Annotated in this window: 548 protein-coding genes, 6 tRNA genes and 1 other RNA gene (2 of these 555 only partly in view); 278 read left to right on the forward strand and 277 right to left on the reverse strand. The window is 30.3% G+C overall.

All coding sequences use genetic code 11. The features are described 5' to 3' along the window. The 5 genes from pyrC to trpA all read left to right on the forward strand — a co-directional run. Positions 1-831, forward strand: partial view of a dihydroorotase gene (pyrC, locus tag HA145_RS02965; protein WP_245151767.1) — the 3' portion only. It extends 219 nt beyond the left edge of the window; 831 of the gene's 1,050 nt are visible here — the last part of the coding sequence; its start codon lies off the left edge, out of view; its stop codon occupies positions 829-831. Positions 832-931: 100 nt separating this feature from the next. After that, positions 932-1,017: transfer RNA gene (locus HA145_RS02970), tRNA-Leu, on the forward strand. 79 nt (positions 1,018-1,096) lie between these two features. Further along, complete coding sequence (locus tag HA145_RS02975) at positions 1,097-1,330, forward strand: NAD(P)H-quinone oxidoreductase subunit L (RefSeq protein ID WP_209127778.1); 234 nt, start codon at positions 1,097-1,099, stop codon at positions 1,328-1,330. Positions 1,331-1,334: 4 nt separating this feature from the next. Continuing rightward, the gene (locus HA145_RS02980; RefSeq protein WP_209127779.1) at positions 1,335-1,655 is read left to right on the forward strand and encodes a DUF3007 family protein; all 321 of its coding nucleotides are present in this window, start codon (positions 1,335-1,337) and stop codon (positions 1,653-1,655) included. A 27-nt stretch (positions 1,656-1,682) separates the two neighbouring features. Continuing rightward, entirely contained in the window at positions 1,683-2,525 is an 843-nt protein-coding gene (trpA, locus tag HA145_RS02985) for a tryptophan synthase subunit alpha (protein WP_209127780.1), read from the forward strand. 55 nt (positions 2,526-2,580) lie between these two features. Here trpA and HA145_RS02990 read toward each other — a convergent pair whose 3' ends face one another. After that, the gene (locus HA145_RS02990) at positions 2,581-2,937 is read right to left on the reverse strand and encodes an AbrB family transcriptional regulator (RefSeq protein WP_209127781.1); all 357 of its coding nucleotides are present in this window, start codon (positions 2,935-2,937) and stop codon (positions 2,581-2,583) included. 97 nt (positions 2,938-3,034) lie between these two features. Between HA145_RS02990 and HA145_RS02995 the strand changes: the two genes are divergently transcribed. Beyond that, entirely contained in the window at positions 3,035-3,304 is a 270-nt protein-coding gene (locus HA145_RS02995) for a YciI family protein (RefSeq protein ID WP_209127782.1), read from the forward strand. 194 nt (positions 3,305-3,498) lie between these two features. Here HA145_RS02995 and HA145_RS03000 read toward each other — a convergent pair whose 3' ends face one another. From HA145_RS03000 to hisIE, 4 genes are all read right to left on the reverse strand, one after another. After that, complete coding sequence (locus HA145_RS03000; protein WP_209127783.1) at positions 3,499-3,819, reverse strand: hypothetical protein; 321 nt, start codon at positions 3,817-3,819, stop codon at positions 3,499-3,501. After that, complete coding sequence (locus HA145_RS03005; RefSeq protein WP_209127784.1) at positions 3,820-4,188, reverse strand: YkvA family protein; 369 nt, start codon at positions 4,186-4,188, stop codon at positions 3,820-3,822. A 37-nt stretch (positions 4,189-4,225) separates the two neighbouring features. Then, on the reverse strand, positions 4,226-5,149 hold the full coding sequence (locus HA145_RS03010; protein ID WP_209127785.1) for a sigma-70 family RNA polymerase sigma factor: 924 nt from the start codon (positions 5,147-5,149) through the stop codon (positions 4,226-4,228). 163 nt (positions 5,150-5,312) lie between these two features. Further along, positions 5,313-5,972 carry a bifunctional phosphoribosyl-AMP cyclohydrolase/phosphoribosyl-ATP diphosphatase HisIE gene (gene hisIE / locus HA145_RS03015; protein ID WP_209127786.1) on the reverse strand — a complete coding sequence of 220 codons (660 nt, stop codon included), beginning with the start codon at positions 5,970-5,972 and terminating at the stop codon, positions 5,313-5,315. A gap of 63 nt (positions 5,973-6,035) precedes the next feature. Here hisIE and HA145_RS03020 point away from each other — a divergent pair, with 63 nt between their 5' ends. Beyond that, a complete protein-coding gene (locus tag HA145_RS03020) occupies positions 6,036-6,506 on the forward strand; it encodes a 6-carboxytetrahydropterin synthase (protein ID WP_209127787.1) in 471 nt (156 codons plus the stop codon). Between the two features lie 47 nt (positions 6,507-6,553). Here HA145_RS03020 and HA145_RS03025 read toward each other — a convergent pair whose 3' ends face one another. From HA145_RS03025 to HA145_RS03065, 9 genes are all read right to left on the reverse strand, one after another. After that, positions 6,554-9,136, reverse strand: a complete 2,583-nt coding sequence (locus HA145_RS03025; RefSeq protein ID WP_209127788.1) for an ATP-dependent Clp protease ATP-binding subunit — start codon at positions 9,134-9,136, stop codon at positions 6,554-6,556. 63 nt (positions 9,137-9,199) lie between these two features. Next, a complete protein-coding gene (gene petE, locus HA145_RS03030) occupies positions 9,200-9,550 on the reverse strand; it encodes a plastocyanin (RefSeq protein WP_209089128.1) in 351 nt (116 codons plus the stop codon). Between the two features lie 59 nt (positions 9,551-9,609). After that, positions 9,610-10,593: an NAD-dependent epimerase/dehydratase family protein gene (locus tag HA145_RS03035; protein WP_209127789.1), complete on the reverse strand. Its 984-nt coding sequence runs from the start codon at positions 10,591-10,593 to the stop codon at positions 9,610-9,612. An 8-nt stretch (positions 10,594-10,601) separates the two neighbouring features. Continuing rightward, positions 10,602-11,642: a uroporphyrinogen decarboxylase gene (gene hemE / locus HA145_RS03040; RefSeq protein WP_209127790.1), complete on the reverse strand. Its 1,041-nt coding sequence runs from the start codon at positions 11,640-11,642 to the stop codon at positions 10,602-10,604. Between the two features lie 125 nt (positions 11,643-11,767). Then, a complete protein-coding gene (gene glgB / locus HA145_RS03045; protein ID WP_209127791.1) occupies positions 11,768-14,032 on the reverse strand; it encodes a 1,4-alpha-glucan branching protein GlgB in 2,265 nt (754 codons plus the stop codon). Between the two features lie 59 nt (positions 14,033-14,091). Continuing rightward, entirely contained in the window at positions 14,092-15,666 is a 1,575-nt protein-coding gene (locus tag HA145_RS03050) for a CocE/NonD family hydrolase (RefSeq protein WP_209127792.1), read from the reverse strand. A gap of 7 nt (positions 15,667-15,673) precedes the next feature. Beyond that, positions 15,674-15,940, reverse strand: coding sequence for a hypothetical protein (locus HA145_RS03055; protein ID WP_209127793.1), 267 nt, complete (start codon positions 15,938-15,940; stop codon positions 15,674-15,676). A gap of 52 nt (positions 15,941-15,992) precedes the next feature. Then, positions 15,993-16,400 carry a DUF4332 domain-containing protein gene (locus HA145_RS03060; protein WP_209127794.1) on the reverse strand — a complete coding sequence of 136 codons (408 nt, stop codon included), beginning with the start codon at positions 16,398-16,400 and terminating at the stop codon, positions 15,993-15,995. An 11-nt stretch (positions 16,401-16,411) separates the two neighbouring features. Continuing rightward, a complete protein-coding gene (locus tag HA145_RS03065; protein WP_209127795.1) occupies positions 16,412-16,855 on the reverse strand; it encodes a DUF2518 family protein in 444 nt (147 codons plus the stop codon). Positions 16,856-16,970: 115 nt separating this feature from the next. Here HA145_RS03065 and HA145_RS03070 point away from each other — a divergent pair, with 115 nt between their 5' ends. The 4 genes from HA145_RS03070 (at position 16,971) to HA145_RS03085 (ending at position 23,218) form a co-directional block, all read left to right on the forward strand. Further along, complete coding sequence (locus HA145_RS03070; protein ID WP_209128297.1) at positions 16,971-20,867, forward strand: translocation/assembly module TamB domain-containing protein; 3,897 nt, start codon at positions 16,971-16,973, stop codon at positions 20,865-20,867. 66 nt (positions 20,868-20,933) lie between these two features. Then, on the forward strand, positions 20,934-22,244 hold the full coding sequence (locus HA145_RS03075) for a glutamate-5-semialdehyde dehydrogenase (protein ID WP_209127796.1): 1,311 nt from the start codon (positions 20,934-20,936) through the stop codon (positions 22,242-22,244). A gap of 12 nt (positions 22,245-22,256) precedes the next feature. Next, on the forward strand, positions 22,257-22,619 hold the full coding sequence (folB, locus tag HA145_RS03080; protein WP_209127797.1) for a dihydroneopterin aldolase: 363 nt from the start codon (positions 22,257-22,259) through the stop codon (positions 22,617-22,619). 5 nt (positions 22,620-22,624) lie between these two features. Then, positions 22,625-23,218, forward strand: a complete 594-nt coding sequence (locus HA145_RS03085) for an esterase/lipase family protein (protein WP_209127798.1) — start codon at positions 22,625-22,627, stop codon at positions 23,216-23,218. On the opposite strand, the gene HA145_RS03090 is transcribed toward HA145_RS03085, so the two are convergent. The 7 genes from HA145_RS03090 to HA145_RS03120 all read right to left on the reverse strand — a co-directional run bounded on the left by HA145_RS03090 (position 23,211) and on the right by HA145_RS03120 (position 32,281). Beyond that, positions 23,211-25,298 carry a M3 family metallopeptidase gene (locus HA145_RS03090; RefSeq protein ID WP_209127799.1) on the reverse strand — a complete coding sequence of 696 codons (2,088 nt, stop codon included), beginning with the start codon at positions 25,296-25,298 and terminating at the stop codon, positions 23,211-23,213. The genes HA145_RS03085 and HA145_RS03090 overlap by 8 nt on opposite strands. A gap of 12 nt (positions 25,299-25,310) precedes the next feature. Continuing rightward, complete coding sequence (locus HA145_RS03095) at positions 25,311-26,852, reverse strand: NAD(P)H-quinone oxidoreductase subunit 4 (RefSeq protein WP_209127800.1); 1,542 nt, start codon at positions 26,850-26,852, stop codon at positions 25,311-25,313. Positions 26,853-26,931: 79 nt separating this feature from the next. Next, positions 26,932-27,879 carry a homoserine kinase gene (thrB, locus tag HA145_RS03100; RefSeq protein ID WP_209127801.1) on the reverse strand — a complete coding sequence of 316 codons (948 nt, stop codon included), beginning with the start codon at positions 27,877-27,879 and terminating at the stop codon, positions 26,932-26,934. A 5-nt stretch (positions 27,880-27,884) separates the two neighbouring features. Further along, entirely contained in the window at positions 27,885-28,922 is a 1,038-nt protein-coding gene (locus HA145_RS03105; protein WP_209127802.1) for a glucokinase, read from the reverse strand. Between the two features lie 10 nt (positions 28,923-28,932). Further along, positions 28,933-30,849, reverse strand: a complete 1,917-nt coding sequence (gene thrS, locus HA145_RS03110) for a threonine--tRNA ligase (RefSeq protein ID WP_209127803.1) — start codon at positions 30,847-30,849, stop codon at positions 28,933-28,935. A 3-nt stretch (positions 30,850-30,852) separates the two neighbouring features. Beyond that, positions 30,853-31,869, reverse strand: coding sequence for a tryptophan--tRNA ligase (trpS, locus tag HA145_RS03115; protein ID WP_209127804.1), 1,017 nt, complete (start codon positions 31,867-31,869; stop codon positions 30,853-30,855). Beyond that, positions 31,859-32,281 carry a hypothetical protein gene (locus HA145_RS03120; RefSeq protein WP_209127805.1) on the reverse strand — a complete coding sequence of 141 codons (423 nt, stop codon included), beginning with the start codon at positions 32,279-32,281 and terminating at the stop codon, positions 31,859-31,861. The genes trpS and HA145_RS03120 overlap by 11 nt, the downstream gene beginning before the upstream one ends. 166 nt (positions 32,282-32,447) lie before the next feature. Between HA145_RS03120 and HA145_RS03125 the strand changes: the two genes are divergently transcribed. From HA145_RS03125 to HA145_RS03145, 5 genes are read left to right on the forward strand one after another with little or no spacing between them, the layout of a single operon-like run. Then, complete coding sequence (locus HA145_RS03125) at positions 32,448-33,785, forward strand: YcjF family protein (protein WP_209127806.1); 1,338 nt, start codon at positions 32,448-32,450, stop codon at positions 33,783-33,785. A gap of 20 nt (positions 33,786-33,805) precedes the next feature. Next, on the forward strand, positions 33,806-34,705 hold the full coding sequence (locus tag HA145_RS03130) for a metal ABC transporter substrate-binding protein (protein ID WP_209127807.1): 900 nt from the start codon (positions 33,806-33,808) through the stop codon (positions 34,703-34,705). Positions 34,706-34,708: 3 nt separating this feature from the next. Next, the gene (locus HA145_RS03135) at positions 34,709-35,473 is read left to right on the forward strand and encodes a metal ABC transporter ATP-binding protein (RefSeq protein ID WP_075507783.1); all 765 of its coding nucleotides are present in this window, start codon (positions 34,709-34,711) and stop codon (positions 35,471-35,473) included. A 12-nt stretch (positions 35,474-35,485) separates the two neighbouring features. Further along, positions 35,486-36,358: a metal ABC transporter permease gene (locus HA145_RS03140; RefSeq protein WP_209127808.1), complete on the forward strand. Its 873-nt coding sequence runs from the start codon at positions 35,486-35,488 to the stop codon at positions 36,356-36,358. Further along, positions 36,355-37,527 carry a DUF4336 domain-containing protein gene (locus tag HA145_RS03145; protein ID WP_209127809.1) on the forward strand — a complete coding sequence of 391 codons (1,173 nt, stop codon included), beginning with the start codon at positions 36,355-36,357 and terminating at the stop codon, positions 37,525-37,527. The genes HA145_RS03140 and HA145_RS03145 overlap by 4 nt, the downstream gene beginning before the upstream one ends. A 6-nt stretch (positions 37,528-37,533) precedes the next feature. Here HA145_RS03145 and HA145_RS03150 read toward each other — a convergent pair whose 3' ends face one another. Both HA145_RS03150 and lepB read right to left on the reverse strand, forming a co-directional pair. Beyond that, positions 37,534-37,869: a DUF760 domain-containing protein gene (locus HA145_RS03150; protein ID WP_011862621.1), complete on the reverse strand. Its 336-nt coding sequence runs from the start codon at positions 37,867-37,869 to the stop codon at positions 37,534-37,536. 45 nt (positions 37,870-37,914) lie between these two features. Continuing rightward, on the reverse strand, positions 37,915-38,499 hold the full coding sequence (lepB, locus tag HA145_RS03155; protein ID WP_209127810.1) for a signal peptidase I: 585 nt from the start codon (positions 38,497-38,499) through the stop codon (positions 37,915-37,917). A gap of 51 nt (positions 38,500-38,550) precedes the next feature. Between lepB and menD the strand changes: the two genes are divergently transcribed. From menD to HA145_RS03175, 4 genes are read left to right on the forward strand one after another with little or no spacing between them, the layout of a single operon-like run. Next, positions 38,551-40,314, forward strand: coding sequence for a 2-succinyl-5-enolpyruvyl-6-hydroxy-3-cyclohexene-1-carboxylic-acid synthase (menD, locus tag HA145_RS03160; RefSeq protein WP_209127811.1), 1,764 nt, complete (start codon positions 38,551-38,553; stop codon positions 40,312-40,314). 36 nt (positions 40,315-40,350) lie between these two features. Further along, entirely contained in the window at positions 40,351-41,208 is an 858-nt protein-coding gene (gene menB / locus HA145_RS03165) for a 1,4-dihydroxy-2-naphthoyl-CoA synthase (RefSeq protein WP_209127812.1), read from the forward strand. A 35-nt stretch (positions 41,209-41,243) separates the two neighbouring features. Beyond that, a complete protein-coding gene (gene glgA, locus HA145_RS03170) occupies positions 41,244-42,695 on the forward strand; it encodes a glycogen synthase GlgA (protein WP_209127813.1) in 1,452 nt (483 codons plus the stop codon). A gap of 12 nt (positions 42,696-42,707) precedes the next feature. Continuing rightward, positions 42,708-44,081, forward strand: a complete 1,374-nt coding sequence (locus HA145_RS03175; RefSeq protein ID WP_209127814.1) for a UDP-N-acetylmuramoyl-tripeptide--D-alanyl-D-alanine ligase — start codon at positions 42,708-42,710, stop codon at positions 44,079-44,081. Between the two features lies 1 nt (position 44,082). On the opposite strand, the gene glmU is transcribed toward HA145_RS03175, so the two are convergent. Genes glmU through aroA form a run of 3 tightly spaced genes read right to left on the reverse strand, consistent with a single transcriptional unit; the run spans position 44,083 to position 47,686 of the window. Then, complete coding sequence (gene glmU / locus HA145_RS03180) at positions 44,083-45,432, reverse strand: bifunctional UDP-N-acetylglucosamine diphosphorylase/glucosamine-1-phosphate N-acetyltransferase GlmU (protein WP_209127815.1); 1,350 nt, start codon at positions 45,430-45,432, stop codon at positions 44,083-44,085. Positions 45,433-45,457: 25 nt separating this feature from the next. Next, positions 45,458-46,363 carry an MnmC family methyltransferase gene (locus tag HA145_RS03185; RefSeq protein ID WP_209127816.1) on the reverse strand — a complete coding sequence of 302 codons (906 nt, stop codon included), beginning with the start codon at positions 46,361-46,363 and terminating at the stop codon, positions 45,458-45,460. A gap of 12 nt (positions 46,364-46,375) precedes the next feature. Further along, positions 46,376-47,686 carry a 3-phosphoshikimate 1-carboxyvinyltransferase gene (aroA, locus tag HA145_RS03190; protein WP_432421777.1) on the reverse strand — a complete coding sequence of 437 codons (1,311 nt, stop codon included), beginning with the start codon at positions 47,684-47,686 and terminating at the stop codon, positions 46,376-46,378. Positions 47,687-47,821: 135 nt separating this feature from the next. Between aroA and HA145_RS03195 the strand changes: the two genes are divergently transcribed. The 6 genes from HA145_RS03195 (at position 47,822) to acs (ending at position 54,360) form a co-directional block, all read left to right on the forward strand. Continuing rightward, positions 47,822-48,550: a 2-phosphosulfolactate phosphatase family protein gene (locus HA145_RS03195; RefSeq protein WP_209128299.1), complete on the forward strand. Its 729-nt coding sequence runs from the start codon at positions 47,822-47,824 to the stop codon at positions 48,548-48,550. A 30-nt stretch (positions 48,551-48,580) separates the two neighbouring features. Beyond that, positions 48,581-49,408: a carbon-nitrogen hydrolase family protein gene (locus tag HA145_RS03200; protein WP_209127817.1), complete on the forward strand. Its 828-nt coding sequence runs from the start codon at positions 48,581-48,583 to the stop codon at positions 49,406-49,408. Further along, on the forward strand, positions 49,408-50,493 hold the full coding sequence (locus HA145_RS03205) for an N-acetylmuramoyl-L-alanine amidase (RefSeq protein WP_209127818.1): 1,086 nt from the start codon (positions 49,408-49,410) through the stop codon (positions 50,491-50,493). The genes HA145_RS03200 and HA145_RS03205 overlap by 1 nt, the downstream gene beginning before the upstream one ends. Continuing rightward, complete coding sequence (gene murI / locus HA145_RS03210) at positions 50,490-51,284, forward strand: glutamate racemase (protein ID WP_209127819.1); 795 nt, start codon at positions 50,490-50,492, stop codon at positions 51,282-51,284. The genes HA145_RS03205 and murI overlap by 4 nt, the downstream gene beginning before the upstream one ends. 27 nt (positions 51,285-51,311) lie before the next feature. Continuing rightward, complete coding sequence (gene sds, locus HA145_RS03215; RefSeq protein ID WP_209127820.1) at positions 51,312-52,283, forward strand: solanesyl diphosphate synthase; 972 nt, start codon at positions 51,312-51,314, stop codon at positions 52,281-52,283. Between the two features lie 94 nt (positions 52,284-52,377). Then, a complete protein-coding gene (acs, locus tag HA145_RS03220; protein ID WP_209127821.1) occupies positions 52,378-54,360 on the forward strand; it encodes an acetate--CoA ligase in 1,983 nt (660 codons plus the stop codon). Here the strand turns inward: acs and HA145_RS03225 are convergent. Then, positions 54,357-55,079, reverse strand: a complete 723-nt coding sequence (locus HA145_RS03225; RefSeq protein WP_209127822.1) for a DUF1350 family protein — start codon at positions 55,077-55,079, stop codon at positions 54,357-54,359. The two genes, acs and HA145_RS03225, sit on opposite strands and share 4 nt — an antisense overlap. A gap of 118 nt (positions 55,080-55,197) precedes the next feature. Here HA145_RS03225 and HA145_RS03230 point away from each other — a divergent pair, with 118 nt between their 5' ends. Further along, positions 55,198-55,977 carry a 3'-5' exonuclease gene (locus HA145_RS03230; protein WP_209127823.1) on the forward strand — a complete coding sequence of 260 codons (780 nt, stop codon included), beginning with the start codon at positions 55,198-55,200 and terminating at the stop codon, positions 55,975-55,977. A 31-nt stretch (positions 55,978-56,008) separates the two neighbouring features. Here HA145_RS03230 and HA145_RS03235 read toward each other — a convergent pair whose 3' ends face one another. Beyond that, entirely contained in the window at positions 56,009-56,431 is a 423-nt protein-coding gene (locus HA145_RS03235) for a hypothetical protein (RefSeq protein WP_209127824.1), read from the reverse strand. Between the two features lie 98 nt (positions 56,432-56,529). Between HA145_RS03235 and hisS the strand changes: the two genes are divergently transcribed. The 4 genes from hisS (at position 56,530) to HA145_RS03255 (ending at position 58,768) form a co-directional block, all read left to right on the forward strand. Then, positions 56,530-57,816: a histidine--tRNA ligase gene (hisS, locus tag HA145_RS03240; protein ID WP_209127825.1), complete on the forward strand. Its 1,287-nt coding sequence runs from the start codon at positions 56,530-56,532 to the stop codon at positions 57,814-57,816. A gap of 131 nt (positions 57,817-57,947) precedes the next feature. Then, positions 57,948-58,097 carry a hypothetical protein gene (locus tag HA145_RS09550; RefSeq protein ID WP_245151769.1) on the forward strand — a complete coding sequence of 50 codons (150 nt, stop codon included), beginning with the start codon at positions 57,948-57,950 and terminating at the stop codon, positions 58,095-58,097. Between the two features lie 2 nt (positions 58,098-58,099). After that, entirely contained in the window at positions 58,100-58,399 is a 300-nt protein-coding gene (locus tag HA145_RS03250) for a TIGR02450 family Trp-rich protein (protein ID WP_209127827.1), read from the forward strand. A gap of 135 nt (positions 58,400-58,534) precedes the next feature. After that, positions 58,535-58,768, forward strand: a complete 234-nt coding sequence (locus HA145_RS03255) for a hypothetical protein (protein WP_209127828.1) — start codon at positions 58,535-58,537, stop codon at positions 58,766-58,768. Between the two features lie 45 nt (positions 58,769-58,813). On the opposite strand, the gene HA145_RS03260 is transcribed toward HA145_RS03255, so the two are convergent. After that, positions 58,814-58,990, reverse strand: a complete 177-nt coding sequence (locus HA145_RS03260) for a hypothetical protein (protein WP_209127829.1) — start codon at positions 58,988-58,990, stop codon at positions 58,814-58,816. Between the two features lie 330 nt (positions 58,991-59,320). Between HA145_RS03260 and HA145_RS03265 the strand changes: the two genes are divergently transcribed. From HA145_RS03265 to HA145_RS03275, 3 genes are all read left to right on the forward strand, one after another. Continuing rightward, positions 59,321-60,379, forward strand: coding sequence for a chlorophyll a/b binding light-harvesting protein (locus tag HA145_RS03265; RefSeq protein WP_209127830.1), 1,059 nt, complete (start codon positions 59,321-59,323; stop codon positions 60,377-60,379). 93 nt (positions 60,380-60,472) lie between these two features. Then, positions 60,473-61,861 (forward strand): sodium/glutamate symporter, encoded by a 1,389-nt coding sequence (locus HA145_RS03270; RefSeq protein ID WP_209127831.1) that lies wholly within the window; start codon positions 60,473-60,475, stop codon positions 61,859-61,861. A 36-nt stretch (positions 61,862-61,897) separates the two neighbouring features. Beyond that, entirely contained in the window at positions 61,898-62,155 is a 258-nt protein-coding gene (locus tag HA145_RS03275) for a hypothetical protein (RefSeq protein ID WP_011862645.1), read from the forward strand. Here HA145_RS03275 and HA145_RS03280 read toward each other — a convergent pair. Beyond that, a complete protein-coding gene (locus tag HA145_RS03280) occupies positions 62,152-62,811 on the reverse strand; it encodes a glutathione S-transferase (RefSeq protein WP_209127832.1) in 660 nt (219 codons plus the stop codon). The genes HA145_RS03275 and HA145_RS03280 overlap by 4 nt on opposite strands. 74 nt (positions 62,812-62,885) lie before the next feature. Here HA145_RS03280 and HA145_RS03285 point away from each other — a divergent pair, with 74 nt between their 5' ends. Next, a complete protein-coding gene (locus HA145_RS03285; protein ID WP_209127833.1) occupies positions 62,886-63,428 on the forward strand; it encodes a GIY-YIG nuclease family protein in 543 nt (180 codons plus the stop codon). On the opposite strand, the gene HA145_RS03290 is transcribed toward HA145_RS03285, so the two are convergent. Together HA145_RS03290 and crtL (HA145_RS03295) are read right to left on the reverse strand one after the other, a co-directional pair. Then, positions 63,425-64,132 (reverse strand): SDR family NAD(P)-dependent oxidoreductase, encoded by a 708-nt coding sequence (locus HA145_RS03290; RefSeq protein ID WP_209127834.1) that lies wholly within the window; start codon positions 64,130-64,132, stop codon positions 63,425-63,427. The genes HA145_RS03285 and HA145_RS03290 overlap by 4 nt on opposite strands. Positions 64,133-64,139: 7 nt before the next feature. Then, positions 64,140-65,423 carry a lycopene beta cyclase gene (gene crtL / locus HA145_RS03295; RefSeq protein WP_209127835.1) on the reverse strand — a complete coding sequence of 428 codons (1,284 nt, stop codon included), beginning with the start codon at positions 65,421-65,423 and terminating at the stop codon, positions 64,140-64,142. 224 nt (positions 65,424-65,647) lie between these two features. Here crtL (HA145_RS03295) and HA145_RS03300 point away from each other — a divergent pair, with 224 nt between their 5' ends. Beyond that, positions 65,648-66,649 (forward strand): SDR family NAD(P)-dependent oxidoreductase, encoded by a 1,002-nt coding sequence (locus tag HA145_RS03300; RefSeq protein WP_209127836.1) that lies wholly within the window; start codon positions 65,648-65,650, stop codon positions 66,647-66,649. Here the strand turns inward: HA145_RS03300 and HA145_RS03305 are convergent. Further along, complete coding sequence (locus tag HA145_RS03305; protein WP_209127837.1) at positions 66,620-67,651, reverse strand: mechanosensitive ion channel family protein; 1,032 nt, start codon at positions 67,649-67,651, stop codon at positions 66,620-66,622. The two genes, HA145_RS03300 and HA145_RS03305, sit on opposite strands and share 30 nt — an antisense overlap. Before the next feature lie 77 nt (positions 67,652-67,728). After that, positions 67,729-68,295 (reverse strand): hydrolase, encoded by a 567-nt coding sequence (locus HA145_RS03310; RefSeq protein ID WP_209127838.1) that lies wholly within the window; start codon positions 68,293-68,295, stop codon positions 67,729-67,731. Positions 68,296-68,415: 120 nt separating this feature from the next. On the opposite strand from HA145_RS03310, the gene HA145_RS03315 reads away from it, so the two are divergent. Next, positions 68,416-68,868 (forward strand): Fur family transcriptional regulator, encoded by a 453-nt coding sequence (locus tag HA145_RS03315; protein ID WP_209127839.1) that lies wholly within the window; start codon positions 68,416-68,418, stop codon positions 68,866-68,868. 9 nt (positions 68,869-68,877) lie between these two features. On the opposite strand, the gene arsS is transcribed toward HA145_RS03315, so the two are convergent. Then, positions 68,878-69,810 carry an arsenosugar biosynthesis radical SAM (seleno)protein ArsS gene (gene arsS, locus HA145_RS03320; RefSeq protein ID WP_209127840.1) on the reverse strand — a complete coding sequence of 311 codons (933 nt, stop codon included), beginning with the start codon at positions 69,808-69,810 and terminating at the stop codon, positions 68,878-68,880. 44 nt (positions 69,811-69,854) lie between these two features. Further along, the gene (gene stpA, locus HA145_RS03325; RefSeq protein WP_209127841.1) at positions 69,855-71,072 is read right to left on the reverse strand and encodes a glucosylglycerol 3-phosphatase; all 1,218 of its coding nucleotides are present in this window, start codon (positions 71,070-71,072) and stop codon (positions 69,855-69,857) included. A gap of 166 nt (positions 71,073-71,238) precedes the next feature. On the opposite strand from stpA, the gene HA145_RS03330 reads away from it, so the two are divergent. The 4 genes from HA145_RS03330 to HA145_RS03345 all read left to right on the forward strand — a co-directional run bounded on the left by HA145_RS03330 (position 71,239) and on the right by HA145_RS03345 (position 75,803). Next, the gene (locus HA145_RS03330; RefSeq protein WP_209127842.1) at positions 71,239-72,747 is read left to right on the forward strand and encodes a hypothetical protein; all 1,509 of its coding nucleotides are present in this window, start codon (positions 71,239-71,241) and stop codon (positions 72,745-72,747) included. Positions 72,748-72,839: 92 nt separating this feature from the next. Then, on the forward strand, positions 72,840-73,499 hold the full coding sequence (locus HA145_RS03335; RefSeq protein ID WP_209127843.1) for a hypothetical protein: 660 nt from the start codon (positions 72,840-72,842) through the stop codon (positions 73,497-73,499). A gap of 71 nt (positions 73,500-73,570) precedes the next feature. Continuing rightward, complete coding sequence (locus HA145_RS03340) at positions 73,571-74,899, forward strand: O-acetylhomoserine aminocarboxypropyltransferase/cysteine synthase family protein (protein WP_209127844.1); 1,329 nt, start codon at positions 73,571-73,573, stop codon at positions 74,897-74,899. Positions 74,900-74,912: 13 nt separating this feature from the next. Next, positions 74,913-75,803, forward strand: a complete 891-nt coding sequence (locus tag HA145_RS03345) for a homoserine O-succinyltransferase (protein WP_209127845.1) — start codon at positions 74,913-74,915, stop codon at positions 75,801-75,803. 6 nt (positions 75,804-75,809) lie between these two features. Here HA145_RS03345 and HA145_RS03350 read toward each other — a convergent pair whose 3' ends face one another. Continuing rightward, positions 75,810-77,375 (reverse strand): SulP family inorganic anion transporter, encoded by a 1,566-nt coding sequence (locus HA145_RS03350; RefSeq protein ID WP_209127846.1) that lies wholly within the window; start codon positions 77,373-77,375, stop codon positions 75,810-75,812. A gap of 30 nt (positions 77,376-77,405) precedes the next feature. Further along, positions 77,406-78,680 (reverse strand): FAD-binding protein, encoded by a 1,275-nt coding sequence (locus HA145_RS03355; protein ID WP_209127847.1) that lies wholly within the window; start codon positions 78,678-78,680, stop codon positions 77,406-77,408. 41 nt (positions 78,681-78,721) lie between these two features. On the opposite strand from HA145_RS03355, the gene HA145_RS03360 reads away from it, so the two are divergent. Beyond that, the gene (locus tag HA145_RS03360; RefSeq protein WP_245151770.1) at positions 78,722-79,852 is read left to right on the forward strand and encodes a sirohydrochlorin chelatase; all 1,131 of its coding nucleotides are present in this window, start codon (positions 78,722-78,724) and stop codon (positions 79,850-79,852) included. A 382-nt stretch (positions 79,853-80,234) separates the two neighbouring features. After that, positions 80,235-80,492: a DUF2811 domain-containing protein gene (locus HA145_RS03365; RefSeq protein WP_209127848.1), complete on the forward strand. Its 258-nt coding sequence runs from the start codon at positions 80,235-80,237 to the stop codon at positions 80,490-80,492. Here the strand turns inward: HA145_RS03365 and HA145_RS03370 are convergent. Then, positions 80,479-82,119, reverse strand: a complete 1,641-nt coding sequence (locus HA145_RS03370; RefSeq protein ID WP_209127849.1) for a GMC oxidoreductase — start codon at positions 82,117-82,119, stop codon at positions 80,479-80,481. The two genes, HA145_RS03365 and HA145_RS03370, sit on opposite strands and share 14 nt — an antisense overlap. Positions 82,120-82,225: 106 nt before the next feature. Between HA145_RS03370 and HA145_RS03375 the strand changes: the two genes are divergently transcribed. Beyond that, on the forward strand, positions 82,226-82,699 hold the full coding sequence (locus tag HA145_RS03375; protein ID WP_209127850.1) for a pentapeptide repeat-containing protein: 474 nt from the start codon (positions 82,226-82,228) through the stop codon (positions 82,697-82,699). A gap of 2 nt (positions 82,700-82,701) precedes the next feature. On the opposite strand, the gene HA145_RS03380 is transcribed toward HA145_RS03375, so the two are convergent. The 3 genes from HA145_RS03380 to gloA form a co-directional block, all read right to left on the reverse strand. Further along, a complete protein-coding gene (locus HA145_RS03380) occupies positions 82,702-83,094 on the reverse strand; it encodes an LEM domain-containing protein (protein WP_209127851.1) in 393 nt (130 codons plus the stop codon). A gap of 2 nt (positions 83,095-83,096) precedes the next feature. Further along, positions 83,097-83,594, reverse strand: a complete 498-nt coding sequence (locus HA145_RS03385) for a VHS domain-containing protein (RefSeq protein WP_209127852.1) — start codon at positions 83,592-83,594, stop codon at positions 83,097-83,099. A gap of 264 nt (positions 83,595-83,858) precedes the next feature. After that, positions 83,859-84,248, reverse strand: a complete 390-nt coding sequence (gloA, locus tag HA145_RS03390; RefSeq protein ID WP_209127853.1) for a lactoylglutathione lyase — start codon at positions 84,246-84,248, stop codon at positions 83,859-83,861. 133 nt (positions 84,249-84,381) lie between these two features. Here gloA and HA145_RS03395 point away from each other — a divergent pair, with 133 nt between their 5' ends. Continuing rightward, positions 84,382-84,816, forward strand: coding sequence for a Tic20 family protein (locus HA145_RS03395; protein WP_209127854.1), 435 nt, complete (start codon positions 84,382-84,384; stop codon positions 84,814-84,816). Positions 84,817-84,843: 27 nt separating this feature from the next. Here HA145_RS03395 and HA145_RS03400 read toward each other — a convergent pair whose 3' ends face one another. The 5 genes from HA145_RS03400 to HA145_RS03420 form a co-directional block, all read right to left on the reverse strand. Further along, positions 84,844-85,173, reverse strand: a complete 330-nt coding sequence (locus tag HA145_RS03400; RefSeq protein WP_209127855.1) for a hypothetical protein — start codon at positions 85,171-85,173, stop codon at positions 84,844-84,846. Between the two features lie 7 nt (positions 85,174-85,180). Then, positions 85,181-85,765 carry a hypothetical protein gene (locus tag HA145_RS03405; RefSeq protein WP_209127856.1) on the reverse strand — a complete coding sequence of 195 codons (585 nt, stop codon included), beginning with the start codon at positions 85,763-85,765 and terminating at the stop codon, positions 85,181-85,183. A gap of 54 nt (positions 85,766-85,819) precedes the next feature. Next, complete coding sequence (locus HA145_RS03410; RefSeq protein ID WP_209127857.1) at positions 85,820-86,020, reverse strand: hypothetical protein; 201 nt, start codon at positions 86,018-86,020, stop codon at positions 85,820-85,822. A gap of 204 nt (positions 86,021-86,224) precedes the next feature. Beyond that, positions 86,225-86,452 (reverse strand): hypothetical protein, encoded by a 228-nt coding sequence (locus HA145_RS03415; protein WP_209127858.1) that lies wholly within the window; start codon positions 86,450-86,452, stop codon positions 86,225-86,227. Positions 86,453-86,703: 251 nt separating this feature from the next. Continuing rightward, positions 86,704-86,790 (reverse strand) — tRNA-Ser (locus HA145_RS03420). A 385-nt stretch (positions 86,791-87,175) separates the two neighbouring features. Between HA145_RS03420 and HA145_RS03425 the strand changes: the two genes are divergently transcribed. Beyond that, the gene (locus tag HA145_RS03425; RefSeq protein WP_209127859.1) at positions 87,176-87,985 is read left to right on the forward strand and encodes a prepilin peptidase; all 810 of its coding nucleotides are present in this window, start codon (positions 87,176-87,178) and stop codon (positions 87,983-87,985) included. A gap of 8 nt (positions 87,986-87,993) precedes the next feature. Here HA145_RS03425 and HA145_RS03430 read toward each other — a convergent pair whose 3' ends face one another. The 3 genes from HA145_RS03430 to HA145_RS03440 are packed head-to-tail and all read right to left on the reverse strand — an operon-like array spanning position 87,994 to position 92,201. After that, positions 87,994-89,355 (reverse strand): type II secretion system F family protein, encoded by a 1,362-nt coding sequence (locus HA145_RS03430; protein WP_209127860.1) that lies wholly within the window; start codon positions 89,353-89,355, stop codon positions 87,994-87,996. 36 nt (positions 89,356-89,391) lie between these two features. Further along, a complete protein-coding gene (locus HA145_RS03435) occupies positions 89,392-90,465 on the reverse strand; it encodes a type IV pilus twitching motility protein PilT (RefSeq protein ID WP_209127861.1) in 1,074 nt (357 codons plus the stop codon). Further along, positions 90,462-92,201 (reverse strand): GspE/PulE family protein, encoded by a 1,740-nt coding sequence (locus HA145_RS03440; RefSeq protein ID WP_245151772.1) that lies wholly within the window; start codon positions 92,199-92,201, stop codon positions 90,462-90,464. The genes HA145_RS03435 and HA145_RS03440 overlap by 4 nt, the downstream gene beginning before the upstream one ends. 128 nt (positions 92,202-92,329) lie before the next feature. Here HA145_RS03440 and HA145_RS03445 point away from each other — a divergent pair, with 128 nt between their 5' ends. From HA145_RS03445 to HA145_RS03465, 5 genes are all read left to right on the forward strand, one after another. Next, positions 92,330-92,812 carry a hypothetical protein gene (locus tag HA145_RS03445; RefSeq protein WP_209127862.1) on the forward strand — a complete coding sequence of 161 codons (483 nt, stop codon included), beginning with the start codon at positions 92,330-92,332 and terminating at the stop codon, positions 92,810-92,812. After that, positions 92,802-94,313: a hypothetical protein gene (locus HA145_RS03450; protein WP_209127863.1), complete on the forward strand. Its 1,512-nt coding sequence runs from the start codon at positions 92,802-92,804 to the stop codon at positions 94,311-94,313. The genes HA145_RS03445 and HA145_RS03450 overlap by 11 nt, the downstream gene beginning before the upstream one ends. Further along, a complete protein-coding gene (locus tag HA145_RS03455; protein WP_209127864.1) occupies positions 94,304-95,029 on the forward strand; it encodes a PilN domain-containing protein in 726 nt (241 codons plus the stop codon). The genes HA145_RS03450 and HA145_RS03455 overlap by 10 nt, the downstream gene beginning before the upstream one ends. 5 nt (positions 95,030-95,034) lie before the next feature. Continuing rightward, positions 95,035-95,892 (forward strand): hypothetical protein, encoded by an 858-nt coding sequence (locus HA145_RS03460; protein WP_209127865.1) that lies wholly within the window; start codon positions 95,035-95,037, stop codon positions 95,890-95,892. A 201-nt stretch (positions 95,893-96,093) separates the two neighbouring features. After that, entirely contained in the window at positions 96,094-97,704 is a 1,611-nt protein-coding gene (locus tag HA145_RS03465) for a type II secretion system protein GspD (RefSeq protein ID WP_245151773.1), read from the forward strand. A gap of 34 nt (positions 97,705-97,738) precedes the next feature. Here HA145_RS03465 and HA145_RS03470 read toward each other — a convergent pair whose 3' ends face one another. The 5 genes from HA145_RS03470 to HA145_RS03490 are packed head-to-tail and all read right to left on the reverse strand — an operon-like array spanning position 97,739 to position 103,239. Next, on the reverse strand, positions 97,739-99,229 hold the full coding sequence (locus HA145_RS03470) for a PulJ/GspJ family protein (RefSeq protein ID WP_209127867.1): 1,491 nt from the start codon (positions 99,227-99,229) through the stop codon (positions 97,739-97,741). Between the two features lie 5 nt (positions 99,230-99,234). After that, entirely contained in the window at positions 99,235-99,843 is a 609-nt protein-coding gene (locus tag HA145_RS03475) for a pilus assembly FimT family protein (RefSeq protein WP_209127868.1), read from the reverse strand. A gap of 1 nt (position 99,844) precedes the next feature. Continuing rightward, positions 99,845-100,444 (reverse strand): hypothetical protein, encoded by a 600-nt coding sequence (locus tag HA145_RS03480; protein ID WP_209127869.1) that lies wholly within the window; start codon positions 100,442-100,444, stop codon positions 99,845-99,847. Continuing rightward, complete coding sequence (locus HA145_RS03485) at positions 100,417-102,552, reverse strand: hypothetical protein (protein WP_209127870.1); 2,136 nt, start codon at positions 102,550-102,552, stop codon at positions 100,417-100,419. The genes HA145_RS03480 and HA145_RS03485 overlap by 28 nt, the downstream gene beginning before the upstream one ends. Before the next feature lie 51 nt (positions 102,553-102,603). Continuing rightward, complete coding sequence (locus tag HA145_RS03490) at positions 102,604-103,239, reverse strand: type II secretion system protein (RefSeq protein WP_209127871.1); 636 nt, start codon at positions 103,237-103,239, stop codon at positions 102,604-102,606. Between the two features lie 186 nt (positions 103,240-103,425). Here HA145_RS03490 and HA145_RS03495 point away from each other — a divergent pair, with 186 nt between their 5' ends. Beyond that, entirely contained in the window at positions 103,426-103,932 is a 507-nt protein-coding gene (locus HA145_RS03495) for a type II secretion system protein (RefSeq protein WP_209127872.1), read from the forward strand. A 10-nt stretch (positions 103,933-103,942) separates the two neighbouring features. Here HA145_RS03495 and HA145_RS03500 read toward each other — a convergent pair whose 3' ends face one another. The 5 genes from HA145_RS03500 to HA145_RS03520 are packed head-to-tail and all read right to left on the reverse strand — an operon-like array spanning position 103,943 to position 108,181. Further along, entirely contained in the window at positions 103,943-105,202 is a 1,260-nt protein-coding gene (locus tag HA145_RS03500) for a hypothetical protein (protein WP_209127873.1), read from the reverse strand. Between the two features lie 18 nt (positions 105,203-105,220). Continuing rightward, positions 105,221-106,573 (reverse strand): type II secretion system protein, encoded by a 1,353-nt coding sequence (locus HA145_RS03505; protein WP_209127874.1) that lies wholly within the window; start codon positions 106,571-106,573, stop codon positions 105,221-105,223. Positions 106,574-106,583: 10 nt separating this feature from the next. Then, on the reverse strand, positions 106,584-107,399 hold the full coding sequence (locus tag HA145_RS03510; RefSeq protein ID WP_209127875.1) for a hypothetical protein: 816 nt from the start codon (positions 107,397-107,399) through the stop codon (positions 106,584-106,586). Between the two features lie 49 nt (positions 107,400-107,448). Next, complete coding sequence (locus HA145_RS03515) at positions 107,449-107,901, reverse strand: hypothetical protein (RefSeq protein ID WP_209127876.1); 453 nt, start codon at positions 107,899-107,901, stop codon at positions 107,449-107,451. A gap of 46 nt (positions 107,902-107,947) precedes the next feature. Continuing rightward, positions 107,948-108,181, reverse strand: coding sequence for a hypothetical protein (locus HA145_RS03520; RefSeq protein ID WP_209127877.1), 234 nt, complete (start codon positions 108,179-108,181; stop codon positions 107,948-107,950). A 200-nt stretch (positions 108,182-108,381) separates the two neighbouring features. Here HA145_RS03520 and HA145_RS03525 point away from each other — a divergent pair, with 200 nt between their 5' ends. After that, positions 108,382-109,233 (forward strand): hypothetical protein, encoded by an 852-nt coding sequence (locus HA145_RS03525; protein WP_209127878.1) that lies wholly within the window; start codon positions 108,382-108,384, stop codon positions 109,231-109,233. Positions 109,234-109,262: 29 nt separating this feature from the next. On the opposite strand, the gene HA145_RS03530 is transcribed toward HA145_RS03525, so the two are convergent. The 3 genes from HA145_RS03530 to HA145_RS03540 form a co-directional block, all read right to left on the reverse strand. Further along, positions 109,263-110,090 (reverse strand): hypothetical protein, encoded by an 828-nt coding sequence (locus tag HA145_RS03530; protein ID WP_209127879.1) that lies wholly within the window; start codon positions 110,088-110,090, stop codon positions 109,263-109,265. A gap of 161 nt (positions 110,091-110,251) precedes the next feature. Beyond that, positions 110,252-110,401, reverse strand: a complete 150-nt coding sequence (locus tag HA145_RS03535; RefSeq protein ID WP_209127880.1) for a hypothetical protein — start codon at positions 110,399-110,401, stop codon at positions 110,252-110,254. Between the two features lie 137 nt (positions 110,402-110,538). Next, positions 110,539-110,640: a DUF4278 domain-containing protein gene (locus HA145_RS03540; RefSeq protein WP_209127881.1), complete on the reverse strand. Its 102-nt coding sequence runs from the start codon at positions 110,638-110,640 to the stop codon at positions 110,539-110,541. Between the two features lie 307 nt (positions 110,641-110,947). Here HA145_RS03540 and HA145_RS03545 point away from each other — a divergent pair, with 307 nt between their 5' ends. Beyond that, complete coding sequence (locus HA145_RS03545) at positions 110,948-111,142, forward strand: hypothetical protein (RefSeq protein WP_011818162.1); 195 nt, start codon at positions 110,948-110,950, stop codon at positions 111,140-111,142. Here HA145_RS03545 and HA145_RS03550 read toward each other — a convergent pair. Both HA145_RS03550 and nrdJ read right to left on the reverse strand, forming a co-directional pair. Then, positions 111,139-111,405, reverse strand: coding sequence for an RNA recognition motif-containing protein (locus tag HA145_RS03550; protein ID WP_209127882.1), 267 nt, complete (start codon positions 111,403-111,405; stop codon positions 111,139-111,141). The two genes, HA145_RS03545 and HA145_RS03550, sit on opposite strands and share 4 nt — an antisense overlap. An 88-nt stretch (positions 111,406-111,493) precedes the next feature. Next, entirely contained in the window at positions 111,494-113,827 is a 2,334-nt protein-coding gene (gene nrdJ, locus HA145_RS03555) for a ribonucleoside-triphosphate reductase, adenosylcobalamin-dependent (protein ID WP_209127883.1), read from the reverse strand. 134 nt (positions 113,828-113,961) lie between these two features. Here nrdJ and HA145_RS03560 point away from each other — a divergent pair, with 134 nt between their 5' ends. From HA145_RS03560 to HA145_RS03570, 3 genes are read left to right on the forward strand one after another with little or no spacing between them, the layout of a single operon-like run. Continuing rightward, a complete protein-coding gene (locus tag HA145_RS03560) occupies positions 113,962-114,657 on the forward strand; it encodes a class I SAM-dependent methyltransferase (RefSeq protein ID WP_209127884.1) in 696 nt (231 codons plus the stop codon). A gap of 31 nt (positions 114,658-114,688) precedes the next feature. Then, the gene (locus HA145_RS03565; RefSeq protein ID WP_209127885.1) at positions 114,689-116,326 is read left to right on the forward strand and encodes a peptide chain release factor 3; all 1,638 of its coding nucleotides are present in this window, start codon (positions 114,689-114,691) and stop codon (positions 116,324-116,326) included. A gap of 52 nt (positions 116,327-116,378) precedes the next feature. Continuing rightward, positions 116,379-117,053: a CPP1-like family protein gene (locus tag HA145_RS03570; RefSeq protein ID WP_209127886.1), complete on the forward strand. Its 675-nt coding sequence runs from the start codon at positions 116,379-116,381 to the stop codon at positions 117,051-117,053. Here HA145_RS03570 and hslO read toward each other — a convergent pair whose 3' ends face one another. Then, positions 117,054-117,956, reverse strand: coding sequence for an Hsp33 family molecular chaperone HslO (gene hslO / locus HA145_RS03575; RefSeq protein WP_209128302.1), 903 nt, complete (start codon positions 117,954-117,956; stop codon positions 117,054-117,056). Then, the gene (locus HA145_RS03580) at positions 117,946-118,593 is read right to left on the reverse strand and encodes an ABC transporter ATP-binding protein (RefSeq protein WP_209127887.1); all 648 of its coding nucleotides are present in this window, start codon (positions 118,591-118,593) and stop codon (positions 117,946-117,948) included. The genes hslO and HA145_RS03580 overlap by 11 nt, the downstream gene beginning before the upstream one ends. 83 nt (positions 118,594-118,676) lie before the next feature. Between HA145_RS03580 and HA145_RS03585 the strand changes: the two genes are divergently transcribed. The 3 genes from HA145_RS03585 to HA145_RS03595 are packed head-to-tail and all read left to right on the forward strand — an operon-like array spanning position 118,677 to position 120,653. After that, positions 118,677-119,120, forward strand: coding sequence for a DUF3531 family protein (locus HA145_RS03585; RefSeq protein ID WP_209127888.1), 444 nt, complete (start codon positions 118,677-118,679; stop codon positions 119,118-119,120). A 9-nt stretch (positions 119,121-119,129) separates the two neighbouring features. Continuing rightward, entirely contained in the window at positions 119,130-119,903 is a 774-nt protein-coding gene (locus HA145_RS03590; RefSeq protein ID WP_209127889.1) for a 16S rRNA (uracil(1498)-N(3))-methyltransferase, read from the forward strand. 6 nt (positions 119,904-119,909) lie between these two features. Beyond that, positions 119,910-120,653, forward strand: coding sequence for a DUF92 domain-containing protein (locus HA145_RS03595; RefSeq protein WP_209127890.1), 744 nt, complete (start codon positions 119,910-119,912; stop codon positions 120,651-120,653). A 16-nt stretch (positions 120,654-120,669) separates the two neighbouring features. Here HA145_RS03595 and HA145_RS03600 read toward each other — a convergent pair whose 3' ends face one another. Genes HA145_RS03600 through HA145_RS03620 form a run of 5 tightly spaced genes read right to left on the reverse strand, consistent with a single transcriptional unit; the run spans position 120,670 to position 125,690 of the window. After that, positions 120,670-121,314: a GDSL-type esterase/lipase family protein gene (locus HA145_RS03600; protein WP_209127891.1), complete on the reverse strand. Its 645-nt coding sequence runs from the start codon at positions 121,312-121,314 to the stop codon at positions 120,670-120,672. Positions 121,315-121,362: 48 nt separating this feature from the next. After that, complete coding sequence (locus HA145_RS03605) at positions 121,363-122,865, reverse strand: PhnE/PtxC family ABC transporter permease (RefSeq protein ID WP_245151774.1); 1,503 nt, start codon at positions 122,863-122,865, stop codon at positions 121,363-121,365. A 4-nt stretch (positions 122,866-122,869) separates the two neighbouring features. Then, positions 122,870-123,610, reverse strand: a complete 741-nt coding sequence (locus HA145_RS03610) for an ATP-binding cassette domain-containing protein (protein ID WP_209127892.1) — start codon at positions 123,608-123,610, stop codon at positions 122,870-122,872. Then, complete coding sequence (locus tag HA145_RS03615; protein ID WP_209127893.1) at positions 123,607-124,500, reverse strand: putative selenate ABC transporter substrate-binding protein; 894 nt, start codon at positions 124,498-124,500, stop codon at positions 123,607-123,609. The genes HA145_RS03610 and HA145_RS03615 overlap by 4 nt, the downstream gene beginning before the upstream one ends. 11 nt (positions 124,501-124,511) lie before the next feature. Next, entirely contained in the window at positions 124,512-125,690 is a 1,179-nt protein-coding gene (locus HA145_RS03620; RefSeq protein WP_209127894.1) for a pyridoxal phosphate-dependent aminotransferase, read from the reverse strand. Between the two features lie 162 nt (positions 125,691-125,852). On the opposite strand from HA145_RS03620, the gene HA145_RS03625 reads away from it, so the two are divergent. From HA145_RS03625 to HA145_RS03635, 3 genes are all read left to right on the forward strand, one after another. Beyond that, positions 125,853-126,356 carry a uracil-DNA glycosylase gene (locus tag HA145_RS03625; protein WP_209127895.1) on the forward strand — a complete coding sequence of 168 codons (504 nt, stop codon included), beginning with the start codon at positions 125,853-125,855 and terminating at the stop codon, positions 126,354-126,356. Between the two features lie 34 nt (positions 126,357-126,390). After that, entirely contained in the window at positions 126,391-127,608 is a 1,218-nt protein-coding gene (gene ispG / locus HA145_RS03630; protein WP_209127896.1) for a (E)-4-hydroxy-3-methylbut-2-enyl-diphosphate synthase, read from the forward strand. A 62-nt stretch (positions 127,609-127,670) separates the two neighbouring features. Then, entirely contained in the window at positions 127,671-129,005 is a 1,335-nt protein-coding gene (locus HA145_RS03635; protein WP_209127897.1) for a S41 family peptidase, read from the forward strand. On the opposite strand, the gene nadA is transcribed toward HA145_RS03635, so the two are convergent. After that, a complete protein-coding gene (gene nadA, locus HA145_RS03640; RefSeq protein WP_257469982.1) occupies positions 129,002-129,970 on the reverse strand; it encodes a quinolinate synthase NadA in 969 nt (322 codons plus the stop codon). The two genes, HA145_RS03635 and nadA, sit on opposite strands and share 4 nt — an antisense overlap. Positions 129,971-130,079: 109 nt before the next feature. Between nadA and HA145_RS03645 the strand changes: the two genes are divergently transcribed. Beyond that, positions 130,080-130,853, forward strand: a complete 774-nt coding sequence (locus HA145_RS03645; protein ID WP_245151776.1) for a TIGR04168 family protein — start codon at positions 130,080-130,082, stop codon at positions 130,851-130,853. 23 nt (positions 130,854-130,876) lie between these two features. Here the strand turns inward: HA145_RS03645 and HA145_RS03650 are convergent, their stop codons facing one another. Beyond that, complete coding sequence (locus HA145_RS03650; protein WP_209127898.1) at positions 130,877-131,674, reverse strand: TPM domain-containing protein; 798 nt, start codon at positions 131,672-131,674, stop codon at positions 130,877-130,879. A gap of 31 nt (positions 131,675-131,705) precedes the next feature. On the opposite strand from HA145_RS03650, the gene HA145_RS03655 reads away from it, so the two are divergent. Then, positions 131,706-132,896, forward strand: coding sequence for an SAM-dependent methyltransferase (locus tag HA145_RS03655; protein ID WP_209127899.1), 1,191 nt, complete (start codon positions 131,706-131,708; stop codon positions 132,894-132,896). On the opposite strand, the gene aroB is transcribed toward HA145_RS03655, so the two are convergent. Next, complete coding sequence (gene aroB, locus HA145_RS03660; protein WP_209127900.1) at positions 132,893-133,984, reverse strand: 3-dehydroquinate synthase; 1,092 nt, start codon at positions 133,982-133,984, stop codon at positions 132,893-132,895. The genes HA145_RS03655 and aroB overlap by 4 nt on opposite strands. Positions 133,985-134,109: 125 nt before the next feature. Here aroB and HA145_RS03665 point away from each other — a divergent pair, with 125 nt between their 5' ends. The 5 genes from HA145_RS03665 to HA145_RS03685 all read left to right on the forward strand — a co-directional run bounded on the left by HA145_RS03665 (position 134,110) and on the right by HA145_RS03685 (position 136,243). Continuing rightward, positions 134,110-135,300: a 5-(carboxyamino)imidazole ribonucleotide synthase gene (locus HA145_RS03665; RefSeq protein WP_209127901.1), complete on the forward strand. Its 1,191-nt coding sequence runs from the start codon at positions 134,110-134,112 to the stop codon at positions 135,298-135,300. 17 nt (positions 135,301-135,317) lie between these two features. Beyond that, a non-coding RNA gene (gene ssrS / locus HA145_RS03670) (6S RNA) lies at positions 135,318-135,502 on the forward strand. Positions 135,503-135,664: 162 nt separating this feature from the next. Then, positions 135,665-135,964 (forward strand): DUF1651 domain-containing protein, encoded by a 300-nt coding sequence (locus HA145_RS03675; protein WP_011818187.1) that lies wholly within the window; start codon positions 135,665-135,667, stop codon positions 135,962-135,964. Next, positions 135,961-136,101 carry a hypothetical protein gene (locus HA145_RS03680; RefSeq protein WP_209127902.1) on the forward strand — a complete coding sequence of 47 codons (141 nt, stop codon included), beginning with the start codon at positions 135,961-135,963 and terminating at the stop codon, positions 136,099-136,101. Before HA145_RS03675 ends, HA145_RS03680 begins: the two co-directional genes overlap by 4 nt. Further along, positions 136,091-136,243, forward strand: a complete 153-nt coding sequence (locus HA145_RS03685) for a hypothetical protein (RefSeq protein ID WP_011862727.1) — start codon at positions 136,091-136,093, stop codon at positions 136,241-136,243. The genes HA145_RS03680 and HA145_RS03685 overlap by 11 nt, the downstream gene beginning before the upstream one ends. A gap of 123 nt (positions 136,244-136,366) precedes the next feature. Here the strand turns inward: HA145_RS03685 and HA145_RS03690 are convergent, their stop codons facing one another. From HA145_RS03690 to HA145_RS03705, 4 genes are all read right to left on the reverse strand, one after another. Continuing rightward, a complete protein-coding gene (locus HA145_RS03690) occupies positions 136,367-137,116 on the reverse strand; it encodes an NAD-dependent DNA ligase (RefSeq protein ID WP_209127903.1) in 750 nt (249 codons plus the stop codon). Beyond that, a complete protein-coding gene (locus HA145_RS03695) occupies positions 137,117-137,311 on the reverse strand; it encodes a hypothetical protein (RefSeq protein ID WP_245151777.1) in 195 nt (64 codons plus the stop codon). A 43-nt stretch (positions 137,312-137,354) separates the two neighbouring features. Continuing rightward, complete coding sequence (locus HA145_RS03700) at positions 137,355-137,612, reverse strand: hypothetical protein (protein WP_025890613.1); 258 nt, start codon at positions 137,610-137,612, stop codon at positions 137,355-137,357. A gap of 69 nt (positions 137,613-137,681) precedes the next feature. Next, positions 137,682-137,981 (reverse strand): hypothetical protein, encoded by a 300-nt coding sequence (locus tag HA145_RS03705; RefSeq protein WP_245151778.1) that lies wholly within the window; start codon positions 137,979-137,981, stop codon positions 137,682-137,684. Positions 137,982-138,110: 129 nt separating this feature from the next. On the opposite strand from HA145_RS03705, the gene HA145_RS03710 reads away from it, so the two are divergent. After that, positions 138,111-138,401: a DUF1651 domain-containing protein gene (locus tag HA145_RS03710; protein WP_209127905.1), complete on the forward strand. Its 291-nt coding sequence runs from the start codon at positions 138,111-138,113 to the stop codon at positions 138,399-138,401. A gap of 716 nt (positions 138,402-139,117) precedes the next feature. Here the strand turns inward: HA145_RS03710 and HA145_RS03715 are convergent. The 8 genes from HA145_RS03715 to HA145_RS03750 form a co-directional block, all read right to left on the reverse strand. After that, positions 139,118-139,300: a hypothetical protein gene (locus HA145_RS03715; RefSeq protein ID WP_209127906.1), complete on the reverse strand. Its 183-nt coding sequence runs from the start codon at positions 139,298-139,300 to the stop codon at positions 139,118-139,120. Between the two features lie 6 nt (positions 139,301-139,306). Beyond that, positions 139,307-139,504: a hypothetical protein gene (locus HA145_RS03720; protein WP_209127907.1), complete on the reverse strand. Its 198-nt coding sequence runs from the start codon at positions 139,502-139,504 to the stop codon at positions 139,307-139,309. Between the two features lie 104 nt (positions 139,505-139,608). Then, positions 139,609-139,863 carry a chlorophyll a/b-binding protein gene (locus HA145_RS03725; protein WP_209127908.1) on the reverse strand — a complete coding sequence of 85 codons (255 nt, stop codon included), beginning with the start codon at positions 139,861-139,863 and terminating at the stop codon, positions 139,609-139,611. Between the two features lie 526 nt (positions 139,864-140,389). Continuing rightward, a complete protein-coding gene (locus HA145_RS03730; protein ID WP_209127909.1) occupies positions 140,390-140,563 on the reverse strand; it encodes a hypothetical protein in 174 nt (57 codons plus the stop codon). Positions 140,564-140,667: 104 nt separating this feature from the next. After that, entirely contained in the window at positions 140,668-140,874 is a 207-nt protein-coding gene (locus tag HA145_RS03735) for a TIGR02450 family Trp-rich protein (protein ID WP_209127910.1), read from the reverse strand. 182 nt (positions 140,875-141,056) lie between these two features. Continuing rightward, entirely contained in the window at positions 141,057-141,266 is a 210-nt protein-coding gene (locus HA145_RS03740; RefSeq protein WP_209127911.1) for a hypothetical protein, read from the reverse strand. Then, on the reverse strand, positions 141,256-141,447 hold the full coding sequence (locus HA145_RS03745) for a hypothetical protein (RefSeq protein ID WP_209127912.1): 192 nt from the start codon (positions 141,445-141,447) through the stop codon (positions 141,256-141,258). Before HA145_RS03745 ends, HA145_RS03740 begins: the two co-directional genes overlap by 11 nt. 60 nt (positions 141,448-141,507) lie before the next feature. Then, positions 141,508-141,714 (reverse strand): hypothetical protein, encoded by a 207-nt coding sequence (locus HA145_RS03750; protein ID WP_209127913.1) that lies wholly within the window; start codon positions 141,712-141,714, stop codon positions 141,508-141,510. 172 nt (positions 141,715-141,886) lie between these two features. Between HA145_RS03750 and HA145_RS03755 the strand changes: the two genes are divergently transcribed. Continuing rightward, the gene (locus tag HA145_RS03755) at positions 141,887-142,552 is read left to right on the forward strand and encodes an SDR family oxidoreductase (protein WP_209127915.1); all 666 of its coding nucleotides are present in this window, start codon (positions 141,887-141,889) and stop codon (positions 142,550-142,552) included. A 101-nt stretch (positions 142,553-142,653) separates the two neighbouring features. Here HA145_RS03755 and HA145_RS03760 read toward each other — a convergent pair whose 3' ends face one another. The 6 genes from HA145_RS03760 to HA145_RS09600 all read right to left on the reverse strand — a co-directional run bounded on the left by HA145_RS03760 (position 142,654) and on the right by HA145_RS09600 (position 144,499). Continuing rightward, positions 142,654-142,791, reverse strand: a complete 138-nt coding sequence (locus tag HA145_RS03760) for a hypothetical protein (RefSeq protein WP_209127917.1) — start codon at positions 142,789-142,791, stop codon at positions 142,654-142,656. Positions 142,792-143,087: 296 nt separating this feature from the next. Continuing rightward, complete coding sequence (locus HA145_RS03765) at positions 143,088-143,342, reverse strand: hypothetical protein (protein ID WP_209127918.1); 255 nt, start codon at positions 143,340-143,342, stop codon at positions 143,088-143,090. Beyond that, positions 143,342-143,569 (reverse strand): hypothetical protein, encoded by a 228-nt coding sequence (locus HA145_RS03770; RefSeq protein ID WP_025926289.1) that lies wholly within the window; start codon positions 143,567-143,569, stop codon positions 143,342-143,344. Before HA145_RS03770 ends, HA145_RS03765 begins: the two co-directional genes overlap by 1 nt. 90 nt (positions 143,570-143,659) lie before the next feature. Next, positions 143,660-143,815, reverse strand: coding sequence for a hypothetical protein (locus HA145_RS03775; RefSeq protein WP_012007524.1), 156 nt, complete (start codon positions 143,813-143,815; stop codon positions 143,660-143,662). A 15-nt stretch (positions 143,816-143,830) separates the two neighbouring features. After that, positions 143,831-144,082, reverse strand: a complete 252-nt coding sequence (locus HA145_RS03780) for a molecular chaperone DnaJ (RefSeq protein ID WP_209127920.1) — start codon at positions 144,080-144,082, stop codon at positions 143,831-143,833. Between the two features lie 291 nt (positions 144,083-144,373). Further along, positions 144,374-144,499: a hypothetical protein gene (locus HA145_RS09600; protein ID WP_257469975.1), complete on the reverse strand. Its 126-nt coding sequence runs from the start codon at positions 144,497-144,499 to the stop codon at positions 144,374-144,376. Between the two features lie 532 nt (positions 144,500-145,031). Between HA145_RS09600 and HA145_RS03785 the strand changes: the two genes are divergently transcribed. Together HA145_RS03785 and HA145_RS03790 are read left to right on the forward strand one after the other, a co-directional pair. Beyond that, a complete protein-coding gene (locus HA145_RS03785; RefSeq protein WP_209127921.1) occupies positions 145,032-145,268 on the forward strand; it encodes a hypothetical protein in 237 nt (78 codons plus the stop codon). 21 nt (positions 145,269-145,289) lie between these two features. Beyond that, positions 145,290-145,532 (forward strand): hypothetical protein, encoded by a 243-nt coding sequence (locus tag HA145_RS03790; RefSeq protein ID WP_079300121.1) that lies wholly within the window; start codon positions 145,290-145,292, stop codon positions 145,530-145,532. Between the two features lie 20 nt (positions 145,533-145,552). Here HA145_RS03790 and HA145_RS03795 read toward each other — a convergent pair whose 3' ends face one another. Next, the gene (locus HA145_RS03795) at positions 145,553-145,747 is read right to left on the reverse strand and encodes a hypothetical protein (protein WP_032520682.1); all 195 of its coding nucleotides are present in this window, start codon (positions 145,745-145,747) and stop codon (positions 145,553-145,555) included. A gap of 95 nt (positions 145,748-145,842) precedes the next feature. After that, entirely contained in the window at positions 145,843-146,154 is a 312-nt protein-coding gene (locus tag HA145_RS03800) for a DUF3303 domain-containing protein (RefSeq protein WP_011818215.1), read from the reverse strand. Between the two features lie 282 nt (positions 146,155-146,436). Between HA145_RS03800 and HA145_RS03805 the strand changes: the two genes are divergently transcribed. The 10 genes from HA145_RS03805 (at position 146,437) to HA145_RS03845 (ending at position 153,346) form a co-directional block, all read left to right on the forward strand. Beyond that, entirely contained in the window at positions 146,437-146,820 is a 384-nt protein-coding gene (locus HA145_RS03805; protein WP_209127922.1) for a DUP family protein, read from the forward strand. 96 nt (positions 146,821-146,916) lie between these two features. Then, the gene (locus HA145_RS03810; protein WP_209127923.1) at positions 146,917-147,054 is read left to right on the forward strand and encodes a hypothetical protein; all 138 of its coding nucleotides are present in this window, start codon (positions 146,917-146,919) and stop codon (positions 147,052-147,054) included. A 121-nt stretch (positions 147,055-147,175) separates the two neighbouring features. After that, a complete protein-coding gene (locus HA145_RS03815; protein WP_209127924.1) occupies positions 147,176-147,529 on the forward strand; it encodes a DUF1499 domain-containing protein in 354 nt (117 codons plus the stop codon). 77 nt (positions 147,530-147,606) lie between these two features. Further along, positions 147,607-147,738 carry a hypothetical protein gene (locus HA145_RS09605; protein WP_257469976.1) on the forward strand — a complete coding sequence of 44 codons (132 nt, stop codon included), beginning with the start codon at positions 147,607-147,609 and terminating at the stop codon, positions 147,736-147,738. A 179-nt stretch (positions 147,739-147,917) separates the two neighbouring features. Then, positions 147,918-148,973 (forward strand): potassium channel family protein, encoded by a 1,056-nt coding sequence (locus HA145_RS03820; protein ID WP_209106197.1) that lies wholly within the window; start codon positions 147,918-147,920, stop codon positions 148,971-148,973. Positions 148,974-149,072: 99 nt separating this feature from the next. Further along, positions 149,073-150,044 carry a phosphate ABC transporter substrate-binding protein PstS gene (gene pstS / locus HA145_RS03825; protein WP_209127925.1) on the forward strand — a complete coding sequence of 324 codons (972 nt, stop codon included), beginning with the start codon at positions 149,073-149,075 and terminating at the stop codon, positions 150,042-150,044. Positions 150,045-150,149: 105 nt separating this feature from the next. Then, on the forward strand, positions 150,150-151,097 hold the full coding sequence (pstC, locus tag HA145_RS03830) for a phosphate ABC transporter permease subunit PstC (protein ID WP_032524262.1): 948 nt from the start codon (positions 150,150-150,152) through the stop codon (positions 151,095-151,097). A 6-nt stretch (positions 151,098-151,103) separates the two neighbouring features. Continuing rightward, positions 151,104-151,997 (forward strand): phosphate ABC transporter permease PstA, encoded by an 894-nt coding sequence (gene pstA / locus HA145_RS03835; RefSeq protein ID WP_209127926.1) that lies wholly within the window; start codon positions 151,104-151,106, stop codon positions 151,995-151,997. Then, positions 151,998-152,807: a phosphate ABC transporter ATP-binding protein PstB gene (pstB, locus tag HA145_RS03840; protein WP_209127927.1), complete on the forward strand. Its 810-nt coding sequence runs from the start codon at positions 151,998-152,000 to the stop codon at positions 152,805-152,807. Between the two features lie 392 nt (positions 152,808-153,199). Then, positions 153,200-153,346, forward strand: coding sequence for a hypothetical protein (locus HA145_RS03845; protein ID WP_002808068.1), 147 nt, complete (start codon positions 153,200-153,202; stop codon positions 153,344-153,346). 182 nt (positions 153,347-153,528) lie between these two features. On the opposite strand, the gene HA145_RS03850 is transcribed toward HA145_RS03845, so the two are convergent. The 9 genes from HA145_RS03850 to HA145_RS03890 all read right to left on the reverse strand — a co-directional run bounded on the left by HA145_RS03850 (position 153,529) and on the right by HA145_RS03890 (position 162,538). After that, positions 153,529-153,840 carry a hypothetical protein gene (locus HA145_RS03850; protein ID WP_209127928.1) on the reverse strand — a complete coding sequence of 104 codons (312 nt, stop codon included), beginning with the start codon at positions 153,838-153,840 and terminating at the stop codon, positions 153,529-153,531. 179 nt (positions 153,841-154,019) lie between these two features. Continuing rightward, positions 154,020-154,694: a ligase-associated DNA damage response endonuclease PdeM gene (gene pdeM, locus HA145_RS03855; RefSeq protein WP_209127929.1), complete on the reverse strand. Its 675-nt coding sequence runs from the start codon at positions 154,692-154,694 to the stop codon at positions 154,020-154,022. Then, a complete protein-coding gene (locus HA145_RS03860; RefSeq protein ID WP_209127930.1) occupies positions 154,695-157,181 on the reverse strand; it encodes a ligase-associated DNA damage response DEXH box helicase in 2,487 nt (828 codons plus the stop codon). 1 nt (position 157,182) lies between these two features. After that, positions 157,183-158,817: an ATP-dependent DNA ligase gene (locus HA145_RS03865; RefSeq protein WP_209127931.1), complete on the reverse strand. Its 1,635-nt coding sequence runs from the start codon at positions 158,815-158,817 to the stop codon at positions 157,183-157,185. 2 nt (positions 158,818-158,819) lie between these two features. Beyond that, a complete protein-coding gene (locus HA145_RS03870; RefSeq protein WP_209127932.1) occupies positions 158,820-159,806 on the reverse strand; it encodes a ligase-associated DNA damage response exonuclease in 987 nt (328 codons plus the stop codon). Between the two features lie 35 nt (positions 159,807-159,841). Further along, positions 159,842-160,255 (reverse strand): competence protein ComC, encoded by a 414-nt coding sequence (locus tag HA145_RS03875; protein ID WP_209127933.1) that lies wholly within the window; start codon positions 160,253-160,255, stop codon positions 159,842-159,844. Positions 160,256-160,339: 84 nt separating this feature from the next. Further along, positions 160,340-160,621: a translation initiation factor IF-2 N-terminal domain-containing protein gene (locus tag HA145_RS03880; RefSeq protein ID WP_209127934.1), complete on the reverse strand. Its 282-nt coding sequence runs from the start codon at positions 160,619-160,621 to the stop codon at positions 160,340-160,342. Positions 160,622-160,718: 97 nt separating this feature from the next. Beyond that, a complete protein-coding gene (locus HA145_RS03885) occupies positions 160,719-162,038 on the reverse strand; it encodes a DUF2130 domain-containing protein (protein ID WP_209127935.1) in 1,320 nt (439 codons plus the stop codon). Between the two features lie 131 nt (positions 162,039-162,169). After that, positions 162,170-162,538, reverse strand: a complete 369-nt coding sequence (locus tag HA145_RS03890; protein ID WP_209127936.1) for a CopG family transcriptional regulator — start codon at positions 162,536-162,538, stop codon at positions 162,170-162,172. 213 nt (positions 162,539-162,751) lie between these two features. Between HA145_RS03890 and HA145_RS03895 the strand changes: the two genes are divergently transcribed. Further along, the gene (locus tag HA145_RS03895) at positions 162,752-162,955 is read left to right on the forward strand and encodes a hypothetical protein (RefSeq protein ID WP_209127937.1); all 204 of its coding nucleotides are present in this window, start codon (positions 162,752-162,754) and stop codon (positions 162,953-162,955) included. Between the two features lie 51 nt (positions 162,956-163,006). Here HA145_RS03895 and HA145_RS03900 read toward each other — a convergent pair whose 3' ends face one another. Next, on the reverse strand, positions 163,007-163,180 hold the full coding sequence (locus HA145_RS03900) for a hypothetical protein (RefSeq protein ID WP_209127938.1): 174 nt from the start codon (positions 163,178-163,180) through the stop codon (positions 163,007-163,009). 135 nt (positions 163,181-163,315) lie between these two features. On the opposite strand from HA145_RS03900, the gene HA145_RS03905 reads away from it, so the two are divergent. Further along, the gene (locus HA145_RS03905) at positions 163,316-163,522 is read left to right on the forward strand and encodes a hypothetical protein (protein ID WP_209127939.1); all 207 of its coding nucleotides are present in this window, start codon (positions 163,316-163,318) and stop codon (positions 163,520-163,522) included. Between the two features lie 14 nt (positions 163,523-163,536). Here the strand turns inward: HA145_RS03905 and HA145_RS03910 are convergent, their stop codons facing one another. Further along, on the reverse strand, positions 163,537-163,731 hold the full coding sequence (locus HA145_RS03910; RefSeq protein ID WP_209127940.1) for a hypothetical protein: 195 nt from the start codon (positions 163,729-163,731) through the stop codon (positions 163,537-163,539). 139 nt (positions 163,732-163,870) lie between these two features. On the opposite strand from HA145_RS03910, the gene HA145_RS03915 reads away from it, so the two are divergent. Then, positions 163,871-164,053, forward strand: coding sequence for a hypothetical protein (locus HA145_RS03915; protein WP_209127941.1), 183 nt, complete (start codon positions 163,871-163,873; stop codon positions 164,051-164,053). 308 nt (positions 164,054-164,361) lie between these two features. Here the strand turns inward: HA145_RS03915 and HA145_RS03920 are convergent, their stop codons facing one another. The 3 genes from HA145_RS03920 to HA145_RS03930 form a co-directional block, all read right to left on the reverse strand. After that, on the reverse strand, positions 164,362-164,712 hold the full coding sequence (locus tag HA145_RS03920; protein ID WP_209127942.1) for an alpha-2-macroglobulin: 351 nt from the start codon (positions 164,710-164,712) through the stop codon (positions 164,362-164,364). Positions 164,713-164,748: 36 nt separating this feature from the next. After that, a complete protein-coding gene (locus tag HA145_RS03925) occupies positions 164,749-164,925 on the reverse strand; it encodes a hypothetical protein (protein WP_209127943.1) in 177 nt (58 codons plus the stop codon). 80 nt (positions 164,926-165,005) lie between these two features. Continuing rightward, the gene (locus HA145_RS03930) at positions 165,006-165,443 is read right to left on the reverse strand and encodes a hypothetical protein (RefSeq protein WP_209127944.1); all 438 of its coding nucleotides are present in this window, start codon (positions 165,441-165,443) and stop codon (positions 165,006-165,008) included. A gap of 133 nt (positions 165,444-165,576) precedes the next feature. Between HA145_RS03930 and HA145_RS03935 the strand changes: the two genes are divergently transcribed. Continuing rightward, positions 165,577-165,846, forward strand: coding sequence for a hypothetical protein (locus tag HA145_RS03935; RefSeq protein ID WP_209127945.1), 270 nt, complete (start codon positions 165,577-165,579; stop codon positions 165,844-165,846). A gap of 260 nt (positions 165,847-166,106) precedes the next feature. Here HA145_RS03935 and HA145_RS03940 read toward each other — a convergent pair whose 3' ends face one another. After that, complete coding sequence (locus HA145_RS03940) at positions 166,107-166,385, reverse strand: DUF2103 domain-containing protein (protein ID WP_209127946.1); 279 nt, start codon at positions 166,383-166,385, stop codon at positions 166,107-166,109. A 115-nt stretch (positions 166,386-166,500) separates the two neighbouring features. Between HA145_RS03940 and petN the strand changes: the two genes are divergently transcribed. Beyond that, entirely contained in the window at positions 166,501-166,602 is a 102-nt protein-coding gene (gene petN, locus HA145_RS03945; protein ID WP_011376303.1) for a cytochrome b6-f complex subunit PetN, read from the forward strand. A 143-nt stretch (positions 166,603-166,745) separates the two neighbouring features. Here petN and psb29 read toward each other — a convergent pair whose 3' ends face one another. Continuing rightward, positions 166,746-167,399 (reverse strand): photosystem II biogenesis protein Psp29, encoded by a 654-nt coding sequence (gene psb29, locus HA145_RS03950; RefSeq protein ID WP_209127947.1) that lies wholly within the window; start codon positions 167,397-167,399, stop codon positions 166,746-166,748. Positions 167,400-167,431: 32 nt separating this feature from the next. On the opposite strand from psb29, the gene clpP reads away from it, so the two are divergent. Next, a complete protein-coding gene (clpP, locus tag HA145_RS03955) occupies positions 167,432-168,022 on the forward strand; it encodes an ATP-dependent Clp endopeptidase proteolytic subunit ClpP (RefSeq protein ID WP_308789006.1) in 591 nt (196 codons plus the stop codon). Here clpP and ftsH (HA145_RS03960) read toward each other — a convergent pair. Then, on the reverse strand, positions 168,019-169,932 hold the full coding sequence (gene ftsH, locus HA145_RS03960; protein WP_209127949.1) for an ATP-dependent zinc metalloprotease FtsH: 1,914 nt from the start codon (positions 169,930-169,932) through the stop codon (positions 168,019-168,021). The two genes, clpP and ftsH (HA145_RS03960), sit on opposite strands and share 4 nt — an antisense overlap. A 107-nt stretch (positions 169,933-170,039) precedes the next feature. Between ftsH (HA145_RS03960) and HA145_RS03965 the strand changes: the two genes are divergently transcribed. Then, positions 170,040-170,249 carry an NAD(P)H dehydrogenase assembly family protein gene (locus HA145_RS03965; protein ID WP_209127950.1) on the forward strand — a complete coding sequence of 70 codons (210 nt, stop codon included), beginning with the start codon at positions 170,040-170,042 and terminating at the stop codon, positions 170,247-170,249. A gap of 6 nt (positions 170,250-170,255) precedes the next feature. Here HA145_RS03965 and HA145_RS03970 read toward each other — a convergent pair whose 3' ends face one another. Together HA145_RS03970 and HA145_RS03975 are read right to left on the reverse strand one after the other, a co-directional pair. Then, positions 170,256-171,476, reverse strand: coding sequence for a M16 family metallopeptidase (locus tag HA145_RS03970; RefSeq protein WP_209127951.1), 1,221 nt, complete (start codon positions 171,474-171,476; stop codon positions 170,256-170,258). After that, positions 171,470-172,720, reverse strand: coding sequence for a M16 family metallopeptidase (locus HA145_RS03975; protein ID WP_209127952.1), 1,251 nt, complete (start codon positions 172,718-172,720; stop codon positions 171,470-171,472). Before HA145_RS03975 ends, HA145_RS03970 begins: the two co-directional genes overlap by 7 nt. A 41-nt stretch (positions 172,721-172,761) precedes the next feature. On the opposite strand from HA145_RS03975, the gene HA145_RS03980 reads away from it, so the two are divergent. The 11 genes from HA145_RS03980 (at position 172,762) to HA145_RS04030 (ending at position 183,297) form a co-directional block, all read left to right on the forward strand. After that, entirely contained in the window at positions 172,762-173,487 is a 726-nt protein-coding gene (locus HA145_RS03980; protein WP_209127953.1) for a phycocyanobilin:ferredoxin oxidoreductase, read from the forward strand. Further along, the gene (locus HA145_RS03985; RefSeq protein WP_209127954.1) at positions 173,487-174,401 is read left to right on the forward strand and encodes an HlyD family efflux transporter periplasmic adaptor subunit; all 915 of its coding nucleotides are present in this window, start codon (positions 173,487-173,489) and stop codon (positions 174,399-174,401) included. The genes HA145_RS03980 and HA145_RS03985 overlap by 1 nt, the downstream gene beginning before the upstream one ends. Beyond that, on the forward strand, positions 174,401-175,573 hold the full coding sequence (devC, locus tag HA145_RS03990; RefSeq protein ID WP_209127955.1) for an ABC transporter permease DevC: 1,173 nt from the start codon (positions 174,401-174,403) through the stop codon (positions 175,571-175,573). Before HA145_RS03985 ends, devC begins: the two co-directional genes overlap by 1 nt. A 13-nt stretch (positions 175,574-175,586) precedes the next feature. Beyond that, positions 175,587-176,315 carry a DevA family ABC transporter ATP-binding protein gene (locus tag HA145_RS03995; protein ID WP_209127956.1) on the forward strand — a complete coding sequence of 243 codons (729 nt, stop codon included), beginning with the start codon at positions 175,587-175,589 and terminating at the stop codon, positions 176,313-176,315. 17 nt (positions 176,316-176,332) lie between these two features. Next, complete coding sequence (locus HA145_RS04000; protein WP_209127957.1) at positions 176,333-176,482, forward strand: hypothetical protein; 150 nt, start codon at positions 176,333-176,335, stop codon at positions 176,480-176,482. 52 nt (positions 176,483-176,534) lie between these two features. Continuing rightward, positions 176,535-177,446, forward strand: coding sequence for a glycosyltransferase family 2 protein (locus HA145_RS04005; protein ID WP_209127958.1), 912 nt, complete (start codon positions 176,535-176,537; stop codon positions 177,444-177,446). Positions 177,447-177,576: 130 nt separating this feature from the next. Beyond that, complete coding sequence (gene rpsB / locus HA145_RS04010) at positions 177,577-178,281, forward strand: 30S ribosomal protein S2 (RefSeq protein ID WP_011818259.1); 705 nt, start codon at positions 177,577-177,579, stop codon at positions 178,279-178,281. Positions 178,282-178,325: 44 nt separating this feature from the next. Continuing rightward, positions 178,326-178,982 carry a translation elongation factor Ts gene (tsf, locus tag HA145_RS04015; RefSeq protein WP_209127959.1) on the forward strand — a complete coding sequence of 219 codons (657 nt, stop codon included), beginning with the start codon at positions 178,326-178,328 and terminating at the stop codon, positions 178,980-178,982. 12 nt (positions 178,983-178,994) lie between these two features. Continuing rightward, entirely contained in the window at positions 178,995-180,077 is a 1,083-nt protein-coding gene (locus HA145_RS04020) for an adenylate cyclase (RefSeq protein ID WP_245151779.1), read from the forward strand. A 22-nt stretch (positions 180,078-180,099) separates the two neighbouring features. Next, positions 180,100-182,556: an ATP-dependent DNA helicase RecG gene (gene recG / locus HA145_RS04025; protein WP_209127960.1), complete on the forward strand. Its 2,457-nt coding sequence runs from the start codon at positions 180,100-180,102 to the stop codon at positions 182,554-182,556. A 57-nt stretch (positions 182,557-182,613) separates the two neighbouring features. After that, entirely contained in the window at positions 182,614-183,297 is a 684-nt protein-coding gene (locus tag HA145_RS04030) for a M15 family metallopeptidase (RefSeq protein ID WP_209127961.1), read from the forward strand. 3 nt (positions 183,298-183,300) lie between these two features. Here HA145_RS04030 and HA145_RS04035 read toward each other — a convergent pair whose 3' ends face one another. Then, on the reverse strand, positions 183,301-185,088 hold the full coding sequence (locus tag HA145_RS04035) for an NADPH-dependent assimilatory sulfite reductase hemoprotein subunit (protein WP_209127962.1): 1,788 nt from the start codon (positions 185,086-185,088) through the stop codon (positions 183,301-183,303). Between the two features lie 87 nt (positions 185,089-185,175). Here HA145_RS04035 and glyS point away from each other — a divergent pair, with 87 nt between their 5' ends. After that, complete coding sequence (gene glyS, locus HA145_RS04040; protein ID WP_209127963.1) at positions 185,176-187,338, forward strand: glycine--tRNA ligase subunit beta; 2,163 nt, start codon at positions 185,176-185,178, stop codon at positions 187,336-187,338. Here glyS and chlP read toward each other — a convergent pair. Then, positions 187,319-188,659: a geranylgeranyl reductase gene (chlP, locus tag HA145_RS04045; protein WP_209127964.1), complete on the reverse strand. Its 1,341-nt coding sequence runs from the start codon at positions 188,657-188,659 to the stop codon at positions 187,319-187,321. The two genes, glyS and chlP, sit on opposite strands and share 20 nt — an antisense overlap. 112 nt (positions 188,660-188,771) lie before the next feature. Between chlP and HA145_RS04050 the strand changes: the two genes are divergently transcribed. The 5 genes from HA145_RS04050 (at position 188,772) to ccsB (ending at position 193,648) form a co-directional block, all read left to right on the forward strand. Beyond that, positions 188,772-189,479: a M15 family metallopeptidase gene (locus tag HA145_RS04050; protein WP_209127965.1), complete on the forward strand. Its 708-nt coding sequence runs from the start codon at positions 188,772-188,774 to the stop codon at positions 189,477-189,479. A gap of 134 nt (positions 189,480-189,613) precedes the next feature. Further along, entirely contained in the window at positions 189,614-191,407 is a 1,794-nt protein-coding gene (gene typA, locus HA145_RS04055; RefSeq protein WP_209127966.1) for a translational GTPase TypA, read from the forward strand. Positions 191,408-191,419: 12 nt separating this feature from the next. After that, on the forward strand, positions 191,420-191,788 hold the full coding sequence (locus HA145_RS04060) for a DUF309 domain-containing protein (protein ID WP_209127967.1): 369 nt from the start codon (positions 191,420-191,422) through the stop codon (positions 191,786-191,788). Positions 191,789-191,876: 88 nt separating this feature from the next. Next, positions 191,877-192,605 carry an LPS export ABC transporter ATP-binding protein gene (gene lptB / locus HA145_RS04065; RefSeq protein ID WP_209127968.1) on the forward strand — a complete coding sequence of 243 codons (729 nt, stop codon included), beginning with the start codon at positions 191,877-191,879 and terminating at the stop codon, positions 192,603-192,605. A 113-nt stretch (positions 192,606-192,718) separates the two neighbouring features. Further along, on the forward strand, positions 192,719-193,648 hold the full coding sequence (ccsB, locus tag HA145_RS04070) for a c-type cytochrome biogenesis protein CcsB (protein WP_209128306.1): 930 nt from the start codon (positions 192,719-192,721) through the stop codon (positions 193,646-193,648). Between the two features lie 21 nt (positions 193,649-193,669). Here ccsB and rpe read toward each other — a convergent pair whose 3' ends face one another. Further along, positions 193,670-194,428 (reverse strand): ribulose-phosphate 3-epimerase, encoded by a 759-nt coding sequence (rpe, locus tag HA145_RS04075; RefSeq protein ID WP_209127969.1) that lies wholly within the window; start codon positions 194,426-194,428, stop codon positions 193,670-193,672. A 187-nt stretch (positions 194,429-194,615) separates the two neighbouring features. Between rpe and glpX the strand changes: the two genes are divergently transcribed. The 7 genes from glpX to HA145_RS04110 all read left to right on the forward strand — a co-directional run bounded on the left by glpX (position 194,616) and on the right by HA145_RS04110 (position 201,565). Further along, positions 194,616-195,617, forward strand: coding sequence for a class II fructose-bisphosphatase (gene glpX / locus HA145_RS04080; RefSeq protein WP_025922321.1), 1,002 nt, complete (start codon positions 194,616-194,618; stop codon positions 195,615-195,617). Positions 195,618-195,635: 18 nt separating this feature from the next. Beyond that, positions 195,636-196,946: a glutamyl-tRNA reductase gene (locus HA145_RS04085; RefSeq protein ID WP_209127970.1), complete on the forward strand. Its 1,311-nt coding sequence runs from the start codon at positions 195,636-195,638 to the stop codon at positions 196,944-196,946. Between the two features lie 130 nt (positions 196,947-197,076). Continuing rightward, positions 197,077-198,372 (forward strand): glucose-1-phosphate adenylyltransferase, encoded by a 1,296-nt coding sequence (locus HA145_RS04090; RefSeq protein ID WP_209127971.1) that lies wholly within the window; start codon positions 197,077-197,079, stop codon positions 198,370-198,372. A gap of 94 nt (positions 198,373-198,466) precedes the next feature. Then, positions 198,467-199,885, forward strand: coding sequence for an NADP-dependent phosphogluconate dehydrogenase (gndA, locus tag HA145_RS04095; RefSeq protein WP_209127972.1), 1,419 nt, complete (start codon positions 198,467-198,469; stop codon positions 199,883-199,885). After that, positions 199,873-200,610, forward strand: coding sequence for a 6-phosphogluconolactonase (gene pgl, locus HA145_RS04100; protein ID WP_209127973.1), 738 nt, complete (start codon positions 199,873-199,875; stop codon positions 200,608-200,610). Before gndA ends, pgl begins: the two co-directional genes overlap by 13 nt. A 30-nt stretch (positions 200,611-200,640) precedes the next feature. Continuing rightward, complete coding sequence (locus tag HA145_RS04105) at positions 200,641-201,189, forward strand: CIA30 family protein (RefSeq protein WP_209127974.1); 549 nt, start codon at positions 200,641-200,643, stop codon at positions 201,187-201,189. Continuing rightward, positions 201,179-201,565, forward strand: coding sequence for a coat-like protein (locus HA145_RS04110; RefSeq protein ID WP_209127975.1), 387 nt, complete (start codon positions 201,179-201,181; stop codon positions 201,563-201,565). Before HA145_RS04105 ends, HA145_RS04110 begins: the two co-directional genes overlap by 11 nt. Positions 201,566-201,585: 20 nt before the next feature. On the opposite strand, the gene ilvD is transcribed toward HA145_RS04110, so the two are convergent. The 3 genes from ilvD to HA145_RS04125 are packed head-to-tail and all read right to left on the reverse strand — an operon-like array spanning position 201,586 to position 204,220. Beyond that, positions 201,586-203,259 carry a dihydroxy-acid dehydratase gene (gene ilvD / locus HA145_RS04115; RefSeq protein WP_209127976.1) on the reverse strand — a complete coding sequence of 558 codons (1,674 nt, stop codon included), beginning with the start codon at positions 203,257-203,259 and terminating at the stop codon, positions 201,586-201,588. A 23-nt stretch (positions 203,260-203,282) separates the two neighbouring features. After that, on the reverse strand, positions 203,283-203,573 hold the full coding sequence (locus tag HA145_RS04120) for a hypothetical protein (protein WP_011376338.1): 291 nt from the start codon (positions 203,571-203,573) through the stop codon (positions 203,283-203,285). 29 nt (positions 203,574-203,602) lie between these two features. Beyond that, positions 203,603-204,220 (reverse strand): uracil phosphoribosyltransferase, encoded by a 618-nt coding sequence (locus tag HA145_RS04125; protein WP_209127977.1) that lies wholly within the window; start codon positions 204,218-204,220, stop codon positions 203,603-203,605. Positions 204,221-204,283: 63 nt separating this feature from the next. Between HA145_RS04125 and HA145_RS04130 the strand changes: the two genes are divergently transcribed. From HA145_RS04130 to purQ, 5 genes are all read left to right on the forward strand, one after another. Continuing rightward, positions 204,284-204,796, forward strand: coding sequence for a pentapeptide repeat-containing protein (locus HA145_RS04130; protein ID WP_011862813.1), 513 nt, complete (start codon positions 204,284-204,286; stop codon positions 204,794-204,796). 9 nt (positions 204,797-204,805) lie between these two features. After that, a complete protein-coding gene (locus HA145_RS04135; protein WP_209127978.1) occupies positions 204,806-205,870 on the forward strand; it encodes a GTP-binding protein in 1,065 nt (354 codons plus the stop codon). Positions 205,871-205,916: 46 nt separating this feature from the next. Beyond that, a complete protein-coding gene (locus HA145_RS04140) occupies positions 205,917-206,081 on the forward strand; it encodes a hypothetical protein (protein WP_209127979.1) in 165 nt (54 codons plus the stop codon). Between the two features lie 97 nt (positions 206,082-206,178). After that, positions 206,179-206,433: a phosphoribosylformylglycinamidine synthase subunit PurS gene (purS, locus tag HA145_RS04145; protein WP_209127980.1), complete on the forward strand. Its 255-nt coding sequence runs from the start codon at positions 206,179-206,181 to the stop codon at positions 206,431-206,433. 1 nt (position 206,434) lies between these two features. Next, entirely contained in the window at positions 206,435-207,100 is a 666-nt protein-coding gene (gene purQ, locus HA145_RS04150; protein ID WP_209127981.1) for a phosphoribosylformylglycinamidine synthase subunit PurQ, read from the forward strand. Between the two features lie 51 nt (positions 207,101-207,151). Here purQ and fba read toward each other — a convergent pair whose 3' ends face one another. The 17 genes from fba to hisA all read right to left on the reverse strand — a co-directional run bounded on the left by fba (position 207,152) and on the right by hisA (position 223,065). Next, complete coding sequence (gene fba / locus HA145_RS04155) at positions 207,152-208,225, reverse strand: class II fructose-bisphosphate aldolase (protein ID WP_209127982.1); 1,074 nt, start codon at positions 208,223-208,225, stop codon at positions 207,152-207,154. Positions 208,226-208,376: 151 nt separating this feature from the next. After that, the gene (locus HA145_RS04160; RefSeq protein WP_209127983.1) at positions 208,377-209,444 is read right to left on the reverse strand and encodes a class I fructose-bisphosphate aldolase; all 1,068 of its coding nucleotides are present in this window, start codon (positions 209,442-209,444) and stop codon (positions 208,377-208,379) included. Positions 209,445-209,547: 103 nt separating this feature from the next. Next, positions 209,548-210,645, reverse strand: coding sequence for a Gfo/Idh/MocA family protein (locus tag HA145_RS04165; protein ID WP_209127984.1), 1,098 nt, complete (start codon positions 210,643-210,645; stop codon positions 209,548-209,550). A 2-nt stretch (positions 210,646-210,647) separates the two neighbouring features. Further along, positions 210,648-211,040, reverse strand: coding sequence for a hypothetical protein (locus HA145_RS04170; RefSeq protein ID WP_209127985.1), 393 nt, complete (start codon positions 211,038-211,040; stop codon positions 210,648-210,650). A gap of 1 nt (position 211,041) precedes the next feature. After that, positions 211,042-211,923 carry an acetyl-CoA carboxylase, carboxyltransferase subunit beta gene (gene accD, locus HA145_RS04175; RefSeq protein WP_209127986.1) on the reverse strand — a complete coding sequence of 294 codons (882 nt, stop codon included), beginning with the start codon at positions 211,921-211,923 and terminating at the stop codon, positions 211,042-211,044. A 139-nt stretch (positions 211,924-212,062) separates the two neighbouring features. Next, positions 212,063-212,959 carry a phosphoribulokinase gene (locus HA145_RS04180; protein WP_011818291.1) on the reverse strand — a complete coding sequence of 299 codons (897 nt, stop codon included), beginning with the start codon at positions 212,957-212,959 and terminating at the stop codon, positions 212,063-212,065. Between the two features lie 89 nt (positions 212,960-213,048). Beyond that, the gene (leuB, locus tag HA145_RS04185) at positions 213,049-214,122 is read right to left on the reverse strand and encodes a 3-isopropylmalate dehydrogenase (protein WP_209127987.1); all 1,074 of its coding nucleotides are present in this window, start codon (positions 214,120-214,122) and stop codon (positions 213,049-213,051) included. A gap of 29 nt (positions 214,123-214,151) precedes the next feature. Next, positions 214,152-215,186, reverse strand: coding sequence for a UDP-3-O-(3-hydroxymyristoyl)glucosamine N-acyltransferase (lpxD, locus tag HA145_RS04190; protein ID WP_209127988.1), 1,035 nt, complete (start codon positions 215,184-215,186; stop codon positions 214,152-214,154). A 20-nt stretch (positions 215,187-215,206) separates the two neighbouring features. Further along, positions 215,207-216,289 carry a glutamate 5-kinase gene (gene proB / locus HA145_RS04195; RefSeq protein WP_209127989.1) on the reverse strand — a complete coding sequence of 361 codons (1,083 nt, stop codon included), beginning with the start codon at positions 216,287-216,289 and terminating at the stop codon, positions 215,207-215,209. After that, positions 216,286-216,780 (reverse strand): YqeG family HAD IIIA-type phosphatase, encoded by a 495-nt coding sequence (locus tag HA145_RS04200; RefSeq protein ID WP_209127990.1) that lies wholly within the window; start codon positions 216,778-216,780, stop codon positions 216,286-216,288. Before HA145_RS04200 ends, proB begins: the two co-directional genes overlap by 4 nt. 12 nt (positions 216,781-216,792) lie before the next feature. Beyond that, complete coding sequence (locus tag HA145_RS04205; RefSeq protein ID WP_209127991.1) at positions 216,793-217,323, reverse strand: DUF3727 domain-containing protein; 531 nt, start codon at positions 217,321-217,323, stop codon at positions 216,793-216,795. Between the two features lie 26 nt (positions 217,324-217,349). Next, positions 217,350-217,811 carry a Holliday junction resolvase RuvX gene (gene ruvX, locus HA145_RS04210; RefSeq protein WP_209127992.1) on the reverse strand — a complete coding sequence of 154 codons (462 nt, stop codon included), beginning with the start codon at positions 217,809-217,811 and terminating at the stop codon, positions 217,350-217,352. Continuing rightward, positions 217,808-218,863, reverse strand: a complete 1,056-nt coding sequence (locus HA145_RS04215) for a hypothetical protein (protein WP_209127993.1) — start codon at positions 218,861-218,863, stop codon at positions 217,808-217,810. The genes ruvX and HA145_RS04215 overlap by 4 nt, the downstream gene beginning before the upstream one ends. After that, entirely contained in the window at positions 218,864-220,030 is a 1,167-nt protein-coding gene (locus HA145_RS04220) for a hypothetical protein (protein WP_209127994.1), read from the reverse strand. It lies immediately after the preceding gene. 9 nt (positions 220,031-220,039) lie between these two features. Continuing rightward, a complete protein-coding gene (locus HA145_RS04225) occupies positions 220,040-220,588 on the reverse strand; it encodes a thylakoid membrane photosystem I accumulation factor (RefSeq protein WP_209127995.1) in 549 nt (182 codons plus the stop codon). A 13-nt stretch (positions 220,589-220,601) separates the two neighbouring features. Further along, a complete protein-coding gene (locus HA145_RS04230; RefSeq protein ID WP_209127996.1) occupies positions 220,602-222,218 on the reverse strand; it encodes a DUF3685 domain-containing protein in 1,617 nt (538 codons plus the stop codon). A 79-nt stretch (positions 222,219-222,297) separates the two neighbouring features. Further along, positions 222,298-223,065: a 1-(5-phosphoribosyl)-5-[(5-phosphoribosylamino)methylideneamino]imidazole-4-carboxamide isomerase gene (hisA, locus tag HA145_RS04235; RefSeq protein ID WP_209127997.1), complete on the reverse strand. Its 768-nt coding sequence runs from the start codon at positions 223,063-223,065 to the stop codon at positions 222,298-222,300. A 92-nt stretch (positions 223,066-223,157) separates the two neighbouring features. Between hisA and HA145_RS04240 the strand changes: the two genes are divergently transcribed. Further along, complete coding sequence (locus tag HA145_RS04240; RefSeq protein WP_209127998.1) at positions 223,158-224,078, forward strand: NAD-dependent epimerase/dehydratase family protein; 921 nt, start codon at positions 223,158-223,160, stop codon at positions 224,076-224,078. On the opposite strand, the gene pgsA is transcribed toward HA145_RS04240, so the two are convergent. Continuing rightward, positions 224,052-224,591 (reverse strand): CDP-diacylglycerol--glycerol-3-phosphate 3-phosphatidyltransferase, encoded by a 540-nt coding sequence (pgsA, locus tag HA145_RS04245; RefSeq protein ID WP_209127999.1) that lies wholly within the window; start codon positions 224,589-224,591, stop codon positions 224,052-224,054. The genes HA145_RS04240 and pgsA overlap by 27 nt on opposite strands. 184 nt (positions 224,592-224,775) lie before the next feature. Between pgsA and HA145_RS04250 the strand changes: the two genes are divergently transcribed. Then, on the forward strand, positions 224,776-225,387 hold the full coding sequence (locus HA145_RS04250) for a PCC domain-containing protein (protein ID WP_209128000.1): 612 nt from the start codon (positions 224,776-224,778) through the stop codon (positions 225,385-225,387). A gap of 9 nt (positions 225,388-225,396) precedes the next feature. On the opposite strand, the gene HA145_RS04255 is transcribed toward HA145_RS04250, so the two are convergent. From HA145_RS04255 to nth, 3 genes are read right to left on the reverse strand one after another with little or no spacing between them, the layout of a single operon-like run. Then, positions 225,397-225,585, reverse strand: a complete 189-nt coding sequence (locus tag HA145_RS04255) for a hypothetical protein (protein ID WP_209128001.1) — start codon at positions 225,583-225,585, stop codon at positions 225,397-225,399. A gap of 26 nt (positions 225,586-225,611) precedes the next feature. Beyond that, positions 225,612-226,271, reverse strand: coding sequence for an SDR family oxidoreductase (locus tag HA145_RS04260; protein WP_209128002.1), 660 nt, complete (start codon positions 226,269-226,271; stop codon positions 225,612-225,614). Positions 226,272-226,306: 35 nt separating this feature from the next. Next, positions 226,307-226,960 (reverse strand): endonuclease III, encoded by a 654-nt coding sequence (nth, locus tag HA145_RS04265; RefSeq protein ID WP_209128003.1) that lies wholly within the window; start codon positions 226,958-226,960, stop codon positions 226,307-226,309. Positions 226,961-227,059: 99 nt separating this feature from the next. Between nth and HA145_RS04270 the strand changes: the two genes are divergently transcribed. Both HA145_RS04270 and HA145_RS04275 read left to right on the forward strand, forming a co-directional pair. After that, positions 227,060-228,118 (forward strand): ABC transporter ATP-binding protein, encoded by a 1,059-nt coding sequence (locus HA145_RS04270; RefSeq protein WP_209128004.1) that lies wholly within the window; start codon positions 227,060-227,062, stop codon positions 228,116-228,118. Positions 228,119-228,361: 243 nt separating this feature from the next. Then, positions 228,362-228,916, forward strand: coding sequence for a ferritin (locus HA145_RS04275; RefSeq protein WP_209128005.1), 555 nt, complete (start codon positions 228,362-228,364; stop codon positions 228,914-228,916). On the opposite strand, the gene HA145_RS04280 is transcribed toward HA145_RS04275, so the two are convergent. From HA145_RS04280 to HA145_RS04300, 6 genes are all read right to left on the reverse strand, one after another. Next, positions 228,902-229,192 (reverse strand): hypothetical protein, encoded by a 291-nt coding sequence (locus tag HA145_RS04280; RefSeq protein ID WP_209128006.1) that lies wholly within the window; start codon positions 229,190-229,192, stop codon positions 228,902-228,904. The two genes, HA145_RS04275 and HA145_RS04280, sit on opposite strands and share 15 nt — an antisense overlap. Before the next feature lie 6 nt (positions 229,193-229,198). Further along, entirely contained in the window at positions 229,199-229,786 is a 588-nt protein-coding gene (locus tag HA145_RS04285; protein WP_209128007.1) for a Crp/Fnr family transcriptional regulator, read from the reverse strand. Between the two features lie 153 nt (positions 229,787-229,939). Next, a complete protein-coding gene (locus HA145_RS09610; RefSeq protein ID WP_257469979.1) occupies positions 229,940-230,074 on the reverse strand; it encodes a hypothetical protein in 135 nt (44 codons plus the stop codon). Positions 230,075-230,115: 41 nt separating this feature from the next. Continuing rightward, positions 230,116-230,913 (reverse strand): ABC transporter ATP-binding protein, encoded by a 798-nt coding sequence (locus tag HA145_RS04290; RefSeq protein WP_209128008.1) that lies wholly within the window; start codon positions 230,911-230,913, stop codon positions 230,116-230,118. A gap of 103 nt (positions 230,914-231,016) precedes the next feature. Next, positions 231,017-232,339 (reverse strand): Rieske 2Fe-2S domain-containing protein, encoded by a 1,323-nt coding sequence (locus HA145_RS04295; RefSeq protein ID WP_209128009.1) that lies wholly within the window; start codon positions 232,337-232,339, stop codon positions 231,017-231,019. A gap of 158 nt (positions 232,340-232,497) precedes the next feature. Continuing rightward, a complete protein-coding gene (locus tag HA145_RS04300) occupies positions 232,498-232,692 on the reverse strand; it encodes a hypothetical protein (RefSeq protein ID WP_025931807.1) in 195 nt (64 codons plus the stop codon). 363 nt (positions 232,693-233,055) lie between these two features. On the opposite strand from HA145_RS04300, the gene HA145_RS04305 reads away from it, so the two are divergent. Further along, entirely contained in the window at positions 233,056-233,397 is a 342-nt protein-coding gene (locus HA145_RS04305; RefSeq protein ID WP_209128010.1) for an RNA-binding protein, read from the forward strand. Between the two features lie 22 nt (positions 233,398-233,419). Here the strand turns inward: HA145_RS04305 and HA145_RS04310 are convergent, their stop codons facing one another. The 3 genes from HA145_RS04310 to HA145_RS04320 form a co-directional block, all read right to left on the reverse strand. After that, on the reverse strand, positions 233,420-233,662 hold the full coding sequence (locus HA145_RS04310; protein ID WP_245151781.1) for a hypothetical protein: 243 nt from the start codon (positions 233,660-233,662) through the stop codon (positions 233,420-233,422). Between the two features lie 276 nt (positions 233,663-233,938). Beyond that, on the reverse strand, positions 233,939-234,235 hold the full coding sequence (locus tag HA145_RS04315) for a hypothetical protein (protein ID WP_012007619.1): 297 nt from the start codon (positions 234,233-234,235) through the stop codon (positions 233,939-233,941). A 94-nt stretch (positions 234,236-234,329) separates the two neighbouring features. Next, on the reverse strand, positions 234,330-234,473 hold the full coding sequence (locus HA145_RS04320; RefSeq protein WP_209128011.1) for a hypothetical protein: 144 nt from the start codon (positions 234,471-234,473) through the stop codon (positions 234,330-234,332). A gap of 76 nt (positions 234,474-234,549) precedes the next feature. On the opposite strand from HA145_RS04320, the gene HA145_RS04325 reads away from it, so the two are divergent. The 4 genes from HA145_RS04325 (at position 234,550) to HA145_RS04340 (ending at position 236,397) form a co-directional block, all read left to right on the forward strand. After that, a complete protein-coding gene (locus tag HA145_RS04325) occupies positions 234,550-234,948 on the forward strand; it encodes a hypothetical protein (RefSeq protein WP_209128012.1) in 399 nt (132 codons plus the stop codon). A 126-nt stretch (positions 234,949-235,074) separates the two neighbouring features. Then, on the forward strand, positions 235,075-235,389 hold the full coding sequence (locus tag HA145_RS04330; RefSeq protein ID WP_079338770.1) for a hypothetical protein: 315 nt from the start codon (positions 235,075-235,077) through the stop codon (positions 235,387-235,389). Between the two features lie 401 nt (positions 235,390-235,790). Continuing rightward, complete coding sequence (locus HA145_RS04335; protein ID WP_209128013.1) at positions 235,791-235,964, forward strand: hypothetical protein; 174 nt, start codon at positions 235,791-235,793, stop codon at positions 235,962-235,964. A 253-nt stretch (positions 235,965-236,217) separates the two neighbouring features. Beyond that, a complete protein-coding gene (locus HA145_RS04340; protein ID WP_209128014.1) occupies positions 236,218-236,397 on the forward strand; it encodes a hypothetical protein in 180 nt (59 codons plus the stop codon). A gap of 32 nt (positions 236,398-236,429) precedes the next feature. On the opposite strand, the gene urtE is transcribed toward HA145_RS04340, so the two are convergent. From urtE to ureE, 8 genes are all read right to left on the reverse strand, one after another. Beyond that, complete coding sequence (gene urtE / locus HA145_RS04345) at positions 236,430-237,140, reverse strand: urea ABC transporter ATP-binding subunit UrtE (RefSeq protein ID WP_209128015.1); 711 nt, start codon at positions 237,138-237,140, stop codon at positions 236,430-236,432. A gap of 2 nt (positions 237,141-237,142) precedes the next feature. Next, complete coding sequence (urtD, locus tag HA145_RS04350; protein WP_209128016.1) at positions 237,143-237,892, reverse strand: urea ABC transporter ATP-binding protein UrtD; 750 nt, start codon at positions 237,890-237,892, stop codon at positions 237,143-237,145. Continuing rightward, positions 237,885-239,015 carry an urea ABC transporter permease subunit UrtC gene (urtC, locus tag HA145_RS04355; protein ID WP_209128017.1) on the reverse strand — a complete coding sequence of 377 codons (1,131 nt, stop codon included), beginning with the start codon at positions 239,013-239,015 and terminating at the stop codon, positions 237,885-237,887. Before urtC ends, urtD begins: the two co-directional genes overlap by 8 nt. Continuing rightward, positions 239,015-240,169, reverse strand: a complete 1,155-nt coding sequence (gene urtB, locus HA145_RS04360) for an urea ABC transporter permease subunit UrtB (RefSeq protein ID WP_209128018.1) — start codon at positions 240,167-240,169, stop codon at positions 239,015-239,017. Before urtB ends, urtC begins: the two co-directional genes overlap by 1 nt. Positions 240,170-240,250: 81 nt before the next feature. Then, positions 240,251-241,528 (reverse strand): urea ABC transporter substrate-binding protein, encoded by a 1,278-nt coding sequence (urtA, locus tag HA145_RS04365; RefSeq protein WP_032521505.1) that lies wholly within the window; start codon positions 241,526-241,528, stop codon positions 240,251-240,253. Positions 241,529-241,656: 128 nt separating this feature from the next. Next, on the reverse strand, positions 241,657-242,268 hold the full coding sequence (gene ureG, locus HA145_RS04370; protein WP_209128019.1) for an urease accessory protein UreG: 612 nt from the start codon (positions 242,266-242,268) through the stop codon (positions 241,657-241,659). A gap of 3 nt (positions 242,269-242,271) precedes the next feature. Next, positions 242,272-242,958: an urease accessory protein UreF gene (locus tag HA145_RS04375; protein ID WP_209128020.1), complete on the reverse strand. Its 687-nt coding sequence runs from the start codon at positions 242,956-242,958 to the stop codon at positions 242,272-242,274. Continuing rightward, positions 242,951-243,400, reverse strand: coding sequence for an urease accessory protein UreE (gene ureE / locus HA145_RS04380; protein ID WP_209128021.1), 450 nt, complete (start codon positions 243,398-243,400; stop codon positions 242,951-242,953). Before ureE ends, HA145_RS04375 begins: the two co-directional genes overlap by 8 nt. A 48-nt stretch (positions 243,401-243,448) precedes the next feature. Between ureE and HA145_RS04385 the strand changes: the two genes are divergently transcribed. The 4 genes from HA145_RS04385 to ureC are packed head-to-tail and all read left to right on the forward strand — an operon-like array spanning position 243,449 to position 246,741. Further along, positions 243,449-244,351 carry an urease accessory protein UreD gene (locus HA145_RS04385; protein WP_209128022.1) on the forward strand — a complete coding sequence of 301 codons (903 nt, stop codon included), beginning with the start codon at positions 243,449-243,451 and terminating at the stop codon, positions 244,349-244,351. A gap of 50 nt (positions 244,352-244,401) precedes the next feature. After that, the gene (locus HA145_RS04390) at positions 244,402-244,704 is read left to right on the forward strand and encodes an urease subunit gamma (protein ID WP_011818334.1); all 303 of its coding nucleotides are present in this window, start codon (positions 244,402-244,404) and stop codon (positions 244,702-244,704) included. 2 nt (positions 244,705-244,706) lie between these two features. Next, the gene (locus tag HA145_RS04395; RefSeq protein WP_209128023.1) at positions 244,707-245,027 is read left to right on the forward strand and encodes an urease subunit beta; all 321 of its coding nucleotides are present in this window, start codon (positions 244,707-244,709) and stop codon (positions 245,025-245,027) included. Positions 245,028-245,031: 4 nt separating this feature from the next. After that, complete coding sequence (gene ureC, locus HA145_RS04400) at positions 245,032-246,741, forward strand: urease subunit alpha (RefSeq protein ID WP_209128024.1); 1,710 nt, start codon at positions 245,032-245,034, stop codon at positions 246,739-246,741. On the opposite strand, the gene HA145_RS04405 is transcribed toward ureC, so the two are convergent. Beyond that, complete coding sequence (locus HA145_RS04405) at positions 246,738-247,964, reverse strand: glycosyl transferase (protein WP_209128025.1); 1,227 nt, start codon at positions 247,962-247,964, stop codon at positions 246,738-246,740. The two genes, ureC and HA145_RS04405, sit on opposite strands and share 4 nt — an antisense overlap. Positions 247,965-248,014: 50 nt before the next feature. On the opposite strand from HA145_RS04405, the gene HA145_RS04410 reads away from it, so the two are divergent. The 5 genes from HA145_RS04410 to HA145_RS09615 all read left to right on the forward strand — a co-directional run bounded on the left by HA145_RS04410 (position 248,015) and on the right by HA145_RS09615 (position 252,053). Continuing rightward, positions 248,015-249,775, forward strand: coding sequence for a sugar phosphorylase (locus tag HA145_RS04410; RefSeq protein ID WP_209128026.1), 1,761 nt, complete (start codon positions 248,015-248,017; stop codon positions 249,773-249,775). Between the two features lie 2 nt (positions 249,776-249,777). Next, on the forward strand, positions 249,778-250,575 hold the full coding sequence (yedP, locus tag HA145_RS04415; protein WP_209128027.1) for a mannosyl-3-phosphoglycerate phosphatase-related protein YedP: 798 nt from the start codon (positions 249,778-249,780) through the stop codon (positions 250,573-250,575). Positions 250,576-250,579: 4 nt separating this feature from the next. Next, positions 250,580-251,524: a kinase gene (locus tag HA145_RS04420; RefSeq protein WP_209128028.1), complete on the forward strand. Its 945-nt coding sequence runs from the start codon at positions 250,580-250,582 to the stop codon at positions 251,522-251,524. Positions 251,525-251,611: 87 nt separating this feature from the next. Further along, on the forward strand, positions 251,612-251,839 hold the full coding sequence (locus tag HA145_RS04425) for a DUF1830 domain-containing protein (protein WP_209128029.1): 228 nt from the start codon (positions 251,612-251,614) through the stop codon (positions 251,837-251,839). 88 nt (positions 251,840-251,927) lie between these two features. Then, positions 251,928-252,053 (forward strand): hypothetical protein, encoded by a 126-nt coding sequence (locus HA145_RS09615; RefSeq protein WP_257469981.1) that lies wholly within the window; start codon positions 251,928-251,930, stop codon positions 252,051-252,053. 199 nt (positions 252,054-252,252) lie between these two features. Here the strand turns inward: HA145_RS09615 and HA145_RS04430 are convergent, their stop codons facing one another. After that, a complete protein-coding gene (locus tag HA145_RS04430) occupies positions 252,253-252,534 on the reverse strand; it encodes a hypothetical protein (protein WP_209128030.1) in 282 nt (93 codons plus the stop codon). An 82-nt stretch (positions 252,535-252,616) separates the two neighbouring features. On the opposite strand from HA145_RS04430, the gene HA145_RS04435 reads away from it, so the two are divergent. After that, complete coding sequence (locus tag HA145_RS04435; RefSeq protein WP_209128031.1) at positions 252,617-253,417, forward strand: undecaprenyl-diphosphate phosphatase; 801 nt, start codon at positions 252,617-252,619, stop codon at positions 253,415-253,417. A gap of 52 nt (positions 253,418-253,469) precedes the next feature. Next, a complete protein-coding gene (locus HA145_RS04440; protein ID WP_209128032.1) occupies positions 253,470-253,622 on the forward strand; it encodes a hypothetical protein in 153 nt (50 codons plus the stop codon). Here HA145_RS04440 and HA145_RS04445 read toward each other — a convergent pair. The 3 genes from HA145_RS04445 to HA145_RS04455 all read right to left on the reverse strand — a co-directional run bounded on the left by HA145_RS04445 (position 253,623) and on the right by HA145_RS04455 (position 256,235). Beyond that, positions 253,623-253,696 (reverse strand) — tRNA-Pro (locus tag HA145_RS04445). It lies immediately after the preceding gene. A gap of 27 nt (positions 253,697-253,723) precedes the next feature. Next, positions 253,724-254,452, reverse strand: a complete 729-nt coding sequence (msrA, locus tag HA145_RS04450; protein ID WP_209128033.1) for a peptide-methionine (S)-S-oxide reductase MsrA — start codon at positions 254,450-254,452, stop codon at positions 253,724-253,726. Positions 254,453-254,489: 37 nt separating this feature from the next. Further along, on the reverse strand, positions 254,490-256,235 hold the full coding sequence (locus HA145_RS04455; RefSeq protein ID WP_209128034.1) for an ABC transporter ATP-binding protein: 1,746 nt from the start codon (positions 256,233-256,235) through the stop codon (positions 254,490-254,492). 80 nt (positions 256,236-256,315) lie between these two features. On the opposite strand from HA145_RS04455, the gene HA145_RS04460 reads away from it, so the two are divergent. The 9 genes from HA145_RS04460 (at position 256,316) to HA145_RS04500 (ending at position 266,087) form a co-directional block, all read left to right on the forward strand. Next, positions 256,316-256,612, forward strand: coding sequence for a DUF3288 family protein (locus tag HA145_RS04460; RefSeq protein WP_209128308.1), 297 nt, complete (start codon positions 256,316-256,318; stop codon positions 256,610-256,612). 33 nt (positions 256,613-256,645) lie between these two features. Beyond that, the gene (gene trpD / locus HA145_RS04465; RefSeq protein ID WP_209128035.1) at positions 256,646-257,680 is read left to right on the forward strand and encodes an anthranilate phosphoribosyltransferase; all 1,035 of its coding nucleotides are present in this window, start codon (positions 256,646-256,648) and stop codon (positions 257,678-257,680) included. 14 nt (positions 257,681-257,694) lie between these two features. After that, entirely contained in the window at positions 257,695-258,834 is a 1,140-nt protein-coding gene (gene carA / locus HA145_RS04470; protein ID WP_209128036.1) for a glutamine-hydrolyzing carbamoyl-phosphate synthase small subunit, read from the forward strand. 64 nt (positions 258,835-258,898) lie between these two features. Further along, positions 258,899-259,261, forward strand: coding sequence for an STAS domain-containing protein (locus tag HA145_RS04475; RefSeq protein ID WP_308789007.1), 363 nt, complete (start codon positions 258,899-258,901; stop codon positions 259,259-259,261). Next, complete coding sequence (locus tag HA145_RS04480) at positions 259,258-259,656, forward strand: ribonuclease III domain-containing protein (protein WP_209128037.1); 399 nt, start codon at positions 259,258-259,260, stop codon at positions 259,654-259,656. The genes HA145_RS04475 and HA145_RS04480 overlap by 4 nt, the downstream gene beginning before the upstream one ends. Positions 259,657-259,660: 4 nt before the next feature. Further along, on the forward strand, positions 259,661-260,668 hold the full coding sequence (gene rlmB, locus HA145_RS04485) for a 23S rRNA (guanosine(2251)-2'-O)-methyltransferase RlmB (RefSeq protein WP_209128038.1): 1,008 nt from the start codon (positions 259,661-259,663) through the stop codon (positions 260,666-260,668). Positions 260,669-260,812: 144 nt separating this feature from the next. Continuing rightward, positions 260,813-261,028, forward strand: a complete 216-nt coding sequence (locus HA145_RS04490; protein ID WP_209128039.1) for a DUF1816 domain-containing protein — start codon at positions 260,813-260,815, stop codon at positions 261,026-261,028. Between the two features lie 28 nt (positions 261,029-261,056). Continuing rightward, positions 261,057-262,505: an Asp-tRNA(Asn)/Glu-tRNA(Gln) amidotransferase subunit GatA gene (gene gatA, locus HA145_RS04495; RefSeq protein ID WP_209128040.1), complete on the forward strand. Its 1,449-nt coding sequence runs from the start codon at positions 261,057-261,059 to the stop codon at positions 262,503-262,505. An 84-nt stretch (positions 262,506-262,589) separates the two neighbouring features. Then, the gene (locus HA145_RS04500; RefSeq protein ID WP_209128041.1) at positions 262,590-266,087 is read left to right on the forward strand and encodes a DNA polymerase III subunit alpha; all 3,498 of its coding nucleotides are present in this window, start codon (positions 262,590-262,592) and stop codon (positions 266,085-266,087) included. Position 266,088: 1 nt separating this feature from the next. Here HA145_RS04500 and HA145_RS04505 read toward each other — a convergent pair whose 3' ends face one another. From HA145_RS04505 to HA145_RS04525, 5 genes are read right to left on the reverse strand one after another with little or no spacing between them, the layout of a single operon-like run. Continuing rightward, on the reverse strand, positions 266,089-266,538 hold the full coding sequence (locus HA145_RS04505; RefSeq protein WP_209128042.1) for a PAM68 family protein: 450 nt from the start codon (positions 266,536-266,538) through the stop codon (positions 266,089-266,091). Positions 266,539-266,547: 9 nt separating this feature from the next. Further along, positions 266,548-266,817 (reverse strand): 30S ribosomal protein S15, encoded by a 270-nt coding sequence (rpsO, locus tag HA145_RS04510; protein WP_209128043.1) that lies wholly within the window; start codon positions 266,815-266,817, stop codon positions 266,548-266,550. 33 nt (positions 266,818-266,850) lie between these two features. Beyond that, positions 266,851-267,528 carry a Holliday junction branch migration protein RuvA gene (gene ruvA / locus HA145_RS04515; protein ID WP_209128044.1) on the reverse strand — a complete coding sequence of 226 codons (678 nt, stop codon included), beginning with the start codon at positions 267,526-267,528 and terminating at the stop codon, positions 266,851-266,853. Then, positions 267,529-267,888 carry a glycine zipper 2TM domain-containing protein gene (locus HA145_RS04520; RefSeq protein WP_209128045.1) on the reverse strand — a complete coding sequence of 120 codons (360 nt, stop codon included), beginning with the start codon at positions 267,886-267,888 and terminating at the stop codon, positions 267,529-267,531. Between the two features lie 23 nt (positions 267,889-267,911). Further along, a complete protein-coding gene (locus HA145_RS04525) occupies positions 267,912-268,802 on the reverse strand; it encodes a DMT family transporter (RefSeq protein ID WP_209128046.1) in 891 nt (296 codons plus the stop codon). Between the two features lie 96 nt (positions 268,803-268,898). On the opposite strand from HA145_RS04525, the gene dnaG reads away from it, so the two are divergent. Then, positions 268,899-270,932: a DNA primase gene (gene dnaG / locus HA145_RS04530; protein ID WP_209128047.1), complete on the forward strand. Its 2,034-nt coding sequence runs from the start codon at positions 268,899-268,901 to the stop codon at positions 270,930-270,932. A 16-nt stretch (positions 270,933-270,948) separates the two neighbouring features. Here the strand turns inward: dnaG and HA145_RS04535 are convergent, their stop codons facing one another. From HA145_RS04535 to HA145_RS04555, 5 genes are all read right to left on the reverse strand, one after another. After that, positions 270,949-271,416 (reverse strand): serine hydroxymethyltransferase, encoded by a 468-nt coding sequence (locus tag HA145_RS04535; RefSeq protein ID WP_209128048.1) that lies wholly within the window; start codon positions 271,414-271,416, stop codon positions 270,949-270,951. Between the two features lie 9 nt (positions 271,417-271,425). Beyond that, positions 271,426-272,712 carry a Y-family DNA polymerase gene (locus HA145_RS04540; RefSeq protein ID WP_209128049.1) on the reverse strand — a complete coding sequence of 429 codons (1,287 nt, stop codon included), beginning with the start codon at positions 272,710-272,712 and terminating at the stop codon, positions 271,426-271,428. Continuing rightward, complete coding sequence (locus HA145_RS04545; RefSeq protein ID WP_209128050.1) at positions 272,709-273,125, reverse strand: LexA family protein; 417 nt, start codon at positions 273,123-273,125, stop codon at positions 272,709-272,711. The genes HA145_RS04540 and HA145_RS04545 overlap by 4 nt, the downstream gene beginning before the upstream one ends. Before the next feature lie 99 nt (positions 273,126-273,224). Next, positions 273,225-273,641 carry a 23S rRNA (pseudouridine(1915)-N(3))-methyltransferase RlmH gene (locus HA145_RS04550; RefSeq protein WP_209128051.1) on the reverse strand — a complete coding sequence of 139 codons (417 nt, stop codon included), beginning with the start codon at positions 273,639-273,641 and terminating at the stop codon, positions 273,225-273,227. A 19-nt stretch (positions 273,642-273,660) separates the two neighbouring features. Then, entirely contained in the window at positions 273,661-273,990 is a 330-nt protein-coding gene (locus HA145_RS04555; protein ID WP_209128052.1) for a hypothetical protein, read from the reverse strand. Between the two features lie 56 nt (positions 273,991-274,046). Between HA145_RS04555 and rsmA the strand changes: the two genes are divergently transcribed. The 6 genes from rsmA (at position 274,047) to secF (ending at position 279,714) form a co-directional block, all read left to right on the forward strand. After that, positions 274,047-274,871 carry a 16S rRNA (adenine(1518)-N(6)/adenine(1519)-N(6))-dimethyltransferase RsmA gene (gene rsmA, locus HA145_RS04560; protein ID WP_209128053.1) on the forward strand — a complete coding sequence of 275 codons (825 nt, stop codon included), beginning with the start codon at positions 274,047-274,049 and terminating at the stop codon, positions 274,869-274,871. Between the two features lie 12 nt (positions 274,872-274,883). Continuing rightward, positions 274,884-275,819 carry a 4-(cytidine 5'-diphospho)-2-C-methyl-D-erythritol kinase gene (gene ispE, locus HA145_RS04565; protein WP_209128054.1) on the forward strand — a complete coding sequence of 312 codons (936 nt, stop codon included), beginning with the start codon at positions 274,884-274,886 and terminating at the stop codon, positions 275,817-275,819. 21 nt (positions 275,820-275,840) lie between these two features. Beyond that, positions 275,841-276,143, forward strand: a complete 303-nt coding sequence (locus tag HA145_RS04570) for a DUF3082 domain-containing protein (RefSeq protein ID WP_209128055.1) — start codon at positions 275,841-275,843, stop codon at positions 276,141-276,143. Positions 276,144-276,322: 179 nt separating this feature from the next. Next, positions 276,323-277,306 carry a pyruvate dehydrogenase complex E1 component subunit beta gene (locus HA145_RS04575; RefSeq protein WP_209128056.1) on the forward strand — a complete coding sequence of 328 codons (984 nt, stop codon included), beginning with the start codon at positions 276,323-276,325 and terminating at the stop codon, positions 277,304-277,306. Between the two features lies 1 nt (position 277,307). Continuing rightward, entirely contained in the window at positions 277,308-278,777 is a 1,470-nt protein-coding gene (gene secD / locus HA145_RS04580; RefSeq protein ID WP_209128057.1) for a protein translocase subunit SecD, read from the forward strand. A gap of 22 nt (positions 278,778-278,799) precedes the next feature. Beyond that, the gene (gene secF, locus HA145_RS04585) at positions 278,800-279,714 is read left to right on the forward strand and encodes a protein translocase subunit SecF (RefSeq protein ID WP_209128058.1); all 915 of its coding nucleotides are present in this window, start codon (positions 278,800-278,802) and stop codon (positions 279,712-279,714) included. A 204-nt stretch (positions 279,715-279,918) separates the two neighbouring features. Here secF and HA145_RS04590 read toward each other — a convergent pair whose 3' ends face one another. From HA145_RS04590 to mnmH, 3 genes are read right to left on the reverse strand one after another with little or no spacing between them, the layout of a single operon-like run. Next, a complete protein-coding gene (locus tag HA145_RS04590; RefSeq protein ID WP_209128059.1) occupies positions 279,919-280,962 on the reverse strand; it encodes an AI-2E family transporter in 1,044 nt (347 codons plus the stop codon). Between the two features lie 13 nt (positions 280,963-280,975). Then, complete coding sequence (psb28, locus tag HA145_RS04595; RefSeq protein WP_209128060.1) at positions 280,976-281,329, reverse strand: photosystem II reaction center protein Psb28; 354 nt, start codon at positions 281,327-281,329, stop codon at positions 280,976-280,978. Between the two features lie 60 nt (positions 281,330-281,389). Next, the gene (gene mnmH, locus HA145_RS04600) at positions 281,390-282,430 is read right to left on the reverse strand and encodes a tRNA 2-selenouridine(34) synthase MnmH (protein WP_209128061.1); all 1,041 of its coding nucleotides are present in this window, start codon (positions 282,428-282,430) and stop codon (positions 281,390-281,392) included. A 33-nt stretch (positions 282,431-282,463) separates the two neighbouring features. On the opposite strand from mnmH, the gene HA145_RS04605 reads away from it, so the two are divergent. Both HA145_RS04605 and HA145_RS04610 read left to right on the forward strand, forming a co-directional pair. Next, positions 282,464-283,183: a GUN4 domain-containing protein gene (locus HA145_RS04605; protein WP_209128062.1), complete on the forward strand. Its 720-nt coding sequence runs from the start codon at positions 282,464-282,466 to the stop codon at positions 283,181-283,183. A 48-nt stretch (positions 283,184-283,231) separates the two neighbouring features. Beyond that, positions 283,232-283,666, forward strand: coding sequence for an ATP-binding protein (locus tag HA145_RS04610; protein ID WP_209128063.1), 435 nt, complete (start codon positions 283,232-283,234; stop codon positions 283,664-283,666). Here HA145_RS04610 and HA145_RS04615 read toward each other — a convergent pair. The 3 genes from HA145_RS04615 to glnA form a co-directional block, all read right to left on the reverse strand. Then, positions 283,645-283,908 carry a DUF6439 family protein gene (locus HA145_RS04615; protein WP_209128064.1) on the reverse strand — a complete coding sequence of 88 codons (264 nt, stop codon included), beginning with the start codon at positions 283,906-283,908 and terminating at the stop codon, positions 283,645-283,647. The two genes, HA145_RS04610 and HA145_RS04615, sit on opposite strands and share 22 nt — an antisense overlap. Before the next feature lie 12 nt (positions 283,909-283,920). Beyond that, positions 283,921-284,976 carry a class I SAM-dependent methyltransferase gene (locus HA145_RS04620; protein ID WP_209128065.1) on the reverse strand — a complete coding sequence of 352 codons (1,056 nt, stop codon included), beginning with the start codon at positions 284,974-284,976 and terminating at the stop codon, positions 283,921-283,923. A gap of 102 nt (positions 284,977-285,078) precedes the next feature. After that, the gene (gene glnA, locus HA145_RS04625) at positions 285,079-286,500 is read right to left on the reverse strand and encodes a type I glutamate--ammonia ligase (RefSeq protein WP_025944030.1); all 1,422 of its coding nucleotides are present in this window, start codon (positions 286,498-286,500) and stop codon (positions 285,079-285,081) included. Between the two features lie 214 nt (positions 286,501-286,714). Between glnA and HA145_RS04630 the strand changes: the two genes are divergently transcribed. After that, positions 286,715-287,899, forward strand: a complete 1,185-nt coding sequence (locus HA145_RS04630) for a pyridoxal-phosphate-dependent aminotransferase family protein (RefSeq protein WP_209128066.1) — start codon at positions 286,715-286,717, stop codon at positions 287,897-287,899. Here HA145_RS04630 and HA145_RS04635 read toward each other — a convergent pair. Next, entirely contained in the window at positions 287,874-288,386 is a 513-nt protein-coding gene (locus tag HA145_RS04635; protein WP_209128067.1) for a nucleoside deaminase, read from the reverse strand. The two genes, HA145_RS04630 and HA145_RS04635, sit on opposite strands and share 26 nt — an antisense overlap. 43 nt (positions 288,387-288,429) lie before the next feature. Here HA145_RS04635 and HA145_RS04640 point away from each other — a divergent pair, with 43 nt between their 5' ends. Together HA145_RS04640 and HA145_RS04645 are read left to right on the forward strand one after the other, a co-directional pair. Next, positions 288,430-289,821 carry a pyridoxal phosphate-dependent decarboxylase family protein gene (locus HA145_RS04640; protein WP_209128068.1) on the forward strand — a complete coding sequence of 464 codons (1,392 nt, stop codon included), beginning with the start codon at positions 288,430-288,432 and terminating at the stop codon, positions 289,819-289,821. Continuing rightward, the gene (locus tag HA145_RS04645) at positions 289,818-289,955 is read left to right on the forward strand and encodes a hypothetical protein (RefSeq protein ID WP_209128320.1); all 138 of its coding nucleotides are present in this window, start codon (positions 289,818-289,820) and stop codon (positions 289,953-289,955) included. Before HA145_RS04640 ends, HA145_RS04645 begins: the two co-directional genes overlap by 4 nt. Here the strand turns inward: HA145_RS04645 and HA145_RS04650 are convergent. The 5 genes from HA145_RS04650 to pyk are packed head-to-tail and all read right to left on the reverse strand — an operon-like array spanning position 289,948 to position 295,507. Then, complete coding sequence (locus tag HA145_RS04650; RefSeq protein WP_209128069.1) at positions 289,948-291,447, reverse strand: GTP-binding protein; 1,500 nt, start codon at positions 291,445-291,447, stop codon at positions 289,948-289,950. The genes HA145_RS04645 and HA145_RS04650 overlap by 8 nt on opposite strands. 4 nt (positions 291,448-291,451) lie before the next feature. Further along, the gene (gene lspA / locus HA145_RS04655; protein WP_209128070.1) at positions 291,452-291,907 is read right to left on the reverse strand and encodes a signal peptidase II; all 456 of its coding nucleotides are present in this window, start codon (positions 291,905-291,907) and stop codon (positions 291,452-291,454) included. After that, a complete protein-coding gene (locus tag HA145_RS04660) occupies positions 291,907-292,476 on the reverse strand; it encodes a biotin transporter BioY (protein ID WP_209128071.1) in 570 nt (189 codons plus the stop codon). Before HA145_RS04660 ends, lspA begins: the two co-directional genes overlap by 1 nt. 15 nt (positions 292,477-292,491) lie before the next feature. Continuing rightward, a complete protein-coding gene (locus HA145_RS04665; protein WP_209128072.1) occupies positions 292,492-293,724 on the reverse strand; it encodes an ABC transporter permease in 1,233 nt (410 codons plus the stop codon). Beyond that, positions 293,717-295,507: a pyruvate kinase gene (pyk, locus tag HA145_RS04670; RefSeq protein ID WP_209128073.1), complete on the reverse strand. Its 1,791-nt coding sequence runs from the start codon at positions 295,505-295,507 to the stop codon at positions 293,717-293,719. Before pyk ends, HA145_RS04665 begins: the two co-directional genes overlap by 8 nt. A gap of 61 nt (positions 295,508-295,568) precedes the next feature. On the opposite strand from pyk, the gene HA145_RS04675 reads away from it, so the two are divergent. After that, entirely contained in the window at positions 295,569-295,898 is a 330-nt protein-coding gene (locus tag HA145_RS04675; protein ID WP_209128074.1) for a nucleoside triphosphate pyrophosphohydrolase family protein, read from the forward strand. 2 nt (positions 295,899-295,900) lie between these two features. Here the strand turns inward: HA145_RS04675 and HA145_RS04680 are convergent, their stop codons facing one another. From HA145_RS04680 to ilvA, 3 genes are all read right to left on the reverse strand, one after another. Beyond that, positions 295,901-296,179 (reverse strand): YggT family protein, encoded by a 279-nt coding sequence (locus HA145_RS04680; protein ID WP_002807500.1) that lies wholly within the window; start codon positions 296,177-296,179, stop codon positions 295,901-295,903. Between the two features lie 38 nt (positions 296,180-296,217). Next, positions 296,218-296,724: an SMC-Scp complex subunit ScpB gene (gene scpB / locus HA145_RS04685; protein ID WP_209128310.1), complete on the reverse strand. Its 507-nt coding sequence runs from the start codon at positions 296,722-296,724 to the stop codon at positions 296,218-296,220. Between the two features lie 66 nt (positions 296,725-296,790). Beyond that, positions 296,791-298,332, reverse strand: coding sequence for a threonine ammonia-lyase, biosynthetic (ilvA, locus tag HA145_RS04690; RefSeq protein ID WP_209128075.1), 1,542 nt, complete (start codon positions 298,330-298,332; stop codon positions 296,791-296,793). Between the two features lie 116 nt (positions 298,333-298,448). Here ilvA and dxs point away from each other — a divergent pair, with 116 nt between their 5' ends. Beyond that, on the forward strand, positions 298,449-300,338 hold the full coding sequence (gene dxs / locus HA145_RS04695; RefSeq protein WP_209128076.1) for a 1-deoxy-D-xylulose-5-phosphate synthase: 1,890 nt from the start codon (positions 298,449-298,451) through the stop codon (positions 300,336-300,338). Between the two features lie 19 nt (positions 300,339-300,357). Here the strand turns inward: dxs and psaK are convergent, their stop codons facing one another. The 9 genes from psaK to HA145_RS04740 form a co-directional block, all read right to left on the reverse strand. Further along, a complete protein-coding gene (gene psaK / locus HA145_RS04700) occupies positions 300,358-300,618 on the reverse strand; it encodes a photosystem I reaction center subunit PsaK (protein ID WP_011818394.1) in 261 nt (86 codons plus the stop codon). 66 nt (positions 300,619-300,684) lie between these two features. Further along, entirely contained in the window at positions 300,685-301,020 is a 336-nt protein-coding gene (locus HA145_RS04705) for a DUF3593 domain-containing protein (RefSeq protein WP_209128077.1), read from the reverse strand. Next, positions 301,013-301,318, reverse strand: coding sequence for a DUF2499 domain-containing protein (locus HA145_RS04710; protein WP_209128078.1), 306 nt, complete (start codon positions 301,316-301,318; stop codon positions 301,013-301,015). Before HA145_RS04710 ends, HA145_RS04705 begins: the two co-directional genes overlap by 8 nt. 4 nt (positions 301,319-301,322) lie before the next feature. Next, the gene (locus HA145_RS04715) at positions 301,323-301,856 is read right to left on the reverse strand and encodes a peroxiredoxin (RefSeq protein WP_209128079.1); all 534 of its coding nucleotides are present in this window, start codon (positions 301,854-301,856) and stop codon (positions 301,323-301,325) included. A 5-nt stretch (positions 301,857-301,861) separates the two neighbouring features. After that, a complete protein-coding gene (gene rpmB, locus HA145_RS04720; RefSeq protein ID WP_025881448.1) occupies positions 301,862-302,098 on the reverse strand; it encodes a 50S ribosomal protein L28 in 237 nt (78 codons plus the stop codon). Between the two features lie 39 nt (positions 302,099-302,137). Next, positions 302,138-304,042: a molecular chaperone HtpG gene (gene htpG, locus HA145_RS04725; RefSeq protein ID WP_209128080.1), complete on the reverse strand. Its 1,905-nt coding sequence runs from the start codon at positions 304,040-304,042 to the stop codon at positions 302,138-302,140. A 118-nt stretch (positions 304,043-304,160) separates the two neighbouring features. Then, positions 304,161-305,312, reverse strand: coding sequence for an ATP phosphoribosyltransferase regulatory subunit (locus HA145_RS04730; protein ID WP_209128081.1), 1,152 nt, complete (start codon positions 305,310-305,312; stop codon positions 304,161-304,163). A 22-nt stretch (positions 305,313-305,334) separates the two neighbouring features. Then, positions 305,335-306,183 (reverse strand): inositol monophosphatase family protein, encoded by an 849-nt coding sequence (locus HA145_RS04735; protein WP_209128082.1) that lies wholly within the window; start codon positions 306,181-306,183, stop codon positions 305,335-305,337. 5 nt (positions 306,184-306,188) lie between these two features. Next, the gene (locus tag HA145_RS04740; protein ID WP_209128083.1) at positions 306,189-306,563 is read right to left on the reverse strand and encodes a 2Fe-2S iron-sulfur cluster-binding protein; all 375 of its coding nucleotides are present in this window, start codon (positions 306,561-306,563) and stop codon (positions 306,189-306,191) included. Positions 306,564-306,612: 49 nt separating this feature from the next. On the opposite strand from HA145_RS04740, the gene HA145_RS04745 reads away from it, so the two are divergent. From HA145_RS04745 to HA145_RS04765, 5 genes are all read left to right on the forward strand, one after another. Beyond that, a tRNA-Ser gene (locus tag HA145_RS04745) sits at positions 306,613-306,699 on the forward strand. A gap of 212 nt (positions 306,700-306,911) precedes the next feature. Then, a complete protein-coding gene (dnaK, locus tag HA145_RS04750; protein ID WP_209128084.1) occupies positions 306,912-308,909 on the forward strand; it encodes a molecular chaperone DnaK in 1,998 nt (665 codons plus the stop codon). Beyond that, on the forward strand, positions 308,860-309,819 hold the full coding sequence (locus tag HA145_RS04755; RefSeq protein WP_209128085.1) for a DnaJ C-terminal domain-containing protein: 960 nt from the start codon (positions 308,860-308,862) through the stop codon (positions 309,817-309,819). Before dnaK ends, HA145_RS04755 begins: the two co-directional genes overlap by 50 nt. A gap of 33 nt (positions 309,820-309,852) precedes the next feature. After that, the gene (locus tag HA145_RS04760; RefSeq protein WP_209128086.1) at positions 309,853-310,236 is read left to right on the forward strand and encodes a DUF3110 domain-containing protein; all 384 of its coding nucleotides are present in this window, start codon (positions 309,853-309,855) and stop codon (positions 310,234-310,236) included. Positions 310,237-310,274: 38 nt separating this feature from the next. After that, entirely contained in the window at positions 310,275-310,712 is a 438-nt protein-coding gene (locus HA145_RS04765; RefSeq protein ID WP_209128087.1) for a peptidylprolyl isomerase, read from the forward strand. Between the two features lie 4 nt (positions 310,713-310,716). On the opposite strand, the gene ribBA is transcribed toward HA145_RS04765, so the two are convergent. After that, positions 310,717-312,441 (reverse strand): bifunctional 3,4-dihydroxy-2-butanone-4-phosphate synthase/GTP cyclohydrolase II, encoded by a 1,725-nt coding sequence (gene ribBA / locus HA145_RS04770; protein WP_245151783.1) that lies wholly within the window; start codon positions 312,439-312,441, stop codon positions 310,717-310,719. Positions 312,442-312,529: 88 nt separating this feature from the next. On the opposite strand from ribBA, the gene argC reads away from it, so the two are divergent. Continuing rightward, on the forward strand, positions 312,530-313,585 hold the full coding sequence (gene argC / locus HA145_RS04775; RefSeq protein WP_209128088.1) for an N-acetyl-gamma-glutamyl-phosphate reductase: 1,056 nt from the start codon (positions 312,530-312,532) through the stop codon (positions 313,583-313,585). Here argC and purN read toward each other — a convergent pair. Then, positions 313,569-314,225, reverse strand: a complete 657-nt coding sequence (gene purN, locus HA145_RS04780; protein WP_209128089.1) for a phosphoribosylglycinamide formyltransferase — start codon at positions 314,223-314,225, stop codon at positions 313,569-313,571. The two genes, argC and purN, sit on opposite strands and share 17 nt — an antisense overlap. Before the next feature lie 182 nt (positions 314,226-314,407). On the opposite strand from purN, the gene HA145_RS04785 reads away from it, so the two are divergent. After that, on the forward strand, positions 314,408-315,991 hold the full coding sequence (locus HA145_RS04785) for a glucose-6-phosphate isomerase (RefSeq protein WP_209128090.1): 1,584 nt from the start codon (positions 314,408-314,410) through the stop codon (positions 315,989-315,991). Here the strand turns inward: HA145_RS04785 and leuS are convergent. After that, entirely contained in the window at positions 315,988-318,564 is a 2,577-nt protein-coding gene (gene leuS, locus HA145_RS04790) for a leucine--tRNA ligase (RefSeq protein ID WP_209128091.1), read from the reverse strand. The genes HA145_RS04785 and leuS overlap by 4 nt on opposite strands. Positions 318,565-318,671: 107 nt before the next feature. Here leuS and dapF point away from each other — a divergent pair, with 107 nt between their 5' ends. From dapF to HA145_RS04810, 4 genes are read left to right on the forward strand one after another with little or no spacing between them, the layout of a single operon-like run. Then, positions 318,672-319,532 carry a diaminopimelate epimerase gene (gene dapF / locus HA145_RS04795; protein ID WP_209128092.1) on the forward strand — a complete coding sequence of 287 codons (861 nt, stop codon included), beginning with the start codon at positions 318,672-318,674 and terminating at the stop codon, positions 319,530-319,532. After that, entirely contained in the window at positions 319,532-320,704 is a 1,173-nt protein-coding gene (locus HA145_RS04800) for a cysteine desulfurase family protein (RefSeq protein ID WP_209128093.1), read from the forward strand. The genes dapF and HA145_RS04800 overlap by 1 nt, the downstream gene beginning before the upstream one ends. Further along, on the forward strand, positions 320,704-321,330 hold the full coding sequence (locus tag HA145_RS04805) for a DUF1995 family protein (protein ID WP_209128094.1): 627 nt from the start codon (positions 320,704-320,706) through the stop codon (positions 321,328-321,330). The genes HA145_RS04800 and HA145_RS04805 overlap by 1 nt, the downstream gene beginning before the upstream one ends. A 7-nt stretch (positions 321,331-321,337) precedes the next feature. After that, on the forward strand, positions 321,338-322,555 hold the full coding sequence (locus HA145_RS04810; protein WP_209128095.1) for a D-alanyl-D-alanine carboxypeptidase: 1,218 nt from the start codon (positions 321,338-321,340) through the stop codon (positions 322,553-322,555). Between the two features lie 7 nt (positions 322,556-322,562). Here HA145_RS04810 and coaD read toward each other — a convergent pair whose 3' ends face one another. Further along, on the reverse strand, positions 322,563-323,036 hold the full coding sequence (gene coaD / locus HA145_RS04815) for a pantetheine-phosphate adenylyltransferase (protein WP_209128096.1): 474 nt from the start codon (positions 323,034-323,036) through the stop codon (positions 322,563-322,565). Positions 323,037-323,095: 59 nt separating this feature from the next. Here coaD and HA145_RS04820 point away from each other — a divergent pair, with 59 nt between their 5' ends. From HA145_RS04820 to HA145_RS04835, 4 genes are all read left to right on the forward strand, one after another. Further along, a complete protein-coding gene (locus tag HA145_RS04820; RefSeq protein ID WP_209128097.1) occupies positions 323,096-323,584 on the forward strand; it encodes a flavin reductase family protein in 489 nt (162 codons plus the stop codon). 9 nt (positions 323,585-323,593) lie between these two features. Then, the gene (gene uvrC, locus HA145_RS04825) at positions 323,594-325,552 is read left to right on the forward strand and encodes an excinuclease ABC subunit UvrC (protein ID WP_209128098.1); all 1,959 of its coding nucleotides are present in this window, start codon (positions 323,594-323,596) and stop codon (positions 325,550-325,552) included. 88 nt (positions 325,553-325,640) lie between these two features. Next, positions 325,641-326,207: a protoporphyrinogen oxidase HemJ gene (gene hemJ, locus HA145_RS04830; protein WP_209128099.1), complete on the forward strand. Its 567-nt coding sequence runs from the start codon at positions 325,641-325,643 to the stop codon at positions 326,205-326,207. After that, the gene (locus tag HA145_RS04835; protein ID WP_209128100.1) at positions 326,200-326,847 is read left to right on the forward strand and encodes a PHP domain-containing protein; all 648 of its coding nucleotides are present in this window, start codon (positions 326,200-326,202) and stop codon (positions 326,845-326,847) included. Before hemJ ends, HA145_RS04835 begins: the two co-directional genes overlap by 8 nt. Before the next feature lies 1 nt (position 326,848). Here the strand turns inward: HA145_RS04835 and cobN are convergent, their stop codons facing one another. Beyond that, positions 326,849-330,586 (reverse strand): cobaltochelatase subunit CobN, encoded by a 3,738-nt coding sequence (gene cobN, locus HA145_RS04840; RefSeq protein WP_209128101.1) that lies wholly within the window; start codon positions 330,584-330,586, stop codon positions 326,849-326,851. 72 nt (positions 330,587-330,658) lie between these two features. Between cobN and HA145_RS04845 the strand changes: the two genes are divergently transcribed. Together HA145_RS04845 and metH are read left to right on the forward strand one after the other, a co-directional pair. After that, positions 330,659-331,573 carry a branched-chain amino acid transaminase gene (locus HA145_RS04845; protein ID WP_209128102.1) on the forward strand — a complete coding sequence of 305 codons (915 nt, stop codon included), beginning with the start codon at positions 330,659-330,661 and terminating at the stop codon, positions 331,571-331,573. Positions 331,574-331,590: 17 nt separating this feature from the next. Next, positions 331,591-335,157 carry a methionine synthase gene (metH, locus tag HA145_RS04850; protein WP_209128103.1) on the forward strand — a complete coding sequence of 1,189 codons (3,567 nt, stop codon included), beginning with the start codon at positions 331,591-331,593 and terminating at the stop codon, positions 335,155-335,157. A 9-nt stretch (positions 335,158-335,166) separates the two neighbouring features. Here the strand turns inward: metH and HA145_RS04855 are convergent, their stop codons facing one another. Next, positions 335,167-335,385, reverse strand: coding sequence for a hypothetical protein (locus HA145_RS04855; RefSeq protein ID WP_025888346.1), 219 nt, complete (start codon positions 335,383-335,385; stop codon positions 335,167-335,169). Between the two features lie 99 nt (positions 335,386-335,484). Between HA145_RS04855 and HA145_RS04860 the strand changes: the two genes are divergently transcribed. From HA145_RS04860 to HA145_RS04870, 3 genes are all read left to right on the forward strand, one after another. Continuing rightward, a complete protein-coding gene (locus tag HA145_RS04860; RefSeq protein ID WP_209128104.1) occupies positions 335,485-335,868 on the forward strand; it encodes a DUF2237 family protein in 384 nt (127 codons plus the stop codon). Between the two features lie 48 nt (positions 335,869-335,916). Next, complete coding sequence (locus HA145_RS04865) at positions 335,917-336,747, forward strand: DUF4922 domain-containing protein (protein WP_209128105.1); 831 nt, start codon at positions 335,917-335,919, stop codon at positions 336,745-336,747. 327 nt (positions 336,748-337,074) lie between these two features. Continuing rightward, positions 337,075-338,085 (forward strand): ribbon-helix-helix protein, CopG family, encoded by a 1,011-nt coding sequence (locus HA145_RS04870; protein WP_209128106.1) that lies wholly within the window; start codon positions 337,075-337,077, stop codon positions 338,083-338,085. 427 nt (positions 338,086-338,512) lie between these two features. On the opposite strand, the gene HA145_RS04875 is transcribed toward HA145_RS04870, so the two are convergent. Both HA145_RS04875 and pheT read right to left on the reverse strand, forming a co-directional pair. Continuing rightward, positions 338,513-338,761 carry a hypothetical protein gene (locus HA145_RS04875; protein WP_209128107.1) on the reverse strand — a complete coding sequence of 83 codons (249 nt, stop codon included), beginning with the start codon at positions 338,759-338,761 and terminating at the stop codon, positions 338,513-338,515. A gap of 105 nt (positions 338,762-338,866) precedes the next feature. Further along, positions 338,867-341,311 carry a phenylalanine--tRNA ligase subunit beta gene (gene pheT / locus HA145_RS04880; protein ID WP_209128108.1) on the reverse strand — a complete coding sequence of 815 codons (2,445 nt, stop codon included), beginning with the start codon at positions 341,309-341,311 and terminating at the stop codon, positions 338,867-338,869. 101 nt (positions 341,312-341,412) lie between these two features. On the opposite strand from pheT, the gene rpmG reads away from it, so the two are divergent. From rpmG to lptC, 5 genes are all read left to right on the forward strand, one after another. Then, a complete protein-coding gene (gene rpmG, locus HA145_RS04885) occupies positions 341,413-341,607 on the forward strand; it encodes a 50S ribosomal protein L33 (RefSeq protein ID WP_002805540.1) in 195 nt (64 codons plus the stop codon). A gap of 22 nt (positions 341,608-341,629) precedes the next feature. Beyond that, a complete protein-coding gene (rpsR, locus tag HA145_RS04890; RefSeq protein WP_002806014.1) occupies positions 341,630-341,851 on the forward strand; it encodes a 30S ribosomal protein S18 in 222 nt (73 codons plus the stop codon). Positions 341,852-341,896: 45 nt separating this feature from the next. Beyond that, complete coding sequence (locus HA145_RS04895; RefSeq protein ID WP_209128109.1) at positions 341,897-343,081, forward strand: ribonuclease catalytic domain-containing protein; 1,185 nt, start codon at positions 341,897-341,899, stop codon at positions 343,079-343,081. 69 nt (positions 343,082-343,150) lie between these two features. Next, positions 343,151-344,695, forward strand: a complete 1,545-nt coding sequence (metG, locus tag HA145_RS04900) for a methionine--tRNA ligase (protein WP_209128110.1) — start codon at positions 343,151-343,153, stop codon at positions 344,693-344,695. Beyond that, complete coding sequence (gene lptC, locus HA145_RS04905; RefSeq protein ID WP_245151785.1) at positions 344,679-345,302, forward strand: LPS export ABC transporter periplasmic protein LptC; 624 nt, start codon at positions 344,679-344,681, stop codon at positions 345,300-345,302. Before metG ends, lptC begins: the two co-directional genes overlap by 17 nt. Here the strand turns inward: lptC and HA145_RS04910 are convergent. Next, a complete protein-coding gene (locus HA145_RS04910; RefSeq protein ID WP_209128111.1) occupies positions 345,299-345,925 on the reverse strand; it encodes a cofactor assembly of complex C subunit B in 627 nt (208 codons plus the stop codon). The genes lptC and HA145_RS04910 overlap by 4 nt on opposite strands. A 111-nt stretch (positions 345,926-346,036) precedes the next feature. On the opposite strand from HA145_RS04910, the gene HA145_RS04915 reads away from it, so the two are divergent. The 7 genes from HA145_RS04915 to HA145_RS04945 all read left to right on the forward strand — a co-directional run bounded on the left by HA145_RS04915 (position 346,037) and on the right by HA145_RS04945 (position 348,622). Beyond that, positions 346,037-346,348 carry a fusion glycoprotein F0 gene (locus HA145_RS04915; protein WP_209128112.1) on the forward strand — a complete coding sequence of 104 codons (312 nt, stop codon included), beginning with the start codon at positions 346,037-346,039 and terminating at the stop codon, positions 346,346-346,348. 11 nt (positions 346,349-346,359) lie between these two features. Beyond that, complete coding sequence (locus tag HA145_RS04920; protein WP_209128113.1) at positions 346,360-346,920, forward strand: bifunctional adenosylcobinamide kinase/adenosylcobinamide-phosphate guanylyltransferase; 561 nt, start codon at positions 346,360-346,362, stop codon at positions 346,918-346,920. Positions 346,921-346,922: 2 nt separating this feature from the next. Further along, on the forward strand, positions 346,923-347,405 hold the full coding sequence (locus tag HA145_RS04925; protein WP_209128114.1) for a tRNA (cytidine(34)-2'-O)-methyltransferase: 483 nt from the start codon (positions 346,923-346,925) through the stop codon (positions 347,403-347,405). Between the two features lie 28 nt (positions 347,406-347,433). Continuing rightward, positions 347,434-347,507: transfer RNA gene (locus HA145_RS04930), tRNA-Met, on the forward strand. A 57-nt stretch (positions 347,508-347,564) separates the two neighbouring features. After that, positions 347,565-347,852, forward strand: coding sequence for an ATP-dependent Clp protease adapter ClpS (gene clpS, locus HA145_RS04935; RefSeq protein WP_209128115.1), 288 nt, complete (start codon positions 347,565-347,567; stop codon positions 347,850-347,852). Positions 347,853-347,863: 11 nt separating this feature from the next. Beyond that, the gene (locus HA145_RS04940) at positions 347,864-348,115 is read left to right on the forward strand and encodes a DUF1651 domain-containing protein (RefSeq protein WP_209128116.1); all 252 of its coding nucleotides are present in this window, start codon (positions 347,864-347,866) and stop codon (positions 348,113-348,115) included. Positions 348,116-348,472: 357 nt separating this feature from the next. Beyond that, entirely contained in the window at positions 348,473-348,622 is a 150-nt protein-coding gene (locus HA145_RS04945) for a hypothetical protein (protein ID WP_209128117.1), read from the forward strand. A gap of 276 nt (positions 348,623-348,898) precedes the next feature. On the opposite strand, the gene HA145_RS09620 is transcribed toward HA145_RS04945, so the two are convergent. The 3 genes from HA145_RS09620 to HA145_RS04960 all read right to left on the reverse strand — a co-directional run bounded on the left by HA145_RS09620 (position 348,899) and on the right by HA145_RS04960 (position 349,817). Further along, positions 348,899-349,033 (reverse strand): hypothetical protein, encoded by a 135-nt coding sequence (locus HA145_RS09620; protein WP_280634266.1) that lies wholly within the window; start codon positions 349,031-349,033, stop codon positions 348,899-348,901. After that, entirely contained in the window at positions 349,030-349,182 is a 153-nt protein-coding gene (locus tag HA145_RS04955) for a hypothetical protein (RefSeq protein WP_209128118.1), read from the reverse strand. Before HA145_RS04955 ends, HA145_RS09620 begins: the two co-directional genes overlap by 4 nt. A gap of 269 nt (positions 349,183-349,451) precedes the next feature. Further along, complete coding sequence (locus HA145_RS04960) at positions 349,452-349,817, reverse strand: hypothetical protein (protein WP_209128119.1); 366 nt, start codon at positions 349,815-349,817, stop codon at positions 349,452-349,454. A gap of 76 nt (positions 349,818-349,893) precedes the next feature. On the opposite strand from HA145_RS04960, the gene HA145_RS04965 reads away from it, so the two are divergent. Next, on the forward strand, positions 349,894-350,046 hold the full coding sequence (locus tag HA145_RS04965) for a hypothetical protein (protein ID WP_209128120.1): 153 nt from the start codon (positions 349,894-349,896) through the stop codon (positions 350,044-350,046). Positions 350,047-350,677: 631 nt separating this feature from the next. Here HA145_RS04965 and HA145_RS04970 read toward each other — a convergent pair. Beyond that, complete coding sequence (locus HA145_RS04970; RefSeq protein WP_209128121.1) at positions 350,678-350,845, reverse strand: hypothetical protein; 168 nt, start codon at positions 350,843-350,845, stop codon at positions 350,678-350,680. A 199-nt stretch (positions 350,846-351,044) separates the two neighbouring features. On the opposite strand from HA145_RS04970, the gene HA145_RS04975 reads away from it, so the two are divergent. Beyond that, the gene (locus HA145_RS04975; RefSeq protein WP_198936428.1) at positions 351,045-351,215 is read left to right on the forward strand and encodes a hypothetical protein; all 171 of its coding nucleotides are present in this window, start codon (positions 351,045-351,047) and stop codon (positions 351,213-351,215) included. Positions 351,216-351,278: 63 nt separating this feature from the next. Beyond that, entirely contained in the window at positions 351,279-351,500 is a 222-nt protein-coding gene (locus tag HA145_RS04980) for a hypothetical protein (RefSeq protein WP_209128122.1), read from the forward strand. 4 nt (positions 351,501-351,504) lie between these two features. On the opposite strand, the gene HA145_RS04985 is transcribed toward HA145_RS04980, so the two are convergent. After that, positions 351,505-351,663, reverse strand: a complete 159-nt coding sequence (locus HA145_RS04985) for a hypothetical protein (RefSeq protein WP_179852468.1) — start codon at positions 351,661-351,663, stop codon at positions 351,505-351,507. 304 nt (positions 351,664-351,967) lie between these two features. Between HA145_RS04985 and HA145_RS04990 the strand changes: the two genes are divergently transcribed. Continuing rightward, positions 351,968-352,552: a peroxiredoxin gene (locus HA145_RS04990; protein ID WP_025881525.1), complete on the forward strand. Its 585-nt coding sequence runs from the start codon at positions 351,968-351,970 to the stop codon at positions 352,550-352,552. A 799-nt stretch (positions 352,553-353,351) separates the two neighbouring features. Here the strand turns inward: HA145_RS04990 and ftsH (HA145_RS04995) are convergent. Then, entirely contained in the window at positions 353,352-355,106 is a 1,755-nt protein-coding gene (ftsH, locus tag HA145_RS04995) for an ATP-dependent zinc metalloprotease FtsH (RefSeq protein ID WP_209128123.1), read from the reverse strand. A gap of 131 nt (positions 355,107-355,237) precedes the next feature. On the opposite strand from ftsH (HA145_RS04995), the gene rpmF reads away from it, so the two are divergent. Beyond that, positions 355,238-355,408, forward strand: a complete 171-nt coding sequence (rpmF, locus tag HA145_RS05000) for a 50S ribosomal protein L32 (protein WP_002805281.1) — start codon at positions 355,238-355,240, stop codon at positions 355,406-355,408. A 3-nt stretch (positions 355,409-355,411) separates the two neighbouring features. Here rpmF and HA145_RS05005 read toward each other — a convergent pair whose 3' ends face one another. From HA145_RS05005 to psb30, 3 genes are read right to left on the reverse strand one after another with little or no spacing between them, the layout of a single operon-like run. Further along, a complete protein-coding gene (locus HA145_RS05005) occupies positions 355,412-355,738 on the reverse strand; it encodes a DUF565 domain-containing protein (protein WP_209128124.1) in 327 nt (108 codons plus the stop codon). After that, entirely contained in the window at positions 355,725-356,486 is a 762-nt protein-coding gene (locus HA145_RS05010) for an HAD-IA family hydrolase (RefSeq protein WP_209128125.1), read from the reverse strand. Before HA145_RS05010 ends, HA145_RS05005 begins: the two co-directional genes overlap by 14 nt. 15 nt (positions 356,487-356,501) lie before the next feature. Beyond that, positions 356,502-356,579 (reverse strand): photosystem II reaction center protein Ycf12/Psb30, encoded by a 78-nt coding sequence (psb30, locus tag HA145_RS09695; RefSeq protein ID WP_144010216.1) that lies wholly within the window; start codon positions 356,577-356,579, stop codon positions 356,502-356,504. Positions 356,580-356,661: 82 nt separating this feature from the next. Here psb30 and HA145_RS05020 point away from each other — a divergent pair, with 82 nt between their 5' ends. The 10 genes from HA145_RS05020 (at position 356,662) to fmt (ending at position 366,174) form a co-directional block, all read left to right on the forward strand. Next, the gene (locus HA145_RS05020; protein ID WP_209128126.1) at positions 356,662-357,009 is read left to right on the forward strand and encodes a YkgJ family cysteine cluster protein; all 348 of its coding nucleotides are present in this window, start codon (positions 356,662-356,664) and stop codon (positions 357,007-357,009) included. Then, complete coding sequence (locus tag HA145_RS05025; RefSeq protein WP_209128127.1) at positions 357,006-357,332, forward strand: TMEM165/GDT1 family protein; 327 nt, start codon at positions 357,006-357,008, stop codon at positions 357,330-357,332. Before HA145_RS05020 ends, HA145_RS05025 begins: the two co-directional genes overlap by 4 nt. Further along, a complete protein-coding gene (locus HA145_RS05030; RefSeq protein WP_209128128.1) occupies positions 357,333-357,644 on the forward strand; it encodes a TMEM165/GDT1 family protein in 312 nt (103 codons plus the stop codon). Between the two features lie 72 nt (positions 357,645-357,716). Then, positions 357,717-359,939: an RNB domain-containing ribonuclease gene (locus HA145_RS05035; RefSeq protein WP_209128129.1), complete on the forward strand. Its 2,223-nt coding sequence runs from the start codon at positions 357,717-357,719 to the stop codon at positions 359,937-359,939. A 66-nt stretch (positions 359,940-360,005) separates the two neighbouring features. Beyond that, positions 360,006-360,446 (forward strand): hypothetical protein, encoded by a 441-nt coding sequence (locus HA145_RS05040; RefSeq protein WP_209128130.1) that lies wholly within the window; start codon positions 360,006-360,008, stop codon positions 360,444-360,446. Positions 360,447-360,505: 59 nt separating this feature from the next. Next, positions 360,506-361,072, forward strand: coding sequence for a DUF2996 domain-containing protein (locus tag HA145_RS05045; protein ID WP_209128131.1), 567 nt, complete (start codon positions 360,506-360,508; stop codon positions 361,070-361,072). Between the two features lie 80 nt (positions 361,073-361,152). Then, positions 361,153-362,325: a magnesium-protoporphyrin IX monomethyl ester (oxidative) cyclase gene (gene acsF, locus HA145_RS05050; protein WP_209128132.1), complete on the forward strand. Its 1,173-nt coding sequence runs from the start codon at positions 361,153-361,155 to the stop codon at positions 362,323-362,325. A 31-nt stretch (positions 362,326-362,356) separates the two neighbouring features. Beyond that, a complete protein-coding gene (locus HA145_RS05055) occupies positions 362,357-363,778 on the forward strand; it encodes a TldD/PmbA family protein (RefSeq protein WP_209128133.1) in 1,422 nt (473 codons plus the stop codon). Positions 363,779-363,781: 3 nt separating this feature from the next. After that, positions 363,782-365,134 carry a TldD/PmbA family protein gene (locus tag HA145_RS05060; protein ID WP_209128134.1) on the forward strand — a complete coding sequence of 451 codons (1,353 nt, stop codon included), beginning with the start codon at positions 363,782-363,784 and terminating at the stop codon, positions 365,132-365,134. Next, entirely contained in the window at positions 365,131-366,174 is a 1,044-nt protein-coding gene (gene fmt, locus HA145_RS05065; protein ID WP_209128135.1) for a methionyl-tRNA formyltransferase, read from the forward strand. The genes HA145_RS05060 and fmt overlap by 4 nt, the downstream gene beginning before the upstream one ends. On the opposite strand, the gene HA145_RS05070 is transcribed toward fmt, so the two are convergent. Continuing rightward, positions 366,114-366,824, reverse strand: a complete 711-nt coding sequence (locus tag HA145_RS05070; protein WP_209128136.1) for a TerC family protein — start codon at positions 366,822-366,824, stop codon at positions 366,114-366,116. The two genes, fmt and HA145_RS05070, sit on opposite strands and share 61 nt — an antisense overlap. A gap of 74 nt (positions 366,825-366,898) precedes the next feature. Here HA145_RS05070 and mfd point away from each other — a divergent pair, with 74 nt between their 5' ends. Further along, positions 366,899-370,411, forward strand: a complete 3,513-nt coding sequence (gene mfd, locus HA145_RS05075; protein ID WP_209128137.1) for a transcription-repair coupling factor — start codon at positions 366,899-366,901, stop codon at positions 370,409-370,411. Positions 370,412-370,484: 73 nt separating this feature from the next. Further along, positions 370,485-370,646 carry a hypothetical protein gene (locus HA145_RS05080; protein ID WP_209128138.1) on the forward strand — a complete coding sequence of 54 codons (162 nt, stop codon included), beginning with the start codon at positions 370,485-370,487 and terminating at the stop codon, positions 370,644-370,646. 473 nt (positions 370,647-371,119) lie between these two features. Here HA145_RS05080 and HA145_RS05085 read toward each other — a convergent pair whose 3' ends face one another. From HA145_RS05085 to dapB, 6 genes are read right to left on the reverse strand one after another with little or no spacing between them, the layout of a single operon-like run. Then, entirely contained in the window at positions 371,120-371,692 is a 573-nt protein-coding gene (locus HA145_RS05085) for a DUF4335 domain-containing protein (protein WP_209128139.1), read from the reverse strand. A gap of 4 nt (positions 371,693-371,696) precedes the next feature. Continuing rightward, complete coding sequence (locus HA145_RS05090; RefSeq protein WP_308789008.1) at positions 371,697-372,221, reverse strand: DUF3038 domain-containing protein; 525 nt, start codon at positions 372,219-372,221, stop codon at positions 371,697-371,699. Positions 372,222-372,257: 36 nt separating this feature from the next. Then, positions 372,258-372,458: a DUF2949 domain-containing protein gene (locus HA145_RS05095; RefSeq protein WP_209128140.1), complete on the reverse strand. Its 201-nt coding sequence runs from the start codon at positions 372,456-372,458 to the stop codon at positions 372,258-372,260. A gap of 5 nt (positions 372,459-372,463) precedes the next feature. Further along, positions 372,464-373,618: an FAD-dependent monooxygenase gene (locus HA145_RS05100; protein WP_209128141.1), complete on the reverse strand. Its 1,155-nt coding sequence runs from the start codon at positions 373,616-373,618 to the stop codon at positions 372,464-372,466. Positions 373,619-373,637: 19 nt separating this feature from the next. Next, a complete protein-coding gene (locus HA145_RS05105) occupies positions 373,638-374,279 on the reverse strand; it encodes a hypothetical protein (protein ID WP_209128142.1) in 642 nt (213 codons plus the stop codon). 1 nt (position 374,280) lies between these two features. After that, the gene (dapB, locus tag HA145_RS05110; RefSeq protein WP_209128143.1) at positions 374,281-375,129 is read right to left on the reverse strand and encodes a 4-hydroxy-tetrahydrodipicolinate reductase; all 849 of its coding nucleotides are present in this window, start codon (positions 375,127-375,129) and stop codon (positions 374,281-374,283) included. Between the two features lie 103 nt (positions 375,130-375,232). On the opposite strand from dapB, the gene HA145_RS05115 reads away from it, so the two are divergent. Next, the gene (locus tag HA145_RS05115; RefSeq protein WP_209128144.1) at positions 375,233-379,243 is read left to right on the forward strand and encodes a magnesium chelatase subunit H; all 4,011 of its coding nucleotides are present in this window, start codon (positions 375,233-375,235) and stop codon (positions 379,241-379,243) included. Positions 379,244-379,251: 8 nt separating this feature from the next. On the opposite strand, the gene folP is transcribed toward HA145_RS05115, so the two are convergent. The 3 genes from folP to HA145_RS05130 are packed head-to-tail and all read right to left on the reverse strand — an operon-like array spanning position 379,252 to position 381,035. After that, complete coding sequence (folP, locus tag HA145_RS05120) at positions 379,252-380,097, reverse strand: dihydropteroate synthase (protein WP_209128314.1); 846 nt, start codon at positions 380,095-380,097, stop codon at positions 379,252-379,254. Beyond that, the gene (gene tpiA, locus HA145_RS05125; RefSeq protein ID WP_209128145.1) at positions 380,081-380,806 is read right to left on the reverse strand and encodes a triose-phosphate isomerase; all 726 of its coding nucleotides are present in this window, start codon (positions 380,804-380,806) and stop codon (positions 380,081-380,083) included. The genes folP and tpiA overlap by 17 nt, the downstream gene beginning before the upstream one ends. Positions 380,807-380,858: 52 nt before the next feature. Next, entirely contained in the window at positions 380,859-381,035 is a 177-nt protein-coding gene (locus HA145_RS05130; protein WP_209128146.1) for an RNA-binding S4 domain-containing protein, read from the reverse strand. A 59-nt stretch (positions 381,036-381,094) separates the two neighbouring features. On the opposite strand from HA145_RS05130, the gene HA145_RS05135 reads away from it, so the two are divergent. Together HA145_RS05135 and HA145_RS05140 are read left to right on the forward strand one after the other, a co-directional pair. Then, a complete protein-coding gene (locus tag HA145_RS05135; RefSeq protein ID WP_209128147.1) occupies positions 381,095-382,801 on the forward strand; it encodes an ABC transporter ATP-binding protein in 1,707 nt (568 codons plus the stop codon). 28 nt (positions 382,802-382,829) lie between these two features. Next, on the forward strand, positions 382,830-383,048 hold the full coding sequence (locus HA145_RS05140) for a DUF6447 family protein (RefSeq protein ID WP_209128148.1): 219 nt from the start codon (positions 382,830-382,832) through the stop codon (positions 383,046-383,048). Positions 383,049-383,052: 4 nt separating this feature from the next. Here the strand turns inward: HA145_RS05140 and carB are convergent, their stop codons facing one another. Beyond that, complete coding sequence (gene carB / locus HA145_RS05145; RefSeq protein ID WP_209128149.1) at positions 383,053-386,346, reverse strand: carbamoyl-phosphate synthase large subunit; 3,294 nt, start codon at positions 386,344-386,346, stop codon at positions 383,053-383,055. A 107-nt stretch (positions 386,347-386,453) separates the two neighbouring features. Between carB and HA145_RS05150 the strand changes: the two genes are divergently transcribed. The 10 genes from HA145_RS05150 to HA145_RS05195 all read left to right on the forward strand — a co-directional run bounded on the left by HA145_RS05150 (position 386,454) and on the right by HA145_RS05195 (position 392,635). Beyond that, positions 386,454-387,092 carry a DUF3318 domain-containing protein gene (locus tag HA145_RS05150; protein WP_209128150.1) on the forward strand — a complete coding sequence of 213 codons (639 nt, stop codon included), beginning with the start codon at positions 386,454-386,456 and terminating at the stop codon, positions 387,090-387,092. After that, on the forward strand, positions 387,082-387,426 hold the full coding sequence (gene rsfS / locus HA145_RS05155; protein ID WP_209128151.1) for a ribosome silencing factor: 345 nt from the start codon (positions 387,082-387,084) through the stop codon (positions 387,424-387,426). Before HA145_RS05150 ends, rsfS begins: the two co-directional genes overlap by 11 nt. 10 nt (positions 387,427-387,436) lie before the next feature. Next, complete coding sequence (locus HA145_RS05160; protein ID WP_209128152.1) at positions 387,437-387,931, forward strand: CGLD27 family protein; 495 nt, start codon at positions 387,437-387,439, stop codon at positions 387,929-387,931. Further along, entirely contained in the window at positions 387,932-388,897 is a 966-nt protein-coding gene (locus HA145_RS05165; protein WP_209128153.1) for an asparaginase, read from the forward strand. It abuts the gene before it with no gap. A 44-nt stretch (positions 388,898-388,941) separates the two neighbouring features. Then, positions 388,942-389,018: transfer RNA gene (locus HA145_RS05170), tRNA-Met, on the forward strand. A 359-nt stretch (positions 389,019-389,377) separates the two neighbouring features. After that, complete coding sequence (locus HA145_RS05175) at positions 389,378-389,524, forward strand: hypothetical protein (RefSeq protein ID WP_209128154.1); 147 nt, start codon at positions 389,378-389,380, stop codon at positions 389,522-389,524. 72 nt (positions 389,525-389,596) lie between these two features. Next, entirely contained in the window at positions 389,597-389,986 is a 390-nt protein-coding gene (petP, locus tag HA145_RS05180) for a cytochrome b6-f complex subunit PetP (RefSeq protein WP_209128155.1), read from the forward strand. Positions 389,987-390,064: 78 nt separating this feature from the next. Next, positions 390,065-391,060 (forward strand): ABC transporter ATP-binding protein, encoded by a 996-nt coding sequence (locus tag HA145_RS05185; RefSeq protein ID WP_209128156.1) that lies wholly within the window; start codon positions 390,065-390,067, stop codon positions 391,058-391,060. Further along, positions 391,050-391,844 carry an ABC transporter permease gene (locus tag HA145_RS05190; protein WP_209128157.1) on the forward strand — a complete coding sequence of 265 codons (795 nt, stop codon included), beginning with the start codon at positions 391,050-391,052 and terminating at the stop codon, positions 391,842-391,844. The genes HA145_RS05185 and HA145_RS05190 overlap by 11 nt, the downstream gene beginning before the upstream one ends. Beyond that, positions 391,841-392,635, forward strand: coding sequence for an ABC transporter permease (locus HA145_RS05195; RefSeq protein ID WP_209128158.1), 795 nt, complete (start codon positions 391,841-391,843; stop codon positions 392,633-392,635). The genes HA145_RS05190 and HA145_RS05195 overlap by 4 nt, the downstream gene beginning before the upstream one ends. Positions 392,636-392,638: 3 nt before the next feature. Here HA145_RS05195 and HA145_RS05200 read toward each other — a convergent pair whose 3' ends face one another. The 3 genes from HA145_RS05200 to HA145_RS05210 all read right to left on the reverse strand — a co-directional run bounded on the left by HA145_RS05200 (position 392,639) and on the right by HA145_RS05210 (position 394,391). After that, a complete protein-coding gene (locus HA145_RS05200; protein WP_209128159.1) occupies positions 392,639-392,905 on the reverse strand; it encodes a hypothetical protein in 267 nt (88 codons plus the stop codon). Next, entirely contained in the window at positions 392,905-393,132 is a 228-nt protein-coding gene (locus tag HA145_RS05205) for a hypothetical protein (protein WP_209128160.1), read from the reverse strand. Before HA145_RS05205 ends, HA145_RS05200 begins: the two co-directional genes overlap by 1 nt. A 446-nt stretch (positions 393,133-393,578) precedes the next feature. After that, positions 393,579-394,391 (reverse strand): sulfite exporter TauE/SafE family protein, encoded by an 813-nt coding sequence (locus HA145_RS05210; RefSeq protein WP_209128161.1) that lies wholly within the window; start codon positions 394,389-394,391, stop codon positions 393,579-393,581. 140 nt (positions 394,392-394,531) lie between these two features. Between HA145_RS05210 and HA145_RS05215 the strand changes: the two genes are divergently transcribed. Beyond that, a complete protein-coding gene (locus tag HA145_RS05215) occupies positions 394,532-394,873 on the forward strand; it encodes an HNH endonuclease (protein ID WP_209128162.1) in 342 nt (113 codons plus the stop codon). A 291-nt stretch (positions 394,874-395,164) separates the two neighbouring features. On the opposite strand, the gene HA145_RS05220 is transcribed toward HA145_RS05215, so the two are convergent. Further along, a complete protein-coding gene (locus tag HA145_RS05220) occupies positions 395,165-395,566 on the reverse strand; it encodes a hypothetical protein (protein WP_209128163.1) in 402 nt (133 codons plus the stop codon). Positions 395,567-395,717: 151 nt separating this feature from the next. Between HA145_RS05220 and HA145_RS05225 the strand changes: the two genes are divergently transcribed. From HA145_RS05225 to rpsU, 7 genes are all read left to right on the forward strand, one after another. Then, a complete protein-coding gene (locus HA145_RS05225; protein WP_245151787.1) occupies positions 395,718-395,951 on the forward strand; it encodes a hypothetical protein in 234 nt (77 codons plus the stop codon). Between the two features lie 36 nt (positions 395,952-395,987). Further along, the gene (locus HA145_RS05230; protein ID WP_079333432.1) at positions 395,988-396,212 is read left to right on the forward strand and encodes a hypothetical protein; all 225 of its coding nucleotides are present in this window, start codon (positions 395,988-395,990) and stop codon (positions 396,210-396,212) included. Positions 396,213-396,437: 225 nt separating this feature from the next. Then, positions 396,438-396,941: a josephin gene (locus tag HA145_RS05235; RefSeq protein WP_209128164.1), complete on the forward strand. Its 504-nt coding sequence runs from the start codon at positions 396,438-396,440 to the stop codon at positions 396,939-396,941. After that, complete coding sequence (locus tag HA145_RS05240; RefSeq protein WP_245151788.1) at positions 396,932-397,201, forward strand: hypothetical protein; 270 nt, start codon at positions 396,932-396,934, stop codon at positions 397,199-397,201. Before HA145_RS05235 ends, HA145_RS05240 begins: the two co-directional genes overlap by 10 nt. A 1-nt stretch (position 397,202) precedes the next feature. Further along, positions 397,203-397,598, forward strand: coding sequence for a phosphoribosyltransferase (locus HA145_RS05245; protein ID WP_209128165.1), 396 nt, complete (start codon positions 397,203-397,205; stop codon positions 397,596-397,598). Then, positions 397,595-398,053, forward strand: coding sequence for a nucleoside 2-deoxyribosyltransferase (locus HA145_RS05250; RefSeq protein ID WP_209128166.1), 459 nt, complete (start codon positions 397,595-397,597; stop codon positions 398,051-398,053). Before HA145_RS05245 ends, HA145_RS05250 begins: the two co-directional genes overlap by 4 nt. A gap of 86 nt (positions 398,054-398,139) precedes the next feature. Then, a complete protein-coding gene (gene rpsU / locus HA145_RS05255; RefSeq protein WP_002806486.1) occupies positions 398,140-398,316 on the forward strand; it encodes a 30S ribosomal protein S21 in 177 nt (58 codons plus the stop codon). Positions 398,317-398,388: 72 nt separating this feature from the next. Here rpsU and HA145_RS05260 read toward each other — a convergent pair whose 3' ends face one another. Beyond that, positions 398,389-398,718: a helix-hairpin-helix domain-containing protein gene (locus HA145_RS05260; protein WP_209128167.1), complete on the reverse strand. Its 330-nt coding sequence runs from the start codon at positions 398,716-398,718 to the stop codon at positions 398,389-398,391. Positions 398,719-398,987: 269 nt separating this feature from the next. Here HA145_RS05260 and HA145_RS05265 point away from each other — a divergent pair, with 269 nt between their 5' ends. Then, positions 398,988-399,584, forward strand: coding sequence for a uridine kinase family protein (locus HA145_RS05265; protein ID WP_209128168.1), 597 nt, complete (start codon positions 398,988-398,990; stop codon positions 399,582-399,584). Here HA145_RS05265 and HA145_RS05270 read toward each other — a convergent pair. The 3 genes from HA145_RS05270 to HA145_RS05280 are packed head-to-tail and all read right to left on the reverse strand — an operon-like array spanning position 399,573 to position 401,817. Continuing rightward, a complete protein-coding gene (locus tag HA145_RS05270; RefSeq protein ID WP_209128169.1) occupies positions 399,573-400,739 on the reverse strand; it encodes an NAD(P)-binding protein in 1,167 nt (388 codons plus the stop codon). The genes HA145_RS05265 and HA145_RS05270 overlap by 12 nt on opposite strands. Positions 400,740-400,759: 20 nt before the next feature. Continuing rightward, positions 400,760-401,563: a hypothetical protein gene (locus HA145_RS05275; RefSeq protein ID WP_209128170.1), complete on the reverse strand. Its 804-nt coding sequence runs from the start codon at positions 401,561-401,563 to the stop codon at positions 400,760-400,762. A 32-nt stretch (positions 401,564-401,595) separates the two neighbouring features. After that, positions 401,596-401,817 (reverse strand): hypothetical protein, encoded by a 222-nt coding sequence (locus HA145_RS05280; RefSeq protein WP_245151789.1) that lies wholly within the window; start codon positions 401,815-401,817, stop codon positions 401,596-401,598. A gap of 183 nt (positions 401,818-402,000) precedes the next feature. Here HA145_RS05280 and HA145_RS05285 point away from each other — a divergent pair, with 183 nt between their 5' ends. Beyond that, complete coding sequence (locus HA145_RS05285; protein WP_209128172.1) at positions 402,001-402,405, forward strand: hypothetical protein; 405 nt, start codon at positions 402,001-402,003, stop codon at positions 402,403-402,405. A gap of 23 nt (positions 402,406-402,428) precedes the next feature. Here the strand turns inward: HA145_RS05285 and HA145_RS05290 are convergent, their stop codons facing one another. Further along, the gene (locus tag HA145_RS05290; RefSeq protein ID WP_209128173.1) at positions 402,429-403,109 is read right to left on the reverse strand and encodes a peptidase E; all 681 of its coding nucleotides are present in this window, start codon (positions 403,107-403,109) and stop codon (positions 402,429-402,431) included. Positions 403,110-403,129: 20 nt separating this feature from the next. Here HA145_RS05290 and HA145_RS05295 point away from each other — a divergent pair, with 20 nt between their 5' ends. The 3 genes from HA145_RS05295 (at position 403,130) to HA145_RS05305 (ending at position 404,609) form a co-directional block, all read left to right on the forward strand. After that, on the forward strand, positions 403,130-403,597 hold the full coding sequence (locus tag HA145_RS05295; protein ID WP_209128174.1) for a GNAT family N-acetyltransferase: 468 nt from the start codon (positions 403,130-403,132) through the stop codon (positions 403,595-403,597). A gap of 10 nt (positions 403,598-403,607) precedes the next feature. After that, positions 403,608-403,931, forward strand: coding sequence for a hypothetical protein (locus HA145_RS05300; protein WP_209128175.1), 324 nt, complete (start codon positions 403,608-403,610; stop codon positions 403,929-403,931). A gap of 360 nt (positions 403,932-404,291) precedes the next feature. Continuing rightward, positions 404,292-404,609: a DUF3303 domain-containing protein gene (locus HA145_RS05305; protein WP_209128176.1), complete on the forward strand. Its 318-nt coding sequence runs from the start codon at positions 404,292-404,294 to the stop codon at positions 404,607-404,609. A 421-nt stretch (positions 404,610-405,030) separates the two neighbouring features. Here the strand turns inward: HA145_RS05305 and HA145_RS05310 are convergent, their stop codons facing one another. Both HA145_RS05310 and HA145_RS05315 read right to left on the reverse strand, forming a co-directional pair. Continuing rightward, positions 405,031-405,300, reverse strand: coding sequence for a hypothetical protein (locus tag HA145_RS05310; protein ID WP_209128177.1), 270 nt, complete (start codon positions 405,298-405,300; stop codon positions 405,031-405,033). Positions 405,301-405,410: 110 nt separating this feature from the next. Beyond that, positions 405,411-405,548: a hypothetical protein gene (locus HA145_RS05315; protein ID WP_002806597.1), complete on the reverse strand. Its 138-nt coding sequence runs from the start codon at positions 405,546-405,548 to the stop codon at positions 405,411-405,413. A gap of 204 nt (positions 405,549-405,752) precedes the next feature. Between HA145_RS05315 and HA145_RS05320 the strand changes: the two genes are divergently transcribed. The 7 genes from HA145_RS05320 (at position 405,753) to HA145_RS05350 (ending at position 411,208) form a co-directional block, all read left to right on the forward strand. Beyond that, positions 405,753-406,133, forward strand: a complete 381-nt coding sequence (locus HA145_RS05320) for a DCC1-like thiol-disulfide oxidoreductase family protein (protein WP_209128179.1) — start codon at positions 405,753-405,755, stop codon at positions 406,131-406,133. Between the two features lie 106 nt (positions 406,134-406,239). After that, positions 406,240-406,425 carry a hypothetical protein gene (locus tag HA145_RS05325; protein ID WP_209128180.1) on the forward strand — a complete coding sequence of 62 codons (186 nt, stop codon included), beginning with the start codon at positions 406,240-406,242 and terminating at the stop codon, positions 406,423-406,425. A gap of 44 nt (positions 406,426-406,469) precedes the next feature. Then, the gene (locus tag HA145_RS05330) at positions 406,470-406,772 is read left to right on the forward strand and encodes a hypothetical protein (protein WP_209128181.1); all 303 of its coding nucleotides are present in this window, start codon (positions 406,470-406,472) and stop codon (positions 406,770-406,772) included. A 69-nt stretch (positions 406,773-406,841) separates the two neighbouring features. After that, on the forward strand, positions 406,842-407,558 hold the full coding sequence (locus HA145_RS05335) for an MBL fold metallo-hydrolase (RefSeq protein WP_209128182.1): 717 nt from the start codon (positions 406,842-406,844) through the stop codon (positions 407,556-407,558). Positions 407,559-407,712: 154 nt separating this feature from the next. Continuing rightward, on the forward strand, positions 407,713-407,994 hold the full coding sequence (locus HA145_RS05340; RefSeq protein WP_209128183.1) for a hypothetical protein: 282 nt from the start codon (positions 407,713-407,715) through the stop codon (positions 407,992-407,994). Positions 407,995-408,044: 50 nt separating this feature from the next. Further along, on the forward strand, positions 408,045-410,651 hold the full coding sequence (pepN, locus tag HA145_RS05345) for an aminopeptidase N (RefSeq protein WP_209128184.1): 2,607 nt from the start codon (positions 408,045-408,047) through the stop codon (positions 410,649-410,651). 395 nt (positions 410,652-411,046) lie between these two features. After that, a complete protein-coding gene (locus HA145_RS05350; protein ID WP_025933616.1) occupies positions 411,047-411,208 on the forward strand; it encodes a hypothetical protein in 162 nt (53 codons plus the stop codon). 13 nt (positions 411,209-411,221) lie between these two features. On the opposite strand, the gene HA145_RS05355 is transcribed toward HA145_RS05350, so the two are convergent. The 3 genes from HA145_RS05355 to HA145_RS05365 form a co-directional block, all read right to left on the reverse strand. Beyond that, on the reverse strand, positions 411,222-411,422 hold the full coding sequence (locus HA145_RS05355) for a hypothetical protein (RefSeq protein WP_209128185.1): 201 nt from the start codon (positions 411,420-411,422) through the stop codon (positions 411,222-411,224). 93 nt (positions 411,423-411,515) lie between these two features. Then, positions 411,516-412,691: a formate-dependent phosphoribosylglycinamide formyltransferase gene (gene purT, locus HA145_RS05360; RefSeq protein WP_209128186.1), complete on the reverse strand. Its 1,176-nt coding sequence runs from the start codon at positions 412,689-412,691 to the stop codon at positions 411,516-411,518. 11 nt (positions 412,692-412,702) lie between these two features. After that, positions 412,703-412,945: a lectin subunit alpha gene (locus tag HA145_RS05365; protein WP_209128187.1), complete on the reverse strand. Its 243-nt coding sequence runs from the start codon at positions 412,943-412,945 to the stop codon at positions 412,703-412,705. Between the two features lie 146 nt (positions 412,946-413,091). Between HA145_RS05365 and HA145_RS05370 the strand changes: the two genes are divergently transcribed. Beyond that, entirely contained in the window at positions 413,092-413,571 is a 480-nt protein-coding gene (locus tag HA145_RS05370; RefSeq protein ID WP_209128316.1) for a glutathione peroxidase, read from the forward strand. Positions 413,572-413,711: 140 nt separating this feature from the next. Here the strand turns inward: HA145_RS05370 and HA145_RS09555 are convergent, their stop codons facing one another. Genes HA145_RS09555 through HA145_RS05380 form a run of 3 tightly spaced genes read right to left on the reverse strand, consistent with a single transcriptional unit; the run spans position 413,712 to position 414,911 of the window. Beyond that, on the reverse strand, positions 413,712-414,113 hold the full coding sequence (locus HA145_RS09555) for a hypothetical protein (protein ID WP_245151790.1): 402 nt from the start codon (positions 414,111-414,113) through the stop codon (positions 413,712-413,714). Then, positions 414,097-414,471 carry a hypothetical protein gene (locus HA145_RS09560; RefSeq protein ID WP_245151791.1) on the reverse strand — a complete coding sequence of 125 codons (375 nt, stop codon included), beginning with the start codon at positions 414,469-414,471 and terminating at the stop codon, positions 414,097-414,099. The genes HA145_RS09555 and HA145_RS09560 overlap by 17 nt, the downstream gene beginning before the upstream one ends. 47 nt (positions 414,472-414,518) lie before the next feature. Then, complete coding sequence (locus HA145_RS05380; RefSeq protein ID WP_209128188.1) at positions 414,519-414,911, reverse strand: hypothetical protein; 393 nt, start codon at positions 414,909-414,911, stop codon at positions 414,519-414,521. A gap of 172 nt (positions 414,912-415,083) precedes the next feature. Between HA145_RS05380 and dusB the strand changes: the two genes are divergently transcribed. Then, positions 415,084-416,091, forward strand: coding sequence for a tRNA dihydrouridine synthase DusB (gene dusB, locus HA145_RS05385; RefSeq protein WP_209128189.1), 1,008 nt, complete (start codon positions 415,084-415,086; stop codon positions 416,089-416,091). A gap of 18 nt (positions 416,092-416,109) precedes the next feature. Then, a complete protein-coding gene (locus HA145_RS05390; RefSeq protein ID WP_209128190.1) occupies positions 416,110-416,364 on the forward strand; it encodes a DUF2470 domain-containing protein in 255 nt (84 codons plus the stop codon). Between the two features lie 23 nt (positions 416,365-416,387). Here the strand turns inward: HA145_RS05390 and HA145_RS05395 are convergent, their stop codons facing one another. Together HA145_RS05395 and HA145_RS05400 are read right to left on the reverse strand one after the other, a co-directional pair. Further along, on the reverse strand, positions 416,388-416,552 hold the full coding sequence (locus HA145_RS05395; protein WP_209128191.1) for a translation initiation factor IF-2 N-terminal domain-containing protein: 165 nt from the start codon (positions 416,550-416,552) through the stop codon (positions 416,388-416,390). A 45-nt stretch (positions 416,553-416,597) separates the two neighbouring features. Continuing rightward, positions 416,598-416,837: a hypothetical protein gene (locus HA145_RS05400; RefSeq protein WP_209128192.1), complete on the reverse strand. Its 240-nt coding sequence runs from the start codon at positions 416,835-416,837 to the stop codon at positions 416,598-416,600. Between the two features lie 443 nt (positions 416,838-417,280). Between HA145_RS05400 and HA145_RS05405 the strand changes: the two genes are divergently transcribed. Genes HA145_RS05405 through HA145_RS05420 form a run of 4 tightly spaced genes read left to right on the forward strand, consistent with a single transcriptional unit; the run spans position 417,281 to position 419,119 of the window. After that, complete coding sequence (locus HA145_RS05405) at positions 417,281-417,700, forward strand: acyl-CoA thioesterase (protein ID WP_209128193.1); 420 nt, start codon at positions 417,281-417,283, stop codon at positions 417,698-417,700. A 42-nt stretch (positions 417,701-417,742) separates the two neighbouring features. Then, positions 417,743-417,940, forward strand: a complete 198-nt coding sequence (locus HA145_RS05410; protein WP_209128194.1) for a hypothetical protein — start codon at positions 417,743-417,745, stop codon at positions 417,938-417,940. Between the two features lie 40 nt (positions 417,941-417,980). Beyond that, a complete protein-coding gene (locus HA145_RS05415) occupies positions 417,981-418,232 on the forward strand; it encodes a hypothetical protein (protein WP_011818540.1) in 252 nt (83 codons plus the stop codon). Between the two features lie 20 nt (positions 418,233-418,252). Beyond that, positions 418,253-419,119 (forward strand): restriction endonuclease, encoded by an 867-nt coding sequence (locus HA145_RS05420; protein WP_209128195.1) that lies wholly within the window; start codon positions 418,253-418,255, stop codon positions 419,117-419,119. A 5-nt stretch (positions 419,120-419,124) separates the two neighbouring features. Here the strand turns inward: HA145_RS05420 and HA145_RS05425 are convergent, their stop codons facing one another. Beyond that, the gene (locus tag HA145_RS05425) at positions 419,125-419,529 is read right to left on the reverse strand and encodes an MAPEG family protein (protein WP_209128196.1); all 405 of its coding nucleotides are present in this window, start codon (positions 419,527-419,529) and stop codon (positions 419,125-419,127) included. Between the two features lie 375 nt (positions 419,530-419,904). On the opposite strand from HA145_RS05425, the gene HA145_RS05430 reads away from it, so the two are divergent. Further along, the gene (locus tag HA145_RS05430; RefSeq protein WP_209128197.1) at positions 419,905-420,198 is read left to right on the forward strand and encodes a virion host shutoff protein; all 294 of its coding nucleotides are present in this window, start codon (positions 419,905-419,907) and stop codon (positions 420,196-420,198) included. Between the two features lie 9 nt (positions 420,199-420,207). Here the strand turns inward: HA145_RS05430 and HA145_RS05435 are convergent, their stop codons facing one another. Further along, the gene (locus HA145_RS05435) at positions 420,208-420,750 is read right to left on the reverse strand and encodes a PAP/fibrillin family protein (RefSeq protein WP_209128198.1); all 543 of its coding nucleotides are present in this window, start codon (positions 420,748-420,750) and stop codon (positions 420,208-420,210) included. A 78-nt stretch (positions 420,751-420,828) separates the two neighbouring features. On the opposite strand from HA145_RS05435, the gene HA145_RS05440 reads away from it, so the two are divergent. Both HA145_RS05440 and HA145_RS05445 read left to right on the forward strand, forming a co-directional pair. Continuing rightward, positions 420,829-421,113 (forward strand): DUF1330 domain-containing protein, encoded by a 285-nt coding sequence (locus HA145_RS05440; protein WP_011376579.1) that lies wholly within the window; start codon positions 420,829-420,831, stop codon positions 421,111-421,113. A gap of 136 nt (positions 421,114-421,249) precedes the next feature. Next, the gene (locus tag HA145_RS05445) at positions 421,250-421,429 is read left to right on the forward strand and encodes a hypothetical protein (RefSeq protein ID WP_011863071.1); all 180 of its coding nucleotides are present in this window, start codon (positions 421,250-421,252) and stop codon (positions 421,427-421,429) included. Positions 421,430-421,433: 4 nt separating this feature from the next. On the opposite strand, the gene HA145_RS05450 is transcribed toward HA145_RS05445, so the two are convergent. From HA145_RS05450 to HA145_RS05465, 4 genes are all read right to left on the reverse strand, one after another. Then, entirely contained in the window at positions 421,434-421,613 is a 180-nt protein-coding gene (locus tag HA145_RS05450) for a hypothetical protein (protein ID WP_011818547.1), read from the reverse strand. Between the two features lie 306 nt (positions 421,614-421,919). Beyond that, positions 421,920-422,222 carry a hypothetical protein gene (locus HA145_RS05455; RefSeq protein WP_079342681.1) on the reverse strand — a complete coding sequence of 101 codons (303 nt, stop codon included), beginning with the start codon at positions 422,220-422,222 and terminating at the stop codon, positions 421,920-421,922. Beyond that, positions 422,223-422,408 (reverse strand): hypothetical protein, encoded by a 186-nt coding sequence (locus HA145_RS05460; RefSeq protein WP_245151792.1) that lies wholly within the window; start codon positions 422,406-422,408, stop codon positions 422,223-422,225. It abuts the gene before it with no gap. 85 nt (positions 422,409-422,493) lie between these two features. Next, positions 422,494-422,673: a hypothetical protein gene (locus tag HA145_RS05465; RefSeq protein ID WP_025891753.1), complete on the reverse strand. Its 180-nt coding sequence runs from the start codon at positions 422,671-422,673 to the stop codon at positions 422,494-422,496. 239 nt (positions 422,674-422,912) lie between these two features. Here HA145_RS05465 and HA145_RS05470 point away from each other — a divergent pair, with 239 nt between their 5' ends. From HA145_RS05470 to HA145_RS05480, 3 genes are all read left to right on the forward strand, one after another. Beyond that, the gene (locus HA145_RS05470) at positions 422,913-423,095 is read left to right on the forward strand and encodes a Nif11 family protein (protein ID WP_011863077.1); all 183 of its coding nucleotides are present in this window, start codon (positions 422,913-422,915) and stop codon (positions 423,093-423,095) included. 85 nt (positions 423,096-423,180) lie between these two features. Next, positions 423,181-423,951 carry a PAP/fibrillin family protein gene (locus tag HA145_RS05475; protein ID WP_209128200.1) on the forward strand — a complete coding sequence of 257 codons (771 nt, stop codon included), beginning with the start codon at positions 423,181-423,183 and terminating at the stop codon, positions 423,949-423,951. A 133-nt stretch (positions 423,952-424,084) separates the two neighbouring features. Next, a complete protein-coding gene (locus HA145_RS05480; RefSeq protein WP_209128201.1) occupies positions 424,085-424,399 on the forward strand; it encodes a hypothetical protein in 315 nt (104 codons plus the stop codon). A gap of 18 nt (positions 424,400-424,417) precedes the next feature. Here the strand turns inward: HA145_RS05480 and HA145_RS05485 are convergent, their stop codons facing one another. Together HA145_RS05485 and HA145_RS05490 are read right to left on the reverse strand one after the other, a co-directional pair. Beyond that, positions 424,418-424,579: a hypothetical protein gene (locus HA145_RS05485; RefSeq protein WP_011818555.1), complete on the reverse strand. Its 162-nt coding sequence runs from the start codon at positions 424,577-424,579 to the stop codon at positions 424,418-424,420. 96 nt (positions 424,580-424,675) lie between these two features. Continuing rightward, entirely contained in the window at positions 424,676-425,050 is a 375-nt protein-coding gene (locus HA145_RS05490) for a hypothetical protein (RefSeq protein WP_209128202.1), read from the reverse strand. Positions 425,051-425,229: 179 nt separating this feature from the next. On the opposite strand from HA145_RS05490, the gene HA145_RS05495 reads away from it, so the two are divergent. The 3 genes from HA145_RS05495 (at position 425,230) to HA145_RS05505 (ending at position 426,507) form a co-directional block, all read left to right on the forward strand. Next, positions 425,230-425,436 carry a hypothetical protein gene (locus tag HA145_RS05495; RefSeq protein ID WP_025891758.1) on the forward strand — a complete coding sequence of 69 codons (207 nt, stop codon included), beginning with the start codon at positions 425,230-425,232 and terminating at the stop codon, positions 425,434-425,436. A gap of 282 nt (positions 425,437-425,718) precedes the next feature. After that, positions 425,719-425,961 carry a hypothetical protein gene (locus HA145_RS05500; RefSeq protein ID WP_209128203.1) on the forward strand — a complete coding sequence of 81 codons (243 nt, stop codon included), beginning with the start codon at positions 425,719-425,721 and terminating at the stop codon, positions 425,959-425,961. Between the two features lie 132 nt (positions 425,962-426,093). Next, positions 426,094-426,507, forward strand: a complete 414-nt coding sequence (locus HA145_RS05505; RefSeq protein ID WP_209128204.1) for an OsmC family protein — start codon at positions 426,094-426,096, stop codon at positions 426,505-426,507. Positions 426,508-427,143: 636 nt separating this feature from the next. Here HA145_RS05505 and HA145_RS05510 read toward each other — a convergent pair. Next, positions 427,144-427,527 (reverse strand): DUF1499 domain-containing protein, encoded by a 384-nt coding sequence (locus tag HA145_RS05510; protein ID WP_209128205.1) that lies wholly within the window; start codon positions 427,525-427,527, stop codon positions 427,144-427,146. Between the two features lie 855 nt (positions 427,528-428,382). Between HA145_RS05510 and HA145_RS05515 the strand changes: the two genes are divergently transcribed. Then, entirely contained in the window at positions 428,383-428,631 is a 249-nt protein-coding gene (locus HA145_RS05515; RefSeq protein ID WP_209128206.1) for a hypothetical protein, read from the forward strand. Between the two features lie 83 nt (positions 428,632-428,714). Beyond that, a complete protein-coding gene (locus HA145_RS05520; RefSeq protein ID WP_011863089.1) occupies positions 428,715-428,861 on the forward strand; it encodes a hypothetical protein in 147 nt (48 codons plus the stop codon). Here HA145_RS05520 and HA145_RS05525 read toward each other — a convergent pair whose 3' ends face one another. Further along, positions 428,862-429,647: a metal ABC transporter permease gene (locus tag HA145_RS05525; RefSeq protein ID WP_209128207.1), complete on the reverse strand. Its 786-nt coding sequence runs from the start codon at positions 429,645-429,647 to the stop codon at positions 428,862-428,864. It abuts the gene before it with no gap. Positions 429,648-429,664: 17 nt separating this feature from the next. Between HA145_RS05525 and HA145_RS05530 the strand changes: the two genes are divergently transcribed. After that, positions 429,665-430,099: a Fur family transcriptional regulator gene (locus tag HA145_RS05530; protein WP_209128208.1), complete on the forward strand. Its 435-nt coding sequence runs from the start codon at positions 429,665-429,667 to the stop codon at positions 430,097-430,099. A 13-nt stretch (positions 430,100-430,112) separates the two neighbouring features. Here HA145_RS05530 and HA145_RS05535 read toward each other — a convergent pair whose 3' ends face one another. Continuing rightward, positions 430,113-430,883 (reverse strand): ABC transporter ATP-binding protein, encoded by a 771-nt coding sequence (locus tag HA145_RS05535; RefSeq protein ID WP_209128209.1) that lies wholly within the window; start codon positions 430,881-430,883, stop codon positions 430,113-430,115. Between the two features lie 136 nt (positions 430,884-431,019). Here HA145_RS05535 and HA145_RS05540 point away from each other — a divergent pair, with 136 nt between their 5' ends. The 3 genes from HA145_RS05540 to HA145_RS05550 all read left to right on the forward strand — a co-directional run bounded on the left by HA145_RS05540 (position 431,020) and on the right by HA145_RS05550 (position 435,049). Continuing rightward, positions 431,020-432,561: a metal ABC transporter solute-binding protein, Zn/Mn family gene (locus HA145_RS05540; protein WP_209128210.1), complete on the forward strand. Its 1,542-nt coding sequence runs from the start codon at positions 431,020-431,022 to the stop codon at positions 432,559-432,561. A 77-nt stretch (positions 432,562-432,638) separates the two neighbouring features. Beyond that, complete coding sequence (locus HA145_RS05545; protein WP_209128211.1) at positions 432,639-433,988, forward strand: CobW family GTP-binding protein; 1,350 nt, start codon at positions 432,639-432,641, stop codon at positions 433,986-433,988. Next, positions 433,976-435,049, forward strand: coding sequence for a WD40 repeat domain-containing protein (locus HA145_RS05550; protein WP_209128212.1), 1,074 nt, complete (start codon positions 433,976-433,978; stop codon positions 435,047-435,049). The genes HA145_RS05545 and HA145_RS05550 overlap by 13 nt, the downstream gene beginning before the upstream one ends. 18 nt (positions 435,050-435,067) lie before the next feature. Here HA145_RS05550 and HA145_RS05555 read toward each other — a convergent pair whose 3' ends face one another. Then, positions 435,068-435,223 carry a hypothetical protein gene (locus tag HA145_RS05555; protein ID WP_193741803.1) on the reverse strand — a complete coding sequence of 52 codons (156 nt, stop codon included), beginning with the start codon at positions 435,221-435,223 and terminating at the stop codon, positions 435,068-435,070. Positions 435,224-435,785: 562 nt separating this feature from the next. Here HA145_RS05555 and HA145_RS05560 point away from each other — a divergent pair. After that, positions 435,786-436,061, forward strand: a complete 276-nt coding sequence (locus tag HA145_RS05560; protein ID WP_209128213.1) for a DNA gyrase — start codon at positions 435,786-435,788, stop codon at positions 436,059-436,061. A 24-nt stretch (positions 436,062-436,085) separates the two neighbouring features. Here the strand turns inward: HA145_RS05560 and HA145_RS05565 are convergent, their stop codons facing one another. Together HA145_RS05565 and HA145_RS05570 are read right to left on the reverse strand one after the other, a co-directional pair. Next, complete coding sequence (locus HA145_RS05565; protein ID WP_209128214.1) at positions 436,086-436,319, reverse strand: hypothetical protein; 234 nt, start codon at positions 436,317-436,319, stop codon at positions 436,086-436,088. Positions 436,320-436,350: 31 nt separating this feature from the next. Beyond that, positions 436,351-436,587, reverse strand: coding sequence for a hypothetical protein (locus tag HA145_RS05570; protein WP_011818573.1), 237 nt, complete (start codon positions 436,585-436,587; stop codon positions 436,351-436,353). Positions 436,588-436,715: 128 nt separating this feature from the next. On the opposite strand from HA145_RS05570, the gene HA145_RS05575 reads away from it, so the two are divergent. The 5 genes from HA145_RS05575 (at position 436,716) to HA145_RS05595 (ending at position 441,218) form a co-directional block, all read left to right on the forward strand. Further along, positions 436,716-438,158, forward strand: a complete 1,443-nt coding sequence (locus tag HA145_RS05575; protein WP_209128215.1) for a circularly permuted type 2 ATP-grasp protein — start codon at positions 436,716-436,718, stop codon at positions 438,156-438,158. Position 438,159: 1 nt separating this feature from the next. Next, complete coding sequence (locus HA145_RS05580) at positions 438,160-439,101, forward strand: alpha-E domain-containing protein (protein WP_025890918.1); 942 nt, start codon at positions 438,160-438,162, stop codon at positions 439,099-439,101. An 11-nt stretch (positions 439,102-439,112) separates the two neighbouring features. Then, positions 439,113-439,970 (forward strand): transglutaminase family protein, encoded by an 858-nt coding sequence (locus HA145_RS05585; RefSeq protein ID WP_079294597.1) that lies wholly within the window; start codon positions 439,113-439,115, stop codon positions 439,968-439,970. Positions 439,971-440,142: 172 nt separating this feature from the next. Further along, positions 440,143-440,616 carry an HNH endonuclease gene (locus HA145_RS05590; protein ID WP_209128317.1) on the forward strand — a complete coding sequence of 158 codons (474 nt, stop codon included), beginning with the start codon at positions 440,143-440,145 and terminating at the stop codon, positions 440,614-440,616. An 83-nt stretch (positions 440,617-440,699) separates the two neighbouring features. Further along, positions 440,700-441,218: a pentapeptide repeat-containing protein gene (locus HA145_RS05595; RefSeq protein ID WP_025955840.1), complete on the forward strand. Its 519-nt coding sequence runs from the start codon at positions 440,700-440,702 to the stop codon at positions 441,216-441,218. 23 nt (positions 441,219-441,241) lie between these two features. Here HA145_RS05595 and HA145_RS05600 read toward each other — a convergent pair whose 3' ends face one another. Beyond that, on the reverse strand, positions 441,242-441,595 hold the full coding sequence (locus HA145_RS05600) for a hypothetical protein (protein ID WP_209128216.1): 354 nt from the start codon (positions 441,593-441,595) through the stop codon (positions 441,242-441,244). A 211-nt stretch (positions 441,596-441,806) separates the two neighbouring features. After that, positions 441,807-442,676: a carbohydrate kinase family protein gene (locus tag HA145_RS05605; protein WP_209128217.1), complete on the reverse strand. Its 870-nt coding sequence runs from the start codon at positions 442,674-442,676 to the stop codon at positions 441,807-441,809. A 41-nt stretch (positions 442,677-442,717) separates the two neighbouring features. Here HA145_RS05605 and HA145_RS05610 point away from each other — a divergent pair, with 41 nt between their 5' ends. Beyond that, positions 442,718-443,089 (forward strand): DUF2834 domain-containing protein, encoded by a 372-nt coding sequence (locus HA145_RS05610; protein ID WP_025888552.1) that lies wholly within the window; start codon positions 442,718-442,720, stop codon positions 443,087-443,089. On the opposite strand, the gene HA145_RS05615 is transcribed toward HA145_RS05610, so the two are convergent. Then, positions 443,086-444,315: an MFS transporter gene (locus HA145_RS05615; RefSeq protein ID WP_209128218.1), complete on the reverse strand. Its 1,230-nt coding sequence runs from the start codon at positions 444,313-444,315 to the stop codon at positions 443,086-443,088. The two genes, HA145_RS05610 and HA145_RS05615, sit on opposite strands and share 4 nt — an antisense overlap. 2 nt (positions 444,316-444,317) lie before the next feature. On the opposite strand from HA145_RS05615, the gene HA145_RS05620 reads away from it, so the two are divergent. Continuing rightward, entirely contained in the window at positions 444,318-445,868 is a 1,551-nt protein-coding gene (locus HA145_RS05620; RefSeq protein ID WP_209128219.1) for an alpha/beta fold hydrolase, read from the forward strand. Here the strand turns inward: HA145_RS05620 and HA145_RS05625 are convergent. From HA145_RS05625 to HA145_RS05670, 10 genes are all read right to left on the reverse strand, one after another. Then, positions 445,865-446,887, reverse strand: a complete 1,023-nt coding sequence (locus HA145_RS05625) for an ABC transporter permease (protein ID WP_209128220.1) — start codon at positions 446,885-446,887, stop codon at positions 445,865-445,867. The genes HA145_RS05620 and HA145_RS05625 overlap by 4 nt on opposite strands. Further along, entirely contained in the window at positions 446,880-448,451 is a 1,572-nt protein-coding gene (locus HA145_RS05630) for an ABC transporter substrate-binding protein (RefSeq protein ID WP_209128221.1), read from the reverse strand. Before HA145_RS05630 ends, HA145_RS05625 begins: the two co-directional genes overlap by 8 nt. Continuing rightward, a complete protein-coding gene (locus HA145_RS05635) occupies positions 448,448-448,720 on the reverse strand; it encodes a hypothetical protein (protein ID WP_209128222.1) in 273 nt (90 codons plus the stop codon). Before HA145_RS05635 ends, HA145_RS05630 begins: the two co-directional genes overlap by 4 nt. Before the next feature lie 70 nt (positions 448,721-448,790). Further along, complete coding sequence (locus tag HA145_RS05640) at positions 448,791-450,092, reverse strand: homoserine dehydrogenase (protein ID WP_209128223.1); 1,302 nt, start codon at positions 450,090-450,092, stop codon at positions 448,791-448,793. Between the two features lie 38 nt (positions 450,093-450,130). Continuing rightward, the gene (locus HA145_RS05645; RefSeq protein WP_209128224.1) at positions 450,131-450,556 is read right to left on the reverse strand and encodes a SufE family protein; all 426 of its coding nucleotides are present in this window, start codon (positions 450,554-450,556) and stop codon (positions 450,131-450,133) included. A gap of 39 nt (positions 450,557-450,595) precedes the next feature. Beyond that, a complete protein-coding gene (locus HA145_RS05650; RefSeq protein WP_209128225.1) occupies positions 450,596-451,153 on the reverse strand; it encodes a 5-formyltetrahydrofolate cyclo-ligase in 558 nt (185 codons plus the stop codon). A 9-nt stretch (positions 451,154-451,162) separates the two neighbouring features. Beyond that, complete coding sequence (ruvC, locus tag HA145_RS05655) at positions 451,163-451,636, reverse strand: crossover junction endodeoxyribonuclease RuvC (protein ID WP_209128226.1); 474 nt, start codon at positions 451,634-451,636, stop codon at positions 451,163-451,165. Between the two features lie 5 nt (positions 451,637-451,641). Continuing rightward, on the reverse strand, positions 451,642-452,730 hold the full coding sequence (bchI, locus tag HA145_RS05660) for a magnesium chelatase ATPase subunit I (RefSeq protein WP_209128227.1): 1,089 nt from the start codon (positions 452,728-452,730) through the stop codon (positions 451,642-451,644). Positions 452,731-452,852: 122 nt separating this feature from the next. Continuing rightward, a complete protein-coding gene (locus HA145_RS05665; RefSeq protein WP_209128228.1) occupies positions 452,853-453,602 on the reverse strand; it encodes an RNA methyltransferase in 750 nt (249 codons plus the stop codon). Beyond that, positions 453,599-453,985, reverse strand: a complete 387-nt coding sequence (locus tag HA145_RS05670; RefSeq protein ID WP_308789009.1) for a cytochrome c — start codon at positions 453,983-453,985, stop codon at positions 453,599-453,601. The genes HA145_RS05665 and HA145_RS05670 overlap by 4 nt, the downstream gene beginning before the upstream one ends. A 55-nt stretch (positions 453,986-454,040) precedes the next feature. On the opposite strand from HA145_RS05670, the gene petG reads away from it, so the two are divergent. Continuing rightward, on the forward strand, positions 454,041-454,160 hold the full coding sequence (gene petG, locus HA145_RS05675; protein ID WP_011376619.1) for a cytochrome b6-f complex subunit V: 120 nt from the start codon (positions 454,041-454,043) through the stop codon (positions 454,158-454,160). Here the strand turns inward: petG and rsmD are convergent. From rsmD to HA145_RS05695, 4 genes are all read right to left on the reverse strand, one after another. Next, entirely contained in the window at positions 454,137-454,736 is a 600-nt protein-coding gene (gene rsmD / locus HA145_RS05680; RefSeq protein ID WP_209128229.1) for a 16S rRNA (guanine(966)-N(2))-methyltransferase RsmD, read from the reverse strand. The genes petG and rsmD overlap by 24 nt on opposite strands. Before the next feature lie 13 nt (positions 454,737-454,749). Beyond that, complete coding sequence (hisH, locus tag HA145_RS05685; protein ID WP_209128230.1) at positions 454,750-455,367, reverse strand: imidazole glycerol phosphate synthase subunit HisH; 618 nt, start codon at positions 455,365-455,367, stop codon at positions 454,750-454,752. A gap of 11 nt (positions 455,368-455,378) precedes the next feature. Next, positions 455,379-455,702 (reverse strand): thioredoxin, encoded by a 324-nt coding sequence (trxA, locus tag HA145_RS05690; protein ID WP_011376622.1) that lies wholly within the window; start codon positions 455,700-455,702, stop codon positions 455,379-455,381. A 230-nt stretch (positions 455,703-455,932) separates the two neighbouring features. Further along, complete coding sequence (locus tag HA145_RS05695) at positions 455,933-457,096, reverse strand: GuaB3 family IMP dehydrogenase-related protein (RefSeq protein WP_209128231.1); 1,164 nt, start codon at positions 457,094-457,096, stop codon at positions 455,933-455,935. 179 nt (positions 457,097-457,275) lie between these two features. On the opposite strand from HA145_RS05695, the gene gyrA reads away from it, so the two are divergent. Next, on the forward strand, positions 457,276-459,873 hold the full coding sequence (gyrA, locus tag HA145_RS05700) for a DNA gyrase subunit A (protein ID WP_209128232.1): 2,598 nt from the start codon (positions 457,276-457,278) through the stop codon (positions 459,871-459,873). Positions 459,874-459,896: 23 nt separating this feature from the next. After that, on the forward strand, positions 459,897-461,108 hold the full coding sequence (crtL, locus tag HA145_RS05705; protein ID WP_209128233.1) for a lycopene beta cyclase: 1,212 nt from the start codon (positions 459,897-459,899) through the stop codon (positions 461,106-461,108). 4 nt (positions 461,109-461,112) lie between these two features. Here the strand turns inward: crtL (HA145_RS05705) and HA145_RS05710 are convergent, their stop codons facing one another. Next, positions 461,113-461,373: the 3' end of a glycoside hydrolase family 57 protein gene (locus HA145_RS05710; RefSeq protein ID WP_209128234.1), read on the reverse strand. It continues 1,323 nt past the right edge of the window; only the last 261 of its 1,584 coding nucleotides appear in the window; the start codon falls outside the window, past its right edge — the gene reads right to left on this strand; it ends in the stop codon at positions 461,113-461,115.

A 461,373-nucleotide genomic window follows, 5' to 3' on the forward strand; every position in this document is an offset into this window, starting at 1 on the left:
ACGATGTATCTTACAGATGAGACTAATAAAGCAGAGCTAATAAATGGTTTCAAAAATAATATCTTTTTCGCAGCAAAATTATACCCTGCTAATGCGACAACAAATTCCAGTCATGGAGTAAAGAAAATAGAAAATCTATATAATATTTTCGAATCAATGCAAGATAATGGAATGCCTCTTTTAATTCACGGGGAAGTGACTGATTCTGAAGTAGATGTATTCGATAGAGAAGAGGTTTTTATAGATAAAGAACTCTCCCAAATAACTAAAAGATTTCCAAAATTAAAAATTGTTTTAGAACATATAACCACCTCTTATGCCGTAGATTTTGTTCAAGAAAATAATATTGGAGCTACTATTACTCCGCATCATTTGCATATAAATAGAAATGCAATGTTTTTTGGAGGTTTAAATAGTGATTTTTACTGCTTACCAGTTGCTAAGAGAGAAAATAATAGACTCGCTTTAAGGAGAGCTGCAACAAGTGGAAAAAAATGTTTTTTCTTGGGAACTGACTCTGCTCCACACCTTAGGAAGTGGAAGGCTTTTTGTGGATGTGCTGGCATTTTTAATTCGCCAGTAGCAATAGAAAGCTATTTAACAGTATTCGAAGAGGAAGATGCTCTAGATAATTTTGAAAAGTTTGCAAGTTTAAATGGCCCCAATTTTTATAATGTTTCCCCAAATAAAGAAAAATTAAAATTAGTTTCTAGACCTAATAAAATTAAAGAATTTATTGATGTTGTTGAAGAAAATAATATTGTCGGACAAATAAAACCATTTCATGCAGGTGAAATTTTACACTGGCAAGTAGAAGGTTTAGTAAATTAAAAAATTTGAGTTAATCTGAAAATTAAAAGTGTAAATATTCCAATTTTTCTTGGTTAAATGGGTTGCTTTCGGCTACGATAAAAAAGCGCAAATTGCTATTGGGAGTGTGGCGGAATTGGTAGACGCGCCGGACTTAAAATCCGTCGAGCGATTTAGCTCGTGGGGGTTCAAGTCCCCCCACTCCCATTATTTAATTATTTATTTTTTAGTTCTGACGATAACTTCTAATAATTGTTATGTTTTAACTAATCAACCATAAATCAAAATGGAAAGTTTTTTTAATAATTCATTAGCTACTTTAATTGCTTATATTGGAATTATTTCTACCTATTTATTGGTTATTCCATTATTACTATTTTACTGGATGAATAATAGATGGAATATTATGGGCAAATTTGAAAGATTAGGAATTTATGGCCTTGTATTTCTTTTCTTTCCAGGTTTAATTTTATTTTCTCCATTTTTAAATCTCAGATTGAAAGGAAGTGGTAAAGGGTAAATTATTGACTAAAGGTAAAGTTATACAAATAGGTTTATTGATTTCATTTATTGGATTAATTAGTTATAAATTTGCACCGCAAAATGGCATCGAAAATTTTACATCTACTACTCTCTCAAGTTGTATCTTGATTTTGATTGTTATTACTTGGGTAACATCTTATGTTTATAGAGTTATAAATGGAAAAATGACGTTTATGGAACAAAGGAAGCGTTATAGAAAAGAGTATGAAAAAATTGTTAATGATAAACTAGAAACCAAATTCAATTCATTGTCAAAGGAAGAGCAGCAAAAACTAATGGAAGATTTAGAGAAAAATCCATAAATTTTTCATAGAAAAAATTCAAAAATCATGAAAGATAACAAAATGCAAATTACTAAAAACGAATCTCTATCTAAGGTAGATGAGAAGTTTGTTGAGTTAAAAAATAACAAAAAATTAGCTTTGATGCCTTTCATCATGGCTGGGGATCCCAATATTGAAATAACTTCTGAGATCCTATTGAAGTTACAAGAAAATGGAGCTGACCTTATTGAATTAGGTATCCCTTACAGTGATCCACTTGCAGACGGACCAGTTATTCAAGTTGCGGCCTCTCGCGCCTTAAAGTCAGGTACTAATCCAAGAAAAGTAATTAAACTTTTAGAGTCTTTAAAAGGCAAATTAAATATTCCCATCATTCTTTTTTCTTACTTAAATCCATTACTATGTTTTGGTTTTGAAAATTTTTGCGAGATGGCATCTAATGCTGGAGTTTCTGGACTAATAGTTCCTGATCTTCCTTTAGAGGAAGCTTATAAATTTTCTAAAATAGTTAGTAACCATTCCATAGACTTGATTTTATTGGTAGCTCCTACTACTCCTTTTGAAAGAATGAAACAAATATCAAATCATACAAAAGGCTTTACTTATTTAGTAAGTGTTACTGGTGTCACTGGTGAGAGAAATAAAATGGAAAATAGAGTAGAAAATCTTATTGCTAAATTAAAAGATGTAAATAGCAATCCAATTGCTGTTGGTTTTGGGATATCTACCCCTGAACATGTAAATAAAGTTCGTGAGTGGGGAGCAGATGGAGTAATTATTGGAAGTGCATTTGTAAAACGAATTTCTAGTTCAAGTGAAAAAGATGTCGTCTATCATGTAGGTAAATTTTGTAAAGAAATGCGTTTAGCTGCAGATCAAAAAAAATAAATAAAAAGATAATTTATTAATTTAAAATGATGTATTCAATTTATTTTTGTTGTCTTTAAGATCCTTCTGTAGGTAATAATCTAATTTGTTTTCTTCCTAGCTTAATTTCGAATTCATCACCTGCTTTTAAATCAAGAAGTGCTGTATACGCTTTCCCAATTAGAAGATTTCCATTGCCTTGAACTGTAGCTATATAACTAAGTTTTCTTCCACCTTTCCCAATACCTGCGACTCCAGAATCACCAAGATTAACCCCTTTTGCTTCTAAAAGTGCTTCATAAAATGCGGTAAAGTTTAATCGTTCACCTCCGTTTTTCTTATTAGAAACATATCCACAGGCGCGAACTAGGTCAGATTTGCTAACATCACCAAGTTCTTTAACTTTTGCAAGGAGATCGCTTCCAGTTAGCATAATTAATTAAAAGAAAGTTGTATTAAATAACATAGCAATTTGTGTGTAATATATGCAATTATTTAGTATGTATTTATTCTATTATTTATCTTTAAAAATGGAAAAGTTTGTAGTTTTTGGAAAGTACTGTCAAGATGCAATTATTAAAAGGGAACCATTTCGTGAACAACATCTTAATAGACTTAAAAACTTAAAAGATCGAGATATACTTATTACATTAGGGCCAACAAAATGCACCAAATATTTGTTTGGAATTTTTAATGCTAATGATGAAAATGAGTTGAAAGATCTTATTGAGGAAGATATATATTGGAAAAAAGGTATATGGATTAATTATGATATTTATCCCTGGATTCAGGCGTTTTAAATATAACTTAAGAAATTATTTTTAGTAATTATAAATTATTAATTGAATAATTAATTTAAATTAAAATATATAATATTTTTGCTTTAATAATTTAATTATTTATCATATTAAGGAATTAAATTGATATTTATTCGAAGGTTATTTTCAAGGGAGTTATATTTCTTGAAACTAAAATATAATATTTTAAATAATATTTATTCACAAGTATCTTGAGTTATCTGGTTTACTAACGAGTCGATATCTAATTGATTATATGGTTGATTTTGTTTTGTTTCTCGACAATCATTCTTAATATTATTTAACCACTTTTGCTCAATCTCTATAAGATTTTTTGCAATATTGAACATGCCGCCTTTCTTATATAACTCTTTAATTTTGAAAATAATCTCAGAGGTTCTGCTTGATTTAATATTTAATTCATTTGCTAAGTCTTTTTGGGTAAATCCATGAGATTTTAACCAATCTTTAATGAAGGAGACGAGTTCTTTTTCTTCCTGTATAGATAATTTAGTCATTCAAAAAAAAGGAAATAACTTATTAAGCTTATTCTCTGCTCTTGCTCTTATTGAAGGAGTCATGTATTTGCTCCATATACTGAGTACTGCTGTAAGGGCTACAAAATCATCACTAAACCCAACTAAAGGCATAAAGTCAGGGAAAAGATCAAATGGCATTATTAAATAGGCTAGTGCAGCCATTAATGAAACTCTTACTTGTGCAGGAGTAAAAGGATCTAAGGCCATCTCCAAAACTTCTAAGGCAGGCTTGGCAATTGTTCTTCCTGCTTTAATAAGAATCTTGATAATGATATTTTCATCAAATGTTGAACTCTCTAAAACTTCAGCATCGTAGATTTTTTCTTGGGTTTTGTAATTCTCTTTCATCTTTATAAATGAAATTTAAATGTTTTTATTGAAATTTTTAGCTAATACTATCAACTAGTCCATTCTGTATTCCTGCTTTTCTAAGTTTCCTCAGAGCACGTTGAACAACTTGTCGACAATATTCCCTGCTACAACTCATATGTCTTGCAACTTCAGCTAAAGTTCTCCATTCATTTGAGCCGTCTAAACCAAATCTTAGGCTTACTATCTTTCTTTCTTTTTCAGTTAAATTTGCTTTATCTAGTAACTTCCAAGCCGAGGCTGTCCTTTCGGCTAATTCTGCTAACTCCATTGGGGCAACCTGATCACTTGGAAGGATGTCCACCAACTCGGAAGGATCTGATTTTGATTTAACAGTACCTTGGAGACTAACAGTGATGCTTCTCAATTCGCAAGAAAGGAGTTCGTCAATTTCTTCTTTAGTTATTTTCATTTCTTCAGCTAGCTGATCACTACTGGGTGGAACACCCTTAAGTTGCATAAGCTTTGATTTTGCTGATCTTAGTTTTGTAAGTTTTTCATTAATGTTAACAGGGATCCTAATCGTTCTACTTTGAGTTGATAATGCTCTATTTAGACCTTGCCTAATCCACCAATAAGCATAGGTAGAAAATCTATGTCCTCTAGACGGATCATATTTTTCTACGGCCCTTGTAAGACCTAATGTCCCTTCCTGAATTAAGTCAAGTAACTCTAATCCTTTCCCTTGGTATCTTTTAGCAAGGTTGACGACTAGTCTTAGATTGGCAGTTATCATCTCGTTTTTAGCTTTTTCGCCAATCTTGATCTTTTTTCTTTCATCTTGGGAATATTCACAAGCAGGCCCTTTGCCACCTGCCTCTTGACATCTATTAATAAGCAAGACCATTTCTTGGACTTTTCTGCCCATAGTGAGTTCTCTTTCGGGAGTCAAAAGTTGATGACGACCTATTTCACCAAGAAAATCGCTTAATGAACTCACGATTTACCTCATTGATTGATATATCCAACTTATAGTCAATTCATTAATAAGCCATACATGTAATAATTAATTAATAATTAATTAATAATTATTAATTAGTTAATTAACAATTTTTTTTCAAATTTTTAGGTTTAAAAAATTATAAATTATGAATTTTAATTATTTAATTTTTTCTTCTTGATTCTAGAACAGTAAGTACATCTCTCCACTCAACGCCTTTATGCATAAGGGCTACTTGTAGATGATAAATTAAATCAGCAGCTTCATTTGAGATTGAATTTTTATCATTATCTTTGCACGCCATTATAAATTCTGCGGATTCCTCTCCTATTTTCTTCAAGATAGTATTACTGCCTTTTGTTAATAATTGATTTGTGTAACTTTTTTCTGATGGATTTATTGATCTTTCGTGAATTGTATTAAATAATTCAGAGCTAATATTTGAGAAGGGAGTTGTTCTTTTCTCTTTTTTATCATTTTGATTAATTTGGATTTCGTTGAAAAAACAACTTTTTTCACCAGTGTGACATGCTCCTAAACCATTTTGTTCAATCAAAAGGATTAATGCATCATTATCGCAGTCGAATCTTATCTCCTTAAGTATTTGGGTACTTCCACTTGTAGCTCCTTTTCTCCAAATTTCTGATCTTGATCTACTCCAGTAATGAACGTTTTTGGTTTCAAGTGTCATTGCCAACGATTCTTTGTTCATCCAAGCAAGCATAAGAATTGATCCGTCTAGCCAATCTTGTGCTATTGCGGGGATTAATCCATAATTATCAAAGTGTAGATCTTCTATAGAAAAATTAGTTGAATAAGTCATTATGTTCGTTATGTTAAATACTACTAAATGTGTTTTATTAAAAATTATCCTAACAGTTAATTGATGTATATTCATTCTGCGAAATTTTCATGCAGCAAAAGTTACGAGGATTTTCCCTGTTCACATAGGCAATGGCGCCATGAAGGCCACTGCAGATTTGTTCATGGATATTCGAGATCATTCACCTTTTGGTTCACTGCAAAAAAGTTAGACCTAAATGGTTTTGTTGTGGATTTTTCAAGCCTAAAGCCCCTAGAAAATAGACTAAAGGAGCAATTTGACCATACTTTTTTAGTAAATAAAGATGATCCTTTGTTGAATTACTGGGAAAAATTACATGAGTTAGATGCTTTAGATCTGAGAATTATGGATAATGTGGGAATGGAGTCCACTTCTGCATTGATTTGGAGATGGGCTAATGAATACTTGCAGGACAAGGATAAAGGCAGAACATGTTGTTGGAAAACAGAATCAAAAGAAAATAAATCTAATAAAGCATGTTATGAGGAAATTCCTGAATGGTTCAAATTTTAGATTAAAGTTGTTAAATTTTAAGTAATATAATTCTTTAATTTAGATCTTTAATCAACAATTAGCTCTCCATTAACCAGATAAATTTTAATCTCGTCTTTATTAAGGTAATAATTATTCAATATATTATTTGAAATTTTTGTCTCAATTTGTTTTTGAATAATTCTTTTTAAAGGCCTAGCACCATAGGCATGATCGAAACTATTCTCGACAAGTTGGTTAATTGCCTCATCTGTAATTTTTAATTTTAAGTTTTTTTTGTTAAGTCTTTTTTCTAAATTTTGAAGCTGGATTTTTGCAATTTCATTTATGTCATTTAATTCTAAATTATTAAAAATAACTATTTCATCAAGTCGATTTAAAAACTCAGGCTTGAAAAATTTTTTAAGTTCATTATCTACAACCTTTTTAATTTCATTTGTATCTTCTTTTCTAACTGATAAATCATTTATTGATTGACTTCCTAAATTACTTGTGAGAACGATGATTGAATTTTTGAAATTGATGGTACGACCTTGACCATCAGTAATGATTCCATCATCAAGAACCTGTAAAAGAATATCTAAGATATCTTTATGAGCTTTCTCTATTTCATCAAGAAGTATCAATGAATAAGGATTTTTGCGTACAGCTTCAGTTAGTTGACCGCCTGATTCGAAACCTAAATATCCAGGAGGCGCACCTATGATTTTGCTAACTGAATGTTTTTCCATATATTCAGACATATCCAGTCTTGTCATTGAAGAATTTGAATCGAATATTACTTTTGCTACAACTTTACTAAGCTCTGTTTTTCCAACACCAGTTGGACCTAAAAAGAGAAAACTGGCTAATGGCTTGCTTGGATCATTTAGACCAGTCCTTGATCTCTTGATGGAATCTGCAACAGCTCTAATTGCACTATCTTGCCCAATAATTTTTTCTTGAAGGATCGATTCTAGGCTTAAAAGCTTATCTTTTTCTGACTGGTTTAAGTTCTGTACTGGAATCGTCGTCCATTTTGACACGACTTCTGCAATATCATCGAATGTTACCTCTTGCCTTAAAAGACTCGTTTCTCCTTTTTTGTGAGAATTAACCAAGGACTCACTTTTTTCTTTCAATTTTTTTTGTAAAGAATTTAAAGTTCCAAATTCTAATTCTGCTGCTTTGTTGAGGTCAAAACTCCTTTTGGCTTGATCTATTTTTAATTGTATGGATTCAATTTCCTCTTTTATGGTGCTAATCTCATCAATTTCATCTTTTTCTTTTTTCCATTGAGCGCCTAATTCTGCCTGTCTATCTTTTAGTGATAAAAGTTCATTATTGATTTTTTTTAATCTTTCTATAGAAAAATCATCTGTTTCTCTCTTTAAAGAGAATTTTTCCATCTCAAACTGTAAAACTTTTCGATCTATTTCATCAATTTCTTCAGGTTTGGAAGTTATGATCATATTTAATCTTGAGGCTGCCTCATCGATTAGATCTATTGCTTTGTCAGGAAGAAATCTGTCGTTAATATATCTTTCGCTAAGAGTGGCAGCTGCAACTAAAGCATTATCAGAAATTCTTACACTATGATGAACTTCGTATCTTTCTCTCAATCCTCTTAAAATTGATACAGTATCATCTATTGAAGGTGCAACAATTTTTATTTTCTGAAATCTTCGTTCTAGAGCAGGATCTTTTTCTATATTTTGTTTATGTTCACTAATAGTCGTAGCACCAATACATCTAAGTTCTCCTCTCGCAAGCATTGGTTTTAATAGGTTACTTGCATCTAAAGAACCTCCACTGGCACCCGCACCAACTACTGTATGAATTTCATCAATAAATAGAATGATCTTACCGTCTGATTCCTTTACTTTCTTTAGGACATTTTTTATTCTTTCTTCAAATTCTCCACGATATTTTGCCCCAGCTAAAAGTGAACCCATATCTAATGAAATTAGTTGCCTATTTTGTAGTGCAGAAGGTACATCGCCATTAATAATTCTTTGAGCCAACCCTTCCACTATGGCTGTTTTACCAACCCCAGGTTCTCCAATAAGAACAGGATTATTTTTTGTTCTTCTACTCAATATTTGAATTGTTCTTCTAATTTCTTCATCTCTACCAATAACTGGATCTAAGATTCCATCCCTTGCTGATTGAGTTAGATCAATACCATATTTATCTAAAGAATCATTTAAATTATCAAAGTCATTTTTTGTTGATGGATCTGACTTCATTTTCTTTATTGTTTCAAGGAATTCTGGAATACTTTTGTGATTTAAAATTTGAAATCTGTATTTAACATCATAAGCGAAACCGTAAATTAAGTGTTCTGTTGATATCACTACATCATCTAAAGTATTTTTAATATCATTTGCTTTTGAAAATATCTCATAAAGAGTATTACCAATATATAAATTATCTTGTTTATTTTTCATTTTTGACTTCGAATTTAATGAAGACATAATTTTTTTCTCAATTTTTTTGATATTTACATTATTTTCTTTTAAGATCTTTTTTGTAAGGTTGTCTTTTTTTATAAGAGCTAATAATAAATTGTCAGAATCTACGTCTTGTTGATAATTTCTATAAGCAATTTCTTTGCCAAAAAGAAAACAGTCCCAAGCAGAATTTGAGAATTCGCTGGGGACTATTTTCATCAATCAAAATATAATTATGACTGTAATAAGTATTAAATAAAAAGAACTTAAATTTATAAAGAATTATTCAACGACAACTTTACCTACCATTCCAGCACCTCTGTGGGGCTCGCAATAGTAATCATAAGTTCCAGCTGTATCAAATGTTTCTTCCCAAGACTCTCCTGGAGCAAAAGCTAAATCTGCATGACTAAGTTCCTCATGTCCATCGAAAACAGCATTGTGAGGAGCAAGTTTGTTATTGACGAATTTAACTGTATCACCAGCACTAATGGTTACTGTGCTTGGTTCAAATGCAAGCATTCCAGCATCAGTACCAAGTTTTACTTCAACAGTCTTAGCTGAAACAGATGAAATACCTAGACCTAGAGTTAAAACTATTGCGAATAACCCTGCAAAGATTGAACGTAACATAATTAAAATTTACTTATATATACATATTACAAGGCTTTGGGAACCTAACCGTGAGAATTTTAATTGTTATTACAGCTTGGTAACTTAGATAACCTTAAAATATCGTTCAGTGACTTGGCATAACTTGTAAGTTTGAAAGTCTCAGGATTCGTGATGGGGACATGATTGAAGTCATATTTTTTGATACTGAAGCTATCCCAAGGTGTGGTTTGGATAGGAAGAATTCTTAATAATAATTTTAGAATTTTTTTTGTAAGAGGTATCGCAAAATATCTCCTCATATTATTTCTTTTTAAAAGTGTAATTATGGCCTGATCAATTGAAATAAATTTCTGACCTAATACAAATTTTCTAAAGCCTTTGTATGTTTCTTCTCTATGATTTTTAATTAGAAAACCGCAAATTTGAGCAATATCATTTGCGTGTATAAAGTGAAATTTAGAATCGAGTTTTAAAAATCTTGCTAACCAAAGCCATTTCCCAATTTCTTGCAATCCACTAGTTAAATAACTCACAGGATATTTACTTTTTTTGCCAAGAGTTCCTCCGAAAACCAAGGTAGGGAAAACAGCGAATGTTTTTTCTGCATATACGCTTTCTCTCAGTTTCTGGAAACATTCATATTTTGTTTGTATGTACTCTGTTCCATAAATTAATGATTCCCTCATTAATTCTGTTTGTGTGTCAAGAATGCTAGCTGTTGAAAAATAAATAATCTTTTCTAACTTTTCAATATCAAGCATTTCAAGTAATTCTTCAAAAGCTTTGATATTTACTTCATACGCTCTTCTTGGATCCCCCCAAGCTGTAGCAGTATGTATTAGGTAATTAATTTGACTAATTTCCTTTTTATATTTATGTGATTCCCTGATATCGCACACCATTAACTTGACTTTTTTATTTTCTTGAATTGGAATTGGTAACTTACTTTTATCTCGCACCATGAGATAAAGCCTGAATTTTGTGTTTTTTAAAAACCAATCTACTAAATATTGGCCAACACATCCATTAGCACCTGTAATTAATAAGTTTTTATATGTCAAGTTTTTAACTAGTAAGTGAGTTTTTTCCCATGTTCAAAAAATGTTTGAGCATTTTCTTCTGGAGTCCCAGGTAAAATCCCATGACCTAAATTAAGAATATACTTCCGGTCTTTAATTTTATTAAAAGTATTATCTATCCTTTCTTTAATTGATTCTTTGTTCCCGAATAAAATACCAGGGTCAATATTGCCTTGAATTCCTATCCCACTAGGGATTCTTTTACAAGCCTCTTCAATGTCTACTGTCCAGTCTAATGAAATTATATCTACGCCTGTTTTTGCCATTCTTTCTATTACGCCAGCACTTCCTGAAATGTAAAGAATTACTGGTGTTTCAGGGTATTCCGCTTTTACAATGTCAACAACTTTTTTTTGATATGGTCCAGCAAAGATATCATAATCTTGTGGGCTTAGTTGGCCTGCCCATGAATCAAAAATTTGTACTACTTGCGCTCCAGATTTTATTTGATATTTAAGATATTCACCAATAGATTTTGCAAAATGATCAAGGAGTTTATGAAGTAAATCTGGTTCTTTAAAAGCCATTGATTTGATTAAAGAATAATTTTTACTGCTTTTACCTTCAACGACATATGCAGCGAGAGTCCAAGGTGCGCCAACAAAACCTAAAACCGTTGCCTCATTATTCACATCTTTTTTTAGTGAAGAAAGCACTTGCCCAACAAAACTTAAACTCTCACTTGGATTTAATTCTTTTAAATTCTCTATCTGGCTAAGAGTTCTTATTGGGTCCTCAATTATTGGACCTTTACTTTCTATTATTTCAAAATTTATTCCCATCCCTGGAAGAGGTGTGAGAATATCTGAAAAAAGGATCACACCATCTGGTTTGAAAGCATGAAAAGGCTGCATTGAAATCTCATATGATAGTTCTGGATTTTCAGACCTTTCTCTAAAACTAGGGTAACGCTCCCTTAAATCTCTATAGATTTTCATATATCTTCCTGCTTGCCTCATCATCCATACTGGCGGTCTATTAACTTTTTTACCTAATGCGGCAGAAAGTAGTAGCGGTAAATTTTCACCCATTTTTCAATAAGATATGTTTTTTTAAAAAAAAATTTTAAAATTCCAACTTAGAAATCTTACAATGCAAAGGATATCAAAAGCGTTATATGAACATTTATATGAAGTACTAAGTTAGATAAGCATTATTATTTTTCTGATTGATGTTTGAAGATACTTACGCTTAATGGGGGCAAAGCAAGTTCTAGAGCATTTTGATAATCATGAATATTGTAATTTATAGTTTCTTTACCTCCCATATTTCCTTTATTACTCCCCCCATATCTAGATCCATCTGAATTAAATATCTCCTTGTAGAATCCTTCTACTGGAACGCCTACTTTATATGAACCATGGGTATTAGGAGTAAAGTTGGCAACAACAACAAGCCATTCATTGGAATCGTTTTCTCTTCTCATAAAACTTATTACCGAATTAGATTTGTCATTACAATCAATCCATTGGAATCCATAAGGATCAAAGTCGTTTTTCCATAACGCAGGTTCATTTTTATAAAGTGCGTTTAGGTCATCAATCAAGTTTCTGATACCTTTATGAGGCTCAAATTCCAGTAATTCCCATTGCAGATCATCCCAAACATTCCATTCTTGTCTTTGTCCAAATTCCATTCCCATAAATATCGTTTTTTTACCAGGGTGGGTCCACATATAAGTTAGTAAAGCTCGAGTATTTGCATATTTCTTCCAGTCATCGCCAGGCATTTTATGCAAAAGATGACTTTTTCCATGTACAACCTCATCATGACTAAGAGCAAGCATAAAGTTCTCTGTATAGTTATAGGTTATAGAGAAAGTTACACTGTTTTGATGGAATTGCCTAAACCAAGGATCTATCTCAAAATAATCGAGCATATCGTGCATCCATCCCATATTCCATTTCAAATTAAACCCCAACCCTCCCATGTCAGTTGGTTTGGTTACCATTGGCCAAGTTGTTGATTCTTCAGCGATAGAAAGTGCACCTGGGAAATGTTGGAAGAGTACATGATTAGCCTGTTGAAGAAATTTAACGGCTTCTATATTTTCATTACCACCATTTTCATTGGGTATCCATTCTCCATCTGGGCGAAGATAATCTCTGTAAAGCATTGAGGCTACAGCATCTACTCTTATGCCATCAATATGAAACTCTTCAAACCAATAAACGAGATTAGCTACTAAGAAATTTCTTACTTCGTTTCTGCTGTAATTAAATATTAGAGTTCCCCATTCTTTGTGTTCACCTATTCGTGAATCTCCATGTTCGTAAAGATGACATCCATCAAAAAATGCTAAACCATGCTTATCTTTTGGGAAATGACCAGGCACCCAATCCAGAATTACACCTATGCCCTCTTCATGACATTTATTAACAAACTCTCTAAATTCATTTGGGGTGCCAAATCTACTTGTTGGTGCATACCAGCCTGTAACCTGGTATCCCCATGAACCATCGAAAGGATGTTCAGATATTGGCATTAGTTCAATATGAGTGAATCCTCTCTCTTTTACATAAGGTATAAGTTTTTTGGTTAATTCTGGATAAGTTAATAATCTTGAACCAGGTTTTAAATCGGCTGCAGGCACTGGGTCTCTTGGTTCACCATTGTCTTCAAGATATTTATTATCTGTTGATTCATGGAGCCAACTTCCTAAATGCATTTCATAAACTGAAATTGGCTTGTTAATTTGACTAGAAGAATCTCTATTTGAAATCCATGAACTATCATTCCAATTAAAGTTGTTCAATTTTGAAACTATTGAACCATTCTGAGGTCTGATTTCATGAAGGAAACCATATGGATCAGCTTTCTCATAAATATGACCTTGTTGTGTTCTTATTTCATATTTATATGTGTCTCCTTCTTTCATTGTTGGCATGAATAGTTCCCAAATTCCCCCTAATCTTTTTTGCATTGGATGATGTCTTCCATCCCAAGAATTTATATCTCCAATTATCGAGATTGATTTTGCATTTGGAGCCCAAATACAAAACATGACTCCTTTTTGATTCTTTTCTTCAATGAGATGTGCTCCCATTTTTTCCCAAATATGATGATGATTACCTTCTGCAAAAAGATGCCTATCTACTTCTCCCATCCACTCTTCTTTATATGACCAAGGGTCATGTTGTGTATGTGTGATACCTCCTCGTGAAATAGTTATTTCGTAATTAGAATTTGGATTTTCAGGCAGGATTGCTTCAAAAAGCCATTTATGATTAATGCTTTCTGCTTTGTAGGTTTTATTTTTAAAATTTATTTTAACTTCGTCTGCTTCAGGCATCCATATCCTTACTACCCATTGCTCTTCATAAAAATGAGGACCTAATATTTTTAATGGATTATCATTGCAACAATTTTCTAGGTTGATCGCTTCTGATTTAATCCAGTCTGCTTGAATTGTCTCGATCATGACTGGTAGATGTTAAGGATTAATAATATCAAAAGATTAACCAAAAAAATAATTATTTATTAAAAAAAAGGGGTCATTTTCATAAATGTTTTATTAAGGCTAAAACTTAGAGTAATAATTCTATGATTTGCTGAAGGTGCCCCAATATGGCCTTCCCCAAATCCAGGATTAACTCCAATAGCGGGATAAGCTGCTGGAGATATAGATAATCGAAGCTTGCTACCTTTTGTCAAACAAATATTTGTTGGCTGCATTGTTATTTGATAGATGCATTCTTCACTTATTTTGGAGTTTTTAACCCTTAAGAATCCAGTCGAAAATTGATTCACCTCCTCATCACCTTCTTCAACTAGAGATAAAGCGAGGCAGATATCGAAATTAGGCTGATCACTTTTTACTGGGATTTCTAATTTGGGAACTCCTTTTAAGTATTGATCTTCTTTAAAAGAATTGGTTTGGAAAACACCTACATCAAGTCGTTTATCAATAATATTTCTATTAAACTTTCCCGGATTTTGACCTAAATGACCACCGTCAGATGGAGTAGGTCTCCATGGGTCATTAACAATTGTGAACCATCCTGATCCTTTTGAATTTATTGTCAGACTTCCATCTTCGACATTTACATTTGCTGTGCCATCACTTTTGAGCCCAAAAATAAATTCAGGGTAAAATTTATTATCTAATTCTTCCCATTTATTTAATGAAATATTCCATATTTTTTTCTCACTTTTTGTAGTCTTACAATTAAAATTTTCATCTGATTTTAAATGTTTATCAAAGAATTTTAATAAAGATTCTTGCGATTCTTCCCACCAATTTAGATGTGTCGCATTCCCAATAATCATCTCTGGACTGCCACCGGCTTCTTTAGATTTTTTATAAAGATCAAAAGCACCTTTTAAATGTGGATCCCAAAGCCCCCCAATAATTAACATGGGTTGTTTAATCCATGTTGAAATTGGCTTAAATTCTTCAAAGGGGCTACCATTATTTAAATTTTTAAGCCATTCCAAAACAAAGCTATTAGGGTCATATTTTTTTAAAATATTAATTCCTTCCCTTAAATAACTATCATTTTCTAAGGCTAATCTGATCATTTCCCACTCAAACAATTTATTTTCTCTTTTCATTTTTAGTGCTGCGATTTGAAGTCCCCATGTAATATTGTTGTGCCACCAATATGCTCCACCATCCGCGCACCAATGATCCTTAATATTCATCCCAGTCATTGCTGGAGATAAACAATCGGGGGGCTTTGAATTTAATTCACTAGTTAGTTGAGTAAATCCTTGATATGAAAAACCATATAAGCCAAGTTTGCCATTACATTCTTTTAGAGACCTTACCCATTTATGTGTTTCAGAAGTATCGCTAGCTTCTTGAGAAAAACCATTAAAAACCCCTTCAGAAGAACCCATACCTCTGACATCTTGAATTATTACCATATATCCTTGGGAAGCCCACCATTCAGGATGAGCATAGGTAATTGTTGAAGCTATCTCCCTGCCATAAGGTTGTCTCATTAATAATGCAGGCCATGGCCCATTACCATTAGGTAACCAAATTCTTGATATAAGTCTTATCCCATCTCTAAGTACTAGAGACTTATCAAACCATCTTGAACCAGACATTTAGGCTTTAGATAATGTCCGGACAATGCAGTCCAATGACGTAAATTGAAAAGATCTCTGCGTTAACAGGAGTTAACTTTTGTTTGTTTGATATATATTCTATAGCTTTATCTGAACTAGCTGAAATACCTTTTGAATTAAACTCTCTTAACTTATTACATAAATTTCTAGCTTCATTTGGATTCTTTTTTACACTTTCTAACAAGTTAGATTGACTAAAAACAGGATACAAAGAGTTGAAAAACAAAAATAACAAAAATAATAAAGGTTTCATTATTACTAACTTTTTTTAAATTCTACATTAAAAAATTTTTTTATCCAAGATTTCAAATAGATTTGTAGATTTGACCAGCTTTTTTAATCCATTCTTTTAAGAGAGTAAAAGTTGTGCCTGTCTCGGTTTTTATTCTAAGAGTTCTTTCTAATCTGCCAATTTTGCGTTCTAATTCGTAAGGAGTAGAAAGTGCTAATGATTTAACAGAAGATATACCGCAATGTAAAAGTAAATATGCTTTCGGTGGAGCAATTCCAATTTCTTTTTGAAAAATAGCTATAGCCCTAATTTTCTTTAGATTATTCAACGTACATAGCGAAGATTTTCTTAGAATCTCATTTATGTCAAGGTCAGAAAGATTACTTAGTTTTTCAAAGTCAGTTAGATTATTTTGAATAAAAAAAGATTTTTCATGTCTAAAGTTATTTGGTAAAAAATCTAAAAAGGTTTTGATTTCCATTATTTTACAAACTAATTCATCTTGACATTCTTCTGAACCTCTCCTATAACTAATGGCTTGCTTACACCATCTGAAATTTTTTCAAGTTTCCTTATCTTTATTTTTACATTCGCACCAGATCTGCTACCTTTCCTTAAGTTTTCCGATAATTGTTTTAGAGTTGGTTCAATAGACTCTTCTGGGAAATCATTATCTGCTTTAGCAATAATCAAATCGAAACCATTGTCATAAACAATTGGAACATATTTTGCATCTTCTATTATTACTTTTTCAGTATAACTTTGTATAAATGCCCAACTGCTTAAAGAAAGTAATAATGAGAAAATGGTTGCTCCTATTATTCGAAATTTAAAGCCAAAATTAAATATAAAAGCTGCTATGGTGCAAATAAAAAGAAATACTCCAAAGAATCCAAAAATTTTGGGTGTGTTCTCTAATAGTTCAAAAAAAGACATTTAGTGGCTTTGACCTGATTAATTTCTTATATTTTGTAAGCCTACTCTATTTTCGGGCTCTAACTTGAAAAAAATTAGATCTCTAAATTTAAATACTAAGATTCTTTTAGTAGGGATGCTTTTCCCCTTAGGTTTTTTAGGGACTTTTTTATTAAATAATTTTTTAAAAGAAACTTATAGTTCTAGGAAATTAGAATTAGAAGAAAGTATTGAGAATCTTTTAAATAAAAATGTTGAATTGGGTGATTATGTCGGGATTAGATTTCTAGGTTTTTCTTTAGGTAATTCAAAAATTAATGATAAAAAAGATACAGATTCTGTAATTAAATCTAAAAATGTATATGTGGGCATTATGCCTTTTAGCTCTCTTTTAAAACAAAAATGGATAGTAAAAATAAGTCCTGAGCAAACTGCAATTAATATCGATAGAGATTTTTTTAAAAGGGATAAACCTTATAAAAAAGATAGAAGTACAAAAAAATCAAAATTGAAATATGAATTGAACTTTAATTTAAATAAATATTCAGTCCTTAATTTTAAAAAGGCAGGATTAAAAACGAAAGTAAAAGGTAATTTTATCTACAAGTCAAGTAATAGACAAATTATTGCAAATATAAAATCAAATTTTGATGAAAAAGGTTTTTTAAAATTTAAATTTAATACAAAATTAAATCAAGACTTTTTAAAACTGGATTTATTTTCTAGGGGTTTAGATCTTGAGAGTTCTGAATATATTATTGGTAATAGAAAAATTAGTTTTAAAAAAGGTAACTTTAAATCTAACTTTAAATTTAATAAATTACCAAATAAAACATTTTGCAAAGGAAGATTTTCTTTTACTAACTTAAAAATACAATCGGAAGCTTTCTCAGAAAATATAAATTCAGATTCAACTAGTTTTTTCTGTAAAGATAATAATTTAATTGGTAATTCAGAAAAATTAAATTATGGAACTTTGACTTCGAATTTTTATCTAAATGTCCCATTTAATAAAAGTTCTAATAATATCGATCTAAAAGGAAGTATTGGATATATTAATAGCCTAAATCCAGATATCAAATTATCTGGTAATATTCCCTATTGGTTGGATAGAAGAGGTATTAATTTTGGTGATATAGATACTAGTTTTAAAATAAATAGAACTCAATTATCTAATTTAAATATTTTCAGAAAGAATGATATAAGGGGCTTTATTACTGCTAGAGGAGAATTAAAAGGAAGAATTACTGATCCTGATATTTCGATAAACTTTAATGTTGATTATCCACACTTTAAAGGTGTCCGTATTAGAGAAATATGGGAGGGGGATATTAAAAATAAAAATGATAAATTTGTTTTAAATATGAAAAACAGATACTCTCCAATTCCTTCATTTCTTTCTATAAAGTTTGATTATGATCTTAAATTAGATAATTTATCTTTTAGTAGAATTTTTAATTCTAATAAAGGAAACATAGAATTATTTAAGGAGAATAATAGTTATATTTGGAGAGCTAATAAATTTCCTCTTGATGAACTTGAATTATCTATAAGAAACAATCAATTCGATAGAATTGAAGGAATTATTAATGGTTCTGGATCAATATCTTTAGACCAGTCCTATCTTGATGGCAGACTGGCTTGGAGTTTAGGTAAATATAGAAATATAGAGCTAGATAATTCCTTATTTGATTTTAACTTTAATGAGAATTCTTTTAATATAAGCTCATCATTTTATCCAATTGATGGAGGAATAATTGAAGCAGAGTATAACTCAAATGCTAATAATAAAATTAATTTAGATTTTATTAATACTAGTACTATTTGGACAATACAGACCGCTATTGACATTTTGAATTTTGATAATAAAAAATTTAGTCAAACAAGTAGATTAAATATCTTGGATGATTTTGAAATAAATAAAGATAACAATTCGTTTAAAGAGAAGATTGATTTTATAAATAACTTTATTGAAAATAATAAAGCAAAAGATGAAAAGTTTAACTTGCAAAAATATTTTAATAAATTCAATAGTAGATATAATGCAGAAGTATCTATTGAGGGCGATAAACCAGGCAACTATAAAATAAATGCAGAATTAAATGGCTATCTTGATACTTCTAAAGATGATTACAAAAATAAAAAAGAAGAATTTTCTATTGATTTAAAAGGAGGATTATTAAGGGGTAAAGGTTCTTTAAGAATTAAAAAACTACCATTGAGTACTGCAAATATTTTTTTAAATCAATCAAGAGATTTTATGGGAGGGTTGGATATTAATTTATTTTATGATATGGATACAAAATCTTTCTCAAGTGAAATTGCTTCCAATAATTCATCAATAAAAAATAAAAAAATAGTATTTGATAAAGGACTAATTGAGTTTAAAAATTCTATTTTTGATATTGATTTTTCAGTATTAATAAATGACTCAGAAATTCCAATTAATATTGAAGGATCAATACCTATAAATAAATCAGATAAATTAGATCTTAGATTAATTGGAAATGGAAAATTTATTGAGTTAATAGATATTTTTGCTGATGAATACTTTACCTTTAAAAAAGGTGATGTGAATCTTAGAATGATTCTAAAAGGAACCTTAGAAAAACCTATCTTAAATGGATTTCTCGTAATTAAAGATTCTGAAATTGATTTTTTCAACAATATAATAGAAGACATTAATAGCACAATAATTTTTGATTTTGATTCTTTAGAGATCAATAATCTAAAAGCAAATTCTGAAGATTCTGGAAAGATTTTTATAAAAGGGTCTTTGCCTTTTTATGGTAGGAACGATTCCGAGAAATCAGAAATTAATTTGATAACGAATAGATTTACTTTAAAGAAAGATAATTTTAATTTTTTAATAGATTCAGATATTGATTTAAGTGGATCATTTGAAAGTCCTGTTTTGGGAGGTTCTCTATCTTTTAATAATGGATTTATTAATTTTAATAGCACCAATCAAAATATTAAAAAAGAAAATAATCTTATACGAAAAGAGGATAAAAAAGATTGGCCAGAACTCTATTGGAATAATAATGAAAATATTGAGATAATTTCAAATGAAACAATTTTGAATTCAGTTCTTTTGGGAGAAACTTTGCCTAATTATTTGGATAATTTAAGTTTTAATAATCTTAAATTAAAACTTGGTCCAGATTTTAAACTTCAATATTCAGAAATAGTTCAAGCTTATTTAGATACCAAATTAGACCTTAATATAAACGGAAAGGTAGGTAAAGATTTAAATGCCAGAGGTCTAATTTATCTTAAAAAAGGTATAGCTAATCTTTATACTACTCCATTTAAACTTGATAAAAATAAAGATAACTATATTTTGTTTGCATCAAGAAGTGGCGTTGTTCCATTTATTAATTTTTCTCTGGTTAGTAAAGTTCCAGATTCTATAATACCTATAAGTGAAAATAATGAGGATTTAAATATCTCAGGTGATCTTGATGTAAATGAGACTTCTAGTGGTTTTGGATCATTTGGTATTGGTAATTCAAGGCTTATTAAAATTGAAGCTTCTTATGAAGGATTTTTGGATCAATTATCTTTTGCAGATGAAAATAAAAGAATTCAATTAAGGAGCACGCCAAGTTATAACAGATCACAAATAATTGGTTTAATTGGAGGTAATTCAGCAAATTTAATAAATAGGGCATTTATTTCCCAACTTAATAATGCTGATGCTTTTAGTGAAAGATTTCAGTTATCTTTATATCCAGCTTTAATAGAAAATAATGATTCCTTAAATAATATTTTTTCCAATGAAAATTTAGATATAGAAAATGATGGTCAATCATCCTCTAATGAGGAATTTTCTTCTCAAGCTTGGGTAGCCGAACTAGGGCTTGATATTACTGATGCGATAAATTTTTCCTTTCAAACGGTTCCAGGTAGAGATGATATTTCACCTTTAGGAATTTTGACTTTTCAGGCCAATCCAAACTTAGAATTATTAGGTTCTTATGATTCCAATGGGGATTGGAAAAGTCAAATTCAATTATTTTTTAGATATTAACTCAGAAATAAATTTACTTTAAAGAATCGTTGATTTGAATTATTATTAAATTAACTAAAAATTATTATGGCTAATATCTTTGAAGTCCCTCAACCTGGTAATGATCTTATAGAAAAAGCTGATAAAGTTCGTTTGGCATCAATAAAAACAAGTCAAGCTGAAAATCAAAATCGAATTAAAGCCTTAAATTTTATGGCTGATTATCTAGAAAAAAATTCAAAAGAAATATTAGAGGCTAATAGCAGGGACTATAAAACAGCAGAAAAGAAAGGAATTTCAAAGGCTTTGCTCTCAAGATTAAAGTTATCCCCAGAAAAATTAAATTCGGGAATTGAAGGAGTGAGAAAAGTTGGAGACTTGGCTGATCCTGTAAATCAAGTTCAAATAAAAAGAGAGCTTTCAAAGGGATTGATCTTAGAAAGAAAAACTGTACCCATTGGAGTGTTAGGGGTTATTTTTGAATCAAGACCTGATGCCGTGATGCAGATTAGTTCTTTAGCAATAAGATCAGGTAATGGAGTAATACTAAAAGGTGGTAGTGAAGCTAATTTAACAAACACTGCAATAGTCAATGCCTTACAAAAGGGTTTATGGGAATCAGGTCTTGATTCAAATGCAATATGTTTACTAACAAGCAGAAAAGATAGCATGGCGATGTTAAATCTTGAGAAATACATTAATTTAATAATTCCAAGAGGAAGTAATGAATTAGTCAAATTTATTCAGGAGAATACAAGAATTCCAGTGCTAGGCCATGCTGATGGAATTTGCCATTTGTTTATAGATATTGAGGCAAATGTAGAGATGGCTTTATCAGTCGCTTTGGATAGCAAGATTCAATATCCTGCAGCATGTAATGCTATCGAAACTTTATTAGTCCATAAAGATATTGCATCAACTTTTCTAGAAAAGGCTATACCTTTGTTTCAAGGCAATGATGTTAAATTAATTGGGGATAAGAGATCAGTCGAATTAGGTTTAAAGTATGAGGCTAGTTTAGAAGATTGGCAAACTGAATATTTGGATTTAATTTTATCGATAAAAATTGTTGATAATATGGAGGAAGCAATCACACATATTCAAAAATATAGTTCAAAACATACAGATGGAATAATTACTGAAAATTCAATTACTGCCAATAAATTTATGAATTTAGTTGATAGTGCAGGTGTTTTTCATAATTGCTCTACAAGGTTTGCCGATGGCTTTAGATATGGATTCGGAGCTGAAGTTGGTATATCTACCCAATTACTTCCACCAAGGGGACCTGTAGGTCTAGAAGGTTTGGTAACTTATAAATATTTTCTGAAAGGCGATGGGAATATAGTTGATGATTTTTCATCCGGAAAGTCTATATTTACACATAAAGATCTTTAAAAATTTTTAAAGATGGAAACTTTCTTAAAAATTGAGAATATTAAACTTTGGGCTAGGGTTGGCGTTCTTGATGAAGAAAGGGAATTAGGTCAACTATTTAGTTTAGATATATTTTTGTGGACTGATTTTGAAAATTGTACAGTAAATGATGATATAAAAAAAACAGTTGACTATTCTAAATTAGTTCAAATTTTAAAAGATCAATCTAAAAAAATATATTGTTTTACAATCGAAAAGTATTCAAACGCAATTTTAGAAATCATTGATGAAGAATTTAATCTTTCTAAAATTAAAATTATTTTGACAAAATGCAATCCTCCAATAACAGGTTTCGATGGGAAGGTTTCAATAGTAAGAATTCTTGAAAATAATTAAAAGTATTGGAAAAAAGAAATCCCATTATATTGATTCATGGTCTTTGGAATACTTCAAGTATTTTTTCTTCTATTACCTCAAAACTTGATAATATTGGAATTGAATATTTTGCCCCAACTCTTAAGCATTCATATGGAATGACTTCAATTATTGATCTAACAATAATATTAAACGAATTAATTTTAGACAAATACGGTTTAGAAAAAGAAATAGATATTTTAGGATTTTCTATGGGAGGAATAATTGGTAGGTACTGGCTTCAAAAATTTAAAGGATATAAAAGAACAAGAAGATTCATATCTATAGGCTCCCCTCACAAAGGAACATTGATGGCTCAATTAATACCTAGTTACCCTTTTAGAGGAATATCAGAAATGAAAATAAATAGTGAGTTTTTGAAAGAGCTTGCAAATAATGATTTTTTTCTTGATGGTATCGAGTGTATAAATTTCTTTACTTATTGGGACCTAATGGTATTCCCAAGCTGGTGGACTAATTTAAATTTTGGAAAGAAAATATCAGTAAAAGTATATAAACATAGAAATCTTGTGAGAAATAAATCTGCGATTTACAAAATAATCAATGAAATTATCAATTAGCTCCAGAAAGACCTAAGTGTCTTATTAAGGAATCTGTTTGTGGTTTTCTTCCCCTGAATAGTTTGAATATGTCTAATGGAGGTAAGCTTCCACCTAAGCTAAGTATTGTATCTTTAAATTTCTTGCCTATTGACTTTAAATTTTCAGGATTTTCTAGATCAGCCTCTTCGAACATTGAAAAGGCATCGGCACTTAGAACTTCAGCCCACTTATAGGAGTAATATCCTGCAGAATATCCTCCTGCAAATATGTGACTAAAACAACAAAGAAATTGATCTTCTTGAATTGGTTCAATAACAGTAGTTTGTTTTGCAATTTCTCTTCTTATTTCGTCTGCTGTTTTGCCTTGGTTTTTATCAATATTACTGTGTAATCTGAGGTCTGTAATTGCAAAATGTAGTTGTCTAAGAGTAGCCATACCACAATTAAAAGTTCTATTCTTTAGGAGCTTCTCAAAATTCTCATCGGATAATTTTTCTCCTGTTTTATAGTGATTAGCAATATTCATAAGTGTATTTTTATGGAAACACCAGTTTTCCATAAATTGACTTGGAAGTTCGACCGCATCCCATTCAACATTATTGATGCCAGCTGCTTGAGGAAGATTTACAGTAGTAAGCATGTGTTGAAGACCATGACCAAATTCATGGAAGAGTGTCTGAACTTCTTCAAAACTCATCAAACTAGGTTTATCTTTTGAAGGTGGAGTCTGATTACAAACAAGATAAGCTACAGGAAGTGTCTTTTTGCCAACATTATTTTTATTCAAACATTCATCCATCCAAGCCCCTCCTCTCTTTGATTCAGGCCGAGAATATGGATCAAGGTAAAAAGATGCTATTTTGTTATCTTCTTTGTTAAGGATATTAAAAAATAAAACTTCATCATTCCATAGTGGCGCCTTGTCAGTTGCCTCCACTACTTTAATTTCAAAAAGCTTCTCACTTAATTTAAATAAACCTTTCAAAACATCACTTAGTGGGAACCAAGGTCTCAAAGACTCCTGATCCAAATTCAGCTTTTCCTTTCTAAGCAGTTCAGACCAATAACTAATATCCCATGGCTCAATATTCTGCGATTTTGGAAAACCATTAGCTTTAGAGAACTTATCGAGCGTTTCTAATTCGATTTTTGCGGTTTTGAATGCTGGTTCTCTCAATTCTTCTAAAAGCTTCTCAACATTTTTAATTTCTTTCGCCATTTTCGTTGACAAACTTAGTTCTGCCCAATTTTTATAACCGAGAAGATTAGCCTGTTTAGTTCTAAGAGATAATATCTCTTCTATAATTTGAGAATTATTATTTTCTCCTTTAGAAGCTCTCCCAACGAATGCCTTATATAGTTTTTCTCTAAGGTTACGGTCGGTGGAATATGTCATAAATGAAGTATAAGTTGGAATATCTAGACTTAATTTCCAAGGACCATTTTTAATATCAACTTCTTCATCTTTTTTTGACTGATTGTGTGCAGAAATTGCCATCAATTCAAGAACTCGTTCAGGAAGACCATCAACTTCAGATTTTTTATTTAATATTAAAAACCATTTGTTAGTGGCATCAAGAACATTGTTGCTGAAGTCTGTTGAAAGTTTTCCAAGCTTTTCTGAAATTTTATTGAATTCTTCTTGATCATTTGTTTGCAGTGAAATTCCTCTATGCTGCATCTCAAGAATTTCCTTATCTAAAATTCTTTCCTTGATTTGATCAAAGTTATTCGTATCTTTAAGTTTGACTAAACAATTGTAAATTATTTTACTTTGTCCAAATTTATTACTCAAGCTAATAATCTCTGGAAGAAATTTTGAATAAATATCTCTAAGACTTTCAGAATTATTTACAGCATTTAGATGACTTATTACACCCCAACTCCATCTAAGAATTTCATTGACTTCATTTAATGGATTTATTACCTTATCCCAATTTAAATCATTTTGAATCAAATAATTAGATAAATTTTTCTCTATGTTTTTAAAGTCTTTGTCTATCTTCTCTAGTACTACTGGAAATTGTTTACTTATGTTTTCGGGAGTAAATTTTTTAAATTCTGGTAATTCTCCATATTTAAAAATTGATGTATCCATTTATAAAAAAATTTAATTAACTAAATTTGGGATTAATCCTATTAACTTAGCTAAAGTAAGCTGCTGACTGAGAGCATTGGTGGAAGATTCGTATAAATTTATGGCGATTTTCGGCCAAAAACCTATTACTAAAGTAGGCAATAATAAACTGAAACCAATCGTTAATTCTCTACCATTCATTTCTTTAACCGTTGCTAGTGCAGGAATTCTAGGGCCAAAGAATACTCTTCTACACATGGATAGTAGATATATTGGTGTTAGTACTAGACCAATAGCTGCTATTAGGATTGTTATTGATCTGAAGAGAGAGCTGAAGCCCTCCTGACTAGTTATGCCTAGAAATACAGTTATTTCACTAATAAAACCGCTCATGCCAGGCAATGCGAGGGAAGCTAGAGAACTTGCTAAGAAAAATGCAAAAGTTATTGGCAAAACCTTTGCTAAACCTCCCATATTTGGGATGGAAAGAGTGTTTGTTCTTTCATAGAATGAGCCTGTAACAAAAAACATAGCAGCTGCAATAAGCCCGTGGCTAATCATTTGAAGCATGGCTCCACTTATGCCCAATGCATCCACGGCTCCAATTCCTAAGAGAACAAAGCCCATATGACTTACTGAGCTACATGCAATTCTCCTTTTAACATTATCTTGTGCGAATGCATTTAGTGCTCCGTAAATTATATTAATGATCCCAAGAATAATTAATGCAGGTGCAATTTGCAGATGTACTTCAGGTAATATTTGTACATTGAATCTTAAGAGAGCATAGCCTCCCATTTTTAGAAGTATTCCGGCAAGTAACATTGATACAGGGGCATTAGCCTCACCATGCGCATCGGGTAACCAAGTATGAAGAGGAAAAATAGGAAGTTTGACTCCAAAACCAATTAAAAATCCTAGATAGGATAATAATGCTAGGCTACCTGTTACGTGTTTATTGGTTAAATCAGTAATATTTAAAGTAAAGGTATCACCACTCAAGGCAAGTGCTAATCCGCTAATGAGTATTAATAAAGATGCTAAAGCTGTATAAAGAATAAATTTAGTTGCAGCATATAATTTCTTTTTCCCTCCCCAAATTGCAATAAGTAGGTATACGGGAACTAACTCAAGTTCCCAAGCTAAGAAAAATAATAAGAAATCTTGAGAGAGGAAAACTAGTGCTTGAGCTGATGCTTGAATTAATAAAAGAGCAAAATATAAATTAGATTTTTTCTTTATTTTCCAACTTGCGGCAGCTGATAAAAATGTAATTAACCCACTCAAAGCTACTAATGGAGCAGATAATCCATCCACGCCAAGTGACCACTCTAAGCCTATGGATGGTAACCAAGCAGCTCTTTCTATAAGTTGCAAAGAGCTATATGAAGGGTTAAATTTTTGGAAAAGCACTCCAATAATTAGTAGGAAATCTATAAATAAAAAACTTAATGAGATATTTCTAGGGAGTGTATTATCTTCTCCTTCTCTCGAACTCAAGAAAGGCATTATTAATGCTCCAATTAGAGGCAGTAAAACGATAGAAGATAGCCATGGAAAAGATTCTAAATTCATTTATGGAATGAATAATTTTTTTATTCTAGTTGAAGTTGTACTAGCTTGAGACTATAACATTAAAAATGCCTAAGTAAAACTACTTAGTAGGCATAGTGCTAAATTGACTGCCTGTTGTTTGAACGTTTAAGAATGGTGCTCTACTTGCTACACCTGACTTTTCCCATGCTTTTACCATCGCTTGACTGACAGATTTGCCATTTTCCTTTTTACACAAAGCCAAGATACTTGGTCCAGCTCCACTAATTGCGCATCCGAAAGCCCCCGCTTTTAGTGCAGCATCTTTGACTTCAAGTCCTCCCTTAATAAGTTTCCATCTGTAAGGTTCATGTAACTTATCAAACATTCCTTCTCTTATTAGTTCATCATTTCCTGCTTTTAATCCATTTAGTAATAAAGTAAGTGCCCCCATATTTGTCACTGCATCAGATATTGGTACATTTTTAGGCATAACCTTTCTTGCTTCACTTGTGCTCAAACGAATAGCAGGTATTGCTACAACCGCTTTAATGGAGTCGTGCCAATCACATCGTATGATTCTCCATCTTTGAGAAGAAGAACGGGCTGTCAAGCAAAGCCCCCCTAATAGAGAAGGGACTACATTGTCAGGATGACCTTCTATGTCAATGGCAAGTTCTAGGAGTTTTTCTTTGGACAATGGGGAGTTCATTATTGCATTTGCTCCAATTAGTCCAGCAACTATTGCTGTAGCACTACTTCCAAGTCCTCGGGCAGGTGGTACGGCCAACTTAACTCTTGCTTCAAGTGCAAAAGGATTCATTTTTGCACTTTCCCATACCTTCTGAGCCGCTCTAAAAACTAAGTTTTCAGGTCCTCCTCTTAAATGATTGCCATCTGTACTTTCCATTATTAAATCAAATCTATCTCCACCACCTTCAATTCTTGTAAAAATAAATTCATTATATAGATCTAATGCTGCTCCAAGGCAGTCGAACCCAGGTCCTAAATTAGCAGTTGTGGAAGGTACTGTTACTCTTATTTTTTTACCTACTTCAGGAATAGACATTTTTGTTATTTTGTTTTTAAAAGCATTTTTGCCCTGCAGGCTGCACTAAAGAGTCCAAATTCTTCATCTAAAATTACTTTCAAAGGTATAGTTCTAAGAATATCTTTTAATCTTCCTTTATCAAAAAATTGTTTCATAAATAAATTCGATTTAAAGTTTTTGAAATGTTTTGGTGCGGTTCCTCCAGAGATCCACAAACCTCCAAAGCATAGTTCTTGAAGAGCAACATCTCCCAATAAAGAAGCATAAGCATTTAACCATATATTCTCAGCTTCAATCATTAACTGATCACCCTCGTTCGAAAGAGAACAAATTTTTTCTGGTAGTTCTTTTCTCAAGGCATCGGAAATATTAATTCCTTTGAAATATTTTTGTAGAGGATGGTATTTAGCATCAGATTTGCTAAGTCTCCACTCGGCTATTCTTGACAAACCAGTACCGCTAATAATTCTTTCACAAGATATCCTTTCAACATTTAGATAATTTTTGAGCCAAATCTTTAGTTCCCATTCTGATTTTGATTTCGGCGAGTATTCGACATGTCCACCTTCGCTAGATAAAACTATTACGTTACTGCCTGATATTATTCCTCTAGCGATACCTAAACCAGTCCCAGCTCCAACAATGGCATGTAAATCTTTGTTAGCTCCTTGAGAGGTTGATCCATTTTGGATTATGGAATATTGACTTTTTTTTAAAAAAGGTATTCCATAAATTTGCACTGCAAAATCATTTATTAGCTCACAACTTTTGAAATTGAACTTATTTTTTAAATCTTTCCCAGAAATATTCCACGATAAATTAATAATATTTGCGTTGTCATTAGATATAGGACCCGCCACAGCGAAACAAGCTGAGGAAGGATAATTAAAGTTTCGGCATTCATTTTTGAGAAAATCTTCAAGTATTAATTCAAAAGAGGCCCATTCAGAAGAAATATATTTCTTTTTTAAGATTAAATTGGGAGAATTACCATTTACATCTTTTTTGTATATTCCCAATAGAACCTTCGTCCCTCCTAAATCACAAGCGAGAAAATTCATATATTTAAAATTATTCTGTTCTCCCTTTTTTTTCTATTAATTCGTCCATTAATTTGAATATTTCGGGTAAATTGAAAATTCCTAAATTTTTCCCATCTAAAGCTCTTAAGGCTACTGAATCAGTTTCCTCTTCTTTATCTCCAATAACTCCAATTAAGGGAACTCTCCCAAGAGTTGCCTCCCTTATTTTATATCCTATTTTTTCATTTCTAATATCAACTTTTGCTCGATAACCCCTAGAACTCATTAATTGATTAAACTCTAAACACTTTTCAATATTTCTATCGGTAATGCTTAATAAAATTATTTGATATGGTGCAAGCCAGATTGGAAATTTAGCTTCATATTGTTCAATTAAAATCCCAATAAATCTTTCAAAGGATCCTAAAATTGCTCTGTGAAGCATTACTGGATTTCTTTTTTCATTATCTACATCAATGTAAGTGGCATCCAATCTTATTGGCATTGAGAAATCAACCTGAATTGTTCCACATTGCCAGACTCTATTAAGACAATCTTTTAATGAGAATTCTATTTTTGGGCCATAAAAAGCACCTTCCCCAGGTTGAAGTTCCCATTTTAGATTCTTATTATCGAGAGCTTTGGTAAGAGCCTCTTCTGATTTATCCCAAATCTCTTCACTTCCAACCCTTTTTTCAGGACGAGTTGATAATTTAATAATGATTTCATTAAAACCAAAAGTTTTATAAACCTCGAAAACAAGATCAATAAAAGTAGATACCTCTTCTTGGATTTGTTCTTCTGTGCAAAATATATGTGCATCATCTTGAGTAAAGTTTCTTACTCTCATCAATCCGTGTAGTGCTCCAGAGGGCTCATTTCTGTGGCAAGAACCGAATTCAGCAAGACGAATAGGTAAATCCTTGTAACTTTTTAAACCTTGATTAAATACTTGAATATGGCATGGACAATTCATTGGTTTAATTGCATAAGTTCTATTTTCTGATGCGGTAGTAAACATATCATCTCTGAATTTTTCCCAGTGACCGGATTTTTCCCAAAGTGATTTATCAACAGCTTGTGGGGTTTTAATTTCTAAATAATTATTTTTTTTAAGTATTCCTCTTATGTATTCTTCCAGTACCTGATAGATTGTCCATCCATTCGGATGCCAAAAAATCATTCCTGGAGATTCATCTTGTATATGAAAAAGTGAATGTTTTTTTCCAAGTTTTCTATGATCTCTTTTTTCAGCCTCTTCAATTCTTTTTAAGTAGTCATTGAGTTCTTTTTCTTTAGCCCATGCAGTTCCATATATTCTCTGTAATGATTCATTCTCGCTATTACCTCTCCAGTATGAACCTGATAATTTAAGTAACTTAAAGTGTCTCAAATGTCTTGTGTTAGGTACGTGAGGCCCTCTACACATGTCGATATATTCTTCGTGCTTATATAAATTGATGAGACCTTCTTCAGGAATTTCTTCAATTATTTTTAATTTAAAAGTCTCATCTCTTTCTTTAAAAGTTTTAATTGCCTCTTCTTTAGAAACTTGTAAAATTTCAACGTCATAGTTTGTTTTTATTAATTTATTAATTCTATTTTCGATTTTTATTAAATCTTCAGGAGTAAATCTGTATTCAGAGAAAATATCGTAATAAAAACCATCTTCAATTACAGGCCCAATAGCCATTTTAATATCAGAGTAAATTTGTTTAACTGCATGACCAATAAGGTGAGCGAAGGAATGTCTTATTATTTCAATTCCTTCTTTATCTTTTGATGTGATGATTACAACTTTGGAATCTCTATTTATAGGAATAGTTGCATCAATTAGAACATCATTTACTTTCCCAGCAATTGTTGCTTTAGCTAATCCAGCCCCTATACTCTGGGCAATTTCTAGAATAGTTACAGATTTTTCAAAAACCTTTTTTGAACCATCAGGCAAGGTAATTATTGGCATAATTTATTTCTCCATTTCAAAGAATCCCAATTTTGATTTAACTCTTTTTAAAGTCTTATTTGCTAAATCTTCAGCTTTTTCCTTCCCTTGATCAAGGATTTTATTTAGTTGATAGGGATCATTAATTAATAATTTATATTTTTTCTGAATAGGTTCTAGTGATTCAATAAGTTGTTGAGTAATTAATTTTTTAAATGTCCCCCATCCAGTCTCTAAGAATTCATTTTCACATTGAGAAATCTCTTTGCCAGTTAATATTGAATAAATCATCAATAGATTTTTAGATTCTGGTCTCTCAGGGTTGTTAAATTCAATTCCAATAGAACTGTCACTTTTTGCTCTTTTAATTTTTTTTGTGATTATTTCAGGAGGATCTAATAAGTTAATGCGACTGCCCTCATTAGGATCACTCTTGCTCATCTTCTTTGAACCATCAATTAAACTCATTATTTTTGAACCATTCTTCATAATAATTGGCTGAGGGATTTTTAAAATATTTTTATCTTTACTAAATCTGGCATTAATTCTTTGTTGTGCAATATCTCTGGCAAGTTCAAGATGTTGTTTTTGATCCTCTCCAACTGGTACAAAGTCAGCATCATACAGAAGGATGTCTGCCGCCATCAGGATCGGATAGTCAAATAATCCAATAGATACATTATTACCCTGTTGTATAGATTTTTCTTTAAATTGAATCATTCTTTCCATCCAATTTATTGGGGTCATGCAATTTAATATCCAACAAAGTTCTGAATGAGCAGAAATTTGACTTTGGACAAAAATTGAGCATATTTCGGGGTCTATCCCACAAGCAACGTACAAAGCCGCAGTGGAAAGAGTATTCTTGGATAATTCTTTAGGATTATATGTAGCTGTGATTGCGTGCAAATCAACTACACACAGAAATGTTTCATATTGATCTTGAAGCGCAACCCAATTATTAATGGCCCCAAGCCAGTTCCCAATGTGTAAATCACCAGTTGGTTGAACTCCAGAAAGAATTCTTTTTTTATTCGCCATCCTCTTCTAATTCGGTAGATTGGATCTCTTCAGTTGTTGTACTTTTTACAGGTCTTGCAAAAGGATCAGGTACTGTTTTTGTCTTTTCTTCATAAGGATTTTGTGATTGTCTATTCGGAGAAGAGTTTTTATTATTTTTTGCATATTCTGTGATTGATTCAATCAATTTTTCGTCTTTGATCATTTCGCTAAGTGTTCTGACGGAGAAACCCAGAACTGCAACGGTAGATCTCAATTGAAAGGCCTCTTGTATTGATTTAACAGCTTTCATTTCGTTATCACTTAATCTTATGCGGAATCCTCCTCCATCTCTTCTGCCGCCCGATCTATCTCTGAAATTAGATCTTTCATTGTTAGTACGACCTCTGTAATTTTCTTGTCCAGGATTATTGCTGAAATTTGAATTAGACATCTTGATGTTTCGTAAGTTATTTAAATAGTCTATTAACTTAGCATCTTGTTATGCAATAAGTCTTTTTAAAAGCCCTAAATTTTTATCTTTTGATTAACGACTTATGAAATTTTGCTTTTCTCATTCACAACTTGCATTAAAATAAAATTAGAAAAAAAAAAGTATTGTGTTTGATATTAGTAAAGACAACCTTTTAAAGGATTTCATAAAATTTCCAAAAAAAAATCTTCTTATTATTTTATTATTATTAGGTTTTGGGGAATGGTTTGTTAGTGACTTAATTCATTTTGCAGGCGGCTCAATAGGATTTTTTGCTTTGTGTTTGGGGGGATATTTTTACTTGAAGAATGATAAGCCTAAATTTAATGAGCCAAATAATTTAGATGGTTGGATAAATCTATGTAATGAAGATTTAAATTTTTTTGAAGAACTTGAAGCAACAAATGAATTAGAAAAACAGAATTCAAAAAGAAAAAAAATACTTGAATCGATTCTTAATAGATTTGATGAAAAAGAAAAAATAAGTTGTATTGGACAAAAAGATTACCAAAGTTGTCAGTCTGTTTTGAAAAGTTATTTCAAAGCAGATAAATTTGACTTTGATTTATACGAAAAACTGCCTAAATACAATTCTTCTCAAGTTATTCCAGAAGAAGCTTTGAAGAGTGATGCAATCTTGTATTTTATAAACTTGCCTTTGTCTGCAAATGATTTTTTGTGGCTGGAAAAGTTTCCTAAAAATATGCCAATCTGGTTGGTGGCTTCAACTTCCAACGAAATAGAAGAGAAAAATCAGATAGAAGATCTAAAGTCTCAAATTTCAAGTGAATTTATAAATAAAATTATTACTTTTGATGTAAATAAGAATGAAATAACAAATATACCTTTTTCGTTAAGGAAGTTTTTCATAAGTTCATCTAAAAATATTGAAAATACAAAAAAAAGGCTCTTGAAAGAGCTTCATGTTGCTTGGCAATCTGAAATTGAAGGGATAAGAAGAATGCAGTTAAAAGGTATACAAAGAAAAAATCAAATTCTAGTCGCGACAACTGTTTTCTTATCTCCTATCCCATCAATTGATGTTTTGGCAATGACAGTACTAAATTCATTAATGATTAAAGAAATTAAGTCCATATGGGGATGTAATTGGTCTCCTGAAATTTTAGATAAAGTATCTAAAGAGATTTTAAAAACTGCAATTGCTCAGGGAGTTATTGAATGGAGTGGACAGACTCTAATTGGCATAACAAAATTACATGGCCCAAATTGGCTTGTCTCTGGAACATTTCAGGCTGTAAGTGCTGCTTATTTAACAAGAGTAGTATCTAGTTCTTTGGCTGATTTTATGGCAATAACAAAAGGAGTAGAAGAACCTGATTTGGATTTTATAAAGAAAAATTCTGAGAAAATTGTTGAAAAAGCTTTTGAAAAAGAAAAAATAAATTGGAAAGGATTTATTTCTGATATTAGAAAACCACTTATGAAACTATCTTTTAGTTCATAATCTAAGGTTGAATTTTAAATATGAGAAAAAATATTCTTTTTTTAAGTTTGTTACTTCTGCTTTCTCTTGCTTCAGGTTCATGTAAGAAAATATCAAATAAAAATGAAACTAAAGAAGTAATACTGGCAAGTTTCACTGTTTTGGCGGACATAATTAGCAATGTTGCTAAAGATGATTTTATTGTTAGATCAATAACGAAACCTGGAGTTGAAGTTCATGGCTACCAACCAACTCCAAGCGATTTGGTAAATGCCTCTAGTGCTTTTGTTTTTATTGATAATGGATTTGGATTTGAATTATGGGCTGAAAAATTTGTTTCTAATTTAAAAGTTAAAAGAATTACTGTCGCGGAAGATTTAGATCCTATTTTCATTAGTGAAGATTTTTATAAAGGGAAACCCAATCCTCATGCCTGGATTTCTCCAAAAAGAGGAATCCTATACGTAGATATTCTCGTGGATTATTTATCAGAATTGAGGCCATCCAAAAAGGCATTATTTGAAGAAAATGGAAAAATTTATAAAGATAAACTCTCTAAAATAGATAAAGAATTCTCACTTTTTATTAATAACTTAAATAAAGACAGGAGGTATCTAGTAAGTTGTGAGGGTGCTTTTTCATATTTAACAAATGATTATGGATTAGAGGAAGTTTATTTGTGGCCAGTTAATGCTGAGAGTCAAATTACTCCCAAAAGAATGACAAGAACAATCTCTTTAGTTAAAGAAAAAAATGTCCCATCTGTATTTTGCGAAAGTACTGTAAGTAACGAATCTCAAATGGTTGTTGCAAACGAAACTGGGGCTAATTTTGGAGGAAATCTTTTTGTTGATTCATTATCTGATGATAGTGGGCCTGCTAGTTCCTATATAAAAATGCTAGAGCATAATTTGGATTTGATTAAAAAAGGGCTTTTTTGAATTATGGAAACAATCAATTATCAAAACTTTAGGATTGATGCAGAGAATATTTGCGTTGATTATAACGGTAAGGTGGCTTTGTATGATGCCAATTTAAGATTGAAGCCTGGCCAAATTTGTGGGTTAGTAGGGATGAACGGGGCTGGTAAAACAACTTTTTTTAATGCTTTAACTGGCTTTGTAAATATTTCAAAGGGAAAAATTAGAATAAATGGAGAGTCTGTAAGATCTGCTCAAAAAGATCAGACAATTGCATATGTTCCTCAAAATGAGGGAATTGATAGTCAATTTCCAATAAGTGTTTGGGATGTAGTGATGATGGGAAGATATGGTTCGATGAATATTTTTAGGTGTCCTAGAGAATCTGATGTTCAGGCTGTTAAAGATGCTATTGAGAGAGTTGATCTTACTGATCATTTATCTACACCTATTGGAAACTTATCTGGAGGTCAGAGAAAACGAACTTTTTTAGCTAGAGCAATCGCGCAAAGAGCGTCAATATTACTTCTTGATGAGCCTTTTTCAGGAGTTGATATAAGAACTGAGAAACTTATCTCGGAATTATTTATTCAATTTAAAAATGAGGGGAAAACTATATTATTATCAACGCACGATATGATTCATGTCCGTGAATTTTGTGATTTGGTCCTTTTGATAAATAAAACTGTTGTAGCTTATGGCGAGACCTCTGAAGTGTTTACCCCTGAAAATATTACAACCACTTTTGGAGGGATCTCACCTGATTTTTTGTTTGGACCTGAATCCTAAATTTTCAATTATATGGAGCTCTGTTCTTTTTTAACTTTAGATTCATTCATAACAGATCCTTTAACTCATGATTTTATGAGAAAAGCACTTCTTATGAGTTCATTAGTTGCAGCTGTTTGTGGTTTCCTATCAAGTTATTTAACTCTTAAAGGATGGGCATTAATGGGAGATGCAGTGTCACATTCAGTAATGCCTGGTGTTGTGGTTGCTTATGCATTAGGTCTTCCTTTCTCATTAGGGGCATTTATTTTCGGAGTTGGTTCTGTAGCATTGATAGGGTTTATTAAGCAGAAATCTAGAGTTAAGGAAGATACTGTTATTGGGTTGGTATTTACTGGATTTTTCGCTCTTGGAATCGTATTGGTTTCTAAGATTAAAAGTAATATTGATCTGCACTCTATTCTTTTTGGAAGCCCATTAGGAATATCACTTTCAGATGTAAAACAAACAATATTAATTTCCTTATTAGTAGTAATCCTTTTATCAATTTTTAGAAAAGATTTAATGCTTTATTGTTTTGATCCCAGGCATGCAAAAACAGTTGGGATTAATGTATTTTTTCTTCATTATTTACTCCTCACATGCTTATCTTTGGCAGCTGTTGTGGGCTTGCAGTCTGTTGGAATTATTTTGGTAGTTGCAATGTTGATTACACCAGGTGCTACTGCATATTTACTTACGGATAAGTTTGATAATATGACAGTAATTTCAGTATTAAGTGCAGTTATCTCAAGCCTAATAGGAATCTATGTTAGTTTTTGGTTTGATCTTGAAACAGGTGGATCAATTGTTTTAGCACAAACTTTTATATTTTTATTTGCTTTTTTATTCGCTCCTAGATATGGAATATTTAAGTTAAAGAAATTACTTGCTGGTTATAAATGATAATGGTGGAAGAAACTTTAAATAAAAAGTGGAATTGGTGGCCATTATTCCCTTTATATCCTTATGGAAAAAAGAAAACAATTTTAAGAGAATTAATTCCTGATCAAATATGGTCCTTGGAACAAATACAGGGACTTTATTATGTTGCGGTTCCAATAAGAATGACGGTAATAAAGGTTGATAATGGATTGATGCTAATAAATCCACTGCCTCCAACAAAAGAATTTATAAATGAGTTAGAAAAATTAATTGCGACTCACGGCAAAGTAAAAACAATAATTCTACCGAGTGCCTCTGGACTAGAACATAAAATTGGACTGCCAGCTCTTTCAAGAATTTTTAAAGATGCAGAAATTTGGCTTTGTCCTGGACAATGGAGTTTCCCCATAAATCTACCACTAGATTTTTTAGGAATTCCATCAAAAAGATCAAGAATACTTTTTGAGGAAGGTACTCCACATTCAAAATTCTTTAAATGGTCTTCTTTAGGCCCACTTAATTTAGGACTTGGAAGATATCAGGAGATAAGCTGTTTCCATTATCCTACTAAAACTCTTCATGTAACAGACGCAATAGTTGGAATAGACTCTACACCACCTGAGATATTTAATTTTGATCCAACTCCACTTCTTTTTCATTCTAGAGAGAGAGGAGATGAACCTTTGATTGATTCCATCGAACAAAGAAAAAAAGGATGGAAAAGGTTAGTCTTATTTTCATCTTTTTTAAAACCAGGTAAATTAAATATTCCACCTTTAAAAAAAATATTTAAGTATTCATTCAAAAAAGATCTTAGAAATTGGAGATCTCATTTCGGTATTTATCCCTTTTTATGGGACGAAGATTGGGAATCATCTCTTGTTGAAATAATGGGTAAAGATACTCCTAAGATTCAAATTGCACCAGTTTTACAAAAATTAATTTTTCCGCGTTCAAAAGAAGTTTTACTTAAGTGGTTAGAAAATATCAAGTCTCTTGAAGATATGGAATATTTAATCCCAGCTCATTTTACGGCACCTATAAAATTTACAATAGAAGATTGTCAGAAATTAATTGATGAAATTAATTCCAAAAAGTGGGACAAACTTCCTGAGGATAATAAATTTTTGATGGGTTTATATAAAAAGTTGTACGAATTTGGAATAATTCCTGAAGAAGTAAATCTCTAAAAAATATTATTCTTCAATAGACATGTTCTCATCATTTTTAAGAGTTTGTTCCAGCTCTTTTCTTTGCTCCATTTGTCTTAAGAAATATCCTGTCATCATTGCCGAAGATAATAAATTAGCGATGTTCTCTTTTGAAGATGTTATTTTTACATCAAATTGATCTGAAGGAAGCATTCCAAGAAGACCTTGAACATTATGTCTAATAATTTCTTGAATATCTTCACTAGCTGATTTTGCTACTCTTTGCAAAACTTCCGGAGATTGTTTTTGTAAATATTGAATTAAATCATTCTCATCATTTGGATCATTATTTTCAGTGGCAAGAAATTCTGGATTAAACATTTCTACAACTTCAAGATATAAAAACCCTACAACATTACGTACCCATTAATCTAAATTATTAAGGGCAGGGAACCGAATAGGTCCAATTTTATTTAACGGCCAATATCTAAAAATAGCTTTACCAATAACCTTTTTATAGGGTAAAAATCCCCAAATATGTGAGTCCATACTGTTATTTCTATTATCTCCCATTACCCATAATGACTCTTCTGGGACAATAAAAGGCCCTATAGAATAATTAATATTTTTGTCAGTAACATAATTTTTTTGAGCTATATCATTTAAGTAAAGGTTACCGTCTCTTACTTCTACCTTGTCTCCAGGTATTCCAATTACTCTTTTTATTAGTGCAGTATCTGCTTCATAACCAACATTAATTAATTGTTCCGGAACTTTAAAAACAACTATTTTATTTTTAAATTTTGAAAGATTTGATTTGGATGTAATTTTAGGGGTAACTTTCTCAACAAGAATTTTATCTTGTATTTGAAGAGTCGGAAGCATTGAACCGGATGGGATCCATCTTGGCTCGATAACCTGCCATCGTATAATTAAAGCAATAGATATCCAAATTAAAAGATTTCTTAAATCCTTGATTATTGAATTTCTTTTTTCTTCAGTTTTAGGCATGTTTTATTTAATTCAATTATAAGGAAAAATCCCAAAGCATTTATATAAATTATGACATCATCTATTGAATGCAAAAATTTTCTTAGAAGTCTACAACTTTTAAATCTTTTTATAAAAATAGGAGTTCAAAATTTAATACTATGTCCTGGTAGTAGATCAGCGCCCTTGGCAATAGCTGCCGGAGAATTAAATAAATTAGGACTGGTAAATATTTTTAATTCGATAGATGAGAGATCTGCAGGTTTCCACTCACTTGGTATTGCTGCTGCATCAGGTAATCTTTCTTTAGTTATTACAACTTCTGGAACTGCCGTAAGTAATTTATTACCAGCAGCAGTTGAGGCAGACCGATCTTGTAAAGGCATTATATTTCTTACTGCTGATAGACCCTTAAGATTAAAAGATTGTGGGGCTAATCAAACAGTAAATCAGGAAGATTTTTTGAGTTCTGTCTGCAGAAGAGTATTAAGTACAAATCTCAATGGACTCCATGAAACAAAAGAAAATGAAATTTTAAATTTAGTGCAAATTATTGAGAAACAAATATCCACCTTCCCTGGTCCTATTCATTTAAATATTCCTATTGATAAGCCTTTAGATATTTCTTTTTTTAATAAAAAAAATGTTTTAGAGATTTTTGAGAGAATTTATTTAAAGAAAAAATATGTCTTTCAGGAAGTTGAAATAAAGTCTGATAACAACAAATTCTTAGAAATTTCAAAAAGTTTAAACTTAGATGAATCTGGCATTATTTTGGTAGGTCCCTATCAAGGTTCCATAAATGACTTGTCTTCTTTCAATAAATCTTTAGAACAATTACAAGAAATTACGGGTTGGCCAGTATTTGCTGATCCTGTTTCAGGTGTTTATTCTGATTTGAGAGGGTTAGTTGTGAATTGGGAATTAGTCTTAAGAAAAAATAAGAATTTAATTAATTGTCATCAACTTTTGAGGCTAGGAGCAATGTCATCCTCAATTGATTTGGAGAAGTTTTTAACAACCTTCGAAGGGATACAAATTCTTATTAAAGAAAAAAACTATAGAAAATTGGATCCTTTAAAAAAATCATATGAATATGATCTTGGGTTATCAAATTTTATTACTCTATTGTTAGCAGAATTATCAATAAACGAAAAAAATAAAAAGTCTCTTACCCCGTTAGCCCTTGATCTAATAGAAGGAGGTGAGCAAATTAAAGAAATCTTAAAAGAAAAAATTACTAATGATAATCAAATTACTGAGTATAAGCTTGCAAACCTTGTTCCAAAACTTTGGCCCGCTAAAAATCCAATAATGCTTTCTGCAAGTAGCCCAATTAGAGATTGGCTTACATTTTCTGAGAATGGCACTTTAACAAGAAATTGTTTCAGTTTTAGAGGAGCTTCAGGCATAGATGGTACTTTATCCCTTGCATTAGGAATTTCTAGAATTAAAAATCCTCTACTTCTTGTGACTGGAGATTTGGCATTTGTTCATGATATAAACGGTTGGCTTATTGAAAATTCAATTGACATGAATTTAACAATCCTTTTAATTAATAATAATGGTGGAAATATATTTAATCGTATTTATAAAAAAAATCTAAAAGAAGATGAATTAAAAAAACTATTTCTTATGCCTAAAGAAATAAACTGGCCAAAACTTGCAGAGAGCTATCAAGTACAATTTAAAAGTGTGACAAATTTTAAAAAATTAAGAGAGGCATTCGAATGGAGCATTTCTATCCAGAAATCTGTAATAATTAAAGTTGATGTTGATCCGGAAAATGAAATTAGTGAAAAAAATAACCTGCTTAAAAAAATAATTAGCAGTTAAATTTATTATTTTCTATTCACAAATAATTTAGGATTTATGAAAGTATTACCTGGTAAAACAACATTAAATTGGTCAGAATGCAGATCTTATGAGGATATATTGTTTCATAAATCAAATGAGGGAATTGCGAGAATAGCTATTAATAGGCCTGATAAAAGAAATGCTTTTAGACCTCAAACTGTTGATGAGCTTATTGATGCATTTAATGTCGTGAGAAATGATGAAAGTATTGGGGTGGTTCTTTTTACAGGTGCAGGACCTGATAAGAAAGGTATTTATTCTTTTTGTTCTGGAGGAGATCAAAGTGTTAGAGGCGAAAATGGATATGAAAATGATCAGGGAAAGCAAAGATTAAATGTACTTGAATTACAAAGATTAATAAGAAGTTTGCCTAAAGTGGTAATAGCCTTAGTTCCTGGTTTTGCAATAGGAGGAGGTCAAGTCCTCCATTTGATTTGTGATCTCAGCATCGCCTCCGAAAATGCAATATTTGGTCAAACAGGTCCAAAAGTTGGAAGCTTTGATGCGGGATTTGGATCTAGTTATTTGGCTAGACTTGTTGGTCAAAGAAAAGCAAAGGAAATTTGGTTTTTGTGTAGAAAATATAATTCTAAGGAAGCTCTAGAGATGGGCTTGATAAATGCAATTACAAAGATTGAAGAATTAGAAGCTGAGGGTGTAATCTGGGCAAGAGAGATTTTACGAAATAGTCCAACTGCTATTCGTATTCTTAAAGCTTCATTTAATGCGGAGAATGATGGAATTGCTGGTATTCAAGAATTATCTGGATACACAACTCAATTATTTTATTCGACTAAAGAAGCTCAAGAAGGTAGAGATGCCTTTCTTGAAAAACGTCAGCCAGATTTTTCTGACTACAAATGGACACCATAGTTGATTTTTTCAAAAGAACTTTTAAATAACTATCAATGAGAATTCTTCTTGCCGCTGCTGAATGTGCTCCAATGATCAAAGTTGGAGGTATGGGAGATGTAGTTGGTTCATTGCCTCCGTCGTTGATAAAACTTGGTCACGATGTAAGAGTAATAATTCCAGGCTATGGGAAATTGTGGAGCCTATTAGAGGTATCTAATGAACCAGTCTTTAGATCAAATACTATGGGGACTGATTTTGCTATTTATGAAGCAAAACATCCCATTCATAATTATGTGATTTACCTAGTGGGTCATCCAACATTTGACTCTGACCAAATATACGGAGGCGAAAATGAGGACTGGCGCTTTACATTTTTTGCTAGTGCAACTGCAGAATTTGCCTGGAATTGTTGGAAACCTCAAGTTCTCCATTGCCATGATTGGCACACTGGAATGATTCCTGTATGGATGCATCAGGACCCAGAAATTAGTACTGTCTTCACAATTCATAATTTAAAATACCAAGGCCCTTGGAGATGGAAACTTGAAAAAATGACTTGGTGTCCTTGGTATATGCATGGAGACCACACAATGGCTGCGGCAATGTTGTATGCAGATAGGGTTAATGCTGTTTCTCCGACTTATGCAGATGAAATTAAAACCCATGAATACGGGGAAAGCCTTGAAGGATTACTTAATTACATTTCAGGTAAATTAAGGGGAATTCTTAATGGTATAGATCTTGATGAATGGAATCCTGCCAAAGATCCCGTTTTACCTGCAAAATTTAGTATCAAGAATTTAGAAAATAGGCTTGAAAATAAAAAAATTCTGCAGAGAGAAATGGGTCTCGAAGTTAATCCTAAAAAATATCTTTTAGGTATGGTCAGTAGGTTAGTTGATCAGAAAGGCGTTGACTTACTTCTACAAGTTTCAAGAAGACTTTTAGCATATACAGATTCGCAAATAGTTGTTTTAGGGACTGGAGATAGATATTTAGAGTCAGGATTATGGCAACTTGCATTAGATTACCCAGGAAGATTTTCTGTATTTCTTACCTATGATGATTCTTTATCGAGACTTATATATGGTGGCTCTGATGCATTTTTAATGCCAAGTAGATTCGAACCTTGTGGTATTAGTCAACTACTCGCTATGAGGTATGGTTCTATTCCTATAGTAAGGCGAGTAGGAGGTTTAGTTGACACAGTTTTACCTCATGATCCAGAAAATAATAGTGGCACAGGTTTTTGCTTCGATCGCTTTGAACCCATAGATTTCTATACATCTTTAGTAAGGTCTTGGGAGGCCTTTAGGCATAAAGATAGTTGGGAATTATTGCAAAAAAGAGCAATGAGCCAAGAGTTTAGTTGGCAAAGATCGGCACTTGAATATGAAATTATGTACAAAGATGTTTGTGGAATAAAAGAGCCATCTCCAGATTTTGCTGAAGTTGAAAAGTTCTCTTACGGACAATCTGCTGATCCATCTTTAAAAAAAACATGACTTAATTTTTTGATGGAATTCTCTTTATCAGAATTAAACGATGTTTTGGGGGATATTAGAAATCTGAACGTGGGGAAAAAAGATTTTTTGAATTTTAAAAATATAAGTATTGATAGTAGAACTTTATTAAAAAATGATCTTTTTATAGCTATCAAGGGTAAAAATTTTGACGGACATAGTTTTCTTCCAGAGGTTTTAAATAAGGGAGTTAAATCAGTAGTAATTAAAAAAGGGATGCAGAGATTACTTCCTAGAAATTTTCCTTGTTGGGTTGTAAATGACACAATAGAGGCATTTCAAAAATTAGCATTACTAAAAAGAAAAAAATTAAATATTCCTATTGTTGCAATAACTGGCTCAGTGGGTAAAACAACAACAAAGGAAATGATTGGTGTAGTTTTAAATAAACTTGGAAGAATTAAATTATCTCAAGCAAATTTTAATAATGAGATTGGAGTTGGCCTTACTATTCTCGCTACAGGTATAGAAGATAAAGTTTTGGTACTTGAGATGGGGATGAGAGGTCTTGGACAGATCGAGAATTTATCTAAATATAGTGAACCAAATATTGCAGTTATTACTAACATTGGCACAGCTCATATTGGATTGTTAGGCTCGAAAAAAAATATTGCTCTAGCAAAGTGTGAAATTAGTAAGTTCTTAAATCCAGAAGGAGTTGTAATAATTCCAGCAAATGATCCATTCCTAGAAAAAACTTTAAAAGAATTTTGGAAAGGGAGAGTGATAAAAGTAAAGCTATTAAATATAGAAAATCAAAAGGAGAGTTTTGATAAAGATGATAATTTGCGAGGATTTTATAATCCTTCGAACAAAACAATTTTAATTGAAGAAAATACCTTTAAAATTTCATTTGAGGGATTTCACAATGCTTCAAATTTCTTATTTGCTTATGCAGTTGCTAAAGAGCTAGGCATTGATTTTGAAAGTTTTAATAAATTTGATTTTGTAAGTTTAGGTGGAAGAAATAAAATTCTTAAATCAGTAAAAACAACAATATATGATGAATCATATAATGCTTCGCCAGAGTCGGTAAAAGCATGTATTAAAAACCTGATTGAAAAACCGAGAAATAAATTTTTTATATTTGGAAGTATGCAAGAATTGGGAGAAGAATCTGAAAAATATCATAAAGAAATATTCAACTTAATAAATAATTCAGACATAGAAAAGTGTTTATTTATTTGCGATAAAAAAAATGAAAAAATTTACACCAATTATCTAAAAGATAAGAAAAAATTTTTAGTTTTAAATAATATTAAAGATGTGCCTAAAGAGATAAACAAATCTACAAAAAAAGGGGATTCTATTCTTATAAAAGGGAGCAGATGTTGGCAACTTGAAAAAATTATTGAATTAATTAATTAGATTAGGATTTCTTTCTTTCCCAATTTTCTATATTCACTTGCTTAGTTCTTGAGATTGCTAATGAATTATCTTTGGAGTCTTTTGTGATCACTGAACCAGCTCCAGTTGTAACTGATTCCCCGATATTAATTGGCGCTACAAAAACTGTATTTGCACCAATACTGGAATTTTTACCAATTTTTGTTTGATGTTTTTTCTGACCATCAAAATTTGCAGTAATAGTACCTGCTCCAATATTTGTAGAGCTTCCAATAATAGAATCGCCAATATAACTTAAATGATTTACTTTAGATTCTTCCTCTAATTGACTATTTTTGATTTCAACAAAATTACCTATTTTGCTAAAGGAAGATATTTTGGAATTAGGTCTTATATGACTATAAGGGCCAATTTTTACAGAATCTATTATCTGAGATGCATAAACAGTAGAGTTTGAAATTTCACAATTTAGTCCCACATTAGAATTATCAATAAAAGTATTTGGTCCGATAATGCAATTACTTTTTATTTTGGTTTTTCCTCTTATATGTGTATTAGCCTCTATAATTACATCCTTACCAATTTCAGCTTCTTCACTAATTGAACAACTTGCTTTGTTTATAAAAGTTACACCATTCAGCATATGCTTTTCTTTAATTGAATTCTGAATACTTTCCTCGCACTCTGACAGTTGAATTCTATTATTAATTCCTTGAAGCTCTCCATTATCCTCTACCTCGAGGCCTAAGGAATTTTTTAGCAAAGATACCGTATCTGTTAAGTAAATCTCTTTTTGATTATTATTGCTTTGCAAGGTATTAATTATTCCTGACAAGTTACTCCAGTTAAAACAGTAAATACCTGCATTTATTAATGGATTTTCTCTTTCTAGATCATTGCAATCTTTTTCTTCAACAATTCTCTCTATAAAATCACCCTTCAAAAAAACTCTGCCATATCCATGAGGATTTGTTTTCTTTGTAGTAATTAAAGAAACATCAGCATTTTTTGAATCATGTAAATACAAAAGTCTTTTTAGAGTGCTAGGTCTAATTAGTGGCACATCTCCGTTAAGTACCAATAGTGTTCCTTCATGATTTTTTACTTCTCTACAAAGTACCTGTATAGCATGACCGGTTCCTGATTGAGGTTCTTGAATAACAAAATGGATTTTTTTATCGTTTGGGACTGACTTTTGTACTTCTTTTGATTTGTGCCCAGTAATTACGAAAATTTGATCAGGTTTTAATGCGACACATGAATCAATTACCCTTTGTAGAAGACTTTTGCCAGAAATTTTATGTAAAACTTTTGGCAATGAGCTTTCCATCCTAGTGCCCTTGCCCGCTGCTAATATCGCAACACTTAACATGTTTATTTGAAATACTTATTTAAATCTAACTCTTAATGGATAACTTCGTCATTCCCCATTTCTCCCTCCATTTTTTTGTCGATAATAGATTTGAGAATAATTGCTCATCTAATCTTCTATTGATTATATCGTCTTTACTTGAGTTTAAATCTTTATCTCTATATGGAATACTAGCTTTAGTTAAGAGATGTTCTTCTTCCATTAAAGATAACTTCTCGAAATTGAAATTAGGTTTAAATTTATTCTCATCAAATTTTGATATTGCGACAGTTCCCTGACTCCAAAAAGTTCTGTTTTTAAAACTAGGCTTAATAGTAAAAATGTCTAATCCAAGATTTCTTAAAGTTTTTCTTACTGCTGCTGAAGAAGAATAAGTTATTAAATAACCCTGAGAATTAAGATTTTCTATGACTTTAGATAAAAATTCAATTGTCCATACTTGTGGGCATTTTTGAGGAGAAAAACCATCTAAATAAATCAGATCGAATTTAATAGATGAAGGAATAATGTTGATTTTTTCTCTAGCATCACCCCACAAAATACTGCACTTAAAAAATTGATCCTCAAAGTAATCTTTTTGATAAAGTGATTCAAATATTGTTCTGACTTTTGGAGCCCATAATTTAAAAAAAGATTCATTTCTAAGCGAATATTCAAGAGGCTTTTTATCAATCTCTAACGCATACAAATTCAAATAGGATTTTTGTTTAATCAATTCATCTAATAAAGAAGCAGAATTGTATCCTAAACCAAAACATATATCCAAAACATTAAGAGATTTTCCCTTAAATCTTTGCAAATTAGAAGTAGCTGTAAACTTTGACTTTGTTTCCTCCAATGCGCCCAATAAACTATGGAAGTTCTCTTGAAAAAAAACACTTCTTAGAGAGTAACTACCATCTTTAGTTAAAACTTCTATTAATTCAGACAAAAACTTTTTAGGCTAGTTAGTTAGTTTGGCCAGTTCTTCCCAAAAAGTGGGATACGAGACGCTAGCTGCATCTGCTCTCATAATTTTTGAGGTACCTTTGGCAAGAAGTGAAGCAATAGCAAGACTCATTGCTACTCGATGATCTGTCTCACTATCTACTTCCGCAGAATGAAATTTTGATTGCCCATTAATAATTAACCCATCCTCTTTTTCTGTTATTTCAGCACCGAATTTTTGTAACTGTCGTGCCATGACTTTTAATCGATCTGTCTCCTTAACTCTTAATTCTTGTGCATCTTTAATTTCAGAAACTCCATTACAAAAACAGGCAGCCACAGTAAGGATAGGAATTTCATCTATAAGTTTTGGGAGAATATCTCCTTCAATAGTGAATGATCTTAAATTATTTGAAGTCTTTACTTTAATAGATCCAATAGGTTCACCTGCAATAGTCGATTTATCTAAAATCTCATAATTACACCCCATTGAATCCATTACATTTAAAATCCCTGTTCTAGTCGGATTTAGTCCGACATTCTGAATTAAAATTTCAGAATTTGGAACAATAGATGCAGCAATCATCCAAAAAGAAGCAGAGCTTATGTCACCAGGAATCAATATTCTCTGGCCAATTAAGTTGCCCCCTGACTTGATAACTACATTCCTTCCTAGTTCTCCTCTGATACTTATGTCTGCTCCAAAAGCTTTTAACATTCTTTCAGTATGATCTCTTGAAGATGCTGGTTCAATAACAGAAGTGGTTCCAGAAGCTTGGAGGCCTGCCAATAAGATTGCAGATTTTACTTGAGCACTCGCTACAGGGGTTCCTATAACACACCCTTTTAATTTATTCCCATCAATTGAGATTGGAGCTTTGTTTCCTTTTTCTCTTCCAAAAATTTTGCCACCCATTAACGATAACGGTTTGCCCACTCTCCCCATTGGCCTTTCATTTAGAGAAATGTCACCTGTTAAGATAAAATTCCTGCCTTCTTGACCGGCAAGTAACCCCATTAATAATCTCATGGTGGTTCCCGAATTCCCACAATTTAGAATTTCTTTTGGCTCTTTAAATCCATCAAGACCCAAACCTGAAATAGTAAAAGGCTCATTTTTTTTTATTTCTGGTATATTTACACCTAACTTTCTAAGACAATCAGCAGTTGAAAGTGGGTCTTCAGAATGTAAGAAACCCTCAATAGTAGTCTCACCCTTAGCAATACTTCCTATTATTAGAGCTCTATGAGAAATAGATTTATCTCCAGGTACTTTTACTTTTCCTTTTAAATTAACTCCACCTTTTATTGTGCGGATATTATACATTTTCAAATTAAATACTTGATAAGATTTCTGTAAAAACAAATTAGTTATATATTATCAATAAGTTTGTTTTTAAAAAAAAAATTATCAAATTAAGTAACTGTTTTCTATAATAAATTCAGAAAAAAGGATTTGATTATTAATCTTACTTATTACCACGTTGCAAAGGATGTTCCTGAAAATAGTCCAGAAATTGCAATTGTAATCGATGTTTTAAGAGCCACAACCACAATTTCTTGGGCTTTAAAAAACGGAGCTGATGCAATACAAGTTTTTGCAGATTTAGATTTATTAAAAGAATCTGCAATTAAGTGGCAAGCTGAAAAGAGACTAATGCTTGGAGAGAGAGGCGGAAAAAAGATTGAGGGCTTTGATTTAGGCAATTCTCCTTTATCAGTTACAAAAAAAGTTGTTAATGGTAAAAGACTATTTATGAGTACGACTAATGGGACTAAATCATTGCAAAAAGTCCAAAATGCTAAGCATTTATTTGCTATGGGTCTCCCAAATAGGAAAGCAGTTGCCGAAAAAATCATTTCATTAAAAAGTGAAAATGTTTTAATACTTGGTAGTGGTTGGGAAGGCTCTTATTCACTTGAGGATTCTTTAGCTGCTGGTGCTTTGGCTTCATACCTTAAACAGAACTGTGATTTCGAAATTAATATTCTGAATGACGAATTACAAGCTGCTTTGGCACTTTGGGATGTCTGGAAAAATGATATTTTGAAATGTTTAAAAACAGCAACCCATGGCAAAAGATTGACAAGTCTTGGAGATTATGAGGATGATTTTAGATGTTGCTCTGAACTTGATTGCTTAGATATTGTTCCAGCTCAAGTTGAAAGAGGTGTGATTCGTGCCTCATGATTTACGAATTGGTTCATTAGGAGTAAAGTCTTGACTGATTTTTTGGTAGCTGCATTGCAAATTACAAGTACTTCAAATGTTGAAGCAAATTTTACTGAAGCAGAAGAACAGATTGAACTAGCTGCTAGAAGAGGTGCTGAATTAATAGGATTGCCTGAGAATTTTGCTTTTTTAGGAGGAGATGATGAAAAGCTTAGATTAGCTTCTGAATTGTCAGAAAAGTGTGCAAATTTCCTAAAAACCATGTCTCAAAGATATCAAGTATTTCTTTTGGGAGGAGGGTATCCTGTCCCTGCCGGTGATGATAGTCATACTTTTAATAGGTCAGCCTTATTTGGGAAAGATGGACAGATATTGGCAAAATACGACAAGATTCACTTGTTTGATGTTGATTTGCCAGATGGAAATTTATACAAGGAATCGTCCACTATTTTATCTGGGGCAGAGTATCCACCAGTTGTAGATGTCCCAGGTTTATGCAAAATAGGATTATCGATTTGTTACGACGTTAGATTTCCTGAACTTTATAGATATTTGTCTTCGAATGGAGCAGAGCTAATTATGATTCCCGCAGCTTTTACAGCATTCACTGGAAAAGATCATTGGCAAATCCTTTTGCAAGCAAGAGCAATTGAGAATACAGCATATGTAGTCGCTCCAGCTCAAACTGGAATTCATTATGGGAGAAGGCAAAGTCATGGTCATGCAATGGTAATTGACCCTTGGGGGACAGTTTTATCTGATGCAGGAAAGACTCAGGGAGCCGCAATAGCTCCTGCTGATAAAGAAAGAGTAAAGAAAATTAGGGAGCAGATGCCAAGCCTTAAACATAGAAAAATTAAATTGTTTTCAAACTAATGATAAAGTTTTTAGATAATAAACTTTTTCGTTATTTATCCGTTTTTTTATTTTTAAATTCTTCAATCCTCCCAGTTAAATCTTCAAGTGCTCTTGCGGCATGGGCTATAAACACTAATGGGGTTTTAGAATTAAGAACCAAATCAAATTCAAATTTAAAAGCATATTTTCAGAAGGCTACCCAAATATATGGAGATAGATTCTGGGTAGATTTTCCGGGAGAATTAAAAAATCCCAGAATTATAAAAGGTAATGGTCCAATAAAAGAAATTAGATTAGGTAAACCAAATAAGGGTAAAACAAGATTAGTAGTTGAATTTAAAGAAGACACTTATTTGAAACCTTTGACTTGGCAAATGGTTGGCTTAGATCAAAATAGATGGAGAATTAAACTATTTAACTCAAAATATTCATTTAAAAAGATTGGTGAAGGTTTAGTTGAAAAGAAAAGAGGAAATATCAAAGTAAATCAAAATTTAATTCATAAGAAGAGAAACAATTATGGTTACTTAAAATTACCAGAGGTAAAACGAAACAAGTTTGAGGTTGTAATCGATCCAGGGCATGGAGGACCTGATCCAGGAGCAATAGGTATTGGTGGTATTAGAGAAACAGATGTTGTTCTAGAGGTTTCAAAAATAGTTAAGAATTTACTTTCTGAGAAAGGTGTCAAAGTAAGGTTGACTAGAACAAATGACGTTGATTTGGATTTACCTCCAAGAGTTTCCATTGCTAATAATACGGATGCAGATATCTTTGTAAGTATTCATGCAAATGCCTCAAGAGGTAAAAGAAGGGACATAAATGGATTGGAAACCTTTTATTACAGGGGGTGGAGAGGAAGATTACTCGCGAAAAGAATTCAAAAACAAATTTTAAGAGTTTCCCCTGGGAGTCCTGATCGAGGAGTTAAACAAGGTCGATTTTATGTAATTAAAAATACTAGGATGCCTGCAGTCCTTGTAGAAATTGGATTTTTAACGGGAAGATTAGATGCAAGAAGATTAGAAAAAATAACCCATCGAAAAAGATTAGCCTATGCAATTGCAAAAGGCATCCTCGAATATCTAGGTAAAGTAGGGTGAAACTTAAAATAGGTATATTTGATAGCGGAATAGGTGGTTTTACTATCCTTAATTCTTTACTAAAAACACGTAAAGATGTAGAAGTTTTCTATTTGGCCGATACAAAAAGGATACCTTTTGGGAGTAAAAATTCTAAAAAGATAAGATTAATTGCAAAGGAGATTTGTACTTTTTTTGTTGATAAGAATTTGGATGCACTTTTAGTTGCTTGTAACACTACAAATGCGTGTGCGCTAGATATTTTAGAAGATAATTTAAAGGTCCCTTGTTTTGACCTTATAAACTCAGTATCGGAAATAGTTGATAAACAAATAATTGGTGTCATAGCAACACAAACAACTGTTCGATCATCGTATTACAAGAAAGCTATAAATTCTAAAAAAGAGAATAAGATAATATTTCAGCAAGAATGTCCAGAATTAGTATCAGAAATTGAAAAAGAAAAATTAAATCTTGATAAGTTAAATAGTCTTTCAGACTTATACTTAAGACCATTAATAAACAAAAATATTGAAGAATTAATACTTGGATGTAGTCACTATCCTTTAATTTATGACTTTTTTAGAAAAAAATTAGATTCGAATATAAAAATCATTGATCCATCGGTAGCATTAATAAAAAAATTTAATGAATCTTTTGCTATTCCAAAAACTGACCGCTATGAGAGTATTTCTCTCGAAAATGTAAAATTTTTTGTTACTTCAGAAAGAGATGAGTTTTCCAATAAAGTAAAATTTTGGCTTGGAATTAATAAAGAAATTAGGTTAGTTAACCTCCGAAGTAATGTTTGATTCCTTAAGATATAGAAGAGGTCAATCATGAATACAGTAACAGAGCTACTACAACCAGTTGAAAATGATCTTGATGATCTTATTTTTGAACTGAAAAATCTAATAGGAGCTGGTCATCCAATTCTTCAAGCCGCAGCAGAACACCTTTTTAGTGCTGGTGGGAAAAGGTTGAGACCTGGTATAGTTTTATTGATTTCAAAAGCTATATCTCCTAAATTTTGCTTAACAAGCAAACATAAAAGGCTTGCTGAAATAACTGAGATGATTCATACAGCCTCATTAGTCCACGACGATGTTGTTGATGAGGCGTCTACAAGAAGAGGAGTAGATACAGTACATAGCAGATTTAATACAAGAGTAGCTGTTTTGGCGGGTGACTTTTTATTCGCACAAGCAAGTTGGCATCTAGCCAATCTTGACAATGTAAATGTAGTTAAATTACTTAGTAGAGTAATAATGGATTTAGCAGAGGGTGAAATCAAACAAAATTTAAATAGATTTGATTCGGCTCAATCTTTTTCCAAATACATCAATAAAAGTTATTGTAAAACTGCATCATTAATAGCCAATAGTTGTAAAGCAGCTGGTGTTTTGAGTGGGATTAACGACGAAAACTTAACCTCGTTGTACGATTTTGGCAAAAATATTGGTTTAGCATTCCAAGTTGTAGATGATATTCTTGACTTTACTGGAAATGATAAACAACTTGGAAAACCTGCTGTAAGCGATCTTGCTAGTGGTTATCTTACCGCCCCAGTTTTATATGCCTTAGAAGAAAACAAAAAATTGTCAGTTCTTATAAACAGAGAACTTGCTGAAAAAGATGATTTAGATGATGCTCTTAATATCATCATGAACTCTAAAGCTATTGAAAGTTCCAGGAAACTAGCTGAGGATTTTGCCATGCTTTCTAAAGAAGCTATAGTCTGGCTTCCTGATTCAGAATATAAAAGAGCTTTAATGGCTCTTCCAGAATTTGTTCTAAGCCGTATTTATTAAATCTATTAGAAATAAATCTTTGAGCTAAATTAATATTAAAATTTTTGAAAACCTTAATTTTTTAGACTAAATTTATTAAGCATAGATTTATTTAATGTCATTAGATAAAAAAAATTCAATCAATAACATACTTGAAGAAAAGAGAATTTTCCCTCCATCAAAAAAATTTGCAGAAAACTCAAATATTAGTACTCAAGAAGAATTACTAAGTCTAAAAAAACAAGCATCAGACAATCCTATTCAATTTTGGGAATCTTTTGCAAAATCTGAATTGGATTGGTTTGAGCCGTTTCAAACTGTATTAGATAACGAAAATGCCCCCTTTTTTAAATGGTTCAAAGAAGGGAAACTCAATATTACATATAACTGCTTAGATAGACACATTAAGAGAGGGCTTGGAGGAAAGACTGCACTTATTTGGGAAGGAGAACCTGGAGATAGCAAAAAATATACTTATGAAGAGCTTCTAAAAGAGGTATGTAAAGCAGCTAATGCATTAAAAGCAATTGGTGTAAAAAAAGGAGATTTGGTGTGTATTTATATGCCGATGATTCCTGAAGCGATGTTTGCGATGTTAGCTTGTGCAAGAATTGGCGCCCCTCATTCAGTTGTCTTCGGAGGATTTTCTTCAGAAGCTTTAAAAGATAGGTTAATTGATGGAAACGCCAGATTTGTTATTACTGCTGATGGTGGCTTTAGAAAAGATAAGGTGATTGAACTTAAGAAAGCAGTTGATGCGGCCATTGAAAGTGGGGCAAATAAAGTTGTTGAAAAAGTAGTTGTTGTTCAACGGACTCAAAAAAATATTTCGATGGTTGATGATAGAGATTTTTGGTGGCACGAATTATTAAAAGATCAAAAAGATCATTGTGAACCAGAAATAATGAATAGCGAAGATAGACTTTTTATTCTTTATACTTCAGGCTCTACTGGAAAGCCCAAAGGTGTAGTTCATACTACAGGTGGTTATAATCTTTGGTCTCATTTGACATTTAAATGGATTTTTGACTTAAAAGATGACGATATTTACTGGTGTACTGCTGATGTTGGTTGGATTACAGGTCATAGTTATATAGTTTATGGGCCTTTATCTAATGGTGCTACAACCTTAATGTATGAGGGCGTGCCAAGACCCTCAAATTTAGGAGCTTTTTGGGAAATTGTTCAAAAATATAAGGTTTCTATTTTTTATACTGCACCAACTGCAATAAGAGCATTTATGAAGTCTGGGCGTGAAATACCTGATAAATATAATTTGGAAAGTCTCAGACTTTTGGGCACAGTTGGAGAACCAATTAATCCTGAAGCATGGATGTGGTACAAGGATGTTATTGGTAAAGATAAATGCCCTATTGTCGATACTTGGTGGCAAACTGAGACTGGTGGTGTGATGATAAGTCCCTTGCCTGGAGTCGTTGCTACAAAGCCAGGTTCAGCTACTTTTCCTCTGCCAGGAATCGAAGTTGAAATTGTCGATAAGAATGGAGACAAGGTTAAGGAGAACGAGGGTGGATATTTAATTATTAAGAAACCTTGGCCAGGAATGATGAGAACAATTCACGCAAACCCAGAGAGATATTTGGAGAGTTATTGGGAATATATTTCCTTTAAGGGAGAAAAAAATGTTTATTTTGCTGGAGATGGAGCACGCATTGATGAAGATGGATATATATGGATTATGGGAAGAGTTGATGATGTCATAAGTGTTTCAGGACATCGATTAGGAACAATGGAAATAGAATCTGCTTTGGTAAGTCATAAATCAGTTGCAGAGTCTGCAGTCGTTGGCAAAAAAGATGATTTAAAAGGTGAAGTTATAGTTGCTTTTGTATCTCTTGAGAAAGACGTGAACGGTTCTTCAGAATTAGTGGATAATCTAAAGAAACATGTTGTTAATGAAATTGGAATTATCGCAAAGCCTGAAAAAATTATAATCTCTGATTCTCTTCCGAAAACACGTAGTGGAAAAATTATGAGGCGAATTTTAAGATCTTTGGCTGCTGGAGAAAAAATTAGCGGTGATATAAGCACTCTTGAAGATAGTTCTGTTTTGGAAAAGCTGAAAGAATTATCCTAATTAGATTCATCGATTAAATTGGAAATTTTTTTTATAGTATTTCTTTTGAATTCATCATCGGCCCAGTCTCCTAAAAAATTTTCTCTTAGTCCTGCGCTTGCAATTATGGTGTGTGTACCTTTTAATATTACCCCCTGAGAATTATCTTCTTTTCTTGCTTTAAGACAAGAAAATAATTTATCTGTTTGATCTAATTCGTCTGAATTAAATTTTATTAGGAAGTTATTTTTTTGATTATATGTTTTTTCAATTAATCGCAAAGTTCTTTCGGGGCTTGGGCTGAATTCACTGTTGAATTCTAATTTTTGAGAAATTTGTTTCAATAATGGAATAGATTTGTTAGCACTGAAGTTATTAAAACTTATTGATATGAATTTTTCGCAATTTCTTCCACCATCAGGGGAAATTAGATGAAGTTTGCAGCCTAGGCTATGACCAATTCTTATTGAAGGAATTGATCCTCCTATTCTATTGGATAAAGATATTCGACAATTCTTGAAATCCCTCCATGCTTTAATAGCAAGTTGTTGGTGATCGAATTGTGGAGTGTATTTATATGCATGTACTGCATAGTTTTTATTAATTAAACTCTCTATGAATCTTTTATAAGTTAAATCTGGTTTAGAGGCTAGATAACTTCCACCAATAAATTCCACAACTTTTTTAGGATTTGAAGGCCAATAACAAAAATTATTAAATTGATATTTTGTAAAAGTCATCTTTCATAAACTAAAAATGTTTTAAAAATTTATTTTCTAATCATTTTTCTTAATTTATATTAATTTAAGAGAAATTTTTATTAAATGCGTCAAGATAAATTAAAGTGTTCTCAGCTAATTGGATCTATCTAACAAAAAAGAATTAAATCAATTGGATATTCTTCAGGGTCAAGTTATCAGTTATCCCTCTGAAGAGAGAGTTGCTAATCAAAATAAGAAAATTGAAAAAATTTTAATTCTTGATACTGAAACAACAGGTTTAGACGAAAATAAAGATGAAGTGATAGAGATAGGTTGTATTTTGTTTGATGTATCTTTTAAGTGCGTGCTTTCACAAGTTTCTTTTTTATTCCCAGTTAATAATAATGAAGCCGAACATGTGAATGGTATATCTGCTGAAGTAACTAATATCTCTCAACCATGGGAAGATGGATTGAATTTCTTTCTGAAACTTGTTGATTGTTCGGATTTCATTGTTGCGCATAATGTAGAGTTTGATAAGAAATGGTTTGGGAAAGGAAGATTGCCTAATCTTAATAAAAAATGGATATGCAGTTTAGAGGATATTAATTGGTCTTTCCAAAAATCACTAAAAACAAGACCTTCAGTAACCGATCTAGCCCTATCTTTTTCAATACCAGTTTGGAATTTACATAGAGCCTTATCTGATTGTATTTACATATCAGAGGTCTTCAAAAAATGTGATAATTTAGATGAACTGTTACTTAAAGCTACTGAACCGAGGTTTTTATACAAGGCATTGGTTAGCTATGAAGATAGGTCTTTAGCTAAAAATGCTGGGTTTAAATGGAATAATCCTGTGCAAGGAGCTTGGTCTAGAAAATTAACTACTGATGAGGCAAAAAATCTTGATTTTAGAGTGGAGATTTTGAATTAATACTCAATAATTTTATTGAATAAGAAAATATTTAGTGCATCTTACAAGGCATCCATTTATTACCCATTTTATGTGCTCCAATACATCCGTATTTTGAAGCAGCCTTTTCAGCTTCTTCTTTAGTGTTAAAAAGGCCTGAGATAATTTTTCCCTTGCTTGAATTTGAAGTTTGTTTGGAATGATTATGATGATTGTTGTGAGAATTAGGTGAATACTCCCATATTCCCATAGTAGTAACCCCAGCAGAGATAATTCCCATCCCCACTACTGATAAATTAACTATTCCCATCGCTACTGCACCAAAAGATAATACACCCATTGGGACTACTCCAATACTTATTACTCCCATTGGCACTATTCCTATTGAAACTATACCGAGAGGTGCTATTCCAAAAGCAATTTTTTTTGGCTTTGTACCGCAATGTTGATTCTCGTTATTTTTATTAATTTCCAATAGTTTTTTTAAATGTTAAATTAAAATTATCTCACAAAACAACTAATCAAAGATTAATTTCTAATTGAACTAAAAATTTTGAATTATTTTCTAGAACTTTGAATAACTTAAAAAATCTTAGAGGAACAATCGACCTATTGCCTGATCAATTAATAAAGTGGCAAAACGTTGAGAAAATTTTATTAGAGCAGCTTGCAAGAGCATCTATCAAAGAAATAAGAACACCAATATTGGAAATGACCGAATTATTTATAAGAGGAATTGGTGAAGGAACAGATGTTGTTAGTAAGGAAATGTATACTTTCCTTGATAGGGGGGAGAGATCCTGCACCCTTAGGCCTGAAGGAACAGCCTCCGTTGCGAGAGCGTTAATACAAAATGGATTATCTTCTAATCTTCAGAAGCTTTGGTACATGGGGCCTATGTTTCGATATGAAAGACCTCAAGCAGGTAGGCAAAGACAGTTTCATCAGTTGGGTGTTGAGTTTATAGGATACGATTCAGTTAGAAGTGATGTTGAAATTATTGCTTTAGCTTGGGATATCTTAGGTAAATTAGGAATAAAAGAACTTAATCTTGAAATAAATACTTTGGGCGATCTTAATGATAGATTAAATTTTCAAAAATCCTTTTTAGAATGGCTAGAAATAAATAAAAATTCTCTAGATTTAGATTCTCAGAATAGGATTACTAAAAATCCCTTAAGGATTTTGGACTCTAAGAATATTCAAACACAAAAAGCTCTAGAGAATGCTCCAAGATTATTTAATTTTTTATCTGAAGAAAGTCATAAAAGATATTCAGACTTAAAAAAAAATTTAGAGGTTTTAAAAATACCTTATGTGGAAAATTTTAATCTTGTACGAGGTTTGGATTACTACACCCATACAGCTTTTGAAATTACTAGTGGGGCTCTAGGCTCCCAAGCAACTGTTTGCGGAGGAGGAAGATACGACGATTTAATAAAACAAATGGGAGGGCCAAATACCCCAGCAATTGGTTTCGCTATTGGTTTAGAAAGATTAATTTTACTCGCAGGGAAAGAGCTTGAAATTCCAAGAAATACTGATATTTATATCATTAATCAAGGCTTAATTGCTGAATCATTAGCAATGGATTTATCTAGAAAATTGAGAAATTATGATTTGTTAGTTGAATTGGATTTAAGCGGAGCCTCATTCTCTAAACAGTTTAAAAAGGCAAATAAACTAAAATCTAAAAGCGTTATTGTTATTGGTGATGATGAAGCAGTGAATGGAGAATTTATTATAAGGCTCTTTGATCGATCAGTTAATGAGAATGAAGAAGAGGTTATATCTTTTGGAAATGATATTAACTTGGAAAAGTGGATAAACAATAACTTACTTATAAAGAGATGTTCTTGAAGATAGTGATAATTTTTGCTTTCATATTTATTTTTGTTAATTTAAGAAACTTTCTTAAATTAAATAGAAAACAAAAAGTTTTTAAGTCAAAAAAAATAATTACTTTCAATAAGAAGAATTTTAATAATTGGATGAATTTAACTAAAAAAGAAAGGTATAACTTATCAAAACAAGATTCTGTTAACTATATGGATAGAAGAAAACTATTATTAGATGAAATTAGAAAAGAATATAAAAAAATATCTAGAGAAAATTTTGAGGGGAACATTAACAAAAAATAATTTTGAAAAATTACTGGACTTCTATTAAACCTATAAATGGATTAAGACATTTTGTTTTGGTAAATGAAACTAAAGAAAAAGGAAATATTATTTTTTTGATGGTTTCTGTACTTGATTCTGAGATTAACTTAAGAGCAACTTACGAAGAATTAATAAATAGTGGAAATTGGTGCGAGGGCTGGATCAATCTTCCAAAGCTTCAATCGATTACTGAAGAATATTTTGATTATAAATCCAACAATAGAGAAGAGTGTATTGATGATGTATTCATTAATGAAGATTCTTTATTTAATATTTCTTAATTAGATATGAATCTTTCAAATCTTTTTTCTTTATAAATACTGGGATTTTCTTACTTAATAATTATTTAAAAATTTTACCCCTTTCAAAAAAATAAAATTAACGTTATTAAGGATTAATAATATTTACATAATTCAATGTTAGGGGAAATATGGAGCTCATCTGAGTTGACTGCTAAAAAATTTGGAATAACTGAAATCAAACTCTCTTTTTTACGTGAAAATGGAATACTCAAGCCTGGGATTCATTGGAAAAGCTCTCCACTAGGTCAGAAAAAACCTTGGAACCCCAAAGCACTTTATAATATAAATAAGTGTAGAAAAATAATCAATAAATTTTATTTTGAAGAAAACTATGATGTCGCGGCCTGAAAATAATATTTTTTGAAGATTAATTTGGGGAAATATATAAAATCTTTATTCGATTAAGTTCTCATCCTCACAATCAATCAAAGTGTTTTGCAAGGTTGGATATAAGTTAATCATATTTATATATTGTTTTGATTTTCTGTAGGATTTTGCAGCCTTTTTGTAATGAACTTCCGATTTCATTTCTAGTGAAAATTTTCTAGAAGACTCTTGAGAAGTAGTCATAATAATAAATGTCTTATCCCATATTTAATAATTCTTTGAATATGAGGCAATAAATATCATGTTGTAATGAAACAAAATATCTTTTAATGTCAGCAAAATGAAATTTATTTAACTTATTTGAATCTAAAAATACTTTTTTATTTGATAGGACTTATATCTCTAAGAATAATTTTTCTCCATTAAATCTACCTTTTTTGCTATTGGAATGCCTTTTGGAGATTTCTCGTTTAGTAATAGTTAGGATTACTAACCTTTACAATTTTGTTATGAATTCAACTGTTTGGTGAAATATAAAGTATTCTCAAAACGTTTAAGCTAATCAATTCCTAAATGCAAACCTATGGAAATCCAGATACTACCTATGGATGGTGGGCTGGTAATTCAGGTGTAGCAAATCGCTCAGGAAAATTTATTGCTGCTCATGTAGCTCATGCAGGATTAATTGTTTTCTGGGCGGGTGCTTTCACCCTTTTTGAACTTTCACGATTTGACCCCAGTGTCCCAATGGGTCATCAACCTTTAATCGTTCTTCCTCATTTAGCAACTCTTGGAATAGGGTTTGATGCTAATGGCGTTGCGATGGGAGATACTAAACCTGTTCTAGCGATAGCAATAGTTCACTTAGTTTCTTCTATGGTTTTAGCAGCAGGTGGACTTTTACACTCTTTACTTCTTCCTGGAAATCTAGAAGATTCCGATGTAGCAAGAGCTAGAAAATTCAATATTGAATGGGATAATCCAGACAAATTGACATTTATTCTTGGTCACCATCTAATTATTCTTGGTTTCGCAGTTATCGCTTTTGTTGAATGGGCAAGGGTTCATGGAATTTATGATCCAGCTATCGGTTCTGTAAGACAGGTTGAGTATGAATTAAATTTGGCCAAAATTTGGAATCACCAAACAGACTTTTTGACTATTGATAGTCTTGAAGAAGTAATGGGAGGTCATGCTTTTCTTGCTTTCGTTGAGATCACTGGTGGTGCTTGGCATATTGCTACTAAGCAAGTTGGTGAATATACCAAATTCAAAGGTAAAGGACTTCTTTCTGCAGAAGCTGTTCTTTCATGGTCACTAGCTGGTATAGGCTGGATGGCTATTATTGCAGCCTTCTGGAGTGCAGCTAACACTACAGTTTATCCAACTGAATTCTTTGGTGAACCACTTCAATTGAAGTTTAGTATTTCTCCTTATTGGGTAGATACTGTTGATCTTCCTGATGGTGAATACACTTCAAGGGCATGGTTAGCTAATGTTCATTATTATTTTGGATTCTTCTTTATTCAAGGTCATCTATGGCACGCTTTAAGAGCACTAGGCTTTGATTTCAAGAGAGTTACAAATGCTATCAGTAATATTGATAGCGCAACAGTTACTCTTAAAGATTAATTTTAAAATTTTATTACCAATATCAAAAGGCTCCTATAATAGGAGCCTTTTTTATTTGAAAAATTTTGTTTATTAATTTAGATTTAGAATTATATGTTTTTGAAATCATTGAATATTTTTTCGATACATAATAAAGAAATTTTTTCAAATTCTCTATTAATAAGTTTTTTGGGATTGTTAATTATATTTTTTTTGTTAATTTTTGGGAGAAAATTAAAACTAGCTGTTCAACTTGAGAGATTTGGATTGCCAATAGCAGTTATATCAGGAATTTTAGGTATATCTATAGGTCCATTTGGAGCGATACACTTTTTGCCAAAAGAAACAATCAATGTTTGGAGTGATTTTCCTACTCCTCTTTTATCATTGGTTTTCGCAACTTTAATGATGGGAAGACCTATTCCAAATATAAATGGTTTAGTTAAACCAATTTTTAATCAATTTCTATTGGCTCTTTCCCTAGGTTTTGGACAATTTTTCGTTGGTGGTTTAGTTGTTAAATATTTTTTGTCTCCATCTATGGATGCAAATCCTCTAATGGGATGTTTAATAGAGGTTGGCTTTGAGGGTGGTCATGGAGCTGCAACAATAATTGGCGAAAGCTTTAATAAACTAGGTTTCCCAAATGGTTTAGATCTTGGTTTGGCTATGGCAACAATGGGTCTTTTAGCCTCTTCAATATTGGGCAGCATTTTTATTTTTCTTGGGAGAACTTTAGGACTTTCAGATACTGAGGAAATTCTTGAACAAAAAGATAACACAAAGGAAAAAAATAAGTCAGGACTTTTTGCAGATTTAAGAATTCTTATAATTAATCTTGGATTCTCGGGGTTGGCAATTTCTTTTGGTGTTTTGTTACTTGAATTTTTAAAGTATATTTCAAGTTCTTTTGGTGATTTTTCGAAGGAAATTATTTTTTCACTACCAGTATTCCCTTTTATCCTTATAGGTTCGCTCCTTATTAGATATATTTTAGAGAAAACCAAAAATACAGAATTTATTTCAAATATTCTGCAAAGGGAGATTGGTATTCTATCCACAGACTTATTGATTTTTACAGCTATGGCGAGTTTAGATATTGCAGTTGTTTTTGATAACTGGAAACTCATTTTAGTGTTTACTATTTTCGGTTTATTTTGGAATTTAATCTGTATTGCTTATTTTGCATACTTTATTTTTGATGATTATTGGTTTGAAAAAAGTTTGATAGAGTTTGGAAATTCTACAGGTGTAGTAGCTTCTGGCTTACTTCTTTTAAGGCTTGCAGATCCTAAAAATATTTCTAAGACTTTACCAATTTTTACGTCAAAACAGCTATTCGCTCAGTTAATCCTTTCTGGAGGACTATTCACAGTTCTTGCACCATTAATGATTTCTAAAATTGGTTTAGATTTTTGGACAGAAATTTGTGCCCTAATTACATTCGCAATTCTTTTTATTGCATTGATTTTTAATAAAGTAGAGATGAAAAATTTTCAATAATAACTCTAGAATGGTAAAAGCTTAAATTTTATTTTAATGTCATTTACTCCCTACGATATTCCACCTCAAGAAAATAAAGGCAAGTGGTTTAGGAGTCATTTACTAGGAAGGGAAATCGAACTTGGAGAATTGTATAGCCTTGGATCAAATGATTTAGATTTGCTTATGGCGGAGACCGCAGAAATCAGAAGCGATCTTGATTTTAAGGAAAAAAATATAGGCAAATTTAGGACTGCAGGATATTTTTTAGAGTTAGCAAGAATAATTGAGAAAAGAAAGTTGTTAGAAAGTTAATTATATGGGAAATAATTCTTTCGAGAATTTGGTTCCCATAATTCGTATTTATACATTAAGGATTTAAAGTCTCTATTTTTCTCAAACGAATCTAACCAGTTTTTTATTGAAGATTCAAAATAATTTGTTCTTTTTTGACTTTCACAAGCGATTCTAAATTGTCTTACAAAAGGCCAAATAGACCAATCAGCGATTGTGGGGCTATCTCCAAAAAAGTATTTGTTTTCTACAAGAAGTTCGTTCCATCTTTTTATAAATTTAATCGCATTTGTGAAATGAAATTCTTCATCACTATTCTCATATCTTGTGGCATATTTAAATCGATCTAAATGATATTTGAATTCGTTATCGTTTTCATTAATTATTTCAAAAATATTGTCTTTTTTGTTCTCAGGTAAATAAATTAATTTGATATTTTCCTTTTTTGACTCTGAAAGAGCCCACATGATGATTTCAAGACTTTCTTCAATAACTTCACTATTTTTTTTTATGAGTATTGGAACCGTTTTCGTCTTTGAATTATTTAAAAAATCTAGAGGTTTATTTTTTAAATCAATTTCTCTTATCTCTACTTTTATTTCACAAATTAATAGGGCCCATCTTGCACGAATAGCATATGGACATCTTCGAAATGAATATAAAATATCGTTTTTCATATTGTAAAAACTTTTAATTTCCTTAATTCTTTTAGTATTATCTAAGTAGGAACAGTATTAATTTTACAACGCAAATGTCGGGATATGTTTACCTTATTAGAGTGGGAGACCTTTATAGGATTGGGAAAACGGATAATCTTGAAAAGAAAATTAAGAAATTAAAGCCAGATGAATTATTAACATCAATCATGACAAAGGAACCGGGAACTCTTGAAGCAAGATTACTAAGAAAATATAAGTCGCAAAGAATTCCTGAAACTGGTTATTTAAAGCTTTCTAAAAGACAAATTAGAGAATGTAAAAAGCAATTTGAATTAAAGGGAAGCTTACCTCACACTTTAGATGCTGAAGTTTCCATTACTCTATTTGCATCTTTTTTATTGTTTTCATTAAGTTCCATTATTTTTAATTATTTAAATTTTGGATTTGTAAAATCTGTATCTTATTCTTTCGGAATGGCATCTTTGCCAATGGTTATATTATTTATTACAGGTAGTTTTGGAGGATACTTTTCTGAAGATTTATCTCTTTTTTCATTGTTAACTAATCGAATTAAAGGTTTATTTATTGCAATTGCAATGCTTTCAATGGCTTACTTAATTTTCAACTTAGGTTAAATTTCATAATTACAATTTAAGGCAATTTCAAATGGAACTGATTGGGTAGGTAACTTCAGAATAGTTGAGCAGATTTCAGCAATATCTTCAGGTTGTGTCATGCTTGATTTATCTAGTGAAGAGATATTTTGGGCCATTTTTGTATTAACCCAGCTTGGACAAATTGCTGAAACCCTTATATTTTTATCCCAACCTTTATTTTTCATCGTTTGGCATAATCCCATCAAAGCAAACTTTGAAGAAGAATAAGCGGCTAAATCGCCTTTAGATCTTTTCCCACTCATTGAAACTAAAACAATAATTCTTCCTCTGCCTGAGGTACATAAATGATCCCAAGAAAGCCTACATAAATTCCAAATTGCCAAAAAATTGATATTTAATGTATTTAAAATATCTTCTTCATCACCATCTTTGTATAAGAAAGGAACTTTTGATAATACTCCAGAACAATTTACTATTGAATCAAATCCTCCAAACATATTTACGGTGTTTTTTATCCAATTTTCGGCTGTAATTTTTTTTAATGCATCATAGTGATTGATTATAATTCTCCCTTCTGGCCATTTATTTGGATCAATAGCACTTCCTTTTAATGATTCTAAATCTCTTATGCCAATGCTAATTCTATTGCCTTCCTTTAATTCTTTATGTGCAATATTTAGTCCAATACCACTACTAGCTCCACTTATTAGTATTGTTCTCATTTTTGGACTATATATTTGGAAATATTATCCTAAGTAACATTTTAAATTCTTTACCATGCATAACCATAAGACCTTTCTTTACACTCCATGGAGCCTTTATAAACATTACGCACATCGCATATACAATCTCTTTTAAGGAAAGAGTATCAGTTAGAAAACCATACCATTGGTTTTTAGGTAGTTGGAAAAAACTGCCAAAAAATTCTCTTAATAGTTTCTCGTCAAACCTCATGAGTTTTTCTAATCCAAATTGGTAAAGTGATTTCTTCCTAATTAATTCTTTTGACCATAAAGTTTCCCAACCTTTTCTAGCAATATGATAAGTACTTAGATTTTTGTTTTTTATTGCTTCTGAGACTGCCTTAGCTACAAGAGGAGCTCTTCTTAAAACATTACCAATTAAATATCCAGATGCAGGATGTACCATTGAAGCAGCACCACCATATCCAAGTATTTGTTGTTTGAAATCTGGGATTGGCATATTCATAGGGAGAAACAAGCCTAGCTCTTCATGTTGCATGCTTGTGATTGATATATTTCGATAAGAAAGCCTCTTCTCTAGTCTCTCTTTTAAATTTTCCATTGTTAGAGGATTTACTAAACCAAGAGATGTCTCTTCAAGAAAATATTTCCCATCACCCATATCCATGGCATAAAGAAAAGTGGGCGGTTCTTTTTTTTGCTCATCGTTAAGATGGTCATTTCTATAGTCCATTAATACAAACTGCCCTTTCTTAAGTGGAGGTTTACTAAAATTACCTACTATCCCATAACAAGTTTGGACTGCTAAGGGTCCACAGGATTTTAATTTAAGAAAAACAGGATCATATCCTGTTGCATCTACTACTAATCTTGCAGAGTAAGTATTGCCATCTTTTGTAGTTACTGTACTTTTGTATTTTTCAAAGTGTATTTTGTTTGCATAGCCTTGATGCCATTTAATAAGAGCCTTATCACATTCATTAAACCAATAATTGTGAAGTTTCTTTTTATCAAATAGTCCATAATCTAGTGAATGTTCCGTGGCTTTATTCTCGTCGTCCTGCTCTTCTAATGCGCCATGCCCAAAAAAACTTACAGTATTCTTCCATCTATATTCAAGTAAATCCTGAAGCCCGAGTTGATCAACTTCTTCCCCCCAAATGCCATATGTGTTTGGCCAAGGTTCATCTGGTCCATTTGGAGAAAGCACTTCAACATCTAATTTTTCTTTCCCTAAAGCTGAGGCAATTGCCATACCTGCAGGCCCCGCACCCAAAACAAGAACATCTGGCAAGTTTTCTTCTGACATTAAATATAAATCTTATGATTAAAGAAATTTAGGCAACAAGTTATTAACTCTGCACTTAAGATTATATATTTCATCCAATGCTGATAATGAGAGTAGATTAATAATAATCAAATTACTCAATTACTAGTGACTAAGTTTTCAGTGTTTTAACAATAATTTATAAGATTACAAAATAAAAAATAATTAAAAATTTTTTTTATTATAAAAAATACATTGCAAGTTAAATGATTAAAAATAAAAATATTTTAATTACTGGAGGTAATTCAGGTATAGGTCTTTTTGCTATTATTAATTTACTAAAGAAGAAAAATAATTTATACGTTGTAATAAAATCTGAATTAGGAAAGAATGAATTTCTCAAAACAATTGAGAAATATTTTGATAAAAATTACCTAAGTAAATATTTAAATATTATAGAAAATTGTGATCTTTCAAATCTAGAGAATATTATAAAAATTAAGGATTACTTTATTAGTAAAAAGATTTTTTTAGATGTTTTTGTATTAAATGCAGGATTGCAATATACGGGTTCTTTTTACCCAAAAGTATCAAAACAAGGCATAGAACTAACTTTTGCAGTTAATCATCTTGCACATTTTTACTTAGTGAAAATCTTAAAAGATTTAGTTAAAGATAATGAAGAATCTAGAATCATTATCACATCATCAGATGTACACGATCCCAAAAGCCCAGGTGGAAATATAGGAAAAAAAGCAGGGCTTAATAATCTAGTTGATTTTAGAAAAAAAGTTACGGGTCAATTTTTAAATTTTAATGCTGATGAATCTTATAAAAATAGTAAGTTATGTAATATTTTGTTTGCTAAAGAACTTGCAAAAAAATTAAAAATATCCTCTAGTAAAATTTCTGTAATTGCTTGGGCTCCTGGTCTCGTAATACCAAATGATGATTCAGGTTTTTTTAGATATAGTAAACGTTTTAATCTCTTTGGATATTTAATTTTTTCTAAAGTCGCAAAAAATATTTTAGGAATTTCTGAAAGTTTAGAAAATGCTGGAAAGATTCTTTCTCAGATTGTTCTTGATTCTAATTTAAATAATGTTGGTTTCATATATTTAAGTAATAAACTTATAGGTAGAAAAAAACATAAATTAGTTGAAAGTAATGTTAGTGATGAAGCTAATAGTGATGAGTTGGCTTCAAAACTTTGGATTTTAAGTGAAGATATTTGCCGATCATTTGGATTTGTTACTCTCAATATTTAAGGTTTGGGTTGGAAATGCAAACTCTATATTATTGGCTGCAAATTCCTCAATAATTTTTAAATTTATAGATTGTTGAGCTTCCATCGCAGCAAGATAATTATTTGTGGGTATGTAATAAACAAGTTCGAAATTAAGGCTGAAGTCTCCAAAATCTGTGAAATGACATCTATCAAAAGATGCATCTTTTGTCTCTTCGATTATTTTTTTAATTATTGTTGGAATCAATTTCATAAGTTCTGGAGAGGTTTCATAAACAACTCCCAATTTATGCACTAACCTCCTTTTCTTCATTTGTGCGTAATTTGAAATTATCCCATTTGTTAGAGCGCTGTTGCTCATTACTATTACTTCTCCATTAATACTTCTTATCCTTGAGGACCTTACTCCAACCCTCTCAACCATTCCTAATACTCCATCAGATTTAATAAACTCACCTTTTTGAAAAGGTTTATCAAGCAAAATTGTTATATATTCAAAAAACTCCTGAACTGGATCTTTCAAAGCTAATCCTGCTCCAATACCACCTGCACTTAGTAAAGCCCAAATGGCAGTCATTTGAACTCCTATATTTTGTAAGAAAAATATTGATCCAATAGTCCATGTTAATGCTTTTATCAAAGGAGTTAGCGAAGATATCATTGAACTTATTGAGGAATCATTGATTTTCGATGTTGATTCTGTTAAAGATCTTATTAAAACTTTGTTGAGTGCTTTTATTATGATTATTAATATAAATAATTTCAGAATATTCAATAAGACAGAGATAAAAGTTATTTCATTAGCAAAAAAATAGTCAATTGAAAAATAAAATGAGAGGAGGAAACCTATGGGTTTAATAATTCCTAAGATTACCTCAAAAATAAAATCATCGAAATTTGTTTTTGTCCTTTTGGAGATTTTTTTAAAAAATATTTTTGAAAGTTTAGAAATTATTATTGACAATAAAATTCCAATAAAAAAAATAGATATTGCCAAAAGGAAGTTTTCAGTAACTAATTTCATATTCAGATAAACTCTAAAAATAAATCTCTAATAGAATTTTAAATTATCTCTAAAAAACAAACCAGTCTTAAATTACTTCAACTCATTATTATATTTCTAATTTCTTTAAATTCTTTTCTATCCGCAGTTTTGCATAATTCAAAAATTATTGATTCAGTAGTTGTTAAGATCGCCCCCTTTTGTGTCATTCGTTGTAATGCTATTTCATGATCTGCCTTATTTCGACTGCCCATGGAATCTGATATGAGAAAAACTTCAAATCCTTTTTTTAAAAAATCTAAGACTGTTTGTTGAATACAAATATGGGTTTCGATACCACAAACTATTAAATTAGTAACTTTCTTATTTTTAAGTTCTTTTGTAAATTCTTCTATTTTAGCTAGGCTAAATTCCATTTTTTCAATTTTTCTAAATCCAGCTTTGGGTAATAATTCAGTTATAGTCCCCCCCAATTTGAGCGGGTTCTGTTCAGATACAAATATGTTTTCTTCTAAAATTTGGTATGCATACAATAGCTTTTTGCCATTTTTGATTATTAAATCCTTATTGAATATTGGTCTTATTATCTTTTCCTGAACATCAATAATTAGCAAAGCGTTTACTGTCGATGATACTTTATCGGAAGAAATTTCATGATCCTTCATTATTCATATATAAATATACATTTAACATAATATTTTGAAGAACTTTAGTAAACATTTTAAATCAAAAAGTTGTTTTACTCTCATCTAGAGTTATTATTGAGAATAGCCATAGGTTAATTCTTGTCATTATCCTCGCAGTTCAATATTATTACATCCCCTCTTGGTGATGGTTTACATAAAGATGGGAAGAGGCTAACTCCTCAGAGACTAAAGGTTCTTAACTTATTTGAAAATATTGGTTCTGGAAAGCATCTTAGTGCTGAAGAGGTTCATGAAAAGTTAGTTAAATCAAGTTCCAAAGTTTCACTCGCAACAATTTATAGAACTTTAAGGCTTTTGGTACAAATGGGTTTACTTCATGAATTAGAACTCAGTGAGGGTGGGCACAGATATGAATTGCTTAGTAACGACACACCTGACCATCATCATTTAATTTGTATTAGGTGTGGAAGAACAGAAGAATTCGAAAATGACGAAGTTTTAGAAGCAGGAAAAGTTGCAGCAAAAGTTAATGGATTTAAACTAATTGAATCATCTTTAAATGTAAGAGCTATATGTCCTAATTGCATTTAGCAGATTTTATTAACTTAAAGTCCCTCCGCAACTTGATCCTGCACCTGCAGTGCATGCAAAACAATGTTCTTTTACCGCCACATCGTAGTCAAAAGTAAATGATTCATCTAATAAATCATAAAGTGTTTTTGGTCCTTTATTTTCTCGGAAATTTATCTGTTGGTTAAAGTCACAATCATAAATTTCTCCTAGCCAATTTACACTAATAGTCTTTTTGCACATAAGATTTTCTAAATTTTTTTCATTAAAATTTTCTTTTAGTAATTTGTAATAAGTATTTAGTTTCCCTTCTCTTCTTAGAGATTCTTCATATCTATTTATTGGCATATTAGTTATTGTGTATAAATTATCAAAAAAAATATTATATTTTTCAAATAGTATTTTTTTATAATCCTTTTCCAATTTTTTCTGAGAAGGAGGAAGAATTGGGTTTACAGGATTGTAAACAAGATTTAGTTGCAATCCATTTTCTTTCTTTCCATAGCCTAGATCATTAAGAATTTTTATAGCATTAATACTTTTTTCAAAAACCCCGATACCTCTTTGAAGCTCAACATTATCTTTTTCGTAACAGGGTAGCGAGGCAGTAATTATTACTCTATTTTTTGCAAGAAATTGAGGAAGATCTTCATAACCTTTTTCAAAGAAAATTGTTAAATTGCATCTGTCGATTATATTAACTTGTTTTGTGCTTAAACAAGTTATTAGGTTTTTAAATTCTGGGTGAAGTTCTGGCGCACCACCTGTTATATCTAAAGTCTTGATTTTGTACTTATCAATTATTTTTGGAATAAGAGATATTATTTCATTGGACATCTTTTCAGTTCTTAAAGGACTTGAATTGACATGACAATGCTTACAAGCCTGATTACATTTATAACCTATATTAATTTGCAATGTTTCTATAGGTTCTTTATATATTGAAGGGAATTTTTCTTTCATAAATTTATTATTTATAAATTGTAATTCGAAAATTAAAAAGTCAACTATTTTTTTTTAAATTTTGATCTCTTATTAGCAAGTTCAATAAACCAACTTATATATTCTTTGGGACCATTTTGAAAAACCATATCAAACTTTAAATTGTCATAAGAATCACTGATCCCTGTTAAACCAGTTTTTTTTGTAGAAGGTCTTTCAACTTCACCAGAACTACTATCTACAAAAATTATTTTATTATTAATACCAAATTCATTACCTAATATTTGTACAAATTCTAAAAAAGATCTGTCACTTCCTCCTCTTAAATAATTTTTCTCACCATTATTTTTTTTTGATGTTACTGTATCACCAACACCTACAATCAAAGGCATATCTCCTATTTGAATAGTTCTTTTACATAAATTAATTTTTTCCGTAATAGAATTTGGAGAGTTTCTAAAATTAAAATTACTTCCAAAAGGAGCTTTACCAGTTTTATCCTCAATAAATTTATTTAAAAGAAATAAAACTCCAGAATCTTTAACTGCTCCTTTAATAAGTAATTGTATGTCTGTTGATCCAATATCATCTTTAGAGGAAAGTTTAATTGTTTCCATACCGTTTTTATTTCCTAAATTTGGTGAAATATGAAGGAAAAATGAGTTTTTTAGACCTTCGGATTCAGCTTTGAAGATGATTTCATTCATCATTTTTTCAAAACTAGTTTGTATAAGCTTTCTTTTATCAGAATCATTGTGAACTAAATCAAATAGACTATTGAAATTAATCGTTGGCGAGAAGCGTGTTTCACATATTGATTTTACTGCGTGAAAATTGATATCTTCTTGGCTAAGTTCAGGAAAAATATTCTTAACTATAAAATTAAATTTTGGTCTTATTAAACTAGGTACTTTAGATAAAAAATTAAGTTCTTCTTTTGACACTCCTTCAAAACTTATTTTACCATTATTTTCTTGATACTCTACTCCACAGGCTGCTAAACCTCTTAAATATAGTTCTTTGTTTTTAGGCTCAGTAGTGCTCCTCAAACTCCTTTCTATTATTCTGTTAACCCCTCTTGCTCCTTCATGTTCCCCGCAAGTTAATACAAAGAATTCTTCGGCAAATTCTTTTACTGCATAGATATATTTTGATTCTAACTTTCTAGTCATTGGATCTTTAACTAAAGGTATACAAACCCCGTCAATATCTTGAATAATTAAGATATTTTTAGAAGAAATTAATTGTTTTTGTACTTTTAAATTACTTGCCATATTTTCCATAATATATATTTATTTCTCTTTTAATTTGATTTTCATTTTTCAAAGGAATTATAAATTAAAAAATTCAATATTTACAATAAATAATTTGCTATGGTCAAAAATTGCTTTAATGTAGAAAAATGTTGGTATGGGTTAGAAATTAAAAAATTATCAAGAATTTCCAAAAATGAAGAATAATTTTATAGAAAACATAAATGATGAAAATTATTTTTATTCATTGATTGAAGATATAGAGAACAGTAAAGTCGGATTCTACAGTGTTGGTTTATATCCTGCATCATTAGCATACAACTGTGCCATGCATGGAAAGTCAAATAATATTCTTTTAGCTCCTAGAGAAGATAGAGATTTACTAGGCGCTTTCTCAAATGATGTTCTTTCTGATATGGATAATGAGACTATAGAAAAGATTAAGAGAATGGGACATTATTCTTCAAAGGGAATAAGAAAGTCTTTTGATCTAAAAGATCTCCTATTAGAGTGTGAGATAGTTATTCTTGCTTCAAACAGTAATCACATTCAAGATGATGTTAAAAATGCTTTAGACCTTAGAAAAACTTTAAAAAGAGAAAATGTGGTTCTTGGTTGTCTTGTGGGTTCTTTTTGCATTGATAATGAAAATAAAACCCCTTTTATTCTGTGTAATAAGTATCCAAATTTAGCTTTTTTTACAGGATTTCATCGTCACGGAGCTTTAAGAAATCCTAATGATAGTTTTACTGCAAATTTCTGCCATCCTGATTCTCTAACTGCTTTAATAGGAGCTCGTATTTTGAATCAATTGTCGCCAAAAATTCAAGTTTCTCCTGGAGTTCATAATATTGAATGTCAATATATAAAATCAATAAAAAATATCTCATCTATATTTGCAGGTTTTGTAAATAACTTTCATTCCGATAAGCCAGGAATGCTACCTACCATTAATACGATTTTGTTAACTCAATGTTTGGATCAGGCCGCATCAGTATCATTACAAGTTAGAAAAGAAAATAAATTAGATAATAAATATCTTTCATTAAAAGAACTTGGTTATGGTGAAGAAATAATTAGTGCAAATGAAATAATTAATGATAAATTTTGCGAAAAAGGAGATTATACTTTTTCGCAATTAAATGCTGTTAAGGCTGACGTCTTAGGGAGTATGACTCTACCAACTGAAGGGAAACCAACAAGGAATTTTCAGGCAGGTCAAGTTTTATCAGAAATGCTTTTGCAACTAAAGAGATGTCCAAAAGATGTCTCAGAATTTATAAATTGGTGTAATAAATACTCTCTTAGTCAAGGAGGTTTAGAAGGTCTAAAATCCTTAAAATTTTGGCCAAACATTTATAAAGAATTCAAAATCAAAAACAATAATTGTTCAATGATTAATCTGATTTATTTATGCTTTAATGCTAATCAAGAAGAAAAAAAAGAAATTTATAAGGTTTTAATTAGTTCAGAAGAAATTACAAATTTTTGCCAAGAATCCGTGAAATCTGAATTATCTTTAGAACTAAACGAAAAATTAAAAGGAGATTATCTTTTTAATGATATTGAAATCCTCTATAAGAAATTGTTTATTGACCATGAGGAAAAAGATCTTAAAAAAAATCATTATAGTAATCAAATGCCTAAAAAAAATCCAAGTTATATCAATGTATTGAAAATTATTAATAATTATTTTAAAAATTGATTGTTTATTTCATTTACCAAAAAGCTAAGTTCTTTATTTATTTACTAATCTTGAACGCGGGGGTAGAATTATTAAGGTTTTAAAAGGTTTTTTTGAAAAAGGAATTATCACATCGTTCTCATGAACTAAAAGCTCTTGGATGGAATCAAGAAGACTTAAGTAGATACGAAGATTTATGGGACTACAGTCAAAGATGGGGATTAATAAATTTAGAAAGAGAAGACAGACAGTTTTTGAAGAAAGCAGAAAATTTGCTACCAAAGATCCAAAATAAAAAGATATCCCTCAAAAAAACTATTGAAGAAAAATCATATTATTTATGGTTAAATTTTTACCTCGGTGAAATTAATATTTTTAGTAATTCTAATCTTCCAAAAAATAAATATGGTGTTTGGACACTTTTAATTGAAGAGGAAATAAAACTTCTTAAGGAATTGCAACCAGTTATGGGTCTTCCAGATACTTTAAAAGCCAGGAATATATTCGAAATTAGAAAAGAACTCATAAATAAAGCTTTTAGCGAATTTGATGCTAAAAACATTGATAAGGTTTTCAATTTTGATGAGGCTCTAAACAAATCTGAAAAAGATGTTGGTAAGAATTGGAAATCAATTACTGAAAAAGATCCTGAGGCTAATAAAACTTTCCCAACAATTGATTCTGCAAATATTGATAAATTTAGATCTGCTATTAAAGAGGATTTGAGTTTATATATGAAAGATAATTACCCTTCATTAAAAAAGGATTTATAAATATTTATCTTTTTTTTGTTTTTTTTTTGGACTTTTTTAAGTTAAATAGATAATAGGATTATTTAAAAATTTTGAGCAACCAAAAGTTCGAGACTCTTCAGTTACATGCAGGTCAAGTGCCTGATCCAACAACAAATTCCAGAGCAGTACCTATTTATCAAACTAGCTCTTATGTCTTTGATAATGCAGAGCATGGAGCTAATCTTTTTGGATTAAAAGAATTTGGAAATATTTATACTCGACTTATGAACCCCACCACAGATGTCTTCGAAAAAAGGATGGCAGCTTTGGAAGGAGGTATGGCAGCACTTGCAACATCCTCAGGTCAAGCTGCTCAATTCTTGGCAATCGTGAACTGCATGACAGCAGGAGATAATTTTGTCTCTACATCTTTTCTTTATGGTGGGACCTACAATCAATTTAAAGTACAATTTCCAAGATTAGGAATAGAAGTTAAATTTGCTGATGGTGATAGTGTCGATAGTTTTAGAAATAAAATTGATGATAAAACCAAAGCGATATATGTCGAATCAATGGGGAATCCTCGGTTCAACATTCCTGATTTTGAAGGCCTCTCTGCTTTGGCTAAGGAAAATGGAATTCCTTTAATAGTTGATAATACCCTTGGAGCTGGTGGTGCTTTAATAAGACCAATTGATTTTGGAGCCGATGTCGTTGTTGAAAGTGCAACGAAATGGATCGGTGGACATGGAACTAGTATCGGAGGGGTTATTGTTGATGCTGGAACCTTTGATTGGGGAAATGGTAAATTCCCTCTAATGAGTGAGCCAAGTGCTGCTTATCATGGGCTCGTTCATTGGGACGCTTTTGGTTTCGGTAGTGATATCTGCAAATCTTTGGGAGTGCCTGATAATAGAAATATAGCTTTTGCGTTAAGAGCAAGACTTGAATGCCTAAGAGACTGGGGATCAGCTCAAAGTCCTTTTAATTCTTTCTTGTTATTGCAGGGTTTGGAAACTTTAAGTTTAAGGATAGAAAGACAAACTTCAAATGCTCTTGAATTAGCAAAATGGTTAGATTCTAATTCTAATGTAAGTAGTGTTAACTATCCTGGTTTAGAATCTGATCCATATTATTCAAGTGCTAAAAAATATACTACTGGAAGGGGAATGGGTTGCATGCTTATGTTCTCTCTTAATGGAGGTTATGAAAATGCAGTGAAATTCATTGATTCCTTAAAATTAGCAAGCCATCTTGCAAATGTGGGTGATTCAAAAACTTTAGTGATTCATCCGGCTTCAACAACTCATCAGCAATTATCTGAAGAAGAACAATTATCTGCGGGTGTTACTCCTACGATGGTAAGAGTTTCTGTCGGAATTGAGCATATTGATGATATAAAAGCAGATTTCGAACAAGCACTCTCACAAATCACATAGGAAAGGAGATTTATTGGCTTTAATAATTCCTAGTAACTATCACAAGATTAGTGATGTTGAGAAAAATCATATATCTTGGATCGAACCAGAATTGGCAAAAAGACAGGATATACGTCCTCTTAGGATTGGTATTTTGAATATCATGCCTCTTGGCAAGCAGTATGAATTTAACTTACTACATCCACTTGGTTTATCCCCTCTTCAAATTGAGCCAGTTTGGATAAAGCTTAAAACTCATTCTTATAAAACATGGGACCTTAATCATCTAAATAATCTATACATAACTTGGGAAGAAGCAAATAGTCCAGAACCGTTAGATGGAATCATTATTACTGGAGCACCTATTGAGCACCTAGCTTTTGAGGATGTTAAATATTGGGATGAATTTGTGAAAATTGTAAATGAAGCCAGAAATACTTGTGCAAGTACGCTTGGATTATGTTGGGCCGGTTTTGCGCTGGCTTATTTGATAGGGGTTGATAAGAAAGTGTTTGATAGGAAATTATTTGGGGTATTCCCTTTAAAAAGTCTTGTTCCTGGACATCCTTTGATGGGTACACAAGATGATGAATTTATTTGTCCTCAAAGTAGATTCGCAGGATTACCAGATTCGGAGATGGAGAAGGCCCAAAAAGAAGGGAAATTGAATTTGTTGGCTTATGGAAAAAACGTTGGGTATACAATATTCGAATCTAAAGATCAAAAACAACTTATGCATTTAGGTCATCCTGAATATACGGTGCATAGAATTATTAGTGAAATTGAAAGAGACAAAGAAAAAGGAGATGTGCCTCCTCCTAAAAATTTTGATCTAAATAGTTCAAAAACCGCTTGGAGATCTCATAGGAATTTGCTTTTTCAGCAATGGCTTTGGTTTTGTTATCAACAAGTTAGTCTTAGTTAACTTTTTTTAATGAGTGCTTTCTAAACCACCTAGTCTTTCAAATAAGTTAAGACTTTCTTTATTTAATCCTACAATTTCAACTTTAGAACCACCATTCTGGAATTTTCTAATAATTTGCTCAAGAGCAACAACGCCACTTTGATCCCAAATATGAGCTGAAGACATATCAATTACAATATTTTCTGGATGTTCATGAATATCAAACCCTTGTAAAAAATAAATTTTACTAACAAAAAATAATTGTCCTTTTACTTTGTAGGTAGTCAAATTATTTTCTTTAGCTCTTAAGACAGTTATAACTTTTGCCACTTTTCTGCTGAAAAGAATTGCAGCTAATGCAACTCCTGCAATAACTCCAAGTGCAAGATTATGGGGTTTTGTAAGCATAGTGACTGAAAAAGTCATAAGCATGACTGCAGTATCGCTTTTAGGTATCTTTCTAATATTTTTTAATCCATTTAGATCTGCTGTACTTATTGCGATCGTTATCATGATTGCTACTAAAGCAGCCATTGGTATTGCTCCAATCCAAGACTTCAAGATGATGATCATAATTAGAAGAGATATACCTGAGGAGAGGGTTGACAATCTAGATTTGCCACCATTTTCAGTATTCATGACAGATTGCCCAACTAAGGCACATCCTGCCATTCCCCCAAATAATGATGCCACAATATTTGCTATTCCCTGTCCTCTTGCTTCTTTATTTTTATTAGAACTTGTATCAGTTACATCGTCTAAAATGTCTTGAGTTAAAAAGGTTTCCATTAAACCTACGAGAGATATTGCAAGTGAGGTCGGTAAAATTATCCCTAATGTTTCAAAACTAAAAGGTACTTTTCCATTTTCTATTGATCCAAAAGGAAGAGAAATACTTGGTAATCCATCAGGTAATTTACCTAAATCGCTAACTGTTGGGACATCTAGATTAAAGAATATGCTTATAAGAGTAATTGCTACTATTGCGATAAGTTGAGATGGGACTACTTTTGTGATTTTTGGAAGCCCATAGATAATTGCTAATCCTAGGATTACAAGAATCCAAACTACTGGAATCTGAGAGTTAATTGGATATTGACTTATAGTTTGTTCAACTAATCCTTTTGATTCTTTAATACCTATTCCTAACTGAGGTAATTGTGCTTGAAATATTAAAAGTGCCAGTGCATTTACAAATCCACTTAATACTCCTGTTGGCACGAATCGCATTTGGTATGCAAGCCTTAAATATCCCCAAAGAATTTGGAATATTCCAGTTAATATTCCAGCTGCAACAAGATATGGGACTCCTAATCCAGGAGCTTGTGATTCTCCATAAGCAACAAGTCCAGTCATTAAAAGAGCTGTTGAACCTGTGGCTGAAGTGATCATACCCCTTCTTCCTCCAACGATCGCGATTGTTATAGATAAGCAAAATGCACCAAAAAGGCCAACTTTAGGATCTACACCAGCTATACCTGAAAAAGCAATTGCTTCTGGGATCATTGCAAAGGCAACAACTAAGCCAGAGAGAATATTTGACTTTGGATCATCTAACCAATTTTTAGATAAATATCTTGAGAAATTTGACATTTTAAGTTTCTTTATAATTAAGAAGTTACCTCATAGAGGAGGCAAAATACCTTGTGGGTCAAAAATATTCTTTAAAGTTTTTAATTCGTTCATTCTATTTCCAAAGGCTAATGTAATTTCTTCTTCATGAGAATTCAAATGATTATGCAATTGGGCTAAGTGAATATTTGGATAAAACCTTTTTAGCTTGCTCCATGATTTATAAATCCATTCCAGCGCGACTTCTTTTTCTTGAAGATCATTTTTTTTCCATGATGCATATATCCATGGTTTCCAAGTACTTTTTCTATGAACAAAAAAGCTTGCTCCATGATTTAACTTTTTAGTTTTGCCACCTAATTGTTGAGAAGCAATATAACAGGAATTATTAGGTTTATTATCCATTATTTCACCCAAACATTTTATAAAAATTGGGATATCATTTTTTAAATCTTCTCCAAGAAGACTAATTACCTCAGAATGGTTATTTGCATTCAGCTCATATAAATTCAATTCCTTTGGAAAAAAATTAATTTTGTTAAAGTTTTCATAAAATTGTTTTTCTAGAGCAGGAAATTTGTCTAGAAGCATTAAGTTTTCTTCTGTTCTTTTATCCTCTAAATTATTGAGTTCAGCAAAAATATATATATAAATTTTTTGGGCATAAATCCATTGAAGACTAATATTTTCTGGAAATTCCTCTGATAGTTTTATTATTTCTGAAAGTTCATTTAGATTTACAAATCCTTCAATAACTTTTATTGGATTAGATTGGATAGTCTTAAGTTCTATTTCGGTAATAATTGAAAAGAAGGGTGCTGCGCCTTTAATTGCTTCCCAAATCAATTGTTCTTCTGCATTTATTTGATTTTTTTTTAAAGAGATAAATGTGCCATTTCCCAAGAAACCTTTTATTGATTCAATATTATCAATGGCTAATCCGTAGGCTCTACTGAGCGGGCTTACTCCACCAGTGAGTATATAGCCTGCTCCAGGAAGTTTAGAAAGTCCGATTGGAAAACTTCGATTATGTTTTTGTAAATGATTTACTAGATCCCCCATTATTACTCCACCTCCAATTGTTACTAAATTGGTTTTCCTATCTAGGTGAATTTTGCTGTAATTTTTTCTTAGATCAAGAGTTGTAAAACCATTTTTTGCACAACTAGAGGTTGTACCTCCACTACATATGCAAAGGTGCTCGAATTCTTCATTAGAATAGTTATCCTCATGAAATAAGGATTCATCAACTTCATAAATTAATTTCTTTAATTTTGCATCTTTTGAGTTGATATTTGGAACTTTAAGCAAACTATTATTTTTCACTACATAATATTGTTCTTTACTATTATGGTATAAGTAATAACTTGATTTTGGATAATTTAGATTCGAAGTTAAATAATCAAGTCGCGATACTTATCTGTGGACACGGTAGTAGAAATAAACTAGCCATTACTGAATTTCAAGAATTAACTAAGTTTATCCAAAAAAGATATCCAAATTTTTTGGTTGAATATGGTTTCTTGGAATTCGCTAAACCCTCACTAGTTGATGCTTTAGACAAATTAAGAGATCTTTCTATAAAAAAAGTAATTGCAATACCCGCAATGCTTTTCGCTGCTGGCCATGTGAAAAATGATATCCCTAGCTTGCTTATGAATTATTCAAGTAAAACAGATATTGAAATAATTTATGGAAGAGAATTAGGTATTAATAATTTAATGATTAGTGCAGCTTGTGAAAGAGTTAAAGATGTATTCAAACAAAATAATACTCTCAAACCTGAAGAATCATTATTAGTTGTTGTTGGTAGAGGTTCTTCTGACCCAGATGCGAATTCCAATGTTTCAAAAATTACGAGAATGATTGTAGAAGGTATTGGTTTAGGGTGGGGGGAAACAGTTTTTTCTGGAGTAACTTTCCCTCTAGTTGAACCTGGCTTGAAAAATGTTGTGAGACTTGGTTATAAAAATATAATTATTTTTCCTTATTTCCTTTTCTCAGGTGTTCTTGTCACAAGAATAAAAAGGCAAAGTGATTTAGTTGCCATTAATAATCCAAATATTTCATTTATACATGCAAAATATCTTTCGTCACAGTCTTATGTGGTCGACACTTTTGTAGAAAGGATTGAAGAGATTCTTAATGACGAAGGTAATAATTTTATGAATTGTTCAACTTGTAAATATAGATCAAATTTATTTGGCTTTGAAAAAGAAGTTGGAATGGTACAAGAAAGTCATCATGACCATGTAGAGGGCTTGGGTATCAGTTGTGATTTATGTGATCCTGAATGTAATGGTGCTTGTGAAATACAAAATCAAATCCCAACTCATAACCATGAAAAATCAAACTCAGGAGGAAGAGATAACTTAGAACATGAACATGTAGAGGCTCATCAACATGAACATAATCACCATCACCATCATCATAATATTTATCCAAACTCAAAACACCCTTTAGGACCTGTCACGCTTCGCTTGCCTAATAAAGACTAAATCTTAAGAAAATCCGTTGAAAATTAATGAATCATCTGTCTCTTTCTCGACTTAGTCTTAATAGACTCAGTATATATAAGTATTCTTAATATAAAATCTTGAAAGTATTTTGAGCTAGATTTTCCACAATTTAAAGGTTGTTTTCCACGTCCAAATCCACATTGGATTAGAACTGCCAGTATTTTTCAAAAAAAACAGGACTTCAACATTATTATTGACTTTTCTTAAAGATCTATTCAATTTCCTTATTTGAAAAGGAAGTTTTTTGAAAACACACTTATAACTTGAGTCTCATTTGATAATTTGAAAAGTTTTACAGCAGATATTGTTTGATTTTTTTAGAAAAAAATATCATTATGTTTATGTTGAAAATTATAGATTTATGGATCAAATCAGCCAATCAAATTTAACTGATAAGAAACTTTTCGAGTGCTCTTCAAATAAAGTCTCTTTAGAAACAGAGCTTTCAGAAACTCTTTATAACACTATGAAAGATTTCGTATTAAGTAACCCAACTTGGGATCAATATAAGCTTATAAATTCAGCATTAGCTACTTTTCTCGTTCAAAACGGATGTACAGATAATTCTGTCTCAGAAATTTATTTAAATCAATTATTTACACCTTCTAAGTCTTTTTAATATTTAAACAGGCTCTTCTACTCAAAGCCATCATCGTGAGTGTGGGGCTTTGCCAAGATGATGTGGGCCAGCATGCTCCATCTAGTACAAGTACATTCTTGCATCTCCATAATCTATTAAATTTATCAACTACGCTATTTTCTTCATTAATCCCCATTGGAGCGCCCCCTACTTCATGAATGTAATATCCAGGAGGAGGAGGGCTATCTGAAAATGCGATCAATTTTTTTGTAAAAAAACTCCCTACTGGGATATTCATTAGTTCATTAATATTTTTTATTTCTCCATTTGCAGCTGTGATTGATTTTCGTATTGTATTTTCCATATGTTTAGCCATGTTTAACTCATTTTCGCTCCATTCGAATTCAATGTAGGGAATTGGGATACCCCATTCATCTGTTTTTCTTGAGAGAGAAACTGAGTTTTTTTCTCTAGGAAGGACTTCGCCATGGGCGATAAGAAAGCCAATGGATTTGTTTATGTCTTTTTGCAAAAATTTAGGTATCCCTAATCGATCAATTGCCCCCCAGATCCCATAACCTCTATGGAAATTTAGGTCGTCAATTTTTGGTAAATTTGAACCGAATGGAATAAAGAAGCTGCCTGCTCCTGAAAGAACGGGAGTATTATCTAGTGTTTTTCCTGCGTTATTTGTTTTTGGGACTGAAAAAAATCTACAGATAGATATATGGTCCATAAGATATTTACCTAATTTCCCAGAATTATCTTTAAAACCTGAGGAATTTGATTTATATTCTGAGTTCAGTAGTATTCTGAGTGTTGAAATTGTTGATGCGCAAAGAAGAATTAAATCACAATTCAATACTTCTTTGTGTCCATTTTCTAAGTTTACAATCGTTAGTTTTGATGCAAGCTCTGTGATCTTGTTAATCTCAAAAGATTCCACAAGGTGATTTGAAATTATTTGAACATTCCCAGTATCTAAGGCTTTTTTAAAAGTGCTTCCTATACTAGAAGATCTCGGCCAATTTTTATCTTTTACTGATGAATTTCGGTCAAATCCCCTTGATTGCATAAATGGATAGTTTAATTTTGATTTAACTTTGCTGCCAAAAATATTTTCGTTTTCTGTAAGAGGTATTTCACCACTATATTTACCGTTTGGAACTTCTTTAATGTCATCTTTTCGTCCATATATGCCACACAAATTTTCAATGAAATCATAGTGAGGGGATAGTTCATCGTATGAAATAGGCCAGTTTGGTCCGAATCCGTCTTTTTTAGCCGGTTGAAAATCTTCTGAGGAAAGTCTCAATGTTATGCCTCCCCACGTTAATGATCTCCCACCAAATTGTTTGCCTTGGGTCCAAAGAAATGGCTTTTTTGGGGGAAAGTCATAAGGATGCTTCAATTCATTTGAATATAAGTCAGGATTATTTTTCCAATAACCAGGATGTTGGCATTGGTTTGTATGTTTTTTTGTTATAACTCCTGATAATCTTTTTAATGTACTTTTAGGCTCATTATTAGAAGCTTCATGCCTCTTAACTTGAGGCCCTGCTTCTATAACTAAAACTTTAATCCCCTGCTCTGCCAATGTAAGTGCTGCTATTCCTCCAGTAGCTCCAGAACCAACAACAATTGCATCATAAGGACTTATATCCAAAACCTAGTTCGTGATTTGTTATTTCAATAAATATAGCATTCAGTAAATAATAAATTTTTAGATTTCAGCTTAAGAAGTTAGAATTTATTGAAATATTACTCAAAAAATGAGATTTATAATTTTAACTGTTTTAATGATTGTTTTAACTCTCCCTTCTAGAAGCTATGCTGCATTGGATTATGGTAAACAATCCTTAATAGGAGCTGATTTTTCTGGATCCGATTTAAAAGGGGCAACGTTCTATTTAACTGATTTACAAGATGCAAATTTATCAGATTGTGAGCTCCAAAATGCTACTCTTTATGGAGCAAAATTGAAAGATACTAATTTAAGTAACTCCAATTTAAGAGAAGTAACTTTAGACTCGGCTATTTTAGATGGAACAGATTTATCAAATACTAACTTAGAGGATTCATTCGCTTATAGTACACAGTTTGAAAATGTAAAAATACAAGGCGCAGACTTCACAAATGTTTTTTTACCAAAAGATATTATTAGGAAATTTTGTGAAAGTGCCACTGGAACTAATCCAATCACAAATAGAGAAACTAGAGAAACTTTAGAGTGCGATTACATTTAAATTTATGCACATACAAGTTCTTTTTTAATCTTTCTTTGTTTATAAAGTGATCTTCCCACAGGCCAACCTAAAGTAGATAAATGTCTCATTAAAGAACTTGAGTATTTGAAATAAAAATTGTCTGAATATTTGATACCAAGTTCTTTTAGAGTGGTTATTAATAAATATAAATCTTTCTTCTTGCCTTTTTTCATATCCAATAATATCAATGCTTCACTGGATAATTTTTTTTCTAGAACCTTATCATTTTCAGCAAAACCAACTTTAAGTGAATTAAATTCATCAGAATAAAGAGTATAAATTACTCCATCTTTGAATTTATCTATAGAACCATCTACATTAAACCTTGATGAAATTAATGTTTTATATCCTTTAATGATTTTTCTTTTATTCATAATTATTTGATTTCATTCTGAGCTATTTCGTATTTCTCCAATAGATTATTTACTTCTGCCAGCGCAATCCTCTTTTGACAGGCCGAGTTATATCTATTTACTGCTATTGAAGGTATTGAACCTTTGCTTTTCATTTCCCTTATACCAGTTTCTAAACATTGAAAAGCAACACTTGATAGATCTCTTCCTTCTGCTGCTGCCCAAACTTTCAAAAGATAAGTAAGATTTGATGGTACTGAGATCTGTACTTTGTTTGAATTTGAAGTATTTAATGCAATATCATCGAGACTAATTTCTTTAGAGGAAATAGTTTCTTTAACCTTTTTCTTCAAAAATTTTACTTGGCTTATAGCGTCCTCTTTATTCTTTATTTTTTGCTCTATCTCAAATAACTCTTCTTCAGAATTAATTAAAGCTTCTAATGCCCATTTAGCATCATCTTTCGCAACAGCGGTTCTATTAAGCCATTCATCTCTTATTTTTGACCAATTACTAGGCATAAGCTTTATGCGATAATCCTATGTTATATAAATCTATATAGATTGTCTACTTATTCTAAATAGAATTAATATAGATTGTATAAAGTTTAAAATTTATTTTTAATAATTCCTCATATTGGAAATAATCTTTTACAACAATTGAAACTGCAGAATCTATCCAATATGGTCTTATAGATATTTTTTTTAATTGAAAAAGATATATTAGATAATTGTCTTTTTAAAAATTTTAGTTATTTGTTTATTTAATTAAAGACTTCTGAGCTTTTAATCTCTTTCAATAAGTTCGATTTTATAACCATCAGGATCCTCAACAAAAGCCAAAACTGTAGTACTGTTTTTCATTGTTTTAGGTTTGGTTGTTATTTTACAACCATTATTTTCTAATCCTTGGCAAATTAGATGAATATCTTTTACTCCAATAGCTATATGACCATATTTATCTCCAAGCTCATAGTCTTCAGACTTTTTGCCCCAGTTATAAGTTAATTCAATCACTGTGTTTTCTTTTTCTGAGCCATAACCAACAAATGCCAAAGTGAATTTTCCATGAGGGTAATCCTTTTTTCGCAATAAATTCATTCCTAATCTATTGACGTAGAAATCAATGGATTTATCTAAATCTCCAACCCTCAACATTGTATGTAGGATACGCATTTTGAATTATGAACCTTAATCAATTATCTAATATTTAATAACTATCTGCCAAAGTTGATTTTTTCGAGGCTAAGTCATTTATTAAGTTCAGAAAAATTAGGCTAAAATATGAATACGAAATTACAATAATATATTGAATCAGATATTCCAGAGACTTTCATCAGTATTTTTGTATACTTTGCCATTAAAGGCATCAATACCTTTTGGATATTATTTGTTCTATAAATATTCATTTTTAAAAATACTATTATTTCTAACTTTCCCGATAGCAATAATTGAAAAATCTTTGCCTTTTGGTAGTTTTTTATTATTTATAATTTTGTTTGCTGGATTAGTAAGAAATCCAAATGTTCCCTATTTCGTTAGATATAACGCATGCCAAGCATTACTTATTGATATTGCTTTGATAATAATTTCATATCTCTTGAGAATATTCCCCATAGTTGAATTAGGCTCAATAATTTTTATATTTACACTATGTATTTTTATTTACTCGATTTCCCAATGTATTTATGGAGTTGAACCTGAAATTCCCTTAATTAGTAAATCTGTAAGAATGCAAATTTAAAAAGATTTATAGATTTACTGACTTTCTTCAGCACTCATTCAGAATAGATTCCCATCTTTGTTGACTTGCCTTTATTGCTTGCATTGGCGGATTAGCCCCCTCTATTTCAAAGGCCTTAATTAATGATTTATTAGCTAATAGACCTAATCTTGCCGCCTCTCTTTGCCTAGAGCATACTTTTTTTCTTGACCCCTCTTTTAGACTATTTTCGATTTCTTTAAGAATCTGACTAGCTTCATTCGATTTAGAATAAAAATCATTCATGTAAACATCAAGTGCAGTATCAGCAAAGATTTTAACTGGAGAGATTATTGTGACTAAGCACAATATAAAACTTACAAATGCAAATATTTTCATAAGAATCTTAAGTAAATTTTTTGTCCGATCTCTTTAATACTAGATAAAAGGTAAGAACGCTAATTGTTCCAGATGGCCCAATTAAAACATGCCAAAATTGATCGCCACTAATTGAGAGCCTTGTGCCAAAGAAAGTCGTAAAAATAATACCAAATATTGGGTAAAGAATAAAAAGCCAATCTTTAAAAACTCTTTGCCAATTTATAATTAGAAGGATGCTTATTATTACTTGAAAAAGGAGAGCAATAGTTTTATCAAATAAAAAATATGAGATTATTGAACATAAAGAAATACAAATATTAGTTTTTTGAATAAATTTATTTTTTATAACTGATATTGATAAACATGTAAGACCTAAAGATAGGAATGAATAAAATAACCAATTAAATAAAGAGGAGTGATCTACATAAATCCAAGATGTTTGGGTATGATCTATCATTTCAGAAATCGATGCCAATCCTAAAAAAATAAAACCGAAAGGTATCAATTTGTTCTTGCTTATATGTTTAAATTTATTGATCGATTTAATACCTAATAATATTGGGATGATTGCGGCTTGAAAGTGGGCAAATAATAAAATTGAAAAAAACAAAATAAATTCTCAAACTTAATTTATCCTAATTTAAATACAAAAAACAGTTTCGGGTCACCTGAGTAGAGAAAGGTACCATTGCCCGATAAATATTATCAATATTGTAAGAACAAAAGGAAAAGCAGGATATCGTGTTTGAAAATTAGCAGGTGGCCAAGGAGACCAAGATATTAATCTTCCTTGCGGTTCATTTGCAATAACTTTTTTTTTCGATTTTTTGGATATTAAATTATCTGTTGCAAATCCTTTACTCATAATATAAATAAAATCTATCCTAACAAGTACGTATTAAAAGGGCGTTTATATTATTCGGTTCTTTTTATTTGAGCGGGAGGGGGTTAAATTTGATTCAGCCCGAATGATTGCCTATGACTGTCTATGGCGATATTTATTGAACTTGACAAACTAAATCCCCCAGTAGGTTTGCTCCTTATTTTTTGGAAGTTGTAAGCGTTTTATTTAATCTTCTGCATTTTCAAATTCTCTTAGCAAACGAAAAGTTTTTGAAATGAAAGGGAAGATCCATATCAACAACCCCACTACTGTTATCAAGGCGACAAGAAAACCCAAAATTGCTAAGAATCCACCTGTTACATCACCTTCGTAAAAACGATCGAGCCCAATTGGTGCACCAACTCCTAAAAGGAAGAGTCTTGTTAAAGTTTGTTTTTCTTTTTTTCTCAACATAAAAAATATAAAAAGAGATTTTTATCCCTCCAATTTTAATTCGACTTTTAGATCGAATTCAATCCCCCAGTATTTTTTAACAAATCCCACACTATATATTCCAGTATATAGTTGACTCTTATTGGTTGTTTATGGAGGTCTATAACAAAGCTAAGTTTCTTAAATCTTTCGAATATGGTTTTATATCTACGATTAAAATAATTCTGCCTGCCTATGGTGGAATATGACGCAAAATGCAGGTTTTCTAAATACGGAGGGGGTGGGATTCGAACCCACGGTGCCCTTGCAGACACGCTAGTTTTCAAGACTAGAGCCTTAAACCACTCGACCACCCCTCCAGGCAAAAAATATTTGATTTTTAGCTTTTCAATTATAACAAAAGGTGGTTGATTTTTTTGGAAACAGTTCGGAAACTCATGTCCAAGTTATATGTAAAAGCTATTAGCCTAATTAGAAGTAAATCAAGCTTTCAAGACTAGAGCCTTAAACCACTCGACCACTCCTGCAGGTAAAAATATTTTAAATTTTAGCTTTAAAAAAAAATAGTTGAATTTAGGGAATACATGAACTCATTCTCATAATCAACTCTTTTTGGCAATCTAATTAGCAAAATGTCCAAATAAAAAAATTAGTTGGGACATTAATTTGTTATCTAATACTAAAAATAGTAGAATTTTTTGAGTTCAATTTTAAAACTTTTAGCATCACTATCGGGATTATCAAGTGGAAATAATATTGATATATTTGTTTGTAATTGGTTGTTGTATAGGAAGCTTTGTCAATGTAGTAATTTATAGATTACCTTTAAATCAATCAATAGTTTATCCCAATAGTAGTTGTCCGAAATGCAATTCAAAAATTAAATGGTTCGATAATATACCAATAATAAGTTGGCTTTTATTAAGAGGTAAATGCAGAGCTTGTAAGAACAAAATAGCTTTTTCTTACCCTAGTATTGAATTATCTACAGGCCTTTTATTTTGTCTTAATTTATACGCTCATCCAACAATTTATAATCAACAACCTATCAATGTAATTATATTTTTGGGATGCATTTTTGGTGTTATTTTATTCACCTTAGCAATATTAGATTTTAAATATTTTTGGCTCCCGCAAGTTCTTACTTTAGGAGGTTTAGTTTTAGGATTAGCTGCATCTTTATATATTGATCTTTATAATGATTTTTCTCAATTTAATTATTCAATTTATACATTACTTGCTTCTTTATTAGGTTTTACATTTTTTAATTTATTAAGTTCTATAGGTAAAAAAATTTATAATAGGCCTGTAATTGGAGGTGGGGATGCAAAACTAAGTGCCTTGATTGGTTCTTGGTTAGGCATACAGGGATTAATTATATCTATATGGTTTGCATTTATATCGGCGGGTATATATGTAACTTTAGGTTTGATTTTAAAAAAAATAAAGAGAAATCAAAAAATACCTTTTGGAGTTTTTTTGGCTTTGTCTGGATTACTTGTTTGGTATTTTGGTAATGAGAAATTTTTAGAAATATTCTTTTTGAAAATTTAAAAAACGCTTTAACCAACAGTGGACATCATACTGAACATAGGTAAATACATAGCAATTAATATGATTCCTACAAAAACAGCTACAAAAATTATCATTAAAGGTTCCATTATTGAAGTTAAGCTTTTGACGCTTGAGGAAACTTCATCTTCATAAAAATCAGCTAGTTTTGTAATCATTTCACTTAGCTCCCCTGTCTCTTCTCCAATCCTAAACATAGAAGTGAACATTATCGGAATTACAGACTCTTTATCAAAAGCTTTGTGCATGGGATTTCCCGATTGAATATCCCTATAGGCATTTTCTATAATTCGACTAAAAATTTTATTTTTTAAAGTTTTTTTGGCTATTGTTAATGACTCTAAAATCGGAACTCCAGCACTATTAAGAGAAGATAATGTCCTTGAAAAATTGGCTAAACAAGATTTTGTAACCAAATCTTTTGTAATTGGCAATTGAAGTAATGTTTTGTCGTACCACCAAATGAAAGATGATCTACTTGATAAATATTTAGAAAATAAATAAATTGCTATGCCAGATGGAATTGCCTTAAAGTAAAATTGTAGAGATCTAAGCTGTTCAGATAAGTCAATCAATAATTGAGTTATTCCAGGCAATGGGGCTCCAGATTGATCATAAATATCAACGAAAATTGGAATAACAAATATCATCATTATAAAAACTATTACTACCGTAAGAATTGCTATTGCAGAAGGATAAGCCAAAGCACTCTTGATTTGACCTTTAATTTTTGCAAGACTTTCTAGTAATTTCGCTTGTCTATCTAACGTAGTAGGGAGCAGTCCTGCAGTTTCACCTGCGTTGACAAGTGCTCTATACATTTCATTAAATACTTCTGGATATTTATCAAGCATTTCAGACATAGTAGAACCTTTACTAATGCCTAAAGCTATTTCTCTAAAAGAGTATTGAATCGTTGGGTTTTCCGCTGTATCTGAAATGATATTAAGAGAATCTAATAAAGGCAGTCCAGTTCTTATCATGGAGGATAATTGCTTTGTGGCTACCGCCAAGTCTTTAATTGGAGGGCTTTTTAATCTTCTTTTCTCCATTGATTTAGGTCTTATTAACTTCCTTCCTTCTCTTAGAGAAGTCATTTCACCCTCTAAAAATTCTTTTCTTTCTTGAATTTTTAATTCAACATAAGTTTTTAAAAAAGATAATTTACTTTTTTGTTTTTTTCTTAGATTTTTTTTCTTCGAAGGAATTGGGATGACGTTTTTATATTTTTGAGTTATTTTTGCATTTTTATGCTCAGGAATTCTATTAGGATTGTCTAGTACTTTTCTCTTGTGACGGGCTTTTTGCATGAGCCTTCTTAGTCTGGCATTTTCAATAAATTTATAATCCATTATTTTAGAAACTTTATAGAATTAAACTCATGATATTTAATTTGGTTTTTCAGGATTCATCTCATCCAAAATGCCTTTCAAAACATTAGGTCTATTGCATTTGTAGTAAGCCTCGTCTGTTGTAATAATGCTTTGGGATACAAGTTGAGAAAGAGATTGCTCCAATGTTTGCATTCCAAATTTGCCTCCAATTTGAAGTTGGGAATAAACTTGTGAAGCTTTGGCTTCTCTAATTAAATTAGCGATTGCATTATTGTTTACTAATATTTCTGCAGCCAAAGATCTTTTATTATCAATTGTTTTGCAAAGGGTTTGTGAAATAACACCTATCAATGATGAGGAAAGTTGGACTCTAATTTGCATTTGTTGAGAAGTTGGGAAAACATCAATAATCCTGTCAATGGTTTGAGATGCAGAAGCTGTGTGTAAAGTCCCTAAGACAAGGTGTCCTGTTTCTGCAGCGGTAATAGCTAAACTTATAGTCTCTAGATCTCTCATTTCACCTACCAAAATAATATCTGGATCTTCTCTTAATGCAGATCTTAAGGCGTTAGAAAAAGATTTTGTATCTTCCCCAACTTCTCTTTGTCTTACAAGACAATTTTTATTACTATAGATAAACTCTATTGGATCCTCAATTGTAAGAATATGGTGAGCAAAATTCGAATTAATCCAATCAATTCCACTGGCAAGAGTCGTAGTCTTTCCTGATCCTGTAGGTCCAGTTACAAGCATCAAACCTCTTGGCCTACTTAAAAGTTGTTGAACACTGTCAGGAAGACCTATTTGGGAAAAATTTGGAATCTCAGTGTTTAAAGCTCTCATAACACAAGAGATCTTCCCTCTATCTAAAAAAATATTCATTCTAAATCTTGCGATTCCTTCTAATCCATAACTACAATCTAATTCTTTTTCTTCTTTAAATATTTGAATTTTTGAGGGACCGAGAATTTCTTCAAGGTCAAGATATAAATCTTTGGTTGAGTATTCTTCGCTCGATGCGGGCAATATTTGACCTTGAACTCTAAAAAATGGGACACTATCTCCTGTTAGGTGTAAGTCGGAACCGTTCCGTTTTACTAACTCGGTCATAAGGTTTTTTAATTTCATTGACTTTTATTGGGTGAATCATTTAATAAACAAACACGTTCTACTTCTTCAATTGTGGTAAGTTCATTTTTTATCAAATCCATCCCATATGAAAGCAAGCTTCTTCCTTTACTTTTGAATGCAATTTCTCTGATTTCCTCAGCATTAGATTGTTTCATGATTAACTCCCTAATTACATCATTTACTTGCATAACTTCATAAATGCCAACTCTCCCTTTGTATCCAGTTCCGTTACAGGTGGGACATTCTATGTTGTTTTTTCTTAAAAATCTTGCTTTTTTAACTCCCATGCTAGCAGCTAGTTGATTCTCTGAAGGATTTATTAGCTTAAATTCACTGCATGATTTGCATACTTTTCTTACTAATCTTTGCGCAACCAATCCGATTATTGAAGCTCCAATCAAATATGGAGGTATTTCCATCTCGGCAAGTCTTGTTATTGCAGTCGAGGTATCATTTGCGTGTAATGTGGTAAATACCATATGACCAGTAAGAGCAGCCTCCATGGCTGCTTGAGCTGTTTCTTTATCTCTTGTTTCTCCAACCAAAATAATATCAGGGTCTTGTCTCATCAATGATCTAAGTGCTCTTGAAAAATCGAGACCTTTCTCTCTTATAACTTGAACCTGGTGTATTCCATCTAGTGTATATTCAACTGGATCTTCAACGGTACTTATATTAACTCCCGGTTTATTAAGTTCACTTAACATGGAGTACAAGGTAGTTGACTTTCCTGATCCAGTAGGGCCTACTATGATAACTATTCCATAAGGAGATTTGGACATATTTTGTATTAATTTCAGCTCACTTTTTTCAGTTATTAATTTAGATAGATTTAAAACAGAATTATCACTCTCTAGAGCTCGAAGGACAACTTTTTCTCCCCATCTCCCAGGTAATGTACTAACTCTGAAATCAGATTTTCTACCTCTTAAAAGACACCTAATCCTTCCGTCCTGAGGTAATCTTTTCTCTGAAATATCTAATTTACTCATGATTTTTATCCTGCTTATTATTGGACTCACATGAGACTTTGGAAAAGCAAATGCCTCAACCAAGACTCCATCAATTCTATATCTTATTCGTAATCTGTCTTCTAAAGGCTCTACATGAATATCAGATCCCTTTAATGTAAAACACTTGCTTAAAATGGACGCAACACCAGAAATTACTGGATCTCTTGAAGATGTTAATTCTTCTCCAAAAAGAATATCATTTTCTATTTCAGAATCTTCTCCAATTCTAGCTTGAGCTAATTTGATTAAAGCCTCATCATTTTCATCATCAACTAATTCATTACTTTCTTCCTCAAGAGAATCATCAAAATCAGAAGGTTGATCATTTTCTATATATTTAGCATCTTCATATTGTTCTGAAATTTTATTTTTTGTCTCAATAGTTTCAATAAAATCATTTTTTGCTTCATAGCTATCTTTAGTCGTTTTTCTTTGAATACTTTCAACAGACACTGAATGGGTGTTTTCAAACCAAGTTTCCCACTCAAGAGATGTTATTTGTTTTAAACTCACCTTAAGGTTAAATTCACTTTCTATAGTATTGATAACTTCCTTTACTTTGGCGTATGCCAAATTCATGGCTCCTAGCATTAATGTATCTTCTTCAATTTCAATAATAATTATTCCAGCATCTTCGCATAATTCAGGAGTGAGAAAATCACTGATGTCCCTATTATCTAAAATCCCATCTTTATTTTTGATTTCGCTGAAAGCAGACATTTAAAAAAGAAAATTTTGGATAAGAAAACTTTTAAAAAAGTTGTTAAATACTTTATCTTGAAATATAGCTATAATTTTAATTAAACTTGTATAAAATGCATTATTTTTCAAAAGTCTTTGCAAGATTCATGAAAAATTATAATCATTTACCCTATTTAATTTGGTACGTGTCACTTACTTTAGCAAGTATTTTTTTTGTAACCGAGCTTAATAGTGAAGAACAAAAAAATAATTCATTAGTGATTGAAGATGGTTCTAATACAAGTAAAATTATGAATGATATCTTAAGGCCAATGCCAATTGGGGATTTCAAATCTGCATCACAAAGAGTAAATATAAATAGAAATCCTTTTCAAGATCCTGCAAAGTCTGAATTGACAAATATTGATGATATTTACTCTGCTTTGGTATTTAAAGGTATAGCTAGATCAGGGGGCACATTAGTTGCAATTATAGAAACAGATGATGTTCAAAAAATTTACGAAGTTGGCGATTTAATGGATAATGGATTTACTATCGATTCGATTTCTTATGAAGAAACCTCAGTTGAAGTTAGTAATGGGTCCAGAAAATATAAATTAATTTTATCAGGTCTTAAATATGAAAATTGATCCATTATTTTTAGAAAAATATATTAATGCAAAAAGAGTAGAGGTTTTTGACTATTTTACTTTGATTTCAAAAGTAAAATTTCTAAGAAATAAATTTAAAGAAAGCAAGAAGTCTTTTCCTTTAATAAAAAAAATTTCTAGAACTGAAAAATATAGAAAAATTATTGAAAGAATTAAAAATTTAAAGATAGATAGTGAATTAAATGACAAATCAAAAAAAAGTAAAGATTCAGCTTCTTTAATCAAAGAAATTATGAGTTCTAGTAGCTACAAGAATATAATTTCTCAGATCAATCAATTTAAAAATAAAAAAGTTAAACAAAAAAAATTAAAAAAAAATAATAAAATACTTTCTTTAAAAAAGAAGGTTGTGAATAATGGTAATTTTGAAAACTTAATTTCTAAGATCAATAAATATAGATCAATATTTAGAAGTTCTTTAAAATTGCAAAAAAATGACTTTATCAAATATTTGGTTTCTAATTATAAATTAAATACCCAATTTTTTAGAGAATTAAAAAAATATCAATTCTTTAATAAAGATTATTTAGTAAAGCAAAACAATAATAAAAAGTTTGATCAAAAAATTGGAGTTGTTTTTTATTCTGATCATAATCTTATTTTTATAAGCTTAAATATTAATTTAAATAATAGAATTAAAATCAATGGAGTAACAGAAATACCAATACCAGGAAATGTCATTGGAGATTCTTTAGTAGAAGATAGTAATGAATTAGCTAATATTGCGCTCGATTCAATTAATCTATTAGATTTAAATTCCGCACCTCTTCTGGTGGTATTATCAAGTTCTTTTTTTAATATCCATACATTCAAAGCTTCCGATTTAAAGCAGATTTCACAATCAGATAGAAAAGTTCAGTCAAAAAGTCCTTACTTGCCAGATAATACACTTGTGGATTTTTTCAGGATGTCAGATGCTCAAATCTCAAATGGTTTTGTTAGAACAACTTACTCTAAAAAAGACTTTATTAAAGGTTGGACTGACACTTTAGAAATGATCGATCTTCCAGTAATTGGTCTGGTTCCAGCAGCGCCTTTGATTTTCGATGCCATAACAAAAATAACTTTAGAAGAAAAAACTGTTTTAATTGATATTGAATCAACGGTTACGACATTATTAATAGGGGGCGCATTATCAGAATTGAATTCTTATAAGCTTCCTTTTGGCTCAAGCTTATACATATCAAATAATCTTAAAAATTCAGGGAAAAATTATTTTGAAAGGGTTTCAAATTCAATTGAAGTTATAATGAAAGATAATAATGAGAAGCCACCTTTAAGTATATTCGTTATGGGCTCTGGATTAGATAATCTTATTAATTCTGAATTCGACATACCTAAAGGGTTTAAGAATATTGCAGAACTAAAATTATCTGATTTTTCTTATTCTCCAAAAACTATGCAAATACATGAAACAATATCAAATTCAATAGATTCAAGAATTTTTTCGCTTGCATCAATTTTGACATTATGCGTATAAATTATAATTTTGCTTTTCAAAACTCAAAATTAACCCCTTGGGAGAGGCCATCCCCCCCTAATCTGTTGATTTCAGATGCAAGTCTGAAGAAAAAAATTAGCTACATAATTGATCAGACTAAATTAAATAAGGAATTAATTTATCCCTCTATTTTTATTTTATTATCTAGTTTAGGGATGCAATTTTTAACTTTCTTTCCTAACAGAAATATCAAAAACTTAGAAAGTGATCACTTTGAGTACCAAGTTATTTCTCAGAAATTGTCTGATTTAGAATCCTCAAAAGCAAGATTTAGAAGAAAACTTAGAAATATTGATAAATATTTTACACAAGCCACAACATCATATATGTTTGCATTTTATTTACAAAACTCTGTACCCAAAGGTGTTCAACTTAATAGCTATTCATTTAGTGATAATGGTTTTGATATTATTGCAACCGCATTCAATCTTGATGCACTTAATGAATTTATAACTTTAATAGTTGAATCACCAGTAATACTTAAAGAGTCTGTAAGTATAAATCAAGTTAATAGAAAAGATTTTGCTAAATCAAATAATTCTGATCCCGTTCCTGATTTTGAGATGGAAATTTATGGAGCTATAAAAAAATTAGAAATAGCAAAAAGAAAAGATTTGTATATAGAATCTAAAGCAAATGGTTTACTTCAAAAATTAAAAAGATTTAACAATCTAAAATTTAAACTAGGATCTTAAGGAAATTGGCACAAAAAAACGATAATAATTTCTTCCAAAAACTTAAAGATATTGATCTTAATGAGATTTTTGGCAGTCTTAACGATTTTAAAATAGAGGATCTTAAAAATATCAATTACAAAAGATTGTTTTATGATATTCGCAAATCTAAGCACACCAAACCAATACTAGGCATTACTTTTGCTGGATTGTTATCCGTGCTTGTTTTAATACCCAAATTTGAATTATTAGTTTCAACACGTAAGAAGTTAAAGCAGTTTAGAAAAGAATCACAAAACTTGCCTTTTAAGCTTTCGCAATTAAAGGAGGCGAAGAAAGAATTTAAAGAAGTTGAAAAAATAATGACAGATGTTAATAATTCTTTTTTAAGAAATAATCAATTAGTTTTTATTACCCAACTATTAAATGAAGTAGCTTTAAAATCAAATGTAAGACTCAATTCTTTTTCGCCAATACTAAAGCCTGATTCCTCGAAATTATGTAAAAAGTCAACAATTCAAAAGCAATCAAAAGAATTCAAATCTAAACAAAAGAAACAAAATTCATCTCAGAAAGGTTCAACTTTAGATAATTTTTATGAGGTCAGTTTTAGTTCTGATTATTTAGATATCCTAAAGTTCCTTAATTTAGTTCAAGAATATGACGTAACTGTTATTCCTTATTGTTTAGAAGTTGAATCTGAATTAAACATTACAACACAAATTTCAAAAAAAGATACTAAAAATGAATCCTTAATTATTCCATTGGACGAACTTGGTAGACCTATTAATAGCTCTTATGAAATTGATGAAATAAAGGAAAATTCTAAATTAGGAAAAGTAATTACGAGGATTATTTTTAAGATCCCTTCTTATACCAGATAAATAATTTTCAAACAAACAAATTACTAATATAACTGAATAAAAATACTTGAGAATAAATTATTAGTCCTAAGTTAGTACAAATTGCTATCATTATAGGAAATATAATGACGAACATTGTATCCGCAAAGAAAGTCGATTCAAAGATCTATAGTTTTACTAGTATTTACATGTTTTTTTGGAGCGCCTAATATTGCTCAAGAATTGTTAAATACTAAATCTCAGAAGAAAATTTTTTTAGATAATAGTAAATCTTTCTTATCAGAATTAAAAATTTCTAATAAAGATAATTTCTCAAGAAATCAACTTATTTCATCCTCCATAATAAATCCGAATCTTTTAGATATTGAAGGCCCGAAAGTTTCTTTAGTTTTCAAACAAGCTAAAGCAAAGGAAATTTTTGAGTATTTAGCAAAAATAGCAAATTATGGATTCGTTTGGGTTAAAAATAATCCTAATGATGAATCTAAGTTCGATAATGATCGTTTAATATCTATGACTTTGAATGATGAGACTTACAAAAAGGCATTTAACTCCCTGCTTCTGGCCAGTGGGTTACAAGCAAAATTACATGATAATGTCTTATATGTTGGACCTAATGTCAGGAACACTGTATTTACTCAAAGAGCTACAGATGTTTATCAATTAAATCAAATTAGCGCAAGTTCAGCCGCTGACTACTTAGCCAATCTTGGAGCTAGCGTTACTAAAACATTTACTATCACAACTTCAGTTACTTCTGGGACGTCTCAATCTCAAGCGGTACAAGGTTCTTCTGCTTCGTCAACTACCACAGATCAATCAGAAACTTCTGTAAAAGTATATGGAGCGAGTATTGGTCCATTGGTTGGACTTATTGCAACAACGGATGAAAGATTACAAACAGTCACCATGGTTGGTGAAGATCAATTAATAAATTTAGCGAAATCATTTTTGGGAAAATTAGATATCAGACAAAAACAAGTTGCTTTAAGCGTTAAAGTTTTGGACGTAAACTTGTCTGATAAGAATTCCTCAATGAAAGATTATGGGGGTACTTTGGATGATGCATTTATTATTGGTACACAAGGAAAAATAAAATCTGCATTTGGTGCATATTTGCCTACATTCCCAGATGCAGGCGGTTCGCTTAATTCTAATCCAGGTTCTACTATTCAAAACAAATCTTTTTTTGGATTACTTGAGGCAAGTATAGAAAATGGATCAACCAAAGTATTAGCAAGTCCTACTTTATTACTGAGTGAGTCTAAACTAACTGATGCGGGAAATGATAAAGGTATTGGAAGAAAAATTGGTAGCGAAGGATTTGTAGTTATTGGAGATAAGGTTCCAGTAGATGCTACGCAGGGAGAAGGAGGAGCATGTTCCTATAGTTACGATACTGTTGGAGTGAGTTTAGGAGCAAAGATTTTGGGAATCGATGAAAATAATTACGTTACTTTCACAATGACTCCTATTGTTACTGGAATATCAGGAAGCTTTAATGTGGTTGGATGTGGATTGGTATCTAAAATAAATAATAGAAGGCTTGATACAGGTGCAATTCGTATAAAAGATGGAGAGACTCTAGTACTTACTGGAATAATCCAAGAGACTGATGTAGATACAACTTACAAATATCCAATACTTGGCGATATTCCTTTATTAGGAGCTTTGTTTAGATCAAAACAAACTAATAATGATCAAAGAGAATTAATTATTTTAGTCACTCCAAAAGTCTTAGATGACGATACCACTATTAATAACAAAAAATATGATCTTGAATTTATTAGTGAAGATGCAAATAACTTATATAATAATTTAAATTCTAAATAAAGTACTTTTATTTAATTTTTATTAAATGCTTACTTTATTTGATATGAACGCAATAAGATTCTGCTCCCTTTGATAGTGAACCTAACCATTGGTTATTGAAAATATTTTTTGAATCTTCGCAGTAGTTGTTATAAAGAGATATGCTGTCGATTAATAAAGCTCCAGTAGCAGATTTACTTCTAGTGAACTGATTATATTCACTTACTATATCAGCGAAATCTCCTTCAGATGATCCAGCACAAGGTTGTCCAGAAGATGCAGAAACTATATTTGGCTTCCATGCGCTTAAAATTATCAACTGACCGACATATTCAGATTCTAAAATTCTGCAAATGTCATCCCAAGGATCTATTGCAGTTTCTCTTTCTGCTCTTAAATTATTTAAAAAGTTCAATGCATTAACTTTATTTGTAGAAGAAAGTTCTTGAGGTCCATTTTCAAACAAATAATTTGAAGAACTATTATTTGAAATAATTTGAACATACATTTTATTACCATCGGACAGATTATTTGATGATGGTAATTGATTTATATGTTGTTTTAAGCTGCTTATCATATATTCAAACAAATTCTTACCATTTATTCTTGGAGATAATACTTCAGGTTCACTAATTGGCTGCCAATTACCATTTATTATTTCACCGTTGAAGTGAAGGTAATCTTCATGCATAAAAAAAGAATTATCTATTAAATAGGTAATTCTATTAGATCTTAAACAAACGCCAAGCCAACAGCACTTTCCCCCAAAACATAATGGGGAATTATCAAAGTTATTTAAATTTAACTGAGAAATATTAATTTGACTTTGATCTTGTATCGAACTGAATCCACCTATTGAAGCTATAGATCTTAGTTGATTATTATTTATTCCTTCTTGAGGATCGCCAGCCTCAATTTGTATTTCGATTGCTTTTTTAAATTCATCTACACAAAATGAAATCCCTTTTATTGTTTTTAATGAATCCCATCCATCAGGACAATTGATTTTTTTATAATTTGTCGATGAAGTAATTCCATCGAGTAATATTGTTTCCTGAAATTTTATAAAGGAAGGTGATATATAATATCCTAATTCATTGTATTGGGGGCCATATCTTATTAGTGTATATGGCGATTTTTCGTTATTTTGACTTGGTCTAAGAGAATAAACAATTGGACATTCAACTTGATTTAAAGTAAGTTGATCACCCTTTGGCATATAGTCGCTTTTAGCAAGAGCTTGATTTGGTATGCTTATTCCAAAAAGGAATTCTCCTTCATCGGGCATTTTGCAGTTGTTATTGAATAGAGTAATATCCGCTTCGTTATCAATTATTCTTTTACTTGATTTCACTTCATCTAAAATAAAATCCAAAGTATCACTTATTCTTCCATTGATTCCCATTTGAGTTTCATCAATTTTATTTCCCCTGAGAGCAATTTGTAATATTGAAAATCCAATACTTATTGCAGTTATTGACATAGCCCCTGCAATTATCAGTTCAATTATTGTAAAGCCATTTTTTTTATGTATTTTATTATTCATTCTATTTAAGATGCTTCACACTTATTGGGAGTTAAAATATTATTTTGATCTATTTGACTTACTGGCATTTGACCTGAAATCCACTCTTTATCTATGAATTTCCCTTTAACAATATGACCTGTTGGCGATTTTATGACGAGGCAGTTTAGTAGTTTTGCCCCTGAATTAAAGTATCTTGAGCCTATTACAATAACCACTGAACCATCTGAACTTATTCTTCCGTTTGGAGTAATGCGAAAGTCTAAATTTGTGACTTGAAAAATAGAATTATTGATGGCTGGGGCCAAGGAATTAATGGTTCTGGATTGTCCACTACAAGAAACATCATAACCATAATAGTTTTTATCATTAGGAACGCTATTATAAGAAATCGAATTTGTATTAACATTACAAATAGAACCCCATCTTCTAGCATCTAATCTTACTACTCGGAAATATTCTCTTAGTTCTCTAGTATAAGAGTTTACTTGTTCTGTCCTAATCCAATTTAGAAAACTGGGTAACATTAAACCTGAAAAAATACTTATTATCCCTACTACAATTATAAGTTCAACTATAGTAAATCCAAAAGATTTACTTTTTAAAAGAGATTTCTTACTCAAAAGTGAGTTCATTTTAAATAATTTGTTCACACCAGCTATGAGCTTCTGGAGTCAGGTCAATACTTAACCAATGTTTGTTATTTTCTCCCCATTGCACTCTGTAATTTAATGTTGCTATGGAATTATTTAGTGATTCATTATTAATAGGTGCAGAGATATTCAATTCTCTTGTTATTAGAACCTTACCACCGCTAAATACTTTGCTTCTCTCTTTACCAGGTTGCCAGGATTGAATCATTTCGTTTTCTGAACTAGAGTCCAAAACCCAACTTGGTAGATTAATTATTTCCTCTGAAAAGTTACTACATGTTTGGTTTGATAATCTATATTCACCAGAGTTTTTATCGTAAGACATAGACCATAAATCTAATTTTAATCTCTCGATATCTCTTTCAATTTCTTTATTTATGGAACGAATGAGGTTAGAAGAATGAACTGTACCAAGACGTAAAGAGGAGAAATAAATTCCATATGTAATAACCCCTGCTAAAAGACTTATGCTAAGTATGGCGTCAACCATTCCAAAACCATTTTTTTTAAAACTTATATTTTGAGTAATTATTTGATTTAATTTCTTATTTATATTCATTGAAAATCTCGCAGAGTATCCCAAAGGATTATTGATTTACCTCTATAGTATTTAATTCCCCAATTAAATTCATTACCATGCCATTCTTTTATTTTTTCTTTAAAGCTTTCAGAAAATTCCCATGTTTTATCTCCAGTAGCATCAAAACATAAATTTTTTACCCATGCCGCACCTGTAAAGTTCCTAATTGTTTCTTTATTAAGAGATTGAACTTTAATATTGAAAGCTTCTAACCAAAGTTTAGCTAAATTGTAATCTGTTAAATTACTTCCTAAATTAATATCATTTTCATCATTTTTAGGATTAAGGATTGCGAAATGACCTGGATAGGAATACATCATATTTTGATTATTTAAACGATTGATATTTATTGTTTGAAAGCTTCTTAAATGATAATTACCAGTAGAATTATCAAAAAGTAAAAACACGTTATTTGTCAATGAATTAAATTGTGTACCTAATGGTAAATCACTTACTCTTTCTCCAACTCCTATAACCTCAATATTATTGAAAAGATTGCTTTCTCTTAAACCTCCATATGGTATGAGTCTTAGGTCAGAATTTAAAATAAGGTTTGTAATCTTGTCATCAACTGAATTACCAATTGTATTTTTAATATATCCGTAAGATCCTCTTGAAGTTATTACCATCCCGCTATTGATTCCCTCTTCTTCATTATTAATTTGAACCCAATTAGAGTTTGGCGTTACTGAAATAAAAGTAGTCTTTGGTCCATAAATAAAAGAACCAAATTTGCTTGTAGAATCATCACTTGTATTATCAATTAAAAAGCTATGTCCAGGTAAAAGATTATTATCTATTGGGTAACTAATATTTGCATATGTAATATTGTTTTTAAAAGCTACCCCACCATTGTTATCTTCACGATTGCAAACTAATTTGTTTATTTCAGATTGATTTTTTTGTTTAAAAAGTATAGTAAGGTTTTCTGGCTTACCAGTTCCGCAATCTCCAGTTCCATTTTTATGGCAGAAAATGCCTCCATTGCTTATATCAATATCCCCCATTATTTCAAGGATAACTTTTGATTCATCGGTAGTGGAGACTTCGAATTTCGAACCAGGACCTTTTGCGTAAAGTGAATATATACGATAAGTTTTTTGAGTTGAATTTTCTGCATCTAATTTGCAATTGGTATTAATATCTTCATAATTATTTTTTGTACAAATTAATGTTCCAATATCGATTACATTTTTCAATCTAGGTTGTTTGGGAAGACTCAAAGGTTGTATCCATATTCCCCCATTCCCAGGTTCAGGTAATATTGAATTTTCTCCTTTAGCTAATTCTTTTAAATTTTGACAGTCATTAATATTATCAAGATTCATCCTCCAAATTATCGAACCTTTTGCATTATAAAAAGGAAGTATATTTAGATTTCCAAGGAAAAGAGAATCTTTTTTATCTGAATTATTTTCTCCAATTCCAAAGAAACCGAATCCTGATTCTGGTATATCGCTATTTACTTGAATATTGACTCTTAGTTTATTTGAAGCAGATTCTTTAGTACTATCTATTGGGGATGATATACCTTCAATAAGAATTGAATTAATACCAGAATTTTCAGTGCCTATATATTTTGTAGAAATTAAGTTAAAAGATTGTTCAAATTCTTTTTCTAAATTTGCTGAAAAGTTTCCTATTATGTTTGACCCAATGAATAAATTCCTAACTAGTTGCTGTTCTTCCTCCCACGATGAATTTTCATTAGTTGTACAGAAAGGAGCTTTTTGCCTACCACTGCAGTTCTCTTCATCATTACACCAAGAATCATCAGTCCAATATTCATTGGATGGATTCGATATATTTGTTAATTCACAATCAGTAGATTTATCTGAGCAATTATTTACAATCCAAAAATAATTAAATAATCTCCCTCGAGAATTGTCATTAAATAATGAACGTAATCTAGCGATCCCTGAATAAGAAGAAGCTTTTGCTAGAAGTTCTTGTCTATTTATTCTTGATCCAGTTAGGCTTAATATTGATGCCGCCATTAAGCCACTTACACCTACTGCAATTCCAATTCCTATTATTAATATTTGAGGTAAAGCAAATCCTTGATTATTTTTTATGAAACTAATTTGAAAAAATTTTTTCCAATAAAACATTTAATTAAAAAAGTTTGAAAACAAACTTTTAGTTTTCTTATAGACTAAGAATTATTGTTGACACGGACGGTAGGTTCTAACCCCTTTACCATCAGCTTCTGTGGCTGCTTTTGCTGTGAATTCATAAACTTCAGAAAGAGCAACTTGCGGAGCATAACAACCTGTTACTGCACTTCCATTCGCAGCATATGCAGTCCCATTGGGATTCGCTAATACTTGAAACTCTTCGTTCCCATTAATAGTTGCTAACTGAAATGAAATAGCATAATGTCCAGATGACGAGACAAATGAAGTATCAGTATTAGCTAGTGCAACTGGAGTTGCATTTTTGCAAACTGGGCCACCAGTAGTAGCAGCATCTGAATGTCCGCATTTTTGAAATTTTGCGTATTCTGAAAGTTGCAGAGCAGTTGAAGGTAAACCTCCATATTCAGTTTGGTAGGCAGTAGCTGCTTTAATCAGTGCCGCAACAATTCCAGTGGCCTCTTTTTGTTTAGCTTTATCAGCAGCAGTCATGAATTGTGGAATTGCTATCGATGATAAAATTCCAATCATCATAACGACAACAATTAATTCAACTAATGTAAATCCATCTTCTGAATTCAATTGCTGAATAGAAGAAAGATTTTTAATTTTATTAATTCTTAGTTTTGGGCTAAATAAACTAGACCTGAAAAATTTTCTCATTTTTAGAAAAATTTTATACCTACTAGTAATTTTACTGTTTCTTTCAAAATGTGACAATAAAAAACCATTTTGTAATATTGAAAATTATATCTAATGTTTAAATTTCTGTTTTTTTACAATTTCTATATATAAATAAAATAAATAAAGTAATTTATATTATCAATAATGTTTTTGAAACAAAAAAAGATGATCATAAAAAAAATTAGAAAAAAACAGGAAAATGGCTTTTCAATAGCTAATCTTTCTGTTGCTTTAGCCATTATTGGGATTCTGGCAACAATGTTGGTGCCAAATTTTTCTTCCGCGCTTGAATTTTTAGAGGTTTTGGTAGCGGAAAAATATTTATTAAAAAGCGTTAGGGAATGCCAGTCAGATTTAATAAAAAACGAATTATCTCCTCAATATGATTTGCAAATTAATAATTCTGGAATAGGAATTTTTAAAAACAACAAATATATTTTTTCTTACACAGGTAATCAAGGTGCATGTATTAATGAAATGAATACAGAGGGAAACAGAATTAAAATAACAAAATCTAGTACTGGACAAAACTTAAATTACTCATTAATAATAAATGTAATTACTGGGGAGAAAACTTATGAGGGTCAACTTCCAGTATGGCTTGATTGGTGGGAAGGAGCTTACTCACCAATTATTCCAGAAAATGATCCCTTATTAAATGAATACCAATAAGTTTACAGAATTACTCTAAATCATTCTCAATTCTAAAATGTAAATCTTCTGCAGCAAATTGCCAATAATGTTTGGTTGAAAATATTAATTTATCTATTTTTCTTAAATCAGCCTCTAGCCACTTAGGCCCTAAATGAGATAGTTGAAATTCCTCTTCAAATACTTTTTTGCCATTTCTATAAGCTTCTATTTTTAATTCTTCTCCATTCGCCTTACCCCACCCTACAGTAAAATAACCCCCCACAAAATCGAAAGTTTTTCCTTTGAAAGCCTCTATAGTGACTGGATGCCCAGAACTGCTATATGCTATTCCATGGCCACTATTCAATATATTCACGTATCCTGGACCTCTTGCTGTTTTATTATTTATTGCCAAAAGATAATTCCATTTTAATCCCAAGTGTCCGTCAGGAATTTTCTCAAGATCTGAATATTGAATCCAATCAAAGTTTTCTATTTTCAATTTACCCGCAATTGGCAACTTATTTTCACCTGCAACAATATTCATTAACTCGATTGGAGCATGATTGACATTAATGATTTTTTTTTGCATCCAATTTATTGATTTACTTTTGAAAATTAATTGCCAGTTTCCTTTGTAAACAGGAAATATAAATTCACTATTTTTCCCTAACTTAACATGTTCCTTTTTTTTATTTGGGCTTATCGCTTTAATAGTTAAATCACTAGGTAATTTTTGTTCCCTTCCCTTAATTTGTCCTTTGATAGTTAAATTTGGAGCTAAGCCTACCCAGTTTGGAGGCTCTTTTGCAATTAAACCTCCAGGGGAGCCAATCTTTCGCAAGAAAAATATTTTTTGAGTCTTGTTTCCTGTTGTTATTCGCCAATTTGGCGGTTCTAAAACTTTAAAAGTATATAGTTCATTATTTTTATTTATATGCCTATAGTTTGAACTTCCCAAGGCCATTTTGAAGTTTGTATATCCGTTTGCATTTGATTTTGCAATGACGCTTATTCCATCTGGTTTAATTAATTCTGTTTCAACTCCCACCATAGATTTATCTCCTAAATCATATATTCCATTTCTATTCCTATCATGGAAAATATAAACAGATATATTTAGATTTCCTGGTTCGAGTCGATTAAAATTACTTTTCTCATATGGGTGAGCTTTGACAAAAATATTGATCGTAGATAAAGAAATGATAAAAAGCTTGGTAAAAAATTTCTTAAAAATTGAATTCTTAAAATCTAGACTTTTTATTTTTTTCAAGTATTTTGATCTCTCGATTACCATTTCATAAATCATTTGTAAATATTGTACTTTTTACCTAAACCAAGGAGGTATTAGAGATTCATCTTGATTTATTTCAAGTTTAGAGCTTTCGTTTGTTTCTTCTAAGTTCACTCTCTTATTGGAAGTATTAAATTTTTCAACGGTTTTTGTGATAGTAAATTTTTGTTTGTTTTCACTAATACCTGAAAGTGATGGTTGTTCATTGATATCAGATATTTGGCTATTTCTACTGCCTGAGCCATTCCCATTTCCTGTTCCATTCCCTATTCCATTCCCTATTCCATTTCCTATTCCATTCCCTACTCCATTTCCTACTCCATTTCCTACTCCATTTCCTACTCCATTTCCTACTCCATTCCCTATTCCATTCCCTATTCCATTTCCTATTCCATTCCCTACTCCATTTCCTACTCCATTCCCTATTCCATTCCCTACTCCATTTCCTATTCCATTTCCTACTCCATTTCCTACTCCATTTCCTACTCCATTTCCTACTCCATTCCCTACTCCATTTCCTACTCCATTCCCTACTCCATTCCCTACTCCATTCCCTACTCCATTCCCTACTCCATTTCCTACTCCATTCCCTACTCCATTTCCTATTCCATTTCCTATTCCATTCCCTACTCCATTTCCTATTCCATTTCCTATTCCATTCCCTACTCCATTTCCTATTCCATTTCCTATTCCATTTCCTATTCCATTTCCTACTCCATTTCCTACTCCATTTCCTATTCCATTTCCTACTCCATTTCCTATTCCATTTCCTACTCCATTTCCTACCCCATTTCCTTGGGAGATAAGAGAACCGCAAGTTATATAATCCTTTTCTCCTTTATCATATCCTGAAAATTCTTTAACTAAACTCACGCCACTTGTGGGACTATAACAACCAATAACGGCATTCCCTTCATCTTTGTAATTTAAACCGTTTGGATTAGCTTTAACCAGAAACATTGAACCCTCTTCCCTAATATAGGATGAAGACATCTCAATTTTGTAATTACCAGAGGGCGAGAAAAAGCTTATATCATTTTTTTCTACAGGAGTTGGTTTTATATTCTTGCAAGATAATCTTCCATTTATATCGACATCATTTGCATTACATTTTTTCAAATCTGAAAATTTAATTATTTCGCCAAAGGATGAAGGTAAATAAGCATATAAGCCGTAATTTGATTTTGCTGCTTTGAGAATTGAATTTACAATTAAGGTAGCTTCTTTTTGTTTCGCTTTATTCTGTGACGAATTGAATATAGGGAATATTATCGATCCTGTTATGCCAAGAAGAGTAATAACAAATATGAATTCTACAAATGAAAACCCATTAATTTTTGAGTTCTTATTTAATAAGTATTTATTATGTTTATTTGTATTTATCAAAATTTCGTTATTAGATTTCTGTGAAAAATGCTCTCAATATTAAAGGAGCCACCGAAATTGACTTTATGTTTTTTCCATCTCCATAGACCTCTAAATTTCTTTGAAATTTAATATCAATATTGCCTTTTGTCTTTTTGTTTAAGGTAATAGGAGGAGATAATTCAACATTATAAAAAAGATATTTTGTCTTTTCTCCATAGCTTTCTATAAAATTTTCATTTAAACCAATTGCAGTTAGTTTATACCCGTTGTAGTTTAAATCGCATCTAGAGAAAGTCCCGCCATTATTATCACAATATTTGTTATCTAGATTGTTTAAACCTCGCCAATTAGTAAGTTTTTCACTGAACTTTTTCGGAACTTCGAAATTATCTTTTGCTTTCAGAACATTTTTAGGACCTTTTTTACCAGTATTCCACGAGTTCTCATTTGAAGAGAATTTTCCTGAAACGGTAAATTTATTTTTAAAGATAATGGAAATATATTTATATTCTCTATTATCAAGATTATTTTCTGGTATTTCTAATTTTGAATTATTTGTTAAGTTTAATTTCCTGGAATTAATTTTTTTATCATACAAGCTTAAACATAATGAGCCTGCATAATCAGGAGTAGTTCTAAACTCTGGAAATGGATTTTTTGGACATATATCTACTTTTTCAATTTCTACATTGTATGAATAAGCTTTTATTAGGCAAGGAACACCTTTAGGAATTTTACTATTGCAATTTAAAATTGTTGAAGAGGCATGTATAGGCTTTAATTGGAAAGAAGTAAAACTTGTAAGATAAGCTATTAAAAAATATGATATTTTACTAATTTTCATTATTCAAAAAAAACTCTTGGATTTAAATTCCTTTGTAAAATTTATTTGATTAATATTTTATACCTAATTTGGGATCAATCCAAAAACATTTAGAGATGAATAAAAAATGATTTTTGCTTCCTATTATCTCAAATGTCTTCTTAGATAATTTTTTTGTATTAATAATGTGTTTAATTTTTCTATCTTTTTTTGATGTATCATAACCATATTCAATTGTAGTGATAATTAATTTGTTATCAAGAAGTTTCGAATAAAATTCAATTGAATCTTCACTAAAATATCCAGATTCGTATCTTTCACTTTTTAGAAAAAATTCATCTTTTTTCTGATCATAAAAATATAATTTACCATCATTTAAATCAAAAATATAATCATTATATTTTTCATCTTGTATATTTGATTCACATCTTATTGCTTGAAAATTATTGAACAATATTGGATTATTTTTGCTGCAACCCGTAAAAAAAAATAATAAAAATATGCATATTTGTTTTTTATTCATGAGTTTTACTTTTCTAGAATTAACTTATATCTAACAATTGAAAGAATTAAGCAGCCTGATCTGAAAAATTTAGCTTTGTCCAACCATCATCCAGAAGCTTTTTTAATTTGTTTAAAGCTCTTATTGTTGTAAGTCTTTTCTTGAAAATAAACTGCTTATTATTCGATTTGGAAATTTCCCAATAAATGATAAATCCTTCATTAAAAGGGTTATTAAAGTCCCTTTCAAAAACCACTAATTCACTCTTGTTTTTATTAATCAATGAAATTTTGGGATACATCAAAATTTGAGAGTATCTTAATTCAGTTAACAACCTCATCTCTATGTGTCAAGTAAAATTACACTAGGCATCTAATAATTAGTTCTTTATTCTTATTTTTAATTTTTTAAAATCAAATAAATGAGGCTTTGACTTTATATGATTTAAAAGATTTAATTTAAATAACAAAAATTTAAAACACTAATAATTCTATCAAGGAAATGATTCATAGGAAAATTCTATTTTTAATTTTCTTTCTAAATTTCTTCCTTTCATCTTGTGCATTAATAAATCAAGATATTAAACACAATGTCGTCAAAAAAACAAAAATATCTGAAGAGAAGAAAATAGCAAAATTTCTTGAGGAAAAAGATCCAAAAAACTTAAAAGCTGAATTAAATTTTTCTGAGAAAAATACCAAAGAAATTAAGCTAATTAAAATGAAAATAAATAATAATGAAAAAGTTGAAAATATTTCAAAATCAATAAAAAATTTCTATCTAAACTTTGCTTTTGGTTATTCAAATTTAGAAAATTATGATGTTTATAATACTTCTACGAATAAAGCGATATGGGATGATAGGTATACTGAATTAGGTTATACTAATGAGATAGGTTTAGGTTATGACTTTGGGAAAATAAGAACAGAAATATCATATGCTCAAGAAAATGGAAGATTTGATGAATATCTTACTTATTTTGACAAAAGTATTACTAAAATCGGAGATGACAGAGGGAAATTACATAAAGACTTTTACATAATAAATACTTACTATGATTTCAGATCAAGAAAAAAAATCTCACCATTCATTGGCTTGGGAATTGGATTTGTTAATAGTGTTCAAGATTCAGCTCCTTTTATTCCTGAATATGTAAGACAAGCATTCGTATTACAGCTAAAAGGAGGTTTGAGTTATGAGTTTTATAATAAAAACGTCATATATGTAGAGGGATTTATTAGGAATGCAAAATCTCACACAACAAATGATGGCTTGGGTACACCTTATATATACGAAGCTAAAGATGGCTTTGATTCATCAGGAATACAAATGGGATTTAGAAGAATTCTTTAAAATAAAAAACTTCTATGCAAAATATTTAATTATTCAAACCTAAAACATTGTGAGGGATTTCTGGGGTTCCAGTAAATACATTTAGGTTTTGCTTCTTTAGCTAATCTAGCCTCCTCAGCTAATTTTGCCTCTTCAGCTAATTTTGCCTCTTCAGCTAATCTAGCCTCTTCAGCTAATCTTGCCTCTTCAGCTAATCTTGCCTCTTCAGCTAATCTTGCCTCTTCAGCTAATCTTGCCTCTTCAGCTAATCTAGCCTCCTCTGCTTTTTTGATTTGAAACACGGTAAAACAAGACATGAAATCTTTCCCCCCAGCATTAAAAGGTGAATATTCTTTAATATTTGATATTCCTGCGATTGGGTTGAAGCAACCAGTTACACTACTGCCCATATTTTGATAGCGAACTCCATTTGGAATTGCTCTTACTTGAAAGATAATATCAGAATTACTTATTTCAGTTGTTTTGAGTTCAACTTTATAATTTCCTGATGGAGAGTAAAAATATTTTTCATCACCATCTATTGGAGCAATAGTATTTGGATTGCAAACTTCGCTACCTTTCATCTCAACTTCTTGAGAGATACACTCATGCAAGGATGCAAATTTATTAAGAGATTTTACTTTAGTTGGTAAAAATGAAGTTAATGAATAATTAGCTTTTACTGCTTTAAGAACACTATTTACTATTAGAGTTGCTTCTTTTTGCCTTGCTTTATTAATTACAATCCCAAACAAAGGAAGAGATATACTAAAGGTCAATCCAATAATTAAAGTTATGAGAAGAATTTCAACTATCGTATATCCTTGTTGTTCTTCTTTGAAAGTATTTTTTTTGGGAAAAAAGATTTCTTTTTTCATAAATCAATCAACTATACCAAGCATCTCACTTTATATTCTTTTGTCTAGCTGCATATTAAAAAAAGCCCAAAAATCTGCCACTTAGCTAGAAATAAATCGTTTAAAAAAATGTAAGAGTTTTATTTAATTGCTTTATAAAAGAAAGTTAGTTAAAAATGAACTTATCCGAAATTAACATTTTCTTGAAATAAACCAAATAAGTTATTCCCAATTATGGCAGAGATTATTAAAACTAAGGCAACTATGGCGAAAAGAGCACTTACATCTTTTATGTCATAAGGTGCTTTAAATAAAGGTTTCTGGTCTGCCATAATTATCAGATATATAAATGCAATTAAATCATATTAATTTAATTCTTGTTATAAAGTATTAAATGTTTTTTTTGATTAAGTTTGGACAATAAAAAAAGCCACTAAAAGTGGCTTTTTTTATTTATTGGATAATTGAACTAGCTTGTATAAGCTTTTCCTCTATAAGTTAGTACGTTGTGCTGCTTTTTAGCGGCTTCCTTGTTTTGGACGTACTTTTGCCCTCTGTAAATTAGAGTCATTTTTTAAGCTCCGGTTTCGCTTAAGTCCCCGTTCCATGGCTTAAGTCGATTTGCGGCTTGCTATACGCAAGTTGAACGTTTTGGTAGCGGTTGCTACAATTTAATAATAACATTCATGAAAATTATTTGTCTAGTTCTTTAATAAAAAAAAACTTAATACTTAAATAATGAAATATGGTCCTACTTAAGAAATTTGTTTTTTTATTTATGTAGTTTCTTGCAGGTTACATTTTGTTCGTTTTTGAGAAGTATTTTTTATTTAATGAACTTTTAAATGTAAAATTCTTAAGATTATAAAATTTGTTTTATGTTTTCTAGAAGCAAAAAACCTACAGTAAAAAAATCCGCAATAGTTGAAGAGACTCCATTATTTGCTCAATTATTACCATTCGCAAACAGAATGAATGATAAGGTTCAATTAGTAAATGCTTTGGCCTTTACTTTCATTATGGGATTCTCAATTTTTGGAATTGCTTTATGGAAACTATCAGGACTAACTTAATTATTTAATTTTTGCAAAGCATCAATTTTTGATTCTTTGTTTTTAATTATGGTTATTAACCACCTTGAGGCTAGACCTCTGGATATCGATCTGTTTTTTAGAAATCTACATATATAAATGTGTAGATTTTTTTCGTTTTTGGAGTTAAATTTTTCCTCAAAATCTAAGATATCTTCTTCTGATGTTCTTTTTCTTAGCTCATCAACTAATGCATGACTAGAGGAATCATTAAATAAGTTCCCAATATTTAAGCTTAATGTCATAAATAATTTATGTCCCTATTTAAGAAGTAGCCATAAATTAAATTTTTAAAAACTAATTTATATTTTTTATTTACATATAATTCAAAATTTAATCTTTTGGTTTAGCCAGAGGAAGTAGACACTTATCTGAATCACAACCTGCTGGTCCTGCTTCAGATAGTTCTCCAACATCATATTTATTTAGAGCGTCAAAGAAATCATTATTAACTTTCCTTTCTATTACTTTATTTTGCAATGATATATATTCCTCTTTACTTATTGGTTCAAAGGGTAATCTAGGGAAAGTAGCGTTTGCACTAAATCGAGCTAACAATGCTGCTGAAATATATCCCTCATTATTTTCTATCGCATTATGAATAGCCTTAGCTAAATCCTCGATTTCATTTTCTCTAAATTCTACGGTTGCAGAGGTATTATGCTCTGTGTAAAATTTTTGCACTTGCATGTAAAAATCAAATTGAGCTAATGCTGAGAAATTATTGATATCTATTTGGTCTGCGCCTTCTATATTTGCCCAACTAACTTCTGTAGGGATTTCAACTAACCATTCTGTACATCTTGGATCAAATGGATTATCAAGCAAACAGCCATTTTCATCCTTATCAGATTGAGATGGGACAACTGAGTAACCATAATCCATGCAAGCTAATGCGATTGGATCATTTTTCCTGAAAGTTATTCTTCTTATGAATCTTTGAGCTTTTGGAGGATGCCATCCTGGAGCTGCTCCAGTAAGAAGACTTTTAGTCCCAGCTGGCTGAACTGTTGTGCATCTATTTGGTCTCCTTAGATTATGCTTATCACAATATTCCCATACAGTTTCTTTTACTATTTTTCTCCACGAATCTAAGAATTCAGCTTCCTTTTCTTTGAATGCCTTCCCTTCTTCACTATTTGGCCTTCCTGCTTCCCACCACTTCAACCATGGTGTCCCAAATGCGTGGACGCAGAAATCAAACAATCCAGTGAAACTTACCCCTACGATAGGATCATATTCTCTACTTTTCCTGTAACGCTCGACTTCAAATTCATGATTGAGTAAGCATGCTACAGAAAGAGCTGCAGCTTTGAAAGCCTTTTTTTGCTCTTCAAAATTTCCGGGATCAATCTGATTTAAATGAACTTCAGCTAAATTGCAGTGAAAATCATTTCCCAATATCTCCCCGCAGGGGTTAAGTCCATATCTGCTCATCCTGTGATCGAGCTCTTCTTCAGAAAATGGGCCATAACTACTATTTATCCAATTTCTCGCTTCATCCTTACCTTGTTCTGAGTAGATTTCAATAAATTCCTTTCTTAATTCATCGTCCTTGAGGATATCTGCATTTGATCTTGCGATTGCTTCTGGAGCAAATTGAATAGCCCCCTCACCTGAATGGAATTGTTTGGTTACGGCATCCAAAATAGTTTGGTATGTGGGTTTTGTATGGTAAACCCTGGTATGATTAGCCATCCTGAGGGCATCTTTTTCAGGATCTATTCTCCAATTACCATTTGCATCTTGACTCCATAGATTTTCTTTTGCAGATGCCGCCTCCTTATCATTTGAGGCAAATTGCCTCATTCCAGCACTTCTTCTTATATTCCCAGCAACTATAGTTACTGCAGCTTCATCAATTAGTAAACAACATTCTACTGTACTTAATTTCCTGCCTATTGCCTTTCCAAGAAGTGATGCGACTCTAGAGTAGAGATCTTTCAATTTAATAGGATTTGCCATCCCACCAAAACCTTTTAATGATTCTCCAGCAGGTCTAATATCTTCCAAATTTATATAAACATCAATTTCTCTTTCAAGATTTTCATTACTTGATGCCTCAAGAAGATATTTGTAACTATCTACCCAGCCTCTTCTGCTATCTCCAACTTTGATGTGAAGATCTTTTCCTTTGATTTCTAATGATGACTTTTCTTCTCTTTGATCTTTAGGAGTTATTCCAACTTCACTGACTGATTTAATATTTATTTTGTTTAAAACTGTAGGAAGTTTGTTTATAAAATGAGGTTCAATTATTGCACCTGTTCCACATCCCATCATTGCTAAGTCCATCATTAATGCGAAGGCTTCCCAATCAATTAAGTTCGTTGATGTACAGTTGTATGCTCCTGAAAAATTTGGGTTCTTATTAATCCAAGGGGTTCCGCCTATCCATAACCATCTCCCTGAAGGTTGAGCTTTTTGGTTACTTTGCATCTCTCTCATTAGGATCAACTCTTCCTCGGAAAGTTTTCCTAGTTCTTTTAATCCCGATAAATTCCTTTCGCCAACTTCGCTCCAGTTCTCCCTTTTGCCAGATGAAGTTTTTCTGCTGTAAGATCTGAAAAAAACAGGATAAGCAGCTGGCGCAGTCTTTGGAAAATCATCTTTTTTAAGATTATTCGAATTGCTCTCAGAAGAAGCTTTATTTGGTGCAACAGTCACGATAAAAAAAAATGTATGTAAATAACCCGTACTGGAAGAATAACTCTACCTGTGGCGTCTGCAACCATTCTTACCACTATTTAACGGTTTGTGTAAAATTATGTTTAATATGAAATCTTTGTTTAAGAAAGGATATGGAAAGAATCCCTGAACCTGAATTAATGGTAAAGAAAGAGCAGGTCATTTCTTATGACGAAGCTGATTTTTCAGAAGGGGAAATTAATCTAATTAATCAAATAAATTATTATCTTTTTAGAAAAAATATTTCTTTAGGTGAAAAAGATTTAATAGTTGATTTGGGATGCGGCCCAGGAAATATGTCTGAGAAGTTAGCAATAAAATGGCCTAATACTGAAGTAGTTGGAATAGATGGTTCTAAAGAAATGATTTTGAGAGCAGAATATAATAAAAGTATTTCTACTAATCAAGAAAAATTAAAAAATTTAAGCTACATTTGTTCTGACATCAAAGACATTGAATCAAATAATTCTTTACTTAAAAAAAGAATTAGTTTACTTGTAAGCAACAGTTTGATTCATCACATTAGCAATCTTGAAGATTTCTTCAACACCATAAGAAGTTTGTCTAGTAATATCACTGTAAATTTTCACAAGGACTTGAAAAGACCATTAGATGAAAAGTATGCTTTAGAACTCAAAGCACAATGTTCAACAAAATATAATGATATTTTAACCAATGATTATTATGCATCTTTAAAGGCTTCTTATACTTTCAAAGAGTTAAAATATTTCACTTTAAAGAATAATCTATCCTCTTTAGATGTGTTTGAAGACGGTGATAATTATTTAATAGTCTATGGTAATGTTTAAGAACTAAGTGAAAGGCCCTTATATTATTTAAATGAGCTTAGGTACCAAAATTCTTAATAATAAAGACATACTGGATGCAGTAAATAAAAGAAGAAATTTTGCTATTATTTCACATCCAGATGCTGGGAAAACCACTCTTACTGAAAAGCTTCTTTTGTATGGGGGTGCCATTCAACAGGCAGGTGCAGTAAAAGCTAGGGGTAACCAGAGAAAAGCTACATCAGACTGGATGGACCTTGAGAAACAAAGAGGTATTTCTATTACATCAACTGTATTGCAATTTGAATATGAAAGATCAGTAATCAATTTACTAGATACACCAGGACACCAAGATTTCTCTGAAGATACTTATAGAACATTAGCTGCTGCTGATAATGCAGTTATGCTGGAAGATGCTGCTAAAGGACTAGAACCTCAAACTAGAAAACTGTTTGAAGTTTGCAAGATGCGGAAAATACCAATATTTACTTTCATAAATAAAATGGATAGACCAGGAAGGGAGCCATTTTCTTTACTTGATGAAATTGAATCAGAACTTGGATTAAATACTTTACCTATTAATTGGCCAATTGGAAGTGGCGAACAATTTAGAGGGGTTATTGATAGATTTTCGAGAGAGGTCATTTTATTTGATAAAGCCGTGAGAGGAAAACAATCGAATGAGAAAAGATTAAGTCTTGAAGATAAAGAGCTATTAAAATATGTAGAAAGAGATTTACTTGAAAACTCACTTGAAGAATTGGAGGTTCTTGATGAGGCAGGATCGAAATTTGAAAAAGACAAAGTTTTTAATGGTTCTTTAACCCCAGTTTTCTTTGGATCTGCCATGACTAATTTTGGCGTAAGACCATTTTTAGATAGTTTTTTAAACATGGCACAAAAACCAACTTCAAGAAATAGTAATAAAGGGGATATTGAACCTGCAAGCGATGAATTTAGTGGGTTTGTTTTTAAGCTACAGGCAAATATGGATCCAAAGCACCGAGATAGGGTTGCTTTTATAAGAGTTTGTAGTGGCAAATTTGAAAAGGATATGTCAGTTAAACATTCCAGAACTGGGAAAACAATCAGATTATCAAGACCACAAAAAATATTTGGGCAAGATAGAGAAGTAGTGGATGATGCCTATCCTGGAGATGTTATTGGCTTGAATAATCCAGGTATGTTTTCTATTGGAGATACTCTTTATACTGGTGCTCATCTGGAATATGAGGGCATACCATCCTTTAGTCCTGAAATATTCAGCTGGCTAAGAAATCCAAATCCTTCAGCATTTAAAAACTTTAGAAAGGGTGTTAATGAACTTCGGGAAGAAGGCGCTGTCCAGATTCTTTATGACTTTGATGAAAGTAAAAGAGATCCTATACTCGCAGCTGTTGGTCAATTGCAGTTGGAGGTGGTAACTCACAGATTAAAAAGTGAATATGGTGTAGATGCAAAACTTGAATCAATGCCATATCAATTGGCTAGATGGATTTCTGATGGGTGGCCAGCCATTGAAAAACTAGGGAGAATATTCAATTGTAAAATAGTTAAAGATTGTTGGAATAGGCCAGTTATTCTTTTTAAAAATGAGTGGAATCTAAATCAATTTGTTGAAGATAATAATCAATTAACTTTAAACAAAGTTGCTCCTGTTGTTAGTGGAGTCGAACCAATTGTTTTATAAAGTCTTAATGGATTATAAAATTGGTTAATCTGTTATTATTGGGAAAAAAATTTTGGATTCAAACAGTAGTAAAAACAATAGTGAAAAATCACCTTATGAAATTTTAGGTATAGAAGAAGGTGCTGCTTTTGAGGAAATTCAGAGAGCCAGAGACCTTAAGGTTAAAGAGGCTGGTGAAGATTTAATTTTGAAAGCTAAAATAGAATCTTCTTTTGATCAGTTACTGATGGGGAGTTTGAAATCTAGGCAATCAGGAAATGTAAGCTATGAAGCTGTGAGTGCTTCAAAAAAAGAAAAACAAATTAACCAATTTACCAATAATAATTTTCCACTGCTATCAAAGATAAAAAATTTAAATAATAACTCTAATAATTCAAGTCAGTATAGTCTGCCAAAAATAACGACCCCATCATTTGATAATCTTCCAATAAAAATATCAGTTGGGCTATTGTTTTTAGTTTTGTTACTTATTAGTCCAGACTCAAATAATAGACTTTTACTTTCTATCTCCACATTAATACTTACCTATACTCAAATTAAATCGGGGAAAAGATTTATAGGTTCTTTAGGATGGAGTGTCACCTTTCTTTCAATAGGGTTAATATTTGGTGGATTACTTGAGACTAATTCTTTTATTCAGGAAGTATCAAACAATTCTTTATCAATACAAAAAATTCAAAGTATTCCAGCCATGGTTATTTTATGGCTGGGCGTAATTTTCTTATGATTAATTTTCTATCATCGATTTAATTTCTTCATAATTTATAAGATATTTATTCTTACAGAATTCACAAACTAATTCTGCTTTGCCATCTTTCTTAAGGATGTCCTCCAACTCGCTCTTATCAAGCATCTTCATTGCATTTAAACTTCTTTGTTTAGAACACTTGCATTTAAAACTAACTTCTTGGGAACGAGCTTTTTCAGAGATTGATTTATCGTCAATATCGGGGAAAATATTCCTTATTAACGAAAGAAGATTATCTTTTGACTGAAACAGGTCTTCGCTAAAAGAATTAATTTCTTTGCATCTTTCTTCAAGTAGTGAGACTAGTAAAGGATCAGTATCTTTTTTAGGTAAGACTTGAGCTAATAAGCCACCACTACAAATAACACCTTGATTTTGAATTTTTTCTCCAATGAATACAGCAGAAGGGGTTTGTTCTGAATGATATAAATATGAAGCTAAGTCTTCTGCAATATTCCCATTTACTAATTCAACTGTACTTGTAAAGGGCTCTCCAATTCCACTATCTCTAATAACATTTAAATATCCAGTACCTAATGCTTTTGTGAAATCAAAAGAATATTTATTATTGTCTATTTTGACTAGATCTAATTCTAAATCGGGATTCCCTACATAACCTCTAACTTTGCCGTCTCTTCCTGCATCAACCAGCAATCCCTTTAAAGGTCCGTCAGATCTAACTCTTAAAGTTACTCTCCCATGCATTATCTTCATTGAACTGGCTAAAAGCAGTGAAGCACTAAATGCTCTCCCTAAGATACAGGTGGTTAAATAAGATAAGCCGTGTCTCTTTTTGGCTTCTAGGGAAGACTCTGTTGTTAAGACCGCAACTAATCTTATTCCTCCATTTGCGGCAGTAGCTCGTACTATCCTATCCCTCATCATTTTTTTTCATAAGATTTTTGATTTTTCCTTTTTCCAGAATTAATATCCTAGACGGAATGCCCTCAAATAAGGCAGGTTCATGAGTAACAATAATAATTGTATTTTTATTTTTTAGATCAATGATTAAATTCTTAACATCATTTCTCATTGAATAGTCTAAACCAGCAGTTGGTTCATCAAGTAAAAGAATTGATGGGTTTCTAAGTAGCTGAACTGCTACAGCTAACCTTCTTTGTTGTCCTCCACTTAGTTGTTCTGGTGGTTGGGTCAGATTAATTTTATTTAAACCAACCTTATTTAAAACTATTTCTATATTTTTTTCTCTTAAAGATTTATGGCCTATTTTTAATTCTTTCCCAATAGTTGTACCTATAAAGTATCTTTCAGGGAATTGGAATACTACTCCACAAAACCATCTCCTTTGCCTAGAAGATAAAAGTTTATTCTTCCAAGTAATTTTTCCTTTTTGTGGATTTGTTAATCCGCTTATTATTTCGAGAAGTGTAGTTTTCCCAGAACCACTATTGCCGCAAATTAAGATAATTTCATTTTCATGAACTTTTAAATTAAGATTTTCTATTATTTTTCTTTCACCAGTTTGAGGTTGATAAGATATTTCTTTTAAATCAAGCATTATTAATTAAGTTATAAGTATGAATTTTAAACTAGTAATAACTTACTTATAATAGCTATATATCTAAAAAGCTATTAGTCAATATGAATATTATTTTTAGAGAAGTTGATCCTTTTAATTGTTGGATATGGATAAGGTTTTCAGAATCACCAACTAAAGATGAAAAAAATTATTTAGATGGTGTTTTTGATAGTTGGTACGTTTTGGGCAGGTTAGGGGGATTTAATTCTGAAAATTTGCAAACTCATGAAGAGGGTTCTGATCTCAGTTGGATGTCCTATGATAATGAACAAAAAAACGCATCTCTTCCAGCCTTAATGCATAATTTAGGAATCATGGAATATCAAAACCTGTGGGGTAGATGTTGGGTTGATTTTGGGACTTCAGACTCCCTTTCAATAGATATCTTAATTAATTCTTTGAATGAGATATCAAATAATTATGTAAAAATTGAAGAGTTAATTATTGGTGGTGAAAATGATGATTGGGTTATTGAAGAACATGAAGATTTAGTTTTCAAAGATTAAGTATTTTAGATGGAAGACTTAACAAGATTAATTATTTCCCATGAAAGAATTGAAAATATAAAGAACAATTATTTAGAACTAACTAATGAAGAGGCGCATTATATTAATAAAGTGATGAGGATAAAAAATGGGAAAGAAATATTTATAGCTAACGGAATGGGTTCATTATGGAAAGCAATAAAAGTTAAAAATGATTTTTTAGAAATAAGTCAATTAAAAAACCCTCACTTATTTCAAGAAAAAGAAATTTACTTATTAGGGATAGCGGTTGTTATACCTAAAAGTGGTTTTGATGATATTTTGAAAATGTGTACTGAGATAGGAATTGATTTTATACAACCATTATTTTCAGAAAGACAGGTAAACAAAAATTTAAACTTTTCGAGAAAAATATTGAGATGGAACTCGATTATCAAAGAAGCAGTTGAACAAAGTGAGAGATTATGGAAACCATCTATTTTTAATAGTATGGATATTATTGAATGGCTAAAAAGTAGAGATAATCAAGAAAGAGTTTCAATTTCTATTACTAGAGAAAATACACATTATGACTTAAATCAATGGTTAAGAAAACACCAAGATTTCGTTAATAAAAAAGGGGGTATTTTCTGGAATGTAATTGGCCCTGAAGGAGGTTGGTCCTCTAAAGAAGTTGATTTTTTCAATAAAAATAATACTACCTTTGTTAAACTCTCTGACACTATATTGAGAACTTCTACAGCTAGTATTAATGCATCATCAATTCTAAATCAGTGGAGAATTGATTTGAAATTAAGGAATTAAATAAATATGGATTTAATTAGAAATCAATTTTTTATAGGTTTTTGTATAAACTTTATTTTGATTTATATATTTTGCAAGGTTCCTTTGATGACAAAAGGTGGTTGGATAAGTGCAGGTATTTTAGGAACAATTTTGTGGGGATGTTTGTCTTGGCAGGGATGGATGTCAGTTGTAATTTATTTATTATTTGGATCTCTCGTTACCAAAATTGGTTTTAAATTTAAAAAAGAACAAGGAATAGCCGAAAAAAGAGATGGGAGAAGAGGTCCTGAAAATGTATGGGGCTCTGCAGCTACAGGATTATTTCTTGCTATTATGACAAAATTTAATGATGCCAACGTAGTGATTTTAAAAATAGGATTTGCTGCAAGTTTTGCTGCAAAGTTGGCGGATACTTTTGGTAGCGAAATTGGAAAAAGGTTTGGGAAGGATACATATTTAATTACTTCACTTAAAAAGGTTGAGAGTGGAACTGAAGGAGGAATAAGTTTAGAAGGAACATTAGCTAGTGTCTTGGGATCAATATTTATGGCTTTTATAATGCTTCGTTTATCACTTATTTCTACAAAAATCCACTTCGTAATTGTTGCAGTCTCGGGATTTTTGGCAACACTCTCCGAAAGTATTATTGGTGCTAGATTTCAAAATAAATATAAATTAAGTAATGAAATGGTAAATGCTATTCAGACAAGTATTGCGTCTGTTTTTGCAATCTTTTCCATGATCTTTTACTCATATTTTTTAAATTAAAAATATTTGAAAAGATTTAGGATTCCTTCCATTTTGTAAGAATCTCCCAGCTCTTAAGTCTTTGGTAAATCCAGAAATGACCTTCGGAATTCAGATGAATTCCATCATGCGTAATCCAATTTTTACTCCTTTTATCAGAGTACATTTCTCTAAAAGTAGGAAGAAATGGGACATTCTGATTGAGGCATACTTCTTCCATTCTCCTTTCATAAGAATTACAAAAATCATTTGAATACCATAAACATCCTGCGAACGGCATTTTGCTTTCGTCAACTGGTGTCAGACCAATAACAAAGACATTTGTTTGAGAGTCCATTTCATTAATTAGTCTCTCTAATCCATATTCAAATCCATCTATATCTAATTGATGTCTTCCGTTTTTCTGACCAATTGCTGCAGTGTCGTTAAGACCAACATTTAGCAGGATTGCTTTAGGTTTATTTCTTCTTGTTTCTCCTCTAGAAGACCATTCTTTTTCCCATCTAGATGAAACTTTTTCTATACCATCTCCCCTTACTCCAAGTTGATAAATTACTGGCCCATTTTTGTTATTGCACCAATCTTTTCTAAGCCTCTCACACCAACCGCCACCTTCATTATCTCCCCATCCATAAACTGAGCTATCTCCAATTACAACTAGCTGTTTTGGTAAACTAATCACTATAACCGGAAAAAATAACTACTTGATTCAAAAAATTATTCTTACAAATCAAGTTAAACTATTTTTGATTTTAACATTTATTAATTCGCCAACTATTGCGATGGAGCTATAAGCTATCAAAACTAACATAACTTCTTGCCATGCGAAGGAACTAAGTGATTCTTGCAATTGCCAACCTAGACCAACACTACCAATAACCCCAACAATTGCAGTTTCTCTAATAATTATGTCAGATCTATAGGCGCAATATGCTAAATAACTTTTTGCTTGTTGAGAAAATAAACCTAAAAGCCAACTAGTCTTTTTTGAGATTCCTAAAGATGTCATTGCGATATAATTTCTCTTGTCTTGTCTATCTAGATTTGTAAAAAGTAATTTGCTTGTAATGCTAGCGTTATGAAGACCTAGTGTTAAAGCTGCTAAAGATAAAGAAGGATTGTTAAAAGTTAATAGAATTAGAAGTATTAAAGGTGTTGGTATTAAACGTAATAAAAATGCAAAAATTTTTATAAAAATTTTAGAAGTATTGTTGTTAAAAATCCCTATTAATAATGGAGGTAAACTAATAGCGATTCCAGTTGATAAAAGACTTAAAATTATTGTTTCCAAAATAATTTTTAAGAAATCAAATGATCCTAATTTTGAACTTGATTTAAATAGAGAACTAACAGAATTAAAACCTTCAAAATTATTATTAAAAATAAAATAAAGAAAATATGAAAAAGAAAATAAAATTGTTATAAAAAAAACTGCAATAAAAAAAATAGATATTATTTTATTTGTATTATTAAATTTAATCTTTTTGAATATTAATCCAGAAAGAATTATCAAAATTGCTAAGGACCATAAATAAGTCCATAACTCTCTAAAATTCAAAGTTTGGAAAGATAAAAAAATACTAGTACCTATTCCTCCAATCCCAAAAATTCCTAAAATTACAGTACTTCTTATTGAACACTCTAATCGATATAAACCAAAGTTTTTAAATGTATTTATTATTGGATTCCATATTAAGGTAAATAAAGTAGAAAGTTTAGGAGCATTTATTCGATTTATAGATTCAAAACTTTTGTAGTCAATAGTTTCTAATTGTTCAGCAAAAACTTTTGAATTTACAGCAATATAAGGAATACATATAGCTATTATTCCTATTGAAAAATTTATTCCATATATTTGCATTAATAGTATTCCCCAAACTACTTCATGTATAGATCTAATTATTGTTAGAAAAAACCTTATTGTCTTATAGAAAAAATTTGGAATATTAAAAATTTTATAAAAAATATTTGAGGATAATATTCCAAAAATTGCCCCAAAAATAATACTTACTAACCAACTAAAAAAACCAATGCAGATAGTTTCATTTAATCGATTAATTACGGTAACAATAATTTCATTATCGAGCTTGGGATTAAATGCAGAAATTAAAAATTCTTGGAATAATTTTAATCCTCCAAAATGAATATTGGTTATTAATTGATACCCTAGAGGTATGCAAACCAAAATTGGAAGGAAAGATAATGAGGTATGGTTTAATTTTAATTTATTCAACTAATTAATATATTTTATCCAAATGAAGCTTCTTTAAATAATTTCTTTTAATATTGAAAAAAATTTTACCATCCCTTATTCCAATAACTTTATCGAAATCTTTCAGCAAATCTAATCTATGTAATGCAACTAATGTTGCCTTTGGGGATTTTTTTGTATTATTTTTATCTACATTTTCTAGCAGCAGGTTTTTAATTGTTGTTATCAATTTAGGATCTAAATTATTAAAAGGCTCATCTGCAAGTAATATATCCGATCCTTGAATTAATGACCTAGCTATAGCCACCCTTTGTTTTTGCCCCCCAGATAGTTTTCTGATCTTTTTGTCGTAAATAGAGCTATGAAGTCTACATAATTGCATATATTTATGCGCCTGTTTAAAAGAACTTATATTTAGCAAATTTTTTAAAGCGAAATAAAAATTTTTTTCCGCGAGTAGTCCACAATTAACATTTTGTTCTGCTGAGAGATCTTCTATTAATCTTAAATCTTGCCAAATAGTTGTTATCTTGCGTTTCTGCTTTCTATCTAATTCATCGAAACTTTTATTGAATAATTTAACCCTACCTTGAGTTGGCTTGATAGTGCCATTTAGCACTGATATAAGAGTAGATTTTCCTGAACCGCTTTTACCTAAAAGTGCAATTTTCTCCCCTGAATTTATTTTTAAATTTACTTTATTTAGGATTAGATTATTTTTGTATTTATAAGATATATTTTTTAATTCTAAGAGAGTATTATTCATCTGATTTTATTTAATTTCCTCCCTATGTCCTCTATATTTTTATACTGTTTTGCTTCTGCATTTATAAATCTTTTTGTATTGAACATATCCAATATCTGTTTATGCGATTTTTGATTTATATCTAAATTTAGAATTACTGATTTAAGTTTTTTTGTAAACCCTTCCCCGTATCTATTCTCAAGATCCCCTTGAGCTACCCAATGATAGTCTACATATTCTGGGGTGATCCAGAATAATTCTAAATTACTTGTTCTTTTGGGATTATTTTTAAGATTTTTTTCCCAAACTTGTTTATTTAAAGCTCCAGCATCAAATGCTCCAGCATTAACTAAAGCTATAGTGGCATCATGGCTCCCACTAAAACCTGCTTTTTTCCCTTTAAAGTGTTTAATTTGTACCCCTGCTCGATTTAAAAAATATTCTGGCATTAATCTTCCAGATGTTGAGTTTTCAGAGCCAAAAGTAAATCTTAAATTCTTTAGTTTTTTAAGTCCTTTAATGTTTGAAATTGAGTTAAGTTCTAAATTTTTATTTACTATAAAAACACTTTGAAATTCCTTATCGATATCTCTTTGAGCTACAACAATTGAATTAGGAGTTTGTAATCTTGCCTGCACTCCTGATAGACCGCCAAACCAAACTAAATCTAAATCTTTAGTTCTAAATCCAGTTACTGCTGCAACATAATTAATAACAGGAATGTATTTAACTTCTACATCAAGTTGTTTGGATAATTCTTTTGAAAATAAATTAAATCTTTTGTCTAAAACATCTTGATTTTGATCAGGTATCGCTCCAACTTTTAAAACTTTGGGATTTGACAATACAGGTGATGAAAAAATTGAAAATAATACAGAGGAACTTATTAGGAAATTTTTTAAATTAAACATAATATTTTAAATTAGTAATATTCGGATATAGCTTTTTCAATCCTTTCTAATCCATCTTTTATTTTAATTTCTGAAGCGGCACAAGACATTCTTATACATTCATCAGCCCCAAAAGCTTTTCCTGGTACAACAACTAATCCGTAATCTTGAAGAGCTTTATTGCAGAAATCAACAGAAGTAATTGAGGAGTTAGGTAATCTTGGAAATGCGTAAAATGCTCCATTAGGTTCTTTAATATAAATACCATTTATATTCTTAAGGCCTTCATAGAGAAGACTTCTTCTTTGATCATAATGGCTATTTATCATTGAGAAAAATTCATTATTAATTTTTAAAGCCTCCAAAGCACCTTTTTGAACAAAAGAGCAAACATTACTTGTACTTTGACTTTGTAATGCTGAGGATGCTTTGATTACATCTTTGGGACCTACTAAATAACCTATCCTCCAGCCAGTCATGGCCCATCCTTTAGCAAATCCATTTATTATAAAAATCCTATCTTTTAAGTCATTTGCTAATGAAGATAAGCTGTAATGGTTAAATTCTTTTTTAAGGATTAGTTCGTAAATCTCATCAGAAAGAATATTGATATTTGGATTTTCTCTGACTAAATCGGCAATTTGTAATAATTCTTCCTTTGACATAACTCTTCCAGTAGGGTTATTAGGAGAATTGATAATTATAAATTTAGTTTTTGAAGAGATTTTAGACTTCAAATCTTTTATATTAATTTTAAATCCATCTTCTGCCGAAGAGTTTGTAAAAATTGGCTTTCCACCCGCCAATCTAACCATCTGGGGATAACTTAACCAGTATGGAGAAGGAATAATAACTTCGTCTCCAGTATTTAACAAAACTTGGAAAAGATTATATATTGCTTGCTTAGCACCATTTGTGACCATTACATTTTCAAATTCATAATTTAAATTGTTTTGAACTTGAAATTTATTTGCAATTGCTTTTCGGAGATCTAAATTGCCTGCTGCGGGCCCGTACTTTGTAAATCCATCAAATATAGCTTTACTTGTAGCCTCTATAACTTCTTTTGGAGCATTAAAGTCAGGTTCTCCTGCACTTAAATTGCAAATATCTACTCCTTCTTTAGATAATTGATTTGCTTTGGCACTTATCTGCAATGTAAGAGAAGGCTCAATTGAAAGTGCCCTTTCCGATAAATTAACTTGACTCATTGACTTATAACTTTTCAAATATGACTTTTAATAATGACAAATGCATAAATTAACAATAAGTAAAAGTATCACATAATGGTTTAATTTAGTTCATTTTCTTAATCTATTTTATTTTCATGTTTTGAGTTCTTAAGATAAAAAATATTTAAAGTTTTATTTTCGGTGAAAAGGTTAGTTATTGGGAGAGGAAGCGTATTCGCAGATTTGTTAATAATTGGTGAGGCACCTGGAGCGCAGGAAGACTTAGAAGGAAAACCATATGTAGGTAAATCTGGCAAGTTATTAAACGAATTATTGATAAAAGCTGGGATTGATTATAAGGAGGATGTTTATTTTTGCAATGTGATTAAATGTCGTCCACCAAATAATAGAAAACCCACTGCTAGAGAAATTAATATTCACAAACCTTGGTTGTTACAGCAAATAAAGCTAGTTGATCCAAAATTTATTTTGCTTACTGGTTCGACTGCTATGAGAGCTATTTTAGAAGTTAAAGATCCTATAAGTAATTTAAGAGGTCAATGGATTAAAAAAGATGGCAGAGAAATTATGGTAATTTTTCATCCATCTTATTTGTTGAGATTTCCTTCAAGAGAAATAAATAAACCTTATCATCTAACTTTGAAAGACCTAAAGAATGTAAGTGGTAAACTATATGCCGTATAATTTAGTGAATCCTTTTTGAATATCAAGAATTTTAATGTCATTAACTCAATCAAAAGAGGTTAATAGTCTCTCCAAAAGGTATTCAACTCATATTGAGAGAAGGATAACTAGAACAGTAATGGTTGGTGACGTAGCTATTGGAAGTGATTATCCAGTAAGAGTTCAATCGATGATAAATGAAGATACTATGGATGTCGAAAATGCTTACTTGGCTATCAAAAGACTTCATGATGTAGGTTGTGAAATAGTAAGATTAACTGTCCCTTCCTTAGCGCACGCAAAAGCAGTAGGAGATATTAAAGCAAAACTATTAGAAAATAATATCAACACCCCCTTGGTAGCTGATGTTCACCATAATGGTATGAAAATTGCAATGGAGGTTGCAAAACATGTTGATAAAGTAAGAATTAATCCCGGATTGTTTGTGTTTGAAAAATCAGACCCTACAAGAACTGAATATACAGATGAGGAATTTGAAACTATTAAAGAAACAATACTTAAAAGGTTTACCCCTTTAGTTGAAGTTTTAAAGTCTGAAAATAAAGCTCTTAGGATTGGAGTTAATCATGGGTCTCTATCTGAGAGGATGCTTTTTACTTATGGAGATACGCCATTAGGAATGACTGAATCTGCGATGGAGTTCGTCAAAATTTGTGATGAACTTGATTTTCATAACATAATTATCTCTATGAAAGCTTCTAGGGCTCCAGTCATGATGGCGGCTTACAGAATGATCGCAGATAGGCTTGACTCTGAAGGATATAACTATCCCTTACATTTAGGAGTGACTGAAGCTGGAGATGGTGATTATGGAAGGATTAAAAGTACTGCTGGAATTGGAACCCTTTTAGCAGAGGGATTAGGAGATACTATTAGGGTTTCTTTAACAGAAGCTCCGGAAAAGGAAATACCCGTGTGCTATTCAATTTTGCAATCTTTAGGCCTTAGAAAAACGATGGTTGAATATATTAGTTGCCCTAGTTGTGGGAGAACACTTTTCAATTTAGAAGAAGTTGTAGACAAAGTTAGGAACGCTACTTCACATCTTACGGGTCTAGACATAGCAATAATGGGATGTATTGTTAATGGGCCAGGAGAAATGGCAGACGCTGATTATGGTTATGTTGGAAAAGGTAAAGGAACTATTGCTTTATATAGAAGAAAAGAAGAAATAAAAAGAGTACCTGAAAATGATGGGGTTGATGCTTTAATCCAACTAATTAAGGATGATGGAAAGTGGATTGATCCTTAAGGATTTGTCAAATTTTTGAAATTATAAATAAATTCTTTTTATAATAAAAAATATCAAATTCTTTGAAGATAAGAAAATTGTTTAAAAAAAATTTTATAGTTCTTTTTGCTACTAGCTTATCTGGACTATTTTTAAATAATTACGCAGAAGCATCAGTTTTAACTAACAGTTATAAAGAAGTAATTGATCACGTTTGGCAAATCGTATATAGAGATTTTCTTGATTCAAGCGGTAAATTTCAAAAGTCTAATTGGATTAATGTAAGAAAAGAAGTTTTATCAAAAACATATTCAGACAGCAATGAGGCATATGATGCGATTAGAGATATGCTTTCTAACTTAGATGATTCATATACAAGATTTTTAGAACCTAAGGAATTTAATCAAATGAGAATCGATACCTCTGGTGAATTAACTGGAGTTGGTATCCAAATAGTAAAAGATAAAGAATCTGATGATTTAATAATTATTTCTCCCATAGAGGGCACCCCTGCATTTGATGCTGGAATTAAAGCTAGAGATAAAATATTATCTATAGATGATATTTCTACTGAAGGTATGAATATAGATGAGGCCGTGAAATTAATAAGAGGACAAAGAGGTACTAAAGTTAAGCTTGAAATTCTGAGAGATTCTAAATCCTTTTTTAAGATTTTATCAAGAGAAAAAATTGAAATAAAATCTGTATCAAGTAAAGTCAATCAAACCAAAAATGGCTTATTAATTGGCTATGTGAGAATTAAACAATTTAATGCAAATGCATCAAAAGAGACTAGAGATGCTATTAAGGATTTAGAAACAAAAAAAGTCGCAGGATATGTTCTTGACTTGAGAAGTAATCCAGGAGGTTTATTAGAATCAAGCATTGATATATCAAGACACTTTATTAACAAAGGAATAATAGTAAGTACAGTAAGTAAAGATGGTTTAAAAGATACAAGTAGAGGAAACGGTCAAGCCCTAACAAAAAAGCCCTTAGTTGTCTTAGTTAATGAGGGTTCTGCTAGTGCCAGTGAAATAGTTTCTGGTGCAATAAAAGATAATAAAAGAGGAAAATTAGTTGGGAAGAAAACGTTTGGTAAAGGTCTTGTTCAATCTATGAGAACATTAGTGGATGGTTCAGGCCTAACTGTTACAGTCGCTAAGTATTTAACTCCAAACGGCACTGACATAAACAAATTTGGAATTATTCCAGACATAGAAGTAAAAATGAATATTAACCCTATTCTCCAAAGAGAGATCGGAACTAGAAAAGACAAGCAATATAGAGCTGGTGAAAAAGAGCTAATTAATATAATTAATAGAAATAATCAGATAAGTGAATTTAAACCTAACACTACAAACCTTAATGCATTCATAAAAATTAATAAGGAAGATAAAGTATTTTCATTTAATTAATTACTCATATCCAGCATTCTCTTTATTGGTACATAGGCTCTTCTTATTATTTCGGGGTCAAGTTCGATAGATGGTGAATTATTTTTCAAACAATCTAGAATTTTTTCTAAAGTATTTAATTTCATATATGGACACTCGTTACATTTACAACCCTCTATATCTGGGACTTCAATAAAAATTTTGTTAGGTTCTTTCTTCTTCATTTGATGGATTATTCCAGGTTCAGTTAATACCATGTAAGTTTTAGATGTATCTTTACTTACGAAATCAAGCAGTTTACTTGTTGATCCAATAAAGTCTGAGAGAATTAGTAAATTTTGACTACATTCAGGATGAGCAATTACTTTTGATTCTGGATTTTGATATTTTAATTTTAGAAGTGCTTCTTCACTAAATGATTCATGAACAATGCAGCTGCCAGGCCATAATTTAAGATCTCTTCCAGAATTTTTCTGTACCCATCTCCCAAGGTTCTGATCTGGCGCAAATATTATCTTTTTATCTTGAGGGATCTTTTTTATTAATGAGACTGCATTACTGCTTGTACATATCAGATCACTTTGAGCTTTTACTTCTGCAGTACAATTTATATAACTTACGACATAGTGATCTGGATTTTCTTCTCTAAACTTTTGAAATTTATCTGAGGGACAATCGTCTGCTAATGAGCATCCTGCGTCAATATCTGGTAATAGGACTGTTTTATTAGGGCTAAGTATTTTTGCGGTTTCGGCCATAAAGTGCACACCGCAAAAAATTATTATATCAGCATCATTATTTGCAGCTTTCCTAGATAGATCTAATGAATCGCCAATAAAATCTGCAATTTCCTGAATCTCTGGAGCTTGATAATAGTGCGCAAGAATAATTGCATTAGCTTTTTTGCAACGGTCCTTTATTTCAGAAATCAAATCCTCTTCATTTTGAACTGATTTCTGTTTTGCAGTAGAAGTTATACTGGTCAGGATTTAGAATATCTCTAAATAGATTATATGCCTTTAAACAGAAAAAATTCTGACAAATTTAAAAATTGCTATTGTTGGTGACTGTCATGGTCAATGGTCTGAATTAGACTTGAAAGTTTTATCGATTATCAAACCACATATTGTTTTATTTGTTGGTGATATTTCTGATGGGAGTGTCAAAATAATTAAAAAAATCAATGAGATCAAAATTCCTACTTTTGTGATTTTAGGAAATCATGATAGAGGGAAAGATTCTACAGGGGAAACTCTTTCAAAGCAGATACGTGTTCTTGGTGAAAAATATTGCGCATGGGATTTGAAAGTTTTTAATAATCAAATAAATTTATTGTCTGCCAGACCATGTAGTTCTGGCGGCGGCTATTATCTTTCGAGAGAAGTTAAAGGTGTTTATGGACCTATCACCGAACAAGATTCAATAAATAAAATAATTAAATGTTCGGAAAAGACTGTAGAAGATATACCTTTAATAATTATGTCTCATGCTGGCCCCTCGGGTTTAGGTTCAGAACCTAAAAGCATTTGTGGAAAAGACTGGAAATTACCCTCATTAGATTGGGGAGATAGAGATTTGTCTGTGGCTATTTCTCAAATACAAAAGAGAAGAAAAGTTGATCTTGTAATTTTTGGTCATATGCACAACAGGCTTAAAAGAAATCTTGGTTTAAGAGAGATGTTTAAAATTGATAGCAAAGGAACAATTTATTTCAACACTGCTGTGGTGCCAAGGTACAAAACTGATGAAGATGGGAAATTATTAATTAACTTTTCATGGATTGAGTTTAAAAAAAAGGGATTAAGTCATGTTTCTCATCGATGGTATTCAGAGTCTGGTGAAATTTGTGAAGAAGATAAATTTTTTTAGGATTAGATATTTTTGTTTATATTTTAAGTATTTTTGGGCTTTTCATATCTTGAAAATAATGTTTGAGACAAGATATAACCCGCAATTCCTGCGGCCGTAAAAGCTAAACCATTTTTAAATAAAGGTAATAAATCATTTGTTCTGGATATTATCGGTGCCAAACCAAAAATTCCAAATAACATTCCCCATAAGGGAGAAAGAAGAGCTAAAAATCCAATTGATATGACTTGACCTTCTTTTCTTGGAGCAGATGCAAAACCTGCTACTAAACCTCCAAGAATAGATGTACATAAAGTCCAAATATATTGCTCTTTGGGTAGGCCTGGGACAACTTGGCATCCTCCTCTTTCGAGGCAAACCTTTACTGAATCAATTGCATCTAATACTGCACCATCCTCACCGTGATCTTTAACATAGTATTGGTTGCCAAATCTTGTTTGAAGTTCAACCCAAAATAACCTTGGCATAAAATTAAAATAAGCCTCTCCTACGTTAAAGTTCAGCAAATTTCCCCCTCTTGGATCCGCGACTATCAACAAACTTGTCTCATCTAGATCCCAATAGTCCTTTATTGCGCTACCAGGAGAACTTTCAAACTGAGATAAATATTTAATTTTCCACCCACTTTCAATTTCTAGATTGTTGAGCTTTTCCTCTAAAGATTTTTTCTGATTAGGGCTTAATGTTTTAGCTAAATCAATTACTGGTGTTTTTTCTTCTGGTAATAGATTTGGATTATTTATAGCGAAAACGGGTTTATGTGAAATTAAAACTAATATAGATAGAAATATTCCTAATAAATAGTTAATCTTTGAAGGCATAAATAAGTTCTGTCTTTTTATATTTTCGCCGATGAATAGCTTACCCGCGAATAATCCAGATTGGTTAGTAAAAAAAATAATAAAAATGGGTGGGACTATAAGTTTTTATGACTTTATGAATTTTGCATTAAATGATCCTATTAATGGTTATTACGGCAGCGGTAAGGCTGAGTTAGGCGTTCGAGGAGATTTTGTCACATCACCCTCTTTATCTGATGATTTTGCTTTTTTGGTTGGTAAACAAATAAAAGATTGGTTGATTCAGTTCAAAAATAGTTTTTTATCTAATCAGAAATTAGCTGTAATTGAATTTGGAGCAGGAGATGGAAGCTTTATGAGTGGATTAATTAAATATTTTTTAGAAAACAGCAAGAATTTTTTGGAAGGAGTTTCTTTTGTAATTATTGAACCTAATGAAGGGATGGTAGAAAAACAAAAAAATAAATTGGAAGAATATTTAAACTTAGGCATTGATATTTTATGGAAAGGTTTGGATGAAGTAGAAGAAAATAATTTAAATGGAATAGTTCTTGCAAATGAGGTTTTGGATGCTTTGCCAGTAGAGAGAATAACCTTCTCAAAAGGAAAATTACTTCGACAAGCAGTTTCTATAGAGAAGAAATCTCATAAATTATATTTTGATGAAATGTCAATTACAAGTGAATTGAGAAAAAGTATTGAACTTGCTAAAAGTGAGTTGGGAATCACTATCCCGCCTGAAGATGCTCTTGAAGGATGGACAACCGAATGGCATGTAGATAATTCAAAATGGTTAGAAGCTATTTATGGAAAAATCAATAATGGTATTTTATTGATAATTGATTACGCTAAAGAAGCTGAAAAATACTATAACTCTAAGAATTCTGATGGGACGATAGTTTCTTATGTAAATCAAAAAATGATGAATAATGTTCTAGATTCTCCTGGAAATTGCGATTTAACATCTCATGTTTGTATAGAAACTTTAATTAATGATGCTGAGACTCTTGGATTTAATACTCTTGGAATAACTAAACAAGGAGAGGCTTTGTTGGCACTTGGATTGGCAGAGAGACTTTATGGAATTCAGAAGGAATTTAAGGAGGATTTATCAAATGCTCTTTTAAGAAGAGAGGCATTACTTAGACTCGTTGATCCTGTATGTCTAGGTAATTTTAAGTGGTTTGTTTTTAATAAGTTTAAGGAGAAGGAAATGAAAATAAATTCAACCTGTTTACGTTAAGAAAAAAACTTTAAAAATAATGAATCTTCTACGTCATCATATATATCTACTGCACCAATTTCTTTCGGTAATATAAATCTCATTTTGCCATCACGAACTTTCTTGTCGCCCATAAGTATTGTTAGAACCTCTTCTTTATTTATTTTGGGGATCTCGGTAGGAAGATCGTAACTCCTTAAAAGATTCTTCTGTCTTTCTAATTCTTCTTGAGACCATAACCCTTTCTCAATTGCTATTTTCCCCGCAATATTCATACCAATTGATATTGCCTCACCATGTAGAAATTTGCCGTATCCACATAAATTTTCAATGACGTGACCAAAAGAATGACCATAATTCAATATCGCTCTAACACCATTTTCATGTTCGTCTTGAGAAACAATATGAGACTTTGTTTTTATTGAACTATTAATTATTTTAATTAGATAATCATTCTTGAGATTTATAAGTTCATTCTTGTGTTTTTCAATTTCTAAGTATTCGAAAAGTTCTTTATCTCTTATTACTCCGTATTTTATTACTTCGGCCATGCCTGCATTAAATTCTCTTTTGGGCAAACTTTTTAAAGTTTCTGGATCAATAAAAACAGCTTTAGGTTGATTGAAAGCTCCAATTAAATTCTTACCTTTTGGATGATTTACTCCTGTTTTTCCTCCCACAGATGAATCAACCATCGATAATAATGTTGTTGGAATCTGTATATATTCGATGCCTCTTAGCCAAGTAGCAGCAGCGAAGCCACTTACATCTCCAACAATTCCTCCTCCAAGGGCAATAATTATTGAATTTCTATCTAAGCCAAATTCAAATGCAACATCATATATTTCACTTAAGGTTTTTAAGTTTTTATATGATTCTCCAGTCTTGATAAGGAACATTTTGGCCTGGTATTGATTATCTTTTAAATTATTTAAGAATTTTTCTCCATACAAATTTGATATTTCTTCATTTGAAATTACAAGTATTTTTCTATTCTTTGTTATTCCAATTCTTAAGAGTTCTTCGCTGATATTATTCAGTATCCCTGCTTTTAGTGTTACTTCGTATGACTTATCACCTAATGGGACTAATATTTTTCTCTTATTCACAATTGATTACCTGGTTAAAATTTATAAATATTTAGTATTAAATACTTTATATATTAGCAAAATCTAAGCTCTGGATACTTAAAAATTCAGTTGTTAAGAATTAGAAATGGTAATAAAATCATGCTATGAGTTTAAAAAAAAATATAAACGATATTAAGAAAAATTATTCTCTGGGAATAATTGGAGGTGGTCAACTGGCTTTAATGTTAACCGAGGCAGCAAAAAAAAGAAATTTAGAAGTATGTGTGCAAACAAAATCTTGTGATGATCCTGCTGGTTCAAAAGCAGATCATGTCATAGAAGCTGATCCTTTAAAGATAAGAGGTAATAAATCATTAATTAATGAGTGTGAAAAAATAATTTTTGAAAATGAATGGATAAAAATTGATAAATTAAATTTAATTGACAATAAAGATATTTTTGTCCCAAGCCTTAATGCAATTAAGCCATTAGTAGATAGGTTTTCTCAAAAAAAATTAATAGATAGAATGAATATTCCTTGTCCAAAATGGATAAGCATTGAAGATTTTAAAAATCTCTCGGATGAGGAAATCAATAATTGGAATTTTCCTCTAATGGCAAAATCAAATAAAGGTGGATATGACGGTAAAGGGAACAGAAAAATAAAGACAAAAGAAGATTTAGATTCTTTTTTAACAGAGAATAATTCTGATGAATGGTTAATAGAAGAATGGATAGAGTATGAAAAAGAACTGGCTCTCGTTGGTTCGAGAGATAGGACCGGTAAGATAAGATTCTTTCCAATAGTTGAGACATTCCAATCAAACCATGTTTGTGATTGGGTTCTTGCACCTGGAACAAATGAATATGATTTGAACTTATTTGCAATAAATATTTTCTCTTCAATAGTCAATGAACTTAATTACGTTGGAGTTTTAGCTATTGAATTCTTCTATGGAGATAATGGTCTTTTAATTAATGAAATAGCTCCTAGAACACATAACTCAGCTCATTTCTCTATTGAAGCTTGCACTTCAAGTCAGTTTGATCAATATGTTTGCATTTCTTCTGGGATAATGCCACCTGAAATTAAAATGAACTGTGAAGGTGCAATTATGATAAATCTACTGGGGTTAAAAAAGAATTTCCCAATCTCAATGGAATCCAGAATTAAGATGTTATCTGAAATTGAGGGTTCTAATATTCATTCTTATGGCAAATCTCGCGAAATGCTGGGAAGAAAAATGGCTCACATCACATTTCTATTAAATGGTAAAACGCATTCAGAAAGATATGATGAAGCTCAAATTTTATTAACTATGGTAAGAGACATTTGGCCATCTCCAAATGCATAAAAAAATAAGTTAGAGTTAGATTACTGGGTCTTTGGTTAAGTTCTTCTTTATGTGCTCTGATCTGACTCTCTTTCGACATGAGGAGACTGTCGTGATGCGGTAGTAAACCGATCTTGTAATCGGAAACGAAAGCCCACTTTGAATCCTCTTCTGGCATTTCCAGGTCGATGCAGCAGAGAACTGACGGGGATCCGGTGTTACCTATCAAAATGCTTGCTAAAACAGGCTTTTGGTGGGTATTTTATTTTTTTGGAATAACTGGGCTGTTTTTATTCTCTATCAGTGTAAATAATTTATTTGCCAAAATACTTGACGATCCATTTCTGATGTATTTATATTTGTAGTACACATGTATTACTAATTAATGACTTTAGGAGGAGCTAATGTTTGGACTAATTTTTCTTACGGTTATCGTAATGAGTCCCCAAGTGGTTGGTTGCTTAGCCCAGACCGCAGCAGACTAATTTTATTTACAAGGAATAAAAAATCTCCAAGAAATAGTATGAGAATTTTTGCTCATACATATTATGCAAATGATCTTGGTGAGCCAATGGCAATTAAATCATCAACTCAAATGTACTTGGATAATGCTTGGGATAAATGGCATGACCTTCAATTAGAAGGTTGGACTTTTGAAGAACTTGAATTACCTGAATCTGTATGACTAACTTAAATCCAATCAAAAAGAAATTATCAAAAGTAGATAGAAAGATATCTATGCAAGACCCATCAAAATTATTAGCAGAATTTTTTAATGGTGTTGTGATTGAACTTCATGAAGAATATAAATATGACTCATAAAGAATTGATAGATCAAGTTTCCGCAAATTTATTTAAACAAAGTGGAAAGTTAGAAAGCAGAAGATCTTGGTTGGCAATGAGGAATTATCTTGAACAATTAGATACCGAACAACTTAAATCCATGCTTAAGGACCACGGATGATTCAAAAACTTTATTTAGTTTTTATTTTTTTCTTAATTCTCAGAAAACCATAAGTTGCAAAGCCAACCAAAAACATATCCAAGTAAATATGCCAAGTAGGAAAAATCTGGTTTATTAATTCCATTAACGTTTTATTGCCACTTGCCAATAAGGATAATCTAAATTTGATTTTTCTCTAATCAATTGTAATTTTCTAGAATTTATTTTTACTACTATTCCATCTGTTGGATAGTTACTAAAAAGTTTCCCTTCTAGCCATTGTTTTCTAAATAATTCAAGTTGGCTCGTAAAGTTGCATGAAATATCCTGAGGGATCGTGAAGCCAAGCTTTGAAAGACTTTTTTTGGACTCATATTGGTTAAGTTTTGAATTAAGTATTTGAAATGCACAGAAGCTAAGACTTTCAGAAAATCCTTCTTTAGCTCTTAGAAATCCAGAAGAGATTCTCTGGGAGATATTTGGACTTTGGTTGGGTGCATATAATTCACCTCTAACTTGAAGAACTCCTCGTAAAGGGAGATTATTGGGAATGTCTTGGACTTTAATAAGTTTACTAGTAACGTCTGCCCCTTTTCTTGAAATTGCTTTCTCCAAGGTTCCATCCCTATATTGCAAAGCAACAGCACAACCATCAATTTTTGGTTCAATTAATAATCTGGTATCTACTAATAATCCTTTCAAAAATTCATCTATTGAATCCTTTTCTAATGAAGGTAAAACTAGTTTATTTTTCTTTTTAAAGTAATCACAATTTGGGTTTGTTCTTAATAAATTTTTTTCAAGTTGGTCGAACTGCTTATCAGAGATTAAAGCATTACCATTTCTATAATTATCGTCATACCATTCAATTCGTTCTTCTAAATAACTCTTCATTTAATACGATGGCTTAAGTTTTTGGTCAGGTATCCAACTTGGTTTATCTATAATCCATTTTTCTCTATCTTCATATTTAACAGTCCATAAAAGAAATGAAGAAATTTCTTTAAGAGTTATGCCAATCAAATATCTTGTTTTTGGACTTGTTAATATAAATCCAAATAATAAAATTAATAAAATAAGTTTAAACATACCTTTAATCATTTAAAAACTCAGCACAATTTTTGCGAACTTTTTAATTAATGCAATTCTTATAACCCTCAATCTTTGCTAGTTCATCAATATTCAAACCTGTTTCTTCTAATAAAGTTTCTCCTATATCGTCCTTATTAAATTTAGTTAAAGCTCCTTTAGTAGAGTACTTAATACATTGGTTTTTGTATTTTGCTTCTTTGACAACAGGAGATAAATAAAAACCAAACAATATGATAAAAGCCCCATAGGTTACAACTTTTCTATGGTTTTTCCACCATTCATAAAATTTATTGGACACGAAAAATAAATGACTATTTTCTATTTTAAATTGACTGTCAACAAATTACTTTAGAAATTTAAGGATTGGTTAATTTATTGTTTTTTCATTAATAGATTTAACCCAAGAATAATATCTTGATTTTCTAATCCTTTGCTCTTTCGAGACTAATCTATCGGCAGATTCTAGAGGTGATTCTCCTTTCTCAACTTTTGTTGTAATAGAAATACCAAAACCTTTTGCTTCAATTTTTGCAATGCCACCCTCTAAAAAAAATAAAAAAGACCAACCTTTGTTCCATCCTAAATAGAAGGGATTTCGATACATTGCATTCTTTTGGAGATACTCTTTAAATGATATTTTCCTTTTCGAGGAGTTACTTGTATTCACTATTACCAAATAAGAAGTTTACGGCTGCTTATTTCTGGAAAGTAATTTTAGTATTTAAATAATTATCAGAGGAATACTTGACTTCTATAATTAGTACATTTATATTAATAGTACAACTGTATTATCTTAATGACTTCAGGAGTCGCTAATGTTCGGACTTATTTTTATAGTGGCAGCCTTATTGACCCCCCAACTGGCTGGTTGTTTAACAAAAAAAGTGGTTTATTAATTTTTTTTGAGAGTTATAAGAAATCTGTATCTAATAACTTACAAGTATATACTCATCTTTTCTATGCAAATGAATTAGGTGAACCAGCCCAAATTAAAAATTCAAGACTTCATTCTAATGAGTGTGCTTGTGAAACATGGAATGAATTAATTGCAGGAGGTTGGCAAATTGTTACTAATAAATTCCAGTAATCATGATCAAGGTAAATCCGTCAAAATGGGAATATCTAAAAGAATCTACCCTAAAACGAAAACGAACAAAGATTTGTATTACTTGCAATCACTTTCGCTACAGCACTACAGAAACTTTTGCTACTATCTTGATCTGTCCAAAATACGAAAAACGCATACCCCAGGGTGAGCATTTACTTAAAGGCTGTGAGTATTGGCAAAAAAATAGAACGATATTTTCCCCTGAAGCGTCTTAATTATTATCTAATTAAACTTCTCTCGGTAGAGATATTTAATTATGTAAACAAAGCATTATTTTATACAACTTAAAAAATTCTTTTTAAGTAATTTTGAAGCATGATTCAATTCTACTTTTCCATATTTTTATTAGTGGTGCTTACATTTTTTGCACTTTTATTAGATGCACCAGAATTAGCATCTTTAATTCAAACATTTTAGAAAATAATAAATCAGCATTTTTACTGATTTACTTTCTTAATAAGTAAGGCCTAGGTTTAACTTATTGAATAGGAGGGATCTAATGATTGACAGTCCACCAGAGAAGTTAAATTATAAAATTTAAATCTAGATAAAACTAATGCTAAATATGGAATGAATCTTCTATTTGAGATTCATTCCTTATTAATTTCTTAATAAATATTAAATTTTAAAAGTAAAAAATCTGTTCATATAAAAATGACTTTAGGCTTGAGTCCCTTCTTAGATAGCTGCTAACTTTACCTGAATCCAAAACCAGTTTTTAGTTCTTCTTTTTCTTCCCATTCACTAATAATTAGTTTCAGTAAACTTATAAGTTCTGAATTCGAAGCATCAGTATCTTTTTGTAGGTTTATACAAATGTTTTTTATTTCCTCATAAGCATTATCAATTAATATTGTTTTCTGATCTGGATTAGCCATAGAATTTTAAAATGCTCCATTACAGTTAAACCCACTGCAGTTAATAACCCTAAAGATATTCATTACAAAGTTGTGAAATCTTTCATCATAAAAAAATGCCCAGGTTGAGAATATAGCAAAACCAGAGACTGCAAAAGCAGCATATTGAAGCCAATGTATGCCATAGCCGTCTAATCCATTTTTATCAAAATCAGAATTACCCAATTGCTTTTTAACTTATATTAAAAATTTTTTTTTAAAAAGGAGAGTTTGTTTTGAAAGATAAATTCATGTTTCTTTAAATTTAAAAATTTAAATAAATTAATAATCTAAATAAAACCAGGTATTATCCACCCAAAAAAACCGTAGTTTATTATTAAAACTAAAAAACCAATCATAGCTAATCTCCCATTTGTTATTTCGGCATTTTTCCAATATTTACCCATATAGCTCTTAATTTCTTTTGATTTTTTATCTGTCAAATAATTCGGTTCTAAAGGTTCCTGTAACCTTTTAAACGCGTATAAAGAGAATTGAATTGTAATTGCGATGATAACAACTATAAAACTAGTAAGAGCATCCATTTTGAGAATTCATATGCGATCAATTAGTAAGCCAAAAAAAATGACATTTGTATGTATCAAAATTTTCCATATTTCTCATTTAATGAAATAGGGAAGTACGACTTAAATTATTAACAAATGTAACATATTTTAAAAAAATTAGTATGAATTCTTACTTTTTCTTTGGATTTGAAATTCTTAAACACTAGATTGATACAATTATGTGTCAGTTTTCTTTAGGAAGTTTTCTTGATGTAATCAAAGAATTAACTGTAATGTTTTTATTTTCCGCATCAGAAAGAGTATAATTATTTTTTTAATTAGGAGTATATTTTAAATATAATTTTATGAATAATTTTAAATAAACTAGTAATAATTATTTTTGTTTAATTTCGGGAAGATAGAATTTATTTCCTAATGTATAACCTATTGACATAAGTACGAATCCAATGAGTTGAGGTAAATGAGAATTTGCAAGTGAGATTTTTTCAATCATTTCTCAGTAAATAAAATATTATACTAATAGAAAAATTTTGATTCCGTAAATCTATTTTTTTTTGGAGTCTTTAATTTCACCAGATTTTTTTAGTGAATTAACAAGTCTTTCATTTTCTGTTTTTAAATTTTCTAATGCAGATTTTGTGAATTGTTCTTTAGCCTCAAATTTTGCTGAACTTATAACTTTTTTATTAGGAAGTTTTTTCTTCGGTTCTGGCTTCATATTAAACAGCTTTTAGAAAATCTTAGAAGTTATTTTTTGTGTATTAGGTATTATTTTTTACAGTTTTGTGGTTAATAATATTTGTTTACATAAGCAAATTAATCTTAATCTTTTGGGAGACGTAACCATCCAGTAGTCCATTCTGATTTTAGTTTTGCCCATGAGATCCTTTTAATATCTTTTTTATTTTTGGTTGGGAAAATATCAACCCATCTATCTTCATTTTTACCACCGTAAGATTTAACTTGAAAATGTCTATTACCGTTAATTGTCTTCGGTGCTGTCCAACAAAGAGTAGGAGGCCATTTCATGTGAAATATTTAAAAGTTAAAAAAAACTAAAGGTTGCTTTGACCAGTCAAAACTAAGCCATAATATGCGATCGTACCAAGAATAAGTACGATACCTAATATTCTAATAATCATGCTTTAATATTTTTAAATTCAAATTATTTTAAAGAATTTTTATAAATTTGAGTTGAAGATTTAATATTTCTAATTTTTTCTTTTTTTATTTCTAACTATGGAGTGGCAAGACTCAGGATGCCATTCATTCTGAATCTTGCCAATAAAATCATAAATAAATGAATCGGGACATCCAGTTTCTTTTTGAAGTTCTGAAAGTTCTTCTTTAATTAATTCATATACACTCGTTATTACACCTAAATTTTCTTCTTGGGAGGGAGCCCATTTTTTATTCTCCATTAATATTTTTTAAATTATTTTCCACAATATCGTAATAGGTTATGTCTCCATAATCAGCATCTGAACAACATAAATCTCCATATAGTTCCTCCAACAAATCGTATGCTTCTGAATACTTATCAAAACTTTGAGAGGTTAATTCATCATCTTTCCCATCAATTCTAATTATTTTGTAGTTCATGTTTTACTTATACGCAAAAATTATTTTTTTAATTATTAGTTTACTTTAAAAATAAAAATCTTATTTTGTAGTATTTGTTGGGTAAAGCTTCTGAATTTTATTTTTCTGAATTTCTATTTTTCTTTGTTCATATTTTTTTGCCATTATTTTTCTAATAAATAATTGTGGTATGAGCCAAACTAATGCAATAGCTACAGCCATGAAAGCAGGATTTCTCCATGTTAACCTAATAATCTCTTGTATAAATTCTTGATTGAAAATTTCCATACAATAAATTTTGATTATAAAAATATCTTCGCTTTCTTTTAAAAATCTTTGAATATTTCAATTAATTATAACCTTAAAAAATCTCATCAGGTAATATATAACTTTTTTCTTTTTCTAGTTTGTTTTTTTTTATATTTGGATTTAGATTAATTTTTTATTTTTTATTTTAAAGATGCCAACTTATCTAATTACAGGATCAAATAGGGGAATTGGATTAGAATTATGTAGGCAAATTCATAAGAGGGGAGATAATGTAATTGCAACGTGTAGGAAAGCTTCAAAAGAACTTAGAGATTTAGGAGTGAGAGTTGAAGAGAATGTAGAAATTTCTTCTGATGAGTCAATAACAAATTTGTGTAAAAAATTATCTGGAGTTAATTTAGATTGCTTAATTCATAATGCAGGAATTTATGAATTTAATTCTTTCGAAAACTTAGATAAGAAAAGTATTTTGCGTCAATTTGAAGTCAATGCATTGAGCCCAATATGTATGACGCAATCACTTAGACATCTTTTAAAAAGATCTTCTAAAGTTGCTTTTATCACAAGTAGAATGGGGTCTATTGAAGATAATACATCAGGAAGTTCTTATGGTTACAGGATGTCTAAGGTAGCCTTGTCTATGGCAGCAAAATCACTTTCCATAGATTTATCAAGAGAAGATATTTATGTAGCTATTTTGCACCCTGGGTTAGTAAGTACAAGAATGACTGGTTTTACAAGAAATGGAATTAGTCCTGAAGAATCAGCAAATGGCATTTTAAAACGTATTGATTCTTTAAATAAAAATAATTCGGGGATGTTTTGGCATTCCAATGGAGAAATTTTGCCCTGGTAATATCTTTACCTTTGTATTGAAGAAATTTATATCGATAATTTGTTAAAAAACTTTTAAGTTTTTAACAAATTTCCTTCCATGTTTAATTCTTTTGGTTATCTTTAGAAAAACATTAGTAAAGGAGGTGATTCATTGTCGTATCTACCGAAAAATGCGGTTAACAAAGGGACCGTGAATTCAGTATCTTCATCACATTCATCGGTCTCTTTTTCTTTAATTAAGAAAAAAGGTTTCATCATCAATAGATTTATATAAATCAATCACTTAATAATCAAAAGCTCTGCATCTCAAGTAGTTGCAGAGTTTTTTTTATGAATTTAAATAGTCTTTCAAAATCTACTCTATCTTTTTTGGCCAAAATAAATTAGGGCTAAAAAAGATAAAGTGCTTACCAAAGCTATTAAATACCACCCAGTTGAGGAGTTGCTAGTTACTTCTGTCATTTAACTTTATTTTTGTCGAAGGAATTGATTATTTGAGTGAAAATCACAATTGACATCATTAAAAAAACTAAAAGGATGTAAGTTACGTTCATTTATAGAAAAATGCTAATTATCAAAAAGATTATTCCTAGAACTACCGTAACAATTGCTGCATCTACTAATAAGTCTTTCCATGTATAGCTTTTAAGCATCCTTGTTTTATCTTCTTCACTCATAAGGTTTTTTAACCATGTCCAATCTAAAATCTGTGTTAATGCAACACCAAAAATTAAATGACCAATCAAAATACCAATTAGATCAATTCTAGAAATATCTTTAGTGAGACTTTTAATAATAAAAAAGTCCACTAGCTTTTTTCTTTATTAGATAAAGCTCCACCTTCTTCTTTGTATTTTTCCCAAGCTTCACTTATTTTTGCTTTGGAGAAGTTTTGTTTTCCCTCAGAAAATTTATTTTTGAGATTATTAAAACTATTTGTCAGCTCTTTTTTTGTCGGTTCATCAAGGAAGTTTGATGTTAATTTCCATAGGTACCAGCTACTAGCTAGAAGAAGAATTAATCCCAGTAATTGCATATTGGTTTTTTACTATGCTACAACTTTTTAAATGGTTTCGATAAATTAATTTATTTAATACCTGCAGAATTTTTTTGACAAAAATAAAAATTAAAACTTTAACCAGTGGAAAAATATTCTATCAAGCAACCATATAGTTAAACCCCCTTCTAGGAAAGCTAACCAGTACATCCCATAATCAGAAAATCCCATTTGTTCTTTTACTGTTTTAATTAATTTTTTATGAGCTTGAATTAGATCTTTCATGAACAATAAAATTTTTTAAACCTGCTGAATTTCTTTAATCAAAAAACCCTTCCCATAACAAGATAAACAGGTTTTAGTTTCATCTAATGAAATTCTTAGAAAACCTACACCATTACATTTGAAGCAATTTACTTTAGATGTTGAGTAAAGTTTTGACTTAATTTTAGCAGCACGGTTTAAGTAAGAAACAGTTTCTTTACGACCGTTTGCTTGAGCAGCTTTATTTAAAAGCTTTTTATAATTGACTTTTAGTTCTTGGGTATTCATTTTTTGATAGAAACAATGACTCGAAAACATGGAAAATTATTGTTTATATAATTAAAAAACTAGGAATTTTCCGTTTATATTTCTGATCTGATCTCTTATTGAGATTAAAATAATATAACTAGGATTTGATTTATATGTTTAGTATCTGAAGTATTAACTTGAATATTTAATAGAAATTTTATATTTGACAATTTAAAAATATTTATGTGATCATTCAAGAGAATTATTTCGTACAAGAAAGGGATTTTTGAAAATTTTGTTGTTTAAAAATATTTTTTTAGCTCTAAAAAATCATCCAGCCTTTTTGAGGTTTTTTACTAAAAAATCATTTTCATTAGTAAGGACTTTGAGCTTAGACTTTTCTAACTCTTTTTTGATTTCGTGATTTAAATCCTTTTTTGTCTCATTTGGGTTCATAAGATTTGTTCTTAAAATTATTTAAAGACATTTGAGATCTTAGTGATCCCCAAAAAAAATTGTGGATAGTTTTTTTAAAAAGAAGATAATATTTTATTTTGCACATAGAAATTCAAATTTAATCAACATATTGTGGAAAACCCTGTTGAAAAACTCTTAAAAAGTGGATAACTCTTCGGGAGCATTATCAAAACAAGCTTTTCTAGAAAAAGTTTTTAAGTATTAATACTTCATCAAAAAAAATAAAATATAGTTTAAAAAGTAACACAATCTATTGTTATAACAGTGGGATCATCACTTTTTAAAAAAGATATATTTTTTATACCAGAAGCTCATGTTGATAAAAATTTTTAAAAGTTTTTTCTTGATATGTATCAAATTGAAAATTAAAGTGAAGAAAAATCAATCAAAACTTGAAATTTTTAATTTTTGTCATAGATGAAGTATAAATTGTTTAATTCGGTTTTCTCTATGAAAATATTTCTCAAACCTAAAGTTAATTAAATAAATTTAAGTTAGTTAAAAAAATTAAATGACACAAGAAAAAAAGGATTCAAAAAAATGTTCTGGAAAGAAAAACCTTATGTTTGCCTATGGTTTTATACAACTGGGTTCTAGTTTCGTATCGGCAATAGCATTAGCTGCAATAGCTTTTGGATTCTGTTCAGTAAAAAAGGAATCTAAACTTTTTAATAAATGTGTTGCAGAAATTATTGAAGATGGTGGCACCAACTCTGAGGCCGTAAGGTATTGCAATGGGGGCAATTAAAATCCCTCTCAGATTAATTAAATGGATTCAACCTGTGATTTGATTATTGATTCCTTAAAAGAGGAGCCAATTGGAGAAACTGATCTTTTTATTTGGTTCATAACAGATATTGGCATTGTTGCCCTATTTAAAAGAGAGGAAAACTTTGAAACTTATAGTTCCAATGTCGAAATTGAGGCAAATAAAATTGCTTTAGATATAACTAAAGAAGAGAAAGAGTACCTCAAAATAAAAGAGAGACAGCTTTTCTTGTTTTATTCATAATCTAGAATTTAGTTCTTGATTTAGTAAGATGGCTCAAGGTTAAAGGCTGGCTCCATAATATTGTTTTCGCTAATTAATTCGTAGGTTAGCTCTTTATTTAGGGCATTTATATAAGATGTATAAAGTTTTCCCCAAACGAATTCAAATTCATCTTTACTTAAATTCTTGAAAAGAATTTCTCCTTTAAAGTAAATGTGATAAGAATCATTCATCATGGAAAATTAATCTTATCCTTTTTAACGCAGTGATATATCTATGTAGTATTAGGTGCTACTAAAAAGAAATTTATATTTGGAAGTTCGAAATACTTTTAGACTATCCTTGTATTCATTTTTTGTTTTTTAAATAATCCGACTGTTTCATCAAGGTCCATACACGGCTGAATACTAATATCCATTAACCTTCTCCAGGGATGCCATTGCTTCCAAATTGTCTCAAGAGAATCTGCACTTACTACAGAATGTCCAATCCCATTTTGAACCATAAAAATCCAAGAATGAACCTCATAGTTTTCAGGTCTGTTTTGGGGACCACCTGATTCGTACCAATTAATTAGCATTTCTGCCCCTTCTTCTTGATCCTCGCCATCTGTAAATTCGTAGGAAATCAAATACCTTTGCATATAGATATTATTAAAATCTCTAAACTATTTTAACTCTAGATTTAGATATTGCCTCCCAATTTAATTAATGCTATGAAGCTTATAGAAGAGATTATTTTAAATGACCGAAAGATTTGGGAAAATTAAAAAGAATATTTTGACTAATTTATCTTTTATAAATAAGACAATCTTGAAGTATTTCCAAAACCATGATCTGTTTGTATAGCTCCAGTTAACAGATAAAATTTGATACTTTTTAAAATTTCTGAAATTAGTTAACATATTTGTACTGTATAGATACCGATGATAAATAAAAAGGATAGTAGTGATCCAATTGATAATTTAGAGTACGAAAAAGTTCTAGAGGAAGAAATAATTAATTCATACGAAAGTAAATTTCAGAAAGATACTGAAGAAGATAGTAAAAAGATTAAATTTTACAGACTTAAAAGAACTCCATTAGAAATACTAAATAGGACTTTTTTCTTTTTCTTTATTGGAAGTTTTCTTTTCTCTTTGTTTTTAGCTTATTCAGAAAGTAAGTTATGGTTCATACTTTATGTAATAAGTGCATTGTCATGTGTTTTCTATACTCCTAATAGAAAAGCACTTAAAGAATTAATAGCAGCTTGGCCAAATATAGAGGATCTCATTAAAGGGAGGAGTTTGTGGAGAAAAGGCAAGTAAATAGATTATGAAACCATTAATTTCATTTAAAAAGTGGTTATTAAATATTCTTGTGCCATACATTGAGGGCACCAACAAGAAAAAAAAGGATAAGAAATGAGTCTAATAAAGGTTGGAATTATTGTTGAAATTTTTTTGTTTGTGGGAGTTTTTTTATGGGTTAGGAAACTAACTAGTAATAAAAGTAGACAACCATCTCTATCAAAAAAAACAATTAAAAATCTCAAATTTTAGAATTTTGATCACAAAATAAGGAATCTTTATAAAGGGATCAAATTTATGGGAAAATTCTTTACTTTTTTCTCTCACTTTGTGTACGAAATCGGTTAGAACAATCATATCTTTTTTTAAAAATATGGTTTCCTCCGTTCAAGGTCTTGCTCCAATAACTAATCCATTAAATAGTGTCTTAATAGAAAAGAAACTAATAAATGTTGATCAAAAGTTCATTCAACTTGTCTCTCTAGCAGAAGGATTACCTCGTACAGAAGTCATTGAGAGTGGTAGAAATTATTGGAGAGGTGTTTGTAGAAGCTTAATTTTTAGATTTCCAGATGACCTCGAAATTTTAAAGCTTGATGTAAGAAGTTATGTAGATAGATCTAAAGGAATAATCCAAATAAGATCTGCAGCAAGATTAGGACAATCTGATTTGGGCGTTAATCTAAGAAGAGTGGAATACTTATTTAATCAATTAGAGAAATTTTAATTAATCTATTTTTTATAAATTTAAGGTTCTTTTTACTAAATAGTTGTGCTTTAATTCATAAGAATATTTGAATTGCCATGGTAAAAATAATCTTAGTTGCAATTATAGTCGCGCTAGTATATTCTCAACCTGACCTTCGTCTTACTGTCGCTGATTGGTTAAAAGCAGCTTCTGATTTTCTTATTGAATCAGTACAAGTAAAACCTTAAAATAATAATGAAGAATTAAAAAAGACCTGAAATAGTAATCATTTGTTTAACGCATACAGCCACGAAAATAAATATTATTATCCTGCTTAGTATATATTTCACTTAAACAAATAAATAGTTTTAGGAACATAATAGAAAATTTTTTTGAAATTTTTGAATAGTTAACGATAATAAGGGATATGAAGCTTAGATTATTTGAGTTCTATTTTATTAAAGACTATTTAAGGCCTTGGTTTGGTCTTATCTATTCTTTATTCTTTCTGTTTTTTTTAGGTGCAATTGGCTATCGAATAACAGAGGGATGGGAATGGAGTGATTGCTTATGGATGGTTCTAATCACAATAACCACTATTGGTTTTGGAGAAGTTCAACCTTTAAGTCCTGAAGGCAGGATCGTAACTGTTTTAGTAATCGTAGGCGGATTGATCTTTATTCAATTTACCTTTCAAAAAGCTGTTAGATTATTCGAATCCGGCTATTTTCAAAGAGTAAACGAATTACGTTTTAAAAGAATTCTTAGAAAAATGGAAAATCATGTAATTTTGTGTGGATATGGGAGGGTAGGTCAGGAAATTTCTAACCAAATAAAAACGCAAAATATCCCAATTATTGTTGTTGAGAGCGATGAAGATAGAAAAAAGATTGCTGAAGAAAATGGTTTAGAAGTACTTTGTGCTGATGCGACTCTTGATGAGACGTTAAAACTGGCTGGATTAGAAAAATGCAAAAGTTTGGTTGTTACCTTACCAAATGATGCTGCTAATTTATATGTCGTTTTAAGCGCTAAAGGGATAAGAAGTTCTATAAGAGTAATAGCAAGAGCTGGAACTGAAGAAGCTGCAAGTAAGTTGAGATTAGCTGGGGCAAGTATAGTCGTAAGCCCTTATATCGCAGCAGGAAGAGCAATGGCATCAATGGCTTTAAGACCTATAGCCATTGATTTTCTAGATCTTTTAGCAGGGAGTGAATGTGAAATTGAAGAATTTGAATTAAGTAATGATATTAGTCTTTTTGAAACAGCAGAGAAAAGATCACTTTCTGAACTAGGAATAGGTAAAAAGAGTGGTGCGAAAATATTAGCTATTAAAGAAAACGAAAAGTTGTTTACTAATCCTGGAGGTAATTTCATACTTCAGCCAGGTCAGGTATTAATAGCATTTGGTAGTAAAGAACAGCTAAATATTTTGAACGGTTTGTTGGGTAATCTTGTTGTAGCAGTAGAGTTATTAAAATAGACATATCAAAATAATTTGATATATAAATCTTTCAAATTTTTTATTTCTTAAATGCTGTAAATTATTTTTGTATTCAACAAACTTAGTTCTCATTACATAGTGTTCATTTTCAAAAAAACCCTGATTTTCTCTTCTGTAATTTCATTAATACTTTCTCCATCTGCAATGGCTTCAAAAAGATTGAGTGGAGCTGGTGCATCATTTCCTTCGAAAATTTATACCAGGTGGTTTTTTGACTTAGCTAAAGATGGAGGCCCTAGAGTTAATTATCAAGCAGTAGGTTCTGGTTCTGGCAGAAAAGCCTTCATAGATGAAACTGTAAATTTTGGTGCATCAGATGATCCTATGAAAGATTCTGATATAGAGAAAGTTAAAAGAGGACTTGTTCAAATTCCGATGGTAGGCGGAACAATTGCGTTTGGATATAACTATGATTGCGATTTAAAACTAACTCAAGAGCAGGCTGTTCAAGTAGCAATGGGAATGATAAAAAATTGGAAGGAATTAGGATGCAAGTCAGGTAAATTAACTTGGACGCATCGTTCTGATGGTTCAGGCACCACTAAAGCTTTTACTAATTCTATGGAAGCTTTTTCTAAAACCTGGAATTTAGGTACTGGTAAATCTGTTAAATGGCCTTCGGGAGTTGGAGCAAAAGGAAATTCTGGTGTTGCAGGTGTTATACAAAATACTCCCGGAGCAATTGGTTATGTCAATCAATCATATATAAAAGGGAAGGTAAGAGCTGCAGCTTTACAAAATCTTTCTGGCGAATTCGTTACTCCGAATACTGAAGCAGGAGCAATAGCTTTAAACGGAATAAATCTTGATAAGAACTTGGCGGGTAAAAATCCAAACCCAACCGCTAAAGGAGCTTATCCAATAGCAACCTTAACTTGGATACTCGCTTATGAAAAAGGTAATGGTAGGAATACTAATGCAATTCAAGATACATTCTATAAATTGCTCAGTGATGAATACCAAGATAAAGCTTCTGCCTTAGGTTTTGTTCCCTTGAAAGGAGAAATTTTAAATAAATCAAGAGCCGCCGTTAAAAAAATAGGTAGATAAATTTATCAAACCATGTCAAATTATCATGACTTTCATATAGCTTTAACGGCTCTTAAAGTCTTTTACAGCATTTAGTAGTAGATTTATAGAGATATTCTTTTTTTAATGGAAGAGAAATTAACTCTTTTCAAGAATCGTAAAAGATTCGGTATCGAAAAAAATATAGATATTATCTTCAAGAATACTGCCCTAGTCTTGTCTAGTTTCGTAGCAATAATACTTTTAGGAATTATTTTAGTAGTCTTTTTTCAGTCATTTGAATCATTTTCAAGGTATGGATTGAAGTTTCTAGTAACTTCTGAATGGAATCCTGTAAAAGATGAATACGGTGCTTTTACTGCAATATATGGCACATTAGTAACTTCATTCCTATCGCTATTAATAACTATCCCTTTGGGAGTTGGAACTGCAATATTTATTACCGAGGACTTTGTCCCAAAAGTTTTTAGAGAAATAATAGGTTCATTTGTTGAATTATTAGCAGCAATTCCATCAGTTGTATTGGGACTTTGGGCAATATTTGTAATGGAACCTTTTTTTAGAGCCTTTTTTGTCTTTTTACACAATTTCTTTGGTTGGATACCTTTATTCAGCACAGAACCTACCGGCAGGAATTCTTTGTTAGCAATATTGATTTTAGTAGTAATGCTTTTGCCAATAGTGACCTCCATTGCAAGGGATTCACTTAATCAGGTTCCTAAAAAGCTAAGAAATGCAGCATATGGAATTGGAGCAAGTAGATGGAAAACAATATTTTCAGTGATTTTGCCTGCAGCATTATCAGGAATTATGGCAGGTGTCTTATTAGCTTTAGGAAGGGCAATGGGTGAAACTATGGCTGTCACAATGATTATTGGTAATTCAAATGCATTTAGTTGGTCTCTATTGTCTCCTGGATATACGATTTCCTCCATGCTCGCAAACCAGTTTGGTGAGGCAGATGGAAGTCAGGTTTCATCACTCTTTTATGCAGCTTTTGTCCTGATGATCCTATCTTTAGTGGTAAATATCTTTGCGCAATGGCTAGTTAAGAAATTTAGTCTCAAATATTAGATAATTATGAATTCACTCTATTACCAGAAAAGATTATCAAGAAATATAGGAGATAAATTCTTTACTTCTTTATCAGTAATTTGTGCATTGATCGCAATACTTCCTTTGATTTTTTTGGTGACTTATATTCTCATCAAAGGTGGATCTCAAATCACACCAGAACTATTTACTTTAGAACCAAATCCACCTGGAGACGATTTAGATGCGGGTGGTATTAATCCTGCATTGATAGGGACATTAATAATAACTACCATTGCTTCAATTATTGCGATACCAGTAGGTGTTGGCGGGGGCATATATCTAGCTGAATATTCTAAAGGCGGTGCTTTTTCAAGGTTTATTAGATTTGGGGTAAATGTTTTAGCTGGAGTCCCCTCAATAATTGCTGGTGTATTTATTTATGCCTTAATTGTTTCAACAAAGATCTTATTTGGAAGTATGTACAGTGGCTTGGCCGGAGGTATGGCACTTTCAATATTAATGTTGCCTACTGTGATTAAAACCACTGACGAAGGTTTAAAGTTGGTTCCGAATGAATTGAGATATGCTTCTCTTGGTGTTGGAGCAAGTATGTACACAACCATATTGAAAGTTACATTACCTTCCGCATTTAGATCTATTGCTACTGGAGTCGTTCTTGGTATCGCAAGAGCCGCAGGCGAAACAGCACCTTTGATATTTACGGCTTTATTCTCTTACTACTACATAACAGGCTTTGGGGACTTGTTTTATGAGATGGGTTCCTTGTCTGTGTTGATATATAACTTTGCCCTTGAACCTTATGATGCTCAAAATAAATTAGCCTGGGCAGCTTCCTTTATTCTTGTTTTATCGATACTATCAGTAAATATATTTTCAAGGATATTGGCTGCTTTTACAGAGAAAACTAAGAGAGTATAAATGATTAAAACTAATAAAAAAACACCAAAGAATGTCATTTTATCTCTTGAGAATGTATCTATTAGCTATGGAACTTTCGAAGCAGTAAGGAATGTTTTTTGTAACTTTAAAAAAGGAAATATAACCTCTCTTATTGGACCTTCAGGTTGCGGTAAATCAACTGTTCTTAGATCTTTAAATAGGATGAACGATTTAATTCCCAATTGTTCGTTAAAAGGGACTGTCCTGTTTGATGGAACTAATATTTATGACAAAAGAGTAGATCCAGTTGAAGTAAGAAGAAGAATTGGGATGGTTTTTCAACAACCTAATCCTTTCCCTAAATCTATTTACGAAAATATTGCATTTGGGGCAAGAATTAATGGATTTGCTGGAGATATGGATGAATTAGTGGAAAGTTCACTAAGAAAAGCTGCTTTATGGGACGAATGTAAGGATAAATTAAATGATAGTGGTTACTCTTTATCTGGTGGACAACAACAAAGATTATGTATTGCTCGAACCATCGCAATTGAGCCTGAAATAATTCTCATGGATGAGCCATGTTCAGCATTAGATCCCATCTCTACCTTGAAAATAGAAGAAACGATGCATGAACTTAAAAAGAATTACACAATAATTATCGTTACTCATAATATGCAGCAGGCATTAAGAGTTAGCGATATGACTGCATTTTTTAATGCAATTGAGTATGAAGATGGTGATGGAGGGAAAGTTGGTTATCTTGCAGAATTTAATTCGACAAAGAAAATTTTTAACTCTCCAAAAGAAAAAACTACCCAGGAATACATATCAGGTAAATTTGGTTGATGTTTAATTTTTACTTTTAAAAGAAAAATTTTTACCTTTAACAACTCTCAGGGGTAGACAAACAGTATAAATACCTATATAGTTATTTCGAATTAGTAAGTTTATCTTTGAAAAACTACCCTTTTCTACCTTTCTTGATTTTTGCAGGGGCGCTCATAACAACTGCAACAATAGGATTGCCCGTATTTACTTCATAATTTAAGAGTATTTCTATACAGGTATTCTTATGCTTTCAATATTAAAAAAAGAATTAATTGGAAGTCCTCATAAAACCTTAATAAAGGGAAATTTATTTGACTTTATAAAAAAAAGAGAGAATATGAATCTGTGTGGGAGTGACAAATCTGTATTAAAGCCATTTTTAAAAGTGGTTAATTTCTAATTTATTTATCATGGATAAAACTAAAGAACAGTTAGAAAAATTAAGAGAAGTTGCAGAAGCATCTCTTACAAAAACGGATGAACTTCAAAAAGTTCTTGCTCAAATCGAAGCTTTAATGTCTAGAGAAGAATCACAAACATTATCAAAGAAGAAATAATTATTTAAAAGAAAATTTGAGTTTTTGTACTTTTAATTACACCTCTACAATGCCAATGTAGTTATTAATTGGGTATGCAGAACCCGTTCCAAAGTTTTCTGTTAGGTCTCGAGGTCTTACCTTCTTTAAGTAAAAGACCTCTTTAATTTGTTTTTTTTATTATATTTTTATAAGCTGCTTAATCAGTTGATAACTTTATAGATTTCTTTCAAGCATACATTTACATCGAATGATTCAGTATTTACAACCTCTAATCCTGTTTTTTCTGTAACTTCAACAGTGGCATTGCATTCATCTTGTTTGAGAGCCATGTAAATTGGTTTTTTATCTTCTTTATCTTCTTTATCTAATTCATTATTTGATTCAGCATCTACCTTATATTGATCCATTACTAGTGTTAGTGCCTCAATCTCAACAGAAAAATTCTCATTTGCTTTTGCCCCAAGTGGGATTAGAAGAAATGGAAATAAAATTAATATTATCAATTTTTTCATTTCTATAAAATGTGTTTATTTTTTTTATAACGTGGATTGTTGGCTAAAGAAAGGGGCATTAGCTTTATAAATTTTTAACTATCTACTATTTCTTAATAAAATAGATAAGATCTTTAAATTAATTGAAAAAAAAACTAAACGAGACTTTTAAGTATAAATTGCTATATCTAAATAAAAATTTAATTTACTTCAGTAAGATTTTTATGGGATTTTATTTCGATTATTTCTTCTTCAGAAACAATTGCCCATTTTCTAAATGACTTTTTACAAGGATATCCGCCTGTTAGGTCTCCAAATGCAGGCAAAAATAGTGTATTTTTATTCTTATCCATTGCAAAACAACTAAAAGATAATTTATCTCCTTTGTTTTTTAAGTAGAGTTTTGGATGATAATGTCCACAAATATTCAAGATTTTATTGTCTGCAAAATTAACTGGCTCATGGCTGAAAATAATATTTTTTGTTTTTCTAATATCGAAAATTTTTATATTCTTAATATCACAACCTACATCATGATTCCCAAGGACAAGTTCAACATTTGTTTTTAGTAGTTCAGGAAGATCCTCAACTTTTTTTTTAAGAGTTTTGTCTATTGAATATTTGCTGTGGAATAAATCTCCTAATATTATTAACTTTTCCGGACTATATTTTTTAACTATCTTTTTTATTCTTTCTAAATTGTTTTTGTCTGAATTATTAGTAAGAGGTATACCATTTTGCTGAAAATACTCAGCTTTCCCAAGATGAATATCACATATTAACAACTCTTTTGTTTCTGGTAGAAATAACGTTCTTGAAGGAAGCATCTCTAATAATGTATCTTCCCAAATAAATTTATAAGAACTTTTTTTCATTTAATCACTATATTTTTTTATAAGTTTTTCTACTCTTTTTTCTATTGGTTCATTGCTTAAAGTATTTTTAAGTCTTTCAACTAATAAAGGGAAAGCAAAAGGAGTTGGAGTTTTTATCTTGTTAAATAGCATTTTAAAATTTTTTAATCTTTCTAATGATCTAGATATTCTTTTATTTTCTAATTGATATTCTTTAACTTCTTGATGCGATTGTTTTATCAAAAGATGGCCTTCTTCATATTTAGTAAAGACATCGTAAAAAAGACTTGAACTTATTTGAAGTTGAGAGGAAGTTTTTGTTTTGGTTGGGTTATTTTGATTTACAAGCCCACTTATTTGGGCAATATTTTTAAATCTTCGTTTTGTTAATTCTGAAAAATTAATTGCATTTTCTAGATCTTCTTCTAATTTTTTGTTATCCAAAAAATAATCAGCTTCTTTTTTTATTATGGAAAAGTCATAATCGTCTACGGTAGTTAAGCTAAATCCAAAATCATTAGCGGTAATACTAAATGTAGATTGTTTTAATTTTGCCAATCTTAAAGCCCATAGAAATGCAATTCCTTCATTTACAAATTTGCCATCAAGTGTAAAAACAAAAAGATTTGATAAATCCTTAGTTTTATATATTTCTATAAGGAATTCATCTTTCTTTGGAATATTTGAAAGAACTCTTTGTTTCTTCAATATTGGGCGTAATGAATTTAGTTCAGGATTTAAGTAATCATAATTTTCTAATTCACTGCATATATCTATTTCTTTTCTCAAACTTTCACAAAGTAGATCAGAAATTGCCATTTGACCTCCAACCCATGCAGGAATTAGAGAACTTTTTTTTGTTGATTTTTTAACGTATAAAATCATATCTCTGATTCTTACAAATTCAAGCATCTTACCTGCGAAGTAAAAGGTATCTCCAGGATTTAATTTTGAAGCAAAATTCTCCTCTAAATTACCTAAGGATTTACCTTTCATATATTTAACATTCACAAATTTGTCACTTGTAATTGTCCCAATATTGAACTTATGCATTCTTATTATAGATTTGTCTTTTACAAAATATTTAAAGTTTTCATCATTATTTTGTGATTCTTGTTTAATTATCTTTTTATATTTTGGGTATGCTTTAAGGCATTTTCCTCCATACTCTAAAAAGTCAAGACACCAATTCCAATCTTGATCTTTTAAGTTTCTATAACTCCAGCAACTTTTAATTCTTTCTTTCTCAATTTTCGGATCGAAGCCATTTCCGCATGCCAAACTTATTAGATGTTGTAAAAGCACATCATAAGATAATTCAGGAAGTCTAATTTCTTCAGATATACCACTTTTTATTATTCTTCTCATTGCACTAATCTCTAATAACTCCAAAGAATTAGTAGGCATAAAAATTATTTTAGATTTACCACCTGGTCTATGAGCACTTCTTCCAGCTCTTTGGATAAGTCTAGCTAAATTCTTTGCGCTACCAATTTGAACTATTTGATCTACAGGTTGGAAGTCAACCCCCAAATCTAATGAGCTTGTGCAGACCACCCATTTTATTAATCCGTCTTTAACCCCTTCTTCAACTCTTTTTCTATCTTCTTTATCCAGAGAGCCATGATGAAGTGCGATTTTATCTTCCATCTCTGGGAGATAAAATTTAAGACATTGATACCATCTTTCAGATTGATTTCTTGTATTGGTGAATAGTAAGGTGCTTTTATTTTTATCTAGGTTTTTTAAAAGTGAAGAATGACTTCTAATTCCAAGATGCCCACTCCATGGAAAGGTCGTTTCCTCCTTAGGTAAAACACTTATAATTTCGATCTCTTTTTGAATATTTGTACTTATTATTTTGGGCTTAATAGCGCTCATACCAACTATTGCTTTTGCCGCTTCTTCAATATTTCCTATAGTTGCAGACATTGCCCAAATTTGTAAATTTTTTATATTACCCCTGAGCCAACTTAAAGATAATTCGACCTGGTTACCTCTTTTACTACCCATCAATTCATGCCATTCATCAATAATTATTGATGACAACTCCTTAAATAAATTATTAGATTCTTTATTAGAAAGTAAAAGAGATAAAGACTCTGGAGTCGTTATAAGGATATTAGGTGGTTTAGCTAATTGCTTTTTCTTTTCATATGAGGTGGTATCCCCATTCCTGATTTCTACAGTAATTTCTTTATTAAAATGTAAAGCTGCTAATTGTATGGAATTTTTTAAATCTCTAGTTAGTGCTTTTAAAGGCGTAATTAATAATATATTCACACTTTTATTATTTTTGGGATCTTCTATCTGTGATAGAGGCCCCATTAATGCAGCATAAGTTTTGCCGCATCCAGTAGGAACTTGTATTATTCCATTCTCTCCATTTAAAAATGCTTCCCAAGATTCGATCTGGTAGGGTAATGGCTTCCATCCATTTGTGAAGAAAAACTGTTTAATTTTAGAAATTAAATTATTTTGCTTAATATTTTGCTTAAAATTTTTCATGTTATTTTTTCATCAGTTCATAAGCATTCTCTAGGCTATCTGCATCATTAATTTTTTTATCTTTTCTCCATTTTGTTATTCTTGGAAATCTTACTGCTATGCCTGATTTATGACGCTTTGATATTTGTATTTTCTCAAAAGATATTTCGAATACCATTTCTGGTTTTAAAGATCGAACAGGACCAAATTTTTCTATTGTATTTTTCCTTATCCATTTATCTAGTTCTTTAATCTCAATATTCGTTAAACCAGAATATGCACTTGCAAATTTAATTAATTCCTGGTCTTTCCATAATGCAAAACTATAATCTGTATACAGACCAGCTCTTCTACCGCTACCGCCCTTAGCATAAATTAGAACAGCATCAAGCTGCATAGGATCAACTTTATATTTCCACCAAATACCTTTTTTTCTACCAGAAGCATATATAGAAGTCTTTTTCTTAATTATTAATCCTTCAGTATTATTTTCTCGAGATTTTTCTTTATAAGTTAAGGCATCAGGCCAATCTTTAGGATAAATTAAATCAGATATTTTGAAAATATCCGAGATATTATTCTCAGTTTTATTTTGCCATTTTGAAAAATATTTTTCTAACTCAATTCTTCTATTTTCTAATTTAATTTCTCTTATATCTCTTCCATTAATCTCCAAAAGATCATAAGCAATAAAAATAATTGGATATTTTATTTGGATTGATCTAGTAGGAGATTTTCTATTTATTCTTTTTTGAAGTGAAGAAAAATCAAAGGCAATTTGTTCTTTAAAATTCCAAACTAATAATTCCCCATCAAGAACAAAATCGTCTTTTATATGCGTCATTTTCTCTACTAATTCTGGGAAAGATTCATTTACTAATTCTTGCCCTCTTGTCCACAACGAAACATTGCCTGATCTTTTAATTAATTGCATCCTAATACCGTCGTATTTCCATTCAAATTGAAAATTATTTATTGAATGTTTGAGGATTTTATCTTCAATGGTATTTGCTAGGAGAAATGGAAATGGTTTGGAATTTAACTCTTGAAGATTGATATTCTTGTTAATTAAAAATTCATATGAATCAATTGAAGGATCGAAATTCCCCATCAACCTATGAGAAATAATCTCTTCATCCAAATTAATTAGTTTTGATATTGATTTTGTGATTAATCCGATTGAGACTCCTACTCTAAAGGTTCCTGTAAGTATTTTATTGAAAATTAGATGGTTATCTTCAGGCAATGTTTCCCAAAGATTTTTAATTTCTAAATTCTTTTCCTCCTCATTAAGTTTTGATAAATCAGGAATTGTTTTGCTTAGTAATTCATTGAGACTTATATTTGATAATTTCTTTTTTCTTGAGGTACTTTTATTTTTAAGTAATAACGTTATTACTTCAGCAGAATCACCAACTTTTAAATAACATGTATCAATTAACCATTCGGGATATTCATATATTTGAGAAAAAAGATTTTTTAAATATCTTCCACTAATAAATCTCTTATTATTTTTCCCAGTAAGTAAATATATTGCCCATGAATTATCTATTGGATCATTAGATAAAAAATAATTCTTTAAAACTTCAATTTTATTATTTGTACTGTTACTTGAATCTAAATCTACAAATAATTCTGAAAAATTTTTTAAGCTCATATTTATTTACTGAAGGAAAGAACATTTATTGATTCCTTTTCAATTAAATATTTACTTAAGGCTTCAAAATCGCCATGATGAAAAAATACATTTTTTGCTTCAGACTTTTTTACTACTTCCAGAATTCCATCCCAATCGGCATGATCTGAAATTGCGAATCCTTTGTCATATCCAGATCTTTTTCTTAGGGCTCTTATTGACATCCATCCACTCGCAAAAGCTGTTTGAATATTTTTGAAATTTTTTAGATAGGAGCCTTTACTTAAAGATGGCGGTAATAATATTAAACTTCCTTTAAGTTGATCAATCTTTTTTTTATTTTCGATTTTTATAGTATCTATAATATCTATTCCTAGATTTTTATAACTATTGTTTATTTTATGAATACTACCATGAGAATAAATATCACCTCTAAAATTTGTTTGACTAATTTCGTTTAACAATCTCTGAGCTTTTCCAAGTGAATAGCAGAAAAGTAAAGAAGTTTTTTCAGGTGAATTTGTTATCCATTTTGAAATATCATTCGCTATTTTTTTTGTTTCATCCCACTTAAAGATTGGTAACCCAAAAGTACACTCGCTTATTAAATAATCAGTTTTTACTATTTCATATTGTTTGCAAGTCTCATCTTTTTGAAGCTTAAAGTCACCTGAAATTAGCCATTTTTCTTCAGCAAAAATAAATCTTATTTGACTAGATCCAAGGATATGACCAGAAGGATGAAAAGAAATACTGATCCCATTTATCTTAAATTCTTCTCCATAATCAAAAGCCTTAATTTTTATGTTATTTCCAACTCTTTCTTTAAGAAGTATCGCAGTCTCCGTAGTAGAAATATATTCTTCACAGCCAAATGTAAAATGATCAAAATGAGCATGGGTTATTAATGCTCTTTTTACTGGCTTACTTGGATCAATCCAAGTATCAGCAAGTTCACAATAAAGATTCTCATCTTTGTGTCTAATTAAATCTTCTCGGTTAGTTCTCAAAACCCCATCTCTTACAATGAAGACAATTTAGCTAATTATGTCCATGCTTGTTTTGACAAAGCTATGGCAGAAATTGTTATTAAAGCAATAACTACAACTTTGTTGCTCCAATTGATCATGAATGAGCTAATGCTGTCAAAAGAAAATCTACTAGAAGGCAAAATCTTTTGCCCATTTATTATGTGATCTTTTTCATTATTTTCTAAGTAATTTAAACCTTTAATCTTATTTATTAACTTAGATTCGCAAGTTGATAGTTGTTCTACTTGATTTAATAAATCAATATCTTCTGGTCTTAATAAAGTATTTAATTCTTTAATTTGTATCTCGTTGTTTTTTATAAATTCATTAATAATCCTATCCGTATTAAAACCATTCTTTATTTTTAAAAGAATATCATCTCTTTCCCAGGATTTTTCAAGAGAATTTAAAATTTTTTTTATGCTCATTTTAAGTATTTTTACTTATGATAAATTATTATTTTTTTATTCTGTGGCTTATTACTTTAAGTAAGTAGAAAAAATTATTTTTATTTAAGATTTGCGAATAAGTCTATTTGCAAAATATTTTACCTTTAACTTTTCTTCAATTTTTTTAGATCTGCTTTTGCTTTTAACTTTATTTAAATTGATCACTTCATCTGAAACATTTTTGCCAGTTTCAAAATAACTTTTAATTCTTTCTAATTCTTGTTTATTTAATCTTTTTGTAGCACCTTTTGCGTTGATTCCAAGTTTCTTGCAGGCTAATAATATTCTGTTACTTTCGACATTAAGGTCTTTGGCAATAGTAAAAATTGGAGTGTTGATAGACATTATTTCCTTATCTATGGAAGTTATTATTAATAATATATTTATAAATTAGAAATAAAAAATATTTTAACTATTATTAATTTCATGATTTTTTGTTTAATTAGGCTACTTCATCTTCGAAATTATTTAAATCATTAAACTTCTTCTTCATGGTTGGGTTATTTCTAGTTAATTTCTTTACTGTTAAATCTTGCGATTTGCTGTCAGCAGATAAAAGATGTTTTTTTGAGAGAATTAAAGCCTCCTTAGTTTTTTGCAAATGGGTTATAGATTTATCAATTTCTGTAATTGCATCATTAAATCTATCTTGGGCAAGTGAAACATTTTTACCAACTGCATTCTTAAATTGCTCAAGAGTACTTTCAAAATTAGTTATGTCATAATTCTCGCGTTTCATTAAATCAATTTGTGATTTGTATTTTAAGGTTTCCATAGATGCATTTCTTAGCAGAGAAATAATCGGCAAGAAAAATTGAGGTCTAATAACATACATCTTTGGGAATCTATGTGAAACATCTACTATTCCTGAATTATATAGTTCACTATCTGGTTCTAAAAGCGAAACGAGTACTGCATACTCACAAGATTTTTGTCTTCTATCTTTATCCAACTCTTTAAAGAAGTCTTCGTTCTTTCTTTTATTAGTTCCATTTAAACTTTCGTTCTTCATCTCAAACATTATAGATACTATTTCAATATTAGTATTATCAAATTCTCTAAATATATAGTCACCTTTACTTCCAGAAGTGACATCATTATCCTTTTCAAAATAGGAGTTTTTAAAAGCTGTGGCCCTGTTAAGATTAAATTGGGTTTCACAATGGATTTCTAAGGTTTCGCCTACCATTTTTGTTGACAATCTTGATTTCATCTCTCTAAGCTCTTGAATAGTAAGATCTCTTTCACTAATTTTGTTTTTAAACTTTTCTTCAATTAATTTTTCATTTATTGATTGTTCAAGCTTCATCTTTTCAATGGAACTTGTTAAAAATGAGTTTTCTTTCTCTAAATTAGTAACGGCTTCATTGACTTTATTTTTTAAAGATAATTCTGAAATTAAAGACTGGTTTTTGATTTGCTCTTTTAATTTATTTAATTCATGATTTAATGAATTAATTTTATTTGTTGCTTGATTTCTTAAGTCGTTAATAGCATTTGATTTCTTTTCCTCTGCAATATTTAATTTAGATTCAAGTGCTTGTATCTCATTTTCTTTAATCTGGTTTTGCTCTATTAACTTAATTTTTAATTCACGCTTTAAAATTTCTAAAGCTTTTTTATTATCTTCTTCGGCTAGTATAAGTCTTTCTTTAATTTGCTTATTAAATTCTTCGTCTTTTATTTGAATAAGTATTTCTTCAAAGCTACTTGGATCAATTCGGAAAGTTTCTCCGCATGATGGACATTTAATTTCTTTCATTTTTTAATTGCAAAATTAATATTAGAAAGGATTTCATATTCGATTTAAGTAAAAAGAATATTATTCTTGACTAAGAATAAACAATGATTCTATGTTATGCACAAAAAAATAAAATAAATGCTAAATAGAAGTTATATTAATCCAGATTCTTTAAGAATATTAATTTTATTTGCTAATTCAATATCTGCAGAGGATATTGAACGATCTAATTTCTTATGAGAAGAGACTGTATAACCACTATCATCAACAAATTCATCTTCAGCTTCCTTTAAATGGATATTCTCATTTTGAACCTCTTTGTAATCGCCTGATTTGTATAAATTTGATTTGCTTATATTGCTATAACCAAAATTTGCAATTCCTCTGGCATCTAAAGCTTCCTCTACTAAAATTCCAACAACTTTAGATCTACTAATAGATTCGCTTTTGGATATCTCATCAATAATTTCTAGGACCCTTTTTCGCGGAAGATATCCTATTCTTTTAACTTTATTTTCCATATGATATTATGTATGCCGTTATTGTAACACTTTTGTCAAATGTTATCAGAATTTGATTGAAAGTTTTTGTTTATAAAGTTAATAAAATATAATTTCAAGAACTTTAAAAATCTTTTTCTTAAGTAGTTATTTTATTTTAAAATAAAATATCTAATAGCTATTTAATATTAGATAAAAATTTTAAAGTCTTTTTAATTCAAATTTAGAGATCTTATGAAAGATAAACTTTATGACAATGCTGATAGCTTTGCGATGTCATTTGACGATGAATGGAAAAAAATTGAATGTGATGATTTACGATTAAAAATTGATAAGGTATTAAAAGCTTTATCGGAACACCCTTTTTGGGTTTCTAATCCAGAAAATGCTAAAAATATGGCAGAATTTAGGGTATTTTCATTAAAAAAATTTAAATAATTATACGATTTTATTAATTAATTATTTGAATTTACTTTTCAATGCTTCAGATTACATATTTGGTGGATTAAAAAATCCTTTACTATACAAAAATATTGTTATACCAATTATTGGTCCTATTCCAAATACAAAAAGTATTAATTTTGCAGAATTTTTAGTTTGACCTAATTCTTGATTTTTTTTATTTAAATTAGGGTTGATTTTTTTTGATTTTTTCTTTTTCATGAAAAAATAATACTACTTAGAAACTTTAATATATTTTTGAGTTGTTATGGGAACTTTAATAATTTCTTTTTTAGTCAAATTCATTAAGAAATAAAAAAACTTAATACTGTATAATGTAATGAATGAAAAGCAAATATGAGTGCAACCAAAAGAGAGGAAGTAAGTTCTCACCTTAGATATATAAGGTTAGAGCTAAGAGAAATGCATCAGATGCTTATTAAAGAAGATTTGTTGCCAGATCTTAGTGAAGCTAAGGAAGTACATGCACAGTTAGATGCATTACTTGATTTATTATCAGATAAAAATGTTAAGAAAATAAATAGCCAATTTGGGAACTTTTGAATCAATAAAATAAATTATAAATAATTAGTAGCAGATTCTATTTCTTTGCGATTATCATGCATCTGCTCTAATTTATTATAGATTTCTTTAATTTGCATTTGTATTAAATCAGTAGAATTTATATTGCTTAAAGCATCCATTGCTAATAAAAGGCTTTCTTTAGCTTCTATTAAATGTCTACATTCTTTGCTACCTGCTTCGTATGACATGATAATTAAAAATTTTATTATCACAAATATACAAAAATTTGTTCCGTATTGCTTGATACCCTTATCAAATAAAGGCTAATTAATGTTAAATACAATACAGAATGCAGAATTATTTTTAATAAAATTAAAAAAAAAACTAATGCAAGAAAATTTTAAAAATCATGAATTCTGTATCAAAGAAGCTTTAGATAACGCAAAAAAAAGAATTAATTTACTAGATAATTCCAATAAAAAGTGCGTTTTAGAGGAATACAAGGAATGGATTAATGACGGTTTAAGTAATCATAAAGTTTTATTACTTAGAGAAGACCCAATTATCTAAAATTGATTAAAGAACTATTTTTAATTTTTACTATTTGAGGTAAATTTAAACAAGAGATAAAGACTTACAAGAAATATTATTATTAGAGAAATGGTTAAAAAGGATAAATTATACATGATATCTTCAAGATAAATTTCACTATAATGTTTTCATTATAGTTCTCATTAAATTCATTTTTCTTTAAAAAGTGAAAAAATAAAGTTCTTTAAACATTCTTTTTCTAAAAAGATTTTTTTATACTTATAGTTATTTAATTTCTTGTAAATTAAATCGACAAGATACTCTGATTTTAGATTCATTATACGAAGTTATTTTTCTAATAAATAAGTTTTTTCTTCACCAATTTTGTCAGGCTTCGTTATTTTACAACCTTTATCTTTTTCTAAATCACAATCTTTTGATGCAGGAACAGATTTCCAAGTACAAATTTTTTCTTGAGAATCTTCTTTTAAGATAATCCATCCATCATCTAAGTATTCTGATATCCCATCTTCTCCACAGGAAAATTTTAATTCCATTCTTTTTTTTTCTGAATTAACATTCTCATTAATATTTTCTTCAGAATTAATTATGGGATATTCGTTATTGATTGATGTTCTGCAGGAACTTAGAAAAATTGTGATTAAAAATATTTTATAAAATTGTTTTATTCTTTTCATTTTTTTTTTTTTTATTCCAAGTATTTAAAGTATAGTTTATTTTGATTCTATTAATTTTAATAGTTGATCCATTTTATTCATTAATTCTTTTACATCATCTGGCTGGGGTAATATTAATTCTTCCGTAACTTCTAAATGCATTTTCTTTAAGTTTTGCCTTAAATCTTTTAAATGCATTTTTACATTTTCTTTCTTTTGATTTATATCAGTCATATTTTTAAAATCTAAATGTTATTTAACTTAAAGTAATAATTATAATATTGAGAAGGTTATTAGTAGAGAATATTTAAATTTTAATTTTTAAAATTTTCAATTTCATATATTTCTTTACCGCCATAACAAAAATTTGTTGATAACATTTTTAATTCCCTCTTGCTAATTCTAGATATATTTTTATTCTTGATAATATAATCTTTGGCAATATCTTCGCAATTTAATTTGTTTTTTGCATGTCTAATAACTGGATAAAAATAGGCCAATGCCATAATTAAAAATAAATATATGATTAAAGATTTCTTATCATTTTTTACTAATTCTCTAGCTTTCTTTTTGGTTTTTAATATTTTTATTAGTATGCTATCTGGTAATCCTATTTGAACAAATAAAAACTCTACCCACCATGGAAGTTGTTTATCTTCCTTTCTCTTTGATTTGACGGAAGTATTCATTTTCTTGGCTTCATAATTTTGGTTTCTAAGTTCTTTGAGATTACTTGTTTCTTTTTCATTCATATCATCGAATAAATTAATAAGAATGTAGAGGTTTTATTTTGATTTGGAAACTATAATTTCATTTTATAAGTTTTGATTTAATTTATCTATGAATATTAGTATTGTTAATTTGTATTTGAAATAAAATTTTTTTATGGCAAAAAAAAGAAGGAAGTTAAATAAAGATTTTGAAAAAAAAATATATTCATCAAAGAAAAATGTAGAATTAGCTTTGGCTAAAATCTATGATATCGATGATGAAGATATACAGAAGGAATATATGAGTGCTTTTAATGGAGTTGTTTATTTATATGATGAATTAAAAGAAGATTATGAACAGCAAGGATTCCATCATGATTCAGAAGAACTTCTCTTAAAATATAAAAATGCCTTTAATCTCTTCGAATCAGAATTTGAAATTTAAATTCAATTTCTAATTACCCTTTGAAAGGTGTTACAGGTATTTCAATTAGCTTTCCTTCTTGGAGATTAGTTCTTTTCTCTTTTAATTTTTTGATGCATAAAGATTCCCTTTTCTCCTTTTTGCAAAATCTTTTTATTTGGAAGTCATTAAGTGAGAATGATTCATTAGTAAATGAAAAAAAGGCCAATAAAAACATAGAAAAATTTAACACCAATTTCATTTGTTCTCTCCTGAATATTTTCTAATTTTCTTTAATTTAATTACTTTATATTATAAATATCTATAATTTTTTTCAATTCATCTTTACTTAAGTCTGTTGAAATAAAAACTTCTTGGGCAGTTTTACCCTTTCTTGCTATTGCTTTATATCCGTTTATAGTTTTCACTGACAATCTAATTATCAATTTAGAAGATCTTCCCCTAGCTCTTGAAATAGCGGCTGGAGTTATTGTCTTGATATTTATGTCCAGTGCTAGTTTTTTGAGTATCGGAATTAGACCTTCTATATTTGTACTATGATTTAAAACTAATCTTCCCAATTTAGATTTATTTTTATTCTATTGAGAAAATTTTGTTTCTGAGAAATTAACTTTAGCTTTAAAATGATTAAAAATTTTGAAGTTCTGTTATATTTATGTTAGCGAGTTAAATTCAATGATCTTTCAAATAGGTTGGGCAGCATTGGCTGCAATTTTTACTTTTTCAATTGCCATGGTTGTTTGGGGCAGAAATGGGGACGGTTCCATTGACATATGATTTCATTTTTAACTTATGAAGTCTATTTAGGTAAATTTCTTATCTTAACATCGTTTGTTTTACTCATATTCATAACATTAGCTGTAATTTATATATCATATGTCTCTTGGAAAGATAAAAAAAGATTAAAAAAATAGATAATATTATTTTTGTTCTTTTTTCTTATCCTTAATTCTGAGCTCTTCAATTAATTCTTTTGCTTGTTCCATTTTTGATATGCTGCTTTTGTAGATTCCAATATCTTTTTCTGCTTTATTAGCAGATAAGCTTAACTTCTCAAAAATATCAGAGTTCATCTTATTTTTATCTGATTCATTTTTCTCTTTGAAATCTTGGGAGTTTGAAATTAATATATATATTCCTAAGTTCAAAATCCTTGAAGGATAAAGTTTAGAATTACTTTTTTCAATTAATAATTTTAAAATATCTTTAGATGTTTTATCCTTGAATTCTTCTTGAGACTTTTTAGATATTTCATTAATTTCCTTCGCCTCAAAATTTGTAGAACTGCATAAAGATTCAAAAAGTAGATCCAAGTGTTTTTCAGGTTGATATCCTTTCATTAATTCTTTGAATGTTTCGGTGAGACCGACACAAAAGAGATAGTCTTGCGTAAATTCATTTTGATGGTTTAAGAGATTAAGTTCGACAAGCATTTCATCAACTATTCTTTTATATAAACCTGGAATGACGTAAGGAAATTTTTCATGAAATAACTTTTTGCTATCTGAAACAGTCAATTTTTCTTTCAATTTTTTATATGTAAACCTTAATAAGGTTAGCGTATGTTGACTCAATATCGTTAATATCTAATAAACAGATAAATATTATTATGATCCCTTTAGTTTTAGAAGAATCAGGCGGTAGTGAAAGAGTCTTTGATATTTATTCGAGACTATTAAGAGAGAGAATAATCTTTTTGGGAGAGCAAGTTACTAGTGAAACTGCTAATAGAATTGTTGCTCAATTATTGTTCCTTGAAGCAGAGGATCCAGATAAGGACATTTATATGTACATAAATTCACCTGGTGGATCCGTATATGATGGATTGGGCATCTTTGACACAATGCAGCATGTAAAGCCTGACATTCATACAGTTTGTGTAGGCCTTGCAGCTAGTATGGGTGCATTTTTACTTGCGGCAGGTACTAAAGGTAAAAGAAGCAGCCTTAGACATTCAAGAATAATGATTCATCAACCACTTGGTGGAGCTAGAGGACAAGCTAGTGATATAAGAATTCAAGCAGATGAAATTCTGTTCTTAAAAGAGCGACTTAATACAGAACTATCAGAGAGAACTGGAAAGGATTATGACACTATCAAAGAAGATACAGATAGAGATTTTTATATGTCACCGAAGGAGGCTGTTGAGTACGGTTTAATTGATTTGGTATTAGATAAGAAACCTATTAAAGGTTAACTTAGTAACTGAGGCGTTCTTTCTTTCTCAGGAATTTTGGTGAATTTGGAAAGAATACTTACAAATTCTTCACCGTCTAGTGTTTCTTTTTCTATTAGTAAATCTACTATTCTATCCATGGCTTCTCTATTTTTGCTTACTATATCGTAAGTTTCTTTGTAACACTCTTTTACCATTACTCTCACACTTTCATCTATTTGTTTAGAGATTGAATCAGAAACTTCGCTTCTTGTCATTAAATCTCTACCAACAAAAACTTCTTGATTACCACTTTCTAAAGCTATCGGACCTAAATTACTCATTCCAAATCTGGTAACCATTTGGCGTGCCATTGAAGCAACTTGCTGGAAATCGCCTCCAGCTCCTGTTGTAATCTCACCTTCTCCAAAAACTACATCTTCAGCAGCTCTTCCTCCTAAAGCACCCATTATTCTCGCTTTTAATTGAGCCCTGCTAACAAGGGTTTGTTCATCGTCTGGGGTAAACCAAGTTAATCCTTTAGCCTGGCCTCTTGGAATGACAGTCACTTTTTGAACAGGGTCATGAGCTTTTACCAGTGAACCGATAAGAGCATGGCCAACTTCGTGATAAGCAATTAATCTCTTACTTCTTCCATCTGTTAACGGAGAACCTTCCATTCCTGCGACAATCCTGTCTACAGAGTCATCGATTTCTGAAATACTAATAGAGTCTTTTCTCCTCCTAGCTGTTAAAATGGCAGCCTCATTTAATAAATTTGCTAAATCTGCTCCAGTAAACCCAGGTGTTCTTCTCGCAATGCTTTCAAGTGTTAAATCCTCTTGAAGTTTCTTATTCCTAGCATGAACTTCTAATATTGATAGTCTGCCCTTGATATCAGGTGCATCTACAGTTACTTGTCTATCAAATCTGCCTGGTCTCATTAAAGCTGAATCTAGAACATCGGGTCTGTTTGTGGCTGCAATTATTATTATCCCACTATTACCTTCGAAGCCATCCATTTCAGTAAGTAATTGGTTGAGAGTTTGTTCTCTCTCATCATTGCCTCCTCCAATACCTGCACCTCTTTGCCTTCCGACAGCATCGATTTCATCAATAAATATTAAACAAGGACTATTCTCTTTAGCTCTTTTGAATAGGTCTCTAACTCTACTAGCACCAACCCCAACAAACATTTCAACAAATTCAGAACCTGATAGTGAGAAAAATGGTACACCTGCTTCACCTGCAATTGCTTTTGCTAAAAGGGTTTTACCAGTACCAGGAGGGCCAACTAATAAAACGCCTTTCGGAATCCTTGCTCCAACGGAAGTAAATTTTTCTGGTTTTTTCAGAAAAGTGACAACTTCTTGCAAATCCTGCTTGGCTTCATTAACACCTGCAACATCATCGAAAACAACTCCTGTTTCAGCTTCCATTGCAAATCTTGCCTTTGTTTTTCCAAACTGCATTGCCTGGCCAGGTCCTCCAGGCATACCATTTGACCTCCTTGCTAACAAAATTAAACCTCCAATTAAGATAGCTGGGAAAAGTAAATTACCCAAAATTCCTAATGCAGGAGGAGCTGTTTTAACTGGATGAACATCAAAACTGATCCCTTCGTTTTTTAAGATATTTATAAGTTCTGGTGTTAAGCCAGGAAGATCTACACGTAACCTTTGGACTTTATTATCTAAATCTGAATCTATTGTCTCTATAACTGCATTTCTGCCTCCCTCAAAAATATCAACAGATGTAACTCTTCCTGAATTAATGTAATCTAAAAATCTGCCGTAACTAACTCTTGCTACAGCAGAATTTCTTGGTGCAACAGTAGTCCCATTAGATTTCAGCGAATCAACATTGCTTGAAGATAAAAATTGATAAGAAAGTGCTATTACTAAAAGTATAGGTAATGCCCATAAAATTAATGTTTTAAATTTCTGATTCATTAATTTGTAGAAAGTTGATTCTAAGATTGTAGAATGAATCAATGCATTTCGTTGATTTTTTCTCTAAGTTTATGCTTATACTACCCTTGCGTGTATCTAATATATAAATGAAATACCAAATTAACGATAAGGTTAAGTTGATTGCGCCAGTCTCTTACCTTAAAACTTCAGATAACATGCCTATGTTAAGACCACCTGATCTAGTGGCAATTGATGAAATTGGGGAAATCCTATCAATCAAATCCCCAGATACTGTTGAAGTAAAGTTTAGAAGAGGTTCGTTTTTAATCGATATTGATAAGATTGAGAAAAACTAAATTAACTTAAAAGCTTTTCTCCCACCTATTAGAAATTTCTAAACATATTTTTTCATTTCCAGAAATACTCAGAAAAGGTTTTGAAAAATATTTCTTAGTTAATTTAAGAATATCTAACGAAGTTATTTCCTTTATTTTTGAATTTAAATCGATCTCAGAGATTGGTGAAATACCATAACTAATTAATTGTATCTTTCTCTGTAAAATTTCATCTAATGATTGACTACCTAATAGAAAAGAACCTTTTAGTTTCTCTTTTGCTAAAAGTATTTCAGCATCAGTCAACGGATTAAAAAGTAAATTTTTCCATAGTGTTGACAAAAGTTCAAAAGCAAAAAGTGCTTGCTTATTAGATACGGATAAATAAATTAAAAATGGGCTATTCCCACTTCTAATAGGATAATAAACACCTAAATCGTAAGTCATACCATGTTTTTCTCTAAAAAGTTTAAATAAAGCAGCGCTCATTCCATAAGATAAATATGACTCCAAAACCTTAAGTGGCAAATATTCATTACTTCTTCGCGAGCAAGTTTGGTTCCCCATCATTATTATTGTTTGATTTGAATCATTATTATTGAAATCAAATCTACTGTTAGGACTTAAATCGTGATTTATAGTTATTGATTTTTCTTCTAAGGGTTTTTCCCCTAATAATGTTTCTATACTTACTCCATTTATTCCTAAGTTATTTGAAATTAAATACCTATCGCGACTTTTGAAATTTTTAAACTCAAGCAAAACATCTTCATAGGTAATCTTTAAGACATCATTTGCATTGCCATTTGTATTAAAGGCATAAGGATGATTTGAGTAAACAATTCTTCTCCAGTTTTCAAAACAGATATTAAATGGATTCTCTTTATCTTTTTTTAAGAAATTAATTGAGGATTTTTTTACTTTTTGAAATTCAATTTCTAAGAGAGTTGGTTTATTAATTATTAAATCTAATAAAGGGCATAATTTGCTGAAATGTTCATTTAGGGATTTAATGCTTATTGAAATACCATCTTCAAATATTTCTTGATTTAATTCTGCGCCATAGGACTCAATATACTCCGAAAGAGTGAAATTATTGAAACCCTCACATCCTCTTGTAAGTAATGAACAAAGGATCTTGTTTATACCTTTTTTGCCAGTACTATCCATATCACTCCCCCCTTTAATCCAAATTGAAGCAGTTGAAAAATTTCTTTTTTTATTATTTAAAAAATATTTTTTTAACATTTACTAGGGGATGCAACTAAAGTGAATTTCTCGCCACGGATATATTCTGTTATCTCTTTGAAGTTATCTAAGTCATTCCAATATTTTAAATGACTCTCTAAATCATTTATTGAAGATTTTCTCCCCCAAAGAAGTTCATTTCCAAAGAACGAAGAGAGTTGTGTAGATGTCTCTAAATTAAAGATATAATTACTTTTCACAATATTTATTGCTTTTTTTATTTCATCCAAAGCCAAGGCTTTACAATTTGAGATCTCATCTATAGTTTTATTAATTTGCTTTTCTACTAAATCAATATCTTTGGACTCACAACTTGCTTCCATTATAAATAAACCACCTAATTCTCCAGCATTTACATCTACATATACCGATTCAACAAGATTACTATCTTCTTTTAAAATTTTAACTAATCTGCTGTTTCTTCCTACAGCGAGAATTGACGCTAATATCTCCAGCCCAATAATATTTTTTTGATCATTTAGGTTTGGGATAAACCAAGCCATAAATATTCTTGAAAACTCTAAATTATCAAACTTAACTGACTCTCTACCATTCCTGATTTTTAAAGAAGGTATATTTTTTAGATTTATTAATTTTTTGCTTTCTTTTATGCCCGATAGATCACTTTTTTCAAAAATTTTATAAATTTCTTCAGAGAGATTCCCAGCAATTGCAATACAAATTTTTTCAGTAGTGTAATGTTTGCTATGAAATTTCACAAGGTCATTTATCTCTAAGTTTTTAATACTATGTTCAGTTCCCAAAATTGAATTGGCATAATTCGGACTTAACCAAACCCTTTTCAAAAAATAATTAAATAGTCTTTCTTCAGGCTGATCATTTTGTTGTTTTATTTCATCAATAACTACGCCTTTTTCTTTTATAAATTCCTCAGCATTAAAAACTGGAGCAATGACAATATTTGTCAAAAGAGCAAGTGATTCTTTAAAGTTACTGGGTGGAACTAATACATGGTAATGTACATCATCATAACCAGTTGAAGCGTTACTTATTCCGCCTAGTGATTCAATTTTATGGTCAAACTCACCTGGCATTATTTTGTTAGATCCTTTAAAAATCATATGTTCTAGAAAATGAGCAGTGCCGTTTTTATCAACATCCTCAAATGAAGAACCTGCTTTGCACCAAATATCAATGCTTATAAGCGGCAATTCTTTATTATCCACAAACACACATCTAGTTTTGCTTGAATGGGTGTAGTAATTAACATCTCCTACGTTCATTTCGGTTCTCTCTTTAAATTCTATTTTGGTACTTTTTAGCCTTGTTGTCTGAATCTTTAACTAAAACAAAATTAACTGACCCTCTTATTTTGGATTTATTACAAAATATTAGAGAGCATAGATCAATGCTTGATGACCTTAAGATTATAAAAATTGATCCAAAACTAACTAACATAATATCTAAAGAAATAGGCAGAGAACTTTATATTGAAAATGAATTTCATAAAGCAAAAGGTTTTAGAAAGTTACATATTGAAGTAGCTGAATTTTCAAAGAATCTTAAGATATTACACTGCGTTTTTTTCCCTGATCCAAAGTTTGATATCCCAATTTTTGGGATGGATTTGGTAAAAATAAATGATATTGTTTCTGCTGCCATTGTTGATTTATCCCCGTCATCACAAAACCAAGGTTTGAAATACGAAAAATTACTTTCTGAAGTTGATAAAAGTTCTTTTACCTCTTTGAGAGAGATTCCTAAATGGGGGGGTATTTTTTCTAATAATGTATTTTTTGCTTCCTTAAAAAGTAAATCTGAAAGGAATGATTTTTGCAGAGTTGTGGATCAATACCTCTCTATTTTGATCAAATTAAGTAAGAAAGCTAAACCGGAAGTTAATGAGGAAATTATCCAAGAGAGAATAGATTTTCAAAAAAATTATTGTGTTCAACAAATGAAAAATGAGAAGACTAGTATGGTTCTTCTAAAATATTTTGATGAAAAATGGGTCAATAACTATATAAAAACAGTACTCTTCGATTTTTAATGAAATTAAAAATATTAAAAAATTTATTTATTTATTTTTTATTATTTACACCAATATCTCTTGGTGTTATTTCCTGTTCTGGAAATAATAAATCTAGTTCAAAATTTAAAGAGGAAATAACTTTAGATTTCATACCTCCTATTACAGCTGTTGCAGCACTTGGTCAACTTTCTCCTTCGGGAGAGATTAGACAATTGGCAGCTCCAATAAGTCAGTTTGGCTCTTCCCCCCGAATTGTTGAAATTTTAGTAAATGAAGGAGATTTCGTAAAAAAAGGTGATATCTTGGCAATCTTTGAAAATGGAGAAAAATTAATTGCTGATCTTGAAAGAAACGAAAATCTAATTAATACTATTAACGAAGAAATTACCCTAAAGAAAAATCAAATTCAAAGGTATGAGCTAGCTTTGAGCAAAGATGTATATTCTTTTGTAGAGTTTTCACAAAGAAAAGATGAATTATTAAAATTGCAAAAAGAGAAAATAAACCTAATCGGAGATCAAAAAAATATCAAGATAGATCTATTTAATTCAAAATTAAGGAGTCCAATCGATGGTTTTATCCTTGGAATAAACTCGAGAGTTGGTGAAAGGCCCCAAAATGAAGGGATTTTGGAGATTGGTTCCAGTCAAAAAATGGAAGCATTGATAGAGGTTTATGAATCTGACATCGATAGAGTCTTTATCTCTCAGAATGTTGAATTGAGCAGTGAGAATGGAGGTTTCCAAAAAAATCTTAAAGGAAAGGTGATTAGGATTAGTCCTCAGGTAAAACAAAGAAAAGTTCTATCGACTGATCCAACAGGGGATGCTGATTCGCGAATTATCGAGGTACTAGTAAAACTAGATCAAGATTCTATAGATATCGTTCAAAACTATGCAGGAATGAAAGTGATTGCAAAATTTATTCCCTAATGAGTTTTTCTTTTTTAAAATTCAGAAAAATACCATTAGCTTGGTTGTTATTAACTAGGCAACCATTAAGGTTAGCTGTTGCAATAGCTGGAATTAGTTTTGCAGGGATATTGATGTTTATGCAATTAGGTTTTAGAGATGGTTTATTTGATACGAGCGTAACTATTCATAAACTTCTAGATGCCGATCTTGTTTTAATAAGTCCCAGATCAAAAAGTTCTATAAGCATGAGTGGATTCCCAAAAAGAAGATTAATTCAAACTCTCGCAGTAGAAGATGTTGAAAAAACTGCTCCCGTTAATCTAAATTATTTACTTTGGAGAAATCCCGAAAATCTTAAAACTAGATCAATACTTGCATTAGGTTTTAATCCCTCCGATTCACTTCTTTTAGATAAGGGATTCTCAAGGAAAGCTTATAAATTGAGAAATCCATCAAGAGTTCTTTTTGACAAATTATCTAGACCTGAATTTGGACCAATTGAAGAATGGTTCTTATCTGAAAAAAAAGTTGAGACTGAGGTTGCTGGAAAAAGAGTAATTGTTGAGGGCCTTGTGGAGTTGGGGCCATCTTTTGGTGCAGATGGTAATTTGATAACTAGTCGAGAAACCTTCTTAAGACTTTTTCCTGCTAATCCTCCTGGAAGTATAGAAATTGGTTTAGTAAAGCTAAAAAAAGGATCTGATCCTGAATTGATTTCAAGGATATTAAATAACTCACTCCCAAATGATGTTAGGGTTCTTACAAAAAATCAATTTATAGAATTTGAGAAGAATTATTGGAAAAATAGTACTGCAATAGGTTTCATATTTAGTTTGGGAGCATTGATGGGTTTCGTTGTAGGGTGTGTGGTTGTTTATCAAATTCTTTATAGTGACGTTACAGATCACCTCCCAGAGTACGCCACCTTATTGGCAATGGGGTATAGAATTAAGTCCCTTTTCTTTGTTGTAGCTAGAGAGGGGTTTTTGTTGGCATTGTTTGGTTATTTACCTGCTTATTTCTCTGGTCAAATACTTTACTCAGTTATAAGAAGTTCTACTAAACTCCCAATAATAATGGATGCAGAAAAAACGATTTTAATTTTCGTTTTAGTTTTAGTTATGTGTATGGGTTCCGCCGCTGTTGCGATGCGTAAATTAGTTGACGCTGATCCTGCCGAAATTTTTTAACAATTGAAGATAAATGGTTAAAGCTAATAAATCAAAAAAAATTATTAAAAACTTAAAAACAGTATCAATAAATAATTTGAGTCACTTTTATGGAGAAAATGAAAATAAAAAACAAGTTCTTAATGATGTTAATTTAAGTATTGATAAAGGTGAGTTGGTTCTTTTAAGAGGGCCCTCCGGATGTGGCAAAACTACTCTTTTAACCTTAATTGGTGCATTAAGAACCTGCCAAAGTGGTGATTTAACTGTATTAGATAATCAGTTAAATGGAGCATCAAGAAAAACTTGTCAGATTCTTAGAAGAAGTATTGGCATGATTTTTCAGGGTCATAATCTCCTTAGATGTTTAACAGCTGAACAAAATGTTCAAATGGGCGCCGATTTAATAAAAGGTTTAACATATTTGCAAAGACGTGAAATAGCACAAAATTGGTTGTCAGCAGTTGGATTAGAAGATCATCAGAAAAAGTTACCCAATGACTTGTCAGGAGGCCAGAAACAGAGAGTAGCAATTGCTCGGGCTTTATCTGCTAACCCAAAACTTTTACTAGCTGATGAGCCCACTTCTGCTTTAGATAGCGTAACAGGTAGAGAAATAGTAACCCTTTTAAGAAAACTAGCAAAAGAGCAAAATTGTTCTGTACTTATGGTGACTCATGATCCAAGGATTTCTGATATGGCAGATAGGATATTAAGTATGGAAGATGGTAAAATATATAATGCTCATAGTGAGCTAATATAATGAAAAGTTAAAAATTTATGTCTAAGAGAAGGAATCTAAAAAAAGAAAAGCAGGAACGTAATCGAGCATATGCTAGAAAGTTCAAAAAAAGGAAGCTAAGAACTGATGGTAGACCTGATGGTGGAAATGTTACAGGCACATCAAACAATGGCGGCGCAGCTGATTAGGGAAAGAGCCCCTTTTTTTGATTCTTTTTGTTATGCATAATAAAGCGTGATCATGAATGTAAGTATTGTTATACCGACTTACAATAGAAAACCCATATTAGAGAAATGTCTAATTGCACTTGAGAATCAAAAATTAAATAGCAATACTAGTAATTATGAAGTCATAGTAGTGGATGATGGATCTACTGATGGAACAAGTGCATGGATAAATAACAATAAAGCTAATCTCCCTCATGTGGTTCTGTTTCAACAAGAACATGGTGGGCCTGCAATGGGAAGAAATCTTGGGGTAATTAAATCAAAATATGAAATTATTATATTTATTGATAGTGATCTTATTGTTTTAGATGATTTTATAAATAGTCACGTAGAAAAATTACTTACCTCTTGGAGAAAAAATGATAAAAAATGCTTTACCTATGGCTCTGTGGTCAATACATCTAATTTTCTAAATCCTCAGAGTGAAAAACATAAAATACTGGACACTTCTTTTGCTTACTTCGCTACTGGGAATGTTGCGATATCAAAAGAATTGATTTTAAGCGTCGGCTTATTTGATACATCTTTTAGTCTTTACGGTTGGGAGGATTTAGAACTTGGAGAAAGATTAAAAAAAATTGGGACAAAATTAATTAAATGTCCAAATGCAGTAGGTTTTCATTGGCATCCACCATTTAATTGTGAACAAATAGATTCATTAATATCTCAAGAAAAAGAGAGAGCAAAAATGGCTTTAGTTTTTTATAAGAAACACCCAAATTTAAGGGTTAGATTTATGATTCAATTAACTCCACTCCATAATTTACTTTGGCAAATTCTTTGCTTGGGAGGACTAATCAGTGTTGATAGAATCCTTCCTTTATTAAGATTCCTAGTAAATATAAGAAGAAATAGACTTGCACTTGAAATACTTAGGATCCCTCTAAATATGATTTACATTAAACAGTTAACCAAATCAAGATAAAAAACTTTTAGAAATACACATCACTTGCTAGGATAGTTGAAACAAATTTCACACATCTGACAGTTTCGGGTGAATTATTAATATTAATTCCCCGTCAGATGGAGGCTAACCCGAAACCCCTTTTTAAATTATGGCTGTTGTATCACTATCAGAAATGATGGAAGCTGGTGCTCATTTTGGGCATCAAACTAGACGTTGGAATCCCAAGATGTCTAAGTATATATATTGCGCGAGAAATGGAGTTCATATTATTGATCTTGTAAAAACAGCATTGTGTATGAACAATGCATATAAATGGACGAGAAACGCTGCAAAAAGCGGTAAACGTTTCCTATTTGTCGGTACAAAAAAACAAGCATCAGATGTAGTAGCTCAGGAAGCTACACGCTGTGGGGCTGCATATGTAAATCAAAGATGGCTTGGAGGGATGTTGACTAATTGGACAACAATGAAAGCTAGGATTGAAAGATTAAAGGATCTAGAAAGAATGGAAAGTAGTGGTTCAATAGCAATGAGGCCAAAAAAAGAAGCTGCAGTATTAAGGAGAGAACTTGAAAGATTACAAAAATACTTAGGTGGACTTAAGGGTATGAGAAGATTACCAGATGTAGTTGTATTGGTTGATCAGAGAAGAGAATCTAATGCAGTATTAGAAGCTAGAAAATTAGATATCTCATTAGTATCAATGTTGGATACAAATTGCGATCCGGATTTGTGTGAAGTTCCAATTCCTTGTAACGATGATGCCGTTAGATCTGTGCAACTTATTTTAGGAAGACTTGCAGATGCCATAAATGAGGGTAGAAAGGGCTCTAATGCCGAAAGGAAAAATTAAATTCCAATTTAAAACTTACTATTCACTATTTTTTATTACTTCAAATGGGAAACATTACAGCAAAACTTGTAAAAGATCTTAGAGACAAAACTGGCGCAGGAATGATGGACTGCAAAAAAGCACTTAACGAAACTGATGGAAATGTTGATAAAGCTTTGGAATGGTTAAGAAAGAAAGGCATAGCTAGTGCTGAAAAGAAATCGGGAAGAGTTGCTGCTGAGGGTTCAATTGGTAGTTATATACATACTGGATCAAGAGTGGGAGTTCTACTAGAGTTAAATTGTGAAACTGATTTTGTTGCTAGAGGTGACATTTTTCAATCTCTGTTGAAAGATGTCTCAATGCAAGTAGCAGCTTGCCCAAATGTTGAGTATGTCTCAATTGATGAAATACCAGAAGATGTTGTAAAAAAAGAAAAGCAGATTGAGATGGGGAGAGATGATTTATCTGGAAAACCAGAACAAATTAAAGAAAAAATAGTTGAAGGGAGAATTGCGAAAAGACTTAATGAGCTGGTCTTGCTTGCACAACCTTATATTAAAGATAGTTCTCTTACTGTTGAGGATCTCGTAAAACAAGCAGCTGCAAAAATTGGAGAAAATATCAAAGTAAGACGCTTTACAAGATATACATTAGGTGAAGGTATCGAAAAAAATCAGATTGATTTCGCTGAAGAGGTCGCATCAATGCAATCAAACTAGTTTTTTAATGATGTGAATAATTTCAATAATTACGAATATATAGATAAAATTAATTCTCAATTAGAGAGAGCTGACATAAAAAAAAGAATATTAACTAGAAATATCTATAGGGAATATGAATTTTACCTTAATCTTGTACGAGATCTACTTTATATCTCTGTAGAAAAAGGGCTTAACCAAATATATAGTTATCCAAAAATTAATGATAAGTTCTTAAGTGAAAATGAATTTTGTGGTTTCTTTGAAAATAAAATAAGTAAACTTATTTATACAAATTTGCCCTTATTAACAGTAGAACAATTAAAAATAAATGAAATTGACAAAAATATAAATGAGGAAGTTAATTTTAATAGTTTAGATAGTTTAGATAGTTTAGATAGTTCCTCAAAAACAATGTATGACCAAAAAGTAAAATTTCAATATAAAGATGGTTTTCAATCAGAAGAACCCATTCAGTTCCATATTAGTAAAGATATTTCAAATACTTCTGAATATTATCAGGCTGATAATTATGAGAAATTTGTATCACTTGATTTAGATAGTAATTATTTATCTGGTAATAATATTATTGAAAATTTAGGAGTTGAAAAACAATTTTTTTACTCCCTTCTTGAACTAATAGGGGAATTAAAGGTTGAAAATCCAAGACATCCAGAAAAAGACGATATCAATCAAATTGATATTTCACGCAAAAATAACATTCTTAAAATTTTTGATTTAATAGACAAGTCATTGGAAAATTTACTATTGAATCTTTCATATAAGATTAACAAAGAATTATTTAAGGCAAATCTAATTAAAAAAATGATATCAAAAGATTCCTTTGATTATTTAGTAGGCAAAAATTTGATGATTAAACATCCTTATCCTTTTGTTATTAATTTCGAATTAAACTTAAATCGGTCATCATTAAACGAAAATAATTTTCCAAGCATTATTTTCTTCAATATATCTACTGTTGAGCTAGAGTTTAAAAATTTAAATCTTTCTATTCAAAGGAACAAAATAAATGAGCTAAAAAATCAATTTCAGCGTTTGATTAAAAAAGAGACATATTGGAGGCAAAAAGAAATAACTTTGAATAAGATACGTTGAAAAAATAACTTTCTTTTCAAATTTGACTATTAGCGGGAATGAAAATAAATTAATTAAAGATTGGATAAGACCTCTTCAAAAGTCTCTTACTATTGAAACTGAAAACAAATTTATTAATACTTTAGGAAGAGAAAAATATTTTAATGATTATTTGCATGAATCATTGAAAAAACTGGATAATCTAAATATCTCAGAAGAATATTTAACGATATTTTATGAATTTTCTCGAAAATATAATGAATATAATAAATTAGATGAAAATCAAAGAAAAAGGTTAATTATAGATACAAGAAAAAATCTTTATAAACTGGGTAAAACTCTAGATATAGAAAATTCTAATAAAATTTCTAATAATGTTTTTCTGAATAAAGCTGATTCAAGTTTGTCTTTTGATTCAGATATTTCATTAATAAAAAATGTAGGAAAAGTTTATAAAAATAAGCTTAATGAATTAGGGATATTTCATATAAAAGATCTAATTAATTATTTCCCACGAACATATCTAGACTATACGAATAGAGTTAAAATAATAAATTTAAAACCAGATAATTTATACACGTGCATCGCAAACATTAAAAGATTTTATATACATAAGAGTAAAAAGAATAGTAATTTATCAATAATGAATTTTATAGTTTCTGATGAAACTTCTTCAATAAAGGTTACAAAATTTTTTTTAGGAAAAAGATTTAGATCTTACTCCTTCTTCACATCTCAAAAATCTTTGTATACTCCTGGAACTAAATTAGCAATTTCTGGTAAGATTAAATTGACAGAGTATGGCAAGACTTTTGTAGATCCGCAGATTGAAATTCTTAAGGATAACAATGATAATTTTAATTTCTCAGGCAAAATATTACCCTTGTATTCATTAGGTGAAGCATTATCAAATATGAGTTTTATAAAACTTATGAAAAAGGTACTAATTTATGCAAAGCAATATCCAGAAATTTTAAATAAAAAGCAACTTGATTCATTATCTTTATTATCAAAAGGAGAGTCGTTGATTAATATTCATTTTCCACCAACTCAAAAGGCACTTATTGAGTCAAAAAGACGTTTGGTTTTTGATGAGTTGTTCCTACTTCAAATAAAGTTTCTACTTAGAAAAAGAAAGACGAGCAAAAATGTAACTTACCAACAATTACCTCAAAAGAGATCTTTATTAAAAGAATTTTTAAATACTTTTCCTTTTGAATTAACAAAATCTCAAGAAAATGTTTTAAATGAAATTAAGAAAGATTTATCTAATCCCGTACCAATGTCTAGATTGCTTCAGGGAGATGTGGGAAGCGGTAAAACTATAATTGCAATAGCTTCTCTTTTACTGGTCATTGAAAAAAAACTGCAAGGTGCATTTATGGTCCCAACTGAGGTATTGGCAGAACAACATTATAAAAATTTATTAAAATATTTGAACCCACTTTTAGTTTCTGTTGAACTACTTACAGGGAATACTCCTCAAAAAAAGAGAAAAGAAATTTTCTCTAATTTGAAAAATGGATTAGTTGATATCCTCGTAGGTACGCATGCATTATTTGAGGATAAAGTCATCTTTAATGCATTAGGGATGGTCGTAATTGATGAACAACATAGATTTGGAGTTACTCAAAGAAATAGATTACTAAATAAAGGAGAAAATACTAACTTGTTATCAATGACAGCAACACCAATTCCAAGAACTCTTGCACTTTCCATTTATGGTGATTTAGATGTGAGTCAAATTACAGAACTCCCTCCTGGGAGAGTTCCTATAACTACAAAAATAATTTCAGAAGATGATTTAACTAACTTGTTCAAGATTGTTGAAGATGAGATCAATGAGGGAAAGCAAGCTTATGTGATTTTGCCACTTATAGAGGATTCAGAAAAAATGAATTTAAGCTCAGCAAAGAAAACATTCAAACATTTATCAGAAGAGGTCTTTTTTAACAAAAAAGTTGGATTATTACATGGCAAATTAAGTTCACAAGAAAAGAATGAAGTGATTAATTCTTTTTTAAGAAATGAAATTAATATATTGGTTTCAACCACTGTAATTGAGGTTGGTATTGATGTCCCTAACGCCACAATTATGATTATTTATAATTCGGACAGATTTGGATTGTCCCAGCTACATCAATTAAGAGGGAGAGTTGGTAGAGGATCAACAAAATCTTTTTGTTATCTGGTAACCTCCGATAAAAATGGATTAGAAAATAAACGACTTTGTGTTTTGCAAAAATCAAATGATGGCTTTTATATTGCTGAAAAAGACTTGGAGCTTAGAGGACCGGGCCAGATTTTAGGATATAGACAATCCGGATTGCCTGATTTTGTACTTGACAATTTACCTAACAATAAATTTCTTATTGATAAGGCTCGTGAAGAGGCTATTAAGATTGTTAGTGATGATCCTGATTTAAAAGAAAATATTGTTTTGAGGAATATACTTATTGATAATTCTGATAATAAATTCATTCATGATTTCTTGAATTGAAAACTATCATTGTAATTTTTGATATATATGCCACTATAAATCAATTACAAATTTCAATTGAAAATTTGGAATAAAATACCAATTAAAGATAATGGAGATAAATTAATAGCTATACCTAGCTGCCTAAAGTTTTTAGATCCCCACCCTTACTCTCATTTAGGAGCACCTTACAAAGATAAAACTTCTATTTGGAAATTAAGAGAAGAGGTCGTAAATAGATTAGTTAAAGTAAATGATTATTTGACATCAAAAAGTACTTTTAACCTTTTAATTTATGACAGTTGGCGACCTTTAGAAGTACAGGAATTTATGTTTAAAAGAGCATTTTTATTAGAGTGTGAAAAATCTGATATTGATATTTCTTTTGAAAATATAAAATCTTACCCATCCATTTTAAAAAAAGTTGAAAAATTTTGGGCATATCCTTCTTATGACAATAGGTGTCCTCCCCCTCATTCAACTGGTGGTGCATTGGATGTTTGTTTATCAGATAAAGATGGAAATCTTGTTGAAATGGGAAGCATGGTTGATCAAATGGATGAGACCTCAAATCCTTATTTTTATTCAAAAATAAAGAATGAAGAAGCAATTATTTGGAATAGTAGAAGAAATTTATTAAGGGAAATTATGACTAAATTCGGATTTGCTCAACATCCTAACGAATGGTGGCATTTTAGTTATGGAGATCAACTATGGGCTTGGAAAAATAAAAAAGCAAATGCCCTTTATGGAAAAATTTAAATTCTATAGATTTTTATTTAGTAAATTCAATATATAATTTTCATCTTGAGTATTTATAAAATCTCCGAAATCCAAATCTAAATTACTCTTCCAATTATCAAATAATGGTTGAAGTGTTTTTTCTAAATCGTTAAGTTCCACTCTTTGTAAGAACGGTTTAGCCAGCCTTTGTAGATTTTTACTTCCCCCCAACCATAATTGGTATTTGTTTTGCCCACTTCCAACAAGAGCTAATTCGGCCATATATGGCCTGGTACATCCATTCGGACATCCTGTCATTCTGAATAAAATTGTCTTTTGTATTTCTAGATCTAATAGTAAATTTTCAATCCTTTTTAATACTTCAGGTAATATTCTTTCAGCTTCAGTCATCGCAAGACCACAAAGTGGTAAAGCAGGACAAGCTAAAGCATGTCTTTGTATTTCATTAATGTTTTCTAAATTTTCGTATCCAATTTTTGATAGAGATTTTTGAATTTCACCTTTGTTCTTATTGGCGATATTACAAAGTAAAATATCTTGATTAGGTGTGAGTCTTAAATCTAAATTATATTTTTTAACAATACTTGTGATGGTATTCTTCTTCTCTCCAGATAATCTCCCAGATAATAATGGTAAACCTACGAAATAGGATGTTTTATTTTGTTTATGCCAACCTAGATAATCAATAAGAACCTTATCCGGTTCTTTTCTGATTTTTTTAATTTCTTTTTTGAAATACTTATCAATAAGTATCTTTTTAAACCATTTAATACCTTTTCTGTGAAGAAGATATTTCATTCTTGAATTTTTTCTTGATTTTCTATCACCATAATCTCTTTGAATAGCCACAATGCTTTGTATTAATTCATAAACATCAGTTTCTTCAACATATCCAAGTGGATCTGCAATTCTGGCAAAGGTCTCTTCATTATTATGTGTGCGACCCATACCACCTCCAACATAGAAATTGCACCCTTCTAAGTTTCCCTCTTTAGAAGTAAAGGCAACTATTCCTATGTCATTGGTAAGAAGATCAACAGAATTGTCCCCAGGAACTGTCACAGCACATTTGAATTTTCTCGGTAAATAAGTTGAACCATAAAGAGGCTCATCTTTTATCCCACTAAAAACATTATCTTTGAATTGAAGCTTCCTAATTGTCTCAATATCTTTGTCAGGCTTTATGGTGTACTCTAAATCTCCATCAGCCCAAAGCTCTAAAAAAGTGCCTTGTCCGGCCATTGGGGTAAGAAGATCTGCAACTTTTTTTGCCAATGCTCTTGCAATATTATAGTCTGGCGAATCAAATGGAGCCGCAGGGGCCATAACGTTTCTATTTATGTCTCCACATGCAGCTAATGTGGAGCCCATTGAATTTACTATTGTTTGAATTACTTCCTTTAGGTTCTCCTTTCTAATTCCATGCATTTGAAAGGCTTGTCTTGTAGTAGCCCTAAGTGTTCCATTGCCTAGTTTGTTAGATAATTCATCTAATGCTAAAAATAATTTCCCAGGGACTTCACCGCCCGGATTTCTTAACCTAAGCATCATTTGCCAATCTTTACTTTTGCCTGGCCTTCTATTTTCCCTGTTATCTTGTTGATAACTACCATGAAATTTTAATAACTGAACTGCATCATTGGTAAAATGATCGCTCTCATTGACTAATTCAGTAGCAAGTGGTTCTTTAAGAAATTGGCTACTTTTTTTAAAATTTTCAAATTTTGAAACTTCTAGTCCATTAGCCAAACAAACAGTATCTTCCTTGGTAGGATCTTTTTTCTTTTTTACTTTCTCAACCTTGATCAAAGGACCAAATAATATCTCTTTTTATACATTAGCGAAAAGCTTATTTAACTGGTAGTAAATTATAGTAAGTGAAGTCATATTTTTTTCTTGTCTAAATATTTACTTGAGATAGGAACAGAAGAGTTGCCCGCAAAATTTTCTCATTCTGTTCTAAAGCAATTTAAATCTCTAATAGAATTTGAATTGGATAAAAAGTTAATCAAATTTGAACATATAGTTGTTACCTCCACACCAAGGCGGATAATTCTACTTGTCGAGGGTTTAGTTGATTATGCAGAAGATAAGATAATAGAAAGAAAAGGGCCTAAAGCAAATTCAGCTTATTTAAATGGATGTCCTACTAAAGCTGCTCTAGGATTTGCTAATAGCTTAGATATAGATGTAGATCAGCTAGAAATAAAAAATACAAAAAAGGGTGATTTTGTATTTGGAAAGAAAATTGAGAAAGGATTACCAACAAAAATTTCTTTGTCTTCGATTATCCCAAAATTACTAAAGAGTCTTCAAGGCCCTAGATTTATGAAATGGGGGACTGGTAACATAAAATTTTCAAGACCGATTAGGTGGATTGCCTCTATTTATAATGATGAAATTCTTGATTTTGAATTTGATGAATGTGATCCAAAGATCAAAATAAGTAATAAAACAAAAAGTCATAGGCTGATCAATGAAGTTTTAGAAGTTCAAAATCCTGATGATTTTTTTGAATTATTGAAACGAAATAGAGTAATAGCTATTCGAAAAGAAAGAAAAGAAAAAATTGAAAGTTTAATAAATCAGGCATCTAAATCTTTAAATTTGAAACCTGATCTTTCAGAAGGATTACTAAATGAACTAACTGATTTAGTTGAATGGCCAGACTTAATTATTGGCAAATTTAGTGATGAATTTCTTGATCTTCCAGTTGAAGTTCTCTCAACAGTTATGAAAAGTCATCAGAGATACGTTCCTCTTTTATTGAAAAACAAAAATTTCTCTAAGCTAGATTTAAACTCTGAAAAAAATATTAGTACAACTTTCTACGTTATTTCAAATGGTCTTGAAGAATCAAATAATAATATTGCTAAAGGTAATGAGAAAGTATTGAGGGCAAGGTTTTCAGATGCAAAGTTTTTCGTAGAAAGTGACAAAAAAGTTGCTTCAATCGAAAGAAATGAAAAGCTTAAATCTGTTTCCTATTTGAAAGGAATTGGAAATATATTTCAGAGAGTAGAAAGGATAGAGGAAGTTACTAAAAAAATTCTTAAACTTTTAAATGATAAGTCTTTAGAAGAAAAAAAAATAATAGAAGCTGCTAAATACTGTAAAAACGACTTATGTAGCGAAATTGTTTTCGAATTCCCTGAGCTGCAGGGAATAATGGGTGGTAAATATCTTAAATATGAGGGATTTAGTGAGGATGTTTGCTTGGCTGTCGCTGAACATTATTTACCTTCTTTTTATAAAGATGCTTTGCCCTCCACAAAATATGGTGCAATAGTTTCCATAGCAGATAAGGTCGAAACTTTAATAAGTATATTTATTTCTGGTAAACGTCCCAGTGGATCATCTGATCCTTATGCTCTTAGAAGAAATTTGAATGGAGTGATTAAAATAATTTGGGATTATGAACTTGATTTGCCTTTAGATAAATTATTTAACGAACTTATTGAATTTTGGAAAATCGCATTTCCGAATTTAAAATTCTCAAGAGAAACAGTAGCTAATGATTTAAATGAATTTTTAGTTCAAAGAATTGTTAGTCATTTAGAAGAAATATCACTAAGTAAAGAATTAATAAAGGCAGTTTGCTCTTCTGATGAATTATCTCAAAAAAGAGTATTGAATATCGTTGATCTTAAAAATAGGATTAAATCTATTGTTAATTATAAAGAAAAGGAAAATTTTGTTGAAATCCAGAAGGTAATTACCAGGGTAAGCAAATTAGCTAATAATGGTGATCTTTCAACAGAGGTTCTCTCAATAAGAGATTATGTAAACACAAAACTTTTTGAAAAAGATTGTGAATTGAAAGTTTTTGAATTTATTGGAGAATTAGAAAAACTTTTTTCTGAAGGTTATTGTAATTATTTGGAACTTCTAAATTTGTTTGAGATTAATGTAAAAACTATCGAGGATTTATTTGATAATGAAAAGGGAGTCCTAATAATGTCAGAGGATTTAAAAATAAGAAATAATAGACTCAATTTATTGAGCTTAATTAGAAATTATTCTCTAAAAATAGCCGACTTTACACTTTTGAACTCTTGACTTTAATGCCACCCTTTATTGAATACTTTTCTAGCATTTTTTCTACTTCTTTATTTTCCCTGACAGCACTATCAACAGGTTTATAGTTTTGAGGTGCTAAGGCTTTCCCTCTTAAGATCGAACCAAGAGTAAGCATTGTAATTTTAAGTTGCTGTAATGGTTTCATTGATACAACTCTTTTGTATAAGTAACTATCAAATGTAAGTCTTTGTACATCCATGTCATCACACATCTCAACAAATGCTTCTCTTGCAGAGTCATTTCTATAGAAAATATTTTGAAGAATTTCTAATACCTTATAAGTTGTGCCATATTTTTTATCCCATTTTTTTAGATAGTTTTTTAAATCATTTTCTGATGGGATTACTTGACCGTTTTTTGATGCCTCAACAATTTCTTCAGCACACATTCTCCCGCTCTTAGCAGCAAAATAAATTCCTTCGCCTGAACTCTTGGTAACATAACCTGCTGCATCACCAACCAAAGCCATTCTCCCAACTACCCTTCTTGGTCTTGGATGCTCAGGGATAGGATGTGCTTCTACCTTTATTACTTCACCATTAACAAGTCTTTTCTTTGCCCTATTTCTTACTCCCTCTTGAAGGCCTTTAATTAATGACTGATTCTTTTGCATGGTTCCAGTACCCACTGCAACATGATCATATTTAGGAAATACCCACCCATAAAAATCTGGGGAGACATCAGTGCCGACGTACATTTCAGCAAGGTCTTCATAGTAACTCATTTCTTCTTTAGGAAGTTTTATTCTCTCCTGAAATGCAATAGCAACTTTGTAATCCCCTGCATCCATTGCTTTAGCTACTCTACTATTGGCTCCATCAGCTCCTATTAAAAGGTCAACTGTAAGCTCCTTAAGTTCTCCTTTTTTGTCTCCATTCGTAAAATCTGAATAACATAGTTTATATGGCCCTTGATTATTGTTTCCAGTATCAATAGAAGTAACTAATCCATTTATTAGTGTGGCGCCAAGATCTGATGCTCTATTACGCATAAAAGCATCCATAACTTCCCTTCTACACATCCCAATAAACTCATTATCGCTTTTCCCGTAAACTCTATCTAAACTTATATCTACCTCTCTATTTGATGGAGATATCATTCTCATATGTCTTACTTTTCTGTCAATAATTGACTCAGGTAAATCAAATTCTTCCACCATACAAAGAGGAATAGCTCCTCCGCATGGTTTTGCATTATCTAATTTTCTCTCGAAGAGCCAAGTTTTTATGCCAGCTTTGGCAAGAATTTCTGCAGCACATGAACCACTTGGACCTCCTCCAATAACCGCTACCCTCAACATACGAAAAAAAATAATACTGTATATAAAAGCTACATCTTTTTTGCTTATAAAAGTGCATTTCTTAAAATAATAGTTAATATCGAAATATGTTTTCCAAATTCAAATCTAAATATTGGAACAAAACAAAGATATAAATCAATTTGATATACCATTAGCTAAAAGAATCCATTTAAATAATTACAACTCAATATTATTAAAAAAATTATTTATATATTTTCCATTTATTTTTCTTATCTTATCTATCTTTGGATTGCGATTAATTAGAAATAAAGAAATAGGATCTCTTCGCAATCTCAATTTACAGGCTCAGAGAAATCACGACCATAGAATTTTGGGCCATTTACCCTATGATGAAATTTCTAAGGAAAAACTAGTTTTAATTGAGCCCAATATTGAAGTTCATATTGATATGCGTGATTCTCTACTAAAGATGAGAGATGAAGCAAAAAGGGATGGGATATACTTAGTTTTCTTGAGCGGTTATAGATCAATAAATTTGCAGAATGAAATCTTCTATTCTTTAAAATCTATTAGAAATCAAGATGCAGCAGAAAGAGCTAGGGTTTCAGCCCCCCCAGGGTATTCTGAACATAGTACTGGTTTTGCAATTGATATTGGTGATGCTACTCAAAGAGAAACAGACTTTGAGAACGAATTTGAAAATACTGATGCTTTTAGATGGTTAATCAAGAATGCAGCTAAATTTCACTTTAAGTTATCGTTCACCAAAGATAATAAATATATAGATTATGAACCTTGGCATTGGAGATATGAGGGATCAATTGAAGCTTTAAAAGTTTTTGAAACTTCAAACAGATGAACACAAATCTAACTTATTAATTAAATTATCCAATATGATTATGTTTTTCAAAGTCTTAAAGAGAAATTCTCATAATAAGCATTCTTTGAGTTAGCCTTAATAAAGTCAAACTATTATTTATATAAATTTTATAAATGTCATCTTCGATAAAAGAAATTAGGAATGTCGCAATTATTGCCCACGTAGATCATGGGAAAACAACCCTTGTGGATGCATTGTTATCTCAATCAGGAATATTTAGAGATAATGAAGTTATTCCCACATGTGTAATGGATTCAAATGATCTTGAGAGAGAAAGAGGAATAACAATACTCTCAAAAAATACAGCAGTTAACTACAAAGATACCAGAATTAACATTATAGATACACCAGGTCATGCAGATTTTGGTGGAGAAGTCGAGCGGGTTCTGGGAATGGTTGATGGTTGTCTGTTGATCGTTGATGCAAATGAGGGGCCGATGCCTCAAACAAGATTTGTTTTGAAAAAAGCATTAGAAAAAGGACTTAGGCCTATAGTTTTTGTAAATAAAATTGATAGACCAAGAGTAGTACCAGAAATAGCAATTGATAAGGTACTGGATTTGTTCTTAGAATTAGGAGCTGATGATGATCAATGTGATTTCCCTTATCTTTTTGGGAGCGGCCTATCTGGTTTCGCAAAAGAAGAAATGGAATCTAATAGTGACAATATGATGCCTCTTTTTGAAGCTATTATCAGACATGTTCCACCTCCCGTAGGGGATGCAAATAAGCCTCTTCAACTACAAATAACTACTTTGGACTATTCTGATTTCTTAGGCAGAATTGTAATTGGGAAAATTCATAATGGAACTATAAAAAATGGTCAACAAGCTAGTTTAATTAAAGAAAATGGAAAAACTATTAAAGGCAAGGTTAGTAAATTACTTGGATTTGAAGGATTACAAAGGATTGATATAAATGAAGCATTCGCAGGAGATATTGTTGCTGTTTCTGGTTTTGATGACGTCAATATTGGTGAGACCATAGCATGTCCCGATTCGCCTCAACCACTTCCTCTAATAAAAGTTGATGAGCCGACCTTAAATATGACTTTTGTTGTCAACGATTCACCATTTGCAGGAAAAGAAGGAAAATTTGTTACTAGTAGACAATTAAAAAATAGATTGGAAAGGGAACTTTTAACAAATGTTGCCCTACGGGTCGAAGAAACTGATTCTCCTGATAGGTTTTCAGTTTCAGGAAGAGGAGAATTACATTTAGGTATTTTGATTGAAACTATGAGAAGAGAAGGGTTCGAGTTTCAAATTTCACAACCTCAAGTGATTTTTAGAGAAATTGATAATGTTGAATGTGAGCCTATAGAGACTTTGGTCCTAGATGTGCCTGAACTATCCGTTGGCTCATGTATAGAGAAACTTGGTTCGAGAAAGGCAGAGATGAAAAACATGCAGACAAGTTCAGATGGGAGAACTCAATTGGAATTCCTTGTGCCATCAAGAGGACTAATTGGATTTCGTGGTGAATTTGTTCGGATAACAAGAGGTGAAGGTATCATGAGTCACTCATTTTATGAATATAAACCTAAAGCTGGAGATTTTGAAACTAGGAGAAATGGAGTTCTTATAGCGTTTGAGGAAGGTGTGGCCACATTTTATGCATTAAAGAATGCTGAAGATAGGGGAGTCTATTTCATTAAACCTGGAGTTAAAGTTTATAAGGGAATGATTATTGGAGAGAATAATCGTCCTCAAGATCTTGAGTTAAATATATGTAAAACTAAGCAGTTGACTAATATGAGATCTGCAGGCGCAGAAGAACTTGATACTTTGCAGTCTCCTGTCGATATTACCCTTGAAAGAGCACTTGAATATATCGGCCCAGATGAAATGCTAGAGGTAACACCTGATTCAATTAGAATGAGAAAAATAAATAAGAAGAAAAAATAGTAGTTTGATTGTATGAATGAAGAAGGTACAAAAAATTTTCAAGAATCCCTTGTTAAGGCTTTAAATCTTTTTAACAAACATGAATGGTATGAGGCTCATGATGCTTTTGAAGAGATATGGAATTGTGTTGATGGTGACGAGAGACAAGTGATCCAGGGGATTTTACAAGTATCGGTTTCACAGTTTCACTTAAGTAAGGGTAATTTAAATGGTGCTACTATTTTGCTTGGAGAAGGTTTAGGGAGAATAAAAACTCGAACCAAGATTAATTTAGGTATTGATCTTGAATCTTTCTGCAGATGTTTGGAAGATTTATTGTGGAAATTACAATATAAAGAGGCTTTAAATGAAAACGATAAGCCTTCTTTGAAACCTATTTGATTAAGATGAATATCTTTCTCATTAAATTTAATTATTTTTTCTTTTTTTCTTTTTTTTTCAAAAAAATAACTAATCTTTTTAATGGAAGATGAACTTAAAAATTCAAAATGTATCCCTTTCAATTAAGGGAAGATTAATAGTAAATGATGTTTCCATAATTGTAAATCCTGGAGAAGTTGTAGGTTTGATGGGACCGAATGGCGCTGGGAAAACTACCACTTTTAATCTTGCAGTTGGCAATATAAAACCAGATGAAGGTCAAGTTTTAATGAATGGTAAAAATATAACTAATCTCCCACTCCCAATCAGATCAAGGCTTGGATTGGGTTATTTAACTCAAGAGGCGAGTATATTCAGAGATCTTACCGTTAAGGACAATATAGATTTAGCTTTGCAGAATTCATCTTATAGTCGAGCGGCAATAAGAAATAGAAGAGAACAATTAATTAATGAATTTAATTTGAATAATTTTGTAGATAATTATGGTTATCAACTTTCGGGAGGAGAAAGAAGGCGATGTGAGATAGCCAGAGCACTTTCAGTCGGTAGAAAAGGCCCTAAATATTTATTATTAGATGAACCATTTGCTGGAATTGATCCTCTAGCTGTTAATGATTTAAAGAGCCTAATTCTTAAATTAAGTAATAATGGGGTGGGTATTCTTATTACAGACCATAATGTGAGGGAAACTCTACTAATTACCAACAAGTCATATGTATTAAGTGAAGGAAAAATCTTATCTTATGGATCATCAACTGAATTAGCAGATAATCCAATAGTCAAGAAGTATTATCTGGGAGATGATTTCAAACTTTGAATCCTTTTTAAACTAAATTAAAACTTAATTATTAAAGATTTACTCATATAAAGATGATTTAAATTATTATTTGGATGTAATTGAATATTAAAGCTGGCTTAAGTTTTCTAGAAATGATATTAAATAATCTTTTAAAAAATATAATTTATGACCCGGTATCAGTGTTAGGTCTATTAGTTTTTTATATTTTATTAGTTAACTTACCAATATCATTAGGTGCAGTTTTCAAAAAAAAGTCTTCCTATACTGTAAGACTACTCACTATCCTAGTTAATTTATTCATAACATTACAGTTACTTTTTAGATGGACAATTTCGGGACATTTCCCAATTAGCAATTTGTATGAATCTTTATATTTCCTTACTTGGGGGATCACAATGGGACAATTATTAATTGAGAGGGAATACAAATCTCCAATAATACCCTCAATCGCAATACCCATTGAGTTGCTGTCCGTTTCTTTTGCTTGTTTTGTTTTGCCTGAGGATTTGAAATTATCATCCAACTTAGTTCCTGCCTTAAGATCTAGTTGGTTAGTAATGCATGTAAGTGTCGTAATGCTTAGTTATGCGGCATTGATAATGGGTTCTTTACTTTCAGCTTCTGTTTTGTTCATTAATAAAAACAAACCGCTCCAAATCAGAAGTAGTTCTACAGGTATTGGAGGATTCAAAATTTCTAACAACTACCCTTTAAATGATTTGGTTGATCCTATTGAATTTTCTAATTCCGAAGAATTAGATACATTAAGTTATCGCTCAATATTAATAGGTTTTGTTCTTTTGACTCTTGGTTTGATTTCAGGTGCGGTTTGGGCTAATGAGGCTTGGGGCACATGGTGGAGTTGGGATCCAAAAGAAACATGGGCATTTATCTCATGGTTATTTTATGCCGCTTATCTGCATATGAGAATAAGTAAAGGTTGGCAAGGAAGAAGGCCAGCATTATTAGCAACTACAGGCTTTTTAGTAGTTTTAGTATGTTATTTAGGAGTTAATTTCTTAGGAATAGGGTTACATAGTTATGGCTGGATATTTGGATGATTTGTTAATCTCCCAGAATATTTATTGAGGTTCAGAAAGAACATTCCCCTTTTGAGCTTCTAGTGCAACTTTTCTCAAGTCATCACATCCTTCTTTTAATGTTGGGTAAGCAAACATTCCACTACCTGCAATAAAACAATTAGCTCCAGCATCTGCACATTGTGAAATAGTCCAATTTGCTTTTATTCCCCCATCAACTTCAATGTCAACATTTAAGTTTTTTTCGATAACAAAGTTTCTTATTTCTCTGATTTTATTAAGCATTGTTGGTATATAAGCTTGTCCACCAAAGCCTGGATTAACTGTCATAACTAAAACATGATCAACCATATCCATTATGTTTTTAATCATTTCAAAAGGAGTATGAGGGTTTAATGCAACAGAAGGAGATCCTCCCAGGTCTCTTATCCTTCCGAGAACTCTATGCAAATGAATATTTGCTTCGGCATGAGCTATTACTACTCCTGGTTCACCATTCGTTCCCTTTGTAGCGTTTACATAAGATTCAAGCATTGTTTCGCAGTTGTATTGACTAACCATTAATTGAGTTTCAAAAGGGACATTGCAATATTTCCTGCACGCCGCAATCATTTCAGGACCAAATGTAAGATTTGGCACGAAATTCCCATCCATTACATCAAATTGAATTCTATCTACCCCAGCTTCCTCGAGCTCTTTCACACATGCCCCCATATTTGCCCAATCTGCTGGTAAAACTGAAGGAATTATTTGAATTGGTCTATTAACCCCAGCTAAAATTGTTTGATTTGACTCAGTCATTTAATTTTTAAAATATTTAATAAAGATACTATATTTAGTTGTTTATTCCTAATTTCAAGTCACGGCCTGATAAAGTATCACCTGTAAAGAGTTAAAAAAAGCTTACTAGCATAATAATTCTTATAAAAAATGACATTTTTTATGAGATCATACTCAAAACCTTTAAGAAAATCCTCAAAATTTAATTGTGAATCAAACTTTAATTCAAGAAATTCTCGAAGTTGTCGAGCAAGCTGCTATTGCCTCAGCAAAACTAACAGGACTTGGTCAAAAAGATGAAGCTGATGCTGCAGCTGTAGAAGCAATGAGATTGCGAATGGGCAAAATTGAAATGAAAGGGAAAATTGTTATTGGAGAAGGTGAAAGAGATGAAGCACCTATGCTTTATATAGGTGAAGAGGTTGGCAGTGGAAATGGCCCAGGGGTTGACTTTGCAGTAGATCCTTGTGAAGGAACAAATCTTTGTGCAAATAATCAAAGAGGTTCTATGGCGGTTTTAGCTGCCTCTGATACAGGTGGTCTTTTCAATGCGCCTGATTTTTACATGAACAAATTAGCAGCGCCTCCTGCGGCCAAAGGTAAAGTAGATATTAGAAATTCAGCTACTGAAAACTTGAAGATACTAAGTGATTGCTTGGGCCTTTCTATTAATGAGCTTACTGTAGTTGTAATGGATAGAACTAGACATAAAGATTTAATTAAAGAGATTCGAGGATGTGGTGCAAAAGTACAACCGATTTCTGATGGTGATGTTCAAGCTGCCATTGCATGCGGTTTTGCAGGAACTGGAACACATTGCTTGATGGGTATAGGTGCAGCTCCAGAGGGTGTTATTTCAGCTGCTGCAATGAGAGCTCTCGGCGGACACTTTCAAGGACAACTAGTTTATGATCCGGCAATCGCTCAAACTTCTGAATGGGCTGATTACACAAAAGAAGGAAATATAAAACGTCTTAATGAAATGGGCATAACAGATATAGATAAAATCTATGAAGCAAATGAATTGGCATCGGGAGAAAATGTTGTTTTCGCTGGAAGTGGAATAACTGATGGATTATTATTTGACGGAGTTAAATTTGAAAGGGATTGTGTTAGAACAAGTAGTTTAGTTATTAGTACATTAGATAGTACTGCAAGGTTCACAAATACTGTCCATATAAAAGATGGTGCTAAGAGTATCAGCCTTTAAAAATTTACGTTTGATTTTATGCATATTGTTGTCGTCGGACTGAGTCATCGCACGGCACCTGTCGAAGTGCGTGAGAAGTTGAGTATTCCTGACCAATCCATAACAGAGTCGTTGAAAGCATTAAAAGCTTTCTCTGATGTATTAGAGGTGTCAATTTTAAGTACTTGTAATAGGCTGGAAATATATGCGCTAGTAAAGGATAAAAATACTGGAATTTCATCTATTAAAGAATTCATATCAGAATATTCTGGAATTGTTTTTGAAGATTTAAATCCACATCTTTTTTGCTTTAAACAAGAAGATGCAGTTTTGCATTTGATGAAAGTCTCGGCAGGACTCGATAGCCTCGTTTTAGGGGAAGGACAAATCCTTTCGCAGGTAAAAAAAATGATGAGATTAGGTCAAGAGAATCAATCTACTGGACCAATTCTTAATAGATTATTAACTCAATCAGTTAGTACAGGTAAAAAAGTAAGATCCGAAACAAATTTAGGAACTGGAGCTGTGTCAATCAGTTCAGCAGCGGTAGAACTAGCTCAATTAAAAATTGGACAAGAAAAGGGTTTTGATAATCTTGTAAGTTTGGAATCAGAGAACGTTCTTGTTGTTGGCGCCGGACGAATGAGTAGGCTTTTATTAACTCATTTAAAATCAAAAGGATGTCATAAACTTATCCTTTTAAATAGAAATATTGATAGAGCATTAAATCTTGCTCAAGACTTCCCTGATTTAGAGATTGTTTGTAAAGGGTTAAACGAATTAGAAGAAAACATTTCATTATCTTCGCTTGTTTTCACCAGTACTGCTTCTGAAGAGCCAATTATTGATCTCACAAAAATTGAAAAAATAAATTTGAGTAATAGACTTAAATTTATTGATATTGGTGTACCTAGAAATATATCTAATGATGTCAAACAACATGAATTTGTTAAATCATTTGATGTTGATGACTTACAAGAGGTCGTTTCAAGAAATCAAGAATTTAGACAGAAAATAGCAAAGGAAGCGGAATCTTTAGTAGAAGAAGAAAGGATCATATTTCTAGAATGGTGGGCAAGTTTAGAGGCCGTTCCAGTAATTAATAAACTTAGATCAGATTTGGAGTTAATTAGAAAAGAGGAATTGCAAAAAGCACTTAGCAGAATGGGACCAGATTTTTCAGCTAGAGAAAGAAAAGTTGTGGAAGCTCTGACTAAAGGAATAATTAATAAAATACTTCATACGCCAGTCACCAAGTTGAGAAGTCCTCAATCAAGAGAAGAAAGACAAGTTTCTTTGAAAATTGTTGAAAAATTGTTTTCCTTGGTAGAAGAGGATAAAAATAACTGACTTTTTTTGATTTATATTAAGTTTTTCTAGTGATTTATCGAAATACCTTTGTAAACTGACCATTTGTATTTCTAAATATGCCCATAATCAGTTACTTTAAGTAATTGTATATCTACCTCCATTAGATTGAATGAAGCGTGTTTTGGCCATAATCCTCGGAGGAGGAAAAGGTTCTAGACTTTACCCTCTAACAAAAATGAGGGCTAAACCTGCTGTGCCATTGGCAGGTAAGTATCGTTTGATAGATATACCGATTAGTAATTGTATAAATTCAGGCATTGAAAAAATGTACGTATTGACCCAGTTCAATAGTGCATCTCTAAATAGACATATAGGAAGAACCTATAATTTAAATGGCCCTTTTGGCCAAGGATTTGTGGAGGTTTTAGCTGCACAACAGACTCCTGATAGTCCGAAGTGGTTTGAAGGTACTGCTGATGCTGTAAGAAAATACCAATGGTTATTTCAAGAATGGGATGTTGATGAATATTTAATATTGTCAGGTGATCAGCTGTACAGAATGGACTACAGTTTATTTGTTCAACATCATAGAGATAATGGAGCGGATTTAACTGTTGCAGCTTTGCCTGTTGATGAAGCCCAAGCAGAAGGTTTTGGCCTCATGAGAACCGATGATGTAGGAAATATAAAAGAATTCAGTGAAAAGCCTTCTGGAGAGAAGTTGAAGGCAATGGCCGTAGATACTTCAAAATTTGGATTAAGTAAGGAGTCAGCTGCCGAAAAACCATATCTAGCCTCTATGGGGATTTACGTTTTTAGCAGAAATACTCTCTTCGATCTTCTAAATAAATTTCCTAATTATACGGATTTTGGTAAGGACATAATTCCAGAAGCCCTCAATAGAGGCGATACTCTTAAAAGTTATGTATTCGATGATTATTGGGAAGATATCGGCACAATTGGGGCATTCTTTGAGTCAAACCTTGCATTGACTGAGCAACCAAAACCTCCATTTAGTTTTTATGATGAGAAATTTCCAATTTATACTAGACCTAGATTTTTACCACCTTCTAAACTTGTAGATGCTCAAATTACTGATTCAATTGTTTGTGAAGGTACAATCTTAAAGGCATGCAGTATTTTACACTGTGTTTTAGGTGTAAGAAGCAGGATTGAAAGTGACTCTGTTCTTGAGGATACTCTTGTTATGGGAGCCGATTTCTTTGAATCTCCTGAAGAGAGGATTGAATTAAGAAAAGGGGGCGGAACGCCTCTTGGAGTAGGTGAAGGAACTACTGTAAAAAGAGCAATTCTTGATAAGAATACAAGAATTGGCGATAATGTCGTGATCATTAATAAAGATCGAGTAGAAGAAGCAGATAAGCCAGAATTAGGCTTTTATATCAGAAATGGAATTGTCGTAGTAGTTAAAAATGCAACTATTGCAAACGGAACTGTTATTTAAATCTTTTCCATCATTTTTCGCTGACATAAGTATTTTTTTTGAGCAATTTTGTTGAGTTGCAGGCACACTGTATTTATTGAGTTTTTAATTTTTTATGTCCAAGGCACATTTTGGTTTAATAGGTCTTGGTGTTATGGGCGAAAATTTAGTTCTTAACGCAGAGAGAAATGGATTTTCTAGTGTAGTTTTTAATAGGACTTACTCAAAAACCGAAGAATTTTTACAAGGTCGTGGCCTTGGGAAGAAAATAGAAGGAGCAGAAACTCTTCAAGAATTTGTTAATAAGCTAGAGAGACCCAGAAGAATTCTAATGATGGTAAAAGCTGGGCCCGCAACAGATGCTGTCATTGATAATATTTCTGGATATCTCGAGGAAGGTGATTTATTAATAGATGGCGGCAACTCTCAATTTAAAGATACAGAAAGAAGGGTGAATACTCTTGAAAGTAAAAGTTTTGGATACATTGGGATGGGAGTTTCTGGAGGGGCCAAAGGAGCTTTAGAGGGTCCAAGTATGATGCCCGGAGGTACTAAGGCTTCATATGATGCAATAGAAAGCTTATTAACAAAAATGGCTGCCAAAGTAGAAGACGGACCATGTGTTGCATATGTTGGACCAGGAGGTTCAGGTCATTTTGTGAAAACTGTTCATAACGGAATTGAATATGGAATTGAACAAATACTTGCAGAAGCTTATGACCTTATGAAGAGAGTCAAAGGTATGAACGGTCAGCAAATGTCAGAGGTATTTGGTATTTGGAATAATACTGATGAATTAGCTTCTTATCTTGTTGAGATAACAGAGATTTGTCTAAATACAAAAGATGAGATAACTGGAGATGATGTCGTGGAAAAAATATTAGATAAAGCTGGCCAGAAAGGTACAGGGTTATGGACTGTTGTAAGTGCTCTAGAACTGGGGGTATCAGTCCCAACTATTTATGCATCTTTAAATGCAAGAGTAATGAGTTCTTTAAAAGAGCAACGTAGTGAGATTGAAAAAACTATTCCATCTAAAGAGATAGAGGATTTTGATTTAGGAAATATATCAGATGGAATGAAACCTTTATTTGATGCTGTAGTCCTTGCCACAATTGCTAGCTATGCCCAGGGTATGGACATTTTAAGAGAAGCATCTGAAGTATATAACTATGGTTTGAATATGCCGTCAATTGCTCAAATATGGAAAGGTGGTTGCATAATTAGATCAAAATTATTAAGTAAAATTCAAGATGCTTATAACAAAGATCCTAATCTAAAAAATTTAATTTTTGATGATTGGTTCAATAATCAAATTGCGACAAGATTAGATAACTTAGCTAAGGTTGTTTCTTTATCCACAAAAGCTGGTATACCAGTACCATGTCTATCCAGTACCTTAGATTATTTGAATAGTTATAGAACCAATAGACTTCCTCAGAACCTTGTTCAGGCAATGAGAGACTGTTTTGGCTCTCATACATATGAAAGAATTGATAAGGAAGGTAGTTTTCATACTGAATGGATGAAATGATTGAAAAGGTTAAAAATGGATATACACTAAACATTTACAAAGACAAGTTAGAGCTATCTACAGCGGTTTTTAAGTTTATTGAAAGTCACATTATTCATACTTTAAAAAAGAAAGACAGTTTCAAATTTTGTGTAAGTGGAGGTTCAACTCCTAAATCTGTCTATAAGCTTTTATCAAAAAGTGATCTTAGATGGGATATGGTTGATGTCTTTTTAGGGGATGAAAGATGTGTTGATCCAAATTCAGAATTGAGTAACTCGTTAATGTTGAAGAATTCATTGTTAACTAATTTTGGATCTAAAGCTTTTTTTTATGAAATTTTCAATGATTTAAATGCTGATGATGAAGCTACAAAAAATCAATTTATTTCTAAATTATTTGAAAAATGCGGGTCAAACCCTCCAACTTTTGATTTAACATTATTAGGTCTTGGAGACGATGGCCATACAGCCTCACTATTCCCTTATCAAAAAAATAATAATGTAGATGATTTTGTTATTTTTAATGAAGGTAAAGGTTTAAAAAGAATTTCATTAACTCCAAAGGTTCTTTCAGCTTCTTCAAAGATAGTATTTTTAGTAAGTGGAGCTTCTAAAAGAATTGCTCTTGAGAGGTTATTAGATGAAAAAGAGCCACCAGATAGAACACCATCAAAATTAATAAAATCTATTAATCAAATTTCAATATTTTGTGATCAGGAATCAGCAAAAGAATTAGAAATTTAGTTAAAGTCTATTAATAATTTAAATTATTTAATGAGTAAGAAAAAATTTTTATTCCAGAAAAAGGAATTCGATGGTTGGAAAACATTAAATGATACTGTTATGGGCGGATCAAGTTCAGCTTTTTGTGAAATTTCAAATTCGGGTTTGATATTAAAGGGTAATATTGTCGAGAAAGCAGGAGGATTTGTTAGTTGTAGATCGTCTATATATAAACCTTCTTTAAATGTATCTGAGTATTCATCCTTTGAATTAAATATTGATGGACAAGGAAGAACTTTTAAATTTGCTGTCGCTTGTGAAGATGATCTACTAGGACTAACCGAATTTATTCCAGGTGGACTTAGATGGATTAAATCATTCCCAACCAAAAAATTCGGGACAACAAATGTTCAAATTCCTTTTAGTGATTTAAAACCTTCAGTAAGAGCTAATAAAGTACGTTTTCCATTTAAATTCAAGCCATCTAAAATTAAAAGATTGCAACTACTACACTCTAAGTTCGGTGATGATGGATTACTTAATAATGAGTTTAAACAGGGTTCAATAAAAGTTTTAATTAAATCAATAAGTGTTATTTGAAAATCCACCTAAAAATATAGAGAGCTTAATCGCTAAATCAGCAGATTTAACAAATAAACCTTTTGTTCATTCTGTAGTAAAAAAAAATGGTGAATACGAATTCGAAGATGAAGATATTGATTTAACAGTAAATATCTTATGTCGAGATAAAGAAGGTAAAAGATTAGAAATTTATGATCTTGAATTAGAACTTTTTAAATCAAATAAAGAGTTGGTTTTGGTAATCTCTAAGCTTAACTTCCCTGATGAACCAATATTATGGTGTGGAGTTAAAACATTATGGATGGATAGCAATAATGGGAAAAAATGCAACTCACCAAAATACAGCGCTAGATTGGAGAATTTAGCAAATAGGATAAAAAGTTTTATTGATTAAGAAAATAAATTTGAGCTGATTTATAAATCAGTAACAGCCCCTAAACTTGATGTGCTTACGATTCTAGAATATTTTGAAAGAATTCCTCTTTTGTATTTTTGAATAGGTTTTACCCAATCTTTTTTTCTTTTTTCTAATTCTTCGTCAGATAAATCAACTTCAATTAGTTGTTTTACAGCATCTACTGTAATTAAATCACCTTGTTTTATTAGAGCAATATTTCCTCCTACAGCAGCCTCTGGAGCTATGTGACCCACAACAAGACCATATGTACCCCCGCTAAATCTGCCATCTGTAATTAAAGCCACCTTCTCTCCTAGCCCTTGACCAACAATCGCAGATGTTGGAGCTAACATTTCTCTCATGCCTGGACCTCCTACAGGACCTTCGTTTCTAATAACAACAACATCTCCAGCTTTGATATCGTTATTTAATATCGATTTTAAACAATCCTCTTCACTTTCAAAAATCTTTGCAGGACCTGTTAATACAGGGTTCTTTACTCCGCTAATTTTGGCTACAGAACCTTCGCTCGCTAAGTTACCTTTTAATATCGCTAGATGCCCTTTTTTATAAAGAGGGTCATCTATGTCTCTTATGACATTTTGATTTGTTGGAGGCTTATCTGGAATATTCTGTAAGTATTCTGAGATGGTTTTGCCCTCAATGTTTTTGCAATCGCCATGAATTAATCCTGCATTCAAAAGTATTTTCATTACTTGTGGAATCCCACCAGCTTTATGAAGATCCACCGTCACATATTTACCACTCGGTTTAAGATCACAAATAACGGGTACTTTTTGTCTGATTCTCTCAAAATCATTAATATTGATATCTATTCCTGCAGTATTCGCAATAGCTAAGATGTGCAATACCGCATTTGTTGATCCGCCAATTGCCATAATTACTGATATTGCATTTTCAAATGCTTTCTTTGTCATTAGGTCTAGAGGTCTTATATCTTTTTCTATTGCAGAGACTAATATCTCAGCACTTTTATCTGCACTTAGTTCTTTTTCAAAATCTTCAGCAGCCATAGTGGAACTGTGAGGAAGACTTAACCCTAATACTTCAATAACCGCAGACATTGTATTAGCTGTAAACATTCCGCCACAGCTACCAGCACCAGGAATACAATTTTTCTCAACTTGGATTAGCCTTTCTTCATTAATTTTGCCTGATGTTAATTGTCCAACAGCTTCAAATGCACTAACAACAGTAAGATCTTCTCCATGCAATTTCCCAGGCTTTATTGTCCCTCCATAAATGAAAATTGAGGGAATATTCATTCTTGCAATCGCAATCATGGCACCCGGCATATTTTTATCACATCCACCTATAGCAAGTACTCCATCCATACTTTGAGCATTGCATGCTGTTTCAATTGAATCAGCAATAACTTCTCTTGAAACTAGGGAATATTTCATGCCCTCTGTTCCCATAGAAATCCCATCACTTACTGTTATAGTCCCAAACATCTGAGGCATCCCACCTGATCTTTTTATTGACTCTTCAGCTTTTAGAGCTAACTTATTTAAACCCATATTGCATGGTGTTATGGTGCTGTATCCATTTGCAACTCCAATAATAGGTTTATTAAAATCTTCATCATTAAATCCAACAGCTCTTAACATCGATCTGTTAGGGGATCTTTGCACACCTTGGGTTATTGCAGATGATCTGAGTTTATTCATATTATTTGAGAACCTTTTTTATTCTATTGCCCCAACTCTTCAAGTTGCTTCCTCACATCAGCAATTGCAGAATTAAGTTGCTCAACTTTCTTCTCCAGATTCTCTCCTTCAACTTCATTTATATTTTCATTTGAATCAATCGCTTCTGAGCCGTCTTGAATTCTGGAAGAATACATCATTGCTTTTTGTTTTTTTTCCTCCTTTCTTTTGTCTGCTTCGGATATTAACCACCAAGCTAGACCTGCTGCTCCAATAAAAGCACCGCTTATTAATGATAAAAGATTATTTGAAGACGAATCTCTGTATTCAGACATTGGTAAAATTTTTACTCCTATACTATATATTAGTTCTTATCTTGGAATATAGTACTTAAACGCGATAGAGGATTCCCAATACCCGGTACTAATAATTGCGTTTTTTCGTCTTCCTCATCTATGCAAGAAGTGTAAATTACCTGTTTAGGGAGTAATTTAGCAATTTCATTTAACCCTTTATTTGAGCAAATAGCAGTTATTAAAAGAATCCTATTTGAATCAACACCTAATTCCTTTAATTTAATTAAAGTTTCTAATGTTGCTGATTTTGTTGTTATTTGTTCTGAATAAAATATAACTCCTTCATTTGATTCAATAGTTTTAGGAAGTTCTCCCAATGAGAGGGTTGAATTAGGAATTACTTCTTTAGATCCAAACCAAAGAGATAACCCTTCGGGCAGCATTGCGATCACTTTTATTGGATAATCATTATTAATAAAGAATCCATCTGCGTCTCCATTATCAGTATTTACTATTTCTTTTTTATATGGCAGCCAATTACGTAATGCTTCATACGTAAGCCATTTCCCTAATTGCTCATATCCTGTTGAGTACAAAATATTTGGAGTATTTTTTTCTCGCAATATTGAAAGCCAATGTTTTATTAATGGATGAGGAGGAACAATAACCTTTAGTGACATTGCCATATATTTTCCTTTAAGATACTCTTACAAACTTTAAATACTTAAGTTCTAAAATACAGTCTTATTATGATTAAATCAATTGTTTTCCCCTCACTAAAGAATGCATTAATTACTTTGTTATTCGTTGGGATTTTATTTTTTAATTCAGTAAATTCTGCATGGGCTAAAAGACCTCCTGAGATTAGAAACCAGCAAGACCTTAATTTAGAGCCAGATATGCATGGTCAAGACTTAAGCGGTAACGAATACGTTAAGTTTGATTTGAATGGGTTTAATTTCAGTGAAAGTAATTTAGAAGGGGCGGTTTTCAATAATAGTAAATTGCAAAACTCAAAGTTTACTGGAGCAAATTTAAGAGATGCATTAGCTTATGCAACAGACTTTACAGATGCTGATCTTTCGGATGTTAATTTTACTAATGCTTTATTAATGGAGAGTAATTTTGAAGGCGCAAAAATAGATGGTGCAGATTTTACTGATGCTGTTCTTAGTCGTACACAACAAAAACAATTATGTGCGATTGCTAATGGCACAAATAGTTCTACAGGAGAGAGTACAGAATATAGCTTAGGTTGTTAATCATTAAATATGAAAAATAAAATTCCAGTTATTGTTGTTTCGGGATTTCTCGGTTCAGGTAAAACAACTTTTCTAAGATATCTATTAAAAGAGAATAATAAAAAATTTGGTTTAATAATTAATGAATTTGGTGATGTTGGAATTGACGGTGATTTGATTAAAAGTTGTGATAAATGTGATGAATCTGAAGACGACTGCGTTATCGAATTAAACAATGGATGTTTATGTTGTACTGTTCAAGATGATTTCGTACCATCAATAAAAGCTCTCCTAGAATTTAATCCTCCTATCGAATCAATAATTATTGAAACAAGTGGCTTGGCACTACCAATTCCCTTAATTCAAGCACTTAACTGGCCTGAGATTAGGTCTTCCATCTATCTTGATGTAGTTGTTGGCATCGTTAATGGAGAATCAATGCTTAATGGTTCACCAATTAATGATTTAAATAAAATAACAAAACAATATAATGAAACAGATAAAATTGATCACAATGCCACTATAGATGAACTTTTTGAGGAGCAACTAGAAGTTTCTGATATCGTTTTAGTTTCAAGATCAGATATCTTAAATGATGATCAATTTGACGTTGTAAAAAATAAAATTCAAGGAAGTCTTAACTCATCTACACCAGTCCTTAAATCTAAGAATGGCAAAATTGATTTAAATTATCTATTTGACTTTAATTTTAAAAAAGAGACTTATAAAGAATTTTTAACGGAAGAACATGACCATAATCATGTTGAGCTTGTATCAGATTCATTTAAATTAAATTATTTCCTTGAAAAAAATGACTTTGAAAAGGAGATGTCAAAAATCTTGGATGAATTAAACATTCTTCGAATAAAAGGACGTATTTGGATACCAAACAAATCATTGCCTTTACAAATACAAATTGTTGGGAAGAAAATTAATACTTGGTTTGAAGAAGCTCCAGATAATTGTTGGAGACCAAATGATAATGCTGGCCTTGAATTAGTAATAATTTCCTTTGATGAAAAATCTATAAAAAATTTCAATAGAAAAATTAAAGAGAAATTTAAGATTTTAAGTGACCTAAAAATAGAAATTTGACTTTATAGTTAGCTGTCGGGATACTAACTACAGTAGACAGCCCAAGATGAAAAATTCAAAAATTACTTTAAAACAAATAATCTCTGACGACGTTACATCAATTGATAAAATAAAATGTTCAAAATGTGGAGGGGCAGGAAATTTTAAAACACATGAAAATTCAAGAAGAACTTGTTTAGTTTGTTTTGGTAGAGGCTACATAAACATTTAATAACTCAGAAGACCTTAAGGTAAAAATATTTGTTTATTAATCAATAGTTCTTTTTATTAAAATTTAAACTAATCTTTTAGTAGAAATTAATTTTTATTTGGACCAATTTGCTGTAAAAGTTTTTGTAAGACTAAGACCCTCAGTTTTAGATCCAGCAGGGGAAGCTACGAAATCTGCTTCTATAAAACTTGGAGCCGTGGGAATAAAATCATTACGTATAGGAAAAATGATTGAAGTAAAAATAGAAGGTAATGGTGAAAACGAAGTAAGAGAAAAAATTGATTTATTGTGTGATAGGTTATTCGCAAATACTGTTATTGAAGATTATGAGTATACACTAGAAAAATTATAAGATGGATAATTTTACTGTAGGAGTTGTTGTCTTCCCTGGTTCTAATTGTGATCGTGATGTTTCATGGGCATTGGAAGGTTGTTTAGACATAAGAACAAAATACTTGTGGCATGAGTCTTCAGATTTAAGCGATGTAGATGCAATAGTTTTACCAGGAGGATTTAGCTATGGTGATTATTTAAGATGCGGAGCAATAGCGAGATTCTCTCCATTAATAAATGCTTTGGATGACTTTGTGAAAAGTGGAAAAAGAGTTTTAGGAATTTGTAATGGGTTCCAAATTTTGACAGAATCAGGCTTTTTGCCTGGTGCCCTTACTGCAAATAAAAATCTTAATTTCATCTGTGATGATGTTGAACTTGATATTGTTTCTTCAAAAGGAGGTTGGTTTAATGATGGAGGTGAAAAACAAACTATTAAGTTACCCATAGCGCATGGGGAAGGAAGATATCATTGTGATTCTGATACTTTAAAAAAACTTCTAGATAATGAATTGATCGCTTTGAGATATAAAAATAATCCTAATGGATCCTCATTCGATATCGCAGGCATAACTAATGAAAAGGGTAATGTTCTAGGTTTAATGCCTCATCCAGAGCGAGCATGTGACGAGACAATTGGTGGGACTGATGGTCTCTTTACATTAAAATCATTAATATTGAAATAAAAAAAGACCCCTAATTTTGGAGGTCTTTTTCTTGTTTGATTCCTTTATTAATTAAACAGTAGTTTTAACTTTGGGATCTAAATCACCTTTAGCGTAAAGATCAGCAAAGTAATTGGTGCTGTTTTGCTTAATCTTACTTGCTTGACCTTCACACCAGAACTGCTTGTATCTATCAAGACAAACTTGCTTCATGTATTTTCTAGCAGGTTTGTTGAAATGTCTTGGGTCAAAGTTTGCCTTATCAGCAAATGCTGCCTCTCTTACCGCGGCAGTGAAAGCAAGCCTGTTATCGGTATCAATGTTGACTTTCCTAACTCCATTTCTTATTCCCTCTTGAATCTCTTCAACAGGAACTCCATATGTTTGAGGGATTTCACCACCATATTTGTTAATGATATCCAACCATTCTTGAGGTACTGAACTAGATCCATGCATTACAAGATGTGTATTTGGAAGTGCTTTATGGATTTCAGCAATTCTGCTTATTGCAAGAACTTCTCCTGTAGGCTTCCTTGTAAATTTATATGCACCATGACTTGTACCTATAGCAATTGCTAATGCATCAACTTTTGTTTTAGCAACAAAATCTGCCGCTTCTTCTGGATCAGTCAAAAGCATATCTGTAGAAAGTTCACCTTCAAATCCATGACCATCTTCTGCTTCACCTTTTCCTGTTTCTAATGAACCTAAGCAACCCAACTCTCCTTCAACACTAACTCCAACTGAATGAGCAAAATCTACTACTTTTTTTGTGACAGCAACATTATATTCGTAACTCGCGGGTGTTTTTGCATCTGCCTCTAAGGATCCATCCATCATTACAGATGTAAAACCATTTATTGCTGCTGAATAACATGTTGATGGCTCGTTTCCATGGTCTTGGTGCATTACAACTGGAATATTAGGATAAGTTTCAGTTGCAGCGAGAATCAGATGACGTAGGAATATTTCTCCAGCATAATTTCTAGCACCTCTTGAAGCTTGAAGAATTACAGGACTGTCTGTTTCATATGCAGCCTCCATAATTGCTTGAACTTGTTCAAGGTTATTTACGTTAAACGCTGGGATACCATATCCATTTTCAGCAGCGTGATCTAAAAGTAGTCTAAGGGGAACAAGGGCCATAATTAAAAATTAATTAGATGCTTAGTGTTTAAGCTATATGTTCCGAGAGTTTAGTATACTGAGGTATCAAATGTCACGTCATTAGATATACAAAATACTAAATTAAAGAAACTAATTTTATGGCCCAGCGTATATTTTTAGAATTTTTAAGTTAGTAAGTATAGCCTGCTACAAATAATTGCTCATCTGATGAAGGTTGAGACCCTGCTACGTAGGAACCTGTAGAGGCTTCTGAGTTTGCTTGAGCTCTTGCTATTAAGGCCTTTTGACCGCCCTCTACATCACTTCCTTTCCAGGCCTTTAAGCATGAGTGCTGTAAGGCTCTTCCATATGAGAATGAAACATTCCATAAAGCTTTCCTGTAAAGGGTGTTCATATTATTTAAATAAACTGAAGCAGCCTCCTCGCTTAATCCTCCTGATAAGAATACTATCCCAGGGACAGAAGCAGGAACGCATCTTTCCATAGTTTTTATAGTCATCTCGGCAACTTTCATAGGATCGGCCTTAGTTGGACAATCTGCTCCATTTACCGTCATGGAAGGTTTTAATAGTGTTCCCTCTAGAAAGACTCCATTTGCTTGACAAGCCATGTAAACCTGCTTAACTACCTCTTCTTGAACTTCTGCAGTTTTCTCAATTGTATGATCTCCGTCCATTAAGATTTCAGGTTCAATAATTGGTACCAAGCCCGATTCTTGCACTGATCTAGCATATCTTGCTAGTCCCCAGGCGTTCTCTTGTATTGATAGTTTTGAAGGACAACCATCATTTGTAATTTGCAGAACTGCTCTCCACTTTGCAAATCTTGCACCTTGTTCATAATATTTTGCAGCTCTTTCAACTAACCCATCTAGGCCAGAGCAAAAAGTTTCTACATCTCCTGCTCCTGGAAGTGGATTTAGGCCTTTATCGACCTTTATACCTGGAATAATACCTAAATCATTTAGTTTCTTAACCATTGACTCACCATCTTGGTGATTCTGATAAAGAGTTTCTTCGAAAAGGATTGCTCCACTTATATATTTGCCAAGACCTTCTGTAGTAAAGAGCATTCCTCTATATGCCTTCCTATTTTCTTCAGTATTCTCAACGCCAATTCCAGCGAGTCTTTTACCTACTGTTTTAGTGGATTCATCTACCGCTAATATCCCTTTCCCTTTAGAAGCTAGTAATTGAGCATTTTCTTTAAGCTCATTTTTGTAGTAATTTAAAGCCATTCTTTAATAATTCAGTTCAATTGATTTTTCCAGAATATGAAAAAAAAATAAAATCAATCCAATACTTTATCGGGTGATAATTGATACTTATAAATGTATAGCCTTAAATTTTGATACTTAATCCACTTTTAGAAGATTCTCTTATGGCTTCGCAAACTTTATGACTAGCAAGTCCCTCACATAAGCCTGGGATTACAGGTGTTTTATTAATTATACTCTTAGCCCATAAATTTTGAATTCTCAAAACTGGAGCTATTCTCCCATCAGTCCATGTTTTTTCAAAATTAAAACTTGAATCTGCAGTTAGATTTTGTATTTTATTTTCGTTGTTTGAATATTTCAAATTAAAACCATGTACATAATCTTTTTGGTTTTCGCTTTTAAGAATAAGTGAACCTTCGCTTCCATATATTTCTAAACTAAATCCTCTACCATTTTTAGAAATCGATGATAAAGATACCTGACATGGAATAAGATTCGAGCTGTAGTTTGATATTTCTATATTGGCTAAACATACATCTTCACTCGTTACATCATTTAAATTAGATGAATCAGGTAAAGGTCTTTTTTTTATTGATGTTGCTAACTTGCCAGAAACATTTATTGCTTCCCCAAAAAACCAATTCAACATATCGAATGCATGAGTACCTAAGGCGCCAATAACTCCTCCACCTTTTTCTTCTAATGAATACCAATTCCAGGATCTTTTGGGGTCTGATCTACTGCCCATTAACCAATCTAATTTGACTAAATATATATCTCCTAAGATATTTTCATTAATAAGTTTTTTTGTCTGAAGAAAAAGAGGTACTGCTCTATATTCAAAATCAACACATACGCTTAAATTATTAATCAAAGATATTCTCTGAAGCTCTTCAATTTCTGAGGAGGATATTGAAACGGGTTTTTCTAGAAGTAAATTTTTATTATTCTCAAGAGCTTGTTTTGCTAATTTAAATCTTGATTCAGGAGGGGTTGCAATTATAATTCCATCAATTTTTGGAGATTTAACTAATTCTTCCCAATTATGAAAGAATTTTAATCCTGTTTCTTTTTCTAGGATCGATTTTTGCTTTGTCTCATAATGATAAATAGCTACAGGAGTTAAAAAATCAGACTCTTTTAATGCCTCTAAATGAACTTTTTTACCAAACCCTAATCCAGCAATTGCTATTTTTAATTTTTTATTTTTAGAATTCATTCTTATCTATTAATTAAGACTGAACAGCTATTTTCAATAACAACATCTATTAGCTCATCATTATTAGAAGTCTGCCATTTTGAATTGAATTGAGGTATTCCATTTATGGAAGTATCTTTGAACTTTTTTTCATCGCAATTAATTCTCATTACATAAAGTGATAACTCTCCATCATCATCCGAATTAGTTGGATTTTTAAAGAACTTTGTTAAGACACTTATTTCGCCATTTGGAAGCGACTTAATACTTCCTTTATCAAGCCATTCTTTCCCTTCATTATTTTCTTTTAGTAGGACCCAGTCAACATTTCCTATTCCATAAGAATATGGAGCAAAATTTAAAATAAAAAATAAAAGGCTTAAAGAAAAATAAAAGAAATTTGAAATAATTCTCATATTATATATTTGCTTTTGCAAGTTCTTTTACACCATGAATTTTTAAAATTTTAGTCAGAGTATCCTTGAGGTCTTTTCTTTTAACTATTACATCAACAAAACCATGCTCAAGCAGATATTCAGCGGTTTGAAAGTTATCGGGTAATTTTTCTCTTAATGTTTGTTCTATAACTCTTCTTCCAGCAAATCCAATAAGAGCTTTAGGTTCCGCCAAAATTAAATCACCTAACATTGCAAAGCTTGCAGTTACCCCACCAGTTGTTGGATGAGTTAATAAGGGCATATAAAGAAGATTTTTTTCTTTATGTTTTTTTAGTGCTCCAGATATTTTTGCCATTTGCATGAGACTTAACATACCTTCTTGCATCCTTGCTCCTCCTGATGCGCAAACAATAAGAATTGGAAAATTTTCTAAAGTTGCTCTCTCAATTATCCTTGTAATTTTTTCACCAACTACTGAACCCATGGATCCTCCCATAAATCTAAAATCCATAACAGCTAATGCTAAAGGAATTGAATTTACAGAACAGATACCTGTTACGACTCCATCTCTTAAACCTGTGCCTGCTTGACTTTCTTTAATTCGATCAGCATACGATCTTCTATCTTTAAAACCCAAAGGATCTGTAGGACTTAGTGAACCATCAAACTCTTTGAATGAATTTTTGTCGGCAATTATATTTATCCTTTCATCGCTATTAATCCTATTGTGGTGTCCACAATTACTACAAACATTAAAATTTGAAATTAGGTCTTTTCTATAGGCTACTTGCGAACATTCTGAACATTTAACCCACAAACCATCTCCCTCATCAGTATCTTGGGAAACTTTTCCAACAAATTGATCTTTACGCCTTGCGGCAAACCAGTCGATTAATGACACAACATTTCCTGTTTTTTCTATTTAAATCTAAATAAGGTACTTTTATCAAGAAAGATATATAAAAATTTGAGATCCTCTAGATTAAAACACTTCAAAAAAAAACATATAATTATTTGAGTTGATATTAGAAAATTAATTATTATTTATTTTTCTCCTCAATCATTTTATGAATTATTGGAGTAAGAATAAGTTCCATTGCGAAACCCATTTTCCCCCCATTTACAACGATACTTGTCGGACTTGACATAAATGAATCGTTAATCATTCCAAGCAAGTATTGAAAATCAATCCCCCATTTCTCTCTTGCCCCTTTTCTGAAATGTATGATCACAAAGCTCTCATCAGGAGTTGGGATATTTCTGCATATGAAAGGATTAGAAGTATCAATTGTGGGAATTCTTTGGAAATTAATATCGGTTTTACTGAATTGTGGACATATGTGATTTATATAATCAGGCATTCTTCTCAATATAGTATCCACAATGGTCTCCGCTGAGTAACCTCTTTCTGCGTTATCTCTATGGATTTTTTGAATCCACTCTAAATTTGTAATCGGAACAACACCAACAAGTAAATCAGCATAAGATGCCACATTGTATCCATCACCTTCTACCCCGCCATGCAAACCTTCATAAAAAAGTACGTCTGTTCCTTCAGGAATATCTTCCCATGGAGTAAATTGCCCAGGTTCTAGGGATGTACCAAGTCTTGTATTATGTTCTTCTGCTTCTTCAAGACTATGTAGATAATATCTTTTCTTTCCTCCTCCAGTTTCGCCATAGATTTTAAAAAGTTCTTCTAGCTTGTCAAAAAGATTAGCCTCTGGACCAAAATGAGAGAAATTTTCACCTTTTGAAAGAGCTTCTGCCATTGCTTTTTTCATAGGCATTCTTTCAAACCTGTGGTAACTATCACCTTCTACAACTGCGGGAACAATATCTTCTCTGGCAAAAATATGCTCAAAGGCTCTTTTAACTGTACTTGTTCCTGCTCCTGAAGATCCTGTTACAGCGACTACTGGATGACGTTTTGACATTTTTTAAAAACAATATTAGATGATTCTGACAGGTCATATGCCAACTTTATGTTCAACTTGAAAATATTTTTTTATTTATTAATTTTTTTTTAAATTTCATCTATTATTTTGTTTCCAATTTCGCTGCAAGATAATACTTTAGAAGACCCATCAGCTAAATCTACTGTCCTATATCCTTTTGATAAAACTTTATCAACAGCAGTTTCTAAATTTTTTGCAGCTTCTTCTTCATTTAATCCAATTTTTAACATCATGGATATGGATAAAAGCATCGCAATTGGATTTGCAATGTTTTTACCAGCTATATCAGGAGCAGAACCATGAACAGGTTCAAAAACTCCTGGCCCATTATTGCTTAAAGAGGCAGATGGAAGCATACCAATAGATCCAGTTAACATAGCTGCTAAATCGCTTAAAATATCACCAAATAAATTACTGGTTAAGATAACATCAAATTGACTAGGATCTCTAACTAATTGCATTGCTGCATTATCAACGTACATATTGCTTAAAGATATATTTTTATCTTTTGAGATGATATTTAAAACTGTATCTCTCCACAATTGACTAACCTCAAGAACGTTTGATTTATCAACGGAACATATTTTTTTATTTCTTTGGTTAGCAATTTTTATTGCTATTTCAGTTATTCTCTCTATTTCGGTTGAATCATAAACCATCGTATTGAATGCTTTTGGGATTTTTGTATTTGTTATATGTCCTCTTGGTTTTCCAAAATAAATACCCCCTATTAATTCTCTTACAACAATAAGGTCTACATTCTCAACGAATTCTTTTTTTAAGGTACTTGCATCTAAAAGAGATTTTCTTATTTTGACAGGTCTGATATTTGCAAAAAGGTCAAGAGCAGATCTTAACTTTAGTAACCCACTTTCTGGTCTTAATTCTCTTGAAAGAGAGTCATATTTAATATCTCCAACACACGCTAATAGTACTGCATCACTTTTTTTGCACTGATCTAAAGTCTCATCTGGAGCAGGAGTCCCATGTTTTTCATAAGCTATCCCTCCAAATAATTTTTCAATAATATCAAAATCGAAGTTATGATTTTTTGAAAGCTTTTTTAAAACTTTTTTTGCGACTTCTGAAATCTCTGGTCCAATCCCGTCACCTGACAATAAAACAATCTTATATTTCTTCATTTAAATGTTTCTTTATATAGAACAATAAATTATTGCTTGTCTAATTGTCTAAGTTTTTTGGCTAATTCTGGCAATTTTTTAAAAATACTTGAACTCCTAAGCCATGATTTATTTTCCATCGCGGGGAATCCACTTATTACTTTGCCATCTTCTATGTCACAATGGATCCCGCATTTTGAACTCGCGATGACATTTTTTCCAACCTTTACTCTATTATTGACTCCTACTTGCCCTGCCAATATAACACCATCTCCAATATTTGCACCTCCAGCTATTCCAACTTGAGCTGCAAATGCGCAATTCTTACCAATTTTAACTCCATGACCTATTTGTACTAAATTATCTATCTTTGTTCCCTCATCAATAAAAGTAAGTCCTACGGCAGGTCTATCAATGCAACAATTCGTTCCAATTTCTACAAAACTCATTATTTTTACACCACCTTTTTGAGGCATCTTAATCCATTTGCCATCTTTAGGAATAAAACCAAATCCCTCTGATCCAATAACAGAATTTGAATTAATTACACAATTATTTTTTAGAGTAGTGTTTTCGTAAATAACACAATTTGGATGAATTATATTATTATCTCCTAAGCGAACATTTCCTAAAATTGATGATCCAGGAAGAATAAGATTATTGTCACCAATTACAGTATTTTCTCCAATATAGACATTAGGACCAATATGACAATCTGCCCCAATTATTGCTGTTTTATCTATAACGGCAGAAGCGTCAATTCCTGGTTTGAAATTGATGGTTTTATATAAACAATCCAATACTTCTGCGAATGCAATTCTTGGATTTTTAACGATTATATTTGATATATTCAGTTTCTTTAGGACATTAACGATTTCATCGTTGTTGGAAGTTATTATTGCTGATGCTTTAGTTTGATCTAATTTTTCTTTTAGGATATTTTTTTCTTCTAAAAAAGATATTTGATGGTTAACTGCCGCATCTAATGATGCAGCATCATCTATTTTTAAATCTTCAATAATATTGGCACTAATAAAATTTGAATTTCCTTTTTTAATTAGATCAACTAAATCACTTAAAAGCATTTTTCAGTTTTGATTTTTTTCTAAGAGAGAGCAAGAACATCTCTATGTACGACAATTATCGAGGAGTTGTTATTTTCTTTATTATTTAAGATACTTCTTAATTTGTCGCTACTTATTGATACTAAACCTTTTGCAACTTCTTTATCATTTGTATTTACGATTTTAACTGCCTGATTAACCGTAAAGTCTCCTTCTACATTCTTAACACCAACCGCTAATAGTGAGGCACCTTTTTTTTTAATTGCAAAAGAAGCTCCATCATCTAAAGTTATTTTTCCTACTGTTTGAATTGCATGTGAAAGCCAACTTTTTTTGTTACCTATAGGTTTTTCAACTGGATAAAATAAAGTTCCAATTTTAGTATCATCAAAAATTTCACTTAAGTTTTTTTTATTAGTTCCATCAACTAGTTGGACTTCAACTCCTCCTTTTGTTGCTATTTCTGCAGAAATTAATTTTGTAGAAATTCCTCCTGTACCCCATTCATTATTTGAGTTTTGAATATTTTTATCTTTAATTTCTTTTAATTCACTATTACGAACTTCTTTAATAGGTTGTGCATCTTTATTATTTCGTGGATCTTTTGAGTATAGATTTTCAATATCGGTTAATAAGACAAGCTTGTTAGCACTTATAGCTAAGGCAACTAAAGCGGAGAGGGTATCATTATCTCCATATTTAAGCTCTTCATTCGCTACAGTATCATTCTCATTTACTATTGGAATAACATTCAAATCGATTAATTTTTTTAAAGTTTTAGAAGCGTTATTAAAGGATTCTCGTGAATTAAAATCAGCTTTAGTGATTAAAATTTGAGCAACATTGTGACCTAATTTATTAAATATTTTATCGTATAAAGACATTAAATTAACTTGACCTACTGCAGCAGTAGCTTGAAGGGTACTCAAATCATTTGGTCTCGTTTTAATATTTAATTTTTGGCAACCTAATCCAACTGCTCCACTAGTTACTAAAATTAATTTGTTACCTTTTGAAAGGAAATTTGTAAAGGATCTACAAAGGGTTTCAATAACTTCTTCTGTAGACGTTTCCTTTGTTCCTCTTAAAATACTAGTACCAATTTTTATAACCCAAGTTTTCATTTTATAAAATTAGAAATTAATTTTTCAATTGTCAAAGTTGAATTAAATTTTATAGGCAAGCCATTTCTATTTAGTCGTTTAACTAATATTGTTTTTATATTACATCTATTCCCAACAATGATATCGGTAAAAATTCTATCGCCAATAATGGCTATATTTTTAGGCGCACTGCCAATTTCTTTGATAGCAGATAAAGTTACGTTTTTTCTTGGTTTTGATGCATTGTATTTATAGCTTAAATTTAATTCTTTCGCTATGTTTGCGATTCTTTTTTTTGATGGATTATTACTTATTAAATATAAGGAGAAAAGTTTTTTAGATTCTCTGATCCAGTTTTTTACAGCTTTTGGGATCTTATTTGATTTTCTATTTACTAAAGTCCCATCTACGTCTAGTAATAAAGAATGAATTCCTTTTTTTTGCAACTCAGATTGAGAAATCGCATATATTGGTAAATTTGAATCCCAATTAACTTTTAGGATAGATCTCATTTATTTTATGAACTACTTTTTTTCAAGTTCAGTTTCAATCAAAGGTTGTATTTTATCGAACTCATCATCTTCAACTAATAGGGCACCTTTATCTTTTAATTTGCCAACAATAAAAAAAGGATCTAGTGGAATATATAAGCCATATTCTTGGTCAAAAAGATTAAAGTTAACAAGCAATTCGTAACTCTCACTATCATCATCTACGTAATCTTCTTCTAATTCATCGTAAATTGGCTCTTCTAGTTCTCCTGATACTGTTAATGTAACTGCTGATCTGATAAGTCTTAAATCATGTTCTTGAAGAACAGCTTCAGCATTTTTAAGTAGTTGTTCATTTTTATCTATTTTCTCAATTAGTTCAGGTTCATCTTTTTCATTTATCTTGAAAAGACTTACCGGAGTATCAACTGGTGTTAATAAAGCATATTCTTGACCTTCAACACTTACTAATTGTTCAAGATAACAAAATAACTCGTTTCCATTTGAGTCATTTAATATTAGTGTCTGCGCATCATAATTATCTTTTGAGTTGGTTTCTTTCATTTGAAAATTCTTTATCCTTTTTAATACTAATATTTTATCTGACGTTTACCAGTTAATTCTTCTAATTCAGGACCTTCTTCGATCCATTGTTCAAGTATTATTTTTGCTGAAAAACTATCAATCAATCCGGATTTGTCTTTTTTTATTCCAAATCTATCTGAAGATTCCCAAGTTGAACTATGTTCGTTGACGTAAGAAAATGGAAGCTTTAATTCATTTGAAAGTAATTGACCGTAATTTTTACAGTCAATAGCTTGAGTGGTCATTTGACCTTCCTCATCTAGTGGAATACCCACAATAAACCCAGTCAAATTTAATTTATTTATATAATTTCTAATAATTTTAATCTCTTGATTATTTTCAAACCGTTTTACTGCCGGAAGTATATTTGATGTTATGCATAGGGGATCACAATAAGCTAATCCTATTCTTTTGGTACCTATATCCAAACTCAAAATTGACTTGGGTCTGGGTTTGCAAAATTTCACTTTGTTTTTAATGGAAAAGGAGATGGATATGGATTACCTTGTGGACTTAATTTTTCAAAGATTGATTCCAAAGATTGATTTATTATATTTACTTGTTTGGCTTCATTCTTAACTATTGTGTTCCTGATAAGAATTACTTCTTGATTTTTTTCTTTGAGATTACATTCTTCGAGAAAAAGATTTAATTGAGAATTTTCTTTATAGGTTTTTAAATATGAAACAGGTGATTTTTCAAAAAATTTATTTATAAATTCTTTTAAAATAGAATTGAATCTCTTATCCCAATATCTACTCATAGTTAAAGTATAAATTTCTTCGTTTTGATAATTTATATCTTTTAAAATTGTACATAAAACTGAATTTTCATATATTAAGGCACCACTTTTAGAGTTATTTCTTTTAAGAATGTCGTCTTGATCAAAATCTAAAATATTTCTTATTAAGGGAGATTGATTTGATCTTATGAAATTCACTATTTTTAATATATTTTGTTTATTAATGTTTTGGAATTCATTAATTAACGCATAGCCATTTGTATTTTGCTTTATAGATTTATTTAGATCAGAACCATCCCATAGGATTATCTCTCCTAACGGTTGAAAGCCTAATTCTCTTGAGGTTGATATGAGGTCAACATTATTTATATCAGCGTTAATTATCCAACTTGAAGTTTTGATGTCTTTTATTGAGATAGATTTTTTTATCAATCCTAAAGTTAATTGTTTATTTGTTAAGGAACACTTTTTGTTAATCAACTTGGGTTTAGATATTTTTAAGCAAGTCTCTTTTTTGTTTAAAGGAAAAATATTCAAATAACCAATAATCTCGTTTCCATTTATAGCAATTATGCATTTGTTTTTATTTTTCTTAAGATTATTTAAAAAAATTTTTAAGTCATCAAAGGTATTTATAATTGCCATCTTTAAAAACCAATTATTCAATTCCTTATTTTTAATATCTATTAAAAGGTTAATGTGTCTTATATGGAGATCTTCAAAAGTTACTTCCATTCCTTTTTCTGATTGAAAAGAATAAGAGGTATCTTTTTTCATTTACTTTTTTTCTCTTATTAATACTATAGGAGTTTTTTCCTCTCCATTGCCAGCTGGATTTGATATTAAGTTTCTTTTGAGTATTTTATTTACTTTTTTATTTGAACTAGCTATGACTTTTACACCTCCAAGATCATTAACATCGACTACAGCAACATCAATATTTAGATAGTTCGATACCTCTTTACAAAATAAATCCGCATTGAGAGGACCCATAACTATACTCTTGTCGTAAGGTGTAACTGTACCACTTATATCATCAATAAGAGATGATTCTGAACCAGTTAACCTATAAAACATACCCTTAATACCAAATAATTTGAAGAGAAATCCAACAAATAGTGCAAAGGTTATTCTTGTGACTCCTATTTTATTAATTAATAATTGCATGCCGCAAGCTGTTGCGAGACTGCTTGTAGGGTGAAAAAAGTAACATAAAGCTTTCGAAAATAAACTATATTCTAAATTTTGAGGGGAAATATATCTATTTTGCATAATCGCTAGTGGACTCTCACCGATTGTTAAAATATCATTTTTTTCTACAATTCCTTTACAGTATTCAATTACGATATTTACTGGGTTATCAAAGCAACCAAGTAAATCAGTTTTAATAGCAAAAGCTTTATATTTATTATTTAAACGAATTTCAAAAACTTCTTTAGGCCTTTGTTTTTGACCATCTAAATTAATTAACAAACAATCCTTATTATTTGATATGCCAAAATGTCCATAGTTCTCCCAAAATACTTTTAACCATAGATATTTTATTTTTTTTCTAAAATTATTATTGCTGAATTTATATATGATTCTTACAAATAAGTCTGAATTTGACTTGATAATTGTTGTTGGCCAGTAATTATTTAAATTCTTAATTTTATTATTTTCATATATATAAATATCTTCTTGATAATTAAAATTTTGGCAATATTCGTTACCTTTACTTTTAAAAAGATCTAATTCAAAATTTATATTAGATACCATCGTCTCTTTGGTTTTACTTTTATTAGTTATTTTTAAATCAATAATTAATTCGTTTAAACCATCCTTTTTTTTGATTTTGTAATTTATAGGAACCAGATTTAACTTCGATTTGGGTGAGTTTTTAATATATAAATCTGAAAGAATTAAAAAAATTAAAAGAACTAAGAGGATATTTATTAATATCATTTTTTTAAATTAATTTTTGTTTTTATCTTTTTTTTCAGAAATGATACTGTTGTATTCATTAAAACTTTCTACAGAAAATGTAGTATCTTCTAAATCAATTCCCTTTAGTTCTCCTATAACTTTGTTTAATTCATCTATACTAATCATTCCATTTTTATCATATTGCACTTGTCCATCACTATTTAAAATAATGGTTTGTGGAATTAATCCGTTCCAATAATAATTAGGTTCATTTCTAAGATCAGACTTTTCTTTATCCTGTAATTCATCAGTAGTTAGAGCAATGATATCTATATTATTTCTCCATATCAAATCTAAACCGGATATTATCGGAGCCATAGCTTTACTATCTGAGCTGTCGTCAAGATAAAAAAATAAAACTGATACTCTTTTATTCTTTAATGATTCCTGAAGAGTTGTCTGGGGTGGAACTATAGCCCCATTACCTGCGTATATAGGAAAGATGTTGCCATCGTAACTATCAGAATCTCTAGAGGCATTTGCTTTATATGGACTTAAGAAAATTAATGCTATTAGGATCCATTGAACTATTTTCATTAAAGTTTAAAACTTACTTTGAACTTGATCTTCCTAATCCTTGAAGGATTCCTTTCCCAACTAAACCGATAGCTTTGCCAACGACCTTTGTAAGGAAAGTTACGAAAAGATTACCGATATATTTTACAGCAACTTCTAACTGAGGTGCTACGGCATCTCTTATCTCAACTAACAATGTAACTTGTTTTTGTAGCCATTCTAGATTCTCTAATTCTTTCTCCCTATTTTCATTTTTGAAGTATCGGGTAAATTTTTTATCTATAATATCAATATATTCTCGCTTACTCTCATACAAGTAGATAGGCATATAAATATAGTCATGCCAGCGATTGTAGTTATTAATATTATTTCTAAATCTTTCAAAATTTCTTGTCGATTGTAATTCGGGATTTATAAGTACAGTCCTTAATTCAGGCCAAGAAGAACAAATATTAAAGATTTCAGAAGCTAATAAATTACAGTTCCTTATTGTCCAATTTGAAATTATATTTTCAAGGATCAAAAATGATTCTGTTTCATATAGAGGGATTAATTTTCCATCATAGTCAAGAGCTTCATTTTTAATAATTGGCTCAATAAACATTATTGATTCATGTGATTCTCTATCTATCTCTTCGCAACTTACTTCACTATATATAAAATCATTTATTGAAATGGATTCGCCTCCTTTCTTTAATCGAAAATAGCTGTCTGTGATGTTTGAAATTGTATTAACTTTAAGTTCTTTTATAAGAGAATTTAAATCATCTTTAAAATCTTTCTCCTTATAGTTTTCCTTAATATTTTGTACTAAATTATCTAACTCATCTAACATTTTGCAAATTAGTCTTGAAATGAATTCTTTCTTTATCCCAGAGAGAATTATTGATGAATTATTAAATTCAACCTGTAAGTTAGTTGAGCTATACCTTTCTTTTAGTCTATCTAAAATTAAATTCCATATTTCTGTAGTGTTTTTATCTTTAATGAATACAGTGTTCTTATTTTCAATATTAATTTTATTTTCAGTGTAAACTGCCTCTGTATAAAGTTCTAGTGAATTACCCCATAAGAAAATTAGAAAAGATTTTGCAGTAATAAGTTCTCTTAATCTTCCTTTTAAAATGAATTTATAAAATTCTGGTGTTGAATCAGAGTTAACATATTTGAAAATATAATTAATTTCAGAATCTATTTGTTTAAGACCTGAAGTTAGAATTTTTTGACTAAAAGAGAGAGGTTTATTTTTGTTAAATTTAACTTGGGAATTATTTTCAATATCAAATACCCTTCCTCCATTTAAAATGGTACCAATAGATTCAAGAACTTTTTCTGCACTGGGATTTAAAAGAAAACCTTCAGCATTTAACGATGGAAAAGTATTTGCTTCATAAACAAATTCGCCAGAGATAATTATAAGAAACTTTGACTCATCATATCTTTCTCTTAATTTTAATAATTCTAACCTTATAAGATCTTCTGATTGGGAATTAAGAACATTCCATATAACTAAATCCGGAGTTTTATCACCTGTTCCATTATTAAAATTAATGTCTAAATTTTGGTCTAGTGATGTTAACTTAAGCGATAAAGATTCTGCTATTAAGCTTGGAGCAATAATCAATATCGGTTTTTTTGAAATTAATTCCAAGACTAGATTTCTTATCTCTTATACAAAATTAACTAACAATTACTGCAAATACCAGCCTTAAATCGATTTTTATACTCTTTTAGGCGTAGTAATTTCTGTTTAAATCAAAGTCATTTAATCTCTCTGATGACAATACATTATTCGCTTCCTTGATCGTGAATTTATTTTCATAAAGAGCTTTACCTACAATTACTCCAAAGAGTCCAGAGTTTTCAAATTTTACTAACGATAATAAATCAGAAATTGAACCAACACCTCCTGAGGCTATTACTGGAATATCTGTAATTTCAAGTATGCTTTTTATGAATTCTTCATTTGTCCCTTCTAACGTCCCATCTGTATTTATATCTGTAACAATAAAACTTGCAATTTTAAATGAAGAAAAATCCTTTACTAGATCTTTGGCAAAAATATTAGATTGCTCAAGCCAACCCCTTGTACTAACTTTTCCATCTTTTGCATCTATCCCAACAATTATCCTTCCAGGAAATTTATTTGATAAGTCTTTAACTAGCTCTTTATTTTCTATTGCAGAGGTTCCCATGATAACTTTCTCAATACCATAAGAAAATAATTGCTCTATCCTTTCTTGAGACCTTATCCCCCCACCTATTTGAATTGGTATGTTAACTGTTTTTGCAATCTTTTTTATTGATTCATCGTTTGTTGGGGATCCAGATTTTGCAGCATCCAAATCAACTATATGTATATATTTTGCCCCTTCGCTTTCCCAAAATTTAGCTTGCTCATTAGGCTCTTTGGTGAAGTCTTTTCTTTTATTAAAGTCGCCTTTAAAAAGCCTCACACACTTACCGTTCATTAAATCAATTGCTGGAATTAGGTCCATAGAATCATCCTTTTCATTAATTACTTATTAGTAGTACTATTCAATATGTAATTCTATTTAAGATTACTACTTCAGTTAAATATTTTTTGAATATGAAAATTCTTGTAATGGGTGGCACTAGATTTGTTGGCAAGTCTTTGGTTGGAAAGTTATTAAGTAAAAATTATGATATTGATATTTTTACGAGAGGTAATAAAGCTAATCCTGAAAAAACAAATTTAATTAAGGGTGATAGAAATAATTCAGAAGATATCGTCAAGCTAAGAAATGAAAAGTATGATGTTGTTTTTGATGTTTCTGGACGAGAGTTAGAACAAACCAAACTTCTTATAGAAAATTTAGATAACTCTTTTCACAGATATATATATGTCAGCTCTGCAGGTGTTTATAAAGATAATTTTGAAATACCATTATCCGAAGTTGATCCAATTGATCCAGAAAGTAGGCACAAAGGAAAGTTTGAGGCAGAAAATTGGTTAAAAAACCAAAAAATTCCTTTTACAAGTTTTAGACCTACTTATATTTATGGACCAGGAAATTATAATAAAATTGAAAATTGGTTTTTTGAAAGGTTATTTACTAAAAAATCTATACCAATCCCTGGTGACGGTTCTTTAATTACTCAGCTAGGCCATGTTTCTGATTTAACTGATGTAATGATTAGGTGCATAAATTTTGAAAATTCCAAAAATAATATTTACAACTGTTCAGGTGAAAAAGGAATAACAATCAAGGGTTTAATTTATTTATGTGCGAAGGTTCTTGGATTAAACCAAAATGAGATTTCTTTAAGAACATTTGATTATCAAAAATTAGATCCTAAGTCTCGAAAGGGATTTCCAATTAGATTAAATCATTATCAGACTGATATCTCTAAGATAAAACGTGATTTAGAGTGGGCGCCAACTTTTGATTTATTTAATGGTCTAAAAGATAGTTTTGTGAATGATTTTAATAATAAAAAGAGTGAGGAGTTTGATGAAAATTTAGATAATATTCTTTTTAATTCTTAAATAGCCTAATAAAGTCACAAAAGTCAGTATGAATCCTAACCAATAAAAAATTAAAGCCAAATTATTCAATAAGCTAATTTTTAATGGTGTAAAGAAGGTTATTACTGAAATAAAAAAGAAAAATGTTTTATATTTTCCTAAAATTGATGCTGGTAAACCGTCTTTTGTAGAGTTCCTTAGACTAGAGATAATTAATTCTCTAAATAAAATTAATGACAAAGACCAGAAGGGTATAAAATTATTCTTACAAAGGAAGGTCAAAGGAATTAAATAGAATACTTTATCGCTTAGGGGGTCAAGGATAGCTCCTAATCTGGTTTTAAGATTGAATTTCCTTGCAATTAACCCGTCAAAATAATCAGTTAAACCTCCAATAATAATCAATATAAAGACATAAAAAGGTCTGTTAATTTCTAAAAAAATTATTAATGGAAATACAAGGAAAAGGCGAGATATCGATAATAAATTGGGAATATTCAATGCCAAATTTTTAAGATTTTTTCTTAATAACAAATTAGTTTTTGTATATAAAAAATATATTACACTCTCAACAAACTTAAATTTTTAGTAGAAATTATAAATGGTTTTTGATGATAGATTCTAAAATTAAATTTAAATCTGAATCCTAAAGATTATAAACTCAACTTCTCTTTATGAATGATGATGTTTTATATTACAAAATTATTACTTATATCTAATGCAGCCTCATAGCCTAAAGCTATCTCCAGAATCTGATTTGATAAATTCAATTAAAGAATATTCTTTATCGAATAGTTTATACGGGTATGTTTCTGGAGTGGTTGGTAATCTTAGAAAAGTTTGTATTCAATGCCCAGGAAATCAAGAGATAAATGAATTTGAAGGAAATCTAGAGATAGTTTCTTTAAACGGACATTTTAATAAGGGAGATGTTCATTTACATTTGAGTTTTGCGGATGAGGGATGCAATGTCTTCGGCGGGCATCTTGAGGAGGGATGTATTGTAAAAAAAGGTACTGATATATTATTACTTTCTTTTGAACAGAAAATTATTAATATCTCAAATCATGATTTAATCGCAAATGAATCACGTGTAAAAGCATATATTTTAAAGGATTGTCCTTGGTCTAAAAGAGCAATTAGGTTGCTTAATTCTTTATCTATCCCTCATGAAGTTACTTTAATAGACAATGATGAGAGCTTTCAAAAAATAATGACTCAAAGTAGCCATAATACTTTCCCTCAAATATTTTTGGATAATAAATTTTTTGGAGGATATGATGAACTTTCAGAACAAGCAAAATTGGATAACTTAATTTCATTTAAGTAATCTAAATTTTTAACTATTACGATTTGTAAGCTTTTCTGTCACTAATTCGTCTTCTAACTGCTTTATTAACCTGGATACAAGACTTTGAAATTCTGGTTGACAGCCTTTAAATGCAGCTTTATGTCTTATTGGCTCATTTCTAGTTCTTAAATCAGTAAGCATTAATTGTAATGCGTCAATTTTGGGATTTATTTTCATAGTTTTATTTTATATGTTTACATCTTTTAAATCATTTGCATAGCTTTTTTAAAAGATATCTTTTTATTATCATTCGAACTTGTTACTTCTATTAATTTATTTATAGATTCTTTGTTTTTTAAAGACTCTATACAACATTGTGCCACTAATCTTCTTGGGATTGAGCCATTAATTTGAGTATCCTCTTTTGAATAATTTATATTTTCTGATTTAATTTCTTCATTTTCCTTTAGTCCTCCAGGTCTAATAATAGTCCATTCGAAATTTGAGTTTCTAAGAAAGTTTTCACCTATTTTCTTCCATATAAGAATTAAACCAAATAAGTTTAATGGGTGAAATAATTTACCAGTACACAGAGAACTTATTAAAACAACTCTCTTAATACCAACTCTTTTACAACTCTCCAATTGCCTGTATACGCCTAATGCATCAACCTTTGCAGGGCCGGTTAAATCTAATGATGCTCTCGCACCAGTGGCAATTACCAATGCATCAATATCTTTTAATGCTTTATCAAGCTCTTGTTTATTTTCTAATGAAATTCTAATTGTTTCTAGATTCTTTAGTCCTTCTGAAACTTTTGACTTCTTTCTAATAATTTGCCTTACTTTAAATCCTTTCTTAACTGCCTCTTCAGAAATTCTATAACCCGTCTTACCAGAAGCACCAGTAATTGCTATTTTCATAATTAACAAACTTATTTAATAATTATATTAATTTTTTAAGGCTTTTTACATATAAATTTCTTTTTTCTTTTGGGATAAAGTGTACGACATAAATAACATTTTGTTCCATCACAGCCTCTAGCGGTACAGTATTCTCTTCCATAAAAAATTATTTGTAAATGTAAAGTATTCCATTCATTAATAGGGAATAGTTTTTTTAGGTCTTTTTCTGTTTGAACTACGCTATCTCCATTTGATAGACCCCATCTTTGAGACAATCTATGAATGTGAGTATCAACTGGGAATGAGGGGATTTTAAACACCTGTGACATTACAACTGATGCTGTTTTATGACCTACCCCTGGAAGCGATTCAAGCTTTTCAAAGGTATTTGGGACTATACTTTTGTGCTTCTCAATCAAAAGTTTAGAAAGGTTATAAATGTTCTTTGATTTTTGATTCGAAAGGCCTAAAAATTTTATGTATTCATAAATGCCATTAATTCCAAGCTTTAACATCTTTTCAGGATTATCAGCTACCTTAAATAAGCTTTTTGTTAATTCATTAACTTTCTTATCTGTTGATTGAGCACTTAATACTACTGCGACTAGTAGTGTATATGCATTTGTATGATTAAGAGGAATTGGGGGCGATGGATATAGCTTTTTAAGTTCTTTGCTAATTATTTCTGCTCTTTCAGCCTTTCTCATTAAAATTTAAAAAAAATTGATTGGTGTATAAAATTATACAATAGATATTTTAGGTTAATATTTTCTGCTAATTTAATATATTTGAAGTAGAAGAATTTTGTGAAAAATGATGCGTTGCTAATTGATGATCTGCATCATAAATATGATAAGCGAGAATATTCAAATTGGATATTAAATAAAATTAACCTGAAAATTGAAAATGGGGAATTATTAGGTTTGCTTGGTCCTTCTGGTTGTGGAAAAACTACACTTTTGAGATTAATCGCAGGGTTCGAATATCCCTCAAAAGGAAGGATTTCTCTAAATAATAAAGAAATTTCAAGTAGAAAAAAAATTCTCAGCCCTGAAAAAAGAAATATTGGTATGGTTTTTCAAGATTACGCACTTTTCCCTCACTTGACCGTTTTAGAAAATGCGATGTTTGGTTTGAAAAACAAAAAAGATAGATCTAGAGTTGACTATTTGTTAAATGTTGTTGGTCTTGATAGTTTGATTGGAAGATACCCACATGAATTGTCTGGAGGACAAAAACAAAGACTCGCAATAGCGAGGGCTCTTGCTCCTGGAACTAATTTTATTTTATTAGATGAACCCTTTTGTAGTCTTGATATGCATGTCAAACTTAAATTGAGAAGTGAACTGCCGAATATTTTAAGAGGTTGCAACGCAAGCGGATTGATGGTTACTCATGATCCTGAAGAAGCCATGTCAATTTGCGATAAAGTTGCCGTAATGAATGAAGGTGAAATTCATCAAATAGATACACCAATTAACCTTCTAAATAATCCAAAGACTACATTTGTTAGTAGCTTTATTTTAGGAAATAACATTATAAATCTAAAAAAAACTGAAAAATCATTTATGTCTTGCTTAGGGGAAATAAATAGTTCAGGGTTATTAAACAATACTCATATCAAAAGAATGTCAATTTCACCTAAATTTATTTCAATTAAAAAATCAGAATCTGGGAATGCGAATGTAATATCTAAAGAATTTTTTGGTGAATTTTTTATCTATAAAGTATCTATTAATGATAACATTTTGAGGGTAAGAACTAATATTAATAATCTCCTAAATAACGGTGATAAATGTTCTCTTTCTATAAATAAAAATAGTTATTATTTTTTATATCCTGGTGCACATAAGGTATATATATAAAATTTATTTATAGGCAATTACACTTCCCCCCCTTCCAATTAGAGCATTTTTTCTTTTTACATTTCTTTTTTTTACTTAAATATATTTTATTAGTTAATAGTAGTTCAGAAAAACTGTAGTCTAAACTCATTTATAGTATTGCGATTGATTTTCATTATCATATTATTTAATTTAATTTAAAGGTTTTATTTATTACTTATTTATACAAAATGTTGTATTATTTAACTAGTTATTTATTTAATAATGAACGAAAATAATTCAAAGACAAAGAAATTAGTTAATTTTGGTCCATCTGGAAGAGCTGTGGCTCAACCAATGGACGTTAGTTTATTGGATAATATTTTTGAACATCTAACAATGGAAAGATATGCCAATGTTCAATATTTTTCAATATACCTCTGGTTTCAAGAGAGGGATTTAAATGGTTTTGCCTCACATTTTTTAAGTGAATCACAAGGTGAAATGGAACATGCTCAGAAATTTGCAGATTACTTAATAGCAAGAGGACAAAGTGTAAAATTAGATGAAATTCCCGTACCCGTTCAAACATGGGATTCTATAGAGGAGCTGATTTCTTATTCTTTTAACATGGAGGCTGATTTAACTTCATCTCTACAACAACTCTATTCCATATCAGAAAGAATTTCAGATACAAGAACTAATGTATTTTTAGATCCTATTATAGAGGCTCAAACGCAATCAGAAGATGAATTTGCGAACATACTGGGGAAGGTAAAGTTTGCTTCTAACCAACCTTCTGCAATCTTATTGATAGATAGTGATTTAAAGAAAAAATAAATTATTTTCAAATTTATTTTCATTCAATGTCCTTTTGCTGGTTTCAAGAAGTAACTTAGAAAAGTTTATTTTTTCATTATTTTTTTTATTTAAGAGCTCAGCTATTTTACAAATCTCATTTACTCTTTTAAAAATAGTTTTATTTTCAAAAAATAACCTTTCTTTTAATGCTTTATTATGAGTAGTTTTGAAAGATTGCTTTATGTTTCTGAGTCTATTTGTTAAAACATCAACTTCAATTAACAAGTTGTTAGTTAGTGATTGAGATTCCTTCATGATTTTTTATAGTGGTGATGTTTCAATAAAAGAGGGAGCAACACTAACTGTTTGGGTACCAATTGGGGCTATTAATAAATCAGATGATCTTAATTTTGAAATTAATCTTGTTGATGTTACTCGTGTTGAGCCAATTAATTCACCTATCCGCTCATGAGTTAACCTAAAAGGCAGCTCACACCATTGACCACATCTTCTTCCTAAACGATTTACTAGTATTGAAAATAAAGCTTGTAATCTTTGTTCTGCATTCCCTAAGTGCCTAATTCTAAGGAGTTGTAAAGTCCACTCATTTACAGCATCGTAACCAACATTATTATCAATACTTACATTGCTATGAAAAGATAAATCAGTAAGTGCTTCAACGCAAACACCTTCGCTACACAAAAGATCAGTTCTTAATTGATCACCTGATTGTAAGAAAGCAAGTGTCATGCCTTCAGTTTCTTCACAAGGACAATAAACTCTAGCTATTCCTCTTTCAACTTCTAAGCATGTACCTTTTGGCCTCGATGAAGGGTCTATTAAAACGGTTTGTCCAGTTATTATCCTTACTGTTTTAGATGGAGATTCTCCATAATTATGGAAATTCATTAAGTTAAACTTGATAATGAGAATTATTATCAATTATGCAATACAGAAAAACTTATTGCAATAGATTCTCATTATCAATGTTTGTTTTGAAGCTTTTCTTTACATAGTTTTTAAGAATATAATTTAAATAGAATTCTCAACAATTTTTTAATTTTAGATGAGCCTAAATAGAGTTTGTTTTAATTGTGGAAGTTCTTCTTTCGTTTCAGATAGATCTTTAGGAGGTAAAATAGTTTGTTCTAAATGTGGTTCTTCTTCATTTAAAAATAAATCCTCTTCATTGTTCAAAAGGAAATACTTAATTTTCTTAGCTATTGGTATAGCTATTTTTATAATTGTCCTTTAGTTAATCTGTTTATATTCCAAAATCCATTTTTTTTAATTACTTCTATATCAATTTCATACAACCTATTTAGATTTTTATTATTTATAACCTTATTTTGAGGTCCATCAGCGATTATCTCACCATTTTTTAACATTATTACTCTATCGTAAATTGAAGTAATCATTGAAATATTATGGGTTACACATAATATTTTGGTATTTAATTTTGATAATTCATTAATCTTATCAATTACAAAAAACTGTGATTTATAGTCTAAATTTGCAATTGGTTCATCCAAGATTAATATATTTGGTTTGTTGATTAACGCTCTTGCAATAAGAGAAATTTGTTTTTCTCCATCTGATAAATATGAAAAATTTTTTCTTGATAATTTAGATATTTTCATATTTCTCATGATATTTTCTACCTCATAAAGATCTCTTTCAGATTTATTGGATATATAACAATATCTTCCATATAGTCCACTTAAAATTAAATCAAAAACTTGTAAATTTGGATTTATTCTATTTTTTATATCATTATTTACGGTACTTATTCTTTTTCTTAGTTCCCATAAATTTATTAGTTCTTTGTCAAATATCTTTAGTGTCGATTCATTAGTTATTACTGGGTATATGTTTCTATTAATTACTTCTATTAAAGATGATTTACCTGAACCATTTGGTCCAATTAATATTACATTCTCTGAGTAGGCTATCTTTAAATTTAAATCTTTTATTACTCTAAAACCATCCTTAAAACAATTTATATTTTTCGCTTCGAGCCAAAACTTATTAACCACTAAACTTGTTGATCCAAAATATAATCAATTGAATTGAGCTTAAAATAAATATAAAAAGATAAAGCCAATTCAACCATGAAGGTCTATCTACTTTCTTCATTAATTATATTATTAACATAAAAAATATAAGTGGAGCAGCAAATCTTAAAAATGTTTTTCTAATAATATCTATATTATTTTTAATTTCTAATTTTTTTATCTCTGGAGGATATTTCAATATAACTTTGTCGTATACATTGAGATTTTGAGCTTTATTAATATTTTTCCATGGTTCATCCTTATCTTCAGATTTCTTGTACCATTTCCAAAAGTAATTTATTATTCTGTCTTCTCCTAACAATTTTATTTCGTCTTTACTTATAAATCCCATACTGTGATTATATGTTTGAGTTTTTAAAATCATATAATCCTCATCAAATATTTTATAAAAAATCTTTCTTTGAGTCTCTTTAAATAACAAGAGATTATTAAGTAGTTTATTTCTTAAGAATTTCCTATAGTGTCTTACTATTACTCTCGCTTTGTTATTTCCTAGTGGAATATGATCTAAAACTTGTAAATATCTGGCTAGAGAAGGATCCCCTTTATAAATTAATATTCTTCCAGGTGGAATGTACTTTATCCGGATAAATTCTTTTATTGGATCATTTTTATAGTAATAAATACTTTCAATGTATTTAGGTGTAACATTAATTTTCTGGTTAAAACTAACTAGTACATTCTTATTAACATCTTTATCGGGGATTGTATCGCCATGAACCCAAAAAAGATGAAGGATATCTAAATGATTTTCAATTATCCTTGACCAATCACATTTAAAGTCAACTAATACCTCTTCAAATGCATAATCATCATGTAAAAAACCATTAGCGGATAAGTCGTAGTTACTTATAGGTGAATCTTCACTTATATTGTTTAAATTAGTATCTGGCTTTTTAGAAAAATGTACAAAAATATATCCATTCTTTTCTAAAGCTTTGTATTGAGATAAGTGAATTCTTTTGGCGTAGTTATCGTAGTTATTATCAACTATGTGACTACATGTTATCCTATCGAGATTTTGACAACTTCCACCAGATGAGAATTTAGCTCCATGATATGGACAAGTTATCACACCATCTGATAGTGTACCTCCAAAAAAGGAGGCCCCCCTATGTGGACAAATATTCTTAATGCATCTTACATTTTCATTCTCATCTCTATAAATAACTAGAGGCTCATCATAGAGTGAAAAATAATGAAGTTTATTTTTTTTTAGTTCTTTTGAAGGACAAATTGCATACCAACCGAATAAACCTATTTTTAATTCATTTTGATTTTCTCGAATATCTAACGAGTCAATTTTAACTACCGTTCCTTTTTTTAATGGCTTAAGAACGGTATTAAAGTCTTTTGATTTAAAAAAATTAATTTGTCTGTTTTCCATAAATTAATTTCTTTTTTTAATTGACTGTTTATCTTTCGGAACTATAACCCAAGTAAATAATCAATTTCTTATAAAAAGAAAATTCTCTATTATTTGTAGCAATAATTATGTGGTTATTGAAAAATATTGATTCCCTGTCTTATTTATGTATCTTTATTTCATGTTTTTTGTATCTTTTGTGATTCTTTCAAATTTTTTATGTAATCAATAGCATCATCAATATTTTTGTGGAAATTACACTGGCCTAAATAACAACCTATAAATCTTAAGAATTTTCTCTTGCCACCACTAATCTCATATCTATGTATTGTTCCCCCATCTATAGGAGCGTATATAAGTTCTGGTAATGCCATATTTAATTTGTATTTAATACTCAATTAAACAATAATTCATGTTCAAATACATTTCCATAGCTCAATTCATATATTTAATAATTAATTTACCTATTTTGGATAATTATTTATTGAATACCCAAATATTATTTTTTATCTATTAATTATTGATAGGGATTTTTATTATGCCAAAAGCATTTAGGCGTTTTTAAAAAAACTACTAAATAAATTCAAACTTTAAAGTACTCATTTATAGAGTTTTTATCTTCAAAAATATGAAATAACTGTTATTTTCAACAATTTTTTAATTTCTATATTTTTAATAAAACTTAGTCCGCAAAGTTAAATTCTAAACTATATTAATCCTGCAATTTATGAAATATTATGATCAAAAGAGTTTTTACGATATTCATTTTAACTTTGCTTCTTCTATTTAATGGTCCCGTTTACTCATTAGATACTTCCTCTAAAACTCTTGAAAAGTATACTAAAAAGATTTCTAATAAGTTTACTAGAACTTATTGCAACACTACCAAATTCGGGATTTCTTATGATGGAGCTTTGGCATTTGCTATTGGAGAGACTAATAAGGAATTTAAAAATAATAAACTCAATAAGTTTATAGATTATTCTCTATTAAAAAATTCAATAGTTAATGATTTAGAAAATAATTGCCAAGTTTATGATTTTGCCATTAGTAATTTAGAAAATTTAAAATTCAACTAGAAAGATGTAAATTGTTAAAGTCTTATTTTTTACCTATCCAATCATTGGGTTTCTCCATCATCCATTCGAAAACCCCCTTAGCATCAAGGTTTTTAGATGCATAAACAAATAAAACTGGAAATATTAAAATTACCGCGCCAATAACTGCCAACTCTATCTTGCCGATCCCCATCTCAGTTAATGTTAAAGCAAAATAATTAATCATTATCTTTATTGAATTAATATTTATATCTACATAATTTACAAAAAATTTTAATTCTTTCACTTTTCTATTAGAAATCTTAATTTTTTATAGTGAAAGATATTTGTATAAAGTACCTATTTTATTGGTGCAGACTTTTTAATAATTTTAGTAATATGCTTCTGTTTGATGGTTATGAGTCATGAAATTATTATTTTCACACCTATTTTTACAGTATTGATTGGATTTATAGTTTTTAGAATTTTAAAAAAAAGAAAAAGATCAGCTAAAAGTATTTATAAATTAATAGATGATTTAGAAAAAAAATATATATATTAATTTCTTTTGTTGGAAAAAAAATCAATCAAATTCTATACCAACCTCTTCTTTTAAATCTCTCTCCAAATCTGGAAGATGTGGTTCAACCCAATGGTCTTTGTTATCAATACCAGCTGCATTTACATAATTCATAATGTGTTGATCCACTTGCTTGTAAAGATCATGCAAATTTAAGTCCATACGAATATCATGCGCAATTTCAGAGACTTGTTTTTCAGTTAGACAATGATCTGGATGAAGTAAATCACAACATGGAATTCTCTTCTCAATCAATTCATTTAGATTGATTTTTATTTCGTAATCTTGATGAACAGTCATTTATTTTATATCTTTAGTTTTATTCTAATTATGTTTAAGGTTTTGTATATATTTAGTCAAGAAACAAAGGTTTTTTATTATAAAAAGAATAATTTTAAATAAATAGATCTTCTAAATCTTTATACAAATCATCATTTTCCTTTTCTTTAGGGTCAAGGTGATCTAGTGAAAGTTCTTTTTTTGAGGTGTAGAAAAGATATCCAAGGGCTCCTAAAAGTAAAGTTGTTGGTAAAATCATTAGTATTTAATTGACTTATAATGAATATAGTGCAACACTTTATACAGTCAAGTGCTGTACTTTAATTAATTTATAAATGCCTACCAAGAAAAAAAGAGTTGGTTTTATCCCTAGAGAAGATGTTATGAGAATAATTGATAAGTTGAGCATCGAGAACAATTTAAGTAATTCAAAAATAATAAGTATTTTAGTAGAAGAAGCACTTTCTATAAGGGGCATATTTAATAAAAATAATGGTAAAGCAACACAATCATTTCAACTGCTAGAATCTCAATCAATAAACTTATATGATAATTCTGCTGACTTTATAGATAAATCAGAATCCTCAATCAATACTAAATCAGTAAATCATCTTAATCCAAGTAATTCTATCCATTTAAATGAAGTTAATAACGAGTCTTTTGACTTGAAAACTTATAAAAAGTTTTTATCATTCCTTAAATTTCAGGAAATGACAGAAAAATATGATAATTAAGAAGTGTTGCTTAGTGCTGTACTGTGCGCTAAATTTGATTTGCATTTATAGGGGATTTTCGTATTAGAAATTATTTATTACCATTTCAAAAATCTAAATTAAATTTTCAATAAAATACTTATTCCTATGAATTCATCTCTCCCTGTTTTATCTGTAAATCTACTCCCTCCAGATAAGTTACATTGTAATTTTAGTTATTGGAGTTCTTTGTTCTCTCAGGATATGCAAATTTTATGGGATAGAGCGCATGGAGTACCTTTAGAAAAACTGCCAAAAGGGGTTTCTGATATGATTTTCCCGTATCTATTACTTGCACTTTCAGACTATAAGACTTCTCAGATAAATAAAATGAATGGAATAGGATTAGACAATCTATTAAGCCTTTGGTTTGATAAATACTTATTAAATAAAAATGGTTACTTCGAGCTAATTAAAAAATAATTTTAAATCAGATTTATAATATCAACTTTGATTGTCATCAAAAATCTATTGACACTAAAAATTTTATAAGTGATTCTTTTCGAATTGGCACATCAATAGTCTTGCTATAAATAAATTAATTGGTTTGATGATGAATTATTTAAACTTCTGTTTAGCAAATATGTGTTTGGTCGTTTTGATAATGCTAATCAGGAGAGATATAAAAATAAGAAAAGCAAGATAAATGAAATTTAATTCAAAGACCCTAAGCTTGATATTAAATCTATTATTTTGCTTATTTATATTTATTATTTAAATTTTTAGTCTTTATTCATTAATTTTTAAAATATCAAAAATTAATATTCAAGTTTGGTTGACTTTTATTTTTAATGAGACGATAATGACAAAAATAAAATTTAATTGTGAATCCTCTTTCAGATACTTTTGATGATTTTGTTGATGATCTAATTTCTTCTGATGTTAATTTGTTAAAAGGTGAACTTGATTTTCTTCTTATGCAACATTTATTTAATTCTATAGATTTGAAGCTTATAAATAAAAATGAAACTAAAGATGACCAATCATTGGCTGCTTAATTTTTATGAAATATTTTTATGAAAAGTTTTGGGTTCCAGTTTTTGGTTTTATTTTATCTAAATTTGTTTTTTTAATAGAAGGTAAAAAGCAAGACTCTAAAAATAAAAAAAAATAGATTAATTTTTTCTTCATTAAGTATTTTTAAATACATTAATTAAGTGAATATATTTTGATTACAACAAAAGTAGTGCTTTAAATTTATGAACATATGCATTGTTGAGATATAACTTAATTGCTTTTTAGCAAATTAAAATGAACAAAAATAATATTTTAAAGCCATATACAGTGCATTACCGTGATTTTCAAAATATAAGATTAGAAAATTGTTTTTATGCTTCTGACGCTTACGAGGCTAGAACACTAGCAATGGAATTTAATAAGTATATAAATGAACATCCAAACAGTATTGACCTAATAAGATGCGAAAAATGAATAAAAGTTTTTAATAATCTAGAAAAATTTATTTAAACACTTAAGAACTTATCTATAACTGCTTGACTCAACTCACGAGTATTTCCGCTAGCAACAATACCTCCTCGTTGCATCGCATAATATCTATTGGCTTGTCTTACAAAATGCAAGTGTTGTTCTACTAATAAAACACCAATTCCTGTATCTTTAATTATCTTATTGATTGCATTTTCTATGTCTAAAACTATATTTGGCTGTATACCTTCCGTTGGTTCGTCAAGTAATAGTAGTTTAGGTTTCCCCAGCAATGCTCTTGCAATAGCTAGTTGCTGTTGTTGTCCACCACTGAGATCTCCACCTTTCCTTTGTAGAAAATCTTTTAGGATTGGGAAGAGATCATAAATAAATGGATCTATTTTCTTGTTCTTAGATAATCCACCTGGCAACGACTCCATTCCTAACATAAGATTCTCTTCAACTGATAGGTATGGAATGATTTCTCTCCCTTGAGGAACGTAAGCCATTCCTTTCCTCGCCCTCTGATGAGGTGCTTTTCTATTGATATTTTCGCCAATCAAATAAATATCCCCTTTTTTTTGTCTTAACAAACCAATAAGTGATTTCAATAAAGTTGTTTTGCCAACTCCATTTCTTCCAATCAAGCAAACCATTTCTCCTGATTGAACGTTTAAATCTACATCTCTGAGAATATGACTTTCCCCATAATATGTATTCAATGATTTAATTTCCAGTAAGTTTTTCATAATTAATCCTCAGGCCTTCCTAGATAAACATCAATAACTTTTTGGTCCTTTTGTATAGTTTCCATTGTCCCCTCGCATAATACTGTGCCTTGATTTAATACTGAAACATTACTATCAAGTCTTCTTATGAATTCCATATCGTGATCTATTACCACTACAGTATTTTCTCCTGATAATGATTTTAATAAATCAGCTGTAAGATCAGTTTCTTCATCAGTTAAACCAGCAACAGGTTCATCAACTAACATTAAATCTGGCTTCTGTCCTACTAACATGGCTATCTCGAGCCATTGTTTTTGGCCATGTGATAAAGAACCAGCTTTAGAATCAACTTTTTGAGCTAAATTGATAATCTTCATAAGACGTTCAATCTCATTAAGCTGCTCATCCTTAATATTTTTATTTATGAGGTTTAAGGGACTTTTAGGAGTTGACACTGATATTTCAAGATTTTCTTTAACTGTTAGATTTTCAAAGATTCTTGGACTTTGGAACTTTCTTCCTACTCCAAGTCGAGCAATCTTATGCTCCTTTCTACCTACTATAGATTTTCCTTTGAAAATTACTTCACCTTTTGTTGGCTTAACCTTTCCAGTTATTACATCAAGAAATGTTGTTTTACCTGCTCCGTTGGGTCCTATTACAGCTCTTAATTCTCCTTTCTTTAAATTTAAATTAAGTTTGTTGAGAGCTAAAAAACCCTCGAAACTTACAGTAATATCTATTAAATTTAGAAGATCTTTATTATTCATTATCCCCCTCCTTATTGTTAACTTCTAAGCTTGGATAGGTTTCAATCTTCCTTTTCAAACCAAATCTTTGAAGAAGATTCCTAGGACCATCTCCTTGAATCCATCCTAAAACTCCTTCTGGCAGAGCTGTTACAACTAAAATAAATAAGCCTCCTTGGATAAACATCCAGCTAGCAGGTAAAGCTTCACTTACTAGACTTTTTGCGTAGTTGATGAAAACTGCTCCTAGTATTGCTCCTAATAATGTTCCCCTACCTCCAACAGCAACCCATATAACCATTTCTATAGAAAAAGGAACTGTCATAAATTGAGGTGATACTATTCCAGACTGAACAGTATATAAAGCTCCCGAAATTCCAGCGAGACCTCCAGCAATAGAAAATACTATCGTCTTGAATATAACTGGGTTATATCCTGTAAACCTAACTCTTGGTTCGTCATCTCGTATTCCTATAAGAATATTTCCAAATCTTCCTCTAACTACCCACTTTGCAAAGAACCATGCGGCTATTACTAGTATGGCAGTTATCCAAAAGAATATTCTTTGCATGTACTCAGAACCTACCATCTGACCAAATAATTGTGTTACATCTGTTTTTAATCCATTTGTTCCATTTATAAGTTTTTGTTGTCCATTAAAAAAGTTAAAGAATACAAGAAGAGAAGCTTGAGTAAGTATAGAAAAATAAACCCCTTTGATTCGATTCCTGAAAACAAGAAATCCAATTAATCCCGCAACCAATGCTGGAATTATCCAGATAGCGAAGAAGGTAAAAATTGGCGATTTAAACGGTTCCCAGAAAAAAGGCAATTTTTCAACACCATATAAAGCAAAAAATTCAGGAATATTATTTGGGAATTCAGATGAGCTTGTTATTTGCAAATACATTGCTGCACAATATCCACCTAATGCAAAAAATATACCTTGTCCAAGACTTAGTAAACCTGTATATCCCCAGATAAGATCTACACCAAGAGCAACTATGGACAAAGATAAGTATCTACCAAGAAGATTTAGTCTAAATACAGGGAGTAGGGTTGGTGCTGCAATAATTAGAGCTATTAAAATTATCCAGAATGATAATACTATTCTTTTATCAAATTTAAATTTACTAAGAGACATTAGTTTTCCACCATCCTGCCTTTTTGAGGAAATAAACCTGTGGGTTTAAATTGCAAGAATATAACTATTAATGCAAATATCATTACTCTTGCCATACTTGTTGTCGCAAAAAAGTTGATTGTGTTTGAGAGTGATAAAGGCATATCTGGCCATATTGATAAGAGCCTTCCAGCTCCAATTAAATCCGTCATTATTCCAATTCCAAAGGAAGCAAGTACTGTTCCTAATAAATTTCCTACTCCTCCCAGTACTACAACCATAAAACAACCAACTATATAATTTCCGCCAACATTTGGTCCTACAGAACCTAATAGTGATACTGCTACTCCAGCAACTCCTGCCAAGCCAGATCCTATTCCGAAGGTAATTATATCCACTTTTTCAGTAGATATACCAAGGCAGTCACTCATTTGTCTGTTCTGAGTAACTGCTCTAATACGCATGCCCCAAGCACTTTGGTTTAGAAATAATGTTATTGCTATTACAGAGATAAGTGTAATTACAATTATCATTAATCTTGTTTTAGGAAATGCAGTTCCTAAAATTTCTACTTGACCTCTCATCCATGAGGGGGCTGTTACATCAACATTACGAGCACTCGCTCTACTTAGTTTGCTTACAGTGGATGAAATAACGCTACCAGTGAGAACCCCAGTTAAAGCAGCTAATATCCAAGAACTAAATTTAAAATATTTGAAATTTATTGATTCTTTTATTTTTGGAGGAAAAGTTGCTGGTAAAAATAAACCAATTATAAGACTTATAACTAGACCGGTCCCATAAGCCAATGGTACACTTCTGACAAATTGTTGAAGAATTAAGCTAACGCCCCAAGTTGCGAGAAGAGTTTCTAGTGGACTTCCATAAAGCTTCCTTATTATAGTTTTTTCCAGTAAAATACCTACTACTCCACTAACAACAAAAGCAAGGAAAATTGAAACTATTATGTATGAATTGTAGAAGGGTTTTAATATAGGTAATTTGAAAATTAATTGCGTAACGTATGTTGTATAAGCCCCAACCATCATAAGTTCTCCATGGGCAAGATTAATAACACCCATAAGACCAAAAACAATCGCAAGACCTAATGCAGCAACAAGTAGTACAGATCCGATCGCAACACCATTAAAAAGACTGTCGAGAAGTAACTCCAATTTGAAAAAAAAATATTTGTTTATATAAAATAAAAGGAGGTGTTAACCTCCTTTTATTTTGAAGCATAGGTTTTAATTAAATTAAAGCTTATACTTTTCTCCTTTTGAGGGATCTGTCCAATCGCATGCAAATCCTTTTGAACTTGGATGCTTTTGGTTCCATGCTTGAGGAAGAACAACTCCTGTCTCTTCAAGAATTGTAAAGCCACCTTCTGCATTAATCTCTCCAATTCTTACTGTTTGAGATAAGTGATGGTTAGGCATAACTTCAACTGGACCTTGTGGGGCATCAAACTTTTGTCCAACTAGTGCTTCCCTTACTGCGTTGTCGTCGAAAGTTCCAGCATCCTCAACTGCTTGTTTCCATAAGTAAACCATGTTATAAGCAGATTCTTGAGGATCAGCTACAACACGATCTGCTCCCCATCTTTTCTTGAAACTTTTAGCAAATTTCTTAGATGCAGGAGTATCAATTGACATCATGTAGTTCCAAGCGCCGTAGTGACCTTCAAGGAACTCAGGACCAATTGTACTAATCTCTTCTTCAGCAATTGAATAATTCATTACGTAGTAGCCACTTGAAGGAGTGATACCTGCGTCTTGAATCTGTTTGAAGAATGCAACGTTTTGGTCACCATTAAGTGTATTAATGATTATTCCACCTTCAGGAAGCGCCTTTTTGATTTTTGAGATAATTGGAGCAACTTCAGTATTTCCTAATGGAAGGTAATCTTCTCCAACAACTTTACCTCCTAACTGTTTGACCTGTGCTTTTGTGATTGTGTTTGAAGTTCTTGGGAATACATAGTCAGAACCAACAAGGAAGAAATCTCCACCAGCTGCTGGAGAACGTTTATACATGAAATCTGTAGCAGGTTCTGACTGCTGGTTTGGTGTAGCTCCTGTGTAGAAAATGTTGTTAGAACATTCTTGGGCTTCATATTGAATTGGGTAGTAGAGGAAGGCATCTTTTGATTCGTAGACTGGTAACATTGCCTTTCTACTTGCAGATGTCCAACCACCAAATACAACAGGAACTCCGTCTTGATCTATAAGTTTCTTGGATTTTTCAGCAAAGGTTGGCCAGTCAGAAGCACCATCTTCAACTATGTATTCTATTTTGTAGCTTTTGCCGCCAACTTTTACGCCACCAGAAGCATTTATCTCTTCAATAGCCATTTTTTCAGTATCAACAAGTGTTGATTCAGAAATCGCCATTGTTCCAGATAAAGAATGTAAAATACCAACGGTTACTGTGTCATCGAAACTTCCGGAGGTTCCACCTCCACCACATGAAGTAGCTGTAACAGCAAGTGAGGCAGTAGCTAAACCTGCCAGAATACGCCTTGAAATTCTCATGAATTAGGATAAATTAGGTAATTGACCCTCATTAGGGGGATAAAGTAAAAGTTATTAACGAGTGAGAATTCGTTTTGTATCAGTCGTAACTTTTTGTTGAATCCAATATATAACTAATAGTTATTTTTCTAGTTTTGATTGTTGGGTAGATGTGATTCTAAAAAATGAGTTATTTGTTCAACACCTTTGCCGCTACTAAGGTTGGTAAAAAACCAAGGTTTCCCTTTTCTCATAAATTCCGTATCACTTTTCATAATATTTAAATCTGCACCAACCATATCTGCTAAGTCAATTTTGTTTATTAGTAATAAATCTGACCTTGTTATCCCTGGTCCCCCTTTTCTAGGGATTTTGTCTCCAGCAGATACATCAATCACATATATTGATAAATCTACAAGTTCTGGACTAAAACTAGATGCTAAATTGTCACCTCCACTTTCTACAAAAACAAAATCTAAAGGATTATATTTATTTTCTAAATCTAAAACTGCATTTTTATTTAGGGAACAATCCTCTCTTATCGCTGTATGGGGACAACCTCCTGTTTCCACACCAATAATCCTTCCTTCCTCTAAAACTTTTTTATTTATTAGAAAGTTAGCATCTTCTTTTGTGTAGATATCATTGGTAACAACAGCTATCTCGTAATTATTTTTCAGGCTTAAGCATAGAGTCTCTAATAATGCAGTTTTCCCTGAACCTACAGGGCCAGCAACTCCTACTCTCAATTTGCTGCTCATAAATTAATTTCTAAAAAGTTTTGTATAAAGGTCATTATGATTTTGTTGTGCCATAGCTAAACCTACATTGCCAAAATAGATGTCATCAATTTCTTTGTCCATAATTTCTTTAGAAACTTTTGAAATAATTGCTAATAAATCTCTTTGAATTAATTGTGCTTTTGTTGAACCAACAGGAATAATCCTTAATGCTGCACTAAGTTGGTTCGCACTCCAGGAATAGAAAAAATTCTCAACCATTTCTAACTTAGTAATTTCAAAACAATAACAAGCCCAGCTCCACGCTAAAGGCCAGGAGTTTTTTTTATGTTTTTTATATGGATATTCATATCCAAATTCTTTGTTTAAATCAAAGAGAGATTTTGACATTTGAGTTTGTTGTTCTCTTATCTCGACTGAGTCTTTTGATGAGAGGATCCATTTATCCAAACTCAATAACTTATGCAAATTACTTTTTAAATTTTTGCCTTGGTTTAACTCATTGAAAATATCAAAAAAATCTAATAATAGTTTTGCATCTAGTCTGATCTGACCAATTTTTAGTTCACTTATGATTAATTCTTTTACCGAATTTGAGTCTTTTAAATCTTTATTATTTAGGTAACTCTCTAATCCCTCGGAATAACAAAATCCTCCAACTGGTAAGTTAGGGCTTATTAATAGATATTTTAATAAGTGACTTTTACTCATGGCTGTGGGCACCTCTTTCCGGAAAAAATTTTTTCTGAGTATTTACGATATCAATATTAAAATTTTTAAGCATATTTTCAATTATGTAATCACCTTTTGTTAGAAGAATATCTTCTTCAATTTCTACTTCTACATGCCTATTTCCTAAGTGATAAGCAGTTTTAATAAGTTCAATTTTAGAATTAGAACTTATTTCAATTAAATTTTCTTTTTTTGCAATTATCTCTACATAAAAATTGGACACATTTGTTGAAAGAATATCTCCATCATTTAATTTGCCATCTCTAGGTAATTGTAAAATTATTTCTTGATCACAATCAGTTAATCTTTTACCTCGTAAAATTCTTCTTTCATCTGAACTTAGGGTAAGTTTTAAAAACGAACCTAGTCGAGGTTTTTTCTTAATCCAATCAGTTACAACTATTTGTTTATTCATTCTCATAATCAAAATTTTTGGTTACTTTAATTTAGTAATTAAAGAAAACAATTTATGATTAAAACTTCTTGGGAAGGTAATTGTTTCTTAAATTTTTTCAATAATAATGCAAGTTTAGGAAATGTTGATAAAACAATCTTTAAATCTAAATCAACTTCTCCTTACAAATTATTGAAGTCTACTCATGATCAGGAGGGCAGATGTATTTTACCTGTTCTTCATACTGCAGGGGGATTGGTTGGCGGCGATTTACTTGAGTTTGAGGCAAATCTTGAAAAAAACTCTAAGGTACTGTTGACTACTTCTTCAGCTCAGAAAGTATATGGATCTGTTGGGATATCTAAAGTTAATCCAAAAGGAGCTTTTTCAAAGCAAAAAAATCTTATAAATATTTTTGATAATTCTCATTTGGAATATCTCCCTCAAGAAACAATTATCTTTGCAAATGGCTTATATGAGCAAAATTTTAATGTATCTATTTCAGAAACTTCAAGTTTTTTATTTACTGATTTAATAAGACTTGGAAGATCTTCCTCCGGAGAATCCATTGAGAGTGGCGTTTTTAGGTCTAAATTAAAAATTATGAGAAATAATGATTTATATGATGATTGGGAATATGTTGATCAAATCGAATTATCTAAGGCAAGTTATGTGGCTAAATCAGGTATGGATTACATGCCTGTTTTTGGATCCTTAATTTGGATTTGCGAAAAAGATTTTTCTAAGTCAAAAATAAATAATCTTGTGGGAAATATAAAAAAGATTTTCAAAGAAACTGATAATAAATTATCTATTGGAATCCTTGAAAATGGAATCTCTGTAAGATTCCTTGGGAGTTCTTCTCAAGAAGCTAGGAAATGTTTTTTTTGTATTTGGAAACAAATTAGGTCTGTTAGTGGATTTTGTGAGCCAAAATATCAAGGTGTATGGCCTTTACAAGATTCTATGAATTATTAATTATGTTCAGTAAGAACCTTTTTTAATAATTTATAGACTAATTTTTTATTATGCATCTTTCACCTCAAGAAAAGGATAAATTATTGATTTTTTCTGCTGCGCTCTTGGCTGAAAGAAGACTTAGTCGAGGTCTTAAGCTTAATTATCCTGAAACAATTGCTTTTTTGAGTTTTCAAGTTCTTGAAGGAGCTCGAGATGGAAAAAGTGTAAGTCAATTAATGTCAGAGGGAACTACCTGGCTTTCAAAATCACAAGTTATGGAGGGTATTCCTGAAATGGTTGATGAAGTCCAAATTGAAGCAGTTTTCCCAGATGGGACAAAGTTAGTTACTATTCACAATCCGATTAACTAGTTATGAGTAATTTAATTCCTGGCGAAATAATTCCTGAACAAGGTGAAATCGAATTAAATCTTGGTAAGGAAGTTAAAACAGTAAAAGTTTCTAATTCTGGAGATAGACCTGTACAAATTGGATCACATTATCATTTTTTTGAAGCTAATAAGGCTTTAATTTTTGATCGAGAATTAACACTTGGTATGCGTCTTGACATTCCTGCAGGAACAGCAATTAGATTTGAACCTGGAGATACAACTGATGTCAAATTAGTTCCATATGCAGGCTTAAGAATTGCATATGGTTTTAATTCATTTGTTAACGGTTCTTTAGATACTTAAAATTATGTCCTATAAAATTGACAGAAATACTTATGCGCAAACTTACGGACCTACTACCGGAGATAGAGTAAGACTTGCTGATACCGAACTTTTTATAGAAGTAGAAAAGGATTTAACTACATACGGAGATGAAGTTAAATTCGGTGGAGGTAAAGTTATACGAGATGGGATGGGACAGTCTCAAGTAAGAAGATCTGATGGAGCTGTAGATACAGTAATAACTAATGCTTTGATCGTAGATTGGTGGGGAATAATTAAGGCTGATGTGGGTATAAAAGATGGAATGATTTTTGAAATTGGTAAGGCTGGTAATCCAGATATCCAAGATAATGTCGATATTGTTATTGGTGCATCAACTGAAGTAATAGCTGGAGAAGGCCATATTCTCACTGCAGGTTCAATAGATACCCACATTCACTTTATCTGTCCTCAACAAATTGAGACAGCACTAGCCTCAGGAATTACAACCATGTTGGGAGGAGGAACTGGACCTGCAACTGGCACGAATGCCACTACTTGTACTCCTGGTTCTTTTCATATTTCTAGAATGCTTCAATCTGCAGAAGCATTTCCCATGAATTTAGGATTTTTTGGAAAAGGAAACTCAACAAACGAGAGAAATCTTATTGATCAGGTTGAAGCTGGTGCATGTGGATTGAAGCTTCATGAGGATTGGGGAACAACTCCCTCTACAATAAATTCATGTCTTAATGTTGCAGATAAGTTTGACGTACAAGTATGTATTCATACTGATACTTTGAATGAGGCAGGCTTTGTTGAAGATACCATCAATGCTATTGCAGGAAGAACTATTCATACTTTTCATACCGAAGGAGCAGGTGGAGGTCATGCGCCAGATATCATAAAAATTTGTGGAGAAAAAAATGTTCTTCCAAGTAGTACTAATCCAACAAGACCCTATACGAGGAACACATTAGAAGAACATCTTGACATGTTAATGGTTTGTCATCATTTAGATTCAAAAATCCCAGAAGATATTGCATTTGCTGAATCAAGGATCAGAAGAGAGACTATTGCTGCGGAGGATATATTGCATGATATAGGTGCCTTTTCAATTATTGCTAGTGATTCTCAAGCTATGGGAAGAGTTGGTGAAGTGATCACAAGAACTTTTCAAACAGCTCATAAAATGAAAGTCCAAAGAGGGCCGCTATCGCAGGATTCAGATAGAAACGATAATTTCAGAGTTAAGAGATACATTTCTAAAGTCACAATTAATCCTGCAATAGCTCATGGTATTGATAAACATGTTGGGTCTATAGAAAAGGGTAAAATTGCTGATTTGGCGTTATGGAAACCTTCCTTTTTTGCGGTAAAGCCTGAATTAGTCGTAAAAGGTGGATCTATAGTTTGGGCACAGATGGGTGATGCAAATGCTTCAATTCCTACTCCAGGTCCTGTACATGGTCGTCCTATGTTTGCAAGTTTCGGCCAATCTCTAATTAAGAGTTCTTTCACTTTTTTAAGTAAAAATTCAATAGATCAAAATATTCCTAATAAATTAGGCTTACAAAAGAAATGTATTGCCGTAGAAAATACCAGAAATATCAATAAATCCGACTTAAAACTTAATAGTAAACTACCAAATATTTCAGTTGATCCTCAAACTTATGAAGTTTTTTCTGATGGGGAACTTCTTACTTGTGAGCCACTTGATGAAGTCCCAATGGCTCAAAGGTACTTTTTACTTTAGAAGTTTTTAATTAATTCTTTTTCAGTTGTCTTTATATCTTGTGACCCAGCAATTGCCAAATCTTCTTGTAGTTTGTTCTCACAAGATAGAACTCTTGACCAACTTGGTAACTGTTGCGTCGTAGGGCAAGCCAAGTAATCTTCTGTAGCTGGTCTCAATAGTTTCGCAAATTTTTGTACTGATAGCTCTTCTTCATGCCTATCGTATGGAAGTTGATTAACTGCCGAATCTAATCCAAATTGTTTTACTCTATCTTCGCCAACTCTTTTATAAAGAACTTCCAAGGTAGCTAGTTGAGTACTTGTCAAGGTCTCTGCTTGATGTTCCATGAGACCTCTTAAAACACTTGAAAGTATTTCCGTACACATTTTTTGCAATCCTTCTTTAGATGAATCACCAATATTCTTATGTTTATGATCAAACAAACCTAGGTCAACTTGGGCTATTTTGGAGGTTCTTACGTTTCTATAAACTTCTGATAATAAACCTATCTCTAAACCCCAGTCACAAGGAATTCGTAAATTCATAGCAAGGTCTTTAGTGAAAGCAAACTCACCTGCTAATGGATATCTAAATGATTGGAGATATTGTAAAAAGGGACCCTTCCCTACTAACTGCTCAAGACTTGCCAATAAGGGGCCCACAAATAATCTTGTTGCTCTTCCTTGCAATTGATTGGTCTCTAAGGATAATCTGCTGTAAAAAGCCTTTACATAGGATATTCCATATGATTCATCAAGAAGTGGAAGTATCATTCTTGAAGGATACAAAGGACTAAAAGTTCTTATATCAGCATCAAAAAGAGCAACAACTTCTGATTTTCTTGTCGCAACTCCTATGCCTTGCCAGACAGCCCATCCTTTTCCTGGAGTTCCTAAAAGTTCTAAACCATTTTTTTCTTGGCTTTTTAATAGTTCTATTACAGAGGGAGAATTAGTCCATTGAACGTGAACTGGAAATGGCATTGAGTCAAAAAATGATTTTGCTGCTTTAACTTGTTCAACAGTTTTAGCAGAAAGAGCAATAACTAATTCATTTAAGCCTGAAAGGTCTTTTAAAACTTCTCTTATGTCTTTTAATGCTGGACGTTCAAACTCTTCATATAAGCAAGGTATTAAAATGCTAGTTGATCTTTTTTTAAGACTTTTGTTTAATTCTTTAAGTAAATTTCTTGTTACTCCATATTCATGTATTGTTGTGATTAACCCTTGTTGAAAGTCCATTTTCTAATTGATGTGCAGAATAGTATTAATACTTCGTTGATTTTTTCAAAGTGAAGCAAATTGATTCAGAGAAAAAATTAAATAGATTAAAAATTGATAAATTGTTAAAAACAATTTATTCAAATAATACTACAGAAGAAATTAATTTTATTTCAAATCAATTATTACAGATTTTAGAAGATTTCTCAGAGAAATCTGCTTATGAAGAAATTAGAAATAAGGAAAGATGGAATGAATCTCATTCGGTTTTGATAACTTATGCAGATAGTATTTATAAAAATGGCAAGGCAACATTAATAACTCTTAGTGAGTTGTTAAGTAAACATTTTGGCAGTCTTTCTAAAGTTGTACATATTCTTCCTTTTTTGAAATCCACAAGTGATGGAGGTTTTGCAGTCTCAAGTTATGATTCCTTAGAAGAAAAGTTTGGTGGTTGGGATGATCTCAAAAGTATTTCTAAAAATCATGATTTGATGGCTGATTTAGTACTAAACCATGTCTCATCATCTCACCCATGGGTTCAACAATTTATTAAATCCCAAGAACCGGGTATATCAAATGTTTTTTCACCTAAACAAAATCTTGACTGGTCAAATGTAGTTAGACCAAGAAGTTCCTCCTTGTTTTCTCAAATAAATACTGAAGATGGCCCTAAACAAGTTTGGACAACTTTTGGCCCAGATCAAATTGATTTGAATTGGCATAATCCAAAAATGACTCTTGAGTTCTTAAATTTAATTATTACTTATTTATCTAATGGAATTAAATGGTTCAGGCTTGATGCTGTAGGTTTTATTTGGAAGGAATCAGGTACAACGTGCTTGCATTTACCAAAAGCACATTCAATTGTGAAACTCTTAAGAATTCTTTTGAATAATCTTCTTGATGAGGGAGTTTTAATAACTGAAACTAATGTTCCTCAGAAGGAGAATCTATCTTATTTGATTTCTGATGATGAAGCCCATATGGCATACAATTTCCCATTGCCTCCTCTTCTTTTAGAGGCAATTATTACTTCAAGAGCTGATATTCTAAACTCATGGATTTTTGATTGGCCAGAATTACCTGACGATACTACTCTTTTTAATTTCAGTGCATCGCATGATGGAGTTGGACTGAGAGCTCTTGAGGGTTTAATGAACGAGGAGAGGATAAAAGATTTATTAATAAATTGTGAGAAAAGAGGTGGATTAGTAAGTCATAGACGTTTATCAAATGGTCATGATAAACCTTATGAATTGAATATTTCTTGGTGGAGTGCAATGGAAGACTCCAGTAGAGATGCTAAAAGATTTCAGTTTGAGAGATTTATATTGACTCAATTATTAGTGATGGCTCTTAAAGGAGTCCCTGCCTTTTATTTACCAGCATTACTAGCTTCAGAAAATGATATCAAAAGTTTTTCTATGACAGGTCAAAGAAGAGACCTAAATAGAGAAAAGTTTAAATCAGAAAATCTTTTAGCCGTTTTGAATAATCCTGAATCTAACGCTAATAAAAACTTAAAATATCTGCGTAATGCAATGGATGTCAGATCAGAATTAAAGCAATTTCACCCTTGTTCGGAAATGAAATGTTTGTCTAAAGGTAGAAGTGATATTGTTGTAATCAAAAGAGGTAGAGGTGCTGAATCTATTTTCGCAATTCATAATATGACTGAAAATAAAATCAATTATCAATTGAATGATGATGATCTACCAAAAATAATTGATGATGATTTTAATACCCAAGATTTTTTAAGATCTACTAAATACAATTGCAAAAATATTAGTCTTGATCCTTTTCAAGTGATTTGGCTTAGTGCTTTATAAAAATGATAGAAAATTCTTCTATTTGGATAGTAAGTGATGTAGATGGTACTTTAATGGATCACTCTTATGATTTGTCACCTGCTAAAGAAACCATAAAAAAACTGCAGAAATTATCTATACCCGTAATTCTTTGTACAAGCAAAACCGCTTCTGAAGTTAAAGTTATTAGAAAGGAACTAAAATTGACGGATCCTTATATTGTTGAGAATGGTGCAGCAATATATGGTGAATCTCTTAAAAGAGTAAATGGAAAAATTATTCTTGGAATAAAATACGAATCTCTTGAAGAAATCTTAAATTTTATTTCTAATGAAATTGATTATAAACTAACTCCTCTTAATAATCTCACTGATCAAGAAGCCACTCAGCTCACAGGTTTAGAAGGTAATTCATTGAACTTAATGCGTGATAGGCATTGGAGCATGCCTTTTTTAAATCCTCCAAGTTACTTAGAAGAGAAAATTAATATCTGTTGTAAAAAGTTCAATGTTGATATTTTTAAGGGAAATAGAATGAGTCACTTATTATCTACAAAATCTAATAAAGGTAAGGCAATAAATGCACTTAAAGAATATTCAAATGTTCAAAATATTGAAATTATAGGTTTAGGCGATTCTCCAAATGATTTACCTCTACTCTTAAACTCAGATATTAAAATTGTTATTCCTGGAATAAATGGACCTAACTTAGATTTACTAGAACAATTAAAAGATTTGGAATTTATCTTGGCTTCTGAACCAAATGGATATGGTTGGAAAAATGAAATCAATAAATTAATAAATAAGCTAGAACTGATTTAGAGACATGAAAGATTTAGATATTAATTTTCCTCTTGATAAATTTGAAAAATTAATTATTGATATTGGTTGGGAGTCCTCAACTGATTGGTACAATTTTTGGAATAATCAAAAAAATACTCTTTTAACTGATCGTTTTTGGAATAATAAAGTTAACGATGATTGGATTTGGGGATTGGCTTTGCCTCTATTTTCTCAGGCTTATAAATTTCAAAAAAATTTTTCAGATAGAAAAATAATTGGGATCTCAGCATTGCCTGGGACTGGTAAAACAACCTTAGGTAAATGGCTTGAGGCAACATCGTTAAAATTTAATTTCAAAATTGCTGTTATTTCTATAGACGATTTTTATCTTCCGTCAGATGAAATGAAATTAGCAATTAAGAATAACCCTTGGAATGTTTCTAGAGGTTTTCCTGGTAGCCATTCAGTTAAATTAATGCATGAAAAATTATTAAGTTGGAAAATTAATGGAGAGTTAAATGTCCCCGTTTTCGATAAATCTTTAAGAAATGGCTTAGGCGATAGATCTCATTGGAGATCAGATAAACCTGATTTATTAATTCTTGAGGGATGGTTTTTAGGAGTAGAGCCTTTATCTGTTGATATAAATTGCGAATCCATGAACTTATTAAAGTTGAGTTCCCAAGAATCACTCTATAGATTAAAAATCCAAAAAAATTTAGAAAAATATTTAGATGTTTGGAGTTTAATGGACAGAATTTGGCACTTAAAGCCATTAAAGTTTGACTATATGAATATATGGAAATCTAATCAAGAGCAGGAAATGTTTTTAAAGAAGGGAAATGCACTGAAAGATGAAAAATTAATCAATTTCTTAAGGATGCTCAATGTTGCTATTCCTCATAAAAGTTTTGATGATATAAATTCTTATGCTTTCTTTCTTATTGACCAAGAGCGAAATTTAATTGAGGCCACATTAAATAAGTAATTTTATACATTTTCTTTTTTTTTCAGTAAATTTTTATACATTTTTTTAAGATCCAATTAGTGTTTAATTATATTTTATTAATTAAGAATGGTTGAGTTTTCTTACAAAAACGAAGGTAATAGAATGATTGTATTGAGATGTATTGGTCCATCAAACTTCTTTCTAGAGAGAGTTTTATTCCCTACTGACGTTCTCACTTTTATGGCTCCAAATGATTCAAGAGTTGAAATTTGGGGAAATGAATTATATGGCCCTAAGTTAGAGGAGAGAATTAGGATTTCTTCAGAAAATGAAGATTCGACTTTAGTGGCTTAGAAGTTATTTTCATAATTGTCTTAGAGTCAAAATTTTTTACATATACCTATTTTTTATTGATATTATCTAACTAGTTTAAGTTTTTGTAATGTATTACTTCTCTTCTTTTGAAATTGGAGGTTTTGTTCCTTCTGCAGCTATTGCTGGAGTGTTACTTTTAATTGGTTTAGGTGCCTTCTTTTATCTGGGGATAAAGGGTCCTACTGACTATTAATGTTGAATTTATTCAATAGAAAGTCATTGTATTTATAAACTCATTAATTGAACAATTTAATTATGGATTTAACAACTATTTTATTTATATTAAGTTTGCCATTCGTTTTGTTAACTATATACTTTGGCACAAAAAATGATTTTTACGAAAGTGAGAACTATAAAGGTGATGGTTGTGCTCATGATGTTAAAAGGTAAATCTAGTTTTTATTGCCGTTGAATACACAAGTCCATTTACTATCAAATTGCCAAACAGGTTTATATATTTCATTTGTAATTTTTTCTCCTGCTTTTTTGCATGTATCCAAGTCTTTCATTTGAATAGAGTGTAATGAAGGACTAGTAATTCCACTTACCTCTGGTCTACCTCCTGGTCCTTGTCTATAAGTACCAATTATTAACCAATAATTAGCTTTCACAGGGTCAGATAAAAAGAATGGAGAAAAAATAATTAATAGTATCAAAAAAGATTTTTTTATCATTTATTTATATTATCTTTTACTTATTAAATGTAAATTATATTTCTTAAATTGCTATTAATTAATTATCTAATTTTATACCTATTTGGAATATTTAAAGTTTATTTTATATGGTTTAATTCAAGGTTTAACAGAATTTATTCCTATAAGTAGTACTGCTCATTTAAAAGTTATCTCTCATTTTTTTGGAATTGATGATCCAGGCCCTTCATTGTCTGCAATTATTCAATTTGGCAGTGTTTTAGCTTTAATCTGGTATTTTAGAAGTGATTTTTTTAAATTTAGGAATCAATCTTCAAAAAAAATTTTCGATTATTTAATACATCAAAGGTTATTTAGGTCAATTCTGATTGGGACTATTCCAATTATTATCCTTGGCGGTTCCATTAAATTATTTTTTCCTTATTTTTTTGATAATGTTCTTCGCTCAAATTTATCAATTGCACTATTTTCATTCTTAATGGCTATCTTTATGTACATTGCAGATAGCTCGAAAAAAGGTTCTATAAACTTAAAAAACCATCGTTATAAAGATAGTTTGCTGATAGGTTTATCTCAAGCATTTGCTATTTTTCCGGGGATATCAAGATCTGGAGTTACTATCTCTACCGCTTTAATATCGGGTTGGGAAAGAAGCCAAGCTGCAAAATTTTCGTTTCTTTTGGGTATGCCGGCAATCTCTATTGCTGCTATTGTTGAGTTTATTTCTTCTTTTAATGAATTTTCCTCATTTAGTTTTTTCCCTCTAATTGTTGGTCTCATTACAACTTTTGCCTCTTCATTATTAGCTATCGATTTCTTGTTAAAGTATTTTTCTTCAAAAGGTTTGAAAATATTTATTATATATCGTGTTATATTTGGCTTTGTAATTCTCTTTAATTTATAGGTCTTTCTGAAAAAGAATTTGTAATTATGTTTTTGTTGAAAATTAGTAATAAATGAATATCTTAATATCTTTCCAGTTGGGTGAAGTTGAAGTTTCAAATCTAACTATATTGGTTTTAGCTTTTTTTTCTTCTTTTACATTTATAGCAGTAGGCATAAGTTCATATAAACTATACAAATCTCTTATAAATGAAGACGATAAATAATCGGAACGGCGGGATTTGAACCCACGACCCCCACTACCCCAAAGTGGTGCGCTACCAAACTGCGCTACGCCCCGTCTCTTTACTATAAAGTTTAGATTGATTTAAATGTTATTCTTTATAGGATTGTTATCAGATCTCAATACACATTTCTCAACTTCCCAATTAAAGTTTTCCCATATATGGTCTTCTAATTTATAGTTGCTTCCAGTAAAAACTCCTAACTTAACTTTTGTAGGTGAAGCAGAACAATACTGCCTGCTTCCAGCTGATGCAAGATATTGTTGATGGTATTGTTCCGCAAAAAAATATGTATCAATCATTTTTATTTCCGTTTCAATTAAACCAAGATTTTTTTTGCTTAGTTCCGTTTGATATTGTTCCTTACTGGCTAATATGGTTTTAATATTATTTTCATTTTTGTAAAATATTGCTGATCTATATTGTGTCCCCATGTCATTACCTTGTCTGTTTTTTTGAGTAGGATCATGACATTCCCAAAACATTTTTAATAGATCACTTATATCTATTTCACTTTTATTCCATATAACTCTTACAACTTCTGAATGACCAGTTAAGCCAGAACAAACTTCATAATAAGTTGGATTGTTTTTTTCCCCTCCAGCATAACCTACAGATGTTGTGATAACTCCAGGAAGTTTCCAAAAACATTTTTCAGCACCCCAGAAACACCCACATCCAAAAATTATTTCATCTTCTTCTACATTAGGATCTTTTTTGATATCTGTTTTTAATATTCTATGTAATGAATAAGCATCATTAGTTAAATTTACCTCCTCATTATTCATAATGTTTTTCAGAAATTTAAACATAATTTAAATCTTTTTATTATAAGAAAAAAAATTACTTTTAGCTCTTAACAATTCTGGTAGCTAGTTCTCTATCCCAAAGTTGTTTATATAGTCCATTCACTTCTACTAAATCTTTATGAGTCCCTTCTTGTACTATTTCTCCTTTATCCATTACTAAAACCCTATCACATGTAGCTGCAACAGAAAGTTGGTGACTAATCATTATGATTGTTTTATTACTTCTATCACTCATTTCATCTATTATTCTTGCTGCTGTTTTATTATCTACGCTTGCTAAAGCATCATCAAGAACAACAATAGGAGAATCAACAAGTAGTGCTCTACCTAGCGCAGTTCTTTGCCTTTGTCCTCCACTTAATGTAATACCTCTTTCACCAACAATAGTTTTAAACCTTTGTGGAAAACTATTAATATCGTCAATTAATCCAGCTTTTGTTGCGCTTTCTTTAACTAAATATTTAGAAGCATTGGGTTCTCCAAAACTTAGGTTTTCTGAGATTGTAGAAGTAAATAAGAATGCTTCTTGAGGAACGATTGAAATATTTTTTCTTAGATCACTTAATTTTAAAGTTTTTACATCAATTTCATCTAAAAATAATTGATTATCTGGTATTTCAATAGTCCGTCCTAGAGATTTTGCTAGTGTTGTCTTTCCACAACCTACTGGGCCAACTATTGCAATAAGTTCTCCAGGATAAATTTTAAAATTGAGATTATTTAATGAATTAAATTTTGATCCTGAATACTTTATAGTTAAATTTTTTGCTTCTAATAATCCTTTAATCTTTCTTTTTAAAAATTTAGTTTCTTCTCTATCTACAATATTTGGGTTGTTCTGAAAGATTTCTTCAACACGATCTAAACTTACTTGACCAATTTGAAAAGTATTTAAGGTAAAACCTAATAGAGCTGTGGGGAAGACAAGTCTTTCTACGTAAAGAATTAAAGCTACTAAACCACCTATAGAAATAAATCCACTCTCTAATTGAAAAGTTCCTAATGATAATAAAATCAATAATGAAATTGAGGAAATCCCCTGTAACAAAGGGAATAGGGTACTCGCTGTTCTAGCAAGTTTGATCGCTGAATTTCGATAAGCATTATTATATATGTTAAATTCTTTTTTCTCAGCATTCTCTTGGGCATAAATTTTAATGGCGCTTATGCCAGAAAGATCTTCTTGTATTAGATCACTAAGTTTTGATAATGATTCTTGTTGAGCTTTTCTTTGATTAACCATTCTGCCGCCAAATAGACTTACAATTCCAAGGATTAATGGAAAAATCATTAAAGCTGATATTGTTAATGTTTTATTAATTGAAAACATTGAGGGAATAGTGAATGAATAAGCTAAAACAATGTTGCACAAGCTTAAAACTGTAAAACCTAAAAGTCTTCTTATGTTTTCAACATCGCTTGTAGCTCTACTAATAATGTCTCCACTACCTTTTTTTTGGATCCATTCTGGATCTTGAATAAGTAAATGGTCAAATAGTTTTTGACGAAGATTTACTTCTACTTTTCTACCTATTCCGAAGACAATCTGTCTGGAAAATAATCTTATTAAACCCATACAAGTTGCTAGAAATATTAACCATAAAGATTTAGAAATAACAAAATCTGAAGAAAACCCATTTTGTAATTGGTCAATTATATTTTTTACTTCTAATGGTATTACAACACTTAAAATATTTACTACCAATAGAGCTAAAGATCCATATATAAATTCTTTTTTATATGGTCTTAGGTATTTAGATATAACTTTTAATTTTAAATTTTTCATTTTATTTTGCCCATATGATTAAGATAATGTTTCATTTTTAGATATGTGAGCTAATTTTATAAATGATTCAGTATTTATTTATGGGTAACGAACAAACTCATCCTTTACATGAAACCGACAAGAGCATTATAGATTCCCTTATCACTAAAAATACACCAGAAGATCTTGACTATATAAATCTAGCTAGATTAATAAATCGTTATACCAATTTCCCTGGAGAAATTGAAATTAAAAATGATATTGAAAAAATTTTAAAATTTTGGAAAATTACTAAGATCGAACTTTTTTCAAAAACAAAAAATATTTGGTCAAAAAGCTTCAGGCCTTCTAATACAAATAAAGACTTAGTTGGCTCAGGTTTTGATACCTCAAATTGAATTTTATCTTTATAATTTTTCTTCAATAAATAAATGACTTCTAATCTATCAAACGCTGAAATCCTAAATAATTTGTTAGAGGGAAGGAATCTTGATGATTTAACTTCTAGATCTTTAATGCAAAGATGGCTTAATGATGAAATTTCAGATGTTGAAACAGGAGCCTTTTTAAGTGCTTTGAGAGCTAAGAGCTCTACAGGAGTGGAATTAAGTTCTATGGCTGAGGAACTTTTAAATGTTTGTGAATTGCCAGTAGCAAGACCAAATTTGTATTTGGTAGATACTTGTGGAACAGGAGGGGATGGAGCAAATACATTTAATATTTCAACTGCAGTAGCATTTGTAGCTGCATCTTGTGGGGTAAAAATTGCAAAACACGGAAATAAAAGTGCTAGCGGGAAAGTTGGCTCTGCTGATGTTTTGTTAAAACTTGGTTTGAATTTAAATTGCTCATTAGAAAAAGTAATAACAGCCGTAAGTGAAATTGGAATAACTTTTTTGTTCGCACCTATCTGGCATAAATCTTTAATAAAACTTGCTCCTTTAAGAAAGACCCTTGGAATAAGGACAGTATTCAATCAACTCGGACCATTGGTAAATCCTTTAAGACCCAATGCGCAAGTTTTGGGTGTTGCTTCTGAGGATCTTTTAAAACCTATGGGAAGCGCTCTTTTAAAAATGGGGATGAATAGAGCAATAGTCGTTCATGGGTCTGGAGGCCTTGATGAGGCATCGCTTCAAGGAGAAAATAAGTTAGTGTTTGTTGAAAATGGAGAGTTAAGGTTTTCAGAAATAAATATTTCAGATTTTAACCATGAAAATATTTCTAATGAAAAGCTTGTAGTTTCTGATTTTGAGTCTAGTGAGGCAATATTAAAATCTGTTTTAAGTGGTTCTGGTCAAAAATCTCATATTGATGTTGTTGCCTTGAATGCTGCTTTAGTTCTTTGGGCAGCAGGGATTGAGGATGATTTAAATGAAGGATTTAATAAAGCTTTATTTTCGATTTATCAAGGAGATCCTTGGAAAAAGTTTTTACTTTTAAAAAATTATTTATCTACAAATTAATTAATTTCATATTGATGATTAATCCATATAAGAAAAATGCGAAATTAGTTTTAAGTAATGGAATTGTTTTTCCAGGATTCTTTTTCGGTGCTTCTGGTACAGCCATTGGTGAAATAGTTTTTAATACTGGAATGACCGGATATCAAGAAGTTATTACTGATCCAAGTTATTACGGGCAGATATTAACATTCACTTATCCAGAGATTGGCAATACTGGTATTAATTTTGAAGATTCAGAATCTAATATTAATGTTAAAGGTATAATTGTTAGAAATTTTTCATCCAATAACAGCAATTGGAGATCTAAAAAGAGTTTTGATCAATGGTTAGTTGAGAAGAAAATCATAGGTCTTTATGGAATTGATACAAGGGCTCTTGTTAAAATTTTAAGATCTAATGGTGCGATGAATGGAGTTATTACCTCTTTAGATAAAACTGATGAAAGTTGTTTAAAGATAATTAATGATACGCCAATGATGGAGGGTTTAAATTTATCAAAAGTAGTTTCAGCAAAGGAACAATATTTATGGAACAGTCATACGCAAACAATTTTTGATTTAAGAAAAAGATATGCTGAATCGTCTAAAAAATTAAAAATAGTTGCAATTGATTTTGGAATTAAAAATTCAATTTTAAATAGACTTGTATCTCATGGATGTGAAGTTTTGGTTTTACCTTCTCGATCTTCTCTCAAAGATGTTCTGTCTAACAAGCCGGACGGTATATTCTTCTCAAATGGTCCAGGGGATCCTTCTTCTGTTTTAGAAGGTATAGAATTAGCAAAATCACTTATTGAATATGGCGAAATACCTATGTTTGGTATTTGCCTTGGTCACCAAATATTTGGATTAGCATTAGGAGGTTCAACTTATAAATTACCTTTTGGACATCGCGGTTTAAATCACCCTTGTGGTGAAAATAATAAAATTGAGATAACTAGTCAAAATCATGGTTTCGCTATTGATCCTAATTCTCTCTCAAAAGATATAGTTAGAATAACTCACTACAACCTTAATGATAATACTGTGGCTGGCCTAGAGGTTAATAATAAGCCAATATTTAGTGTGCAATATCATCCAGAAGCAGGACCTGGACCACATGATTCAGATTATTTATTTAAAAAATTTGTTTCTCTAATGTTAGAAAGATGTTGACATATTGTTTTCTTTTGATTTGATAATTACATTTGATATATTAATTTTTTGGAGGTATTAGATCATAGAAGATTTCCAGAAGTTAACGGTTTCTTTAAGAGGAAACCTTGAGGTTAAAACAAACATTATTGTTTTTTCTTTTAAGGGCCAACTTGATGCTTTTTCAGAAAAACAATTTAAGACTTTTGTTACTAATAATTTAAAAAATGAACTTCCATTCGTTATTGATCTTGCAAAAATAGATTTTTTAGATTCCTCTGGTCTTGGAGCTCTTGTTCAAACTGCTAAAGAATGTAAGAAGTCTAATCTTGGCTTCTCTGTAGTTGGCAATTCGAGAGTGGCCCAAACAATTAAACTTGTTCGTTTGGGAGATTTTCTTAACTTGAAGTCAAGTCTTGAAGATGCATTAAATTATTTAAAGAATTGAATTATTGGATTCAAAACTTGTCTCCTTATGGATCACCCGAAGATATAGGCGTTATCCAACTTGCTTGGCTTGGAGATTCAGTATGGGAGCTTCATCAAAGACTTAGGCATGTTCATTTCCCTTTAAAATCAAAAGATCTCCATTTATCTGTAGTAAATGAAGTAAAAGCAAAATCACAGGCAGAATCATTAAGTCAAATTGAACATTTATTAAATTTAAATGAAATTGATCTAATTAGGCGTGCTAGAAATAAAACAAAGAGATATCCAAAGTCTTCAGACCCTACCATATACTCTAGAGCAACTGGTTTTGAAACTCTCATTGGTTGGCTATTTTTAAAAGATCCTCAAAGATTATCAACACTTTTTGAATATTTAGAACTAAAAATGAATTAATCCTATGAAAAACTCCTCAAAAAAATTTTTTCTCGGAAAAAATAATAAAAATAACAAAAAAAATTCTGATTTTGGTTCTTACTCAAAAAATAAAAATCGTTCAGAAAAAAATGAAAGATTTTTGAAGAATTCTTTTAAAAATAATAATGTTGATAATTTAAATAAAAATGAAAAAAATAATATTTTTTCATCTTCAAATAAAAGAAAACCAATATTTAAATCTAATTCAGAATTTTCTAATAAAAACCCTGAAATTCAACAAGACTTTACTAATAAAAGAAATTTTGATGATTGGATATGGGGTAAACATTCTGTTTATGAGGCTCTTTGTAGTGAAAGAGCGATTAATAGGATTTGGTGTACTTCGGAAATCTTTTCCTCTGACAAATTCTATATTTTGCTTAAGAACCTTAAATCAAAAGGAGTTCTTATTGAAGAAGTTTCTTGGAACAGGCTTTCGCAACTAACTTATGGTGCTTCACATCAAGGCGTTGTATTGCAGTTAGCATGCTCTAAAACAATATCCCTAGAACAATTAATCGATTTTTCTAAACACAACTGTGCAAATCCCATACTACTAGCATTAGACGGTATAACTGATCCACATAATGTTGGTGCGATTATAAGATCTGCAGAAGCATTTGATTGTAAAGGCATTATTATTCCTCAGAGAAGATCAGCTGGATTGACGGGAACAGTCGCCAAAGTAGCTGCAGGAGCCTTAGAACACTTGCAAGTTAGTAGAGTTGTTAACTTGAATAGAGCACTAGAGGAGCTTAAGAAAAATGGTTTTCTTATTGTAGGCTTATCTGGAGATGGTCAATTATCTATCTCAAATTTTTTAGAAAAAGCACCCTTGGTAGTTATAGTCGGCTCTGAAGATAAAGGTATTTCTTTACTTACTCAAAAAAAATGTGATTATCATTTAAGCATTCCTCTAAAAGGTAAGACTTCAAGTTTAAATGCCTCCGTGGCGGCCGCTATATCACTATTTCATTTGACCTGCAAATAATATAGTTATTAATAATCACTGTTATTAATGACCTCTTAATGTTGTTGTTTCAATATATTTATGTGATTAATAAAAAATTATTGAATTTTCACTACAAAATTGTATAGAATTTAACAAGAATTGTGGTTTAGTAGGCCAAAAAAATTGATTAGAAACTTTGGAAACAAACTCGGATTAGCTTGGTGGGCTAAAATTGAGACAGAAAAACCTAATGGCACCTACTGGTTTGGCCCATTTATTACTAAACGTAGTTTAAAAGAAAATATGTCTTCTTTTATTAATGATCTTTCAGATGAAGGTTTTAAAAATATAAAACATAGTTTGGTTCGCTGCAAAAAAGAAGAACCATTAACTGTCTGATAAATTTAATTTTAAAAAAAATTAAGTAATGAATTTTAATTCTTTAAGAAAAGAAATTTTTAACAATAATGCTTCTGTTAAGGAATTAGTTAATGATATTTTTGCCAAGATAGATCATAAAGATCCTGAAGTTAACTCATATATTTGTATTACAAAAGATAATGCACTTGCACAAGCAGATAATATAGACAAATTAATTCAAAATAAAGAAAAACTTCCTCCTCTTGCGGGCATTCCAATAGCAATAAAGGATAATATTTGCACTAAAGGAGTTGTAACCACTTGTGCAAGCAAAATGCTAAAAAGTTTTGTTGCACCTTATGAATCTACAGCTTCAAGTAAATTATGGTCTTCAGGTGGAATTTGTTTAGGAAAGACAAATTTAGATGAATTTGCAATGGGTAGTTCGACTGAAACTTCTGTATTTGGCGTCACTTCAAACCCTTGGGATATTAATAGAGTTCCAGGAGGAAGCTCAGGCGGAAGTGCTGCTTCAGTTGCAGCTGGATTTTGTGCGGCAGCTATAGGTTCTGACACAGGAGGATCAATAAGGCAGCCAGCTTCTTTTTGTGGTGTTGTAGGTCTTAAGCCTACTTATGGCAGAGTAAGCAGATGGGGATTGGTTGCATTTGCTAGCTCTCTTGATCAAATTGGTCCAATTACTAATACTGTTTCAGATGCTGCTGAAATTCTTTATTCAATATCTGGTAAAGACCCTTTTGACTCAACATGTCTTGATAAACCAGTGCCGAATTATTTGACTGATTTAAATAAATCTATAAAAGGTCTAAAGATTGGAATTATTAAAGAATGTTTTGAACATAAAGGGCTCAATCCTGAAGTTAAGGAATCTGTTCTTTCTGGAGTTGAGAGATTCAAAACTTTAGGAGCTGAAGTTATTGAAGTTGAATGTCCTAGATTTAACGACGGTATCGCGACATATTATGTCATTGCACCTTCTGAAGCCTCCGCAAATTTAGCTAGATACGACGGAGTTAAATATGGCTACAGATCAAGCAAGGGTACAAATCTTATTGATATGACATCAAAAAGTAGAGCTGAAGGATTTGGAGATGAAGTGCAAAGAAGAATTTTGATAGGAACTTATGCTTTGTCAGCTGGATACAGTGATGCCTATTACAAAAAGGCACAAAAAGTTAGGACATTAATAAGAAGAGATTTTGATATTGCTTTTAAAAAAGTAGATATTCTATTAACCCCAACTTGTCCTACTACAGCTTTTTTGAAGGGTGATTTCGTAAATGACCCACTTTCTATGTATTTGTCTGATCTATTAACTGTTCCTGTTAATTTAGCTGGACTTCCAGCAATCAGTATTCCCTGCGGTTTTGATACTAAAGGATTACCTATAGGAATGCAATTAATAGGCAATGTATTAGAAGAAAATAGAATATTGAATGCTGCAAATATCTTTGAAATTGATGCTCAGGTAATTAAGAAGAGACCTTTATTCTAAATTTGTATTAATAATTAATTTGTAATCACAAAGTATAGATCTTTTAGAAATTTTCTCTATCTTATATATATAAATTATTTGAATATGGGTTTTGTTCCGCTTCATAATCATAGTGACTACAGCTTACTTGATGGAGCCAGTCAAATTTCAAAAATTGTAGATAGAGCTTCCGATCTTGGAATGGAATCTATAGCTCTTACTGATCATGGAGTAATGTATGGTGTTCTCGATTTGGTCAAGAAGTGTAAAGAGAAAGGCATAAAACCAATTATTGGTAATGAAATGTACGTAATTAATGGTTCTATTGATGATCCTCAACCTAAAAAAGAAAAAAGATATCATTTGGTAGTGTTAGCAAAAAATTATACTGGTTATAAGAATCTAGTAAAGTTAACAACAATTAGTCACCTAAATGGGATGAGAGGTCGAGGCATTTTTTCTAGACCATGTATTGATAAATCTCTTTTAAGTAAATATAGTGATGGTCTAATAGTTTCCACAGCTTGTCTTGGTGGAGAGATACCTCAGGCTATCTTAAAAGGTAGATTAGATGTAGCCGAGGATATAGCACTTTGGTATAAAAAATTATTTACAGATGATTTTTATCTAGAAATACAAGATCACGGCTCTATCGAAGATAGAATTGTTAACGTTGAATTAATAAAAATTGGGAAGAAGCACCAAATAAAAGTCATCGCTACCAATGACGCGCACTATTTATCAAATATGGATGTTGAAGCACATGATGCTTTGCTTTGCGTTTTAACAGGAAAACTAATAAGTGATGAAAAAAGATTGAGATATACCGGTACAGAATATATAAAAAGTGAATATGAAATGCTTGAACTCTTTAAAGATCATATTGATGATGAATCAATTAATGAAGCGGTGAACAATACAGTAGAAATTTCTCAAAAGGTTGAAGTATTTGATTTGTTTGGTAATTATAGAATGCCAAAATTCCCTCTTAACGAAGATACAGATTCATTTTCATTCCTAGCACAATTATCTAATGAAGGTCTTTTAAAAAGACTTAAAAAGAATGATTTTACAGAAGTTGATGAGAGCTATAAAAAAAGACTATCTACTGAATTAAAAATTATAAAAAATATGGGTTTTCCAGATTATTTTTTGGTTGTTTGGGATTACATCAAATTTGCTAGAGATAACTCTATCCCCGTAGGGCCAGGTAGAGGCTCTGCAGCAGGCTCACTAGTAGCTTATGCCCTTCAAATCACAAACATAGATCCTGTTGAGCATGGATTATTGTTTGAGAGATTTTTAAATCCAGCAAGAAAGTCTATGCCAGATATTGACACCGACTTTTGTATTGATAGGAGAAATGAAGTTATTGATTATGTTACTAATCGTTATGGAGAGGATAAAGTTGCGCAAATAATTACTTTCAATAAAATGACCTCAAAGGCGGTTTTAAAAGATGTCGCAAGAGTTCTAGATATACCTTATGGAGAGGCTGATAAATTGGCTAAGTTAATACCGGTTGTAAGAGGGAAACCTTATAAACTTAATGAAATGATTGATAAGAATTCTCCTAGCCAAGAGTTTAGAGAAAAATATATTAATGATAATAGGGTGAAAAAATGGGTTGATTTGGCATTGAGAATTGAAGGAACTAATAAAACATATGGGGTTCATGCTGCTGGAGTTGTTATCGCTTCAGAACCTCTGGACGAACTTGTACCTCTTCAAAGGAATAATGAAGGACAAATAATAACCCAATATTCTATGGATGATATTGAATCACTCGGATTATTGAAAATGGATTTCTTGGGTCTTAAGAATCTTACGATGATTGAAAAGACAGTTTCTCTTATTAATCAATCAACTGGAAAGAAAATAAATATTGATGATTTACCTCAAAATGACGGTAAAACCTTTGAGCTTATTGGGAGAGGAGATCTTGAAGGTGTTTTTCAACTTGAATCTTCTGGAATGAAACAGGTCGTAAAGGATTTCAAACCTAACTCACTTGAGGATATTTCGTCCATACTTGCTCTTTATAGACCTGGTCCTCTTGATGCAGGCCTTATACCTAAATTCATAAATCGAAAAAATGGGAATGAAAAGATTGATTTCCCTCATCCTTTTATTGAGTCAATTCTAACTGAAACCTATGGAATTATGGTTTATCAGGAACAAATCATGAAAATTGCTCAAGACCTAGCCGGTTATTCTTTAGGTGATGCTGATTTACTTCGAAGAGCAATGGGTAAAAAGAAAGTATCTGAGATGGTCAAACATAGGAATATTTTTGTAGACGGTTCTATGAAGAAGGGTGTAAATGAAAAATTAGCAAATGATCTTTTTGATCAAATGGTTTTATTCGCAGAATATTGTTTTAATAAGAGTCACTCAACTGCTTATGGTGCAGTAACTTATCAAACAGCATTTTTAAAAGCCCATTTTCCTGTTGCATACATGGCAGCGCTTTTAAGTGTAAATTCTGGCTCTAGCGACAAGATGCAAAGATATATTTCTAATTGCTACTCAATGGGAATAGAGGTTATTTCTCCAAGTATTAATTTTTCTGGGCTTGATTTCACTATTAAGAATAATCAGATTTTATTTGGTTTATCCGCAATTAAGAATTTAGGAGATTCTGCAATAAGAAATATAATAGAAAATCGTAATAGTTTTGGAATCTTTAAGTCATTATCAGATTTGTGCGATCGTTTGCCTTCTAATGTTCTTAACAAAAGAAGTCTTGAATCTCTAATTCATTGTGGTGCACTAGATGAGTTTTCAAATGATAATAATAGAGCTCAATTATTGTCAGATCTCGAACATGTTATTGAGTGGGCTTCTTCAAGAAATCGTGATAGATTATCTGGGCAAGGAAATCTATTTGACTCTAAAGAAGAATTTTCTAATGTTGCTTTTTCAGATTCACAATTAGCTAAGGTTGATGATTATTCACTTATTGAAAAGTTAAAGTTAGAAAAGCAGCTATTAGGCTTTTACTTATCTGATCATCCTCTAAAGCATTTAACTAAACCAGCAAAACTTATATCACCTATAAGCGTTTCTCAGTTAGAAGAAATAAAAGATAGAACAAAAGTATCTTTAGTTGGGATGATCCCTGATTTGAAGCAAATCACAACGAGAAAAGGAGATAGGATGGCTATAGTTCAGTTAGAAGATCTTTCTGGAAGTTGCGAAGCAATAGTTTTTCCAAAAACCTATGTAAGATTATCAGAATTTCTCTTGACTGATACTAGATTATTGGTATGGGGTACAATTGATAAAAAAAGTGATAAGACTCAATTAATTATTGATGATTGTAGAGAAATAGATAACCTTAAATTGCTTATAATTAATCTTGAAAGTTCTCAAGCATCAGATGTAAGAGTACAAAATACTTTAAGAGATTGTCTAATTAAATTTAAACCAGATAAAGGTAGATGTGGAGTAAAGATTCCAGTTTTAGCTGCAGTAAGAAACAAAAATAGTGTTACCTATGTTAAATTTGGCGAACAATTCTGTATTGGAGATATTAATGGAGCATGCAAATTACTAGAGGATAAATCATTCCAGGTTAACTTGAAATCTTTAGTTTCCTAGATTAACTTTTATCCTCGAAATTTTGAGTTGCAGGTTTGAAGGCTGCTTTTGCACGTTGTATGTTCATTGGAATATTTTCAATACCAAAAAATGATCCAGGTTCTTTATCCCAACTAGCTGATAATATTCCAAAACTCAATCCTGCTAGTCCTAACAAGAAAAATAATGCTGAAATTGCAATTGTTGAGGAAGGAGGTATTTCAGCTATATTTCTTGTAACGATAATGTAGCTAACAACAAAAACCGACATCCCTAGTATGGTCGGTATTCCTGCTGTAAAAAATATTCTTCTTGCCATTCTATCAGCAACATATTTAGGTATCCCATTTGATGAACGTTTTGGTGTAGTTGTATTATTAGATGTTTTTTCTAGATTAGCAAAGGCAGTTTTATCGGAATAATTTTTTTTCTTTTTAATTTGTGTCTTTTTTTTAGATTGCTTTTTTTTCATTAATTGAAATCATCCTCTGATTCCAATTTTCTTTACTAGTTCTTGATATCTCTGAACGTTTTTGTCTTTTATATAAGATAACAATCTTTTCCTTTTACCAATCATTTTTAATAATCCTTGCCTTGAAGCGAAATCATGAATGTTTCCCTGAAGGTGGTCACTTAATTTAGATATTCTTTTAGAAAGCATTGCTACTTGCACTTCAGCTGACCCTGTATCAGTTGGATGTACTTGGTGGGTTTCAATCAGCTTCTGTTTTTCGGCTGTGTCTAATGACATAGGATTTATTTTCTTTTGTTCTATGATACTACGTTAACTAGCTAAATTACTACTATCCTTATCTAGATAGTTCATAGCTAATTTTAATAAATTTTCAAATGATAAATTATTTTCTTTTTTTGTTAGAAGATCTATTTCTTTAATAAGAATTGGCAAAATAGCCTTTATTTCTTTATTTTTGTAATTTAATGATTGAAGGGTTAACTGAAGGTCTTCCATCATTTTATTAATTTCAGGATTATTAATCTCTAATTGATCATTTCCTTTTTCTTCTTCAAATTGTATTTCATTTTCAAATTTAGTTTTTAATTCTAAAATTAACCGATCACTCATTTTTTGTCCTATTCCAGGTACGGATCTAATTAATTTTTTGTTTTGTGTTTTTATTGCTTTGATAACTTCACTAAAAGAAAATTTATTTAATATCCCCATACCAATTTGAGATCCAACTCCTCGGATACTTAAAATTTCAATAAAAAAATTTTTTTGATCTTTTGATGTAAAGCCAAATAATAAATCAGAATCTTCTTTCTTAATATGTTTTATCCAAAGATTGATGTTTTTATTAGATATCTGATTTGTTTTTAATTTGAGAAAAAAGGACTCCAGTATTTGTATTTCGTATCCTAATCCTTGACAATTTACTAGGACAAAAAATTTTTGATTAGTTTGCCATAATTCAACCAATTCTCCGCTTATCCAGCTAATCAATTAACCACCATCCACCTGACAACCAATTAGAGCTCCTGCAGTTCCTCCAGCTGGTACGGCCCAAAATCTATCTTTTCCTCTAGAGGAAGAAAGTGCTATTCCTGCACCAAGAATACCTCCAATAACAGAACCTTCACTACAATCATTATCATCTATTTTTTCAGCTTGACTTTGACCTCCACAGGGGATAACAACGTCGATTTCATAACTTTTTACATAGCCTGGCTTTGACTTTGTTCCAGGAATATATTCTTCTCTATACTCAGTTCTTGTACATGTCACAGACTTTGGAGTTGAAGCATTCACTTGAACAATAGGAGAAAAACAAAACAAAATAGATAAATAAAGAAATTTCACCATTTTTTTTTATTCTATTTAATATTCTATGTCCTTTTTATTTTTTTGGTAGTAGATATAATAGTTCCTAATAAAACTAGTGATGAACCTAATAAAAAATTTATGTTAATTATTTCGCTGAAAAACAAAATCCCCCAAATTGAACCGAATAAAACTTGCAAATAGTTAATAGTTGAAGCTTCAGAAGCAGGCAAGTTTTTTAATCCTACAGTTAAAAAAGTCTGACCTAATTGAGTAAATAAGCCAATACCAATTATCCAAACTAAATCATTCCAATTTGGGGTAACCCAGTTGATTAATACAATTGGCAATAAAGTTACAAAAGAAACCAGTGGAAAATATTCAATAATTACATAAACATCTTCAGTAAATGAAAGTTTCTTAACTGTAACGTAAGCCAATGCAGTGCAGATTGCTCCAAGAAATGCTATAAAAATCGAAACTTTTTCAATTTCAACGTTAATATTTGATAATTGACTTGGATTTATTATTATTAATATTCCAATCCAGCCAATAATTAAAGCAAAAATTATATTACGATTTATTTTTTCGTTTATAAATATGCCAGCAAATATAGAAATAAAAATAGGATATGTGTACTGAATGACAGTAGATATACTAAGAGGCATATTTCTTATCGCAAAAAAAATACAAATTAAAGCTGAAGTTCCTAAAACACCTCTTATGATAAGTAATGGTTTGTTTTTGCCCCATGGATTTATATTTTTAAGTTTAATTATGACTAATGTAATTATTAAACTTAATAATGATCTGAATAAAACTAATTCATAAATAGGTATCCTTTTATCAATATTTTTTACGCACAAAGTCATCAAACTGAAGAAGAATGAGGCAAATAATAAATTAAACTTATTCAATGAATTAAATTTTTTTTCTAATTCTGTAAAATTTATCATTTTTAAAAAATAGTTTTATTGTGAAATTAAGTAGATTCTTATTTGATTTTGACCTATAACAAATAAATCATTATTTATTTTTTGATAAAAATCTCAATGGTTCATTCTATACACCCCAGAACTATTCAAGAGGTTAAGGAAAAGGCAGATATTGTTGACGTCATATCTGAACATATTGTTCTTAAGAAGAAAGGTAAGGAATTTGTTGGGATTTGTCCTTTTCATGATGATACTAAGCCATCTATGACAGTATCACCAAGTAAACAATTCTATTATTGTTTTTCTTGTGGTGCTGGTGGTAACTCTATTAAATTTTTAATGGAATTTACACGTGCAAATTTTTCTGATGTTGTACTTTCTCTTGCTAAGAAGAATAATATTAATGTTGAAAATCTCGAGGGTCCCCAGGTAGAAGCTTATAAAAAACAATTATCTAGAAAGGAAGAGCTTTATAAAATATTAAGAGTCACTAAAAATTGGTTTAATTCTCAATTAAATAATTCTCTAGGTGTTGAAGCTATGAAATATTTAACATCCAAAAGAAACTTGAGTAATAAAATAATTGATGACTTTGAATTAGGTTTTGCACCAAATTCATGGAATGATTTATTTAACTATTTATCCAAGGTAGAAAAATTTCCTATTAATTTAATATTGGCTTCAGGTCTTGCAATTTCTAAAGATAATTCTGACAAGATTTATGATCGTTTTAGAAATAGATTAATTGTTCCAATTCATGATACGCAGGGACGTGTAGTTGCCTTTGGAGGAAGATCTCTTGATGGACAGGAACCCAAATACCTTAATTCTCCTGAATCAGAGATCTTTGAAAAAGGGAAAATGTTGTTTGCATTTGAAAAAGCATCTAGCAATATAAGAAAAAGAGATAAGGCTATTATTGTTGAAGGATACTTTGATGTAATAGCTCTTCATTCAAAAGGTATTACTAATTCTGTAGCTTCTCTCGGTACCGCATTAAATAAGTATCAAATTTCTCAACTATGTAGATGTACAGATAATAAAAATATAATCTTGAATTTTGATTCTGATAATGCAGGAACATTAGCTACGAAAAGAGTAATAAAAGAAGTTGAAAACTTATCTCTCCAAGATCAAATTAATCTTAAGATACTTCAACTTAATGATTTTAAAGATCCTGACGAATTTTTGAATAGTCATACTCCTGAAGACTATTTTAATTTAATTGATAATTCATCTTTTTGGATTGATTGGGAGATTGATCAGATCTTTAAAGATAAAGATTTAACTAAGTCAGAAAATTTCCAGACTGTTACTTCTTCATTGGTTAAACTCTTGAGCAAATTACCCCAATCGTCAACAAGAACGCATTACTTACAAAAAGTTTCTGAACGATTGAGTAAAGGACAAGCTAGGTTAGCTATACAGTTTGAACAAGATTTAAGAAATCAAGTTAAGGGATTTCGTTGGCATGGTAGATCAAAAAAATTTGAACAACCAAATGAAATTTCTCGGCGTGAGAAAAATGAATCGGAAATAATCTTTTATTATTTGCATTGCCCTGATCTTCGGCTATTTATTCGTGATGAATTTCTCAAAAGAGAAATTAATAGTTTTAATACTAATTATATTCAAGATTTATGGGAAGCTATTTCTAAAATCGAAGAAAATAAATTGGGTTTAAATTATTTAAATGAATTAAAACAATCAAATAGTCAAAATCTTCATAAAGATTTTTCTTCTATTGACTTGATTTCACTTCTTGCTGATTACTTAACTCTTTATAATCCTGAATCATTAAATAAAATTAATAATTTTGTTAATCCAGATGAGTTGTTTTTAACATTGCTCAGTAATCCTAAAGATAATTTACTCGGAACTTTATCACTTCTTGAGAAATATAATTCTTTAAAAAGATGTAGACATTTGATTGAATCTTGGGGATCACAAAGATTAAAAACTTTAGAAAATTGTATATCCATCTTAATTGATAATCCTTCTTCAGGTGTCTCAGGCACTAATAAAGAGATAGATGATCTTTTTAATGATTTAAACTCAGATGCGATTAAATTCCAGGAATTATATTATTTAGAAAGACAACATATAAATTTTTTAGATAAACAACGCTGTGGTAATTTTATTGCTAGTTAACATATTTTATTTAAATCTATAGACAGTATTTTTTAATCATATTTTTTACCTTTTTGGGCTTATCTTCAAGAATATAAGCTTCTACTTCTTTTGCATAAGTTCCAGAAAAATTGGATGTAGAGAACATTAATGATCTCATCTTACTTTGATGTAATTTAGTTTCTAAATTTTTTATATCCCCAACTATCTTATTGTCGTTACATTTTTGTATAGCATGAGTAGCTTCGTGTCTTAATGCTTTTCTTATCGCCAATTCTGTTTTGAAATTATCTTTGTTCGGTAGCCGCTTTTTATTTCTATAATTCGTTTTCCTTTTTGCATTTTCAGTACATATTATTATTTTATTTTCTACAAAATTATGTAGTCCTTTTATTTCTTTATTTAAGAGACATTCAATTTTATTTTCTTCAACTATGTAGTTTGCCTTTATTAATAAGTCAAGAATCTCTTTATCTAATTTGCTTAAAAATATAATAAATTCCATTTTATTTTTTTAATTTAATATAGTCGGGATCTGTTTTATATCAGTTGTAGATGAGCGACTTAAGAAATTCTTATTCATCGTCCAACTTTTTGGCGTTTTTGTGATAGCCCATGTAATTGCATTGTTATTAAATCTTTTATTTAATAAATCAATAGTCCTCATGAGATTTACTGATTTGTTTAGGTCTTTCTGAGATTTGTAATTGATAACTGATTGCTGTAAATATTCGCTATTAGTTAAATCCTGCATTAGAACACCAGCTTTTGAAAATTTATAATCAGGATTGTAAATTTCTTTAGATAATTCAACTACTATTTTTAAAATGCTGTTTGTGTCGTCTGTTGCATTTGTAAGTTTTCTATGAGCACTTCTTTGATAATTTTGATTTGAATATTTACTGGTCCTGGCAAATACTCTAATATTAGATGATTGCAAATTCTGACTTCTCATTTTTTCAGATGCTTTTATTGCGTGAGTTGCCAGTGCTTGAGTTAAGTCTTCTAATTTTGTAACAGGAGTACCGAAACTCCTGCTTACCTGAATTTCTTTTTTTGATTTATTGTGTTTTTCTATAGGCAGACATTTATACCCTTTCAGTTCTAATTGCAATCTTTTTCCTACTATGCCTAGTTTCTTGATGATTTCATTTTCTTCCATATCTTTTAATTCTCTAGCATTTTTAATACCTTTACTTTGCAACCAATTAGAGGTTTGTTTGCCAACCCCCCATATCTTATCTACACTAATTCTTTTTAAATAATTATTCTCATTTCTGGTTCTAGCTAAATCAAATATTCCAGCTGAATAATCAATATTTTTAGCTAATTTATTAGCGATTTTTGCTCTTACTTTATTTTCTCCTATTCCTACTGTTATGGTAATCCCTAGATTCTGATATATTAATGATCTTATGTTTCTTGCCCAAGGATATAGATTTTTGTCATTAGGTCTAGAAATTGAGATAAATGCTTCGTCAATAGAATAAATTTCTATTCCGTCACAGTGGTTTTTTAGTAAATTCATAAGCCTTCTGCTCATATCGCCGTAAAGCGAGTAGTTTGAGCTTAATACTGCTACATCTAATTTATTTAATTTTTCTTTGACCTTAAAATAAGGAGTTCCCATTTTAATTTTTAAAGCTCGCGCTTCAGGACTTCTCGCAATGATACATCCGTCATTATTAGATAAAATTACTACTGGTTTATTTCTTAAATTAGGATTAATATTTTGTTCACATGAGGCATAAAAATTATTAGCATCTATAAGAGCTATAGCATCAATACTTGAAACTCTCATAAATAGCTATGTATTGAATAAATAACAACTCCCCATATCTGTACATCAATATGGTTTTTAAATCTAAAATCAGGATAATTATGATTTTCTGCTTTTAAATATAATTCATCATTTTTTATAGATAATCTTTTTATTGTAAATTCCCCGTCTATCATTGCAATGACAATATTCCCTGGCTTGGCTATTAAACTCTTGTCTACTATTATTAAATCTTTATCTTTAATTCCTGCATTTATCATTGAGTCACCTTTAACTCTAAGAAAAAAAGTGCTAAACGGATTAGATATTAAATGTTCATTTAAATCAATATTTTCTTCCGTATAGTCATCTGCGGGAGAAGGAAATCCTGCAGATATCGAATCATTTAATAAGGGAATTCTGAACTTTTTAGTAGTTGAATTAATGAAATCCAAGACTTAAATTAATAGTATATATGTACTATATAATAAAAATTTAAAAAATAGTTATTTATTAAAGTTTTATAGATTAATTTTATATTAAATCTAATCTTTTTAAGAACGATGGTAAGGGGTGTTGTTAGATATAGAGACAGCTCTATAGATTTGCTCGATTAGGATTAATCTGGCTAATTCATGAGGAAAAGTTAAAGGAGAGAGACTTAGTATAATATCTGAATTTTTTTTTATATCTGAACTAATACCATCAGTATCACCGATTAGGAAATTAATTTTTTTATTCTTAAAATTTAGGAGTAAAGAACATAGTTCAACTGAATTAAACTGTTTCCCTTCTTCGCTTAGGCAGATAATAATATTATTATTGGATCTAAGATTATTTAAATTAAAAGTCTTTAACTCATTAATCATAAGTTCAGGCATTCTTTTTTTGTATTGATTAATTCCATCTCTAATCCAAAGTTTCTTTATTTTGCCTATAGCATAAATTGCTAATCTATTACTTTGAAGCATAAGTAAATATTAAAACTAATTATTCATCAAGAAGATAATTAAATTCATCATATAGTTCATCTTCGGTTGATAATCTCTTGGGAAAATTATCTTTTTTAGAATTCATATTAATGTGATTAATCTCACTTTTTCTTAGTGAATTATTAACATTAGAAGTCTCTTCTAAAGTATCTGAATTATCAATTAATGAATAAAAAATTTGATTGGGATCTTCTGAATTAAGTCGATTGGTGATTAAATTATCATTATTAGATATATTTGTGTTATTTATATTTGTACTTTCGTTATTTAAATTTTTCTTTTTTTTAAATTTATTGAGTTTATCTAAATTTTTTTTTGATAAGCTCATGATATAGAGTATTAAATAAATTCATATTTAATTTAAACATATTATTTATCTTTTGGATGAATTCTAAAAACTATCATCAAAAAAAAAGATTTGGACAACACTGGTTGGTAAATAAAAAAATATTAGAAAAAATTAGAGAAATTGCTGTTCTTAATGAAAATGACTTTATTTTAGAAATTGGTCCTGGTAAAGGAGCTTTAACATCTAAGTTATTAGATTCAGAAATAAAAAAATTACATGCGATTGAATTAGATAAAGATTTAATAAATTTATTAAATGATAAATTCAATAGTAATGAAAAGTTTTCACTGCAGCAGGGAGATATTCTTTCTGTAAATTTAGATTCGATTAATAAGAAGATTACAAAAGTGATTGCAAATATTCCTTACAATATAACTGGCCCAATATTGGATATTTTCATAGGTAGATTGGGCATTATAAAAAACTATAATTACGAAAAAATAATTTTTTTAATGCAGAAAGACGTTGTAGATAGGATTTTGTCAAAAGAAGGTAGTCCCAATGCTGGTGCGCTTAGTATAAGAATGCAACTTTTATCAAAAATAAAAAGAATATGTGATGTGCCGCCTTCATCATTTAATCCGCCTCCAAAAGTTTTTTCTTCTTTAGTAGTTTTCGAACCAATTAAAAATGATTTAAGATTAGATATTAGTCTAGAAAAATATATTGATAAACTTCTTCGAATTTCATTTAATTCAAGAAGAAAAATGCTTAGAAATACTCTTAATTCAATACTTTCAAATGAAGAACTAAATGAATTATCTGAATCTTCAAAAGTTTGTTTTAATTTAAGACCACAAGATATTTCAATTGACCAATGGATTAAGCTTGCAGAAAATTGTATTAAAATTAAAAAATAAAAATTTAAGTATATGCAAGATTTAGCTAAAACGAAAATTAATATAAAATCTCCTGCCAAAATAAATTTGCACCTTGAAGTTATTGGTAAAAGAGAGGATGGATTCCATGAGTTAGCAATGATTATGCAAAATATCGATCTTTCTGATTATTTAGAATTTGAAATTAATAATAAAGGTTTAATTAAACTTGAGTCTGATTGTGATGATTTAAGCTTATCTGATGATAACTTAATTGTTAAATCTGCAAATCTATTAAGGAAAAAATCAAATATAGATTACGGTGCGAATATATTTTTAAGGAAAAATATTCCAATTGGCGCAGGATTAGCTGGTGGATCCAGTAATGCAGCAGCAACATTAATTGGTCTTAATAAGTTATGGGATTTGAAGTTAGATCAAGAAACTCTATGTTCATTAGCATCAACTTTAGGATCTGATATTCCCTTTTTTATAAATGGTGGTATTCAATTATGTTTTGGAAGAGGAGAAATTTTGGAGAAATTAGATTCAAACTTTGAATATGGAGTAATTCTTTTAAAAAATCCAAAAGTATCAATATCTACAGCTCAAACTTATAAAAAATACAGTAATAGTTATTGTGATCAATATCTTAGTGATAGAGAAATGATTGAGAAGATAAGAAAAAATTTAAGAGATAATGTTTTAAATAACTTAAATTTTGATAATCAACACTTATCTATTAAAAATGATTTGCAGTTAATTGTTGAAAATGAAAATGATTCTGTAAAGCAGTCATTATATTTACTATCTAAATTAGAGAATTGTCTCACATTTTCAATGAGTGGATCAGGCCCTACATGCTTTGCACTTTTTAAAGATATAGAGACTGCTAAAAAAGAATTAACTGCAAATTATAAATTATTTAAAGATAAAGGTTACGATGCATGGGTTTGCACTTTCCTTGAAAAGGGAATAACATTCATTTAAATTTTTAATAAAAAATTTATTGTGGTTGATAATAGTAACGAGAATATTGATAAAAACATTCCCGAAAAAGGGCCAATAAATTTTATTGTAGGATCATTAACAAGTTTTTTATTATTTATATTTTTTTATTTTTTAAGTAATAAAATTGCAATTTATTTTTCAGTACATAAACCATCTAATTCTTCTGAAATAGTCCAAAATATTTCTTCAAGTATTAATACCTTAATAATTGGATTATCTTTTTTGCTAACTTTCTCTTTTGCTTTTATAGGTATAGGACTTTTTATTGTATTTATTCGCAGTTTTTTTCTGAAGAAAATTTGAATTGCCAATATTATTAAGAAAACACTTTCTTTGAATGTCTTTACATGACTTAGGCCTTTTAGTTCTTTTGCTGTCACCTGGAATGATTTTATCAATATTACTACTCATAACCTTCGCTGAAGGAGGTTGAATTATTCAAAGTGGTAGGATTATATATGTGATTAATTAGGTAATTAATTGTGGCTGGAACATTATTATTTAATGCTTTGAAAGAGGCAATTGATGAAGAAATGGCAAATGATGTAAATGTTTGCATTATGGGGGAAGATGTTGGTCAATATGGAGGATCTTATAAGGTAACTAAGGATTTATATGAAAAATATGGAGAGTTAAGAGTCTTAGATACTCCAATTGCAGAGAATAGTTTTACTGGTATGGCTGTGGGTGCAGCAATGACTGGGTTAAGACCAATAGTAGAAGGAATGAATATGGGTTTTTTGCTTTTAGCTTTTAATCAGATATCAAATAATATGGGTATGCTTAGATATACAAGTGGAGGAAATTATATAATACCAGCAGTAGTTCGAGGACCTGGAGGAGTTGGTCGGCAACTTGGTGCTGAGCACAGTCAAAGACTTGAAGCATATTTTCATGCAGTTCCTGGCATAAAGATTGTTGCATGTAGTACACCCACAAATGCTAAAGGTTTAATGAAAGCAGCTATAAGAGACGATAATCCGGTTCTATTTTTTGAACATGTTCTACTATACAATTTGTCTGAGGAATTACCTGAAGGGGATTATACATGCGCCTTAGATCAGGCTGACGTTGTTAAAGAAGGGAAAGATATTACTTTATTGACTTATTCAAGAATGAGACATCACTGCCTTAAAGCTGTTGAAGAATTAGAAAAAAAAGGAATAGATGTTGAGTTAATAGATTTAATAAGTTTAAAACCATTTGATATGGAAACTATCTCAAAATCAATAAGAAAAACAAATAAAGTAATTATTGTTGAAGAATGTATGAAGACTGGAGGTATTGGTGCAGAATTAATTGCCTTGATAACAGAGGAGTGTTTTGATGATCTTGATGCCCGACCAATTAGATTATCTAGTCAGGATATTCCAACTCCTTATAATGGAAATCTTGAGAATTTGACAATAATCCAACCACACCAAATAGTTGAAAAAGTTGAACACTTAATTAGTGGGAGTATATAGAATGAAAAGAAGGCAAGGTTGGCTTTTTTTTATTATATTTCTAATTACTTTATCTGTTTATCTATTAATAAATTATCCATTACAGTTGGGATTGGATTTAAAAGGTGGTTCTCAACTTACACTACAAATTATTAAAGAGGAAGGAAAGGTAACAAAAGATGAACTTGATGCAGTTAATTCGGTTATAGATAGACGCGTTAACAACTTAGGGGTTTCAGAGTCAAACTTGCAAACCCTAGGTGGAGATCAATTGATTTTAGAATTACCTGGTGAACAAAATCCATTAGTTGCTTCAAGAGTTTTAGGTAAGACTGCTTTATTAGAATTTAGGACTCAAAAAGAAGGAACATCTATAGATTTAAAAACTCTGCAACTACAGAGATTGAGTATTAAAGAATTAATTGAACAATATTCCTTTGCAGAAAAAAGTCAAAATGATGATAATCTCTTAAAATTTATTCAAGATGAACTTAACGATATAGAGCAAGAATTGAATTACTCATCTACTAATAGTGATTTATATGGGAAGTTAATTGAAATTAAAAAGTATGTTGATAAAGAAATTACAAATTTATTTATTAAAACAGATTTATCTGGTAAGGATCTAATTAACGCTGGAAGAAGACAAGAACAAACAAATAGTAATTGGGAAGTTTTATTAACTTTTAGTAATTCAGGAGGTGAAAAGTTCGCAGAAATTACAAAGTCTATTGCGGGCACTAATCAACTATTGGCTATCATTCTTGATGGCGAATCTATAAGTGAAGCCAGTGTTGGCAGTCAGTTTGCTAATACTGGGATAACAGGAGGATCAGCAACAATAAGCGGTAATTTTAGTGCTGAAAATGCTAGAGAATTAGAAGTTCAACTTAAAGGAGGGTCATTGCCATTGCCAATTGAAATAGTAGAAACTAATACTGTAGGGGCTCTGTTGGGATCTAAAAATATTTTAAAAAGTCTTTATGCAGCTATTAGTGGATTAATTTTTGTTGGTATATTTATGATTTTTAATTATAGAATTCTAGGTTTTGTTTCAGTTCTTTCTTTAGTACTTTATGGTTTCTTTAACTTAGCTCTATATTCTTTAATTCCTATAACTTTGACATTACCTGGAATATCTGGGCTTATACTTAGCATTGGTATGGCTGTTGATGCAAATATTCTAATATTTGAGAGAATCAGAGAAGAATTATATGACGGTAATACTCTTACAAGATCTATTGATAGCGGTTTTCAAAGAGCTAATTCATCCATAGTTGATGGCCATATTACAACTCTACTAAGTTGTTTTGTATTGTTTTTATTAGGAACAAATTTTGTTAAAGGCTTTGCGGCAACATTAGGTATCGGAGTATTAATAAGCTTGTTTACCTCATTAAATTGTTCTAAAACTATTTTGAGATTTTTTACAACATATCAATCTTTAAGACAAAAAAATCTCTATCTACCTAGGAATAATTTTTCAAATTAAATTTTTTATTTCTAATTTTCCTATGAAATACAATCTTGAACTAATAAAAAATAGAAGAAAGATAATTGGTTTTTCAACTGTTCTTATTTTGTTGAGCCTTTTAGGAATTTTATATTCTACCTTTAATACTTCTTACAAGAAACCTATAAATTTAGGGATGGATTTTGTTGGGGGAAATGAACTAAGAATAGAAAGAGTTTGTGAAGATGAATGTTCTAATTCTTCCCCTGATTTAGTTTTAGAAAATTTAAGAGAGATCTCTAAAAATAAAAACTTTTTAAATAATATTAAATTACAATTTCAAAATAATAATAAATTAATTTCTATAAGAACGCCTTATTTGAGTATAGAAGAATCAAATATTCTTATTAATAATCTTGATAAAATTATTGGTCCTCTAAATTATGAGAGTAAGGATTCAAGATTAATAGGTCCAAAGCTTGGGAAAAGATTACTTACTAATTGTGTTACTTCATTATTAGTTTCTTTATTAGCAATATCTTTATATATAACTATTAGATTTGATAAAAAATATGCATTATTTGCATTATTAGCTTTATTCCATGATTTATTAATTGTTTTCGGTATATTCTCATGGTTGGGAATTTTATTATCTGTCGAAGTAAATAGTTTATTTGCGGTGTCCTTGTTAACTATTGCTGGTTATTCTGTAAATGATACTGTTGTTATTTTTGATAGAATTCGCGAGAATTTAAAATCAAAGAATGAAGGCTATAACGAAACTATTCAATTATCAGTAAACGAATCATTTAGGAGAACAACGTTTACAAGTATTACAACCCTTATCCCTTTATTAAGCATAATTTTGTTTGGTTCCTATTCACTATTTTGGTTTTCTTTGGCCTTATCATTAGGAATTATAGTTGGAAGTTATTCAAGTATTTTATTGGCTCCATCTTTCTTACTTAAAGACTGAGCTTAACCGTTTAATTTTATGAAATTAAATTACTATTTGATAATTTTATTTTCTTTAGTTTTAATTGATCTTTCTACTGAGCTAAGAATATTATTTGATCATTTTACTTTTAGTTCACTAAATTTTGCTATTGGTAAACATCCTTTAGCTTTTTTTATACTTTTTTCCTACCCATATTTATATAAAAAATTAATTAAGTAGTTTTTAAATATCTTTAAATGATTCTTTGATTAAAACCTGAATTACAACAGCCAATGGAAGAGATAGTATTAACCCTAATGGACCAAAAATGAAGGTAAATCCAAATTGTGAAATTAATGTTAGCCCAGGAAGTAAATTTGCTTTTTTCTTCATTATAGATGGCATTATTATGTAGCTTTCAATATTTTGAATTATTATATATGCTCCTAAAACGGCCAGTGGTTTCCAAAAATTATCTAGTAGTGCAATTGAGATTGGAAATATACCGCTAATAACTGGACCTATATTTGGAATTATATTAAGAACCATCGCTATTAAAGCATTTGAGACTACATATTTGACATCTAATATAGACAAAACTATTAATGATAATAGACCTACAGATAATGAACTTATGACCATAGAAAAGGTCCAATTTGCTAATGCAATATTGCATTTATCCAGAATATTTCTAAATTTGTTGCGATAATTTTTTGGAATTAATAGAAGTATATTTTCTTTATATTGTTTTGGTTCAATAGAAATCATCAAACTCACTGCTAATACGAATACTAATTTCAAAAGACCTGAACCCAGATTGCCTGCAATATTGATTAAATTCTTAAAACTTTCTTGAATAGCTTTAGCAATAGTTGAGGCATCTGGAATGGTAACTACATTATTTATAAGATTGAATATGTCTATAACATTTTCTGATTTTTCACCATAAAATAAACTATTAAATTTGTCCAGATTTGTATTAATCAATATATTAATTTTTGATAAACCATTTGGAATATCAACGAGTATTTCATTGAATTCATTTATAAACGGAGGCAATACAAGAATAAAAATAGTAAATACTAATACTGATATAACAGTTATGACAAGAAACAAAGATAGTAATCGGGGAATCCTCAAACCCTTTTGCATTTGATTACATAAATTACATACAATATTAGAAATTACTAACGAACAAATTATTAAGAGGAGAAAATCTCTTAAAGTCCATATTATTAACGAAGTGATTAAAATTACTAATAAATTAAAATATGATGAACTAATCAATTTTCAAAATATTTTACTTCTTCTCAGAATATCCTAATCCATTTGATTTTGCATAACTATTGGCAAATCTCATGAATCTATCAAAGTCTGATGTGTTCTTCCAAATATAAACTGCTTCTAAAAATATAGGTTCACCATCAACAAACTTTACTTTGACTTCACGAGTTAATATTTCACCTTCAGAATCAATCATACGCATACCTGTGATTTCACCGTCTGTAATTGAAGATAATGCCTGAGGTTTTTCGAACAAAAATAATGCTTGTCCAGTTGTACCATCTTTACTCCTGGTCAGTCTTATTTCGGGCACTACTGGCTCATCTGTTCCTTCATAAAATTGTATTTTTGCAGTTTTATTTGATGTCATAATATTCTGTTATTAATTTTTTATCTTAGGAAATATTTTTCATATTCGTTTGTAATTATTTTATAAAACATTATTTATTAACTCTAGGATACTTTCATCGTATTTTTTGTCGGTTAAATCTAATAACTTTATATTTGTTTTACCAACCTTTTCATATTCATAACACTTATCGTAATAATCTAGAACTGATCTGCAAACTAAGTCCCATTTCTCATTATTAATTGATTCAAGAGCTATTTTTGTTCTTTGCGGTCCTAATCTTTTTTTTATCCTTAATACAGATTCTTGAAGTTCCTCCTTCTTAAAAACACTATAAGTATCTATCAACTCATCTAACCTGTTAGATTCGCTCCTTAAAATTTCAATTCTTCTGGAGTTTTTCATCTGTTTGAAGAATTCATGAGGAATTTTGCATTTACCTATATTTGCACTTTCAGCTTCTACAAAAATATTATTAGAACATTTAAAAGAATTTAATTTTTCTGCAATTGTATTTTCAAATTGCTCATTTGAAGGTTGTTCATTCATTCCTAAACCTCCAAATGTACTTCCTCTATGACAAGCAAATCCTTCAAGATCAATAGTTTGATATTTATATTTCTCTAGTAATGATAATAATCTTGTCTTCCCAGTTCCTGTCTTTCCGCCAATAACTACTATATTTAATTTTTTTGAGAAACTATCTAATACCCATCTTCTATATATTTTGTATCCTCCATTAAGTGTTATTGGTTTTAATTTATATTTTTCTAGTAGCCAAGCAATGCTTTGTGAACGCATTCCTCCTCTAGAGCAATATATTCTGATAAAAAATTCATTATTTTGATTAGGATTAGTTTTATAAGACTCAATACTCATGAATAAATTATCAAGAAGTAATTCCATTTTTTTTTCAAAAAATTTTAATCCCTTTATAACAGCTTTTTTTCTTCCTTCTTTTTTATAAATCGTTCCAATTATAGATCTCTCATCATTATCAAATAATGGAATGTTAATAGAATTAGGCAGGTGTCCTTTATAATATTCACTCGGGCTTCTAACATCTATAAGTGGTCCTTTAAAACTTCTAAATTTCTCTAGTGCTTTTCTTTTGAAATACATGGATAGTTTTTATTTTATAGATTGATTTTTAAAATGAATAACAAAGAACAAGATAACTATAATAACGTTACATTAGACCTTGTAAAAAAATTTGTAGAATCCAATCAAAGAAAAAGAATAAATTCATTAAATCAAATAGAATCTGAAGTCGAAAATATTTTTAATCTTGGACCTTCATTGTTTGATATCTTTGATAGTGAAGGAGATGACTGGGCTGCTGGTTGGATATTGCAAGTTTTAAAAAAATTCAAGCCTGAATTCTTTGAAAACTCTAGATTTAATAATTGGTTTAATACATATTCAGATATTGATATTAATTATGAAGATTTGCAATTGATGTTGGTTGAGCAAAATTTTGAAGAGGCAGATAGATTAACAAGTTCCTATTTAAGGAAACTAGCTGGTAAATTAGCTGAAAAACGTGGATATGTTTTCTACAGTGAAGTTAAGAATATGTCAGGTAAAGATCTAAAAACAATAGATAGATTATGGACTATTTATTCAACTGGTAGATTTGGATTCTCAATTCAGGCAAAGATATTAAAATCAGTAGGAAAAAAATATGAATTAATGTGGCCGAAAATAGGTTGGAAAAAAGATGGCTTATGGACTAGATATCCTGGATCTTTTTGCTGGTCATTAGATGCTCCTGATGGACACATGCCTTTAATAAATCAACTAAGAGGAGTAAGACTTATGGATTCCATCCTACGACATCCTGCTATTGCAGAGAGACATAATAATATTCTTTAAATTTAGGTATTTAATAAGTTAAAATTAAGACAGTATCAAAATATTATTATGTCCTTATTTCGGGGCAAAAATATTTTAAAAAAGTTATTTAAAAGGCCAAAAATTAACTGGTCAAACTACGAATTCGAATCATCATTAAAGTTAAATGAATTTGTCGATCAACTTTTAGAACCTATTGAAAATTCTCAATCAAGCTATCTTATAAAACTTGGTTTACATGAAGCGTTAGTTAATGCAGTAAAACATGGAAATAAATTAGATCCTAAAAAAAATATTAGAGTTAGAAGAATAATTACTCCTAATTGGTGTGTTTGGCAAATTCAAGATCAAGGCAATGGTTTAGAAATAAAAAAAAGAAACTACAAATTACCAAAAAAAATAAGTAGTGTAAGTGGCCGTGGCCTGTACATAATTAATGAATGTTTTGATGATATTAGATGGAGTAGTAAAGGTAATAGACTTCAGTTAGCTTTAAAAAGGTGATTTTTACTAGGGCAAGGTTGATCTACGTTTATTTCTTTTAACCATTTAATACTTTCTTCTATATATTCAATAGTTTCGTTCTCATTACAAGAAATAATTAAATGACATAATCCCGCCGAAATTAGTTCTGCAGATCGTTTATATTTATTTCCTTTATCTTTATGCCATTTAGAATGATCTATCTTTAATTTGTCATTAAGACTTTGAACAAGCTGAATAGTATCTTTATCCCAATAGTTCATAGAATTTTTTATTTACTTTACAGCAGACCATACTTTGGTCATAAAAAAGGAATTTGATTTTACACTTTTAAACCCTACCTCCTCAATTTTTGAGTCTATATTCTCTTTTATGTAATCACAATAAAAAGGCTCATGAAAAGATTTATAGAAGTTTTCCATTATGGATGTAAAGTCAGGTGAATCACTTATTTGAATTGAATCAGCTATTACTAATATCCCCCCAGGTTCAAGAACTCTAAAAAATTCATTTAATACTTTAGCTCTAACTGTTCTAGGTAATTCATGAAATAAGTAAACACAAGAAATGCATTGAAAACTATCATTTTCAAAAGGTAATTCTTCAGCATTACCTTTAATCAAATGAATTAAATCTCCATCTAAATCTGAAATATATCTACTTGCCTCTTTTAAGTATGAATCAGATAAATCTATTCCTGTAATTCTTTCTTTAGGAAATGCGGCTCTTAATTGTTTTAATGTTCTTCCTGATCCTGTAGCCACATCAAGTATTTTTATAGAACTTTTTTTTCTATCGCTAAAAATTTCAAGTCCTTCTTTTATTGGCTTAATAATTCTTCTCCTCATTGAGTCAGCACTTCCATTAAAAAGTATCTCTACTTGTAGGTCATAAATGCTGGCTGAAAAATCTGATAAATAACCATCTGTTTGATGATGAAAATTTCTCAAGTAATATTGAGGATATTTATCTTTATCAATAGATTTTGGAAGATCATCAAAGTTTTGTTTTCTGCGTCTATCCCATGTATTTGGCATATCGAGCCAAATTTTAGGATATTGAGTTAGATATCTAAGCCATGGCTCATCAAACAATAATTTTTTTGGATATATATTTTTTTCTGCATCATTCCAATCTTCTTCTCTTAAAGTATCCATTGAATTTTGGATTTGCATTAGAAGATCCTTATCTAGATCAAAGTTTTCAAGCTTCGAATCGGGAAGAATAAAATTCATTAATCTTGAACTGATCTGCTTGTGAGCAAAACCTGCGATGCTTTTACTTTGCTGTAGCGTTTTATATGCAATTTTTGAAAAAGATTCCCTAGCCATTTTTCAGTTTATATATCTATATTCCAACAAAAAAAAAATCAATTTGAGAATATTTTGTGATATTTCTCAAATTGATTAATTTAAACTAATTTGTTTTTTTAGTTATGCATCGTAATACATGAAGAATTCATGTGGATGAGGCCTTTGTCTTAGTTGTTGTACCTCTTCGTATTTTATATCGATAAAGTTATCAATAAAATCTTCAGTAAATACTCCACCAGCTAATAGATAATCCTTATCTGCTTTTAGCGCATTAAGCGAATCATTTAGAGATGAAGGTACTGTATCAATTTTTGCAAGTTCATCAGCTGGAAGTTCAAATAAATCTACATCTACTCCATCACCAGGATCAATTTGATTTTTAATTCCATCAATACCAGCTAGCATCATTACAGAAAATGCTAAGTAAGGATTTGCGAGTGCGTCACCTGATCTGAATTCTAATCTTTTAGCTTTAGGGCTTGGACCTGTTAAAGGTATTCTTACAGCCGCTGATCTATTACCCTCCGAATAAACTAGATTTACAGGTGCTTCGAATCCTGGAACCAATCGTTTATAACTATTTGTAGTTGGGTTTGTAAATGCTAAGAATGATGGTGCATGTTTAAGTATGCCTCCGATGTACCATCTTGCTGTTTGAGATAAATTTGCATATGCTCCTTCACCAAAAAATAGTGGCTGCCCACTCTTCCATAAACTTTGGTGAACATGCATTCCTGTTCCATTATCGTTAAATACAGGCTTGGGCATAAACGTTGCAGTTTTTCCATATTTTTTAGCAACATTCCTGACAACGTATTTATAAGTCATTACGTTATCAGCAGAATTTATTAACGAATCGAATTTCATTCCAAGTTCATGTTGACCCGCACCAGCAACTTCATGGTGATGCTTTTCTGTGGGTATGCCTAATTCACCCATTAAAAGTAGCATTTCAGATCTGATATCTTGGGCAGTATCATTTGGAGAAACTGGGAAATAACCTTCTTTGTATTGGATCTTGTATCCTAAATTTCCACCTTCTTCATTTCTTCCTGTGTTCCATGGAGCTTCAATTGTATCTACACTGTAAAAACAGGAACCTTCTTTTGAGTCGTATCTCACGTCATCAAATAAGAAGAATTCTGGTTCTGGTCCAAAAAATGCTGTATCAGCAATCCCAGTAGATTCTAGGTACTTTAAAGCCTTTTGAGCTAAAGATCTTGGGCATCTATCATAAGGCTCACCACTTCTAGGCTCTTGGATAGAGCAAATCATACTTAGAGTTTTATGTTTATAAAAAGGATCTATCCATGCTGTACTTGCATCAGGAACCATTGACATATCGGAAGCATTAATAGCTTTCCAACCTCTTATTGATGAACCATCAAATGCTAAACCTTCTGTGAATGAATCCTCTTCTATCATGTCTGATGTAAGAGTTAGATGCTGCCATTTACCATGAATATCTGTGAATTTCAAATCGATGAGTTCAATTCCTTCGTCTTTAATTTGACTTAAAACATCTTGTGGAGACTTAGACATAACATTTGTAATACCTTATATGAAATTAATAACTTGATGATTCTTATTATGTATCAACCGTAACTTTTTTGAAGACTAGATGACTTCTTTCAGTGTTTCAAGTTATAAGTTTAATAATTGTTTACTTAAATATTTAAATTGAATTAATTTCTTTAAATAAATATCGCTTATGTGGAGATATTAGTCTAATTTAAAAGTAATTGAATGTAATGCTTTGACAGAAGCAAAACTAATTTCGGCTTTAAACGAAGAGAATCTATCTCATTTATCAAAGACTTATGTTCCCTCAAGACTTTTATTAGGTCCTGGTCCATCAAATGCACATCCAGAGGTATTAAAAGCTCTATCGCTAAATCCAATTGGTCATTTAGATGAAGCATATATATCATTGATGTCTGATGTACAACAACTCCTCAGATATACTTGGCAGTGTAATAATCGACTTACTCTCCCAATGAGTGGTACAGGTAGTGCTGCGATGGAAGCTTCTATAGCTAATTTTATTGAAGAAGGAGAAAAAATTCTAATTGCTAAAAAAGGATATTTTGGCGACAGACTTGTTGATATGGCGACTAGATACAAAGCTAAAGTTGACGTTATGGAAAAACCTTGGGGTGAGGCTTTCTCTTACGATGAAATTAAATATGAAATAGAGACTAAAAAACCTGCCATATTTGCTATTGTTCACGCAGAAACATCGAGCGGTGTTCTACAACCCCTTGATGGGATTGGTGATATTTGTAGAGAAAATAACTGCTTGTTTTTAGTTGATGCAGTTACATCTCTTGGCGCTATAGAATTATTGATTGATGAATGGAAAATTGATCTAGCATATAGTTGTAGTCAAAAGGGTTTAAGTTGTCCACCAGGATTAAGCCCCTTTACTATGAACATAAGAGCTGAAGAAAAACTAAGTACAAGAAAAACAAAAGTTCCCAACTGGTATTTAGATTTATCTCTTTTAAATAAATATTGGGGTTCTGATCGTGTTTACCATCATACAGCCCCAGTAAATATGAATTTTGCTATTCGTGAAGGTTTACGATTAATTGCGAATGAGGGTTTAGAGAATGTTTGGAATAGACATAACAGTAATGCAAAGAAATTATGGAATGGTTTAGAAAGTCTTGGAATGGAATTACATGTATCAGAGGATTATAGATTGCCAACTTTAACCACTGTTAAAATACCTCCAGCAGTTGATGGAGAAGGTTTTAGAAATCACCTCTTAAGAAAATTTGGAATAGAAATAGGAAATGGACTTGGAGAATTATCTGGTAAGGTTTGGCGAGTAGGACTAATGGGTTTTAATTCATGTGATGAGAATGTTGATAGATTATTAAACCTTTTTGATACTGAGCTAAAGAAATTTTCTATTTTTGAGTCCTCAACTTTTTAAACCATATCCTTAAAATTTGACTACATTCATCTTCTAGAATCCCTCCAATTACTTCCATTTTGTGATGCGAACTTACATGTTTTGATAGGTCAATTGAGCCACCCAATCCACCTCTTTTGTTATCGTAAGCTCCAAAAATAACTTTACCCATCCTCGCTTGAATCAGAGCTGAGGAACACATCGTGCAAGGTTCTAAATTAGTGATAATAGTACATTCATTAAATCTCCAATCATTTTTTATTAGAGATGCCTGTCTAAGTGCCATTATCTCAGCATGACCTAATGGATCTTTATTTATATTCCTCTTATTTACCCCTCTACCAATACATCTTTCTCTCTCATCTAAAATTATTGAGCAGATTGGTAACTCAACTTTTCCAATTTCTTTTGATCTTCTTAATATCGAATTCATCCACGTAGTGTATTTTGAATTATTTATTTCTTTTTTATCTTTATTACTATTTCCATTTTTAAAAATATAACTCATTTACAAATATTGAGAATAAACTTATTAATAGATATCTTATCTGATGACTGAAGATCTAATTAATAATAAAGATATATACTTCCCTTCCCATTTAGGGACTAATGACAAATTGATAACTCTTCTTAATAGAGCAAGTCGAACACTTTGTGACTGGTTTTCTAAAGCGGATAAAAATGGTCCATTACCTTTTGATGAGAATTTCAAGTGCATTATGCCTGAGGAGGATGGTAACTCTACAGAAGATTTGTTTTCAGAGATTGAATCTCTTTTAAATAATTCATTTAATCCCGTTCATCCTGGCTCACTAGCTCACCTAGATCCCCCACCTTTAATTTTCTCTATTTTAGGAGATTTAATTGCTGCTGGTTTAAATAATAATCTTCTTGCTTACGAGTTATCTCCTAGTGTCACATTGCTAGAGGAATCATTATGTAAATGGTTTGCAATGAAGATAGGGTTTAATGATTCCTCAGGAGGTATAGCCGCTAGTGGAGGTACTTTAAGTAATCTGAGTGCACTCATAGCTGCTAGGAATACTGCCGGATTAGGTTCAAATCCTAACTCTGTATTACTTGTTAGTGAAGATGCTCATTCTTCCTTCATTAAATGTGTAAGAATAATGGGTCTTGATTCTAAAAATCTTGTCAAGATTAAAACTGATAATCAAGGTCGTATGGATATAAACAATCTCAGAAAAACCTTAACTAAATGTACAATAGAAAATAAAAAAATTTTTGCTATTGTTGCCACCCTTGGAACAACTGTAAGAGGAGCCATTGATCCTATTAAAGAAATAAGTGAAATATGTAAAGAAAAAAATATATGGTTACATATCGATGGCTCAATTGGAGGGGTATTTGCTGTAAGTTCTATTCCGATAGAAGGTTTAAATAATATTAATGAGGCTAATTCGATAACGATAAATCCCCAAAAAATAATTGGCATAACAAAGACTTCTTCCTTGTTATTGGTTTCTAATATGAATACTCTAGTAAATACCTTCTCTACTGGGCTACCATACATATCATCTAAAAAAAATATTATAAACAGAGGAGAAATAGGAATACAAGGTTCAAGACCCGCAGAGGTTATAAAACTTTGGCTTGGGTTACGTTTTTTAGGACTGAATGGAATTGAAGATATATTAAAATCATCAATTCAAAGAAAAGATTATTTTATAAAAAATATTAGTAAAAATAAATTTGAAATATATTCTGGTCCTTTACATATTGTTTCATTTCTTCCAAAGGGACTTACAGCAAAAGATACAGATTTATGGACTCAAACTAAAGTCGATGAACTTATGAAAAATAATTTTATGCTTTCTAGGCCAATGTTTAAAGGAAAATATTATTTACGTGTCGTCATGGGCAACTACAATACAAAAGATTCTCATATTGAAGAACTTTTGAAATATTTAAATGCTTATCAATGAATATCGGTAGACCAAGAATTATTGCGATAGTAACAGGTTTTATATCTATAGCCATTTGCATTGCTTATTTAGTTTTAATAACTATATTTGATTTCAGAACTTATCTAAATGATCAGTTATCAAATATTACATAGGAAATGGTGGCAATCTTTTATTTGAATTAATATACTTATTTATTTCAATTTTTGAAATAGCTTCTTTTACGAAGTTATTTAAAATGTCCTCTCTCTTACTTATTTTGTATATCTTATCTACAACCTCCTGAATACCTCCATCTCCCCAATCTTGTCCATTTTTAAAATATTCAATCAAACTAAGTCCTACTATTCTTATTAACCAGCCTGCTGTAATTGATTGTATCGATTTAGATATTATTATTTTAGTCAAACTTGTAGCTAAAGCAGGAGAAAGAATTGCAAGACCCCCTTTTAGTATCCCTTGTTTAGCCAAAGCGCTCAGCAATGATTTCGATAAATCTTTTGCATCTTTTTTAGTAAGTTTTATTTCATATATCTTTGATAATTCCATTATCATTTGAAGATTAACTGATGTAGTAGTAAGGAAATCTACAGCAGGAAGTGGATTAACTAGTATTACTCCTCCTGTTATCCACATATATTTTTTAATAACTTTATTTGACATTAAATATCTTTGTTCTTTTAAGAAATTTTTACTTTTAATACCTAACTTATTTGAGCGAAAAAGTATATTATCTGCCAACAACTCCTCACCATCATTATCGAGCGTTTCAATTATTTCTTTAAATAAACTTCCTACCTCTGGAATCAAAATTAGGGCATCCGACTTAATATAAGTAGATTGTTGTGGTGCTGCAATGGTTTGAACAATTGAAATATTATTTTTTCTAGCGGAAGTTATAGAACTTATATTTTCTTTGATGAGATTATTTTCATCTTTAGACCTTAAATCACATTTATTTAGTACTATTATTATCTTTTTCCCTATATTTAATAACTCTTTAATTAAGTAGTTTTCATATTTATTTATGTCTTGATCTAAAACAAAAAGAACTAAGTCAGAATTAGATGCTTGTAAAATTGTTGTTTTTTCCCTTTCTTCGCCTATTTTTGATGGTTCAAATAATCCTGGAGTATCAATTATATTAATGTTTCTTTTCAAGATTGGGATACGAATTTTATAGCTATTAATTTGCTTTGTCGTACCTATTTTTGCGGAAGTTTGTCCTACAATATTTTTCACTAAAGATCTTGCTATTGATGTTTTTCCTGAAGAACCTGCTCCAAAAAGAGTAACTTTATAATCTCCTGTTTTTAGTTGTGACTCTAGTTTATTTTTTTGATAATTTAATAATTCAACTTTTACTTGATCGTTAATTTTTTTGTTTATTTCCTTGACACCTTCTAAACTTATCTTGGCAGCACCATATGTATTTTTAAATGAAAGTGTGTTCTTTTTATTTTTGAATATTACTTTATAAACAATTTTTTTAAATAATTTTTTATCTATATTATAAAAAATATACATAGTTATTATTAAAAATAAAAGCGTATAAATATTTATTATTCTTATTAATATCGTAAATAAAATATATAGAAATAATATAATGATAAAATATTTTGTATATTTTAATTTTAAGTAGTTCATCTTATCATTTATTTTTAAAAATGCCGTAAAGTAAAAAAATAAAACCAATATTAATAGATATATCAGCAATATTAAATACTGGAAAATTTATAAAATTTAGATTTATAAAATCAATCACATAACCTTTTAATATTCTATCCATTCCATTACCAATTGTTCCCCCAAGAATAAAGCTATAAGATATTAGATCATAAATTTTTAATGACTTTTTTCTTAATATTATGTAAGTAAGTAATATTGAAAAAATAATACTTATGAAAGATAAAAATATTCTATTACCACTATAAATGTTAAATGCCGCCCCATAATTTCTTACGAAGTCTAATCTAAATAAAAGGAAATCTTTATTTATAACCGTTTTATAATTATAAAGCATTAAATATTTCGTTAATTGATCTATCAGAGTAATAAAAATACTGAAAGATAAAAAATATAGTTTTGTTTGTATCTTTATAATCATTATTTGCTCTTTTTTAAAAGTTTAATTGGTTTAATTAGTAATAATAGTGGTAAAAGCATTAAAAAATGATATCCAATTTTCCCAAAAGAGTATTTTCCTAAATTATATAAAAATATATTAAATTGACTGTAAAATATAATTTGTATAAGGTTGTAAAATATTCCGGTTAAATGCATAGCACATATTGCAAAAAAACCTTTTATTAAAAAGTTGCCAACATTTAATTTATTTCTATTATTTAAATTATTAATAATTTTGATTAATGGATATACACCTAATAAATAACCAAAATTTGGAGTGAGTAAATATCCTATTGAACCTCCTTGATGAAAAACGGGAGCTATAAATAACCCAAAAAAAATATATATAGAAAATGCTATGAATACAATTTTTTTATGAAATATAAGTGTTAGAAGGATTAATGTTGGAATTTGCCATGTAATGGGTATCTCAAAATTATTAAAAGATTTATTGATAAATTGTAGAGGAATATGAACAGGCAGCATTGTTGATATTACTAGTGATTGAAGACACACCAGTATCTCAATTAATTTATAAAAATTGAACATGATTATAAATTTTATTTATAAACTTCTCAATGCAACAATAGGATCTAATTTAGAAGCTCTTTTTGCGGGTAAAACTCCAAATATTAAGCCTATTGATCCTGAAATGATCATGGTGGAAAAAGTTGTAGTAATTCCTACAGATGCAGGAAGAGGGGTTATCAGAGATAAAAGAAAAACACCTGATAATCCTGTTGATGTACCTATTAATCCTCCAATTGTAGATAAAATCAATGCCTCAATTAAAAATTGAATTAATATATCTGACTGTTTAGCTCCTATTGCTTTTCTAAGACCAATTTCTTCCGTCCTTTCACTAACAGAAACGAGCATAATATTCATAATGCCTATTCCTCCAACCACTAGAGATACTGCACCTATACCTGCTAATAAAAAGGTAAGTCCACTTGTTATGTTAGTAACTATATTTAACGCATCTTCTTGTGATCTAACTGCAAAATCATCATCTCTTATTATTTTATGCCTTTGTCTTAATAAGTTAGTAATTTGAAATTTAGCGGCACTGGTCGCATTTTTATTTATTGCTTCCACACTAATGAAACTTAAACTCACACCATATGTTGGATCCTTCCCTGTAATCCTATTTACCATAGTGGTTAATGGAATATAAGCATTTTTATCTTGATTACTTCCAAATACAGCACCTTTTGGTTTTAATATTCCGATAATTTCATAAGTATGATCTTTAATTCTGATTTTTTTTCCAAGTGATGAAGATTTATCTTTAAAAAATTCATCTTTAAGATCAGGACCAATTACTACATAACTTCTTGCACTATTAACATCACTTTTAGATAAAAATCGTCCTTTATCTACTTCAAAGCTTCTTACATCAAGAAATTCAGGAGTAACTCCTGCAATTGATATATTTAAGCTTTTAGAATTTGATTGCACAATTTCATTAGCAGAGATTTGAGGGGCAACTTTTTTAACTGTGGGAACTTGATTACTTATTGCTACTGCATCTTCTAAAACAAGGTTTTTAGGAAATGAAATGCCTCTTCTTCTTGTGTCATTGTTTCCAGGAACAATGAATAAAACATTTGCACCTAAATTACTTAATTGGTTTTTAGCTAATGTTTGAGCTCCTCTTCCCAGTCCAACAAGTGTTATAACTGATGCATTTCCTATAATTATCCCCAGCATTGTTAATGAACTTCTCAATTTGTTTGATACTAAGGTTTTTGTAGCCATACCTAAGGCTTCTTTTATTGAGATTTTCCTAGACATATTTATATTTATCTATTGCATCGTCATCTTCAATTTGCCCCATGTATATAACACCCTCATTAAGCTGTAATGTAATAAGGTCTCCATTACTAATTTGATGATTATCTATATTTTCTAAATTACAAATTGTAGAAATCTTTTTTTTATTTTTGTTATAAAAAGCGTAAACATCATCTACATTTTTATTCGTAACAATACCCGCAATATTTTTACTGAGGGGAATCTTTTCCATTAATTCATCTGGAACAAATATTATTTCTCCAGGACAAATTAACGATATATCAAGATTATTTTTTATTATCCTTGCTTTTCCTGTTACACCGATTTCCCCTATTGAAATTCCTCTTGAAACAATCTTCCTGACTAAACCGACTTTTATTAAATCTGTAGATCCGCTAATACCAGTTAATGTACCTGCAGTTTGAACTACTAAATCTCCTTGATTTAGAATCCCCATCTCCTGTGCAATTTGCATCGCTAAACTAAAAGTCTTTGCTGTTCTTTCATCATTTTTAACTACTATGGGAGTAACTCCCCAAACAAGTTGTAGTCTTCTCGCTACACTCCTCTCTGTAGTAGTTGCCAAAATTGGTGTTGGTGGTCTGAATTTACTTACATTTCGAGCAGTAGATCCTGATTTTGTTAAAGGTATGATGGCTCCTGCTTCAAGTTGTCTAGCTATATTACTTACTGCAGCACTAATAGCATTTGGGATGGTACTTGGTAAGTGGCTTTCAATAGCTTTAAGTGGATAATCTCTTTCAATTCTTCTAGCTATGGTTGCCATCGTTTCTACAGCCTCTACAGGATAATCTCCTACTGCTGTTTCGTTTGAAAGCATTACAGCATCTGTTCCATCCAGAATTGCATTGGCAACATCACTAACTTCTGCCCTGGTTGGTCTTGGATTAGAAGCCATAGAATCAAGCATTTGAGTCGCTGTAATTATTGGGATACCTAATGAATTAGCTTTAGTTATTAATTGCTTTTGTAAAAGAGGAACTTCTTCAGCAGGCATTTCTACTCCCAAATCACCTCTAGCAACCATAACTCCATCACATAAGGGTAAAACAGTATCAATTTGATCAATTGCTTCAAATTTTTCGATTTTTGCGACTACAGGAGTTGAATGTCCATACTTGTTTATTAAATCTTTTATCTCATTTATGTCAGATGGATTTCTTACGAAACTTAGGGCTATCCAATCAACGCCTTCAGATAAACCAAATTTTAAATCTTCCTTATCTTTTTCTGTTAATGCTTTTACTGATAATTGAACGTCTGGGAAGTTAACACCTTTATTATTTGAAAGAACCCCCCCTACAGTAACAAGACACTCTAAAAGGTTTGCCTTTATGTCTACTTTTTCTACAATCATTTCTATTTTGCCATCATCTAAAAGTATTCTTTTCCCTTCGCTAACTTCATGAGAAAGTTTGTCGTAAGTCACATTAGCAATAGTATTTGTACATTCAACTTCATTCGATGTCAGTGTAAATTTATCACCTTTCTTAACTTTTACTGGACCATCTTTAAATCGCCCTAATCTGATTTTAGGTCCTTGAAGATCTTGTAATATTCCAATATCTATTTCTAATTTTTTTGAAACTTCTCTTATAGTTTTTATTCTAGAAGCATGATCTTTATGATCTCCATGTGAGAAATTTAATCTGAATGTTGTTACCCCAGCTTTAATTAAATCTGTAATTATCTCTTCAGTTTGAGTTGCAGGGCCAATAGTTGCTACAATTTTTGTTCTTCTTTTTAAATCAATATTCGACATATATAGATAATATTGCTAGATATAAATAAATTTACCATACCCAAAGTTAGTTATTTAAGTCATGGATTTTAAAACTTATCAGAAAAAAGCTAGGGAAACAGCTCAATATCCAGATTTAGGCTCAAATAATATTTATCCAACTCTTGGTTTGGTTGGAGAGGCTGGAGAGGTGGCAGAAAAAGTAAAAAAAGTTATAAGAGATAAAAATGGAATATTTGATAACGAATCAAAATTAGCTATTAAGAAGGAGTTAGGAGATGTTTTGTGGTACATCTCTAATCTTTGCACAGAATTAAATTTCAATTTAGAGGATGTCGCATTGCAAAACCTTGAAAAATTAAAGTTGAGAGCTGCTAAAGGAAACATTAGCGGCTCTGGTGACGACAGATAAATTCAGCTATACCCTAAGCTTGCATACTGAAGATTTGTAATTAAATTTTGAATAACATTTAAAAGTAAAAAAGCTAACAAAGATGAAATATCAAATCCACCTATTGGAGGGATAATACCTCTAAAAATGTTTAAATATGGATCTGTGATGGAAGTTAATGCAGATAGAACACCATTACTCCAATCAATACCTGGGAACCATGTAAGTAAAATTCTTATTATTAATATGAAAGAATAAATTGATAAAGTTTGGCCCAGAACTGCAAAAATCTCAGATAACATTATCCAATTGTAATTTTTTTTATTCTAACATTTACTTATTATTGCTGCTTATTATTGCGATTTCCTATTTTTGAGAGATATTCATTACTAACAGCAAAAGTTTGAAAAAACTTTTCTGATAATGATAACCAATATGATCTACCATCTTTTTGCTTCCGTTTAACAATAAACTTCTTTTCTATTAATTCTTTAATATGATCATAAGCTCCTGAACCTCGTAGAAGTATAAGATCCGATTGAAGTATCTTTTTTTTGATTGCGATGGTTGCCAATGTCCTTAATTCTGATGTTTTTAAATCAGAAGGAAGTAAATCATCTACGAATTCATTAAGATTAGATTTTAGTTCGAGACAAAAACTATTGTTAACTTCATTTAATTCAATAGCTGAGTTTGGATTAGAGTATTTATTTTTTAAATCTGTAATTGCATCATTTAATGAGTTGATATCAGAATTAGTAATCTCTGAAAGATCCTTTTTTGTTATTGGTCTGCCTTTCAAATATAGAACAGCTTCAACTTTAGTAACTAGATCTATATCAGATATTTGGTTGGTATTAAGATCAGATTGATTGATTTTTATTACCGAAATCTTTCCTAATTTACCTTAAATTTAATCTGTTGCACCAAGGAATAATTTATATGTATCGTTTTGAGTTTCATCCCAGAATTTATAGCCTAGAATTTTTACAAATTTATTCCACTCTAAAATTTCATTTCTATCGATTAAAACTCCAATAACAATTTTCCCTACATCAGCACCGTAATTCCTGTAGTGAAAAACGCTTATTGACCAATTTGATTTCATATTATTTAAGAAGTTTATTAATGCGCCAGGCCTTTCAGGAAACTCAAATCTGTATAAAAGCTCAACAAAGTTTCTATTATCCATTTCTTTAAAATTCCTTGGTAATCTTCCACCTACCATATGTCTGAGATGATTTTTAGATAATTCATCATCGCTTATATCAATAAATGAGTAATCCGAATTTTTAAATACATTCAAAAGATTTTTTTTATCATTTAAACCATATACTTGAACTCCTACAAAGATCTGAGCATTCTTAGAATTAGACATCCTATAGCTAAATTCAGTTAAATTTCTATTATCAAGTAATTTACAAAAATCTATTAAACTTCCAGCACGTTCAGGAATTTCAACAGCCATCATTACTTCTTTACACTCTCCAAGTTCTGCTCTTTCAGCTACAAATCTAAGTCTCTCAAAATTCATATTTGCACCACATGCAATCGCAACCATTTTTCTATTTGAATGGTTCGAATTTAAAATATCTTTTTTCATCCCTGCAATTGATAATGCTCCTGCGGGCTCTAGTATTGATCTAGTATCTTCAAAAACATCTTTTATAGCAGCACATATTTCATCAGTATTAACCCTAATCATCTTATCTATATATTTTCTACCAATATCAAAAGTATTTTTACCAATTTTTTTAACCGCTACACCATCTGCAAATTGACCGACAGAGGGTAATTCTACTATTTTTTCTTCTTCCAAGGATTTTGTCATAGCATCTGCATCTTCAGGCTCTACTCCAATTATTTTTACTTCAGGCCATATTTTTTTAACATATAATGATATTCCTGATATCAATCCACCTCCACCTACAGCAATATAAATTGCATAAGGTTTGTCATTAAGCTGCTGCTCAAGTTCAATAGCTATAGTTCCTTGTCCTGCTATAACATCCGGATCATCAAAAGGATGAATAAAGCATAAATTTCTTTCATTGCTAATCCTTATTGCTTCTTTGTAAGTTTCATCATAATTATCGCCATATAATATAACTTTTGCTTTCAAATTTTTTACTGCATTAACTTTTACTATAGGTGTTGTAATGGGCATTAATATGGTTGCCTGGCAATTTAACTTAAGAGCACTAAGTGCTACCCCTTGAGCATGATTGCCGGCGCTTGAAGTGATTACTCCCTGAGCAAGTTCTGAATTACTAAGCTTACTCATTTTGTTATATGCACCTCTTATTTTGAATGAAAATACATCTTGAAGATCTTCTCTTTTAAGAAAAACTTCATTATTTAGTGTTTTACTTAAATTATGAGCTTTGTCTAGCGGTGTTTTTTTTGCTACTTCATAGACTTCAGCTTGAAGTATTTTTTCAAAATAATCATTCATATATATATTTTTAGCATTAATTATTAATCTAATAAAACATTACATGATCTATTTCAAAAAAAATACTCATTTTGCACCTCGACGTTTTAGATTATATAGATACCAATATTTGTTAAATGCTTTTAAGTGAGTTAAGTCATCCAAATCAACTTCATGGCTTAACAGTTTCACAATTAGAGGAAATTGCTTGTCAAATTAGAGAAAGACATCTTCAAGTAGTATCTACAAGTGGTGGACATCTTGGTCCTGGATTAGGTGTAGTTGAGCTTACACTGGCTTTATATCAAACTCTTGATCTTGATTCCGATAAAGTTGTCTGGGATGTAGGTCATCAAGGTTATCCTCATAAATTGATAACAGGACGTTTCAGTCAATTTGATTCCCTTAGACAACAGAATGGAGTAGCTGGATATCTCAAAAGAAGTGAAAGTAAATTCGATCATTTTGGAGCTGGACATGCAAGCACATCTATTTCAGCAGCTTTAGGAATGGCAATAGCAAGAGATAGAAAAGGAGAAAATTATAAATGTGTCGCAGTTATTGGAGATGGAGCATTAACTGGAGGAATGGCATTAGAAGCGATAAATCATGCAGGTCATTTACCAAATACTCCTTTAGTTGTAGTTCTAAACGATAATGATATGTCTATTTCACCTCCAGTTGGAGCCCTTTCTTCATATTTAAATAAGGTAAGAGTTAGTCCCCCATTGAAATTTTTGTCCGATAGTGTTCAAGAAAGTGTAAAAAATATTCCATTAATTGGTAAGGATATTCCAGAAGAACTAAAAAATATTAAAGGAAGCGTTAGACGTCTAGCAGTGCCAAAGGTTGGAGCTGTTTTTGAAGAACTTGGATTTACATATATGGGTCCAATTGACGGACATGACATTGGAAATTTAGTTAATACTTTTAACGCTGCTCACAAACTTAAAAAACCTGTCCTTGTCCATGTTGTTACAACAAAAGGAAAAGGTTATCCATATGCAGAAGCTGATCAGGTTGGATATCATGCACAATCAGCATTTGATCTAAGAACTGGGAAATCTATTCCATCTAAGAAACCTAAACCTGTTAGTTATAGTAAGATATTTGGTCAAACCTTATTGAAAATATGTGAACAAGATAGCAAAGTTGTTGGTATTACAGCAGCAATGGCTACAGGGACTGGTTTAGATATATTGCAAAAAAATATTCCAGATCAATATATCGATGTAGGAATAGCAGAACAACATGCTGTTACTCTTGCGGCAGGAATGTCGTGCGAAGGTCTTAAACCTGTTGTAGCTATTTATAGTACTTTTCTTCAACGAGCATTCGATCAATTAATTCATGATGTTGGTATTCAAAATTTACCTGTATCGTTCGTACTTGATAGGGCTGGCATAGTTGGAGCTGACGGTCCTACTCACCAAGGTCAATACGATATCAGTTATATGAGATCTATCCCAAATTTTGTATTGATGGCCCCTAAAGATGAATCTGAATTACAAAGAATGTTAATAACTTCAATTAACCATAATGGTCCTACTGCTCTAAGAATACCAAGAGGATCAGGATTAGGGGTGGCTGTAATGGATGAGGGTTGGGAACCTTTGAATATAGGAGAAGCTGAAATACTTGAAGAAGGAGAAGATATTTTAATTATTGCTTATGGATCAATGGTTGAATCAGCTATTGAAACAGCGAGTATCTTAAAAAATATGAAAATTAATGCATGTATTGTTAATGCAAGATTTGTAAAACCTCTAGATAAAAATCTTATTATGCCTTTAGCAAGAAGGATTCAAAAAGTTGTAACTATGGAAGAAGGAACCTTAATAGGTGGATTTGGTTCTGCAATAGTTGAATTACTTAACGATAATGAAGTAAACATTCCTGTATACAGAATAGGCATACCAGATGTTTTAGTTGATCATGCTTCACCTGACCAGAGCAAAGAAAAATTAGGTCTTATGCCTGATCAGATGGCAGATAAAATTGTAAAGAGATTTAAGTTAAATAACTAAAAATTTAATAAATAAATTTTTATAAAACACCACGTGAGGCTAATCCTAAGATTGCACCAATTCCGAAAATATGTCCTAGGCAATTAGCACCTACAACTGAAGCGTGACTTAAACCACCATAGAATTTTGAATTAGGTATTTCAAAACCTTCATTAGGTTTTCTTATTGTTGCTCTAGCAATTGCATAAGCAAAAACATTACATGCAATCATTACGACGGCACACTTTGGAGACCAAGAAAAAGTTGCTGGATCTGCAGCTGCAAATAATGTAGTAAACATAAAAAATTGTTATTTTTATATATTCTCTAATACTTTTACCTAAAAAACACAAAATTGTAAAAGGTCTTAAGAGTTGTTTACTTCTAAGCTATTTAATAACTTGATAAATCCATACAAAATAACAAAATCACTAAGAGTTAAGAAGGATTCTGCAAAACCATGCAGGAAATCAATCTCAACAAGGGTTTTATCATAGTAATTTAGTGTAAAGATAGATACCAATATAGTTATGAATACGAATAAAACAGTTAAGGAAAAACCTGTTTTTACAATATTATTAACAGACTTGATTTTATATAGGTAAAACAAAAATATTGCATATGGAATTATTGATACTGCGAACAATAATGTGTTATCAATAGAACCTAATTCTTCTATAAATTTAAAAAACAAATCATTCATAAGTCTCTTTTTCTCTAATAAAAATCTTTATTGCAGCTAAGGCTAATGTTGAATTTCCTATAAATGTAAATATTCCTTGAAGTGATACTAGACCATAAAGATTTTCTTGGTTGTCATAGATATGCCATGTGATCGCACACATAGCACCTATTAAGTTTGGGACCATAGCGAGACTTAACCAAAAAAATAAATTATATTTTTTATATGTTGAAATTTTGTTTATGACTAATATGGCAAAAATCCATTCAATTACTGATGAGATATGTATTAACCAAGTTCCAAATGATAATTCGTGCAAAATCTTATATTTTTTTCTTTAGAACGTTAAGAACTTCTTTAGCATGATTTATAGGTAAAACACTAATCCATCTATAAGAAATTTTCCCATCAGGAGAAATCAAAAAAGTATTTCTATCTGAGAATGGAGGAATCCAGGAACCATATTTATCACTAATAATTCCGTTAGGATCAGATAATAAGGTGTAGTTTATGGATTTCTCGCTGCAAAAACTTTCATGAGAATCTTGATTGTCAGCACTAATGCCAACAATTTCGGCATTATTTTTTGAAAAATCTTTTTTAAATTCTGAAAAACCTTTAGCTTCAAGAGTACAGCCTGCTGTAAAATCTTTAGGGTAAAAATATATAACAAGCCATTTACCTTGAAAATCACTTAATTCCCAAGTTTTTTTTGTTTTTATGTTTTTATTAAAACCTTCTAATTGAAAGTTTGGTGCCATATCTCCAACCTCAGGAGCAAAATCAAAAGAGAAGGCTGAATTACAATTAAATAAGAGAATAAATGGAATTAATATACTTACAACTAAATTTCTCATCAAATTTAGAATTTTTTTAAATCAACTCCATTTGACTTAGCAAATTTATCTAAACCTACTTTTTGTATAGACTTTAGAGCTTTGGTACTTATTTTTATATTTACCCATTTTTTGCCCTCTTCCCACCATAGTCTCCTTTTTTGGAGATTAACTTGCTGTAATTTTTTTGTACGAATATGTGAGTGACTCACTGCCATCCCGTTATTAGCTTTTGCACCAGTAAGTTCGCAAACTCTTGACATATTTATTGAGTTATATCTTTTAAAATCTTAACACATGACTCAATTTGCTGAATTAAGTAATTCTGAAATTAATTCGGCATTATTTTTTTGTAAATTAATTATCTGCTCTTGATCTAATCCACCAACGGAAAGCTTAGCCATATCATAAACATGATTAACAATTTTAGATGCTAATGGATTTTCAATAGGATCTTTTTTATCAATAATTATTTTGTTGCCTTTAATTGTATTAAGACCAACAATAAGTGGATGTTCTTTGTTAATTAAGAGCACATGATATTCAGGTAAGCCAGGCATCTTTTGTTCCATGTAAGCTCCCATATCATTAATTCTTCTCATTTGTTCTGGGAGCAAGATCATCGCTGGTGGAGCATCTTTACTTGAAAGTGACTGCACTTTAACTGTTACTTTCTCATTGTTAAGGGCCTTAACTACCGTATCTTTAAGATTATCTGCATTTGATTTTCCATCTTTATCTACAATTTCTTTAGATTCTTTATCTTCTAGTTCATTTATTTCTGAATCAACTCTTTGGAATTGATAATCTTCATTTTTACTTTCCAACCATGGAAGAAATTGTGCGTCAATTAAGGGATCTGATTTAATAACTTCTTTATTATCAGATAAACAGATATTTAGTGCACTAGACTGTGCAATCAAATCTGAACAGTAAATTATTTTTTTAGAATCAGTTAATTTATTTCGATCTTTGTAATTTGCGAGAGTTGTGAAATATTTATCATTTGACTTGATGAGGGATTTATTTTCAATATCTTTAGTTACGTCTTTCTCTGAATTTATTATTGATTCAAAAATTATACTGTTATTAACTAAATCAGCAAATTTTTCATCTTCGATAGCACCAATTTTAATAAAAGCAGAGATTGAATCCCAAATTTCTGCATAAAATTCTGGAGAATTTTTTATAAGATCCTTCAGTTTATTAGCAATTTTTTTTGAGATAAATGATGATATAGACCTTACTTTTCTATCTGTTTGTAATGCACTTCTACTAACATTTAGAGGTATATCTGTAGAGTCAATAACTCCTCTTAGAGGTAAAAGGTATTTTGGTACTATCTCTTTAATTGAATCGCTTACAAATACTTGATTGCAAAATAGTTTTATTTCTCCCTTTTCCCAATCAGCTCTACCTGACAACTTTGGGAAATACAATATCCCTTGTATATCATAAGGATAATCTGTATTTAGATGAATCCATAACAGTGGATCTCCCTGGAAAGGATAAAGGTATTTATATAACTCAATATAATCTTCATCTTTTAATTCACTAGGTTGTTTTCTCCAAGGAGGATTTTTTTTATTAATAGTCTCACCTTCAAGTAACACGTCTATTGGCATAAAGTCACAATATTTTTTTATTAGTGATTTAATCCTTTCAGGCTCGATAAACTCTTTTTCTTCTTCAAGTAGGTGAAGAATAACATCTGTACCAACTGTCTCTCTCTCTGAATCCTCTAATGTGAAATTTGGCGACCCATCACAAGACCATTTAAAAGCTTTTGATTCCCCAATTGCCGATTTAGTTAATATATCAACTCTATCTGCCACCATGAAACTTGAATAAAAACCTAGTCCAAAATGACCTATGAATTCATCATTATCTTTTTTGTATTTTGTTAGGAATTCTTCTGCACTAGAAAATGCAACTTGATTTATATACTTCTTAATTTCTTCATCATTCATTCCAATTCCATTATCGGAAATTGTTAACATATTTTTTTCACGGTTAATTGTTATTTTTACTTGAGCCTCCTCTGTATTCTCGCAATCACCTGCCATAGAGGCCATTCTTCGTTTACTTATTGCGTCAACTCCATTACTAACAAGCTCTCTTAAAAAGATTTCATGGTCAGAATATACTGCCTTCTTGATAATTGGGAAAATATTTTCTGTATTAATACGAATTTCGCCTTTTTCCATTTAAAAATAAAAATCAAACATACAAATCCTATTTCTTAAAAACTAGTTAATCAAGTTTTATTAGGAGTATTGTCCGAACACTATATGAATTTAAAGTTAAATAAATTTTAGAAAGGGTTTATTTAACCCACAAAATCTCACTACAATTATTTTCTTTCATAATTTGATTCGCTTTAGCCAAGTCCTCACATGGATTTAAATGTAAGACAGCAATATTTCCCTTTTTCTGTTGTACTTTTTGTGCATTCATACCTTTTTCTAACAAATAAGAATCTGTAAACATCAATAAAATCCTTTTTTTATCTGTCTTTTCTTCCTTAATTAAATTTCTTAAAATATCAACTGAAATTGTAAATCCAATCCCATTAAATATTTTCTCATTAGGACTAAAAGATCTTACTAACTCATCATATCTTCCTCCTTTTGCGATGACGCTTTTATTTTTACCATTATCCCCAATTAGTTGAAAAACTATTCCTTCGTATAAATTCAAGTGAGGTTGAAAAGTGGGATCAAGTTGTAATTTAACACCATATTTATTTGATATTTTTGATAATGTTTCAAATAAGAAATTTAAGTCTTCTAAAGTTTTACTATTGCCATATATGGTTTTTAATTTTTTTAATATTGCAATTGGTTCTCCTCGAGTAAATAATAGATCTTTAAGTATATATTTATCATCTTCATCTATTTCTATTTTAGATAAATTATCTTGATCAAAATTAACCAGACTTTTTTTAATTTCTTCAAAATTATTATTCTTATATTTGTTCAGTATCAAGTCCATTATTTTTGTGGTACTAACAAGTAGACATAAATTACAGCCATCCTTCAAATTAATATTATCGATTGCATCAAACAAAATATTAATAACTTCAATTTCTGGACATTTTGTATCATATCCAATTAATTCAATTCCACTCTGCAATTTTTCTTGTAAATTAAATGAATTTTTTTTATTTTGTTTTTTGTCAAAGACCATTCCATTTGTGAATAACCTTATGGGTCTTTTCTTATTTATTAATCTGGTTGATGACAATTTAACAATTGATGTTGTCATTTCTGGCCTAAGACATAATGAATTATTACTTACTATTCCTACAACCTGATTTTCGTCAATTACGCCACGGCCTTTAATCGTCTCTAAAGTATTTATAAATGAGGGTGAAACCTCTTCATATCCCCATAGTTTATAAATACTATTTAAATTATTTATGATGTTTGAATTATTTTTTACATCGACTAATTTGATTTCTTTTATATCTGTCATTTTATTATTTAACTAACTTTATTTACGTATAGAGATTTTTTTTAAGTGGAGAGACTTTATCTAGTTCATTTTTTAATTCATTCTCAAGGCTAGGAGAACAAGCTAAAATTCTTCCTGAACTTAAATTAAATTCGCCTGATGGATAATCAGAAATAATACCACCAGCCTCTTTAACAATAATAGCACCGGCTGCAATGTCCCATACTTCTAGTCCTCTTTCCCAGTATCCATCAACCTTACCTGCCGCAACAAATGCTAGATCAATTGCTGCTGCACCTCCTCTTCTAACACCTCTAGTCTTATGTGTTAAATAACAAAATTCAGCATAATTATTATCTTCTGTCTCAAATCTGTCATAAGAGAAACCAGTTACAAGTAGACTATCAGAAAGATTAGAGGGACTCGATACTTTAAGTTTACTATCATTGCAGAATGAACCTAAACCTATACAGGCTGAATATAGTTCATTTAAATAAGGAACTGATATAGCCCCTATAATTGGCTTATTTTTGTACACAAGTCCAATAGAAGTACCAAAAAAAGGATATCCATGGGAATAGTTTGTTGTACCGTCTAATGGGTCTATACACCACGTTAAATCAGAAGATTTGGTTAATTTTCCCGATTCCTCTGCATTTATAGATATGTTTGGTGTCTCTTCTAATAAATATTCTTTAATTTTATTTTCTACTTCCAAATCTACATTGGTAACTAGATCACCCTTCCTACCCTTTGATGATATTTTTTGAATTTTATTGTAATTAACTTTTAAAATTTCATTACCAATTTGAGCGGAAGTTTTGGCTATTTCATACAAAATGGATAAGTTAACTTGATTTGCAAGTTCCTCTATTTCACATAATTCGAACATAATAGTTAATCTTCCTCAAATTCCCAAGGTGGCGCAACTCTTGTATTTCCCCTCCCAAAATATTTTCCAAATTGTAAATCGTAAACTTCATCTTCATATGTAGTTTCAACCTCAAGATCCGAAGTTGCTTTAGCCACACAAAGAAGTGCATATCCTTTGTCTTTTAAAGCCTGAGATACACCCATTGCTTCAGGTTGTTGCAAGGTACCAGATTTAATTTTAACTGCACAACTTGTACAGCAACCATTTCTACATGAAAATGAAAGCTTGAAACCTTTCTTTTCAAATTCCTTAAGTATATATTCATCACTATTAACCTTCTCTTGGTAGACCTTTCCGGTTTCCTTATTTTTAATAGTAACTGTGAAAGTCTTTTTCAAATAACTTTACTCAAAAATGGGATGATAAAGGGTTAAAATGGACATCTTGGGAGAGGTGGCCGAGTGGTTGAAGGCGCAGCACTGGAAATGCTGTATAGGGGCAACTTTATCGAGGGTTCGAATCCCTCTCTCTCCGTTTTATATTAGTTTATATTGGTCAACTACATCAACAACATTGTTTTAAAATATGTTTTAAAATAAACAGTAATCTTTTTGACAAATTATAAATAATCTTATTTATTTAAATTAAGTTGAAAATATTTGATTTTTACTATTATATGTAAATATCTAAGATAAAAATTAATTTAATTATTAGTAAATTTTGCTTTAATTTAGCGATCTAAAATCATGGGGCAAATAGTTGGAATTGATTTAGGTACTACTAACTCTGTTGTAGGAGTTATAGAAGCTGGACGTCCAATCGTTATTGCAAATTCTGAAGGTTCTAGAACTACTCCTTCAATAGTTGGATTTACAAAAGATAAAGAAATAGTTATAGGAGACCAAGCGAGAAGACAACTTGTCCTAAATCCTAAGAATACCTTTTATAACCTAAAAAGATTTATTGGTAGCGACTGGGATGAATTAGATGAGAATAGTATTTCTGTTCCTTATAACGTAAAGGCTAATACCACTGGAAGCGTTAGGGTTCTTAGTCCGAATACAGAAAGAGAGTATGCGCCAGAAGAATTAGTGAGTTCATTAATCAGAAAATTAATTAATGATGCTGAAACATATCTTGGTGATACTGTTGACTCTGCTGTTATTACAGTCCCTGCTTACTTTAATGAATCACAAAGGCAAGCTACAAAGGATTCTGCAATATTAGCTGGTATTAAAGTAGATAGAATATTAAATGAACCTACAGCTGCTGCTCTAGCTTACGGTTTTGAAAAAAGTTCTTCTAATAATGTTTTAGTTTTTGATTTAGGGGGAGGAACATTTGACGTCTCGTTATTAAAAATTTCTAATGGTGTATTTGATGTTAAAGCCACTTGTGGTGATACTCAGCTAGGAGGTAACAATTTTGATTCAAAAATAGTAGATTGGCTTGCAGAAAAATTTCTTACTAAACATGATATTGATCTTAGAAGGGATAGACAAGCGTTACAGAGACTAACTGAGGCTGCTGAAAAAGCTAAATGTGAATTGTCAGGATTGCAAAAAACAAAAATATCCTTACCTTTTATCACCACTAGTAATGAGGGTCCATTACATATTGAGGAAACCTTAGATAGAAAAATATTTGAATCATTATCTCAAGATCTTCTAGATAGAATATTAGAGCCTGTGCAAATAGCATTAGATGACTCCGGATGGAACGCAGAAGATATAGATGAGGTAGTTCTTGTCGGAGGCAGCACAAGAATTCCAATGGTTCAACAATTAGTAAAGACTCTTGTTCCAAATGACCCTTGTCAATCTGTTAATCCTGATGAAGTTGTAGCAGTTGGAGCTGCGATACAATCTGGAATTATTAGTGGTGATTTACAAGATTTACTCCTAAATGACGTTACTCCCTTATCTTTAGGTTTAGAAACTATTGGTGGACTTATGAAGGTACTCATTCCTCGTAATACTCCAATACCAGTTAGACAATCTGATGTTTTTAGTACGTCTGAAGCTAATCAATCATCAGTGGTTGTTCAAGTACGGCAGGGTGAAAGGCCTTTAGCATCTGAAAATAAATCACTAGGTAAATTTAGATTATCAGGAATACCTCCAGCTCCAAGAGGAATACCTCAAGTTCAGGTAGCATTTGATATTGATGCTAATGGCCTTTTAGAAGTAAGTGCAACTGATAGAACTACTGGAAGAAAGCAAACAGTTACAATTTCTGGAGGTTCTAACTTAAATGAACAAGAAATAAATTCGATAATTGAAGAAGCAAAAGCAAAAGCTAATGAAGATAGAAAGAGAAGATCTGTAATTGATAGAAAAAATAGTGCTTTAACTCTTATTGCGCAAGCTGAGAGAAGACTTAGAGATGCTTCATTGGAATTTGGCCCTTATGGAGCTGAAAGACAACAACGAGCCGTTGAATTAGCCATTCAAGATGTTGAAGAGTATATAGATGATGATGATCCTCAAGAATTAGAAATCTCAGTAAGTGCTCTTCAAGAAGCATTATTCGGCTTAAATAGAAAATTTGCAGCAGAAAAGAAAACTGATAATAATCCCTTACAAAGCATTAAAAATACATTTGGATCATTAAAGGATGAGCTCTTTTCAGATGATTATTGGGATGATGATCCTTGGGATAATCAAATGAATAGAAATTATAGAAATTCGAGGTATGGTAATTCTAGGGACGATGATCCATGGGACAATGACTACTTCCTCTAAAAAAGACTATTTGTCGATTTTGGGTTTATCCCCCGATTTCGATGATAAAGAACTTAAAAAGGCTTTTCGAAAAGAAGCAAGAAAATGGCACCCAGATTTAAATAAAAACGATCTTAATGCAGAAGAGAGATTTAAATTAATTAACCAAGCATACGAATATCTACGCAATCCCAATATAAGAAAAAATATTTCGGATGAAAATATCCATGATGAATATGAAAATAATAATTTCAAGACAGGGTTTCCTGATTTTCAAGATTATCTTGATTCCTTATTTGGATATGAATACTCACCAAAGAATTACGAGGAATATGATAATGAACTATTTGAGGATGAATCAATAAATACAAATAATGATGAATTTAATAATTATGAATACCCTACAACCTCTCCAGAAGAGCCACCTCCAGTTAAACTCCACCAAGATATTGAAACAATTATTGAATTAACTCCTGATGAGGCCTTAAATGGAGCTTCAATTTTAATTGAGCTTGAAGATGAAACCGTAGTAGAAGTCGATACGCCTCCTTTCGCTGGAGATGGGTGGCGATTAAGACTTGAAAATATTGCAAGGGGAGGTAAAGATCATTATTTACAGTTAAAAGTTCAAACCGAAAGTGGTCTAAGAATAGACGGTTTAAGAGTTCTTTATAAACTAGAGTTATTTCCTCATGATGCTCTACTTGGTTGTGCAGTAGAGGTCCCCACCCTTGATGGAAATGTCACACTTCAAGTGCCACCAAAATCATCTACGGGCAGAATGTTACGTTTGAAAGGTAGGGGTTTAACTTTCGAAGATAATGTAGGTGATCAATATGTTGAAATCTTGGTAGTGATACCTGCTGATATTAATGATGAAGAAATTGCTTTATATACAAGATTACAAGAATTATCACTTTCTGATTCTTAATCAAATATTATATAAATAGAAAAATAGATACTTATGAACATATTTGTTCTTTTATATAATTCAGGAACAGATAAGGAAGGAATTCATTCAATCGAACTAAAAGGCAGGACCATTGTTCTTATGTTTGAAGATAAGGATGATGCAACAAGATATTGTGGTCTATTAGAAGCTCAAGATTTTCCTTTGCCAACAGTTGAAATGATCAACATTCAGGAAATAAAAGATTTCTGCATTAAATTAGACTATGAATGCAAATTAGTGGAAAAAAATTTTGTACCTAAAACAGCAGAAGATAGGTTGTTAATTTCACCACCACAGAAAAACCTAGAAGTTGATAATTGGGAGGAAGACAAAAATAGTAAAAAAGATAACATTGATATAAATACCATTAAGGAAAACCTTGAAAAGTTGCTTTAGCTATTAAAATATAAGAATAATTATTAAACAAATAAAACATGACAACTGCATTATTTGAAACAGAAGTAGGGGACATTAATATTGAATTTTTCTCTGGCGACGCACCTAATACAGTTAAAAACTTTACGAATTTGATTAGTGATGGTTTTTATGATGGTCTAGCATTTCACAGAGTTATTCCTGGATTTATGGCTCAGGGTGGATGTCCTAATACTCGTGACGGGGCATCTGGTATGCCTGGGACTGGAGGTCCTGGATACAATATTAAATGCGAAATTAATTCCAATAAACATTTAAAAGGCTCACTTTCTATGGCTCATGCAGGAAAGGATACAGGTGGTAGTCAGTTTTTCATAGTCTATGAACCTCAGCCTCATCTCGATGGAGTTCATACTGTTTTTGGTAAGACTGATGATATGGATGTAGTTCTAAAGCTTACTAATGGTTCAAAAATTCTTAAAGCTACTTTAAAATAGTAACTTAGCCTTCAAAAACAATACTAAATGTCTCTTTATCTAGATTAAATTTTCTTGTAGATGAATATAAGATTTCATTATTAATAGTAAATTTAGTATTGATTAATTTGATGCTACTTTTTGGGTGTAATGCCTGTTCAATGTTTCTAGAAACAATAATTCCAATCTTTGTACTATTTTCATAATTAGATAAAAACTGAATAAATAGTTCTATATTCCTTATTTCTTCATCAGTAATGTTGGAATTAGTTCTATTGTGATCATGTAAAATTCTCCAAATTAATTTTGGTCTATTCCAAAAAGCCAATAATCTTGGTGTACTTTCTAGTTTGATATTAATGTTCTTATAACTACAGAATTTAATAACGTCATTTCTTATCGGAACTAGATCGATAGATTTATATTTTCCGTCAAGAAAAATTGATATAAATGGATCAATATTACTGGAATTAGAATCATCATCATCAATCATGTGGCCTAACTTTGTTTTTTTAACGCTCAAATATTCTGCATTATTATCGTTTGGACAAATAACTAATGGAACTCTCTCAATAACTTCTATTCCATAACCACCTAATCCAGCTATCTTTCTAGGATTGTTGGTTAATAATTTTAATTTTTTTATACCTAAATCAGTTAAAATTTGTGCTCCAACTCCATAATTTCTGAGATCAGCTGGAAAACCTAATTTTTCGTTAGCTTCTACAGTGTCTAATCCACCATCTTGTAAACTGTAAGCTTTTAATTTATTTATTAGACCAATACCTCTGCCTTCTTGTCTCAAGTAAACTACAACTCCTTCTTCCTCCTTTTCTATTCTTGATAAAGCAGCCTCTAACTGGGGTCTACAATCACAACGTAATGATCCAAAAGCATCACCAGTTAAGCACTCTGAATGCATTCTTACAAGAACAGGTTCGCTTAATTTTGATGATTTTTGTTTAACTAATGCAACGTGCTCTGAACCATCTAGTTCATTAACATATCCATAAGCTTTGAAATTACCAAAAATACTTGGAAGAACAGCATCAGATTTTCTAAATACAAATCTCTCAGTTTGAAACCGATAACTTATTAAATCAGCTATTGATATTAATTTCATTCCCCACTGTTTTGCATACTCTTTAAGTTGTGGAAGTCTTGACATAGAACCGTCAGGATTTTGTATTTCACAAATTACTCCAGCGGGATAAAGACCTGACATTGCAGCAATATCTACTGCCGCTTCAGTATGACCAGCCCTTTTTAATACTCCACCTTTTTTAGCTCTTAATGGAAAAATATGTCCTGGCCTCCTTAAATCATCAGGTTTTGTATTTGGGTTTATAGCAACTTGTATTGTCTTTGCCCTGTCTTCAGCTGAAATTCCGGTAGTAACATTATTTTCAGGTCCAGCATCAATTGATACTGTAAAAGCTGTTTGATTTTCATCTGTATTTCTATCTACCATTAATGGTAAATCTAAAGAATCAAGTTTTTCACCTTGCATTGCTAGACATATAAGACCACGTCCCTCAGTAGCCATAAAATTAATTTGCTGTGGAGTTGCAAACTGAGCCGCACATATTAAATCTCCTTCATTTTCTCTTCTTTCATCATCTACAACAATTATGCATTCACCATTTCTTATGGCTGCCAACGCATCGCTGATAGGATCAAATTCAATTTTAAAAGATTCATTTATATCCAAAATTGTTCCATTATTTGATTTGGGACTTGTTTCTTTCATTATTCCTATCAATATAGAAAAATAGTGTTTTAGTTACCTTAAATTCAACACTTTATAATCCTATCTCAAAGTCTGCCAATTCAAAGAAATGAATGTTGCAATAGTAGGTGCTACTGGTTACGGCGGTATTCAAGCAGTAAATCTCTTAAAGAAAATAAAAAAATACAAAATTTCATTTTTAGGAGGTAATAAAACATCTGGATCAAAGTGGAATGATAATTTTCCTTTTATTTATCTAGATAATGATCCTTATATAGAAGAAATTTCCGTTGATAATATTTCAAAAAATGCAGATGTTGCTCTTCTTTGCTTACCAAATGGCCTATCTTCAACATTGACAAGGAAATTATTAGATCGAGGACTTAAAGTTATTGATTTATCTGCTGATTACAGATATAAGTCATTAGATGAATGGAAAAATGTATATTCCAAAGAAGCTGCTATTTATAAAAGGAATGATGATGATTTATGTAAAGAGGCAGTCTACGGTCTTCCTGAAATAAATAAGGAAGCCATTTCAAAAGGAAGATTAATTGCCTGTCCAGGATGCTATCCAACATCTGCTCTTATTCCATTAGTTCCTTATCTTTCGCAAGGAATTATTGAAAATGATGGAATAGTGATTGATTCTAAAAGCGGAACCTCTGGTGGAGGTCGAGAACCAAACCAAAAGCTACTTTTATCAGAATGTGGTGAAGGCTTATCAGCATACGGATTGATAAACCATAGACATACCTCAGAGATCGAGCAAGTAGCATCTATAATTTCTGGAAATAAAATTGAACTTCTTTTTACACCTCATTTGGTTCCAATTTCAAGAGGTATGCATTCGACTATATATGGGAGATTAAGAGATCCAGGATTAACTTCTGATGATTGCAGAATTCTTTTGGATAATTATTACAGAAATTTCAAAAATATTAAAGTATTACCTGTAGATACATACCCTTCAACAAAATGGGTTAAAAATACAAACCAAATTCTCCTTTCTGTTAAAGTTGATATTAGAAATGGAAGGATTATTATTTTATCTGCAATTGATAATTTGTTAAAAGGTCAGACTGGGCAAGCAATTCAAAATTTAAATATTATGAGTGGATTTTCAATGGATGAAGGTCTTGATTTAACTAATAATTTTCCATAAAATTACTTCTTATCAAATAACCAGCTTTTGAGATTGAGTGAGGTAAAATTTTATGCTCAAGCATTTGTATCCTTTTGGAAAGTGATTCAATATCATCATCATCTCTAATTGACAATGCAGCTTGCATTATCAATGATCCACTATCTACCTCCTCTTCAACAAAATGTACTGAACAACCAGTTATTTTTGAACCATTTATTATAGAGTCCTTTATCGCAGAACCGCCTTTATATGCTGGAAGTAATGAAGGGTGAATATTTATTATCTTATTTTTAAATTTATTTATAAAAAATGGAGTAACAATTTTCATCCAGCCTGCCATAACCACAAGTTCAACATCGTAATGCATTAAAGTATTTACAATTTCTAATTCAAATGCTTCTTTTTGCATAAAGTCTTTGCCTTTTATAATTTTGTGGGGTATTTTTTTACTTTCAGCTCTTTTTATACAACCGGCTTCATCTTTGTTAGTAATTAGAACTTTTATATCTATATCTAATGCTCCTTTTTCTGAGAGATTAATTAATTCCTGAAAGTTTGTTCCCTTCCCAGAAGCAAGTACACCTATTTTTAATTTTGGTGAAAATCTCCTAAATTCAGATATCTCAGGTGAAATTATGTAATTAAATGATCTATCCAAATTTTTTTATTTTTTCTAATGATAAATTCATATGAAATAAAAAAAACCCTTAATTTTAATTGTTTATATACAAAAACATATTTATTTGAAGATAATAATTTAAACAAATTTAAATGATTCAAATCTATGTACTATTCGTATAGATATAATTGAATAATAAATAAAAGAAACAAATATATAAAATGAATGAAGATTTAAAATCTTGGGATAAATTTTGTAATTATCTTTGGTTTGATAAAAAATTAAATATTTGGTTAGACATAAGCAAAATTAATTTCACAAGTAAAGAGATAAGAAATTTAGAAGATAAATTTATAGATGTTTTTTCATCAATAAAAGAATTAGAAAATGGTGCAATATCAAATATTGATGAAAATAGACAAGTTGGACATTATTGGCTTAGAAATCCATCAATTTCACCCTCTTCAAAAATAGGAGAGGAAATTAGTGCAGGTATTAATGCAATCTCTGAATTTGGAAAACAAATTTTAAATGGAGATATAAAGAATAAGAATAATCAGCAGTATACTGATGTTCTATGGATAGGAATTGGCGGTAGTGGGTTAGGACCATTACTAATTACAGAGTCTCTGCAGAAGTGTTCTAGAGGCTTAAATTTTTCTTATATCGATAATGTTGATCCTTTTTTAATTAGCGAAAAGTTAGATGAGTTATCTGAAATATTATCAACAACATTATTTGTAGTAGTAAGCAAATCAGGTGGTACGCCTGAACCTAGGATTGCTATGGAAATTATTAAAAGTCACTGCGAAAATAATTCTCTTGAATGGAATTCTAATGCTATAGCTATAACTATGAAAGATAGTAAGTTATTTAAAAAAGCCACTTCTGAAAATTGGTTAAAAATATTTAATTTGCAAGATTGGGTTGGAGGAAGAACTAGTATTACAAGCTCTGTGGGATTACTTCCATTAGCTCTTATTAATGAGAATATATCTGAATTCATTAGAGGTGCATCATTAATGGATGAAGCCACTCGTATAAGTGATTTTAAAAACAATCCAGCAGCACTATTATCATCCGCATGGTATTTGACTGGGGATGGTATTGGAAAGAGAGATATGGTCGTATTACCTTATAGAGATAGGTTACAGGTATTTAGTAAATATCTCCAGCAATTAGTAATGGAATCATTAGGTAAGAAATTTAATAGGAATGGTGAAGAAGTTAATCAAGGTATTTCAGTTTTTGGTAATAAAGGATCTACAGATCAACATGCTTATGTTCAGCAACTGAGAGATGGTATTGATAATTTCTTTTGTATTTTTATTGAATTATTAGATTCTCCATCTACTAATATTTTTGATGAAAAAGAGAATCCTAAAGAATATCTTTCTGGTTTTTTGCAAGGAACCAGATCAGCACTCTCTAGTGAAAACAGACAAAGTATCACTATCACGTTAGAAAAGTTAAATTGTTTTTCACTAGGTGCCTTAATCGCTTTATTTGAGAGGGCTGTTTCCTTCTACGCTGAATTGGTAAATATAAATGCATATGATCAACCTGGAGTTGAAGCTGGAAAGAAAGCAGCCGCAAATATTATTGAGTATCAACAAAAAGTAAGTAATTTATTAGACGAAGGTGGCGAATATTCTATAAATGACATAACGTCATTATTTGATAATTCATTGAGTGAACCTATATTTTTCATACTCCGTGAAATGTGTTTTGGTAATGATAATTATTTAGTTAAGGGCGATTGGTCAAATCCAAATTCATTAGTTATTCAAAAAGTAAATTCCTAAACAACAATATTCATAATTTTTCCTTTAACAATAATTATTTTTCTTATTTTCTTATCTTGTGTCCATTTTAATATGTTAGGTCTTTTAAGAGTCAATTCTTTAATTTGATCTTCACTCATATCATTATTTATATTTACTTTGTCTCTAACTTTTCCATTAACTTGTATAACTAGTTCATATGAATCTTCCTTTAGTGCCTCGGCATTAAAGGAAGGCCAGTGTTCTAAATGCACAGATTTTTTAAATCCTATAAGATGCCATACTTCTTCTGCAATATGAGGTGCAAATGGAGCCAACAAAATACAAAATGTTTTTAAAGCCTCAATTTTTAAATTATTGTTTACGTCATTTATGGAATTTGATAATGAATTATAAAACTTCATTAGTTCTGAAATCGCAGTATTAAATTGGTTATTTAATATGTCATTTGAAATTTCTTTTATAGCTATATTCATTGACTTTATTAAACTTTTTTCTTTATCTGGATAGGAATTAGATTTACTATTAATATTAATATCTTTTGCACAATTTATATAAAGCTTCCAAATCCTGCTTAAAAATCTAAATTGTCCTTCAACATCTGTATCTCCCCATTCCAAATCTTTTTCTGGTGGTGCTTTAAATAATATAAACATTCTTGCTGTATCTGCTCCATATTTTTTTATTACTGATTCAGGGTCTATTCCATTGTATTTAGACTTAGACATCTTCTCGAAAAGAACTTCGAGTTTAGAATTGTCAATTGGATCTGTAGGATTTGATAAGTCAGAAATATCGGAAGGAGAAACATATTTACCAGTTTTATTGTTTTTATAGGCTGCGGCCTGAACCATTCCTTGCGTTAATAGTTTTTTGAAAGGTTCATCAATATCAAATAGTTCATTATCCCGCAATGCTTTAGTGAAAAATCTTGCATATAACAAATGCAATATTGCATGCTCTACTCCTCCAACATATTGATCTACAGGCAACCACTTATTAATTTCATTCTTTTCAAATGGCTTAGTTGAACATTTTGAAGATGGGTATCTTAAAAAATACCAAGATGAACACATGAAAGTGTCCATAGTATCAGTTTCTTTTCTTGCCGCTATTCCACATTTTGGACATGTTGTATTTATCCAATTATTATTATCACCTAAAGCATTAATCTTGTTAGCGGAGATTTCTATATCTTTTGGTAATGAAACAGGCAAATCCGATTGGTTTAAAGGAACAGCTCCACATTTTTTGCAATTAACGATGGGTATCGGACATCCCCAATATCTTTGTCTGGATATTAACCAATCTCTTAAACGATATTGAATCTTATTTTCGGCCCATCCATTATTTACTCCCTCCTCTGAAATTTTTAATTTAGCAATTGTATTTGCTATTCCATTGTATTTTTTTGAATTAATAAGAAATCCATTTTCCACATAAGCTTCATCAAGCTCTTGAGTTTGTTCATTTTGATCCTTTATTATTACCTGTCTAATATCAATATTGTTTTTCTTAGCAAATTCAAAATCTCTTTGATCATGAGCAGGCACGCCCATAACAGCGCCTGTACCGTATTCATCGAGGACATAACTTGCAACCCAAATAGGAATAGGTTCAGAATTAACTGGATTTATTGCTATTAAGCTAGTTTTTATTCCAATTTTTTCAAGTTCATTATTTTTATTATTTTTCAAATATTGTTTAAGATTTTCTATATCTTGTATGGTTTCTTGATCAGAAATTTTTTTAATTAATGAATGATTAACAGAAATTGCTAAATAAGTAACTCCAAATAAAGTATCAGGCCTTGTTGTAAATACAGTTATTTTTTTTTCTGGATTGGTATTGATATTGAAATTAATATTTGTACCAATTGACTTTCCAATCCAATTATCTTGCATTATTTTTACTCTTTCTGGCCAGTTATCTAATTTTTCTAAATCCTTCAATAACTCATCCGCATAATTAGTAATTCTTAAAAACCATTGCTTTAATAATTTTTTTTCAACTACTGCCCCAGATCTCCAGGATTTACCCTCTGAATCAACTTGTTCATTCGCTAGGACTGTATTATCTATAGGATCCCAATTAACTTCTGATTCCTTTTGATATACAAGACCTGCCTTGTATAACTCTAAAAATAGATGTTGAGTCCAAATATAATAATTTTCATCACATGTTGCAAATTCCCTATCCCAATCAACTGATAGTCCTAAAAGGTTTAATTGTGACTTCATATGAGAAATATTTTTTTTAGTCCAGACACTTGGACTAATTCCTCTTTCAATCGCTGCATTCTCAGCAGGCAAACCAAAAGCGTCCCAACCCATTGGATGTAAAACAGATTTACCCTTAAACCTTTGGAATCGAGCTATTAAGTCTGTAATAACATAATTCCTAACATGTCCCATATGAAGATTACCTGAAGGGTAGGGAAACATTGATAAAGCATAAAATTTATCGCTATTCTCAGTTAATTGATCGGTTTTGTATAAATTGTTTTCTGTCCATATTGACTGCCATTTTTTTTCTATTTCAGATGGATTATATAAATTGGTATTAGACTCATATTGTTTATCGGGAGAAATCACTTAATTTTTATTTGTTAAATTATTATTTTAATATCCATTGTATAAAATAGAAATAGATTGTTAAAAGGAATAATTTATAATTAAAATTTAAAATATATTATCTACAAATGAAAAATATAACTTTTGAAAAATATCAAGGTAACGGAAATGATTTCGTAATAATAGATTCTAGAGGAAATGAATTATATAAAAATTACAAGACAAATAAAATATTTGATATAAGAAAAATTTGCAACAGGCAATTTGGTATTGGAGCAGATGGTGTGATTTTTATAGAAGAACCTAATGAAGATAATTATGCAAAAATGGTAATTTTTAATTCTGATGGTTCTGAAGCACAAATGTGTGGAAACGGAATCAGGTGTTTAGTTGAGTATCTCCACGTAAATGATTCAATAAATAATAAAAATATAGAATATAAAATTGAGACTAAAGCAGGTTTAAAAATTGCTAAATATTTAAATGATGAAATTACAGTAAAAATGGGAGTTCCAATATTAGAATGTCAAAATATACCAACAACAATTGAAAAAAAAATAAATTCAATTCCTTCACACGAATTTATTGAGAAAGATTTTAATAATATGGGTTATGCCGTAGGAATGGGAAATCCTCATTTAATATTCTTTATAAAAGAAATAGAGTCAATTGTTCTTTCCAGACTTGGTCCTATATTTGAAAAAAATGAATTATTTCCTGAAAAAACTAATGTGCATTTTTGTCAAATTTTAAATAGAGATAATATCAAAGTAAAAGTATGGGAAAGGGGTGCAGGACCAACCTTAGCTTGTGGAACAGGTGCCTGTGCTATCCATGTAGCAGCTTATAAATTAGGCCTTTGTAATTCACAAACCATAGTTACCTTACCAGGAGGTAATCTTAAAATTGATTGGTCAAAAGACGATTGTGAAGTCATGATGACCGGTAATGCTAAAAAGGTTTTCTCAGGATCAATATTAGTAAATTAATGGAAAATAATTTTATCTATTTAGATAATGCATCCACAACTCCATTATCTGAGAATGTTTTAAATATAATTAATTCAACATACAGGGATTATTGGCATAACCCTTCATCTAAATATGAGCTAGGGATAAAATGCTCTACATATCTTGAAAAAATTAGATCTAAAATTGGTTATATATTTGAAGCAAATCCAGAGGATATAATTTTTACATCTGGTTCTTCGGAATCGACAAATATTGTATTTAATAATATTTATGAGAACTTTAATAATGGTAGGGTTGTTATTTCAAATGTTGAACATCAAGCAACAACTATTTGTGCTAATAAACTAAGAAAACAAAATTGGGATATTTACGAATGGACGGTAAATAATGATGGAATTTTAAATATTTCTAATATCGAAAAAATTTTAAATAATGATACTAAGCTTGTATCAATTATTTGGGGACAAAGTGAAATTGGGACAGTACAACCTGTCCAATTTATTGGTTCCAAATGTGAAGAATTAAATATAATGTTTCATTTAGATGGAACTCAAATATTAAGTAATGGAATATTCAGTTGGAAAGATCTTAAATGTGATTTTTTAAGTTTATCTGCTCATAAATTTGGAGGTCCAAAAGGGATCGGTATTCTTTTAACAAAAGAAAAGTCTAGAAAAATTTTAAAAAATAATGACATATCACTTACTCAGGAATTTTCAATTAGACAAGGTACACAAGCTTTGCCATTAATCGCTGGAATGTATGAATCATTAAAGAATATTAAAGGAAAAATAAAATTATATGATTACATAACTGAATTTCCTTCTAATAATATTAATAAACTTAAAAATTATTTTTTTCAAAAAATTAAAGATAATAATCATATACAGATTACGGGTAGTATTAACCATAGACTTCCCAGTCATATTTCGTTTCTACTATTAAATAAACTATTTGAGCCTATAAGGGCCTATAAGGTTGTTAATTTCATGTCAGAAAATAAAATAGCCATAAGTAGTGGAAGTGCATGTTCAAGCTCATCTGGGAAACCTAGCTCAACACTTAAAAATATTGGTTTAAAAGATGATGAACTATATTCAAATATTCGTGTTACTTTAGGTTCAATAAACAATAAGTCAGAAATAGATAAATTTTTAGAACTTATTCAAATATGTATTGACAAATTTTAATGGAATCCAATTACAGACTACCTAAAGATTTAAATGAATCTCTTAAGAATATGGAGGATGCAATTATTCCAAGTTTATTAGATTCAAATAAAAGATTTACTATAGAATTTAATTTTGAAGGATTGAAGTTTAACAGAATTGGAATAACTATCTACAAGATATTGTCCAGAAATAATAATGTATTCATAACATTTGCTGATCAAGGTGCTGTGGCTTTGGCTCAAAGAGACTATCCAGATATCAAAGATAAAATCTTTACTTTTAAATCATTTAATGAATCAAATAATATAAATAATATTGATAGTGCAATGATATCGATACTACCTCAGCCATATGATTTCGATTCATTTGAACCAATGTCTGATAATTATCAAGGCACGCATTATTCATTAAATCCAAAATTTGAAGATGCCAATATAGGTATAGGAAGTGTTATTAGAGAGCGACGTAAAAACTTTGTCAAAACATGGAAAAATATTTATTTTCTGCAACCTTTAAATAAAGCTGCTCTTATGCATATTTATCCAAATAACTGGTTACTTTTCAAAGAAGAAAATAAAAGATATTTTTTTAAAAAAGAATTTGAAATTAAACCCGACAATGAATCTATTTTTGTAAATTTATAGATTGAATGTGATAAAAAAAATATATTCTTTCTTCCTAATTGTTCTTGTATTAGTAACATCTCCTTTCTTAATAAGATATTTACTAGCAAATCAGAAAATAACTATTTTAAATAATATTTATTTTAATTTCCCAGGAATAATTACTAAAAACAAAATATGTCCTACTTATGATGCTTTATTGAATCAAACACTTGATGATTCTTTTAGTGTATCAATTATTAATAATAAAGGGGAAATAATAAGTTCCTACAATGAGGATGTTCCAAGGTTGCCAGCATCTAACCAAAAATTATTCTCATCAGCTTATGTTTTAAGTAAATATAAATTAAATAATAATTTAAAAACTTCCTTATTTAAAAATAAAAACGATTATTATTTACACGGTCAAGGTGATCCAGATCTTAATTATGAACATATAATCGAACTAATTTCAAATGTTAAAGAAAATAAAATTATTAACTTTAATATTGTAGAAATTGATTCAAAATTATATTGGCCTAATGGTTGGACAAATACTGATAAACTTTACGAATATGGATCTCCAATTACATCTCTTGCAATAGAAAGTAATCACAATAAATATAATGATATTTATGCATTAAAAAATTTTATTAAAAATTATTTAAAAAATAAATTTCCAAATTCAGATATATATATAGATTTTTTTGATTCAGAAAAAACTTTTTATTTAAAAAATATTAAAGAGATAAATAAAATATATTCAACTCCAATTCTTTCATTATTAACTCTAACAAATTCTGAAAGCCATAATTTTACGGCTGAATCTCTCTTTAAAAATGCCTCAAATACATGGAACGATAATAACTATATAAAATTGAAAAGATGGCTTGAAAACAAAGGCCTCCCAGCAAATAATGCATACTTTGCAGATGCTAGTGGATTGTCTCGAAAAAATAAAATTACAACAAGGTTAGTTGTATTGTTTTTAAATAAAATGAGATATTTTCATGATTTCAAAGCTTATCAATCTACACTTTCAATTTCGGGAGTGAGAGGAACATTAGCTAAAAGATTTGTAAATAGTGAATTGTCTGGAAAGTTTTTTGGCAAAACTGGGACTCTTTCAAATGTCTTTGCATTATCTGGATATTTATATAAAAGTGAAAAGCCAATGATTTTAAGCATTATCCAAAATTCTAATAAAATTGATAAAGAAAAAGCTTTTAAATTATTACGTGATCTTTATTACTTGAAATCTTGTTAAAAAAATATTATTTAAAATATTCTTTTAAATCCCTCTCAACAGAGGGGGGTACCATGTGATTAATTTCACCACCAAATTTTGCAACTTCCTTTACTAATGAACTACTAAGAAAACTATAATTTGTATTTGTCGATAAAAATATAGTTTCAATATCATTATTAAGAGATTTATTTGTATGAGCAATCTGAAGTTCGTATTCAAAATCACTCATTGCTCTTAATCCTCTAAGAATAAGATTAGCTTTTAGATCATTTGCACAATCAACAGTTAGACCAGAATAAGAGATAACTTCAATATTAGATAAATGAGAAAGAGAATTTTTTATTTGTATTATTCTTCTTTCAAGATTAAATGTGGGTGTTTTAGAAGTATTTTCTAAAACAGCAACTACTAGATTGCCAAATATTTTTTCAGCCCTTTCTATTAAATCAAGATGCCCATTTGTTAAAGGGTCAAATGTACCTGGATAAAGAATTTTCATGAATTTATTATGATCCAATAAGAAATTTAGTTAAAATAAGATTATTAGATAAATCAATTATGACATTAAATCTAGAAGCAAAAAAAATCTTATTAAGAAAAATACCTCACGGATTATTTATTTGTGGCGTTAGAGACGAGGATAAAAATGAAGTGAATGGATTTACTGCAAGTTGGGTGACTCAAGGTTCCTTCACCCCACCATTAGTTGTAATGGCTGTTAGAGCAGAGGGTTCTAGTCATGAAATAATAAAGTCAACCAATAAGTTCTCATTAAATGTGCTCAAAAGTGATCAAAAGGATCTAGCAGCTGTTTTCTTTAAACCTCAAAAAGCATTAGGAGGTAGATTTGAATCTGTTGAATTTAATTTAGGTGAGCTTGGATTGCCTATTTTAGTTGATAGTGTTGGTGGAGTTGAATGTAATGTTGTTGGAAGTGTTATGCATGGAGACCATACCGTTTTTGTAGGAGATGTTCAATCTGCTTATCTGAATAATGATGTTGACTCACTAAATTTATCTTCAACTGGCTGGAATTATGGAGGTTAATCATTATAAATGAGTAATTCCTTTATCGAAAAAATAGATAACAAATATAATTTAAAAATTGAATATAAATTAATTAATAATAAGGAGTTATTAAAATCAAGATTATCCGAAATTCCAAAGTCATCTGGTTGTTATCTTTTTAAAGATATTGATAATAACTTACTTTATATCGGTAAATCTAAAAAACTACGCAGTAGAGTAAGTAGTTATTTCAATAATTATTCAGATTTAACTCCCCGATTAAGTTTGATGGTTCGTCAAATAACTGAAATAGAAATAATAGTTACAGATAGCGAATATGAAGCATTAAATTTAGAGTCAAATTTAATTAAAACAAACAAACCATACTTTAATATTCTTTTAAAGGATGATAAGAAATATCCTTATCTTTGTATAACTTGGAGTGAAAAATATCCTCGAATATTTATTACAAGAAGAAGAAGAAATAGAAATAATTTAGATAGATATTATGGACCTTATGTTGATGTCGGATTACTAAGGAGAACATTATTTACGATAAAAAAAATATTTCCACTTAGACAAAGACCAAGGCCAGTCTATAAAGATAGAACTTGTTTGAATTATTCAATAGGAAGATGTCCAGGTGTTTGCCAAGAAGTTATATCATCTGACGATTATAAAAAAATTATGAAACAAGTATCTATGATATTTCAAGGAAGAAATGATGACTTAGAAATATTTTTACAAAAAAAAATGCTGCAATTTTCAAATGATTTAGATTATGAGAATGCAGCAAAAATAAGGGACCAAATTTCAGGTTTAAAATTATTAACTGAATCACAAAAAATATCAATACCAGATTCTTCAATTAATAGAGATATCTTTGGAATAGTTTCAGAAAAAAAAGTAGCTAGTATACAAATTTTTCAAATGAGATCTGGTAAGCTCATTGGGAGAATTGGCTATAGTCAAAAATTAAATAATGAAGATGAAAATCTTATTTTACAAAAGATATTAGAAGAGCATTATATGAATGTTGAAGCTGTAGAAATACCATCAGAAATTCTTATTCAATATAACCTTCCTAAACAAGCCACCATAGAGGATTGGTTAACGGAGCTAAGAAAAAAGAAAGTAAAAATCTTAATCCCAAAAAGAAATAAAAAACATGAAACTGTAGAAATGGTTTTAAAAAATGCGAAATTGGAATTAGATAGAATATTAAATGGGATACAAGATAATGAATCATCAATTGAGGATCTTGCCCAAATACTTGAATTAAGCGAACAACCTAAAAGAATTGAAGGTTATGATATAAGCCATATTCAAGGTAGTGATCCTGTAGCATCACAAGTTGTTTTTATTGATGGAATTCCTTCTAAACAGCATTATAGGAAATATAAAATTAAAGATCCAAACGTTTTTGTAGGACATAGTGATGATTTTGCTTCGATATATGAAGTAATACATAGAAGGTTTAAAAAATGGTCAATATTTAAAAAAAGTGGAGGGGATTTTTCAATATTAAATGATAAAACTAATAGTAAATTAGACAATGAACTTCTATCAGATTGGCCTGATTTAATAATGATTGATGGAGGAAAAGGACAGTTAAATGCAGCTATTAAAGCATTAAAAGAATTAAATCTTGAGGAAGAAGTAACTATATGTTCATTAGCCAAAAAAAATGAAGAAATATTTATTCCAGGATTTACTAAATCTCTTGATACTGATGAAAATCAAAAAGGAGTTCTTCTATTAAGAAGGGTAAGAGATGAAGCACATAGATTTGCATTATCTTTTCATAGAGACAAAAGATCTAAGAGAATGAATAGATCTCAATTGTCCCAAATCAGTGGATTAGGACCATCAAGAATAAGAGAATTGCTTGAGCATTTTAAATCAATAGACGCGATAAGAATAGCTAGTAAAGATGATTTATCAAAAGTTAAAGGACTTGGAAAAAATTCAGTAAATGATATATATGAATATTTTAACGAGTTATAAATATTAATTAATTTTTGAAAAATAGATTTCTTGATATTGTTAAATTTAACTATATTAAAAATATATATTTTTAAATTAATCTAGTAATTTGGCAGCTGAAGCATATCTCTGGTTTAAATCACTTCACATTATTGGTGTAATCGTTTGGTTTGCGGGACTTTTTTATTTAGTAAGACTTTTTATATATCATGAAGAATCTAAAAATATGGATAATGAATTAAAAATTGCCTTTAATAAACAATACACCTTGATGGAAAAAAGGCTGGCGAATATAATCACAACACCTGGGATGATATTAGCCTTAAGTATGGCTATTTGCATGGTTATTATGCAACCAAGTTGGTTAAGTGAGAAGTGGTTGCAAATTAAAATATCTTTTGTTTTAGCATTAGTAATTTATCATTCTTATTGTTATAAAATAATGTATTCATTACAAAATGGTACTTCAACGATTTCAGCAAAAAACCTTAGATTATTAAATGAATTGCCTACTTTATTATTATTTATAATTGTACTTTTAGTTATTTTTAAAAATAATTTTCCAACTAGTGTTGCTACATGGAGCGTAGTTGGACTAATTATTTTCATGTTGGCTTCAATACAATTATATGCAAAGATTAGAAAGAAAAATGAAAATTCATTAAGTAATGAATAGGGAAGAGTTAGTAAAATTAACTTCCAATATTAATAAAAATAGTTGTCCTAAAAATATTAATTTTCACTGTCATACAAAATTTAGTGATGGAAGTCTAGAACCATATGAACTTTTAGAACAAGCTTATAAAAATAACCTGAAATTTTTATCCATAACCGATCATCATACAATTAAAGCTCATGAATATATAAAAAAAAATAATATACTCAAAAATTATCCTAAAGATTCTTTTACATTAATTTCGGGAATAGAAATTAATTGTTTGATTTTAGGATGTTTAGTACATGTAATTGGATTGGGGATAGATATAAAAAGTAAATACCTAAATCCTTACATCCTTGGAGAGTCTCCAATAGGTAATGATTTAAATATTAAATCAGTTATTAAAGCAATAAATTTAGCTGGTGGTTTATCATTTCTTGCACATCCAGCTAGATACAGGATTCCCTTTTATAAATTAATTCCAGAGGCCAAATTACAAGGTATTGATGGAATAGAGGTTTGGTACGATTATGAACTTAATGAAGTTTGGAATCCTAGTTTATTTGTATGTTCAGAAATAGATAAATTAGCAGATAGATATTCAATGCTAAAAACATGCGGAACAGATAGTCATGGACTTTCGCTATTAGGTAGATAATTCAGAATTCGTTTTTTTCAATTATTGAATCAGTATTAATAATTATGTTCTTTAAATTTTCAATGACATCTGATGAACAATTATTCCACATTTTTCTATTGACAATTTCAAGAAATCTTTGTGCAATATCTCTTAAAGCCCATGGATTATTCTCTAGAAAGAAATTCCTAAGATCCAGATCACATAACCATGATTTATAAACTTCCTCATAACACCAATCTGAAACTACTTCAGTAGAAGCATCAAAAGCATATAAGTAATCTAGTGTAGCTGAAAATTCAAACGCTCCTTTATAACCATTATCTTTCATTCCATTTATCCATTTAGGGTTAAGTATTCTTGATATAACAACATTATTAATTTCATCTTGTAATTTTGAAATTTTAGATAATCCAAATTTTGATAAATCACCATGATACATTTCAGGTAATTTACCGCTCAATTTTTTTACTGCTGAAGATAATCCACCCTGAAACTGATAATAATCATCAGAATCTAAAATATCATGTTCCTTATTATCTTGGTTATGAACAACTAACTGCACATTTTTAAGAGCATTTTCTAATGATTTTTTATCCTCTATAGGTTCAAGATTATCAGTGTAAATCCACTTACTCCAATTAAGAAAAGATTCTCCAAAATCATCAATATTTTCCCAATTAGAATTTGAAATTAGTTCTTGCAGACCAGCTCCATATGAACCTGGCGCTGACCCAAATATACGATTAATTGAATCACCATCCCTTGATGCCCCAGCAAGAGGGTTAAATTTATCATCCTCATTAAGATTAGAAACAAGATTTATTGCTTTAGAAGTTAATTTAACTAACTGTGGAAATGCATCTCTAAACATTCCCGAAATCCTTAAAGTAACATCAACCCTTGGTCTTTCGAGAACAGATAAAGGAATGATTTCTAGATCAACTACTCTTCTTGAAGGCCCATCCCAAATAGGCTGTACTCCTAATAAATATAGTATTTGACAAATGTCTTCACCACCATTTCTCATTGTGGATGTTGCCCATACAGATATTGCTAAATTTTTTAAATCTTCTCCATTATCTTGTTTGTATAAATCAAGTATTTGTGAAGCAGACTGACAACCAACACTCCATGCTGATTCAGTTGGCAGTCCTCTCGAATCAACTGAAAAGAAATTTTTACCAGTGGGTAAAGTTTCAGTTTTACCTCTCGTAGGGGCTCCAGATGGACCACTTTTTACATATTTTCCATTTAATGAATTAATAAATGATAATTTCTCATTATATGAAGAATTAATGATTGGAATAAGAATCTCTTTTTTTAATAATAAAAAATACTTATAATGTTTTTTTTCATTAAAGAAATAGTCTATTATTTTCTGATTTTTATATTTTTCTAAATTTTTTATATTGATATTCTTTTTGTAAAAAAACAAATATATTAAATACTTTGCTTGTTGTTCCAAAAAATCAATAGCAATTCTAAAGTTTAAAATGTTTTTGTTGGAAAAAGTCAATAATATTTTTTTATCCTTTTCACTTAACATTTGATCATATTGATTTGTCCAAGGATTCAAATCTAGTTGTAAATGTTTTGCTATATATTGAATAACACCAATTCGGTTGGCATTTGGTACTCTAGCAATACACAAGAATAAATTTATTTCATTAATGTCATTCTGCCTATTACCAAAAATATGCAAGCCTGTCCTAATTTGAGATTCTTTAATTTTGCAAAGAAAGGAATCAATTTCTTCTATTTGATTATTTTTATTCTTTAAAGTAATTTCGCTAAAATCTTTTTTAATTAATTCAAAAATGGAATTTTCTATTATTTCAATCCGATTAGAATTTAATAATTTTGCTTCAAAATATTCGTCTAAATAATTTTCTAATATTGAATATTTTCCATATAATTCTGACCTATCCAAAGGAGGGGTTAAATGATCAATAATTGTTGCAGCAGTTCTTCTTTTAGCTTGGGATCCTTCTCCAGGATCATTTACGATAAAGGGATATATGTTTGGTATAGCTGGACAAATAATATTTGGAAAACATTTATTGCTGAGACCTATAGATTTACCAGGTAACCATTCAACAGTCCCATGTTTACCAATATGGCACATAGCATTTGCATTAAATACTTTTTCAATCCAAAAATATTGTGCTAAATATCTATGGGGAGGTGGAAGATCGGGAGAATGAATATCTCTATCAGTGAAAGCGTCATAACCTCGTTGAGGTTGAATCAATAATGTTATTTTTCCGAATCTAATACCATTTATTGAGAAGCCTTTATTATCTAGATCGATCGCATCAGATGGTTTACCCCAACGACTAACAATAATATTTTTGGGATCAATTTCTAAATAATTCCAATATTTTAAATATTCACTAAGTGGTAAGTAATCTAATGGTTTATTATTTTGAGATTCAATATCATTAGTTCTAGTTTTTATAAGCATTGACATTAATTCCGAAGAATCTTGAGGATAATTACAAGATCCAAGGTCATAACCTTCTTCTTTTAACCAATTAAGAATATTTATTATTGAAGATGGTGTATTTAGACCAACGCCATTTCCGATTCTTCCATTCTTTACTGGATAATTACTAATTACTAAACAAATTCTTTTATCAAAATTATTAAGTTTCTGAAGTTTCACATAATTTGTTGCTAATTTTGAAATCCATTGAATACCTACTTGATCAGCTTTGTAACTAGTTATTTCACTATATAGTGTATTTTTCATAGAAATTATTTCTTTAAATGCTGAAGGAGAGGTAGTAATTCTTCCATCAAATTCAGGAATAATTATTTGCATTAATAAATCAGATGAATTCATTCCAATAGATGAATTCAACCACTTTTTTCTTGATCTATTAGAAGAAAGAAGCTGTAAAATTGGAATTTTAAGAGAAGTAAAAATATTTGTTGAATTTTCAATTAAATCATTATTTTTGATTTGAGATGAAGAAAATGAAGTTGTGGTAATTATTAGTTTAATATCTTCTTTTTTAAAAATGTCTATTAATTTCTTCTGAATAATATGATCTTTTAGTGTTGAAATAAAAAATGTTTTAGGAGATAGACCGCATTTTCTTAATTGCAAGTTAAGTTTTTCGTTTACTTCAATTTCATTAGCTAAAAAAAGTGATTTATAGGATATTATTCCTATCTTTTCGCCTTTTTCATTTTTCCAATCATATAAATAGGGATCTGCGTAAAAAGTAATATTCAAAAACTCATCAGGAATTAATTTTTCATCTACAACTAAATAATTTAAACAATTAAGAAACTTTCTATAATTATCCAGTCCTCCAGATCTTAGTAATCTAGAAATATTTAATGCAATATTTTTATCTATACTACTTATTTCACATAAGGAAATTTCCTGATCAATGGTACCTGATAGGATTACTAACTTCCTTTTTTTATTAACTGATTGCCAATTTAAAAGTTGTTCAATTCCATAGTTCCATGTACCTTTATCTCCAAATATTCTAAGTACGACAACTTTTGCATAATTAATTGTTTTTAATAAATAATTATCTATTTGAGCTGAGGAATTTAAATTAGAAATTTCTAAAGCTCTTATATTATTTTTTAATGAAGCAAATTCTTTTTCTATCAATAAGTTTGATATAAGGTTTAAATCTGCCTTGACACTTGTTATAAAAATAAAATCTGCAGCTGGTTGCTCAATTAAATCATTCTTATTCTTTTCATTTCCTGCTATATTTGATATCCTGTGCATTTTTATATATAAATAAGGTTTAGAATACGTAAGTAGGATAAAACAAGTTTACCTTAATTAAATAAATTAAATATGCATGAATTTCTTCCATACGCCTGGTTCGAAGGTAAATGTATTCAATTTAAAGAAGCAAAAATATCAATAGCTACTCATGCACTACATTACGGTACTGCTGCATTTGGAGGAATGCGAGCGATACCTAACCCAACAAACAAAGAAGAATTCCTTTTGTTTAGAACTGATAAACATATAAAAAGATTATCTCAAAGTGCAAAATTACTCTTAACTGAAATTTCTGAAGAATATATTTTTAAAGCCTTAGAAGAAGTTATAAAAAGAAACAAGCCAGAAAAACCTATCTATATAAGACCATTTGTTTATACAAGCGATTTAGGTATAGCTCCAAGGCTACACAATATTGAAACAGATTTCTTTATTTATTGTATTGAACTAGGAGATTATTTATCCCCAGATGGTGTTTCTTGTAGAATGAGTAGTTGGACAAGACAAGAAGATAGATCTCTCCCCTTAAGAGGAAAAATAAGTGGAGCATATATTACTAGTTCATTAGCTAAAACAGAAGCTAGTTTATCGGGTTTTGATGAAGCCCTACTATTAAATTCAAGTGGTAAGGTAAGCGAAGCTAGTGGTATGAATTTATTTATTGTAAGGAATGGAGACTTAATCACTCCTGGTGTTGATCAAGATATCCTTGAGGGTATTACTAGAGCTAGTGTAATTGAATTAGCAAAATCATTTGGAATAAATGTAATTGAGAGGCCTGTTGATAAAACAGAATTATTAATAGCAGATGAAGTTTTTCTAACTGGGACAGCAGCCAAAATTACACCAGTTAAAAAAATTGAATCAACTGAATTAAATGTTGAAAGACCAATAATGAATAAATTAAAAAGTAAACTTATAGAAATAACAGAAGGTCGTTCTCAAGACTATGATAATTGGGTAACAAGAATTTCACTAAAATAAATTAATTTTTACCTAAAATGGAATCTTTCAGAACCTATCTAAATAGAGATGAAAAACCATTAATTATTTTTGACGGAGGTACTGGAACATCTTTTCAGAACTTAAATCTTACTGCAGATGACTTTGGAGGAAAAGAATTAGAGGGATGTAATGAAAACCTTGTTTTATCATCGCCAGAGGTGGTTGAGAAGGTTCATAATTCATTTTTAGAAGCAGGTTGTCATGTTATAGAAACTAATACCTTTGGAGCCTCATCAATTGTTCTTGATGAATATGATATTGCGGATAAGGCTTATGAGATAAATAAAAATGCGGCATTTATAGCAAAAAAAGCTGCTGCGAAATACTCATCAGTTGATAAACCAAGGTTTGTAGCAGGTTCAATTGGGCCAACAACTAAATTACCCACCTTAGGACATATAGGTTTTGATGAATTAAAGCAATCATATAAAGAACAAATTTATGGTCTTATAGATGGAGGAGTTGATCTTCTTTTGATTGAAACTTGTCAGGATGTTTTACAAATTAAATCTGCCTTATTAGCATCAAAAGAAATTCTTGAAAGTAAAAATATTGATATACCTTTAATGGTATCTATAACAATGGAAACAACAGGTACTATGCTTGTTGGATCTGATATTGCATCTGCATTAACAATATTAGAGCCATTTAATATAGATATCCTTGGACTTAATTGTGCAACTGGTCCAGAGCAAATGAAGGAACATATTCAATATTTGTCTGAAAATTCTCCCTTCGCTATAAGCTGTATTCCAAATGCAGGTCTTCCTGAAAATATTGGTGGTGTTGCTCACTATAGATTAAAGCCAATAGAATTAAAGATGCAGTTAATGAATTTTATATATGACTTTAATGTTCAATTAATAGGTGGATGTTGTGGGACAACACCTGAACATATAAAATACCTGTCTTCAATAATCGATGAAATAATTGATAATAAAAGGTCTAACAACAATGGTAAGAAAAATTCAAGCGGTTTTATTCCATCTGCCTCATCAATATATAACTCTGTGCCATACAAGCAAGACAATTCAATTTTAATAGTAGGAGAAAGATTAAATGCAAGTGGATCGAAAAAAGTAAGGGAGTTATTAAATAACGACGATTGGGACGGCTTAGTTGCAATTGCCAAGCAACAACAAAAAGAAAATGCTCACGTTCTTGATGTAAATGTCGATTATGTAGGAAGAGATGGAGTGAAAGATATGAATGAAATAACTTCAAGACTAGTTACAAATATAAATTTACCATTAATGATTGACTCTACAGATGCTGACAAAATGGAAAGTGGATTAAAGTCAGCTGGTGGTAAATGTATTATAAATTCAACCAATTACGAAGATGGCAATGAAAGGTTTGATCAAGTTCTAAATTTAGCGTTAGGGTATGGTTCAGGTCTTGTTATCGGAACAATTGATGAAGATGGAATGGCAAGGAATTCAGAAAAAAAATATAAGATTGTCAAACGAGCGATTGATAGAACAAGAGAATGTGGTTTGTCAGATTATGAGCTATTTTTTGATCCATTAGCTCTGCCAATATCCACAGGGATAGAAGAAGATAGATTAAACGCTAAAGAAACTATTAATGCTATATTAAAAATTCGTGAAAATTACCCAGATATTCATATCATACTTGGGATATCAAACATTAGTTTTGGTCTTTCACCATTATCAAGAATTAATCTAAATTCAATATTTTTAGATGAATGCATTAAAGCAGGATTAGATTCTGCTATCATCGCACCAAATAAAATTTTGCCATTATCAAAAATTTCTCAAGAAACTAAAAAGCTTTGCTTAGATTTGATTTATGATAAAAGAGAATTTGAAGATGATATTTGTATTTATGATCCATTAGTAGAATTAACAAAGGCTTTTCAAGATTTATCTATTCAAGATTTCAAAAAAGCATCTTCAGAAAATAAAAACCTAACTCTTGAAGAAAGTCTGAAAAATCATATTATCGATGGAGAAAAAATAGGATTAGAAGATCAATTAAATAAAGCGTTAAAAAAATATAAACCTCTTGAAATAATTAATACCTTTTTACTAGATGGGATGAAAGTTGTAGGAGATTTATTTGGCTCAGGTCAAATGCAATTGCCATTTGTACTCCAATCCGCTGAAACAATGAAATTTGCTGTTTCAATTTTAGAACCATATATGGAAACTGTAGATGAAAACATATCAAATGGAAAACTCTTAATTGCAACTGTAAAAGGCGATGTACATGATATTGGAAAAAATTTGGTAGATATAATACTTACAAATAATGGTTATGACGTAATAAATCTAGGAATAAAGCAAGATGTTTCAGCAATTATAGATGCACAAAAAAAGCACAATGCAGATTGCATCGCTATGAGCGGATTACTTGTTAAATCAACTGCTTTTATGAAAGATAATTTAGAGGCTTTTAACAATGAAAATATAAGTGTACCAGTAATATTAGGAGGCGCAGCCTTAACCCCAAAATTTGTAAATGAGGACTGCAGCAAAATATATAAAGGGAAAATATTGTACGGAAAAGATGCGTTCACTGATCTTAAATTCATGAATGAATATATGGATAATAAGAAAAAGGGTAATTGGTCAAATACAGAGGGTTTCATTAACAACGAGGGTATAAATATTAATTTAGCCTCATCAAAATCCAACTCTCAAGCTGTTAAAAAATCAATATCCATACATACCGAGACTTCCAAATTAAATTTAAAAGAAAATTTTATAAGATCTAAATTTATAAATGAAGAAGATCCAATTCAAGCCCCTTTCTTGGGAACGAAAGTCTTGAACGATGTTGATATAGATTTAAATAAGTTAATATTTTATTTAGATACAAAAGCTCTATTTAGCGGGCAATGGCAAATAAAAAAAGGAAAAAACCAAAGCGTAGATGAATACAATAACTATTTGAATTCATATGCTAAACCATTGTTAGATAAATGGTTAGAGGTAATTATAGAAAAAAAACTTATCTCACCCAAAGTAGTTTATGGATATTTCAGATGCGGGAGAAAAGATAATAGTATTTTCTTATTTGATGAGAAATCATTAAATAAAATTTCCCAATTTAATTTTCCACGACAAAAATCTGGGAATAATTTATGCATAGCTGATTTTTATTGTGATTTGAAAAATGATAAACCGATAGATATATTTCCTATGCAGGCAGTAACCATGGGCGATATTGCTAGTGAATATTCTCAAAAATTATTTAAAGAAGATAAATATAGCGATTATTTGTTATTCCATGGACTTACAGTGCAATTAGCAGAAGCTCTAGCTGAGTATGTCCATGCATTAATTCGTATTGAATGTGGTTTTAGGTCTGAAGAACCAGACAAAAATAGAGAAATACTAGCTCAAAAATATAGAGGAGCTAGATATTCTTTTGGTTATCCTGCCTGTCCAAAAGTATCTGATTCAAACATACAATTATCATTGTTGGATGCAAAAAGAATAAACTTGACCATGGATGAATCTGAACAACTTCATCCAGAACAAAGTACTACAGCTATCATTTCACTACATTCAAAAGCTAAATATTTCAGCGCTTAAACTAAATTTTTAGTTGTTTTCTAAATATTCAATAATTTCTTCCTGTAGTTCTTCCATCGTTTCATTGTCACCCAAATCAAGTCCCTCACCTGCGGCATCCTGTGTTAACTCAAGATAATATGAAGCACCATCACTAGATAAAAATTCTAATGCGGAAGTTTCATCACTATCTTTAAAAGCTTCATAAAGAGCTTTAAATGCAATGTTTTCAGTAAAGTCCCAATCCATAATGAAAAAAACCTTATTAGAATTATTACCTCCTTACCCCCCATACTCGTCAACCTTTTTTAAAGAAATGTTGGTGTTTTATTATTATTAAAAAAATCTATGACCATAAATAATCAAAATCAGTTAAATGTCCTTGGAGAAAAAATTGAGATTTGTAGTTGCGCACCTATGACAGGGTGGTTCAGGGATGGATTTTGCAACTATGACAAAAATGATGGAGGGAATCATTCCATATGTTGTGTAATGGATGATAATTTCCTGAAATATAGTAAATCACAAGGTAATGATTTAATAACTCCCATGCCTATTTATTCCTTCCCAGGACTAAAGAATGGCGATCATTGGTGTATTTGTCTTGATAGATGGAAGCAAGCATTATTAGACGGTCTTGCACCAAAAGTCATATTAGAATCAACGAATATTGTAGTCTTAGAATCAGTACCTCTGGAAAAATTGAAAGAATATCAATTTAATAAAAAGTAATTACAAGTTTATTTTTTTTTTTAAAATGATAATGATAATTTTTTTTAAATGAGTTTAGAAATATATTGGAAAAAAGCACTAGAACAAACTCGATTATCAATTGATGATGAATCATTATATCCTCTCAAAACTGATATTATTACAAGAGATTTATATGAAAAAGACGACTTCATAATTAGGAAACTCGATACTTCAAAATTTAATAAAAAAAAAATTTATGGTCCTAAGCAAAATCCATTTTGTCCTTGGGAAAAGATACTAGAAATTGATAAAATTGGTGATAATCATCAACTAATATTAAATAAGTACCCTGTACAAAAAGGTCATATTTTACTTATTACAAATGAATGGAAACCTCAAAATGGATGGTTAGATATTAAAGATTGGAGAGCGATCCAAAAAGTTAATAAAGATACTAGTGGATTATGGTTTTTCAATAGTTCTCCAATTGCGGGAGCAAGTCAACCTCACAGGCATTTTCAACTTCTGCGTAGATCTAAAGGTGAGATATCATGCCCTAGAGAAAAGTGGTTTTTAGAGATGAACTCATATCAAGATTTAGATAGTAAGCTTAAAAAAAATATTATTGTATCCAAATTTAATTTTTTAGAAAATCCATCATGTCTTTTTGAATTTTACTTAGAATTATGCACGAAATTAGGACTTGGGGACCCTATTAGTGATAAGAAACCGAAATATCCATACAATATTTTAATAACTAATAAATGGATAGCTATTATAAAAAGAAAAAATGATCATATTCATGGTTTCAGCATTAACGGTTTAGGATTTGCTGGATATCTATTAGTAACTGAAAATTCAAATATTAATTATTTAAAGAAATTTGGCCCTGAAAAACTTCTAGAAAGTTTTGTTTGAATATTAGTTAGTTTACTTCAACTTCCTTATCCCTACTTATTTGGCTTTCTAGAACATCTATAGATGCTGTTACGGAAGCAATTTTACGTTCAAGTGAATCCTTAATATAATTGAGCATTTCTAATTTCTTATGTTGATAAAAACTCTTTTTTTCTTTAGATGACTTGAAATAACAATTAAACATTTTTGTTTTTATTATAAAAAGATACTTAATTACCTTGTGACATAAAAATAAATTGGTTTTAATTTAAAAACAATATTCCGTATGGACTTTCAATTTTTTTTGAATAAAATTAAATAAATTCCATACTATTCAAGAAAATATTATTGAATATTCCTGAAAATTCAAATACAAAAAGAATTTCAATTGATTTACCTGAGGAACTAATTTCTAGGTTTGATCAATTACGAAAAGAGTGGGGATTTAGATCAAGAGGACCTGTGATAGAAAAGATACTTAAAGAACTTCTTCAAGAAGATGATTTACTACCTAAGAACCAACAGCAAGAAATAGACTTTAACGAGAAGAATAATAATGAAAAATTAAATATTGATGAAGATACTGCATTGGTATTAATTAAATCAGACGTAAAAATAGATGTTAATGAGATATCAATGAATAAAAAATTTACAAATAACAACCAATATAAAGAAAAAGCCAACTCAAAAATAAGCTTACCCAATTTTGTTGAAAAAAAAGTAAAGAATTTAAGAAGAAGTATTAATAGTGAAAAATTAAATGAGAATATTAATGATATTCAAATTAATACAATTAAAGAAACTGAATTAATAAAATGTCGAATTGAGTTAATTAGTCATTGGAAAACCTTATATGGATCAGTTCCTAATGATCATGTAGTAGAAGCTTCTATGGATTGGTTTGGAAGGGATATATGGCCAAATCTTGATGGAACTGAAAATCTACCCTTTACGTGGAGTGCAGCCAATAAATTAATGTCTGAATTATGCCCATTTTGGATAAAGAAAAATCCATCCCTTGAAATTGTCTTATTAATGATTGGCGTTTTAGAAGACCCTTTTGCTACATCAGATCTAATTAATAGGATACCAACACTTATGAGAAGGTTTGTAAGTAGATTTAAGCGAAATAACAGATCAAATTCATTTGAAACATTGGACTCAACAATGACAGTACATGGAGCACTTAAATTATTGAATTTATCAACATCCGCAGGATCAGCTCATACGTTGCGTAAAATTAGGGAGGCCTATAAATCAATAGCCTTAGAGACGCATCCAGATGCTGGTGGATCAACAGATCAAATGAGAAAATTAAACGAAGCGTATCAATTGCTAAAAAATCTATATAGAAATTAGTATACTAGTTCTCATATAAGACTTATTATAAGTCTATTTAATAGTCTTATATAAGAATAGTGTAAAGCGATAAATTACCGATCTTCATAAATCATTTATTATCCAAATTTAATGGGAGCAATCATTATGAATAAATGGAAATTAAAATTACATTTACTTCTAAAAATATATTATTTTACTGTTTAATACTTCTCATGTAAGACTCATATTTAGTCTAATATATAGTCTCATAATAGATATATAAGATAATAAAATTTATAAATTTGAATAAATCATACTAATGATTCTTATAAATGGGAAAAATTAAAAAAACAATAATCTTTCAATCAATATATTATGTCCTTTCGATGTCCAAGAATATAATGATGGCTAAGAAGTATTGCAATGAGGGAGTTTTAAGTGTAACCGTACTGCCTTAAAGACAGTACTACTTACTTTGCAGCTTCTGAATAGCAGTTTGTTTATCAATACTAGGGACATCGCTTAAACCGTTTGCATCAAACCAAGGAGCACTTGCCCAATCAAACCCTTCACCAAAAGTGTTGTCAGGTGCTGTTATGTACCAATGGCATGAAGTGTCAGGAACGTCGACAGCACATTTTGACCAATCATCTGACCACTGGGGAACTTGTACCCACAGCACTGAAGATAGTAATAGAGATAATAAATTGATCATGAACTTTATAATACAACATTAATTAGTTTTATAGGATTATTATTTATCTTATATAAGAATTATACATAGACTAGTTTATAGTCTCATATAAGATTAGTAATACATTCAATTCCTCAATTTAGTATTAAAGCATGTTTCAACATTAGAAATGATATTTGAATGTATTGATGTAATGTCCGAGTCAAGTAATGTTTTATCTTTATCTCTATAAGATAATCTAAATGTATAACTTATATGATCATCTCCAAATTTAGAATCTTCAAAAACATCAATTAAATTTACTTCCTCTAAGAGATTTTTTCCTGTTTTTCTTATCTGTGAAGTTATTTCGCTAATTAAAAATTTCTTACTAAAAACAAAATTTATATCCCTTTCCATTTTCGGAACAATTGGATATGGCTTATATATTGGAATCCATTTATTTTTTCTTGTACTAGCTCCCAAAAGGTTAGAAACATTTATGTTAAATAAATAAACTTTTTTTAATGACTTCTTTTCTAAAATTAGTTTGGGATGTATTTCACCAAAATAACCTGCATCTTTCCCTTCAATAACTAATTTGGCTGTTCTTCCTGGATGAAGAAAATTAATTGAATCAGTAGGTTTATCCTCAATTTTTATATTCAAAGATGATAAAGCCTCTTTTAACTTTCCTCTCGCCTGATAATAATTAAGATCGTTATCCTTTTCCGAATTTATCCATTTTCCAAATTTTTTATTACCATAAATCGCACCATTGAGAACTTCTTCTTGAATGAACTCAGTTTTCTTTTGAAAAATATTTCCAATTTCAAATATATAACAACTTGTTTGTCCAGCTTTTATATTACGGTTTACTATCTCCAAATGTTCTTTCCAGATATTATCTCTTAGGCAACTAGTTTCTAATAACAAAGGATTAGATATCTTTATAAGTTTTTCATTATCTTCTGGAACAAGAGAGTAGCTTAGTACCTCGTTAAAACCATTTTCTGTGAAACCATTTTTTACTTTTCTCAATGCCAACTGTTCTGATGACAATTTTCCAGGCTTAATTGGATTAGGAAGGTTTAAGTCAAATCTGTCATACCCTATTAATCTCGCAATTTCTTCAATTAAATCTATTTCTCTCATTAAATCATGTGATCTATTTGGTATTACTGCTACATCCCAGCCATATTCTTTATTCTTTAATGTACAACCTATGAGTGTTAATTTATCAACTATTTCATTATCAGATAAATTTCTTTTTTCAAATTTATCGTTAATTATTATTGGGCCAAGAATTTTATGTATTCGATTTCTTCGTAGTTTAATAAATATATCTTCATTTTTATTTAAATTCGAAGTATTGATAATTGGTGAATTAATAGAAAAATATTCTTCTAAAAGATTAATTGCCCTTGTTACGGCACTTATTGTGTTTTTTGATGAAATCCCTTTTTCATACCTACTGCTAGATTCTGTTCTTATGCCAACCGCCTTTGATGATTTTCTTATGGTAACTGGATTAAAAACGGCGCCTTCAAGGTAAATAGAAGACGTAGTATTACTTACAGAAGTCTCTAAACCTCCTATCACCCCAGCAATAGCAACAGGTTTATCGCAACAAGTAATTACTGTAATATTTTCATTTAAATCATATTTTTTACCATCTAAACAAACAAGGCTTTCGTTATCCTTAGCTTTTCGTACAGAAAAGTCTTCTGGAGAAACTTCCTTTCCTGTGAAGTTAGATAGTTTTTCTTTGTCAAACGCATGCAAGGGTTGACCTTGTTCTAAAAGAATATAGTTTGTCAAATCAACTAGAAGATTAATCGACTTTATACCTGATTTTTCTATACGGTCTTTAAGCCATTTTGGAGATAATTTATCTCCATTTACTCCATCAATACAGCTTATTGTATATATGCAATTAGATTCTATAGCCTCTGGACAAAGTTTAATTCCCTTAAGTAAATGAATTTTGTATTTATGGTTTAATTCTGGAAAATTTAATGTGGATTGTAAAAGGGCAGAAATTTCGCGGGCTATACCTATAACAGACATTCCGTCTGGTCTATTAGCTGTAATGGCTAAATCATATATAAAATCATTTAATTGAAGCAAGTCAGACCCTGGAGAGCCCAATTCATATTTTAAGGCCAAATCTTCATCAATGATCTCTATCCCTTCACTAGAGTCTTCTAATCCAAGCTCCTGCAGAGAGCATATCATTCCTTCACTAATGACACCTCTAATCTCACTTCTTTTAATAGTTAAATCAACTGCATTTAATTTCGCGCCGACAGTTGCGACATAAACATAAATATTTGGTTTAATATTGCGTGCACCACAGATGATTTGTAAATTCTTTGATGTACCAATATCGACTTGGCAAATTGAAAGTTTGTCAGATCCTTCGTGTTTTATAACAGATAATACCTTACCTAAAACAACACCATTTACATTTTCTGAACAATCTTCTAATGATTCAACCTCAAATCCACCAATAGACAATTTCTCAGAGAGATCTTCTGGAGTAGAAGTAATTTCTACTAAATTTTTCAACCAATTTTGAGAAACTTTCATGTATATTTTTTAATCAATGATAATAAAAGAAATGAGCATATCTTCAAAAAAGTTTGTTGAAGATGTACAATAGAAAATTATACAATAAAGTATTAATCAAAATGGCCAAAAAAGGGACAAGAGTTGTAGTGACCCTGGAATGTACTGAAGCTAGGACAAGCACAGATCCTAAGAGATCAAATGGTGTCTCAAGATATACTACTGAAAAGAATCGTAGAAATACAACTGAAAGATTAGAACTAAAAAAGTTTAATCCTCATTTAAACAGAATGACTATTCACAAAGAAATAAAGTAACCACATCAAATTAAATAAAATCATGCCTAATTCAATTTTTAAAAAACAATTATCACCTATCAAACCTGGAGATCCTATTGACTATAAGGATGTAGAACTACTAAAAAAATTCATAACTGAGAGGGGTAAAATCCTTCCAAGAAGAATGACAGGTTTAACCTCTAAGCAACAACGAGATCTTACATTAGCTGTAAAAAGAGCCAGAATTGTAGCTCTTTTACCCTTCGTAAATCCTGAAGGATAATTTCATATTGAATATAGTTGGCACTATAATTAATATCTCAAATATTTGAAAGATTTAACTAATTTAAAAACATATATTATTGACTCTGATGACCCACATGAGGTTGATGACGCTATTTCATTAGAAATAAAAGGAGGAAATAAAAAAAAATTGTGGATCCATATTAGTAATCCATGTAAACTCTTTTTGCATGACTCTAATGTAGATTTAGATGCAAGAAAGAGAAATAGCAGTTTATATTTAATTGATAATTATGTCCCAATGCTACCTAAAGATATTCTTGAAAAGGCAAATCTAGCTCAAAATAAAATTTCAGAAACTATTAGTGCAGCAATAGAATTCAAAGAAAATGGATCAATAAATAATTATGAAATAACTGAAGCAATAATAAAACCAAAATATCAATTAACATATGAAGATGCAAATGAAATATTAGAATTAGAACCTAAAGAAGAAACAGAATTAATTGAGATTAAATATTTATTAGAAAAAAGTATTAAATACAGAAAGAAACAAGGAGCAATTATTTTTGATAGTCCTAATAGTAAAATTAAATTAGATAAGAATAAGATTGTACTTAATAAATTAGAAAAAACAATATCACAAATTATAGTTGCAGAATCAATGATATTAATGGGATATGTAACAAGTTTATTTATAGATAAATATAATTTAGCGGCTCCATTTAGGATTCAGAAATTAAATTGTAATCCATCTGAAATATTAAATAGATACAATGATAGTGATATTAAATATATAATATTAAAACAATATATGGGAAGAAGTTACATAACAACTAAGCCAGAAATCCATGAATCATTAGGTCTTAAAATGTATGTACAATGTACTTCACCATTGAGAAGATATCTTGATTTAATTATACAAAGGCAAGTATATAATAAAATTAATAATTACGAAATTCTAAGTAAAGATTCAGTATCTAAGATTATTGATTATTCAAAGAATAGACAATCAGAGAATAATAATATTATTAAAGTTGATAAATTTAAGTATTTAACATTGTTTTTTAAGAATGAAAAAAAAGCTTTTTATAAAATAATATTCGTTAAGTGGATTAATCATAAGAAAAATATTGCTTTGGTTTATTTTCCAGATTATTCACTAGAAATACTCATTACTCTTTTTGTGTCAATAGAAATATATAGTAATAAAATATATAAAGTTAAATATATACTAAATAATAGTAATCTTTTGGAGTTTATTTATTAATAAAATAATAAATATATTAGGTTGTTATTAGTTTAAAAAATATCTGTTAGTATTAATAAAAAAAGCTTTATGACTTTTGTCATTACTACTCCTTTATATTATGTTAATGATAAACCTCATTTAGGAAGTATATATACAACCATAATTTGTGACTCAATAGCTAGATATAAAAGACTTGCTGGTGAAGATGTTATTTTCATCACTGGTGTTGATGAACATGGTTTAAAAATACAAAGAACAGCAAATGAAAAGGGTATTGAACCAAAATCACATTGTGATGAAATCTCAGAAGTCTTTAATAATAATTGGAAAAACTGGGATATATCCTTTGATAAATTTATAAGAACAACCTCAAAAAATCATGAATCTGTTGTTAATGAATTTTATGAAAGAGTAAAAGCATCCGATGATATCTATATGGGAGTTCAAAAAGGTTGGTATTGTGTCGGTTGTGAAGAATTTAAGGATAATCCAGAAAACTCATCAACATACAAGTGTCCCATTCATCAAAAAAATCTTGAATGGAAAAATGAAGAGAATCTCTTTTTTAGGCTTTCAAAATATCAAAAAGAAATTGAGAAAATTATCAACGAACCTTCTTTTATAGAGCCATTAGAAAGAAAGAATGAAATTATAAATTTTGTATCTAGAGGTTTAAAGGATTTTTCAATTTCAAGAACTAATGTCACATGGGGAATTCCTGTACCTGATTACGATAACCATACCTTTTATGTATGGTTTGATGCTTTACTTGGATATGTAAGCGCCATTAGTTCTGATGCGACAGAACATTTATTGGAAAAATCAATTAATGGAGGATGGCCAGCTGATGTTCATTTTATTGGTAAAGATATTCTGAGATTCCATGCTGTATATTGGCCCGCAATGCTCATTTCTGCCAATATGAAAGTTCCTAAAAAGGTTTTTGGGCATGGTTTTCTTACAAGAGAGGGGCAAAAAATGGGTAAAAGCTTAGGAAATGTACTCGACCCTGATTTATTGCTTACAAAATATGGAAATGATCCTGTAAGGTGGTATCTCATTAAAGACATATCATTAGGTAATGATGGAGATTTTCAAGATAAAAGATTTGTTGACATTATCAATAATGATTTAGCTAATACAATTGGCAATTTATTAAATAGAACATCATCTATGTCTAGAAAATGGTTTGATAATAAAGTGCCAAATAATGAAAAAATTTTAAGTGATAATAAATTAGAGAGTTCTGCCAAAATTGCTGTTGAAAACTATATTTTTAACTTTGATAACTACAAATTAGATCTAGCAGCTAATGAGGTACTTAGCCTAGCAATTAATACTAATTTGTATTTGAATGATAATCAGCCATGGCTGTTAATAAAAGAGAAAGATAATCTACCTCAAGTTAAACAAATTATTTATAACGTTTTGGAAAGTACCCGAATAATAGGATTGTTATTACTACCTTTATTGCCCGAATTATCTACAAAAATCAATGAACAACTTGGATCTATATACAGAGAAGAAATTCCTTGGAAACAACAATTAAGTTGGGGATTATTAGTAAGTAACTCAAGTCTTCCTAAACCTACTCCAATCATAAATAAACTGGAGTATGAGCATCATTTATAGATTAATATTTATACTTCCATTATTTATGCTTGGTTGCGCCCCAAATGTAATTGATGAAAATAAAGTTAAACAAAAAATAGACAGTTTAGATATGACTATTTTCTCTAAAAGTGGAGATAAAATTTATTCAATTACCAGTCCAAATTCAAGTTATGACAATATTGAATTAAAATTCGAATTAAAAAAACCTACCATTAATATCCTCAATGGGGAAGAAACTAAATATATTATTAGTTCAGAAGAATCTTCATTATCAGACAACAATAAACTCCTGAAATTGAAAGGGAATGTTAAGTTAAAAACTCTTAAAAAAAATGGGGATATTTTATATGCTGATAATTTTATTTGGAATTTAGAAAATAATAACTATCTATTAGAGGGTAATATAAGATTTGAAAATCAAAATATCATCTTAAATTCCGGAAAAGCCATATTAGATGCAGATAACATAATTGAATTTTTCAATCCAGTAAAATATATAATAAAAGATGAGAATAACGAAAATAAGTATGAAATAAATTCAGAAAATGCATACTATAATTTAAATACTAAATCAGTAAGTTTTAAATCAAAAGATTCAAGAGTCAAATCAATAATTTATTTTTAAATTTTATTTTTTGAAAAAATATTATTAATTTTTTTGGACCAATTTTTAATCCATTTTTCATCAGACTTCGTAAAACATTTTGCGCTCCAGCCTCCTATCAATATAAAAGCCTTATTATTTATAGGAACTACTAAAATAGATGGAATGTCGGCACAAAAATTAAAAAATTCATCTCTTCCAGGATAAAATTTAGTGTTTGCTAATGATATTAATTTCATATCTTTTATAGATCTCAGACAAGTTTCCCCAGGTTTAAAATCATTACTTGAAGTCATTCCCCTCCTCAATATATTAACGCCATCATTGTGGATTAATATTGCTGCTGCTGCAGTAGAAGTTAATATCGTTTCAGATCCCCATGCAAGTTCATCAATAACTTCATCCGGCATGTTTCTATCGAAGAGAAACTTATTTTCTCCTTTTAAAGCAGCTTTCTCACCAGCTAATGGTTCGAATTGTTTAAATAAAAAACCTATCAAAATAATAATTAATGAAGCTATTGCAGCTAACACTTGTGCTCTTTCAAGCTCAGGAGTGATTGTTTCTATTGAAATGAAATTTGCTATCTGAAAAATAAAGAGTATGGCACCGATTAATATTAATGATTTCCCATTGAATCCCATATTTTAAATATGTTATTTCTAATTAAATTATGCAAATATTATATTGTTTAGTACATTTAAAATTACTCAAACATATGGTTTTTAATATATAATTAACCAAAACCTTAAAAAATGAACCTTAAAATCAATAAATATATACTATCTCTAATCTTTACAGGCTTAATTTTTATTCTTATCCCCTCGACTACATATGCAAATGAAATTAGTAGTATAAATAAATATTTTAGTATTACTCAACAGAAGACTATTATAAATTACGAAAAAAGTCAGCCTTCGTCTATTGACAACCCTGTAGTGGATCCAAATTTTAACACTATGAGATCTAAAGATACAGAGAGTTCAACTGCTACATATATAGTTATAGGTTTGTTAATTGCTGCCACAATTATTCCTTTAGCAACATGGTGGTATTTCTCTAAATAGATAGAGAATTTATGAAATTCGAGGATGTAAGTATTAGTGAATATTCATCTCATATAGTTTTTATTACAGGGGGGACAAAGAGTGGCAAAAGTGAATTCGCAGAGCATCTTGCAAAGAAGGTAAAAAAATTATCATATGTTGCCTTATCTGAAAACAATTTAGATGATAAAGAATGGCAAGATAAAATTAACTTACATCGAAAAAGAAGACCAAAAGATTGGAAAATAATAGAAACGACAGATCTATTAAATATATTAAGGAAAGAAGAAGGTCCATTATTAATAGATTCTATTGGCGGTTTCGTTATGAAAAGTATAGGTAAGGAACAAAATGAATGGTCAACAAAAATGAATTTACTTATAAGTCTCTTAATAAAAAGAAAAAGCATAACAATTATTGTTGGAGAACAAGTAGGTTGGAGTCTGGTCTCTGAATATAAAATTGGTAATACTTATATTGAAAGAATCGGCGAACTTCAAAAGAGAATAACCAAAATTTCAAAAGATAATTGGCTGGTAATAAATGGTAGAGCAATCAAAATAGATGAAATAAGTATTGAAATACCTACTTAAAATTGGAAGTCGCTCTTTTTGAACCTAGAATCCCACAAAATACTGGTAATATTGCCAGATCATGTGCTGCATTTAATATACCTCTAAATCTTATAGAGCCATTAGGTTTTAAACTAGAAGATAAATATTTAAAAAGAGCAGGATTAGATTATTGGCCCCTAGTTACTGTTAATAAGTATGAGAATTTTGAAGAATTTTTGGCTTCAAAAACAACAAAAAGAATAATTTCTTTTAGTAAAAAAAATGGATTATATTTGAAAGATTTTAAATTTAAGAAAGATGATATTTTGCTATTTGGGAGAGAAGATTCAGGTTTACCAGATTCCATTATTGATAAAAGCGACTTTTTAATATCAATATTTATGCCGAATTTACAGACTGGAAACAATGATCAAAAAGGTGTTAGAAGTCTAAACCTTTCTGTAGCTTGTGGAATTGCAATATATGAGGCCCATAAACAAATAAATTTTCAAAATCGTAATTAAGTCAAACAATGCCTTACAATATTCCCATGTCTCGGTAGCTCAGCTGGTTAGAGCGGCGGATTCATAGCCCGCAGGTCGCGTGTTCAAGTCACGCTCGAGACATTTTCAATTGAAGATCACAGGTGAAATTTTAATTTAATTAAACTATTAAAGACAATAATGTTTAATTCACTCGGCACAGTCTTAGATCCAAAGAAATCTAAAGAAAAATATCCAGAAGCAAGGGTTATAGTTCTTGATGACAATTTTAATACTTTTCAGCATGTTGCAAATTGTCTTCTAACAATAATCCCAAACATGAGTGAAAAAAGGGCATGGGATCTAACCATCAAAGTTGACAAGACAGGATCGGCGGAGGTTTGGAGAGGTAATCTTGAACAGGCAGAGCTATATCATGAGCAACTATTCAGTAAAGGATTAACAATGGCTCCAATTGAGAAAACATAGAATAGGTAAGATTGACAGAAAATTTTTGGCTTATAAATTCGAATCGTTCAAGGGTTAAAAGGTTTTCAAAGAATAATCAAAATAAAGATAAATTTTTTGAATATATGTTTATTGACTCTGGAAGAATTCTTGGTGTTTTAGGGAAAGAACCACCTCTTATGACAACCAGAGAAGAATTTAAAGTTGATAAAGCTAGAGATGAATGGAAAAAGTTAATCGCTCAAGGTTGGAGGAGAACCAATCCTGTTTGGGAAGACTCTTAGTAACCAATATTGTTACAAGGGTTAGTTATATAAATTATAAGATGAAGGACGTAGTTAGCGGGTAAATTTAATGGCTTCAAAAGTAATAATGCCATTCCTTGAGTCACATTAAATTCTTTATTTTTCATAAAAAAAGAAAAGTCTCTTTTTTAATAATAAAAAGACTGTCAAATACAAACTAAACATACTGAAAAAAAGAGATATGAGCATTTATAGATTAATGATTTTCAAGATAACTTATATCTTAAAATTATTTTAAAAATTTATAGATATAGTGTTACTTATTATTTTTTTTTAAACAAAAAAACCGACTTAATAATCTCATAATTCCTACTATTTAAAAAATATAAATACCCAATGAAAAATCCTATCTCAAGCAAAAGATCCAAAATTGTATTTGGTATTGGAATAGTTGCTATAAGTATTGGATTAATATCAAAAAAAGTAATTAATTATCCAGCTGGAGGTTGTATGAAAGGGACTCAAGAAATAACATTTAATATCTAGCCAATAATCATTATTACCTGTTCCTTAATTCTTAAATCCAGTCAACTTTGATAACTATTTTAGTGATAGTAGACCTAAAATTAGTTCTCCATTTATTTCCCGTATGGGAAACCCTTTAATTTTTTATCAATGCATAATTGAGTTTGACTGTTTTATGATCTTATTCACATTCAACTACATTAGGTTCTCTATAAGCTTGCTTACCAAATAATTGACTTTGATTAAGGCAATTAGGACACAAATATGCTGAATATTTAACTACACCATTATCTTTAGTTATTTTGCTAACTCGATAGATTCCCTATTACTTTCTGAGGTGACTATAAGTTCTCTCTGATTATTTAAGTGGGAGCTATGTACAACACTTGGTAAAGTAAGCAAAACTAATAGTGGGATTAATAGACGTTTCATTTATTTACTACTTTTCCTCCATATTTTCTAACTACCTTATCAAGCAAAATTCGTATATCTTTATTTTTAAGTTTCTCTATTTGCTGAAGATTTTCAAGAAGATCACAAATTTGATCCAGTGTATCTTCATTTAATTCACTTACTGCCATTTATATTTAGAGTTTTTATATTCCAATTTTAAATCAAAAGTAAATTTACATACTTATTGTATTTATATTTTTTTATTGCTATTTTTTTAAAGCGGGCTAAGGTTCATATCTCCACGAGGATTTAGTCCGCTCAATTTTTAAAGATTAAATTTATTTAGGATCCCTCTTTAAGAAGTTGATTAGAAATATTCAAAAATATTTATCTTTGCTTAATTTCTAAATTCCATTAAAAAAGCATTCTCATATAAACATTAATAGTGTGACACTATTTATTCAATAATGTTGTTATTTTGCTTCATAACTTTCTTAAAATACTTAAACTCAATAAATTCATGCATCATTTTGATATCATCAGATAATACTTTTTTATTAACTGCATATTCGTCCTCATTAAGTGGATAATTATTATTATTAGAAAAAGTTTCTTGATCAAAAGAAAAGTTTATGTAATCCTTTTTATCATAATGATTTTGACCATAAGATTTATTTAACACACCTCGAGACCTCAACGCTTCCTCAACCAATAAACCTGTGACTTTTGACTGACTAAACTCATTAGCTATGCACAATTTTTCAATAATTTCATGTACTTCTTCACTTGGCAAAAAACCAATTCTTTTCCTCGGAGAGGGCATAATTAAAAAAAATTAGTGTCACACTTGCACATTATAAGTGTTGCACTATATTTGATTTAAGTCAACTAATTTTGCTATGCATATTTTATTATTTCCTGTCGGATTTATTCTTTGGTATCTAGCTTATGAAGCAAAACCCATCATTAATGATGAAGTAACACTTAATTGGGAAGAAAAAAATACAATTAAAAGAAATAAACTTTTAAATATAATCAACGAACGCTTTTAAAATTTACTGTTAATCGATTTTGACCATTCCTTGTGTTTACTATCTAGATCTGAGATTAACTGTTTTTGATAAATAAATTTTAGTTGATTTTCGTTAAGTGATTTTTTTGTGATAATCATCTCCTTAGAAAAAAAATAAGGAGTGTTAGAACTACTAATTTTTTTTTTGACTTCCATATAATTAATTAATCTATTTTTTTTATATGACTTAAAAGGTTATAGTCTCAATATTTTTATATTCTTTTTATATTTCCTTCATATGTGTTTTTAGCACGTTTGTAAAAAATATTAGTTTATTAAATAATAAAGGGTATATTTAAACAAAATATATCTTTTATCATGAATCTAAAGGAGAGAGGGATTACTGTTGGAGATTTACTAATAATACTAATAATAATAATCACTTCTACAATATTAATTAAATCATTTAGCAAAGATAAGCAAACAACACTTAATTATAGTAATCAAGATCAAGTTTCTTATAAGAAAAATTACTATCAAAAATTTATTTGAATAGCTTATATAAATTACTTATAAAACTCTTAATTAATTCAATTAACTACTAAGTATCTCTTATGTAAATTTCAAGAATTAATAATTATCAAACAATCGGTTTATGTATTTTAAATATTTTAATGGAATGATTTAGAACATTCCCATTTCAAGTTATCCTTTAAATCATTGATATCATTTGATATTGAAACTAAATTCACCATCTGAAGAATTTGACTTTTATTTAGCCTATTAATAATAATAAGTTTATTAAGCATTTCTAAAACAGATTTATCATTAATATTCATTGTTTGTATAAAAAACTATGATCCTTCAATTCAATTACTTTATCTTAAAATTATAAAAATTTCTTTTTAAATTTCATTATATATTTAACGCTAAATATAAAAAATATTTATAAAATCATCAAAAATAAAACTGTTACTTATAAGAAAAAATCTTAAGCTCACTTTCTTTTAAATTCGTTTATTGTAAAAAGAAAAAAAAATGAACAAAAACTCCAAGAAAGAATACCTTAATAGAGATGAAGTTAATGAAATGATTGAATCAGCTTTAAGGAGACATAATAGAAGATCTACAATAATATCAAGCGTACTTGGCTGGATACTAATAGGAGGTTATTCGTTTGGACTTTTTCAAGCAGTTCAGAATGTCTAATTAATCTTTTCTTTAAAGAAGAACTTGCTAGATGATAAATTAATATAAGACTAAGTATTTATTATGAGGGAATATATTGAGGCAAATCTTACAGTGATAAGAAAATATTTAAAAAAACGAAAAAAGTATACATCAAAATTAAATAATGCTTCGATAATGGAAGAATTCAAAGAATGGATCAAAGATCCATTATCTGAGACAGAATCAATTTGGACTTTACCTGACTTAACGAGAAATGAAAGACTAAAAAATTTTTGTCGCTCAATTAAGAAGGAAATAAGATGAGTTTTTAACTACCAAGTTGTATATGATTTACCTTTAAGTAAAAATAACCCGCAAATCCAACTATATTCAAAATCACAACGAAAATCCAAGCTCCTATTGGCTGATTAGAATCAAATTTTTTTATTTTAACTTTTTCCTTTAATCTTTCAATATATTTAGCCATAATTAAAAATATTAAAAAAGAATATTTCTAATTATAGAGAGTTAAATTTTAAGGAATCTTAAATAAAATAAAATTTCTCTTAATTCGAATTTTTATTGTCAAGCCTTTTAATTGGATATTTAATTAACTCCTTTTTGAGATTTTTTAAAAGTTTATTGTGATTCAAAATTGTAAATTTCCTAGTAAAAGAATAGTGCCATTTCATTGAATTAAAAAAAAACTTGCTAATTCATTATCAATAAAATTATAATGCTTATTACGGTCATTCAGACCATACATAATTTAAATAAGGACAAATTTTTTCATGAGCTTAAGAGTTGGCCAAGAAGCACCAGATTTTAGTGCTACAGCAGTATATGATCAAGAGTTTAAGGAGATTACACTTTCAGGTCTAAGAGGTAAATGGGTTGTTCTATTCTTTTACCCACTAGATTTTACATTTGTATGTCCAACAGAAATCACTGCATTTAGTGATAGATACCAAGATTTCTCGGCACTTAATACGGAAATACTTGGGGTATCAGTTGATAGCAAACACTGTCATTTGGCTTGGATACAAACCCCAAGAAATGAAGGTGGTATAGGTGATATTAACTATCCGTTAGTTTCTGACTTAAAAAGAGAAATTTGCCAGGCGTACAATGTTCTAAATGATGATGGGGAGGCTGATAGAGGTTTATTTCTTATCAATCCTGAAGGAGTAGTTATGCATACGACTGTTAACAAGGCTCCTGTAGGTAGAAATGTTGATGAAACGCTAAGGATTCTTCAAGGTTATCAATATGTTGCGGCAAACCCCGATGAAGTATGTCCAGCAAACTGGACCCCCGGGGAGAAAACAATGTTAGAGGACCCCAAAGGTAGTAAGGAATATTTTTCTGCACTATAGAAGAATTAGAAACATTTAAGTAAGTATTGAGTAGTAAATAACTATAAAAAAATAAAAAATAAATATATTCAAAAAGGGGATAACATCCCCTTTTTGGGGTTTGGGCACGATCCAATCGCTCAAATTAGTTTTATATGATAAGAAGGACCACATATAAAAAGAAATTTCTATGGCGACTAGGATAAAAATATTAATTAAATTTAAGTCATTTAAACCAAAATATCTATAAATATGAAACTGATCATCAACACTAATATTATTAATTTGAAGATGCCAAAGATTGAGAGAAATCAAAATAAAATTCACCAATATTATTTTTTTTAACAGAAACCTAGATTTCTTAAAAATTAATAGGAAAGAAATTAAAAATATGAAAAGAGTTAACTGCGGAATATCCGGTTTTGGTACATTAATTCCTTCAAGAAATAAATTAAATATAAGATCAAAATTTATATATATATAATCAGCTATTAAGTAAGAGAGAAATATTAAATTTATTGCTACTAAGAATAATAATCTTTTTCCTTTAATTATTTTTATACTATGGATTTTATCTTTTGTAAAACTATAGTATGTATAGTTTTTTAAAGAGTTTATATACACCAACGACGGACATATTGCTCCGCTCAAATAGTAAAGGATTGAATAAAAGGAAATATCATTAATATTGAGTGAATACAAATTAAACCATTGTTTTTGTACAAATGGAAGAATAAGTAAAAATAAAAGTGTTACTAATAACTTCGTTGTATTGTTTTTAATTATCAAGAAAATATTTTTTAAATTTAAAGCAATTAAATCACACTTTCAACAATTTAGAAGTTGTTAATTTAAAAACTTTTTTATCTATAGTTTCTTGATTTAAAAGTATATCAACTAATTTATCTAGTAAGACTCTATTCTTTTTCAATATTTTTATTGAATTATTTAATGAAATTTTAGAAATATTTATGATTTCATTATCTATTCTAGAACTGGTATTTTCTGCTATGAGAGGCTTTCTTCTAAATAATCCATCTCCTAAATACATTTCATTATTATCAGAATCCATTGAAATTGGACCAATAATTGAAAATCCATATTTTGTAACCATTTCCCTTACGATATTTGTCGCATAAGAGATATCATTTATGGAGCATTGTGTAATTTCGCCTTCGCCAAAAACTATCGTTTCTGCTGCTCTTCCAGCTAGAGCAATTTCAATTTTTGAAAATAATAATTTTTTTGAAATCAATCCACTAGAAATTACATCTTCGTCAGGGCATATTTTTGTATATCCTCCTATAGATCCAGATCTAGGTAAAATCGTAATTTTATCAACTGATTCAATTCCATTTCTCACAGCAGATACAATTGCTCTACCTACTTCGTTATAAGCAATAATTTTTTTCATATTAGGAGAAGTTATTAACGAGCTTCTCAGGCCAATGGTAATCTTATCAAGAGCATTTTCTATATGAAGATCACTAATTAATTTAGATTCGTCTCTTGCACAGTGAATAGCACTTTCGTTCATCAAGTTTGCAAGATCTGCTCCCGAAAATCCAACTGTTCTAGAAGCCCAATATCCTAAGTCAACTTCGCTTGAAAGTGGTTTGGAAAGTGAGTGAACTGAAAGAATTTTTTTTCTTCCATCTAAATCTGGAAGCATTACTTCAATTTTCCTATCAAATCTACCTGGTCTTAATAATGCTGCATCCAAAATATCTGGTCTATTTGTTGCTGCTAAAACAATAATCCCAGAATTATCAGCAAAACCATCTAATTCAGTTAGAAGTTGATTAAGGGTTTGTTCTCTTTCATCATTTCCACCTCCGATTCCAGACCCTCTTTGTCTACCAATGGAATCAATTTCATCAATGAAAATTATACAAGGAGATTTTTCCTTAGCCTTAGAGAACAGATCACGAACTCGGCTTGCTCCAACACCAACAAAAAGTTCTACAAACTCTGATGCCGATATTGAAAGAAAAGGCACTCCTGATTCACCAGCAATTGCTTTAGCTAATAATGTTTTACCTGTTCCTGGTGGGCCTATTAGAAGAACTCCCTTAGGAACTTTTGCTCCAAGATTTTCAAATTTCTTTGGTTCTTTCAAAAATGTAATTACCTCTTTTAATTCCTCAGCAGCTTCAGGGACGCCAGCAACATCATCAAATCTCGTTTCTACATCATCAATAGTTACAAATTTAGCTTGTTTTTTGGTAAAACCAAAAGCTCTGGAAGCCAATTTTGATGTACTCCTCAAGATTAAGACTATAGCAAATATGAAAATCAGGAAAAGACTTATTGAAGCAAATGAATTAGCAGCTGAGGCTTCTTTTCTACTATTGTTAATAGTTAGATCTACCTTATTTTCAGTAGCCTTTTCAAGGATTAATTGATCGTTGTAAAGGATAGGTATTTTAAATTTATCGCCATTTTTATACAGAACATCAATTTCTCTCTGCCTTGGATAGAAAAATATTGATTCTATTTTCCCCGTCTCTATATCTTCTAGAAGATCCGAATAACTTGATTTAGAATCTGAATATGAGAATTTTGATCTAAACACTAATCTTTATAAGTGATTAATAAAGCATATATGCTTATTTAAAAAATTGACGTATATAAACAAAATATACTCAAAAGTTTTGGAGATAACCAGTTAAAGGTTATATTATTATATGGAAATAAAGAAACAGAATGGCTGTACCAAAAAAGAAAAAATCAAAGAGCAAAAGGAACCAAAGGCACGCTGTTTGGAAAGGAAAAGCAGCAATAGCAGCTCAAAAAGCTATATCTTTAGGTAAATCAGTTTTAACTGGGAAAGCTCAAGGATTTGTTTATCCTATTGAAGAAGAAGAAGAAGAGTAGCTTTCAAGATCCTAATTTAAATGCTTCAAGTATAACAGCATAAATTGCACCAATTCTTAATTTATCAACTACGGTCCATAGATAATAAAATTTTGAACTTTCGGGAGGTTTAATTCTTATAATGATTTCAATAAAAATAATAATTATTGGGACCATTATCAACTCATTTTTACCTTCAGATATAAATTTTGTAATAAAATTTGCAAACAAAAAATAACCTGTCAAAACAGAAATTAGACCAATAGATTTTGTTCTCCAAGTATCACTTATAAAACCAAAAAATAAATTATTTAACTGAGAGGTAATTCTTGAAAAATTAGTTTTTTGCATTACTAAAAGATACTAAATAATCACTTAGAAAGTTATAGTCAACATATGATTTTTTTAGTTTAGGGCCTTTAATTACATTTGCCACATTATTCTGATCACCAAGACTGTCTAAAATACAATCTAATTTAATATTTTCCTCAAGAACAATTGGGATATTTGAAGGAACAAAAATTGTTGGCAAGTTAGCTGCCAAGGAAGATTTCAATCCTGGATTGGAGTCTTCAAAAACAATTGAGTTGTTTTTGTTTATACCACTTAATTGGATTGCCTTTAAATATGGTAATGGATTTGGTTTCTTTAATTCAACGTCTTCGCTTGAAATAATAAACTCAAAAGGGTTGAAGCCATTAAAAAGACAATCAACAAGTAGATTGACTTGAATTCTTGAACTTGAAGTGACAATAAATTGTCTTACTTTTTTTCTATGTAATTCATTTATTAATCTAAAAACACCAGTTTTTAAACTAACGCAATTTTTTTTTATAATTTCTAAATAATGAAACTGCTTTGTTTCATGAATTTTGAGAATTAAATCTTCTGAGAAATTATCATTATTAGATTTAGCGTAATAAGCAATCCTATTTTTGCCGCCATTTATATTCAGAAGTTTTATATATGTATTAGTATCCCAATTCCAATCAATCCCAAGGTCATTAAAAGCATTATTAAAAGCAGGTAAATGGGCCTCTAATTCAGTATTTGCGATGGTACCATCTAAATCCCAATAAACACCCTTCAGGTAAGTCACCAAAAAGAATTTCTTTTATTTACGATAAAATACAAGAGCAATAATTGCTGGTCCTGCTAACGCAACTACAGCCAAAGGAATAAGTGTTGCCATGATTAATGAATATGTTTTGTGATACTATTTTTACAAATAAAAGACGAAACTGTACTGATACGTTACAAGATTGAATTAAATTATGAAATCATGGACATGTATAGAAAATTGTGGAGCTTGTTGTAAATTCGACTTGAACGAAAGAAGCGATTTGGCTAACAAACTTAACAAAGAAGATATAGCTTTGATAAATTCGATGACGGCTAAAGACGGTTGGTGTAAAAACCTGGACAGAGAAAATAAAAAATGCTTAATTTATGAAACCAGACCACATTTTTGTCGGGTAAGTGAATTTTCAACTTCATTTAAAGGATATTTAAAATCTGGTGATAAATTTTTAATAGATTGCTGCAAACAACATATTTCATCAAATTATGGATACCAAAGCAAAGAGATGAAAACTTTTAGAATTGCTGTTTCAGGAAAATGAATAGTAAATTAGAAAAAAAAGAAAACAATCTAGAAAAAAGTTTTTTTTCAATATTTATAACGACTTTTACAACAATTTTTATTGCTGAACTTGGCGATAAAACTCAGATAGCCACATTAATGCTTTCTGCTGAATCGGGCAGGCCAATAGTTGTTTTTCTTGGAAGTTCTCTAGCATTAATAACTTCTAGCATAGTAGGAGTTCTTATTGGTAAATGGGTATCAAAAAAAATATCTCCTAGCAAATTTGCTTTATCTACTGGTACTTTAATGATATTGATAAGTATATTTTTAACTTATGAAATATTCAAAAATTATTATTAAATGGTTTTAAGTTTATTACTATCAACATTTCTAACCGTTTTCATAGCTGAATTAGGTGACAAAACTCAACTAGCTACTTTAACTATAAGTGGCACTTCAAATAAACCATTAGCAGTTTTTCTAGGATCTTCTTCAGCACTTGTTTTTGCAAGTTTACTTGGAGCTTTAACAGGTGGTTCTATTTCAAGTTTTTTACCCGAAGTAGTCCTTAAGTCAATAGCGTCCATTACATTTTTCATCATTGGTATAAGGCTTGTTATCAATTCTTTCACCATCGAAAAAGAAGAAAAAGAAGAGAAAGAAAAAAATTAGTTTTAAGCTTGGATAATAAGGTGTAATAATAAAGTGTATACCCCTAAATAAATTTATAATTTCATTTAGATCATGTTCACATCATCTTCAATAATTGATAATCTTAATCAGTCAGAAGGGTTAGAATATAAAAAATTATGCAGATTATTAAAAATAACTAAGAAATCTGATAAGGATAAATTAGATATTGCTTTAACAGCTCTAGAAAAACTTGAAATAATTAATAAAAATGAAAATGATGAATATACCTGCATAAAAGATAGTGATCACCTTGTTGCCAGGATAAGATGTAGTAGCAAAGGCTATTGCTTTGCTGTGAGAGGAAAAGATAAAGAAGATATTTATATTAAAGAAAATCTACTTAATTATGCATGGAATGGAGATAAAGTTTTAGTAAGGATAATAAAAGATGGTTATAGAAGAAGATCACCAGAAGGAATAGTTGATTGTATTCTTGAGAGATCAAATCAAATTCTTCTTTCTAAAGTTGAAATAATAAATAATAATGTATATGCAATCCCAATAGACGATAGGATCCTATCTAAAATTAAACTTCCAAAAGAGAATAAAAAATTTACTTTCAAAGCAGAAAATAAAAATATAGTAAAAGTTGAGATTGATAGGTTTCCAATAGGTCAAGATGAAGGAATAGGCCATGTTATACAAGAACTAAACCTAAATAATAATGAGGAATATGATGCAGATTTTGTTTTATCCAAAAGCAATCTAGTCAAATCATACAATTTAAATCGTATTGAATCTAAAAAATTAGAAAAAAGGGAAAGGATAGACCTAACAGATAAAAACTCTTATCTATTCAAAAGCTGGAATTCTAATAATTCTCCGATGCTTCCAATGATTCAAATAGAGCAGGGGAAAAATAAAAGTACTAAATTATGGATACATACTAATAATCTTGCAGAAAGAGTAGATCTAAATAGTAAAAAATCTCTAGAAATATTATTTAATGGCTTCGAATCATTACCCTTATTAAATGATTGGCAAAACTACCTTAGTGAAGCCATAAGAAATGATTCTGAATTTAAATTTGGTGAAAAGAATGAAGCAATTAGCATCTGTTTGCATTTAAATAGTGATAATAATATAACTGATTGGTCATTTCATCTTACTTTAGTAAAATGCTCTCTTATTGTTGAAAGTGACCATACTGACGCGCTTCTATCTAGAAAAAGTAAAACAAGAATAACCTCTCGGGTATTAAAACCTATAAAGGAATATATCGACGATTTAGATAAAATACTGGAAATTTCTTGTTCATTCAGACAAAAACATCTTTTGAAGGGTAATGTTGAAATTCCTGGCCCACTCAATAATATAGAATTATTAGAAGAATTTTTTATTCACAATCCAGCTGATTATTCAAAAGGATATTTTGCTTCATTAAATAAAGAAGATTGCCAAACTTACATTTCACCAATACTACACGAAGCTAATTTAATATGGTTCAAACATTCAAATAAATATGGCTTAAAAAGCGCTGGATACATCTCAAAAGGAATAGATTACGTTAATGCAAATGAAATCATCAAATATTCAGAATTTATTGATAATGATATAGAGCTTAATGAAGATGGCAATTTGTCATTTAGTAAAGTAATTAAATTATGTGGGGATGATAATAAAAAAAGAATCTTACATAAACTTCTAGTTAATGAATTTAAGGACAATGAAATAAGGTTGATTTCTAAAAATCCGGGTAATGACGAATCAAAACAATTATTTATTTCTCCATGGACAATTCCTGGATTTGACTTCACTAATCTTATTAACCAGTATTGTATTTTTAATATGATAATAAATGGTAAGAAATCAAAGAAAAATAATATTAATGCAATCAATATATCGGAAAGTAATTCATTAGAATTAGTAAATTGGGATATATTTAATTCAACAATTTCAAATAATTTAAATACATTATTTAATAATTTCGTAATAGAAAAACTTAATGAATTCAAGTACAAAGTTAACCAATATAAATCTAATATGATAAATATAAAAAAAGTAAGAAAAGCAGAAAAACTACTAGGTAATATTTATAATGGGTTTATTTTATCAGTGCAATCATATGGTTTCTTTGTTGAGATATCAGAACTAAATGTAGAGGGTTTAGTACACGTAAGCACTCTTAATAATGATTGGTATGAATACAGGTCAAGGCAAAATCTATTGATTGGAAGAAAATCTAAAAAATCATATAAAGTTGGAGATGCAATAGAAGTAAAAATAATAAAAGTCGATATTCTTAAATATCAAATTGATTTAGAATTAACATAAATAAATTTTCATAAAATATATTATGGAAATATTAACCAAAAAAATTTAAGAAAACTTTTTATAATTATGTTTAAGAAAAAATATTTACTTTTAACTCTTTTTTTATTAATAATTTTTCAAATTTTATTATATATAAATAATAATCAGAAGACTTCATTTAGATACTTTAAATGGACCATCCAAGAAGTAAGTATAGGTAAATTAATCAGTATTTCGTTTTTTTCTGGTTTATTAGTAAACACTTTTTTGAATACAACTATTACTAGTACTAGTTTCAGAAAAAAAACTTTCGAAAATGTGGAAGATGATTTTGTATCTAATAATGAGGAAGAAATGGAACCAAACGTTGAGATGCCGCCACAAAGGGATATTAGAGAAGCCCAACCAACAATTTCTGTTAATTACAGAGTAGTCAAAAATATGAATGATAATAATTTAAAAAAAGATCAAAGTTATTCAAATCAAGATATTAAAGATGACTGGGATAATGCTGATAATGATTGGTAGAAAAATAAATTAATTAAAAAATGTTTTTTTAATTTATAATAGAAGAAATAGTTTTTTTTATGGAAGAAAATTTAGACAAAAATAATGAAGTAAATAAAGAAATATCTGACAACACTACTAAATCAAACTCTCATGAAATAAAAGAATCTAAATCAGAAAAAGTTATCAATATGGATATAAATAATGGTGATTCTGCTAATAAACTTGTTACAAAAAATGAAATTAATACTCCCGAAAAACCTATAACAAAACCCAAAAAGGAACTCCCAGTAGAGAAAAAGCCTTTTCAAGAATTTATTAACATACACCTAATTCCTTCACTTACTGAGGAAATTAATCAAAGAGGATTAGAAATTACCAATATTAACCTCACTAACACAAATAGACCTATTGCTGGAGATAAATGTTGGGTAATAAATTGTGAAATTAAAGATACATGTAACTTTTGGTTATCCTTTGAGAAGGATGACATTAGTTCATTAAAAAGTATTTCTTTATCAAAACCTAATCAAAAACCAAGTATTATTGAATCTTTTCTTATTGACGAAAAAAGAATAACCCTAAAATTAATTATTTCAAGAGTACTTCAAAGATTGAACGGGCAAAAATTAATAGGAGTTAATTAGAAAAACAATAACACCAAGTTAACTTTTCCCTCGAAAATACAAATCATAGTAAATAATAGTATTAATAAACCGAATAAAAAATGGCTCAATCAACTGTTGAATCAAAAAATAAAAAAGATATTAATAATGGAAAGATACCAGCAAAAGAAACAATTTTGTCCCCAAGATTCTATACAACAGACTTTGAGGCCATGGAAAATATGGATTTATCAATAAACGAGGAGGAATTGGAAGCTATATGTGAGGAATTTAGGAAAGATTACAATAGACATCATTTTGTACGAAATAGTGAATTTGAAGGGGCTGCAGAAAAATTAGATCCTGAGACAAGAGAGCTTTTTGTTGATTTTCTCGAGGGAAGTTGTACTTCAGAATTTTCAGGTTTTTTACTTTATAAGGAACTTAGTAAGAGAATTAAAGTTAAAAACCCTCTACTTGCTGAATGTTTTGCTCATATGGCCAGAGATGAAGCAAGACATGCAGGTTTTTTAAATAAATCCATGAGTGACTTTGGACTTCAGTTAGATTTAGGTTTTTTAACAGCCAATAAAGATTACACTTATTTCCCTCCAAGAAGTATTTTTTACGCTACTTATTTATCCGAAAAAATAGGTTATTGGAGATACATAGCAATTTATAGGCATCTCGAAAAGAACCCTGATAGCAAAATTTTTCCTCTATTTAATTACTTTGAAAATTGGTGTCAAGATGAAAATAGACATGGAGATTTCTTTGACGCATTAATGAAAGCACAGCCACGTACTGTTAAATCTTTAAGCCAAAAAATTACCATTGGCGGCTCTACTTTTACACACCCATTATTTGACTACTTCCATAGGTTTAGATATTTTTTGAATAATCATCCATTAACATCCAAGTTATGGTCTAGGTTCTTTCTATTAGCTGTATTTGCAACTATGTATGCAAGGGATTTGGGAATTAAAAAAGATTTCTACAGTTCTTTAGGTTTAGATGCCAGAGATTACGACCAGTTTGTTATTAATAAAACAAATGAAACTGCAGCTAGAGTTTTCCCTGTAGTAATGAACGTTTATGATAAATCTTTTTATGGAAGATTAGATAAAATAGTAGATAATAATAAGGTTCTTTCCGATATTGCAAACAGTGATCGAAATAAAATATCTAAAACTTTTAAAAAATTACCTAAATATTTATCAAACGGTTACCAGTTATTAAGACTATACTTATTAAAACCTCTTGATAGCAAAGATTTCCAACCTTCGATTAGATAATCTTGAATAAAGAGAAGATTTATAGACTCATATGTTTTCGTCACAAATCAAATCAAATGAAATCGTTTTTGGTAGTTGCAATAAAGATTTATTAGAAGAAATTATTTTCTACGGCATTGGACTTGGTGCTGATTTTGTAGAAATATTTATAGAGAATACTGACAACTCGAGCGTTTTAGCTGAAGAAGATTTTATTACTAGTGTAAGTCCATCATTTGGAAGAGGTGCTGGCATTAGAATCTTCAAGGGACAAAAGGATGGATTTGTAAGTACAAATGATTTAACAAAGCATGGCTTGATGAGATCTGTATCTCAGGCTATTGAGATGTTAGACATAACAGACAACAAAAGAGAAGTATTTAACGGTTTAAATAAACATAGGGACTATAGTTTATCCAAGAAAAAATGGATTAATGAAGTCCCATCTATTCATGAGATAAGTGAAAAACTACTAGTTAGCACAAAGTCTTTAAAAAAAAATAATAAAATAATAACTAGAAAAGGAAGTTACTCAAGAAATCTTCAAGAAGTAATTATAGCCTCCAGCGACGGAACCTATGTCTCAGATATTAGATTGCATCAAACAGTTGGACTAAACGTAATTGCTAGTGATGCCCAATATAGATCTAGTGGAAGTAGAAGATTTGGATCTTCAGGAATGCCTAATGAATTCAGATTATGGGATCACGAAAAAGCAGCTAATGATGTGTTTGAAAGTTCAATGAACATGTTGTACGCAGATTATGTTGATGCGGGACAAATGCCTGTCGTATTAGCTAATAAATTTGGTGGCGTTATATTCCACGAAGCCTGCGGTCATTTACTTGAAACTACTCAAATAGAGAGAGGGACAACACCATTTGAGAATAAATTGGATGAAAAAATTGCACATGAATCTGTAACAGCAATAGACGAAGGAATTTCAGAAGGATCCTTTGGTTCATTATCAGTAGATGATGAAGGTATGGAACCCGAAAAATCAGTTCTTATAAAAGATGGAATTTTAAAAAAATTTATATCCGACAGGGCAGGTGAATTAAGAACTGGCCATAAAAGAACAGGAAGTGGAAGAAGACAAAATTATTCTTTTGCTGCAGCCTCAAGAATGAGAAATACTTATATAGCTAAAGGAGAACACTCGAAAGAGGATTTAATCAATAGTATTAGTGATGGTCTTTACTGCAAATCAATGGGTGGTGGCAGTGTAGGTGCTACTGGACAATTTAATTTTGCGGTAGAAGAAGGATATCTTATTAAAAATGGAAAATTAACTAATCCAGTAAAGGGAGCAACTTTGATTGGTGAGGCTAAAGAAGTTATGCCAAAAATATCAATGTGCGGAAATGACCTCGAATTAGCTCCTGGATTCTGTGGATCCATCAGTGGAAGTGTCAACGTAACTGTTGGTCAACCTCATATTAAGGTTGATTCAATCACTGTTGGCGGGAGATAGGATATGAATTCAAAAGAAATAACAACTCAAATCTCTGAAGCGGCAGATTCTCTAAATCTTAAAAAATGGGATTATGGTGCAAGCTTTTCTAATGATTATTCTGTGCAAGTAGATAAAGGTGAGGCTAAACAACTTAAGGCATCACAAAAGCAAATTTTAACTATAAGAGTTTGGAACAAATCTAATTTAGTTGGTATTACAACAACTAGTGATATCAGTGAATCTGGTATTAAAAAAGCTCTAAATCAAGCAAATATTGCATCTGATTTTGGCAACAAGAATGAAAGAACAGAATTCTCACCACTAGCCAAGGATCCTATTGATGTTCAGGACTCAAAAAAAAGAAATCCTGTTGGAATAAAAAAATTACTTACGCTTTTAAGAGATGCAGAAGTGAGACTATTAGAAAGCCATGAATCCATAAAATCTGTTCCTTATAATGGTCTATCTGAGAGTTTTTATGAGAGAGTTTATGCAAATAGTGATGGTGCCTTTCGGAGTTATACCAAAAGTCAAGCTGCACTTTATTTATATGCAAGAGCAGAAGAGAAAAATAAGAAACCTCGTAGCTCAGGCTCTGTAAAACTTGGATATGGAGTTGAAGATATAGATATAGGGTCGTGTATTAAAGAGGCTTCTAATAAAACAATTTCTCACTTAAATTATTCATCTATTAAAACTGATAAATATTTAATATGTTTTTCCCCAGAGTCTTTTTTAACGATAATTAATGCCTTTAGTTCAATGTTTAATGCTAGAAGCATTTTAGATGGAATTAGCTTATCTAATAAAAATTCTATTGGAGAGAAACTATCTACAGAAGCACTTAATATTTATGATGATGGTCTTCACGAAGAGAATATTACTTCATCACCATTTGATGGAGAGGGAACTCCTACTAAAAGACTATGTTTAATTAACAAAGGGAGACTTGAAAATTTTATACATTCTGAATCAACTGCAAGAATATTTAAAACAATCCCAACAGGCCATGCTGGACTAGGGTCAAAAGTCTCAGTATCTCCTGATTGGATAGTAGTTGAGAAATCAGAGGAAAACTCAGATCTAAAAACATCATTAGATCACTCTACTTATGAGGGAGAATTTGTTTATATTGAAGAATTAAATGCAATCCATGCAGGTGTCAAAGCAAGTCAAGGTTCATTCTCTCTTCCATTTGATGGATGGCTCTATAAAAACGGTAAAAAAATCTCAATAGAATCTGCAACTGTAGCAGGTGATATCAAATATCTTTTGAAAAATATAGTAAATATTGAATCAAATCAGGAAGTAACAACAAGTGGGATTTCTCCACATATATGGGTAAATAAATTATCAATAACTGGTGACGCGTGAGAATTATATTCTGGGGAACACCTGAATATTCAATTGCGAGCCTTGATATTTTTATTAAATCTAAGCACGAGGTAATTGGAGTAGTTAGCCAACCCGATAAGAAAAGATCTAGGGGAAATAAATTAATATCCTCACCTGTTAAAAGCTTTGCGGAGCAAGAATCTATAAAAATTTATACTCCAGCAAAAATCAGGGACAATATACATTTTATAAATGAACTTAAATCATTATCTTGTGATTTATTTATTGTTATAGCTTACGGGAAAATATTACCCAAAGAGATATTGGAAATCCCAAAATTTGGATGTTGGAATGCACATGCTTCATTACTTCCAAGATGGCGTGGTGCAGCCCCAATCCAATGGTCCTTAATAAAAGGCGATGAATTTACTGGTGTAGGAATTATGAAAATGAATGAGGGACTTGATACTGGCGACTTATTATTGGAAGAAAAAATTAAAATTGATAATGTTGATAATTTAAATACACTATCGGAAAAACTTAGTATTTTATCTGCAAAATTATTTTTAAATGCTACATCACTACTCGAAGAAAATATTAATAAAAATACTAATTCTCAACTAACAAAACAAAATACCCTTGGAAGAGAAATTACTTACGCAAGAATGATTGAAAAATCAGACTTTAGAGTTGATTGGAATAATGAGGCAATTAAAATTTCTCAAAAAATAAAAGGGTTATACCCAAGAGCAAATACAACTTTTAGAGGTAAGAACCTAAAAATACTTAAAATCAAAGTCTTGAGTAGTGATGAAATTAAAAATAAAAAAGACCTTTTCACGAGCAATTATTCAAGACCAGGTATTATTCTTGCTGTAATAGAAAATGAAGGAATAATAATTTCAACTAAAACTGATCCGATTATCTTGTTAGAAGCAAAACTTGAAGGCAAAAACATTTCTAGCAAAAAGCAATTAATACAACAGTTAAAGCCATCAGTAGGTGAATATCTCTCAGATCAAGTTTTAGATTCTTTTTTAGAGAATCCCCAAGTGAAGGCAAAAAGAATCAAAAAATAAAAATAATAGTCTGGAAGAATAGATTCTTTAATTAATGTATTTAGTAAAAGTTTAATCCCAACTATTAAAATTGCTACGTAACCGGCCGTTTCTAATCTAGAAAATATATCCAGAAGTTTTAGAAAAATCCCCGATGTAAATCTTAAGGCTAATACTCCAATCACTGCTCCAAATATTATTAATATGTATTGATCGCTAATAGCTACTGCAGTAGTGATGCTGTCTATGGAAAAAGCAAAATCAGTAATTGAAAGAAGCGCTACAACCCTTAAGAACCTAAAATTATTTTTTTTATTATCTGTCCCATTTTCAGCGTTTTCTATATCTGAATTTAAAAAAACATTAGAGAAGAATAAGTATATTAAATAAAAACCAGCAAAAACTCTAATAATAATAAACTTTAGAAGAACATTAGATAATATGATGAGAATAATTCTAAATAATAAAGATATTGTTATGCCAATATTTAAGGCTCTTGACCTTAATTCTGAACTGTCGAGGGATTTAGTAAGAGAAGCTAGTGCGACTGCATTATCTGCCGATAATAATAATTCTAGAGCAATTAATATTGGTAAAAGTGTAAAAATTTCGTACCAACTGTCTACCTGATCTAGTGTGGGTATAAAAGAATTTATTGCGGCTGAATCCATCAAATATTATTCACAATCAGTATAAAATCTAATATAATGTATCGGATATTTGTAATCAAGATTGATAACTATAAATGAGTTTAAATACTTTAGTCGATTATATTTCTAACTCACAAATTACTTCTGAATTAATAAAAAGAATTTCGAAAAATAATGAATTAAATATTGTTGGTTCAAGTAGATATGCTAAATCAATAATTTTAGAAAGCATCGCAAAAAAAGAGAAAAAAAATATATTATTAATTTGTCCTAATGTAGAAATTGCCTACAAATGGATTGGTTATTTTGAAAGTATAAATAATAAAGCAGTTTTATATTATCCTCCAACAGAAAATCTACCATACTCATCAATTAATAAATCCAAAGAGATTGAATTTAGTCAGCTTACTGTTTTATCCAAATTAATAAAAAAAGAGGAAAATGAACTTAATATTGTTATATCAACAGAGAGATCACTACAACCTCATCTAATAAATAAAAACTTATTAATTGAAAACAAGTTAGATTTGCAAAAAGGAGTTCAAATCGAGATTCAAGAATTAGCAAATAAGCTTACTTTGCTGGGCTATACAAAGGAAAATGTGACTTCAACAGAAGGATTCTGGAGTAGAAGAGGGGAAATAATAGATATTTATCCTGTAAATAATGAGTTTCCTATAAGATTAGAATTTTTTGATAATGTAATTGAGAAAATAAGAGAATATGATCCCCACACACAGAAAACATTAGAAAGTATCAATAATATTGAAATAATACAGGCTGGATTTGATTTACTAATAAAAGATAAGTTAAATAATTTATCTAAGAACAGTATTTTTAATTCAGAAGATATAAATAAAAATAATCTTGATCGTTATTTAGGAATAATTGAAGAACAGCCTTCAAATATAATAGATTTTATAAATAGGGAAACAATTCTTGTAATTGATGAATTAGAAGATTGTAAAAAATTTGCAAATAATTGGTATCTCGATTCAGAAAGTAATTTTGATAATTGTGCGTATGAATTAAATGAGAACCTTAAAAATAATGAAATAAATTTAGAAGCTAAACCTAATTTGCATTTAAAGTTTGACGAAATATTAAATTCACTGAGAAATTTTAATATAATAAAATTTTATGAATTTGAATCTAAAGTCAATATTGATAATAGGTTTTTGTTAAACGATAAAAGATTAAATTCATACTCTAAAAATATAGGAAAATTATCCAATGATATAAATAAAAATATAAAAAATAATGAAAAAGTATGGATATTATCAGCACAGCCATTGAGAACAAGGACTTTACTTTTTGAGCATGAATGTAATACAAATTTCTTAAACAATCCTAATGATATTAATGAAGCATTTAAGTCAATTAATGATTCAACTCCTTTAATTTTGAAAAATAAGAACAATTATGAAATCGAGGGTTTTTATCTCCCCATATGGAAAGTTGTCCTGATAACAGATAAAGAATTATTTTCACAACAATCTCTTTTTAATAATGTTTTCATAAGAAGAAAAAAAAGAAGTGTCAATTCAAATATAAATGTAAATAAGATTAGTCCCGGTGATTTTATAGTTCATAAAAATCATGGGATTGGAAAATTTTTAAAAATAGAAAAAATAAATATAACAGGAGATTCAAGAGATTATTTAGTCATTCAGTATCAAGATGGGAAGATAAGTGTTGCCGCTGATCAACTCGGTAGTGTTAACAGATATAGATCAAGCGGAAAAATAAAGCCAAAAATAAATAAATTAGGAGGCACAGAATGGGAAAGAATAAAAGATAAAAATAAGAAACAAATCAAAAAGGTTGCTCTCGATATATTAAAACTTTATGCAAAGAGAGAAAAATTAAAGGGGCACATATACCCAGAAGATGGTCCTTGGCAAGATGAATTAGAGGAATCATTCCCTTATCAACCAACCCCAGATCAAATTACTGCTGTAAAGGAAATAAAATCTGATATGGAAAGCGATAAGCCAATGGACAGGCTAGTTTGCGGAGATGTAGGATTTGGTAAAACAGAAGTCGCTGTTCGGGCTATTTTCAAGGCTATAACATCAGGCAAACAGGTAATATTACTAGCACCCACAACAATCCTAGCTCAGCAACATTGGAGAACAATAAATAATAGATTTTCACCTTATCCAATAAAAGTATCATTACTCAATAGATTCAAATCCATTAATGAAAGAAAGGAAATCTATGCCGGTTTGAAAAATAACAAAATTGATTTAGTTGTAGCAACACACCAAATTTTAGGAAAAGAAATAGAAATTAAAAACTTAGGATTACTTGTTATTGATGAAGAACAAAGATTTGGAGTAAGGCAAAAGGAGAAAATTAAAAAAATCAAAACCAACATAGACGTTTTAACTCTCTCAGCAACTCCAATTCCAAGAACTCTGTATATGAGCTTATCTGGACTAAGACAAATGAGCTTACTAAATACTCCTCCTCCATCAAGAAGATCAATAAAAACATATTTATCTGAAATAGATATGGATGTTATAAGAACTGCAATTAATCAAGAACTTGATAGGGGAGGTCAAATTTTTTATGTTCTTCCAAGAATTTCTGATATAGATCAAGCTGTAGACAAATTAAAAAATATGTTTTCCAGCTTAAAATTTATTGTTGCTCATGGGCAAATGAACGAAACAGATCTTGAAAATGCAATGATTGCTTTTAATAATGGAGAAGTTGATCTAATGATATGCACAACGATAATTGAAAGCGGATTAGATATTCCTAAAGTAAATACAATCATTATTGAAGATTCTCACAAATTTGGCCTTTCACAACTTTATCAACTTAGAGGAAGAGTTGGTAGAAGCGGTGTACAAGCACATGCTTGGTTATTTTATCCAAATATAAATAAAATTAATGACGCTGCAAAACAAAGATTGAAAGCGATAAAAGACTTTTCGGAACTAGGAAGTGGATATCAACTTGCAATGAAAGATATGGAAATAAGAGGTGTTGGAAGTTTACTAGGAGAAGAACAAAGTGGAAAGGTTAATGCGATTGGTTATGATTTGTATATTGAAATGCTTCACGAAGCAATTTCAGAAATCAGTGGACAAGAAATACCTGAAGTTAGCGACACACAAATTGATCTCCCAATAAATGCATTTATACCAGCAAATTGGATATTGAACAGGGAAGAGAAGCTTGAGGCTTACAAACTTGCTACTGAATGTTCTAACAATATTGAATTAACTGAAATAGCTACAGATTGGGTAAATAGATATGGAACAATGCCAAAGCCTGTAGAGTCACTAATCATGTTGATGAGATTAAAATTACTTGCAAGAAAATGTGGATTTAACAAAATTAAACTTAAAAAACCCAATATTGTTATAGAAACTAAATTAAAAAAATCTACTTTTAAAATACTAAAAAATACATTACCTAGTAGTGCTCAAAACAAATTTGATTATAAGGAAGCGGAACAAATTTCATTTATTACCATAAGAGGTTTAGGAGTTACTGAAGTTCAAAATCAAATTGATCAATTGATGTATTGGTTTAGTTCCTTTGTTGAAGAAATAAATAATTTTGAAAATGAATTACTAATAAAAAAAGAATAAATTATTAAATAAATATTTAAAATCCGCGAAAGAGTTTAATTTCGGTTAGGTTTATAAAAATTTTTAATTATTCATGGGTGAATTTATCGATGTAGGAGCTCAAAACTCGATTATACCCTTAACAATAATATTGTCCTCTCTTTTACTTGGTATTTATGCACTTTTCGGGGTCGAGACAGAAAATGATGATGATGACTCTGATTCAGGTAGTGGTGGCTTAATGCAACCAATTTAAAATTATTTATAAATAATTTGTTTTGACTTTCTATTAAAGATTCGAAATAATCGATAAAATGAACCTATAAGTAACATTAAAGAAGTAAAAGCAGAAACAAAAATAAAAATTACCAAAAATATTTCATAGAAATTTGAAAAGAGCTCAACTATTAATAAAAAAGATTTATTAAAATTAGTTGGTAGATTTTGTAAAAGAGAGTTTTTATTAGGAATTAAATAATTTATATAAACCAATAAAAGACTCAAAATAAATAATAAAACAGATTCAGTTAATAGTCTTCTTTTAGATTTCCTTCTTAAACTTAATTTTTTTTTAAAAATATATTTATCAGACTTGTTATTCAAATTTGGGATGTTTAAATCTGCCATACACTAACTATCAAAGAATAAATTAATAATTATTCAAAATGAAATTAATCTATACTATCGTGTTTGACTTAAGGATGCTAATGGACCTTTATCTTGAATTTATTAAATCGTATTTTCTTTATCTTCGACAGGACTATAAAAATAAATATAAGCAGAAGAGAATAGCATTAAAGAACAAATTGCAAAAAGCGGCGGAATAATAAAATTTAAAAACTTAACTTTGTTATTTAAACTAAATCTTACTTTTTTTGGAATATTTTTATTTGCAAAAGTATTTTTTATTCTAACTTTTGATGATTCATTTAACTGATCAAAACAATTTATAGTGTCTGACAACAACGAATTACCAATCTTTAAAATTAAGGGTTTTACATTTGGTTTAGTGCTCTTAAGAACAATATTATGTATGTGAAGATTGTCAGCTTTTATATCAATCAATTTAGACTCATATATTGGAATTTCGTTTGTGATTAAAAGATTTGAATAAATATAAAATGCATCCATAATAGGGACTAAATGATCAATTTTGCCCTCAATAAGTGGTTTGTCAATTATGGTTAATTTCCAATGTGAAATTATTGATATTTGATCTTTATTTTCATTATTTGAATAATCTGGCAATCCGATTATTTCGAGGCTTACTGAAGATTGATGAAATGATAATTTATTTTGCATAATATTAAAAATTAAATAAAAGATTCTTTAATTTTTGATAACCCTGATTTGAGGAACAAAGTGTTAATGTAAGCAAACATTTTATAATTATTTCATCATTTTCAGTCTGATTTAATAGTTTTTTCACTCTAATACTATCTGTGTTAAATCTCTCGTTAATTAACTCAATAAATCGCTTGTTAAAATCATTCCAAATAACTGAATTCTCTTCATGATCTTCTTTAGATTGAAGTATTTCCCTCATATAAGGATATAAATATTTAGACATTTCGACTGTGATTTTAATTAAAGCTTCAAATTCATTTAGTTTAATATTGTTATGCACATAAGATTTTCTCAATGGGTTACTATTCCTTAGTTTCCAGATAGTAACTTTGTTTGGCAAAAGATGATCTAAATCAAGTCGATTCGATAAAACGTATAGAGATTGTATGCCATTTAAATCAATAGTCTCTAGGATTAATAGTAATAAATCCAGCTTCTCTATAGATTGTCTTGATACCTGATTTCCTTTAGTTAAAACAGTAATTGTTCTCGCTTAAAACATGAATAAATTATAACAGAATTATTGTTCCATTTTTTGAAAAAAAAATGAATATAACTCATCAAGTTCTTCAATAGTTAACATACCATAACTCCACAATAAGATTGGTAATGGAGTCTTATTTTTTATAGATAATTTTAGTCCAAGTTCAATAGATGACTCATTTAAACCTATTTCATTTAGTAAATAAATTATCATCTCTTTAGATACATAATTTTTCATGATTTTTATTTTATTCTTGAGTAAATTAGAGACTTTGTCATTTGATTAAGAACTAATTTTCTAACAAAAAGAAAATTATTTAAAAGTAAAAATGAAAATCTTCTTATTGGAAATAAAAATGGGTTTCTATTTGCAAAAATCAATATCAAGGCATCAGTTATGAGCATGGTCAGAATAATATCTAAAATCCTGCTTGAAAGATACTTTAATTTAAATAAAATTAAATTCATTTTTGTGATTTCACTTTTTTTATTAAAAAGATCAAAAATAGTATTAACATCTCTCCAACAAGTATTTAGACCCTGACCACCAACAGGATGAAATGTATGAAATGCATCTCCTACAAAAACTAATTTTTTAAAATTTAAAATTGGTAAATTTAACGATAATGAAACAGGAAAAATATTAAATTCTCCAATTATTTGGTCCAACTTAAATTCATCTGGCAAGATTGTTGATAAATTATCCATTAAAAAATTCTTGTCAGAATTTAACCTTTCAATTGCTTTTAATCTACTGGAAGTCCAAATTACTTGATATAAGTTTTTTTCTAAAGGTAATAATGCAAGTGGGCCTTCTTTTCTAAAAATTTCATAAGCACGCTTTTCACAATGACCTCTAAGTGAAACTTTAAAAGTTAAACAAGACTGACTATAAGATTTTTTTATATCAACAAAATCTAAGAAATTTTTATCAATTGAGTTTGCTCCTGTTGAAAAGAATTGATAATCAAATAATATTTTTTTTCGTAACAATCTCTGTGGTGTCATAAAAAAAATATTTTCATAATTATCAATCTCATGAAAAAATAAGTTCATGAGATCCGAATGTTTAACTACCCAGCCTATATTTTCAGCAGAACTTATATCATCATCTAAGTCATAAGTTGATAAATTGGTAAAAGCAGAAGTTACGCTATCTGAAATTGAAAGGGTATCAAAGCCAAATAAAAATGGTTCTAATTTTTCCCAAAGTCTGAATTTAGATAAGATTTTTCTTGTTGAGTGAGTAATCGCATAAGTTTTATCTTTATCAATTAATCTATCTTTTGTTAATAAATCAGTTAAAAAAATATTGCAATCAAATTTTGAAAGTGCAATTGAAAGTAATAAACCTGTGGGACCTGATCCAACAATTTTAAAATTGAATTTATTTTTCATCAGACTATATAAGCATCAACTATTTATTCAAATAAATATAGCAAATTTCCTCAAATGCTGGTCTTAATAAATAGGGGTACTCACCAACCCATAAGTTAATTTCAGGAAGCCAAGCATCGGTCAAATAAAAATCTCTGTCAAAATTACGGTTATCAGATGTTATTAAACATCTAATACTCGAGCCGACCCTAATTTGACTATGCTTATTTTCCATAGGAAAACTTAATTTTTCCAAATAACCATCCTCATCTTCTAATTCAAGTACTAACCAAGTCCTTTTGTTTTCGATAACTTCTAATCTACCTTGCCTATTAGATTGTTCTCTTGAACTTTCAATCTTTTCTGTTTTATAGATATCCGATACATAGCCATCAAATATAGAAAAAAATTTATATTTTCTTAATTGCAAATTTTTTCTACTTGATTCAAGAATTGGGCCCCAGATGATATACAAAAAGAAACCTACACATAGGAATAACCAGAAATTATTAGTTTGATCTCCAGTTGTACTAATAATTAAGGAGATAAATCCACCAATTGAAGAAACTATTACTCTTTGAAGAATTTTTCTTGGATTCCCCAACGCGTACTTATATTGACCTCCTGTACCAACTGCAGGAATAAGTTTTGAAATTTGACTTGAATTAATTGGAATTAACATTTTAAAAAATCAATTTTTCAAGTCCGTAAACTAAAGTTTCATAATTACCAATTTTTTTAATAGCCTGTAAAACTCCTGGCATATATGCCTTTCTATCAATAGTGTCATGCTTAATTGTGTAGGTTTCACCTGGAGATCCCATAATTACTAACTGATGAGCAAGTAATCCTGGTAATCGTACAGAATGTATATTAATTCCTGAATCTCTGAGCCCACCCCGTACACCTTTCATTGACTCAGACTCTTTTACTAAATTCTGATTAAATTTCTTTGGATATTCTTCAATCATTTCTGCAGTTTTTATACACGTCCCACTAGGAGAATCAGCTTTTTGATTATGATGCATCTCTATTAATTCAATATTGTCATAAAACCTTGCAGCTACTGATGCCGCCTGCTGAAGAAGAACCATACCTAATGAAAAATTAGGAATTATTGCACAACCAACTGAGGCTTTCTGAGCAAAAACAGACAAGTCTTGTATTTGCGAAGGGCTTAGACCTGTAGTACCTACGACTGGTGATACACCATATGCGATAGCTGATCTGGTATTTTCATACACAGAATCAGGGTGAGTAAAATCAACTAGAACAGGTTTAATTTTTTCATTTCTATAATTTTGACTAACAGAACATAAAGTCCCTTCAAAATCATTAGAAACAAAAACATCGCAATTTTTTACCTTCAATAATTCAGAAATATTTGAGCCATTGTTCTTTTCATTTATGTCAATTGCTGCAACAAGTTCACAATCTTTAGAGTTTAATACAGCATTAATAACTTCGCTACCCATTCTGCCTAAAGCTCCGGATACTAGTACTGGTATGGTTTTTTTAGAATTTTCAATCATTTTTTTAAAAAATTTTTTTTTTAAAGGTTGTTACACGCTATTTATATTGCACACAATAACGTCTTTTCATTCGTAGGCTGGTAGAAATACTTAAAGAAAATCAATGTTTACGCAGGTCCGCTCAGCAAACCGCAGAGTATCTCCTGTTGAGGATAACAAACACAAAGTTGTAATAAAAGCAGTTTATGTTGTCCTTGAGCCACAATACCAAAATTCCTTAACGGAAGCTGCAAAGTCAATAAATGATATGAATGGCCCCATAGGTATAGACCTTAGTGGCTATCTTATCGAAGAACTTAGGAATGATAGTAATTTTGAAGATTTTAAAAAAGATATAGCTAATGCAGATATATTCGTTGCTTCTCTAATTTTCATTGAAGACCTTGCTCAAAAAGTGGTTGATGCAGTATCTCCATATAAAGACAAACTTAAAGCATCAATTGTTTTCCCCTCCATGCCAGAGGTAATGAGATTAAATAAGCTAGGTTCATTTAGTATGGCCCAACTTGGACAATCTAAAAGTATTATTGGAGATTTAATAAAAAAGAAAAAAGAATCTGATGGAGCAAGTTTCCAAGATTCAATGTTGAAGTTATTAAATACACTACCTTCAATACTTAAATATCTACCAGTAGAAAAAGCTCAAGATGCTAGAACATTCATTCTGAGTTTTCAGTACTGGTTAGGAGGAACTACTCAGAACTTAAAAAACTTCTTGTTAATGATTTCTGAAAAGTATGCAGTTTCAGAGACCATAAAAGATCAAATAGAAGAATTCAAAATTCAAGACCCTGAAACATTCCCAGATTTAGGAATTTGGCATCCTCTTGCTCCTTGCATGTTTGAAAGTCTTAAAGAATATCAAAATTGGGAAAATAATAGGAAAGATATAAATCCTAAAAATGAGAAAACTCCAACGATAGGTTTAGTTCTTCAAAGAAGTCATATTGTTACTGGAGATGATGCTCACTACGTTGCCGTTATTCAAGAATTGGAATACAGAGGTGCGAGAGTTCTTCCTATCTTCTGTGGGGGTTTAGATTTTTCTAAGCCTGTTAATGAATTCTATTATGATTCCATAAATAAAGATCAACCTATTGTAGATGGAGTTGTCTCTCTAACAGGATTTGCACTAGTTGGTGGTCCAGCAAGACAAGATCATCCTAGAGCTATTGAATCTCTAAAAAGGCTAAACAGACCCTATATGGTTGCACTTCCATTAGTTTTCCAGACCACTCAAGAATGGGAAGATAGTGATCTAGGTTTACACCCAGTTCAGGTAGCACTTCAGATTGCAATTCCAGAGCTTGATGGTGCTATTGAACCTATTATTCTATCAGGTCGTGATGATGCTACAGGGAAGGCACATACTCTCCAAGATCGCGTTGATGTAATTGCTGAGAGAGCAATAAAGTGGTCAACTTTAAGGGTAAAGCAAAGAAAGGACAAAAAATTAGCTATTACAGTATTTAGTTTTCCTCCAGACAAAGGAAATGTAGGTACTGCAGCATACTTGAATGTTTTCGGCTCAATTTATAGAGTACTTCTTGAAATGAAATCGAAAGGATATCAAATAGATGAACTTCCAAGTAATTCAAAAGAATTAATGGAAAAAGTAATTAACAACCCAGAAGCGATGGATGGTTCCCCGGAGTTGAATATTGCTCATAAGATGTCTGTAAAAGAATACGAAGAGTTCACACCATATTCACAAAGACTTGAAGAGAATTGGGGTAAACCTCCTGGCAACCTTAATAGTGACGGACAAAATCTTCTTATCTATGGAAAACATTTTGGAAATGTTTTTATAGGTGTTCAACCTACATTCGGTTATGAAGGTGATCCAATGCGATTACTTTATTCGAGAAGTGCTAGTCCTCATCATGGTTTTGCTGCTTATTATACCTATGTAGAAAAAATCTGGGGGGCTGATGCTGTTCTTCATTTTGGAACTCATGGCTCACTTGAATTTATGCCTGGGAAACAGATGGGTATGAGTGAAACCTGCTATCCGGATTCTCTAATTGGATCATTGCCAAACTTGTATTACTATGCTGCAAATAATCCTTCTGAAGCAACAATTGCTAAGAGAAGAGGGTACGCTTCAACTATTAGTTATCTGACTCCTCCAGCAGAAAATGCAGGACTCTACAAAGGACTTAAAGAACTAAGTGAACTTGTTGGTTCTTATCAACAACTAAGAGAAAATAGTAGGGGTATTCAAATAGTCAATGCAATTGTTGAGACTTCTAAACAATGTAACCTTGACAAAGATGTAGAGCTCCCCTCAAAAGACGTAGAGGAACTTTCAATAGATGAAAGAGATTTATTTGTTGGTAATATATATAAACAGTTGATGGAAATTGAAAGTAGATTATTACCTTGCGGTCTTCATACTATTGGCGAAGCCCCAACAGCAGAAGAAGCTGTTGCAACACTTGTGAATATTGCATCTTTAGAGAGAGAACAAGAGGGATTAAGATCTCTTCCTGGATTACTCGCAGAATCCATGGGTCTAACTATTGAACAAATTTATGATGGTAATAATAAAGGTGAACTTAAATTTGTAGAGTTAAATGAAAAAATCATAAAGACAGCAAGAGAGTCGATTTTTGCGATGGTCAACTCCTTAAAAATTATTGATGGCAGAGTTTATTTAGAAAAATCACTACTTTCCAAACTTTTTGACTTACTTAGAGTTTTTGGTCTAAATTTACCTACCCCTTGGCTAAGAGTATGCAGATTAAATGGATTTAATGAAGTTAATCAGAAGGAATTAAATAAATTATTTGATTACTTACTTTTCTGTCTGGAACAGGTCTGCGCAGACAAAGAAATGGATAGCCTCATTAAAGCACTAGATGGAAATTATGTTTTACCTGGACCAGGTGGAGATCCCATAAGAAATCCAGGTGTATTGCCCAGTGGTAAAAATATCCATGCTCTTGATCCTCAATCAATACCAACTACAGCGGCAGTTGCTGCAGCTAAATCTGTTGTTGATAAATTAATTGAAAGACAAAAGGAAGAGCAAGGCACTTGGCCTGAAACAATCGCTTGTGTTTTGTGGGGTACAGATAACATCAAAACTTACGGTGAATCACTTGCTCAAATCTTATGGTTTGTTGGGGTAAAACCAAAACCAGATTCTGTTGGAAGAATCAACAAATTAGAATTAATCCCTTTAGAAGAATTAGGTAGGCCAAGAATAGATGTAGTTGTTAACTGTTCAGGAGTATTTAGAGATCTATTTATCAATCAAATGGCACTAATAGATCAGGCAGTTAAATTAGCAGCTGAAGCTGATGAACCTTTGGAATCTAATTTTGTAAGAAAACATTCATTAGAACAAGCAGAAAAAGAAGGCACTTCTATTAGAGAAGCATCAGCCAGAGTGTTCTCTAATGCAAGTGGAAGCTACAGTTCAAATGTTAATTTAGCTGTAGAAAATTCAACTTGGGAGGAAGAAAATGAATTGCAAGAAATGTATTTATCACGCAAAACATATGCCTTTAATGCTGATAATCCAGGTGAAATGAATCAAAAAAGAGAGGTATTTGAATCAGTAATGAAAACAGCAGATGTTACATTTCAAAACCTTGATTCCTCTGAGATTTCATTAACAGATGTAAGCCATTATTTTGATTCAGATCCAACCAAATTAATTAAAACACTGAGAGATGACGGGAAAGAACCAAGTAGCTACATAGCAGATACTACAACTTCTAATGCTCAAGTTAGAACACTTGGAGAAACTATCAGATTAGACTCAAGAACAAAACTTTTAAATCCTAAGTGGTATGAAGGTATGCTCAAATCTGGTTACGAAGGGGTTAGAGAACTTTCTAACAGACTTAATTACACTCTTGGTTGGAGTGCAACAAGTGGTCAAGTAGATAATTTTGTATATGAAGAAACTAATGAAACATTCATAAATGACGAAGAGATGAGGAAAAGATTAATGGATCTAAATCCTAATAGTTTCAGAAGAATTGTTGGAACTTTGCTAGAAGTTAATGGTAGAGGATATTGGGAAACTTCAGATGAAAATATAGAACAGTTGAAAGAACTATACCAAGAGGTAGAGGATAAAATCGAAGGCGTTAAAGAATAATAATCAAATTAATTTCTGTAAATCCTATCAGCAACTTTGAGAATTTGATAATTTAGTTTTACGTTGTGAACTCTTACAATGTCAATTTTAAATTGTGAACAGAGGCAGCTTATTGCAAGTGTTCCAATATCCCTTTCTTTTGGATTTTTCTCATTCAAAATTTCTCCTATAAATCTCTTCCTTGATGAACCTATCAAAATTGGTAATTTCCATTTTTTAAATACATCTAAGTTTCTCAAAATTTCCAAATTTTGATTTAGATCTTTTGAGAAGCCTATTCCAGGATCCACTATTATATTTCTTTCAGATATATTTTTTTCTAAAGCATTTTTTATTAGATTATCAAGAGAGTTCTTAACATCACTCAATACATTCTGGTAATTAGAGAGTTCATTCATATTTTGACTGTTACCACGACTATGAGTTATGACAAAAGGGCAGTTAAATTTTGAGACAACATCCAAAATATTCATATCTCTTCTTCCTCCAGTGACGTCATTAATCCAATTAGCGCCATTTAAAAGAGCTTCATAAGCGACCTCAGAATTAAAGGTATCAATAGAAATTAAGATCTCTGGATATTCAGATCTTATTAATTTTAAAATTGGGATCAATCTTTTTATTTCTATATTAGAGCCAACTTCTTCAGCCCCAGGCCTTGTACTCTGGGCACCAAGATCAACAATATCGACACCATTACGTAAAAAATGATTAACCTGATCCAAAACTTTTTTTGAAGAGTTTAATTCTCCACCATCACTAAATGAATCAGGAGTTAAATTAATAACCCCCATAATTGAAGTTTTTTGTCCCCAGCCATTTGGCCATGGATCTTTCTTATTGATAATTTGCAATTCTTGCAAAACTTTTCGGATCTAATGAAGCCCCTCCAACTAACACTCCATCTATATCACTCATTGACATTATTTCGTCAATATTATTAGGTTTAACAGATCCTCCATATTGAATAATCACTTCGTCAAAACCTATTAATTTCCTAATCAAAGAGCATATTTTATTAGCGTCCTTAGCCTCACATGTTTTACCTGTCCCAATTGCCCATATTGGTTCATAGGCAACAATTAAATTTGATGGATCTGTATTTTCTAATCCTTGTTCAACCTGTCTAGTAATAACTCTATCAGCCTCTCCTCTTTCTCTTTGTTCTAGTGTTTCTCCAACACAAACTATCGGAGTAAGTCCACTAGATTGAGCAAAAACTACTCTTTTATTAATTTGTTCATCACTTTCACTAAAATACTTCCTTGGTTCACTGTGACCAACTATTGCATATGAGACCCCATGTTCAAGAAGCATTTTTGGAGATATTTCTGCAGTAAATGCTCCTTCATCTTCCCAATGAATATTTTGACTAGAAATATCTAAATAATCAAAATCAGAATGATTAGAAAAAGTTGAAATAGCTGTAAAAGGTGGCGCTATAACAACTTTACGATCATCCCTTATGTTTTTTATTAAAGGTATAAACTCTTCTAAATAAGCCTTAGCTTCAGCACAAGTCATGTGCATTTTCCAATTACCAGCAATAACAGATTTTCTCAAAATACTATCTCCAAGAAAATTATATTAATATAAATTGAGTTGAATAGGCCAACTATTCAAAGATTAATTCATTTTTTAGAAATATAACTTTATCTCCTTTATTTAATTTTCTTCCTCTCCTTGTCTCTATTACACCATTAACTTTGACAGACCCAGCTTTAATAAAAAATTTGGCCTCTCCACCAGAAGAAACCAAATTTTTCCATTTTAAAAATTGATCTAATTTCATTATTTTTATATTCCCAAAGATATTGATAAAGTAGGATAAATAATTAAATATATAATATCTTGAGTCTTATCCCATCAGTCAGACCATATTCAAATAGGTTTATAAAAGGTTTTATATGCATGCTTATTTACGTAGCTTGCTGGCCTTTATTGGCTTATTTAGCTGGAAACTTAATCCCAGCAATTGGATCTGGTGATCTCTCAAAAGTTTCCAGCATAATAATTAAATCTCTATTAGTATTTTTAATTCAAAAAACTGCTCAATTTGGACAAGATGTCTTCATAGCAAAACCATCTTTAGAAATTAGTGAAGTAATGAGAGGAAGTTTATTTAGCAAAATACAAAAAATAAATATGAATTCTTTTGAAAAGATTTCAGCTGGAGATATTACATATAGACTTACAGAAGATGCTGATAGAGTAAGCGAAGTTATTTATAAAACAGCTCAAGATACTATTCCGTGCACCTTACAATTATTAGCGGTAGTTTTATATATGTTTTATTTAGATTGGTCATTAACATTATCAACGTTTGTTTTAGCACCATTAATTATTCTTGCAGTTAATAGTTTTGGAAGAAGAGTTTTATTCGCATCTGAAAAAAGTCAAGAATCAACAAGTAATTTAGCAGGATTAATAGGTGAATCTATAAATGGAATGTCGACGATAAGAGCTTTTGCCGCTGAAAATTGGATTGAGAATAGATTTCATAAAAGGTTAATTGCAAATAAAAAAGCAAAATATAAAACATTAAAATTACTTGCATTTCAGCATCCAGTTGTAGGTTTTGTAGAAGCATTTGGAATATTAGCAATACTAGGTTTAGGAGCCGCAAGAATTAACCTAGGACTTCTAACTAGTGAAGAATTTAGTAGTTTTTTTGCTGCAATATTGATGCTTATTGATCCAATAAGCCATATAAGCACAAATTTCAATGACTATAAACAAGCAGAAGCATCAATAAAAAGGTTGAAATATATAAATCAAGAGCCTATTGAAAATGATAAAGAAAATTTAATAAAAATATCAAATATTAATGGCAACATAAAATTCAATACTGTTGATTTTGAATACAAAAAAGATAATCAAGTTCTTAAAAATATAAATTTAGAAATCAAAAAAGGTGAAGTTACAGCTTTCGTTGGAGCTTCTGGGGCAGGTAAAAGTACAATGATGGCATTGATATTGAAATTTATAACTCCAAATAATGGAGAAATCTTAATTGATGATAAGAATCTAAAATTATTAAATACAAAAGATATAAGAAAAAATATTGCACTAGTACAACAACAGCCTTTTTTGTTTTCAGGAAAAATTATTGATGTAATAAGAATGGGAAGGCACTATACCAAAGAAGAAGTTATTGAATCCGCAAAAAAAGCTAATGCTCATAATTTTATTCAAAAGCTTCCTGACAAATATGAAACTAAGATAACTGAAAGAGGATCGAATTTCTCAGGGGGACAGATTCAGAGGATAGCAATTGCAAGAGCAATATTAGGTAATCCATCTATTCTCCTCTTAGATGAAGCGACAAGTGCTTTAGATGCAGAATCAGAATCAGAAGTTCAAGAGGGTCTTAATAGAGCAATGAAAAATAGAACTGTTATAGTAATCGCTCATAGGTTATCAACTACCCAAGAGGCCGATAAAATAGTTGTCTTCGATAAGGGCGAAATTATTGAGGTTGGTAAACATTTTGATTTACTAAATAAAAAAGGTATTTATAAAGAATTATGTGAAAAACAATTGATTAAGAAATTATAACCCTATCTTATTTGTAAAAAGTAAATCCATGAATGAAAATACAAATGATTCTGGCAACCCAGTTTTAACCTTTGAAGGGAAGAAATATTTGATCAATGAACTTTCTAAAGAAATAAAAGAATCTGTAAAGGCATTACAAATAGCAGAAACACAACTTAAAATGCATGAAGATACATTCAAATTACTTTCAATAAGTCGCAATACTTTAGCGAATCAATTAAGAGAAAAGCTAAAAAACATAGCGTAAATTTTTAACAATTATGAATTTCCTGTAAAGAATAAGTATCAATTTTATTATTTCGCAGTGCTTTTATTGCTTTAATAGCTGCTTTTGCTCCAGGTATGGTTGTAAAAGTTGGAATATTATATTCCAAAGCTGCACGTCTTAAATATGCATCATCATGAAGAGCCTGAGATCCTATTGGAGTATTAATTATTAATTGAACAAGTCCAGAACGAATTAAATCCTCTATATTTGGTCTACCTTCATGAACTTTAAGTACTTCTTCAACTTGGATTCCTAAATCAATCAAATATGAAGCTGTACCTTTCGTTGCAATTAATTTAAATCCTAAAATCAACAATTCCTTAGCAATTTCATCAAGATCTTTTTTATCTAAATCATTAGTAGACAAGAAAGCAACTCCCTCAGAAGGAACACCATTTCCCGCTGCCAATTCTGACTTAGCATAAGCAATTCCAAAATCTTTTGCTAAGCCCATCACTTCTCCAGTAGATCGCATTTCAGGACCAAGAAGCGTATCAGATCCGGGAAATCTTTTAAAAGGCAAAACAGCTTCTTTTACTGCCTGAAATTTGGGAGAAAATTCTTTTGTAAAATTTACATCGTCTAAAGTAAAGCCTTGCATCAATTGTGTGGCTAATTTCGCAACTGGTTTGCCTATTGCCTTTGAAACAAATGGGACCGTTCTAGAAGCTCTAGGATTTGCTTCAAGAATAAATATTTTATTTTCTTTGTTATTTAAGTTCGTCACTGCAAATTGCAAATTAATTAGACCAATAACATTTAGTCTTTTTGCAATTAATTTAGTCCAGTTTTTTACAGTATCTAGAGTAGAATTTGAAAGAGAAATAGAAGGTAAACAGCAAGCTGAATCTCCAGAATGAATTCCAGCAGGTTCAACATGTTCCATTAGACCAGCAATCACTACAGAACCTTCAGAATCACATAAAGCATCAACATCGACCTCAATTGCATTATTCAAATATTCATCAAGAAGGATTGGATGATCAGGCGATACCTTAACTGCCTCAGAAATATATCTCGATAATTCATTCTCATCTTTTACAATTTCCATTGCCCTGCCGCCTAAAACATAAGAAGGTCTTACAACTAAAGGGAATCCTAATTTTTTTGCTACTGCTTGTGCTTCAATCTCGTTACGCGCTATTCCATTTAAAGGTTGTCTTATATTTAATTCCTCAAGTAATTTTGTAAATTCCTCTCTATCTTCAGCTAAATCAATTGAGATTGGTGAAGTTCCAAGTATTTTTGTTCCAGTTCTAACTCCATCATTCGATTTAAGCCACTCAAGTAAAGGTAAAGATAATTTAAGAGGAGTTTGACCTCCAAATTGAACAATCAAACCATAAGGATTTTCTGCTTCAATTATGTTCAGAACATCCTCCAAAGTTACTGGCTCAAAATATAAAATATCGCTAGTATCATAATCTGTTGATACGGTTTCGGGGTTACTATTAACCATTATTGTTTCGTAACCATTTGTGGAAGCTTGATAAGAAGCATGACAACAGCAGTAATCAAACTCTATCCCTTGACCAATTCTGTTTGGACCTCCTCCTATAATCATAATTTTTTTTGAATTATTATTGGAAATCTCGCTATCAAAAATTTGAGAATTTATATTTACAAATGACTCTTCATAAGTTGAATAGTGATATGGAGTTGAGGATGAGAACTCTGCTGAACAAGTATCGACAGTTTTATAAATTGGTATTATGTTAAGCTCCTTTCTGTATTTTCGTACATTAAAAAACTCAGAATTTGTTAACTTTGCTATCTGTTGATCTGAAAAGCCTAATTGCTTAGCATGTAACATCAAATCTCTATCTAAATAATTAAGTTCTTTATCTTTCAAAAAATCATATTCAAAATTAAAGATATTACGTAATTTCTCAATAAACCATAAATCAATATTCGTTATTTTTTGAATGTATGAATTAGTTTTTCCAAGATGCATGGCTTTTTTAACAATTAAAATTCTTTCAGAGGTGGGGTTTCTTAAATTGTTCTGTAAGTCATTCTCGTTCTTAAATTCATCTAGTGAATCGCATTCCCATCCATAAATACCTACTTCCAAGGACCTTAATGCTTTCTGAAATGATTCTTCAAAAGAACGACCAATTGCCATTGACTCACCAACGGATTTCATGGCAGTACTTAAGGTGTTTGATGAACCTTTAAACTTTTCAAAAGCAAATCGAGGTATTTTTGTAACAACATAATCAATTGATGGTTCAAAACATGCTGGTGTTTTTTTTGTAATATCATTTATGATTTCATCCAGCGTATAGCCAACGGACAATAAAGCTGCAATCTTAGCTATAGGAAATCCAGTTGCTTTACTTGCTAAAGCAGAAGACCTACTAACTCGAGGATTCATTTCTATTACAATTACTTCTCCATTAGCTGGATTTATCGCAAATTGAATATTACTTCCCCCAGTTTCAACTCCTACCTCCCTAATAATTTTCAATGATAAGTCCCTCAATCTCTGATATTCTTTATCTGTTAAGGTCTGTGCAGGAGCTACAGTAATCGAATCTCCAGTATGCACACCCATTGGATCTAAATTTTCAATACTACAAACTATTACTACGTTATCTGCTTTATCTCTCATAACCTCTAGTTCAAACTCTTTCCATCCAATAAGAGATTTTTCAATCAAAATTTGATTACAAGGGCTTTCCTCTAAACCTGTTTTACACAATTCAAAAAATTCTTCAAGATTATATGCAATTCCACCTCCTACACCACCTAAAGTGAATGCTGGCCTAATTATAAGAGGATAAGAATTAATTTTTTTTGACACCTCGTGGGCTTCATCTAGATTAGATGCTATTCCCGATGGACATACATTTACATTTATTTTTTCCATAGCTTCTTTAAATAATTTTCGATCTTCAGCTTTATTAATAGCTTTTAAATCAGCACCAATTAATTCAACATTATTTTTATTTAAAAAATCTGACTCAGATAATTTAACCGCAAGATTTAATGCGGTTTGACCTCCCATCGTAGGAAGAATTGCATCAGGTTTTTCTCTTAAGATAATCTGAGAAACAATTTCAGTAGTCAAGGGTTCGATATATGTTTTATTTGCAATTTCAGGATCAGTCATTATTGATGCAGGATTTGAATTTATCAAGATAATTTCATAACCTGCCTTTCTTAAAGCTTTACAAGCTTGGGTACCAGAGTAATCGAATTCACATGCTTGTCCTATAACAATTGGTCCTGAACCTAGAATAAGTATTCTTTTAAGATCACCTCGTTGAGGCATAATTTAAACCATTATTTATTTCATGCTACTTATAAATCATCAGATGTTAATCAAGTTACTTGAAAAGCAACATTTGTTTCTATAGTATTGGAAGAAATTAATTTTTTATGAGCGAACTTCAGCGACTTAAAAGTTTGTTGCCACCAGAGAATGAAAATTGGGTATTTGTTGAAGCTGCTGCCGCTATAGATCCCCCTCTCATAACACTTGAAGAAATAGGTCGTGATGAAGTTGAAATCCAAATAGATTTAGATGAATGGGATAACTTTGCTATTGACCACAGAAATTTATTATTTTGGCATGAGGTAGGGAAAATTCAAAATGATTCAATACCCAGAGATGGATGGGAAATGGCAGCCCTTGCAATAGGACTTGGAGGTGCAATAGGAGAATTGTGGGTCCAAGATGGATTACTTTTATTATTAGCACTTGGTTTATCAAGTTTTGCAGGGTATAGATTATATTTAAAGAATAATTCTGAAAAAAAACTTCAAGATGCTATTTTTGCAGATGAAAGAGCTATAGACCTAGCTTGCAGATTTGGATATAGTATACCTAATGCTTATAAAAGTCTCGGTGGAGCATTAAAGGAATTAATTGAAAAAACAAGAAAGAAGAAAAAAAGAAGTTTTTTTGAAGACAGATTAGATGCTCTAAGGAAAAGCGCAGAAAAAGCTAGATCCGAATTATCTCAGCAAGAAGGTTCAGGAAAATCAGTCTCAAGTGAAAATGTATATGGACAATAAAAGTTTAGTTTTAATGGCTGCTAAAGCTTGCGATGAAAAAAAGGCTAAAGATATTAAGCTAATAAAAATTGACGAAGTTTCTTTTATCAGTGAATGGATATTAATCGCAGAGGGATTATCTGATGTTCAAGTTAGATCAATAACTAACTCGGTAGAGGGAGAGTTAAGAGAAAAGGCTAAAATTGAACCGCTAAGAAAAGAAGGAGTTAGCGAAGCTAAATGGGCTTTACTTGATTATGGTGATTTAATAGTAAATATTTTTCAACCAGAAATAAGAAAATATTATGACCTTGAATCATTCTGGAGCAATGGAAATAATCTAAATTTTCCATAATATTTTTTTCATGAATGAATATAAATGTCCAGTCCCTAAGGAGCAGCAACCAACTAATGAATACATTGAATTATCAAAATCCATCATTTTTTCATGGCCAAAGACTAAGAAATCACTAATTATTGTATTAATTAAATTCTGGCTAGTTACTTTTGTTTTATTTCTCGTTATTTCTTCTGGAAGTATTTATTTCAAATCAGCTATTTTTAAATATATTCTAATAAGTTTTTTTAGTAGTTTATCAATACCTCTCTTAGTTTCTTTAAGATTATATCTTGGCTGGAATCATGTATTTAAAAGATTAACTTCCGAACGAGTTGAGTACGAAGAATCTGGTTGGTATGACGGTCAAGTATGGATAAAACCACTTGTTTTAAAAGAAAAAGAATCGCTTATTGCTACAGTTCAAGTGAAACCTATTTTAAATAATTTAATTCAAATTTTTTCTATTATTTTAGCCTTAGCTTTATCAGGAATACTTTTTTTTCAGTACAACAATTTCTAAATGAGTTCAAATTTTAAAAACCTTTACACATCAAATAATCCTCCCTTAATAGCAACTTTAATTAGAGGTTCGAACATTGAATCAATTCATAAAATTCATGCAGTAATTAGTGACAAAAAGGGAAGAGTATTAATGTGCGCTGGAAATCCAGAATATAAAAGTTTCATAAGATCAGCATTAAAACCATTTCAGGCTATACCTTTTGTTAGCAGTGGAGCAGCCTCAAAAATCAACAACTTTTCAAAATCAATCGCAATAGCATGCGCTTCACATAGTGGATCAAAACTTCATGCAAGAGAAGCCTTCAAAATTTTATGGGAATACGACATCGACATTAAAAATTTAAAATGTCCAAAATTGAATACAAGCCCTTTAGAACATAATTGTTCAGGAAAACATGCTGCTTTTCTAGCTACGTGCAAAAAATTAAATTGGCCAATAGATAATTACTTAAAGGGTGACCATCCACTTCAACTCGAAATATTTAGAATTGTTTCCGAATTACTTGAAATTCCAATATCTGAAATAAATGCTGAACGTGATGATTGTGGTGCACCAACCCTTTATTTAAAACTGATAGAAATGTCCAGGTTATACTCACTTCTAAGTAGTTCGGAAATTGCTGAATTAGAACAAATCAGCAGAGCTATTACGACCAACCCATTATTGATAAGTGACAAAAACAAATTTGATACAGAAATAATTAAAGCTTCTCATGGACAAGTTATAGGTAAAGGTGGAGCTGAAGGAATACAGTGCCTATGCAAGGTTAATGAAGGTATAGGACTGGCTTTAAAAGTAGAAGATGGTTCAAAAAGAGCTAAGCATGCTGTTAGTCTTCACTTACTAAAACAGTTGGAGTGGATATCTGACTTGCGAATACAAGACATTGAAGAAAAGATCTTTAATCTTTCCGATGGAGTAAGAATTGAGGTTAAAGGTCAATTAAAATTCCAAGAATCCTAAAGAATTAGAAAAATAACACTTTGAGATGTATGCTATGTATATGACGCGGGGTAGAGCAGTCTGGTAGCTCGTCGGGCTCATAACCCGAAGGTCGGAAGTTCAAATCTCCCCCCCGCCACCATTTAGAAGCAGCTTTAAAGCTGCTTTTTTTTGTATTTGCAGTAGTTACAGCAATTTTAAAAATAAAGATAATAACGTCTTAATTAAAAGAGTTTACTAAAAATTACTTGAGATCTTTTTGAATAGAGAATTTAAAGTCAACTCTAACTAATAAACCAATAATGATAAAAAATATTCCAATGTATGAGTTCAAAGATAGATCCAAAATATTAATTTAATTTTCTAACTAAATCTTAGCTTATAAATCATTTTTATTAAATGTACTATCAACAATGAATTTAAACAAATCTGAATTTTGAATATTTTCATCTTGAATAAGTAATTTAATAAAGTAAAATTAATTCTAATTTGGGAAATTATATGCAGGATTTACTACAGCGTGATTTAGGTTCAAGCTTGTTATCAGTAGCTGTCATATTAGGATGGTTAGGTCTGTTTTTTGTATTTTTGAGAGTATTAACAATTTCAATAAAGAGAATCCTTGAAGCTGTTTTCAAAAAATCGTAATTATTGAAATAAATCAATAATTCTGAATTAATCGCATAAACCCTTTATCACTAAGTATAATAACCTATAAAAATGTCAATTTTAGATAAGGTTAAGATAGGAAATGATGTTCAAGTTAACCTAGAACTATCAAAGGATAGACTTAACAAAGAAACTATTGATGCGATAAATGTTTCTTCATTGGGTAAAATAAGTGATTTTAGAATAACTGATGGCAAAGGTATTGGAGTTGTCTTGGAATTATCTAATGGGAAAGAACAATGGTTTTTTGAGGATGAAATTGATCTTCTCGACGAAAATGGTAATGTAATTAAAAAAAATAATGATAACAAAGAGAATAGTAATTTTATATTTAATTTCATAAGAGGATTAAATTATGAAAATAAAAATAAGGTAAGCGAGTTACTTAATCCAATTAACTTTTTTATCTGGCTGGTTGTATCGTTTAAAGATATTTTTTAATTGGTTAAAAAATTTTCTAAAATAAAAATAATTCATAAATTTATTTAAATATAAAATTTCAATAATTTAAAATTTTAAATGGTAAAAAATATTATCGATGTAAGAAATTTATCTAAGTCATTTGATATCTCTTCCAAAGAACCAGGCTTAAAAGGAACAATTAAACATTTTTTTAGAAGACAAACAAAAAGTTTAAAAGTTATAAAAGATATAAGTTTTGAAATTAATGAAGGAGAAATAGTGGGTTTTCTAGGTGCTAATGGAGCTGGGAAAACAACAATATTAAAAATGCTTTGTGGCTTAATTTATCCAAGTGAAGGTTCGATTTTGGTTTCAGGCTACTTACCATTCAGGAGAAAAGAAAATTTCCTAAAGAATATCACCTTAATAATGGGACAAAAGCAACAGCTTATTTGGGATCTTCCACCAATAGAATCATTCTATTTGAATGCATCAATATATGACTTAGATAAGTTCGAAGCTAAAAAGAGAATAAAAAAACTATCGGAAATGCTTGAAATTGATGAAGAGCTATTTATACCTGTTAGAAAACTTTCACTAGGTCAGCGTATGAAATCAGAATTACTAGCAGCTTTATTACATGAACCAAATATTCTATTTTTAGACGAGCCGACACTCGGATTAGATATTAATGCACAGAGAAATTTAAGAAAATTCCTTCAAAAATATAATAAGGAAACTAATGCAACGATATGCCTAACCAGTCATTACATGAAAGATATTACATCGCTATGCAAGAGAGTTATATGTGTGCACGAAGGGGCAATATCATATGACGGAGAACTTGACCTATTACTAAAAAAACTTTCTCCTGTTAAAGAAATATTAATAGTTTGTCGTTCAGAAGAGGATGCAATTAAATTAGAAAATTCTGGTTTTACTGTTAAAAATAAAATAAAGAATGAAATCACTATAAAAATTGAAAACAACTCTATTACCTCTTCACTAAAAACTATCCTAAATAATTTCGATATTGAAGACCTTTTTATAAATGAACCACCTATAGATGAAGTAATTGGGAAGGTATTAATTAAAAAAGATTATGATATCTAATTTGATTAACCGTAAAATATTCACCTTATTAAAAGTCCAATATTCAAACATGTTGGAATATAGGGTAGAAATTGCATTATGGGCAATTTCAGGGATTATTCCTTTTTTCATGTTAAACATTTGGACAAACAATAATCTTAATGAATCGATAAACATTAGTGATGTTATGCTTTCTAGGTATTTCTTATGTGCTTTTTTTGTAAGACAGTTTTCTGTAGTTTGGGTTGTATTTAGTTTTGAAGAGGATTCTCTCATGGGAAAAGTATCTCCGTATTTAATCCAACCTTTAAATCCATTTTTCAGATATTTTGCACAACATCTTGCTGAACAAATAACAAGATTTCCTTTCGCACTAATAATCGCATTTTTCTTTTTTATTTTTAATCCAGAAAGTTTATGGATACCAAATTTAGGAATTTTACTCTTATCGATAGTATCTACTTTCTTATCCTTCTTGATTCAATTTTTAATTCAGTCAATAGTTGCATGTCTATGTTTCTGGACAGAAAAAGCATCATCGATAGAAAGATTGTTATTTATTCCAACTTTATTTCTCTCAGGTCTTTTAGCACCAGTAGTCTCATTCCCCGCATATGTTAAATCTTGGATTTATTTGACTCCTTTTCCATATCTAATTGATTTCCCTGCGAACTTACTGTCAGGTAATGAAACAAATATTAGTGGAGGCTTAAGTATGCAAATTCTATGGATTGTTTTACTTTTCCCATTATTTAAGAAAATCTGGTCTGAAGGAACGAAAAAATATACAGCAATGGGGTCATGAATTTAAGAAAATATTTAAAAGTTTATAAAAAATTCCTACATACTTCTTTAGCTTCTGAATTGGAGTATAAGACAAATATATTAGTTGATTTAATTACTGCAATTTTAAGTTTAGTAGGGAGTATTTTTCTACTATCTATTTTCTTTCAAAATAATGGATATATTGGAGGGTGGGAATTTGAACAGGCACTAATAATCCAAGCTATTTATACAATTTTGAATGGAATAACAAATACATGGTTCAATCCTAATCTTACAGAAATAGTTAAACACATAAGAGAAGGAACATTAGACTTCGTACTTTTAAAACCTATTGATAGTCAATTTTTTATTTCATTAAAAAAAATAAATCCATCTGGATTTTTAGAAATTATGCTTGGATTTTTCTTGTTGCTCTTCTGCATAAGAATAAATCAAATAAATTTAAGTTTAAGTTTTCTAAGCCTATCCTTGATTACGATAAGCTGCTCGATTTGTATTTTATATAGCCTATGGTTCTTTATATCTACTACTACTATTTGGTTTGTTAAGACTTGGAATGCGATAGAAGTATTAAGATCATTTCTTTATATTGGAAGATTTCCTCTAAATTCATTTTCATTTTCTTTAAGAGTTTTTTTTAGTATTTTCATTCCTATCGCTTTTATAACTACAATACCTTCTGAAGTTTTTCTAGGACTTTCTCAAGTGTGGAAAATATTGCTTGAAATTGTTGTTGCCATAATATTCCTTATTACTTCGAGAAAGTTCTGGTTATTTGCATTAAAGTTCTATACGTCAGCATCTAGCTAAATATTATTTAACAACCTCTCTGCAGAATTCCCAAATACTTTGTTTACTTTTCAAATTAGAAATCCTCGATATTTCCTTAAAAATAGGTTTAGATTTTTCAATAGATAAAAGTTTACAGTTGTATTCAATTTGATAATATCTTGAAATGTTCCCAAATTTGACGGCGATATCACAAAAGATAATTATGAGCGCAAGTTTAAAAATAATCCTTAAAAAACCTAAGAATGAATTTGAATAATTATCTTTTTCAGTTTTTACTTCAAACTTCATTATTTAACTATATGCTGAGGACACTTAATTGCAGCAATAGCAACAGCTGTTACTTTAAAATTTTCTGACTTCTCAATAACCTTTTTTACTTCTAATGGTCCAAATTTATGACTTGCATCACTGTAAGAAAGGAGTAAAGATTTATAATTATCATGTCCTAAATTTCTATATTCGCAGAAATTATCTCCAACAAAGTTCAAAAGAGTTAGTAATGTCAATTCAATCATTAAAGCTTTTTAACTAACAAATTTTTCAAATAATACAAAGCATAACATTTTAAACATATTAAATTACTAAAAACACTAGAAATCATGAAATAAGAAGTTCACTTATAAATTTATAAAATACTTAATTTTCAATAAATGCAAGGGTTAAAAAAATTAAAATCATTAAACCGCTATCTGTAGTGTGTATTGGGTATTTAATTTGCACTACTTATAGGGGGTTGCAATTTTTGGGAAATTGGTTTAAAAATAAGATTCCCCATCACCCGGCCCCACATATGTGAGGCCTTTTTTTTGATTTTAAATAAAGTCTAAAAGTATTATTAAATAAAACGAGTAATTCATTAACCCCTTTATATAAAGTATAAAGATAATAAATAATTTATTTTTTAATTTATAATCCTGATTTAGAATTTTTTACCAAAATGTACTACTTTCCTCCAATAATTTTATAAAAAGCTTTTTATGGATTTAATCAATAAGCTAATACCAACCAAAATACAAACTGTTATAAAAGTTTTCTTAATAAGTATATTCCCATTTAATTTTGACAAGTGAGCTCCGAAAAAACCTCCTGTAAAGGAACCAATTATTAAAACTATCAATAAATTTAATGGAACCGATCCTATTCTTGCCAAAAATACTGCTCCGACAAAATTCCAAAAAATCCCAACAGTAAAAAATGTCATACTTATGGCCCGAAGAAAATCCATTTCAAAAGTTTTTATTAATAGTATTGTTACAAGCAATCCAGTTCCTGAAGAAATAGAACCATTTAATATACCTATAAGAAAAATAAAAATTAAAAATCTAATTTTATGAACAAAATTAAGCTCTTTATTACCAGATGTTAGACCTAAATCTGGTTTAAGGAATGAGTAAAAAGCTAATAATATGGATATTATTCCTAAAATTAAGTACAAATAATTTTCAGATATAGATTCAACTACAGAAGCCCCAAAAATTACTCCTGGCAATCCAAAAATTAAAATTTGACAAGCAACACTTATATCATTACCTAAAGATTTGTAATTTCTTAAGGAACCCCCTATTCCTAGTGCTACTGTTGCTAATTTATGACTAGCCAGAGCCTGATAATAAGGAACTCCAGATAAAATCAATGCAGGCAATTGTAATAATCCTGCTCCTCCTCCAGAAATCGCTGAGAACGTATTAGAAAAAAACGATATCAAAAAGATATAAATACTTTTAAATATAGAATCATCAAAATCTACTAATAATATTGTTAATAAATAAAGCATTAACTATAAAATGTCCTTTGTATTAATAATTTAAAATTATTCTCTTCATAAGAAGCATTTGCTTTAAGAAGTCTTATATTATCTTTTTCAATCATACTTTAAAAAAAACTGTTATTATCGAAAAAATTATCAAGAATTTTATGCATAGACAAGATGCAATTTATCTTGATCAGTTTTGCCCCAAGATAAGTAATAAAAATTGGAGAGAGTCACTTAATAAACTTACTAATTATAAATGTATTTATTGCGGTAAGCCCTCAGAATCTCTCGACCACCTTCACCCAATGGCAAAAGGGGGGATTAGCAGTTCAAGTAATTGCGTACCATGTTGTTTGTCATGTAATGGGAAGAAATCAGATTCAGAAGTTCTTAGTTGGTACAGAAAACAAAATTTTTATGATCCTCGAAGAGCTATGGCTATACGAGCATGGTTTAATGATGATTTAAAACTAGCTTCAGTTCTTTTGAACTACTTAAATTAAACGATGAATGATAAATTGATTGAGATACAAAAAAATATTTTTGTATATCCTTAAACAGGATCCTTCATTTTAGTAAGAAATGGTTTATTAAATTATTCTTATTCTTTCTGAATTAATATTATTGCTCTTAAAAATCGAGATATTAGAATAATCATCTTTCCACATTATTGGTGAATCTATAATCTTTCTCTCTGGAGACTTTACTGAAAAAATCAATCCAAATACAAAAAGGATGGTAATCAAAATTATAGTCAATACTAATTTGTCTGAAATATTATTCATTAAACTAATCTATCTTGAAAAATTTATGTCAGGAGTAGTTTTTTCGTAAATTTCTAGAAAATATGATTTAAAATAATCAACTCCCTCCTTTCCAATTAATCCAAACGACCATCCACAATCATTTACTACTTGCAATGAAATTTGATTTGCTAAGTCACTTTTCTCAATCCATTTTTTCTGAGGATTGTAAGAGAAAGATATAATGTTTTCAGTTTTTACAATAGCTGATTTCATTGCTTCGTCTTTAGAAAGACCATTTTGGATGGCATTACAATATTTCTTAGAGAAATTATTAGAAATCCTATTTTGTAGCAAACTAACACTAGGATCGGATGTATCAAAAGCCAAACCTATTGCAGGTTTTAATTGAATAATTATAAAAAAAAGTAAGACAAAAAGTAATTTTAACAACAGCTATTAAAAAATAGTTTATAAGTAATATAATAATATTTTAAAATTGTTTTTCAATTAAATTTGATAATTATTAAAAGCAAATTAAATTTCAATTTATTAATAATTAAAAGTATTGCGATAAGTTCAGTAATAATAGTCAGAGGTTTATTTGACTACAAATATGTACGAATCATTGATGACATTGCTATTTTTTCCTGATTGGACAAATGGATTACCTTCAGATTTCTTAATTCTTCATTTTTTTGTAGGAGCTGTGATTTTCCCATTCAACATGATTCATGCTAAAGCAAGAAAAATTGACAGTCAAAACCCACAGGAAGCCGCTAATGGGTATAAAAATTCTGACAATGCAACATTTTTTGGATACGAGGAAATCAATTAGATTTCCATAAAATTTATTTAAGGAATTAGTTTATTGATGATAATTTCCCTAAATACAGCTTTAGATCTTAAAATATTTAGTCCAAGTGAACCTATAGGAATATTCATAATTTTTGTAGGATTAATATTTACTGGCATGATTTTCTATATTATTTATGCTGTAAGTACTAATAAAGAATCCTTAGAGGACAAAAAAATAAGAACTAAAAAGGAGTACTTACAAAAGGAGAAAATAGGAAAGTTATTTCCTAAGAAAAAATAAATTTAATTACTTTATTACTATAAAGATATTTATTTATATTATTAATTATTAAATCAGTAGGATCTAAAAACATTAGTTTTAATTCTCTTAAATCAAACATTTTCTAAAAAACTAACTATAACAACAAAATTATTTTTACGAGGACTTCATACTTGTTAATTGCTCAGCTAAATTATTTTCATATCAGGCAAAAAATGTTAAAAATGGAAAAAATAATTTGAAATCTTGGAAAATTCACCTCAATATCTATTTCTTGCTAGTGGAGTGAATAATGGGGAAGGGTTTTGGATTGTGGGAATAAAAAATTGCGATGAAAATATTCTTGAGGATGAAAATCTTTTAGATTGCCATAGAAAAGAATTAATAGGTAGCGATTCAGCAAAAGATATTCTTTTAGCTATAAATTTAAACGTAAATAATTTATTAAGTGAACTAAGAAACAAAAATTATTTAATTACAAGACCTTCAATGGGGATTCCCTTTGATATCCCTTTAGAAATCTTGGAAAATATTTTTGATTTTTGGTTAGATATTTATAAAAATCATGAAGCCTGGGAAGCTTGTTTAGGACTTCTTAAAGTTAGGAAAAGGATTCCCCTAACAAACCTAATTGAAAGCAATAGTTTAGTGGGAAACTCTAAAAAATGGGCTATAAAAATTGAAACCTTACATACTTATGTTCCTTCTTCACATAAAAATGAAAAATTAAATGACCCCATGTGGGAATAATTTTATCTTTAAATACTAAAAATATTTACTTCATTGGATATTTAAGTAAAAATAAAATAACAAATAATATAAAAATGAATAAACCATATTCTTTTAGTATCGATCAAATGAACGGGATAGTTGAGGATACATACGCCAAGATAATAAATGAATGTGAAAATTTAAAAAAAAATACTAATTGTCCAAATGAGCAAGTAGTAGCACTTTTAAGTGTAATTGCTTCAAATTACGCTACTACAACAGAAGAAAAAGAAAATTAAGATGATAAGTTATTTTACTTGGAGCGAATTTGATAAGAGCGTAGAAGAAATAGCTGAAAAATGTAGGTTTAAGGAGTTTTCTGGAATATATGGAGTTCCTCGGGGTGGATTATGTCTTGCTGTAGCACTAAGCCATAAATTAAAAATTAAATTAATTTCAAAACCTATAAAAAATTCACTAATAGTTGATGATGTTTATGAAACTGGTCTTACATTAACGACCTTCAAAGATATTGAAGGAGCAGTGTTTTTTGTATTATTTAGTAAGATTAAACCTACATGGTGGAATACAGTACACATATCAAAAAAAAGCCAATGGGTAGTTTTCCCATGGGAAAATACTTTAAATTCAAAAAATGACCGCGAAGAATATATCAAAAAAAGAGGTTTAAGTTGAAAAAGAAATTATATTTGGCAAATCCATATGGATTTTCAAAACAAACTAAAAGTCTCTTAAATGAATTTATTGAAATCTTCAATGATTTAAATGTAGAAGTATTTGAACCTTTTGAGAGAGCAAAACCATTAACACAACAAGAAAGTGAATGGGCATATGACGTTGCAAGAAGTAATTTCCATGATTTAAAAGAATGTGATTGTATTTTTGCGATTGTTAATGGAAATCCACCAGATGAAGGTGTAATGATTGAACTCGGTATCGCAATTGCTTTAAAAAAGGAAATCTTTTTATTCAGAGATGATTTTAGAAATTGTTCCGATAGCGATCAATACCCATTAAATCTAATGTTATTTCTTGGACTGCCTAAATATGATTGGGAAAAATATTATTTTGAATCATTACAAGATATAAAAAGTAATAAAAAAAGATTTGTTGAGTGGGCAAAAAAATAAGCTTTATAAAACATCAATTCTTGAGTAGAAGTATGAATTTTAAATTTATCTAATGAGGTGCTAGAATAGTATTTATTTAGAAAATTTTGACACAAGTAACAGTTGGAGAGAATGAGGGAATTGAGTCAGCCCTTAGAAGATTTAAAAGACAAGTATCTAAATCTGGAATCTTTGCAGATTTAAAAAGACTTAGGCATCACGAAACTCCTATTGAAAAATACAAAAGAAAGTTACAACAGAGAAGAAAAGCAAGAAGAAGATAATCTCCTAGAACTTATAAAGTTTTTGTAAATTTTTAATATTATTAAAATTTATAGAGGTTAAAAAAGATTTAACTATTTAAGTTTTTTAAGCTTCTTAACAAGATTTATTCCAACTCCTGACACAGCAAGAAGATCTTTTTCATCTGCAGCAATAACTGCCTTTGTTGTTTTAAATCCAGCTTCATACAAAGCTTTTGCGCTTTTTGCTCCAACACCTGGAAGTGTAGTCAAAGTTTCAATATTTTTCTTAGAGTTTACCGCTTTGTTTTTTGTTTTTGTTTTTGTTTTTGTTTTTGTTTTTGCAGACTTTGCTGCTTTTTTTTCTTTCTTTAAAGGAGTTTCAGGAGTTACTGCACTTTTAAATAAAATTGATTTTAGTTTGCTGAGAAATTTAGAAATCATTGCAATATATAAGTAATAAAATTAACTCTTCAATTTAATATTATCAAATTCCAGAGGAATTAATAACTAGACAATAACTAATTGAATAGAAATAATTTATTTACAATTATATAAAGACACACATTTAATATTTATGCAAGCTTACCAGCCATTGCACGGTATTTTAAATTATTTTTAAAAACTTTTAAAAAGATAAAATGTTTATTCAAAATTTAAAGGTATTTATTAATTAGTAAAGTTAAAATCTTATTAAAGAACAGATCATAAAAATGAAGCTTATTTTTATAAGTGGACCTTCAGGAAGCGGGAAAACAACTTTATCAAATCAAATAATAAAAAAAAATAAAAATGGTATTGTGTTAAGTACAGACAATTACTATAAGACAGGGTTAATAAGTAAATTACTACCAAAATTTGTAGAAGGTTTCTTTGATAGAAGTATTAGTTTTAATAACAGACTATTCAAAAAAGATTTTGATTTTATTTATAAGAATGGAATTTCAATCTGTGATCGTTATTATAATTTCGAAAAGAAAACAATTCAAAATATCTTAAACGAAAAAAATAATATTAGTTTTTTAATTGTTGAGGGTATATTTGCTAAAGAATTTTCAAACACTTTAAATAATAAGGATTATGTTTTTTTAGAACTAAAAACTAAAAAATATGAGTGCATGAAAAGAGTTGTCCAAAGAGATATAAAAGAAAGGGGGAAGGGTAAAAAACAAGCTCAGAATGATTTCTTAAAATCATGGAGCATTTATTACGAAAAATTCAAACCTAATAGCATAAAAAATAATACAAATAAATTCATTATTGAAAAAAACACTGATATTGATCACATTCTGAAAAAATTATTTAATTAAGTCTTTAATTTTTTTCTCTAATATTAAAGCACTTAAAATTGAGCCTTCAATTCTGCCAAATCCATCTCCTTCAAACCAATCTCCGCAAAATCCAATTCTATATTTTTTACTAAATTGTAAAGATAATGGTACGGCAAGGCCAGAAGGTTGTGAAGCTCTCCATTTCATAATAGATATTTTTTCATCAAAAGTTAATTTACGTACTACAGAATTCTCTTCAAACAGTTTATTGAAATTTGTAATTATTATTTGTTTAAAAACTTCTTCATCTTTTGCACTTATATAAGAATTAATTAACTCTGGGTCTTTTGAATGTACTACAATCCCTAATTTATTATTATCTTGCAGCTGAAAAATAATTCTTTCAAATTTATATTTTTTTTCTAAATTATTTTTTAAATAAAAATACCTTTGTTTTTTAGAATAATAATCTTTATAACTATAATTTTCATTTGTATAAATTAAAAAAGTTAACCTAGGAATAAATGTTTGTTCTTCTAAGAAATTTAATAGTAAATCTATTTTTTTATCATTATTAATAGGAATAGCTTTTCTTAATGGAATTTGATTTACGTTTAATATTTTTAAAGACCTCTTATGTAACAACAAATTGGTTGAACAAATTAGATATTTAGACTTGAATTTTTCGCCATTTTTTGATGTTAGTAACCATTCCTTATCATCAAACTTCATATCTACTATTAAAGTTTCAAAGAAAAAATCAATTTTCTCTTTTAAATTATTTGACTCAATTATCTTTCTCGATAATTCACTCATGGAATCTAAAGATAGATAATTAACCCCGCAAGAAAATTCAGATGTTTTTATGGTTTCTAAATTAGAATCTTCATTTAGAAAATATAAGTCTGAGTCGTCAATTTTTATATATTTATTTTCCAATAATTCATCAATATAACTTTTTAATAGAAGATTATTTTTACTGTTAGATATATTAAAATTTGGAGAACCGTGGTTTAGTTTCCATCCTTTATATTTTTTGCTTATTCTTGTACTTGATCTCCCTCCCAGTCCACGACCAATTTCAATTAATCCAACTTTTTTTGTAATATTATTTTTCAGATGCTTCGAAGCGAAAACACAAGCAGATATTCCTCCACCTATTATTAATAAGTCATAGGTAAAATCACTTTTCATAGGTTTAATATTGACAGAAATTATCTTTCATTTTCTAAAAAACTATAAACAGAATCAAGTTTCTCTAATGATGAAAAATCAGATTCAATTACAGGAGTAATATTATTATTTTTATAAAAACTAACTAAATCACTAGTAAAATCAAAAAAATTATCTAAGGCAAATAAACACTTTTCTGATATGTATACCTCTTTCCAAGGACGAAATTTAAACCGCGCTATAAATTGTTTAGAAGGAATAAATAAACTTCCAAATAGATTTAATTTTTCATCCTTAACTATTTTCTTGAGATAAGTCAACTCATTCTGAAGAACTTTAATATCTGTGCCATATTGAAACCAAATTGAATTTATTAATCCAGTCGAAATTTTTCTTTCGAACCTTTCTCTTTCTGAAGAAATATTATAATATTTTTTCAAATATGGATTATAAGCTATACCTAATTTAACTTTTAAATTTTTTTCTTTTTCTAAATAAGCTAATACATCAACTGAGTCAAAGTTTTTTTTCTTATTTGATCCCGACACAAGTAGAATTTCATAATTTTTATTAGTCTGAGAAATTTTAACAAAATCCAAAAAATCCTGATACGATTTTTCTTTATTTTTTGAATATTGATGATAAAGACTATAGTGATAGGTTACATTAAATTCATTATAATTCTTAGATATATATTTAATAGTTGAATTAAATAAATCCTTCTTTATAATTCCTTTACAGGGAATATTGATGTTGTTTATATTATTTAATTTGCAGAAATTAAGTTTATTGTCTAACTGAGAAATATTTTTAAACGATAATTCAAATCTTATATTATTGTTCATTATTTAGTATTCATATTTAATCAATCAACATATTAACGAAAACACGCATCTGCTACGATTCTTATTTTGGAAGTCGTCTTTTTATTCTTAGCCTTTAGAAAATAACTGGGAGAAATCTCTAATGCAGCTTTTAAAGAAATTTTATCTTCTGCAGATTTTGCAATAATTTGTTTAAAACATTTCCAATTTTCTGGTATTACTAAACCGGGCCATGATAAATAAAGTCCTAAAAAAATACCGAAAAATAAAAACAAAAAAAACCTCATAACAAATAGAATTTTTAACTTTACTAATTAAAATAAAAAAAACAATAGTTCAATTGTATTGGAAAATAATTAATAAATTATTTCCTTTCTTCTTATCGCAGATATTTAATCCATAAAAGATTTTCATGAACTCGAGAGGTTAGAATAACAAATAAAGTATTATTTTAGAATATGGCTAGCCAAGATTATCTAATTGCAATAGCTTTAATAGAGCAAAACTTAGTTAGAGCAATGCCTCTTGGAGGTAAAGAAATTAAAGATAATTTAGAGGAATCAGAAAATTTCAAGAAACTTGGGGAAGAGGTAATTTTAAATCTTCTAATGAGAGTGTTTCAAAGAAGTGATGAAGGTGCTTTAAAAAGGGCTTCTGAAGAAAAAGGTTTGCTCCTTGTTCATATGCATCCTAAAAGAATGCAAAAAGAGCTTCCATTTATCAAATCTGAATGGATAAGAGATGGAGATACACAACAATTTCTAAAATACCTTAGCAATCTTTCCAAAGAAGTATGGACTGCATCTTTTGTAAAGTACAAAGGGATTGAATTTACTTCTATTTCGAAGAATGAAGAGATCTAAAATATATTAAAAATATTTTCTTTTCAAAGAATTTCTTTCTTTACAATATTATTTTCCCTTGTAACTCTAAAGCAGTTTCTACCATTACCAAAATCAATTGAGGAATATTCAAAATCATTTTTAATATGCAAGGCACAATTGCCCTCAATACATATACAAGATTCAATAATTTCTCTCTGAATAACATCATTAACGTAAGGTTCCCTCTCTTTCTCTTCATCGAAATGCGGACAGGCAATACCTTCAACTATACCTAAGCAATCAATTATGGCTAATTCTTTAGCATAAGAATCAGTTATACCTTTATCAAACCAACAAATAGCCCCAGCACTTACACCACTCATTACAATTCCTTTTTCATAAGCATTTCGCAAAATTTTATGTAAATTCCATTCTTTCCATACAGCTAACATACTTTTTGTATTTCCTCCACCGACATAAATGATGTCTTGAGTTAAAACTATCTCTTCTAAGTTTTCTGTTCTAGAAAAGAAATCAATATGGCTTGTTATACAATCAAGTTTAGAAAATGCTCTATAAAAATTTAGTTTGTACAAACTACTATCGCCAGATGCTGTTGGAATAAAGCAAATTTTAGGTCTTTTTTTATTAATCAATGAAACTATATATTTTTCAATTTCAAGAGAGCCTATTGAACGTCCAAACCCTCCTCCCCCAATTGCGACTATATTTTTACTAGGCATATTAAATAATAGATTTGTATATGAATTTAAGACAAATTACCATTAAAGATCAACTGGAATTAAAGAAGGTTTATTTTGATTCAATTCAATCTTTAGATGAAAAAATTTATAGTAAGGAACAAAAAAGAGCCTGGTCAAGCCAAGCTTGGAATAACCCAAATTTTGATAAGTCAATAATTAAAGGAAAAGGATGGCTTATAAGTAAAAAAGGAATTATTATTGCTTTTGCTACAAGATATCCCACCGATAGAATTGCGCTATTTTACTGTAAAGGTAAATACCAAAGAAAAGGCTTCGGGTCTAAGTTACTTCATAAATTAGAAGATGAAGCAAAGAAAGAAAGTTTAGACTCTCTTTATACTGAAGCAAGCTTAATAAGTTATGAATTATTTCTTAAAAATGAATGGAAAATTAAACGTAAAGAAAAAATAATTATAAATAACATTTTTTTTGAAAGATATAAAATGACTAAAATTATAAAAAATTAATTTATTAATAATGTCTAGTAAAAGCAAGTCGTTAATTCTGGTTAGAAGACTTCTAGTTTGGACTTTATACTTTTTTTCAGGATTTATACTTTATTCATACAAAGGTTTTTTACCTTCTTTTTTAATTACTTTTTCAAGAATTATTTATCCATTATCTATTTTTTGGCTGCAAATAAGATTAAAAAAAAGAACCAATTTTTTACATATCGATTCAAAAATGACAACATCGCAATTATGGTTCAATTTATTACCTGTTATTGCATCTCTCCTAACAGTAATTTTTTCTCTAATAAATACATTTTTTTATTTTCTAGCAAAAATAATTAGCTCTTAATTTGAATAAGAGAATTATCTGATTACACTAATAATTTGTTTTATAAAAACATAATGTAAAGAAATTTGCCTTTTACTTAAATTTGTTTAAATTTTAAATAGTGATCAATATTAATAGTGAAGAATATTTCATTAAAAAGAGGTATAAATTTTGATAATAAAGAAGAAAAAAGAACCGATTATGAATTATTCTCTTTAAAATTCACAGATAGCTTATATAAAAAAGATATTGGAAAATTTTTAGAGACGCTTTCTTCTCATTTTATTTAGAAATATATTTTTATTCTGATCTTCAAATTCAAACAGTCTTAAAAATAAATAGTTTTTTGAAGGATAATATAAAAGATTAAATCTTATTTCTATGCAATTATTTCTTGCTGACTGCCAATTCCCAGATATTGAAAATCAAATAAAAGCTTATCAACTATTTGTGGAAGCCTGGGAAAATGGTGAAATGGCAAAATCAGATAAAACAGATAAGTTTGAGATGTTATTTAGAGTACATGCTCCAGGAGAAGGGAGAGTAGTTTGTTTATGTAGGGCGCATAGTGATAAGGAAATTTTTGCGCATTTTGCCCCATGGAGAGCAAAATTCGGAATTCATATGGAATTTACACCTGTAATTAGTTGTCAAAATGTAGTTGATTACCATAAAGATTTGTTCAAAACCTTGGAATAATAACCTAATAACTAATTTTCATTGTGATTAAACCTTTTCCTAATCTTATTTTTAAAAAAAAAGATAGAAATTTGTCTTCTTCAAAAAGTAATCTTAAGAAAGAAGAAAACTTAAAATCTAAACCATTAATTATATTTGGTTTTATCATCTCATTAACCTCCATCTTTTTGCTTTTATTTACCATTAATAATAAATTTGGATGATTTTTGAGTAATTAGAACTATTACTAGGTAACAAATATGTTCTATTATTAACTTAAAATAACTATCTATATGGCATTTAACGAAGGGGGGATGGCATCAGGCCTTCTTATCATTGCAGTATCAATTGTTTTTGCAGCTGGTTTTGGATTTTTAGTATTGCATTTTGTACCAGGGACGCCTTTTTAAGAAAACAAATTCAATAAAAAATCTTGATTATCTTAAACATTAACAGTTTCTAAATCCTGCATTTGATTATCATCAGGATTAGATTCCTTCTTTAACCTATAGGCATAAAATAAAGATCCCAGAGCTATGGTACTAGAGGCTAAAATCCCTGAAATGAGTATCAAAGCAAAAAGACCTCCTATTAATCCCCCTTTTAATCTAAGCAAATTTGATTTAATTAAAAGAATTGACAAAAAAACAATAGTTGCTTTTAGAGAAGAGATTTTCAAGAAAGTTAATGGATAAAAAGGATTCAACAACATTTCTTTAGAAGAATATAATTAAATTTAATTCTAAAAATAAATTTTAAAAACTGCATAAAAAAAAGACCCAGTTGAGTCTTTTTTTTTAAAACTATATTAAATTTGAATATTTATGCATCAGGGTCAAAATTCTTAAGGTTAGGACCCGCAACAAGACCAACAAGACCAAAAAGGACTAAAGAACCAATTCCGAACCCTGCTGCCCAAGGATTGAAACCACCTAGAGCAAAAGAAGCTAATAAATTCATGATTTTAAAACATAATATCTCCGAGTTAGCATACAGATTTTTATGAAAAATATACCTATTTTGAGACATTTCTTCGTAATTATATGCATCTTTTAGCTAAATTCATCTATATTGCAATCCACAAAATTTTTATTTTTTATTTTATTATCAAGGAATAACCCGTCTTGTAGCTAACTTTAAGACGAGTAGCCCTCTATTTTTCTAATGACTTCCAACTATACCTTTATTTATGATGGAGAATGTCCCTTCTGCAATCATTTTGCTGAACTCTTAGAAATCAAAAGCAAGATAACTAATATTAAGATTCTTGATGGTCGTAAAAATTTAACTTTAATTGAATCGCTATTAGAAAAAGGTTATGACCTAGATAGAGGAGCTATCCTACTGAAAGATGAAGATATCTTTCATGGGGCAGATGCAATTAATAATATTTGCAAGCAGATAAGTAATCCCTCAAGCAGTTTACTTTTGTTACTTTCTAGAGTCTTTAAATCAAATAAACGAACAAACGTAATATTCCCGTTATTAATCATAGCTAGAAGATTCGCATTGATATCAAAAGGGATATCAACATCTCTTGTTTAAAAATAAAAATTTTCTAAATAATTAATAACATATTTATAAGCTTCTGTATCAATCAATGATAATTAATTATTTCTTAGCTAGAACTAGTAGGTAATCTTAAATTTTAATGATAGAAAACTTCAATCCCTTTATTTCATTGGGTGGTGACAACAAAAAAGTTAATCATATGGCTGAAGCAGCACTTGAAATGAATTTAACTTGTAATGATTTGAAGAAGGATTTAAATTTAACTGATGGAGATGTAGTGGATATGTTACAACTAGTCATGGATAGGTTTAAAAATAGTAATTAAGTTTATATCGTTATTAATTATTCGTCATTTATATAATATTATTAATGAAAACAGTAAAAATTGAGTTTTCAAAGTATGAACCAGTTACCTTTTTATGGCCTGAATTAATAGAGGATTACGGATTTGATAAAGCCAGAAAAATAGTTTCTCAAGCTATTGACTTACAAAAAATGAGTGGAACGAAAAATAACACCATGCCAATCATATTTTCAGGAACAGGAGGATTAGCTCTAATTCCATTACAAATGCTAGAAAAAGAAGACTTTAAAATTAGTTATAAAGATAACCAAGTTTTAATATTTAATTTAAAAAGTAAGTCATTTCAAATTTTAAATGATGCAAACTAAAAAACTAAATTAGTAACTTCTCGATAAATCCAAAATTACTTTATTATTTAATAAGACATTTTTATAATAATGGCTTTTGAAGCGACCTACCTTGGATCAAATGGTTGGCTTATAAAATTTCCAAAAACTAGTTTGATTATTGATCCTTGGCTCAAAGGAGATTTAATATTTCCACCAGGTGAGTGGTTTTTTAAAGGATCATTAGAAAAAGAAATTTCAATAGATAAAGAAATAGATATTATTTTATTAACCCAAGGATTACCTGATCACTGTCATGTACCAACATTAGAAATGTTCAGAAAGGATATTCCTATAATTTGCCCTAAAAGTGCTATTGAAACATTAAAAAAAATTGGTTTTAATACAATAAAATTGCTTAAACCAAACGAAAAGACTAGTCAATTCAATTTAAGTTTTGAAGCCACTGCTGGAGCTCCAGTACCACAAATAGAGAACGGATATATTGTTAAAGACGATCAAGATAATGGTTTTTATATAGAACCCCATGGATATCTTGATAAAAATTTAAATAAACAAAATCTTGATGCAGTCATTACTCCTACAAAAAATTTAGAATTACCCCTTGTAGGTTCTTTTGTGAAAGGTGCTGATGTAATACCTAAATTGATTAACAAATTCAGTCCTAAATTTATACTTTCAAGTACCGTGGGCGGAGATGCAACATATTCTGGTTTTTTAAATAATTTTATTTCAGTACAAGAATACAAAGAAGAATTAAATAGTAATCTAGTAGATCTAAAGAGTATGCAATCTATTATGATTTAAATTAATCCAAAAAGATCTTTTATTTAGTCATTTAGCTTGGAATTAAATCTAGTATAAAAGGAGTTCAAAAATTCATTCATTTTTTTTTACCTCAATACTTTTATTAGCTTTAAATAGTAGCTATGTATGTGAAAATTCAAAGCTTGATCTTGTTATGAGAAATAATATTAATGGTGACTTTTCTATAGTAGAAGAGATATCTGAGTTAAGGCCAGGAGCATTTATAAATATTAATTGGAATAAAAAAAAGCTTATGCTTCCATACTCTCTAAGGAAATATTATATTTCCTTTACAGATAAAAAATGGGAATGGAGGTACCAATTTAATAAGGATGGATCGCCTGATATTGATAATCCTTCTTTATACGAGCTACTTCCTTCTGGAGAAATTAAAACACATTTTTGTGAAGCAGAAAATAATATGTCAAACTTATAATTTCAACATAAGTTTTCTAGATTATTTAACTTCTGAACTTCTTTGTAAAAATGAACAATCCCAAAAATCAAAAGAGTTTTTCTAAATATATAAAACTTGAAGACTACAAAGTTTTTGATTATGAAATTCCAGAAATTTTTTTGGACTTCGTAATTAAGAAAAATGCTGTTAATGTTACGACAAAACTAAAATTAGTAAAAAAAAATAAAAAAACCAGAAATCTTATTCTTGATGGTAAGGATATATTAATAAATAAAATATTTATAGATGACTTACTACTAGAAGAGAAATACTACAAACAGCAAAAAAATAACTTAAAAATTAAAAATATAAATAAAGATAATTTTTTATTAAAAATAGAAGGAATAATTAAACCGAAGGAAAATACATCCCTTTTAGGAATGTATGAAAGCAATGGAATTATAACTACGCAATGCGAGGCAGAGGGATTTAGAAGAATAAGTTTTCACTCTGATAGGCCTGATATTCTAAGCAAATACACGGTGAGAATTGAGGCAGACAAGAATGATTATCCTGTCTTACTCTCAAATGGTAACGTCGTAAAAGAAAATAATCTTCCAGATAATAGACATGAAATAATTTGGGAAGACCCATATCCGAAACCCTCATATCTATTTGCATTGGTAGCAGGCAAACTTAATTGTGTAAAAGACAATTTCATAACAAAATCAAATAAAAAAGTAAAAATAAATATTTATGTTGAATATGGCGATGAACAATATGTTCAACATGCAATAAGTTCCTTAAAGAAATCCATGAGATGGGACGAGGATAAATTTAACCTTGAATACGATTTGTCATTGTTCAATATAGTCGCAATAAGGCACTTTAATATGGGAGCCATGGAAAATAAAAGTCTCAATATTTTCAACTCAAAATTAATACTCGCTAATTCTGAAACAACAACTGATGAAGAATTAGAGAGAATAGAAGGAGTGATTGCCCATGAATACTTCCATAATTGGACAGGTAATAGAGTTACTTGTAGGGATTGGTTTCAATTATCTCTAAAAGAGGGTTTAACAGTATTCAGAGATCAACAATTCACTGCAGACCTTCATAGTCATGAAATCAAGAGGCTTGAGGATGCAAAATTTCTTAGAAGAAATCAATTTAGAGAAGATTCAGGTCCAACATCGCATCCTGTAATGCCAGAAAAATATCAAGAAATAGACAATTTCTATACCACCACGATATACGAAAAGGGGGCAGAAATAATTAGAATGCTTAATAAGCTTGTAAAAGATGAAAATTTCTATAAAGGATTTAGTAATTACATCGCAATATATGATGGGAAGGCTGCAACAATAGACCAATTTGTCGATAAAATTTTAGAGGAAAATAAAGAAATCGATCCTAAAGAATTTAAAGTTTGGTATAAGCAAAATGGCACACCAAAAGTTAAATTCAAGAGAATCTGGGATCAAACAGACGAAAAACTTACCATTCAGGCCTCACAAAGTAATCCAACAAGGAAAAACCCATATAATGATTTACCTCTAATAATTCCTATAAAACTGGCTATATTTTGCGGTGAAAATAAAAAAATTGAAAAAACAGTTGTTTTAAAAACAAAAAAACAAGAATTTATTTTTAGGAATGTAAGTTCTCACCTCCAAATCCCTTTAGTAACTTATTTTCGCGAATTTTCTTCACCAGTAGATTGGGAATCAGACACTACCTTGGATGAAAAATTTTTAATCTTAAAATATGAAAAAGATTTTTTTACACTATTCAATACTATAAAATTATTTTATAAAAAAATTATTTTATGCAGATTAGATGAAAAACCAGATCATAAAATTGAAAATAAATTAATAAGCACCTTAATATCATTCATAAAAAATAAAGATATTAATTTATCTCTTTTATCAGAATTACTTAGTATTCCGACGTTTGCTGAAATCGAATCTGAGATGGAAAATATAGACCCTTTAAAAATATATAAAACTATTGACGAATTAAATCATTTATTCGGTACCAAATTAAAAGAAGAATTATATTTTAAGCTCCAAGAAATAGAGAAAAATCTAGATAAAGTTTGGCCAGAAGGTAAAAATGAAAGAAAACTAATCGAAACTATTTGGAAACTACTCTTGCATAGTGATGATGGGGAAATTAAATGCAAAATAACTAATTATGTTGATAGTAATTCGATGACGCTAGCAAAAGCTGCATTGAATTCTTTCAGTAGGATTAATTGTCCTGAAAGAAAAATTATTTCAAATATATTCTTCAATAAATGGAAAAATAATAGTTTAGTTTTGGATAGTTGGTTCTCATTCAATGCATCTATAGAAATTGATGAAACAACAAAAAGCATTGAAAAATTATTTGAAAATAAGTTTTTTGATGCAAAATCACCAAACACTTTAAGAGCTATATTAAATACTTTCGTAACAAGAAATAGTACTTTTCATGCTATGGATGGTTCTGGTTATAAATATATTGCAAAAAAGATAATTGACTTTGATAAATTAAATCCAATCGTAATTTCCCGTTTTGTTAAAGTATTTAGTAGATATAATTATTATTCAGAACCTTACAAAAGCAATATGATAGAAACAATAAAGCAGATAAAAAAAAATAAACTATCAACAAATACTAAAGAAGTATTAGATGCAATAATAGAGTGATTAATTGATAATATTTAACTAAACATAATAATAACAATTGTAAATATTAAAAATAAAATAAATACAAGATACTTATTAATAAAAATATAAACTAAATTATTATTATCTTTATTCCACTTTTTATTTACGTATTCCTTCGTTATAAATTTATTAGGTCTGCCACAATATAAACATGTTGGGGAAGTTTTTAAAATTAAATTTTTACATTGTGGGCACTTTTTTTTTTCCATAATCTAATCTTACTGAATAAAATTGAAAACAGAAACCATCAATAAAATAAGTAATTTAAATTTTATTTAATATATTTTGAATAATTAAATATCATTGCAAAAAAGAATTGGATTCTAACTATTTAAAAAAATTTAATATAATAAAAAATTACTATTTGGTTTAAAATGTTTGCTATTGCACTTGGAATGTCCCCTGTCGAGAAAATAACTGTTGCAATATCTGCTTCAATTTTTATAATCGCTTTTACATGGGTATCTATTAAGGGAGATTTAAGAAAACTTGCTAATGAACTAATTGAAGATAATGAAAATAATCAGGATAATTAAAAAATCTTTTACTCTACTTTGCATGCAAACTAGGGTAATCAATAATATGCCTAATTTCTTTTAGAGAAGAACCATAGATTTTTTCACCATTTAAGTGAACACCAATCCATTTTTCCTCTTTTTTAAAAAAATTACTTTTAGTAGTATTCATCTCGAAATAATCTTTATTATCCCAATTTAAAGTTATATCCCAACCTTTATAATTTTCTATCATTGTGAAATACAGAACATAATTAAATAATACCCAATGAGACATATAACAAAAACAAAGGAAATAAGTATTTTTTTCGTTATTTTTTTTTAATATTTATTTAGAACTGACTTTTATTTTACGAGCAGCTTCATCTGCATTTTTTCTAGCCAAATTAATGTCAGGATTTGAAGAGAGAACAACACCCATTCTTCTACCTTTTCTAGAAACTGGTTTACCAAATATGAGTACTTTAGTCTTTTCAAATTCTAATGCTTCATTAAGACCCTCATAAATAGGATTTAGATACTCTTGGTTAGAGAGTATAACTCTAGTTGCAGAGGGTTCTATTAGATCTATATGCGGTATTGGTAAATTTAAAAAAGCCCTTAAATGTAATTCAAATTCATTAATATTTTGACTAACTAATGTAACCATACCTGTGTCGTGTGGTCTTGGTGATAATTCTGAAAATATAACCTCACTTCCTTTTATAAAAAACTCTACTCCGTATAATCCAGCTCCATTAAGGTTATTTAATATTCTACTTGTCATTCTCTTAGCTTCAATAATTAAGGACTCTTTGATCTCTATAGGTTGCCAACTACATTGATAGTCACCATTAGATTGAAGATGTCCAATTGGTAAACAAAAAATATTTTCACCATTTTCTTTTCTTACAGTTAAAAGCGTAAATTCAAAATCAAAATCAATAAATTCTTCAATAATTACACCTTTAACCTTTCCTCTTGAATTTGATTGTGCCTGTTTCCAAGCATTTTGTAAATCATTTTTTGTTTCAACCAAACTCTGTCCCTTTCCCGAAGAGCTCATTAAAGGCTTCAGTAAAAATGGGAATCCAATTTCATCTGCTTTTTTTTCTAAATCATCAAATTCAAAAATATAATCAAACTTTGCAGTTCTTATTTTTAAATCTCTAGAAGCTAAGTCTCTAATCTTATCTCTATTCATTGTAATTTCTACAGTTCTGGCGTTGGGAACAATATTGAATCCTTCATCCTCTAGTTCTTTTAAGGCCTCAATTGAAAGTGCCTCTATTTCTGGGACAACATAGTCAGGTTTAAATTCTTTTATAACATTTTTTAAAATATTTTTATCTCCCATATCAATTACTCTTGAATAATCAGCAACTTGCATTGCAGGTGCTTTTTCATATCGATCAATTGCAATAACTTCTAATCCTAATCTTTTGGATTCTATTACTAATTCTTTTCCAAGCTCGCCACTACCAAGCAATAAAATTCTCTTTTTAGAAAAAATTGACTCTTTCATACAAATAACACTTATTCTTCATCTCCAGAAGGTTGTGAAGATGTATCATCTGTAAATTTTTTATTTTTAGAATAACTAAATAAAAAGTATCTACTAAACCAATTTTGACTTCGCATACTATTAGTTATTGACTTTGAAATTGCACCTAAAAAAAAGAATCCAATCATTGCCCAAATGATTCTTTCTAAAGCAATTGCAGGTGAAAAACCTTGGCCGGAATTAATAATTTCAGTAAGAGGGTCTAAAGGGTCCAAATTTAAAATGATAAATAATATTAATTATAAAGGGTTAAATAAATGAAAAATTAAAACTTATAAAAGAAATAACCAAAACCATCATATAAATTAAACACAATAAATTCTATACAATGCTATCTTCAAGGGGTGAATTTTTTTTAGACATGCAAGTTGACGTGCAAAATACTACAGTTCTTTCTGCAGATGGATCATCCATAAAACTAGGTAAATATTCAGGGGAAGTAATTTTAGTTGTAAATGTAGCTAGCTATTGCGGAAATACTGCTCAGTATGAGGATCTTCAAAAGCTACATGATTTATATTCAAGCAAAGGCCTAAGAATACTTGCATTCCCTTGTAATGATTTCGGAAAACAAGAACCCGATTCTCTTTCAGAAATAAAAGATTTTTGCACAACAAATTATGGAGTTAAATTTGAAATCTACGAAAAAGTTCATGCTAAAGGCAACACCACAGAACCATACACAACCCTTAACAAGGTTGAACCTGAAGGAGATGTTGAATGGAATTTTGAGAAGTTTCTGATAGGAAAAGATAGTAAAGTAATAGCAAGATTCAAACCAGGTATTAAACCGTTTGACGAAAACTTAATAGCAGCTATCGAAGTAGCTTTAGATTCATAACAATCTTCTTATAATTCAAATTAAAATGTTTAAATTTAAGATCCTTTATATTGAATTAAAAAAATAAACATATTATTCTAAAAAATATCCTATTTTTAGGATTCAAACCTTTCTAATATTATTAAATTTAATTTAAAATTTTATTTATTATCAGAATCAACTTCTACGTCTATTATTTCATCTTTAACAGTTCTTTTTTTAGGTTTAATTGATTTTACCTCAGGCTCTATTTTTTCTTCTTTAACAGTTCTTTTTTTAGGTTTAATTGATTTTACCTCTGGCTCTATTTTTTCTTCTTTAACTTCAATTTCTTCTGGTGCCCCTGCCTTTACTTCTGATTCTACTATTTCTTCTCTAACTTCAATTTTTTCTGGTGCCTCTGCCTTTACTTCTGACTCTACTATTTCTTCTTTAACTTTAATTTCTTCTGGTGCCCCTGCCTTTACTTCTGATTCTACTATTTCTTCTCTAACTTCAATTTTTTCTGGTGCCTCTGCCTTTACTTCTGACTCTACTATTTCTTCTTTAACTTCTAACTTCAATTTTTTCTGGTGCCTCTGCCTTTACTTCTGACTCTACTATTTCTTCTTTAACTTCAATTTTTTCTGGTGCCTCTGCCTTTACTTCTGACTCTACTATTTCTTCTTTAACTTCAATTTTTTCTGGTGCCTCTGCCTTTACTTCTGACTCTACTATTTCTTCTTTAACTTCAATTTTTTCTGGTGCCTCTGATTTTACCTTTGAATTAGCTAACCTTTGATCTTGATCTTTACTAAAGAGGAATTTTAATAGTTTTTTGAATAATGAGAAACCTTTTTCAATTCTTTTAGGACCTAAAATTGAAAGCAAAATGACTAAAATTATGAATATTTCAGGTGAATTTAAACCTAATAGTTTCATAAAGTAATGAATTCTATTTATATTTTAGTACATGCTAAAAATTTAATCTAATTATTCTCAAAAGTTGGTAAATAGAGTTCCCTATTTGATGCAATTAAACCTTCTTCTTTAAAAAACATCTCTAGGTCTTTTAGATCATTTAAATCTACAAATTCACCACAATTATCTAATATATTATTATGGGTGAAATTCCATAAATTATCCAAATATTCGTCATCGTCTGGAAATGCTACAAATTTTAAATATGTATTATTCAAAGCATATTCACTAGCAAAATCAGAATCTAATCCTTCTCTCTTAGCATCACAAAAAACTTTAGCAAATCTTTTGCCTACTGAAGTTTGAGCACTCGATAAATCTAAATTACCTTGTATAGCTTTTACATTTATTGGTGCAATAAAAATAATTATTGAAAGAAAAATAGATACTAATATAAACAAGAAAGAATTTCCTTTTTAAATTTAAACTCAATATAAACTAACAAAAAAAGTAATCAATTAGGCCAATTTAAGTAAAAGCACTTATTATTAATTAAGAAATAAATAGAAAACATAAAATCAGCTCCATATTTGAATTTATAATAAAAAAAAGATTAAATAGATTTAAAATTATATGTCTTCAAATATAAAACTAAAAGGAAGGGGAGTTAATAGGATAATTACGAGTAAAGTCATGCTATCTCCATTAGCAGGAGTTACAGATAACATTTTTAGGCGACTTGTACGTAAATGGGCGCCAAACTCTTTACTTTTTACAGAAATGATAAATGCCACAAGTCTTAAAAAGGGATTTGGAACACAAAAAATCAATCAAATAGATTTAGAAGAAGGTCCAATTGGAGTACAAATATTTGATAATAGGCCATATGCCGTTTCTGAAGCCGCGAAACAAGCTGAGGACTCTGGAGCTTTCTTAATTGATATAAATATGGGATGTCCAGTAAAAAAAATTGCAAAGAAAGGTGGAGGCAGTGCTTTAATTAAAGACCGCAAACTTGCTATAGAATTAGTCAAAAATGTCGTAAAAGCTGTCAAAATTCCAGTCACTGTAAAAACTCGACTCGGATGGGATAGTAAAGAAGAAAATATAGAGGATTTCTTATTAAAGCTTCAGGATGCGGGAGCAACAATGATCACACTTCATGGAAGAACTAGAAAGCAAGGTTTTTCAGGCAAGTCAGATTGGGAAATGATCGGGAGACTTAAGAGGTTATTAGAAATTCCAGTAATTGCTAACGGAGATATCAAAAATCCAGATGACGCTCTTAATTGTTTAAAAAAAACAAATGCTGATGGTGTAATGATTGGACGAGGGATTTTAGGATCACCATGGAAAATAGGAGAAATAGATTATGCCATTAGAGAAAATAAAAACTTTAAAGAACCAAACACTGAAGAAAAACTATATTTAATTATTGAGCATCTTGATGAATTAATAAAAGAAAAAGGAGATCACGGCTTGCTTATTGCCAGAAAACATATCTCATGGACATGTAAAGACTTTAAAGGAGCATCAAATTTGAGAAATAACTTGGTTAGAGCTGTTGATAAAAATGAAGTTAAAAATTTAATAAATAAAATGATTAAAACTTTGGAAAATGAAAAAAATATATTAGTGTAAAACCAATCTATTCTTTAAATGAAAATAATTAGTAAAGAGACAAGTAAAAGAGTTTGTGATCATATGAACAATGATCACATAGATTCAGTTCACAAATATCTTATTCATTATGGAAAGATATCAAACTTTGATAATGCATATATGGAAGAAATTAATAATAGTTATATAAAAATCAATTACGATGGCCAGTCAGCAATTATCAACTTTAAAAATGAAATATCTGAAGAAGAAATTCATTCAACCTTAGTATCAATGATCAAAGAGATTAAATAATAAAGTAATTTATACAAAAAAATCTAATTTTTATTTTCATAATAATCAGTTATCTTCTTACATTCTTCAAATGAAAGCATGCTTAATCTAGATGTGGCTTTTATTTTTAGAATCGCACAAACAGCTAATAAATCTGAGATATCAATATTAATTGCTTCAGAAAGCTCTAGGACCCTAAGACCTTTCATTAGTATGAAAAAAAATCTTTTTCTAAATTATTAGAAACTTTGAAATCAATGGGCTGCATTTTTCCCTAAACCTGCAACAAATGGAAAAGTTTGTTCATCCCCAAATATATCTTCTACTGAAGAATTAGAAATATTATTTTTTTTATTTTTATCAGGCTTAATATCTTCAATTTCATTAGAAATATTATCTTTAATGTTATTTCCAATTTCTTTTGCTAATAAATTATCCATATTAGAAAATATTGAAAAAACTAAAACAAATAAAAACAAAATAATTCTTTTCATAAAAAAATTTTATCTAATACTATTGTCATATGCCAATAAAGTTATTTAGAAAAAATATATAATTTTAAAACAAATCTAAATAAATCAAAGTAAAAATTATTCATCTTCCCAACTTATTTCTATTTTTAAATCTAATTAAAAAATAAAGACCTAATAATAATAGAATTGCCAAGGAATACTGATTAAGAAAAACATAAACTATATATACGAGAAAGGGGAACAAGCATGCCCTCTTGAAATTTAATTTCTGTTCTTTTGACATATTTTTCCAATTTAAATATTCTTCCCATTGAAAAATCTTCTTCATTTTTCTACTTCTATTATTACGATTAAACATAAATTTATAAATATAGTTTTAGTGATTCTTATATTAATAAACAATATTAATCTACAATATCAAAATAATTTTTTTCAATGAATAAAAGTAATTTTTATATAAAAAAATGAACTCAAAACCAATTTGGAAAATAGAAAAAATTGTTTTACCTCAACATGCCGACCATGCAGGAGTAATGTGGCACGGTACCTATTTTAATTGGCTTGAAGAAAGCCGAATAAATGCACTCTTAGAAGTAGGTACAAGTTATTTTGAACTAACTAAAAAAGGCTTTGATTTGCCTTTAATCAATACTTCAATAAAATATAAATCCCCTTTATTACTTGGTGAAAAAATAACAATAGAAAGCAAATTCAATATTGAAAAAAGTCCACGGATTAATGTAATTTCAAAATTTCTTAATAAGAGAAAAGAAATCTTAACGATTGCTGAAGTCAATTTAGTCTTAATAAATAAAAGAAATTTTTCTATAATAAGAAAAAGGCCAGATTTCCTATCGGAAGCATTTATTAAATTAAACGGTTGAAATTATTATCCGTTAATTGAAAGATTTATTAAATTATTTATTATGAATATATTTCAAGTTATTGACTCTTACCAATATGAAATGGAATCAAGATATCAAGAAAAATCAATGCTTACAAATCTTTTTACAGAGCATAAATTCATAGGATGGTTAGGCTTGTTTATAGTATTTTTCTCTATCTTTGCAATTTTTGTTTTTCAATTTCTTGAGTGGGAAAGTAATGACAATAAGAAAAGTTAAGAAGATTTAATGCTTATAATTCAACTGAATGATTTAAAAAATGGCTATTTACCTAAAAATAACTAACCCTACAGAGGTTGTAAAAAAAAAGACCTCAAAATGGCTTACAGATATTACACCTGAAAGGATTGATAGGAAATTGGTCGAGGATGAAGTAATAAAAGGCATTATCGAACAATTAACATTAGAAGGCATAAAAGGAGAGATTTCAGCAATTAATGGGTTTGAAGTAAATGAATCATCAGTAATAACAAAAAATAATTTTGTTATTAGAAAAACAAAAACTTTCTAGATCAAAAATAAAAATCATTAATGAAAATTATTATTTTAATTATTTTTATCATTTTTCTAATTTTTATAATCATAAGGAATTATCAAATTAAAAAGAAAAAGATCAAATTAAATAATGCTTTAAATTCCAATTTATTTATTCAAACAATTAATAATTTAATAGAAGAAAACAAATACAATTTGTTAGAGGAAAGGATTAGATTAAGAGAAATAGATGCTTACGGTAACGAGGATTATAAAAAATGGATTGGCAATCCACCCCTTGATGAAAAAGCTATAGAGAAAAATATATTAAATGGCTCTAAGCGATTTAAAGAGGGAATTCCATACTTTTGGGAAAAGGTAATTTTAAAAAAATTTGGAAGTATGGAATTATTTTTCGAAAAGTGGAGATCATATTGTAATGAAAATCCTAATATTGATGATGAGATAATTGGATCTATTAGAAAGCTCGAGACTGAAGATTGGTTTGTGTTCATAGCAAGTCAAATAGAGAAATCATGCTTAAACCTAATAGAAAAAAACTACTCAAGTAAAAACAAGGAAAACTACAAAAAAGGTATTAGATTTGAAAATCATTGTATGGAAATTCTCAAACAAAATGGCTGGGAAGTAAAAGAAACCCCTAATACAGGAGATCAAGGGGTTGACTTAATTGCTTCGATAAATGATTTGAGAATATGTATTCAATGCAAAGATCATGAAAAAGCTATTGGAAATAAAGCAGTTCAGGAAATTTCAGCTGGTAAATTATTTTGGAAAGGTACACATGCAATAATAGTCTCAAAATCAGGCTTTACAAAGTCTGCTCATCAACTAGCAAAATCAAATAAAGTGGAACTAATCAATGAATATCAATTAAAAGATTTAGAAAAGTTTATTGTTTAAATAATTTATATCAATTGTGTTAATCCCTCTTTGTAAAGTAAAAGTGTTGTAAAAACTCCTGAGGCCCACATTAAACCTCTAGCTGTTGGGATATTAAATACATATGCACCAATATAAAAAAAACGAAAAATAGGATGAATCAATGCTGCAATTATTGCAATATTAGAGTCAGTCAAAGTAATCAAACAAAGAAGACATGCGGGTGCATGTAGTGAAATACTTTCCCAACAATTTTGATGACACCAAACTGCTCTTTTTCCAAATGAAGGTAATTCATCGAATAAAGCCCTTGGAGCAGACATATTTTCAACAGAATAACCTGCTTTAAGTCTCCCTATAGTTAATGGAATAATTGACAATAAAACAATTCCTACTGATAGACAAAGGCTCCAGGCAAAAGCTACTTGCATATAATTTAAATAATATTATTAGCTTAATAATTGAAGCTCGTTATCGTGATAAATGAAAAATCATTACCATAGATTAAACTTTGCAAAAAATGGTTTAATTTATATTAAAAAAATCATTTATGGATATTTCAAAGGTAGTTTTAATTTTTGTCATAAGTTTACTAATATATTTTGCTTTTCTGTTTTTAGGATTTTTTCTTAAGGATAAAAATTTAAAGGCTCAGAATCTAAAAAAAGAAGAATAGATAATTAATACCACAAAAATTTACTATTTTCTCAATATTTTTATATCTTTTTGGATATATTTCATGGAAATAAAATTTGATCCAAATAATAATGAGGCATATTGAAATTCAATAAGAAAGTTGACGGTATATGAAAAATTTTTATAAGTTTCTTAAAAGTTTTCTATTTATATCACTTTGGCTTATTTTATCCTCATTTTTAACCCAATATTGGAATACCTTTCATTGGGAATATATTTACTTAAACTTCAGAATTATATTTGATAAAGAATTTTGGTTTGTTGTAGAAAAAATTCTTTTAGGATTTGATATTGGTTACTGGTTAGAAGAAGCACTGAAATTCTTAAGTTATGAAATACCTAAAGAATCTTTTAAATATTTTCCAATTTATTTCGTATTAAAGTCTATTTGGATAAAGAATTAATTTATATATTTAATAGATTTTAATAAATTCTTTAAAATTATTGAATAAAGTCGGAGAATTTATTTTTCTTAAAACAAATAAAGTTCCTTTATCACCTCTGCAAATTCTAAGATTATTACTTAAATAAGTTATCTCTAACCACCCTAATTGTTCATTATTTATTTCTTTCATAGCTTTTATATTTTTTCTTCCAAACTTAGGCCCTATAACACCAGCATGTGTAAATTTTACCCCAATTCTTTTTTCATTTATATAATAAAGACTTATTAAAATACCAGTACCAATAATTGATCTTATTCCTCTCGGTTTAAGTAGATTAAGACCATTCAAATTAAAAGGATCAAGAATTTGAAGGTTATCAATAAAAGGCGAATATTTTAAAAAAGAACTATTAGAACTACTCCACCGAAGCTCCCAGACGCCCTTTAAATCATTTCTATTTTTGCTGAAGGAAAAATTATGACCAATTTCAAGTTGTTTGGCAATAGTACTTATACTCTCTGAATTTGGAGATTTAAGAAGTAAATTTAATAAATCATCTTCGGAATACATCTTATAAACGCTGAATATATAATTAAGGATAAATACTTACCTCTTTGTGCTATATTCTACCCAGAATATGTTGATTTGATGACAAAGAGCTATTGGCTAAAGAAAATTTCAATTCCAAATGCTGATTTATTTCTGGAATATATAAGGACAGTATTACCTTGGATTAAATCTGTGGGAGGAGTAATAGTAAAAAGAGATTTGATACAAGAATCAACCTCAAATGAATGGGACGGAGGGCAGCTTGGATTAGTAATAGAATTCGAATCAAAATTTGCTGCTAAAAAAGCATTTTATTCTGAAGTATTTCAAAAATATTTGCAGTCCAGAGATTTAATGGAACTAGTTACTATAAGTACTCTTTAAAAAATCAACCATTAGCGATCTCACTCAAACAACTTATAAGTATTTATTACTATTAAATTATTTATGTAATATTTATAACTTCACTAGCGATAGCATATTTTGCAAAATTTAATTGTAAAAGTAATCCGTTAATCAAATGAACTATTCAACAGAAAAGGACGATTATTTGATGACAACTCCATATACAAAAAAAATTCAGCAAAAATTTGAAAAGGTTAAATCTTTTTTAGAGCAAAATGGATTTAATCCTTCATCAGAGAGCTTAATGCAAGACATAGTTAGCTCAGAAGAATATATTGCTAAAAATGGCTTATAAAATATCAGAATATATTCAAAGTCCTTAAATAATAAAAACCGCCTATTAGAAAAGGTAATAATATTCCAATAAATAAAAATATGGATTTCTTTGATTCGCCTTCTGATATAGGGTTAATTTCTGGTTCAATTGCAAAACCATTTTGTCTACCACCGCTTTCGGTTGTATAACCTTTTTTATTCATAAGAAAAATAATCTAAGCAGATTATCTCATGTAAAAACTTATTTAAAAAATTTTTTTACATTTAGAATTAAACTAATTTTAAGATCTAATAATTGATTTCAATCTGAGATTTCAATTTGGCAGCTTTTTTTAAAAGACCTACAACTTCCTTACGGCCATTAGCAAACTCAGCCTTATTAAGTAACTCGCTATATTTTTTTGTGATTTCTCTATGATTCATTTTGGATGATCTATTCAATAAATTATAAAGTTACTAAAAATATTTTTTGTATAAAAGATATCAAAATAGAGTTTAAGTACCTTTACCTATTTAAACCAACCTTTTTTCTTTGGTTTAATCTCTTCTTTAATAACTTCTTTTTTTCTCCCAAATAATCCCTTTTTTTGGACTGGTAAATTCTCTTCAACAGGTTTAGATTTTCTATTAAATAAGCCTTTTTTTGGTTCTTTTTTAATTGATTCTTTTGTGTCGGAAATCTTTGTTTTTTTAGGATTTGATTTTGAATTCTTAGGTTTTCTATCTGCGAATAAAGTTTGATATACAAAAAAACCAAAAACAGCAAAGAAGCCTAATGCCTGTACTAGAGCAGTTCCAAGATTATCAAACATTTAGGCCTCAACTTTGTATAGTGATTCTTTTTCTTTCGCTTCTATACATTTTTTATCATCAGACAAGCATTCAATTTCTGCCTTATTCTCAGTATGAGAACTGCAACCACCTGCATTTGCATTAGATATTGAAAACAAAGTTAGTGCCCCTAAAATTAAGGCGCATGATGTGTTAATCGGTTTCATGAGTTTTATTTTTATTATGGAAAAATAATTTCCCAATTGCGAAGATAATCTTCTCTTCTGCTAAAAGTATCCCCTTTTTATATATCTATTTGTAGTAGTTAACTAAATCGATAATTAATATTGCTAGTAATGAAAAACCTAAAATGAAAGGTAAATAAGGATATTTATTTAAAATTTTGTTTAGTTTATTTTTCGATGTTTGTTTTTCCTTTTTCTTTTCTCTAGGTGGTAAGCCTAACTCTTCCCTTCTCTTAGCTTCTCCCATAATTTTTAAAACTATTTAAGACTATTTTATATAGTTAGTGGTAGTAGTGTATTGTTCTAGATTTAAATTATTAACGGTTAATTTAGTTTAAATTTTGGATATATTAAAAATATATAAAAAAAAATACATGATTGAAGTAGTTTGGTCAGTAAATATAATGATTGCAATACTTATTATTGGTGTTGCCTGGGTTCTTTATTACATATTTACTTATGATCAAAAATTTACTTCCTAGATAAATGTCAGATAAAGATCTAAGTAATTTTCTAAAAAAAATAGAGCAACTTAATCAAATTGCTGAGCTAATAAAAAATAATCCTAGTAAAAAGTTATCCCTTTCAAAATGCAAGAATCATGATGAAGTAATTAGATTAACCACTGAATGGGGTTTTGACATTGGTAAAAGGTGGGGAGAATATTAATTGATTTTATTACCAGCATTATTAAAATTGCCATCAACTTCAAATTAAATTCCTAAGATTAATTAGTATTTCTTGTATTGGAGTTATGAAAGAAATTGAAGAGATAAAGTCAAATATATATAAAATAGCTGCTGTTACAGATAGAGGGCAAAGATTAAATAAATTAATTTCTCCTATGTATGAGGAAAAAGCTAATGAAATGGATGAATTGATTGATGCTCTTAAAGACTTTAGTTTTGAAATATCAGAAAAATTATTGTCTGGAGAGTGGGAATTGATTTTTTCTAATGTTGAATTATTTCGAAGTTCTCCTTTCTTCCTTGCTATTGAAAAGGCATTAAATAATGAATTTAAAAGTAATCTTTTTTTTAAATTACATCAATTGCAAGTAGGGTCCTTTGGCATATCAACTATTGGGAGAATTGCTCAAAAGATTGATTTTGACAAAAAAGAATTTATATCTAGTTTTGACACTACAATATTTGGGCTAACAACAATTCCTATCTTAGGTTGGTTCAAACTATTGCCTACTTTTGGTGGAAGAGTAATAACTCTAGCAAGTGATTTAGTTTTAAGAAACAATTTGCTTGATATGAACTTACAAAAGACAAAAGTTTCCAAAGTTGATGGACTTAATAAGATTCCATTATTTAGTGAATTACTTATGGATAGATGGTATCCAGTTAAAGAGGTATGGAATAAGTTACCTTGGAATAAAGAATCGCCAAATTGTCAGGTTTCAATTGTATATTTAGACGAAGAAATGAGAATTATGCAGGATATGTATGGGTCTATTTTTATTTATATAAGGCCTTCAATTTCCTTGTTGAATTCAAATACAATCTCTAATGATTAATTAAAAGACTGACTAATATTTTTAGTAATTTATGGATTAAATCCATTGAAATTTTATTTTAAAGATTAATTAATAAAAACATTTCGCATCTTGAATACAAATAGGTTATGTTCATAGTGAACATTTTTTTATTATGCTCAGAAATCAAGAAAAAAATTCAGTTGTTAGAGGAATATTCTTAATAGGAGGATGGGGATTAGGTCTAGACAGATTCTACGAAGGAGATAAAAAAGGTGGTTTTTTATCAATCATTGGTTGGAGTATCACATTTTTTAGCTTTATCTTTCTTAAATGTTCAGGTTATAAATATGTTGAGGGTGTGAAAAATTATTCAGATTATTCTCCTAACCCATTAATAGTATTACCTTTACTAGCAGGAGGATATGGTGGCTTTCTAATAATTAAGAAGGCATTTAGATTAGCTAAGCAATTTGAAAATGCAGAATAATACTAACTGCAGGTAAATTCAAGATAACAATCCAGATCCTTTCAAATAAAATTTAAATAAAAGAATCACTAAAAGGTTTACAATTGCTAAGGCTACTAAACCATTTCTGTTTTTTACATCTAATTTCTTGACTAAATTAGAAAGATAAACTACAGGATTTTCTGGCTCTTTATTATCCAAGTTTTATTTAAATATTAATTTGACAAGAAAATATCACAGTTTCATTTGAAGAATCAAAATTGTAAAGATGAATATCCAAAAAGAAACAAATAATTTCTAACCCATTATTCCTGCATTTCTTAAAAACGCTTTACCCATATTGCCAATTACAAAAAATAGAGACAAATTAATTAAAAGGATTATTAATAATGCCAACATTTTATAGTTTGGATTAGTTGAAATGCCATCAAATCCATTATTAAGAAATCTTTTAAAAAGTGATTTGTCAATTTTTAGTTTTTGTTGCTCAGAATCAAGTTTTACTTTTTCTTCTGAAGAATCTTGGTTACTTGCTTTCTCTAGAAATTCTGTAAATGCCTTAACATTTTCTTCTTTTTTATTCCCCTCATTAAGATCTTTATTGTCTTCATTCAAATTGGGGGACGATTCGATTGAATTATTTTCCTCAGGATTAAGTTTTGAATCTTCCAAATTAGTAGTAAATGCTAGGAGTATATTACACCATAAAAAAAACCCACTCGATCAATTGAAGAGAGGGTTAGCTAAGGTTAAAGTTCTTACATAAATAATAATTTATTTTAATTAAATTTGCGTTTGTGGCATTATGAAGTTTTAATTTAGATTAAATTCAAGGTGATTTTTTATTTCATATGTTAGATGCTAATACTAAAAAAGCATGTAAAGATGATCCCTCAATAAGAGAAATTAAAATTAGAAATATAGAACATGCTATTGAACAAGCAGAATTGATGATAAAAGAATCAAAAATGAGCCAAGAAGAATTAATCTTCTTAAAAAGAAAAATATCGGACTCAAGGCAGGATTTAGAAATACTTTATTTAATGAAAATTCAATGAATATAAATTTTTTAATCTTTTAAAAGAATTGAATTTATACAAAGAAAATTAATTTGTATATTTGAAGACTTATAAAGTTTAAAGAGAATGTAAGAATTTTTATAAAGGTTCTAGTAATGTCTAAAAATAATCTCTATATACCTTTAAAGGTTGTTCCATACATCTTCATTTCAATTACTGCCATAGCAATAACAGCAGCTACATATGTAATTACTTAGTTCTATAAGCTATGTAAAGTTTTTAGATATTAAATAAATTAAAATATTTGTAATAACAAATTGTATGAATAAATTTAAAATAACAATTTTTACAATATTAATTATCATATTTTCCCTTATTGGGATTAAAAAATTTATTTATATAAATCAAGTTAAAGATTTAAAAAACAAAGAAGAATCATTCTTAAATGAATCTATACGTGTTTTAAACGTATGCTTCGATCTAGAAAATAAAAATAAAAGAACTCTTAATAAATCAATTGAATTAATTGAGTATTGCTTAGAGGAATATGGATATAAAAACTGATTTCAAAACTTGAATGATGAATTTCCTTAATACTCCACTAATATGCAAATAAAAAATTTCTGATCAATAATCTTATTATGTTCCATAAATTTTTTGTTATTAATAATATTTTCCTAATTTAATTTTTTTAAAATGACTAAAGTGAAATGTTCTTATTTAGGAAATTTAAACTGTGAGGCTATTCATCTACAATCTGGGAGTCTTATTAGAACGGATGCACCTTTAGATCACTGTGGTAAAGGTGAAAGTTTTTCCCCAACTGATTTATTAGCAACATCTCTAGGTACTTGCCTGCTAACAATTATGGCAATAAAAGCTAAATCGAAAGGATTTGATTTGAAAGGAATACATTTAAATATTGAAAAACTAATGACACAAAATAGCGAGAGGAAGATAAAAGAACTAATAATAGATATTTTTATACCAGAGAACACTTCTAATGAAACTATTGATTTTTTGAAAAAAGCTTCTAAGGAATGTCCAGTTACAAGAAATTTATCTCAAGAAATAGATATTAAGATTAGTTGGCATTATGAAAAATCTTAAACATAGTAATTACATAAAAAAATATTAATGAAATACTTTATTGGAATAGTCATTCTTTTATTTGGAATATATATAATGACAGACTTGGCATTAAAGACTAGGTATACAAGAAAAAGACTTTCAAAAGGGAAAAAATAAATCTTATAAATCATAATATTGCAGATTAAAGAATTAGATTTAATTTTTACTAAGAATTAAGGCATATTTTAGTTTTTATTTTTTCACTATTTTTTGATCAATCAAACTAATCAAAGGGATCATTAAATTTACATTTATTCCAACAGTGCACCATGCGTAAATAATAAGAAAAAATATTTTTATAAATAAATTAGGGGGTAAGGTGAAAAATATTTTGAAAAACCCTCCAATGAATAACACCAATATTCCAATTTGAAAAAGACCTTTGATTATCCATTCAAGTCCATTTTTTTTAATGTTTATATAAAACCAGAAAAAAACAAAACCAGATAACAATAAATATATAAAATTTATGATCATCTTTTTAGAGAAAATCTAATAAATTTGCCATTACTAAGGCATGATGATAATTATCACTTTTTATCTGCTAATTTTTTTTAAAAATGGAAAAGTTATACAAAAAACAATAATAATAAATTATTTTTTTATCTTTTATTCTTAAAACATTTTCGATTTTAGTAAATCAACTCTTTTTTGATTCACTCCCAAATCACTTTCTCCGACTCTTGATTCTGATCTTATTGATAAGACGTTTGATTCAGGAAGAAAGGATACTTCTAAGTCGTCTACATACTTCATCCATTTACTTGTTGCCTCTGCATGGAGATAATCACCATCAATTTCTACAATCTCAGTTCTTGGAGTGTTTTCGATAAATGTTTTAATCTCTTCAAAAGGTTTCTCAATATTGTTAACCTCCCATTCTTCTCGTACACAATGGGCAATATCTACACAAGGTTTTAATTCTACATGTGAGGCAAATGATGAAGAAGGGAATAAAAAGCTTGAGCAAATTAAAATTCCTAAAAAAAGTATTTTCATTAACAGGGGTAATTAACGATCCATAATCTAACGAATTAAATTACTAATTTGTAATTACGTATCTCATTATTTTTGAAGATAGCAAATATGTTTTAATATTCAGTATTTAACATGTATTTCTAATAATCAAAAAAAAAAGACCTCTTGAAAAAGAGATCTTTTAAAATTGATTTATAACAAGTGTTTCCTTGTTTCCACTGAAATAAATCAATTCCTCCTACACACAAATCTAATATCACACTTAATTTCAAAATATGTAATAACTAATAGACCTCTATCTTAACTGTCACATCGCAAAAAATACAAAAGTACTCAATCATTTCGATTGAGTACTTTTAAAGTTATCAGAAAAAAGTGTGTGAGGAGTTTCTGATATTTTTAATCTACTCCGTAGGTAATTTAAAAGGCTACAGTATAAATTACTAATTATTTAAATCTTTCAGAAAAATTGGCCGTTGATGAAAAAAATAATCAAAAACATAAAAAATTCATGAAAAGCATTTACAAAAAAATCATTTTTATTATTTCGGCAATTGCTCTTTTTTCAGTAATAGTGGGTGTTGTCAAATATTCGCTTATTTATATTGAAAATAATCCCGAAAAATACTTACCTACACAAAAGTAAGACAAAAATTAAGTATAAATTCACTTCAAAAAATCTATAAAGTGTCTTAAATATGTTTTACATAGACAGCTTTAGTCATGAAAATAAAAAATACTTCAGTTCTTAATCAGAATAATATTCATTTAATTCAATTTAAAAATAAGCATAAATATCAAATACTTGAGAATTACTGGGAGAAAAGAAAGAAAGAATGTGAAAAAAATCTTTCAAAATTTTGCTAACCGATAATTATGAATTTTATTTTTTCTTTTTTATTAGCATCTGTAATGTGGGTACAAGTTCCACAGTGGGAAGCTGACTGGTCAAAGTGTGCTGTAGATGTTCCCGATTCATCCTGTCACTGGTACGTAGCTGCTCCAGATAATACGTTTGGGGAAGGATTTAATTGGGAAAACGCACCTTGGTTTGATGCTAATGGATTACAGGATGTAGCTAAAATTGAGAGAGAATCTGTAGTAGAAAAACTTCAAAATAACTAAAGTTTCTATTTCATCAATTAACTTTTAAAAGTATTTAAATTTAGTTGCTTAGCGGTTAACTTTTGATTAATTAAAAAATTTTTATGCGTTTCAAAGTAAGTCTCAAAAAAAATGGAAAGGAATTTGATGAAGTTGTTATAGCTAATAATAAAAAAGAGGCTATGGAAGTAGCTTTAAAAAACAATCCAGAAGCTCAAGCATTAAACTCTGATTGGACATTTAAGATTTAATTATTTGCGAAGTTTAGGAATTAAAAGAGAAGCGACACAAATAACACTAATTGCAGGTCCAGGCGATAAATTAAAGACTATAGAGAGAGTAAAACCCAGAAGTGAGATGCATAATCCAAAAAATGAAGACCTCATCATTGCAATTCTTAAACTATGAGCCTTATTTAGCCCTAACAGAGTTGGGGTAGAAAGAAGAGCAATAACAAGAATTACTCCCACTGCTGACATTGAACTAACAATTACTAATGCCGTTGTAAAACTTAAAGCAAGATTTAATAAAGAAACGTTTATACCACTCGCGGATGCACCTTCTGGATCCAATCCCACATAAACAACCTTTTCATATCCAAAAGTCATTAAAAGTATAAATACTAAAAAAGCAATTATTGTTCTAAGTAAATCTCCAAAATTTGCTGTCAATAAATCCCCAAATAATACTGCCTCCAAATCAATCCTTATTCCGAGAAGAGGAATTATAAGGACTCCAAACCCAAGCATTCCGGCTAAAATTGTGTTCATTATTGCTTCATAATTTTCACTTTTTCTACTAGTTAAACTTTCCGCAATTACTGAGCCCAGAAGACCACTTATAACGCCACCAATTGAGGGATGTATTCCGAGCGCTAATGCGAGAGCAAGTCCAGGCAACACACAATGAGAGATTAAATTAACTTGTAATAATCTCTTATGAGTGATTAATACAGTTCCCATAGCTGGGCATAAAATCCCAGAGAATATAGTTATTATTAATGGAACCAGCCACCAGTTGTTATTAATAAAAGACATTATTCGAAAGATTCGGTATGATCAAAAATACGAGACAAAAAATGATTTCGGAAACAATGGTAACTAAGTCTGACATTACCAAAAGACAAGAACAACTTCTTGAAGAACTTAATAAATGTGATGATGAATTGTCTGGTCAAGAGTTGCATAGACAATTGATAGAAAGCGGAAAGGCTATGGGACTGACGACTGTTTACAGGAATCTTCAAGTTCTGATAAAGCATGGCTTAATACGTTCTAGACATCTCCCAACAGGAGAGGTTCTGTACACTCCCGTAGATAGAGATATTCATCATTTGACCTGTGTTCAATGTGGTGAGACATCAAAAATGGAAGGATGCCCGGTAAAAGATATTCATACACCCAAAACAAATCCAAAGAAATTCCAATTATTGTTTCATACCCTGGAGTATTTCGGACTTTGCCAAAACTGTTATCAAGCTCAGAATTAAAAAGGAACATTTTCTAATCACAGAAATTATTTTCGTTTATAGAGCTAATGTTTATAGCCTCTAATTTATCTTTTATTTGGTCAGGACTACCAACTGCCAAAACACTTTTATCAAGAACGATTACTTGATCATAGTTATTTAAAGACTCGCCCCAATCATGGCTACTTACGAGCAAAGAAAGTCCCGCATCCGCAAGTTGACGAACAATTTTTAGAAAATCTTCCTTTGCAGGTGGGTCCAAAGCTGCACAAGGTTCATCTAAAAGAAATATTTTTGCAGGGGACATAAGAGTTTTTGCTAATAGAGCTCTTTGCTGCTGTCCTCCTGAAAGAGAATCGAGTCTTCTATTAGCCAAATTTGCAATACCTACTCTTTGCATTGTCGCCTCTAATTCACAACATTTATTAATCCAAGAATTTGGATATGCTAGAAGAGTCTTGATTTGAAAGGGGTTATTACTTCTTGATTTTGAATACTTTATCTGACCAAGAGATACCAATTTTTCAACTGTAATGGGGAACTTCCAATTCATAGAACTTCTTTGAGGCATAAGTGCCACAAGAGCTCTAGATCTATACAAATTTTCACCGTCAATTTTTATTTCGCCTTTATCTGGAGTATTTTGTCCTTGCAATATTCTCAAAAGAGTTGATTTACCAGCGCCGTTTGGGCCAACTAACGCTGTTAGAGTTCCAGGTTTAATCTCAACCGATACCTTATTCAAAGCTGGCTTACTTTTTTTTGTGTATGCAAAGGTTAAATTTTCAGCAACTAAAGTAGCCATTAATTAATCTTTTAAAAAAGTCACTTTACAAGCTTACCAATAATACAAATTGCGTATTATTTTCATAACATTTGATACCTTTACTTGTCAGACATTATGAAAATGATTATCATTTTTAAGTGTTTAATTATTTTTCATGTCAATTTTTAAAAGACTTTTAACAAATAGAACAGGTTCGAGTAAGTCGATTATTAAAAATTCAGTAATCGCTGGAACGATTATATTTTCTGGTTTTGGGCAGGATGTTATGGCTAAAGGAAAATCATACGTAGCAGTAGAACCACTAGTTTGTGATTTAGTTAAATCAATTGCATTACCATCTGACGAAGTTACATGCTTAGTAGATAGAAAACAAGATGTTCATGACTTAAAGATCAATCCAAGGCAAGCTCAATTACTAAATAGCGCAGACAAAGTATTTACTCTTGGTAAAGAAATGACTCCAAGTATGAGAAATTGGGAAAATAAAAAGAATACTGTTGTTGTAGGTGTTAGTGCAATAGACGTAGATGATCATTCTGATCATGGAGGTCATGATGATCACTCAGACCATGGTGGACATGACGATCATGCTGAACATTCAGCTAAGGTAGACGACCACTCTGATCATGGAGGTCACGACGATCACTCAGATCATGGTGGACATGATGATCACGCTGAGGGTGCTTTCGAATGGGCAGGCAAATTCCAACTTTCTAAGGGTTCTTACAAATGGTCATTTGAAAAAGTCGATGGAGAATATGCAGATCCTGCAATGAAGATGGTGATTCTCAAATCTAATGACATAGAAGGGTCTGAAGATTTAGCTAAAGAACTATTAGGATCTAAAGAATCAATAAGCAGAAAAAATGATGGTACTTTGATAGCCAGTAATAAAGCTTTTGTTCTTAACTTTGATCAAAGAAAAGAAAGTACTGTTTTTAACGTGGATATCAAAGAAGATGGTCAATATATATTTTTTACTGAACACATGCCTTTTGAGTTTGAAGCAACTCAACACTTTTTTAAAGACGTTTCAAATAGTGATGTAGAACCAATAGCACAAGTACCAGACGAAGGAGAGGGGCATCATCATCATGACCATGGAGGACTAGATCCTCATGTTTGGCATGATCCACATAACATCATAAAAATGGGAGATCTTATAAGCAAAAGTTTAAAGAAAGATATTTCAGTTTTTAATAGAGGTGACAGAAAACTAATTAATGAAAGATTCGAAAAAGCTGATTCTCTCTTAGAAGGCTTAGATAGTTGGATCGTCGAACAAGTAAGCTCTATTCCTGAGGAAAACAGAGTAATTGTCTCTAAACACAAAGCAATGGAATACTACGGGGATGCATTTGGTTTTGAAACCATTAGTTTACTTGACTTTCTTGGAGACTCCTCAAGCTTAAGGCCAGACAACATAAGTTCTACTTTAAAAATGTTAGATGAAGAGAAGGTTCAGGCAATATTTCCTGAACAAATTCCAGCATCTAAGTTATTAAGGAACTTAAGTAGACAAAGTTCAGTTCCTTTAGCTTCTAATCAAATATTCGTTGATGGATTGATGATGAATGGTAATACGGTTTCAGTAGCCGTTCACAACACTTGTACAATTGTTGATTCATTAGGTGGAAGCTGTGATAAAGAATCTGGCTCAAATCTTGAGTCTGAATGGTACAAACTTTCAGATTAAATTTTTCTAATAAAAACGGTTTTCATTTCTTTTTATTACTATTATTAAACTATTGTTTATTTAGTAGAAATCAGTAAATGAGCATCAAAGATAAAGTTCCCGTTACTATTCTCACTGGATTTTTAGGTTCAGGGAAGACTACTTTGCTTAATAGAATATTGAGTGAAGAGCACGGGAAAAGAATAGCCGTTATCGAAAATGAATACGGTGAAGTAGGTATAGATCAAGGACTCGTAATAAATGCAGATGAAGAAGTTTTTGAGATGTCAAACGGTTGCATTTGTTGTACTGTTCGCGGTGATTTAATAAGAGTCCTTGGCAACCTTATGAAGAGAAGAGATAAGTTTGACTATGTTTTAGTAGAAACGACAGGATTAGCAGATCCTGGGCCAGTTGCTCAGACTTTTTTCATGGATGAAGAGATTAGTTCTGAATTTACTCTTGATGGAATTGTAACTTTAGTTGATGCTGCCCATATTGATCAGCAGCTAGGCAGGAGTGATGAAAGTTCAGAACAAGTTGCATTTGCAGATGTTCTTGTCCTTAATAAAACTGATTTAGTCTCTGATGATGCACTAGATACTCTTGAATCAAGATTAAGAGACATGAACCGAATGACTCGAATTATTAGAGCCGAAAATGCCAAAGTACCAATTGAAACAGTCTTAAATCTAAGTGCATTTGATCTTGATCAGATCCTTAAACGCAGACCAACATTCCTTGAACCAGAATATCCTTTTGAATGGACAGGTGTTTACGATCTTGATGCAGGTAAATATGAATTAATGCTAGAAGAAGGACCCGATCCAGAAATGTCCTTGGTAGCCCTTTCTAACCAAGGGGAGAGTGAAGAGGAACTTTTAGATGGTGCCGAATCCTCCGTGAGACTTTATGCAGAAAAAGCTAATACATTAGATCCTGGAAATACCATCTCATATGGAGAACATATAAATCTCAAATTGGAGGATAAAGGAAATAAATCCTTCATCCTGAACATAGAAAAACCTACAAAGATAGGTTTGTTTACACAGCACACTGCTGAAGAATTCAATATGAAAGTCATTAAAAGCGACGAAAATAAAGAGATCCCATTTAATACTGAAAGGTTCTGGCAAGCAGAGCACGAACATGATGATGAAGTTGGCTCAATTGCTATAGAGCGTTTTGGAGATGTTGACCCAGAAAAACTAAATACTTGGATGGGAAGACTTCTCTCAGAAAAAGGGGTAGATATATTCAGAACTAAAGGTTTCATTAGTTACTCAGGCAACCCAAGGAGAATAGTTTTCCAAGGAGTACACATGTTGTTTACTGCACAACCTGACAAAGAATGGGGTAATGAACCTCGTAGAAATCAACTTGTTTTTATCGGTAGAAATCTGAATGAAAAAGAGATGCAAGATGGTTTCGATAAATGCCTGATATAGAACCATTTAGCCCAAGAGGCATGTTCCATGAAGGATGGACAGCTGAAGTTAACGATTATGCCATAGCATGTGGCTGGGCTCTAAAAGGAAAACAATTTATTGTTGGCGACGTGGCAGGTGGCATTTTTGCATTCGAAGGAGATACTGGAAAAATTATTTGGGAAAAAGAAAATACTCACTCTGGTGGTCTACTAGCGATGGCAATTCATCCAGAGGGTGAAATTTTTGCAACATCAGGTCAGGATGGAAATGTTCAAATTTGCAATTGCCACGAAGGTAAAGTAATTAAAACGCTTGATCTTGGCAAGGGTTGGGTAGAACACCTCAAGTGGTCTAATGACGGTTTATTTCTAGCTATAGCTTCCTCAAAAAAAGTATATGTTTTTAATGAAATTGGAGAAGAGAAATGGATCTCAGAAGACCATCCAAGCACAGTAAGTGCAATAACATGGTCAAATAAAAATGAGTTGGCAACTGCATGCTACGGCAGAGTGACATTCTTTGACATAGTTAATAATAAAACGAATCAAAAACTCGAGTGGCAAGGATCATTGGTCTCTATGGAATTAAGCCCCGATGGAGATATTGTCGCCTGTGGGAGTCAAGACAATTCAGTTCATTTTTGGAGAAGATCAACAGGAATGGATGCTGAAATGACTGGATACCCTGGGAAACCAAGTCACCTTTCATTTGATGACAGCGGAAAATTATTAGCGACAAGTGGCAGTGAAAGAATCACAGTATGGAGCTTTATAGGGAATGGTCCAGAGGGCACTATGCCAGGAGAGCTATGTCACCATACAGAACCTATTTCCAGCCTAGCCTTTTCCAATAAAGGTATGCTTGTAGCCTCAGGATCTAGGGATGGTTCCGTTGTCGCAAGTTTCCTCAAGAATGACGGCAATGGTGATCCCGTTGGGGCTGCATTCGCAGGAGATTTAGTAGGGGCAATATCTTGGAGACCTGATGATTGTGCACTTGCAGCAGTCAATGCAAAAGGTGTTGTAAATGTATGGAAATTTAAAGTTCGTACTAACCTTTTTTCAAAGGGATTTAAGTAAAAAGTAGAAATTTATTAATTACCAATAGTTAGTTTTTAAATGTCTTTCCATACAAATGACCTCACAGTCATTATCTATACCTTTTGGGTGAATATCGCAATATGAGAGACATTGAAAATATTCGTCTATGGGATTTGATTTATCAGTTTTACTAACTTCTTTCGAATGATTCATAAAAGGTTTCCTCAATTACTTAAAATTAAGATAGACGAATTAAATATCAAAAGAAATAAGCAAAACTTACTAAAAATATCTCAAAAAAATTAGCACAATTGATTCCTACTCTCGGACATTTTTAATTAAAAAGCAATGCGTATAAAAACGGATTGTCTTTAGAGAAATATTTTCCTAATTTTATATTGTTGAGTTCTAGGAGGTCTTTCAAAATGATCGATAGCCTGCCTGAAATTTCGGAATAAACCGAACTAATTTAATTAACTGCTCCAATTATTTTTTATTAATGTCTAAGCTTCCTTCTTCTGCATCGTTTAGGTGCCCTTTGAGAAACAAGCTTAATTCTAGAGTTTTTGCCCCAGTTAAAGACAATTAGTTAATTTTAGTGAGCATTAGCTTAATAGAAGTTAGCAACAAGGATCAATGATTTAGGTGCGTTATTAACTTCAGTAAAAAATATAAGTAAGAGATAAAAGAGGGCTTAAATAAGCCCTCTTTTTTTTGTTATAGGATGACTTTCTTCTAATTTTATAGATAATGATTAAAGCAATAAATTTTTAAAATGGTTCAATATTATTGCCCATATTGCAATCCTAAATATCAATTTCAAAAACAATCCTCAAATGGTACTTTGATTTGTGGCTTGTGTGGAGAGGATCTTGTAAAAAAACCATTTATTAGGTTGAACCAGATAATTGCTTTAGTTGCTGCTTCATCATTACTTCTACCGTTAGTATATACTTTTATTTTTTTAATTAAAAATCAAATAAATCCTCCTAATAAAAATTATCAAGCAAATAGTAATTTAATGATAATTATCAAAGAAACACTTTCATAAAACAATTACAAAAATCTCGAGAGGTTAACCTCTACAAAGTGATTTATTTAAACAAGAATTTTTACTCTCAATATTTATTTGATCATCAATATTTTTTAATTTGTTTTTATTACTTATTACTTTAACTTTTTGGCCGCAATGTTCTTTGCAACCACCATTAAATAAATTATGTGCATACAAATTAGAAATATTCGTAAGTAATAAAAGAAAAACTATTTTATAAATTTGATAAAAATAAGACTTAATTTTTAATATCATATTCTCAGAATTAGTAAATAAATAATATCAGTTAATTCCAAGGAGTGTTTATAAGTCCCCAGATATCGAAGAAGAAAAATAAAACTGCAATAACAACAAGATCCCATGCTCTTTCCCTAAAAGCCCAAGGCGCAATAAAAACTTCCCCAAGTCCATGAAGTGCCGCACCTACTGGTAGATGATCAAGAACCAGCAAACTGTGAGAGAGGATAAAAAGAAAGCTTGCGAAATATCTAAAAAAAACAAATTGCCAATTACTAGAACTCATGCCTTTTAGATTTTTAAGAAATATACTTCAATGATTAAAATAATGATATAGATCTAGTTAAGAGATATTATTTTTGGTAGCCATAAATACGAATAAAGATATAAAGCTAAAGTAAAAGTTACTAAACGATGAAATATATGTTTTCAAGTTATCAGCCTAAAAATAGTTTTGATGAATACTTTAAGGATAATGTTAACTCTGCTAGAGAAATATTGATTCCACTTCTTTCATCCTTAGATAATATGGGACTTGAGGAATTAAACAGGAATCATTCTGCCGCAAAAAAATTATTACTAAGACATGGTGCAACTTTTAGATTAAATGATACTGGTTTAAAAGGTACTGAGAGAATATTACCTTTTGATCCACTTCCAAGAATAATTAGTAAAGATGATTGGGTAACTTTAGAAAAAGGGTTAAAACAAAGGCTTGAGGCAATTGATTTATTCCTAGATGATATTTATAATTCTCAAAAAATAATTAATGATGGAATAATTCCAAGAGAATTAATAGAGAGTTCAGAAGGTTGGAGACCTCAGATGATAGGTTTCAAACCTCCACTAAATAAATGGTGTCAAATTTCAGGACTTGATTTAATAAGAGATAGAAAAGGAGATTGGCATGTTTTAGAAGATAATTTAAGGTGCCCTTCTGGTGTTGCTTATTTTTTAGAGAATAGATTAGTCATGAAGAATATTTTCCCTAATCTTTTCTCAGGAAGAATAGTTAAACCAATTGATGAATATCCATCATATCTTTTAAAAACTCTTCAAGAACTAGCTGTTTGGACTGACACTCCCAAGATAGTTCTACTAACTCCAGGAATTTTTAATAGTGCTTATTTTGAACATAGTTATTTAGCTCAAGAAATGGGCATACAACTAGTTCAGGGTCATGACTTAGTTTGTAATGATGATTATGTATATTTAAAAACTACCTCTGGATTAAAAAGAGTAGATGTCATTTACAGACGAATTGATGATGATTTCTTAGATCCTCTTAATTTCAGAAAAGATTCCTGCCTTGGTGTTAGCGGATTACTTGATGTTTTTAAGGCAGGTCATGTTGCTTTAGCAAATGCACCTGGGACTGGAATAGCAGATGACAAAATGATTTATTCTTTTGTTCCAAAAATGATTAAATATTATCTTGATGAAGAAATTATTATTAAAAATGTAGAAACTTACATTTGTCATTATCAAAAGGATCGAGAATATGTTCTAGAAAATTTATCAAAACTTGTTGTTAAGTCTGTCGCAGAAGCTGGTGGTTATGGAATGTTAATTGGCCCTCACTCAACAACGAATGAGATAGAAGAATTCGCTAATAAAATTAAAAATAATCCTAGAAATTTCATAGCACAACCAACATTAGAATTATCTACTGTGCCCTCGTTATGTGATGGAGAACTATATCCATGTCATGTTGATTTAAGACCATATATCTTAAGAGGAAAAGATTCATGGGTTAGCCCAGGCGGGCTTACGAGAGTAGCATTAAAAAAAGGATCATTAGTCGTTAATTCTTCTCAAGGTGGAGGATGCAAAGATACATGGGTTGTAGGTAAATAATATGCTTTTAAGTCGTGTAGCAGAATCTCTTTATTGGATTAATCGTTATTTAGAACGTGCGGAAAACATATCTCGTTTCGTCGAAGTAAGCGAAGCTATGTCATTAGATTGTCCACCAGGAAGTGCCGAACCTTGGCTCCCTTTAATTGATGCTTCAAGTGACAGAGAATCTTTTGATAAGAGATTCCCAGAGAAAAAACCAGATGACGTTATTAATTTTTTAATAAGAGATCGTTTAAACCCAAATAGTATAATTTCTTGCATTCAAATGGCAAGAGAAAATGCGAGACAAATCAGAGATGTCATGACCACAGAAATGTGGGAACAAATTAATATTTTATATTGGAATATGCAAGAAGGAGAGGCAATATGGAATAAACCAAGACAAGAACAATTAAGTGAAATAAGGAGGGAATGTCAGCTTTTTTATGGAATTACAGATGCGACTCTAAGCAAAGATCTTGCCTGGAGATTTAGCATTCTTGGAAGATTAATCGAAAGAGCTGACAAAACATCAAGAATTTTGGATGTTAAATATTATTTACTCCTACCCAGCTTAGATGAACTTGGAGGAGTCCTTGATGAGCTGCAATGGATAGCACTTTTACGTTCAGCTGGAGCTTATCAAATGTTTAGGAAAGCAGTGCAAAATTCTATAAAGCCTAATTCAGTCGCGAGATTTCTTTTACTTGATCCAATTTTCCCTAGATCAGTAAGATACTGTCTTGATGGGATAAGCAATACACTTAAAACGATAGACACCTCACCATCTACTGAAAATCCTTCAGAATTAGAATGTATGAGAGGTTTGCTTAAAGCAAAGTGGAGTTATATCAGAATTGAAGATATAATCAATGATGGTTTACATGAGGCAATCGATTCATTGCAAATGGATTTAAATAAATTAAATGATCTCATTCAAGAAAAATATTTTATTAATTAATAAGTTTATTAATGAGAATTAAATACATTCACAAACTTGAATATAAATACGAAGACCCTGTTCAATTAGGCGAGCATAGATTATGTATAAAGCCAAGGTCAAATGGATTCCAAAAGCTAAAGAATTTTGAATTAAAAATAACTCCAGAACCAGAAATTATTTATCCATTACTTGCTGCCAGCGGAGAAGAGATTAATAGAATCAGATTCAATGGATTAACAGATAATTTAACTATTGAATCAATCAGCGAAGTTGAAACTATTAAACATCCAAACATTATTGATGGAGTTAAAAATAGAGATTTAACATTACCTTTTTGTAGAAGCATTATTAACAGAGATTTACAAGGAGCATTAGAGGGATGGATGCCAAATGGACAACACGATCCTTCTGCAGTAGAACTTGCCCAAGAAGCCTTAGCAGGAAGCATTAATAACGCATTATCATTTACATACCAACTAATAGAAATTATTCAAGATCGGGTTAAATATACCAAAAGACATACTGGTCCAGCATGGCCTGCTAGCAGAACGCTTAGAGAACGTATAGGTTCATGCAGAGATTTAGCAATGCTAATGGTTGAAGCTTGCAGGTCTATAGGTATCCCAAGTAGGTTTGTGAGTGGTTATCATTTTGAAGATCCCTTACCCTCTGAGTTGGATTTACACGCTTGGGCTGAATTATATATTCCAGGTGCTGGTTGGAGAGGTTTTGATCCAAGCGGAAAAGGATTAATAGATGATAGATATTTAACATTGGTATCCTCTTCAAAATCTAATTTAACCTCTGTAATTACAGGAAACTTTATAGGAAAAAATAATTTAGAAAATACTTTATCCTGGGAAATCAAACCTCTTGAAATTAAATAAACACTAAATTTTTAATCTTTTAAAATAACAAAAATATAAATAATAATATGTTTCTTTTTTAGTGTTAATTGATACGTTCTTGGTTATATATATCTGTTTTCATTTGTTTAATCTTTAAAGAAAATTGAACTCAAGTTTAGAAATTCCAGTTATCAAATCAAACAAATCGAAAATGTTTGAATTGATAAGTTATGAAAAATTTCGCGATACAAAAGATGTAAGATTTTTTGATATTAGTGTTAATGAATCAAACTATAGAGATCTAGTTATTCACAGTGGGGCTGCAGTTAGTCCTCCAAATGATGAAGAATTTAAGAATTGGCAATTTTACATACATCACAATCAAGAAGATAATCTTCTGGCTATCTCCGGGGGAAGAACATTTTTTCTTGTCAATTTTGGGTGGGATTATCCTTTTTATAAAGTTAGATTAGAATCTTGCGGATACATTTTAAGAATACCTAGAGGAACTTTTCATAGATCAGTATCTGACGAAAACGGTTCCATAGTTTTAAATCAAGCTATAAGAGATAAAAAGGGTACAGTTGAATCTGAATTCAAGGTTACGAATAGCAAAGATAACAAAAAACTTCTAGATTGTATAACTAATTTAGAGCCTAGATTCAAAATTTATAGTGTTAAATAATTTTAAAAAGGAGTTCCAAATATAGTCATCAATTTTAAAAATTATCTAATTGTTATAAGATAATAATGTTTGAATTCTCTAGTATGAAATTTTTCAGATTTTTAAAATATTTTTTATGCATAACTTTTTCTTTCTTAGTTTTATCCTCTCCAGTTTTTGCTGGGGCAAATGTAGCTGTTAAGGGCGAGGGAGATGAAGTTCCAAGTTATGTAAGATCTAATATTACTGGATTTGATTTCCATGGAGAGGATCTTCATTTGTCATCTATAGCTGGAGCAGTTGCGAGAGATGCGGATTTTAGTGACGTTGATTTACATGGGACAACCTTAACCCTATCTGATTTAAAAGGTTCTAATTTAAATGGAATCGACCTGACCGATACTCTTTCTGATCGAGTTAATTTCCAAAAAACAGATCTTAGAAATGCTGTTTTAATAAATATGATCGCATCAGGTAGCAGTTTTGCAGGAGCTCAAATAGAAGGAGCAGATTTTTCTTACGCTATTCTTGACAGCGAAGATCAAAGAAATCTTTGTGAAATTGCTGATGGGATCAATCCAACAACAGGCGTTTCAACCAGAGAAAGTCTTGAGTGTAGTTAGAACAAAAACTATAAGTAAACTTATTATAAATAAACTTTCTTACCATTATTAAATTTATAAATCCTTTGTTCATCATCTTGAAATATCATTTCACCATTTAATTTGGATTTCTTAAATTTTGAAAGCCTTGCTCTGTGAATATTAGATTTCCTATTAATATTTTCTTCGTTATCATAACTCCCAATATAGATATTTATATTAGGGTTTGAAAAGGTTTTTTCTTCCTCTCTTAAAAAAATTCTTTCAATATTTGTTTGCGTGCTTTGAAGTTTATTTTTAAATTTGTTTAATTTTAAGTTCTTTGGTTTTTTAGATTTAATTTTTTTGTAGACCCAAAAAATAACTCCTAAAATTAGAAAAAATAAAAATATATTCATTAACTATTTAATTTTTATTTTAATATCTACTCCTAAGTTACTTTTAGTAGTTAATATTTCTTTTCTTAAGATTCCATAAGTAAAAATTCTAGATAAAGTTTTCAAAGATTTAAAAAACAAAAAAACAGTAAATAAAAAGAAAACAATAATATTTTCTACAAGAATATTTTTATTTTTATTATCTAGATTGCTCATGTAAGTGTTAATTCAATTATTTTTCATCATTATTTGCATATGGTCCGAAAAATTCACTAGCGTCTCTTCCCATTACTTTAGCAAGATTTAAACTTTTATCTATATCCCATTTAGATGCCATTCCATAAAGAATACCTGCAGCAAAAGAATCACCACATCCATAAGAATCAACTTTTAGTTTTTTGTTTTTAAGAGCCTTATATCTTCCTCCTGGGAATATAATGCCTCCCTTCTCTCCCTCGGTTTTAATAGTATATTTGGGTTTTAACGATAATTCAGAAAAAGAAAAAACTTCTCCGGGATCAAGATTACTGCCTATTAATCCATCTAAAAGAACATTTGAATTATTAATTGTATTTAATCCTACCCTTGGTGTTGTACACAGTGTTGAAGCCGATCTAGCTATTTTAAAAATCTCTGAATCAGATGCAGTAATAAAAATTCCGTCCATTTTTTTTAAAATGTTCCATTCTAAATTGTCTTTATGAGTTGGAGCTAACCTTTCTCCAATAACTGTTATTGCTCTTTCACCTTGAGAATCAATTAAACTAAATCCTCTTCTAGTTGGTTTATCACGCCAAGCTACATGTAACTTAATTCCCATATTTGAGAGAATCTTGAAACACTTATCTCCATAATCATCATTACCTAATGACGTAAAAAAATGAATTTGGCTTGAAGTTAAATCAGAAAGTATTTTCGCGATAATAGATCCACCACCAGCTGGATAATCAAGGGACTTTTCAGAATGAGAAATGACTCCAGGTTTTGGTAATTGATCAACCATTAAAAAATTTATCCACTCAACATGACCAACAACGGCAAAATTTAAATTTCCTTTTTTAAATTTATAGTCTTCAACTTTATTATTCTTTTCAACAACCATAAGCTTTTAAATACTATTATTAAAAGAAATATTTTTGACAAGTGAATTCATTTAACATTTTAAAAGATAATAAACAGATACTATCTTTTCTTTACCTTTTTCTATCAATTTTGGGGGCTGTTCTGCCAATGTTGGCAAATTTCGAATTTGCTAGGGAATATGGAAACAGCTTTGATATAAATAACTTCATTTCTTTAGCGAATGCAAACCCTGCAGCTCAGTCAATTTCTAGAGACTTATTAGTAGGTGCAAGCGCTATTTTTATATGGATAGTAAATGAATCAAAAAAACTAAACATGAAGAATATGTGGGTTGTATACATTGGAACTTTTCTTATAGCCTTCGCATTCTCTGCACCTTTTTTCTTATTTCTAAGAGAAAGAAGAATTATTGAATTAGAAAAGATTAATTAAAATAATCTCTTAAATAGAATTGTAAATGCAATAAAGCAAAAACAAGAAATTGAAAGCCAAATTATTGAAGCATAACCAAATAGATCTAATATGCGTCCTGAAATAAATGGTCCAAAAAAATAACCCATAGCGAAACATTGTGAAAGTAAAGCAAGTGCAAAACCTTTTTTCTTTGAAGGAGCTATTCTGAAAACCACATCTGTTGATGTTGGAAGAAATGATGCAGTCCCTAAACTTACTAATATCAATGAAAAAGAAATTAAATAAAAAGCTGAGATATTTAAGTAACTAGAAATAAATAATAAAAATGAAGCTAAAGAGAAATTTATTAAACTAAATTTCAAGCCATATAATCTTTCTTTCTTAGATATCCAAGAACCGACAGGCCATTGTAAAAACAACAATAAAATTAACTGAATAGAAATTATAAAACTTATAATTTCTTTGCTTAATGCATTACGATAAACTCCACCTTTAACAAGATCTAGTGGCAAAGTTACTTGAATCAAAGCTAAAGAGGTTGTTATCAATAAAATAGATAAAATTATTATTATTGAATTTTTATTCCATTTCAATTGTTCTTGATTAATTGGATCTACTCTTTTTTTTTGGAAATTTTCTAAGTTTCTTTTTATAGAAGAACTATTTCTAGATATTAAATATGTGATAACTAACATGCAAAATATATCATTAATAAAAATTGATTTGGAATACAAAAAATTCGTCATATAACCCCCTAAGAATACCCCAAGAAATATTCCTAAAGCCTCAGAACTTCTAACAAGAGCATAAGCTTTGCGTGTTTCGATAGGATGGCAAAAATATGGCACGCCAAACTCGGCAGCAGGCCAATATATTCCTGCAGCAGCCCCAACAAATGATTGTCCAATTATGTACAAAAAAGTATCTCTTGAAATAATGAGGCATAAGCTAGCGAAAATACTTAGTATTGAAGAAGTTACTATTGGAAATTGTATTTTCCCTGTTTTATTAAGATAATTACCCGTAAAGAGTCTTGTTAAGGTTCCAATTATTGCTGAAATGGTAAATCCCACGCCAATATCTGTTGCAGATAATCCTAGGTTATTAAAAATAAGTGATGTTAAATAAATAACACCTCCTGCTCCAAATGCAGCAAAAAATCTTATCTTGGTTATTAACCTTAAATGATATGGAAATTGAATCCACCAATTTTTGCTAATTTGTAAACTATTTGGATTAATCACTAGTGAAATACATTTTTATAATTTTTTTTAGTTTTTGTGGTTTATTTTTTAATAATGGTTTAAAGGCTGCTGAAAAGATAAATATTAAGTTTGAAGAGATGGAAATCCCTCTTACTATAGAACAATTATTAAAATTAGAAAAATACAAAGATGATTCAACAGAATTAATAGAATGGTTAAAAAAAAATGGATTAATAAGAATTTTTGAATTATCAAAATTTTTAGAATTTCCAGTTTTCAAGGAAGAGGGATTAAATAGAGAAATATTAAGAAGTTGGATAGGGCGTAAAATTCTTACAGAATTAAGCAAAAGCATTGAAGTTCCAAATGACAATAATGGAACAGAAATTTATAACACTATAGAAAATTTATTAGATCAAAAAAAAGAAGTTTCAACTTTAGAAATTATAAAAGCATTACCATCAGAAGAAATTTCACTTGATATTGATAATTTAATTTTAATAATTTCATCTTGGAAAAATGAATTATCAATGCAACAAGAACTTTTATCCAAATTAAATAAACTTGAAAGAACGAACCAAAATGCCTTCAAAAATACTGAAAAAAAATCAACTCAAGATCTAATAAAAATTGATAAAAAAATTTATGCTCCTCACCGAGTGAAACATTTTGAAATTGAAATATGGAAAAAAAATAAAACAAATGATGATAAAGAGCTAATAATTTTTATGCCAGGACTTGGAGGCGAAATTAATAATTTCAAATGGATAGGAAACGAATTAGCTAAAAGAGGTTGGCCAATATTATTCATAGATCATAGAGGGAGTAATTTAGAATCATTTATAGAAGTACTCGAAGGTAAGGAAACAATACCAGGAAGTGCAGACTTTTTCTTATATAGAATTAAAGATTTAGATGCTGTATTAAAAGCTCATGAAAAAGGAGAATTTGGTTTACCTAATGATTCTTATATTTTAATGGGGCATTCACTTGGTGCTTTAATAGCACTTTTATATGAAGGCAATAAACCTACTGAACAACTGGAGGATAAATGTGATTCGGCATTAAAAGACTTTGCGGTAACAAATTTATCTAAATTACTTCAATGTCAGTTGAGCGAAATACCATTTCCTAAGAAAAATAACACTAATAAGGCCAGTGCAATTATAGGTTTTAATTCATTTGGCAGTTTAGTATGGCCAAAAGAAAATAGTACCGGAATTAGAACACCAACTCTTCTAATAGGTGGCACATATGACCTTATCACACCATTAATAAATGAACAATTTAGAGTTTTTTCTGCTTTAAATAATCCATCAAATAGATTTCTAATTATTGAAGGAGCAAGTCATTTCTCTCCAATAAGAATTAATAAAAGCTATAAAAAAGATAATGATGTCTACAAAATAAGTGAATCTTTTATTGGTTCAGAGCCAATATTAGTACAAGATTTATCTACGAAATTTATAGTTGAATTTTTAAAAAATATCAAAGACCAAAAGATCCCTAAAGTAGTTAAAAACCAAAGATATTTGGGACTTGATTTCCATCTTTTAGATCTTGAAACAATAAAAGAAATTTCCAAAAATTAGTACTCTATTCGTGGATCTAAATATGCGATTAAAATATCCACTAAGAGATTTAAAGAGACTATGAGCATAGAGGTAAAAATTACAATTCCTTGAACCAAGGTATAGTCTCTTTGAGAAATAGCTTCATGTAATCTTAAAGCTATACCTGGCCATGAAAAAGTTACCTCGAACAATAGAGCACCTCCTGCTAATGAGGCCATAGTCAAGCCAGAAATAGTGACGATTGGCAATAGAGCATTAGGCAATGCATGGTTTAATAATATTTTTTTCCTTGATATTCCTCTACATATAGCAGCATTTACATAATCACTTTTTAATGTCTTATCCAAATTTACTCTTAATGAGCGGCTGAATATACCACTTAATAAAAAGCCAAGGGTAATCGAAGGAAGAGCGAGATGATAAAGACTATCTTTCAAAGCAATAATATTATTTGAAATAATACTATCTAAAACTAGAAAACCTGTAATTTGAGGTTGTTGATGAAATATTGGAAATCTACCGCCAATTGGGGAAATATTAAAAAACACAGAAAATAATAATTGCGCTAACATTGCACCCCAAAAAGGAGGGATCGCATACGTAGCAATTCCTAATATTCTCGCAATATAATCAGTCTTTTTCCCTCTATTTCTTAAGCCTATTAATCCCAGTGGGAATCCTATTAGTGTGGCACTTAATATTGAAAAGAATCCAAGCTCAAGACTTGCAGGCAATGCCTTAATAATAATATTTAGGACTGGCTCTTGGGTACTAAGAGATTGACCGAAATCTAAGTGCAATATATTTTTAATATATGTAAAGTATTGATTTATTAAAGGTTCATTTAACCCCAATTTATTTCTTAGAAATTCCCTAGAAACCTCATCTGCACCAGATCCAAGTATGGCATCAACAGGATCGCCAGGAGCAACTCTTAATAAAATAAAAACTAATGAAGAAATAATCCATAACATTATCGGTATTAACGAAATTTTTAATAGGGAATAATTTAGTAGTTTATTTAAATTTCTACTCATTAATTAACTCAAGATCACTCAATGAAATTATTCCTGCACCATTAAAAATAGGTTTTGATATTTTATTTTGAGACCATGCTTTTTGAGAGGATATCCAAATAGGAATATAAGGTATTGAACTTGCTGCTATTTTTTCAATTTCAACAAGTTTTTCTAATCTTTTAATACCACTTATTTTTTCACTCTCAAGAAATAAACTTTCCACTTTATTAGATCCCCAAAAACTACCGCTGTAAACGGATTCTCCTTTTTTACATATACCATCAACTATTTCATTACAACTTAAAAGAGGGGTGAGATAGGCCTCGGGATCTGAATAAGCCCCAGTCCAATCGAGAAGAACTGCCGTATAAATTCCTAAACTTAGATTCTTATAAACTGTTGTAGATTCAACCCCATTAAGTTCAATATCAATACAATCTTTCAAAGAACTTTTAATTTCTTCTTGCCATGTCAGAGCAATAAGCTTGTCAGCTGGTACATTCGATCTATAAGTAAGGGGTATTTTTAGAATATTTCCATTGCAATAATTTTCTTCTTGCAATAATCTTCTCGCCTCTAAATAATCATATTTAGGCCACAGTTCTTGATTATTTTTTTTTAATATCGGAGGAATAATTGATCTAGATGGCTTCCTTAATCCATAACTTACTTTCTCACTAATCAATTTTCTATTAAGACTTTTTGCCAAAGCCAGTCTTAAATTAAGATTACTTAAGGGATAAGAACTAGTTTTAAGGCTTATAAAACTTAATTCGGTGAAAGGGCTATTACCTTCATTAAACTGTTTATTTTTACTTAAATTATTTAAACTTTTTCTCTGACTATCATCAATTGAGTTTGATAAAAGCACATCAATTTGTTTACTTTTTAAAGCCCCAAAAAGAGAAGATGAATTTGAATATCCCACAAAATTAACGCCCTTATTTAAGGGCTTTTCACCCCAATAATTTAAATATGGTTCAATTGATTGAACTTCATTAGAAAAACTGGTCAGCACATACTTCCCAGTACCAACGAATTTTTCATTTAGAAACTTATCAGAATATTTTTTGTAAAATGTAGGAGATATTGGAGTTAAATTTACTGATGTGAGTAAACCATTTAAAGAACTTGATGGTTTATTCAAATTTATTATGACTGAATATTCACTTGGAGTTTCTATTGATTTAATCTTATTTCCTAAAATATAATTCATCGTTCCAATTCTTTTGAATCTATCAAAAGTAAATTTTATAGCATTTGAGTTGAATGCAGTTCCATCGTGAAAAAAAATATTCTTTCTTAAATTGATAGTTAATTGAAGTCTATCCTTTGAAATAATTGGCATCCCCAAGGCCAATTCAGGGATTAATTCTCCATCAGAATTTAATTCATATAATGTGTCTCCTAGAGAACTGATTAATTGAATTGCTTTAAGAGTATTTGCTCTAGCTGGATCTAAAGATTCAATTTTTCCTGAACTTGCTACTATGATTTTTTTAGATATTCTTTTTGAGCCGCAAGAATTCTGTAAAAAAGAAATTAAAATAATAAATATTGATAAAACAAATTTATTTTTCATATTTTGTAATTACTTAATTTTTCTGAAGAATTATTTGAGCAAAAAATTTGAAAAGTTATTTGACTTATTTCTAAAGCAAATGTTTTTTTAGAATTACAGGCAAAAGGCCACTCTCTCACCCAACAAATTTCTTTACCTATATTTAAACCAATTACTTGAAAAGTCTTATTGCTATTTTTAATTTTTACACAAGCACCTTTATAAAGGTTTTCAGAAAAAATTAAATTATTATCTTCATTATTATTATCTAACAGTTTTGAATGAATCATTAAGATGATAAAACCAAACACTTACTTTCTTCGGTTTACCAAGCTATAAAGAAATTTGCAAACTATTTTTTTAAATACAACTTAATTGACTTGCAATAATTTTGACTTCAATAAGTGAATTTATTTCTTCTTTCGATTTCTCAAAATCTCCATTATTCACCTCATGAGTAATAACGACAATTTCAGCTTTGTCCTCACTTGCATCTAATTGAACAATCGATTCGATGGATACATTATTTTTTCCAAAAATATCTCCAATCTTTCCTATTACGCCTGGACTATCAAGACAAATAATTCTAAGGTAATTTTTTTTATTTATTTGTGACGCTCCGATTATATGACAATTTCTCCAGAAATCGAATGATAATAATGGATCGATTGAATTATTATTTTTTACTGAGGCAGCATGCAGACTTAATATATCTGATACTACTGATGCAGCAGTTGGGCCACTCCCTGCACCTGGACCATACAACATTATCTCTCCAAGAGGATCAGCCTCTATCAATAAAGCATTGTTAACGCCCTTTACTGTTGCCAATGGATGAGATTTTGGAATCAAAGAGGGCCCTACCCAAATATTCAAAGCAAGTGATTCATTACTATTAATTTGTACCCTTTCGGAGAGCGCTAAAAGTTTTATTTCAAATCCTAATTTATTGGCATATTCGATATCTTTGAGATTAATTTTACTTATGCCTACAGTATTTATATCATCTCTTTGAATTTTTCCTCCAAATGCAAGTTCACTAAGAATTGAGATCTTATCAGCAGCATCATGGCCCTCAACATCTGCAGTTGGATCGAATTCTGCATAACCAAGGCTTTGGGCCAATTTTAAGGTTTCCTTATAATCAGCTTTCTCATTTGTCATCTTCGAAAGAATAAAATTTGTTGTTCCATTTATTATCCCAACCATTTTTTTTATGCTGTTACTTTTTAATGATCTTTTTAAGGGTTCAATTATGGGAATTCCGCCGCAAACTGCCGCCTCTGACAATATATAAACTCCCTCTTTAAATGCAGTTTTATATATCTCTTCGCCATATCTTGCAATGACTGCTTTATTTGCGGTAACAACAGATTTACCTACCTTTAATGATTGCAGAATAATATCTTTTGCCAAATCAACCCCACCCATTACTTCAACAATTACATCTACAGAGGGGTCATTAATCAATTGAAATGGATCATCAGTTAATAAATTATTATCAAGCTCAATATCTCTTTTTTTACTAAGATCTTTAACTGCTATTTTTGCAATTTCTATTTCTTTTAGAATTGGATGGGAATCAACTTCGGAACTTAATATTTTATAAATCCCTGAACCTACAGTTCCAAAACCTACAATCCCAATTCTACATTTTCTCATTTTTTATTTCTTTTGTCATTGAGTTTAATTTTATATTATTAGACCTCCAAAAATTCATTTGCTTGAGACTGCATTTTCAATAATATGTTTAAAAAACCATTTGATCGTGAAGGAGTTAAGCTTGCTTTCAAACCAGTATCTTCAATAAATTTCTTATCTATTTTAATAACTTCATTTGGTGTTAATTCATTTAACCCAGTGATTAAAAATGCCAATAAACCCTTTGTTATCAGGGCATCAGAATATCCTTCCCAAAATAATTTACCACTTTTAATTTTTGCCTTGACAAAAACTTCTGAAACACATCCTTTAACTTTATTTTCTTCAACAAGGATTTCACTTTCTGGTTCTTTCAATTTTTTTCCTAACCACAAAATGTATTCATATTTTCTTTTTGGATCTTCTGATTTCTTCAGTTTTTCTAATAATTTTGATAAGTTATTGTATTTTTCCTGATTTTCCATTTTTAAAACTATAAATTAATCACTTTATGAATTTTTTTATTATACAAATATTTCTTTTTCTGTGATAAAGCCCGATAAAGGAATATCCCACTTAGCTCTTGTTAATGGAATAGGACTTACACAATTAGAAGTTAATACTCCAATGCATGGAACATTTCTCCAATCATTATCTCCCCTTAATTTATCAAAATAACCTCCTCCATAACCTAATCTTGTTAAATTCTTATCAACGGAAAGACAAGGAACAAGTATCATGCTTATCTGCAAATGACTTAATGGAGAAGAGTTATTTGGACTTAGTATCCCCTCAGAATCTTTGGTAAGAGGCTTTTCATCCCATGGATAAAATAACAACTCTTTTTTACCTTTACATCTGGGCAAAGCTAAAGTAAATTTTTTCTTGAGACTCCTTATATCTACTTCATTTTTTAGAGGCCAATAAATTGCTATATAACCAATATCTTTACATCCCTTCACAAATGAATCAACAAAAAATCTTACATTCTTTTCTACATTTTCTCTTTGTTTAAAGGAAATCCCATCTCTTAGTTTTCTAAACGTATCCCTCTCCAATTTCTTATTTTCAAAGATCTTCATATTAAATTTTCAGTTAAAGCCATCTTCATTAAGTTTTGTGAGTGCTATAGCCAATGCATCTGCTGAATCATCAGGTTTTGGAGGTTTGTTAAGCTTTAAGTTATACATAACAGCATCAAGAATATCTTTCTTAGATGCCTTTCCAGAGCCAGCAATTGTTAATTTTATCTGAGCAGGTGAATATTCACTGACATGAATTTTTTTAGAGGCCAACACCATCATAATCACGCCTCTAGCTTGCACCACACTAATGGTAGTGCTTGACCTGTAAAAGAAAAATTTTTCTACCGCCGCTGCAGTTGGGTTCCAATGATTTATTAATTCATTAAGATCTTGGAATATCTCATAAAGTCTATCTTCTTCTTTTTTATCTTTACCTGTCTCAATAACACCGCAATCTAATAATATCTTTCTTTTATTTTCTATTTCAATTATTCCATAACCAACTCTAGCTAATCCAGGATCAATTCCAATTATTCTCACTGTTATTAAGCTTCAGCAGACAATTGAAATTTTGAAAGATTTTCTTTTTCATCTAAATCGAATACTTTACAAAAAGCTTGGATGACTCTTTCACCTGAATCAACTTGTTCTAGAGGATCTTTTCTTAGCCTATGTCTTAAAGAACAAGAAATAACTCTTGCTATGTCTTCTTCTTGCACTTCAGTTCTACCTTCAAAGGCTGCAATTGCCCTTGCAGACCTATTTGTAACAATATCTCCACGTAAACCATCAACATCTAGTTCTCCACAGATCGCAGAAATATTCAATCTTAGATCATCGTCCATTTGAACAGAATTTAATATTTCTTGTGCTTTAATTACCTTTTGTTGAAGTTCATCCTGTTGTTTCTCAACACTCAATGAAAACTCATCAGGATTATCGTCAAAAGAAGTTCTTTGATCTACTACTTGAACTCTTAATTCAGCATCTCTAACTGTCTTAACCTCAACACTCATACCAAACCTATCCAATAGTTGAGGTCTTAATTCACCTTCTTCTGGATTTCCTGAACCAATAAGGACAAACCTCGCAGGATGTCGAACTGAAACTCCTTCCCTTTCAACTGTATTCCATCCAGAAGCAGCCGAATCTAAAAGTACATCAACTAAATGATCATCAAGCAAATTTACTTCATCCACGTATAGTAAACCCCTATTAGCTTTAGCCAACAATCCAGGTTCAAATGCCTTAACACCTTCACTCAAAGCCTTCTCTATATCAATGGTTCCACAAAGCCTATCTTCAGTAGCCCCTAAAGGTAAGTCAACCATAGGTACTTGTTTTCGAATACTCTCTAGATTTTCTCCTTGAGTAAATTTTTCCAAAACTTCTTTACTTTGTAAATCAGGATCAACTAGAGAACTATTGTATGGATCATCTTTAACAACCTCGATTGCAGGCAACAAATCAGCTAAGGCTCTTATTGTTGTAGACTTTCCAGTCCCTCTATCACCCATTATCATGACTCCACCAATTCTTGGATCAATAACATTTAACAAGAGAGCCAATTTCATTTCTTCTTGACCAATTACTGCTGTAAAAGGAAAAACTCTTCTTTTCTTTGTTGTAGGCACAGTTTTAGTTTTCTTAAATATTCAAATAATCAATAGATGCTACTTCAGAAAATGCTTTTAGTAAATATCCCTGTAGAATTAAAATTACAAGTTAATAATAACTAATCAAATTTATACTTAACTTAATTTTTTTTTGAATTGTTTAAAAACCAGTTTATTTGATGGACAATTCCTCTTAAAACATTTATTTCGTGCATTGATGTATTTGCCCTTAAAATCGAATTCTTAAATTTACTGATTTTTGGCTTAGAAGTATGTTTTAAGAGATATCCAACTCGCAAAAGCATTTCCTCTATCTCCACAAATGTATCATGAACTTCTTTCGATGAAGCTAAGTTAAAAACTTTTAATTCATTATTTAAATTCTTTTTAGAAGACTTATTTAATTCATACAAAACTATTGAAACAGCGTGTGAAAGATTTAATGAAGGATTATTCTGAGAAGTTGGGATATTAAAAGTTTTATTTGCCAGAAGCAATTCACTGTTAGTTAAACCTCTATCTTCTCTTCCAAATATAATTGCTAAATTATTTATCTTCTTAAAGGATGTAGTCCAATCAAATATATCTTCAGAAGATCCAAAAAATGAATCTTTCTTTACATCAATTCTTCCACAAGATGCTAGAACTAAATCACAATCGAAAATTGCTTTTTGAAGATCATCAAAAATCTTACAATTTTCAAGAAATTTTTGACCTTTAAGGGCCATTTTTTTTGCTTCTAAAGAAAATATATCGCATTTCGGAGAAACAATTCTTAATTCATTAACTTCAAAATTACTGCATAATCTAGCAACGCTCCCTACATTTAAAGGGCCATTTGGTTCAACTAATATTACCTTTAAATTAGAAAAATTTCTTCCCAAAATCATTCAAGGCTATGAAGATACTTTAATAAATTTGACATATTTATAGGATCAATTTCAAAACTTGGCATAGGAGGTGTTAGGCCTCCAGTAACTTGTTTTATTATCTCTTTATCATTCAAACGTCGAGTTATTGAGTGTAAGTCTGGGCCCACTAATCCTCTTGCTGTAATTCCATGACATCCAACACAATTTATCTTAAAAAGAGCATCTCCTTCCTCAGCAGAGCCATCAAGCTCAAGAGTTTCAATTATATATTTGTTATTCTCTTGATGATTTAAAAAAAATATTGAGAAACAAATCAATAAAACTCCAAATACAATAAAAACAATTTTCAAAAATTCTCTTTTAAAGTCTCTTTCTGCTGCAGTTGATGAAGATGTTGACACAAAAAATAGTCTCTATGTAACAATTGTGAATAAGAAATTCAAATAAGGCAAAAAAATGATCGAGCCTCTTCTATGTGGAATTGTTTTAGGTTTAGTTCCAATAACTCTTCTTGGATTATTCGTAAGTGCATGGAATCAATACAGAAGAGGTTCAGGGATGCTGGACATTGATTAAAAATGTTAATCTTGACTGCCCATAATTTCTTACATCTATAGTTTCCCACAAATTACTTTTTTTAATAAATAGGTTAGGAGAATGTTCACAAATAACTATTGAATCTTTTTTTAAAAACTCACAATTGAATAATTGATTTAAAACTAATTCATGTAAATCGACATCGTATGGAGGATCTAGATAAACAAAATCAAATTTTAATTTATTTAAATCCATATTTCTAGATGATAAGTTTCTCTCATAATTTGGTTTTGTCCATTTCAAAACGTCTTTACATATAACTTCGATATCATTTCTCCTGTTCTCTATATTCTCCAACGAGAGTAAATTTTCTAAGCAAATTTTTGAGTTGATTTTATTTTTTTCAATTGCAAGTATTTTTCTTGCCCCGTGATTATATGCTTCACAAGATATGGCCCCTGTCCCACTAAATAAATCTAACCAGTTACTATTTTCAACTTTTTTGTTCAATATATTAAATATGGCCTCTCTTACTCTCAAAGTTGTAGGTCTGGTATAAGAATTATTTGGACTTTGGAGTTTTTTACCACCTATTAATCTTAAGTTTGTCTTCATCAGTAATTATCAATTATTGAATATTACTAAGCCATCGTCTCAAAAGTTTTTCACCTGTTTTTCCGGATTTTTCCGGATGAAATTGACAGGCTAATAAATTATCATTCTCAATCATTGCAGTTAATTTTTCCGAGCCATAATCAACTTGAGCTGCAATAATATTTAGGTCATCTGGGATTGCATGATAGGAATGTACAAAATAGACCCAATTATTTAATTCTTCAAGCCCAAATAAAGTATTTTTTTTTGTAGGTAAAAGTTGGCACCAACCCATGTGTGGGATTCTTTGGTTAACAATATTGGGTATTTTTTGTATTTTTCCTTTTAAAATTCCCAGTCCTTGAACTTTTCCTTCATCACTAGATTCAAAAAGGAGTTGGAGACCTAAACATATCCCAAAAAAGGACTTCCCACTTTTAATCCAATTTTTTAAATCAGTTATCAAATCAGTATTTATAAGATTATTCATCGCTGGATCAAACGCTCCAACCCCAGGAAGTATTATCGCCTTACAAAGATTAGAATCATTAGAGTTTTTAATTAATATAATCTCTTCTCCAAGACTTTCTAGAGATTTTGTTACGGAATGAATATTCCCCATTCCATAATCTATTAGTCCAATTTTATGCAAAGCTTTTAAATTTATAAATGCTTAGTTAAAGTGCTCGAAAGAGTTGCTTTTGGCACAGCACCAACAACGGTATCAACCTTTTGACCTCCTTTAAAGATCATTAATGTAGGAATACTTCTAATTCCGTATTGACTGGCTACATTTGGATTCTCATCTGTGTTTAATTTAAAAACTTTAATTTTCCCTTCAAAGTCTTTTGAGATTTCTTCTACAACTGGTGCGACCATCCTACATGGTCCGCACCATGGTGCCCAAAAATCAACCAATACTGGTAGATCACTTTGCAGTACATCCTTGTCAAATGAAGAATCAGTTACGGCTGGAGCTGATGACATAATTTAAGTATTCCTTTTTGAAAATTTAGCAGGCAATTCTTTTAAGTGATGATTTCATTACAGATAAAATAATATAAGTAACAAAATATCTAAAAAAGCCCGATTAATCGGGCGATTTAGTGTGTGAGGAGTATGGGGTTTCCCCCATCAATTAATAATAACTCCTAAATAGAAATTTTTTCAATTAAAAACTTAATTCACTAAGGTTTTATACTTTTGCTCTAAATAAACTACTTACCCATCCCAAGCTGCTGAGCTTTTTGATAAACCTTACCCTCTGTAAGAAGAGATGGTGCTATAACTATTTCAACTTCTTGCATTTCTTTAATGTTTTTTGCCCCAAGAGTACTCATTGAGGTTCTAATGGCTCCTAATAAGTTATGTGTCCCATCATCAAGCAAGGCCGGGCCCTTAATTATTCTTTCTAAGGATCCTGAAGAACCAACTTCAATTCTTGTACCCCTAGGCAATACTGGACTTGGAGTAGCCATACCCCAGTGAAATCCTTTACCTGGAGCGTTTGAGGATTTAGCTATTGGGGATCCAATCATTACAGCATCTGCTCCACATGCTAAACATTTACAGATATCTCCGCCCGTCACAATTCCTCCATCACCAATAATAGGAATATAACGACCACTTTCTTGAAAGTAATCATTTCTTGCCGCACTACAATCAGCAATTGCAGTTGCTTGAGGGATTCCAATTCCCAATACTCCTCTTGATGTACATGCCGCTCCAGGTCCTATCCCAACCATTAATCCTGCAACTCCAGCATCCATAAGAAGTTTTGCAACCTCATAAGTAACACAATTACCAGCTATAACTGGGACATTCAAAGATTGGCAGAGATCTTTAATGTTTAAGGTTTCCTTACCTTCCATACCAAGGTGTTCAGTTGAAACAACTGTTCCTTGAAGAAAAAATAAATCTATTTTGGAAGTATTAAGTGTTTCTTTAAACTTAATAGCAGCTTGAGGGGTCCCACTAAAAGCTGCGATACCTCCTCCTTCTTTGACCTCCTTTATTCTTTGTAAAATCAACCCCTCCTTTACAGGTTCACTGTATATCTTCTGCATTAATGGAACAAAATCGTTCTTACCGACTGATGCTATTTGGTTCAATATTTCATCAGGGTTTTCATATCGTGTTTGTATTCCCTCCATATTAATAACCCCTAGGGAACCTAATTTTGTGAGTTCTATAGCCGTATTAACATCGACAACACTGTCCATGGCACTAGCTACTATCGGAACTTCTCTTTTAAAATCACCTAAGGCCCAAGAAGGATCAGTCAAATCGTAATCAATCGTTCTATTACCAGGGACTAAAGCTATTTCATCAATACCATAAGCCCTTCTGACTTTTTTATTTAAACCAAGTTCAATATTCACGGAATTTTTCTTTTATTCTGATTAAATTAACAACTAAAGGGGTAATAAGCCAAGGTTTATTTAAAAACAACAGGTTTTATTTTGATTTGTGTTTAAATGTGAGTATTTGGGAATTAAATAAATCTTTTTTTTTATTCATTATGACAATCAGCGATTATTATTAAAGAAAGGATTTTTGTATGTCTGATATTTTAGATTCTGATAACTCAGGATTAAACGAAGATAACGACCGAATTATTCAGACTGACTTAAGAAATGAGATGTCTCGCTCATACCTTGAGTATGCAATGAGCGTTATAGTTGGTCGTGCTCTTCCAGATGCGAGGGATGGCCTAAAGCCTGTTCATAGAAGAATTCTTTATGCAATGTATGAACTTGGTTTGACTAGCGGGAGACCATACAGAAAATGTGCAAGAGTTGTTGGAGAAGTACTAGGTAAATACCACCCTCACGGTGACACTGCTGTTTATGATGCTTTGGTAAGAATGGCTCAAGATTTTTCCATGAGGATGCCCCTTATAGACGGCCATGGAAACTTTGGTTCTGTAGATAACGACCCTCCTGCAGCAATGAGATATACAGAATCTCGTCTACAGTCTCTTACTGATGAAAGTTTACTAGAGGATATTGAATCAGAAACTGTAGATTTCGCTGATAACTTTGACGGTTCTCAACAAGAGCCAACAGTTTTACCTGCAAGAATTCCTCAGCTACTTTTAAATGGATCATCTGGAATAGCCGTAGGAATGGCAACTAATATTCCTCCCCATAACTTAGGAGAATTAATCAATGGTCTCAAATCAATCATTCAAAACCCTTCTCTTGAAGATAGAGAACTTTTTGAACTAATTAAGGGTCCTGATTTCCCCACGGGTGGCCAAATCTTAGGAAGAGATGGTATCAGAGAAACCTTCAAAACAGGAAGAGGTTCAATAACTATGAGAGGTGTAGCAAATATTGAGCAAATTAAATTAGCTGGCAGAGCAGAAAAAGATGCAGTAATAATTACGGAACTTCCTTTTCAAACTAACAAAGCTGGCTTGATAGAGAGAATTGCAGATTTGGTGAATGAAAAGAAATTAGAAGGTATTTCTGATATTAGAGATGAAAGTGATAGAGATGGTATGAGAATTGTTATAGAGTTAAAAAGGGATGCCTACCCACAAGTTGTATTAAATAATTTATTTAAATTAACACCATTACAAAATAACTTTAGTGCAAATATTCTGGCTTTAGTTAATGGGGAGCCCACAACCCTTTCTCTGCGAAGAATGTTAGATGTATTTCTAGATTTTAGGGTAGAGACAATAAGGCGAAGAACACGATTTTTATTAAAAAAGGCAGAAGAAAGAGATCATATAATTAAGGGTCTTTTATTGGCCTTAGATGCTATGGATGAAATTATAGATCTAATTAGATCAGCAAAAGATTCAATATCAGCTCGAGAAAAATTACAAAAAGATCATGAGTTATCTTCCATACAGGCAGATGCAATATTACAAATGCAATTAAGAAGATTAACAGCTCTCGAAGCCGATAAAATAAAAGCAGAACATGATGAATTAACTCAAAAAATTGCCCAATATCAAAAAATACTAAACAGTAAAGAAAGAATTTATGAAATTATTCTTGAAGAACTTAATAAAATCGATGAAAGATTCTCTTCTCCCAGAAAAACAGAAATATTAGATTTAGGTGGCGGATTAGATGATATTGATCTCATTGCTAATGACAGATCTGTAGTTCTATTAACTGAAGCAGGTTATTTAAAAAGGATGCCTGTTAATGAGTTTGAATCTACCAGTCGTGGATCAAGAGGTAAAGCTGGGACAAAAACCCAAGAAGATGATGATGTTAAATTATTTATAAGCTGCAACGATCATGATAATCTTTTGCTTTTCAGCGATAGAGGAGTAGCTTATGCTCTCCCAGCATATAGAGTTCCTATGAGTAGCAGAACAGCAAAAGGTACTCCATCAGTTCAACTTCTCCCAATTCCAAGAGAAGAAAAAATAACTTCACTAGTTGCCGTCGATTCTTTTGTTGACGATCGTTTTTTATTAATGCTAACCAAGGCTGGCTTTATAAAAAGAACTGCACTTTCTGCTTTTTCAAAAATTCGATCAAATGGATTAATTGCAATTAATCTTGAGGATGGAGATGCCCTAACCTGGGTTCGATTATCAAAAGAAGGAGATAGTGTTCTAATTGGATCAAAAACAGGAATGGCTATTCATTTCAGGCTAGATATTAATGAATTAAGACCACTTGGTAGGACAGCAAGAGGAGTTAAATCAATGAACTTGAGGGGAGGAGATAGTCTGGTTTCCATGGATGTATTAACATCTAATTTGGTTGATCAATTGGCTAAAATTGATGAAATCTCAAAAGAAATTGATGATAATATCGAGGAAAATTCAACAGATGGTCCTTGGGTATTAATAGCTAGTGCATTTGGGCTAGGAAAGAGAGTACCTGTGACCCAATTTAGATTACAAAAAAGAGCAGGAATGGGGCTGAAAGCAATAAAATTCAGAATTAAAAATGATGTACTAGTTTGTTTAAAAGTCCTTGGCGTAGGAGAAGAACTACTTCTAGTAACAGAAAAAGGCGTCATAGTAAGAACAAATGCAGATAAAATTTCTCAACAATCCAGAGCGGCTACTGGAGTAAAATTACAAAGGTTGGATGAAGGTGATCATTTATCAGAAGTGGTATTAGTTCCTCATGAACAAATAGAGGAAAAAGAACAAGTTGGCTCAGGTGAAGAAAATTAAAATAAAAATGGTTAATAAATAAAATGGAAATACTTGATATTTTAATTTTAGGTTCTGGTCCTGCAGCTTTATGTTTAGCTTCTGAATTAGCAAAGCAGGATCTTAAAATAAAGGGAATATCGACCAAATCTCCAAGTGAAAAATGGGAGAATACTTATGGTATTTGGGCATCTGAATTAGAGGAATTAGGATTGGAATCTTTGTTATCTCATAGATGGTGTAAGACAGTTAGTTTTTTTGGAAATGGAGAAAATAAAAAAGGGGATACTCCTACTAAACATAACTACGATTATGGTTTAATAAATCAAGAAGCCTTTCAAAATGAACTTTTAAAAAAATGTAAAGGGATTGAATGGTTGAATGAAACAGCAAAAGAAATTAAAGAAAAAAATAAACTATCTGAGGTAATTTGTTTATCAGGTGTAAGAATAAAGGCGAGGTTAGTTATTGACGCAAGTGGTCATAAAAGTAATTTTGTAAAAAGACCAGTACAAAATGAAATTGCTCAGCAGGCCGCGTATGGAATTGTTGGTAAATTTACATCGCCACCTGTTAATAAGGAACAGTTTGTTTTAATGGATTTTCGTCCAAATCATTTAAACAATAAAGAAAAGTTATCATCTCCTTCCTTTCTGTATGCAATGGATCTTGGAAATGAAACTTTTTTTGTTGAAGAAACATCACTAGCTAGTTATCCTGCTTTATCGCGAGAAAAACTCAAAAAAAGACTTTTTAAAAGACTAGATAGTAAAGGTATCAAGGTGAGTGAAATTTTTCATGAAGAGAATTGCCTTTTCCCAATGAATTTACCCCTCCCATTTAAAAAACAATTTGTACTTGGTTTTGGCGGGGCCGCAAGTATGGTGCATCCTGCATCAGGATATATGATCGGTTCTTTATTAAGGAGGGCTCCACTCCTTGCAGAAAAATTAGCAATCTTTTTAAAAGAACCTCATCTAAGTTCCTTTGAACTAGCAACAAAAGGTTGGGACATCTTATGGCCTTATGAGTTAACGCAAAGGCACAAACTTTACCAATATGGTCTTAGAAGATTAATGAGTTTTGACGAAAGTAGATTAAGAAGCTTTTTCACAAATTTCTTTAGATTATCGACCAATGAATGGGTAGGTTTCCTTACTAATACACTTCCACTTCCAAAACTAATTTATGTAATGAGTAAGATGTTTATAAATTCACCTCTAAAAGTAAAACTAGGAATGCTCAAATTAAATTAGTATTTTATTTACGCCAATCATCAATACTAATATCTGGGAACAACTGATCTTCTTCCTCAATATCTTCAAGAAATTTTAAATTGATATTGGAATGATTTTTAATCATTTCAACTAATTTCCAGAAACGGAATAAGTGTCTTTCTATCCTCTCTTTTGCAAGCTCAGTTGTAGTTCCAGCTCTTAAGATAAAGCTCCAATCAGAAGACTCAGAAAGAAGTAGTTCTCTTGCTGCTTGTTTGAAAAGTCTTAAGGATATGTCATTATG

The sequence above is a fragment of the Prochlorococcus marinus XMU1411 genome (genome assembly GCF_017696075.1).
Taxonomy (GTDB): Bacteria; Cyanobacteriota; Cyanobacteriia; order PCC-6307; family Cyanobiaceae; genus Prochlorococcus_A; species Prochlorococcus_A marinus_V.

Coding starts and splice junctions, on each gene's coding strand:
- urtE (WP_209128015.1), bottom strand. CDS start 237,140: ATGAAAAACTTACTGGAAATTAAATCATTGAATACATATTATGGGGAA.
- HA145_RS03060 (WP_209127794.1), bottom strand. CDS start 16,400: ATGGAAATCAAAACCTTTTTAGATTTTTTACCAAATAACTTTAGACAT.
- HA145_RS05510 (WP_209128205.1), bottom strand. CDS start 427,527: ATGAAAATACTTTTTTTAGGAATTTTAATTTGCTCAAGCTTTTTATTC.
- HA145_RS04645 (WP_209128320.1), top strand. CDS start 289,818: ATGAATATCGGTAGACCAAGAATTATTGCGATAGTAACAGGTTTTATA.
- HA145_RS03365 (WP_209127848.1), top strand. CDS start 80,235: ATGGATCAAATCAGCCAATCAAATTTAACTGATAAGAAACTTTTCGAG.
- HA145_RS03745 (WP_209127912.1), bottom strand. CDS start 141,447: ATGAACTACAAAATAATTAGAATTGATGGGAAAGATGATGAATTAACC.
- carB (WP_209128149.1), bottom strand. CDS start 386,346: ATGCCTCAACGAGGTGATCTTAAAAGAATACTTATTCTAGGTTCAGGA.
- HA145_RS04125 (WP_209127977.1), bottom strand. CDS start 204,220: ATGGCAATGTCACTAAAGGTTATTGTTCCTCCTCATCCATTAATAAAA.
- HA145_RS04635 (WP_209128067.1), bottom strand. CDS start 288,386: ATGAGTTATATTTTTAAAAATGGAAATAGTAATAAAGATAAAAAAGAA.
- petG (WP_011376619.1), top strand. CDS start 454,041: ATGATCGAGCCTCTTCTATGTGGAATTGTTTTAGGTTTAGTTCCAATA.
- glmU (WP_209127815.1), bottom strand. CDS start 45,432: ATGTTAAGTGTTGCGATATTAGCAGCGGGCAAGGGCACTAGGATGGAA.
- HA145_RS05370 (WP_209128316.1), top strand. CDS start 413,092: ATGCAAGTTGACGTGCAAAATACTACAGTTCTTTCTGCAGATGGATCA.
- ureG (WP_209128019.1), bottom strand. CDS start 242,268: ATGAGCAGCAAATTGAGAGTAGGAGTTGCTGGCCCTGTAGGTTCAGGG.
- HA145_RS04505 (WP_209128042.1), bottom strand. CDS start 266,538: ATGAAAAAAAAGCAATCTAAAAAAAAGACACAAATTAAAAAGAAAAAA.
- rpsR (WP_002806014.1), top strand. CDS start 341,630: ATGCCTAATTCAATTTTTAAAAAACAATTATCACCTATCAAACCTGGA.
- HA145_RS03920 (WP_209127942.1), bottom strand. CDS start 164,712: ATGAAAAGAATAAAACAATTTTATAAAATATTTTTAATCACAATTTTT.
- HA145_RS05215 (WP_209128162.1), top strand. CDS start 394,532: ATGCATAGACAAGATGCAATTTATCTTGATCAGTTTTGCCCCAAGATA.
- stpA (WP_209127841.1), bottom strand. CDS start 71,072: ATGGAAAATATGGCAAGTAATTTAAAAGTACAAAAACAATTAATTTCT.
- HA145_RS03510 (WP_209127875.1), bottom strand. CDS start 107,399: ATGAAAATTAGTAAAATATCATATTTTTTAATAGCTTATCTTACAAGT.
- HA145_RS04615 (WP_209128064.1), bottom strand. CDS start 283,908: ATGAACTATTGGGATAAAGATACTATTCAGCTTGTTCAAAGTCTTAAT.
- HA145_RS03795 (WP_032520682.1), bottom strand. CDS start 145,747: ATGATGAATGATTCTTATCACATTTACTTTAAAGGAGAAATTCTTTTC.
- HA145_RS03025 (WP_209127788.1), bottom strand. CDS start 9,136: ATGAAAATAGTCCCCAGCGAATTCTCAAATTCTGCTTGGGACTGTTTT.
- HA145_RS04260 (WP_209128002.1), bottom strand. CDS start 226,271: ATGAAAATAGCAATTACTGGTGCTTCTGGTAAGACGGGTTATAGAATT.
- dusB (WP_209128189.1), top strand. CDS start 415,084: ATGTCTTCAAATATAAAACTAAAAGGAAGGGGAGTTAATAGGATAATT.
- HA145_RS04665 (WP_209128072.1), bottom strand. CDS start 293,724: ATGTCTAGGAAAATCTCAATAAAAGAAGCCTTAGGTATGGCTACAAAA.
- HA145_RS03565 (WP_209127885.1), top strand. CDS start 114,689: ATGAGCTTAGGTACCAAAATTCTTAATAATAAAGACATACTGGATGCA.
- HA145_RS04205 (WP_209127991.1), bottom strand. CDS start 217,323: ATGAAAGAAACCAACTCAAAAGATAATTATGATGCGCAGACACTAATA.
- HA145_RS04605 (WP_209128062.1), top strand. CDS start 282,464: ATGAATAACAAAGAACAAGATAACTATAATAACGTTACATTAGACCTT.
- HA145_RS04760 (WP_209128086.1), top strand. CDS start 309,853: ATGAACATATTTGTTCTTTTATATAATTCAGGAACAGATAAGGAAGGA.
- trpA (WP_209127780.1), top strand. CDS start 1,683: ATGAAAGATAACAAAATGCAAATTACTAAAAACGAATCTCTATCTAAG.
- rsmD (WP_209128229.1), bottom strand. CDS start 454,736: ATGAAGACAAACTTAAGATTAATAGGTGGTAAAAAACTCCAAAGTCCA.
- dapB (WP_209128143.1), bottom strand. CDS start 375,129: ATGATTGAAAATTCTAAAAAAACCATACCAGTACTAGTATCCGGAGCT.
- HA145_RS05100 (WP_209128141.1), bottom strand. CDS start 373,618: ATGAAAAATAAATTCAATTTTAAAATTGTTGGATCAGGTCCCACAGGT.
- HA145_RS04085 (WP_209127970.1), top strand. CDS start 195,636: ATGCATATTGTTGTCGTCGGACTGAGTCATCGCACGGCACCTGTCGAA.
- HA145_RS03560 (WP_209127884.1), top strand. CDS start 113,962: ATGGAAAGAATCCCTGAACCTGAATTAATGGTAAAGAAAGAGCAGGTC.
- HA145_RS03495 (WP_209127872.1), top strand. CDS start 103,426: ATGATCATAAAAAAAATTAGAAAAAAACAGGAAAATGGCTTTTCAATA.
- HA145_RS03890 (WP_209127936.1), bottom strand. CDS start 162,538: ATGGAAAATAAAGTTAAAAGAATAGGATATCTTCCGCGAAAAAGGGTC.
- HA145_RS05275 (WP_209128170.1), bottom strand. CDS start 401,563: ATGAACAATAATATAAGATTTGAATTATCGTTTAAAAATATTTCTCAG.
- crtL (WP_209127835.1), bottom strand. CDS start 65,423: ATGTCAGAAGAAAACTTGCCAGATGTTCTTGTTTTGGGTGCGGGGCCT.
- HA145_RS05635 (WP_209128222.1), bottom strand. CDS start 448,720: ATGATTCATTCAAAACTGTTAGATAATAATAATGAAGATAATAATTTA.
- HA145_RS04295 (WP_209128009.1), bottom strand. CDS start 232,339: ATGGAAAACAGACAAATTAATTTTTTTAAATCAAAAGACTTTAATACC.
- HA145_RS03490 (WP_209127871.1), bottom strand. CDS start 103,239: ATGAGAAAATTTTTCAGGTCTAGTTTATTTAGCCCAAAACTAAGAATT.
- HA145_RS03310 (WP_209127838.1), bottom strand. CDS start 68,295: ATGAAGGATCATGAAATTTCTTCCGATAAAGTATCATCGACAGTAAAC.
- msrA (WP_209128033.1), bottom strand. CDS start 254,452: ATGTTTAAATTTCTGAAAAACATTATGAATAATGAGGAGGTAAATTTA.
- hemE (WP_209127790.1), bottom strand. CDS start 11,642: ATGGGTGAAAATTTACCGCTACTACTTTCTGCCGCATTAGGTAAAAAA.
- HA145_RS05295 (WP_209128174.1), top strand. CDS start 403,130: ATGAATTTAAGACAAATTACCATTAAAGATCAACTGGAATTAAAGAAG.
- HA145_RS05315 (WP_002806597.1), bottom strand. CDS start 405,548: ATGAATTTATTAGCTTCTTTTGCTCTAGGTGGTTTCAATCCTTGGGCA.
- carA (WP_209128036.1), top strand. CDS start 257,695: ATGATTAATCCATATAAGAAAAATGCGAAATTAGTTTTAAGTAATGGA.
- HA145_RS05455 (WP_079342681.1), bottom strand. CDS start 422,222: ATGTTTGATAATCTTGGAACTGCTCTAGTACAGGCATTAGGCTTCTTT.
- chlP (WP_209127964.1), bottom strand. CDS start 188,659: ATGTTGAGGGTAGCGGTTATTGGAGGAGGTCCAAGTGGTTCATGTGCT.
- HA145_RS04000 (WP_209127957.1), top strand. CDS start 176,333: ATGTCTAAGAGAAGGAATCTAAAAAAAGAAAAGCAGGAACGTAATCGA.
- HA145_RS04675 (WP_209128074.1), top strand. CDS start 295,569: ATGGATTTTAAAACTTATCAGAAAAAAGCTAGGGAAACAGCTCAATAT.
- HA145_RS03455 (WP_209127864.1), top strand. CDS start 94,304: ATGCGTATAAATTATAATTTTGCTTTTCAAAACTCAAAATTAACCCCT.
- petN (WP_011376303.1), top strand. CDS start 166,501: ATGATCTTTCAAATAGGTTGGGCAGCATTGGCTGCAATTTTTACTTTT.
- HA145_RS04425 (WP_209128029.1), top strand. CDS start 251,612: ATGGTTGAGTTTTCTTACAAAAACGAAGGTAATAGAATGATTGTATTG.
- HA145_RS04160 (WP_209127983.1), bottom strand. CDS start 209,444: ATGGCTTTAAATTACTACAAAAATGAGCTTAAAGAAAATGCTCAATTA.
- HA145_RS05355 (WP_209128185.1), bottom strand. CDS start 411,422: ATGATAGAAAATTATAAAGGTTGGGATATAACTTTAAATTGGGATAAT.
- HA145_RS05505 (WP_209128204.1), top strand. CDS start 426,094: ATGACTAAAGTGAAATGTTCTTATTTAGGAAATTTAAACTGTGAGGCT.
- HA145_RS05080 (WP_209128138.1), top strand. CDS start 370,485: ATGGGTGAATTTATCGATGTAGGAGCTCAAAACTCGATTATACCCTTA.
- HA145_RS03485 (WP_209127870.1), bottom strand. CDS start 102,552: ATGTTTTATTGGAAAAAATTTTTTCAAATTAGTTTCATAAAAAATAAT.
- HA145_RS04280 (WP_209128006.1), bottom strand. CDS start 229,192: ATGAAGGAATCTCAATCACTAACTAACAACTTGTTAATTGAAGTTGAT.
- dapF (WP_209128092.1), top strand. CDS start 318,672: ATGAAAAATATAACTTTTGAAAAATATCAAGGTAACGGAAATGATTTC.
- HA145_RS04800 (WP_209128093.1), top strand. CDS start 319,532: ATGGAAAATAATTTTATCTATTTAGATAATGCATCCACAACTCCATTA.
- HA145_RS04005 (WP_209127958.1), top strand. CDS start 176,535: ATGAATGTAAGTATTGTTATACCGACTTACAATAGAAAACCCATATTA.
- purT (WP_209128186.1), bottom strand. CDS start 412,691: ATGAAAGAGTCAATTTTTTCTAAAAAGAGAATTTTATTGCTTGGTAGT.
- ispE (WP_209128054.1), top strand. CDS start 274,884: ATGCAAGATTTAGCTAAAACGAAAATTAATATAAAATCTCCTGCCAAA.
- HA145_RS03780 (WP_209127920.1), bottom strand. CDS start 144,082: ATGAATACCCAAGAACTAAAAGTCAATTATAAAAAGCTTTTAAATAAA.
- HA145_RS04980 (WP_209128122.1), top strand. CDS start 351,279: ATGAGGGAATATATTGAGGCAAATCTTACAGTGATAAGAAAATATTTA.
- HA145_RS04130 (WP_011862813.1), top strand. CDS start 204,284: ATGATTAAATCAATTGTTTTCCCCTCACTAAAGAATGCATTAATTACT.
- HA145_RS03380 (WP_209127851.1), bottom strand. CDS start 83,094: ATGAATAAAAGAAAAATCATTAAAGGATATAAAACATTAATTTCATCA.
- HA145_RS04060 (WP_209127967.1), top strand. CDS start 191,420: ATGAATGAAGAAGGTACAAAAAATTTTCAAGAATCCCTTGTTAAGGCT.
- HA145_RS04455 (WP_209128034.1), bottom strand. CDS start 256,235: ATGAAAAATTTAAAATTAAAAGTTATATCTAAATACCTAAGACCATAT.
- HA145_RS03130 (WP_209127807.1), top strand. CDS start 33,806: ATGAGAAAAAATATTCTTTTTTTAAGTTTGTTACTTCTGCTTTCTCTT.
- HA145_RS03440 (WP_245151772.1), bottom strand. CDS start 92,201: ATGTCTGCTTTCAGCGAAATCAAAAATAAAGATGGGATTTTAGATAAT.
- pdeM (WP_209127929.1), bottom strand. CDS start 154,694: ATGAAAAAAAGTTCTTATAAATTTATTTGGGAAGATACATTATTAGAG.
- HA145_RS09605 (WP_257469976.1), top strand. CDS start 147,607: ATGGTAAAAATAATCTTAGTTGCAATTATAGTCGCGCTAGTATATTCT.
- HA145_RS03105 (WP_209127802.1), bottom strand. CDS start 28,922: ATGAATTTTCTCGCTTGTGATTTAGGAGGGACGAAGGTTCTATTGGGA.
- HA145_RS03305 (WP_209127837.1), bottom strand. CDS start 67,651: ATGAAATTAGTTACTGAAAACTTCCTTTTGGCAATATCTATTTTTTTT.
- cobN (WP_209128101.1), bottom strand. CDS start 330,586: ATGCACAGGATATCAAATATAGCAGGAAATGAAAAGAATAAGAATGAT.
- hisIE (WP_209127786.1), bottom strand. CDS start 5,972: ATGACTTATTCAACTAATTTTTCTATAGAAGATCTACACTTTGATAAT.
- HA145_RS03585 (WP_209127888.1), top strand. CDS start 118,677: ATGAATATTATTTTTAGAGAAGTTGATCCTTTTAATTGTTGGATATGG.
- HA145_RS03610 (WP_209127892.1), bottom strand. CDS start 123,610: ATGAATAATACTCTCTTAGAATTAAAAAATATATCTTATAAATACAAA.
- HA145_RS04910 (WP_209128111.1), bottom strand. CDS start 345,925: ATGGGATTCAATGGGAAATCATTAATATTAATCGGTGCCATACTCTTT.
- metG (WP_209128110.1), top strand. CDS start 343,151: ATGACTTTTGTCATTACTACTCCTTTATATTATGTTAATGATAAACCT.
- HA145_RS03265 (WP_209127830.1), top strand. CDS start 59,321: ATGCAAACCTATGGAAATCCAGATACTACCTATGGATGGTGGGCTGGT.
- HA145_RS03145 (WP_209127809.1), top strand. CDS start 36,355: ATGATAATGGTGGAAGAAACTTTAAATAAAAAGTGGAATTGGTGGCCA.
- HA145_RS05550 (WP_209128212.1), top strand. CDS start 433,976: ATGCCTGATATAGAACCATTTAGCCCAAGAGGCATGTTCCATGAAGGA.
- HA145_RS05150 (WP_209128150.1), top strand. CDS start 386,454: ATGAGCGAACTTCAGCGACTTAAAAGTTTGTTGCCACCAGAGAATGAA.
- HA145_RS05415 (WP_011818540.1), top strand. CDS start 417,981: ATGGCTATTTACCTAAAAATAACTAACCCTACAGAGGTTGTAAAAAAA.
- HA145_RS04320 (WP_209128011.1), bottom strand. CDS start 234,473: ATGATTTTACCAACAACTTTACTTTTAGGAGCCCTTGGATATCTTTTC.
- HA145_RS05530 (WP_209128208.1), top strand. CDS start 429,665: ATGATCAAAAATACGAGACAAAAAATGATTTCGGAAACAATGGTAACT.
- lepB (WP_209127810.1), bottom strand. CDS start 38,499: ATGCCTAAAACTGAAGAAAAAAGAAATTCAATAATCAAGGATTTAAGA.
- HA145_RS05390 (WP_209128190.1), top strand. CDS start 416,110: ATGAAAATAATTAGTAAAGAGACAAGTAAAAGAGTTTGTGATCATATG.
- HA145_RS05175 (WP_209128154.1), top strand. CDS start 389,378: ATGCAGGATTTACTACAGCGTGATTTAGGTTCAAGCTTGTTATCAGTA.
- HA145_RS05005 (WP_209128124.1), bottom strand. CDS start 355,738: ATGCAAAAAACTAATTTTTCAAGAATTACCTCTCAGTTAAATAATTTA.
- rpmG (WP_002805540.1), top strand. CDS start 341,413: ATGGCCAAAAAAGGGACAAGAGTTGTAGTGACCCTGGAATGTACTGAA.
- uvrC (WP_209128098.1), top strand. CDS start 323,594: ATGAGTAATTCCTTTATCGAAAAAATAGATAACAAATATAATTTAAAA.
- glnA (WP_025944030.1), bottom strand. CDS start 286,500: ATGTCTAAGTCTCCACAAGATGTTTTAAGTCAAATTAAAGACGAAGGA.
- HA145_RS05230 (WP_079333432.1), top strand. CDS start 395,988: ATGATAATTTCCCTAAATACAGCTTTAGATCTTAAAATATTTAGTCCA.
- HA145_RS03400 (WP_209127855.1), bottom strand. CDS start 85,173: ATGAAAATATTTGCATTTGTAAGTTTTATATTGTGCTTAGTCACAATA.
- HA145_RS05300 (WP_209128175.1), top strand. CDS start 403,608: ATGTCTAGTAAAAGCAAGTCGTTAATTCTGGTTAGAAGACTTCTAGTT.
- HA145_RS05165 (WP_209128153.1), top strand. CDS start 387,932: ATGAGTTCAAATTTTAAAAACCTTTACACATCAAATAATCCTCCCTTA.
- HA145_RS03885 (WP_209127935.1), bottom strand. CDS start 162,038: ATGAAAGAAATTAAATGTCCATCATGCGGAGAAACTTTCCGAATTGAT.
- nth (WP_209128003.1), bottom strand. CDS start 226,960: ATGAGAAAGGCTGAAAGAGCAGAAATAATTAGCAAAGAACTTAAAAAG.
- HA145_RS03685 (WP_011862727.1), top strand. CDS start 136,091: ATGACTCATAAAGAATTGATAGATCAAGTTTCCGCAAATTTATTTAAA.
- clpS (WP_209128115.1), top strand. CDS start 347,565: ATGTTTAATTCACTCGGCACAGTCTTAGATCCAAAGAAATCTAAAGAA.
- HA145_RS03930 (WP_209127944.1), bottom strand. CDS start 165,443: ATGAATGAAAAAGAAACAAGTAATCTCAAAGAACTTAGAAACCAAAAT.
- HA145_RS03595 (WP_209127890.1), top strand. CDS start 119,910: ATGGATTTAATTAGAAATCAATTTTTTATAGGTTTTTGTATAAACTTT.
- HA145_RS05260 (WP_209128167.1), bottom strand. CDS start 398,718: ATGATTTCTAAATTTCTCAGCAAACTAAAATCAATTTTATTTAAAAGT.
- HA145_RS05195 (WP_209128158.1), top strand. CDS start 391,841: ATGAATTTAAGAAAATATTTAAAAGTTTATAAAAAATTCCTACATACT.
- HA145_RS05030 (WP_209128128.1), top strand. CDS start 357,333: ATGGTTTTAAGTTTATTACTATCAACATTTCTAACCGTTTTCATAGCT.
- psaK (WP_011818394.1), bottom strand. CDS start 300,618: ATGTTTACTACATTATTTGCAGCTGCAGATCCAGCAACTTTTTCTTGG.
- leuB (WP_209127987.1), bottom strand. CDS start 214,122: ATGAAGAAATATAAGATTGTTTTATTGTCAGGTGACGGGATTGGACCA.
- thrS (WP_209127803.1), bottom strand. CDS start 30,849: ATGCCAATAATTACCTTGCCTGATGGTTCAAAAAAGGTTTTTGAAAAA.
- HA145_RS04200 (WP_209127990.1), bottom strand. CDS start 216,780: ATGAGATCTATCCTAAAAGTTAATTGGGATTCAAATTTACCAATATAT.
- HA145_RS05540 (WP_209128210.1), top strand. CDS start 431,020: ATGTCAATTTTTAAAAGACTTTTAACAAATAGAACAGGTTCGAGTAAG.
- HA145_RS05595 (WP_025955840.1), top strand. CDS start 440,700: ATGAAATTTTTCAGATTTTTAAAATATTTTTTATGCATAACTTTTTCT.
- HA145_RS03850 (WP_209127928.1), bottom strand. CDS start 153,840: ATGAAAAAATTGATAATATTAATTTTATTTCCATTTCTTCTAATCCCA.
- HA145_RS03715 (WP_209127906.1), bottom strand. CDS start 139,300: ATGGCTAATCCAGATCAGAAAACAATATTAATTGATAATGCTTATGAG.
- HA145_RS04640 (WP_209128068.1), top strand. CDS start 288,430: ATGACTGAAGATCTAATTAATAATAAAGATATATACTTCCCTTCCCAT.
- rsmA (WP_209128053.1), top strand. CDS start 274,047: ATGAATTCTAAAAACTATCATCAAAAAAAAAGATTTGGACAACACTGG.
- HA145_RS03470 (WP_209127867.1), bottom strand. CDS start 99,229: ATGAATAATAAAATACATAAAAAAAATGGCTTTACAATAATTGAACTG.
- HA145_RS03905 (WP_209127939.1), top strand. CDS start 163,316: ATGAGTGCAACCAAAAGAGAGGAAGTAAGTTCTCACCTTAGATATATA.
- HA145_RS03970 (WP_209127951.1), bottom strand. CDS start 171,476: ATGTTAAAAAAATATTTTTTAAATAATAAAAAAAGAAATTTTTCAACT.
- HA145_RS03050 (WP_209127792.1), bottom strand. CDS start 15,666: ATGTCTGGTTCAAGATGGTTTGATAAGTCTCTAGTACTTAGAGATGGG.
- HA145_RS05085 (WP_209128139.1), bottom strand. CDS start 371,692: ATGCAAAATAAATTATCATTTCATCAATCTTCAGTAAGCCTCGAAATA.
- HA145_RS03515 (WP_209127876.1), bottom strand. CDS start 107,901: ATGAATAAAAAACAAATATGCATATTTTTATTATTTTTTTTTACGGGT.
- hslO (WP_209128302.1), bottom strand. CDS start 117,956: ATGAGGGATAGGATAGTACGAGCTACTGCCGCAAATGGAGGAATAAGA.
- HA145_RS05060 (WP_209128134.1), top strand. CDS start 363,782: ATGAATTCAAAAGAAATAACAACTCAAATCTCTGAAGCGGCAGATTCT.
- HA145_RS04275 (WP_209128005.1), top strand. CDS start 228,362: ATGAACGAAAATAATTCAAAGACAAAGAAATTAGTTAATTTTGGTCCA.
- HA145_RS04660 (WP_209128071.1), bottom strand. CDS start 292,476: ATGTTCAATTTTTATAAATTAATTGAGATACTGGTGTGTCTTCAATCA.
- HA145_RS05340 (WP_209128183.1), top strand. CDS start 407,713: ATGAGAAATAATATTAATGGTGACTTTTCTATAGTAGAAGAGATATCT.
- mfd (WP_209128137.1), top strand. CDS start 366,899: ATGAGTTTAAATACTTTAGTCGATTATATTTCTAACTCACAAATTACT.
- secF (WP_209128058.1), top strand. CDS start 278,800: ATGAAATACAATCTTGAACTAATAAAAAATAGAAGAAAGATAATTGGT.
- HA145_RS05570 (WP_011818573.1), bottom strand. CDS start 436,587: ATGAGTTCTAGTAATTGGCAATTTGTTTTTTTTAGATATTTCGCAAGC.
- HA145_RS03000 (WP_209127783.1), bottom strand. CDS start 3,819: ATGACTAAATTATCTATACAGGAAGAAAAAGAACTCGTCTCCTTCATT.
- rpmB (WP_025881448.1), bottom strand. CDS start 302,098: ATGTCAAGAGTTTGCGAACTTACTGGTGCAAAAGCTAATAACGGGATG.
- HA145_RS03410 (WP_209127857.1), bottom strand. CDS start 86,020: ATGAGTAAAGGATTTGCAACAGATAATTTAATATCCAAAAAATCGAAA.
- crtL (WP_209128233.1), top strand. CDS start 459,897: ATGGAAATACTTGATATTTTAATTTTAGGTTCTGGTCCTGCAGCTTTA.
- HA145_RS05600 (WP_209128216.1), bottom strand. CDS start 441,595: ATGAATATATTTTTATTTTTTCTAATTTTAGGAGTTATTTTTTGGGTC.
- thrB (WP_209127801.1), bottom strand. CDS start 27,879: ATGTCTATTCCTGAAGTAGGTAAAAAAATAAGAGTAACAGTACCTTCC.
- lptC (WP_245151785.1), top strand. CDS start 344,679: ATGAGCATCATTTATAGATTAATATTTATACTTCCATTATTTATGCTT.
- HA145_RS04395 (WP_209128023.1), top strand. CDS start 244,707: ATGAGTAATTTAATTCCTGGCGAAATAATTCCTGAACAAGGTGAAATC.
- HA145_RS04945 (WP_209128117.1), top strand. CDS start 348,473: ATGAAAAATCCTATCTCAAGCAAAAGATCCAAAATTGTATTTGGTATT.
- pstA (WP_209127926.1), top strand. CDS start 151,104: ATGAATTCACTCTATTACCAGAAAAGATTATCAAGAAATATAGGAGAT.
- HA145_RS04225 (WP_209127995.1), bottom strand. CDS start 220,588: ATGAAAATAGTTCAATGGATCCTAATAGCATTAATTTTCTTAAGTCCA.
- HA145_RS04385 (WP_209128022.1), top strand. CDS start 243,449: ATGATTAAAACTTCTTGGGAAGGTAATTGTTTCTTAAATTTTTTCAAT.
- HA145_RS04985 (WP_179852468.1), bottom strand. CDS start 351,663: ATGGCTAAATATATTGAAAGATTAAAGGAAAAAGTTAAAATAAAAAAA.
- HA145_RS03525 (WP_209127878.1), top strand. CDS start 108,382: ATGATTCATAGGAAAATTCTATTTTTAATTTTCTTTCTAAATTTCTTC.
- HA145_RS05410 (WP_209128194.1), top strand. CDS start 417,743: ATGAATATATTTCAAGTTATTGACTCTTACCAATATGAAATGGAATCA.
- HA145_RS03680 (WP_209127902.1), top strand. CDS start 135,961: ATGACTAACTTAAATCCAATCAAAAAGAAATTATCAAAAGTAGATAGA.
- HA145_RS05320 (WP_209128179.1), top strand. CDS start 405,753: ATGACTTCCAACTATACCTTTATTTATGATGGAGAATGTCCCTTCTGC.
- HA145_RS04765 (WP_209128087.1), top strand. CDS start 310,275: ATGACAACTGCATTATTTGAAACAGAAGTAGGGGACATTAATATTGAA.
- HA145_RS04610 (WP_209128063.1), top strand. CDS start 283,232: ATGTCCTTATTTCGGGGCAAAAATATTTTAAAAAAGTTATTTAAAAGG.
- menD (WP_209127811.1), top strand. CDS start 38,551: ATGACATCATCTATTGAATGCAAAAATTTTCTTAGAAGTCTACAACTT.
- HA145_RS03140 (WP_209127808.1), top strand. CDS start 35,486: ATGGAGCTCTGTTCTTTTTTAACTTTAGATTCATTCATAACAGATCCT.
- HA145_RS04550 (WP_209128051.1), bottom strand. CDS start 273,641: ATGCTTCAAAGTAATAGATTAGCAATTTATGCTATAGGCAAAATAAAG.
- HA145_RS04525 (WP_209128046.1), bottom strand. CDS start 268,802: ATGATAAATTTTACAGAATTAGAAAAAAAATTTAATTCATTGAATAAG.
- ccsB (WP_209128306.1), top strand. CDS start 192,719: ATGATATTAAATAATCTTTTAAAAAATATAATTTATGACCCGGTATCA.
- HA145_RS03095 (WP_209127800.1), bottom strand. CDS start 26,852: ATGAATTTAGAATCTTTTCCATGGCTATCTTCTATCGTTTTACTGCCT.
- dnaG (WP_209128047.1), top strand. CDS start 268,899: ATGGTTCATTCTATACACCCCAGAACTATTCAAGAGGTTAAGGAAAAG.
- HA145_RS04120 (WP_011376338.1), bottom strand. CDS start 203,573: ATGTCTGAATACAGAGATTCGTCTTCAAATAATCTTTTATCATTAATA.
- HA145_RS03225 (WP_209127822.1), bottom strand. CDS start 55,079: ATGACTTTTACAAAATATCAATTTAATAATTTTTGTTATTGGCCTTCA.
- HA145_RS04555 (WP_209128052.1), bottom strand. CDS start 273,990: ATGAGCTTATCAAAAAAAAATTTAGATAAACTCAATAAATTTAAAAAA.
- HA145_RS04300 (WP_025931807.1), bottom strand. CDS start 232,692: ATGGCATTACCAGAACTTATATACGCTCCTATAGATGGGGGAACAATA.
- HA145_RS05590 (WP_209128317.1), top strand. CDS start 440,143: ATGTTTGAATTGATAAGTTATGAAAAATTTCGCGATACAAAAGATGTA.
- HA145_RS03620 (WP_209127894.1), bottom strand. CDS start 125,690: ATGAGTCAAGTTAATTTATCGGAAAGGGCACTTTCAATTGAGCCTTCT.
- HA145_RS03875 (WP_209127933.1), bottom strand. CDS start 160,255: ATGAGCATAAAAAAAATTTTAAATTCTCTTGAAAAATCCTGGGAAAGA.
- lspA (WP_209128070.1), bottom strand. CDS start 291,907: ATGATTATAAAGATACAAACAAAACTATATTTTTTATCTTTCAGTATT.
- HA145_RS03075 (WP_209127796.1), top strand. CDS start 20,934: ATGGCTAATATCTTTGAAGTCCCTCAACCTGGTAATGATCTTATAGAA.
- HA145_RS04785 (WP_209128090.1), top strand. CDS start 314,408: ATGAATGAAGATTTAAAATCTTGGGATAAATTTTGTAATTATCTTTGG.
- ureE (WP_209128021.1), bottom strand. CDS start 243,400: ATGAGAATGAATAAACAAATAGTTGTAACTGATTGGATTAAGAAAAAA.
- HA145_RS02995 (WP_209127782.1), top strand. CDS start 3,035: ATGGAAAAGTTTGTAGTTTTTGGAAAGTACTGTCAAGATGCAATTATT.
- HA145_RS03435 (WP_209127861.1), bottom strand. CDS start 90,465: ATGAAATTAAAAAACCTTATGACCGAGTTAGTAAAACGGAACGGTTCC.
- HA145_RS03895 (WP_209127937.1), top strand. CDS start 162,752: ATGAAAGATAAACTTTATGACAATGCTGATAGCTTTGCGATGTCATTT.
- HA145_RS03650 (WP_209127898.1), bottom strand. CDS start 131,674: ATGCCTTCAAAGATTAACTATTTATTAGGAATATTTCTATCTATATTA.
- HA145_RS04735 (WP_209128082.1), bottom strand. CDS start 306,183: ATGTTCGAATTATGTGAAATAGAGGAACTTGCAAATCAAGTTAACTTA.
- HA145_RS03860 (WP_209127930.1), bottom strand. CDS start 157,181: ATGAAAAATTTTAAGCAAAATATTAAGCAAAATAATTTAATTTCTAAA.
- HA145_RS05525 (WP_209128207.1), bottom strand. CDS start 429,647: ATGTCTTTTATTAATAACAACTGGTGGCTGGTTCCATTAATAATAACT.
- HA145_RS04180 (WP_011818291.1), bottom strand. CDS start 212,959: ATGTCAAAACGTCATCCAGTAGTCGCTGTAACAGGATCTTCAGGAGCA.
- acsF (WP_209128132.1), top strand. CDS start 361,153: ATGGCTCAATCAACTGTTGAATCAAAAAATAAAAAAGATATTAATAAT.
- HA145_RS05515 (WP_209128206.1), top strand. CDS start 428,383: ATGAATTTTATTTTTTCTTTTTTATTAGCATCTGTAATGTGGGTACAA.
- HA145_RS05565 (WP_209128214.1), bottom strand. CDS start 436,319: ATGATATTAAAAATTAAGTCTTATTTTTATCAAATTTATAAAATAGTT.
- psb28 (WP_209128060.1), bottom strand. CDS start 281,329: ATGACATCAAATAAAACTGCAAAAATACAATTTTATGAAGGAACAGAT.
- HA145_RS04285 (WP_209128007.1), bottom strand. CDS start 229,786: ATGAATTTCCATAATTATGGAGAATCTCCATCTAAAACAGTAAGGATA.
- HA145_RS03415 (WP_209127858.1), bottom strand. CDS start 86,452: ATGTTGAGAAAAAAAGAAAAACAAACTTTAACAAGACTCTTCCTTTTA.
- rpmF (WP_002805281.1), top strand. CDS start 355,238: ATGGCTGTACCAAAAAAGAAAAAATCAAAGAGCAAAAGGAACCAAAGG.
- HA145_RS05395 (WP_209128191.1), bottom strand. CDS start 416,552: ATGAAAGGTCTTAGGGTCCTAGAGCTTTCTGAAGCAATTAATATTGAT.
- HA145_RS03755 (WP_209127915.1), top strand. CDS start 141,887: ATGCCAACTTATCTAATTACAGGATCAAATAGGGGAATTGGATTAGAA.
- HA145_RS04520 (WP_209128045.1), bottom strand. CDS start 267,888: ATGGTGAAATTTCTTTATTTATCTATTTTGTTTTGTTTTTCTCCTATT.
- HA145_RS05430 (WP_209128197.1), top strand. CDS start 419,905: ATGAAAAATTTTTATAAGTTTCTTAAAAGTTTTCTATTTATATCACTT.
- HA145_RS03290 (WP_209127834.1), bottom strand. CDS start 64,132: ATGAGAACAATACTAATAAGTGGAGCTAGTAGTGGTATTGGACTAAAT.
- HA145_RS05245 (WP_209128165.1), top strand. CDS start 397,203: ATGATAAGTTATTTTACTTGGAGCGAATTTGATAAGAGCGTAGAAGAA.
- HA145_RS04220 (WP_209127994.1), bottom strand. CDS start 220,030: ATGATATTAATAAATATCCTCTTAGTTCTTTTAATTTTTTTAATTCTT.
- folB (WP_209127797.1), top strand. CDS start 22,257: ATGGAAACTTTCTTAAAAATTGAGAATATTAAACTTTGGGCTAGGGTT.
- HA145_RS02975 (WP_209127778.1), top strand. CDS start 1,097: ATGGAAAGTTTTTTTAATAATTCATTAGCTACTTTAATTGCTTATATT.
- HA145_RS03735 (WP_209127910.1), bottom strand. CDS start 140,874: ATGAAATGGCCTCCTACTCTTTGTTGGACAGCACCGAAGACAATTAAC.
- HA145_RS04535 (WP_209128048.1), bottom strand. CDS start 271,416: ATGGAATTTATTATATTTTTAAGCAAATTAGATAAAGAGATTCTTGAC.
- HA145_RS03655 (WP_209127899.1), top strand. CDS start 131,706: ATGAATAGCTTACCCGCGAATAATCCAGATTGGTTAGTAAAAAAAATA.
- pyk (WP_209128073.1), bottom strand. CDS start 295,507: ATGTCGAATATTGATTTAAAAAGAAGAACAAAAATTGTAGCAACTATT.
- psb30 (WP_144010216.1), bottom strand. CDS start 356,579: ATGGCAACACTTATTCCTTTGGCTGTAGTTGCGTTAGCAGGACCAGCA.
- HA145_RS05495 (WP_025891758.1), top strand. CDS start 425,230: ATGTTAGATGCTAATACTAAAAAAGCATGTAAAGATGATCCCTCAATA.
- HA145_RS03590 (WP_209127889.1), top strand. CDS start 119,130: ATGGAAGACTTAACAAGATTAATTATTTCCCATGAAAGAATTGAAAAT.
- rlmB (WP_209128038.1), top strand. CDS start 259,661: ATGAAAAACTCCTCAAAAAAATTTTTTCTCGGAAAAAATAATAAAAAT.
- urtD (WP_209128016.1), bottom strand. CDS start 237,892: ATGAATAATAAAGATCTTCTAAATTTAATAGATATTACTGTAAGTTTC.
- HA145_RS03475 (WP_209127868.1), bottom strand. CDS start 99,843: ATGAACTCACTTTTGAGTAAGAAATCTCTTTTAAAAAGTAAATCTTTT.
- pgl (WP_209127973.1), top strand. CDS start 199,873: ATGGATGAAATGATTGAAAAGGTTAAAAATGGATATACACTAAACATT.
- HA145_RS05265 (WP_209128168.1), top strand. CDS start 398,988: ATGAAGCTTATTTTTATAAGTGGACCTTCAGGAAGCGGGAAAACAACT.
- HA145_RS04405 (WP_209128025.1), bottom strand. CDS start 247,964: ATGGACTTTCAACAAGGGTTAATCACAACAATACATGAATATGGAGTA.
- HA145_RS03690 (WP_209127903.1), bottom strand. CDS start 137,116: ATGAAGAGTTATTTAGAAGAACGAATTGAATGGTATGACGATAATTAT.
- HA145_RS03805 (WP_209127922.1), top strand. CDS start 146,437: ATGATAAATAAAAAGGATAGTAGTGATCCAATTGATAATTTAGAGTAC.
- HA145_RS04920 (WP_209128113.1), top strand. CDS start 346,360: ATGAAATTCGAGGATGTAAGTATTAGTGAATATTCATCTCATATAGTT.
- HA145_RS04620 (WP_209128065.1), bottom strand. CDS start 284,976: ATGGCTAGGGAATCTTTTTCAAAAATTGCATATAAAACGCTACAGCAA.
- HA145_RS04440 (WP_209128032.1), top strand. CDS start 253,470: ATGAATATCTTAATATCTTTCCAGTTGGGTGAAGTTGAAGTTTCAAAT.
- HA145_RS05460 (WP_245151792.1), bottom strand. CDS start 422,408: ATGAAACCGATTAACACATCATGCGCCTTAATTTTAGGGGCACTAACT.
- HA145_RS03615 (WP_209127893.1), bottom strand. CDS start 124,500: ATGTTTAATTTAAAAAATTTCCTAATAAGTTCCTCTGTATTATTTTCA.
- gndA (WP_209127972.1), top strand. CDS start 198,467: ATGTCCAAGGCACATTTTGGTTTAATAGGTCTTGGTGTTATGGGCGAA.
- HA145_RS03965 (WP_209127950.1), top strand. CDS start 170,040: ATGAAATACCAAATTAACGATAAGGTTAAGTTGATTGCGCCAGTCTCT.
- rpe (WP_209127969.1), bottom strand. CDS start 194,428: ATGACTGAGTCAAATCAAACAATTTTAGCTGGGGTTAATAGACCAATT.
- HA145_RS03985 (WP_209127954.1), top strand. CDS start 173,487: ATGAAATTAAAAATATTAAAAAATTTATTTATTTATTTTTTATTATTT.
- HA145_RS05115 (WP_209128144.1), top strand. CDS start 375,233: ATGTTTACGCAGGTCCGCTCAGCAAACCGCAGAGTATCTCCTGTTGAG.
- HA145_RS04460 (WP_209128308.1), top strand. CDS start 256,316: ATGGGTAACGAACAAACTCATCCTTTACATGAAACCGACAAGAGCATT.
- HA145_RS05650 (WP_209128225.1), bottom strand. CDS start 451,153: ATGAAGATCTTTGAAAATAAGAAATTGGAGAGGGATACGTTTAGAAAA.
- HA145_RS05335 (WP_209128182.1), top strand. CDS start 406,842: ATGGCTTTTGAAGCGACCTACCTTGGATCAAATGGTTGGCTTATAAAA.
- arsS (WP_209127840.1), bottom strand. CDS start 69,810: ATGAAAGAAAAATTCCCTTCAATATATAAAGAACCTATAGAAACATTG.
- HA145_RS04090 (WP_209127971.1), top strand. CDS start 197,077: ATGAAGCGTGTTTTGGCCATAATCCTCGGAGGAGGAAAAGGTTCTAGA.
- HA145_RS04215 (WP_209127993.1), bottom strand. CDS start 218,863: ATGAAAAAAGATACCTCTTATTCTTTTCAATCAGAAAAAGGAATGGAA.
- HA145_RS05040 (WP_209128130.1), top strand. CDS start 360,006: ATGTTTAAGAAAAAATATTTACTTTTAACTCTTTTTTTATTAATAATT.
- HA145_RS04860 (WP_209128104.1), top strand. CDS start 335,485: ATGACCATAAATAATCAAAATCAGTTAAATGTCCTTGGAGAAAAAATT.
- acs (WP_209127821.1), top strand. CDS start 52,378: ATGTCATTAGATAAAAAAAATTCAATCAATAACATACTTGAAGAAAAG.
- trpD (WP_209128035.1), top strand. CDS start 256,646: ATGACTTCTAATCTATCAAACGCTGAAATCCTAAATAATTTGTTAGAG.
- HA145_RS04250 (WP_209128000.1), top strand. CDS start 224,776: ATGCAGCCTCATAGCCTAAAGCTATCTCCAGAATCTGATTTGATAAAT.
- HA145_RS03800 (WP_011818215.1), bottom strand. CDS start 146,154: ATGCAAAGGTATTTGATTTCCTACGAATTTACAGATGGCGAGGATCAA.
- HA145_RS03500 (WP_209127873.1), bottom strand. CDS start 105,202: ATGATTTATGAAATGGTAATCGAGAGATCAAAATACTTGAAAAAAATA.
- HA145_RS03695 (WP_245151777.1), bottom strand. CDS start 137,311: ATGTTTAAACTTATTTTATTAATTTTATTATTTGGATTTATATTAACA.
- HA145_RS05580 (WP_025890918.1), top strand. CDS start 438,160: ATGCTTTTAAGTCGTGTAGCAGAATCTCTTTATTGGATTAATCGTTAT.
- HA145_RS05440 (WP_011376579.1), top strand. CDS start 420,829: ATGACAAAGAGCTATTGGCTAAAGAAAATTTCAATTCCAAATGCTGAT.
- HA145_RS04730 (WP_209128081.1), bottom strand. CDS start 305,312: ATGACAGATATAAAAGAAATCAAATTAGTCGATGTAAAAAATAATTCA.
- HA145_RS04820 (WP_209128097.1), top strand. CDS start 323,096: ATGACATTAAATCTAGAAGCAAAAAAAATCTTATTAAGAAAAATACCT.
- HA145_RS05285 (WP_209128172.1), top strand. CDS start 402,001: ATGGCTAGCCAAGATTATCTAATTGCAATAGCTTTAATAGAGCAAAAC.
- ftsH (WP_209127949.1), bottom strand. CDS start 169,932: ATGAATCAGAAATTTAAAACATTAATTTTATGGGCATTACCTATACTT.
- HA145_RS03275 (WP_011862645.1), top strand. CDS start 61,898: ATGTCATTTACTCCCTACGATATTCCACCTCAAGAAAATAAAGGCAAG.
- HA145_RS03175 (WP_209127814.1), top strand. CDS start 42,708: ATGGAATTCTCTTTATCAGAATTAAACGATGTTTTGGGGGATATTAGA.
- glgA (WP_209127813.1), top strand. CDS start 41,244: ATGAGAATTCTTCTTGCCGCTGCTGAATGTGCTCCAATGATCAAAGTT.
- HA145_RS03550 (WP_209127882.1), bottom strand. CDS start 111,405: ATGACATTAAGCTTAAATATTGGGAACTTATTTAATGATTCCTCTAGT.
- ureC (WP_209128024.1), top strand. CDS start 245,032: ATGTCCTATAAAATTGACAGAAATACTTATGCGCAAACTTACGGACCT.
- HA145_RS03900 (WP_209127938.1), bottom strand. CDS start 163,180: ATGAAAAAGAAAAAATCAAAAAAAATCAACCCTAATTTAAATAAAAAA.
- HA145_RS05025 (WP_209128127.1), top strand. CDS start 357,006: ATGAATAGTAAATTAGAAAAAAAAGAAAACAATCTAGAAAAAAGTTTT.
- HA145_RS05095 (WP_209128140.1), bottom strand. CDS start 372,458: ATGAAAAATTATGTATCTAAAGAGATGATAATTTATTTACTAAATGAA.
- HA145_RS03535 (WP_209127880.1), bottom strand. CDS start 110,401: ATGGCAGACCAGAAACCTTTATTTAAAGCACCTTATGACATAAAAGAT.
- coaD (WP_209128096.1), bottom strand. CDS start 323,036: ATGAAAATTCTTTATCCAGGTACATTTGACCCTTTAACAAATGGGCAT.
- HA145_RS04875 (WP_209128107.1), bottom strand. CDS start 338,761: ATGATCAATTTATTATCTCTATTACTATCTTCAGTGCTGTGGGTACAA.
- pepN (WP_209128184.1), top strand. CDS start 408,045: ATGAACAATCCCAAAAATCAAAAGAGTTTTTCTAAATATATAAAACTT.
- HA145_RS05420 (WP_209128195.1), top strand. CDS start 418,253: ATGAAAATTATTATTTTAATTATTTTTATCATTTTTCTAATTTTTATA.
- typA (WP_209127966.1), top strand. CDS start 189,614: ATGTCATCTTCGATAAAAGAAATTAGGAATGTCGCAATTATTGCCCAC.
- HA145_RS05475 (WP_209128200.1), top strand. CDS start 423,181: ATGAAAGAAATTGAAGAGATAAAGTCAAATATATATAAAATAGCTGCT.
- HA145_RS05350 (WP_025933616.1), top strand. CDS start 411,047: ATGTTTGCTATTGCACTTGGAATGTCCCCTGTCGAGAAAATAACTGTT.
- HA145_RS09620 (WP_280634266.1), bottom strand. CDS start 349,033: ATGAAACGTCTATTAATCCCACTATTAGTTTTGCTTACTTTACCAAGT.
- HA145_RS03675 (WP_011818187.1), top strand. CDS start 135,665: ATGACTTTAGGAGGAGCTAATGTTTGGACTAATTTTTCTTACGGTTAT.
- pstC (WP_032524262.1), top strand. CDS start 150,150: ATGGAAGAGAAATTAACTCTTTTCAAGAATCGTAAAAGATTCGGTATC.
- HA145_RS05400 (WP_209128192.1), bottom strand. CDS start 416,837: ATGAAAAGAATTATTTTGTTTTTATTTGTTTTAGTTTTTTCAATATTT.
- ispG (WP_209127896.1), top strand. CDS start 126,391: ATGTCATTAACTCAATCAAAAGAGGTTAATAGTCTCTCCAAAAGGTAT.
- HA145_RS03350 (WP_209127846.1), bottom strand. CDS start 77,375: ATGTCAAATTTCTCAAGATATTTATCTAAAAATTGGTTAGATGATCCA.
- HA145_RS03845 (WP_002808068.1), top strand. CDS start 153,200: ATGGATAAAACTAAAGAACAGTTAGAAAAATTAAGAGAAGTTGCAGAA.
- HA145_RS05435 (WP_209128198.1), bottom strand. CDS start 420,750: ATGTATTCCGAAGATGATTTATTAAATTTACTTCTTAAATCTCCAAAT.
- petE (WP_209089128.1), bottom strand. CDS start 9,550: ATGTTACGTTCAATCTTTGCAGGGTTATTCGCAATAGTTTTAACTCTA.
- HA145_RS03815 (WP_209127924.1), top strand. CDS start 147,176: ATGGTTTCCTCCGTTCAAGGTCTTGCTCCAATAACTAATCCATTAAAT.
- htpG (WP_209128080.1), bottom strand. CDS start 304,042: ATGGAAAAAGGCGAAATTCGTATTAATACAGAAAATATTTTCCCAATT.
- HA145_RS03385 (WP_209127852.1), bottom strand. CDS start 83,594: ATGCCTAGTAATTGGTCAAAAATAAGAGATGAATGGCTTAATAGAACC.
- pheT (WP_209128108.1), bottom strand. CDS start 341,311: ATGAAAGTTTCTCAAAATTGGTTGAAAAATTTAGTAGAAATTACTTCT.
- HA145_RS05330 (WP_209128181.1), top strand. CDS start 406,470: ATGAAAACAGTAAAAATTGAGTTTTCAAAGTATGAACCAGTTACCTTT.
- HA145_RS03375 (WP_209127850.1), top strand. CDS start 82,226: ATGAGATTTATAATTTTAACTGTTTTAATGATTGTTTTAACTCTCCCT.
- HA145_RS03445 (WP_209127862.1), top strand. CDS start 92,330: ATGAAAAATTATAATCATTTACCCTATTTAATTTGGTACGTGTCACTT.
- dxs (WP_209128076.1), top strand. CDS start 298,449: ATGCTTTTAAGTGAGTTAAGTCATCCAAATCAACTTCATGGCTTAACA.
- HA145_RS04975 (WP_198936428.1), top strand. CDS start 351,045: ATGAACAAAAACTCCAAGAAAGAATACCTTAATAGAGATGAAGTTAAT.
- HA145_RS04845 (WP_209128102.1), top strand. CDS start 330,659: ATGCATGAATTTCTTCCATACGCCTGGTTCGAAGGTAAATGTATTCAA.
- HA145_RS03070 (WP_209128297.1), top strand. CDS start 16,971: ATGCTTTTCCCCTTAGGTTTTTTAGGGACTTTTTTATTAAATAATTTT.
- HA145_RS05210 (WP_209128161.1), bottom strand. CDS start 394,391: ATGCTTTATTTATTAACAATATTATTAGTAGATTTTGATGATTCTATA.
- HA145_RS04315 (WP_012007619.1), bottom strand. CDS start 234,235: ATGACTGTTCATCAAGATTACGAAATAAAAATCAATCTAAATGAATTG.
- HA145_RS05205 (WP_209128160.1), bottom strand. CDS start 393,132: ATGATTGAATTGACATTACTAACTCTTTTGAACTTTGTTGGAGATAAT.
- HA145_RS04340 (WP_209128014.1), top strand. CDS start 236,218: ATGAACAAAAATAATATTTTAAAGCCATATACAGTGCATTACCGTGAT.
- petP (WP_209128155.1), top strand. CDS start 389,597: ATGTCAATTTTAGATAAGGTTAAGATAGGAAATGATGTTCAAGTTAAC.
- glgB (WP_209127791.1), bottom strand. CDS start 14,032: ATGATCGAGACAATTCAAGCAGACTGGATTAAATCAGAAGCGATCAAC.
- HA145_RS04135 (WP_209127978.1), top strand. CDS start 204,806: ATGAAAAATAAAATTCCAGTTATTGTTGTTTCGGGATTTCTCGGTTCA.
- HA145_RS03865 (WP_209127931.1), bottom strand. CDS start 158,817: ATGAGCTTAAAAAATTTTTCAGAATTATTTGTAGATTTAGATTCAAGT.
- HA145_RS04650 (WP_209128069.1), bottom strand. CDS start 291,447: ATGAACTACTTAAAATTAAAATATACAAAATATTTTATCATTATATTA.
- HA145_RS03925 (WP_209127943.1), bottom strand. CDS start 164,925: ATGACTGATATAAATCAAAAGAAAGAAAATGTAAAAATGCATTTAAAA.
- HA145_RS03135 (WP_075507783.1), top strand. CDS start 34,709: ATGGAAACAATCAATTATCAAAACTTTAGGATTGATGCAGAGAATATT.
- dnaK (WP_209128084.1), top strand. CDS start 306,912: ATGGGGCAAATAGTTGGAATTGATTTAGGTACTACTAACTCTGTTGTA.
- HA145_RS03935 (WP_209127945.1), top strand. CDS start 165,577: ATGGCAAAAAAAAGAAGGAAGTTAAATAAAGATTTTGAAAAAAAAATA.
- HA145_RS05450 (WP_011818547.1), bottom strand. CDS start 421,613: ATGAATAAAAAAGGTTATACAACCGAAAGCGGTGGTAGACAAAATGGT.
- rsfS (WP_209128151.1), top strand. CDS start 387,082: ATGGACAATAAAAGTTTAGTTTTAATGGCTGCTAAAGCTTGCGATGAA.
- HA145_RS03740 (WP_209127911.1), bottom strand. CDS start 141,266: ATGGAGAATAAAAAATGGGCTCCCTCCCAAGAAGAAAATTTAGGTGTA.
- HA145_RS05625 (WP_209128220.1), bottom strand. CDS start 446,887: ATGAGTAGAAATTTAAATAAACTACTAAATTATTCCCTATTAAAAATT.
- HA145_RS03975 (WP_209127952.1), bottom strand. CDS start 172,720: ATGAACGTAGGAGATGTTAATTACTACACCCATTCAAGCAAAACTAGA.
- HA145_RS05130 (WP_209128146.1), bottom strand. CDS start 381,035: ATGAAATTAGATCAATTTTTAAAATGGAAAAATTTGGTTTCTTCTGGT.
- HA145_RS05665 (WP_209128228.1), bottom strand. CDS start 453,602: ATGATTTTGGGAAGAAATTTTTCTAATTTAAAGGTAATATTAGTTGAA.
- HA145_RS03430 (WP_209127860.1), bottom strand. CDS start 89,355: ATGGATTATAAATTTATTGAAAATGCCAGACTAAGAAGGCTCATGCAA.
- HA145_RS05325 (WP_209128180.1), top strand. CDS start 406,240: ATGATAGAAAACTTCAATCCCTTTATTTCATTGGGTGGTGACAACAAA.
- HA145_RS09550 (WP_245151769.1), top strand. CDS start 57,948: ATGAATTTAACTAAAAAAGAAAGGTATAACTTATCAAAACAAGATTCT.
- HA145_RS05055 (WP_209128133.1), top strand. CDS start 362,357: ATGTTTTCGTCACAAATCAAATCAAATGAAATCGTTTTTGGTAGTTGC.
- HA145_RS04140 (WP_209127979.1), top strand. CDS start 205,917: ATGAAAAATTCAAAAATTACTTTAAAACAAATAATCTCTGACGACGTT.
- HA145_RS03255 (WP_209127828.1), top strand. CDS start 58,535: ATGTTAGGGGAAATATGGAGCTCATCTGAGTTGACTGCTAAAAAATTT.
- HA145_RS04835 (WP_209128100.1), top strand. CDS start 326,200: ATGAATAGGGAAGAGTTAGTAAAATTAACTTCCAATATTAATAAAAAT.
- HA145_RS04430 (WP_209128030.1), bottom strand. CDS start 252,534: ATGATAAAAAAATCTTTTTTGATACTATTAATTATTTTTTCTCCATTC.
- HA145_RS03665 (WP_209127901.1), top strand. CDS start 134,110: ATGAGTTTAAAAAAAAATATAAACGATATTAAGAAAAATTATTCTCTG.
- HA145_RS03005 (WP_209127784.1), bottom strand. CDS start 4,188: ATGAAAGAGAATTACAAAACCCAAGAAAAAATCTACGATGCTGAAGTT.
- HA145_RS03540 (WP_209127881.1), bottom strand. CDS start 110,640: ATGACTCTAATTTACAGAGGGCAAAAGTACGTCCAAAACAAGGAAGCC.
- HA145_RS05640 (WP_209128223.1), bottom strand. CDS start 450,092: ATGAGAAAATGTAGAATTGGGATTGTAGGTTTTGGAACTGTAGGTTCA.
- HA145_RS03730 (WP_209127909.1), bottom strand. CDS start 140,563: ATGAAGCCAGAACCGAAGAAAAAACTTCCTAATAAAAAAGTTATAAGT.
- HA145_RS03915 (WP_209127941.1), top strand. CDS start 163,871: ATGCAAGAAAATTTTAAAAATCATGAATTCTGTATCAAAGAAGCTTTA.
- argC (WP_209128088.1), top strand. CDS start 312,530: ATGAATGTTGCAATAGTAGGTGCTACTGGTTACGGCGGTATTCAAGCA.
- HA145_RS05045 (WP_209128131.1), top strand. CDS start 360,506: ATGGAAGAAAATTTAGACAAAAATAATGAAGTAAATAAAGAAATATCT.
- hisA (WP_209127997.1), bottom strand. CDS start 223,065: ATGGACCTAATTCCAGCAATTGATTTAATGAACGGTAAGTGTGTGAGG.
- HA145_RS05500 (WP_209128203.1), top strand. CDS start 425,719: ATGAATAAATTTAAAATAACAATTTTTACAATATTAATTATCATATTT.
- HA145_RS04170 (WP_209127985.1), bottom strand. CDS start 211,040: ATGAGAATTATTTCAAATTTCTTTTATTTTTCTTTAAGCCTTTTATTT.
- HA145_RS03545 (WP_011818162.1), top strand. CDS start 110,948: ATGTTTTCTAGAAGCAAAAAACCTACAGTAAAAAAATCCGCAATAGTT.
- HA145_RS05290 (WP_209128173.1), bottom strand. CDS start 403,109: ATGCCTAGTAAAAATATAGTCGCAATTGGGGGAGGAGGGTTTGGACGT.
- HA145_RS04755 (WP_209128085.1), top strand. CDS start 308,860: ATGGTAATTCTAGGGACGATGATCCATGGGACAATGACTACTTCCTCT.
- HA145_RS03270 (WP_209127831.1), top strand. CDS start 60,473: ATGTTTTTGAAATCATTGAATATTTTTTCGATACATAATAAAGAAATT.
- devC (WP_209127955.1), top strand. CDS start 174,401: ATGAGTTTTTCTTTTTTAAAATTCAGAAAAATACCATTAGCTTGGTTG.
- ilvA (WP_209128075.1), bottom strand. CDS start 298,332: ATGAATGATTATTTTGAAAAAATACTTCAAGCTGAAGTCTATGAAGTA.
- HA145_RS04105 (WP_209127974.1), top strand. CDS start 200,641: ATGAGTAAGAAAAAATTTTTATTCCAGAAAAAGGAATTCGATGGTTGG.
- HA145_RS05160 (WP_209128152.1), top strand. CDS start 387,437: ATGAATGAATATAAATGTCCAGTCCCTAAGGAGCAGCAACCAACTAAT.
- proB (WP_209127989.1), bottom strand. CDS start 216,289: ATGAAAACTTGGGTTATAAAAATTGGTACTAGTATTTTAAGAGGAACA.
- aroA (WP_432421777.1), bottom strand. CDS start 47,686: ATGTATAATATCCGCACAATAAAAGGTGGAGTTAATTTAAAAGGAAAA.
- menB (WP_209127812.1), top strand. CDS start 40,351: ATGAAAGTATTACCTGGTAAAACAACATTAAATTGGTCAGAATGCAGA.
- HA145_RS05140 (WP_209128148.1), top strand. CDS start 382,830: ATGAATGAAAATACAAATGATTCTGGCAACCCAGTTTTAACCTTTGAA.
- HA145_RS03055 (WP_209127793.1), bottom strand. CDS start 15,940: ATGAAACCTTTATTATTTTTGTTATTTTTGTTTTTCAACTCTTTGTAT.
- HA145_RS05425 (WP_209128196.1), bottom strand. CDS start 419,529: ATGCAAGTAGCTTTTGCCTGGAGCCTTTGTCTATCAGTAGGAATTGTT.
- HA145_RS05405 (WP_209128193.1), top strand. CDS start 417,281: ATGAACTCAAAACCAATTTGGAAAATAGAAAAAATTGTTTTACCTCAA.
- HA145_RS05020 (WP_209128126.1), top strand. CDS start 356,662: ATGAAATCATGGACATGTATAGAAAATTGTGGAGCTTGTTGTAAATTC.
- HA145_RS03785 (WP_209127921.1), top strand. CDS start 145,032: ATGACACAAGAAAAAAAGGATTCAAAAAAATGTTCTGGAAAGAAAAAC.
- HA145_RS05200 (WP_209128159.1), bottom strand. CDS start 392,905: ATGAAGTTTGAAGTAAAAACTGAAAAAGATAATTATTCAAATTCATTC.
- HA145_RS03330 (WP_209127842.1), top strand. CDS start 71,239: ATGAAGAATAATTTTATAGAAAACATAAATGATGAAAATTATTTTTAT.
- HA145_RS03750 (WP_209127913.1), bottom strand. CDS start 141,714: ATGGAAATTTTCAATCAAGAATTTATACAAGAGATTATTAGGTTAACA.
- HA145_RS03880 (WP_209127934.1), bottom strand. CDS start 160,621: ATGTCTATCAACACTCCAATTTTTACTATTGCCAAAGACCTTAATGTC.
- urtC (WP_209128017.1), bottom strand. CDS start 239,015: ATGTCTCTTAGTAAATTTAAATTTGATAAAAGAATAGTATTATCATTC.
- HA145_RS05645 (WP_209128224.1), bottom strand. CDS start 450,556: ATGGAAAATCAGGAAAAATACAATAACTTATCAAAATTATTAGAAAAA.
- metH (WP_209128103.1), top strand. CDS start 331,591: ATGGAATCTTTCAGAACCTATCTAAATAGAGATGAAAAACCATTAATT.
- HA145_RS04325 (WP_209128012.1), top strand. CDS start 234,550: ATGCCTACCAAGAAAAAAAGAGTTGGTTTTATCCCTAGAGAAGATGTT.
- HA145_RS04390 (WP_011818334.1), top strand. CDS start 244,402: ATGCATCTTTCACCTCAAGAAAAGGATAAATTATTGATTTTTTCTGCT.
- HA145_RS04805 (WP_209128094.1), top strand. CDS start 320,704: ATGGAATCCAATTACAGACTACCTAAAGATTTAAATGAATCTCTTAAG.
- HA145_RS05535 (WP_209128209.1), bottom strand. CDS start 430,883: ATGGCTACTTTAGTTGCTGAAAATTTAACCTTTGCATACACAAAAAAA.
- HA145_RS05465 (WP_025891753.1), bottom strand. CDS start 422,673: ATGGGAGAAGCTAAGAGAAGGGAAGAGTTAGGCTTACCACCTAGAGAA.
- HA145_RS05470 (WP_011863077.1), top strand. CDS start 422,913: ATGTCAGATAAAGATCTAAGTAATTTTCTAAAAAAAATAGAGCAACTT.
- HA145_RS04305 (WP_209128010.1), top strand. CDS start 233,056: ATGATCAAAAGAGTTTTTACGATATTCATTTTAACTTTGCTTCTTCTA.
- HA145_RS05105 (WP_209128142.1), bottom strand. CDS start 374,279: ATGTTAATTCCAATTAATTCAAGTCAAATTTCAAAACTTATTCCTGCA.
- HA145_RS05555 (WP_193741803.1), bottom strand. CDS start 435,223: ATGAATCATTCGAAAGAAGTTAGTAAAACTGATAAATCAAATCCCATA.
- HA145_RS04500 (WP_209128041.1), top strand. CDS start 262,590: ATGGGTTTTGTTCCGCTTCATAATCATAGTGACTACAGCTTACTTGAT.
- HA145_RS03285 (WP_209127833.1), top strand. CDS start 62,886: ATGTCGGGATATGTTTACCTTATTAGAGTGGGAGACCTTTATAGGATT.
- HA145_RS04990 (WP_025881525.1), top strand. CDS start 351,968: ATGAGCTTAAGAGTTGGCCAAGAAGCACCAGATTTTAGTGCTACAGCA.
- trpS (WP_209127804.1), bottom strand. CDS start 31,869: ATGGCGAATAAAAAAAGAATTCTTTCTGGAGTTCAACCAACTGGTGAT.
- HA145_RS03910 (WP_209127940.1), bottom strand. CDS start 163,731: ATGTCATACGAAGCAGGTAGCAAAGAATGTAGACATTTAATAGAAGCT.
- trxA (WP_011376622.1), bottom strand. CDS start 455,702: ATGTCATCAGCTCCAGCCGTAACTGATTCTTCATTTGACAAGGATGTA.
- HA145_RS04855 (WP_025888346.1), bottom strand. CDS start 335,385: ATGGATTGGGACTTTACTGAAAACATTGCATTTAAAGCTCTTTATGAA.
- HA145_RS04375 (WP_209128020.1), bottom strand. CDS start 242,958: ATGAGTAAAAGTCACTTATTAAAATATCTATTAATAAGCCCTAACTTA.
- ilvD (WP_209127976.1), bottom strand. CDS start 203,259: ATGAATAAACTCAGATCATCTGCAATAACCCAAGGTGTGCAAAGATCC.
- HA145_RS03150 (WP_011862621.1), bottom strand. CDS start 37,869: ATGTTTAATCCAGAATTTCTTGCCACTGAAAATAATGATCCAAATGAT.
- HA145_RS05035 (WP_209128129.1), top strand. CDS start 357,717: ATGTTCACATCATCTTCAATAATTGATAATCTTAATCAGTCAGAAGGG.
- HA145_RS05545 (WP_209128211.1), top strand. CDS start 432,639: ATGAGCATCAAAGATAAAGTTCCCGTTACTATTCTCACTGGATTTTTA.
- gyrA (WP_209128232.1), top strand. CDS start 457,276: ATGTCTGATATTTTAGATTCTGATAACTCAGGATTAAACGAAGATAAC.
- gloA (WP_209127853.1), bottom strand. CDS start 84,248: ATGCGTATCCTACATACAATGTTGAGGGTTGGAGATTTAGATAAATCC.
- HA145_RS04865 (WP_209128105.1), top strand. CDS start 335,917: ATGAGTTTAGAAATATATTGGAAAAAAGCACTAGAACAAACTCGATTA.
- rpsB (WP_011818259.1), top strand. CDS start 177,577: ATGGCTGTTGTATCACTATCAGAAATGATGGAAGCTGGTGCTCATTTT.
- HA145_RS05070 (WP_209128136.1), bottom strand. CDS start 366,824: ATGGATTCAGCCGCAATAAATTCTTTTATACCCACACTAGATCAGGTA.
- HA145_RS05445 (WP_011863071.1), top strand. CDS start 421,250: ATGAACTATTCAACAGAAAAGGACGATTATTTGATGACAACTCCATAT.
- secD (WP_209128057.1), top strand. CDS start 277,308: ATGAAAAGAAGGCAAGGTTGGCTTTTTTTTATTATATTTCTAATTACT.
- HA145_RS04240 (WP_209127998.1), top strand. CDS start 223,158: ATGAAAATTCTTGTAATGGGTGGCACTAGATTTGTTGGCAAGTCTTTG.
- HA145_RS05480 (WP_209128201.1), top strand. CDS start 424,085: ATGCTCAGAAATCAAGAAAAAAATTCAGTTGTTAGAGGAATATTCTTA.
- HA145_RS03820 (WP_209106197.1), top strand. CDS start 147,918: ATGAAGCTTAGATTATTTGAGTTCTATTTTATTAAAGACTATTTAAGG.
- HA145_RS05310 (WP_209128177.1), bottom strand. CDS start 405,300: ATGTTGTTGAATCCTTTTTATCCATTAACTTTCTTGAAAATCTCTTCT.
- HA145_RS03520 (WP_209127877.1), bottom strand. CDS start 108,181: ATGTATCCCAAAATTTCATTGATTAATAAAAACAAGAGTGAATTAGTG.
- HA145_RS03580 (WP_209127887.1), bottom strand. CDS start 118,593: ATGCTTGATTTAAAAGAAATATCTTATCAACCTCAAACTGGTGAAAGA.
- rpsO (WP_209128043.1), bottom strand. CDS start 266,817: ATGTCATTAGACACAGCCGAAAAACAGAAGCTGATTGAAACCCACCAA.
- HA145_RS03020 (WP_209127787.1), top strand. CDS start 6,036: ATGTATATTCATTCTGCGAAATTTTCATGCAGCAAAAGTTACGAGGAT.
- HA145_RS03205 (WP_209127818.1), top strand. CDS start 49,408: ATGATAAAGTTTTTAGATAATAAACTTTTTCGTTATTTATCCGTTTTT.
- HA145_RS05305 (WP_209128176.1), top strand. CDS start 404,292: ATGCAATTATTTCTTGCTGACTGCCAATTCCCAGATATTGAAAATCAA.
- HA145_RS03450 (WP_209127863.1), top strand. CDS start 92,802: ATGAAAATTGATCCATTATTTTTAGAAAAATATATTAATGCAAAAAGA.
- HA145_RS03260 (WP_209127829.1), bottom strand. CDS start 58,990: ATGACTACTTCTCAAGAGTCTTCTAGAAAATTTTCACTAGAAATGAAA.
- pstB (WP_209127927.1), top strand. CDS start 151,998: ATGATTAAAACTAATAAAAAAACACCAAAGAATGTCATTTTATCTCTT.
- HA145_RS04165 (WP_209127984.1), bottom strand. CDS start 210,645: ATGAATTCTAAAAATAAAAAATTAAAAATAGCAATTGCTGGATTAGGG.
- HA145_RS03995 (WP_209127956.1), top strand. CDS start 175,587: ATGGTTAAAGCTAATAAATCAAAAAAAATTATTAAAAACTTAAAAACA.
- mnmH (WP_209128061.1), bottom strand. CDS start 282,430: ATGTATTTCAAAAGAAAAGCACTAGAGAAATTTAGAAGTTTTAAAGGA.
- HA145_RS04960 (WP_209128119.1), bottom strand. CDS start 349,817: ATGCCCTCTCCGAGGAAAAGAATTGGTTTTTTGCCAAGTGAAGAAGTA.
- HA145_RS03760 (WP_209127917.1), bottom strand. CDS start 142,791: ATGATGAAACCTTTTTTCTTAATTAAAGAAAAAGAGACCGATGAATGT.
- fba (WP_209127982.1), bottom strand. CDS start 208,225: ATGGCCCTTGTTCCCCTTAGACTACTTTTAGATCACGCTGCTGAAAAT.
- HA145_RS04955 (WP_209128118.1), bottom strand. CDS start 349,182: ATGGCAGTAAGTGAATTAAATGAAGATACACTGGATCAAATTTGTGAT.
- HA145_RS04715 (WP_209128079.1), bottom strand. CDS start 301,856: ATGAGAAATTTAGTTGTAAGTATATTAATTCCATTTATTCTCTTATTT.
- HA145_RS02990 (WP_209127781.1), bottom strand. CDS start 2,937: ATGCTAACTGGAAGCGATCTCCTTGCAAAAGTTAAAGAACTTGGTGAT.
- urtA (WP_032521505.1), bottom strand. CDS start 241,528: ATGAGAATTTCAAGGCGTATTCTGGCAGGTTTAGCTACTGCCTCACTT.
- HA145_RS05630 (WP_209128221.1), bottom strand. CDS start 448,451: ATGAAAAATAAATTTGTTTTATCAATATTTATTATTTTAATTTCTTTT.
- HA145_RS04420 (WP_209128028.1), top strand. CDS start 250,580: ATGAAAGATTTAGATATTAATTTTCCTCTTGATAAATTTGAAAAATTA.
- HA145_RS04965 (WP_209128120.1), top strand. CDS start 349,894: ATGCATATTTTATTATTTCCTGTCGGATTTATTCTTTGGTATCTAGCT.
- HA145_RS05560 (WP_209128213.1), top strand. CDS start 435,786: ATGGTTCAATATTATTGCCCATATTGCAATCCTAAATATCAATTTCAA.
- lpxD (WP_209127988.1), bottom strand. CDS start 215,186: ATGCTTTTAAGTGATTTAGTTGATCTAATTAAAAAAGGAAATTCAAAT.
- HA145_RS03710 (WP_209127905.1), top strand. CDS start 138,111: ATGACTTCAGGAGTCGCTAATGTTCGGACTTATTTTTATAGTGGCAGC.
- HA145_RS04680 (WP_002807500.1), bottom strand. CDS start 296,179: ATGTTATCTGAGATTTTTGCAGTTCTGGGCCAAACTTTATCAATTTAT.
- HA145_RS04970 (WP_209128121.1), bottom strand. CDS start 350,845: ATGAATATTAATGATAAATCTGTTTTAGAAATGCTTAATAAACTTATT.
- HA145_RS03790 (WP_079300121.1), top strand. CDS start 145,290: ATGGATTCAACCTGTGATTTGATTATTGATTCCTTAAAAGAGGAGCCA.
- HA145_RS04255 (WP_209128001.1), bottom strand. CDS start 225,585: ATGAAAATAAATCCCAAAATTGACGCATTACAATTAATGCTTACTGAT.
- HA145_RS05185 (WP_209128156.1), top strand. CDS start 390,065: ATGGTAAAAAATATTATCGATGTAAGAAATTTATCTAAGTCATTTGAT.
- HA145_RS05190 (WP_209128157.1), top strand. CDS start 391,050: ATGATATCTAATTTGATTAACCGTAAAATATTCACCTTATTAAAAGTC.
- HA145_RS05520 (WP_011863089.1), top strand. CDS start 428,715: ATGCGTTTCAAAGTAAGTCTCAAAAAAAATGGAAAGGAATTTGATGAA.
- sds (WP_209127820.1), top strand. CDS start 51,312: ATGAATACAGTAACAGAGCTACTACAACCAGTTGAAAATGATCTTGAT.
- HA145_RS05575 (WP_209128215.1), top strand. CDS start 436,716: ATGAAATATATGTTTTCAAGTTATCAGCCTAAAAATAGTTTTGATGAA.
- HA145_RS03810 (WP_209127923.1), top strand. CDS start 146,917: ATGAGTCTAATAAAGGTTGGAATTATTGTTGAAATTTTTTTGTTTGTG.
- HA145_RS03530 (WP_209127879.1), bottom strand. CDS start 110,090: ATGAAAAAAGAAATCTTTTTTCCCAAAAAAAATACTTTCAAAGAAGAA.
- HA145_RS04705 (WP_209128077.1), bottom strand. CDS start 301,020: ATGAATGATTTGTTTTTTAAATTTATAGAAGAATTAGGTTCTATTGAT.
- HA145_RS09600 (WP_257469975.1), bottom strand. CDS start 144,499: ATGAACCCAAATGAGACAAAAAAGGATTTAAATCACGAAATCAAAAAA.
- HA145_RS03775 (WP_012007524.1), bottom strand. CDS start 143,815: ATGAAAGATCTAATTCAAGCTCATAAAAAATTAATTAAAACAGTAAAA.
- tsf (WP_209127959.1), top strand. CDS start 178,326: ATGGGAAACATTACAGCAAAACTTGTAAAAGATCTTAGAGACAAAACT.
- HA145_RS04915 (WP_209128112.1), top strand. CDS start 346,037: ATGAACCTTAAAATCAATAAATATATACTATCTCTAATCTTTACAGGC.
- HA145_RS05270 (WP_209128169.1), bottom strand. CDS start 400,739: ATGAAAAGTGATTTTACCTATGACTTATTAATAATAGGTGGAGGAATA.
- HA145_RS03770 (WP_025926289.1), bottom strand. CDS start 143,569: ATGCAATTACTGGGATTAATTCTTCTTCTAGCTAGTAGCTGGTACCTA.
- HA145_RS09615 (WP_257469981.1), top strand. CDS start 251,928: ATGTATTACTTCTCTTCTTTTGAAATTGGAGGTTTTGTTCCTTCTGCA.
- HA145_RS05585 (WP_079294597.1), top strand. CDS start 439,113: ATGAGAATTAAATACATTCACAAACTTGAATATAAATACGAAGACCCT.
- HA145_RS03120 (WP_209127805.1), bottom strand. CDS start 32,281: ATGTCTAATTCAAATTTCAGCAATAATCCTGGACAAGAAAATTACAGA.
- yedP (WP_209128027.1), top strand. CDS start 249,778: ATGATAGAAAATTCTTCTATTTGGATAGTAAGTGATGTAGATGGTACT.
- HA145_RS04540 (WP_209128049.1), bottom strand. CDS start 272,712: ATGAGAGTTTCAAGTATTGATGCTATAGCTCTTATAGATGCTAATAAT.
- HA145_RS03725 (WP_209127908.1), bottom strand. CDS start 139,863: ATGGATGCTCTTACTAGTTTTATAGTTGTTATCATCGCAATTACAATT.
- HA145_RS03065 (WP_209127795.1), bottom strand. CDS start 16,855: ATGTCTTTTTTTGAACTATTAGAGAACACACCCAAAATTTTTGGATTC.
- HA145_RS04330 (WP_079338770.1), top strand. CDS start 235,075: ATGAATTCATCTCTCCCTGTTTTATCTGTAAATCTACTCCCTCCAGAT.
- HA145_RS09560 (WP_245151791.1), bottom strand. CDS start 414,471: ATGAAACTATTAGGTTTAAATTCACCTGAAATATTCATAATTTTAGTC.
- gatA (WP_209128040.1), top strand. CDS start 261,057: ATGAATTTTAATTCTTTAAGAAAAGAAATTTTTAACAATAATGCTTCT.
- HA145_RS03300 (WP_209127836.1), top strand. CDS start 65,648: ATGATTAAAAATAAAAATATTTTAATTACTGGAGGTAATTCAGGTATA.
- HA145_RS05605 (WP_209128217.1), bottom strand. CDS start 442,676: ATGGTTGTTGAAAAGAATAATAAAGTTGAAGACTATAAATTTAAAAAA.
- HA145_RS03090 (WP_209127799.1), bottom strand. CDS start 25,298: ATGGATACATCAATTTTTAAATATGGAGAATTACCAGAATTTAAAAAA.
- HA145_RS03280 (WP_209127832.1), bottom strand. CDS start 62,811: ATGAAAAACGATATTTTATATTCATTTCGAAGATGTCCATATGCTATT.
- ribBA (WP_245151783.1), bottom strand. CDS start 312,441: ATGAAAGAAACAAGTCCCAAATCAAATAATGGAACAATTTTGGATATA.
- purQ (WP_209127981.1), top strand. CDS start 206,435: ATGGATAATTTTACTGTAGGAGTTGTTGTCTTCCCTGGTTCTAATTGT.
- lptB (WP_209127968.1), top strand. CDS start 191,877: ATGAACTTAAAAATTCAAAATGTATCCCTTTCAATTAAGGGAAGATTA.